A 461,373-nucleotide genomic window follows, 5' to 3' on the forward strand; every position below is an offset into this window, starting at 1 on the left:
GGTCGGCTCCTCCATTGTCAGGAGTGCCGGACGGGTTGTAGAAGCATGCCGTGATATGGGCAAACGCGAGAAGCAGCAGCGGGCAGCTTCTGCTCCGCGGGGGCCCGAAGGACGAAGTGCCAGGAGGTCGGAGGGCGGGAGAGCTATGGGCCGGAGCCATAGTTTGGGAGCATATCAGCGGTGATGGGGGACCTGCGTCGCCGGCCGAGCGTCGCGGAGGCCCTGCCCCAGGGCCGGTCGCGCTAACGAACAGTTTCTGCCATCGCGGACAGACATGCGCTCGAATCGACGAGCACCCGATGCGCGATGGTGCCCGACGCCATTTCGCGCGAAGCGCGATTCGTCAATTCGTCAGGCGTCCCTGCCGCGCGAGGCACATCTCATCCATGCGATCCAAGATGGCGCCGGCGCGGGGTTCGCTGCGTCGACACCGCGCTCCGCACACTCCGCCCGAAAGAGCTCATTCGTGAGGGCGTCTCCCGCGCAACGATGGCGCTCGATCTCGCATTCGCCGGTCCCTTGGACTGATTGGACGCCGCACTCCGGCTCATGGCGACTGACACGGACTGGGGCCATTCGGAATCGACGGTGCGCGGCACCTCGCCGGCGGCCGTGTCGCCTCGCGGACGCGCGTGTGATTGCCGCGCCGCGCGGGAGACCACTGGCGCTGCCCGGCCCGCGCGCTCGAAGCCAGGATCGTCGCACGCGAGGTGGCGACGATCGAACTGGGCACGGGTCACGGACAGCACAGACCAGAACCGGAGCGAGAGGAGCGAGTCATGACCGAGAACAAGAAGCCACCCCACACGAAATCAGCGATCGAGCGATCGGAGGGACTGCCGCCGGACGCCTATCCTGTCGGACTGTTGCCGAGCTCGTTCCCGCCGGACTACGTCCGCGGCGCCGCGGCGCCGTTCCTGCTCAGCAGCAGCTTCTTGGGCGAGCGGCCCACGTTGCCCATGATCGATCTGATGCTCAGCAAGGAGAAAGCGATCCCCGTCAACCTGTGGGGCTTGCTGTACGACGGCTGGTGGCCGAATCCGGACGAAGAAGGTATCAGCGTCTTCTTTCAAGGCTTCGAGCGCCGCGGGGCCGACAACGAGCGCAAGAAGATCTACGTCTCGGCGAACACGCCGGATCTGGTGGCGACCAAGTACCATGCCAAGATCACGGACTTCTTCGACAAGCTGCTCGGCGCCGCCAACGCCGGCAAGCCGATGATGGGCCGATATTTCGAGTACTACGACGATCTCTACTGGGACCTCCATGTCGGCGCCACGGGCGACGAGATCCCGACCGAGGTCCGGCAATTCAGCGCCAGCTTCAATACCGTGCTCGGCTACTGGTTCCCGACGCTGGAGATCGTCCGCGACGCATACATGAGCGCGCGTGCCTCGCGTCAGGCGCTCAAGGAGTGGCTCGACGAACGCGTGCAGCGAATCATCGACGGCACGCAGCCCGACGCCGATCGGACCTTCGTCTACTACTGGCTCAAGAACGGCAGGTTGGGCGAGAACTTCCGCCGGATCGACATCGTGTTCGAATGTTTCCACAACTTCCTGGCGCTCAGCCAGTGGGGCAACATGATCTACAATGTCGCCTCGAAGCTGGAGCCGAAGTACGGTGACCCGAAAGTGCGGACCTGGTTCGAGAAGACGATGAAGGGCGGGCCGGACAAGGCCGACGGCGGCGCGTTCCCGCCGCTCGAACGATTCGTGATGGAGCTGTTCCGGACGATCTCACCGAACGACGGGAGCCTGTCCTCGCCGCGTCGGCACCGCCAGCTGCTCGGCGCCGAGTTCAGCGGCGTCACCACGCCCCATCGCGCGACCAGCATGGATCCCCAGCACTGGATCCACCCGGAGGAATTCGACCCGGATCGCTACAAGACGGCGCCGACGAGCGTCGACAACGATGAGGCGCGGGCGAAGGAGATCGGCCTGGCGCGCTGCCCCTTCGCCAAGGCCTCCCTCGAGCTCAAGGACGGCCGTACGGGCGAAATGACCAACAGCGCCTTCGGTGCCGTGTACGGGGTCGTCGACGGCGAGCCGCATCCGGTGTGCGACACGGCCGGCTACGCGCCCTTCGGATTCGGCTATCGCCGCTGCGCCGGGGAGTACATCACAGTGGAGTTCATCAAGGAGTTCCTCCGTAAGGTCTGGAAGGAGAAGCTCTCGTTCGTCAAACTCGACCTCGAGCAGCCAGCGGAAATCCCCGTCAACCCGGGGACCGTGCTCCACGACAACATCACGTTCAAGCGGGGCAAGTAACTCTCGTGCGAGTGAGGCGCGCGGACACCCGGAGCCGCGTTCTCACACGCCCCCGCCCTCGTCGACCGGCTGCTGGGGCGACCGACCACCGAGACCGCGGCCCTCTCTGGACCGCGGCGCACACGCGCATCCGCCTCGCGCGACCGCTCGAGCCGACCCGTCGAGGCCGCGCTGCCGGCCGGCCTCGACCGTACCCTCCGCGACTACCCCTTGCGCACCTTGGCCAGCAGCGCCTCGGCCTTCTCCTTGAAGGGCAGCGCGTGCGACTCGTTGAAGCGAATGAGGGCCGCGTCGCTGCACAGCGCGACCACTTGCTCGAGCGCGGCCTTCCGCTGCGGGCGATCCGTCGACTCCGAGCCGAGCAAGAACCACAGCTCGTAGACCTTCGGGCGGAGCTCCGTCGCGCGCTCGAGGCAGCGCACGCGGAACGCCGGCGCGGTGTCTGTCGGGATCTCCTGCGCCAGATAGTGTCGCTTCGTCTTGACGGCCGTCGTCACCACCGCCAGCGCCTCGTCGTCGCGGCCGAGCTTGTGCAGCGCCCGCGCCAGCGTGGACGCGAACACGGGCCGGTCCCGCGAGGGGGTCAGGCGCTCCGCGTTCGCGGCGGCCTCCGCCGTCAGCGGCCAATCCGGCACATCTTCCGCCGAGTTGGCGACCACGCGCCACAGATCGCCCTCTGCGGGGTACTGCCGCGCCAGCGGCAGCGCGATCGCCAGCTTCTTTGCGGCCTCCACCATCGAATCGAGCTTGTGGATCGTCTTCTTCAGCTCCTTGGCCGGCATCTTCGCCAGGCCGACGTTCTGGGCGGTCGCGTACAGCTCCTCGTACTTCGCCTGGTTCTCGTCGCTCTCCTCCTGCGCGGCCTGATCGAGCAGCCCTTTCTTGGCCAGCTTCGTCAGCAGATCGACGAACACGTCGAACGACGTGAACTCGCGCTGCGCGCCCGTCTCGTGGTCGTACGAGAGGATCTGGCCCGGCGCCCCGCCGTCGAGCGAGCCGGCGCGATCGAAGCAGTAGAACTGCCCGTCGTCGTCGGCCATGAACGGCAGCCAATCCTCGCGCCAGGCGCCGGCGCGCTCGCGCCACTTCGGATTCTTCGCCAAGATCTCGTTCATCTCGGCCCGCCTCGCCTCGATCTCCGCGATCGGCAGCAGCCGGTACGCGCCGAGGAGCTCCGCCTCCGAGCCGTCGTGGACCGCGTAGAGGTCGAGCATGCTCGCCGGCACCTCGCGCGCGCGCAGGAGCTTCAGCGCCTCGGCCGACGCCGGCCCCCGCAGCTGCGCGGCGATCTCGCGATGCTTCTTCCGGATCGCCTCGAGCAACGCTTCGACCTCCGGCGAGCCGGCCTTCGGCACCTCCGTCTTCGCCGCGGCCTTCGTCTTCGCCGCCTTCGCCTTCGCGGGCTTCGCCTCGTCCTCGGCCTCCGCCTTCGCGGCCTTCGCGGGCTTCGCCGCGCCCGCCGAAGACACCTCCGCGTAGCCCTTCTTCGTCTTCTCCGCGACGAGCTTCGAGGCCTCGCGCTCGGCCTCGGCCGCCGACGCGAAGCTCTTGTCCTTCGCGGTCCCGTCGGTGCCGATGCGCCCGTAGCACACCGACATCGTCTCGCCGTCGACCGCGATCTCCCAGAACTTACTCGATGAGCCCTCGACGAGCTCGAAGCGCCGCTTCTCAGTCATGTGACTCCTGGCGCCTATGGACAATCTCCCGCCCATGATGTCAAGCGCGGACGGCGCCCGTAATTTCTTTTTGTCCCAGGTCGCCCGCCGAGCGGCGAATGTCTACAGATAGGGGTCGACGGACCCATCGTCCTCGTCGCGTCCCCGATGTCGTGACTACCGGTTCGCATCCTTGCAATTACCTCTCGCACGAATGCGACGACAGCGGCCGCGGCAGCGGGTACCCTGCCCGCATGCACTCCTCGGCGCGCCAGCGAGCCCTGTCCACCTCCTGCGGCCCGCGGCTCCTGTCCGGCCGACGCCTCGCCGCGCTGGCGCTCGTGCCTCTCCTGGCGCTCGCGTGCGGCGGTCCCGGCGACCCGGTGACTTCGCAGACCGCGAGCGACCCGACCACCACCACCGACGAAACCAGCACCGGCTCGACGAGCTCCTCGACCACCACCGGCGGCCCCGTCACCGAAGGCCCCGTCACCGAAGGCCCCGTCACCGAAGGCCCCGTCACCGAAGGCCCGGGCACCGAGACCAGCACCGACGCGACCACCGGACAGGCCGGCGACTGCGCGCAGATGTGCGAGCGCACCAGCGAGTGCACCCCGCAGGTGACCCTCGAGCAGTGCATCGCCGCCTGCGAGGCCACCGACGACGAGCTGCGCGCCTGCGTCTTCGCCTGCGACCAGCCGGTCTGCGAGGACCTGCTCATGTGCACGACCCTGTGCGCGCACGAGGGCGACCCGAACGCCACGCCCTACGCCACCTGCGAGGACGGGGCGTCGACCTGCCAGCCCGGCGTCTACATGTGCATCGTCAGCGCCCACGACGGCCTCGAATTCTCGGTCTGCACCCCGTTCTGCGACGACGAAGGCGAGTGCCCGACGCCGGCCACGGGCACCGCGACGCCGCAGTGCGACCTCGACGGCCGCCCCCACGTGTGCTCCCTCGACTGCAGCGGCGGCCAGCAGTGCCCGGACGACATGGTCTGCGACCTCCAGGGCAGCGGCCTGTGCATGTGGCCGGTCGAGTGAGCGCAGGCTCGCAAGCGTGCAATTGCGGCTCGCATCCGTGCGACGGCCGCGGACGCGCTCTCTCGGGTATGCACAGAGGCGCCCGCCGGCGACCGGCGCGGCGCGGAGCCATGGCATGACGACGATCGAAGCACCGACGGGTCCCCTCGCCCCGCTCGCCGACGCGTTCGCGCTGCGGCCCTTCGCCACCTGCCTCGCCGCGTTCAGGGCCCTGGCGGACGGCGACCCGAGGGAGCAGCCGCTGGACGGCGCGAGCCGGGCGTTCGGCCTCACCGAGCTCGCGGCCTGGCCCCACCCGCCGCCGCACTGCGCTCTCGTCGAGCTCGACGAGCCGCAGCCCGCGGTCTTCTCCGACCCGCGCCGCCTCACCCGCCTGCCGCTGTTCGCCCCGCTCGTCGGCACCTGGAACGCGAGGGTCTCGGGCCGTTGGTTCGGCGGCGCCAACTGGATCGTCGCCCACCTGCGCTTCACCCACGAGCAGCTCGACGAGGAGTCCGACGCGTCCTCCGACTTCTCCGCCGGCCTCGCGCTGTTCGCCGTCGAGGGCGGATGGGCAGCCGCCATATGGCCGTGGTGGCGCCGCGAGGCCTTCGCAGCGGTCCTCGGGTTCGCGCCGGAACGCGCGAGCGAGGCGCACGCGTGCGAGTTCTGGTTCGGCGAATGATCGCAGGCGAGCACGGCGGGCGTCGGGACGAACGCACGCCAATGACGAGAGGGGCCGTCGGGTCGCATGCGAGCGCGTCCGACTACGGCGCGCAATCACGCCGCCCGCGGTCGCCCGCAGGACGATGCCGCGCGCACGTGCGATCGCTCCGGCCTCGCGCGGCCTGCGAGCGTCCTCTGCGTCGGCCGACCGCTATGCTCCGGCCATGCCGAGCCAGCTTGTCATCACCGCAGTCGACGGGATCGTCACCTCGCACGCACGGGCCACCGGAGAGGTCGCGTGGGCGTTTCGCATCCCTGACGGGAAGGCCGACCAGCCCCACGTCACCCGCATTCACGCCGACGAGCAGCGGGTCGTCGTGGTGGCCGGCCGCATGGACGAGTCGGGCTTCTTCGCCACCGCCGACGCCACCGCCCACGTGTGCTGCCTCGACTACGCGACCGGCAAGCTGCTGTGGCGGCACTCGCTCAAGGGCGGCCAGAACATCGCCCACTTCACTTCGACGCTCCTGGTCGAGGGCGGCCAGGTCCTCGTCGCCCACGCCGAGCTCCTGGTGGCCTTCTCGCTCGAGACCGGCCAGCAGCAGTGGCAACGCAAGGTCGAGCGCACCGCCACGCGCGGCATTCACACCTCCGTGGCCCTCGCAGTGCCCGGCCACGCGCAGCAGGGCGACCGGAAGTGACGGGCGGCGGATCCATGGCCACGCCAGCGCCCATCCGCGCGAGCGCGGGCCCCGGGCTCGCGCTCGTCCTGCTCGTCACCGTCGCGTCTTGCGGCGCGAAGGACGTCCGGGGACAGGCCGTGGCCGCGCCCCCGCAGCCCGAGCCCGCAGCGATCGCCACGACGCCGCCCGTGGTGGCGCCGTCCGAGGCCACGAAGCCGCCCGAGAGTGCCCATTGCCCTGCGGGTCCGGACACCGCGACGATCCGCGGCAAGCTCGTGTTCGCCGACAAGGCTGCGCCGGCAGCGTTCACCGCAGCGGCCTCGCGCGCCCGGGCCGGATGGCGCACCATGGACGATTGCGACAGCCAATACAAAGAGTTCCGGGCGACCGCGGGCGCCGCAGCATTCGTGTTCGAGGGGCTGCCGCCGGGGTTCTATGGCATCACCCTCTCCGGCGACGAGTTCGTCGACTTCGACGTCGATCCGTTCACCGTCGAGGCGGGGAGGACCTTTGACCTCGGCGCGCTGGTCCTCGACCGCGGGCGGACGTTGCGCGGGCGGGTGCTGACGGCAGACGGAGCCCCGGCCGCGGGCGTCCAGGTCTACGCCGACAGCGACCTCTGGGGCGACGGCGCGGCGCTCCTCGATATCGTCGTGCGCACGGCCACGACCGGGGCGGACGGCAGCTTCACCCTGACGGCCCTGGGGCGCGGCGCGCTGTACGTGGCCGCCGAGGCGCCGCAGCTCGGGCGCTCGCCGGCGGTGCAGCTCCCCGCGGGCGACGACGACCTGACGAGCGAGCTCCGCCTGGGACCGACCGGCGCGCTCGCGGGGCGGGTGACGTACGCGGGCAAGCCCGCCCGCGCCGACGTCACCGCGCAGCCCGTGGGCTCCGGGTCCGCGGTGATGTTCACGGTCGCCACCGACAACGAGGGAAAGTATCGATTCGACCGCCTGGCCAAAGGGACATATACCATCACTGCCCAGCTGTTCCGGGACGGCACGCACTCGCTCTCACACCCCGCCCGGGCGAAGCAGGCGGCCCTCGCCGCGGGCCGGGAGGGGCAGCTCGATCTCGACGTCCCTGCGGGGCCGACTCTCGTGATCGCGCCGAAGCTCGCCGCGGGCGCGGCAGACATCGTGTCCGTGGTGCTCGTCAAGGGGACCTTCGCCGCCGCGACGAGCGGAGAGCTCGATCGGGCGAGCGCGGGGCTGGGCCGCGAGCGTGCGCGGCAGGAATCCACGCACCTGGCCGAGAAGACCGAGATCGCGCTGGCAGACGTACCGCCGGGCAGCTACACGCTGTGCGGCGTGGCGACCAAGTACGACGAATCCCTGGCGACGATCGCGGCCGCGCCGGCGACCTGCGTCCGGGTGCGCGTGGCAGCCGGCCGCCCGCGGCAGCAGGTCTCGCTCGCGCTCGCGGGCCGCTGACCCGTGAGTCCGCGGCCGCCAGGCCGGCTCACCGCGGCGAAGTGAACCCACTTCGCCGCGGCCACCCGGCGCGGACGATCGCCGCCATCAATAATGACAATCCTCGGAGTCCGCGATCGCGTCGACCAGCGCCTGCGGGTTGGAGAATTGCAGCACGTGCACAGTGTCGGGCCCGAGCACCCGCACGAAGCAGCGCGACGCCGGATCGCCGGTCAGGTGCTGGTACAGCGTCTCGCTCTCCGCGAGCTGCACATAGATGTCCTCCTCGTAGGCGATCGCGCGCAGGCGCGTGCCTGTTTCGAACAGCTCGGCGCCGGCCGACGGGCGCGAAGTGAACGGCCCGGTCCCGTTGAGCTGGTGGATCGCCCGCAGCGGCTCGCCGAGCGCGTTGAAGCCGCCCGCCTCGATCTCCGCCGGCGTCAGCGCGCCGGGCACGACGTCACCGTCGCGATCCGTGAAGTAGAACGCGGGCCACAGCGCGACCGGGATCTCGAACAGCGAGCCGTACGCGGGCTCCTCGACCGCGAACGCCTGGATCAGCCCCGACAGGTCGCCGCTGTCGCCGAGCGCCCACGGGACCTCCGCGGGCAGGTCCGAGGCGACCAGGATCGCGTCGCGGATGCCGAACCGCTTGCGCAAGCTGCTGCCCTCGTCGAGGAGCCGCTGCTGCAGCATCTGCACCAGAGTGCCGCCCATGCTGTGACCGAGGATCGTCCGCGGACGGATCTTCCGCTCGTCGAGGCGCTCCAGCACCTCCTCGATCGCGGTGACGTAGTCGAACAGGTCGAGGTCGCCGAACAGCGCCCCCTGCGGGACCCCGCTGTTGCCGCGCACGGGCATGTCGGCCACCAGCACGCACGCGTCCTCGCCGAGCGCCTCGGCGTACGGCCGCCACGACGCGGCCGCGAACACCCCGCCGTGGACCGCGAAGTGACAGTGCTTCGACTTGCTGGCCTTGTCGAGGGTGCCGTAGAGGTTGACGAAGAGGTCGACGGTGACGCCCGGCCGCAGCTCGACATCCTCGAGCAAGAACCCGGGCGTCCCGTCCGCGCCGATGTCGAGATCGATGCCGGGACCGCCGCCCTGGCGCGCCTCGACGTCGGCGTCGACGGGGAGGTCCATGCACCCGGCCGGCAGGGCCACGAGCGCGGCGAATACACAACGTTGCGTAAGTTCGACGATGTTCATCGCCTCGGTTATGCCAGCCGCGACGTCTCGAAGGAAGAGGACCCCGAGGTCAGTTCTGCGCTCATGGTCTCCTCGATGAGAGCACCTCGCCAGCGCGCCCCGTCCCCCGATCGACGGCCATCATGACCGCGCCGGACTTCGTCGAACCGAATGACCTGGGCCGGCCTGGAGACGCGTCGAGCTGCGCGACAACGCGGACCTCGACAGCAGTGCACACCGGGGATCGTCTATCCTCGACGCATGTCGAACCCGAACGGCGGCCGGGCGGATCGCCCCACGACCCGGAATCTCCGCGGCTCCGCGGCGAGGTGCGTGGCGCTCCTCGTATCGCTCTGGAGCTCGGGCCTGCTCGCGGTCGTGCTGAGCGGCGGCTGTGAGCGCGTACATGCCGAAGCGCCGGCGCCGAGCCCTCTGGCCGAGCCGTCGACGACGGCGGTCCCTGACGAGCTCGCGTCCGACAGCGACAAGTGTGCACAGGGGGATGGAGGCGCGTGCGCCAGGGCAGCGTTGCGGCGCCAGCACGGCGACCGGGCGCGGCTCGATCTCGCGGAGGCCCTGTCCTTCCATCGACGCGCGTGCGACCTCGGGTACGCCCGCAGCTGCGTGCACGCTGCCATTGGGACGCTGCGACAGCGACCCTACGGCGACGAGACCGCGAGCGCTCTGGCGGCAGTGATGTCGCGGCTGTCAGGACGGGCTCCCGACCGCGTGCATCTTCCTGCTCGGGCTGAAGCACGGTCCGGTCGTGTTCCGCCAGGCCCTGCGCGACGCGAGCATCACCGAGGACGCGCCCGCTCTCGCGCCGGCATGTGCGGGAGGCGACGACGACGCCTGCGCTGCCGGGCTGGAGACGATCGAGCTCTGTGGCGAATGGGAATCGTGGGCGTGTCTTGCGATGGGCCTGCGGCCCTGGCTCAAGAAATCCGTCGATGGCGAGCTCCTGGCCGCTGCGGCGCGGCCGTTCACGGAGGCGCTGCGCGAGCGATGCGGGCAGGACCGACCGCGGCCGTGTGCCCTGCTCGCCGCTCGGGTGCCCGCGGGAGACGCCGAGCGGCTGCACACGGACGCGTGTACATGGGGATACGCTCCGAGTTGCTTGATTCGCGCGGACACGCTGACCGGCGAGAGCACGGCCGCCGAGCGCCAGGCCCTGCTGAAGCGTGCATGCGACGCCGGGCTGCAGCGCGGCTGCTCCGGGCTGCTACGCGAGGAGCTTCGCAGCGCGGGGGAGACCGTGGAGCGCTTGCGAGACGGGTGCGAGCTGCAGGACGCCACGTCGTGTACGGCGTACGCCCGCGCGATGGCCACCAGCGGGGAGCCCGACAAGGCGCGAGCGCTGTACGAGCACGCGTGTGACCTCGGAGACGCCGATGGTTGCGATGCTGCCGGGCTCCTCGGCGCGAGCATCGACGACGACGCCGAACTGTTCCGACGCAAGGGTTGGTTCTACCGGGCCTGCGCCCTGCGAGGTGCTCCGAGCTGCGAGCGAGCCGAGGCGCTCGAGCGAGACCGGGCCCTGGGCGCAGAGCTCACGGCGTGTCGAGCGGGGCAGCTCGAACGATGCGCTCTCGCCGTCGACGCGCTCGCGACGCACGACCCGAGAGCGGCGAGCGAGCTCGTCGCAGTCGTCTTGAAGCAGTCCGGAAAAGCTTGCCGAAGCTCCTCCGAAGCTTGCGACGCCATACGATGGATACACTTGATCACCGGCTGCGGTGAGTACGGTGTACAGACTTGCGCGAGCCGCACCGCAGCCCAAATGCGCCAGCGGAGGAAGGCGTCCGCGTTCGACGCTCGCTTCGAACGTCTCCTGCTCGCGGAGTGCGACCGCGGCGTCGCTTCGTCCTGTCAAAGGCTGGCGAGCAGGGTGACCGGGAGCTCGCCCAAGCGCGCGGAGAAGCTGTTCCTCCGCGCATGCGAGCTGGGAGACGCGACCAGCTGTGGTCAAGTCAGGTCCGTGGGCTCGGGCTATCGGTATATGAGCGAGGACGAGGATTACAAGTATATCCAGATGGCCTGTGACGGCGGCGATCACGAATCGTGCCTCGGTGTGGCCCGATATTGGTCTGACATGGATCCTCGGCTGTCGGAGTCGCTCCGGACTCGCGCGCGCGAGCTCCTCGAACAGGGCTGCCCGATCGGACAGTCACCGGGCCACTGGTGTTCGACGGAGCCCATTCTCGCGTCACTCGCAGAATTGGATATGTACGCAGCCGTCGTCGACACGCTGCGTCGAAAGTGTCACGAATCCGAGAGCTCGACCAGCTGCAGCACACTCGTCGGCATGCTCGGCGTTCCCCGTGACTCGTGGACATGACTGCCCGCTCACGCGGTGGCAGCTCCTGTCGTCGCAAGAAGTCGCCGGCTCTCATCGACATTCGTCGTTGGAGACCACGAGGGTCATCGAGAGCGCATCGCGTCCGCTTCAGCCCGCTCGCCCGCCGCCGCCTGCGCACCGGCCCGCCGGCCGCCGCGCTGTGCTCCCGGGTGGCGAGGGAGCGCACCATCGAGAATGGTGCCTTTTCGGCCGCCACGCCCGAGGCTGCCACGCCCGGATTCGCACGTAGCGAAAATGAATTGATCGCATCATAGATGCGGGGGAAGATAGGCCCCAGGTTGGGCGCTCGCTGACGTAGAGGATGGGCAGCCATGGGCGAAGACATCGATATTTTGCAGCTGCGCGGGACGACCCTGAAGGGCACGTTCGCGCTCGACCGGGCAGTCGCGCGCGGCGGCTTCGGGGTGGTCTATCGCGGGCGACACCTCTCTCTGCACAAAGAGATCGCCGTCAAAGTCTTCTGCCCGCTCGCCAGGCCCGAGGCCTCCATCGAGCAAGAGGCCATCTCGCACTTCTTTCAGGAGATCAAGATCCTCTCCGCGCTCGAACACCCGGCCATCGTGCGGCCCTACGACTGCGGGACGATCAGCCTGCCCGAGAGCGGAAACGTGCCGTGGATGGCGCTCGAATGGATCGAGGGTCGCACTCTGGCGGAGATCTTGCGACAGAGCCCGCGAATCGAGTGGTCCCCCCGGGAGGCGCTCGATCTGCTGCGTCCGGTGATCGAGGCGCTCGCCGAGGCCCACGCCCACGGTATCGCACACCGGGACATCGCGCCGAACAACATCATCGTGTCTGCATCCGCGCACGGTCGGCGCATTCGTCTGATCGACTTCGGCATCGCCTGTATCCGCCCGAGCTACGAGGAGCCGGATCCGCCGCCGGACGCGCCCACCGGTTCGGTCCTGATCGCCCACTCGCCCAAGTACCCCGCCCCCGAGCAAGTGCTGCAGCACCGCACGGGCACCTTCACCGATGTCCACGCCATCGGGCTCATCCTCTATCATCTGCTCACCGGCTATCTGCCGTATCCGAATTCGGCCAGCGATCCAGAGCACGGCGCCTGCGCCTTGCGCCGACCGACCCCGGGCCTCGTCGGCCTCGACGTCGGCGCGTGGGAGCCCGTGCTGTCGCGCGCCGTCGCGATCAACCCGCGCGACCGCTTCACCACCGCGCGGGAGCTGCTGACCGAGCTCGAGCAGACCTTGGACGCCGCCGTGCCGGCGCACGACGAATTCGAGGTGGCGTTGCCCGAGAACTGGCGCGTGGTGGAGGTGGCCCCCACCACTGTCCCCATCCTTCTCAATACGCCGGAGGTCACGGTGATCCTGCATCCGGTCGCCCTGACGACCGATGAGCTGCGCCACGGCTTCGAGGTCCCGATCAACGCCGGCCTGTCGTGCAAGCTCGTAGTCCAGCGCTACGCAGAGGTCTCGCTCGCCCTGACGGTCGTCGGTCACCCGGGCGAGCGACCCGGGCTCTACTCGAATCCCAACGGGGTCGGCTCACGCCTGACCCGAGCGATGCTCGACCCGGGCGCCGAAAAGGCCATCTACGTCGGTCAGCGGGCCTTCGGCCTGCGCGAGGTCATCTGCTACGCCACCCAGGGCCGACTGGACGAACGGCTCTCGATCGACGTCAGCCGCCTGAACCTCACCGTCTACTTCGCCACCCCGGTGCGCGACTTCATCGTCCTGCAGGTCGACGAACCGGAGCTGGCCCGCGCACACCTGGCATGTATCGGTATCACCTGAGGGATCGATAGACACGATGGCACAAACCACCGACATCTCCGCGTCGAGGGCAGCCTCGCTCACGCAAGCGGCCCTCCCGCCCGAAGCCGCGATCAGCCGCGAGACCGTCAACTCCCAGCTACGCTACGCCTTTCGCATGACCCGCAACCGCGGCGGGCTATGGGTCCCGGTCGAGCTCGGCCAGGGCAAGTTCGCCCGCGTCTTGTGCGGCCAGCAGCAGATCGGCAATCAACCAGCTCGCAGCGTGGCGATCAAGATCTTGCACAGCCACGCCACCCTGGCTCACGAGCGCCTGTTCGCCACCGAGATCGCACACCTGCGCAAGCTGAGCGACGCCGACAACGTCAACGTCCTGCACATCCTCGACGTGCTGCAGCTGCGGCCGCTGGTGCTGTGCGGCTGCGGCAAGGTCTATTCCCCCCGCTGCCCCAGCTGCGGGCAGGAGCTGCTGACCCGCGTCGACCTCGACGCTCACCCCGGGCTGCAATGCACGGCCTGCAAGTACGTCCTGCCGGCCAACCGGGTGATGGACCGCGTGCAGGAGCTCTCGTCGGCGACCGCGCGCACCTGCTGCCAGGACAAGGCGGTCGAGGGTAAGGGCACGATCATCAACTTCGTCCATCGCGACGTCATCGTGATGGAGCACCTGACCCTCGGCCTCAAGGACTTCGCCCGGCGCCGCCGCGAAGAAGTGATGGACCAGTGGAAGAAGAAGGGCGGCGAGACGACCGCCCTGGCCCTCGCGTCGAAGCCCGGGTGGCTCGAGCGTATCGGCGCCCTGCTGCCGAAGAAGTGGCTGCACCGGCGCACGTCCGAGCTGTTCGAGAAGGCCCTCTTGCTCGAGAAGGTCCTGGCCGTGGTCCAGCTGGTCGAGGGCGTCGCGTGGCTGCACGGCGAGAAGAAGATCATCCACAAGGACCTCGCGGCCGACAACATCATGGTCCGCTTCTCGGGCGTCCGTAACAGCAAGTCGAACTGGCGCGGCGAGCATCGTCCGGAGATGAACGTCAGCGACATCCTCAACGACATCACCGGTTATCCGACGTTCCGCACCCTGCTGATCGACTTCGGCCTCGCCGACGAATCGACGCCGACGCGCTCGTGGTACGACGACGACGAAGCCACCGGCCAGAACAAGGGCCCTTTCCTGTCGCCCGAGGCCAAGAACCGGCGCCAGGACGTCGGCCTCGACCAACCGCTCGCGTTCTCGCCGGAGGAGAAGACGTTCGTCATCCCCCCGGAGATGCGAGGCCTGTCCCTGCCGCTGATGCCCGGCGATCTGATCAGCCACTCGCTCGACGAGGAGCACGTCCACGACCTCAAGATCGAGGCGGTGCTCGACGGCAAGGTGGCCAAGTACTCCGGCCTCGCCCCGGAGGTCCAGGACTACCGCCGCTGCATCGTCGAGCGCCCCCTGCTCGAGCCGCACGACATCTTCGCCCTCGGCGCGCTCTTCTACTTCCTGCTGTCCGAGGACATCACCCGCATGGAGCCCCTGCACGCATTGGTATACACAGCGCAGGAGAAGCGACGCCCGATCGACGTCGGCGCCCTGCGCGGGCTCGACCTCTACCCCGGCGTGCGCAAGGCGATCCGCTCCGCGTTCTGGCAGGACGAGCTGATCGTCATCATCCTGCGCGCGATGACCCGAGGCCTGCCCGGCAGCTACGCCAAGACCCGCATCGATCGCGGCTGCGAGGCGGCCCAGCGTTTCCTCCTCGAGATCAAGCGCCTACACCACAAGATCCAGCGCGACATCGTCTCGACGTTCTGGCGGTAACAAGGATGTCCGAATCGTTCCCACCTCCCCTCGGCACCCCGATCGCCGGCCGCTTCCAGCTGCTGGCCCCCCTCCGCGGCGACGGGCCGGTATTGACATATCTCGCCCAGGACATTCAAGCCGGCAAGCGGCGCGCCCTGACGCTGTTCCACCCCGCGTATGCGACGGCGAACGCGTGGGCCGAATACCACCGCCTGGTGACGACCGCGGCGGAGGCCAAGATCCCGGGCCTGACCCTGCCGCCGCAGGTCCCCGCGACCCCACCCGACCCACCGCACGTGGTCGACGATCCACCCGTGACTCGCGGCCTCGATCGGCTGTGCGCGCAGGACGGAAAGATCGCCTGGCAACGCGCCCTGACCATCGGCGAGCGGATCGCCGCGGTCCTGCACGACGCGTTCGTCAAGACCGGCGCCGCCCACCGCGCGCTCACCCCGTCGCGATGTACCGTCGGCACGGGCGACGCGGTCGAATTGCTCGACTACGGCGTCGCCGAGATCGAGCTCGCCGGGGAACAGCCTGAAGAGGCCGAATACCGCGCCCCGGAGCAGCGCAGCGAGAAGGGTGATCCGCGCAGCGACATCTTCGCCCTCGCGGCCATCTTGTATGAGTCGATCTCCGGCACTTGCCCCTCGCCCTCTCCGCCCGCGCTGGGCTCGCTTGTTCCCGTGCCTCCCGCCGTCGATCGCCTGCTCGACCAGGCGCTCGCCGTCGACCCCGCGCAACGCCCCGCCGACCTGGCCGCGCTGCGAGCCGCGCTGCGCGAGGCTCTGAGTCTCCCGGCATTACCCAAGAGCGAGCCTGCGACGCCCGCGAGTCCGCAGCCGACAGCTGCCCCGCCGGCGGTCGTCAACGAATCACCCGTCGAATCGCCGCCCCCTCATCGACCCGAGCCCCCGCCAGTCACCCCGAGCCCCAAGCCTTCCCTCGCGCCCCTGTCGCGCCCGCTCGCGGATCGGCCCACGCCGACCAAGCCGGTGCAGAGCCCGCGAGCGCTCCTCTCCCGACAACGACAAGCATCCGAAGATCCCCCGGTCGAGCGAACCGAACGACTCCCACCGAGGCCGGTCCAGCAAGACACCACTTTGGTCCTTTCCCGCACCGAGGACGGCCCCACCGAGCGCGTGTCACTCCCCGGCGCGCGACCCGTCCGCCCGGTCGACCCCCACGGCGAGCGAACCGAGGTCTTTCAAAAGAGACAGCCCAACCACCGAACGCCGCCCGAAGAACGTACCGAGAAGCTCCCCGGAAGCGCCCCGGTCCCCGATCGAACCGAGGTCCTGAGCCCCTCGCCCGCCCGACAGCCATCGCCCCTCCCCGATCGAACCGAAGTCCTGAGCTCTTCGGCCGCGCGAGACCTCCCTCCTGGACAATCTGCAGTGCGTGCCGACCCCCGTCTCGCCGCGACCCCGCGCTTGCAGCCCGCGTCGTCCATGGAAGGTGACGACGAGAGAACTACCATCATGGGCCGACGCGAGAGCCCACGCATCCAGACTCCACCGGAAGCAGAGTCTTCGCTCGAACCAACGATTGGGGCCATTCGCGTCCACAGGCCCAACCCGCCCCGGCAAGCTCAAGCGCCACAGGCCGACCGCCCCTCTCCTCCGACCCGCGAGCAGTCCTCTCCCCAGATTCCACCCTCGAACGAATTTTTGCGGACGACCCTGCTCAAGGTCAACCTCGTGCTCGTCCTCCTGCTCCTGGTCGGCCTCACCGTCTGGGCGCTGGCATGACCTGCGTATTCCGGCCATCGTGATCGCTTGGATCGGTCATCGTGATCACCCCGGAGGGGTCGGAGCGGAGCGACGCGGGTGGCGGGCTCGGCGCGGACGGGGACGGAGCGAAGCGACGCTGATGGGGTGTTCAGGTCTGGGAGGCGACCTCCTTGCGGCGTGATGGGCCTTTTAGCATGAGGCGGTGGCACTGGGAGAGCATGCGATCGCAAATCGCATCAGCGGTTGTGGGATCGCCGATCTGATCGTGCCAGAGCTCTGGCGGTCGCTGGCTGGTGAGGATGGTCGATCGTTCGCCGAATCGGTCTTCCATCAGTTCGGACATGTCCTTTCGCTCGGCCGGGCCGAGCGGGGCCATGGCCCAGTCGTCGAGGATCAGGACGTCGACGCGGGCGAGCTTGGCGAGCAATCTCGCATAGGTCCCGTCGGCACGGGCGAGCGCGAGCTCGTCGAAGAGCCGCGAGGTGCGGCGATAGATCGCGCGGTAGCGGCGGCGGAGGGCGTGCTGGGCGAGGGCGCAGGCGAGGAAGGACTTGCCGGTGCCGGTGGGGCCGGTGATGGCGATGTTCTGGTGCTGCGCGACCCAGTTGCAGGTGGCGAGCTGGCGGATCAGCGGCTTGTCGAGCTCGCGGCGATCGTCGTAGTCGAGGTCCTCGAGGCAGGCGCTGCCGAGCTTGAGGCGGGCCTCCTTCAGGTTGCGCTTGAGACGCGCGTTCTGGCGGCTCATCCACTCGGAGTCGACGAGGAGGCCGAGGCGCTCGTCGAAGCCGAGGCCGCCGTAGTCGGGCCGCGACTGCTGCTCGAGCCAGGCGGCGGCCAGGCCGTTCAGCCGCATCTCCTTGAGTTTGTCCATGGTCTGCTGATTCATCATCGAGGTGTCCTTTCGGTCCGTTGTAGTAGCGAGGGCCGCGGATGTTCTCGTGGGCCTCGGGCTTGTTGGTCGGTGTGTCGGTGGGGCTGTCGGGCAGCGGGGCGCGGTCGAGGTTGTTCTTGAGGATCGACTCGACGTGGCGGTACGAGCGGGCGCGCACGACGACGGCACGGGCGCAGGCGGCCTCGAGGCGCGCGTCGCCGTAGGTCTTGCCGAGGCGCAGGATGCCGAGGCAGGCGCGGTAGCCGTGCTCGGGGTGCTTGCGGTCCTTCATGATGGCTTGGGCGAGCTCGGCGGTCTTCGGGCCGACCTGCTTCGCCTGCGCGAGGATCCGGCTCGGCGAGCGATCGGCGTGCCGCTGGTGGGCCTTCGGCATGTGCTCGGGCTTGGTGGTATGGCGACCCGCGGCGAAGCTGCGCGCGTGCGAGGTGATGCGCTTGCCGCCATGCAGGAGCTCGACGGTCGCCGCGGTGAAGCGCGCCTCGACGGCCTCGCCCACGAGGGTGTACGGCACCGAGTAGTAGTGGCGATCGATCTCGACGTGGTAGTCGATGTTGACGCGGCAGGTCTTCCACTCGCAGTACTCGAATCGTTCGGCGGGCAGCGGCCGCAGCTCGGACCGCTCGATGCGCTCGAAGAGGGCGCGACGGCTGATGTTGCCGTACTTCTTCATCGGCCGCGTGTTGAGGTCCTCGAGCAGCTCGGCGACCCTCGCGTTGAGTTCGGCGAGCGAGTGGAAGACCTCGTCGCGCAGGCGCGCGACGATCCACCGCTGAGCGATCAGCACGGCGTTCTCGACCTTGGCCTTGTCGCGCGGCTTGCCGGGCCTGGCGGGCATGACGGTGGTGCCGTAGTGCTCCGCGAGCGCGGCGTAGGTGCGCTGGATCTTCGGGTCATACCAGCACGACTTCGTCACCGCGGCCTTGAGCTGGTCGGGCACCAGCGCCGCCGGCACGCCGCCAAAGTACTCGAGCATGCGCGCGTTGCTGGCGATGAAGTCGTGGCCCCGCTGCGTCAGGCTCGCCTCCGCGTAGGTGAGGTTCGAGGCCCCGAGCACGCCGACGAAGAGCTCGACCGGAAGGCACTCGCCGGTCCTCGGATCGACGATGTGCAGCCTGTTGCCCGAGTAGTCGACGAAGGCCTTGTCGCCGGCCACGTGGTCGATCCGCATCGTCCAGCCGCGCTGCTTCAGCCAGGTTCGGTACAGCTCGCAGAATTGCGTATACCGGTACCCGTCACGGTTCCTCTCGAGGTACTCGACGTGCAGCAGCGCGAGCGTGACGCCCTTCCGCCGCCGCTGCGCGTGGATATGCGTGAAGTCAGGCAGCGGCCTCGCCCGCGACGCCGGCTCGCCGTCGTAGACGACACGCTCCAGCGCCTCGTCGCTGAGGGCCTGCACGGCGTCCCAGGTGAGGCCGGCCTCGCTCGCCTTGCCGACGACCTTGCCGACCACGCCGGCGCTGACGTCGAGGCTCGCAGCCACGTCCCGGTGGCTTCGCTGCAGCGCCCACTTCTGGCGCAGGATCTCGCGGATGTTGTTCATGGTCAGTCGCTGCGTCGCCATTTCGCTTCCCACGCGAAATGGCCGGTGATTCAGCGTCGACCTCGCCCCTTCGCGCATTCGGCTGCGCGTAACACGCTGGGGGACCTCCGTTCCGTGGCGGCTCGGCCGCCGGGCGGCGCACCACCCGCCTGTGATCACGATGACCGATCGGCGCGATCACGATGCCGATCCGGGCGATCACGATGCCGATCCGGGCGATCACGATGCCGATCTACGCGATCACGATGGACCGATCCGGGCGATCACGATGGGCCGTTTTCCGCACATGACCGCCGAGGTCACGGCCGCACGAGCAGCAGGAACGAATCGTACGCCTGTTCGGGCGCCCCCTGGTGCTCGGCCGCGGTCCCGACCTCGACGCTGTCGGCTCCCACCTCGAGCTCGCCGATGCCGCGCGCATAACCAAGGAACACGACCGCGCTGTCGTTCGCAGTGACGTACGTGGCCCCGCTCTTCTGCGTGTCGGACGTGTGCTTGGGGCATTCATGCAGGAACCCGCTGCCCCTGGTCGTCCGGTGCCACTCAGCGTGCGTGCAGGACCCGCCGCCGTCGAGCGCGGCCCACGCGGTGGACACGCCGGCCGGGAATCGGACGGACTCACGACGTCGCACGTCCCCAATGCCCCTAAGGGCGTCCCGGTGCCGCGGGTCGTCAGGATCGTCTGGCCAGACACGGCGGTGTCGAACACGTCGTCGTTAGTGTTTCGATGGTGAACACACGGCACAGTCCCACTGCGTCGCGGCCGACGCCCAGTCCTTCGGATCTCGGCTGACCACGGCGACGAACCCGTGCGATTATCGACCGTTCCGCCGTCGCACGGTCCCTACTCTGCGGCCGTCACCGGCCCTTCCGGCCTCAGCACGGTCCCGTCGATGAGCATCGTCTGTTCCCCTGGACGCCTAGGCGGGGTCTTCGATCCCGTCTCTGCACCCGCCGACCAAGCCACGACGTGAGCGGACTGCGCGAGACCTTGCCCACGAGCAGCCCAGAGACACCAGCGGAGCGCACACGGCCGCTATGGCCGTGGAAACTCGTCGTTTCTCTTCGCTACAGGAAGTGGAGCATCCAGGCGAAATACTAGGCTGGATCTTATCGCTGGACCACCAACCGATAAATAATCGGGAGCGGTTCTCGCTGGCCGCATCCACGTTACCGCGCCTTCTGGTATGACATCGACGTGCAAAACGAGTTGTCGCACGCTGACCAGTTCCGTCTTGATCAGCTTGTGAGGCAAAAAATAACCGCTCCACTCCTGGAGCGGCACTGCCATTCGAATTTCTCCCGCCATGTGCATGCCGCGTGGCACCTTGACGAAGAAGGCTCTGACACCAAACTCTACATCGCTATCATAAGGAAGAGGCGAATCTCCCAGGACAAGATTAATCTGTTGACCATTCGGAGAGAGAGAGCAATAGGCAGTATTCGGGTACACTTTGAGGCGAGCGTCAGAGGGGAGATGCGCGACGTACATCGCCTCCTGAGCTGTGTTCAGGCCCTTGTACCTGAGAACGGCTTCCGCACCCTCGATCCCGAACGAACCAGTTAAATCAAACATCTCGCAGTTCCTTCCTGGGGCGCGAGTTAAGGCCAGTCATTGTAGTCTTTTCGCTCTGGCAGGCCTCTTTCACGACGGTATGCGTTGTCCACCGCCGTAGTGACCTTGTGTTCCTCGGCATTCGGATAATCTGGCTCCGGGGAGGGGGAAAACCGTCCATTGTTGCCGACCGAATTGTTTGCAGCGTGCCCGAGCTCATGGTTTAGTCCGGTGTCTGGTGGCGATCCATGCGATCGCCCTGGTTCGTGCGGATCATAGTATACTCTACTCGGAGCCCCTTTCCCATCGCCGTGGGGGGGCGGAAAGGCAGACTGGCTGCCGGGTGCACATCGATTGCCCTGGCGACCTGGCGGCCAGTGCTGGATGGTCGTCGGCTTGCCGGACTGGCGGATGGTTTCCAGAGTTTCACGTCCCGTCTTCGTGTTCGCAATTTTGTACAAATCTTGTTTGACAGCCCGTTGATATTTCTTGTTCCCCGTGATCTTAAGGCTCCCCTCTCCCAGCATCTTGTCGACGAAGATTCTCCCTTGCGTCCCCTTCGTCCGCTCTTGTTGGGCGCCCTGCTTGGTCGGAGTTTTCTTTTTAGGGCCGCCCTCTGCCTCGTAATCCTTCGACTCACCGTTCTTGCAACCCAGTCCTCGGGGATCAAGTTGTACGAGGGGGCCGCTGGTATACGCATACAGATTGAGTCCACCGCCGATCCCGGCCGGGTCCTCCTCGAGGTATCTGCCGATTTCCGGGCTGTAATAGCGGAAACGATTATAGCAGAGACCCGTTTCTGGGTCGTAGAACTGCCCGGCGAGCCGATGGGAAATCTCCAGTTTCCCCTCGACCTCGGCCAAGCCATACGGGGCGAGCCTCGCCGACCACACTCGGGTGCCATCAGCGTCGAGCGCAACAACCGGAGCGCCGCGCTGGTCGGTGACGAGGTAGTGGAGTTTGCCGCTCGCCGGGTCGGCATCGACCGAATCATAGTCGACGACCAGCCAGGGCGAAAGCGAAAAATCGTCGACATACACGTACACACGCAGCCGGCCGTCGTGCTGGACCTCGGCCGCCAACCGGTCCGTGTCCCAATAGTACTCGGTCGAAGTCTCCCCGAATGTCTTGCGCGTCCGCCGCCCCAGGGGGTCATACTCGGCGGTCCAGGACGCTTCCAGGCCTTCGATGCTCGTCAACCGGCCGAGCGCGTCGCGAAGGAAGCGCAGCGTGCGCCCTCCCCGCTCCCAACTCTCCACATTGTGGCGTTGATCATACTGCAACGCGCCGCCGTTCGCCGCGCTCAGCCGGTTCCCCGCCTCGATCGCCACCGACTCCAGATGGGGTGCCTCGACCAGGTTCGCGCCCACATCATAGCGGTATACACCGCGGCTGCCATCAGGGTTGACGACCTCCGCCAGTTGATGCGCCCTATCGTGATGGTACTCAGTCCGTCCGCACTCGCTGTCGTCGACTGCCGTAAGATCGCCCTCGGCTGAATAAACGAATTGCCGCCGCCACTCCACGTCATTTGGCGCCCCCGTTAATAGACACTTGCCGAGGCAACGACCTTGCGAGTCGAATTGAATGACCTCTCGTGCCCCGCAGGCCATGCGCCGCTCGATCACGCCATCGGAGGCTATCGTCAGAGTATGACGATTCCCTAACGGATCTTCAATTTCTAGGGTCGTCGCGTCGATCCGGCGGTAGCGCGTCGAGAAGCGCCGGAAGACGTGCGTCTCTCTCAAGCTCTCGCCATCGAACGAGTGCTCCACACCACGGTCGTCACGGAGGTCCAGGCACCTCTTGCCGTTTGGTGAGTACCCAAACGCAAGCTCATGCTCTCCGTACTTTATTCGATTGCACTGCCCGTCTGTAGTATAACTATAACGATGCACCTCACCGCCGGAAAGTAGCCTCTCCGAATCCAAGTTCCCTGGCCCATACTTGTACGAGACTAGGAGCTCCCCGCGCGCATTGTGCGTGGCTACGAGGTTGCCGGCGCGATCGTGCGTGTACCGCTCGACTAGGAGCCCGGCGTGATGCACCTCTGTCAAATCCCCGCGGAGATCGTAGCGATATTCGTGGCGATTTCCTGCGAAATCCACCACGTCTGTCAATTTTTCCTCGGAATTATATCGATATCGGAGCGCTCGCCCGAGTGGGTCGCGTGCAGCCACTCGATGATTCCAAGACACAAACGAAAATTCGTAGCGCCCGCCCTCATGGTCGATGTACTGCCGCACCCACCCGTTTGAGGTATACGCCCAGCGCCGCGGTTGCGCTCCCTCTCGTTCCTCTTCCACCAGAAGGCCCAGCTCGTCGCGCCGCACCTGCGCCCGCGGGTCGCGCTCCGGGAACAGATGCGAGTAGATCGACGCCCCGCCCGCCAGCAGCGGCTCGATCCCGGGCGACGCCAGCGGCGCGTTCTCGAGGATCTCTGCGGCCAGATCGCCGAGCTCGAGCTCCGCCGGCGTGCGCGGGACCCGGTGCGGCAACGGCCCCGACGGCGCCTCGACGGGTCGCACCCCGCCGTTGGCGGTACGCCAGGCGACGATCTCGCCGGCGGCGTCGTACACCGGGCTGCGCGTGTCGCCTCCCGCATCTGTCTCTTGGGTCAGGCGTCCGGCCGCGTCGTACTCGAACCGGCGGATCCCGCCGTACGGATCGATGATCTCGGTGATCGACAGCGACGCGTCGTAGCGGTACAGCCACGCGCCCCCGTCGGCGCGCGTCACCTCGGTCGCCTGCGCCTCGGGCATGTAGCGCAGGCGCACCTCGCCGTTGCGGTCGTGCCCGCGCGACAGCACGCAGCGGCCCGCGGCATCATAAAAATACTCGAAGCGGTAGCCGCTGCGGTCGACGCGGGTCGCCATCCGGTGCGCGGCGTCGTAGGTGAACCGCTGCGCGTGCCCGTAGCGGTCGGTCGCCGTCAGCAGGTCGCCAGTGTCGCCGTACTGGTAGCGCATCAGCGCCAGTGGCGGCCCCTGTGTCCGCGTCGGGTGGCGAGTCAGCCAGATCGTCTGCACCCGATCGCCGGCGTACTCGATCGTCACCACGTGCGCGCCGGCGGCGTCGGCCAGCCGCACCAGCCGCCCGCGCCCATCGTGCTCGAGCACGATCGACCATGTCTCTCGGGACACCTTGCACGGGCGGGCGACCGCGGCCACGTCCGCGACCTCGAACGCGTACTCGGTCCCGTCCGGCGCCCGCAGCGTGAAGCCGCGGGACACAGGCGTCAGCACGAAGCGCGCGCACTCGCTGGCCTCTCCGGGCGGCGCGAACGGGAACAGCACCGGCTCGCCGTCCGGCTGCGTGTACAGCCACCCGTCGACGACCGCCCGCAGCGTGCGCTCGTACTCGTGGGTGTGACCGCGGCCGAGCGGACCGTCCGTCAGGTTCCCCGTGTTGTAGTGGCGCCGCCAGACGATCGCCCCCGCCTCCGGCTGCGACCCGAGCGGCAGCGTGAAGTCGGCCGTCGAGTCGGCCAGCACGCCGGTGACGACGTCGACCGGATCGCCGACCCATCGCAGCCCCTGGCTTCCGCCGCATCGTGGAGTTTGCGTGTCCATGGTCATGGGGGGCACGAGCCGGGGCCCTGGTCCTTCGCGTCGTTCTTCCCGCGTCGGCCCGGCGGCAGCTCGACCCGGGACATCTGCCGCTGCGCCATCGCCACGCCGCTCGGCACCGGGAACCCGCCGATCAGCACGTTCGGCGCGCCCAACATGATCGCGCCCATCGGCGGCCCGGCGCAGGGGTTCTTGCCCAGCAGTCGCCCTGCCGCCATCGTCGCGGCGTCCATGGCGAGCTGCGCCGCTCCCGTCGTGGCCGCCAGGGCGTGCGCCTCCTTGACGTCCTTGTCCTCGGCGTTCGCCGCGTCGATCCCGTCAGCGACCACCCCGACCGCCCCCGCTGCCAGGCCAACGTAGGCCATCTTATCCATCGCCTTGTTCACGGTCGAGACGACCGGGGCCAGCTTGCCGAGGTTCACCCCCTTCGCCGGCGCGGGCCAGCAGTGCATCGTGACGTCGAACTGGCGCGCCGCCCGGGCCCCGCCGATGAACACCTTCGACGAGCCGGTGAAGATCTCGAAGCCCGGCAGCGGCGCGCCGAGGCAGGTCGGGTTGATGCCGACATCGCCGACGCGCGCGGCCGGGAGCCCGTTGATCAGCACCGACACGCAGCAGCCGAGCGCCACGGCGCCGATCACCGGTAGCGGCAGCGGCACCAGCGGCGGGTGGGCGTGCGGCAGGCCGACCGCCAGCGACCCGATCGTCGCTGCCGGGAATTCCGGCCACACCTGCGCCAGGCCGGCCGTCCACTCGGCGAACTTCTCGTTGAACGCGTCGACCGGCGCGTTGATCTTCCCCATCACCGTGCCGATGCCTTCTTCCAGCTTCGCCGCCGGGTTCTTCGGCGGCTCGGGCGGCGCCTTCGGCGTCGCCATGAGGGACAGCATGCTCATGTCGACCCCTCCAGGAACGCCGCGATCTCGCGTCCGAGCCCGGCGGGCACGCGGCGCTGGCTCGTCGTCAGGCGCGGCCGCAGCTCGGCGAGCAGCGCGGCGTGGGCGTGATCGCGGGCCACCTCCGCCGCCGCGAGGTAGCTCCTCGCCGCCGCCTCGTGGGCCCCTCGCAGCTCCTCCAGCCGCCCGCGCCACTGCAGCGCCTGCGCGTGGCTGTTGGCGTCCGGAACGGCCATCGCGAGCCGCTGCGCCCCGTCGTAGAAAGTCTCGGCGTCGGCGCGGCGGCCGAGCTCGAAGTACAGCCGCGCCAGGTTCTGCGTGATCGCTAGCATCAGCAGCGCCGCCCCGGTCCGGCTCGCCGGCACGAGCGCGCGCTCGTACCACGACACCGCCTCGCGCCTGTCCTTTCGGGCAGATGCGACGTCGCCGATTCCGCTCAGCGCCAGCGCCGAGAGCACCGGGTTCGCGGCCGCCTCGGCCCAGGAGTACAGATCGCGGAAGCCGGCGATCGCCTGGTCGTGGCGCCCGCTCGCCGCGTCGATCGCCGCCGACTGCAGCAGCGCCTGGGCCCGCCGCTCCGGCGGCGCCGTGGGGTCGTTCGCCTCCTCCACCACGCCCGCCGCCAGCGCCGTCAGCGACAGGTCGACCGCGAGCGCGCGAGAGAACCGCGGCAGCTCGCCGAGCGCGGCGCCCGGCGGCGCGTGGACGAAGATCCGCATCCGGTGAAACCACGGCGGCCAGCCCGGCTCCGCCGCGACCAGGGCTCGCGTGAACCCCAGCGCCTCCGCCTCCGCCTCGACCGTCAGCGGGACGAGGATCGCCACCAGTCGCGGAGGACATGTCCTTTTGGGCAGGATGATGTCTCGCGCGAACTCTAGCGTCGACCGCACCCGCGCGACCGGGGGCCGCGCCGGATCGACGCACGCGAGGGGCAACTGCAGGGCGTCACCGGCCCGGTCGCGGGCGACCATCAAGCAGCCCTCGGCGACCGTCGCCGCGTACGCGTCGGCCGACGCGAACGGGTGCGGGAACGGCAAGAACACGTCGGACGACGCCGCGGCGAGCTCTTGCAGCGTCGAGTGGACCCACGGCAAAAAGTCGCGCTCGGCCTGCAGCACGCAGAGCCCGTGCTCGTGGCCGGTGATGAAGCCGGCGAGGTCCTGGCCGAGTCGCTGGAGCGTGCGCATCGGACCTCAGTTGATCTTGATCAGGGCGCCGGAGATCTCGTGCAGCCCGGTGGCCGTGCTGTTGATCTTCGTCCCCGAGCTGGAGATCGTCGGCCCCGAGATCTTGATGCCGTCGTCCTTGATCGTGATCGAGCTGGAACCGACCAGCAGCGTGATCTCCTTGGTGCCGGTCAGCACGATCGTCTCGGCCTGGACGACGACCGCCTCGCTGCCGACCGTGACCGCTTTGCCCGCGGCGATGTTGACCATGTCGCTCGAGGCCAGGGTCGCCTTGTCCTTGCTGCCCATTGTCAGGGTCGAATGCGACGACACCAGCGACACGGCTTGCTTGCCCGACAGGCTCAGCGTGCTCGTCTGGGAGGCGAGGGAGGTCGCCTGCTTGCCGGCCAGGGTCAGCGTGTCCGTCTTCGCCCGGATCGCCACCGCGGTCTGTGCCGTCGCCGTCAAGTCAGCCGTCTCGGCGGTGAGGGAGAGCCCGGTCTTCGCCGTCAGACCGATGTTCGCGGTCTGCGAGGTCGCCGTGATGGCCTGGTTCACCGTCATGGTGTGCGTCCCGGACTCGACGGTGAGCGAGCTGGCGCCCGACTGCACGGTCACGCTGCGGTCTTGCTTGATCGTCGTCGTGCTCTTGCCGGTGCTCACCGTCAGCGACTCGTCGCCCTCCGTCACGGTCACGCTGCGGTTGCCGGTGATCGTGAACGTCTGGTTGCCGCCGACCGTGAACGTCTGGTCGACCGTCACCGCCCGGCTGTTGTTGTTGAGCACGACCTCGTTCAGGTCCTTCTGCGCGTGGAAGAACACCTCCTCGGCGCCCTTGCGATCCTCGAAGCGCAGCTCGTTGAAGCCGCCGCCGCCGGGCGAGCTCTCCGACTTGATGGTGCTCTTGGTCTTCTCGTCGGGCAGCGGATAGGGGGTCGCGTTCTCGCCGTGGTACACGCGCCCGGTGACGATCGGCCGGTCGGGGTCGCCCTCGATGAAGTCGACCAGCACCTCATGGCCGATCCGCGGGAGGAACATCGAGCCCCAGCCGGCGCCGGCCCAGCCTTGCGACACCCGCACCCAGCATGACGACCGCTCGTCGTGCTGATCCAGCCGGTCCCAGTGGAACTGGACCAGCACGCGGCCCTGCTCGTCGACGTGGATGTCCTCGCCCGCCGGGCCGACCACCGTCGCCGACTGGACGCCGCGCACGACCGGCCGCGGCGTCGCGCGTGGCGGCCGCAGCGGCACGGGCTTGTCGACGCACACGAACTGATTGCCGTAGTGGAACGTGCCGTCGGCGGCGTCCTCGTCGAGCGCCTGCGTCTGCGTACCCTGGTGAATCACCTGCGTGAGCACGCGGGCGCCGTTGAGATCGGGGCGGTGGTGCCCCTCGACGGTGAACACGTGCCCCGGCACCAGGCGCATGCAGTCGCTCTCGCCCGACGCCTGGCGGCGCATCACCTGCAGCTCCTCGAGCCGGATCTTCGCCATCGACTGCCCGTGATGCGGGCCCCCGGCGCTCGGATCCTGAAACTCGCCCGGATAGTCGTAGATCTCGAGGTCGACGTCACGCTTGCCGCTCGCGTCGGCCTCGGTCTTCTGCGTCGGCTTGTGGAAGTTGAAGTCGCGCAGCGACACCTTGCCCGGCCGCACCCGCTCGACCAGCCGCAGCGCGCTGACGTGTTCGCGGTCGCGCAGCTCGCCGCTCTCGTGGTTCCACACCGTCGACTCGCCGGCGATCGTCGGGTGGGCCAGCGAATGGTCGGCGAGCACCATGATCGCGCGCGACTCCCGGTGCTCGAAGAAATAGTGGATCCCGTCCTCCTCGAGCAGCCGACATACGAACGCCAGGTCGCTCTCGCGGTATTGCACGCAATAGTTCCGCGGCTCGTAGGCGGCCGCGAGCTCGAAGCGGAAGTCCTCCCTGCTCAATCCGGCGTCCTTGAACACGGTCGCCACGACCTCGGCGGTCGTCTTGTTCTGGAAGATCCGGCTGCCTCGACGGTGCAACAGCCGCCACACCCGCGGGACGAGGAGCAGCTCGTAAAGCTGATAGCGCCGCGAATTGCCGGTGTACTCGACGCTGGCGATCTCGCCGTGGACGAGGCGAGGCGGCCCGAGCCCGTCCAGCTGCAGGGTCGCCGCTTTCCCGACTATTTGCGCGAGATCGAGCTCCCCTGCAGCGAACTCGACCTTGAATTCGTATAGCTCGCTGACGCCCTCGCGCCCGCTGAAACGGACCACTCTGGGGAGCTCGGCGATACCATCGATGGTGAGCGAAAACGGGGCTCGACCACCGAGTAGCGTCGAAACGACGTTGGATACGCTGTTCACCGAGAATACCCCCACCGCGCATCATGCTTCGGCCTTCGGCCGGCAGCGAGGCGAAAAGGTACACACAGATCAACCAGGATTGCAACGAGTTTGCGCCGCCGAAGCGGCAATCATGAAACGAGACCGCATCCGCGCATGCGCCGGGTTCGAAAGCTCGCACGATCGTGCATGAGCACCGGCCCGCGGTCCTCTTTACAGTGCTCACACGCCGCGAGCGACGGCGCCCGCCGGGCGCGGAGCTGAACATCTCCACCGCCCCTACAACAACCGAGGTGAGCGCCTCGCTGCGCGAGCGCCCGCGTCCCACATTCACTGCGGCGGGATGCACACCTCGCCGCCGGCGGCGATCTGCGCCTGCGTGCGGTACGTGTTGAGCTTCGTCCAGTGCGGCGGCTCGAACTGCGGGATGGTCCCGTCTTCGCGGACGTTCGTCACGTGATAGGTGTGCTGATTCCAGATCCGCCGACCCTGGACCCACCGGTCCTGGATGTCGCGCACTGCCTGGACCGTGAACGGCACCACCCCGCCGTTGAGCAGCGTGTTGGAGACCACGAGGATCTCCGACGAGCCGTCGTTGTCGATGTCGGCGACCACCGGGTATTCGATGATCGTGCCCGACAGGTGCGGTGTGTCCATCAGCGGCGAGCCCATCTCGTCGAACACCCACACCGTGTGCTCGTCGGCGTAGATCGCCTGGGCCTTGCCGCCGCCGAGGAAGTCGAACGCGGTGCCGCCGGCCTGGCCGCTCTGGTCGATCACCGCCGCCTGCCACAACAGCGCCTGGTTGGTCTCGTAGACCCCGTAGAAGTTGGGCGCGCTGACGCCGAATTCGGGCGCGGCGTCGCCGTCGAGGTCGTGGATGTTGATCGGCCGGCTGAGGTCGTTCTGACCGTTGGGCGTGAAGTTCCAGACCAGCGTGCCGTCGTGCTGGCGCAGCTCGATCTTGTTGTCGAGGGCCAGCAGCACCTCGGGCTGCGGGTCGGCGTCGAGGTTGGCGATCTGCGGGAAGATCCACCCGAATTGATTGGTGTCGTACCAGGTGCTGCCGTCGGCGTGGAACGCCGCGCCGCCGACCAGCACCTCGAGGCCGGGCTGACCGTCGAGGTCGGCGATGGCCGAGGCGTTGTAGGACGAGTCGTTGCCGCGGGTCCAGATCTCGACGCCGTTGTGATCATACAACTTGGCGCCGGCGACGATCTCGACGTCACCGTCCTGATCGATGTCTGCCAGCGCGATCGAGCCCGACTGCGAGCCGGGCCACGAGGTGTTGCTCTTCCACTTGACCTGGCCGTCGTGTTCGAAGGCGATCAGGCGGCCGCCCGAGCCCGGCTCGATGGCGACGATCTCGGCGATGCCGTCACCGTCGATGTCGCCGGCCGCCGGCGTGCCGCCGAACTGCACCATCTCGGAGGCGAAGAAGTGAACCGCTCCGGTCGCGCCGTCGAGCACGTAGAGCCGCGACGGCGGCACGTCGGAGCCCTGGTCGGGCCCCGCAACCACCACCACGTCGGGGATGTCGCACAGATCGATCTCCCCGTCGGCGTTGTCGTCGGTCAGGTTGACGACGAGCGGCATGACGATGCAGTTCTCGAACCCGGGCGGGCCCGTGAACGTCCACTGCGCCTCGGGCTCGAACGAGTCGGGCGGCGCCTTGTCGGTGCAGTCGCCGATCGCGTCCATGTCGTCGACGACCTTGCACGACGACGGCGGAGCCCCGAAGTCGGCGCTGCTCGGCATGTCGAACTTGACCGCGCCGGTGTCGTCGGTGGTCGAGCTGCTGGTGCCCGCTGACGGATCGGTCGGCCCGGTGGTGCTGGTCGTCGTCCCGCTCATCGTCCCCGGGTTCCCGGTCGACGTCCCGCTCTCGCTGTCCGAGCCGCCCTCCGTGGTGCTCGTCGACGTCGGCGCGTCCATGGTCGGCTGGACGTTGCTCGTGCTCACCGTGGTCGCCGTCGTCGTCTGGCCCGCGGTCGCCTGGCCGCCGTCATCGCCACAACCGACGACTGCGAGCGCGAGCGAGCTGGTGGCGAGGACGTGAGCGACGAGCGTGCGGGACGACATCGCCGGGCATCGTACACCACGCCCGGGGCGGCCCGGCGTCCGCCAGCGCGGCTCGACCGCGCGCAGGCCCGTGGCGCGGTCTCGTCTCACGCCCCGGGTGCGATGAATCGATCGATCGACACCAGCCCCGGCGGAGGCTCGGAGGCGAACTCGCGACGGAGGATCTCCGGGCTCGTGAACAGCTTGAAGCCGCAGATCCATATCGGCTGCTCGCGGTCGAGCTCGTGCGCTGCGGGCTCGACCGCGAGGTCGAGCGCGGCGTCGATCTCCTGCAGGCACCGCTCGAGGCGCGGGCCGTTGAGATCGGCGAGCTCGACCTGCCACTCGAAGCCGAAGCTGCGGTCGAGCGCGATGGGCGTCCACAGGCTCTTGCGCGTGACCACCGAGAACTCGCGCTCGCCGAGCCGGAGGTCTTGCAGCGAGATCAGGCCGTCCTGCCGCACGCGAGCGCCGTCGGGGCGCGCGACCAGACCGTGGCCGCCGATCTCGTCGAGGTACGGGCCGACCTCGCCGGCATCGATCAGCGCAGCGAGCCGCTCGACGAACGCCTCGACCGAGTCGACCTCGAACGCGATCCGCCGCCCGCCGTCATGGACATGAGTCGGGATCAGCAGCTCGTGCCGCGCAGTGATCGCCAGGATCGCCAGCACGTCGTCGAGCAGCCCCCGTGACGCCTGCGCCGGTCGCTCCGGATCGGGAGCGAAGCGCCAGCTGAGCGAGAAGAAGCTGTCGGCGTAGGGTTCGCGCGTCGCATCGACGGTGAGCGCGTCGGCCATGGCGCGACCGATGATAACCGAGCCTCGTCGTCGCTGCGTCGATGCGCCCTCAGACCGCGCGCAACGACTTGCCGAGCCGCGCCACCGCCTCGGCGATCCGGTCCGGGGACTGATTCGAGAACGACAGGCGCAGGTAGTTGCGCGGCGCATCGCCCGGGAAGAACGCGGCCCCGGGCTCGAACGCCACCCCCGCCTCGATCGCCCGGGCCAGCAACGCGTCGGCCGCCAGCGCCTCCGGCAGCGTCACCCACACCGAGAAGCCGCACGTCGGCCGCGTCCACCGCACCTCCGCCGGCATGTGCTCCGCGAGCGACTGCAGCATCGCGTCGCGTCGCTCGCGGTAGCGCGGCAGGCAGCGGGCCACGTGCGCGTCGAGGTCGTGCCGCTCGAGGTAGCTCGACAGCGCCATCTGGCCGAGAGTGTTGGTCTGCAGATCGGCGATTCCCTTGAGCAGCACCAGCTGAGCAGTGACCACGGGCGGCGCGACGATCCACCCGACCCGCAGCCCGGGCGTCAACGCCTTTGAAAACGTGCCGACGAGGATCACCCGCTCCTCCGCGCCAGGGTAGCTGCGCAGCGGCCGGCGCGGCTCGTCGAACTGGATCCGCCCGTACGCGTCGTCCTCGATGATGAGGGCGTCGTGCGCACGGCTGAGCTCGACGAGTGACTCGCAGGCCTCGGGGCTCAGCGACGAGCCGCTCGGGTTGTGGCCCGCGGGCGCGAGGTACAAGAGGCTCTTCTCGGCCCCTCGCACCAGCGCGCGCACTGCCGCGAGGTCGAGCCCGTCCTCGCCGCGCGCCAGCGGGACCATCCGCGGCCGCTGCAGCCCGAACACCTCGATCGCCGCGACGTAGGTCGGCGACTCGATGCCCAGCGCGTCGCCCGGGCGCAGCAGCAGCCGCGCCAGCAGATCGAGCGCCTGCTGAGCACCGCTGGTGATCAGCAATTCGTCCTGCGCGACGTCGACGCCTCGCTCGCGCAGCATCGCCGCGACCTGCTCGCGCAGCGGCCCGTAGCCCTCGGGCCACTGGTACTGCAGCGCCTCGCGGCCGTGCTCCCGCATGACCTGCTCGAGCGCCTCGGCCAGCGCCGCGCGCGGGAACAAATCTTCCCCGGGCAGCCCGCCCGCCAGCGACAGCACCTCCTCGCGCGTCGCCGCCGACTTCAGCAGCCGCTCGACCTCCGGCGGCTGCCGCGGCGAGATCCACTGCGTGAACGGGAACCGGACGGCCACGCGCGGTTTTTTTGCGGCAGCCCGCGGACTGTCAAGTCGGCGCCCGGCGCCAGCCGCTCTGCTCGACCACGGCGGCCCCGCGGCCCGCACCAGCCGGGCGCTCGAGCGCGCGGCGCAACTCGCGGCGGCGGGACGCATCAGCGTCGCGGTAGCGATCGAAGCCCGCCTGAAAATTCGCGTTCACGCGCGGGGGGTCCGCGGCGCCGACCGCATCGCGTAGGCGATGCCGTGCTCGAGGCTCGGCAACGTGCGCGCGCCGCCGAAATCGGCCTCGAGGTCGACGAGCGTGCGGGCGACGTCGGGGCCGATGCCCGTGAGCACCAACTCCGCACCGAGCAGCTTGACCGCACGGGCGATGTCGGCGAGCGCCCGCGCGGCATCGGTGTCGACCCGCGGTACGCCGGTGACGTCGAGCAGCACGAATGCGGCCCGCCGCGCCTGCACGCCGTCGAGGATCGTCTCGAGCAAGCGGCTGGCGCGGTCGGCATCGACGTCGCCGATCAGCGGGACGGCGACGACGTGGCGGGCGATCGGCACCAGCGGGGTCGACAGCGCCTGCAGCGTCGCGCTCTGGGCCTCGATGACCTGCTGCTGCAGCGCGGCGCTCTCGGCCGCGGCGACCTCGAGCGCGACGGTCCGCTCATGCACCCGGGCCTCGAGCTCGCGGTTCAGCCGCAGCACCGCCTCGCGGTCGCGGCGCTGCTCGCTGATGTTGCGAACGACGACGATCAGCTCGTCGTCGCTGAGCCGGATCAGCCGCGCCTCGTACCACTCGACCGAGCTGCCGAGGTCGAGCGAGTACTCCATCCGGGCCTTGCCCGCCGGGCCTGACGTCTCCGCGAGTGCTTGGACGGTGAGCGCGCCGACGTCGGGCGGCAGTACGTCCTGCATGCGCTTGCCGAGGAACACTTCGGGCTGGACGTAGAGCGGACTGGTCGGGCTGGCGAGGTAGTTCGTGATCGTGCCGTCGACGCGGAGCTGGAAGAACAGGTCCGGCACCGCGCGGTAGATGTTCTCGAGCGCCGTCGCGAGCTTGAGTCGGTCCTCGACCGCTCGCTGCGCCCCGGCGGCGTCGCGCTCGAGCCGAGCGATTTCCTCGCGGAGTCGCTGATTTTCGGCGTGCAGGTCGGCGAGCGTCGGGTCTTCCATGAGGGGCACACGACGATAGCCGAGCGCTGCCGTTGCAGATAGATCGACGGGTGCGGGCGGGTGCGCGATCTCGAGGGCTCGTTCCGAGGCGACCCAGTCGACGGCGGGTGCGTCATGGGCGGGTGACGTCCGCGGTCTGGCTCTTCGGGCAGGTGAGACTTGTGTGGGTGCAGATCACCTCGCACACCCGGCGACCAGGCCGAGAAGCGTGTAGTCACCCTGCGCGTCGTCAGCATTTCCTCTGACTCACCGCCCAGTCCCCCGGACAGGCCGGCGGTGAGCTCCGATGTGGAGCGTCCTGTTCAGGTGAGGTGCTGCTTGAAGAAAGCATCGGTCCGCCGATTGGCCAGCGTGGCGTCGGCATCGTCGTAGTGGTTGCCGCCCGGACGGGCAAACGCGTGGTTGCGGCCCGGGTAGGTGTCGATCTCGACGTGCTGGTTGTCCCGCAGCGCGGCGTGGATCGTCGCCTGGGCATCCTTGCCGATGTATTCGTCGTCGCCGGCGAGGTGCATCAGCAGCGGGCGCTTGATGTTGACGCCCTCGGTCACGTATCTTTCGGTGCCTCCGCCGTAGTAGGCGACGAAGGCATCGGCATCGGCGCGCGCCGCGGTCAGGAACGTGAGCAGTCCGCCGAGGCAGTAGCCGGTCACGCCGACCTTACCGGAGGCGCCGGGCATGGTGCGGGCGGCCGCGACCGTGGCCGCGATGTCGCGCGGGCCTTTGTCGAAGTCGTATGCGCCATACAGAGCGAAGCCCTTGGCCACGTCGCCTTCGTCGCTCTCGGACATGTCCACGCCCCGCTGGGTGCGCCAGAACAGATCGGGACAAACGGCGATGTAACCCTTGGCGGCGTAGGCGTCGGCGATGCTGCGGATCCCGGCGTTGACGCCGAAGATCTCCTGGATCACGACGATCACCGGTGCGATGGCGGCCGTGGGACGCGCGACGTAGCAATCGAAGCTGCCATCGTCGGTCTGGACGGTGAGACGATCGTTCATGCTGGGCTCCTCGGGTTGGTTCATAGCCAGTTCCGCGCACGAGGTGTGGGCGGTTCGACGAGCCCGAGCACCACCACGGGGGCCGTGAAACAGCGTCGGCGCCGTCGAGAACCTCGCCGGTATGGACGGAATCTTCGGACGGAGCAACCCGACCAAGGCCGGGTTGCCCCTCGCGGCTCCGTCTCGCACCGAGCAACAGCAGGCTCGTCAACGCTCGCAGGTATGAACAACGTGCTGTCAGGAGTTTTTTGAATGAGCCGACGGTGCCATCGGCTGCGCGGGCGATACGCACACAAACGCCTCGATGCCCGAGCCGCACTCGGGCTCAGGCGCTGAAGTCCAGCACCAGCCGACCGCGGACCCCGCCGGCGGTGAGCAAACGATGCGCCTCCGCGGCCTCCGCGGCCGGCAGCACCCTCGCCACGCGCAGGGTCAGCTTGCCCTCTTCCGCTTGCTGGCGCAGGCGCTCGAGCTTCGCGGTGTCGGTCAGCGCCGAGCCGACGAACACCGGGTGCGCGACGATGCCACGCTCCGTCGGCCCGCTCCATCCGCGCACCGTCACGATTCCCCCGCCGTCGGCGATCGCCGGCAAGATCTGCTCGTGGAGCATCGCCGCGTCGATGACCGCGTCGACCCCCTGCGGGACGACCTCGCGGATCCGCCGCGCCAGATCGTCGCTGCGCTCGAGGATGACATCGGCCCCGAGTCGCTCGACCAGCGCGTGATCGGTCGGCGACGCGTCGGCGATCACCCGCAGGCCGTCGGCCTTGGCCAGCTCGACCGCGAAGCCCCCGACCGCCCCGGCCGCGCCCGTGACCGCCACAGTCCGCCCGGGCTGCAGGCCGAGCGCGTCGAGCCCCAGGCGCACGGTCAGCGCGTTCATCAGCAGCGTCGACGCTGCCGGCAAGTCGCTGCCCTTCGGCACGTGGACCACCGAGGCCGCGGACGCCACGACCTTCTCGGCGTACGCGCCCTTGCGCGGAGTGTAGGGGTTGACGACGGCGATGACCTCGTCGCCGACCTTCAGCCGGCCGTCGCCACCGGGCCCGACCGCATCGATCACCCCTGCCGCGTCCATGCCCGGGATGTACGGCGGCGGCGGCAGATTCGCCAACAGTCGCGTGATCTCCCCCGAGCGCAGCAACACGTCGGTCGGATTGACCGTGGCCGCGTGCACGCGGATCCGGACCTCCCCTGCTCCCGGCTGCGGCTCCGGCAACTCGACGACCTTCAGGACCTCCGGCCCACCGAACTCTTCGACGACGATCGCTCTCATGCGACAGGTGATAATCCGCGGCTGCGGCTTCGACAAGGCTGCGCGCGCTCGGGCGATTCGCGCATGATCCGGCAGCGCGAGATCCTCACGCTTCGAGTCGACGACGTCCGACCTCCGATCTCGCAGCGTACGAATCACCGCCGGACTCGTCCATCGCGCGTCGCCAACGGCAAGTTGTGGCAATCGCCCGACCTCGTCCCGCGCGCCGCGGCCGCCCTCGCCTTTGCGCACCTCCGCGCGGGTGCTACGACTCGCCCGTGAGCACCACCCGGATCTCCCGCCACATCAAGGCCCCGCGGGCCGCCGTCTATCGCGCGCTCCTCGACGCGAGCGCCGTCGAGAAGTGGCGCGTGCCGCCCGGCATGACCAGCAACGTGCACACCTTCGAGCCGCGCGAGGGCGGGGCGTTCCGCGTCTCGCTCACCTACGTCGAACCGACCGCGACCGGCAAGACGACCGCGCACACCGACACCTATCACGGCCATTTCGTCGCGCTCGTGCCCGACGAGAAGATCGTCGAATCGCTCGAGTTCGAGGCCGACGATCCCGCCCTGCGAGGCGAGATGACGATCACCACCACCCTCGTCGACGCCGACGGCGGCACCGACCTCCACGCGATCCACGACGGCCTCCCGCCGGGCGTGCCGCCGACCGACAATGCGACCGGCTGGCGCGAATCGCTGGCCCGCCTCGCCGCGCTCGTCGAGTCGGGCGCTGCGTAGCGCCGGCCAGAGTCACTCACTCGTGCTGCTCGCGATCGCCGGCCCGGCAATCGACGTGTCGGGGTACTCACAATCGGGGCCGTGCCTCGGCGACGCGGGCGCCGTCCGCATCGCCCTCGACGAATCGCCCGCGACGCGCGATCATCGGCGCGACCTGCGAGCGCCGCGATGCACTCTCCTGCCCCCAGCCTCTACCGCCGCCCCTTGCCACCCCAGTTGGTCGCCTTCGCCTCGCCCGAGGGTCGGGCGCTGTTCGACGCGGCGCGGGCGGCCGGCGGCCTCGAGTCGTTCTTTCCGCTGATCGAGCAGTTCCACACCCAGGCCGATCCGGCCTTCTGCGGCCTCGGCACCCTCGTCGTCGCCCTCAACGCCCTCGGCGTCGATCCGGGCCGGCTGTGGAAGGGCCCGTGGCGGTGGTTCAGCGAGGAGCTGCTCGACTGCTGCAGCCCGCTCGAGCGCGTGCGCGCCCAGGGCATCACCCTCGACGAGTTCGCCTGCCTCGCCCGCTGCAACGGCGCCAGCGCCGACGTGTACCGGCCCGACGCCTTCGGCCTCGCGGACTTCCGCGCCGCCGTCGACGCCGCCGCGCGCTCCGCCGTCGCGCCGGCGCTGATCGTCAGCTACGACCGCGGCTCGCTCGGCCAGACCGGCGCCGGCCACTTCTCGCCGATCGGCGGCTACGACCCGGCCAGCGATCACGTCCTCGTGCTCGACGTGGCCCGCTTCAAGTACCCGCCGCACTGGGTCGCCCTGCCCGCCCTCTACGCCGCCACCCAGCCGCAAGATCCTGCCACCGGTCGCCCGCGCGGATGGGTCGCATTGCGCCGCCACAGCCGCCCGCCGAGCCTCCTGTTCACCGCCCGTTGCCTCGGCGACGGCGGCTTCGAGGCCCTCTCCGCCGCGCTCGACGACCTCGCCGCAAACCTCGCCCGGGCCTCGTCCAACGACCTCGTCGCGGCCCTGCGCGCGCTGTTCTCGGCCCTCCCCGGGCTGCCCCTCGTCGTCGAGCGGCGCCCGCTGGCCCTGTCCGAACAGACAGGCGCTGCCGAGGCCTTGCTCGCCGCCCTGCGCGGAGTCCCGCTGCACGCCCGCGTGGACGCCCTGCAGCCGCCGTGGCCGACCGACGCGGTCACCTTGCTGCTGCTCGCGCTGCCCTCTCGGGTGTGGTCGGGCCTGAGCCTCGACGCGCGCGCCGAGCTGTCGGCCATGCTCGACCCCGACCGACTCCCGCTGCCCGTGCGGCTCGAGGCCGACCACGTGCGCCGCCAGCTCGCCGACCTGTGCGCCCTGGCCCGCGGCCCCGCGTGCGCCCGCTGCGAGCCCGGCTGCGACGCGTGACCCGACGCGCGCCTGCGCGGCCGCCTCGCCCCGCGCCCTGCGATATCCTGCCCGCGTGACCGCCGGGAACCCGCTCCTGTCCGACCGCGACGTCGCCTTCTTGCTGTACGAGGTGCACGACGCCGCCGCCCTGCTGCGCCTGCCGGCCTTCGCCGACCACGACCGCGACACCTTCGACCTCTTCCTCGCCAACGCGCGCAGCCTCGCCCGCGAGGTGCTGTACCCGGCCTACCGGCCGATGGACGAGGCCGCCCCGACCTTCACGGACGGGCGGATCAAGGTCCACCCGCGCATGCGAACGATCTGGCCGCGGCTGTGCGACCTCGGCGTGATCACAGCCTCGCGGCCCGTCGACGTCGGCGGCCAGCAGCTGCCGCGCACCGTCGCCTTGCTGGCCGAGGCTTACCTGATGGCGGCCAACCTCGGCGCCTACTGCTACGCCGGCCTCACCGCCGGCGCCGCCCACTTGATCGAGGCCTTCGGCTCGGATGACCTGAAGGACAGGTACATGCGGCGCATGTACGCCGGCGAGTGGACCGGCACGATGGCGCTGACCGAGCCGCAGGCCGGCAGCAGCCTGGCCGACATCCGCACCCGCGCGGTCCCCCAGGACGACGGCACCTACGCGATCCAGGGCGGCAAGATCTTCATCTCCGGCGGCGACCACGACATCGCCGACAACATCGTCCACCTGACGCTCGCGCGCATCGACGGCGCCCCGGCCGGGATCAAGGGCATCTCGCTGTTCGCCATCCCCCGCCTGTGGCCCGGGCCCGACGGCCTCGTCGACAACGACGTCAGCACCGCCGGCATGATCCACAAGATCGGCTGGCGCGGCCTGCCCAGCCTCGTCATCAACTTCGGCGAGCGCGGCGCCTGCCGCGGCGAGCTCGTCGGATATCCGGGACATGGCCTTTCGTACATGTTCCAGATGATGAACGAGGCCCGCCTGATGGTCGGCCTCAACGGCGTGGCGACCGCGGCGGTCGCCTACCACGAGTCGCTGGCCTACGCCCGTGAGCGCCGGCAGGGCCGCCCGGCGGGCCGCCGCGACCCGCACAGCCCGCCGGTCCCGATCATCGAGCACGCCGACGTGCGGCGCATGCTGCTGCGGCAGAAGGCGATCGTCGAGGGCGGCCTGTCGCTGCTGATCGAGACGGCGCGGCTGACCGACCTGGCCCACCACGCGGACGACGAAGAGGTGCGCCGCCGGTCGGCGCTGCTGCTCGACTTGTTGACGCCGATCGCCAAGAGCTTCGCGGCCGAGCGCGGCTACGACAGCAACGCGCTGGCGCTGCAGATCCACGGCGGCTACGGCTATTCGAGCGAGTACCTGCCCGAGGCGTGGCTGCGCGACCAGAAGCTGAACAGCATCCACGAGGGCACGACCACCATCCACGGGCTCGACCTGCTCGGTCGCCGCGCTCTGGCTCCTGGAGCCCTGCAGACGCTGGGGCGGGAGATCCTCCAAACATGCTCGCAAGCGCAGGCGGCCGGCCTCGACCTCGCCGACGTCGTCGCGCTGCAAGAGGCCGCGGGCGCCGCCGGGGCGCTGATCGCAGAGCTCGCCGGACGTCACCTCGCGGACCCGGAGCGCATGCTCCGCCACAGTCATGACGTCCTCGACATCTTCATGACGATCACGGTGGCCTGGCAATGGTTGCGCCAGGCCACCGCGGCCCGCAGGGCCCTGTCCCGCGGGACATTGTCGACAGACGACGACGCGTTCTACCGCGGCAAGCTGCAGGCCGCGCAGTACTGGCTGCGGACCGAGCTGCCCCGCGTGGCCCCGCTCGTACGCCTGTGTCGCGACGAGGAGGACTCGTACGCGAACACCCGTCCGGAGTGGTTCTAGCGCGCCGCCGCGCGACGCACCGCCTGAGGGTCGGCCCGACACCCCCGTTGCATACGCGCGCCGGCTCACGTGCCTGCGCGGACGGTGACAAGCCGGGTCGCCCGCGGCACACTGCCGACCACGCGGACTCGAGCATGCCCACCGTCCAGCAACTCGAGGCCGAGATCGCAGCGCTGCGAGCGACCAACGCAGCGCTGCAACAAGCCCACGAGGAGCAGCGGCGGCAGCTGACCCAGACCGCCTCGCTCCTGCGCGCGCTCGCCGATTACGCGCCGATGGTCCTGTACGCCAAGGACGTCGACGGCCGCTTCACCCTCAGCAATCGCCTGCACGCGACGCTGCTCGGGCGCACGCCGGACCAGGTCGTCGGCAAGCTCGAGTCCGACCTGCTCGACGCCGACGTGGCGGCGGAGATCCAGGCGGTGATGGACCGGGTCGTAAGCACCGGCACGCCGAGCGTCAGCGAGTTCGAGATCCCGATCGACGACCGCGAGCGCGTGTTCCTCGAGCACATCTTCCCGCTCGGCCGCGCCGACGGCAGCGGCAACAACATCGGCATCGGCGGCGTGGCGATCGACGTCACCGAACGCAAGCGCGCCGAGGAGGCCGTGCGGGTGTTCGAGGCGCTGGTGCACCACTCGCCCGACGGCGTGCTCGTGCGCCCCAACACCCCGACCGCGCCGATGTTCTGCAACCCGGCGCTGCGGCGGATCCTCGCCCTCCCGCCCGACGCCGCCGCCGAGGACGCGGCGGCGATGCTGCTCGACATCGTCCCCGGCACCACCGAGTTCATGCGCATCGACGGCGTGCGCGTCGACCTCGAGCTGACCATGTTCGCCATCCCGGGCGCGGCCGGCGGACGCGGCGCTGCGGCCACCCAGGTCCGCGACGTCACCCGCCTTCACACCGCGATCCGCGAGCGCGAGCGCCAGGACGAGGTCATCCGCCAGCAGCAGGCCGAGCTCATCGCCGAGATGTCGGCCCAGGTGCTGCCGCTCGCCCACGGCGTCCTGATGCTGCCGCTGATCGGCACCCTCGACGAGGCGCGCTCGCTGCACGTGCGCGAGGCGGTGCTCGACGGCATCGTCCGGCACCAGGCCCGCGTCATCATCCTCGACCTCACCGGCCTGCGCGCCGTCGACACCACCCCCGCCTATCGCATCATTCAGCTGATCGAGGCGGTCAAGATGATCGGCGCCCGCACCGTGCTCACGGGCATCCAGCCGGCGGCCGCGGTCGCCTTCACCGAGCACGGCATGCAGCTCGACGACTCGCTCATCGTCCTCGGCACCCTGCAGGACGCCGTCCAGGTCACCCTCGCCATGGCCCGCAAGCGCCGGCGCTGAGCCGCCGCCGGCCAATGACAGCACCTGCGAATCAGCGGGCGCACCAGAACTCGTACTCGACCAACTGATGGTCGAACGCCAGCGCCTCGACCACCCGCAGGGTGCCCGCAGTCGGCTTGGTCGCCTCGGTCGCCAGGAACTCGGCGATGACCGCGAAGATGGCGTCGAACGAGTCGCGCGGGACCTCGCGCGTGAACGTGTATTCGATGCGCACGATGTCGGCGACCGCGAAGCCGGCCTCGGCGAGGAAGCCCGGGACCTGCTGCAGGATGTAGCGCGTCTGCGCCACCGCGTCGCCGGGGTGCTGGATCACGCCGACGGCGTCGTGGGCGCCGATGCCCGACGCGAGGTACAGGTCGGAGACGTTCTTGAGGTTGATGCCCCAGCTGAACAGTCGGCTGAAATCGGGGCCCTTGGCGTACGGATACGCGGTCTTTTGCAGCGCCATGACGACAGGTCTCGTCATAGCAAGAACCGCGGCGCATCACATGGTCCACATCGGCGCCAATCATCGGTGCCGACATCGACGCACGTCGGCACCGACGACAGCTGTCCGCACAATCAAAGACAGCTGTCCGCGCGCTTCACAGCGCGCCGCTCTTCACCCAATTGACGAGCAGACACTTCTGCGCGTCGGTCAGCGTGCTCCCGAGCGGCATCGGCGAGCCGCCGCCGCCGGGCACGTTATTCTGCTGACCGAGGATCTTGTAGAGTAAATAACTCTGGTCGACATCCCCGGCGGTGACCCGGTTCATGTCGGCGTTCGTGGCGGCCACGCCGACGTTGTTGCCCTTGACGGTCGCGGCGTCGGTCATCGTCAGGCCGCCCGAGCCGCCGGTGTGGCAGCCGCACTTCGGCTGGACCACCATGGTGAACACCTGCGCGGCGTCGACGTTCGCCGGCGCGCAATCGGGCACCACCAGAGTCACGCCGCCGCACGCGCCGGCCTCGCAATTGCCGGACTGGCAGTCGGTGTCGATCTCGCACACCTGCCCTTCGGAGCAGGGCGTGCAATTCGGGCCTCCGCAGTCCGCGTCGGTCTCGCCGCCGTTGGCCAGGCCGTCGGAGCAGGTCGCCGCCTGGCAGGTGTTCGAGCAGGCGTCGAGGGCCTCGTCGTTGCCGTCGTCGCACGCCTCCACACCGGTGTGCACGATGCCGTCGCCGCAGCTGGCCACCAGGCAGACGTTGAGGCAGGCGTCGCCGTCGATCGCGTTGCCGTCGTCGCACGCCTCGACGCCCGTCTGGACGATGCCGTCGCCGCAGACCGCGAGCTTGCAGGCGTTCGTGCACGCGTCGGTGTCCTCGAAGTTACCGTCGTCGCACTCCTCGTTCGCCTGCAGCGCCCCGTCGCCGCAGAACTCGACGATGCAATTGGCCGCGCAGCCGTCGCCGTCCACGAGGTTGCCGTCGTCGCAGGTCTCGCCGGGTCCGACGAAGCCGTCGCCGCAGGCCGCCGGCTGACACTGCGCGCACTCGTCGTTGTTGTCGCCGTTGCCGTCGTCGCAGCCCTCGACCCCGACCTGCACCAACCCGTCGCCGCACGTCGCCACAGTGCAGGCGCTGGTACACGCGTCGGTGTCGTCGAGGTTGCCGTCGTCGCAGTCCTCGCCGCCCTCGACGACCCCGTCGCCGCACACAAGCCCGCCGGTGGTCAGCGTCGTCGGCTCGAGCGTCGTCGGCTCGCCGGTGGTCGGCTCGATCGTCGTCACGGTGGTCGGCCCCGCGGTGGACGGATCGGTCGTCGTCGTCTCGTCGGTGGTGCCCGTCGTCGCGGTGCCGTCGCTCGTCTCCGTGTCGTCGCCGGTGGTCATGGCGGGACTGGTGGGCCCGCAAGCGACGGCGAGCAGCGACAGCGTGGCGGACAGCGCGAACGAAGCACGAATCATGGCAAGCGACCTCCGGAAGGCCGGCCGAGGATGCCCGCCCGCCGAGGACCCGCCAAGCCGGAACTTCGGCCCGCGTCGCTGCCGTTTCCGGCCCCCATCGCCCGACCCGCACGCCGAGACCGCTCGCTCCCATGAATCGCCGCACTCGCTACGCGACAATCAGCAAAGGTCCGACTATGCACAATCGCCGACGTCGCTGCGCGCGAGACGACCGCGACCGATCGCGCCCCTCGCTCGGCGCGACCGCGCCGCCTCGCGCCGGCCCCCTCGCCCACGTCGCGCGCATGCGCCCGCCGGGAAAATCGCTGGATCGTGTTTCACTCGCCCCCACGCTCACGGTCCGCGCACGCTCCGCCGCGCACGCCCGCGTCGCTGCGAGGCGTCCCTCGCCCGCGCCCCGCAGATCGGGGTCGTCGGCCCGCGCGTGACCTCCGGGCCGCGGGAGGGGGTCTCCGCTTGCAAGCGCTTGGCTCCTGGGCGTACCGTGATTCTTGATGCGCGCCCTCGCCCTCACCGTGATCACGCTCGGCGTCCTTTGCCTCTCCGCCTGCAGCGACGACGGCGGCGGAGGCACGAATCCGACCGCCGCGCCGACTCTCGGCGGGATCAGCAACTTGACCCTGACGAGCGACAGCACGACCACGAGCGGCACCGACAGCACCGGCACCAATCCCACCACCACCGGCACCGACGCCAGCACCAGCGAGCCCGCCACCAGCAACGTCGACAGCGGCCCCGCGCCCAAGTTCGACGTCGGTGAGACGCCCGACGGCGGCCTGCCCATGCCCGACACGGGCTGCAAAAAAGTCGACCTGCTGTTCGTCATCGACAATAGCGGCAGCATGGCCGACGAGCAGATCAACCTCGTCAACAGCTTCCCCGACTTCGTGTCGGAGATGCAGACCCAGCTGTCCAACACCGACAGCTACCACGTCGGCGTCGTCAGCAGCGACAGCAACATCTACAACGGCGCCGGCTGCCAGATGTACGGCGGCCTCGTCAACAGCACCGGCGGCGCCAACGCGAGCAACGCCACCTGCACCCCTTACGCCGGCGGCAAGAACTGGATGAGCGAGGCCGACGACCTCGGCACCAAGTTCGCCTGCGCCGGCCAGGTCGGCACCGGCGGCGACGGCAACGAGCAGCCGATGTACGCCATGCTGCAGGCGGTACAGCCGCAGAACAACGCCCCCGGCGCCTGCAACGACGGCTTCATCCGCGACGACGCGCTGCTGGTCGTCGTCCTCATCACCGACGAGGAGGACGACCACGAGGTCGCCGCCTGCCAGCAGTTGCCGCAGTCGGGCTCGCCCGGCGAACCCGGCAATTGGTACACCGGCCTGGTCACCGCCAAGGGCGGCGTCGAGACCAACATCGTCGTCCTGTCGCTGATCGGTCCCGTCAATCCGACCTGCCCCGCGCTCGACAAGTGCAACGGCGGCATCACCGGCGCCGAGCTGTCGCCGCGGATCGTGCAATTCACCGAGATGTTCACCAACGGCTTCATCGGCCAGATCTGCGCGCCCTCGTACAAGCAATTCTTCTCCGACGCGATCGGCCTGATCGACGAGGCCTGCGAGAACTTCATGCCCCCGGGCTGACCGACGGCGAGCCCCGCTCGCCGCCGGCCCCCACGCGCGCTCAGCCCATCGCAGTGTCGGTCAGGCCGTAGCCCATCTCGCACAGGTCGCTGGCCAGGATCGCCACCGCGCAGCTGGTCGTCAGCGCGTTGGCGGCCTTGATCCGGCTGTTGTCGACGCCGTCGAGCAGGCGGTACAGCCCGCGCAGGCTCCAATTCGCCATGCGGTAGCTGAACTGCGCCCAGAACTCCTCCTCCGCGAGCTCGCCCTGGGAGAACACGACGATCGAAGTCGCCAGCTCACCGCAGCCGATCACGACCTCGATCACCCCATCGACGATTGCGATCACCCCCTCGCCCTCGGGCCAGGAGATCGCCCACGCGGTCGACCCGATCATCCACAGCCCGCCGCACAGCGCCAGCACGCCGTGGGTGATGCCGTACCACCGCGTCCCCTCGTCGTCGAACGCAGCCGCGGCCCCGATGTCGAACGCCGCCGCGATCGCCGTCGTCGCTCCACCGATGATGCTAAATGTCCACACGCCGGCGAAGTTGCCCTTCCACTCGCTCGCGCTGCGGGCGATGAACATCGCCGAGTTGACGAGGCTGATGCCGAACTGCGTCCAGCGGATCGCCTCCTCCGCCTGCGACTTCGCCGACTTCTGCAGCGACCCGGCCGACTTGTTACCGCCGCTCGCCAGCACCGCCGGCACCGCCCCGACCAGCGCGATCAGGCGCAGCATGTCGAGCTTGCGCCCGCGGAGGATCGCCACCTCGATCACGTCGGTGAGGTACGGGATCGTCAGCCGCGAGGTCAGCGTGCGCCGGGCCTGCTCGGCCAGGTCCGGGGTGTGGTCGGCGATCCAGCCCGTCAACTCCGTCGTCACCGAGCGGCCGGCCGCCCACGTCTTCTTCGGCAGGTCGAGCAGCGCGTCCATCGACGTGTCGAGCACGTCGCTCGCGTCCAGCAGCGCTTTCGGCAGCGCCGCCGTCGTCGCCTCGTTCTCGGCCGCGGTCGTGCTCTTGTCGAGCTGCGTCGGCCCCTGCTTGCCCTTCGGGTCGTCCTCGAGCTTCGGCGGCGAGCCGGTGAACGCCTCCTCGATCACGTCGACCAGCCACTTGAGCTCGTCGAAGTCGGGCAGTTCGAAATCGCCGACGCCAAACGCCTTGCCGAGCGACTTGCCGGACAGCCCGGACCGCACCGGCTTCGCCACCAGCGCATCGAGCAGCGCCGGGATGTCGCGGATCTGCGCCGCATAACCGCCGAGCTTGCCGAACTGCTGCTTCGCCAGCTCGTACAACTCGTCGGACTTGGCGAGGAACTTCTCCCAGTTGAAGAGCATCGCCAAAAACTCGATGAAGTCGCGGATCGCCGCGCCGATCCGCTTCAAGAACGCCTCGATCGCGCCGGCGACCTCGAGCGCCCCCGCCACGATCGTGCGGAACATCTTCTTCGAGCCGTCGACGACCATCTCGCCGACCACCGTCACCGCGCCCCACGTCGTCTTGGCAGTGTCGACCGCGAGCTCGCGCGCGTCCTCGATGCAGTCGCGGATCACCGCTTCACCCGTGCGCACCGCCGCCCCGGCGGCCTTGTTGGCCAGCTTGGCCGCGTCCTGGGCGGCCGCGATCGTCAGCTTCGCCACGTCGCCGCCGAAGTCGATCACCGCGCTGCCGACGGCCTCGCCGACGCCCTCGATCGTGCCCCAGACCTCGCCCCACGACAGCTTTTGCCCCTTCTTGATCGCCACCGGCGCGGCCGTCGGCAGCGCGCGGGCCGTGTCGCGCATGAACTGGGCCACGGCCTCGGCGTCGTCCTTCGCCATGCTGCTCTTCAGCACCGGCGTCTTGCCGGGGGGAGGCTGCTTCAGCGCCGTCGCGCTCAGGCTCGCCAGCTGCTGCTGCGCCCCGTCGGCCGGGCGCACCACGGTCCAGCAGTCGGCGTCCATCCCGGCCGCGCGCAGCCGCAGCGCCGGGCAATCGAGCGACTTGGCGGCGAGCACCCGCACGCGCGCGCGACCACCCTCGCTGACCACCACCTTCGCCGCGACGCCCGGCTTCCACGCCTCGAGCTTCTGCACCCCACCGTCGCTGCGCACCACGGTCACCGGCGCGTCGACGCGGACCTCGACCTCGCCCGCGAGCTTGCTGCCCCCGGCCGTGCGCGGCTCGATCGAGACCTCGTACACCGCGCAGCGGACCAGCGAGCCCTTGACCGTCCCGTACTCCCCCGCCGTCGGCACCTTGAGGCCGACGTCTCCCCAGTTCCCGAGGCCGACGTCGATCGTCTTGGTCGGGAACAGCGACACCGGCAATTCATCGAGCAGCAGCTTGCCGGCCGCGCGCACGTGGACCCGGCGCGTGTCGTGCAGCGCCCGCAGCGGCAGGCCGTCGCCGTCGCCCCACGTCAACCGACCCATCGGCCGCGCGTGCTGACGGCGCGGCCCGGCGTCGATCGCCCACCCCTCGGCGAGCGAATCGAGGTGATAGCAATACACGAGCGACGGCTCGTCGCCGCGAGCGCGGCGCAGCCACAGCGCCCGCACGTCCTCGAGCGAGCGCCCGCCCTGCCACACGCGCAGCTCGGCGAGCTCGCCCAGGAACTCCTCGCCGATCGCCCCGCCCGTGCGCACCCCGTCGCGCGCGACCGCCGGTACCGCCGCCTGCTGCTCGTGGACCGCGCGGCCGTCGACGAACACTCTGCACATTCCGCCGCCGTCGACCGAGACGCACAGGTGCTGCCATTCGTCGGCGCGCACCACCCCGGGGACCTTGATCACCGCCGCCCCGGTCTTGGCCACGAAATCGACGATCAACATCCCGTCGCCCGGCCGCAGCCGGACGTTGAAGACGTCCGGGCCGCCGAGCGCGAACAACAGCGGCCCCACGGCCTGGCGCGGCCGGACCCACGCCTCGACGGCGATCCCGCCGGTGAAGTCGATGGTCACGGGGGGCAGCTCGAGGACATCGAGCTTCTCGTCCCACACCACCGCGCCCGGGCTCGAGCTCCGCAGGACATCGAGCTCGGCGACCTCGACCGCCTGGCCCGCGCCCCCCAGCTGCCCGTGCCGCTGCAGCGGGCCCGCGTCGCGCACGCTCGTCCCGTCGAGCTGGCCGGCGTAGTGCGCCAGGAGCCCCTGCGGATCGGCCGACAGCGAGCGCTCGCCGCCGGACCGCACCCGCGCCAGCAGCCGCACGTCGGCCAGCGCGAAGCCCTGCGCGCCCGGATCTGCGAGGCGAATCGACGGCGTCGCCACCAGCTTCGGCAGCGACCCGGAGGCCGCGCGGATCCCATCGACGAAGATCGCCGCCGCCCCGTCAGCCGCGAACTCCACTGCGACGTGCGTCCATCGCCCCGTCGTCATCGCCCCCGGCGCCAGGAGCTTCAGCACCCCCACACGCAGCTCGAGCGCGCCGTTGCTCATCATGACCAGCAGCGGCCCACCCTCGCCCCAGTACCAGATCTGCCCGCCCTTGCCCGACGGCCGCGCCCACATCTGAATGCTGAACCCCCCGCTCGTCTCCCCGGCCGAAACGCCGGGAATGTCGATATACCCCTTCGCCGCAACATCAATGACTCTCATCGTCGACTCCTCGTTCGCACCGCCGCCATGTCTAGCCGCTTTTGAAATGCCGCGTCGGCTCGATCGACGGCCCTCCATCATTCCTCCACAATGCGCAATCGAGCCCCCGCGCACGGGCGCGCCGGCCGTCCCCGCGCGCAGTTCACTCCTCACAATGGAATGCCAACGCCCGTCTCGCGGCTCCGAGCGCGCTCCATAATTTCTCCACAACTCCAGGCGAGCCCCGTCTCGCGCTCCAGCCCTCCGCCACACCGTGCAATCGCGGCTCGCCGCGCGTACATCTCTGGGTCGTCGGGCCAGGGGATGCCCTCCGACAATCGTCGGATGACTGGCGGCCTTCCGTCTCGTCCATAATCCGATGACATGCCCGAAAGCACATGTCCATCAAAACACTATCCTCATGAACCGCGTTCGCCGCCCATGCGGCTCGCGCACGGCCACGTCATCCCCGCGCGCTCGTCCTCTCGAGGCCCGCGGCCGCGGGATCCGCCTCCGCGCTCGACGACCGCGCGCAGCCCGCCAAAAAATCGTGACTTCGCGCCCGTCACCTTTTCCGCGCCGGCCCGTACCCTCCCGACAGACATGCAGCTCCCCTGGCCGCTGCGCGACGAGCTCCACGCGCGTCGCCTCTCCCGCGCCCGCGACGGCGACGGTGAGGCGTTCCGCGCGCTGTACCGCGACCTCTACCCCGATGTCGTCCGCTTCGTCGCCCGCCGCGTGCCGGCCCGGGCCGACGCCGAGGACCTGGCGGCGCGCGTGTTCGTCGCCTTCGTCGAGCGGCTCGGCGACTACGACCGCGAGCGCGGCAGCGTGCGCGGCTGGCTGCTCACCTTCGCCCGCAACGCGGTCATCGACCACCTGCGCAAGGCGCGGGCCACCGCCGCCCCCGAGCTGCTCGACCTCCTGCCGAGCGACGCCGTCGGCCCCGAGGGCGGCCTCCTCCAGCGCGAGCAGCTCGACCAGCTCGCTGCTTTGGTGCGCGAGCTCCCGGCCGACACCCGCGAGCTCCTGGCCCTGCGCTTCGCCGACGGCCTGCGCCACCGCGAGATCGCCGACGTCCTCGGCCTGCAGGAGGCCGCCGTCAAACAGCGCGTGTCGCGGGTCCTCCGCGACCTCCGCGCCCGCCTCCGCCCCGCCGCGGGCAAGAAAGGAGCCGAAAGTGCCCTGGCCTGATCGCCTCTCCGCCGCGCTCCGGCGCCTCTATCGCGCCGGCGCGCCTTCGGAACATGTTCTTTCAAACATGTCTGTTCCGCCAGCCTCTTTGGAACAGGACCTCATGGCCAGGTTCGCCCGCCGCCACCCCGCGCCCGCGCGGCCCGGCCTCGCCGGGTTCGTCCGCGGCCACCGCTGGGCCCTGTCGGCCGGCCTGGCCGCGGTGGCGGTCGCGGCGGCCTGCCGCATGCCGTACGACTACGACCGCGGCTTCGGCGCGACGGTCTGGTGCGAGGTCCCCGGCGAGGACCTGCTGGACAGCGATCGCGTGCGCGAGCTCGCCGACCGCCTGCAGCAGCGCGCCGGCGCCGATCGGGCGACGGTGCGGGTCCACGCCGAGCACGGCGGCCCGGGGACGATCCTCGTCGACCTGTGGGGCGAGGACGCCGCCCTCGTCGGCGACGAGCTGCTGGCCGAGGTCGAGGGCGTGCCGGCGCTGCAGGCCCGGAACTGCCGGATCGAGCCGCTGGTGGAGACGGTCCACGGCACGCTCGGCGGCCGCCTCGGCCTCGAATGGTTCGACCTCGAGCTGCTCGACCAGGACGACGCCGAGGCCGCGCGCGCCGAGATCCTGGAGCGCCTCGAGGCCCGCGGCCTGCACGGCGACGCGCACGTCGAGATCTTCGACGACGGCGCCGGACGGCGCGAGGTCAAGATCCGCATCGAAGCCCAGGGCGAGTTCCCCGATCCCTGAAGCTCTTTTTAAGGACATGTCCCGAAGGACATGGCCATCGCTTCGCGCGAGCTCGTCCTCCGGGGCCCTCGCGCAGCACGGGACCCCCGCGCTCGACCTGCTTCGCGTGCCTGCGCCGGGTGAAGCGCGTCGCGGCCGGCGACCGTACGGACACGGTCGCCGCAGCTCGCGTCACGGGCGCCAGGCGGGCGCGCCGATCCGCGTGTGCTAAGGTCGCGCGCGCCCGGGTCCTCCGCCCGCGCCGCGCCCCTCCGTGACCACCCTCGTCATCGCCGAGAAGCCCTCCGTCGCCCGCGACATCGCGGCGGCGCTCGGCGTCACGGGGCGCCGCGACGGCTGGTTCGAGGGCAGCGGCCATCTCGTCACCTGGGCCATCGGTCACCTCGTCGCGCTCGCCCAGCCGCACGAGATCGACCCCGCGTGGAAGCGCTGGAGCCTCTTCACCCTGCCGATGCTGCCGCGGCAATTCCCGCTGGTCGTCATCCCCGACACCCGGAAGCAATTCGAGGTGGTCCATCGGCTCATGGGCGATCGCGCGGTCACGCGGATCGTCTGCGCCACCGATGCCGGCCGCGAGGGCGAGCTGATCTTCCGCTACATCTACGACGCCGCCGGTTGCCGCAAACCGGTGAGTCGCCTGTGGATCTCGTCGCTCACCCGGGAGGCGATCCTCGCCGGCTTCTCGCGGCTGCGCGACGGCGCCGAATTCGACGATCTGGCCGACGCCGCGCGCGGCCGCAGCCGCGCCGACTGGCTGGTCGGCATGAACCTGTCGCGCGCCTACAGCCTGGTGCTCGATCAGGACATCTCGGTCGGCCGGGTGCAGACGCCGACCCTGGCGATCCTCGTCCAGCGCGAGCTGGCGATCCGCGACTTCGTGCCGGAGGACTACCGCGAGGTCGTGGCGCGCTTCCAGCCGGTCACCGACGCCGCGCAGCCGGCAAGTTCCTATGTCGGCACCTGGTTCCGTCCGCCGACGCCCGGCGACGCCGACGACGAGCCGAGCAAGCGCAAGCGCCTCCCGGCCGACGGCGTGGAAGCAGCGGCGATCGTCGCCCGCGCGTTCACCGGGCGGGCCGCGATCGCCTCGATCAAGGCCGAGACGCGATCGATCCCGCCCCCGCTGCTCTACGACCTCACCGAGCTGCAGCGCCACGCCAATCGCCTCTACGGCCTGAGCGCGCAGAAGACCCTCGACATCGCTCAATCGCTGTACGAGCGGCACAAGCTGATCAGCTATCCGCGCACCGACAGCCGCCATTTGTCCGCGGCAGTCGCCGCCACCCTCGGCGACGTCGTGGCCGCCGTCGGCGGGCAGTATCCCGGCCTTCTGGCCCCCGGCACGGGCGCGCGGCCGCTCGGCCGCCGCTTCGTCGACGACGCCCGGGTCACCGATCACCACGCCATCCTGCCCACGGCCAAGTCGGCCAGCGAGGCCGGCCTGACCGCCCACGAGCAGAAGATTTATGATCTGATCTGCCGCCGGCTGCTCGCGGCGTGGCACGAGGACTACGTCTATTCGACGACCACCGTGATCACCACGATCACGTCCGCGGACGAGCCGGCGATCGTCGATCATTACGAGAGCCGCGGCACCGCGATCCAGAAGCACGGCTGGAAGGTGCTGGAGGTCGGCTACGGCAAGCCGCCCGCGAAGCCGCGAGGCAAGGCCGCGGCGGCGGCGAACGAGGCGGATCCCGGCGATCAGGCGCTGCCGGCCGGCCTCACGCGCGGCCAGCCGCAGCAGGTGCTCGAGGCGAAGGCCCTCGAAAAACAGACGCGGCCGCCGCCGCGCCACACCGAGGCCACCCTGCTCACCGCGATGGAGACGGCCGGCCGGACGCTCGAAGAGAAAGAGCTGTCGGACGCGATGCGCGACCTCGGCCTGGGCACGCCCGCCACCCGGGCGCAGATCATCGAGACCCTCCTGCGCCGCGAATACGTGATCCGCGAGGGCAAGTCGCTCGCAGCCACCGACAAGGGCATTCACCTGATCTCGGTCGTCCACCCCGATGTCAAGAGCCCGGCGATGACCGGCGAATGGGAGGCCAAGCTCAAGCGAATGTCGCGCGGCGACGGCGATCTGCCGACCTTCATGGCCGCGATCGAGTCGTTCGTCACCGAGGTGGTCGGCCGCGTCACCGGCCTCGCACCGCCGCCGGGCCCGTTGCCCCGCGCCGGCGGCGAGAAGCGCCCGCCCACGATGAGCGAACCTCCCGGGCCCGCGAACGAGCCCGGCCCCACGCGCACGCCCACCGCGACCCGAACCTCTCGCCGAACACCCGCGAGTGACGCCATCACCACCCCTGCCGTACCTCCGCAGTATCGCGGAACCACGGGCGACCTGTTCTCAAACGCTCCCGCGACCGCTTCGCGCCCCGGAACCCCGGGCGATCTTTTTGCCACCATTCCCCCGGCCCCGCCTCGTCGCGGAACCACGGGCGACCTCTTCGCTAACGCTCCCGCGCCCTCACCTCGACGCGGAACCACGGGCGACCTCTTCGATGCCGCCCCCCCGACCTCGCCCCGACGCGAAACCAAGAGCGACCTCTCTGATTCCGCGAATGCGCTCGCCGACGACTGGTTTGAGTCAGCGCCCGCGACCTCGCCTCGTCGCAAATCCACGACCGACCATGCCGAGGCCGCGTCCTCGGCCCCGCCTCGCCGCGCACCTACGAATGGCCGCCTTGATTCTGCTTCCGTAACTTCGTCTCGCCGCGCTCCCGCGAACGACCCTGCCGAGGCCGCGTCCGAGGCCCCACATCGCCGCGGAGCTACGAACGGCCGCCCTGATTCCGCTTCCGTGACTTCGTCTCGCCGCGCTTCCACGAGCGACCATGCCGAGTCCCCCCCCGCAGCCTCGCCTCGCCGCGGAACAACGAATGACCCCCTTGATTCCGCTTCCGTGATCTCGCCTCGTCGCACTGCCGCGAGCGAGCGACAAGAGGCCACCGCCGCGCCTCGCAGCAGGATCACGAGCGACTTTCTCCTGGCGTCTCCCGCCCCCGCGCCTCGCCGCAAATCCGCCAGCAGCGACGATGAGGCCGCATCTGCGACTCCGCCTCGCCGCACCTCCGCGAACGACCTCGCCGACCGCTCGCCCGCGCCGCCCGCACGCGGCGCGACGGGCGACCTTTTCGCGACCTCCCCGCGCCGCTCCTCCGCGAACGCTCAGGATGCCGCCCCTCCCACGCCCTCGTCGCGCCGCAATTCCTCGAACGAGCCGCTCCATGCAGCGCCGGACGACCTGCTCGGCCTGCTGCGCTCGCGGTTCGCCTTCTCCGGCTTTCGCCCCTACCAGGAGGCCGTCTGCCGCGCCGCCACGCGCGGCCGCGACCTTTTATTGGTCATGCCGACGGGGGCCGGCAAGTCGCTGTGTTATCAGCTCCCCGGCGTCGCCCGCGGCGGCACCACTCTGGTGATAAGCCCGCTGATCGCCTTGATGGAGGATCAATCCACCCGGCTCGCCGCCCAGGGCTTTCGCGCCGAGCGCATCCACTCGGGCCGCAGCCGCGCCGAATCGCGGCAGGCCTGCATCGATTATCTGGCCGGCAACCTCGACTTCCTGTTCATCGCTCCCGAGCGCCTGCGCGTGACCGGCTTCCCCGAGATGCTCGCCCGGCGCACGCCGGCGCTGATCGCCGTCGACGAGGCTCACTGCATCTCGCAGTGGGGGCACGACTTTCGCCCCGACTATCGCATGCTCGGTCAGCGGCTGCCCGCCCTGCGGCCAGCGCCGATCATCGCCCTCACCGCGACCGCCACGCCCTCGGTCCAGGACGACATCGTCGCCCAGCTCGGCCTGCGCGACGCCGGGCGCTTCATCCACGGCTTTCGCCGCACCAACATCGCCATCGAGGTGATCGAGCGCAACCCGGGCGAGCGCGCCGCGGCGATCCGCGAGCTCCTGTCGGACCGCGCGCGCCGGCCCGCGATCGTCTACGCCGCCACGCGCAAGAGCGCCGAGGAGCTGGCGAGCGCCCTCGGTCCGCGCCTCGCCGCCGCCTATCACGCGGGCATGAGCAACGACGACCGCGACCGCGTCCAGGCCGCCTTCCTGGCCGGCGAGCGCGAGGTCATCGTCGCCACCACCGCCTTCGGCATGGGCATCGACAAGGCCGACGTGCGCACGATCCTCCACGCGGCGCTGCCCGGCAGCCTCGAGGGCTATTATCAGGAGATCGGGCGCGCCGGCCGTGACGGCGCGCCAGCGCGGGCGGTCCTGTTCCACGCCTACGTCGATCGCAAGACCCACGAATTCTTCCACGAGCGTGATTACCCCGACCCGCTCGAGCTCGAGAAGATCTTCAAAAAACTGCCCAAGACGCCGACCGACCGGGCGGCGCTGAACAAGAAGCGCAGCCGCGCCGGGCGGGAGGCGTTCGAGCGGGCCCTCGAGAAACTCGTCATCCACGGCGGCGCGCTCGAGACCGGCGAGGGCGAGCTGGCCAGGGGCGCGAGCACCTGGCAGGCCGGTTACGCCGCCCAGCGCGAGCACAAGCAGGCCCAGCTCCTGGGCATGGCCCGCTTCGCCGAGGGCCACGGCTGCCGCATGGTGCGGCTCGTGCGTCACTTCGGCGACCAAGAGGACAGCGGCGAGCCTTGTGGGATCTGCGACGCCTGTGCCCCTGCTCGCTGCATCGCCCAGGAGTATCGGGCGCCCAGCGCGAGCGAGCAGCGCCACGTGTCGCGCCTGCTCGCGGCGCTGGCCCAGGCCGACGGCCAGGCCACCGGCCGGCTCCACCGCGAGACTTTTCCTGACGGCGACGTCGATCGCCGCTCGTTCGAGCACCTGCTCGGCGGCCTGGTCGCGGCCGGCCTCGTGACCCTCGAGGAGGCGACGTTCCCCAAGCGCGGCAAGCTGATCCCGTTCGAGCGCGCGACGCTGACGGACGCCGGCCGGGCCCACGACATGACCGCGGCCGGGTTGATGCTGCCGAAGGCGACGCCGGCGAAGAAGGCCAAAGCGACGAGCAAGCGGCGCTCGAGCCGTCCCGCCGCCGCCAAGCGCAAGTCGGCGAAGCGCTCGAGCACCAAGCGCGCGAGCACGGCCCGGCGCAAGCGGGCGCCGGCCCGCGACAGCGCGTGACGCGGCGACCGCTCGCGCACGGGCCTGTCCGAACGGACAGGTCACTCCGAGGCCCGTCCCGAAGCGAGCAACGGCCCAGAGCATCGCCGCCCCCCCGAGCTCTGGCCTGTCCGAACGAACAGGTCACTCCGAGGCCCCCCGAAGCGGACGCCGGCCCAGGGCCCCGCGTGAAGCATCGCCCCCTCCCGAGCCGTGCCCTGTCCGAACGAACAGGTCACTCCGAGGCCGGCCGCATGGCTCCGCGCTCAGTGGACCTCGTGCTTGTCGATCTTGACCTGGATCCGCCGGCCCTCGGCGCCGTCCTCGATCTGCACGTTCACGTTGCCTTCGACCCCGTCGGCCTGCAGCTGCTCGAGGATCTCCTGCTTCGCCTCCTCGGGCGACAGCTCCTTGCTGACCTCGATCAACGGCAGGTCGCCGGCGCCACCGACCGCCGGCGCAGTCGTGATCGTCGCGCTCGCCAGCGCCGGGAAGCTCGCCTTGAGCTCGGCGGCCAGCCCCTCCGCGGCGGGCAGCGTCTTCGCGTACAGCTCGATCTCGAGCGACGAGCCGCCCGGGTCATCCTTCTTCATCCGCACCATCGCAGCGCCGGTGTCCACGGCCTTGCTCTCGAGGTGCTTGGCGATCGCCTGCACCTGGGCGTGGTCGAGATCGGCGCCGTCGATCTTCACCATGAGGCCCGGCATGTCGGCCAGCTCGGCCACGCGAGCCTGGACTTCGGGTTCGGTTTGGCAGCCCGCGGACGCGAGGTTGCCGAGAAGAAGGGCGAGCGAGGCGATGGTGGTGCGCAGCATGTTTGTCTCCGTCGCCTCGCTCTACGGGCGCCGAACAAAAAGGTGACAGCCGCCGTGCGCGGCGTCGGTCTGGCCTTCCTCGACGACGTCAGCGCGGTCCAGTGGGAGCGCGCGGTCGCGTCCGGCCAGGCGATCCCGACTTGCGACAAGTGGGACTTCGTCCGCTTCCGCGACGCCGTGCTCACCCCCCACCGCCACGCGGCGGAGTGACTCTCAAACCCGCACGGTCGGGGCCGGGCCGTGCCAGGTCGGCGCCTCGCTGGCGCGGAACACCTCGCGCAGCTCGCTCGCCGACTGGAACCGGTGCGACGGATCTTTCTCGAGCGCGCGGAGGATCAGCGCCTCCCACTCGACCGGGATGTCGGGGCGGAGCAGCCGCGGCGCCGGCACCGGATCCTGACAGTGGGCCAGGCCGAGGGCGATCGGCGACGGCGCGGCGAACGGCGGCCGACCGGTCAGCGCGTGGTAGAGCATCGCCCCGAGCGCGTAGATGTCGGTGCGCGCGTCGACGTGGCCGCCGCGGACCTGCTCGGGCGCCATGTACTCGGGTGTCCCGACGACCATGTTGGTCGCGGTCATCCCGGCCTCGGTCAGCGGGCGGGCGATCCCGAAGTCGATGATCTTGACGGTGCGATCGCCGGCGAGCAGCACGTTGGCCGGCTTGAGGTCGCGGTGGATGACGCCGGCGGCGTGCGCCGCGGCCAGGCCGTCGCACAGCTGCTCGGCGATCGGCCGCAGCTGGGCCGCGGGGATCGCCCCGATCCGCTTGAGCCGGGCCGCGAGGCTCTCGCCGGCCACGTACTCCATCGACAGGAACAGCAGGCCGTTCTCCTCGCCGATGTCGTGCAAGCGCACGACGTTGGGATGGGAGATCCGCCTGGCCGTGCTGGCCTCGCGGCGCAGGCGATCGGCGGCGCCAGGGTCGAGCAGGCCGAGGCCGGCGACCACCTTGAGCGCGACCTCTTCGCCGAGCTGGTCGTCGCGCGCGAGGTAGACGGCACCCATGCCGCCGGCGCCGAGCAGGCGCGACACGACGAAGCGGTTGGCCACGCGCTGACCGGGCCGGACCTGGCCGGCAATCAGGCTCTCGGCCTCGCCGGCTGCGGCCGTGACCGCGGCGCGCTGGGCCGGTGCGGGCCCGAGGGCGGCGATGCTCTGGGTCGCGACCGCGAGCCGCTGCAGCTTGGCGTTGAGCTCGAAGTCGACGTTGCAGACGATGGTCTCGAGCGACTGCACGCGCTGCTCGAGGGCCTTTCGCTCCTCGATCAGCGCCTTGCGCTCTTCCATCAGGGCCTTGAGCCGCGCGGCCTCTCCGCCGCCGCTCTCGAGCTCCTTCATCCGCTGCTCGTGCTTGAAGCGGAGGTACTTCGGCCCGAGCAGCCCGAGGATCACGCTGACGAAGAAGAAGAGCGGGACGAAGATCTCGGCCATGCGCCCTTCTTTCTTACATCTCTACGCCGGTCGGCTGACACGCGAGCGGGCGGCGATCTCGCCGCCTGACGCCCGGTTCAGACCTTCTCGCCGCGGGCGCGGAGCTCCGCGACGACCGACTCGATCCCGCGCTTGTCGATCACGCGCAGACCGTGGGCGCTGACCCGCAGGGTGACCCAGCGGTCTTCGCTCGGCACGAAGAAGCGCTTGCGGTGCAGGTTGGGGATGTTCCGCTTGTGAGTGCGGATATGCGAATGCGACACGTTCATGCCGCCCTGAGGGCGCTTCCCGGTGACCTGACAGACTTGCGACATAGCGAGCGGCCTTATGCGAGGCGTTGGAGGGCCGGGAAAGTAGCCGCGGGTTCCCGCGAGTGTCAAGGGAGGGCCCACCGCCGAGGCCGGGCGGAAGTGCGGCGCTCCCGCGATTTTCGCCGGCTCGACCCGGGCGCCGCCGTGCAGCGGAGGCCCGAAGCGGCCGTGGAGGCCCGGATGTTGCGTCCTGCAGCCGCCGCGCGCCGGGGTCGCATCGTGCGCTAACGCTCGTTTTCGCCACCGGTGCTACCTTGCCGGCCGCCAAGGAGAGCGACTGATGAGCGATTCCAAGTACGCGCCCACCGAGTACAAGGCGAAGGATTACACGCACCTCAGGGGGCTTGTCGGGCTCACCGACGAGCAGATCGAGGTCCACCTCAAGCTCTACGGCGGTTACGTCAACCGCACCAACGCCCTGTTCGCCAAGGTCGCGGGGCTCAGCAACGAGGGCAAGACCGGCGACTCCAGCTTCCAGGAGCTCAAGCGGCGGGCCGGCTGGGAGTGGAACGGCATGCGCCTCCACGAGTACTACTTCGACGGCCTGACCGCGAAGGCCGGCGAGCTGCGCGCCGACAACCCGTTCGCCAAGGCGGTCACCGCGCAGTTCGGCAGCATCGAGGCGTGGAAGGCCGATCTCGTCGGCGTCGCCAAGATGCCGGGCGTCGGCTGGGCCCTGACCTACCTCGACCCGAACAACGGCCAGGTCTGGAACCACTGGGTCGAGGCCCACCAGGACGGCCACCCTGCCGGCGGCCGCCTGCTGCTCGCGCTCGACGTGTGGGAGCACGCCTTCGCCGTCTACCGCAAGCCGCTGCCGCCCGAGCGCGCCGCCTACATCGAGGACTTCTTCGCCAACGTCGACTGGGACGTGGTCGCCAAGCGCCTCGCCTGATCTGGAAATGTCTTGTGGGTCATGCCCATTGAGACATGTCCTGAAGACCCAGCGCGAAAGGGCATGTCCGAACGGACATGCCCTTTCGCTCATCCTCGCAGTCGGCTCGGGCTCAGGGCGCGGCGCCCTCGTTGATCCACTGCTCGACCAGCGCGATCGTGTCGGCCGGCAGCGGCCCGCCGCCCTTCGGCATCTGCGACGGGTTGCCGTTGAACGGACCCTCGCCGGCAGTGCCCTTGAGCTTGGCCAGCAGGTACGAGTTGGCGGCGTCGCCCGGGGCCACGCGCTTGAAGCCGGCGGCCTGGGTCGCGTCGACGTCGACCAGGTTCTGGTACGCGTCCTGGGAGCCCGTGATCGTCAGACCGCCGGAGCCCTGCTGATGGCAACCGCACTTGCCCTCGATGGCCGCGGGGAACACGTCGGTCTCCCAGCTGAGGCCGTCGCCCGTGGTGGTCGTGGTGGTGGTCGTCGTCTCCGGCTCGGTCGACGTGCCCGGCTCGGTCGTCGTCGTGCCGGGCTCGGTCGTCGTCGTGCCGGGCTCCTCGGTGGTCGTGCCGGGCGAGGTCGACGTCTCGGTGGTCGTCGTCGGCTCACCGGTGGTGGGCTCGTCGGTGGTGGCCTCCGTGCCGGTGGTCGTGCCGAGCGTGTCGGTCGCGGTCCCGGTGGTCGTGTCGTCGGTCGTCGTGCCCGGCGTGGCGTTGGCGTCGGTCGCGTTGCCGTCATCGCCGCATGCGACGAGCGGCAACGCGAACAGCGAGCAGGTGAAGATCAATCGTAGTGAGGCGTACATGGCGGCGGGACACTATCACAAGACCGCCGCGGTCCAACGTGCACCGCCGCCCGCTCGGGGTCATCCCGAGCGCGGCGGCGGGCCACTTCATTTGCGACGCATGAGGTCGCACGCACCCATCATCACTCGGGCGCGCCGGCGTCGATCCACGCGCCGATCTTCTCGAGGTCCGCGCTGCTCAGCGCAGCCGCGGGCGGCGGCGGCATGGCAGTGCCGTTGCCACCGACCTCGACGTGCGTGTTGTTGATCTTGTGCCACAGGTAGCTGTTGTCGCGATCGTTCGGCGCGATGAGCTGCATCGACGCGAGCTCGAGCGACTGCTGACCGACGAGCTCGCCGTGCGAGTCGCCCGGCGTGATCACGAACCAGCCCGAGGCCGAACCGCCGGCGACGTGACAGCCGGTCGTGCAGCTGCCGTCCCAGATCGGCTGGATGTCGGTCTCGTAGTCGACCGCGCCCGGGCCGGTGGTCGGCCCGGTGTCATCCGTCGTGCTGGTGCCGTCGGTGGTGTCGGTCGCGTCCGTCGTGGTCGGCTGGTTGGTCTCGTTGGTGGTCGCGTTGGTGCTGTCCGTGGTGGTCGTGGCGTCGTCGGTGTCCGAGCTCTTGCCGCCGCCGTCGTCACACGCAGCAACGACGAGGATCAGCGCGGCGAACGATGCCTTGATGGCGTTCGCAATCCAGGGGATGGAAACACTGTTCATAGCGCAACAATCGATACCATTTCATCACTGTCGCGATCAAGCGTCCAATCGCGGATGGGGCGCGAAAGCCCCAGGGCCGGCCCCGAATCATCTGTCCTTCAAGACAGGCTCCTCGTGACAGGAGGATGCGGAGAGCCCGCGAGCGCGCCGTGCTAGCCTCGCACGTCGTGAGCCTCCTGCGCGCAGTCACGGCGATCGGGCTCGCGCTCGCGCTCGCGGGCTGCGGGGCGCCGCTCGCATATACGCGCTTCGTCGCGAAGGCGCCGTACAGCACGGCGCCGCTGCCCGAGCGGGCGCACGTGTTCCTGGTCGCGGGCGGGTCCGACGTCGCCAACTTCGCCGCCGAGGTCGTTGCGCAGCGCGAGCTGCTTCGCACCCGCGGGCTGCAGGCCGACGAGATCGTGTGCTACTGGGCGAAGCCGACGCGCGAGGCGTTCCGCCGCGACCGCGCGCAGTACCGCCGCCTCGCCGCCGAGCTGACCGATTGTTATCCCGCGGCGACCGCGGTGGTGCGCGAGCACCTGGCCCGCGCGGCCGCTCGCCGGCCGCCGTTCCTCTACGTCTACGTCACGACTCACGGGCTGAGCTCGCTGCTGCCCCCGGATGTCCCGAAGGACCTGCTCGAAGCGCCAGATGCGGCGATGCTCGATCAGTACGCGCTGCAGCTGGCGGCCGGGCCCGGCCGCGGGTTCCACCCGGTGTTCTTGATGACGGCCCGCCGCGCCGGCGCGCCGGCCGACGACCTGGTGTTCTCCCCGGGCATGCTGGCGCGCGCGCTGCAGGCGTTCCCCGCCTCGACGCCGAAGGTGATAGTGCTGCAGGCCTGCCACGCCGGCGGCTTCGCCCCGGCGCTGGCCGAGGTGCCCGGCCTCGTCGGCCTGGCCGCGGCCCGCCACGACCGCACCAGCTTCGGCTGCGACCCCGGGCCCGACATGACGACCTTCGGCGCGATCTACATCGGCCTGCTCGCCGATCGCCTGCCCGACGCGTCTGCCCTGCCCGCACTCGACTGGCCCGCGCTCTACCAGCAGCTCCAGGCCCAGGTCGCAGCCGCCGAGGCCGCCCAGGGCGCGACGCCGTCGCTGCCGGTGCTGCTCGAGGGCGCGCCGGCGCAGTAGCGGCGCTCATGGGAGTCGCGCCGCGAGGTCGTCTTCGGGAATGGCTGGTACCACGATTTTGACAATCACTTTCAATCATTCCTATTGAAGACAGGGCGCGCCGCGATCCTGCCATCAGGGAATGGCTCGCATGCCACGATTTTGACAATCACTTTCAATCAATCCCATTGACGGCATGACCTTTCGGCCATGCCCGAACGGTCAGCTCAGCCCTGGCCGGCGATCCAGGCCGAGATCGCGGCGGCGAGGGCCGTCTCGCCGCCGGCGGACGCCTCACCGAGGGCCTGGCGGGCCAGCGCGACCGTCTGCGCCCGGCTCTCGGGGCCGGTCTCGCCGGCGGCCAGGTCGGCGGCGGCGCGAGCCTTGGCCAGGGCGAAGCGGGCCAGCGCGACCTGGGCCGGCACCGCGGCGCGGGTCGCCAGGGCCAGCGCGCGGGCGCAGGCGCCCTGGGCCGCGGCGTGCTCGCCGAGGGCCGAGTCGACGGCGCACAGCCACGTCAGCGGCTCGACCAGGCGCGGGTGCTCGGGGCCGAGGACGTGCTCCCACGCCGCGAGCGCGCGCCGCAGGTCGCCGGCCGCGTCGGCCCACCGCTGCTCGGCGGCCGCCGCCAGCCCGCGGCCGACCAGCGCGAGGGACATGTCCGAATGATCCTGTCCGTAGATCTTGGTGTAGATGGCCAGGGCGTCGTCGTAGCGCTGGCGCGCCGCGGCCGGGTCCTTGCGGGCGCGCGCGAGGTCGCCGGCGACCACGTGGACGCGGGCGCGATCGGGGTGCTCGGGCGGCAGGCGGGTCGCGGCCAGCTCGTCGGCGCGGGCGACGTGACCGTTGGCCTCGCGGTCGCGACCGCCGCGCTGACACGCCGTCGCCAGGTCGAGCAAGATCGGGAGCAGCCGCGGGTGCTCGACGCCGAGGACCTCCTCGCCGCGGCGCAGCGCCGCGGTCAGCTCGACGCGCGCCGTCTCTGCGTCGCCCTCCTGCAGCAGGGCCCGACCGTAGCGGCCGCGGGCGCTGGCCTCGCGGCGGCCGTCGTCGCCGAGCCGCTGCAGCGCGGCCGACAGGCGCGGCCACAGCCGGCGCGCCTCGCCGCGGCGGCCCAGGTCCTCGCACTCGACCGCGAACTGCAGCGTCAGGGCGTCGGCCGCGACCTCGTCGTGACGGCTCGCCTCCGCCGCCCACAGCGCGTCGGCCAGGCCGCGCGACGCCGCCTCGGCCCGCCCCAGCGCTCGCTCGATCGCCGCTCGCCCGTACAGCGCCTCGGCGCGGGCCGGCAGCCACGTCTCGTCGCCGGTCGCCAGCACGCGGGCGATGTCCCACGCCCGCGGCGCGTCGCCCAGGGCCAGCACCGCGGCCGCATGATCGAACTCGGCCCGCAGGCGCTCGACTTGGGCCCGCTGGTCGTCGTCCTCCGGCCCCGGCACCACCGCGGCCAGCCGCCGCGGATCGTCGCAGTCGCCCGGGGCCGGCAGGGCGTCGAGCGCAGTGCCGGCGCGGTCGAGCGCCGGGCCCGAGGCCTCCGACAGCGCCCGCGCCAGCCCGGCGAAGGCGCTGCGCCGGCGCTCGAGGCAGGCCCGCCGGCGCGCCGTGGCGCCCTCGTCGCTCTCGGCCTGCGCGTTGCGACATGTCTCTTGGTACATGTCTCGAAGTCTCTGCGCGTGGCGGTCGAGCTCGTCCACGGTCGGGCCGGCGAACACCGCCCCGCCGGGCCGCTCGCCGAGGGCCCGGCCGAGCGCGGCGCGGCGGCCGTCGTCCCACCCGAGGTCGGGCGTCTCGCACATGCCCGCGAGGGCAGGTTGCTCGGGGCGGGCGGCGACCACGTCGTAGACGGCGAACGCGGCCCCGACGAAGGCGACCGCGAGCCCGGCCGCGAGCGCGAGGCGGCGCCCGAGCCCGCGCGGCCGCGGCGTCTCGTTGAGGTGGTCGAGCAGCTCGTCCATCGACTTGAAGCGCTCGGCGGGGCGGACGCTGAGGCCGCGCAGGACGATGCGGTGCAGCCAGGCCGGGACGTCGGTGTCCTTCGGGAGCTCTTGCACGCGGCCGGCCAGCACCGCCTCGCGGACCACCGGCACGCGGTCGCCGACGAACGGCCGCTGGCCGTACAGGCCCTCGTAGAGCGCGACGCAGAAGCTGAACTGGTCGGTGCGTGCGTCGGTGGCCTGGCCGAGGTACTGCTCGGGGGCCATGTACGCCGGCGTGCCGGTCATGCCGCCCGTGCGGGTGATCCGCATGTCGAGCAGGCTCTTCTCGGCCATCGCCTTGATCGCCTCGGTGTACGTGTCGGGCCGGACCATCGGGCCGAGGCCGCGGCCGGCGCGGGCGAGCCCGAAGTCGCCGACGCGCACGCGGCCCTCGGCGTCGATCATCACGTTGTCCGGCTTGAAGTCGCGGTGGATGACGCCGGCCTTGTGCGCCGCCGCCAGCCCGCGGCCGGCCTCCATGAACACCAGCAGCACTTCCTTCCACCCGCGCCGCCGCGGCCCGTTCGGGCCCTCCGCCGAGCGCAACCACTTCGTCAGGGTCACGCCCTTGACGAACTCCATGGCGAGGAAGATCTGGTCCTCGACCGAGCCGACGTCGAAGATCGCTATCACGTTCGGGTGCGACAGCTGGGCCATCGCCTGCGCCTCGCGCAGCAGCCGGTGGCGCGCCTTGTCGCGCTTGGTGCGGCTGACCGCGGCGGTCCGCAGCACCTTGAGCGCGACCTTGCGATCGAGGTCGCGATCATAGGCGACGTAGACGACGCCCATGCCGCCGGAGCCGAGCCGCTTGAGCACGTTGAAGCGGCCGATCTGGCTCGGCAGCGGCTCCAATTCGGCCGCGCAGTCGTTGGCCGGCTCGCCGTCGACCGGCGGCGTGAGCGGCGTCCCCTCGGGCGACGGACTCACGTGGGACAGCACCGGCGTCAGCGGTGTGTTCAGCGTCAGGTCGGCGGGCGAAGACACGAGTCTGGGGGCATCGTACCACGGCCCTTGCGGCGGCCTCATCCGTCCGGATAGCTTCTCGTCGATGCCCCGCCCTGCTCGCGTCTTCGCGCTCGCAGCTCACCTCGTCGTCGGGATCGCGGCCTGCGCGGGTCACCGCGGCGGTCCGGTCCCGCCCAGCCGCGCGGAGGCGCCGCCGCCGTTCGCGGTGGCCCCCGACTTCCGCGTCCCCGACAGCGCCGGGACCCCGCGCGGCCTGGCGGATCTCGCCGGCCCCAACGGCCTGGTCCTGGTCACGTATCGCGGCCACTGGTGACCCTTCTGCAGGGTGCAGCTCGGGAAGCTGCAGGAAGTGTTGCCACAGCTCCAGGCGCTCGGCGTCCACGTCGCGGCGGTGTCCGCCGACGACCTCGAGGGCGGGAAGATCATGATCGAGCGCCAGCACCTCACGTTCCCGATCCTCAGCGATCCGGAGGGCGTGATGCTCAAGTCGTGGTCGCGCTGGGACTTCGGCAACGGCGTCGGCCTCGCGGGCACCTTCATCCTCGACCGGGACCTCAAGCCCGTCTTCTTCGAGGACGACGGCGAGCGGTTCTACAAGCGGCCGCGGATCGATCGCGTGGTCGACGTGGCGCGCACCCTGGCGCGCTGACGACATTCGCAGTCCGGGTGCCCACATTCACGCAATGTGGGCAGCCCATCACATCGGCAGCAGCGGCAGGCGCACGGTGAAGGTCGTGCCCTCGCCCGCCTCGCTCTTGACCTGGATGTCGCCGCCGAGCAGGTGACACAGCTCGCGGCAGATCGCCAGACCGAGGCCGGTGCCGCCGAACTTGCGGGCGATCGAGCCGTCGGCCTGCTGGAAGGCGCTGAACAGGCTGCCGATCTTGTGCGCCGGGATCCCCGGCCCCGTGTCGGACACCACCGCGACCATGAAGTCGACGTCGTCCTCGCGCTCGAACCCCACGCGCAGCTCGATCCACCCGCGGCGGGTGAACTTGACCGCGTTGCCGAGCAGGTTGAGCAGGATCTGCTTCACCTTGGTGCGGTCGACGACGATGGTCCGCTGCGGCTCGCTGCAGAGGATCTGGATGTGGTTGCCGTTCTTGACCGCCGCCGGCAGCACGGTGCTCTGCAGGTCGTCGAGCAGCGGGCCGATCACGCAGCGCTCGCGCACGATCTCCATCTTGGCGGCCTCGATCTTCGACAGGTCGAGGATGTTGTTGATCAGCTCGAGCAGGTGGGTGGCGGCGCCGTGGATGCGCCCGAGGTCGCGCTGCAGCTCGTCCTCGCCGTCGCGCTCCTCGCCCAGCAGCTCGGTGTAGCCGATGATCGCGTTGAGCGGGGTGCGCAGCTCGTGGCTCATGTTGGCGAGGAAGATGCTCTTGGTCCGGCTGGCCTCGAGCGCCAGAGTCTCGGCCCGCCGCCGCTCCTGCACCTCTTGCGTGAGCTGCTCGGTGCGCTCGGCGACGCGGACCTCGAGCTCGTCGCGGGCGTGCCGGAGGTCCTCCTCGACCCGTCGGCGCGCGGTGATGTCGGTGATCGCCACCAGCGAGCCGCGGTGCTCGCCTTGCGGGCCGAACAGCGGCTTGGCCGAGACGATGGCCCAGAAGTCGGCGCCGTCCTCGCGGCGGAAGCGGAAGTCGAACTGGTCCTCGGAGCCCTGGCGCCGCCGCTTCAGGTTGGACCGCGCCGCGGCGGCGCTCTCGTCGTCCATGTAGTCGAAGATCCGGCGCCCGATCATGGCCTCGGGGGTGGTCGCCAGCATGGCCGCGAGGCGCGAGTTGACGAAGTCGATCGCGCCGTCGGGGTCGTTGACGAGGATGCCGTCGTTGATGGTCTGCAGCAGGGTGTGGAAGTAGGAGTCGTCGCGCTTGAGCTCCACCGAGGAGGCGCTGCGCACGGCGCGGACGAGGCAGAGGAAGCCGACCCGCCGCGCGTGCTCGTCGAGCCACGGCACGATCGTGTGCTCGGTCCAGCGGACCGGCGCCTGCGGCGACTGCCAGCGGAACATCGAGGTGCACGGCGAGGCGCCCGCGATCGCGTCGTCGTAGCGCTCGAGGTCGTCGTCGTGGACCAGCGAGCGCAGACCCGCGGGGTCGGCGAACAGCTCCGCCGGCTCGCGCCCCGACAGCTCGCGCACTGCGCCGGCCAGCTCCTCGATCTGCAGCCGCGGCGCCAGGCGCACCCGCGCCAGCAGCAGCTCGGCCGCGTTCCACAGCGCCGCCGCGTCGGGAGCGTCGGGACCACCAAAGCCGACGTGCGTGCTGGCGAACTGCCCAGGTGCTCCCGACCTCGGGGTCATCTCTTGTGATGATAACACCCGGAACGGCGGTCGGGACGCTCCAGCCGCTGCTTCGCGCGCCTCCCGCCGTGCAGATGCAAGCGCGCGCACGGACCATCGCGCCGCCGCAGACGCGTCGGACCGTGCGGACCGGCGCGCGCCGCCGCGTCAGGGCAGCGCGAGGCCCCAGTCGGGCACCGACAACGAGAGCAACGCGGGCTTCGGCGTGCCCGGCACCACGCCGAGCCAGCGATTGATGGCGAAGCTGGTGACGTACAATTTGTTCTTCGTCAACAAAGTCTGGCCGAACACCACGCTCGACGGCGCGTCGAGCAGGCCGCCCTGGGCCAGCACGTGGACGTCGCCGTCGCCGTCGACGCGCACCAGCCGGTCCTGCCCGTTGACCGCGACGTAGAGATCGCCGTCGGCGGCGAAGGCGATGCCGTCGGCGCCCGCGAGCTTGGCGTAGTCGTCGACCCAGACCTCGGGCTCGCCCGGCTCGCCGTGGCAGTCGATCGGGATGCGCACGATCGTCCCGTAGTCGAGGTTGCCGACGTAGAGGTTGCGCTTCCACCGGTCGAACGCGATGCCGTCGGCGCCGAAGCTGTGGAACGGCAAAAACGGCGTGACCGGGTCGCCCTCGAGCGACGGATCGGCGAGCCACACGTCGGCGTCGCCGTCGTCGTCGATCTTCCAGATCAGGCCGAGGAAGGGGTCGGTGACGTAGAGGTCGCCGCGATCGTCGAACGCGAGGTCGTTGGGGAAGCCGAGCGGATCGAGGGCGGCGTACTGGGTGGTTTGACCAGTGAGCGGGTGGATGCGCCACACGAACGCGGCCGAGGGCTCGGGCGCGAACGCGCCGCTGCCGGCGTAGAGCCAGCCGTCGCGGCCGAACTTGAGCCCGAGCATGAAAGTGCCCGCGGGGACCGGCGGCGCCGCCAGAGTCGTGAATTGCCCGTTCGGCTTCAGCTTCTTCACCACCGGGCCCATCGACATGTAGAGGTTGCCGGCCCAATCGGTGGTGATCGACTCCGGCAGCTCGCCCTGCGTCGGGTCGAACGCCCGCACCAGCGCCGGCCCGGCCGCCGCCTCGCCCGCGCCGAACAACACCGCCACACCCACCACGACCGCAAGAGTCTTCGCCATCGACCTATCCCCCCAGGCCAAGCTACGGGCCCGGAGCGCGCCGCGTCAACTATCAATAATGCGACCGCGAGTCACTGCATCCAGTCGGGTGTAGGCGCCGCTGTCATGCCGACACATCAGCTTTCGCATGACGGGCGGCGCCGGGAGGTGGGCCATGGTGCCGTGCTGTCGCAGCCCGGCCGACCGCAGCCGCAGCTGCGGGCGCAATTGCGGCCGCCCTCAGTTGACGTTGGCGACGCTGACCTGGAACGGAAAGCCGTCGATCGCCAGCTCACCGGCGAACTCGTGGTCGCCCATGCCGTCCTCGCCGGGGCCGTATTCGGCGCCCTGGGGCCCGCAGCCGCCCTCCTTCCAGTCCTCGATCTTGACCCGACCGAACCGGTAGCTGAGCAGCTTCTGGCCCTCGAAGTCGGCGACGGTGCGCACGTCGGCGCGGTCCGAGTACCACACCGCGACCGGGTCGTTCATGCGACCGTCGCGGATCTCCTCGTAGACCTCCACCTCGTCCTTCCACGCGACCACGTGCTGGAGCGCCCGCTCGCCGCGGCACACCACGATCACGCCGTCGTTCAGGCCGCGGACCTCCTGCGTCTCGTCGTCGACCTTCTCGGGCACGATGTCGAGGAAGGTCTGGCGATCGCCCTCGAGACCGCGGTGCATCACCAGCGCCGTCGGGTGCTGGCAGATCTGCCCGGTCGCCAGCGGGGCCGGCTCGCCGGTGGCCTGCTCGCCCTTTCCGACCTCGAACCAGCTCGCCATCAGCCGCCCCGGCGTGAACACGTGCAGCACGCCGTCGTCGCCGGCCGCGTAGGCCTTCCACGGGTCGACGCCATGGGTCGGGCCGTAGATCGCCTGGCTCTTGTCGAGGCCGACCCGCACCGCCCGCGGGGCGGCCACGTCGAACACCGCGGCCACCGTCGGCCGGGCGCTCTCCGGCGCGACGTCGAAGGTGTAGGGCCACACGTCCGCCGGCGCCTGCGGCAGCACCTGGTCGCCCGCCTGCATGCCGTCCCACACGAATTGCGACAGCGTCTCGCTGCAGCTGGCCTCGCTGCCGAAGTACATCGAATGGAAGTAGTCGAGCAGCGGCGCGAGGTCGACGAACGCGACCTTGTCCTCCCACTGGCTGGCGACCAGCGCGTAGCCCTTGCGCGCGACCATGTGCTGCAGCCACCCGCCCTCGGCGAAGGCGGAGATCGGCTGTTGATTGGCGACGTCGGACATCTGCGCCTCGCTGGTGAAGCAGGTGTCGACCATGGTGTCCTTGTGCGGCCCGGTGAACGACAGGCTGCGCATCGACTTGCCGTTGGCGTCGTTGGGGTTGGTCCAGCCGTGGGTGGTGACCGCGGCGATCGAGGTCGGGGTCGCGAACGGCAGCGGCACGGCGCCGAGGAGCTTCAGCTCGCGCACGCCGCCGGCGTTGAACAGGCCGTGGTACCACCACGAATGCGCGTTCGGGGTCGGCCCCCGCACCGACAGCACCGCCAGCTCGCCGCGGACCTCGTCGGTGTTCCACAGGGTGACCAGCACGAACTCGTTGTTGCTGGTGATGGCGACCGCGCTCGGCACGAGGTGCGACGGGAATTGATAATAGGCGCCGATCGAGCCCGAGGTCGCGGTGCCGGCGGTGCCGACGACGCCGCCGGCGAAGATCGCCACGCCGTCATTGGTCCAGTTGCGCTCGCTGCGGGCGATGGCGATCGGCTGGCCGAGCGCGGCCGGGTCGTACTCGGGGCGCGTCACGTAGGGCTCGGGGCTGTTCAACATCTTCGGGTGACTCGAGATGGCGCCCTGCTCCCAGGCGTGGGTCTGGATCCGATCGACCCCGGGGGTGGCCGCGCCGACCCCCGCGGCGGGCACGTAGAGCGCCTGGCCGCTCACGCTGCCGTAGCAACCGCCGCCCTCGGGGCACACTCCTGCCTGCACCGGGATGCCGTCGGTGAGATAGCCGCCGCCGCAGGTCTGCCCCGCGGGGCCCCACACCTCGGGCGCGGGGTTGGTGGCGTCGCCGTCGTGCAATTCGGCCCACGTCGGCCCGAGCCGACAATCCACGGCCTCCTTGCTCCAATCCCCTGCGACCTGCGCGTAACGGGCGGCGTCGATCTGCCGGCTGACGCTGTCGACAATGCCGGCCCCGCAGCGCGCGTACGGACCGGCCGGCGCCTCGCCGGTGTCGTCGCCGGTCTCGCTGGTGTCACTCGTCCCGCCTGTGGTCGGCGGATTGGCGGTACCCGCGGTCGGCTCGCCAGCGGTCTCGCTCGCGCCGCCGGTCGGGCCGTCGCTGTCGGTCCCGCCGGTGGTGCTGCCGTCGCTCGACGGACAGGCGAGCAGCGCGAGGACAGGGAGCAGAGCGTACAGTCGTGACCGGATCATGGGCGAGCCTCCAATGGCATTCGGAGGCGCGATGATCCCCGCGATCAGAACATTTGCTCGCGGCCGGCGAGCGGAGTCTTCGCGGGGTACGCGGAACCCACGCGGGGCGGGCTGTGCCCCGCTCGCAAGCCCCACCATGGCGCGCTCGCGGCCTCGATGGGGCGTGTCCCCTGCGCTGAAACGGGTCCTCCTCGCCTGCCCACGCAGGCCTCGCTCGCGCGAGCGAGGGCGCCCTCGCTCGCGCCGACGCGCTCGCGGAGATACGCGATTCGCACGAGTCGGCGCCGCGCCGGCGACTGCACGCAGCGATCGCGGATCGCCGCATGAGCCCGCCGCTCACGGTCGCGATGCGAGGATGTCCTCGGGGACAGGCGACGAGCGAATGACCGGCGGTCAGAGCATTGCTCGCAGCGATCGCTGCCGCGGCTGCCCGCCAGCGGCGGGCGCGAATCATGGCTGTCGCTCGCGAGCCGTGGCCTTCGCCGAATCACCGCAACACGGCCCGACCGATTCACGCCGCGCCCCGGAAGGCGCGCGGACCGAGCCGGCCGCTCGCGCGGCCGTTTCGCAGCGATTTTTTATAAGATGTCCTGGTGGACATGTCCCGGAGGACACGCGGCTCTCCGCCCGCCCGCTCGCGGCGACCGGAGGCTCTGCTCGGTGCCCGCCCGAGCCCGGCGCGCGCGAGGAATCGGCGATCTCGGCGCGCCTGCGCGGCTGTTTAATGAAGAAGTTTCGCGGCGAGCGGCTGCAGCGGCGTGGACGCGGGCGCCGGCGCGCTCTAAACTGCCGCGGCAATGGCACGAAGCAAGACCAGCAAGTGGGTGAGCCTCGGGCTCGCGGCGACCGTGGGCATCGGCGCGTACGAGTTCGGGCTGTTCGACTGCGCGAGCACCAACGGGGTCCAGCACCTCGCCAATCAGGTGTGGATCGAGCGGCTCCCGCAGAACGACCGCGACCAGATCCATCACCTCGTCCTGCTCGAGCAGGGTCGTGACCGCTTCGGCGGGTTCGGCAAGAGCTCGCAGTGGCGCCACTTCCTCGAGATCTTCGCGTGGCACCGCGAGCAGAACCGCCTGACCCTCAACCTGCCGCAGGACCGCGTCCGCCTCGACCTCGAGGCTCGCGTGTGGGAGTGCGAGGACGAGGCGCCGGCCCCGTTCGAGCTGTGCCTCGAGCTCAAGAGCGAGCGCGGCCACACCGCCCGCTACTACAGCCGCTTCGACTGGGTCATCGAGGGCGGCAAGGCGCCCCACATCGAGGGCCTGCCGGAGCTCGCGCCCCACGCCGCGCCCGCGATCTCGGCGGGCATCGAGTTCACGCGCGACGCCGACGCCCAGGCGCTCCTGGCCCGCTGAGGCGTGGTCACGGTCGAGCTCTACGGCGTGCCGCGCCTGCGCGCGGGCGCCTCGCGCGTGGAGGTCCCCGCGGGCACGCTCGCGTCGATCCTCCACGCGCTCGCCTCGATCCTCCCGGGCCTCGTGCCCGACATCGTCCACGACGGCCGCCTCACCGAACACGCGCTCGTCGCCGTCGACGGCCGCGAGATCGTCGCCGACCCGACGCTGCCGATCGCCGACGGCACGGTGCTGGTGCTGATCTCCGCCGCGGCCGGCGGCTGATCGCTCCGCCCAGGGAACTTCCCAGGCCTCCAGGAACATCAGCCGACCCTGCGACGCGCACCTGTGCGCGCAGCCCGTCGCGCCGGACCGATGCATGGGATCTCGGCGCGGCGCGCGGCTCGCAGACGCTCGCGTGACCGACGTCGCGCGGGCTCGGCCGGCGCGCGCGGCTCTGCGGTCGCGCGGGCGGGCGGGCGCGCTACAACCCTCCCGATGCGCGGCAACTTCGGCCGGATCTTGCTCGTCGAGCTGCGGGGCGACCGCGTGGCCGTCGAGCACGTGGCGCTGCCGGAGGCTGCCTACCACGCGTTCGTCGGCGGCGTCGGGCTCGGCGCCTACCTCCTGTGGCGGTTCGCCCCGGCGGGCGTCGACCCGCTGGCGCCCGAGGCGCCGCTCGTCTACGCGTTCAGCCCGCTGCTCGGCACTCCGCTGACCACCACCGCCAAGTTCGCAGTGCTGTGCAAGAGCCCCCTGACCGGGCGGATCAGCGACGGCCTCAGCAGCTCCCGCTTCGCCCTCGCCGCCAAGCGCCTCGGGGTCGACGCCCTCGTCATCCGCGGCGCGCTCGATCGCCTCGGCTGGCTCCACCTCGACGAGGACCCGGCCGCCTGCCGCGTCGAGCCGTGCCCGGCGTGGGCCGGCCTGTCCGCACATGAACTTTCGGACATGGCGGCAAAGCAAGGTCTTTTTCGCCATGTGTCGGCGATCGGCCCCGCCGGCGAGGCGCAGATCCGCTACGCGACGATCTCCAACGACGGCCGGCACGCCGGGCGCGGCGGCGCGGGGGCGGTGCTCGGGGCCAAGCGGGTCAAGGCGATCAGCGTGCGCGGGGCGGCGGTCGCCGGGGTCGCGGACGCGGCGAGCGTGCAGGTGCGGGCCCGCGATCTCGCGGCGCGCAGCGCCGGCGCGGCGACCGAGAAGTACCGGGCGCTCGGGACCGCGGCCAACCTCGAGACCTTCGACCGCCTGCGGATCTTGCCGCGGCGTAACTTTCAGACAGTGTCGATCGGCCAGGCAGCCGCGCGGCGCCTCGCGCCCGAGGGGCTGGCCCGCGCCGGCGAGCACGTGCGCGACAGCTGCGCCGGCTGCACGATCGGCTGCGACCATCGCTACGGCGGCACGCGCATCGAGTACGAAACTCAGTTCGCTCTCGGGCCGCTGATCGACGTCGACGACCCTGCGTGCCTGCTCGCGGCCGCCGGCGCCTGCGACGCGCTCGGCCTCGACACGATCTCGGCCGGCGGCACTCTGGCGTTCGCGATGGAGTGCGCCGAGCGCGGCCTCGTCGACTGGCCGCTGCGCTTCGGCGACGACGTCCTGCCGTGGCTCCGCGCGATCGCCCGGCGCGAGGGCGCCGGCGATCTCCTGGCGGAAGGGACACGTCGGATCGCGGCCGTGATCGGCCAGGGCAGTGAGCGCTTCGCCTGTCACGTCAAGGGCCTGGAGCTGCCGGGCTATGAGCCGCGGGCGATGCAGACGTTCGCCCTCGGCCTGTGCGTCGCCTGCAGGGGCGCCGACCACAACCGCAGCGGCGCGTACCAGGCCGACCTCCAGGCCGGCGTCGACCGCTACCGCGCCGACGTGGCGCGCGCGCCCGCGCGGGTGATCGAAGCCGAGGACAATGCGGCCCTGCTCGACTCCCTGATCCTCTGCAAGTTCTTGCGCGGGGCCATCCGCGAGCCCTGGCGCGAAGGCGCCGAGCTGCTGGCGATGGTGACGGGCGTGCCTCGGGGCGAAGACGATCTGCGGCGGTCGGCACGCAGGATCGCCGCCGTGCGTCACGCCTTCAACGTGCGCGAGGGCTGGACGCTCGCCGAGGACCGCCTGCCCGACCGCTTCCACGACGAGGCGCTCGAAGACGGCGCGTCGCTCGACCGGGCCGACGTCGCGGCGATGGTGGACGCATACCACGCCGCCCGTGGGCACGTCCCGCGCGGCGGACCGTCGGAGCGCCTCCGCCGCGAACTCGAGCTCGACGCCTGGCTCACGGACGCCCCCCCCTTGCAAGGCCCCGCGTCGCTCGGCTAATGGGACCCCAGGTGACCCGGAGCGAGACCGAGGGGATCTGCGTCGAGGTGAAGACGCGCTATGTCGGCGGGCGTGCCCTGCCGGAGGGCGCGCGCTTCGTGTTCGCTTACACCATCCGGATCTCCAACACCGGCGAAGCGCCCGCCCAGCTGTGTCGGCGTCACTGGTTCATCACCGACGCTCACGGCGGCGTGCGCGAGGTCGAGGGCGAGGGCGTGGTCGGCTCGCAGCCGCTGCTCCACCCCGGCGAGTCGTTCGAGTACACCAGCGGCTGCGTGCTCGAGACGCCCCACGGCGCGATGCACGGCAGCTACACCATGTTCCGCCCCAACGGCGCCTGCTTCGAGGCGCTGGTCGACGCGTTCGTGCTGGCGGACCCGCAGGCGATCGTCTGAAGCGGGGCTGTCCTTCGGGACAGCTCACCCGACGAAGTCATCGGTCGCTAACGCGGCCGACTCATCGGGCCCACTGGTGCTCGTGTCGCTATCCGGCGCGGACGCGTCGCCGCTGGTCGCCTCGCTGAGGCCTCTCGCGGTGCCGTGCCGGGCGGCGCCTCGTCCCGGCACCCGAAGGCCGCGACGACGGCGAGCCTGCAGCACGGCCGCTCACGCTGTCGTCGTCCACGCGAAAGCCGTCCAGTGCGCGGCCGTGCATCCGAACAGGAGCACATCGTTCGCGAAGTACCGTAGCGCCCACACTTGCTCGAGCTGCCCTTCGGGCCAGGTCGCAAAGCCTTCGCGTCCGGCGCGGGCTCGGCTCCTGGCGATCGCCTCCAACACCCATCGGGCCTCATCCACGGCCTTCTCTGGCGCGATCGGCGGGTAAGGCCCCGGTCCCTCGTCCGCCCGCCACGCAGCGTCCTGGTAGGCAGCCGCGTCCTCGGTCCATGGCTCGTCGGCGGGCCACTCCTCCCACCAACACAGCACCCGCTTGGCGAAGGCCGCCAACGCCGTCGTCGCAGCACCGTAGGCCGCGCGAGGCGCCGACAGCAGTGCCGCCTTCGCGAGAAGCTCATCCGCGACGGCGGGATCGAGGACGCTGCAACTCGCCACCTCGACGAGCCTCACCGCCGTCACAGGCAGCCGCAGGGCCGCCTGGAAGGCCGCGGATGGCGGCAGCTCGAGCGGCAGGACAAGTTCTCCCACCCGCGCGAGCATACCAGCCACCGCCGCGCCCAGCTCGCATTATTCGTCCGCTCCAGACCACGCCGAAGGCCTCGAGCGCTCGCTACAACTATCGTCAGGAGATACTTGAAGGACATGCCCCGAGGGGCATGTCCTCACGAGCATGCCCCGAAGGGCATGTCCCCGAGAGCTAGCCGAGGCCGGCGAGGAACGCCGAGATCACCGCGACAGTCTCGTCGGGCCGCTCGACCTGCACGTAGTGCCCGGCGCCGCGGATCACGGCCAGGCGGGCGCCGGCGATCGGGTCGACGATCGTCTGGCGGAGGAACGGCGGCGGCATGAACGGGTCATCGGTGGCGACTACCAGGGTGCGGGCCGTGATGTTCTTCAGGCGGTCGGAGAAGCCGAGGCCCGACCACGACTCGAAGCCCTCGGCGATGCACTTCGAGGGGATCGACGCGCCGGCGCCGAGCAGGCGGTCGCGGGCGCTCTCGGACAGGTTGGTGCAGGCCATCCCGAGGATCGTCGCCTTGGCCTCGCGGTTGTCGGCGCCGCGGAACAGCCCCGCCGCGTCGGGCGGGAACGGGATGCCGGAGGCCGGCACCGAGCACAGCAGCACCTGCCCCTGCACCCGCTCGGGCGTCGCCGTCGCGATCCACTGCGCGATCGCCCCGCCCATGCTGTGGCCGATCAGCACGAACGACCTGTCCCCGAGGACATCCATCAGCTCGGTCACGTCGGCGGCGTAGCGCTCGACCGTGTAGCCGGACTCGGGGCGGTCGGACTCGCCGGCGCCGCGCAGGTCGGGGATCACGAGGCGGAAGCCCGTGAGGTCGAGCCGCTCGGCCAGCTCGTCGTAGACGGTGCTGGACACCATCCAGCCGTGGATCGCCAGGATCGTCCGCGGGCCCTCGCCGAGCACGCGGTAGGCGATCTGGACCTTGTCGCTCGTCGTCATCGTCGACATACGCGGCGATGATAAGCCGAACGCGAACGGGCCGACACCGCGGCATATGGGGGCTGAAACGGCGAGAGGCGAGGCCCCGCGGGTGGGACCTCGCCTCCGCCGCTGCGACACCGCCCCGCTACAGTTCGCCGATCTGGCGCAGGAAGTCGGTGGCCTCGGTGCAGTTCGGGTCCTCCATCAACGCCTTCCGGCCCCACAGCACCGCCTTCTGGCGGTCGCCGCGCCGCTCGGCGATGTAGCCCTGGCGCAGGTAGGCGACCGCGCGGCTCATCGGGGCGGCCTCCATCAGGGCGATGCTGCGGAGCACGCGGATGGCGAGGTCGTAGTCCTCGAGCTGCTCGGCCAGCGTGGCCAGGGCGACCGCCACGTCGCCGTTGTTGCGGTCGGTGTTGTGGGCCTCCTTGAGCCAGTGCAGCTCCTGCTCGTAGTTCTCCTGGGCCCCGGCGATCATCGCTTTGCGGTACTGCATGGCGCACAGGTCGGGCGAGCGGCGGCCCTTCATCGCCTCGATCGCCGCGTCGAGGATCGCGTTGGCCTCGTCGAACTGCTCGGCCGCGGCGAAGGCCTCGACGAGCAGCAGGTTGACCGCCTGGTCGGCCGGGCGCAGCTTGAGCGCCCGCCTGAGCGCGGCCACGGCCGCCTCCGGGTCCTCGTCGAGCAGCAGCTCGCCGGCCTGGCGCAGCGTGACGAAGCGGGTCCCCTCGTCGGTGATCACGTCGGCCTCGGAGATCAGCAGCCGCGCGAGCGCCGGGTAGTTCTCGGTCTCCTCGAAGATCTGCTTCAGCCGCGCGCGCACGGCCTCGTTCTTCGGCTGGGCCTTGTGAGCCGCCTCGAGCCCGGCCTGGGCGTCGTGCGGCCGCTCGACCTTCTCGCACGCGTCGACGAGCTGCATCACCGCCTTGATCTGCTCCTCGCCCGTCTCGGCGGCGACCAGCTTGGTCGCCGTCTCGATCACGCTCTCCCACCGGCTGGCGGCGACGTCCATCGCGGTCAGATGGCGCAGCGCCTCGGTGTCGCCGGGGGCGTGGTCGATCCACCCGGACAGCGCGTGCCGGGCCTGATCGTCGGCGCCCTCCTTGCGCAGGACGTCGGCCAGCCGCAAGGTCGCGCTGCGCTCGCCCTCGCGGTCGCCGCGCTTGGCCGCCGCGCTGCGCCAGCGCTCGAGGCCGTCGATGAGGTCGGGGATCAGCTCGGCGCCGACCAGGCCGTAGGCCTCCTCGAGGTCGGCCGAGGCGCGGGCCTCGTCGCCGATGATCATGCGCAGCTCGGCGCGGCGGCGCAGGAACTCGACCTGGACGTCCTCCTCGAGCGGGCGCCAGTCGATCGCCTTGGTCAGCTCCTCGACCGCGCTGACGTGCTCGCCGGTGTCGCACAGGCGGCCGATGAACTCGCGCAGCAGCTCGTTGTCGTTGGGGTCGATGGCGACGGCGGTGCGCAGCACCTCGGCCGACTTCTGCGCGTCCATCAGCTGGTCGACGTAGATCGACGAGGCCTCGCGCAGCAATCCGACCGACTTGGTCGGGTCGATCGCGCGCTCGGCCGAGGCGACCAGCAGCTCGGCCAGGCGCTCGAACTCGCCGCGCTCGCGGTACCACGCCTCGAGCCGCTCGCGCAGCGCGTCGCTGTCGGGCGACGCCTTGTAGCCGGCCTCGAGCACGCGGCTCGTGGCCTCGCGGTCGCCGAGCTTGTCGTACTGGCCGGCGACGTCGAGCGCCAGGCGGACCGCCGCCGCGCCGGTCTCGATCGCCAGCAGGCGCTCGCCGATCTCCGCCCGCTCGCGCGGGTCGTGCTCGCCGTCGGTCAGGCTCAGCATCGCCTCGATCAGCGCCCGGCTCTGCGGCGCGAAGTCGAGGGCGCTGCGGTAGACCGCCAGCGCCTCGTCGGGCTGGGTCTTGCGCAGCAGGTCGCCGAGCCGCAGCGAGGCCGCGATCACGCCCTCGCTGTCGCCCGCGCCCTGGGCCGTCAAGATCTGCTGGTTCAGCAGCTCGACCAGCTCGGAGTCGAAGCCCGTCTTCTCGAACACCTCGGCCAGCAGCGCCTCGGCCTGCTTGTGGCCGGGCTCCTCCATCAGCACGTCCTTGAGCAGGCGGACCACCTCTTGCTCGTGGCCGCTGCCCTGCAGCAGCGCCTCGACCAGCTCGAGCCGGAGCTGGTTGCGCTCGCCGACCTCGGCGAGGCTCGGCAGGGTCGACTCGACGAGCTGCTGCAGCCGCGAGTCGTCGCCGATCTTGCGGTACACCGCCATCAGCGGCGCCCACACGGCCTTGTTGCTCGGGTCTTGCAGCAGCAGGTCGTCGTAGACCTCGGCGGCCAGCGCCAGCTGATCGGTCTGACCCGCGGCGAGGCCGGCGAGCTCGAGCTGCAGCTCGAAGGTCTGCGGCAGCTGCAGGCTGGCGGCCGACTCGCGCAGGTAGTCGACCGCGCCGCGCAGGTCGCCGGCGGCCTTGCGCCGCTCGGCCAGGGTCAAGTACGTCTCGGCGATCGACTTGCCGCCGCCCTCGCGCTCGTTGGCCAGCTCGATCCGGCGGACCAGCAGCTTCTCCGAGCGCTCGTTCTCGCCGAGCTCGAGCGCCAGGTTGGACGCGTCCTCGGCGACCTGCGGATCGACGCCCTCGACGTTGACCTTCTGCTCGAGCCACGCGAGCAGCGCGTGGCGGTCGCCGAGCTTGCGCACGATCTGCTCGTACAGCTCGCCGAGATCCTTGTGATCGGGCGCCGCGGCGAGGGCCCGGCGCAGCACCGGCTCGGCCAGGTCGAGGCGCGGCTCGGTCTGCAGCGCGCGCCGCATCGCCGCCACGCCGGCGTCGCGCGACTCGGGCGCGGCCAGGTGGATCTCCGCCAGCCCGAAGGCCGCGCGGGCGCGGACCTCCGGCGGCATCGCGTCGTCAGGGGCGTTGGAGACCCGCTCGAGCAGCTCGACCTGCCGCGCAGTGTCGCCGCGGGCCGCGGCGATCCGCGCCAGGCCCAGCCACGCCTCGACGACCCGCTCACCGCCGGCCTCGACGCGGCCGTACAGCTCGGTCGCGCGCGGGTGGTCGGCGAGCTCGCGCTCGACGATGTCGGCTGCCCGAAGGAGCAGGTCGGCCTGCAGCCCGGCGTCTTGCTTGCGGCGGGCGCGGTCGACCAGGCCGAGCACCGCGTCGACGTAGCGGCCGCTCTGCCCGAGGCGCGCGGCCTGCTCGGCGGCCGACTGCTGCAGCGCCGCGGCGCCGGGGTCCTGCTGCAGCGCCTCGAGCTTCAGGCCCAGCGCCTCCTCGGCCTGGCCGGTGGCGTCGAGCGCGTCGGCGAGGTCGCCGAGCACGCTGGCGCGGGCCGTCGGGTCTTGCGCGGCGGCCAGGCGCGAGCGCAGCACGCGGACCAGCAGCTGCGCGTCGCCGCGGCTCCGCAGCGCGCGCTGCAGCTTGCGGGCCTCGCGGTCGTCCTGCAGCGCGGCCTCGATGGCCGAGCCGAGCAGCTCCTGGGCGAGGTCGGTCTGCCCGCGGCCTTCGGCCAGGCGGCTCAATTCGTACTGCGCCTCGGCGATGCCGATCAGGCGCTCGTCGCCGTCGACGCCGCGGCGGCGCGCGGCCAGCAGCAGCGCGCGGTAGCTGCGTTCGGCGCGGGCGAGGTCACCTGTATCTCGGGACAGCTCGGCCAGCAGCTGCAGGCTGGCGACGTCGCCGACGTCGATCGCGGTCGCCAGCTCGAGCTGAGCCACCGCCGTCTTGGTGTCGCCCAGGGCGCGGGCCACCTGCGCCAGCTTGTAGTGGACGCGCGCGCGCTCGGGCGGGCGCCGGCGGCCGAAGTCGGCCAACAGCCGCTCGAGCACCCCCTGCGCGTCGGCCCAGCGCTCGCCGCTGACCAGCGCGTCGGCCAGGTAGGCCAGCACGCCGCGATCGTCGGGCACGAGGGTGTGCAGGCGCTCGAGCACCGGGATCGCCCGGTCGAGCTCGCCGAGGCGCTCGCGCACGATCGCCGCCGCCTCGTAGAGGAACGCCAGCACCACCTCGCGATCCTCGGTGTGCTCGGCCGCGACCTGCAGCAGCGACGCCAGCCGCTCCCAGTCGCCGGCCTCGCGCACCAGCTTGATCAGCAGGTCGCGCGTGCGCGCCTCGGCCGGGTGATCGCTGACCGCCCGCGTCAGCACCTCGATCGCCTTGACGTTGCGACCGGCGCCGAGCAGCGCGTTGGCCAGGCCGAGCACGATGTCGGTGCGCTCCGCGCCCTCCGGCGTGCGGACCAGCCGCTCCGTCAGCCACGGCACCGCCTCGGCCGGCTCGTTGCGGCCCACGTGCAGCCGCGCCAGCGCGTCGAGGTTGTGGAAGTTGGGCGCCAGCGAGGCGGCGCGGCGGTGGCTCGACAGGGCCAGCTCGACGTCGCCGATCCGGCGCTCCGCCAGCTCGGCCAGCTGCGTCCACAGCCGGACCGCGCGCGGCTTGTCGTCGACCTGCTCGAGCCGGGCCGCGTGCTCGCCGAGGAACTTCGCCAGCTCGTCGGGGCTCGCCTTGTCGGCCAGGATCTCGGTCAGCGCCGCCAGCGACGGGTCGTGGCTGGGGTCGTCGTGCAGGTTCGACCGCAGCGCCTCGACCCGTCCGCCGCGCTGCTCGATCACCCCGACCAGCCGCGCGATCTCCAGCCGCAGCTCGAGCCGGCGCGCCGCGTCTGGCTCTTTGGACAGCTCGTGCTTGCGCAGCTTGAGCAGCTCGGGGAACCGCTCCTCGGCCTGCAGCAGCGGGCCGAGCAGGCGCAGCACCGCGAGGTCGTCGGGGTTCGACTCGAGCGCGACCTCGTAGAGGCCGATCGCCCGCTGGCGGTCGCCGAGCTCGGTGAAGATCCCGGCTGCCCGGATGCGCATGTCCTGAGCGACAGGCTGGTCGAAGGGCAAGGTCGAGACCTTGGCCAGCAGCTCGGCCGCGGCCTTGCGGTCGCCGTCCTGCTCGTGCAGCTGCGACAGCTTCTGCGCCGCCCAGCCGACGCTGACGTCGTTGCTGCGGGCGCCGGTGGCCGCGACCCCGCGGCTCCACAGCGCGGTCGCGCGGCCCAGCAGGCGCTGGAGGATGTCGCGCGTGATGTCGGTGTCGCCGAGCAGGCCGAGCGCCAGCTCCGAGGCCTCGTAGAGCGGGTCAAAGTCGGTCTCGCTCAGGCCGTCGAGCGCCAGCAGCGTGTCGATCAGCGCCGGCTCGGGCGCCGCGCGCTGCAGGTCGGCCAGGGTCCGCAGCCGCTCGCGGTGGCCCGGCTGGGCCGCCACCGAGCGCAGCAGCGCCTCGCGGGCGGCCGCGACGTCGCTCCGCTTCTCGCGGTGCCACTGGGCCACGCGGGCCGCCACGAACGCGTACAGCTCCGGGGTGAGCGAGCTCTTGCCCGCGTTCGCGGCTGCCTCGAGGGACAGGGTCAGGCGGTCCCAGCCGGCGTGCTCGCCGGCGAGGCCCTCGACCAGGGCGAAGGTCGGATCGTCGATCTTCTGGTCGCCGACGATCTGCCCGAGCAGCGCGTGCGCGGCGGCCGAGAAGTCGCCCACCGCCGCGGCGGTGCGGATCGCCCCGCGGACCGCCTCGGCGTCGCTGCGGGTCGCCGACAGCACCGCCTGATACGCCGCCAGCGCCCGCGCCGCATCGCCCAGCTTGTGCTCGGCCAGCCGCGCCTCGGCCAGCCGCAGCTCGGTCGCGCGGTGCGGCTCGCCGGCGATCGGGGTGGCCGCGGCCTGGTGGAACGCGGTCGCCGCGGGCCCGAAATCACCTGTCTCTTCGGACAGCCGCAGCAGGTCGCGCTCGATCGAGCGGTCGGCCGGGGCCAGCGGGAACGCCCGGGCCAGCGCCGCGACCGCGGCCGGCTTGTCGCCGGTGTGCGCCTCGTGCAGGCGGGCCGTCTCGCGCAGGATGTCGACCTGTTTGACCGAGTCGCCCTCGGCGGCGGCCAGGCGAGCGTCGACGATCGAGGCCAGGTCGGCCCACTCGCCGCGGCCGCGGTACAGCTTGCCGAGCACCTCGACCGCGCCGGCGCGGGCCTCGGTCTCGAGCGTCGCCAGGAGGCCGGCGCGCGCGCCCTCGTGGGCCGGATCGGCCGTCAGCGCGGTGTCGTAGCAGGCGACCGCGCGACCGGGCGCGTCGAGCTGGGTGCGGCACACGTCGCCGAGGCGGGTCGACAGGTCGGCCAGGCGGGCGGTGCCGCGACCGGCTGCCCGATCGAGCAGGTCCGCGAGGTCAGGCCAGCGCGTGACCTCGGCCAGCAGCGACGCCAGCGACTCGACCGTCTGCTCCGACTCGCCGAAGCCGCCCACGATCTCCTGCCAGGTCGCGATCGCCCCCGGCAGGTTCGCCAGGTGCTCCGCCTGGATCTCCGCCACCCGCACCAGGTCGGCGCGGCGCTGGTGCTCCGGCACCGGCCCGCCCGCGCGCTGGCGCAGCACGTCGACCACCTCGCCCCAGCGCCCGAGGCCCTCGAGCACCGCGATCGCGGCAGTCAGCGCCTCGGCGTCCTCGGCGTCGAGGGCCAGGCGGGCGCGCCAGCTCTTCAGCGAGCGCTCGGCGTCACCTGACCCGAGAGCCAGCTTGGCCGCCTCCCCGAGCACCGTCGTCTGCGTCGGCCCCGACTCGAGCTCGCCGAGCCGCTCGAGCACGGTGAGCCGCTCCGCCGCCTGCCCCGTCTGCGCCAGCAGCACGTCGAGCAGCCGCGCCACCCGCAGCGCCAGCGCCCGGTCGGCCTGCGGCTCGCCGAGCACCTGCTGGTACAGGCCGATCGCGCCGGCGTCGTCGGCCAGCGACTCGCGGTGGACATCCCCCGCCTCGGCCCACAGCGCCGCGCGCTTGCCCGCGTCGCCCTCGCTCGCGGCCGCGGCGGCCAGGCCCTTCACGTGCAGCGCGTGCTCGCCGTGCAGCTCCGCCAGGTGACGCAGCCGCCGGTGATCGCTCTCCGAGCCCGGCAGCGCGCCGACCACCGCGACGTAGTGCTCCATCGCCGCCGCCGGACGCCCCGCGGTCACGAGCCGCTCGGCGAGCTCGCGGTGGAGCCCGATCGCCGCCTGCGGCTCGGCGAACCCGAGCGCGACCCCGAGGATCCGGATCACCTCCTCGCGCAGGTCGGCGGCGTCGTAGCTGGTGCGCAGCAGATCGAGCGCCCCGGTGCGCACCGCCGTCGAGGCCTCGCCCAGCACCAGGATCCGCTCGAGCAGCGCCCACGCGTCGCGGTTGCCGCCGTCGTCCTTCAGCAGGCCGCGCAGCTCCTCGAGCGCCTCGCCGGGCTGCGCCAGGCGGTCGAGCCACAGCTCGGCGATCTTGACCGGCAAGCCCGCGGTCGCCTCGCGCCCCTGCAGGCCGATCCGCCGCTTGTACAGCGAGATCAGGTCGCGGTGGCGGGCCTGCTTCTCGAGCAGGCGCTCGAGCGCCGCCTCGAGCCGCGTGTCGCTCGGGCGCAGCGCCAGCAGCTGCTGCATGTAGTCGACCGCGTGATCCGGCTGACCGGCGAAGTCGCGGGCGATGTCGGTGGCTTCCTCGAGGATGCCGATCCGGCGCGCCTCGTCGAGCGTGCCCGCGGCGAGGACCTGGTCGTACAGCGCCAGCAGCTCGCTCCAGCGCTCGTTCAGCGTGAGCACCCCGGTCAGCCGCTGGAACGCCCAGCCGTCGCCGGGCTGGACCGCGAGCACGCGCCGCAGCACCTCGGTGAGCGCCGTCTCGTCGCCCGGGAACCACTCCTCGAAGAACGCCACGGCCCGCTGACCGACGACGGTGGCCGCGGCGGGGGTGAGCTCCTTGGCGAGGATCTCGCGATAAAGCGCCGCGATCGCGGCGGCGCGCTCCGGCTCGCCGAGCGCCTCGACCTGGTCCCAGCGGTCGGCCCGCTCGGGCTCGCTGCGGACCGCCGCCGCCGCGCTGTCGAAGCCCTGCTCATCGGGGATACGCGAAGATGTGTCTGCCATCGGATGCCTCGTTAACCGGCGCCGCGCCTGCCCGCACACAGAGGCGCGCGTCAGGGCCTTCGGCCAGGGTTGCACCATACCAGGGTTTGCCTATCCCGCGGGCCGGCGAGGCCGCGCACCCCCGCGCGTGCCGTGACATCCTCGCGAGGCGCCGCGTGACGCACCGCGGCACATTTCCGCGCGCCGCGTCGTCGCCCCCGCGACGCGTCGTCGATCGATTCACGCGCGGCGAGCAGTGACACGCAAAAGTCTCGCGCCCCTCGCCGCCGCGCCTCCACCATCACCGCGGCGCCCAGACCTCGCGCCCCTCGCCGCACCACCGGCGCCGATGTCTCGCGCCCCGGACCTCGCGCCCCTCGCCGCCGTGACTCCGCGGATCTGCACCTCGCCACGCCATCGGCGCCGACGTCTCGCGCCCCGAATCTCGCCACGAGGACGCCGACGGCCCGCGCCACTCAGGACCGAACCTTCGCGGGTCTGCGCGCAGCCCGGCGTCTCTCGCGGCCGAGCCTCCGCGAGACCGCGCGTCTCCCCGCTCCCGCACCCGGAAAGCCCGCCTCTCGCGGCCGTGCCACCGCGGGACCGCGCGTCTCCTTGCGGCCGTGGGCGCCGCGGTCCTGCGCGTCCCTGCGAGCGATCGTCACGGCCGAGGCGCTCGCGCACTCGTCGCCGCCCGCGTCACTTGCGGGCGCGCGGCCTCTCGCCGCCGTCATGTTCGAGCGGCCCGCGCTCCGTCGTCGCGCCGAGGAAGTGGCGCAGCCACGCGTGGCAGCGGGGCAGCACGCGCTCGGGCGCCAGCGACACACTGTCCGGCATGTGCAGCAGCAAGATCTCCGCGACTCGCTGCGGCGCCCACGATTGCCGGGCCACCCACTGCCAGTCGGCCGCGATCTGCCCGCGGCGCTCCTCGGGGAACGCCGCCGCCACCGTCTCCGGCCGCGTCAGCGCCAGCAGCAGCGCGGAGACATCGTTCCGCCGGATCTCCGTGCGCGTCGGCACCAGCCGGCGGTCGATCGCATATAAAAGGATGACGACCACGAACGCAGCCAGGCGCTGCAGCCGCGGCTCGTGCTCCGTCGCTGCCCGCGCGCGCGCCAGCTCGAGGTCTCGCGCCAGCTCGGGCGCCCCGTCGGGCGTCAGGCGACTCGCCAGCTCGAGCGCCGCATCGATGTGGAGCAGCCGCGGGCTCAGGTTGCCGGCGCTGCGCGGCCCTGGCGGGCGGGTCTCGCCGAGCTCCGCGAGCAGCGCCCGGTCGAGCGCGGCGTCGAGGTCCTGATCGCGGGCGAGCACGACCTCGAGCACCTCGCGCTGCAGCGCCTCGTCGTCGGCGGCGAGGCTGACGAGGGCCAGCTCGAGCAGGAGGGCGCGCTGGAACAGATCTCGCACCATCCGCACCTCGGGCGGCGGGGTCTCGGCGAACAGCGCCGCGGTCGTCACCGGGCAAGCCGCGCCGCCCTCGGCCAGCAGGTAGCCGAGCGGCGCGGCGCGCAGCAGCGGCAACGCGAACGTGCCCCACATCTCCTGCAGGCCCGCCAGCGCGGTGAACAGCGGCCGCGGCCGGATGGTCGCGTCCTCGATCTCGAACAGCCGCTCGCGCCCCGGCAGCCCGCGGTGCAGCACGAACGCGTGGTCCGGCCGCCACCAGCCCGCGCGCTGGCCGAACACCACCAGCCGCGCCATCGCGTCGTCGCGGTCGCCGACGTGGCCGGCAGCGAGCGCCGTCAGCCCCGCGGGCACCAGCGATTGCATCGCCGCGATCGGGCACCCGCCGGCGGCCCAGCCCTGCGCCGCCGCGCGCAGCACCTCGGCGCCCGTATCCGCGAGCGCCGGGTCGCGGCCCAGCGCGTCGCCCAGCTCCGGGTGATCGTGGACCCCCGCCGCGGCGACCAGCGGCGCCACCCATTCGGCCCGCTCGACCGCCGCGATCGGGCTGTCGCGATCGGCGACGATGCGCGCGACGAGCAGGCGGTGCGCCGGCCGCTGCGGCTCGAGCACCGCGAGCAGCTGCCGCTGCAGCGCCTCGAGCGAGTCGGGCGCGACCTCGGTGCGGGCCAGCAGCACCGTCAGCATCGCCAGAGTCACCGGGCGACGCGCCAGGGCCCGCCGCGCCGGCGAGCCGTCGATCGCCGCCCGCACCCGCGCCGCCGCGGCCGGCTCGAACGCCCCCGGCAACCGCACCCAGCGGTCGACGAAGCGATCGATCGCCGGCCGCGCCAGCGGCTGCAGGTGGACCCGCCGCAGCGACCCCGCCGCGCGCAGCTGCTCGAGCTCCGGCACCTCGGCCGAGCGCGTGGTCAAAAGGACAGGTGCCCCCGCCGCGCACAGCTCCGCCGCCCACCGCCCCACCGCCGCGCGCGTCGCCTCCGGCAGCTCGTCGAGCCCGGCGACCAGCAGCAGCGGCCGAACGCGACCCGCCTGCAGGTCGGACGCCGCGAACCCCGGCGCGAACGCCCGCCGCACGTCGTGCTCGACCAGCGCCCACCAGCGCGTCAGCGCCTCGGCCACGGTCTCGCAGCTGTCCCAACGGACATCCATGCCGAGCATGCCGAGCGGCCCGCGGACCGTCCGTCCGCACATCACCAGCGGCACCGGCAGCACGTCGCCCAGCCGGCCCCGCGCCCCCGCGCCGGCCGGACCGCACAGCCCGAGCAGCAGGTCCTGCACCAGAGTACATCCGCCGGCGCGCGTCGAGCCGACCGCCCACAGCGGCGGCATGTCCCTTTCGGCCTGGCCGACGAGACATGTCTCGAGGGACTCGCCGCAAGCGGCCAGCGCCTCCTCGTCGTCGTCGTCGCCGGCCGGCTCCGGCCCGACTCGCAGGTCGCGGCACAGCTCGTGCCACACCACCGCCTGGTCGGGCGACATGAGGTCGTCGATGAACGACTGCCCGAGGCGGAGCTCCAACCACTGGCGGTAGGTCTCGTCGGCCGCGGGCATCCTCCTGGATCGTGCCCTACCCTCGGCGTGAGCGCCAAAACCCCGCCACGGCGAGCGGCCCGAGCCGGGCAGGCCAGCGGCCGCCCGCCCGCGCGCACGCACCGCCGGATCCGCGCGAGCCCGTATGCGCGCCATAAGGCCGCGTTCGCGGGCCTCCGGCAGCTCGCCCGGGACGGCTCCGGACCCGCGACAGATCGAGGTCATCGGCCCCCGTTCGTCGCACGCGCGCCCCGCAGTGGCCACGAGCCGGGCCGTGAAAACCCTCGCCCACCCGGACCGGCATCCCCGCGATCCCGCCGCGACTGCAGGGCCGATCTGCCGCGAGGCCACGACGACGCGACGCCGCGACCCTCGTCCGAGCGCCCCTCGCGACGACGCGATCCCGCAGCGACACGAAGCTGCTCATGTCCGAAGGGACATGTTTAGTAAAGGCCACCGCAGCGGAATGACTTTTCACCGCGGCTCATGAACATGCCCTTGAAGACAGATTATCGCGCAGCCTGCTCTGGCTCGGCGCGGTCGAGCGGGCTCGCCAATCTGTCTTTCAGGACATATCCAAGAGCGCTCGATTCGACGTCGTCATATCTGTCTGCTAGGACAGGCTCGGGCCCCGGCGACCTGCCCCGCCTGCCTCGGCGTGCGGTCGAAGCTGTCCCCAAGGCCAACCAGCGCCGCCGCCGACAGAGCCACAGCAACCCGCATCGCCTGCCGTCCCGCACAGAAGCTGTCCCAAGAGCCAGCAGATCGCCGCCGCCGCCACGGCAGCGTCCCGCAGCTCTCGTGACGCTCGCCGAAGCCGATTAGAAATCGGCCAGCTCGGCACCGACCCCCGGAATCACGACAGCCACCTGCGAGCTCAGCGCTGCTGCCGGAGGAGCCCCGGCAGCGCCTGCGGCTCTCCCTCCGTGCGCCGAAGTCGAGATCGGCCAGCTCAGCGTCGCCGCCGCCGCCCGATCCACAGCAGCCCGCCCAGCAGCCACCACGGCGTCGACTCCGAGCCGCTCGCGCAGCCGCAGCCGCGGCGCTCTTGCGGGCAGGTCTCACGCCCCGCCGCAGCCCCGGCGGCGGCCGGCCCCGGCGTGCCCTCGCCGACCTGCGCTCGCGCCCCGGCCACTCGCAGTCCGCCGACCCCGAGCTCGTGCAGCAGCGCGTCGGCGTCCTCGACCTTGTCGAGCAGCCACAGCAGGTAGCGCACGTCGACGACGACGTTGCGGGAGCGCTCGCTGTAGCCGAAGTCGCCGGCGATGTTCTCCCACACGCGGTCGAAGTTGAGGCCGACGAACTCGCCGCGGCCGTTGATCACCGGGCTGCCGGAGTTGCCGCCGGTGGTGTCGCCGGTGCTCAAGAAGTCGATCGGCACGTCGCCGAGGATCGGGTCGGCCCAGTAGGACTCCCTGGCCTTCGGGACAGCCGCGAGCACCCGCTCCGGCATCGTGAACGGGTCCTCGCCGGTGACTTTCGCCATCTGCCCGGTCAGCGTCGTCTGCGGCGTCGCCAGCAGGCCCTCGCGCGGCTTGTAGCCCTGGATCGACGCGTACGACAGGCGCAGCGTGCCGTTGGCGTCGGGGTAGACCGGCCCGGAGCGGACCTTGCGGAGCATCGAGAAGTACGCCGGCCCGAGCCGCGAAGCCGCGCCCGCGCGGGTCTCGGCCCGCGCCTCGGCCGCCTCGAGCGCCGGCGCCAGCGCCAGCGCCAGCGCCACGAACGGGTCGCCGCTGGCCGCCAGCGCGGCCGGGTCGGCGGCGTCGAACAGCGCCTGGGCCTTGCCCTCGCCCAGCAGCTTGGTGCGGGCGATCAGCTGCCGCGCCTGCTTGAGGTAGCGCTCGCGCCCCGAGCCTGTCTTTTCGGCCATGTCCTTCGCGCCATCCGCCGCGGGCTTGGTCGCGGCTGGCTCGGGGGACATGTCCTTGAAGGCATCCAGCTTCCACGCGGCCGGCAGCGCCTGCGCGCGGGCGATCACCGACGCCAGCAGGTGCGCGTCGACCTCCGGGTCGAAGTCGCGGAGGCGCCGCTCCTGGCGCTCCCACAGCTTCTTCTCGTTGCGGTCCATGTAGCCGGCCGAGCGCTCGAGGTCGGGCTTTTGCCGCTCGCGCGCGCGGCGGACCAGGTCGATCGCCAGGCCGAGCAGGTTCGGCCCGTGCGGCACCTGCTCGAGCAGGTAGTCGTGGGCGAAGCTGTCCTTGCGCTCCTCGCTGAGCTTGCGCAGGGCCGGCAGCGCCTCGCGCTGCGAGCGGTCGCCCGAGTCCTGGGCCCACTTCTCGAGCTCGGCCTCCTCGGCGCGGCGGCGGTCGAGCAGGCCGATCGCCGAGAACCCGGCGAGCATGCCGCGGGCGTTCTTCAGCCGGTTGGCGTGGCTCTTCTTGCTCGCCGCCACCTTGATCCCGCGCGCCGGGTCGGTCGCCCCGAGCTCCTCGAGGATCGCCACCCACTCGCCGACGATGTCGATGCGGGCCGGGAAGATCTGCGACTCGTAGCGCTCGACCTCCGACAGCGGCAGGTAGCGCTCGGTGTTGCCGGGGTAGCCCAGCACCGCCACGAAGTCGCCGGCCTTGACCCCCGCGTGCGCCACCGGCAGCCACACGTCGGGCTTGTACGGCACGTTGGCGTCGGCGCGGTCGGCCGGCTCGCCGCCGGGGCCGACGTAGGCGCGCAGCAGCGTGAAGTCGCCGGTGTGCCGCGGCCACATCCAGTTGTCGATCTCGCCGCCGAACTCGCCGATCGCCGACGGCGGCGCGTACACCAGCCGCACGTCGCGGAGCTCGCGGTAGGTGAAGCGCTGGAACAGGCTCATGTTGTAGAAGGCCGCCACCTCGCAGCGCAGCCCGCCGCCGGGCTTCTCGCAGGTGTCGACGATCTGCTTGCGCGCGCGGTCGATCGCCTGCGCCCGCGCCCGGTCGTCGGTCAGGTCCGCCGCGCCGGCCAGCACCTCCGCGGTGACGTCGTCGATGCGCTCGAGCACCCGCACCGTCAGGCCCTTGCCCGGCAGCTCCTCGGCGCGCGTGCGGGCGAGGAAGCCGTCCTTGATGTAGTCGTGCTCGACGCTGCTGACGGCCTGGATCGCCCCGTGCGCGCAGTGGTGATTGGTGGCGATCAGGCCCTCGGCCGACACGAACGCCGCCGAGCAGCCCGAGAGGTTGACCGCGGCGCGCATCAGGCCGGTGTTGTTGCTCCACAGCTGCTCCAGCGGCAGCTCGAGGCCCATCGCGCTCAGCTTGGCGCGGTCGAGCTCCACGATCTGCCCCGGCATCCACTGGCCCTCGTCGGCGCGAGCTGGCGAGGCCACCAGCGAGACGGCGGCGGCGAGCCCGAGGCAGCGGGCGGAGCGCGAGAGGACGAGGTGCGGCCGGGTGTGCATCCCGGCCACCATACCAGCGCGAGATCGGCGCTCAAAGCCCGACGATCGTGCGGGCGCGGCGGGCGAAGCCGAAGTGCAGCCCGGCCAGCTCGAGGAACTCGACCATCACCATCACGGGCCCCATGAGCCACGAGATCGGCCGCTTGAGCAGCGCCGGCTTGTTGCCCTCGATGCGGTGACCGGCGATCTGGAACGCCCAGCCGATCGTCCAGCCGATCACGAACATCTTCCAGCTCAGCGTGGCCACGGCGCCGACGCCGGTCACCACCAGGATCGGCACCCCGAACATGTGGGTCAGCCGGTTGAGCGGGTGGCGGTGCTCGTGCAGGTAGTACGCGAACTCGCGGGTCCAGAACTCGTCGATGCTGGCGATCCGATCCAGGGTGCTCACGGGTCCTGTTGTATCCCATCCCCGGCGCCGCGGGCACACCGACCCTGCGCGCCGGCGCGCTCGCCGACCGGACGTCCGTGACGCCTCCGAGCCGGAAGTGCCAGCCACGCGACCGATCCCCGCCGCGACGCCGGGCTGTCTGGGCGCGGCTCGGCGGCGGTGAGTCACTCCAGCCGTCCTGAACTGCCAGCGACCGCGCCGGCGGTGATTCCCGCCCGAGCGTGTACCGGCGACCACCCCGTCCCGCGCACGCGCAAGCGCCGAGATCGAGCCCGATCGCCTCGCCGAATGGTGCGACGCTGCCGGGAGCCTCGGCACGCCTCGACGGCGGTGACTTCCGCTGTGCGCCAGGCCGCCGGGAACCCGTCGGAGCGCCGCGCCGACTCGCCGCTGCGGGCAACCTCTGCCGCAGCGTCACATCAACCCTCCGACCTCCGCGGAGGCCGGCAGGCACGAGCGCGAGGCGACCGGTGCCGCCGCGCCGACTCCTGCGAGCCCGCGGCGGCCTCTCGGCTGTCCCTTTGGACAGCTCGGAGATCTCGACCCCCTCGCCCGCCGATAGGCCGCGCCCCGATCCCGCGGCGCAGCCACGCGGGCGTCGGAGCCCCGCCGGCGCCTCTCGACGCTGCCCGCGTCGGAGCCCCGCCGACGCCTCTCGCCGCAGCCCGCGTCGGAGCCTCGGCGGCGCCTCTCTCGACGCTGCCGCCGGCGAAACTCCGCCGCGTGGAGTCCCGGCGTCGCGGCGCTCGACGCAGCCGGCGCCGCCTCGCCTGCGTCGCCGTAGCGACGCGGGCGAGAGGACGCCGTCGCCTCGCGAATGGGACCCCGCGCACGGACAGCTGCCCGGCGGCCACCGCGGTCGGCGAGCTCGGCGAGACGGCGCCGGATCGCGACGCCGCCGCCCGCATTTTTCCGTCGACGTCGCCGCCCGAAGGATCCATAGTTCGCCGGCGTTGGACATGGCAAAAGCCCCCTTCCCCGAGCCGCTCTCCGAAGCGGCGCGTCGCTGGCTGCTTCACCTCGCCCGCCGGGCGTTGCGCGACGCCATGGCCGCGAAAGACCCGGATGCCACGGGTCTTGCGGTCGGCGTGGCCGAGCGCCCTGAGGAGGACCCTCGTCTCGAGGCGCCGGCGCGAGTGTTCGTCTCGTGGCACGACGTGCGCGAGTTGGTCGGTTGCATCGGCTCGCTCGAGCCGTGGCCCAACCTCGAGCAGGCCGTCGTGCGCTACGCCGTGCAGGCGGGGCTCCACGATCCGCGGACCTCGCCGGCGCGTCCGTCCCGCTGGCACCGCATGAACGGCGAGATCTCGATCCTCGGCGAGCCGCAGCATCTCGAGTGCGTCGGCTTCGACGCCATCGCTGAGGCCATCACGCCCGGCCGCGACGGCGTGATCCTCGGCATCGGCTCGCGCCAGGCAGTGTTCCTGCCGGTGGTGTGGCGCCAGCTGCCGCGCCCGCACGACTTCCTGGCCGCGTTGATGCGCAAGGCCGGCCTGTCGCCGGTGCACGACGGGCCCCGGATCCGCGCTCGCGTGTTCCTCTCCGAGACCTTCGGCGAGCCCGTGGTCGCGCCGGCCCACCCGGGCGCCGCGGCCAGCCACGCCGGCGGCAACTCGCTGCTCGTGCAGTACGTCCACTGATCGGCGCGGCAGCCCGATCCTCCTTCTGACTCGACGCGGCTCGCCCTCCCGGCGAGCCGCTGGCAATTTCGGGCCCCGGCGATTCGCGCTCGCGCGACGCCGACGCGTCGACGAGCGCCGCCAAGAGCCGCGACTGCGGACCCGCAGCCTCGAAGTGTCCCGCCATCGCGCAAACCGTCGCTGGCTGTCCTCGACTGGCAGTCTCCTCGAGCTGCGCCGACCTGCTCCCGACATCGCGGCAGTCGTCTCGACCCAGCGCCTCGACTGGCAGTCTTCTGACCTGCGCCCTCGACCTGCGGTCCGGAGCTGCGGTCGTCTCGACCTGCGCCTCGACTGACAGTCCCCGAGCTGCCGCACCCCATCGCCTCGACCTCGCCGTCGCCGGCTGGCCCGTGCGGCTGGAGTCGCGGCGCGGGGGCGGGAGCACGCGCCGCGATCGCGAGCTGCGCGCCGATCTTCTTTCTCCGTGATCCTCGCCCGCCGCTGCGACGGTGCGCAGCCGCGTGCCGGCCCGGAGCGGCCCCGTAAGGCGTTTCTGGCTCGCCGGGGTCGCCCGGCGCGCGGTCGGAAACCTTGCGGGTCCCCGCGGGCCCGTGTCACAGTTGCCGCGCCAACGGGCCTTTTCGCGCATGAGCGCGGCGGGGCCCGCACCACCTGCGAGCTTCTCCTCTATGCGCACGATCCTCATCGGCCCGCCCGGCGCCGGCAAAGGCACCCAGGCCCAGTACATCGTCTCGACCCACGGGATCCCCCACATCTCCTCCGGGGACATGTTGCGCGAGGCGGTCCGCAACGGCACCGAGCTGGGCAAGAAGGCCGACGCGGCGATGAAGCGCGGCGACCTCGTCCCGGACGACGTGGTCATCGGCATGGTGATCGAGCGGATCCAGCGGCCCGACTGCGCCCGCGGGTTCTTGCTCGACGGCTTCCCGCGCACCCGTCCGCAGGCCGAGGCGCTGGACGTCGCGCTCGCCGCCGCCGGGGTCGCGCTCGACGCCGTCGTCCTGTTCGAGGTGCCGGACTCCCTGATCGTCGAGCGCGTCACCGGTCGGCGCAGCGACCCCGACACCGGCGCCATCTATCACCTCAAGTTCAACCCGCCGCCGCCCGACGCCATCGCGCGGCTGGTCCACCGCAGCGACGACTTCGAGGCCGCAGTGACCGCGCGGCTCGACAAGTACCACCGCGAGACCGCGCCGATCGTCCCGTTCTACGAGGCCAAGGGCCTGCTGAAGCGGGTCGACGGCGTCGGCTCGCCTGACGAGGTCACCGCCCGGCTGCTGGCGGTGCTCGGCCCGGCGCGGGTCGCCGGCTGAGGCGCGTCATGTCGAAGGTCCCGTATCTCGCGCCGAACTTCATCACCGTGGGCGCCATGGCCTGCGGTCTCGGGGCGATGCTGCTGGCGCACCGCGGCGACTACGTCGCGGCCGCCTGGCTGCTGCTCTTCTCGACCTTCCTCGACCGGGCCGACGGCTTCGTCGCCCGCCGGCTGCAGGCCACCAGCAGCTTCGGCGTGCAGATGGACTCGTTCGCCGACTTCTTCAACTTCGGCGTGGTCCCGCCGTTTTTGGTGTTGACCGCGCTGAGCTCGACGCCGGGCCTGCCCTTCGGGTCAGGTTCGGGCCTCGCCTGGGCGCTGCTGGCCGCCGGCTTGTGGCTGGCCGCTGCGGCCGTGCGGCTGGCCCGCTTCAACGTCCTCAGCGACGCCGAGGTCACCGACAAGACCATCTTCCACGGCGTGCCGACCACCCTCGCCGCCGGCCTGCTCGTCAACTGGTTCCTCGTCTGCATCAAGTACGGCGGGCCCGACAACCCGCTCGCCGCGCCCGACCGGTTCGCCGAGGGCCGGCTGTTCGGCGACCTGCAGCTCGGGCCCGACGTGTGGTGCGCGTTCCCGTGGGCGATGATCGTCGGCGCGCTGCTGATGGTCTCGAACCTGCGCAACAAGAAGTTCGGGGCGCTGCGCGCTCGCTGGGCCAACCTCGCCGTCGCCGCGCTGTCGCTGGTCGCCATGGCCTTCCTCGTCATGCGCGTCTACCCCGAGTTCATGGTCCTGCTGCCCTCGACCTGGCTGGCGATCTGGCTGGTGTGGGGCCAGATCGGCCCGGAGTACCGCGGCAAGCCCAAGCCGCCGCTGTTCCCGGTCGGCGACGAGTGAGCCGCGGCCGCCTGTCCCTCCGGACAGCCTGCCCCTCCGGACAGATTTAAACGCCGAAGGGACATGCCCGCGAGGACATGTCCCTTCGACCCTTTACGCGAGCTCGCGCCCGCGCTCGCGGATCACACCGGGACGGCGCAGGCGCCGATGTTCTCCTGTCCCGGAGGGGCCATGCCCTCGGTGTACCAGGGCACGCACTCCTGGCCGCCGTCCGCGCCGGGGCAGGTGTTGGGCTCCTGGAGGTTGCAGTACGAGCTGCAGCAGCCGTCGGCGTTGTCGCAGCCGGGCACCGACTCGGGCGTGGCGCAGTACAGGCCGTAGTCGCACACGTTGACGTACGCGCACGGATCGCCGTAGGCGCCCATGTCGCCGCTGGCGTCGAAGTCGCAGATGAACTGGTCGAGGCCGTCCCAGAAGCAGATCTGGCCGGCCGGGCAGCTCTGGACCAGCGGGTCGCAGGTCTCGAGGCAGAGGATCAGCACGCCGTCGTTCGACACGTCGCAGGTCTGGCCCATGTCGCAGCTCGGCGCGTCGGGCGTGCCCTTGCACATGTCGATGCAGGAGCCATTGTTGTTCTCGTCGAAGTACCAGCAGAGCAGGCCGACGTCGCAGGTGTCGACGCCGCTGACCGCGCTGCCCTCGACCGTGCACGGGTCGCCTTCCTTGCCCGGGTTGGCGTCGATCGGCGAGCACTTGGTGGCGTTCCACGAGCTGCTGCCGTTGTCGGCCCACGGCATGCACTTCTGGCCGGGCGGGCAGTCTTGCGTCCACACGTCGCACTCCTTCACGCCGCCGCCGCCGTCGGGCGGGGTGATGAAGGAGCCGGTGCTCTCGGTGCCGACGCCGGAGTCGGTCCCGTCGGTGACCTCGCCGGTGGTCGGGTTCGGCGCGGTGGTCGTGACGGGGTTGGTCGTCGTCCCGTTCGAGGTCTGATCGCCGGTCCCGGTCGAGGTGTCGCCCTCGGTCGCGTCGTTGGTCGGGTTGGTGCTCGGGTTGGTCGCGTTGGTCCCGCTGCCCTTCCCCTCGTCGTCCTTACAGGCTCCCAGCGCCAGGGCGGCGCCGATGACGGTGAACTGAACGTACTTAAGCATGATCTTCTCCTTCGGCCGGCGCGTGCGGCGCTCGTCTCGGCATGATTGGCCAAAGCGCGCCCGGACGCAAACCCGAACCCGCCGAAGGTGACGAGGTTCGATCGGGCCTCGGCGCCTCAGCCGATCTGGAGCGCATGGATCATGTTCTTGGTGCCAGCCGCCGCGCAGGTCGCGTGGGCCACCGTCTTGAGCCCCGGCGTCGCCACGAACTTGCGGTCCTTGAACACCTTGAACGGGTAGCGCTCGCGCAAAGCGCGATAACGCGCCTGCTCCTGATCTCGCAGCCGGTCGCGCAGGAGCGGCGAAAGCGGGTCGTTGCTGCGTTCCTCGCGGATGTCGAGCGCGGCCGAGTCGGTGGCGAACGCGGCGAGCAGCTCGGGCCGCTCGTGTTCGGCTGCTCCGGCGCCGACCGACCACGCGTGCCACTCGCGGCCGAGCGCGTCGTCGGGAGCCTCGGCGGTGCGGATCACCTGGACTCCGCTGCCGGTCGGCATCGCGAACAGCACCGGCCCGATCACGCCGCGCTGGACCCGCTCGACGCTCACGCCCTCGGCTCCGTGCATGCGCATGAACAGCGCCTCGGCGTCGAGGTCGGCGCAGCGGTACACCATCGACCGGAACGCCTCGCTGGCGGCCGCCGTCTCGCCGTCCTTGTCGAGGTCGATCACCTTGCGCCGCCACAGCGACGACACCTGCGTCAGCTCGATCTGCAGGCGCACGTACACCCCGCTCGCGTCGAGCTTGGTCAGCTCGATGCGGAACGCCGCGGTGCCGCTGGCCGGGTCGTGGCGGCGCAGCAGCACGCGCTGGTGGTCGACCGGCGCCAGCTCGCGGTCCTGCAGCTTCTCGTAGTAGGCGTGCTTGGCGGCCAGGCGGGCGAACACCTCCGCCTCGCCGGCGCGGGCCTCGAGCGCCGCGCGGTCGCCCATGCGCGTCAGCGACTCGCGGGCCACGCTCTTGTCGGTCAGCGGCCGGGTGAAGCTGGCGAGGTTGGGCAGGCCGGCGCGCGAGTCGACGTACAGCTCGCCGTGGAGCCCGAGGCGCAGCGACTCGGCCAGAGTCTCGAGCGACTGCTGCAGCGGACGGCGCTCGGGGAACGCGTTCGACAGGCGGGCCGCGTGCAGCGAGCGGCCGAGCAGATCGAGGTAAGTCGCCGCCTCGGGCTGGACGAGCGCCTGGGTGTGCAGCGCGACGACCGTCATCGCGACCTCGGCGGAGGCATCACGCGCCGGACGGGGACGGCGGCGAAGCGGCCGGGGCGCCGGAGCGCTTGACCGCCTTGTCGATGGCGGCCTGGATCCGCGCGTCCTCGACCTCCTTGGACTTGCGGAGGTTGTCCTCGAGCACCGTCGAGGTCTTCTCGTCGAACGTGTCGAGCTCGTTGATGAACGTGTCGAGGTTGGTGCGGAAGAAGATCTGGGTGTCGCTGACGAATTGCGTGGTGACGTTCATCGACTCGGTCATGACGTCGAGGCTGCGCTTCATCTCGAGCATGACGGTCGACGCGTCGGCGGCGCGGCCGATCGCCTGGATCTGGGCCGAGGCCATGTCGAGCTTGATCGACGACGCAGTGGTGTACTGCTGGATGTCCTGGGCCAGGTTGCGGATGGTGTCGGCCAGCTTGCGGGTGTTCTCTTTGAGGCGGGCGTAGCGCTCCTCGGCCGAGCCGTACAGCTGCACGTTGGTCGAGTGCTCGGCGAGCTTGGCCCGGACCTTGTCGATGTTGGCCTGGATGTCGCGCTGCTCGACGCTGCCGGCCTCGACGGCCTGCTCCTCGCCCTCGAGCTGCTCCTGCAGCGCCTTCAGCTCGAGCACGTAATTCAGCGCCTCGCGCTCGTTCTTGGCCATCTCGACGATACGCACGTTGATGCGGTCGATCTCTTTGTACAGGTCCTGCTCGCTCTGCTTGAGCGTGTCGACGTACTCGGCGGCCTCTTTCACGCGGCGGGCCGAGACCTGGTACTGGGCCTTCAGCAGCTCCTCGATCGACCGCTGGCTCATGCTCATCGACCCGAGCCCGGGGATGTAGCTGAGGACCTCCTTGAAGCCGGCCCAGAACCCGCCGCCCGTGGCGGTCCCGTTGAGATAATCGCCGAACTTGCGCAGCTTCTTCAGCTCTTCCGCCATCGCGGATTGGATGTTCACGTTGCGTTCGCGAAGGACCTTGAGCTCCTCGACCTTGTTGTCCTGGATCGTGCGTTCTTTTTGGATGTCCGTCTCGAGCGACTTGACGGAGATCCCTTCACCGGAGTACGCGACCTGGCGACTCAGGACGTCGAGGTTTGCCTTCGAACTCATCGTGGGCGAAGGGTGACACAAATCGGCCGTGAAGGGGGGCGGCAAGTCGCGCCGCGAGCCTCGCCTCGGGCCTGCGCCCTCGCGCGCGCCGCGGGACCGACGCGAGGCCTCGGCGGCCGGCCGCGACGCGCCGCCGAGGCCTCGTGCGGCGAGCCGCGCTGAAACCCCGCGTGACGCCCGCGCGGGCGAGCCGCCGCCGCTGCGGCGCGAGGTCGTCTGTCCGCCGCGCGATCTCCGCAGAGAAAACGATCGCGGCCGCGGGGCCCCGCTGCGTTGTCTCGAACGCGCAAACGAGTATGCTGCGGCCGGCCTATGGATATCGAATCCACGCTCAGCGGGCACAACCTCGCCTTCCTCGAGGCCCTGTACGAGGCCTACGAGAACGACCCGAACTCGGTCGATCCGCAGTGGGTGCCGATCTTGCGCGAGCTGAGCGCCAGCGGGGGCAAAGCTCCCGCGGCGCTCCGGGTCGACAGCCGCGAGGCCGAGCAGCTTCTCCTGCAGAGCCGCGTCGACAAGCTGATCGAGCACTACCGGCTGCACGGCCACACCGCGGCGCAGATCGATCCGCTCGGTCGCCCGCGCGAGGCCCCGGCCACCGGCCTCGACCCGGCCTACTTCGGCCTCGGCGAGGAGCACATGGACCGCGAGTTCGACCCCGGGCTGCTCATGCCGGGCCGGCGCGCGACCCTGCGCCAGATCTTCGCCAAGCTGCAGAACACCTACTGCCGCAGCATCGGCGTCGAGTACTGGCACATGCAGAACCTCGAGCAACGCACCTGGCTGCAGGCGCGCATGGAGGCCTGCGAGAACAAGGTCATGCCGGCGCCGGCCGAGCAGCTGCGGCTGCTCAACCAGCTCGCGGGCGTCGAGGACGTCGACAAGTTCCTCCACACCAAATTCCTCGGCGCCAAGCGCTTCTCGGTCTCGGGCGCCGAGTCGATGATCTCGCTGGTCGACACCATCATCGAGGAGTCGGCCGAGCTCGGCGTCGGCGAGGTGTGCATCGGCATGGCCCACCGCGGCCGCCTCAACGTGCTGATGAGCATCATGGGCAAGCCGTTCGAGGACGTGTTCCTCGAGTTCGAGAAGTCGAACCACCCGGAGGAGCTGCTCGGCGCCGGCGACGTCAAGTACCACCTCGGCCACTTCCGCGAGTACAAGACCTCGCGCGGCCACGACATGTACCTGGCGCTGGCCTTCAACCCGAGCCACCTTGAGGCGATCACGCCGGTCATCGCCGGCCGCGTGCGCGGCAAGCAGGACCAGATCGGCGACGTCGACGGCAGCCGCGTCATGGGCCTCACGATCCACGGCGACGCCGCCTTCATCGGCCAGGGCGTGGTCCAGGAGAGCCTCAACCTGTCGCGCCTCGAGGGCTACCGCACCGGCGGCAGCGTGCGCCTGGTCGTCAACAACCAGGTCGGCTTCACCACCGACCCGAGGGACGCCCGCTCGACGCCCTACGCGACCAGCATCGCCCACATGCTCGACGTGCCGATCTTCCACGTCAACGGCGACGACGTCGAGGCCGTGGTGTGGGTCGCCAAGCTGGCCGCCGGGTTCCGCCAGCGCTTCAAGACCGACGTCATCGTCGACCTGGTGTGCTTCCGCCGCTTCGGCCACAACGAGGCCGACGACCCGACCTTCACCCAGCCGGTGATGTACGACCTGATCAAGGCGCACGCCTCGGTGCGCACGATCTACCAGCGCGAGCTGCTGGCCCGCGGCACCCTCGCCGACGCCGACGCCGAGGCGATCGACAGCACCTGGCTGGCGACCTTCGACCGCGCGCTCGGGGTGGCCCGCGGCGAGTACGCCCACAAGACGCGGCTGCGGCCGATGCACGGCGTGTGGAGCCAGTTCCGCGGCGGCCCCGACCGCGACACCCCCGACGTGCCGACCCGCCTGCCGCGCCCGCAGCTCGACGCGCTGGCCGAGCGGATCGTCCGCTGGCCGGAGGACTTCCACCTGCACAACAAGGTCCAGCGGTTCGCGTCTGAACTGAAGGACATGTACTCCGGGGCAGCCCCGCTGACGTGGCAGGCCGCCGAGCTGCTGGCCTACGGCAGCCTGCTCAAGGCCGGGCACCAGGTCCGCTTCTCCGGCCAGGACGTCCAGCGCGGCACCTTCAGCCACCGCCACGCCGTCTACACCGACACCAAGAGCGGCCGCTCGTGGTCGCCGCTGTACGAGCTCGGCGAGGGCCAGGCGCGCTTCGAGATCTTCAACAGCCCGCTGTCGGAGTACGGCGTGCTCGGGTTCGAGTTCGGCTACAGCATCTGCTCGCCGGAGTCGCTGATCGTGTGGGAGGCCCAGTTCGGCGACTTCGCCAACGGCGCCCAGATCATCATCGACAACTTCATCGTCGCCAGCGAGGACAAGTGGAACCGCCTCAGCGGCCTGACGCTGATGCTGCCGCACGGCTACGAGGGCCAGGGGCCCGAGCACTCGAGCGCGCGGCTCGAGCGGTTCCTGCAGCTGTGCGCCGAGGACAACATCCAGGTCTGCAACCTCACCACCCCGGCGCAGGTGTTCCACGCGCTGCGGCGGCAGGTGCTGCGGCCGTGGCGCAAGCCGCTGATTCTGATGACGCCGAAGAGCCTCCTGCGCTCGCGGCCGTCGTTCTCGCCGGTCGAGGCGTTCACCGACGGCGGCTTCGCCCGCGTGATCGACGACGAGCGGGCCGACCCGGCCCAGGTCGAGCGGGTCATGCTGTGCAGCGGCAAGATCTTCTACGACCTCGCCGAGGAGCGCGAGCAGCGGAAGGAGGGCCGCGTCGCCATCGTCCGCGTCGAGCAGCTGTACCCGTTCCCGGAGTCGCCGCTCCTGGCGGTCCTGGCTCGCTACCCGGGCGCCCGCGATCTGTGCTGGGTGCAGGAGGAGCCGCGCAACTCCGGCGCCTGGAGCTTCGTCCGCGGCTGCCTCGGCGACGCCCTCGCCGCGCGCAACCTGCAGCGCCCGCTCAAGTACATCGGCCGGGCCGCCAGCGCCAGCCCGGCGACCGGCTCGCCCGACAGCCACGCCTACGAACGCAAGCTCATCCTCGAAGAAGCCTTCGCCAACCTGCCCGAAGCCGCCCGGAGTGCCGCCAATGCCTAGCCCGATCAAAGTCCCGCCGCTCGGCGAGTCCATCACCGAGGCCGTCGTCTCGTCCTGGCGCGTCAAGGCCGGCGACCGCGTCAGCGTCGACCAGCCGCTCGTCGAGCTCGAGACCGACAAGATCACCGTCGAGGTCCCCTCGCCCGCCGCCGGCGTGATCACCGAGATCTCCGCCCAGCAGGGCGCCAAGGTCAACGTCGGCGACACCATCGGCGTCATCGGCGAGGCCGGCGCGGCACCTGCCCCTTCGGGCATGTCCCCCGCGCCAGGTGCTTCGGGACAGGCCCCTTCGGACAGGTCCCAACAATCAGCCCAGCCGCAGGCCAAGGCCGGCGGCGAGCCGATGCCGGCCGCGCGCGCCGAGGCCGGCCGCACCGGCGTCGACCTCGGCACGGTCGAGGGCACCGGCCGCGGCGGCCGCGTGTTGAAGGAGGACGTCCAGCGCGCCGCGGCCCAGGCCCAGCCCGCGCAGGCCCAGCCGGCCGAGGCCAAGAAGCCGGCCGCCGAGAGCAAGCCCGCCGCGCCGCTCGCCCCGCGCCCGCAGGCCGGCGGCCGCGAGGAGATCGTCACCATGACCCCGCTGCGCCGGCGCGTCGCCGAGCGGCTGCTCCAGGCCCAGCAGACCGCGGCGATCCTGACGACCTTCAACGAGGTCGACATGTCGGCCGTGTACCGCCTGCGCAACGCCTACAAGCAGGGGTTCGTCGACAAGCACGGGGCGAAGCTCGGCTTCATGTCGTTCTTCGTCAAGGCGGCGGTGTCGGCCCTGAAGGCCTACCCGGCGGTCAACGCCGAGATCCGCGGCGACGACATCGTCTACAAGCGCTACTACGACGTCGGCGTGGCCGTCGGCGGCGGCAAGGGCCTGGTCGTCCCCGTGGTCCGCGGCGCCGACCAGCTCGGCTTCGCCGACATCGAGAAGGAGATCGCCCGCCTAGCCGTGCGCGCCCGCGAGAACAAGCTGACGCTCGACGAGCTCAGCGGCGGCACCTTCACCATCTCGAACGGCGGCATCTACGGCTCGATGCTGTCGACCCCGATCCTGAACCCGCCGCAGACCGGCATCCTCGGCCTCCACAACGTCGTCGAGCGCCCGGTCGCGGTGAACGGCCAGGTCGAGATCCGCCCGATCATGTACCTCGCGCTGTCCTACGACCACCGCCTGGTCGACGGCCGCGAGGCGGTGCAGTTCCTGGTCCACGTCAAGGAGCGCATCGAGGCGCCCGACCGCCTGCTCCTCGACGTCTGACCGTCAAGACATGTCCACCAAGACAGGTCCATAACACCATGTCCCAAGAGACCTTCGATCTCGTCGTCATCGGCTCCGGCCCCGGCGGCTACGTCGCCGCCATCCGGGCCGCCCAGCTCGGCCTGCGCACCGCCTGCGTCGAGAAGGACCCGACCCTCGGCGGCACCTGCCTCAACGTCGGCTGCATCCCGAGCAAGGCGCTGCTCGAGTCGAGCGAGCGGTTCACCGCCGCGCGCCTGCACTCGGCCGAGCACGGCATCAAGATCGGCGGCGTCGAGCTCGACCTGCCGACGATGCTGGGTCGCAAGGACAAGATCGTCAAACAGCTCACGGGCGGCGTGGCGGGCCTGTTCCGCAAGCACAAGATCCACTGGGCCAAGGGCCTCGGCAAGATCGTCGCGCCCGGCAAGGTCGAGGTCGCGGGCGAGACCCCCGAGGTGCTCGAGACGAAGCGGATCCTCATCGCCACCGGCTCGGTGCCGGCGACCATCCCCGGCGTCGCGTTCGACGGCGACCGCATCGGTCACTCGACCCACGCGCTCGCCTACCCGAGCGTGCCCGAGCACTTGATCGTCATCGGCGCCGGCGTCATCGGCCTCGAGCTCGGCTCGGTGTGGGCCCGCCTCGGCGCCAAGGTCACGGTGCTCGAGTACATGCCGGCGCTCCTGCCGATCATGGACCCCGACGTCAGCAAGGTCGCGGCCAAGCTGTTCGCCAAGCAGGGCCTCGACATCCGCCTCGGCGTCAAGGTCACCGGCGCGACCCGCAAGGGCGACAGCGTCGAGGTGGCCTTCACCGCGCCCGACGGCCAGTCGCAGACGATCACCGGCGACCGCGTGCTCGTGGCCGTCGGCCGCAAGCCCAACACCGAGGGCCTCGGCGCCGAGGCCGTCGGCGTCCAGCTCGACCGCCGCGGCTTCGTCCAGGTCGACGCCCACTACGCCACCGCGGTGCCCGGCATCTGGGCGATCGGCGACGTCATCCCCGGCCCGATGCTGGCCCACAAGGCCGAGGAAGAGGGCATCGCCGCCGTCGAGGGCATGGCCGGCCAGCCGGGTCACGTCAACTACGACGCGATCCCCAACATCATTTACACGCACCCGGAGATCGCCAGCGTCGGCAAGACCGAGCCCGAGCTCAAGCAGGCCGGCGTGCCGTTCAAGAAGGGCAGCTTCCCGTTCCTCGCCAACGCCCGCGCCAAGGCGCTCGGCGAGACCGACGGCCTGGTGAAGATCCTCGCCCACGCCGAGACCGACCGCGTCCTCGGCGTCCACATCATCGGCCCGCGCGCCGGCGACCTCATCGCCGAGGCCGCGGTGGCCATCGAGTTCTCCGCCAGCGCCGAGGACATCGCCCGCAGCGTCCATGCCCACCCGACCCTGTCGGAGGTGGTCAAGGAGGCGGCGCTCGACGCCGGCGGCCGCGTCCTCAACATCTGAGGCCCGCCCCGGGCGGACCCGGCCGTCGGCCGCCAGAACGCGCCTACGGCCGTTCTGCGCGGCTTCGTGCGCCCTGATCTCGCGGCCCGCGGCCGTGTTAGGCTCGCCTCGTCATGCGGCGCCAGGCCCCGATCAAGCGCTCGAGCACCGGTCAGCGGACCATCGCCGGCTCGAAGTCCGCCGATGTCGCCAACCTCGACGATCGCCCGCTGTCGATCCACATCACCCGCGACGGCAAGCACCTCGTCGTCCCCCTGCCGTACGAGCTGTGGATCCTCGGCGTCAACAGCTTCGAGGTCGTGCGCACGATCGAGTGCGCCAACCCGGAGCCGTCGGTGAGCGAGGGCGCCAAGGACGGCTCGCTGTGGATCGGCGGCCATCACCTCTACTTCGGCAGCGTGTTCTCGACCGCGCTGACCAAGGTCGGCAGCAAGCTCGGTGACTTCGTCGACCGCGTCGCGCTGGTCCGTCCGAACGTCCTGTGCGGCGTCGGTGCGACCGGCGAGATCCTGTTCGACGTCGACAAGGAGAACCCGCTGCACCGGCGCAAGGTGTCGGAGCGGACCGTCACCGGCCTCGTCAACCTCGACGGCCGCGCGCTGTGGGCCGACGGCTCGGCCACCGCGTGGCTCATCGATCCCGATCGCCCGTCCGGCTACACCCAGCTCAAGCTGCGCGCCACCAGCCCGACCGACGTCGACGCCGAGGGCATCGCCGCGCTCGGCACCACCACCACCGGCCGCGCGATCCTCTGCGCCCGCGACGGCGCGGTCGCCTGGACCGGCAAGCACCTGCGCGTCGACGGCGAGCGCTTCCCTCGCTTGGCCGCGCGCCAGGCCGCCCCGCTGGCCTGCGGCGGCGACGAGCGCCACGTCTACGTGCTGCGCCCGAAGGGCCTGCTGCAGCGGTTCCTCGTCGAGCAGCCGAAGCCGCCACCTGGCGAAGAGGACAGCTTCGTCCCGCTGCCCGAGGCCGAGGAGACGCGGCTGCAGTGGCCTGCCACCTGCATGCTGGTCCTCGGGACAGGTCACGGCGCGGCCCGGATCGTCCTCGGCGGCCCGCAAGCCGAGGGCATGCTCGGCCGGCTGTGGCGCGTCGATCCCGACGCCCTCACCTGGCAGAAGGTCGCGCCCGGCAAGCGCACCCTGGTCGAGCCGCGCCCCGCCGAGCCCGAGGAGGCCAGCAAGCGCCCCGACTTCACCCCGACGCGCAGCAAGCTGACCGGGGCGCCGATCACCGCGCTCAAGGTCGACGCAGTGCTCGGCGCCGACACCTCGCAGGTGTTCGTCACCCACGGCCACGGCGCGCTGCTCGAACGCCCGGTCGTGCGCCGCCTCGCCAGCGACGTCCTGCCCGGCGACGCGCTCCTGCTGCCGGCGATGGTCCGCTTCCGCGAGGGCACCGCGCGCCCGGCCCTGGTCCTGTGGCCGGGCACCCAAGACGCGACCCGCGAGCCGCCGCCGCTGCGCTGGCTCGCGTGGGCCGACAACCCGCGCGGATGGATCGAGCTGGTGACGCCGGAGATCCGCAAGCAGGGCTGGTCGCGCGCCGACGTGTTCCCGCTGCAGGTCGCCGTCGCCGCCGCGCCGACGGTCGCCGGCAACCGCGAGCCGCTCCCCGACAAGTGGGTCGACCCCGAGCTGTTCGCCGCCCTCGCCCGCGAGTGCAAGAAGCTGCTGAAGGTGCTCTGGGAGTAGGTTTTGCTTTCGAGGGACATGCTCTCATGAGCATGTCCTGAAGTGCATGTACCATCGGGCATGTCTTTTCGGACATGCCCGACGCACACGAAGAAAGGGCGACGCGGTCGCCCGCGTCGCCCTCCTCGCTCCGCGCGGCGATCAACCGCCGGCGATCACAGCCTTCACTTCCTCGGTCGTGAGGGTGTGGTTCTGGCTCTTGGCGAAGTTGAACACCCGGTCGACCAGCTCGTCGGACGGCTCGTAGCCGTGCTCGCGCAGCCAGAAGATCACGTTGGAGCGGCCGCTGTAGTGGCCGATCTCGATCTCCTGCTTGCGGCCGAACACGCGGGCCGGCACCGACGAGTACACGCGGTCGGCGAGGTCGTGGTCGCCGGTCTTGGTCGCCTTGATGATCGCGGCCGCGTGGACGCCGGTGGCGGTGCGGAACGCGTCGCGGCCCGACAGCGGGTAGCTCGGGTGAATCGGCACCCCGGTGGCCTCGCTGATCTTCTCGACGTACTCGACCAGGCACGACAGGTCGTGCTGCGCGGGGTCGAGCTGACCGAGCAGGTACAGGTTGAGCAGCAGCAGGTCGAGCGAGCAGTTGCCGACGCGCTCGCCGATGCCGAGGCCGCAGCCGTGGACGCGGTGGAAGCCCCACTCGAACGCGTACAGCCCGAGCACCAGGGCCATGCCGCGGTCGTTGTGCCCGTGCCAGTCGAGCTCGACGGTGTCCTCGAGGTCCATCGAGCGCAGCACGCCGCGCGCGAAGTTCAGGAGGTTGCGCAGGCCGTCGGGCGTCGCGTGGCCGCAGGTGTCGCACAGCACGAGGCGACCGGCGCCCGCCTCGAGCGCGGTCCGGAACAGCACGTCGAGCGTCTTCGGGTGCGAGCGCGTGGTGTCCTCGGTGACGAAGCCGACCGGCAGGCCGTGATCGACGCCGAGCTTGACCGCCTCGTGGGTGTGCTTCTTGAGGCGCTCGTTGTCCCAGCCCTCGGTGTAGCCGCGGATCGGGCTCGAGCCGATGAACGTCATCACCTCGATCGGCACGCCGACCTTCTGCGAGATGTCGATGATCGGGTGGATGTCCGAGGCCACGGTGCGCGCGGCGCAGTTGGCCGTGATCCGCAGCTTCTCCTCGACGATGAACCGCAGCAGGCGCTCGACGTCCTCCTGCGCGCGGCGACCCGCGCCGGGCAGGCCGAGGTTGACCGCCTGGACGCCCATGCGATCCATCAGCCGCACGAGCTCCATCTTCTGTTCGATCGACGGGTCGCGCACCGACGGCGACTGGATGCCGTCGCGGATGCTCTCGTCGACGAAGCGAGGCGCCCGCCGCAACAGCGGTGCGGTCCGCTCCTTCTCGTTCCAGTCGTAGATCAGGGCCGCCGTGTTCGCGTGGGTCGTCGCCATGGCCTGTCAGTCCTCCGTTCCGGTCGCCACCTCGAGCCCCTCCAGGCGGAAGAAGCGGCGCAGCTCGTCGACGAGACCGATCATCAACAGCTCGGGGATGTCGTCGTCCCCTTCGATCTCGTCCAGCAAGAAGTCTCGCATGAGCACGATGCTGTCCAGCCGCGCCTCGGCGTCGTCGGTGCGTGCGCGACCGACGAACGTGATGATCCCGCGCGGATCCGCACCGGCCTGGACCTGAGTCGTCGAGGGCCGCGCCTGCACCGTGATCGGCGCGGTAGCGACCAGCTTGAGCACCTGGTCCGGGATGTCCTCGAGCAGCGCCTCGAACTGACCGCGCAGGTCCTCGGCCAGCTCCTCGCTGACCGGCTCGTGGTCCTCGAGATCGCGCGCGTCGAGCTCGAGCACCTTGAGCATCTCGGCGCGGGCGCCGGCGACATCGCCGAGCACCTCGAGCGCCTGGCCGTACCAGTAATGGACGTCCGGATCTTCGGGGTCGACCGCGACCGCGCGGCCCAGCGACTCCGCCGCCTCCTTCGGGCGGTTCGAGTTCATCAGCACGAACCCGTGGATGCTGAGGTACGCGGCGTCGTTCTTGCGCTCGGCGCTGATGCCCTCGAGCAGCTCGAGCGCCTCGTCGGTGTCGTCGTCGCTGAGGCGGATCTGCGCCAGCAACAGGCGCGCCTGGTCGATCGAGTCGGTGTCCGCGCCCTCGAGCCGGAGCACCGCGCGGGCGGCCGCCTCGGCCTCGTCGAGGTCCTCGCCGTGCGAGAGCAGGCACTCGGCGCAGTCGAGGTAGATCTGCGGGTCCTCGGGCGCGCCGTCGGCGGCCTGCATCAGATAACCCGCGGCCTGATCGAGGCGACCTTGCGCCCAGGCGACCATCCCGGCCAGGTGCAACACCCGCACGTGGTTCTCGCCGCCGAGCCGAGCCGCCTCCTCGAGGGCGTCCTCCGCCGTCTTGAGGTCGTCGTCATCGACGGCCGCGAGCCCGCGGTCGACGATTGCATCCAGTGACTGCTGCTTCATGGGCGCGAACTCTAACACGGCGTCTCGCGCGACCGACCGCGCACGTGCGGCCGCGCGCTCGAGGTAGAAGCGGGCTCGACATGCTTGCCGCCGCATCGCCCGCAACGCCAGACGTGAGGCTGCTCATGAGGCTCTTGCAGGAGCGCTGGGTCTTCGCCCTCGCCACTCTGGACGACGACGGTCTGCCCTACGCCACTCCTCTCTTCTACGCCGCCGTCGACGGCCTGCCCGGCTCGGACGCGCCGCTCGTCGTGTTCGCCAGCCGCGCCGACACCTGTCACGGGCGGGCGATCGGCGACGGGCCGACGACCGTGGCCGCCGCGCTCTACCTGGAGACCGAGGTTCTCGGCGAGGTCCGCGGCCTGCAGCTCCGCGGCGAGGTCATGGTGTGCAGCCGGCTACACGCGGACGCCGCCGCGGGCCTGCGCGCCGCCTACCTCGAGCGCCACCCGGTCGCCGCGGCCCACCTCGGCGAGCGCGACCGGCTGTACGCCCTGGCGATCACCTGGGCCAAGTTGACGGACAACCGGATCGGGTTCGGCAAGCGACTGGTGTGGACCTTCGAGCCGCCCTGGCGCCGTGAATTTCCCGCCGGGCCAGGTGAAGAAACCGCGCTACGCTGACGTCGTCGGGATTTGCGCATGATCACTCGGCGACTTTGGCTCTCGGCGGCGGCTGCGATCGCGATGACTTCCATCACCGGCCCCGCGATCGCGGCCGAGCCGCTCGAAGTCACCGTCCCCACGCGCGTGCTCGGGGCGATCGTCGCCGCCGAGGGTGGTGCGGCGGTGGTCGTCCACGTCGACGCGGCGCTCGGGCCTGCCGACATCCGCGTCGCCGGCGCTGTCCACAGCGTCGCCGCCAGCCAGCGCGACCTGCTCGACGACCCGCGGAACGCCCCTCGCGTCGGCGCGGGCGTGCGCAAGATCCTCTCTGCCGCACGACCCGACCTCGCGGCAACGTTCGAGGCCAATCACAAGGCGTGGACCATGACCTTCGTGCGCAAGGTGCTGGCGTGGAACGCTCGCCTTGCCGCCTCGCCGGTCCGTGGTAAGCGCGTCATTAATTCCTTTGATCGCGCCGTCTTGCTCGCGTGGGCGGGGGCCGTCGTCGACCCCAAGGGACAGCCGTCGCCGCCGGCTCTCGCGCGAGCGCCGAAGGACACGACCGCGGCCACGCTCGAGAGCTACGTCGCATATGTCGAAGCGCTCGTGCGCAGCCTCGAGTGACTTGCGAACACGTGCGTCGACATGGCGCACGTAGCTTGTGCTGGCTCACGGGCCTGGCCCAGGGCCCGCCATGACAACGAAACCGGCCACGGCGCATACTCTGACACGCGCGCGCGCCACGGTTGCGCGCGCTCATTGCGGTCATGGATACGTTCGCTTCCACAAATTCGACCACCCAGCGCGAGCTCATCGAATCGGTCGTGATTCGCTTCGCCGGCGACTCCGGCGACGGCATGCAGCTCACCGGCTCGCAGTTCTCCGACACGACCGCGCTGATGGGCAACGACCTGTCGACGCTGCCCGACTTCCCGGCGGAGATCCGCGCCCCCGCGGGCACGACCTTCGGCGTGTCGGGCTTCCAGGTCCACTTCGCCGCGCACGACATCATGACGCCGGGCGACGCGCCCGACGTGCTGGTGGCGATGAACCCGGCGGCGCTGAAGGTCAACCTGCGCGACCTCAAGCCGGGCGGGCTGCTCGTCGTCAACACCGGCGCCTTCACTGCGGGCAACCTCAAGAAGGCCGGCTACGACAAGAACCCGCTCGAGGACAGCAGCCTCGACGGCTACCGCCTGCTCAAGATCGACATCACCAAGCACACGCTGCAGTCGGTGGAGTCGTTCGGCCTCGGCAACAAGGAGGCCGTGCGCGCCAAGAACATGTGGACGCTCGGCCTGATGATGTGGATGTTCGGCCGCGAGCGCGACAGCACCGCCGAGTGGCTGCGCGGCAAGTTCGCCAAGAGCCCGAACATCGCCGAGGCCAACATCGCCGCGCTCAACGCCGGCCACGTCTACGGCGAGACCGCCGAGATGCCGCAGGGCATCCACGCCTACGAGGTCCCCAGGGCCAGGCTGCAGGAGGGCCACTACCGCAACGTCACCGGCAACGAGGCGACCGCGTGGGGCCTGCTCACCGGCGGCAAGCTGGCCGGCCTCGAGCTCGTGCTCGGCAGCTACCCGATCACGCCGGCCTCGACGATCCTGCACTACCTGTCGAACCTGCGCGCCTACGGCATCACCACCTTCCAGGCCGAGGACGAGATCGCGGCGGTGTGCGCCGCGATCGGGGCCTCGTACGCCGGCTCGCTCGGCATCACCACCACCTCGGGGCCCGGCCTCGCGCTCAAGACAGAGGCGATCGGCCTCGCGGTCTCGACCGAGCTCCCGCTCGTCGTCGTCGACGTCCAGCGCGGCGGCCCCTCGACCGGCCTGCCGACCAAGACCGAGCAGAGCGACCTCCTGTTCGCGGTCTACGGCCGCAACGGCGACTGCCCGCTGGTCGTGCTCGCCGCCTCGACGCCCGGCGACTGCTTCACCATGGCGGTCGAGGCCGTGCGCCTGGCCACCAAGTACATGACCCCGGTCATCCTCCTCACCGACGGCTTCCTCGCCAACAGCGCCGAGCCGTGGAAGATCCCGGACATCAACAGCTTCGAGCCCTTCCCGGTCAAGCAGCGCACCGACCCGGCCGGCTTCCACCCGTTCCTGCGCGACCCGCAGACGCTCGCGCGCAACTGGGCGGTCCCCGGCACCCCCGGCCTCGAGCACCGGATCGGCGGCCTCGAGAAGAACTACGACTCGGGCAACATCTCGTACGACCCGGACAACCACCACAAGATGGTCAAGGTCCGCGCGGCCAAGGTCGCCGGCGTCGCCGACGACATCCCGCTGCAGAAGATCGACCAGGGCGAGGACAGCGGCGATCTGCTGGTCGTCGGCTGGGGCTCGACCTTCGGCGCCATCAGCTCGGCCGTGCTCGGCGCGCGCAAGGCCGGCCTCAAGGTCTCGCACGCGCACATCCGCTACATGCACCCGATGCCGAAGAACCTCGGCGAGGTGCTGAAGCGCTTCAAGCACGTCCTCGTGCCCGAGATGAACAACGGCATGCTGGTCAAGATCCTGCGCAGCGACTACCTGGTCGACGCGCGCGGCCTCAACAAGATCGCCGGTCAGCCGTTCAAGATCGCCGAGATCGAGGCCGAGATCCGCGGCCTCCTCGCCTCTTCCTGAATTTCCCGAGAGCTTTTGGAGTCACGACGATGACGCCCCTCGATCCTCCGAACCCGCCGCTGACCCGCAAGGACTTCACCTCCGACCAGGAGGTCCGCTGGTGCCCCGGTTGTGGCGATTACGCCATCCTCGCGGCGGTCCAGCGCATGCTCCCCGAGCTCGGGGTGCGGCGCGAGAACACCGTGTTCGTCTCCGGCATCGGCTGCTCGAGCCGGTTCCCGTACTACATGAACACGTACGGCTTCCACACGATCCACGGCCGCGCGCCCGCGGTCGCCACCGGCCTCAAGCTGGCCAACCCCCAGCTCGACGTCTGGCTCGTCACCGGCGACGGCGACGGCCTCAGCATCGGCGGCAACCACCTGATCCACGTCCTGCGGCGCAACCTCAACCTGCAGATCATCCTGTTCAACAACCGGATCTACGGCCTCACCAAGGGCCAGTACTCGCCGACCTCGCTGCTCGGCAAGCGCTCGCCGTCGTCGCCGATGGGCTCGGTCGACAACCCGATCGCCCCGGCCGCGTTCGCGCTCGGCTGCGGCGCGCGCTTCGTCGCCCGCGGCGTCGACACCGACGCCAAGAACCTGATCAACACCCTGAAGCGCGCCCACGAGTTCCAGGGCACCGGCTTCGTCGAGGTGTTCCAGAACTGCCCGGTCTTCAACGACGGCGCGTTCGACCACTTCACGGCCAAGGACGTCGCGGCCCAGCAGCAGCTGCACCTCGAGCACGGCAAGCCGATGCGCTTCGGCGACGACAAGGGCCTGCGCCTGCGCCCCGGCAGCCTCGACATCGAGGTCGTCACCGTCGGCGAGAACGGCGTCACCGAGGCCGACCTGCTGGTCCACGACGAGACCAACCGCTCGCAGGCGTTCCTGCTCGCCAACCTCGACCCGCCGACCTTCCCGGTCGCGGTCGGCGTGCTGTTCCGCAGCGACGAGAACCTCGTGCCGTTCGAGGTCGGGATGCACGAGCAGAACAAGCAGGCGCGCGCGCGCGGGCTCGGCGATATCAACGCCCTCATGCGCAAGGGCCACACGTGGAAGGTCGACGCCGACCCGTCCGCCGATCCGGCCGGCTGAGCGCGCTGGCCCGCGCACGCCGATCGCGTGCGTGACTGCACGGCCGACGCCGACGCTGTCCCGCGACCTCGCCATAAAAGCCCGCGCACGACCCTCTGCGCGGGCTTTTCGCGTTTAACTACGCGCGCTGCGCGGGGGCGCGTCGCGCGTACTTTTTCGCGAAGAATCAACCACGCGCCCCTGTCGTCGGACGGGGTGATTCCACAGGATCGAGTCATGCAACGCCTCTCTCCGCCTTCATCCTTCTTGGCTTCTGTCTTCTCCTTCGCCTCGGCCTTCGCGCTCGGCTGCGTGATCACGGTGGGCCCGGGCGGAGATGACGCCGGCATCCACGACTGCGGCAGCCTGCTCGCCAACAACGACGCCAACTGCGTCTGCAACCCCGGCTACGAGCGCTGCAACCTGAACACCGACGACACCGACTGCTGCGAGAAAGAGGGCAAGGGCGGCGAGTGCGAGCAGAACAGCACCCTCTCCGGCGACCAGTGCTTCTGCGACGTCGGGTACACGTGGTGCAACCCGAGCGACGACGCCGACCTGACCTGCTGCGTCGACGACGGCCAGACCTCGCAGGGCACCGACGGCACCGCCACCGACGGCGAGACCGAAGGCACGACCGAGCAGATCCCGACCACCAGCGTCGGCACCACGGGCGAGCCCGAGGAGTGCCTCGACGCGGTCGAGCCCCCGGCCTCGTGCAACCCCGACACCGAGTCGTTCTTCTGCACCAACCCCGACACCTGCGGCCCCTACGGCAGCAAGCAGTACTACTGCGAGGGCGGCGTGTGGGTCGAGGACACCACGCTCGACGACACCTGCAAGCTCGACGGCTACGACTTCTCGTACGGCTGCGTCGACGACGGCGCCAACATCTACACCGAGTGCGGCAGCGGCTCCGGCGCGGCCTGCTCGGGCACCGCTCCCAGCTGCCTCGACGCCAACACCTGGGCCGGCTGCAAGTGGGGCAAGACCACCGAGGCCGACTGCTTCACCCTCTGCACCGAGATCGGCGACGAGATGGGCGCGACCTACGACTTCGGCTCGTGCGAGGAGCAGGACGGCGTGGCCGTGTGCGCCTGCTGCGACGAGGGCGAAGAGGGCTGCCCGATCAACGAGACCGGCACCGACACCGACACCAGCAGCACCGGCGGCGACAGCACCAGCAGCAGCACCGGCTAAACAAGAGGTCGGCTGCGGAGCTCAGGGCCTGTCCCCGCGGACAGGCTCGAAAGCACATGCACGAAAGTCCATGAACGTACGGGCATGCCCGCGAGGACATGCCCGTTCGTTCATCCGCGCCAGCGGACCAGCCGCGCCTGCCCGCTGTGCTTCAGCACCCGCGCCAGCTTGAGCAGCTCGTTCGCCACCCACTCGTCCTCGGGCGTCGGCGCCAGCGTCGCCTGCCCGGCCGCGTCCCAGGTCAGCGCCGCGTCCACGGTCGCCCCGCCGGCCACGTACACGCGCGCCTGGTAGCGCAGCGGCTCGCCGGGCTCGCGCTCGCACACGAACCGCGCGCCGGCCGAGGGGTGCAGATCCTGGCTCGAGACCACCGGCGCTCCTTCAGAACCGCAGGCCCAGGCCCGTCGGGACCTCGCCGCGCGTGGGGCCGATGTTGCCGAGCTCGGACGGCTTCCCCTCGTCGCGCCGGCTCGCCAGCACCCCGGCCGTCACCCCGCCGGCGACCGCGAGCGCGCCGACGACGATCACGCCCCAGAACCAGCCCTTCTTGTAGACCGGCTGCTTGCTCGGCGGCGGCACGTCGCCCCCGCGCGGCGGCGGGGCGCCGGCGGCCTCGGACGGCCCCTCGGGCGGCGTGGCGGCGGGCGTGCGCGCGGCGATCTCGGCCAGCTGCTCGTCGATCTTGGCGATCTGCGCCTCGGCGTCGTCGCGCTGCTCCTGATCCATCTTCGGATCGTCGGCCAGCGCCTTGAGATAGTTCTGGAACAGCCGCCGGGCCTTGCGCAGGTTGCCCGCGTCGTTCGACAGCCCGTACCACTGCGTGTACGCCAGGCCGAGGTTGTAGAGCAGGTACGGGTGGTTCGACAGCGCGTAGCTGCGCTCGAAGTGCACGATCGCCTGCTCGTAGTTGCCGAGCGCGTAGGCCTGCGTGCCGGCCTTGTACTCGACCGCCGGGTCGTCCGACAGCGGCACCGCCGAGGTCGCCTTCTCGCCCTCGCCCGCCGCGCTGGCTGCCCCTGAGGACATGTCCCCCGAGACAGCCGGCGCCAGCACGCGCGCGCGCGCGCCGACCGGGGTGAACACCATCGCCGCCGCGAGCGCGACGGCGAGCGAGCGACACGAGGACCGCGCAACCTGGTTCACGGCGCGAGCGTGCCATCGCCCGTCGGCAAATGCCACACCCCGCCCTGGAGGTCTGCGCCCCGATTCGGCCAGCGCATCTCGCGCAAATTGCGCCATCGGCATCCTGATAACCTGGCCTTCGGGCCAGCTTCAGACGTTGAAGCGGAAGTGCATGACGTCGCCGTCCTGAACCACGTACTCCTTGCCTTCGACGCGGAGCAGGCCCTTGGCCTTGACGGCGGCTTCGGAGCCGAGGCGGACCAGATCTTCCCAGCCCTGGACCTCGGCGCGGATGAAGCCACGCTCGAAGTCGGTGTGGATCTTGCCGGCCGCCTGGGGGGCATGGGTGCCGCGGCGGATGGTCCAGGCGCGGACCTCCTGCTTGCCGGCGGTGAAGAACGTGATGAGGTCGAGGAGCGCGTAGGCCTGGCGGATCAGCCGGTTCAGGCCGGGCTCGGTGGCGCCGAGGCCGTCGAGGAACTCGCGCCGCTCGTCCGGCGACAGGCCGACGATCTCGGCCTCGATCGCCGCCGAGATCACCACCACCTCGGACTTCTCGCGCGCCGCCAGCTCGACCACCTTGGCCACCAGCGGGTCCGAGGTGCCGGCCGACAGCTGCGACTCGGCGACGTTGGCCGCGTACAGCATCGGCTTGGCGGTCAGCAGCGTCAGCGACTTCATCACCTCGCGCGACTCCTCGTCGAGCTCGATGGTCCGCGCCGGCTGGCCGCGGTTCATCGCCGCCAGCAGCTTCTCGCAGACCGCCGCCGCCAGCTTCTCCGCCTTGTCGCCGCCCTTCGAGTTCTTGACCGCCTTCTGCAGCCGCGCCTCGACCGACTGGATGTCGCGCAGCAGCAGCTCGGTGTTGATCACCTCGGCGTCGTCGACCGGGTCGACCTTGCCGTGGACGTGGACGATGCCGCTGTCGTCGAAGCAGCGCACCACGTGCACGATCGCGTCGACGTTGCGGATGTGGCTGAGGAACGCGTTGCCCTTGCCCTCGCCCTGGCTGGCGCCCTTCACGAGGCCGGCGATGTCGACGAACTCGACCGCCGTCGGCACCTCCTTGAGCGGCTCGAACAGCTTGATCAGCGCGTCCATCCGCGGGTCCGGCACCGGGACCACGCCGATGTTCGGGTCGATCGTGCAGAACGGGTAGTTGGCCGCCTGGGCGCCGGCGTTCGACAGCGCGTTGAACAGGGTGGACTTGCCGACGTTGGGCAGACCGACGATTCCGACAGCGAGCGACATGAGCGGCGGGGAGGTAGCACGATCTCCCGCGCTCGGCGAACCGGGTTTTCACACGCGCGCCGGTCGCGCGCGAGGGCCCCGTTCCGGCGCTAGAACCGGTGTTCCACGATGAGCGGCAGGACCTCCATGCCGATCAGGAAGTTGGCATTGGTCTCCGGCGGCCTGGCCAGCGGGCGGTCGCGGGAGATCGTGAAGCCGAGCACGAGGTTCACGTCGAGGCCGAGGGCCAGGTTGCGCAGCAGGAAGATGCGCAGGCCGCCGCCGCCGCGGACGCTCATCGACCAGGTGCGCTCGCGGGCCTGCTGGCGCGACTCGGTGATGTACGGGTACCACCACGCGCCGCCGTTCACGCCCACGCGGGCGATCGGCACCAGGTACGGGTGATCCTTGAGGAACCACTTGTGAGCGTAGCCGAGGCCGAGATCGAAGCCGGCGACGGTGCCGCGGTTGCACGAGCCCTCGGACGCACCGAGGCCGCACTCCGGCAGGCGGAAGGTGTGCCAGTCGCCGCGGTCGAGCAGGCCGGCGATCTGCACGTACACCCAGTGCGACTTGTACAGCTGGCGCTCGTACTGGAAGCCGATCCGGACCCGCGGCAGATAGCCGGCGAAGCCGACCTGGACCGGCAGCAGGGCCGTGATCGCGTTGCCGCCGATGATGTTCTCCGGCAGCTCGAAGCCCGACTTCTTCGGGCCGCTGGCCGAACCGCTGGTGCCGCCGGTGGTGCTGGCCTTGCCGCCCACCGTGACCGGAGCGGCCTCCGCGGCCCGCGGCAGCAGCGCCAGGGCACAGAGGAGGGTCCACAGCACGAACAGCTTGCGATGGGTCATGGGCGAGGCTCCTGACGCTTCTGGCCGACGGGGGGCCGGAGGACGACGCGGGCGCGAAAGGGCCTGGAAGTATCCCTGGACCCCGGCGGAATCGCCGCCTGCGCGGGCGCGCCCGCAAGGGTAGCACTGCCCCCGCAGGCGCCAGCAAATTCCCGGCAACCGCTGCGGCGCGGCCGACCGGACGCGCTCTGACGCACATGTTCGGCCTCAGGGCTGCGGCCGCGCGCCGCAGCGCGTCGATCGCGGAATAAGGCCGCCCAGCCGGTGTTAGGCTTGGACTCCCATGCGACGTGACGCCCGCGAACTGCTCACGCTGCTCGCCGCCGGCCTCGCCCTCGGCCTCGTGCACCTGGCTCTCCGGCCAGATTTGCCGTGGGTCCCGGCCCCCCGGGTCGAGGAGACCATGTGCGGCGGCGAGGCCGAGTTGGAGGCGCCCGCCGCCGCCGAGGCGCCCGTCGCCTCGTTCGCGCCGGCCCCGCCGATGTCCAGCCCCGCCCCGGAGGATGGCCGATGAGCCAGGTCCATGAGGACATGTCCGATCGGGCATCCAAGTGGCGGCGCGGCGGCATCTGGGTGCTCCGCCTGATCGTCGCCGGCGTGCTGCTCGCCGCGGCCGCGCCCAAGCTGGCCGACCCGGTCGCCTTCGCGGCGAAGCTGCCCAACTACCGCCTGTTCCCCGAGGTCTTCGTCAACGTGGTCGCCACCACCGCGCCGATGCTCGAGCTCCTGGCCGCGCTGGCGCTCCTGAGCGGGCGGCTGTACCGCGGCGGCGTGTGGCTCTCGGTCGGGCTGATGGCGACCTTCACGGCGCTGATCGGCTCGGCGCTGGCGCGGGGGATCGACCTCGACTGCGGCTGCTTCGGCAACGCCGTCCAGGCCGAGCCGGTCGGCGCCCTCGACCTCGTGCGCAACATCGTGCTCCTCGGCCTCACCGTCGTCCTCGCGCTCGACCTCGGGCGTGAGCCGGCGCGGTGAGGAGCTTCACGCGCCCGCCCGGGTGTCAGGCGCACCTCGAGGCCGCGAGTGCCGCCGGGCCCGCGTGGTAGACACGCGTCGATGACCGGCGTCCCGTACATCCTCTCGATCGACCACCTGCTCACCGACGAGGAGCGCCTGACCTGGCAGGCCGCGCGGGACTTCGGCGTCAAGCGGATCGCCCCGGTCATCGAGCAGCACTACGAGCGCGGCACCTTCCCGCGCGAGCTCATCCCCGAGTTCGCGGCCATGGGCTTCCTCGGCGCCCCGCTGCACGGCTACGGCTGCGCCGGCATGAACCCGGTCGCCTACGGCCTGACGATGATCGAGCTCGAGCGGCAGGACAGCGGCATCCGCAGCTTCTGCTCGGTCCAGTCGGCGCTGGCGATGTGGCCGATCTTCGCCTACGGCGACGAGGCCCAGCGCGAGCGCTGGCTGCCCGGCATGGCCCGCGGCGAGATCATCGGCGCCTTCGGCCTGACCGAGCCGAACAGCGGCAGCGACCCCGGCTCGATGCGCACCCACGCCCGCCAGCACGAAGCCGGCGGCGACTACGTACTGACTGGCCAGAAGATGTGGATCACCAACAGCCCGATCGCCGACGTGCTGGTGGTGTGGGCCAAGACGCTCGACTTCGGCAGCGACACCCCCGTGATCCGCGGCTTCCTCGTCGAGCGCGGCATGGCCGGCCTGCAGACCCCGGAGACCCACGGCAAGCTCAGCCTGCGCGCCTCGATCACCGGCGAGATCGTGCTCGACGAGGTGCGCGTGCCGGCGAAAAACCTGCTGCCTGGCGTGCGCGGCCTCAAGGGTCCGCTCGGCTGCCTGACGCAGGCCCGCTACGGCATCGGCTGGGGCGCCGTCGGTGCGGCCATGAGCGTGTACGAGCGGGCGCGCGACTACACCTTGCAGCGCACGCAATTCGGGCGGCCGATCGCCGGCTTCCAGCTCACCCAGCAGAAGCTCGTCGAGCTGCACAACGACATCGGCAAGGGCCTGCTGCTCGCCTACCACTTCGGCCGGCTCAAGCAGGACGGCAAGCTCACCCCCGAGCAGGTCTCGTACCTCAAGCGGGACAACGTGCGCATGGCCTTGGAGTCAGCCCGCACCGCGCGCTCGATGCTCGGCGGCAACGGCATCATGGGCGAGTTTCACATCATGCGTCACCTGTGCAACCTCGAGACGGTCTACACCTACGAGGGCACCCACGAGATCCACACTCTGGCGATCGGTCGCGCCCTGACCGGGCTGTCCGCCTTCGACAGCTGAGCGGGCCTTCTTGTAGGCGCAACCTCGCCAGCGCCGCGCCGCTCGCGGCGCCGTGCGGCCTCACGCGGGCAGCGGGCTCACCACGTCAGCGGGATGACGCCCTGGACCACGAGGCCGATCAGCACCAGGGACAGCGACAGGATCAGCACGAAGAACCCGGTCGACGGCGCGGTGCCCGGCGTGGGCGCGGGCGCGTGGCAGGAGCAATAACCGGGGCCGTGGATCTGCATCGGACGGCCCGAGCTTAGCACGCCGCTCCGGGGCGCGCGCAAATCGGGCCAGGAGGAGCCCCTCGTGCGAACACGCGGACGCGGGCGGACGGGCTGCGCGGCGAGCGGACTTGCGAGGCGCCGCGACGGAGGACACGCGATGCGGCCGAGAGCGGAGGTCCCGGCGCCGCGCGGAAAGGGCCGCGACCCTCGCCAGTCCGGTCGACTTCCGCTAGCTTAGGCGGGCCATGGTCCACCCGGTCCAGAGTGTCATCGAGTCGCTGTACGCGGCCGGTCGCTGCCCACGCCTCCACGTCGACGCGACCCACGCCTCGGTGACGGTGCCGGACTTCATCCGCCAGCAGTGGCGCGAGCGGCTCATCATCGACCTCGACGCCAGCTACCCGCTCGACCTGGTGTTCGGCGAGACCGGCCTCGCGGCCGACCTCTCGTTCGGCGGGCACGTGACCCGCTGCTCGTTCCCCTGGGAGTCGATCTACATCGTCACCGACCGCTCCACCGGCCGCGGCATCGTCCTCGACCGCCACGTCCCCGAGTCGGTCAAGCGCCAGGCCGCCGGCCAGCAGCCGACGCCGGCCTTCGACAGCGCGATCACCAAGATCGAGCCGCCGGCCGAGGCCAAGCCCGAGCTGCGGCGCGTCGAGGCCGAGCCCGCCGAGGCCGAGGCCGAGGCCGAGCCCGCCGTGGCGCCCGAAGCCGCGCCGCCCGCCGCCGCGGCCAGCCCGAGCGACGACCAGGCCAAGAAGCGCCGCGCCGCCTTCCGCGTCATCGACGGCGGCGGTTGATCGGCCGACGTGGCACGATCGTTCTTCATCGCGATCGCCGACCCGCGACGATCGCCGCGCTCGCACTTCAGCCGGTCGGCCGGCGCACGGCGGCCTGACCCGGCGCTCACCCTTCGCCCCAGCGGAGCCCGGCCATGAAGCTCGCGGTCACCATCGTCACCCTCTTCTTCGCCCTGATCGCGGCGCTGTGGATCGCCTTCGTCCGCGCCCCGCCGCCGCACGAAGTGTGTCAGCGCAAGGCCGACATCCTGCGCGCCGAGGCCGGCGGCGAGCACGGCGAGGCCGTCGACAACCTGCTCGACCAGTACCGCCTCGGCTGTCGCAAACAGGCCGAGGCCCTGCTCCAGCTGCGCGGCAAGCTCGTCTACGCGCGCCACGCCAAGTGCGTGATGGCGGCGCGTACGTTGGCTGACGCCGAGCGGTGCGGCTGAGCCCTCGACCCGCCGGGCCGGACCTCTATACTCCGGCCTCGCCATGACCACGCAGTTCATCCCGAGCGCCGGCCTGTTCCCCGCGCGCAAGGCCGCCGCCCCGGCAGCCGCCCCGGCCGTCGCCGACGACGAGACCAGCACCTACAAGCTCCACCGCCGCTTCGACCGCATGGGTCGGCTGGTCGGCGACCCCGGCATGCAGAAGCTGTTCGCCAGCCACGTCGTCGTCGTCGGCCTCGGCGGCGTCGGCAGCTGGGCCGCCGAGTCGCTGGCCCGCAGCGGCGTCGGCAAGCTCACCATCGTCGACTTCGACCTGATCTGCGTGACCAACGCCAACCGCCAGCTGCACGCCGTGCGCGGCACCACCGGCAAGCCCAAGGCCGCGGTCATGGCCGAGCGCCTGCGCCTCATCAACCCGCGCTGCGAGGTCGTGCCGCGCCAGGAGTTCTACAACGCCGCCGCCAGCGACGAGCTGCTGGCCGGCGCGCCCGACCTGGTGGTCGACGCGATCGACAACCTGGCCGCCAAGACGCACCTGATCGCCACCTGTCGCAAGCGGCAGATCCCGCTGGTCGTCTCGGGCGGCGCGTCGGGCCGCATGGATCCGACGCAGATCCGGATCGCCGACCTCAACGCCGTGGAGAACGACCCGTTCCTGGCCGCCACCCGCAAGCTGCTGCGCAAGCACCACGAGTTCCCCCACCGCGACAAGGAGTCGTGGGGGATCTCCGCCGTCTACTCGCCCGAGCCCGCCCGCGACCCGCTCGAGCTCGACTACGACGGCGGCGAGGGCTTCCGCTGCGTCTGCCCCCAGGGCGAGAACGACCTCCACGGCTGCATGCACCGCAACGTCATCTACGGCACCGCCAGCTTCGTCACCGGCGCCTTCGGCCTCGCCTGCGCCAGCGCGGCCGTCCGCACCCTGCTCGGCCAGCCCGTCTGAACCTGTCCGAAGGGGCATGTTCTCGGGAACATGCCCCCTCGCACATGCCTGCTCGAGCATGTCCGTTCGGACATGCCCGATAGTACAGCCTTCAGCTGCCCCAGCGGACGAACTGGGCCACCAGCTCGGCCAGGTCGGCCACCGACGTCGGCGCCGGGTCGCGCAGCGGCAGCAGCCACAGCGGCAGGCGCGGGTAGGCGCGCGTCAGCGCTTGCCCGGCCGCGACCGACTGCTCGCCCTGGACGCGCAGGCCCGCGTACACCCCGAGCACCCGCTGCAACATGTCGTCGAGGACAGCCGGCTCGACTTGCTCGGCCAGCGCCGCGCGGACCGCCTCGACCGGCGGCGCCGGCGGGAACGGCGGCAGCACGCGGTTGAGCACCACGCTGTCGACCCGCAGGCCGCGGTCGTGCAGCACGCGGAGGAAGTCGAGCCCCTCGCGCACGCTGAGCGGCGACGCGGACGTCGCCAACACCACCCCGGTCTCGGGCGACGTGAGCAACGTCGAGAAGTCGCCGGCCCGCTGCTGGAACGCGGAGAGCACCCCGGAGAAGTCGCGCAGGAACGCCCCCAGCTCCGCCAGGAATTCGCCGCCACCGATCGCCCCGAGGGCCTTCAGCACCACCCCGTTGCCCACCCCCAACAGGCGCGCGCCGAGCTTGCCGCCGCCGGTGATGATGCGCGTCGCCGGGTTGGTCACGACCTCGTGGATCCGCTCGGGCGCGCTGAGGAAGTCGATCGCGTTGGCGGTCGGCGGCGTGTCGAGCACGATCAGGTCGTAGCGGCGCTCCGCGTGCAGGATCTGCAGCTGGGCCATCGCCGCGTACTCGAGCGCCCCGCCGAGGTTCTCGGCGATCGCGCGGTAGATCGGGTTCTGCGTGATCTGGCGGGCCGCCGCCGGCGACTCCGCATAGGCGCGGACGATGCGGTCGAACACCACGTCCGGGGCCAGCAGCAGCGCGTGCAGGCTGCCCTGGCCGCCCTCCGGCAGGGCCACCGGCAGCTCCTCGCCCGCGCGGGCCCGGTCCTGCCCCAGCGCCTGAGCCAGCCGGAGCGACGGGTCGATCGTCACCACCAGCACGCGCTTGCCCTGGCGCGCCGCGCCGAGCGCCAGCGCCGCCGCGCAGGTCGTCTTGCCGACCCCGCCCGGACCGACGCACAGCAGCACGCGGCGCGACGGCCCCGCGGACAGCGGGTCCCCTCCTGGTCTGGGTGAGGTCATCGCCGGCCCACCACCTCGGTCCGGGCCGTGGACGCGCCCGAAAGAAATGCCGTAGTCTCGCCCACCGTGAGCGCGAGCAGAGAGTTTGTCGTGCGAGTCGGCGAGCGCGAGCTCGTCGCCAAGGTCACCGCCTCCGACCCGCCCGTCGTCATCGTCGACGGCGTCGCCCACGAGGTCACGCCGGTCGCCGGCGGGCGCACCCACGTGCGCGTGCAGGGCGAGGCCGCCCAGCGGATCGTCAGCCTCGACGGCCAGGGCCTGCCCACGGCCGCGTCCGTCGGCGGCGTTGCGATCGGCCTCGACGTCCGCACCGCCCAGGCCGCCGCCCGCGACGCCGCCCTCGCGGCTGGCCGCACCGGCGGCGCCGGCGGCGGGCTCGTCAAGGCGCCGATGCCCGGCCGGGTCGTCCGCGTGCTCGTCAGCGCCGGCCAGAGCGTCGAGCGCGGCACCCCGCTCGTCATCGTCGAGGCGATGAAGATGGAGAACGAGCTGCTCGCCACGATCGCCGGCGTCGTCAAGACCGTGCACGTCGGCGAGGGCGTCGCAGTCGACGCCGGCCAGGCCCTGATCGAGCTCGACCCGTCCTGAAGGTCATGTCCTGAGGGACCTGTCCGATTGACCATCTGATTCACGCGGCCCTCCGCGGCTCGAGCGTCGCCAGCACGTCCTCCACGTCGCCCAGCCCGGCGAACCCCTGGAAGCGCCACGGCAGCGAGATCACCGGCGGCACGCGGCGGCCCGCGGCCTGTTCGCCGGCCAGCCAGGCCTCGACGTGACCGCGCTGGCGGGCCGCCTGTTGCGCGACCACGTTGGTGGCTGCCAGCACGCGCGCGACCTGGCCGTCGGGGTCGAGCGCCGCCGGGCCGGCCTGGAACGCGGGCAGCTCGGGCCAGGTGCCGTTGACGAAGATCCCGCCGATGTGCACGTGCGACTCGCTGCGCAGCGACGCCGCCATCTCGCCCAGCTCGGTCAGCGGCCAGCGGTCGGGCAGGCCGACCAGCACCGCCTGCGTCACCGCCGGGTCTTCGAGGCTGGCTTGCATCGCCTGCGCCTCGCGGGGCAGCGGCCCGACGCGCACCGTCTTCAGGATGGCTTGCGGGATCCCCAGCGTGTAGCGGAGGTGGCCCGTCGCCGGCCCGTCGAACACCACCACGTCGAAGCTGCGCGCGCGCACCGCCTCGTGCCAGATCTTGCCGAGCACCGCGAAGTCGTCGAGGCCGGGCACCGCGCGCACGAGCCGGCGGATCGGCGCGCTGTCGAAGACTGCGCCCGCGATCCGCTCGCTGCGCATCACCAGCGCTCCGTACTCGCGCACGCACACCGTCGGCACCACGCGCTGGATGTAGAGGCCTGGGCCGGCGACCGACGGCGTCTCGGCCAGCGTGCGTTGACCGAGCATCCACGCCAGGCGGTCGTCGAGGCCGACTGTCGCCACCAGCACCCGCCGGCCGCGCCGGGCCAGGGACAGGCCGAGGAGCGCGGCGACCGTCGTTCTGCCGACGCCGCCCTTGCCGCTGACGATCAGCATCTGGCGTGGAGCGAGGGCGTCGAGGACGGCTCCGAACCCGGAGGCGGGGGCGCTGGAGACAGCCATGGGGCGGGGCGAACCTTGGCACAGACCCGGGCCGCTCGCTACCAGAAGGCGCCAAACCCTCACGTGCGCCTGCCCTCCTGGGGAGGTCTCCGGCCGCGCCCTTGACCTCCCCGCCGCTGGCGACCATTCTCCGCGCACGATCGGTCGGGAGATTACGGACGTGGCAGTCGAGATCAAGAGCAAGCGCGACATCGAGAAGATGCGGGCCACGTGCCGGCTGGCGGCCTCGGTGCTCGATCACATCGCCCCGCACGTCGTCCCCGGCGTCACCACCGGCCAGCTCGACAAGATCTGCCACGAGTACATCGTCAGCCACGGCGCCTACCCCTCGCCGCTCAATTACAAGGGCTTCCCGCGCTCGATCTGCACCTCGGTCAACGAGGTCATCTGCCACGGCATCCCCGGCGACCAGGTGCTGAACGCCGGCGACATCATCAACATCGACATCACCACCACCCTCGACGGCTACTTCGGCGACTGCTCCGACATGTTCGTCGTCGGCGGCAGCACCACCCCCGAGGCCCAGCAGCTCGTCGACGTCACCCGCGAGTCGCTGTGGCTCGGCATCGCCGAGGTCGGCCCGACCAAGCGGATCGGCGACATCGGCGCGGCGATCTACGAGTTCGCCCACGGCCGCCACGGCTACGGCGTCGTCGAGGCCTTCTGCGGCCACGGCATCGGCCGCGAGTTCCACATGCCGCCGCAGGTCTCGCACGTCGGCAAGCGCGGCAACGGCCTGCGCATGAAGCCGGGCATGACCTTCACCATCGAGCCGATGATCAACATCGGCACCCCCCACTGCGACATCCTGGCCGACGGCTGGACCGCCGTCACCAAGGACCTCAAGTGGAGCGCCCAGGTCGAGCACACCATCCTCGTCACCGACCACGGCTTCGAGGTCCTCACCCTGCGCGACGCCTCCTGGCGGCCGGCCTGGGCTCGCGCCAGCTGATGTCCCGCGGGACATGACCCTTCGGCCAGGCTCATCTCTGCGAGCATGTCCCCCGGGACATGCCCGATAGCCCCTGTCCCCGGGAACATGCCCTCCGGGACATGCCCCGAAGCGCTCAGCCGGCCGCGCGCGGCCGAGCGCGCGCCAGCGCCCCGTGCAGCAGCAGGTCGACCAGGCGCTGCAGCCACGCGTCGTCGACGGGCGCGCGGTCGAAGAACAGGCGGCGGTTGAGGGCCGCGCCGAGCACGTCGAACAGCAGCTTCGCGTCGACGCCCGGCGCGATCTCGCCGCGCTGCTCCGCCGCCTCGAGGACCGCGCGCGGCACCGCCTCGAAGTTCGCGCGCAGCGAGCGGACGATCGCCGCCAGCTCCGGGTCGTCGCCCTCGACCACGAACAGGCGGAACAGCCCCTGGTACTCGGCCTGGCTTCCCCGCGCGGCGATCCTGCGGGCGATCGCCAGCAGGTCTTCGCGCAGCGAGCCGCTGCCCGCGACCGCGAAGGCGTCGCTGGCGATCGACAGCAGCGCGTCGCGGACCAGCTCCTGCTTGGTCGGCCAGCGCCGGTACACGGTCGTCTTGTTGACCCCCGCGATCGCGGCCACGTCCTCGATGCGCAGCCCGTGGTAGCCGGCCCGGGCGACCTCGCGCAGCGTGGCCGCGAGCACCCCACGCACGACGGCCTCGCCGCGCACCAGCGGCTCCGACTTACCCTTCCGTTTCGCCTGGACCACGGGCCGCTCCAGCGTAACACCGCCTCCGGAGGTTCATCGCAACTTTCTGTTGCCATCACCTCGCGCCGTGTCACCCTGACATCGCAACAACGAGTTGCGATACCGCCCATGCTCGACACGACCCACCTCTTCACTCCCGCGATGTTCGCCGACCCGTACCCGATCTACGCCCGCCTGCGCGAGCAGGCCCCGGTGCTGCAGGTGCCGCAGATCGGCATGTGGCTGGTGACGCGCTACGACGACGTCCACCAGATCCTCAAAGCCCCGGACGTCTTCTCCTCCTCGCGCACGCCGGCGCTGGAAAAGCTGCGAGACCCCCGGCTCTCCGAGGGCATGGAGATGATGGCCAGCAGTTCGCTCGTCGCCCTCGACCCGCCCGATCACACGCGGCTGCGGCGGCTCGTCAACGTCGCCTTCACCCCGCGGGCGATCACCCGCCTCGAGGCCAGGGTCCGCGAGCTCTCGTGCGAGCTCGTCGACGCCATCGCCCGCAAAAACAGCTTCGACCTCATGGAGGACCTCGCGGTCCCCCTGCCGGTGATCGTGATCTCCGAGCTGCTCGGCGTCGACCCGGCGCGGCGGGCCGAGTTCAAGCGCTGGTCGGACGACCTGATCCTCGGTTCGCGGCTCGACGGCCGCATGAGCGACGCGGAGATCGATCGCATCGTCGCCAGCCGGCGCGAGTTCGTCAGGTTCTTCCAGGCGATGATCGAGCACCGCCGGCGCGAGCCCGGCGACGACCTGCTGAGCGACCTGGTGCGCGCCGAGACCGAGCGCGACGCCCTCAGCCCCGAGGAGGTGCTGACGATGGCGCTGCTGCTGATGGTCGCCGGCAACGAGACCACCACCAACCTGATCGGCAACGGCGTCATCGCCCTGCTCGAGCACCCCGAGGTGCTGCCGCGCCTGCGCGCCGAGCCGGCCCGGATCCCCGCCTTCCTCGAGGAGGTGCTGCGCTGGCGCTCACCGGTCGTCATGCTCGTGCGCACGACCCGGCGAGCCGTCACTCTCGGCGGCGTCGACCTGCCGAAGGACGCGGTCCTCGGCGTCCTCGTCGACGCGGCCAACCACGACCCGACGCACTTCCCCGAGCCGGGGCGCTTCGACATCGAGCGCCAGCCGGCCCACCTCTCGTTCGGCTACGGCATCCACTTCTGCGTCGGCGCGCCGCTGTCGCGGCTCGAGGGCCGGATCGCCTTCGAGGAGCTGCTCGCGCGCGTCCCCGAGTTCTCGCGCGAGCCCGGGCCGCTCGAGTGGACGCCGAGCTTCAACCTGCGCGGGCTCAAGCGGCTCCCGCTGCGCCGGGGGCCGTCGCTCAGCGCGCCAGCGACACCCGGAAGTACGGCATGATCGCCTTCCAGTCCTGCTGGATCGCCCGCGTGTCGCCGTACGGGTACTCGGTGCGGGCGATGTAGAGCACGTCGCCGTACGGGAACATGAACTGCTGGATCTCGCGGGTCGCGTTGCCGCTCTCGTCGACCACCTGCAGCTTGGCGTAGATGCCGGTCTTGTCGAAGTAGCCGTCGTTGAACGACAGGTCCTCGATGCTGAGGCCGGCCTCCTGGTACTGGTTGCGGTAGAACGCGACGGCGCGCTCGTCGACGGGGCGCTCCTTGGGCGCCAGATAGAAGGTCAGCGCGATCGCCTCGCTGTCGGAAGACGCGCTGGCGCCGAGGTCCTCGTCGGAGCTGGACACGCCGCCCGACGAGCAGGACGCGATGGTCACCCACCCCGGGTTGCTCTCGAGCTCGCCCTTCGAGTGGCCGGTCTCCTCGCAGTTCTTGAACACGTACAGGGTGTCCGGGATCTCGAACTCGAGGCCGATCTGCGGGATCTTGATCTTGTTGCCGTCCTTGGTGCCGCTGGTCGGATTGTCGATCCACTTGCGGGCCTCGGACTGCTTCCCCTTGCGCCGCGAGCTGCTGCCGCCGCAGGCGGTGAGCGAACCGGCCGCCACGGCCAGCGCGAGAGCAAGAGACACGTTCTTGGGGAAGCTGCGAGAGAGAGACATCATGGCTGCTGTAGACCGCTCGCGCGCACAGTACCGAAGTGCGCCCCGGGCGGCAAGCCATCCGCCGTTTCGCTGCCGGCGCCGACGCGTGAGCCTCGATCCTCGCCAGCCCGCGAGGTGCCGGCCCGTTCGCCGAGGCCTTTGGCGTCGCGAGGCCGACACGATGCATGCACCGTCCGCATGCGTCGGCCCGCGGCCGCCGTCCCGCGCACCCCCGAGCGCGGGCGCGCTCACCGGGCCAGAAGCGACGCCCGGTAGCTCTCCGGCGGCGAGAAGCCGAGCAGCTCCAGGCAGGTCGACGCCACGTTCGACAGCCCCGCCCCGGGCGGCGGCGCCACCAGCGGCCCGCCCCCGGGCGCCCGCGGGTCGACGATCGCCAGCGGCACCCGGTTGAGCGAGTGGCTGGTGCGCACCTGGTACGCGCCGTCCGGGCGGAGGTCGAACATCTGCTCGGCGTTGCCGTGGTCGGCGGTCACCACGGTGATGCCCTTGCGCACGCGCACCGCCTCGATGACGCGGGCCAGGCACAGGTCGACCGCCTCCATGGCGAGGATCGTCGCCCCGAGGTCGCCGGTGTGGCCGATCATGTCGCCGTTGGCGTAGTTGACCCGCACGAACTTGGGCTTGTACGCGTCGAGCTCGGCGATCAGGCGGTCGGTGATCTCGGCCGCGCGCATCCACGGCCGGTGCTCGAGCGGCGGCCCGTCCGACGGCACCTCGACGTACTTCTCGCGCTTCGGGTCGAACGGCTCCGAGCGGTTGCCGTTCCAGAAGTAGGTCACGTGGCCGAACTTGTGCGTCTCGCTGATCGCCAGCTGCGTCACCCCGGCGCCGGCCAGCAGCTCGCCCATCGTCCCGCTGATCGCCGGCGGCGCGACCAGGAAGCGCGACGGCAGCTTCAGGTCGCCGTCGTACTGCGTCATCCCGGCGAACTCGACCCGCGGCTTCGGCCCGCGGGGGAACTTGTCGAAGTACTCCTCTTCGAACGCGCGCGTCAGCTCGAGCGCCCGGTCGCCGCGGAAGTTGAACAGGATCACCGCCGCCCCGTCGCGGATCGGCCCGACCGGCCCGAACGCGTCGGCGATCACGAACGCCGGCAGGTTCTGGTCGTCGAGACCTGTCTCTTTGTACAGGGTCTCGACCGCCTCGCGGGCCGTCGTGAACCGGCGCCCGACCGCGCGCACGTGGGCGTCCCAGCCGCGCTCGACGATCTTCCAGTCGGCCTCGTAGCGGTCCATGGTCACGACCATGCGCCCGCCGCCGCTGGCGATCTTGTAGTCGCGGCCGTCCTGCGACATGCGGGCGAGCACCACCTCGAGCCGGTCGATGAACGGCAGCGCCGAGCGGGCCGGCACGTCGCGGCCGTCGAGCAGCGCGTGGACGCGGACCTTCGCCACCCCCTCGAGCGCCGCTCGCTCGATCAGCGCGATCAGGTGGTCGATGTGGCTGTGGATGTTGCCGTCGGACAGCAGGCCGATGAAGTGCAGCGGCTCGCCCGAGGCCTTGACAGTGTCGACGCAGCGGCGCCACGCCGGACCGTAGATCGCCCCCGTGGCGATCGCATTGGATACCAGCTTGGCCCCCTGGTCGATGATCCTGCCGGCCCCGAGCGCGTTGTGGCCGACCTCGCTGTTGCCCATGTCGGCGTCGCTGGGCATGCCCACGGATGTCCCATGGGCCAGGAGGCTCGTGAACGACGGCAGCGCGCGCAGCCGGTCGAGCGCCGGCGTGCGCGCCTGCGTCACCGCGTCGCCGAAGTCGCCGCGACCGATCCCCACCCCATCGAGCACCACGCACACCACCGGCCCCTCGGGCGGCCTTCGGGTCGGGTGCGGCAAGAGCCTCGTCAACATGTCCCTGTCCCTCCTGTCCTCAAAACCATGCCTGATAGGCCAGCGTCACATTGAGCAGCATGTCGAACACCACGCTGTCGGGCGGCGTGCCGACCGGCGCCGCGGGGTCGACCACCACCTTCGTGCGCGAGAACGCCTTCTGGAAGTCGACCCCCAGCGCGAGCCCGTGGTTGTTGCGGATCGGCACGCCGATGCTGGCCCCGGCGCGGATCAACGGGTCGTAGCCGACGGTCTGCTCGTCCTCCCACGGGTTGGCCGACCGCATGCGCCGCCAGTTGGAGATCATCAGCCCCGCGCCGGCCCCGAACTCGATCACCAGCACCCGCGCGGGCAGCTGAAAGGATGGCCCGAGAGTCAGGTCGGTGTGAGACAGCGACGAGACCCGCGTCACCTGCTGGCCGACCGGCGCCCCCGTGTTCGGGTCGATCGGCGTGGTCGGGTCGGCCGGCACCGTGTAGCGGTTGCGGTCGGGGAAGCGCGTGTGCCCGCCCTGGAACTCGAAGCCGAACCGCATCGGCCCGAGGCGCAGCGCGTGGTAGCGCAGGGCGATGCCGAAGCCGAACCCGAGCGGCGGCCGGCGATCGAACAGCACGTCGCCGGCGCCGATGAGGATGCCCATGCGGCCGATGATCGACACGCCGAACACCCGCTTCTTCTCGGCGATGTCGAGCACCGTATTGCCGCGGGGCGCGGACAGACCCGACGCGCCGTAGGCGAGGCACGTGGCCAGGAGCGCCGCCAGGGGGAGCATGCGGGGGCACCATAGCAAATCTTTTTCGCGCATAATCCCCGCGCATGACCACCCGCGTCGCACTCCGGCGAGATGCCGGTCGGATCGGCCCCGAGTCCGGGCCGTGGATCCGTCAGCGCCAGATCGCCAAGATCTGGGGACCCCCGGACCCCGCGAGCCTCGCGCAGCTCGTCGATCACCGCGACGTCGTCCTCGGCTGGGGCCTGCTCGCGCCCGACGCCGACATCCCGCTCCGCGTCGTCCACTGGGGCGCAGCTCCGCCCCTCGAAGGCTGGTTCGAGCGCCGGCTCGCCGCCGCCCTCGCCGCCCGCGCCGAGCTCGGCCTTGCCGCCGACCCCGCCACCACCGCTTATCGCGAGATCAACAGCGAGGGCGACGGCCTGCCCGGCCTGGTCGTCGATCGCTACGGCGACGACCGCGTGATCCAGCTCGGCACCCCCGCGGTCGCCGCCCGCCGCGCGGCGATCCTGGAGCTCCTGCGTTCGCGCACGCCGGGCCGCGTGTTCGTGATCGCCGACGAGGCCGCGCCCGAAGATCCCGCGGCGACCTCGAGTTCCAGGAACATGGCCTTTGGTTCAGCTGCCCGGCCCCGCCGGCGCAGAAGACCGGCGCCTACCTCGACCAGCGTGACAACCGCCGCCTCGCCGCCCAGCTGGCGGTGCGCGCCGCCGGCCCCATGCTCGACCTCGGCTGCCACGTCGGCGGCTTCGTCGTCCACGCCGCCGCCGCCGGCGTCACCGCGATCGGCCTCGACCAGAGCGCGCGCGCCCTCGAGTTCGCGCGCCGCAACGCGGCCCGCAACGACCTGACCTCAAGGACAGCCTTCGTCCAGGCCGACATGTTCGGCGCCCTCGACCACCCGGACCTCGCCGGCCCGTTCGGCGTGATCGTGTTCGACCCGCCGCGGATAGCCACCGGCTCGCAGGGCCGCGAGCGCGCCGTCACGGCGATGGCCCGCAGCCTCGGCCGCCTGCTCCCGCGCCTGCGCCCCGGCGGCTTCCTCCTGGCCTGCAGCTGCTCCCACCACGTCGGCCGCTCCGACCTCGACGCCGCCCTCCTCGCCGCCGGCGCCCGCGACCTCGCCCGCGTCCACGCCCTCGGCCCCGGGCCCGACCACCCCGTGTGGCCCGGCCACGCCGAGGGCGAGTACCTGCGCGTCAACGTCTACCAGCGCCGCGCCGTCTGACCGACAGGGCATGCTCGATCGAGCATGTCCTCGGGAGCATGTTCTTCAAAACATGCCCCTTCGAGCATGTCCCTGCGGTCACAGCCCCTCGACGGGCGCCAGCGTGACCGAGCGCAGCGGCTCGCCGGCGCGCTGGACCTGCAGCTCGATCGGCCCGTCGACGCCGATCAGCTGCGTCAGGTAGGCGACCTCGGACACGCGGCTGACCGGGCGGCCGGCGACCGACAGGATGAAGTCGTCGACCTGCAGGCCGGCCTTGGCGCCCGGGCCCGCCGCCTCGACGCGCGTCACCTTGACGGTCGCCATGCGCCCGGGGAACTCGTCGTCGTCGACGGCGCGCAGGCCGAGGCGCACGCGGCGGAAGCGGCCGTGCGTCAGCACCTCTTCGAGGTAGCGGCGGACCATCGGCGCCGGCACTGCGAAGCCGATCCCGGTGCCCTCGCCGCGGACGGCGGTGGCGATCCCCAGCACCTCGCCGCGCAGGTCGACGATCGGCCCGCCCGAGCTGCCGGTGTTGATCGACGCGTCGGTCTGCACGAAGCTGAAGAAGCCGTCCTGCGGTAGATCTTCCGGCTTGCCGACGTCGACCCAGTCGCGCCCCAGGCCCGAGACCACGCCGACGGTCACGGTGTCGCCGAGGCCGAACGGGTGGCCGACCGCCAGCACCCACTCGCCCGGGCGCACCGGTCGCTCGCGGAACACCACCGGCGCCTGGTCGACGCGCGGCGGATCGGGGGCGATCACCGCCAGGTCGAGCAGCGGCTCGCGGTGGATCACCTGCGCCCGCACCCGCTCCTGATTCGCGTACTCGACGTCGATCGCGCTGGCGGTGATCGGCACGACGTGAGCGTTCGTCACCACCAGCCCGTCGGCGCGCACGATCGTGCCGCTGCCGACCCCGCGCTTCGGGCGGCCGGTCGCCTGCGGCAGCGTGCAGATCACGCTGACCACCGACGGGGCGATCTGTTCGGTCACCGCCGCGAAGTCAGGCAGCGCGGCCGAGCGCGGCGGTCGCCCCGGCGGCGGGGTCGGCGTCGGCTCGGCCTTTTGGCTGGCGGAAGGGACAGGTGGCGGCGGCGCCTCGTCGTCGAGCGGTCGACACCCGACGAGCGCGACCAGCCCGACGACCACTCGCGCGAACACGGGCGCTCAGCCCTCGTCGCCCGCGTCGCCCGCGTCGTTCGAGTCGCCCGCGGGGGCCTCGGGCTCGCCGGCGGGCTCGCTCGCGGGCTCGCTTGCGGCCTCGCTCGCGGGCTCGCTCGCGGCCTCGTCGGCCTCGTCGGCCTCGTCAGCCTCGCTGGCGGCCTCGTCGCCGTCGACGTCCTCGTCCTCATCGTCGTAGTCGTCGTCGTCGTCGTCGTCGTCGAACGGCGCGCTGACCAGCGGACGCGTGGGAGAAATCACGGGGAACCGCGGCGAAGCGCGACGGGCCTCGCGGTCCTCGTCCTCGAAGCTCACCGTTGCGACGTTGTCGGCCGCGTCCGGGAGGGTCTTGAGCCACTCCTCGTAGCGTTCCTTGGTGATGAGCCCACCGCGGATGTTGCGGCGGACGGTGCGGAGGTCGAAGAGCCGTTCGAGCTGGCGCGGGGCAACCATGCGGCGGCCCTTTTAGAACACCGGCCGCCGTCCGTCAAACCGGCGCGCGCGCGCCGGTGCGCGGCCGCCGGTCTGCTCGCCGGCCATCCGCGGATTTTTCGGCGAAACCCCGGCCGCGCGTGACTCCGACCTCACGCCCCGGCGGGTCCCAGGAGCGGCCGTGCGGCGTCCGCGAGGCAGCGCGAGGCACCGAAATTCCACGGCCCGCTCCAGGTCCGGAGCTCGCGCAGCACGGTCCTCAGGGCCCGCAGACCGGGAAATAACCCACCACTTTGCGTGGTAGGCGGCCGGGCGTATAGATCCGGCGCCCCACGGATCGCGCCGCCCGCCGCGACCCCCTTGCCTCCCCACCACCGCGTACCCATCAAGCGACAGCCATGAGTGTAGGAGCCTACGACATCCGCGTGATCAACGACCTCGTCGAGCGCGAGAGCGCCTTCGTCGAGCGCCTCATGACCGAGGTCCACAAGGTCATCGTCGGCCAGGACGAGATGATCGAGCGCGTCTTCATGGGCCTCCTGTGCCACGGGCACGTGCTGCTCGAGGGCGCCCCGGGTCTGGCCAAGACGCTGACCGTCAGCACCCTCGCGCGCTGCCTTCACATGGAGTTCAAGCGGGTCCAGTTCACGCCCGACCTGCTGCCCTCCGACGTCCTCGGCACCGTCATCTACAACCACCAGACCGGCAGCTTCACCAACCGCAAGGGCCCGGTCTTCACCAATTTGCTGCTCGCCGACGAGATCAACCGCGCCCCGGCCAAGGTCCAGAGCGCGCTGCTCGAGGCGATGGCCGAGCGCCAGGTGACGATCGGCGACACCAGCTACCCGCTGCCGAAGCCGTTCCTGGTGCTCGCCACGCAGAACCCGATCGAGCAGGAGGGCACCTACACGCTGCCCGAGGCCCAGCTCGACCGCTTCATGTTCAAGATCAAGGTCGGCTACCCGACCGCCGAGCAGGAGCTGCAGATCATGCAGCGGATCGGCGGCGCCGCCAGCACCGCCAAGGTCGAGATCCAGCCGGTCATCGGCCCCGACGACATCGCCAAGGTCCAGCAGACCATGGACCGCATGATCGTCGAGCAACCGGTCCAGAAGTACATCGTCGACGTCGTCGCCGCCACCCGCACGCCCGGCGCCGTCGGCCTCGAGAAGCTGGCCCCGTTCATCGACTTCGGCGCCTCGCCGCGCGCCACCATCGCCCTGTTCCAGGCCGCGCGGGCCCACGCCTTCATGCGCCACCGCGGCTACGTCAGCCCCGAGGACATCAAGGCCGTCGCGCCCGACATCCTGCGCCACCGCATCATCCTCTCGTACGAGGCCGAGGCCGAGGGCAAGACCGTCGAGGAGGTCGTGCGGGCAATCCTCGAGCACGTGCAGGTCCCGTAACCGCCGCCATGGCCCGCCCGTCCGCCGATAAGTCGCCGCCGAGCCGGAGCGACGCCGAGGCCGCGAAGGAGCGCACCACCCAGCTCCTGCGCGAGATCCGTCGCATCGAGATCCAGACCTCGCGGCTCGTCAACCAGCACCTCGCCGGCTCCTACCAGTCGGTGTTCAAGGGCCAGGGCGTCGCCTTCTCCGAGGTCCGCGCCTACACCCCCGGCGACGACGTGCGCGCGATCGACTGGAACGTCACCGCGCGCACCGGTGAGCCGCACGTCAAGCTGTTCACCGAGGAGCGCGAGCTCACCGTCATGCTCGTGGTCGACATGTCGGGCAGCCTCGACCTCGGCTCGCGCGACTACGACAAGCGCCAGCTCGTCGCCCGCCTGGCCGCCACCTTCGCCTTCTCGGCGATCCGCAACAACGACCGCGTCGGCCTGATCGGCTTCACCGACAGCGTCGAGGTGTTCGTCCCGCCGCGCAGCGGTCGCAAGCACGTGCTCGCGGTCGTGCAGCAGGTGCTGACGCACGTCCCGCAGAGCCGGGCCACCCGGGTCGCCAGCGGCCTCGAGTACCTCGCGCGGCTCGGCCAGCGCCACACCGTCGCCATCCTGATCAGCGACTTCGTCGACGCCGTCCCCGACGACGCGCCCGACGCCGCCCGCGCCTTCGAGCACGCGCTCAAGATGGTGCGCCGGCGCCACGACCTGATCCCGATCCGCGTCGAGGACCCGTTAGAGCTCGAGCTGCCGGCCCTCGGCCTCGTCGCCCTCGAGGACCTCGAGCTGCTCGGCCTCGGCGGCGACAGCTTCCTCGACCTCAGCCCGCGGCGGGCCAAGAACTACCGCCAGCGGGTCGAGTCCGAGCGCGCGCGCCTCGACCAGATGCTGCGCAAGCTCAGCCTCGACAGCATGTCGATCCGCTGCGGCGACAACTGGCAGCAGCCGCTCGTCAACTTCTTCGCCCGTAGGGCCCGGAGGATGCGCCGGTGACGTTGTCCCTTGCCCACGCTCTCCTGTTCGCCGCCCTGCTCGGCCAGGCCGCCGCGCCCGAGCCTGCGCCCGCGGACCCGTCTGCGCCGATCCCCGCGCCTCCGCCGGCGCTCCCGCCTGGGCCTGCGCCGAGCGTCGCCCCGGTCCCCGCCGCGCCGATCGGCGAACCTGCCTCCGAGGACATGTCCTCAGCGCCAGCCACCGACAGCCCGGTGGCGATCAGCGCGCGCGTCACCCCCGACCCGTCGCAGATCGGCGACCTCCTCGAGCTCGAGGTCACCGTCGCCTACCCGACCGGCTTCGCGGTCAATGTCCCGCTCGGGCTCAAGCTCGACCCGCTGCACCTGGTCTCGGTCGAGGAGAGCGAGCCCGAGAGCACCGGCCAGGGCCTGCGCAAGGTCTTCACCTTCACGATCCAACACTTTGGCGTCGGCGAGGCCAAGACCCCGAGCTTCCCGATCACCTACGTCGCCCCCGACGGCGCGGTGCAGACCGCCCAGGTCCCCTCGCACAGCTTCAGCGTCACCGCCCTGCTCGCCAACGAGGCCGAGCCCAAGCGCCAGGGCGAGGACCCGCCGATCTCGCTCGAGTACCCCAACAACACCGCCGAGACCGCGATCTACTTCACCGCCGGCGCGCTGGTGGCCGGCTTCGTGTCGGCGCTGCTGTGGCTGCGCTGGCGCCGGCGGCCGCGCCCCGTCGTCCTGCCGCCGCCCGAGCCGGCCGACCGCGTGGCCCTGCGCGCGCTCGATCGCCTGCGCGAGGCCGACTACGCCGGCCGCGGCGAGTTCCAGCTGCACTACCTCATGCTCACCGAGATCCTCAAGGGCTACCTCGAGGGTCGCTTCGGCATCGACGCGCTCGAGCGCACCACCGACGAGCTACGGGCCGCCCTGCTCCGCTCCGAGGCCGCGATCGCGCCGCTCAAGCCGACCGAGGTGATCCGCTTCCTGCAGCAGTGCGACCTCGTCAAGTTCGCCCGCTTCGCCCCGCCGCCGAGCGAGGCCGCCGCCGCCGTCGAGCAGGCCCGCGGCATGGTCGTGGCGACCACCCCGGTCGCGCCCGCCGGTCCCAAGGACCAGGCTCCGAAGGACAGGCCCTCCGAGACAGGGCCCAAGGAACAGGTCGTGAAGGACATGTCCTCGCCCGCAGCGCCGAAGCTGGTCCCGGAGGCGGACATCCCGACCGAGCCGGTGCCGAAGTACAAGAAGGAGGAGGACGAGTGAGCGCCTCCACCCAGCGGCTCGTCGCCGTGCTGCGCAACCTCCTGCCGATCCTCGGCTTCGCCGGGCTTGCCATCGTCCTGACGCTGGCGGGCCTCGCCGCCTACCTCGGGGCCGACCTGCGCCACGTCGTCATCGCCTCGCCGTGGTGGCTGCTGGCCGCGTTCATCCCGCTGCTGGCGGTGGTGATCCGCGGCGTCGTCTCGCCGCGCCCGGCCACCCTCAAGTTCTCGCGCGCGACCTCGGCCCGCCGCCTCGGCCCCGGCCTGGCCGCGCGCCTGGCCCACCTGCCCGACGGCCTGCGACTGGCCGCCGCGGTCCTGCTGGCGCTCGCGCTGGCCCGCCCCGAATCGAGCCGCGCCACCGACCGCGTCGAGCACAAGGGCATCGACATCGTCGTCGCGCTCGACCTGTCCGACTCGATGGAGGCCGACGACCTCTACCCGAACCGCCTCGAGGCGGCCAAGGACGTCATCGACAGCTTCATCGCCCGCCGCCGCCACGACCGCGTCGGCATGGTCGCCTTCGGGGCCACCGCCACCACCGTCTCGCCGCTGACCGTCGACCACGGCGTCCTGCGCCAGCTCGTGCGCCGCCTGCAGCTCGGCAGCATCGACGGCAGCAAGACGGCCATCGGCGCCGGCCTCGGCCAGGCGCTGAACCGCCTCAAGGAGTCCGAGGCCGACAGCAAGGTCGTCGTCCTCCTCACCGACGGCGTCCACAACGCCGAGGGCGTCGACCCCGACTCGATGGCGCGCGAGGCCGCCGACCGCGGCGTCCACGTCTACACCGTCCTGATCGGCCGCCAGGCCGCCTCCATCGACCCCGGCCGCCTCGAGCGGATCGCCAGCACCACCGGCGGCTACGCCTACACCGCCGTCGACCAGCAGGCCCTCGTCACCACCTTCCAGGACCTGCTCAACAAGCTCGATCGCTCGACGATCCTCGGCGAACACATCCGCGCCCAGCTGTTCCACCTGGTCCTGTGGCCGGCCCTGCTCCTCCTCATGCTCGACATCGTGCTCCGCTCGACCCGCCTGCGGAGGTTCCCATGAGCCCGACCAGCCGCCCCCAAGGACATGCCCGCTCGGCCATGTCCCAACGGCCATGCCGCCGCCGACCCCGCGGGACCCAGCCCCTGAGCCCGGCAATCCAGCAACATGCCCCAAAGGACATGCGCGAACGGCCATGCCGCCACGAGCCCCTCGCGCGCTGCTGCGCCCTCCTCGCGCCAGTGCCCCTGAGCCCGACGCTGCCGCGACATGCCTGCTCGGACATGTCCGCAGGGACATACGGTTTTGACAACAAACACCGCCCGCGGCAGCGCCCGTCCGGCCCCGCCTCGCAACGCTCGCGGAGGTGCGCATGAGCCCCGCAGAAGCGCTCCGCGACCTCGCCCAGGACGCCGAGGCGAAGGACGTCCTGACCCTGTTTGAAGAGGTGGTGATCGCCCGCGAGGACCTGCTGTGGCTGCTCGTGCTGGTCCCGCTGGCGGCTGCAGCCTACATCTGGGCGGCCCGTCAGCGCCGGCGCGGCTTCGCCAGCCTCGGCAGCCCCGTCCTCGTCGAGCGCCTCGTCGGCAGCGTCAACCACGCCAGCCGGGTCGTCGCCGCCGTCGTCTCCGTGCTCTCCGTCCTGCTGCTCTGCGCCGGTCTCCTGCGCGTGCAGTACGGCGGCGAGACGACCATCGTCCCCGCCACCGGCCTCGACATCGTGCTCGCCGTCGACTACAGCAAGTCGATGCTCGCCCGCGACGTGTACCCGTCGCGCAGCGAGCGGCTCGCGGCCGAGCTGCAGCGCTTCCTCGACGAGGCCGATCGCCGCGGCGACCGCGTCGGCTTGGTCGTGTTCGCCGGCGCCGCGCGCGGCCTGCCGGTCAGCCGCGACGCCCGCGTCCTCAAGCTCTACCTCGACAAGGCCGACCCGCGCACCGAGAACCCCGGCGGCACCGCGATCGGCAAGGCCCTCAAGCTCGCCCTCACCTTCCTCATCGACGCCCGCCGTGCCGCCGCGGCCGGCCCCGAAGGCGGCCCCACCAAGTCGTTCCCGACCAAGGACGGCAAGGCGGTCGAGGACATCCCGCCGTCGGAGTCCGATCAGGTCGTCATCCTCCTGACCGACGGCGAGGACACAGTCTCGCGTCCGCTCGAGGTCGCCGCCGAGGCCGCCAAGCTGGGCGTGCGGATCTACGCCGTCGGCATCGGCTCGAAGTCCGGCGAGCCGATCCAGAAGTTCGACGCCGAGGGCAACCCCGACGGCTTCGTCACCGACGAGCAGGGCAACTACCTCATGACCCGCGTCGACGAGGCCACCCTCAAGGACATCGCCAAGACCACCGGCGGCGACTACGTCCTCGTCGAGCCCGACAAGTTCGGCCTCGACAGGGTGGCCGAGTGGATCCGCGACCTCTCCAAGGGCCAGCGCGAGGACACCGTCACCGCCCACCGCGAGGAGGGCTACGCCTTCCTCGTCGTCCCCGCGCTGCTCCTCCTCGCGCTCTCGCTCGCCCTCCCCGAGCGCAAGAAAGGGCCCTGATCGATGCAGCCCGGGTCCCTCCGCCAGTCGCCACACGCGACGAGCCCCGTCGCGGACATCTCCTTCGTGTCGCCCCTCGTCGCCGCGCCGCGCGAGGGACGACGCATTCACGACTTCGTATCGACTAGCGAACCCCTCGCCGCCCCGCCGCGCGAGGGACGACGCAGTCACGACTTCGCATCGACCCGCGAACTGCTCGCCGCCCCACCGCGCGAGGGACGACGCAGTCACGACTTCGTATCGACCCGCGAACGCCTCGCTGCCTCGCCGCGCGAGGGACGACGCATTCACGACTTCGCATCGACCCGCGAACGCCTCGCCGCCCCGCCGCGCGAGGGACGACGCAGTCACGACTTCGCATCGACCCGCGAACGCCTCGCCGCCCCGCCGCGCGAGGGACGACGCATTCACGACCTCGCATCGACCCGCGAACGCCTCGCCGCCCCACCGCGCGAGGGACGATGCAGTCACGACTTCGTATCGACCCGCGAACGCCTCGCCGCCGCGCCGCTCGACAGACGATGCAGTCACGACTTCGCATCGACCCGCCTCGCCGCCCCGCCGCGCGAGGGACGATGCAGTCACACCTTCGTATCGACCCGCGAACGCCTCGCCGCCCCTCCGCGCGAGGGACGATGCAGTCACGACTTCGTATCGACCCGCGAACGCCTCGCCGCCCCTCCGCGCGAGGGACGATGCAGTCACGACTTCGTATCGACCCGCGAACTGCTCGCCGCCGCCCCGCCGCGCGAGAAAGGACGCTGAGACCGTGCCGCTCGTATCGACCAGCAAGCTACTCACCGCCGTGCTCGCCGCCGGCTGGCTCGCCGAGGCGCTCGCCGGCAAGAACAGCGACGTCGAGGCCGGCATCGCCGCCTACAACAGCGGCGACCACGAGGCCGCCCTCACGGCCTATGCCGCCGCCGAGGCCGAGCTCGGCGAGCGTCCCGAGATCTTCTACGACCGCGGCCTGGCGCTCGTCGCCAAGGGCGACAAGGACGAGGCCCGCAAGGCGTTCGAGCGCGGCACCGAGTCCACTCACCCCGACGTCCACGCCAGCTCCGAATACGAGCTCGGCAACCTCGACCTCGACGCCGAGGCCTTCGACCCCGCCATCGAGCACTACATCAAGTGCCTCAAGGCCAAGCCCGACCACGCCAACGCCAAGTGGAACCTCGAACTCGCCCTGCTGAAGAAGAAGCAGAAAGAGGAAGAGGAGAAGAAAAAGCAAGAGGAAGAGAAGAAGGACGAAGAGAACAAGGACGAAGAGAACAAGGACGAGCAGAAGCAGGACGAAGAGAAGAAGGACGAGCAGAAGCAGGACGAAGAGAAGAAGGACGAGCAGAAGCAGGACGAGCAGAAGCAGGACGAGCAGAAGCAGGACGAGCAGAAGCAGGACGAGCAGAAAAAGGACGAGCAGAAGCAAGACGAGCAGAAGCAGGACGAGCAGAAGCAGGACGAGCAGAAGCAGGAGAAAGGCGAACAGCCCCAGCCTCAGCCCCAGCCCCAGCCCCAGCTCGACAAGGCCGACCTCGACAAGGCGCTCGAGCAGCTCGACGCGGAGGACAATTTCCAGCTCGACCGCCCGGCACGCCAGATCCGGGTCGAGAAGGACTGGTGACCGTGGCAGCGCACCGACCAGCCTCGCCCGCTCGGCTGTCCCCTCGGACAGAATCGGATCCTCACGGCCTCACGGCGCCCCATCACGCCCCTTCTCCCGAGCTGTCCCCAAAGCCATCCTGCGGACTCACGGCGTCCTCCATCGTCCAGTCTCTTGACCTGTCCCCAGAGACATCCGCCTTCGCTCCTACGCGCGTGTCCTTGAAACCAGCCACCCTCTCGTCAGCCGCGAAAGATCCCACTTCCCTGTCCCTCCGGCCAGCTCGCCCCGCTCTCCTCGCCCGGCGGCGTCTGCTGCAGCTCGCCGGCGCCGCCGGCCTCGGCCTCTACCTGTCCCCGAGGGCAGCTCACGCCGACACCAAGTCGCGCATCGTCGCCGAGATCGACCGCGACCGGGTCGAAGTCGGTGAGGCGTTCGAGCTCACCGTCCAGGTCGACAGCGAGGGCGAGCGCGGCTCGGAGGTCCCGGAGCCGGTGCTGCCCGACCTGGCCGCGCTCGGTCTGCAGATCGTGGGCATGCCGGCCACCTACCGCAGCACAAGCAGCTCGTTCAGCTTCGGCACCGGTCGCGGGTCGACCATGACGACCCGCACCACTCTGACCAGCGTCTACACCCTCATCGCCAGCAAGCCTGGGCGCATCGAGCTGCCGGTCCACATCATGGAGGGCAAGACGAAGGTGACTCCGCCGCGGACCCCGGCGATCGAGGTCACCGGTCAAGCCGCGCCGACCGAACCGGTCCCGGCGGCCGCCGACGGCCCGACCGAGCCGCAGGGCGACATCTTCCTGTGGACTCGCCTCGACAAGCCGACCGTCTTCGTCGGCGAACAGCTCACCTACACCCTCGAGATCTACGAGCGCCTGCCCTTCCTGCAGATCCAGCTGCGCCAGCTCCCGGGCTTTCAGGACTTCTGGAGCGAGGAGCTGCCGCAGGGCCAGATGCGCCAGGCGGTCGTCGGCAACACCGCCTACCGCGTCCACCCCGGCCTGCGCCGCGCCCTGTTCCCCCAGCGCGCCGGCACCCTCACCCTCTCGCCCGCCGAAGTCGGCATCGGCATGCGCCGCCGGATAACCGGCCGGCCCGTCACCGTCGAGGTCAAGCCGCTGCCCGCCGGCGCCCCGCCCGGCTTCTCGCCCAACAACGTCGGCGTCTACACCATCCGCGCCCAGGCCGACCGCACCAACATCAAGGTCGGCGAGCCGTTCACGCTCACCATCGCCATCCAGGGCACCGGCAACGTCCGCGTCATCGACCCCGGCGCCTGGCCCGAGATGCCCGGCCTGCGCCGTTACGAGCCCAAGATCGAGACCGACGTGACGACCGGGGCCCAGCTCGGCGGCGAGCGCCGCTACGCGTTCCTCGTCATCCCCGAGCGCGGCGGCAAGCTGACCGTCCCCCCGCACACGTTCCACTACTTCGACCCGGCCACGGCGAGCTACCAGACCGCCACCAGCGCCCCGATCGAGCTCACCGTGGCCGGCGATCCCAACGCCGCCCCGACCCCGACGACCGACGCTGCTCCCCCGCCGACAGCCGCCGAGGAAGAGGGCATCCTGGCCCCGATCTCCGAGCCGGCCACGCTCCCGCGCGCGACGCCCTCGCCCTCGTGGCTGACGCCCTCTCGCTGGGGCTGGGCCATGGCCGGGGCGCCGGTGCTCCTGGCTCTCGGGACAGCCGCCAACGCGCTGTGGCGCCGCTTCGGCCCCGACGAACACAGCCGGGTCGCCGCCGCCCGGGCCACCAGACAGCGCGAGCTGCTGGCCCAGGCCGAACGCGGCCTCGCCTCCGGCGACGGCTTCTACCCCGCCCTCGCCCAGCTGCTGCAAGCCGCGGCGGTCGAACGCGCCGGCTCCGAGGGCGAAGGCTTGCCCCGTCACGCCCTGCTGGCCCTGCTCGCGCGCAAGGGCGTCTCCTCCGCCGACTGCGACCGCCTGCGCGACCTGCTCGATCGCTGCGACGCCGCCCGCTTCGGCGCCCGCGGCGAATCTGCCAGCGAACGGGAAGCCGCGCTCCGAACCACGCGCGAGCTCCTGACCAGCTCGACGGCCTTGAAGCCGGGCTCGCCGACCCGGCCCCCCGCGTGACCCCACGGCCCGTGAGCGTCCCCACCGGCCACGACCCGGCCCCTGCGGATCCCCTCGCCCGCCTCCGCCCTGCCGTCTCCTGATGCCCGCCTGAGCCGTCCTGACCCTGCCCCCTCGCCCGCCCGAAGTCAGCACCCCTCCGCGCCCCCATCGCTCGACCAGCCCCGGCCTCGCCCGACCGAACTCATGACTCGCATGCGAATCCGCGCGCTCTCGATCTTCGCCCTGCTCGCGCTCTCGGCCACCTCTGCCCGCGCCGACGTGGTCGACGACGCCTTCGCGCGCGGCAACGCCCTGGCCGCCGCCGGCGACTACGCGGGCGCCGTGCGGGCCTACGAGGACGCCGAGGCGCTGCTCCCCGGTCGCAGCGCGGCGCTGTCGTTCAACCTCGGCACCGCGTACGCGCAGCTCGGCGAGCTCGGCCCGGCCACGTATCACCTCCGCCGCGCCCTCCAGCCGCAAGCCGAGGCCAGCGTCGACATCGCCGAGGCCGCGCGGCGCAACCTCGGCGTGGTCCGCCAGCGAGCCGAAGTCGCCGCCGCCGCCGCCAACCTGCAGATCGATCGCCCCGAGACGTGGCGCGACGCGGCCCTGTCGGCCCTCCGTTCGCCCGCGTTCGGCTGGCTGTCCGTCGTCGCCGGCTGGCTCGCCCTGCTGCTGTGGATCGCCCGGTCTCGCTATCGCGAGGCCGCCCGCAGCGCTCTCGCCGGCCTCGCCGCAGTGCTTGCGGCGCTCTACTTGCTGATCGGCGGCCTCCATGGTTACGCCCTGCGCACCGAACTCGGCGCGCCGCAAGCCATCGCCCTCCCGGCCAAGCTCGAGGTCCGCGAAGGCCCGAGCATCCACCGCAAGACCGTCTTCACCGTGCAGGGCGGGAGCCGCCTCAGCCTCGTCGAGCGCGGCTCCGGTTGGGGCCGCGTCCGTCTGCCCGGCGGCCTCGAAGGTTGGGCCCCGCTGTCCGGACTCGGCGAACTCGCAGCACCGCCGCGACGCCTGGCCAGCGAACCGTGACGCTCTTGCGCTATCGCTCGCACCGACGCGGTGCGTACAGCCGTCCGAGCGCACGCGTCGCGACACCGACGCATGGGGTGGGTCCCTCAGAGCACAACCGTGGAGGAGCGAGCCGCGCAACGCCTGCCGCCCGCGCGCTCCGCGTGTCGCCCGCCGCGCGCGGGTCGAAATTGGGCGTAGCGTTTTTTCACTGCCACGATACTGTAAACGTGTCGTGCTCGCGGTCCTCGCCACCAAGATTCGCAGCAACGGTGAAGGGTCGGTCGCAACCGCCATCAAGAAGCCGTACGAGGGCTTTCTGATCAGCGAGCCGATGGTGGGGCGAGGCATGGTGATCTTCCGCGACCCCAACGGACGTCGCATGGTCACCACCGCGGTCCGCCGAATCTTGACCACCGCCGAGACCGAGGGCCGCGAGGACGTGCGCGAGCGCCGGCTGATGTACGTCGAGACCGAGAACTCCGTGTATCGCCTGGCCTTCCTCGACGCCTCGCACCACGCCGTCACCGCCGCCAGCGGTTGAGCCCCGCCCGCGGCGCTCCACCCCCGCGACGACGTGAGCCGCCTGCGACGCTGCGGCCTCTGTCCAGTTCGACGCACCACGCAGGAGCTCATGGCTGCCTCGTGACGAGCAGGGTGGTCCAGGCCGACGTCGTGTCCGTGGGCATCGGGCAACTCTGCCAGTAGACCGCGCCGGAGCGCGGCACCCGAAGCTCGAATTGCCCGGCTGCCAGCTGCCCGAGGTTGCTCTCGTATACGCGGACGACCTCGTCGCCGAGCGTGAAATCCACCGCCCCGCGCTGGCGACACGGACACGAATCCGGCCCCGACTCGCACGATGGCTCGCAGGGCCAGACGCGGTCGAAGACGAGCGGCGCATAGAAGTCGGACTGCGGGTAATACTCTGACCAGTACTCGTCGGTATAGGCGTCTGGCAGCGCCTCGGCCGACAACAACGCCAGCAAGGGCGCGCCCTCGGCATCTCGCACGGTGAGGAAGGTATTGGCGTAGAACGGATTGTCGTTGTGGAGCCGCAGCTGCACCGCCTCACCGACCGTCACCGGCGCGACGCCGGGAGGTTCGAGCGTCAGCGCCAGCGTATGGACGACCGGCTGTCCCATCTCGTCGGTACAGTCGAAGCCGAGCGCGTAACCCCCGGCGCCGTCGTCCTCGACCTCGGCCACCTCGCAGGCCTGGTCGAACCGCACGTCGCCGAGCGTGAACGGGACCTCGCCGTCGAGGGTGATGTCCAGGGTGGCGCCCTCGGGCGGCGGACCACACGCCGGCGCAGGCTCAGGCTCAGGCTCATCCGTCGTCGACGAGGAAGTGCTCGAGCTCGTCGGCTCGCTCGCGGTCGTCGTCGATGAACTCGCGCCGCCGGTGCTCGTCCCGCCCACGTCGCTCGCTTCGGAGCTCGACTCGCCGTGCCCCTCCGGGCCGCAGCCCAGCGTCACGAACCCGAGAATTGCCGATACGCCGATCGTTCGAATCATCGCTCGCCAGGCTAGTCGCTCCGCGCCACCGCGCAAGCAGCAACCCGAGTTGGCGCTCACGAACTCGCGTTGGGGGTCTCGGCGCCATCGCCCCGCATGATGTCTTATCGAACATGTTCTAAAGGACATCCATGAACCATGCTCGACACGCTTCGCCAGGCAAGACCCCAATCGAGCTTGGTGCGCACGAACTCGGCTTGCGAGTTTGTCTCACACCGACGCGCACCAGAAAGCACTGGTTCGCGTCGACCCGACCACTACACCTCTCGACACCATGACCGACCGCTCGCGCGCTTCACCCGGCGACCGTCTGCCTCGCAGTTCGCAACTCGCGTCGCCTGCGAGCGCGTGCGTCTCGTCCCCGTCTTGGCGCACGCGCCCGGGCACGCCCACGTCCGGCGGGTCACGCCTCGGCCGCGAACTCGAGCACCACCGTCCCGGCCGGCGTCGCGGGCGAAGGCGCGAGCAGCCGCCCGATCGTCCACCCCTGTCCGCCGCTCTCCCGCAGCGCCGCCACGAGCTCTGCAGCACGCGCCTCGGGAACGGTGAGCAGGAGCCCGCCGCTCGTCTGCGCGTCGGCGGCGAGGAGCGTGCGCAGCGGATCTTCGCCGCCCTCGACGATCAGGTTCGGCCGCACGAACGCCAGGTTGGCCTTCGTCCCGCCGGGCACCCGTCCCGCGGCTGCGTGGGCCAGCGCCCCGGGCAGCGCCGGCAAGGCCGCCATGTCGAGCCGGGCCGCCAGCTGCGAGCCGCGGAGGATGTTGCGCAGGTGACCGAGCAGCCCGAAGCCGGTCACGTCGGTGCAGGCAGTCACGCCGAAGCCGCGGGCGATCGCCAGCGCCGGTCCGTTGAGCGTCGTCATGCTGGCGATCGCCGCCGCCACCTCGGCCGGCTCGGCGTGGCCGTGCTTGATCGCCTGCGCGATGAAGCCGGTCCCCAGCGCCTTGGTCAGCACCAGCGCCTGGCCTTCGTGACCTGTCCGATTCGACAGGATCTCCGGGACAGCCACCTCGCCCGTCACGCTGAGCCCGAACTTGAGCTCGCCGTCGCGGACGGTGTGGCCGCCGACGATGGCCACCCCGGCGCGGGCGCAGGCCCGCGCCGCGCCGCGCAGGATCGCCTGCAGCACGGTCAGCGGCAGCTTGTCGTCGGGGAAGCCGACCACGTTGAGGGCGAACAGCGGCCGACCCCCCATGGCGTAGACGTCCGACAGCGCGTTGCAGGCGGCGATCTCGCCGAAGGTCTCGGGGTCGTCGACGAGCGGGGCGATGATGTCGACGGTCAGCACGGTCGCCCGCGTCGGGTCGTCGCCGATGCGCACGACGGCCGCGTCGTCGGCGAACTCCGTGCCGACGAGGACCCGCTCGTCGCCCCGTTCTTCGGGCGGGGGCATGCCCTCCAGGACCTGGACCAGGTCACCGAGCCGCAGCTTGGCGGCTCAACCGCCGCCGCGGGCGAACTCGGTCAATCGGAGCGGTCGGTGGACGGTCCGCGTGTCGTCGGGCTCGCCGGGCTTTCGGGGCTCGCTGCTCATGCGCGAGGAGTGTATCGCAGACCCCGGGCCGCTACACTGCGGCGCATGGCCAAGCCCGTGCGTGACCTGGTCCTCGGGACCGCCGGCCACATCGATCACGGCAAGACCGCCCTGGTCCGCGCCCTCACCGGCGTCGACACCGATCGCCTGCCCGAGGAGAAGCGCCGCGGGATCACCATCGACCTCGGCTTCGCCGCCTGGCAGCTCGGCCCCGGCCTGGTCGCCAGCGTCGTCGACGTGCCCGGGCACGAGGCCTTCGTCCGCACCATGGTCGCCGGCGCCGGAGGCGTCGACGCCGTGCTCCTGGTCGTCTCGGCCGAAGAGGGCGTGATGCCGCAGACGCGCGAGCACCTGCTCGTCTGCCGCCTCCTGGGCATCACCCACGGCGTGGTCGCGCTCAGCAAGATCGATCGCCTCCACGGCGACGTCGAGGCGCTCGCGCTCGCCGAGGCCGACGTACGCGCCGCCCTCGAGGAGCTCGCGCCCGGCCTGGCCGGCGCCGCGGTCGTGCCGTGCTCCGCGCACACCGGCGTCGGCGTCCCGGAGCTCGCCGCGGCCGTCCGTCGCGTCGCCGCCGCGCTGCCGGCCCGCCCGTCGCGCGACCGGCCGATCCTCCCGATCGACCGCTGCTTCGTCCTCAAGGGCCACGGCACCGTCGTCACCGGCACCTTGCTCGCCGGCCAGCTCGAGATCGCCGGCGAACCCTATTTCACCCTCGTCCCCGGCGGCGAGCAACGCCCCGCCCGGGAGCTCCGCGCCCGCGCCCTCCATGTCCGCGGCGCCGCGGCCACGCGCGTCCCTGCGGGCGCCCGGGCGGCGGTCAACCTCGGCGGGGTCGCCGTCGCCGAGCTCGCCCGCGGCGACGTGCTCACCCGCGGGCACCGGGTCGTCGCCGCGCCGTCCGTTCACGTCTTGCTCGAGCACCTGCCGCACGACAGCCGCGCCTGGCGCAGCGGCACGAGCGTCCAGGTCTGCGCCGGCACTGCGCACACCACTGGCCGCCTCGATCCGCTCGGGCCGCTCGCCGGCGACGAGGATGCCCCGAAGACCATGTCCGTTCCGCCAGGTACTTCGGCGCTGGTGCGGATCCGCCTCGACGCGCCGCTGCCGGTGTGGCACGGCCAGCGGATCGTCCTCCGCAGCGACGGCGGCGATCTGGTCCACGGCCACACCTGCGGGGGCGGCGTCGTCGTCGACCCCGGGCCGCGCCCCGGCCGCGGCCAGCGCAGCCGCTGGCTCCGGGTCGCCCGCGCCCTCGCCGGATCCGACTTGCGCGCCCGTGTCGCCGCGCTGCTGACCGACGCCGGCGCGCTCGCCATCTCGCGCGACGAGCTCGAGCTGCGGGCCGGCGCGCCCGACCTCGATGCTGTCCTTTCCGACATGGTCCAAAGCGCAGACGCAGTGCGGCTCGGCGACAGCCGCCACGTCGCCGCCGCGGTGCTGCCCGAGCTGGCCGCCGCCGCCGTCGCAGTCGCCGTCCAGTTCCAGGCCGCCCACCCCGATCGACCGGGTCTGTCGCGCGCCGCCCTGCTCGGCGGCTTGCCCGGCCGCGTCGCGCCCGACGTCGCCGCCGCCGCTCTCGAGCACGCGCACGCCCGCGGGCTGCTGGAGCTGCGCGGCGACGTGCTGGTCCGCGGCGGCACCGAGCCGACCCCCGGACTGTCGCCGATCGGGCACAAGGTGCTGGACCTCTACGTCCGTGCGGGCGTCGCCCCGCCCACCCTTAAAGAGGTACAGACCGGCGCCAACCTCAGCGAGCGCCAGGCCCTCGACGCCCTCACCGCCCTGCAGAAGGCCGGCGCGCTGGTGCGGGTCTCCGCCGATCTCTCGCTCGCCCGCGAGCACCACGCCTCGCTGGTCGACAAAGTCCGCACCCACCTGCGCTCGAGCCCGCAAATCGATGTTCAGGCGCTCAAGGCGTTGACGGGCCTGTCGCGCAAGTTCGTCGTGCCCTTCCTCGAGCACCTGGACCGACTGGGCATCACCCGTCGGCAAGGTGAGGTCCGGATCGCCGGCCCCAAGCTCCATGGCACCTGAGCTCGACCCTGAGGCCGTCGGCTCGCCGTTCCGGGCGCCCTGGCGCCCCACCTCGGACCGCCGGCGGGTCCCGATGCCCATGGCGCCCGACTCGCGCCTCGGGCGGCCGGTCAGCCGTGAGACTTGTGATCGCCAGGCCGACACGCGCCCGAGGATCGGCGTCCCGACCGACGCAGCCGACCTGCGGCTCGCTGCCGCAGGCGGTCCCGACCGATCCGACCGACTCCCCTACGGCTCGCATTCGCTGGCGGTCCCGTCCGACCACCCTCTCGCACCCCGGCACGCATCGCCGCCGCAGCGACATCCTGCGCCGCGCTCCTTCGCGCGGTCCCTTCATACATGTCCCTTGCGCAAGGTGTCGCCGAGCCGTGACGAGCCTCGCGCCCCTCGCTGGACGGCCGCCTGTACAAGCCGCGGGCGAGTCGATACCGTACGCGCCATGCATGCTGTCACCTCGGCCTGGCCGACGGCCCCGCTCGCCGTCTCGCCGGGGGATGGCCGCGCGCAGTCAACCTCAGCTCCGTCCCGGTCCTAGCGGGACAGGAGGTCCAAGTGGGTCGCCTCAAATTGTTCTCGTTGCTCTTCGGCGTCGGCCTGGTGTCTGCGCTCGTCCCGGTGCTCACGGGCGGCTGCACGCACTGCGACGAATTCCTCGAATGTACCACCAAGCCGGGGCTCCGCTACGTCGAGTGCGGCAACAAGCAGCACGAGTTCAACGACGGCGTCTCCCTCGACGACGAGGACAGCGCCTGGGATTATTGCTTCTGCAACCGCAGCCGGCTGCTGTGCGAGAACGGCACCAGCCTGCGGATGTGCAATTACATGACCTACGACGGCAGCACCGCGGCGCAGTTCAATGACGGCACCTACGCCGAGTTGACCAGCGCGGTCGCAACTTGCCTCGAATACGACGGCTGCGCCGTCGCCAACGCCCGCTGCAACTTCGGCGGCTGGTACCTCAGCTGTGCGCGCGGCGACGAGCGGGTCTACATCAGCGGCGAGGGTGCCATCTTCAAGGACGAGAAGAACGCCGTCGATACCTGCGTCGCCCGCGGCTCCGGCGGCTACGCCTGCGAGCCTATCATCGACGACTGCGAAGACCTCGACTCGTGCGCGAGCAGCAAGGCGTGCAGCGAGTTCTGCTCCTCCCCCGCCTGCTTCAACAACAAAAACGCCGCGGCCTGCATCGCCGATCCCGCGTGCCGGTGGACCCCGAAATGACCGCGCTCCGCACCCTCCTCGCCGCCGCGCTCTCGACCGCGCTCGCCCTCCCGACCCCCGCCCTCGCCGCGCCCGCGCCCGCGCCCGTGGCCGCCGCGCCCGTGGACTGGTCGGCCACCTTCCCGCCGGCCGGCGTCAGCGCCCACCTCGGCGACAAGAGGCCCAACATCATCGTCATCGCCGCCAACCCCGGCTCGCAGGCCGCGGCTGCGGCGTTCCGCGCCGCGCTCACGGCCTCGAAGAAGGCCGGCGTGGTGATCGACGGCCAGGCGCTCGGCGCCGTCGACAGCCTCGACGATCGCGGCATCGTCGAGCGCGCCAAGGTCCTCCCGGTCCAGCAGATCGTCATCGTCCGCGTGTTCGAGGGCAGCCCGGGCGACCCGCCGAGCTTCATCGCCATGGCCTACGGCACCGACGGCGCCGTCGCCGTCGCCCTCAGCGGCACCGCCGGCGTCCCTCTGCCCGAGCCCGAGCCGCCCACCGAGGTCAGCGTGCCCGACCCGGTCGCCGACACCGGCGATGAGGCCCCGAAGGCGCCCGAAGAGCCCGCGGAGGCCAAGCAGGCGCGCGAGGCGGCCGAGCAGGAGTACGCGACTAAGCGCCTCGACGGCACCTGGGGCGCGCTGCGGCAGGGCACGCCGGGCACTTTGATCAGCCCCGCGCAGTTCTACGCCGCCCTCGGCCGCGACGACCTCGCGCGCCAGGTCGACAAGCGCAGGAAGACCCGCCTCGGCGTCGCCCTCGGCGGCGGCATCGCCGGCGGCGGCCTGCTCGCCGTCGGTCTCACCTTCCTGATCCTCAACGCCACCGCCGCCAAGTACGGCCCCGACTTCGGCCCCGACGACCCGCTGCGCGGCGGCACCGATCGCGTCCGCTACCCGCTGTCGATGCCCGTCTCCGGCGCGCTGCTCGGCGTCGGCGCGGCCCTCCTCCTCGGCATGGGCGTGTTCCTCGGCGTCTACAAAACCCACCCGATCGGCCGCCGCGAGACCCCCGGCCTCATCGACGGCCACAACCGGGAGCTGCGTCAGAAGCTCAATCTGCCGCCCGAACAGGCCAGCGTCCGCCTCGCTCCCAGCCTCGGCGCCAGCAACGGCCTCGTGCTCGTCGGCCGCTTCTGAGGCGAATCGGCCTGCACCCAGGGACATGCTCCTCGGAGCATGTCCTCACGGTCAGCCTCAAATCTCTCCCGAAGACATGCGCTTCGGGACATGTCCGTTCAGCCACTCACGACCGCCCGCACTGCGGCCGCCAGCGCCTCCTCTTCCTCCGGCGTCACCGTCCGCAGGTCGAGCAGCAGCTCCCCCGCGCTGACGCGGCCGACCACGCCGGCCCGGCGCAGCGCGGCCGCCGTGGCCGTGGGATCGGCAGTAGGCACCGCCAGCGCCGCGCTCGCCATCACGTCGCCGGGCAGCGAGCCGCCGCCGACGGTCGCCTCGCTCGTCCGAATCTGTCCCGCAGGCCAGCCGATTCGCAGCGCCAGCGCCTCGGCCCGCGCGCGCAGCTGGCCCTCCGACCAGGTCATCATCCGCCGCAGCGGCAGCGTGTCCGCCCGCCCGCTGGCGTACGCGATCGCGGTCGCGTGCAGCGCCGCCACTGTCGTCTTGTCCGGCCGCAACGCCCGGGCCAGCGGGTGCCGGCGGCACTTTCCGACCAGCGCGGCCGTCCCCGCGAGCAGCCCGGCCTGCGGCCCGCCGAGCAGCTTGTCGCCGCTGCACGTCACCAGATCTGCCCCTTGTGACAGGTACTCCTGGACAGTCGGCTCGTCGCCCGCGATCCCGCCCAGCGAGCCCGACCCGAGGTCGGCGATCACCGGCGCTCCGCGCTCGCGCCCCAGCGCCGCCAGCTCGGCCAGCGTCGGCTGATGCACGAACCCCGCCTGCGAGAAGTTGCTGAGGTGGACCCACAAGATCGCCGCGGCCCCACGCGGCTGCCCCGGCAGCTCGCCCGCGAGCCCGGCCGCGTAGTCGGCGAGATGCGTCCGGTTGGTGCTGCCGACCTCCCACACCTGCGCGCCGCCGGCCGCCGCCATCTCGGCCACGCGAAAGCCGTCGCCGATCTCCACCATCTGGCCGCGCGACAGCACCACCCCGCCCGGGCGTCCCACGGCAGTACACGCCAGCAGCAGCGCCGCCGCCCCGTTGTTGACCACGTGCACGTCCTCGGCCCCGAGCAGCGCCGCCAGCAGCGGCCGCAGCCACGTCAGTCGCGACCCTCGCCGACCGGTCTCGACCTCGAACTCGAGCTCGCAGGTGCCGGCCGCCGCGGTCATCGCCGCGACTGCCTCTCGGGACAGGGGCGCGCGCCCGAGGTTGGTGTGCAGCAGCACCCCGGTCGCGTTGATCAACGCGCGCGGACGCGGCGACATCACCTCGTCCAGGCGACGGGCGACCTCGCGGGCGATGGCCTCGGCCTCGGGGGCCTCGGAGATCTCGCCGGCCTGGGCCCGCCGCCGCAGCTCCGCCAGGACGTCGTTCACGTGGCGCTTCTGGATCGCGCGCAGCGCCGGCGACGACGCGAGCGCGGGGTGGTCGAGGATCCGATCGACGCGAGGCAGGCGGAGCGACATGCCCTCTACTGCTGCCACAAGAGCAGCGCGGCGACGAGCGCCGCGAACCCGAGCGTGGCGACGGCCGGCAGCAGCAGCGACTCGCCCCGCTCCGCCGCCGCGACCTGGCGTCGGCGCGTCACGGTCACCTCGCCGCCGCGGCGCAGCGCCGCGTCGACCTGCGCGCCCGGGTGATGCACGCGTAAGGAGATCCCCCCCACCACGATCACGTCGTCGTGAGCCAGCGGCGTCGCCCCGACCAGCGCCGCCCCGTCGCGATACACCCCGTTCTTGCTGCCCAGGTCGGTCACGGTCAGCCCTTCGGGCGTCACGTCGAGGGCGGCGTGCACGCGCGACACGTCGTCGCCCGCCAGCATCACAGTCACTCCCGCATCGCGGCCGATCACCGCCCGCCCCGAACTCAGCGCGTGCGTCCGTCCGCGCCCCGGCCCGCTCTCCTCGCGCACGAAGATGTCCGGCTCACGCGCCACGCCGCGACCATAGCCTATCTCTCGGGACCGGTCGCCCCCACGAACACGCCGCCGATCCAGCACTCCGCCCCGACCCCCTCCGGCCCCGCCCGGACCACCGCGCGTCGCAACCGCGTCCGCGCCTGACACCCCTCGAGGTGTATCCGCAACGACTTCAGAGCCGGTCCTTCGGGACATGTCCCTTCGAACATCATCCCGGCCCGCTCGAGCTCCGCCTGCACCACCGCGGCCGCGGGCGGGCTGCGGGGCGCGACGACTGCCGCCGCCCCGCGGAAGCCCAGCGCCGCCAGCAGCTCCGGCCACGCCTCGGGCGCCAGCCACGGGTCGCGCACGCACGCCAGCGAGCGATCCGCCGGCGCCGGCACGATGATCGCCGCGCTGCGCGACCCGCCGATCGCCACCCATTCGCGCGGCGGCTCGGGCGATCGCTCGCGCCCCAGATACGCCAGCGCCGCCAGCACCCCCACGCACGGCAACATCCCCGGCACCCAGCGCAGCACCTCCGGCCGCCGCACCGTCAACCGCAGCGCCAGCCCGACCACCGCCATACCCGCCAGCAGCCACCACGGCGGCTCCGGCACGCGCGCCGCCAGCCCGGCCAGGTCGATGATCACCTGCCCGCCGAGCGCCGCCGGCCGCAGCGCCTCCGGCCCCCACCACTGCGCCGCCACCATCCCGGCGATGCCGAGCGGCAGCACCCACAGAGTGAACACCGGCACCGCGATCACGTTGGCCGCCACCCCGATCAGCGACGCCTGGCCGAAGTGGACCAGAACGATCGGCAATGTCCCGAAGGACACCCGCCAGCTCTGCGCCACCAGCCCGCGCGGCGCCGACGGATGGACCAGGATCGCCATCGCGGCCAGCGACAGGTGCAGCCCCGGATCGAGCCCCCACGCCGGTCGCCACGCCAGCATCGCCGCGGCCGTCCACGCCAGCGCAGTCAGCCCGTGGCCTGGGCGCCCCGTCAGCGTCGCCAGCTGGGCCAGGCCGAACATCACCGCCGCCCGCAACGCCGGTGGTTCGCCGCCAGTCACCCCCAGGTACGCCAGCACCGGCAGCCAGGCCAGCGCTGCCGCCAGCGTCAGCGAACCGCCGAGCAGCAGCCCGGCCCGCAGCAGCGGCCCCTGGACCAGCGCCGCCGCCACGGCGACGTTCATCCCGCTGACCGCCACCACGTGTCCGAGGCCGGCGCGTCGCAGCTCCGTCCGGCGTTCGGGCGCAAGGGCCGCGGGCTGACCCAACACCGACGCCACCACGAAGCCCAGCGCCGCATCACCCCGCGACGCGCGCGTCGTCGCCTCGCGCAGCTCGGCCACGGTCCGCCAGTAACCGCCATTCGCCGGCCCGGCCCGCCACGCGCTCTCGACCGAAAACGCCGCCACGGCCCCGTCGCGGCCTGGATCGCGGCTTCCGGCGCCCGGCCACGGCGGACCCTCGCGACGCGCGAGATCTCCGGCCCTGAGCCAGATCGGATCGCCCGCTGCAAGTGGACAAATCGCCTCGGGTACGTGGAGGGACCACACTGACGAGCTCCCGCTCGGGCTCGCAAACACGGCACAGCTCGCCGTCGCCGGGGAGCTCGCGCCGTGGACCGTCACGCGGACCAGCCCTGGGCCTGCGATGTCCGGCGCGGCCCGCTCCGGCAGTCGACCACGGGCTGCTCCGACCACGCCTGCGGCCAGCACCACCGCCGCTGCTGCGATCCTGCGCGATCGCAGGGCGGCGCCTGCGCATCGAGCCGCCGTCGGTGGTCGCTACCCCGGGCCCGGCCGAGGACGAGGCGCCGACCATGGCGCACCCGTCGGTGCCGTCCTCGTCGCAGCCGGCCGCGGGGCGCGGGCCTGGCTTCTTCACCATGCCTGCGACCAAGCCGCTGCGCTCGCGCGAGACCGTCATCGGCAACCTGATGACGATGGACAACGAGGCCCAGGGCAGCGGCCCCGAGCCGGCCAAGGACGACGCCGTCCGCGAGGCCTACTACCAGGAGGTCTTCGAGGAGTTCGTGAAGTTCAAGCTCGAGAACAACGAGCCGATCGACAACTTCACGTACGAGAAATTCGCCACCAAGCTGCGGGCCAACACCGCCGAGCTGATGAAGCGGCCCGACGTGAAGGACGTCCAGTTCTCGGTCTACATCAAGGACGGCAAGGTCGCGCTCAAGGCGCGCGTCGTCCGCGGGTAAGCGCACACCACCGCGCGGCCCGAAGGGCTGCGAGCGCCGAGGCCCGGGCCGGACCGTCATGGTCCCCCCGGGCCTCCGCATGTCGCGTGCATTACACTGGGCCCGATGCCGATCCTCAAAGTCGCCCAGATCGGGCACCCCGTGCTGCGCCAGAAGGCCCGCGAAGTCAGCCGCGAGGAGCTGCTGACCCCGGCGTTCCAGGCGTTCATCGACTCGATGATCGAGACCATGCGCGACGCCCAGGGCGCCGGGCTCGCCGCCAACCAGGTCCACGAGCCCGTGCGCGTGTGCGTCATCGAGGTCAAGGACAACCCGCGCTACCCGTACAAGCCCAACATCCCGCTGACGATCCTCATCAACCCCGTGCTGACCCCGCTGTGCGGCACGCGGTTCGAGAACTACGAGGGTTGCCTGTCGGTGCCCGACCTGCGCGGCATCGTCTATCGCTCGGTCGAGATCCGCGTCGAGGCCCTGGACCGCTTCGGCAACCCGATCGACAAGGTCGTCCGCGGCGTCACTGCCGGCACCTTCCAGCACGAGTGCGACCACCTCGACGGCATGCTGTTCGTCGACCGCGTCGAGGACCCGCGGACCTTCTGCACCTGGAAGGAGTTCGCGCGCCAGCACGAGAACCGCTTCCGCGAGCACATCAAGGAGCTCGTCGAGCACTACGGCTCCTGAGCGCCGCTGAAAGGCCCTCCCGCACGCTCACGGATCTCCGCGCCGTGCGGCCCGGGCGCTTCATCTCCGCTCTCGTCCTTCGGCCAGCTCTGTCCGGGCGCCCCGCCCGCTCGCGCGCGGCCACGCGAGCGTCGTCCGTGTGCCAGATTGACATGCATTTTAGAACATGCCCGAACGGGCATGTCCCTTACGCCAGGTTCTGCTCGCGATCGCCGCGGTCCTGCCGGCGCGCAGCGGCGCCCGCAGACGCTGGCCCGCGGACCCGGCCCTCCCCGGTCCGGAGCGGCGCGGGGCGGCGCGGGGTGCGGGTTCGGGCGGGCGCGTGCGGCCTTGCGATGGTACACTCGCGGCGCTCGTGACCCCCACGCGCCGCATCCTCGCCGCCGCCCTCGGCTCGCTGGCCCTGCACCTCTCGCCGCTCATCCCCGGCGGGTGCGGCCTCGACTTCAAGCTGGAGATGCCGGAGCTCGAGTTCGAGGTCACACAGTTCGAGACGGTCGAGCTCGATCAGGAGCTCAAGGGCGCGCAGCCGCCCGAGCCGCAGCCCGAGGTCCCGCCGCCGCCGATGGGCCCCGACAAGCCGCCCGAGGCCGACGGCCCCAAGCCCGAGGAGAAGCCTCCGGAGCCGCCCAAGCCGAAGCCCAAGTTCGGCGAGAAGACCTCGCGCGTGGCCGAGCTCGGGCCCGGCAGCAGCAACTTCTTCATGTTGTTGTCGGCGAAGAAGGTCTCGGGCCTGCCGTTCGCCGACGCCATCGTCGAGATCATGTCGCCGCTGCCCGACTTCGACTTCATCGTCACCGGCGGCGGCTTTCATGCCCTCAAGGACTTCAACTACATCGTCATCGCCAGCCCCAACCTGCGCGACCTGACCCAGACCTTCCTCGCCGTCGAGTACCGGCTGACGCAGGCCGAGGTGCAGGCCGGCCTCGAGCGCGCCGCCGCGGGCGAGGGCGAGAAGATCGAGTGGGAGGTCCGGGACGGGCGCACGATGGGCAACCCGCGGCCGATCGCCAACCCCGACCAGGACGACGACCCGCGGTGGTTCGTCTTCCTCGACGAGGACGTCGCGGTCTACGTGCGCGAGGAATTTTTGCCGGCGATCCTCGCCGGCCCCGACGAGTCGAAGGGTGAGACCGCCGGCAACTTCGTCGCCAACCTCACCAAGCTCAAGACCTTCGCCGCCCGCGAGCCGCGGGCCGGCCTCCAGCTCGTCCTCAAGGACCTGCGCGCCAGCATCAAGCTCAAGAGCGAGCCGCCGTTCCCGATCCCCAACAACCTCGAGCTCATGGCCGAGGCCTCGACCTCGCCCGAGCTGGTGATCAAGAGCGAGTACCTCGACGCAGTCGACGCGACCAAGATGGAGCGGCAGTGGAGCGAGGACCTCCCGGCCTTCATCGACGACAAGGTCCCGTTCTACGCCCGCTTCATGGTCCGCAGCTTCTACGAGGCCACCGAGATCGCGCGCGACGACAAGTCCCTCAACCTGCGCGCCGACTTCACCAAGGACCAGGCCAAGTTCATCCTCGAGCAGATCGCCGAGGGCGCGCGTCGCATGCTCCGCCGCACCCCCGAGCAGATCGAGGCCGCCCGCAAGCAGCGCGAGGAGATGTGGGCCGCGCGCAAGAACGGCAAGCTGACGCCGAGCGAGGCCCTCACGCCCAAGGACGGCAGCAAGTCGGGCAAGCCATCCGGCGAACCGCCCCTTGGCCAAAATGCCCCGCCAGACGGCGGCCCCGCCCCCGGCGTCCCTTCCGACGCGCCCCCGATCGTACCCCCGCCGGCGCCTGCCCCCGCTCCTTCGCCCTGAACCGCGCGCCGAGGACTGCACGCGCTCGCGCGAGTGCTCGCTCCATCGAGCGCGCCCTCTCGCGGACTCGAACCCACGAGCGCGTCGCTGCCCCCGAGTCCCGCGCTCTCGGGCAGCAGAGCTCGCAACCATCGAGCGCGCCGCGGCCCGCCGAGTCTTGCGCTCTCGGACAGCCGAGCTCGTCGTCGCCGAGCCACGCCCGAGCTCGCTACCGCATCCGCCGCCAGCCCGCGCCGGAGCCCGCGCGCCGCGAGTCCACGCCCTCTCACACGCCGCGCCTGCATGGGCCCGCTCCGGCAGCGCGTGGGGCCAGCAGCCCGCAGCGGCCGCTCCACCGACATGTCTTTCAAGACATGTCCCGAACACCTCCTCGCGCTCCGCCGGCCCCGTGGAACCGTGCCGGCCCGCGCGCTATCGTGGCGGCATGGCCTACCGACTCACCCGCAGCGAGTCCATCCATCAGGCCGCAGTGCGGATCGCAGACGAGGAGCTGGGCGAGGCGATCGCCCGCCTGCGCGAGGGCCACCCCGACGCCCCCGACGCCCACACCCGCGTGCACGCGGCGCGCAAGGCCATCAAGCGCACGCGGGCGCTGGCCCGCCTGCTGCGCGACGGCCTCGGCGCCGGCTTCCACCGCGACAACCTCGACCTCCGCGACGCTGCCCGGCGCCTCGCCGAGCGCCGCGACGCCGCAGTCGCGGCCGACGTGTTCGACGACCTCGTGCCGGCGCCGGAGGGCGCGCTGACGGCCGTGCGCGACCGCCTCGCGGCCGTGCGCGACCAGGTCGTCGCCAGCGAGGACGCCCTGCGCGCCGCCGCCGACGACCTCGCCCGCGTGCGCAGCCGCAGCGCCGACTGGCCGCCGCTGGCGCGCGGCTGGAGCGTCCTCGAACCTGGCCTGAAGACCAGCTACGCCGAGGGCCGCCGGGCCATGCGCAACGCCTTCGCCGATCCGACCCCGGCCGCGTTTCACGCGTGGCGCAAGCGGGTCAAGGACCTCTGGTACCACACCCAGCTCCTGCACAACCTGTGGAAGTGCGTGCAGGCGGCCTGGGCCGACGCGCTCGAGCAGCTGTCGGACGCGCTCGGCGAGGACCACGACCTCGAGGTCCTGCGCGTCGCCCTCGGCCAGCACCCCGACCTCGACGCCGCCGCCCGTCGCGACGTCCTCGCCCGCGCCGAGGCCCGCAGCGCCGAGCTGCGAGCCCGCGCCTGGTCGCTCGGCCAGCGCCTGTACGCCGAGCGTCCGCGCCGCTACGTCGCCCGGATCGGTCACTACTGGCAGGTCTGGCGCGACGGCGAACGCCCGGCCGCCGAGCCCCGCCCGTGCGGCCAGGCCGGCGCCCCGCCGACCTCCCTGTCGCCCGACTTCGAGCTCATCTGCCCCGGCGACCTGGTCGCGGACGACCTGGCTGAAAAGCCAGACAAGAACGGGTGATCGGCGATCTGTCGGCGGCATGGCTCGAAGGCCATGCCCAGGAGCTGCTCCGCCCGAGCCTTTGTCCCGCTGGGCATGCTCGGAGGACAGCTCGCCCGCAGCGCGTCGTGCCGTGAATGTCCTTTCAGACATGCTCTTTGGAGCATGTCCCGAGAACCTCCTGCCTTCAGCGCTCGGCCGCGCGGCGCAGGCGGTCGGCGATCGCCCGGCCCAGCCCGACCTCGGGCACGGTCTCGACCACGATCGTCTCGACCTCCGGCGCGTCGAGCTCGCGCAGCGCCGCGAACAGCCCCTGCGCGTAGCCCTCGAGCGCGGTCGGCATCACCTGCCAGCGGCCGACGAATCCGGGCGGCCGCGGCTGCTGGCTCATCACCGCCACGCTCGGCCCGCCCCACGCTGCCGCCTCGCCCGGGGCCACCAGCACGACGCGGGCGCGCGGCGCGTAGTGGCGGTGGCGCAGACCTGGCGATCGGGACATGGCCTCCGGGTCCTGTCCCGAGAGCATGTCGATCGCCCCGACGACCGTCCGCAGCGCCTCGATCGGCAGCCCGCCCATGCGCAGCACCATCGGCACCGGGCGCGTCGCGTCGACCACCGTCGACTCGAGCCCGACTGCGCACGGACCCCCGTCGAGGATCACCTCCACCACCCCGTCGAGGTCGGCGAGCACGTGCTGGGCCGTGGTCGGGCTCGGCCGGCCCGATCGGTTGGCCGACGGCGCCGCCAGCGGTCGCCCGCACGCGCGCAGCAGCGCCAGCGCGGCCGGGTGCTCGGGGATCCGCACTGCCACGGTGTCCTGTCCGGCGGTGGTCGCGTCGGGCACCACCGGCGCGCGCGGCAGCACCAGAGTCAGCGGACCTGGCCACAAGGACATCAGCTGCTCCGCCGCCGGCGGCACCGCCCGCGCCAGCGCGCGCGCCTGCTCCGGCGCCGCCACGTGGACGATCAGCGGGTTGTCGGCCGGCCGCCCCTTGGCCGCGAAGATCCGCCCCACCGCCGCCGCGTCGAGCGCGTCGGCACCGAGCCCATAGACAGTCTCCGTCGGGAACGCCACCAGGCCGCCGCGCTGCAGCACCTCGGCCGCATGGGCGATCGCCGCCGGATCGTCGGCGGGCAACACCGCCGTCTTCACGGTCATGTCCCCTCCGCCCTCGGCGCTGTGCTCTCGGTCATCGCTCCTCCGCCTCGGCGTCGGCCGGCCGCCGGCGCACCCCGAGCTCATAGCACGTCCGGCCGCCGCGACCGCCGGCCTGTCCGCCCGGACAGGTGCGGTCGGCGCCGGCCGGACATGTCCCCGGGGACATGTCCGTTCAGATCATCTTCGCCAGCTCGACCAGCGCTTCCTTCATCTGCAGCGCGTCGGCGAAGCGGTGGTGGACCTGCTTGCCGCACGCCTTGGCGAAGAACGCGTCCATCGCCCGGGCCTTGGCCGCGGGCACGCTGTCGGAGATGAAGTGGCTGACGGGCAGCGGCTCGCGCTCGCGGTGGGCCTGCAGGAGCGCGCGCGGGTGGGCGTCGAACAGGTCCTCGAACGGGTGGCGGCCGCCGGTGACCAGCTCGAAGAACGTCATGCCGAGCGCGTAGAGGTCGGCGCGGTGGTCGATGTAGTTGCCGGGGATCGTCTGCTCGGGGGCGATGTAGCGGGGGTCGCCCATGATGTGGTGCGTGTTGTGCGACGACAGGTCGGACAGGTCGCGGGCCACGCCGAAGTCGAGCAGCTTGACCACGCGGAGCAGCGGGTCGTGCGAGTCGCGGGTGACGAACACGTTCGACGGCTTGATGTCGCAGTGGACGATCCGGCGCAGGTGGACGTAGCGGAGCGCGTCGAGCACCTGCGAGAAGATCTCGAGGATCACCGGGATGCCCATCGGCGTGCCGCTCTCGATGAACCAGCTGACGTCCTTGCCGCGCAGGTACTCCATCGCGAACCACAGCACGTCGAACTCCTCGGCCGTGCCGACCTGGCTGACGTGCACGAGGTTGTGGTGCATGAAGCTCGCGCACATGCGGGCCTCGCGGCGGAAGTGGCGATGCGCCCACTCGGGCACGTCGTTCTTCATCACCTTGAGGGCGATGTAGCGGTTCATCAGGCGGTCGAACGCCTTGTAGACCTTGCTCATCCCGCCCTCGCCGAGGCGCTGCACGATCTCGAACTGGCTCGTGCCCGTCACCACGGTGCCGGGCGGCAGCTCCGTGCCCTGGTAGCCCTCGTACTGCGAGGTCGACGTCGGCGTGATGCCAGTCATCCCGGCGTGAGGCCGATTGCCGGAGTTTTGATCCTCGTTGGACACGTGGGAAAGCGCGGCGGGGGGTGGGCTAGGTTATGCAACCTACACCACCTGGTCCCGTCTCGTCAGCCGTCCTCGAGGGGGCCTTGCAGGCGGGTCCGATGCAGGTCGCGGCGCGCACCTTAGCCGCTAGTGCGGGTGAAGCACAAAAGACAGGCGGGCGGCGCAGGGGGCGTTTTCGCCACCCTCGCGCCGCCCGCCTGTCCCGGCGCCCGAGGCGCCGAGCGAACAACGTTCAGACGCCGAGCTCGAGCGCGACGGCGACGCCGTGGACGACCGCGCCGGTGCGCACTGCGTCGTGGATCTGCTCCGCCGTGCCGCCGGCCTCGCGGATCGTCTTCTCGTGGGAGACGACGCACCGCTCGCAGCCGAAGACGGCGCTGACGGCCAGGCAGAACAGCTCAAAGTCGAGCTTCGAGCTGTGCGGCTTGGCGATCCGGGTCATGCGCAGGCGGGCCGGCAGCTTCTCGTAGTCCTCGCTGCCGACCATGTGCTTGAACCGGTAGTACACGTTGTTCATCGCCATCAGCGCCGCGGCCGCGCGGGCGTCCTCGATGGTCGTCGCGTCGACCTGTTCGCGCGCCGCGTCGACCAGCACCTGGGTCAGGGTCGCGTTGCGGGAGGCGATGGCGCACGCCACCGCCGTCCCCCAGCGCTGTGCCGGGGTCAGCGACGACTCCTGCAACACGTTCTGCAGGTTCACCTTGAGGTCCCTCGCGGCCTCGGGGAGCTGCTCTCGCAGTGATTCGACGGTATTGGCCATGGTGTCCTCCTCTCCTCCTTCGCGCGACTCGCCCTGCCCGCTTACGGGTTGAGGGTCGCCTCGCCCTTCTGCCAGTTGCACGGGCACAGCTCGTCGGTCTGCAGACCGTCGAGCACGCGCAGCACCTCGGCCACGTTGCGGCCGACCGACAGGTCGTTGACCGACACCCAGCGGATGGTGCCCTGCGGGTCGACGATGAAGGTCGCGCGCAGCGGGACGCCGTCCTTGTGCAGGATGCCGAGCGCCTGCGACAGCTCGCGCTTGGTGTCGGCGACCATCGGGATCTTCAGGTCCCGCAGGTCGTCGTGGTTGTTACGCCACGCCAGGTGGACGAAGTGGGTGTCGGTGCTGACGCCGAGCACCTGCGCGTCGCGGTCGGCGAAGTCGCCGCTGCGGCGGCCGAACTCGGCGATCTCGGTCGGGCAGATGAACGTGAAGTCCATCGGCCAGAAGAAGAACACCCGCCACTTGCCCTGGTAGCTCTTGTCGTTGATCTCGGTGAACTCTTTGCCCTTGTCGCGGCTGACGACGGACTGGAGGGCAAACTGGGGGAACTGATCGCCTACGGTCAACATGGTCTGGTTCTCTTTCCTTCGTGCGAGCGGTGACGCTCGCGGACATGGGTGCAATAGCAGGGGCCGAACCAAAGCACAGACTCAACGATTCTCGACACTTGTCCGCCCGCTCACGGCCGCGCGGCCCCGGCCCGTCGTTGTTCACCGACGCATCGGTACCTCAACACTGGCATTTCGGTGCCGGGCGATCCACACTCGCGCCATGGACACCGACGACCTCCTGCGTCGCGGCCTCGACTGGGTCGCCCGGATCGCGCCGTACGACCTCGCAGCCGTGTTTACCCTCGACGAGGGCAGCCTGGTCGTCCGCGCCGCCCGCGGCCACCTCGCCAGCCAGGTCCGCGGCCACCGCATCGACCTGGCGCGCTTCCCGACCCTGCGCGAGGCGCTCGAGACGCGCCGGGCCCGCGCCTTCACCGAGGACGATCACCGTCACGGCGACGGCGATCCCTTCGACGGCGTCCTCGATCTCTCGCCGGGTCACGCCTGCATGGTCGTCCCGCTGCACGCCGCCGGCCGCTCGCTCGGGGTCCTCACCCTCGACCGCACCCACTGCGAGAGCTACCCGCAGTCGGTCGTCGACCAGGTCGAGACGTACGGGCAGATCCTCGGCCTCGCGCTCGACAACGCCGAGCGGCGCGTCGTCCTCGAGAACCTGCGCGAGGAGGAGCTCGAGCGGGCGCGCGAGCTCGACGAGGTCGCCGCCGGCTACGGCGTGCTCGAGCGCAGCGTCAGCCCTGCAGTGCGGGCCGTCGCGGCGCGCGCTCGCCAGGTCGCGCCCACCGACACGCCGGTGCTGATCCTCGGCGAGACCGGCACCGGCAAGGAGCGGCTCGCCCGCGCCCTGCACCGCTGGAGCGCGCGGGCCGACCGCCCCTTCGTCGCCATCAACTGCGCCGCCATCCCCGCCTCGCTCCTCGAGAGCGAGCTGTTCGGCCACACCCGCGGCGCCTTCACCGGGGCCACGCGCGATCGCCTGGGCCGGTTCCAGCTGGCCCACGGCGGCACCCTCCTGCTCGACGAGATCGGCGAGCTGCCGATCGAGCTGCAGGCCAAGCTGCTGCGCGTCGTGCAGGAGGGCGTGGTCGAGCCGGTCGGCAGCGACAAGAGCGTCAAGGTCGACGTCCGGCTGCTCGCCGCCACCCACGTCGACCTCGAGAAGGCGATCGCCGGCGGCCGCCTGCGCGAAGATCTCTACTATCGCCTCGCAGTGTTCCCGCTGCGCCTCCCGCCGCTGCGTCAGCGCCTCGAGGACCTGCCGCTCTTGTGCGCCGCGATGCTCGCCGAGCAGAGCCAGCGCACCGGCCGACGCGGCATGCGGGTCAGCGAGGCCGGCCTGGCCCGCCTGCGCGCCCACGCCTGGCCCGGCAACCTGCGCGAGCTCAGCAACGTGCTCGAGCGCGCCACGATCGTCACCACCGGCGAAATGCTCGGCCCGGAGGCGTTCGAACTCGGGGACATGCCCAACGGGACAGGTCCCATCGAACCTGCTCCCAAGGCCACGCCCGCCGACACGCCGCTGCAGCACGACGGCCGGATCGCCACGCTCGAAGAGGTGACCGCGCTGCAGATCCAGCGGGTCCTGACGCACACGCGCGGCCGGATCTACGGGCCCGGCGGCGCCGCCGAGCTGCTCGGGGTGCCGCCCTCGACGCTGCAGAGCCGGATGAAGAAGCTGGGCGTCGCCCGCACCGCGTGAGGCCGGCAATTATCGGCCCGCAGCCGCGTACCGACCGCCCGCGGTCATCGCCCGGGCCGGCGCTGCGAATGTGACCTGGCCTATCGGGCATGACGATTTGGACATGCCCTCAAGTTCGTTCTGACCTCAGCGGGAGTCCAGAGCGAGCGCGTGCCGGGCTTTCCGCTGGCCCTTCGGACATGCCCTTTAGACCATGTCCTTCACGACACAAGAGCGCCCTGCCCTCAGCGGAAGAACAGGTTCCACAGCAGGTCGACGGCCGTCTCGGCCACGACCTCCTGGCGCCCGGTCCGTGGCGTCTCGAGCTGCGGCGGCGGGGGCGGCATGCTGCGGGCGGCTGCGCGGGCGCGGGCGGCTTCGCCGACGGCCCTTCCGCCGGCGCGCAGGAACGCCTCCACCTCTTCGAGCTCCCCCGCGTCGAGGAACAGGCCGTGGTGGCGGCACTCGTCGACGATGACCCCGCTGATCGTCCCGAAGTTGCGGCGGTTCATCACCTCGCGGCAGCGCGGGCACTCGCGGTAGCGGACGTCCGACTCGCGGGAGGCCGGCGCTGGCACCCTCGCCCGCAGGTCGGCCTCGTTCTGGGCCCCGGCGCCCGGGGTCGGGTCGAGGCCGGAGGTCAGCGTCTCGAGCTCCCCGGCGTCGAGCCAGATCCCCCCGCAGCCGCCGCAGGTGTCGAACTCCACCCCGTGGCGGACGGCGGTCGCCACCAGCGGCTCGCCGCAGCCCGGGCAATCACCGCCCCGGGCCGCGCGGCGACCTGTCGAGGTCGCTTCGGACGGTCGGGCGGGCAGCGGCTCGTCGGGCAGCAGATCGGAGAGGGCCTGTGTGATCCGGGCCGCGCGGGCGCGCGACTCCTCGGTCGGGCGGGGGCGACGCATGACTGCACGATACCAGCGATCGCGCGGTCCCGTGGTAAGAAGCCCACGAGCGCTCATGAGCACGACGCGAACATTCCGCCGGATCTGCCTCTTCTGCGGCTCGAACAAGGGTCTCGACCCCGCCTTCGCCGAGGTCGCGCGCGGCATCGGCGAGCACCTCGCCCGCAGCGGGATCGGGGTCGTCTACGGCGGCGGCAAGATCGGCCTCATGGGCGAGGTCGCCGACGCGGCCCTGCGCGCCGGCGGCCAGGTGTTCGGCGTCATCCCGCAGAAGCTGTGGGACGTCGAGGTCGGCCACGACGGCCTCACCGAGCTGTTCGTGGTCGACAGCATGCACGCCCGCAAGATGATGATGGCCCAGCTCAGCGACGCCTTCGTCGCCCTGCCCGGCGGCTTCGGCACCCTCGAGGAGCTGTTCGAAGCGACCACGTGGATGCAGCTCGGCTACCACCGCAAGCCCGTCGGCCTGGTCAACGCCGGCGGCTACTACGACCACCTGCTCGCCTTCCTCGACCACGCCGCCGCCGCCGGCTTCGTCCGCGCGAGCCACCGCCCGCTGATGCTGTCGGCGCCCGACATCGTCGCCCTCATCGAGATGATGTCGGTGGTCGAGATCCCCCACTTCAGCCTCGGCCACGCCCCGCCGCGCCTGTGAGCCGCGGCCTGCCTGGGCGCGGCGATTCGCGCCCGGCTCCCGCGGCCAGAAATCGTCGAGGCCGCCGCCTCGCCCTCGACGAGGCCGTCGCCGCGCCGCGTCGGCGCCCCTTCGCGGCCAGCGCCCGTGCGTCGCCCTTCGGACATGTTCAGGAAAACATGCCCGAAAGAACATGCCCCCGTGGACATGCTCTTCGCGACATGTCCCTTGGAAAGGATCCTACTTGCCAGCCAGCCAGGCGTCGATCTCGGCCCGGTCGGCCGCCGCGCCGAGCGCCGTGAGCTCGTCGGCCGCCGCGCGGGCCAGCGCGCGGGCCTCGGCCTGGGAGGCCTTGCGGGTCCAGCGGGCGCGGGCCAGGGCGAAGCGGGCCCACGCGGCGTCGCGCGGGCGTTCGTTGGCGGCGTAGAGCTCGAGCGCGCGCTCGAACTGGCGGACCGCCTCGTTCACGCGGTTGCGGGCGAGGGCGACCTCGCCGAGGCCGACCACGGCCGGCGCGACGTCGAGGTGATCGGGCCCGCGGGACGCCTGGAAGATGCCGAGCGCGCGCGAGTAGAAGCGGGCCGCCTTGTCGAGGTCGCCGCGCTGCAGGTGCAGCTCGCCGAGGCTCAGCAGCGCGTAGCCGACCTCGGGGTGCTCGGCGCCGAGGGCCTTGGCCGCGCCGACGGCCGCGCGCTCGAGCAGCTCGAGCGCCTTCGCCGACTCACCGCGGGCGCGGTAGATGTTGCCGAGGTCCTGCTGGGCGTGCGACGCCTCGAGGCTCTCGGGGCCGTTGGACTCCTCGCGGATCGCCAGGGCGCGCAGGCCGAGGCGCTCGGCCCCGTCGAGGTCGCCGCGGTCGAGCGCCAGGCGGGCGAGGTTGCCGAGCGCCAGCGCCACGTCCGGGTGCTCGGGTCCGAGGATCCGCTCGAACAGCTCGAGCGCGCGCTGGTAGCAGGCGCGCGCGTCCTCGAGGCGGTCGCGGCGGTAGTGCAGGTTGCCGCGGTTGTTGAGCGGGCCCGCCATCTCGAGCTCGTCGGCCCCGAGCTCCTCGCTGACGATGGCGAGGATCTGCTCCATCACCTCCTCGGCCTCGTCGAGCTGGCCGCGGTCGAGGTAGATGAGCCCGAGGATGTTGAGCACCCACGTGCCGCGCACCGTGTCGGCCTCGCCCAGCGACACCGTCAGCGCCTGCGCCAGCTTGGCCCAGCGCAGGCCCTCCTCGTGGCGGGCCATGCGACCGCCGACGACGTCGGCCATGCCGGTGACGATGTCGGCGAGCAGCGAGTCCTGGCCGGTCTCGGCCGCCAGCACCATCGCCTCCTCGAGCCACGCCTCGGCTTGTTTGAGGTCGGTGACGTCGCTGGCGAACATCGCCGCGCGGAAGCGGGCCAGCGCCGCCAGCGGTCGCCAGCCGACCGCGTCGGCCTCGGCGATCAGCTTCTTGCTCTGCTCGAGGCCCTCCTGGAACCGGCCGGTCGCGCCGAGCGAGCGGACCTGGCGCAGCGCCTGGCGCACGCGTAGCACCTCGGCGCGCACCTGCTCGTCGGCGGGCGGCGGCGACTGACGCGCGAGGTACGACAGATCGAGGCAGGTCGCCGGCGGCGGCAGATCGGACACCGCCGCGACCGCGTGCTGCACCGCGACCGCCTCGAGCGCGGCGAACCGCTCGAGCGTGCTCTCGAACGACCAGCGCGCCTCGAGCAGGCACTCCTCGGCCCGGCCGACCAGGTCGCTCGACCAGCGCGGGTCGATGCGGGGCATCATGCACAGGCGCGACCGGGCGCTCGCCCACGCCGCGGTGAACTCGTCGACGATCGCGTCGACGCGCCGGAACGTGCGCTCGCCGATCGCCGGCGCCACCGCCACGAACGCCGCCTCCGCGGCCGGCCGCGCCGCCTGCCACTGCCGCACCAAATCCTGGCCGCCGTCCCAGCAGGCCTCCGCCTGCCAGCGCGCCTGCACGCTCTCGTACGCGACCGAGCCCGCGACCAGCCCGCCGAGCCCGAGGAACGCCGCCGCCGCGAACCGTCGCCGGCGTCGCGGCGTCCCGCTCTCGAGCTCCGTCAGCAGCGCCGCCATCGACGGCCAGCGCTGCGCCGGGTCGCCCTGCATCCCGCGCTCGATCACCTGGCGCAGCCACGACGGCACCTTCGCCTTCGCCGGCGGCTCGCGTCGCTTGTTGCCGAGGATCGCCGCGCGGAAGTCCTCGGTGCTCTTGCCCGCGTACGGCCGCTCGCCGTACAGGCCCTCCCACAGCGCCACGCAGAACGCGAACTGGTCGGTGCGCGCGTCGACGACCTCGCCCTTCCAGTGCTCCGGCGCCATGTAGGCCGGCGTGCCCATCAGCGAGCCCGCCTCCGTCACGCCGCTCCACAGCACCGCCGTCGGCGCGCGCATCACCGTGTTCTCCTCCGGGCTGCGCGTCGCCAGCTCGCCGCGCGCCAGGCCGAAGTCCATCACGCGCACGCGGCCGTCCTTGCCGACCATCGCGTTGAGCGGCTTGAAGTCGCGGTGCACCAGGCCCGCGCTGTGAGCCGCCGCCAGGCCGCGCCCGGCTTGCAGATAGGCGCCGAGGATCTCCCGCTGCGAGTGGTGCTTGATCCACGTGTGCAGCGTCGAGCCCGACACGTACTCCATCGCCAGGTACAGAGTGTTGGCGTACTCGCCGACCTCGAAGACCTGGACCACGTTGGGGTGGGAGAGCAGCGCCAGCGCCTGCGCCTCGCGCCGCATGCGGTCGCGCTCGTCGGGCCCGCCGGTGCCGCGCAGCAGCTTGATCGCCACCCGGCGGTTGAGGTCGGCGTCGTAGCCGAGCAGCACTTGCCCCTGCGCGCCGACGCCGAGGCGACCGAGCACGTGGAAGCGGCCGATCCGGCGCGGGAGGTCGTCCCCCTCGTCGCGCGGCGCGGCCTCCACTCGCGTCTTGTCGTCCTGGGGAGCGCCGGGCATTGCGGGCCCCGCGAGCATAACCGGCTTCCCGGCGCGGCCCCAAGAGGTCTCGCGCCCGCACGCCCGCGAACGCGAACGCGCGTGAATCTGCGCAGGAGCCCGCCGGCGCCGCCGCGGAGGCCCACGAGCGGCGCGCGACGAACCTGGCCTTGCGACCAGGTCAGTTCGCGCCCTCGCCCCGCCGCGGCTAGGCCAGGCGGGCCACCTTGGCGCCGAACAGGCGCTCGAGCGCCGCAATCAGCTTGTCGTCGGCGCGCACGCCGAACTTGTCGCCGAACACCACCTGGCCGGCGTAGCGCTCGGACACCACCTCGAGCTCCATCGAGCAGGTCCCCGCGTTGTCGGACACGATCTGCTTGAGGCGGAGGATCCGCTCGGGCGTCAGCAGCTCGAGCGGGACCTTGAGCAGCACCTTGCGGGTCGACTGCTCGCGGAGCGTGCGGATCTCCTGCACCGACTCGACGAGGATCTTGAACTTGTTGGCCTCGCCGTCCTCGCTGGTCTCGACCTCGCACTTGCCGGTCACGAACACCGGCTCGCTGCCGATCTGCGCCAGGCGCTCGCCGAGGCTGAGGCCGGTCGCCTCGTCGGCGCGCGCGTAGGTCTTGGGGAACACCACCGACTCGACGCGGCCGAACTGGTCCTCGAGCTGGAAGAAGCCCATCGCCCCCTTGCCGCTGCGGGTCTGGACCTCGCGGAGGTCGCAGATCACCCCGGCGATCGTGACCTCCTGGCCGTTGTGCTTGGCCTCGATCTGTCCCGTGCGACAGGTCGCGTGCTTGTCGACGTCCTGCTGGTAGCGGTCGAGCGGGTGGCCCGTGAGGTAGAAGCCGAGCGCCTCGCGCTCCTTGAGCAGCTCCTCGCGCGGCTCCCACGGCTCGACCTCCGGGTACTCCTCGGTGTAGACCGGCGCCGAGTCGGCGATCGCGTCGAACAGGCCGAACTGGCCGGAGTCGCGGTCGCGCGAGGCCCCCTGGCCCTGCTCGATCGCGCGTTCGATGGCCGCGTGGAGGCACGCGCGACCGCGCTTGGCAGCGATCGCATCGAGCGCGCCGGCGCAGACCAGGCCTTCTTGCGTGCGCTTGTTGACCTTCTTGAGGTCGACGCGGCGGCACAGCTCGAACAGCGAGGTGAACGGGCCATCCACGCCGCGCGCGGCCAGGATCGCGTCGACCGCGTTCTCGCCGACGCCGCGGATGCCGGCCAGGCCGAAGCGGATCTGCTCGTCGAAGCCGTCGCCCTCGCGCTTGCGGCGGATCACCGAGAAGTCGCGGCCCGACTCGTTGATGTCGGGCGACAGCACCACGAGGCCCATCGCCCGCGCCTCGGCGATGAACTTGACGACGTTGTCGTTGTTCGACTTGTCGCAGGTCATCAGCGCCGCCATGAACGAGGCGGGGAAGTGGTGCTTGAGGTAGCCCGTCTGGTAGGTGATGAGGCCGTACGCCGCCGAGTGCGACTTGTTGAAGCCGTAGCCGGCGAACTTGTCGATGAGGTCGAAGATCTCCTCGGCCTTGGCGTTGGGGATGTTCGACGCCGTGGCGCAGCCCTCGACGAACAAGGCGCGCTGCTTGTCCATCTCCGACTTCTTCTTCTTGCCCATCGCGCGGCGCATCATGTCGGCCGCGCCGAGCGAGAAGCCGGCCAGCACCTGCGCCGCCTGCATGACCTGCTCCTGGTACACGAACACGCCGTAGGTCTCCTTGAGGACCTCGGTCAGCAGCTCGTGCGGGTACTCGATGGCGCGCCGGCCGTGCTTGCACTCGATGAACTGGTCGACCATGCCGCCCTCGAGCGGGCCCGGGCGGTACAGCGCGACGGCGGCGACGATGTCGCCGAAGCAGTCGGGGCGCAGCTTCTTCAGCAGGTCCTTGAAGCCCGAGGATTCGAGCTGGAACACGCCGGTGGTGTCGCCGCGGCTGATCATCTCGTAGACGCCGGCGTCGTCCATGGGGATCGCGCCGAGGTCGAACGGGTCGTCCGCGGGTCGGAAGTTGTTGATGAGGCGGACCGCGGTGTCGAGCACCGTCAGCGTCTTGAGGCCGAGGAAGTCGAACTTCACCAGGCCGGCCAGCTCGACGTCCGTCATCGTGAACTGGGTGACGATCTTGCCGTCGGCCTGGAAGCACGGCACGTGCTCCCACAGGTCGCGGTTGCCGATGACGATGCCGGCCGCGTGCATGCCGGCGTGGCGGTTCAGGCCCTCGAGCGCCTGGCCGATCTTCAGCACCTCGGCGACGCGGCCGTCCTCGCGGGCCCGCAGGCGCAGCTTGCTGGCGGCCTCGGCGATCATGATCGCGTCGGACAGCCTGGCCGCCGCGTCGGCGCTCTCCTTGGCCTTCTCCTTCAGCGGCTCGGGGTCGGCCATCGCCATCGACAGCGTGACCTTCGGCCCCTCGGGCACGTGCTTGGCGATCTCGTTGGCCTCCGACGGCTGCAGGCCCATCACACGGCACACGTCGCGCACCAGGCCGCGGGCCTTGAGGCTGTGGAACGTGGCGATCTGGCCGACCCGCGCCGCGCCATAGCGCTCGGTGACGTAGCGGATCACCTCCTCGCGCCGGTCCATGCAGAAGTCGATGTCGAAGTCGGGCATGCTGATGCGCTCCGGGTTGAGGAAGCGCTCGAACAGCAGGCTGTACTGGATCGGGTCGAGGTCGGTGATCCGCAGCGCGTAGGCGACCAGGCTGCCGGCGCCCGAGCCGCGGCCGGGGCCGACCGGCACGCCGATCTTCTTGGCGTGGGCGATGAAGTCCCACACGATCAAGAAGTAGCCGGGGAACTTCATCTGCGCGATGACCCCGAGCTCGTAGTCGAGGCGCTGGCGGTACATGTCGGGGTCGAACACCTGACCGCGCCGCTGCAGCTCGCCGAACCGCTCCTCTAAGCCCTTGTGGGCCACCTTGCGCAGGTAGCCGGGCAGGTCCTCTTCTGTCCCTTCGGGCAGCTTGAAGTCCGGCAGCTCGGGCTTGCCGAGCTTGAGCTCGACGTTGCAGCGGCGGGCGATCTCGCCGGCGTTCTCGAACGCGCTCGGGTAGTTCGACCCGAAGTAGCTCAGCATCTGGTCGGGCGTCTTGATGAAGAACGCGTCGCACTCGTGCTTCATGCGCTTCGGATCGTCGAGCGTGCGCCCCTGACCCATGCACATCAACACCTCGTGCGCGTGGGCCTCGTCCTGGTTGACGTAGTGACAGTCGTTGGTGGCGACGAGCGGCACGCCGCAGTCGATCGACAGCTGCGCCAGCGCGGCGTTGACCCGCTCCTGGTCGGCCATGCCGTTCGGCTGCAGCTCGAGGTAGTACGAGCCCGGCTCGAAGATCGACTTGTACTCGAGCACCGTCTGGCGCGCGGCGTCCATGTCGCCGCCGTTGATGAGGCGCGAGATGTGACCGCCCAGGCACGCCGACAGCCCGATCAGCCCCTCGCTGTGCTCCCGCAGGATCTTCCGGTCGATCCGCGGGTTGTAGTAAAATCCCTCGAGGTGGCCCTTCGAGACCAAGAACTGCAGGTTCTTGTAGCCGACCAGGTCGCGGGCCAGGAGCACCAGGTGGTAGTTCTTCCGGTCCGCCTTGGCGTTCATGTCGCCGTCGGACACGTAGGCCTCGCAGCCGAAGATCGGCTTGACGCCGGCGGCCTTGGCCTCCTGGTAGAACTGCAGCGCGCCGAACATGTTGCCGTGGTCGGTGACGGCGACGGCGCTCATGCCCCGCTGCTTGACGACCTTGCACAGGTCCTTCGTGCGGATCGCTCCGTCGAGCAGGCTGTACTGCGAGTGCAGGTGCAAGTGGGCGAAGTCCGCGCTCCCGCCCTGGATGCTGCCGTCGGCTGCCATGGGCGAAGGCTTACCACGCCTCGCGCCGCGCTCGCGTGCCTCGCCCTCACGCTCGTCGCATGCTCTCGTCACACCGAGGTCGACAGCGGTAACGGCGCAGAGGGATCGACCGCGCAAACCCCCGGCGGACGCACGGTTCACCTCACCCTGGAGACCGGGTTTTATTCCTTGGATCCAGCCGACGCGACCGACGCTGTCAGCCGCCGCCTCACCTCACAGATCTACGACACACTCCTCGACTGGGATCCCCACGCCGATCCCCCGCGCCTCGTGCCCGAGCTGCTCGCCGACCTGCCGGAGATCAGCGCGGACGGTCTCACTTATTCCTTGCGCATGCGGGAGGGTCCGCGGTTCCACGGCGACACCTGTCTCAAAGACCAGGCGCGCCCGGTCCGCGCCGGCGACGTCGCCGCCTCGCTGCTGCGCATCACCCCCGGCAAGCACGCCGCCTGGTCGCTGCTCGCCGGCCGGATCGCCGGGCTCGACGACTGGCACCGAACTCCGACCGCCGCGCCGGCGCCGATCGCCTTCGACGACGCCGCGGGCACCGTGACGATCCGCCTCACGCGATCGCAGCCGGAGTTCGCGGCGATCCTCGCCCACCCGGCGCTCTCGATCGTCCCGCCCGAGTGCGCCGACTACTACGACGGCTCCGACCCCGAGCGCCCGCGCTTCGCCCGGCACCCGGTCGGCAGCGGCCCCTACCGCTTCGACCACGCGACCAGCGAGTTCCCGCGCAGCGCGGTGCTCGTCGCCGCCGACGACCGCGCCCCGCGCCCGTACCCGCAGCCGCCCGATCGCCCGCCGCTCCCGTGCACGCACGCGCCGGCGGCCGCGCGCGTGGTCCTCACCCACTTCCAGCACGGCGAGCCGGCCCTGCGCGCGTTCCAGGCCGGCGAGCTGGCGGCGCTGGTGCCCGGCCAGGCGCAGTTCGCCGAGGTCGTGGCGCTCGGCCGACCTGTCCCCGGGGCCCTGCCCCCAGGGACAGGTCTCGAAAAGTTCCCGGTCGCCGCGGTCGACCTGCTCTACTTCAACATGGCGAGCCCCGAGATCGGTCACCACCCCGACCCGGCCCGCGCGCGCGAGAACCTGGCGCTGCGGCGAGCGATCGCCCGCGCCTTCGACGTGCCGCGCTACCTCGAGGTCGTGCGCAACGGCGCGTGGGCCGAGGCCAGCGCCAGCGTGCTCCCGCGCGAGGTCTCGCCGCGCCTCGATCTCGCGAGCGCCCCGCCGCAGCGCGACCTCGACGGGGCGCTGCAGATCCTCGCCGACGCCGGCCTGTCCGGAAGGACATTTTTAATGAATTACTGGGGCGGCCCCAGCGAGCCCGAGCGGCAGGAGGCGGCGCTGCTGCGCGAGTTCCTGCGCCCGCTCGGCATCGACCTCCGCTTCACCGCGCGCGACAACTTTCTGTTCGACCCCGGCCTGCGCGCCGGGGCCCACCTGTTCGGCCTCCGCTTCGAGGCCGACTACCTCGACCCGAGCAATTTTTTGTCGTCGCTGACCTGCGCCGCCGCCGACAACCTGGCCGGCTTCTGCGACCCGAACTACGACGCCGCCTACGCCGCCTTCGCCGCGCTGCCGCCCGGCCCCGCCCGCGACGACGCGGCCCTCCACCTGCAGGCGATCCTCGGCGAGCAGCTGCCGGTGCGCCCGATCGATCAGCCGAGCGCGTGGTACCTCCACCAGCGCTGGCTCGGCGGCCTGGTCCGTCACCCGCTGGCCGGCCTGCGCGTCGAGCTGCTCTGCCCCGACATGCCCTGAAGGCCATGCCGTTCAAGGCATGTCCCATGTGACATGTCCGTTCGGACACCTGCTATAGCCACGAGCCGAACGTCAGCGACAGGAACAGCGTCTCGGCGACGCCCTTGCCCTTGAACTGCACCAGGTCGAGCGCCCCCTCGGCACCCAGCAACAGGCGCTTGCCGACGCGGCCCCAGATGCCCACTCCGAGCCCGTAGTGATAGGCGTCCGCCGGACCGCCGAACTCGGGGCGGGGCCTTGGGATCTCGAAGCGGTGGCTGTAGCCGCCGCGGACCAGCACGTAGCCGAACGCCCGCTGGTTGACCGCGCCGAGCCGCAGCTCCGGCGACAGGTGGAGCGTACGGTCGAAGCCGCTGGCCCGGCGGTCGACCATGGCGTAGCCGACGCGCCCGCCGAACGCGACGGCGAACGCGCCGCGGGCCCGGAACACGCCGATCGAGCCGCCGATCGCGGCCCCGGGGCGGTCCTGGGCGAGCACGAACGCGGCCGGGTCGGCGCGCACGTAGCCGCGGAAGCAGCTCATCGCCTGTCTCTCGTGCCAGTCCGGGCACGGCGCCTGAGCCCCGGCCGGCGCCGGCAGCAGCCCGATCGACAGCCCGAGGAGTGCCGCCCAGCGCATCGACCGGCTACTGTGACCGCACTCGTGAGCGCGGCAATTCGCCGCCGCGGGCCCGGCGACGCGGCGCACAGGCGAGACTTGCGCCCCGTCACGCGCCCGCCTCTTTACGCCCCGCGCGCCTCTGCTAGCCTCCGCGCCACGAATCGCATGCAACGCACCTTCGCCATCATCAAGCCTGACGCCGTCGCCGCCGGTCACCAGGGCGGGATCCTCGCCGCGATCCAGGAGGCCGGCCTGCGCCTCGTCGCGATCAAGGCCATCCGCCTCTCCACCGCCCAGGCCGAGGGCTTCTACGCGGTCCACTCCGCCCGCCCGTTCTTCCGCAGCCTCGTCACCTTCATGACCGAGGGTCCGGTGGTCGCCATGGTGCTCGAGGGTGAGGACGCGATCGCCCGCTGGCGCGGCCTGATGGGCCCGACCGACGCCACCAAGGCCGGCAAGGAGACCCTCCGCGGCCGTTACGGCACCAGCATCGAGCGCAACGCCACCCACGGCTCCGACGCGCCCGAGACCGCCGCCTACGAGATCGGCTTCTTCTTCAGCGGCCTCGAGCTGGCCGGCCTGTGAGCCGCGTCCGCCACTCACCTGTCCCATGAGCCAGCTCGTCGCCATCCGCGGTCCTGCGCGCGGCATCCCCAAGGAGGGGCCGCCGAACCTGCGCGACCTCGATCGCTACGGCCTGGCCGCCTGGCTCTCGAACCACCTCGAGAGCGCCCCGCGCCACCGCGCCGGCCAGCTGTTCCGCTGGTTGCACGGCCGGCGCGTCCCTGACTTTTCGGCCATGTCCGATGTGCCAGCCGCCGACCGGGCCCGCCTGGCAGCCGAGGCCAGCCTGCGGCGGCTCGACGTCGGCGCGGTGCTGCACGCCCGCGACGGCACGCGCAAGCTGCGGCTCGTCACCGCCGACGGCCAGTCGATCGAGAGCGTGCTGATCCCCAACGACGAGCGCGGCTACACCCAGTGCGTCTCGTCGCAGGTCGGCTGCGCCCTGACGTGCCGCTTCTGCGCCACCGCCAGCCTCGGCTTCCAGCGCAACCTCGCCACCTGGGAGATCGTCGATCAGGTCTACCAGGCCCAGGACCTGCTGGCCCAGGGCGGGGGCGAGTACGCGCCGCGGATCACCAACATCGTCTTCATGGGCATGGGCGAGCCGCTGCACAACTACAACCAGGTGCGGCGGGCCATCGAGCTGCTCACCGACCCCGACGGCGCCGGACTGGCGGCGCGGCGGATCACGATCTCCTCCTCGGGCCTGGTCCCGGCGATCGAGCGGTTCGCCGGCGACCCGCTGGCCAAGGAGGTCGGCCTGGCGATCAGCCTCAACGCCACCACCGACGCGGTGCGCGACGAGGTCATGCCGATCAACACCCGCTGGAACATCGCCGCGCTGCTGGCCGCGGTCCGCTCGGTCCCGCCGCACCGGCGCCGCTACGTCACCTTCGAGTACGTCCTGCTCGCCGGCGTCAACGACAGCGACGACGACGTGCGCCGGCTCGCCGCGCTGGTCGGCGACATCCGCTGCCAGATCAACCTGATCCCGTTCAACCCGCATCCGCACGCCCCCTACGGCCGGCCGAGCGCGGCCCGCGTGCGCCGCTTCCTCGACCTGTGCCGCGCCGCGGGCCTGCGCGCCTACGTCCGCACCCCGCGCGGCGACGACATCGGCGCCGCCTGCGGCCAGCTGGCGCTGTCCGGCGGCCAGCCTTCGGGACATGTCCCTTCCGACATGTCCCAAACGCCATAGCCCACGACCGCGCCGGCCGAATCCGCGCGTGGGGCCCGGCCGGCGGGCGTGGTAGCCTGCCGCCCGACGTGGCCGGCCTCGGAGACACCCAGGCGCCCCGCTTCGGCGCGCCGGAGCTGGACGAGACCACCGCCCCGCCGGCGCGGCCCGAGCCCGACCCGCTGGCGACGGTGGTCAGCGCCGAGCCGCAGTGGGACAGCCCGGCCGAGCGCGAGGCCGCCGGGCCGCTGCGGATCGGCCGGTTCGTCATCTTGCGCGAGGTGGGCCGCGGGGCGATGGGCGTCGTCTACGCCGGCTACGACGAGGAGCTCGACCGCCGCGTCGCCCTCAAGCTGGTCCAGACCAGCCGCCACGACGACCCCTCGTTCGGCCGCGCCCAGCTGCTGCGCGAGGCCCAGGCGCTGGCCCGCCTCGCCCACCCCAACGTCGTCGCGGTCCACGAGGCCGGCGAGTTCTCGGGCGCCGTCTTCATCGCCATGGAGTACGTCGACGGCGTCGACCTCCAGCGCTGGCTGACCTACGCGCCCCGCAGCTGGCGCGAGATCGTCGACGCCCTGCGCCAGGCCGGCGAGGGCCTGCGCGCCGCCCACGACGTCGGCCTCGTCCACCGCGACTTCAAGCCGAGCAACGTCCTCGTCGGCGCCGACGGCCGCGTCCGCGTGGCCGACTTCGGCCTCGCCACCCGGCGCGGAAGGACAGGTTCTTCAGGACATGTCTCGAAGGTCATGGTGCCGTTGGCCACCGCCGACGCGCTGGCGACCCTGGCCGGCAGCGGCGCGCTGATCGGCACCCCGGCCTACATGGCCCCGGAGCAGCTGCGGCGCGAGCCGGCCACCGCCGCCAGCGATCAGTTCGCGTTCTGCGTCACCCTCTACGAGGCGCTGCACGGCCGGCGGCCGTTCACCGGCGACACCCTCGAGGTCCTCGCCGAACACGTGCTCCACGCCGAGCCGCCGCCGGTCTCGCCCGACCCGGGCGTGCCGCAGTGGCTGCACGCCATCTTGCTGCGCGGCCTGGCCAAGGATCCCGCGCGCCGCTACTCCGGCATGGCCGAGCTGCTCGCGCTGCTCGCCCACGACCCCGAGGCCGAGCGCCGGCAGCGACGCCGGCGACTGCTGCAGATCGCCGTCGCAGTAGCCGCCACCGTCGTCGTCGTCCTCGGCGGCGTCGCGGCCACCCGCGTGATCGTCCGCGCCGCCCACGAGCGCCGCGCCGACGCCCGCCTCGACGTCCTGCGCGAGCAGCTCGCCGCGCTGACCGTCGCCCGCAAGCGCGACGAGGCCGCGCGGCTGTTCGCCGCCTTCGCCGCCCTGCCCGACAACCGCGGCACCGCGGCGCTCGCCCGCGCCTACCGCGAGTGGGGCGAGGCCCAGACCGACCCGGCCGCCGCCATCGACGCCCACGCCGGCGCCTACATCGCCGCGCGCACCCACGAGGACCAGGCCGCCGCCCTGCGCAACCTCGCCCTGCGCCTGGCCGACAGCCGCAACTTCACCGCCTCGGCCGCCGCCCTGGCCGCCCTCGACGCCCACGCCCCCGAGCTCGCCGGCGACCCCCAGCTCGCCGGCCTGCGCCTGGCCGCCGCCCTCGACCGCCGCGACTTCCCGGCCGCCCGCGCCGCCCTCGACCGCCTCCCGGCCGACGACCCGCGGCGAACTTACGGACATGCCCTGGAGAACATGTCCTTTGGAACATCCATCTCGCAGGCCGCGATCGGCCAGACCCCGGGCAGCGACCACGAGTTCATCATCGGCGACTTCGACGGCGACGGCCGCCGCGAGCTGACCACCCACGCCGACCAGCGCCGTGCGGCGGTGGTGCTGCGCGCCGACACGAGCCTCACGCGCGTGGCCGAGCTCCCGACCGGCCCCCTCGCCACCAGCCCGCGCATCATGCCGCCCGCGCTGGCCGGCTCCCCCTTGCTGCTGATCGGCGTCGACAACCCGGGCGCCCCCGGCGACGCCTTCGTCCGCTACGGCCTCCACCCCCTGGACGGCGGCGCCCCGGTCTACGAGTGGACCGAAAGCAGGATCCTCGGCTCCGCGGTCGCCGACCTCGACGGCGACGGCCGCAGCGAGCTCTACACCGGCAGCGGCCCCTACGCCCGCCGCTTGCGGCAGATCGCGCCGGACTCCACGGGCCAGTGGCAGTCCCGCGCCGCGCACCCGCCGACCGACGCCGCCGGCTCCGACCTGCAATCGGTCGAGGCCGGCGACCTCGACGGCGACGGCCGCCCCGAGCTCGTCGTCGTCGCCGGGCCGTGGTCGGCCTACGACCTGCGCGTGCTCAAGGCCGACGACGACGGCCAGCTGCGCCTGCTCGCCCGCCGCAGCCTCGGCTTCATCGAGTCGATGGTGCTGCTGCGGATGGGCGGGGAGCTGCGGATCGCCGCTGCCAAGCGCGACGAGTACGCCGCCCCGAACCGCTTCTCCGAGACCCGGCCGTACGGCGAGCCGGCCGGCCTCTACATCCTCGCGCTCGACGGCGACACCCTCGCGACCCGCCAGTTCATCCCCGTCCCCGAGGGCGCTCCGCGGGGCGCCGGGGCTCGCTGGCTGTACAACGGCGACTTCGACGGCGACGGCGTCGACGACCTCCTCGCCCTGACCCCGCCCGAGCTCGTGCTCTACCGCAGCGACGGCGAGGCCCTGATCGAGCCGCTGCACCTCAGCGGCCTGTACCTGCGCGCGGTCACCAACTTCGACGCCGACCCGGCCGCCGAGCTGTTGGTCTCGCTGCCCGGCGTCTCCGACAGCTACTTCATCGTCGGCGCCGGCGACGTCCCGCTGCCCCCGCTCGCCCGGCCCGCCCCGGAGGCCCGCCCGATCGGCGACGTCGACGACCCCGCGCTGATCGACGCCTGGCGCCACGCCGAGGAGCTGGCCGCCCTCGGCCTGCCGCGGCGCAGCGCCGACGAGCTGGCCGCCATCGCCCGTCTCTCGGGACATGCCCATGAGGACATGCTCTTGCGGGCAGCCGATCTCTACGCCACCGCCGGCGAGCACGCCGCGGCCGCCGAGCACTACCTCGCCGCCGCCGCGCGTCCCGACCAGGCCGCCGGCGCCCTGGCGGGGGCGATCGCCAGCCGGCGCGAGCTCGGTGACTACGCGGCGGCGCTGGAGCTGGCGATCCGGCGCGCCGCCCTGCCCGGCCTCGACCTGCGGGTCCGCCGCGAGGCCGAGGCCGAGCTCGACACCCTCCGCCGCGCCACCGCCGAGCGCCCCCAGCTCGCGCTCCGCTTCGACCGCCCGCTCGACGCCGCCTGGCGGATCTTCGACCCGCTGTCGTTCGCCCGCAGCCCCGGCGACCAGAGCCTGTCCCTTCAGACATCCTCGGAGCAGCTCATCGCCGAGTACCCGCTCGAGTGGGACGGCGGCACCGCGGCCCTGACCGTCGACGGCGCGCTCGGCGACCTCGAGTGGGGCACCAGCCTGGCGATCGCAGTCACCCCCGTCGACAGCGACGACGTCTACCTCGGCGTCCGCTTCGAGTCGCACAACCGGTCCGAGCGGCCCGACCAGGAGGTCTTCCCGATCACCGGGCCGAACGGCGCGACCGCCTACTGGGCCGGCACGATCCAGCCCGGCGAGGCGCGCCGCTTCCGCCTCGGCATGCGCCACTTCCCCGACCTCGGCACCACCCACCTCGAGATCACCCAGGACGGCGGCGAGCCGCGGCGGGTGGTGACGAAGCACCCGATCAAGTCGCCGCCGCCCGGCCCGCTGCGCCTGCGGGTGATCAATCGACCTGTCCAACCGGACAGCGTCGCCGACCTGCAGGTGTTCGCGGTCGAGCTGTCGGGTCTGCGCCGCGCCGACCCGCTCCCGGCAGATCCGTCGCTCGCAGTCGCCCGCCTCGTCGCCGAAGAGGAGATCGAGGCAGCGCTGGAGCGCCTCGCCGCCGCGCCGGCCGCCGGACCCGAGGCGCTGTGGCGCATCGATCTGTTGGCCCGCGCTGGCCGCCTCGACGAGGCCGCCGACCACCTGCGCAGCTCACTCGCCGGGCTGCCCGAAGACCACCCGTTCCACGCGCGCCTGAGCCAGCGACTGATGCGCGACCCGGACAACTTCTTGCTCGCGGCCAAGCGCGCGCTCGGGCCCGCGCTCTACGACATCTTCCTCGACCCCGGCCGCAACGAGATACTGTGGCGCCCGGCGCGGATCCGCCATCACCTCGCCGACCTCGCCGACCTCCCGCGCGAGCCGCCCGCGCGCGACGGACCCGAAGCCCTCCGTCACCACCGCAGCGCCCTGCTGCTGCGCGGGCTCGCCTGGCAGCGCGCCGGTCGCGACGACCTTTCCGTGCGCGACCTCGAGGCCGCGCTCCCGCTGTTCGAGATGGCGGAGGACCAGCACATGCGCAAGTACGTGCTCCGCCGCCTCGTCGACGCCAGTATCCGCCTGCGCGACCCGACCCGCGCGCGCCGGTGGATCACCCTCGCCCTCCTCGAGTCGACCACCGCCGAGCTCCTGCTCGAGGGCCTGCGCCAGCGCCCCGGCGTCGACGCGATCTTCACGTCCGCCGATTGGGCCCGCTTCGAGGCGCTCACGCGCCGCTGACGGTTGCCGGCCGCGCTGTCGGCCGGCTAACGTCGGACCCCAGGAGGAGACCGCGATGAGGAAGGTTCGGGCGAGCGGCCCGCCGAAGCTGGAGACCGAGTCACCGCTCCTGACCGCCGACGACCTCGCCGTGTGGTTCCACTGCTCGCGGCGGGCCGTCTACGACCGCGTCTTCCGCAACCAGATCCCCGGGGTCGTCCGCCTCGGCCGACGTCTCTACTTCGACCGCGTCACCATCCAGGAGTGGCTAAAGCGCCGCCTGCTCGGCGCGCGGCCCGACGACCTCGAGATCCACTGACGCGTCAGTGGAAGTAGCGCTGGATCTGCCCGCCGTTCTGTTCGAACTCGAAGGCGAACCCGAACTCGATCAGGTTCGTGCGCGGGTCGACCAGCTGCGCCGGCGGGTTGTTGAACGGCGCCGCCGCGCGCACCGCCCGGATCGCCTCCTCGTCGAGGTAGCCGAGCCCGCTCGGCCGGTCGATCGAGATCTTGTGGACCGATCCGTCGGCGTTGAGGCGGATGTAGAGCGACGTGACCCACGACTTGGTGCCGACCTTCATGCTGTCCGACGCGCGGCGCTCGTGCAGCGGGCCCGGCTGCCAGTGTTCGGCCACGCTGTCGCGCACGCGGTTGAAGAACGACGCGTACTTCCACCGCCGCGAGTTGAGGGCGTTGTCGGGGCCCTCGGGCACGTTCTTGTCGATCGAGTCGAACGTGCCGGCCTGGCCGAGCGCCCGCTCCATCGCCCCTGGGTTGCCGCGCAGCCCCGGGTTACCGCCGGCCGCGGGCCGCCCCGGCGACAGCGGCAGCGGCCCGAACGCGCCCGGGTCGACCTGCGGGCCCTCCGGCTGCAGCCCCTCGCGCACGCTCGGCGCCTGCTGCGGCGACGGCTGCTTGCGGGGCGAGTTGTCGGCGTCGGGCGAGTGCCCCGGCAGCATCGGCAGGCCGCCCGGCGTCGGCCGCACGTTGGGCGCGCGCGTCTCCTTGTCGACCGACTGGTCGAACTCCGACAGGTACTTGGCGTCGTCGGGCGCCTTCTCCTTGTGGACGCGGTCCTGCTTGATGAGGCGCCCCTTCGGCGTCTCGCGCGGCTGCGCCTCGGACTCCGGCAGCGGCTCCTCCTCCGGAGGCACCAGCGCCACGTCCATCCAGCCGTCCGAGCGCGGCAGCGGCGGCGTGTCCCAGCCGATCCCGATGATCTCGTCGCCCAGCGGCCACATGAGGAGATGCACCAGCAGCGACGCGAGCAGCATGAAGCCCACCAGGCGGAGCCCCGAGTTGTCGCGCGCGCGTGGCATGGGACGCCCCCAGTATAGCCGCCTCGGGCGCCACCGGCTGGGGTATACCCTGCGGCCGATGACCGTCACCGCCCGCCCGCTCTCTCCCGGCGCCGAGGCCCTGCTGGGGCGCGAGGTCCCCGTCCTGGACCTGGGGTTCGTCCAGCCGATCGACTACATGGGCAACGACATCGATATCGTCCAGGCCGCTCGCGTCAGCTACGGCCCGTCGACGCGCAAGGTCCACGACGACCGCGGCCTGCTGCGCTACCTCATGCGCCACCGGCACACCACGCCGTTCGAGATGTGCGAGGTCAAGTTCCGCTGCAAGATGCCGATCTTCGTCGCCCGCCAGTGGATCCGCCACCGGACGGCCAACGTCAACGAGATGTCCCTGCGCTACAGCGAGGCGCCCGACGAGTTCTACGTGCCGGCGCTGGAGCACGTCACCCTGCAGTCGACCACCAACCGCCAGGGCCGCGACGGCGACACCGAGGTCCCGGTCGAGCTGCGCGAGCGGGTGCGCGCCCTCTTGCACACCCGCCACGAGCAGCTCTACGCCGACTACCAGACCCTCGCCGGCGAGCTCGGGATCGCCCGTGAGCTGGCCCGCACTTTGCTGCCGGTGTCGCTCTACACCCAGTGGATCTGGAAGATCGACCTGCACAACCTGCTGCACTTCCTCGACCTCCGCCTCGACCCCCACGCCCAGGTCGAGATCCGCCTGTTCGCCGAGGCGATGGCCGAGTTCGTCCAGGCGTGGGTCCCGCAGTCGTGGGAGGCCTTCGTCGACTACCGCCGCGAGGCCCTGCCGTTCACCCGCGTCGAGGGCGTGGCCCTGTCGCACCTGCTCCGCGGCGCCTCCGCCGACGAGGCCGCCGCCACGCCGGCCTGCAGGGCCGCGAGCTGCGCGAGTTTTTTGACAAGCTGGCCCGCGTGCGCGCGCTGACCGAAGAGTCAGGTTCTTGAAGACATGCCCGTGAGGACATGTCCGCAAGGGCATGTCCCTTCGCGCAGGCGCATCCGCGGCAGCCCAGCGAAAAGCTGCGCCCCCCGGCGCTCCTCGCCCTCGGCTCGTGTGCTTCATCGAACAGCGGGACACGCCGCCCGCGCCCGCGAGCATGAGCGCCGTGAGGTGCTCGTCCGTGTCCGGTCGCGCCGCCCGTCGAGCTCGCCGCGCCAGGTCGCGCCCGGCCACTCGGGGGGTCGTCCATGCGGCCGGTCGCGCCGCCCGTCGAGCTCGCCGCGACGGGTCGCGCTCGGCCCCATGAGATGGTTTCGCAGCCCAGCGCGCCGGGCCGAGGACCGGCAGCTCGGCGCCGCGCGAGACAGCGGCGCCGGCTGTCCCGCAGGACAGGCGGCACCTCGTGGCCTCGGCGTCCACGCCCGCGGCCTCGAGTGGCCTGCCAGTCGACATCGCCGCCGCAGCTTCGCCGCAGAACGACGTTCGCAAGCCCGTCGATCCGCGCGGCCCGTGGCACGCCCGCTGCAGAAGGGGGCCGCGAGGCGCGTCCTTCGGCGCGCCCCCAACCACGGACAGCGAACGATCCATGACATTCCTTCACCGCACCACCACCGCCTTCTCCGCGCTCCTGACCGCCCTCGTGGCCGTGACCGGCTGCAACGAGGCCGAGACCGTCACCGCTCGCTACGCCGCGTTCACCCCGGGATCCGGCATCGTCCTCGCGCTCGAGTCGCCCGAGCGCGCGGCGCTCGAGCTCGCCGACGGCGCGGTCGTCGACCTCGAGCTCGGCGCCCCCGAGGGTGACGATCTGCTCGGCGCCTGCGACCAGGCCTTCAGCGACGGCGACCGCGCCGTGATGCCCGTCCTGACGCGCCCGCTGGCCGTCGGCGACCTCGCCTTCGACGCCCCCGTCCTCGAGGCCAGCTGCGACGCCGAGACCGCCTCGAACGTGCTGGTCCTGCGCGAGTCGACCGACGCCGACTGTGCTGCCGGCGAGTGCCTCGAGTTCGCCGCCCCCGAGGCGGTCGACTTCATCGGCGACACCCCGCGCACGCTCGCCGACAGCGAGTCCTCGCCCGAGGCCGCCTGCCTCCCGGTCGGCTACCGCACCTGCGTGAGCTGCGGCGGCGGCCTGCTCCGCCCGAAGACGATCACCAGCGTCACCGTCGGCCCGACCTCCTGCAAATACACCTACAGTTACGGCGACTGCACGCCGATCTGCGCCGAGTGAGCGCCGGTCCGCGCCGACATGTCCGAACGGACATGAGCTGACGCAGAGGGCGTCGAGCGGCTGGCTCGGCGCCCTCGCCACTTTCTGTCGAGAACATGCACCCGAGCCCTCGAGCGACCCGACTCGGCGACGCCCTCGCACGACCGCCGTGGACACGTGATCGCCCGGCGCGAGCCCGCCGCGGAGCGGCATCGCTCCGAAGCATGTCCGATACGACATGTCCCTCAAGACACGTCATCGTATACCGCGCCCGTGGCGACCTGCCCCAATTTCATTCTAAAAAATGTCCGGCGCAGCATCGCCCCGGTCCCCGGTCCCGGCCCCCGAGCGCCCCGGCGTGACCGCCCGCCCCGCGCCACGGACGCTCGTTTCGCGCCCCGGCCCGCTCACAACCGCCTCGCGCTTGCTCGCCGACGCCCGGCCGTTCACCCTGTGCGGACTGCATGGCACCGCCTCGGAGCTCGGCCCCACGGATCCTCGGTCTCGCGGCGCTCGGCCTGCTCGGCGGCATCGCCTGCAACGAGGACCCGTGCGGACCGCACGCCTGGTGGTGCGACCGGCCCGACGACGCGCAATGGCAGCAGCGAACGACCCCGGTCGAGGACGCGGTCCTCGTCGACTTCGACGGCGACGGCGCCGACGAGGCCGTCACGCTCTCGCGCGACGGCATGAAGCTCACCCTCGCGCGCGGCCCCGACTCCTCCAGCTTTCGCTCGAGCCTCGTGCTGACCGAGAGGCCGGTCGCGCTGGCGGCCTTGCCCGGCGAGGTGGCCGTCGCGCTGGCCTACCCGCCGCAGGTGGCGATCTTCGGCATGGACGCCGACGGTCGGCTGGCGCGGCGGCGCGACATCCCGCTGAGCGACGACCCGACCCGCCTCGACGCCGCCGACCTCGACGGCGACGGCGCCCCGGAGCTCGTCATCGCCGTCCGCGACGCCCGAGCGATCGCCGTCGTCGATCCCCGGACCGGCAGCCTGCGCACCTACCCGGCCGGCCAGGACCCCGTCGACCTCGAAGTCGGCGACGTCGACGGCGACGGCCGCCTCGACGTCGTCGTCATCGATTTCTTCGGGGAGGCGCTGCACGTGCTGCGCGGCGCGGGCGACGGCACGCTGAAGCCTCCCGTCGCCAGCCCCTCGTCCGCGGGCGAGTTCTACCTCGCGCTCGTCGACCACGACGGCGACGGCGACCTCGACGCGGTCGCCCGCAACGTCAGCGCCCAGACCATCCTGTTCCACCGCAACGACGGCCGCGGGGGCTTCTCGAGCCCCACCGCGCTGCCGATCGCCCTCGCCACCCAACCGACCGCCGGCCTGGCCGCGAGCCCCGCCACGGCGAGCGGCCTGGTGAGCGTCAGCGTCCCGCAAGGCGACGCCATCGCCACATGGGTCGGCAAGGGCGCGGCCTGGCTCGGGCGCGTCGAGGGCTGGCTCGCGGACACCCGCTGGGTCGGCAAGGGTCCGGGCGATCTGCTGCTCGTCGGCCTCCGCAACTACCTGGCCGCCCTGGAGTGGGAGTCCGGGACCACGCCGATCGAGGTGTGGCGCAGCGGGCTGCTGCCTCCCCCCGACAACGCCCGCGCGCTGGCCACCGGCGACCTCGACGACGACCACCTGCTCGACTTCGCCGCCGCCTCCGGCAAGCTCCTGCACGCGTTTCACGGCCGCGCCGATCGAGGCTTCGATCAAGAGCTCCTTCTCGAGCTCGAAGCGACCCCGACCGCGATGGTGATCGTCGACGTCTCGGGCGACGGGCGCGACGACATCGTCTTCAACGAAGCCGACGAGGTCCGCGCCCTGATCGCCGGCGAGGACGGCCCGTTCCTCGCCGGCCCGCGCGTGCCGCTCGACATCCCGGCGCGCGCCCTCCTGCCGCTGCGGGTCGGCCCCGACCTCCCGCTGGCCCTCACGGTGCTGCCGCTCCCGCGCAACTACACGGAGGACGAGGTGCCTGGGGCGCGGGTGCTCCGCTTCGGCCCCGACGGCTCGCCCACGACCACGGCGGCGATCGACGACATCTTCGTCGACGCGGCGGCGGCCGTCGACTTCGACGCTGACGGCGTCGACGAGCTCCTCCTCCTGGGCCGCCGCGACGAGGCCCTGGTGGTCACCCACCTCGCGCCCGCGGGCGACGCCTACGAGCCGACCTTCGAGTACGACCTCGAGGAGCTCCTCGGCCGCTTCCCCTCCCGTCCGCGCGACCTCACCGCCGCCGACCTCGACGGCGACGGCGACCTCGAGGTGCTCTTCGGCTTCAATGAGTCGCGCGCGCGCATCGACGGCCTCGCCGACGGCGCGCCGGTCGCGACCGTCGAGGAGCAGCCCGCCCCGACCCACCTCGTCGACTTCGACGGCGACGACCTGCTCGACGCGGTGCGGCTCGACTTCCAGAACCTCGACTACCAGCGCGGTCACGGCGACGGGACCTTCGCCGCCGAGACCGTCCGGCACTGGTTCTCGCGCGGCGTCGAGTTCGCGCTGGCTTCGCGGCCCGACGGTCAGTTCGACATCGCCGAGCTCGCGTACGACACGGTCGCCAGCCACATCGTGCGCGAGGTGATGCGGCCGGTCGCGACCGACATCACGTTCGCCATGAACGGCGCCGCCCTCGACCTCCTCGCCGCCGACCTCGACGCCGACGGCGACGACGACCTCGCGCTCCTCACCGAGCACGGCATCGCCTGGAGCTGGGGCAGCGAGACCGAGCCGCTCGCTCGCGGCGAGGGCGTCACCTTCCTCGGCTGGAGCAGCGGCCTCGCAGTCGGCGACCTCGACGGCGACGGCTCCGCCGAAGCGCTCACCGTGGACAACTTCATCGGCGAGCTCCGCGCCTTCCACACGCATCCGCGGCTCGCGGAGCAGCCGCTCCTGTTCGAGACGCCCCGCAACGCGGCGTTCAGCGGCCTCGCCGTCGCCGACGTCGACGGCGACGCGCACCCCGATGTCCTCGCCTTCTCCATGGGCGACGTCATCCGGCTCGACATCGCCTACGGCACCGCCACGCCGTTCGCCTTCGCCGCCTGGCAGACCGCCTTCGAGCTCCCGCTCGAAGACCAGGCCAGCTTCCAGCTCGGCGACATCGACGGCGACGACGACCTCGACGTCCTGCTCGACCCCTGGAAGCTCCCACCCGTGCTGGTGCGCAACACGGGCGCGCGCGCCTGGGCCGACGCGGTCGGCCTGCGCGGCAGCAGGGCCCGGTTCGCGCCGCTCGGCGCCGACGCTCGCGTCGAGCTGGTGACGCAAGATGGCCCCACGATCTACCGCCACGAGGCCGGCGACCCCGAGCGGCGCGTCGCCCTGGTCCGGGACGACGCCGCGATCTTGCTGACCGCCGCCGACGCCGACGGCGACGGCCGCTACGACCTGACCGTCTCCGAGCCGAAGGCGACGTTCGTGTGGCTGCGCCGCGACGACGGACCCGTGCGCATCGAGCTCGCCGCGGGCCCGCTCGCCGCCGTCACCTACCCCGACATCGACGGCGATCGCCGCCCCGACCTCGTCGCCCTGCCTCCGAACGGCGAGCACCTCTTCATCCGCCGCAGCGGCCGCTGAGCTCGAGGACATGTCCCCGAGAGCATGCTCTGGAGAGCATGCCCATTCGAGCATGTTCTTGAGAACATACGGCATCCCTGCCGAGACGCTCAGCCCTCGCTCGGCGCGCCTTCGGCGTCCGCCTCCCACTCGTCGGGGTCGAGCTCCACCGCCTCCGCCATCTCGCGCCAGTCGAAGTCGAGCGCCTCCGCGGCGCGGAACCACTCGCGGGCCCGCTCGGGCGAGCGCGGGACGCAGTCGCCGGTCGCGTACATCGTCCCGAGAGTGGCCGCCGAGCGGCCGTGGCCCGCCTGCGCCGCGCGCTCGTACCACGCCAGCGCCTGCGCCGGGTCGCGCTCGACCCCGCTGCCCGTCGCATAGAAGCCGCCGAGGTTGCCCATCGCTCGCAGGTTGCCGGCCTCGGCCCCGCGGCGGCACCACGCCAGAGCGAGCTCCTGGTCTTCGGGACAGCCGATCCCGCGCGCGTGCATCACGTACAGCTCGAACATCGCGTCGGCGTCGCCGCGCGCCGCCGCCTCCTCGTAGCACGTCCGCGCCCGCCCGTAGTCCTGCGCCCCGCCGAAGCCGAGGCTCGCGTACAGCCCGAGCATGAAGTGGACCCGGCCGTCCGCGTCGAGCTCGCGCGCGGCCGACAACCAGCGCAGCGCCTGCGCGTGCCGGGCCTGCCCCCACGGCCGGCCGGCGATCTTCGCTGCCAGCACCGCGCTGGGCCCGTGCCCGGCCTCCGCCGCGACCGCGACCGCCGCGAAGGCTGCGTCCGGATCGCCGTCGGCGAACAGCAGCCGCCCGAGCTCGCACGCGGCCTCGTGAAGGCCCAGCCCGGCCGCCTCCCGCAGCGCCGCCCGGACCGCCTCCGCCAGCCGCGCGACCACGTCATCGTTCACCGGCGTGAGACCGAGCATCGCGTCGGTGGCGCGAAACTCGAGCGCGACCCTGGCCGCGCGCGCAGCGTCGTACAGGCCGCGCGCGTCGCCCGAACCGAGCAGCGCGAGCAGCTCGTCATGCTTGAGGACGGCGTCGAGGGTGCGGGGCATGATGCGGACTTGTCCGAAAGGACAGGCGAGTGCGCGATTGTACCTCGCCGCCTGCCCCCGCCGAGCGGCGCGATCGTGTCCTCGCCCTCGACTCTCGAGCCGCCCGCGCACGCAGCGCGACCGGACACCGAGCTCGACGGCAGCGGCCTTCATGACCCCGCTGGAACGCCCCGGGCACGCCGCTCCGGGCCCGACAGCGCCGCGGACAAACCCCGGCCCGGCTTGCGGGCCCGGCGGACGGTCGTAGACAGCGGCACGCGAGGGGTACGAGCCATGCTGACCAAGATTCCGTTCACCGAGCTCCTCAAGTCCGTCCCCGGGTTCTTCGGGATCCGCCTCGAAGAGCAGCCGAAGTACGAGGTGGTCGAGACGATCGACGACGTGGAGATCCGCCACTACAAGCCGGCGCTGCTGGCCCGCCTGACGGTCGAGGGCGAGCACGACAAGGCCGTCGACGAGGCCTTCGACCGCCTCGCCCGCTACATCTTCGGCGAGAACAGCAAGCAGGTCCGCATGTCGATGACCGTCCCGGTCGAGCAGCACGCCGAGGGCGAGCGCATGGCGATGACGAGCCCGGTCCTGCAGAAGCCCGGCGGCCACGGCTGGACCGTCGCCTTCTTCCTGTCCAACGACCTCTTCACCTCCGAGGCGCCCCGCCCCGACGACCCCGCAATCGAGCTGATCCACGAGCCCGCCCGCACGGTCGCCGCCCTGCGCTACCGCGGCAATTCTTCGGAGAACAAGCGCGAGGACTCGCGCCAGCGCCTGCTCGCCGCGCTCGCCAAGAATCCGCGCTGGCGGATCGCCGAGGACGTCTACTGGGCCCAGTACGACGCCCCGTTCACCCTCCCGTTCGCCAAGCGCAACGAGGCGCTGGTCGAGCTCGAGCCGCGCTGAGCTCCGCACCAACCGGTCCTCGAAGACATCCTCGCTCGAGGATGTCCCGCGGCGACCTGGAACCAACGCTGCCGGGCCGGCCCGGATGACGGCGCTGCCCTGCGCCGGCGGCGACACCGTCTTCCTGTCCCTCGGGACGTCTCACCTAATGCTCCTTCCGACATGCTCCAAAGGACATGTCCAGCGCCCTCACCCGCGCAGCAGACCTAGGCCCGGCACGAAGCGCCCCACGCGGCCCGCGTAGCTGCGGTACTTGCCGCCGTGGACGCGCAGCAGGTGCGGCTCCTCCACCACGCGCACCTGCAGCTCGACCGCCAGCAGCAGGCAGGCGAACGCCGCCACGGCCACCGCGTTGGGCAGCAGCACCACCAGCGCCGCCGCCGTGAACAGCATGCACGAGAAGATCGGGTTGCGAACCAGCGCGAACGGCCCCTCGGTCACGAGCTCGGTCCGCTCGTCGCTGCGCACCCCGACCCGCCACGAGCGGCCCATCGCGGTCTGGGCCGCGTAGGTCGCCGCGATCCCGAGCAGCACCGCCGCCCCGCCGAGGATGAATTGCCCCGGCCCGATCTGCGGCGACGCCACCCACCCGAGCAGCCCGGCGATCGGCGCCAGCAGGCTGAGCACCACTCCGGCGATGAACAGCGCCCCGCCCCACCACTCCGCGGAACCTGGCCTTCCGGACAGCCCGTGGAAGCCCGTCGAGCCGGTCTCGCGCAGGTGGCGGTAGGTGCGGAGGCCGAAGGCGACGGCGTAAAAGCCGAGGATCATGAGCAGGGCGACGACTTCGAGACGCATACGAATTCCTGCCCGCCAATGTGAACCCTGCACTCGCTACAGGGTCAAGCGGAGTTCGTCACGGCACGCGCACGCGCGGCCCGAAGCGGGCGTACACCGCCGGCAGCACCAGCAGGGTCAGCAGCGTCGCCGACACCAGCCCGCCGATCACCACGGTCGCCAGCGGCCGCTGGACCTCGCTGCCCGGCGCGCTCGACAGCGCCATCGGCACGAAGCCCAGCGCCGCCACCAGCGCCGTCGTCAGCACCGGGCGCAGCCTCAGCTCGGCCGCCTGGGCGATCGCCTCGACGTGGCCCTCGCCGTCGGCTTGCAGGCGCTGGGCGAAGGTCACCAGCACCAGGCCGTTGAGGACCGCCACGCCGAACAGGGCGATGAAGCCGACGCCGGCGGAGATCGAGAACGGCAGGTCGCGCAGCCACAGCGCCACCACTCCGCCGACCACCGCGAACGGCACACCGAGGAAGATGATCGCCGCCGAGCGCATCGACGACAGCGCCGTCCACAGCATGAACACGATCAGCGCCAGGGCCAGCGGCACCACCATCATCAAGCGGTCGCGCGCGGCCAGGTAGTGTTCGAACGTCCCGCCGTACTCCACGCGGTAGCCGACCGGCAGCGTCACCCCGGCGGCGAGCGCCGCCTGTGCGTCGGCCACAGTCGACCCGAGGTCGCGCCCGCGCACGTTGAACTCGACGATCACCCGCCGCGACTGCTTGTCGCGGTTGACCAGCACCGGCCCCGTCGTGTGCTGCAGCGTCGCCACGTCGCCGAGCGGCACGATCTGCCCGGTGTTGGCGCGCAGCGGGATCGCCGACAGCGAGTCGAGGTCGCCGGTGATCGGCTGGTCGAACTTCACCATCATGTCGAACCGGCGCTCGCCCTCGAGCACCTGGCTGACCTTGTGCCCGACCGCGATCGCCTCGGTCGTGATGTTGATGTCGGCGATCGTCAGGCCGTAGCGCGCCAGCTTGGTGCGGTCCGGATCGATGCGCAGGTACTGCAGCCCCTGGAGCTGCTCGACGCGGGCGTCGACCACCCCGCGCACCCCCTTCACGCGGTCCAGCACCGCCTGGCCGAGCGTCCGCAGCGTCTCGAGGTCGGGCCCGTAGATCACCACCCCGACGTCCGAGCGGATGCCTGCCACCAATTCGTTGGTGCGCATCTGGATCGGCTGCGAGATCGCCCCGGCAATCTCCGGCACCACCTGCTCGACCAGCTCCGACATCTCCTCGGCGATGTCGTCCTTCGTCAGCCCCGGCCGCCACGCCTCGCGGTCCTTGAGCTGCACGTACACGTCGGACTGCTCGACCCCCATCGGGTCGGTCGCGATCTCCGGCGAACCTGTCCTCGAGACCACATGGACGATCTCCGGGATCTCCCGCAGCGCCCGCTCGATCCGCTGGCTCGTCGTCACCGACGTCGACAGCGCCGTCCCCGGCATCCGCCGCGCCTCGATCAAAAGGTCGCCCTCGTCGAGCTGCGGCACGAACTGCGCCCCCAGGCGGCCGAACAGCGCCACCCCGGCGGCCAGCGCCAGCACCCCGACCATCATCGTCAGCCAGCGCCAGCGCAGCGCCGCCCGCAGTGCCGGCGTGTACAGCCTGTGGGCCGCGCGCAGCAGCAGCGTCTCGCGCGCGTCGGGGTGCGGCCGCACCAGGTAGCTCGTCAGCACCGGCACCAGAGTCAGCGAGAAGATGAACGCCCCGGCCAGCGCCAGCAGCACCGTGTAGGCCATCGGGTGGAACAGCTTCCCTTCCATCCCGGTGAGCGCGAGGATCGGCAGGTAGACGATGGCGATGATGATCTCGCCGAACACCGCCGCCCCGCGGACCTCGAGCGTCGAGTCCTGGATCACCTCGATCCGCTGCTCTACCGACAGCTGCGTGCCTGCGCGGCGGCTGGCCTCGCCGAGCCGGCGCGCCGCGTTCTCGACCACGATCACCGCCCCGTCGACGATCAGGCCGAAGTCGATCGCCCCCAGGCTCATCAGGTTGCCCGACAGCCCGGCCGCGTTCATCACGATCACCGCGAACAGCATCGACAGCGGGATCGTCGTCGCCACCACCAGCCCCGCGCGCAGGTCGCCGAGCAGCAGCAGCAACACCAGGATCACCAGCGCCGCGCCCTCGGCCAGGTTGGTCGCCACGGTGCCGATCGTGCGGTCGACCAGCAGCGTGCGGTCGTAGAACGGCTCGACGTACACGCCCTCGGGCAGCGTCGGCGCCAGCTCGGCCAGCTTGTCCTTGATCCCCTGCGTGACCGTGCGCGAGTTCTCGCCCATCAGCATCAGCGTCACGCCGACCACGACCTCGCCCTCGCCGTCCTTGGTCGCCGCGCCGCGCCGCAGCTTGGGTCCGAAGCGGACCTCGCCGACCGAGCTCACGGTGATCGGCACGCCCTGCGGCGTCGCCCCGAGCACCACGCGCTCGAGGTCTTCGCGGCTGCGGACCAGGCCGTTCGAGCCGATCACCACCTGCTCCTGGTTGCGCTCGATGTAGCCGCCGCCGGCGTTGGCGTTCGACTGCGCCAGCGCCTCGGCCACCTCCCCGATCGACAGGCGCAGCGCCTGCAGCCGCTCCGGCCGCAGCACCACCTGGTACTCGCGGTTCTCGCCGCCGAAGCTGTTGGTCTCGACCACCCCCGGCACCGTGCGCAGCTGCGGCCCGACGTACCAGTCGAGCAGCTCCTCGAGCTCCATCAGCGAGTGCGTCTCGCTGCGCAGCGTGAACTGGTAGATCTCCCCCAGCCCGGTCGAGATCGGCCCCATCTCCGGCGTCCCGTAGGCCGCCGGCACCGCCTCGCTCGCCTCGCGCATGCGCTCGTTGATCAGCTGGCGCGCGAAGTAGATGTCGGTGCCGTCCTTGAACACCACCGTCACCACGCTGAGCCCGTACTTCGAGACCGAGCGGACCTGCGTCATCTTCGGCAGGCCCGACATCGCCCGCTCGACCGGGATGCTGATGTACTGCTCGACCTCCACCGGCGACAGCGCCGGCGCGGCCGTGATCACCTGCACCTGCACGTTGGTGACGTCGGGCACCGCGTCGATCGGCAGCTCCAGCGCCGACCGTACCCCGACCACGACGAACAGCAGCGTCGCCACCAGCACCAGCGCCCGGTTGCGCAGCGACCACGCGACGATCACGGTCAGCGCGTGCATGGCCTAGTGCCCGTGGTCCTCGCCGAAGGTGCCCTTGAGCAGCACGCTCTTGAGCGTCCACGCCCCGCGCGTCACCACCGACTCGCCCTCGCGCAGGCCTTGAAGGATCTCCACCACCCCGGGGCCCGCCGTCCCGAGCACCACCTCGTGCAGCTCGAACGCCCCGTCTTCGCCGCGCACGAACACCACGGTCTCGCCCGCGACCTCGATGATGGCGTCGCGCGGCACCGCCAGCACCGGCTCGGGCGCCGCCCGCGGGTCGCTGATGGCGATCCGTGCCTTGCCGAACAGGCCGATGCGCAGGATGTCCTCGCGGTTGTCGATCGGGATCCTCGCCACCACCGTCTGCGCCTCGACGTCGACCTTCGGCGCCAGGTACTCGATCGTCCCGTGGAAGGGGTGATCGGGGTACGCGTTGAGCTCGACCTCGACCGCCGCGCCGACGCGGATCTTCGCCAGCAGGTGCTCGAACAGGCGGGCGACGAACCACGCGCGGTCGAGGTTGACGATCGTCGCCAGAGTCTGCTCCGGCGTCACCGGCTGGCCCGGCACCGCGTTGCGCTGCATCACGTGGCCGGAGATCGGCGCGCGCAGCGAGAACACCGTCGCGTTGCCCTTCGACCCGAGACCGAGCGCCTGCAGCCGCTGCTTGGCCGCCTGCGCCTCCGCCTCGAGCGCGGTCGCCTCGGCGCGCGCGGCCGCCAGCTCCTGCTGCGACGCCATGTTGCGCTCGGCCAGCGCCTGCAAGCGCGTCAGGTTGGTGCGGGCCGACGTCGTCCGCGCCTGCAGCGACGCCAGGTCGGCGCGCAGGCTGCCGAGGCTCGGCGCGCGCACCGTCGCCAGCACCTGACCCTCCTTCACCAGGTCGCCCTCACGGAACAGCACCTCCTCGACGATCCCGCCGACCTTGGCCGGGACCTGGGCCGTGCGGCCCGGGTCGGCCTCGATGTGCCCGGTCGCGAACAGCACCGGCGCGACCACCTGTCTCTGCACCGGCTCGCTCTGGATCTGCGCCTCCGTCACCACTTGCGGCGACAGCTCGACCCGCCGCGGCAGCGCGTCGTGCTCGTGACCCTCGCCGTGCTCCTCGTGCTCCCCGTGCTCACCGTGCTCGTGCTCGTGCGCGTCGCCCTCGACCGCTCGCGCCCCGCACCCGAGCAGCGCCAGCGACAGTGACAGTGACAGCGCCCGCCTCATCGCTGCGCTCCTTCGGGCAGCAGCCCTGCCACTCGCGCCAGCTCGACCGAGCCGAGGGCCAGCGCGCGGCGGGCCTCGATGTGGGCCGCCAGGTACTCGAGCAGCGTCTGCTGCAGCACCACCGCGTCGCGGATCGACACCCGGCCCGTCGCCATCTCCTGCGCCAGCGCCTCGAGGTGGCCCTCGGCGCGCTGCAGTCGTTCGGCCTCGAACAGCTCGAGCTCCGCCTTGCGCGCCTCGACCTCGCGCAGCGCCACCTCGACCTCCGCCTGCACCACCCGGCGCCAGCGCTCGACCTCCGCCTCGGCGCGGCGGGCCAGCGCCTTGCTCTCGGCGATCTCGCCCTTGTACGTGCGCCCGAGCGGCGCCGGCAGCACGATCGGGAACGCCAGCCCGCCCCCCAGCACTTGCTCGGCGAACCCGTCGCGCTGGGCGTACAGCACCACGCTCGGGTTCGGCGCGCGCAGCCGGCGGAACACCTCGACCTGGCGCAGGAACACCTCGCGCTCCGCCTTCGCCAGCTCGATCTCCGCCCGCCTCGTCAGCGCCGACGTCAGCAGCGCCGACAGCTCCTGCGGCAGCGCCAGCGGCTTCAGCTCGCCCTCGACCTCGAGCCCCGCGCCGTCGCGCCCGAGCAAACCTGCCAGCACCGCGCGCGCGGCCGCCACCCGGCGGTCGGCCTCGATCTGCTGCCGCCGCACTCGCACCGACGTCGCCACCACCACGTCCGCGTTGAGGCCCGAGCCGAGGCCGGTGCGCTCGCTCGTGCGAGCCAGGTCGACCAGAGTCTCCGCGGTCTTGGCGATCCGGCCGATCATCGCCTGCTGCTCGCGCGCCGCGATCCACTCGAAGTACGCCGACAAGGCCGCCGCCGCCACGTCGCGGCGGCTCAGCTCGACCTGCCGGTCCGCCTGAGTCACCTCGGCGTCGGCCATCGCCATCCGCTTGCGCCGCTGGCCCGCGATCTCGAGCTCCTGCGCCACCCGCCCGTACACATTGATGTCGCGCTCGCCGTTCCACAGGCCCACGCGGCGGCCCGCGGTCACCTCGACCTGCGGGTTGCTCGGCAGCAGCGTGCGCGCCCCCAGCTTGCGGCCCTCCGCCGCCGCGCGCCCGGCCTCGGCCGCGCGGATGCTCGGGTGCTCGGCCAGCGCGCAAGCGACCACCGCGGCGCGTCCGAGCGGCCCCTGGCAGCCGGCCGAAGGCGGCGGCGCGGCCAGCAGGACGGCGGTGAGCAGCGCGGAGAGGAGCGGCATCTGGCCTCGACACGGACCCGCGGCGCGACGCACCGCGCGACAGGCTTCGGCGTCGAGGCTAGACCTTGTAGCCACTACAGGGTCAAGCGAGCGCGGCGGGCGGGGGCGTGCGAGGTGACGCACGCACCGCCGCGTGGTGACAGGCGGGCGGCCGCGGAGCAAGCTCGGGCGGTGACCCGAGACGACGAGCAGATGACGATCGGAGCGCTCGGCCAGGCCACGGGCGTCGGCGCCGAGACGATCCGCTACTACGAGCGCATCGAGCTGCTGCCGCAGCCGGCCCGCACCTCCGGGGGTTACCGCGTCTACCGGCCGGAGCACGTCCGCCGCCTCAACTTCATCCGTCGCAGCCGCGAGCTCGGGCTCAGCATCGAGGCCGTGCGCGAGCTGCTCTCGCTCGCCAGCGACCGCCTGCGCCCGTGCGCCCGCGTCGACCGGCTCGTCCGCGACCACATCCACGACCTCGACCACAAGATCGAGAGCCTGCAGAAGCTGCGCGGCGCCTTGCAGCGGCTGGCCGACTCGTGCCGTGGCGGCGGGCGCGTGTCCGAGTGCCGGATCCTCGAGGCCCTGCAGGAGGCCGAGGAGACCCTCGCCGGGCCCGCCATCGAGTGCGGCCAGGAAGACTGCCAGGAGCGCCGCGCCAGCGAGAAGCAGCCCAAGCCTCGCCGCGAGCGCCGCGCCTGAGAAGTTTCTCAGGATCGTCTCAATTTCTCCCCACCGCCCCGCGCTACCGCTGGAGGCATGCTCCGCCGCGCGCTCGCTACCGGCTGCCTCGGCCTCACGCTGACCTCGTGCATGTCCGAACAGACATGCCCTGAGAGACAGCCCAACCATCAGCCCGCGAGCACCGCCAGCGCCTGGGTCGAGGTCACCGCCCCGCGCGACGTCTCGCTCCTGCAGGCCGCCGCGCGCGTGGTCCTGCCCGGCGATCGCCAGGGCGTGATCCGCCCGATCTACCGCGCCCGCATCGCCCGCTTCCACGTCCAGGCCGGCGACCGCGTGCGCGTCGGCCAGCCGGTCGTCGACGTCGTCATGCCCGAGGTCGTCGTCGCCGCCGCCGACTACCGCGGGGCCCAGCTGCGCAGCGCCACCCAGACCGCGCGGCGCGACAAGCTCGGGCGCATGCGCGACGAGGGCCTGGTGGCCGAGCGCGACGTCTTCGAGGTCGCCACGCGCGCCGCCGAGGTCGAGCAGCAGGCCCTCACCGCCGCCGCCACCTTGCGCGCCGCCGGCATCGACCCCGCGCGCTCGCGCGAGCTCCTTCACAAGCCCGAGGTCACCCTCACGAGCGACATCGACGGCGTCGTCCGCGAGCTCCACGGCCGCCTCGGCGAGGTCGTCGAGGGCGGAGCCCTGCCGATCGCCGTCATCGTCGGCGAGGGCGTGCCGCGCGTCGAGGCCCGCTTCCTCCACGCCCCGCCGGCCCGCACCACCATGCGCTTTCACGCCGTCGACGGCAGCGTGTGGGCGCTGAAGCCCGAGCCGCTCGCGCGCACCGTCGAGGCCGACGACGGTGCCGTCGTCATGTGGTTCGAGGCCGAGGGCGACCGCCTCGCCGCGCCCGGCCTGCGCGGCACCGTCGAGGCCTTCAGCGACGAGGCCGGCGTCGTCCAGGTCCCCGCCGGCGCTTTGCAGCGCGAGGGCGACGACCTCGTCGTCCACCGCCGCCGCGACGGCACCACCGCCGCAATCCCGGTCGAGCTGCTCATGGCCTCCGGCGCCTCCGCTCTCGTGCGGGCGAAAGATCCGTCGCAGCTCGTCGCCGGCGATCGCGTCGCCGAGGACGCCCTCGCCCACCAGCGCGCCAACGCGGGGGCCGGCGCGTGATCGAGGCCCTGGTCCACGCCTCGGTGGTCCGCCGCCGCGCCGTCCTCCTCGTCACCCTCGTCGCCACCCTCCTGGCCGCGGTCGTCGCCGCGCGCCTGCGCTTCGACGCCCTGCCCGACGTCACCACCAACCAGGTCCTCGTGCTCACGCGCGCCGGCGGCCTCACCCCCGAGGAGGTCGAGCGCCTGGTGACGCGGCCGATCGAGATCGGCCTCGGCGGCATCCCGGGCATGGTCAAGCAGCGCAGCGTCTCGCGCTACGGCATCTCCTCGATCACCGCGGTGTTCGCCGACGACGTCAGCCCCTTCCTCGCCCGCCAGATGGTGCAGGAGCGGCTCGCGCTGGTCGGCGATCGCCTGCCCGACGGCATCGACGCCCCCGAGCTCGGGCCGCTGACCGGCGGCCTCGGCGAGATCTTCCACTTCACGATCCGCTCGCCCGAGCGCACCCCGGCCGAGCTGCTCGAGCTCGTCGAGCTGCGCCTCGTCCCGCTGCTGCGCGCAGTCGAAGGCGTCGTCGAGGTCAACACCTGGGGCGGCGAGCGGCGCACCCTCGACGTCGTCGGCCGGCCCGACGCCATGGCCCGCTTCCACCTCACCCTCGGCCAGCTCGAGGCCGCGGTGGTCGCCGCCACCGGCACTGCCGCGGGCGCCAACCTGGCCGATGGGACATCTCAGGTCCTGCTCCGCGGCGTCTCGCGCCCGACCACCCCGCACGAGCTCGGCAGCGCCCTCGTGCGTCCGGCGGTCAGCGGCGAGCCGGGCGTGCGGATCGCCGACGTCGCCGACGTGCGCTGGGGCAGCCTGCCGCGGATCGGCGCCGCCACCTCCAACGGCGAGGGCGAGACCGTCTACGTCATGGCCCAGATGCTGCGCGGCGCCAACGCCCTCCAGGTCATGGAGCGGCTGCACGCGCGCATGGCCGACGTCGACGCCGCCCTGCCCGAGGACGTCAGCGTCGACCTCGTCTACGACCGCTCCAAGCTGGTCGGCGCCACCCTGGCCACCGTGGCCAAGAACCTCGCCGAGGGCGGCCTGCTCGTCGTCGTCGTCCTGTTCGCCATGCTCGGCAGCTTCCGCGCCGGCTTGCTCGTCGCTCTGGTGATCCCGCTGTCGATGGTGTTCGCGCTGGCCGGCATGGCGCTGCTCGACATCCCCGGCAACCTCATGAGCCTCGGCGCGATCGACTTCGGCCTGCTCGTCGACGGCGCCGTCGTCATGGTCGAGGCCGTGTTCTGCGGGGCCGTCGGCGCCGCCCTCAATCCGGACAAGGTCGCAGAGTGGACCCGCGGCGTCGCCCGCCCGGTGTTCTTCTCGGTCCTCGTCATCCTGCTCGTCTACGTCCCGATCGTCACCCTCACCGGCGTCGACGGCAAGATGTTCCGGCCGATGGCCGCGGCGGTGATCATGGCCCTGCTCGCCGCCCTGATCCTCGCCCTCACCTTCGTCCCCGCGGCCGCGGCCGCGGTCCTGCGCCCGCGCGACGTCCCGGCCCGGGAACCATTCGTCGTGCGCCTGGCGGAGCGCGCCTATCACCCCGTGCTGCGCGCGGCCACCCGCGCCCCGCTCCTCGTCGCCGCCCTCGCGCTCGCCTCTCTGGTCCTCGGCGGCTGGCTGTTCACCCGCACCGGCGCCGCCTTCGTGCCCCAGCTCGACGAGGGCGACCTCGTGATCCAGACCGAGCGCGCCCCCAACATCTCGCTCGACTCGGCGGTGCGCGAGGCCACCGCGATGGAGCAGGTGCTGCTCGCCGAGGTCCCCGAGGTCCGCGCAGTGGTCGCGCGGATCGGCTCGCCCGCGGTCGCCACCGACATCATGGGCATCGAGCAGGCCGACGTGTTCGTCGAGCTGGCGCCGAAGTCCCGGTGGCGCGACGGCCTCGACAAGGACGCGCTCGTGCAGGAGATCGATACTCTCCTGGCCGCCAAGGCCCCCGCCGACGTCGTCGTCTTCACCCAGCCGATCCAGATGCGCTTCAACGAGCTGCTCGGCGGCGCGGTCACCGACGTCTCGCTCAGCATCTTCGGCGACGACCTCGCGCAGCTGCGCGACCTGGCCGAACAGACAGCCGAGGTCATCGCCGGCCAGCCCGGCGCGGTCGACGTCCGCATCATGGCCCCGCCCGACGTCGCGGTCGCCGAGGTCCGCCCGCGCATGCTCGCCGCCGGCAGCCACGGCATGGTCGCCGCCGACGTCCTGCGCGTGGTCCAGGCCATCCGCACCGGCGTCACCGCCGGCTACACCTACGTCGGCCCGCTGCGCCTGCCCGTGCGCGTGCGCCTCGGCGAGCCGCCGCCCGCCAGCCTGCTCGCGCGTGTGCCCGTGCCCACCGCCGACGGCGCCCTCATCGAGCTCGAGCACCTCGCCACCGTCGAGCAGCACCCGGCCGCCAGCCTCGTCAACCACGACGACGCCCAGCGGCGCATCGTCGTCGGCTTCAACGTCCGCGGCGCCGCGCTCGGCGACGTCGTCGAATCACTCAAGGCCGAGCTCGCCGCGCGCGTCCCGCTGCCCCGCGGCACCCGCTCGGTGTGGGGCGGCCAGTACGAGTCGCTGGCCGAGGCCCGCGCCCGCCTGGCCTGGGTCATCCCCGCGGTGGTCGTGGCGATCTTCGCCGTCCTCCTGCTCGCCTTCCGCCGCCTGCGCCCCGCCGCGCTGATCTTCACCCACGTGCCGTTCGCCTGCGTCGGTGGCATCCTCGCCCTCACGTTGCGCGACCTCCCCCTGTCGCTGTCCGCCGCGATCGGCTTCATCGCCCTCAGCGGGATCGCCGTGCTCAACGGCGTGGTCCTGCTGTCGCAGATCGATCTGCTGCTCGCGCAGGGCCTGGGGCCGCGCAAGGCCGCCTTCGCGGCCGCCGAGTCGCGCATGCGCCCGGTGCTGATGACCGCCTCGGTGGCCGCGCTCGGCTTCGTGCCGATGATGCTGGCCACCGGCACCGGCGCCGAGGTCCAGCGCCCGCTCGCCACGGTGGTCGTCGGCGGCCTGGTCTCGTCGACCTTGCTGACCCTGGTGATCCTCCCCGCGCTCTACCCGTTCTTCGCCGGCAGGAGCCGCGCGGCATGAGGCTCCTCGTGGTCGAGGACGACGAGCGGCTGCTGCAGCTGCTGCAGCGCGGCCTCGGCGAGGAGGGCCACCTCGTCGACGCCTGCACCACCAGCGCCGACGCGCTCGGCCAGGCGCAGACGATCGCCTACGACGTGGTCCTGCTCGACTGGATGTTGCCCGACGGCGACGGCCTGTCGCTGCTGCGCGCCTGGCGGGCCCGCGGCGTCGACACCCCCGTGCTCATGCTGACCGCCCGCGGCAGCGTCGGCGAGCGCGTGCTCGGCCTGCGCACCGGCGCCGACGACTACCTCGTCAAGCCGTTCGACTTCAGCGAGCTGCTGGCGCGCATCGAGGTGCTCGCGCGCCGCCGCGGCGGCGAGGTCGTCCACCTGCGCGCCGGCGACGTCGGCCTCGACACCCGCCAGCGCGCGCTCGTCCGCGGCGATCGCGAGGTCGCCCTCACCGCCCGCGAGTTCGCCCTCTGCAACCTCCTGTTCCGCCGCGTCGGCGAGGTCCTCACCCGCAGCGAGCTGCTCGCCGCGGTGTGGGGCCCCAACTTCGACGGCGAGCCCAACGTCCTCGACGTCTACGTCGGCTACCTGCGCAGCAAGCTGGCCCAGCTCGGCGACGACGCCCCCACCATCCGCGCCCAGCGCGGCGTCGGCTTCCGCCTGCTCCCCGGAGGCGAGCGGTGAGCGTCGCACGACATGTCCCCGAGGGCATGCCCCTTCGGCCATGTCTCTTTAAACATTCCTCGCCGGACATGCCCTCCGGGACATGTTCCGGAGTCCGATGACCCTGCACCGCCGGCTGCTCCTGTTCGGCGCCGTCATCCCGGCCGGGCTCATCGCCCTCGCCCTGTTCCTGATCGGCCTCGTCCTCGACCACCTCCTGCTCGAGTCGGTCGACCGCGGCCTCACCTTGCAGGCCGCCAGCGAGTCGGTCAGCCTGTTCGATCGGCCAGGTCAGGACGCGCACCTCCACTTCGGCGACTCGGCCCTGGTCGCCGACCTGCAGCGCCTGCACCACCAGGGCGCGCTCTACGGCCCCGACGGCGCCCGCCTGCTCGCCTACCCCGCCGAGACCTTCGCCCCCGAGCGCCTCACCGCCGCCGACGTCGCCCGCGCCCCGGCCCTGCAGACGCGTGCGCTCGCCAGTGGAGAGCGCGTCCGCGAGCTCTCCCTCGCCATCGACTCGCCGCGCGGCGAGCCGCACGCGCTGTGGCTGGCAGTCTCGCTCGCCTCCAACGACGCCGCCCTGGCCGCCTACGCCCGCGCCGCCGCCCTGATCGGCGCGGCGGTCACCCTGCTGATGCTGCTGCTGCAGGTCTCCCACGCCCGCGGCCTCGTGCACCGCGTACAGCAGCTCCACGTCCACATGCAGCGGCTGCAGACGGCGACTTCTCGACCTTGCCGCCCGCCGACCCTGGCACCGACGTGGTCGCCAGCCTGCGCGACGCCATCGCCGACGCCACCGAGAAGCTGCGCACCGCCTCCGAGCTGCAGCACCGCCTCGTCGCCGACGCCGCCCACGAGCTGCGGACCCCGCTCACCGCCATGCGCATGGAGATCGACGTCACCCTGCGGCGCGAGCGCTCGCCCGAGCAGCTCGTCGACGCCCTGACCCGCGTACGCACCGAAGTCGACCGCCTCGGCGAGCTCGCGACCAAGCTGCTGGCGATGGCCAGCCTGCGCCGCTCCGAGTGGGAGCGCGTCCCGCTCGACGCGGTCGCCAGCGTGCGCGACGCCATCGCCAGCCACAGCGTCGTCGCCGAGCGGCGCGCCATCTCCTTGCACCTGCACGCCCCCGAGGCCGCGCCGATCCGCGCCAACCCCGGCCCGCTGCGTCAGGCCGTCGACAACCTGCTGGCCAACGCGATCAAGTTCGCCCCCGTCGGCAGCGCAGTCGACCTCACCGTGCGCGACGGCGAGACCGCGCTCGAGCTCCTCGTCGAGGACCGCGGCCCCGGCGTCCCTCTCGAGCACCGCGAGACGATCTTCGCCCCCTTCCGTCGCCTCCAGCGCGGAGTCGACGGCGCCGGCCTCGGCCTCGCCATCGTCCGCGAGGTCGCAGAGGCCCACGGCGGCCGCGCCTGGGTCAGCGAGCGCCCGGGCGGCGGCGCCTGTTTTCATCTCGTCATCGCCCGCGCATGACGCCGGCGCATGACGCCGATCGCATCAGCCCTGCGTCTGCCCGCGACTGCCTGCCGAGCCCTCGGCGCGCCGCGCCAGCGCCTGGCGCAGCCCGTCTTGCAGGCTCGACGCAGTGGTGATGCGCGTGAAGTCGACGTCCAGCTCGACCAGCGTCTGCGCCATCTTCGGCGAGATGCCCACCACGATGCAGTGCACCCCGAGGAGCCGCGCCGCGCCCACCGTCTCGAACAGGTGCGACGCCGCCGCGGTGTCGATCACCGGCACGCCGGTCACGTCGAGGATCACCTGCGACGCGCGCTGCTCCACGACCGCCGCCAGCAGGTTCTCCATGATCTGCGCCGCCCGGTCGGCGTCGATCACCCCGATCAGCGGCAGCGCCAGGATCCCCTCCCACAGCCTGATGACCGGCGTGGAGAGCTCGCGGATCGCCTGCTGCTGCGCATGGAGCAGGCGGATGTGCTCCGACAGCGCCGCAGTCCGCTCCGCCACCGCCGCCTCGAGCGCCTCGTTCTGGGCCCGCAGCTCCTCCTCGCTGCGTGCCAGCTCGCCGATCTCGTAGTGCATCACCACGGCCTCGACGAGCTGGCCCTCTTCGTCCTTGACCGGGTAGATCGACGACGCCACCCACCCTGCCGATCCCGCCGACACGCCTTCGGTGTGCCGCGGGTCGTAGCGGAGCGCCGGCAGCCGGGTCGCCTCTCCCGTCGCGTAGGCCCGGCGCACGCCCGCCAGGCTCCCCGACGGCTCGAGCTGCAGGTCGTCGAGGATCACGTGGCCGCGCACCACATCGAGGTTCAGCTTCCACAGCTTCTCGAAGCCCTGGTTGACCTCGACGACCCGCCCGGCCGCGTCGCACACCTGCACGCTCAGCGCAGTGTTGCCGACCATCGCCTGATACCTGCGCGCCGCGACCTTCAGCGCATCGACCTGCCGGCGCAGCGCTTCCACCTCGCGAACGAGCTCCTCGTGCGACCTGTCGTCCGCGCCCATCGCCGGGACTGTACACCGCGAAGCCTGCGCGAAAAAGCAGGGCGAGCCGCCTCCTCTGGAGCTACGCGCACGCTGCAGCGCAGCGTCCTCGGACGCACGAATTCTCGACGCACGAGCGCCTGCGGCCGCGCTGCACCGATCGAACAAACCCGCGTCTTCACCGCGCAGCCATACGGTCCTCACCCACGAGACGTTCCTGTCCCTATCGCCAGGTGAAGCCCGAAGCGAGAGCGCGAGCGGCGGAGTCGCGCCGACCGCGAGAGCATCACTCGTGCCGCTCCGTCGACGTCCGCGATGGTGGGCCGCGCTCGCGGTCCACCTCGCAGATCGTCCTCGTTCACCGCGCCGGCTCAAACCTCGTCGCGGTAGAACGTCAGCTGGTACTCCATGCGCGCCACCTGCCCGTGCGTGAAGTGGTCGATGCACGCGTCGTCGCCGTAGTCCATGAAGTTGTGGATCGGGTCCTTGCCCGGCAGCGGACACGAGTCGAGGTCCTCCGGGCAGCCATACGCCGGGTACGACTCGGACGGCGTGTCGGCCACGCGGTCGCCTCCGTCGTCGAGATCGCCGCCGCAGCCGCCCTGGAACGTGTGATAGAGGCCCGCCCAGTGGCCGACCTCGTGGACCGCGGTGTCGCCGAGGTCGTACGGCGGTGACGCGCCGCCGGGCAGGCTCTCGTCGAGGATCACCACCCCGTCGTCCTCCGGCGCCCACGCGTACTCCCACGGGAACGTCGCCCAGCCGAGCAGTCCACCGCCGATCCCCGCCGTATAGATGTTGAGGGTGCCGGCTCCGCCCACGCGCAGCGCCGACTTCGCCTCCGTCTCCGCGGTCGTCCCGTAGTCCATCGCGTACCACGAGTCGTTCGCGGTCACGTCGACCCCCGCCAGCGAGAACGTGATCCCCGCCGGCACGAACGCCGCGTTGAGGATGTCGAGCTGCTGCTCGATGCGCTCCGACGCCACCTTCCCGTTGCCGACGCTGTCCGTGATCACGTGGAAGTACGTCGGGATCACCCGCGGCACGAACCCGATCCGGGCCGAGGCGGCCCGCCGCGCCTTGAAGTCGAGCTCCATCACCTCGACCTCGTCGTTCGTCGGGTGCGTCCCGCAGCGGCCGTCGACGCCCGCCGAGGTCAGCGATTCGAGCCCGCCGCAGGCGACTGCGTCGTCGTCGATCATGCAGGCGTCGGCCAGCACCTCGGTCTCGGGCCGGGCACCCTTCATCTCGCGTCGCGGCTCCGGGTCGTCGCAGGCGGAGCAGAGGGAAGCAGCAAGAATTGTCCACACAGTGTTGATCGCACGCATTCTCATTCATCCCGGGCGCTCCATCTTCGAGCCCCCCACGCCATCATACGGGCCGACGCTCGGGCTCGCCGTTACGACGATCTTACATTCGCCGTCACGGTCGACCGCAGCCGGATCACCGCTCCTGCCCCAGATACCGGGGCGGGCGCACCGCCGTCCGCCTGCTTTTCTGCTTTCTTTATTAAAATCAAAGGACATGTCCTGAAGAACGCCCGCGAGAGTGACAGTCCTTGCGCGCGTGGGAGCGCCGCATCGCAAGGCACCGCAGCCCCGCGAGCCACCTGTCCTTTTCGCCAGCCTCGATGGGGGAGAAACGGCCCTGGCCTTTCCGCCAGCTTCGCTCACGACAGCGGGCCGGGCCGAAGAGGTTTGTGGCCTCCTGGTCTCTCGTCGGCTTCGATCGGCAGCGAGCCGCCGAGAAGTGACAGTCGTACCGGCCCGCGTCTGTCTCGCGCCTCAGCCTTCGGGCCCGATCGTCAGCTCTGTCTGCAAGTCGACATCCGAAAAGCTGCGGATCGTCACCACCCGACAACCCCGCACGACCCCTCGCACACGTCGCACCTCCTTCGCGTCCCCGTCCAGCCGCTCGCTGACCTCGAGCGGCTCCTTGGGCCGCTTCATGCCCGGAGTCACGAGCAGCCGATCGGACACGTACACGATGCCGGTGTCGAGGTCGGTGATCACCGGCTCGTGCGGCCGCTCTTTGCGACTCGTGCCGAACAGGCCGTCGACTACGACCTCGTACCACACCAGCTCCACGCGATGACCGACGGGGATGGGCGCCTGGAAGATGACCACGTACTTCTGCATCCGCGGCATCGTAGCCCGCATGCACCCCCGCGGGCTGCGCGGGTCGACGCGGCGACGCGCATCGGCGCTCAGGATCGGATCGTCTCGCCCGGCTCCGCGAGCGGCCGCAGCGACAGGTCGGCGCACAGCTCGAAGCGCGGCCATCGCTCCGGCGTCTCGGCCCAAATTTCTTCCTGAAATTCGCCGCGCAAGAACTCGATCATCGCGAACGCGCCCCACAGCCGCCGCACCCGCGCCGCCCCCCACGCCGCGAGCTTGGCCGCCCGCGCGCTCGGCCGCGGCCACCCGCGCACCTCGACCTGGCTCGCCAGCATGCGAAATTTCTGGGCCTGATGGGCCATCCGCTCCGGCCGCAGCACCGCCTCGAAGAACCATCCCGAGCGCAGGCTCATCCGCGCCAGCCACTGCGCCGCAGTCTCCGGCTGCCGCATCATCGCCTCGTACGCCTCGCGTCCCTCGCCGATCACGTGTTTTATTAAAAGATTCAGGTGCAGGTGGGTCTCGACGTCGAGCGGCGCCGGCCTGCGGCCGAGGATGGCCCGCAGCCCGCCGGCCACGAACAACCGCTCGCAGCGGGCCATCCCCAGCAGCGCGTAGCGGCCCAGCAAGCGCTCGAAGCGATCGATCTGCGGCCCGCTCCAGCGCCCGCGTACCCGCTCCACCAGCGCCGGCAATTGCGACCAGTCGTCGCGGTCCGTCGCCGCGAACATCGGCACGAACTCGTCCCACAGCGCGTCCACGTCTGCCCGCGTCAGCTCCGTCGTCTCCAGGCACACGAGCGCGTGCGGGTCCTCGCCGGCAGCCGCGCGGCGCAGCAGCGGCCCCAGACGCGAGCGACCGATCCACCGCCAGTCCTCCGGCGCCCACAGCTCCGGCGGCGGCGGCTGGCCGTCGAGCCAGCGGTCCTCCGCCCGCGCGCGCGGCAGGTGCGGACCGACCAGAGTCCGCCGCCACCACGCCCCGCTCGCGCGCTGCTCCGCCGGTGTCGTCGCCTCCAACATGTACATTCGGACACGTGCGGCGACCGGCGCCTCCCGCTCCGCCGGCAACGAGTCGCCGAAGAACAGCCGCGAGCGCAGCTCGCCTCGCAACACCCGCCGCATCAACCGCCCCGCCCCCGAGCAGCGCGCGTGTCCGTAGGGGTCCCAGCGGCCCGTCAGGTTGCGCAGCACGCTGGCCTCGTGGAACCCCGTCGCCTCGTACACGATCGCGTGGTCGAAGCGCGGGTGATGCGGCGCCACCCACCGCGGCGGCGAACCCTCGAGAGTCGGCCACCAGCGCGGCGTCAGAGTGTGCCACCGGGCCTCGTCCCACGTCACCTCGAGCGCAGGGCTCATCTTGATCGCCGGCGCCGAGCGCGGCGGGAACACCCCGTACGCGTGCAACCACCGCAGCGGCTGCAGCCCGCGAAACACCGCGATCGGCCAGCGCAGCGCCCCCGGCAGCACGCGCTCCCACCACGGCCACAGCGTCCACGTGAACGACGCCCACGTGTTGAGCGGCAGGCACAACAGCGCCCCGAACGTGTGCAGCACGATCAACGCCTGCAGCGCCAGCGTCGTCGCCGGCAGCGACGGCGCGAACAGCTCGAGCGGCGCCACGGCCGTCGCGCTGTCGAAGCACACCCCGCACAGCGCGATCGTCAGCACGTTGAAGAACCCGTAGTTGCCGGTCGCCGCGATCGCCAGCATCAGCCCCGCGGTCGCCAGCGCGAACACCACGCTCGCCGGCCCCGGGACGAAGATCGCCAGCGGCAGCACCACCTCGACCACGAACAGCAGCGCCAGCGCGGCCTTGTGGATCCACATCGGCGCGCGGTGGGCCAGCCACCCGAAAGGCGTCGGCAGCGGCTGGCGGATCGTGAACCCCTGCAAAAAACCAGCGTCGGCCCGCGTCGAGCCGGCGAACTTCTGCTTGCCGAAGCCGAACATCACGCGGAACAGCAGCAGCCGGAACACCCACGCCAGCGCCGGCGTCGGCGCGCCGGTGGCCGCGACCGCCGGCGCCCACGCCAGCGCCGGCAGGAACATGGCCCAAAAGCCAGCCTCGAGCAGCAGGCTGTCCCACGGGTACACCAGCACCACCGCGCGATCGAGCGACAGGTACAGCGCCCAGCACAGCAAGAACGCCAGCGGCGTGTGCGGTCCGCCGGCCACGATCGTCAGCGCCGCCGTAAGCCCCAGCCACGGCAGCGCCCGCAGCCAGCGGTCGCCCGCGTGCAGCCACAGCAGCCCGGGGAAGTACAGCCAGCGGCGCGGCGCCGCGAAGTCGCGCCGGATCGCCGCCATCAGCTCCGCCACCGGCGCGACCCCCTCGCGCCCCGCGATCGGCCCGACCTGGAACGTCAGCGACGCGAACGCGATCGCATAGACCACCGCGATCCCGCGCGCCACGAGCCCCCACACCAGCTCCGGCGGCGCGTGAGCGAGTAGGTCGAGGACTTCGATGCCCGCGAGGCTCGCACGGACCCCGTCGGCGAGCAAGCCGCGCCGCGGCCTAAAACATGTCCCAAAGAACATGTCCTAAAGCACCGCCACGAGCGACCGCCCGCCGCGCCGAGGGCCGCGACGCGTCGGTCGCCGCGCGGAACGCCACCTCGGCGACGTCGGCCCTCGGTCGTCACCGCGGCCGGCCGGGTGAACGCCGCGAACACGCGCTCGGCGAACGACGCATGGGCCTCGGGGATCAGCGTCGCCCGGTTCGGCCCGGCTTTCTCACCGCGCGGCCAGGCCGAGCCGCTCGGCGATCCGCCGCAGCTCGGCCTCCACCTCCGGCGACGGATCGCCCTCGGCCAGCCACGCCGCCAGCTCCGCGCGCGCCGGCTCCCCGTCGAGCACCTCGAGCGTGCCGGCCAGCGACTCGCGCAGCGCCGGGTCGGCGTGCCGCCGCGACACCCGGGCCAGCAGCGGGGCGACCGTGGACGCGAGCCCGGTGTCCCCCAGCGCCTCGATCACCTCCGGCGGTCCTTCCCCGTCCAGGCAATCGAACAGCGCCCGCGCCACCGGCTCCGGCCGCTGCCTCGCCAGCACGACGAGGAGGCGCGCGGCGTCATTGAAGACGAACTGGTCGAACAGCGAACGACTGCCGCGCAGGCGGCGGAGCGCCGCCACCAGCAGCGGCACCGCCGTCTCGTCCATGCGCGCGGCGAGGGCGACGTCCTGCGCCTCGCATTCCGCCAAGGTCTCGGGGAGATCGGCCAGCGGCCCGTGCGTCGACGCCAGCGCGTCGTACAGCTCCTCCACGTCGCGGAAGCGCAGCGGCGTCGCGGTCATCGCCCGAGCTTGCTACGCCCGCGGCGCCACGACCACGCCTATACTCTCGGCGATGCCGAGCGACCTCGAGCGCGTCCTCGATTACCACGAGCGCACCGCCCACCGGCCTGGTCGTTACGCCGCCTCGCTCGGCTACCTCGACTGGGACACCCAGCCGAACCCCTTCCGCCTCTACGACGGCGCCGAGCGGTACGCCCTGCCGCGCGTCCACCCACATGTCTCGGAGGACAGGCCGACCTGGGCCGACCTCTTCCGCGACCCGGGCCCCGCCCCTGCGGCTCTCGACCTCGACCTGATCGGCTCGCTGTGCTTCCACGCCTTCGCCCTCTCCGCGTGGAAGCAGGCCGGCGCCTCGCGCTGGTCGCTGCGCGTCAACCCCTCGAGCGGCAACCTCCACCCCACCGAGGTCTATCTGCTCGCCGGTCCGCTCGCCGGCCTGTCCGAAGGGCCAGGTCTCTACCACTACTCCCCGCTGCTGCACGGCCTCGAGCGGCGGGCCGCCCTCGAACCCGGCGCCTGGCAGGCCCTCGGTTTCCCCGGCCTGCTCGTCGGCCTGTCGTCGATCGCCTGGCGCGAGGCGTGGAAGTACGGCGAGCGGGCCTTCCGCTACTGCAACCATGACGTCGGCCACGCAGTCGCAGCGCTGGCGATCGCCGCCGCGCTCCACGGCTGGCGCGCGGTCCTCGTCGATCCGCTGCCCGACGCCCGGCTCGCCGCCCTCCTCGGCCTCGGCGCCCTCGGCCTGGGCGTCGAGGCCGAGCACCCCGAGTGTCTCGTCGCCCTGCTGCCCGCGGGCGCACCGCCGGGGCTCGACGTCGCGGCCATCCTCGACCTCGCCCCGACCGCCCTCGAGGGCCAGGCCAACCTGCTCAGCGAGAGCCACCACGAGTGGCCGATCTTGCACGAGGTCGCCGCGGCCACGACGAACGAACTAGCGACCCCGCGCCCCTGGCCGCCGCCGCCGAGCCCGCGCGCGTGCGACCTCGAGGTCCCGGCAGCGCCCCTGGTCCGCCGCCGCCGCAGCGCGGTCGCCATGGACGGCCGCACCGGCATCACTGCAGCTGCCTTCTACGACATGCTCCTTCGGACATTACCCGGAGGACAGCCATTCTCGGCGCTGCCGTGGCGGCCCGCGGTCGACCTGGCGCTCATGGTCCACCGCGTCCAGGGCGTCGAGCCCGGCCTCTACCTCCTGGTCCGCGAGCCCGGCCGCGTCGCCCGCTGGCGCGCCGCCCTGCCCGACGCCTCGTGGCGAGCGCCGCCCGACTGCCCGGCCGAGCTCCCGCTGGTGGGCCTGCGCGAGGGCGACGTCCGCCGCCACGCCGCCCTCGTCAGCTGCGCCCAGGACATCGCCGCCGACGGCGCCTTCGCCGTCGCCATGTTCGTCGACCTCCGCGCCGAGCTGGGGCGCGAGGGCCCGGCCCACTACCGCCGCCTGTACTGGGAGACCGGCGCCATCGGTCAGCAGCTCTACCTCGAGGCCGAGGCCCTCGGGATCGCCGCCACCGGGATCGGCTGCTTCTTCGACCAGCCCACCCGAAACCTGCTCGGCCTCCCCGAAGCCGACGAGCTGCGCAGCCTCTACCACTTCACCGTCGGCGGCCGCGTCGACGACCCCCGCCTGCGCACCCTCGACGCCTACTACCACCTCGACCGACCCTGATTTTTTTCGGTGCTCCGCGGCAGCTACGTCAGACGAAAGGACATGTCACGAAGAACATGTCCTCCCGGCAAGGTCCTAGCGGACATACTCGATGCGCCAGATGTGCCAGCTCTCCCCGCCGAGCACGTCGACCACCCGGACCGAGGCCGTCCACGGGCCTGCGCCCTCTAGCTCGATCCACCCGCTGTCGGCGTCGAGCTCACGCCGGCTCCGCGTCCGCGCCGCCGCGAACGCCGGCCGATGCGGCGCCATCCCGCCGGCCCCGCCGCTCGCGCCCGGCCGGTCGCCGCTTGCGGCCGATGACGCCTCACCGCCAACGACCGCCGAGCTTGCCGCTCCTACGCGTACGACCCGCGTGATCACCTCGCGGCCATCGGCCCCGGAGCTGCTCGCGGCTGGCACGGACTCCCCACGCGCGTCCGCGGGCGACTCGCCACGTGCTGTCTCCGCCCTCGCCTCGCTCCCCAGCGACGCCTGGGCCTCCGTCTGCGCGCCCGCATCGCTCTCGCCCGCGAGCGACGCATTCACCGTCCCTGCGCTCGCCTCGCTCCCGCCCGCGAGCGACGAACCACTCGCTGCTGCCGCGCTCGCCTCGCTCCCGCCCGCAAGCGACGCAACCGTGGCTGGCTCCGCGCTCTCGCTCGCTCGGGACGCTGTCTCCGCGCTCGCCTCGGCTGGCGACGCACCGCTCGCGGATCCCACCCTCGCCTCGCTCTCGCCGACCCGCGACGCAGCTGTCTCCGCGCTCGCCTGGCTCCCGCCCGCAACCGACGCACCGCTCGCTGTTCCCGCGCTCGCCTCGCTCCCGCAGCCTCGCGCCTCACCGCTTCGCCGCGCGCTCGTCTCCGCCGTCGCCTCGCCCGTCACGCCTGGCAGCGGCTCCTCGCCTACGCTCGCTGCCAGCGAGGTTCCCTGCTCCCCCGCAGCCTGCGACGCCCCATCGCACCCGCCGAACGCCAGCGACCACGCCTCCACGGCCGCGCGGGCGTCGCCCGTCGCCTCCAGCGCCGCCGTCGCCCGCGTCGGCGCCGAAAACCGCGCCCCCACCAGCGTCGCGCGGGCGCGAAACCCCGTCTCCGTCGCCGCGAGCGCGAACGTCACCTCCACCACCGGCCGCTCGCTCCACGGCAGCTCCCCCGTGTTGCCGCGCGGGTCGAGCAGCGCGCGCCGAAGTTGCAGGCAGACCACGGACACACCTGTCCCTCGGGCCAGCTCGCTCCCCGCCGGGAACGCCCACGCCCACGCCAGCACCTCGAGCCGCCGCAGCCCCAGCTCCGCCGCAGCGGCAGCCGCCGCGCTCAACTCAGCCTCAGTCACCGCCCTGTCCGGCGGCCCGACCCATACCGCGGTGTCGCCGACCACGCCCGACAGCGGCCCCTCGACCGCCCGCGCCCCGCGCAGGCGCAGCACCGCCGCCGGCCACGGCTCGGCCTGTCCCGAGAGCCAGATCTGGCGCTCCTCCGCTCCGAGCCCGGCCCGCACGAATTGGGAACCTGTCTTTTCGGCCATCCGCGCGTGAGCCAGCTCGATCGCCGCGGCCGCGCTGTCACAGCCGATCCAGCGCCGCCCCAGCGCCTGCGCGGCCGCCAGCGTGGTCCCGGCGCCGCAGAAGAAGTCGGCCACGAGCGCGCCGGGATCGGAGCTGGCCGCGACGATCCGGCGCAGCAGGCTCTCGTTCTTCTGCGTCGCCCATCCGGTCTTCTCGCGCGAGAAGCTCTTGATCTGAATCGAGTCGAGCGAGTCGACCCCGCGCAGGCGCCACTCGGCCGGACTCGCGTTCCACACGTCCTCGACCGGCACCCCGCCCTGCTGGTCGGCCTCGCCCTTGCGCCGGCGGTACTCCTCCGGGTGCGGGTTGACCTGGCGGTGGAACACGAACCGCTGCGGGTCCTTGACGTAGAAGTAGATCAGATCGTGGTTGCGGATCCAGTTGTTCGCCCGCGCCTTGAAGCCGGACACCCAGCCGACCCGCCACACGATCTCGCGCTGAAAACAACCTGGCCCGAAGATCTCGTCGAGCAGCAGCTTCACCGCGTGCCCGACGATCGGGTCGACGTGCACGTAGAGGCTGCCGTGCGGCGCCAGCAGCCGGTGGATCCGCCGCAGCCGCGGGTCCAGCATCTGGAGCAGCCCGGCGACCCCGCCGGGCCAGCGGTCGCTGTAAGCCCGCGAGCGCAGCTCCGGCCCCTCGGCGTCGGCCCCGACCCGCGTCGTCCGCTCGAACTCGTGGCCGGTGGCGAACGGCGGGTCGATGTACACCAGGTCGATCGCCCCGGCGTGCGTCGCCATCAGCGCGTCCATCACCAGCAGGTTGTCGCCGCCCACCAGGAGCCCGGACGCCCGCGTCGGCTCGGCCTCGCCGCCGCCGATCACCTGCTCGACCCGCAGCCCCAGCGTCCGCGCCGGCACCTCGACGCGCGCGCCGTCGGGGCCGTACTTGCCCGGCCACACCACCTCGACCGCGCCGCTCGCCGATCGTGGACGCGACATGTCTCAAGGGCCAGGCGGTGGCGGCGGCGGCAGCTGCAGCTCGGGCTGCGACAGCGCCCGCACGTAGGCGACCAGCACCTTGAGGGTCGGCTCGCTGAAGTGCGGGAAGCTCGGCATGGTCGGCGGCCGGCCGCCGCGGATCGATCGCCGCATCCGCTCGTCGCTGATGGTGCTCATGAACCCGGGGTCGGTCAGGTCGCGCACGCCCGCCACCTCCGGCAGCCCCTTGCCGTCGAGCCCGTGGCAGCGCGCGCAGTTCTGGGCGAAGATCTTGGCCCCCGAAATCTCGCGCTCGGGCCCGGTCGGCTCCTTGCAGCCCGACGCCAGCAGGCCAGCGAGCAACATGGCCGTTCGGACATGTCCGAAGAGACCGCCGCGCGCCCCGGACGGCGAGGCGAGGGCGTGCGCGCGCGAGTCGGCGGTGGCGGACATGCGCCGCGACCTTAGCAGAGTCACCGCCGCAGCGTGCCCGCCTTCGACCTGCGACAGCGCGTCCCTGCGACGCACCCGCGCCCGCCGCGAGAACAGCCGCGCCGCGGTCCGCCGCAGCAACGGCTGCGCGTCCGTCCCCTACGGGGCGACAGAGTCGCTGCGACGCGCTCGACCCCAGGGGTCCTCCGGGCACCTCCGGTCACCCGGTCTGCGGCCCAATCTGCCGCAATCGACCGCCTCCAGCCTCTTCCAGGCCCCGCTGCAGCGCTCACCGCCGCGGCAGCAGCGTCAGCGCTCGCCCGGGCTGCAGCGCGTCCACCGGCTCCTGCGCCGCGGGCCGCGGCACCAGGCGGGGTCGGAACCCGGCCTGCTGCGGCGCCGTCGTCGGCGGCGGCAGCTGCGGCGGCTGCGCGGTGGTCGGCGGCGGAGCGCTCATCGGCGGCGCGGTCGTGTCCGGCGCGGGCGCCGTCGTGTTCGGCGCGGGCGCGGGTGCGGTCGTGTTCGGCGCCGGCGCGGGCGCGATCGACGGCCCGGGCGCCGGATACGGCTGCGCCCCCTCGATGCGCGTGTTGGCGTCCTCGGTGAGGATGTAGCCCTCGGCGTCGACCGCGGCGTCGGCCGGCGGGATGTAGTCGCCGTTGGGCGTCAGCAGCCCGAGGCGCATCCCGAGGCTGTCGTTGTAGATGTTGACCGCCCGCGCGTAGCCCTTCTCGGCCCGGCGGTAGTACACGCCGGCCGCGATCGCCAGGCCCACGGTCGCCAGGACGCTGCCCAGCATCACCCCGTTGGCGCCGTTCAACTTCTGGAAGTCGAAGCCCTCGCGGGCGGTCGCCGCCCCGCTGGCGATGAACAGCAGGCCGGTCACCGCGCCCAGCGCGGCCAGGATCCGCGAGCGACGCAGCTCCTTGTAGGGCAGCGCCTCCGCGCTGTTCTTCTCGGAGCGGAGGATCGCGTCGAGCGACTGCCAGCTGCGCTTGGTCGAGAGCGGGTGCAGGCCCTTGGTGTAGCGGGTGCCCTGCGGCTCCTCGTGGCGGAAGATCCAGTTCTCCTTGAGCGCCTTCTCGCGCTCGGCCCGATCCTTGATCGTCTCGAGCTTGGCGAAGTCGGTCGGCTGGAGCTGCGGCGTCAGCGACATGCACCCGCTCACGCAGAGGCACAGCGCGAGGACCAGAGGCGAGGGTCTGCGGGCGGGATTCACGTCGGCACTCACGCTAGCACGGACCGCCGGCGCTGCTAAGAGCCCGCAAGCCGCGCGAGCCTGCCCGGGGGTCCGTTCGCTGCACCCACGCACGGCGCGACGCGAACTTCGGGTCTCGGCGAGGCGTGCGGGTGTCACGACCCCAGGTGCGCAACTCGCCGCAGATCCGCGTCCTGGGCCGTCCTGGCGGCGGACGACGCATCGACCACCGGCTTTGGGGCGGGCGTCGCGGCCCGGCCGGCCCCATGCAGCGCTGCCGCCTTGCGGGCCCGACGTCCGATGGCGTTCCGGTGATCGACCGCCCGCTGGACGAGCTCCGGGTCGCCGGGCGCTGCCAGCGTCCGCGCCATCGCTCCGGCCAGCGCCGGCATCGTCAGCACGTCGACGAGGTTGTGGCCGACCACGCGGCGCACCGCCTCGCGCGCTCGGGCCTCGTGGGGCTCGCGGAGCGCCGTCCAGAACACCTCCGGGATCGCCCGCCCCGCGATGTCGCCGTACCGCTGCACGCCGAGCTGCGTCCGCTCGAGCGTCGTCAGGCGGCAGTCGGGCCCGCGCCCGCGCCACAGCCGGCGCGCGACCGGCAGCAGGTCGAGGTGCGTCCCCGCGAACGCGTCGGTCGCAAGCCCGCACCGCCGCAGCCGCCCGCGCAGCAGCGGCAGGTCGAAGCTGGCGCCGTTGAACGTCACCAGCGGCCCGCCGAGCGCCCGCACCCGCGCCTCGAGGTCGGCCAGCAGCGCCAACTCGCCCGACAGCTGCGTCAGCAGCCACTGCTCGATCTGCCAGTGGTCGCCGTCCAGCGTCGCCAGCCCGACCACGAACGCCACAGTGCCCGCCCCGTGCCCGAGCCCGGTCGACTCGAGGTCGAGAAAGACTGCCCGTTCGGACATGTCCATTTCGACATGTCCATACAAACACGTGAATGCCGCCCGCCACTCCGCCGGCCCCGGCAGCTCGAGCCCGCGGCCGACCAGCAGCGGCGGCCGGGCGCCGCGACACGGCCAGCGCGTCACCTCGTGCACGAACCCCCTCCCCGGCTCGCCCCGCGGCAGCGCCGGCGCCACCCGCTCGCCCTGAAACCGCACCATCCGCCGCCACAGCGCCGGCCGCTCGCTGGCGGACCCAGGCTCAGGCTGCGCTGCCCCGACCTGCACCTCGCCCTCGTCACCCGGCGCATGGCCGAGGGTGCCCGCCGGCCGCGTGCCCCCGTCACCCCGGACCTCAGCCGCCTCCTCGCCACGCTCCAGCCTCGCTACCCCGCTCACAGCTCGCCCCGTCACTTCGCCGCGCACGCCGAGGTCGACCTGCGGCTCGCCGCTCGCCCTTACCTCGCTCGCTCCTCGCCCCTCACCCGCCACCCCTTCGCTGCGCGCCGCTGTCTCGCTCACCCGTCGCCCCGCGCCCACCCAGCGCTCGCCGCTCGTTACCTCACTTGCTCCTCGCTCCTCGCCCCGCTCCAGCCGTGCTGCTTCTCGCCCATTCACCTCGCCCCGCCGGTCGACTGCTCGCGGTTTGCCGCTAGCCGCAGCCTCGCTCGCTCCCGGCCTCTCGGCCGCGACGCTGCTCGCGCCTCGCGGCCAAACCTCGCTTCGCCCCCCCGCACCAGCCCGCGGCTCGCCGCTCGTCGCTATGCTGCTCGCACCTCGCGGTCCGGCCTCGCCTCGCATACCCGCACCCGCCCGTGGCGGCTCCGCGCTCGCCGCTGCCCTGCTCGCTCCTCTCGGCCCGAGCTCGCCCCGCGCGCTCGCACCGGCCGAAGGCCCCGGCGGCCGGGCACGCTCGCCCTCGGCCTGCGAAGCACCCCCGACCGCGCCCCGCCCGGCCAGGCTCGCTCGCGGCTCGGGGTACGTCACCGTCGACTCCGCGAGGATCTGCCAGTCACTCGCGGACGCCTTCGGCCGGGTCGGCCGCGAACGATGCGACCACAACACGTAGACCCCAGAGACCCACGGATCGACCCGCCGCGCTTCCTGCCCTGCTTCTCGAGTCCGGCTCGAGCCCCGACCCGCGGCAGAGCTCGTCGGAACATCCTCCGAAGATCCGCCCGCTCGCGGACCAATCCGCGACTCCGTCCCGGTCCGCTCAGGCAACCCCGCCGAGCGCGCCACCAGCGACGAGCGCCCCGGTCCTGGCGAACCCCCGCCCGTGACCAGGCCCTCCCGCGGCGCCTGCGCCCGCCCACCTGCCTCTCGAGACAGGTTCGTCTCCCGACTCGTGGGGCCCTCCTCCGAAGACCCGCCCACCCCGCGCGAAGCACTCGCCGCGGCTGTCCGATCGGACAGCCGCCCCTCGCCCGAGCCCGGCGCTCCCGACGAGCTCGGCGCCGCAGCCTCGTCCGGCCCACCGCCGCTCCGTGCCTCGCCGGCTGCCTCCTCGCCGTCCTCTCCCTGCCCGCGACCGCCGAGCGCCCGCTCGAACCGCCGCAGCAGCGAGCTCACGCCGCGCCTCGCAGGCGGTCGCGCAGCGCCATCAGCAGCGCCATCGCGTCGGCGCGGAGGCTCTCGCGCGGCTGCGGGGTCGGGCGCGGCGGCGTGTGGTTGGCCCCCGGGAGCGACTGCATCGCCGCGATCCGGCTCGCCAGCCCCTTGAGGCCCGGCGGCTCCGCCGGCACCGTCCGCACCGCTTCACCGCCGTGGCTCCCCAGCGGCTCGCCCGCGCCCTGCACCCCCAGGCAGGTCGGACAGCCCCGCGCGCAGCGGCAGCCCGACACCGCCGCGATCACCCGCTCGAACAACTCGGCCCCGAGCGCGTACGCCTGCGACGCCAGCCCCGCCCCGCCCGGCAGGTTGTCGTAGACCAGCAGGCACGGCGCCGCCCCGGCCTGCATCACCGCGTCGGTCGACACCCGGCCGCCGCGGCCCGCGATCACCGGCGCCCACGAGCCGGCCTCGGCCGTGCCCGCCACCACCGCGTGGCCGAGGTCGTGGACGTCGCACATCAGCAGCATCGCCGCGCAGTGGTGGACCGCGTGGCCGATCGCCAGCGCCGCCGCCGCGCGCCGGCCCGGGTCGGGCACCAGCGACAGCGCCCACTCCCCGAACGTGAAGTGGACCGCCAGAGTGTGCAGCTCGAGGTCGGGCAGGTGGACCGGCCCGGCGCCGACGTTCTCGTGGGTGCGGAAGCGCAGCTTCTTGAAGCCCGGCACGGTGCGGACCAGGTGGGCGTAGCCGAGCCCGCGGCCGCGCGGCGGGTCGGACGCGATCGGCTCCACCAGGCGCACCTTCACCTGCGAGATCGCCTCGGTGTAGTAGGTCGCCTTGACCTCGCGGACGTACGCCTTGCGCGGCTGCCAGTCGAGGCGCAGCACCTCGTAGGTCGTGCCCTCCACCGAGTAGATCGCGCCCGGGTGGAGGTAGAGCGGCCCGTCCTCGAAGTCGACCTCGGCGAGGAGCCGCCCGTCGCTCGCCAGCCCGGGGGCCACCTCGAGCACCGTGAAGTTCTCCTCGAGCCCGCCGCGGAGGTCGACCTTGTCGGCCGGGAACGCGTCGCCGATCGTGAAGTAGCGCGCCGCCCCGTCGGCCCCGCGCTCGCCGTGCAGCGCCCCGCGCTCGGCCAGGTACGCCAGCGCCGGCCCGATCTCCCCCGCCGCGATGCCCGGGTACACCACCGTCTCCAGCGCCTCGCCGGGCGGCAGCGTGATCGGCAGCTCGTAGGCCGCGCAGCGCAGGTGCGGGATCAGGATCTCCGGGTTGTCGGGGTCGACCTGCGCCCGCTCCGGCGGCTCGTCGAACAGGAACGCCGGCGTCGCCGCGATGAACTGGTCGAGCGGGTCGGACGACAGCACCAGCGCAGTCAGCGACGGCGACAGCCGCCGGCCCGCGCGACCCGAGCGCTGCAGCGTCGCCGCCCGCGTGCCCGGGTAACCGGCCAGCACCACCGCGTCGAGCCCGCCGATGTCCATGCCCAGCTCGAGCGCGTGGGTGGTCGCCACCACCTGGGCCTCGCCGTCCTGCAGCGCCTGTTCGACCTCGCGCCGGCGCTCCGGCAGGTAGCCGCCGCGGTAGCCGCGGATCTTCTTCTTCGCCAGCTCGGCGCGGGCCTGCGCCGCCGCGTCCATCCCGACCGGCTCGCCGGGCGTCACCCCGGCCTCGTCCTCGCGGAGGTAGCGGGTCAGCAGCTCGACCGCCTTGCGCGTGCGGCAGAACGCCAGCGTCGCCACCCCCGCCTCGCGGAACACCGACGTGACCGCGCGCGTGACCTTGAGGTAGTCGCGGCGCACGCCGGTCGCCGGGTCGACGACCTTCGGGTTCAGGACCACGAACGTGCGCGGCCCGGAGGGCGCCCCGTCGCGGTCGACCAGCACGAAGTCGGGCCGGCCGGTGACCGCGGCCGCCAGCTCGCGCGGGTTGTTGATCGTCGCCGAGCAGCAGATGACGGTCGGCCGCGCCCCGTGGTACGCGCACACCCGCCACAGCCGGCGCAGCACGTTGGCCACGTGGCTGCCGAACACCCCGCGGTACATGTGCAGCTCGTCGAGCACCACGTAGCGCAGCTCGGCCAGGAGCGGCGCCCAGCGGTCGTGGTGCGGCAGCACCCCGCGGTGCAGCATGTCCGGGTTGGTCGCCACCACGTGCGCCCGGGTGCGGGCCGCCTTGCGCTCCTCCGGCGGTGTGTCACCGTCGTAAGCGCCGGCGCCGATGAGCCCCGGCCCCACCTCGGCCGCCAGCGCGCGCAGGCTCCGGACCTGGTCGCGCGCCAGCGCCTTGGTCGGGAACAGCAGCAGCGCCCGCGCGCGCGGGTCGTCGAGCACCGCCTGGACGATCGGCGCGTGGAAGCACAGCGACTTGCCCGACGCGGTCGAGGTCGCCAACACCACGTCCTGCCCGCCGCGGGCCGCCGCGATGGCCTCGGCCTGGTGCGTGTACGGCCGCGTCACGCCTCGCTTGGCCAACGCCGAGAGCAGCCGGTCATCAAAGCCCGCGGGCCAATCGGCGTAGCTGCCGGCGCGCGCGGCGACCTCGTGCTGGGCCACGACGTCGGCGTGGCGACCCTGACAGAGCTGCTCGCGAATCGCGTTCAGCCGGGCGCCATCCATCCCAATCGGTAAAACATCAGGCTCCCCCGCGGCGGTTGAGGTACGTTCTAGACCGCTCGAACGTGCCTCTGTCTGAAGGAGGGAGCGCGCGCGGGGAAAGCCTGAAGAGTGCTCTAGCATCGTTGCCCAGGAAGCGTTGCACTGAACACTTGCTGGGTAGCTACATCCGTTCAGGATCCCCGTCAAGCACTTTGCCGGCCCGCAGAGCGGCCGCTATGCCGAGCAGAAACAGCTTTTGGGCGCGTGCGGCGCTCACGCAGGCCGATCCGGCCCCACTGGCGCAGAGGCCGCAGAGCACGACATGCGGGCGAATCGAGCAGATCTCTCCCGCATCGGACACGGCGCCGCGAACAGCGCGGTGATTTCTGTACCGTGCCGATGGGCCTCGATGGGGCGCTCCCATTGGGAGTCACTGGCTGATTCGCATCGTCTCGTCCGGGTGTCCGCGAAAGCGATGGACCGGGACCGAGACTGACGCGGCTTCTTCCGACGTCTTGCGCGAGCTTCTGCTGTCCTGCTTCCGCGACTCCCTTCGAATCTCCTCCGAGCTTTACGAGCTTCGAGTGCGTTCCGCCGTTCGTCTCGTTCGCTTCACCGTTCGGTTCCTCCTCGGAACCGCTTCCTTTCGGAAGCTCGCGGCGGCGACGATCGGTGCGCGCGCCGAAAGACGACCGCGCCTTCAGAGGATCGATCACCTCCCGCACTTCGTCAAGGCGCGGAGAAAATTTCCAGCGTCGAATTTTTCGCGACTCCGTGAGTCCGGTGACTCGGGCGAGCTCGGGCGACGACACCTCGCGAGCGTCGCCCTGACTTTCCGAGAAACTCTCTACAGGTGGTCGAGGTCGAGGCCGCCGACCACCCAGTAGCTGCCGAAGTCCTGCAGGCCGTAGACGCCGATGCCGACGCGGTCGCTGCCGACGATCGTGTGGTTGCCGTCGCTGAGCGGGCCGGCGTCCAGCTTCACGCGGGCCAGCGAGTAGCCGGTCATCCCGATCTGCACCGGCGCGAGCACCGGCTGGCCGTCGACCGACACCGTCGTGCCGTTCTTGAGGATGATGTCGACGAAGTTGCTCTCCCAGGTCGGGGGGGCGTGGAACAGGTAGTCCTTGCGGTACTGCTCGGTGGCGGGCGCCAGCAGCATCGACGGGTCGGCCTCGCCGAAGCCGCCGCCCTGGCCGACCATGTACTGCGCGACCATGAACCGCTTGTCGGCCGACACCTTGAAGCGGGCGGTCGTCGACACCAGCTCGACGAAGTCGCCGGCCTTGGCGAGGACCTTGGGCACCCCCTGGTCGGGCACGAAGGTCAGCGTGGTGTTCGGCTCGGCCGCGATAAACCGCACGACCTGGCCGTGGTCGGGCGTCCCGTTGGGGGACTGTCCCGGCGGCACGACGATGTACTCCTTCGCCAGCGCCTCGTAGGGGAACATCGCCTCCTCGAGGTGATCGCAGGCGTCGACGTTGGTGGGCACGTTGGTGCACTTGTGCCCGGCGATGACCTGGACCGGCTTGTCGGCGCTGACCCCGGTGCCGGTGAGGTCGCCGCCGGCGGCGGTGGCCACCTGCAGCACGTCGCCGGCGTCGAGCACCACCACCCCGGTGCCGTCGGCCGCGACCCCGCCGCCCGCCTGCACCTTGTTGCCCGTCGCCGACGGCGCCAGAGTCACCGTGGTCCCGTCCTCGCGCGCGGTCACGGCGTAGAAGCCGGGGTAGTTCAGCTGGGGGAAGTGCGGGTACGAGGCGACCACGTAGTCGCCGGTCCACGCGTTGACCGGCAGCAGCAGCGACGCGTCGTTGGTCGCCGACGCATAAAGAAGATTGTACTGGTAGACCGTGACCGGGCGGTCGCTGCGCAGGCGGTAGGCCCCTTCGGCGACCACCGCCGAGGGCCCGAGCCCCTTCGTGAGCTCCGGGATCCACGGCAGCGTGATCGCCTTGACGCTCTTGGCGGCGACCGTCTCCTCCTTGATCAGCATCGCCCCGCGCGTGATCGTGATCGCCGCGGGCACGTCGGCGGTGTTGGCGACCACCGCCGCGAACACCTTGGTGCCGCTGTTGTAACTGTCGTGCTGTAGCGTGATGGTGGGGTAGTAGTCACAACCGATGTAGTTGAGCTGCAGGTTCTCGATGACGCAGGCGCCGTCGCACAGCCCGATGTCCGGGTTGCAGGAGATCCCCTGGAGCTCGTCGCAGTCCTCGACCACCTCGCTCGACAGGCCGTCCGAAGCGCACTTCATGGCCACGTCGCCCTCGCAGAACGGGGCGTCGGGCACGCACGCCAGACAGCCGACCCCGGGTTCGCAGGCGGCCTCGCACGGCTCGCTGCTCTCGAACCCGCCCATCCCGTCGCACACCTTGGCCTCGCCGCCCTCGCACACGACCTCGCCCTGCATGCACGGCGCCGGCGGCTCGGTTCCGCTCTCGCTGTCGGTCGCCGTCTCGCTGCCCGACATCGTCTCGACGCCCATCGTCGTCGTGCTCTCGGTCGAGCCCTCGGTCGTCGTCGACGTCGGCGCGCTCGTCCCGGTCATCCCCATCGTCGTGATCGTCTCGCCGCCGGTCTCGGTGGTCGTCGGCGGCGCCTCGCTCGTGCCCGTGGCGGTGCCCGTGTCCGTCGTCGCCGCCGTCAGCTCGACCGTCGTCACGCCGGTCGTGGTCGCCGAGGCCATCATCCCCTCCGACGAACCGCACCCCGACACCACCGCACCCAACCCCACGATAATCAGCCCAGACCGCAGCATAGCGGCCACTGTATCACGACGTTTGCATTTGTACGCGCGTACAAATTCCGCTGGACCTGCTTACACAGGTGTGCAAATTATCTGGAGTGCGCATGGCGAGCTCGGGCGAGGCGAAAACCACCCCAGACGGTCGCGAGGAGCGGGGCGACCGAACCGCGCAGGCGCTGCTCGCAGCGGCGCGCTCGGCGTTCTCGCGCGGCGGCTACGCGGCCGCTTCGGTGCGGGACATCGCGCGCGCCGCCGGCGTCAACCCGGCGCTCGTCCGCTATCACTTCGGCAGCAAAGAGGGCCTCTATCGCAAGGTCATCGACGAGGCGATGAGCGGCCTGCGGACGCGGCTGCTCGCGGCGTTTCACCAGGCCGGGGCGCCGCGTGAGCGGATCCATCGGGTCATCGGCGCCTACCTCGACCACCTCGCGCAGGAGCGCGACTTCCCGCGGCTGATCCAGCGCGCGCTCCTCAACAACGACCCGCACCTGCGCCGCGTCGCCCACGAATATCTGCACCCGCTGGTCGACACCCTCAAGCCGTTCGTCGGCCGGCGGGTCGCTGGCACACTCGGCAGCCTCGAAGAGGTCATCGTCTCGGTGTTCGGGGCCATCATCGCCCCCTTCCTCTACGAGCCGCTGCTCAACGACCTGTTCCGCCGCGACGTGCTGTCGCCGGCCGCGCTCAAGCGGCGGCGGCGGCACATCGAGGCCCTCGTCGAGATCACCCTGGCCCAGCTGCTCCCGGAAACGGTCTAATTTTATGTCCACCGTCCGCCTCACCGACCCCATCGACCTCGGCAACCTCCGCCTCAAAAACCGCCTCTACCGCGCGCCCGTGCTCGAGGGTGCGGGCGGCGCCGAAGACCCGGCCGCCATCTACGCGCGCCACTTCGTGCCGAACGCCGCCGCCGGCGTCGGACTCATCATTCAGGGCAACACGATCGTCTGTCCCGAGGGTCGCACCTCGCCGGGCATGTCGGCGATCGGCGAGCGCGAGCGCATGCTCGCCCTCGCCCCGCTGACCCGCGCGGTCCACGAGGCCGGCGGCAAGATCGTCACCCAGCTCGGCCACGGCGGCTTGTTCGCGCTCGAGGCGTGGCACACGAAGTTCGCGCCGGTGCGCAGCTCGCCGCCGTACGCCCCGAGCTCGCTGCCGCTGTGGCTGCGCGCGCTGCACCGCAGCCAGACCCACGTCCTCAGCACGAGCGAGGTCCAGCAGCTCATCGCCCGCTTCGGCCTGGTCGCCGCGTGGGCGCGCGAAGCCGGCTACGACGGCGTCCAGCTGGCCGCCAGCAACGCCAAGCTGCTGCATCAATTCCTCAGCCCGATCTTCAACCGCCGCCGCGATCGTTACGGCGGCGACATCCACGGGCGCATGACCTTCGTCCGCGAGATCCGCGAGGCCATCGCCCGCGAGGCCGGGGCCGACTTCCCGGTCCTCCTCAAGTACACCGCGATCGAGCTGACCCCGATCGGCCGCGGCATCGACCTCGGCGAGGGCGTCGAGATCGCGCGAATGGCCGAGGCCGCTGGCTTCGCCGCGCTCACCCCGGTGATCGCCGACGCCCTGCCGAACACGTCGATCGCCCGCGGCGAGTTCCCGCGCGCCTCGTTCGACAACGCCGGCCTGCGCCGCCGCCTGCTCGAGGCCACCGGCAGCCGCATGCGCGCCGCGCTGGTCCACGTCGGCATGTTCCTGGCCGCGCGCAAGTACCCGTTCGCGCCGGTGTGGAACCGCGACGTCTTCCGCGCCGTCAAGGCGGCCGTGAAGCTGCCGGTGTTCGCGGTCGGAGGCATCCGCACCCCCGCCGAGGCCGCCGAGATCCTCGCCCGCGGCGAGGCCGACATGATCGGCATCGGCCGCCCCTTCTACGCCGAGCCCGACCTCGCCCGCCGCTTCCTCGCCGCCGCCAGCCCGTCCGACACCAGCGCGACCGCGTGCGAGAGCTGCAACCGCTGCATCGTCCCGCAGATGCTGGGCATGCCGGGCGTATGCTACAACCCCGGCAGCATCCGCGCCGCTCGACGAGGCTCGCCGCTGCGCGTCTTGTCCGATGCGGCGTGAGCACGGGACCTCGAGATCGACCCGGGCGACAGCGAAGTCTCGCGGTTCGTCGACCATCGTCTGCGCTCCCGCGCCGCCGTCGTGCTCCAGGCCTGTGGCAGCGCTTCAAGGCGGCGCGCGCCTGGCTAACCGCGCCTCCTTTGACGCGTCGCTCCCCACCGGTGCGCGGTGTATTCGCGCGAGAGGCCGACGAGGCGCTCGCCGAGGTCCTGGCGACACGCCCAGATCTTCGCGCCGCGTTCGCCGCTCTGCTCGGCAGTCAGCACACTGCGCTGCGTGAGGCCGCGTGCGGCAGCAGGCGCGCTTCTTCGTCGGACGCGCCTTCACGCTGGCGAGCCGATTTACTTCAGTCGAACCAAGCGTCGTGCGACAGTCGCCCTCATGAACGGCGTCGTCCTCGTCACGGGCGCGACTGGCAACGTCGGTCGGTGGGTCGTCACGGGTCTACGCGCGCGAGGCTTGCGGGCCCGTCCAGGTCTGCGCGACCCCGCCGGCGATCCCGACGCCGTGGCCTTCGACTTCCGCCGGCCTGAAACCTTCGCCCCCGCGCTCGCGGGCTCCAGCGCGCTATTCCTGCTGCGACCGCCGGCGATAGCGGACGTGGACCGGACGCTCAATCCGCTCGTCGACGCCGCGATCGCAGCCGGGGTGCGGCGCATTGTGTTCCTGTCTGTGATGGGCGCCGATACCCGCGGCTACATCCCGCATGCGAAGGTCGAGCAGCACCTGCGCCGCGGCCCGAGCGAGTGGACCTTCCTGCGCACCGGATTTTTCGCGCAGAACCTCGGGGACGCCTACCGCATCGACATCCGGGAACACGACGAGCTGTTCGTGCCCGCAGGGCACGGCCGCGCGGCCTTCGTGGATGCTCGCGACCTCGCCGATGCTGCCGTCCGTCTCCTGGCCGAGGACGGCCACGCCCGTCGAGCCTACACCGCGACGGGATCGCAGGCGCTCGGGTTCGCGGAGGTGGCGGCGCTCCTCAGCGCCGAGCTCGGACGACAAATCCGCTACCCGCGACCTGGCGCGCTGCGCTACGCCCTACGCCTTCGCCGCCGACAGTTGCCCTCGATGCAGGTGCTCGTGCAGACGCTGCTGCACGTCGGCCTGCGGTTCGGTCAGGCCGAGCTCGTCGACCCGACCCTCCCTGCTCTACTCGGCCGGCCTGCGCGGACGCTGGCCCACTACATCGCCGATTACCGCGGCCTGTGGCTGCGGTGAGGGCGTGACGTCGCGGGGCACCTCTGCCCGTGAGCTCGTCCTGGCGAATTCCTGGTCCCTGCGGCGGGCCCCGAATCTGGCTCGCCGCCGTCACGCCCTCGTGTCCCGTGATGCCCGCCAGCGTCGGGACCTGCTTGCGGCGCCGAGAAGGCCGCATGACCTTTCGGACATGCCCCTTCGCACAGCCGCCACGCGCTGACTCGTGAGGGCAGTCCGATCGCGTCGGGTCCGAAGGACGTCCGACGCACCGCCGCTCGCCTCGTGACCGCGCGGCCCGTTGCGCCACCGATCTACTTTAAATCGGCCGTCTCGCTCGAGTGCGGAGCGAGCGCCCCCACGTCTGCGATCGCAAGACCGTCGAGTCGCAGCACGAAAAATTTTTGGAACGGCGTTGACGGAACTCGTGACGACCGGGGACGAGCCTCGTGGGAGGTAGAGAACTCTTGTCCATCCCCGCTCGCATCCTGGCCTTCACCGGCCTCGCCTTATCCGCTTGTTTTCCCTCGGTCCTCGTCGGCGAAAATCCGCTGGGCACCGACGGCCCCGACTCCTCGACCGGCCCCGACTCCTCGACCGGCCCCGACCCCTCGACCGGCGCTCCGACCAGCGGCGACCCCGGCACCGGCGAACCGTCCGAGGCGGTCTGCGGCGACGGCGTCGTCGACGGCGGTGAAGCATGCGACGACGGCAACGACGAGCCCAACGACGGCTGCGGCGTCAACTGCACGCGCACCGGCGAGGTCGTCTGGACCGTGAAGGGAGCCGGCTCGATCCGCGGCTTCGCCACCGGAGCGGACGGCACCATCTACCTCTGCACTTTCGGGGTGGTGAACGAGCCCGCCTTCGTCAGGGCGTTCGCACCCGACGGCACCGAGCTGTGGAGCACCTCGGCCCCGCACTTTGGCGAGCTCGCCGTCAGCCCTGCGGGGCCGATCTTCCTGGCGAACCCGTTGACGGGCATCCACTCGTTCACGCCCGACGGCGCGCTGGTGGCGACGTGGGACCCATTCCCGGAGCTCGGCATCTTCGGCCTGGCCGCCACCGACGACGCGCTCTACGTCGGCACCGGCGATCCCGAGATCGAGGGGCAGCTCGTCGTTCACCGCCTCGACCTCGCCACGGGCGCGCCCGTGTGGGAGGGACGCACGCCGGAGGGGATCACGACGATCCCCGAGCAGCTCGTGATCGCCGGCGACCGGATCCTCGTCCCCGGCTACCTGTTCACCGACGAAGGGCGCGGGTCGATGCTGGCCGCCTTCGACAGCGGGACCGGCGAGATGCTGTCGCTCGAGCTCGAGGACCCCGCCGCCCCGGCGTGGTCCTCGCTCGCCGTCCTCGGCGACGGCGACCTCGTCCTCGCCGGCCTCGCCACCGACCCGGACGGCCTGCTGGTCCGCCGATTGAGCGCTGACTTCGCCGAAGCGTGGTCCGACCTCACCCCCGCCTCAGCCGGCACGTCGCCCAGGGCCGAAAGAGTGGCCGCTGGCCCGCAAGGCCACATCGCGGTCGCCGGCTTCGATCTCGCCGACAACAGCTCCGCCATCGTCCGCCTCCTGGACGGCGCGGGCGCGACGCTGTGGTCGTCGCGGTTCGCCAGCCCGCAAGACGACGAGCGCGACGGCGCCGTCGGCGTGGCCTTCGGCCCCGACCACCTCGTTGCCGGCGGTACGGTCGACACCCAGACCGAAGACGGCCACGGCACCAGCGAGTGGTGGCTCCGCCGCTTCGCCATCGACTGAATTTTTCAAAGGGACATGCTCTTTGGAGCATGTCCCGAGTGACATGCCGATTCTCCTGAAGGACATGCCTCGACGGGCATGTCCCTTCGGACATCCGCAGTTCAGCGCCGGCGCCGGCGCATCAGCCCGACGAGCGCGAGCAGCCCGAGGGCTGCCCCCGGCGACGCGTCGCTGCGGCAGCTGCAGCCCTCTTCCTTCTTCGGCGACGTCCCGTCGGAGGTCCCGCCGTCGCTCGAGCTCCCGTCGGCCGTCTCGCTGCTGCTACCGGAGGTGTCGCCGGTCGTGCTGGTGTCGGCGCCGGTGGTCCCCGTGCCGGTGTCGGTGCCGGCGCTGGTCGTCGCAGTCGCCTTGGGGTCGCAGTAGCCGCACTTCTTCCCCGGGTCGCCCGGGCAGTCGGCCTCGACGCAGAGGCCCTCGCCGAGCTCGGACACGCAGGCCGTGCCCAGCGCCTGCGCCTCGCAGGCCATGTACGGATCGAGCTCGGGCGGCAAGGCGTCGGCGCGGGCCGTGGATCCGAGGAGGCACAGCGGCGACGCGAACAACAAGACAAGGACTCTGCGCATGCGCGCAGCATAACGGAAGTTGGCCCGCCCCGAGACGGGCACTCACGCGCCTCCCCCTCGGGAGATCCCCTCACCCACCGCGTCGACGAGCTCGGATCACATCCCGATCGAGGACACACCCCACGCGCTCGGCGGTCCCCCGCGCACCCGAGAGCCGCAGCCATCGTCATGCGGAGCTTCTCGTCATCCCCGAGCGCGAGGGCCCGGACACCGAAGCATCGCCGATCTTCCCACCTCGCCCGCCCGGAGGAATCGCCGCCTCCACTCGCGCGTTGCCGGTCGAGGATGACGACGCCTCGCCCGGGTCTCGCCCTCGCCACGCCGCTCCTGCTCGCCGCCTGCATCGAGCGCCCTCCGCCCGAACCAGTCGAAGTGCCGAGCGTCACCATCCCGCTGGCGGGCAGCCAGGGCCACGAGCCTATCTGGATGAGCGCCAACGCCCGCTTCGTCGTCCTCGAGGATCGCTCCGAGGCCCGGGCCGGCGAGCTCGCGGTCACCTTCGTCCCGCGTCACGTCCTCCACGACACCGTCCTCGGCACGCGCGAGCCGATCGACGAGCTCCTCGAGTACGACCGTCGCAATCGCCGCGCGATCGTCCAGATCGGTCAACGCTGGTGGCTCCTCGACAGCGAGTCCGACCGCCGCGTCGAGCTCGCCAGAGACGTCCATGACGACGATCCGCTGCCCGCATTCCGCTTCGATCGCCGCGGTCGCACGCTCGCGTACACCCGCGCCCGCCCGGACCGCGTCACCGTCCACGACCTCGCCAGCGGCGACGAGCACGACGTCTACGTCCCGTCGAACCTGCTCGGCAGCGTCGATGCCCTCGCCGAGCCCGGCTGGGTCCACTTCCAGGGCATCGTCGCCGACGAGCCATCCCCACCTCGAGGCCCGCACCGCTGCCCGCTCGAGAGCGACGCCCGCTGCCGCGACGACGTCGCCTGCCTCTCGGACACCGACCTCGGTCCGGTCAACGCACTCCTCCACCGCGACGGCGCCCAGATCTTCATGGTGGAGGGGCTGGACGACGCACAGCCGATGCTGCAGGTGCGCGACGCCTGGGCCTGGGAGGCAGTGCGGCCGCACGACGTCGCCGCGCAGCACTGGATGTCCGCCGACGGCTGCGAGCACGCGCTGCCCCGCGGCTGCGCCCTCCAACCCCGCAGCATCGACTGGATCGGTCCGGCCCTCCTGAACTGCGGCGAGCGCGGCTCGTTCCTGTGGGCCTCGACCGGCCTCGCGCCCCTCCTCTACTTCCACGGCTGGCTCGCCGAGGGCGCCGCCGATCGCCGGGGCGGTCTGTGGCGCGCGGCCGGGGTCGCCAGCCCGGAGGGCGTGCGGATCGCTCGCGTCTCGCTCGACGACGGCCACATGGCGTTCGGCCCCGTCCTGCCGGTCGACGGCCGCGAGAGCCAGACTCCGCGCGGCTGGTACCTCCGCGACGCCGGCCCCGAAGCGCCGCGCGTCCTCGCCTACGACCTCACCACCGGGCGCGCCTGGCAGATCGATGGCGCCAAGCTCGGCCACGCCGGCGAGCTCGTGGTCGGCGACACCTGGCGCGCCCTCGATCTCGACGCCGGCCGGCACATCGTCCTCGACGAGCGACCCGCCGCAGTCGCCGCCAACGGCTGCGCCCTCATGCCGCCCGCGAAGCGCCGCGAGTGGTCGCTCCGCTGCCCCGAGGACCGCCGCCTCGACTCCGATGAGTGATCACGGACATGTTTTTCAAGACATGCCCGATTGGGCATGTCCGATCCGACATGCCTCATCGACCATCCTCGCTCCCCACGAGCGCGCGCACGAACCTCGCCGCGGCCGCCAGCGTCTCTTCCGGCCGCTCGCGGTACGGGCTGTGCCCGCAGCCCGGCAGCAGCAGCGTCTCGACCGGCCCCGCGGCGCCGCGGGCGATCGCCTCGAGCTGCGCCGTCGTCCCGTAGATGTCGTCCTCGCCCTGGATCAGCAGGATCGGCGCGGTCACCCGCGGCAGGTATGCCTCGATGTTCCAGCGCATGAACGCCGGGTCGAGCCACGCCTCGCACCAGCCGCGGAACGCCGCGTCGACGTTGTCGCCGTGGTGTCGCTGCAGGCGGGCGCGCAGCTCGCCGGCCTCGTACTCGCGCTTCGCTGCGGCGATGCTGCCCACCGACACCGCCTCGCAGAACACGTGCGGCGCCAGCAGCGCCAGCCCGGCCACGCGCCCGCGCGGATCGGTCGCCGCGTGGACCAGGGCGATCGATCCGCCGTCGCTGTGGCCGACCAGGATCGCCGACTCCACCCCCAACGCGTCGAGCACCGCCCCGACCACCGCCTCGCCCTCGCGCTGCATGTAGTCGAGCGGCCGCGGCAGCGCGATCGTCTGCGAGCGGCCGTAGCCGGCGCGGCTGTACACCAGCGCCCCGCACCCGGTCGCCGCAGCCAGCCTGTCGGGGAAGTCGCGCCACAGGCTCACGCAGCCGAGCCCCTCGTGAAGCAGCACCAGCGTCGGCGCCGCCTGCGGCCCCGGCCCGACCCACCGGTACTCGAGCCGCTGACCCGCCGCCGTCACATAACCTGTCTCTTGCGACATGTCTTCTAAAAAATGTCCTTCAGAGCAGCTGGCCGTGGTGCGGCTGAGCCGGGTCGGGCAGCTCGGGCTCGCCCAGGCGCTGGCGCAGGTCGATCTCGATGGTGCGGCACAGCGCCGACAGCGGCAAATCGTTGGGGTCGCTGCCGAACGGCTCCTGGATCTCCTCGCCGAGCGCGTCGAGCCCGTAGAACGCGTACGACATCATCAGCATCACCACCGGCGTCAGCAGGCCCAGCGGCAGCAGCACCCCGAACGGCAGCGCGTAGCAGTAGGCGCCGACGATGTGGCGCAGCAGCACCTGGTAGGCGAACGGGATCGGCGTGTTGGCGATGCGCTCGCAGCCGCCCTGGATGTCGGTCAGCGAGGTCAGCGACTGATGCAGCAGGCTCAGGTGCATCGGATGGACGAGCCCTTCGCGGTAGGCCTCGTCGAGCAGCTCGGCCATCCGCTGGACCAGCGCGTTGGGCCGGTTGCGCTCGCGCATCAATTGGTCGAGCTCGCTGGCGGTCACGAACGGGCCGAGGTCGGCGACCATCGCCTCCTCGCCGCGCAGGCGGATCCGCAGCGCGTGCGGGAACGCCATCACCAGGTAGATCAGGCGCCGGCGCCGCTCCGCCACCGCCGGTTCGCCGGGTCCTGCGCCGACCAGCGTCTGGATCTGCCGCGCCAGGGTGCGGCTGGTGTTGACCAGCTGGCCCCACAGCCGCCGGCCCTCCCAGTAGCGGTCGTAGGCGGTGTTGATGCGGAAGCCGAGGAAGATGCTGAGGACGAAGCCGATCAGGGTAAACGGCAGCGGCGTCACGTCCCGGCCGTCGAGCCAGCCGTACTGCATGTGGCCCAGCGTCATCACCAGGGCGAACACGACGTTGACCGTCAGTCGCCGCCAGATCCGCGACAGCGTCGTCCCACGCGCCGCGAACATGAAGTACAGCCAGGAGTCCCTGGTCGTGACGATCATCCGCGGCGAAGGTAGCCGTTCGGAGGTCGAGCGGTCCACGTCGCGTGACGCGCGGCCCCGCCCTCGCTACCCTTCCGCCGCATGCCGGCCCACGATCGCCCCGTCGCCCGCGCCGACCTCGCGGCAGCCCTCGACATCCTCGGCAAGCGGCACCTCGTGCTCGCGATCCACGACGTCTCGTTCCCCGGACGCGACGACGAGGACCTCGGCCGCGGCTCGCCGTACAGCGGCGGCGGCCGGGCCTTCCTCGGCTTCGTGCGTCAGCTCGGGTTCACCGGCGTGCAGCTCGGTCCGCAGGGACAGACCTCGCGCTACAACCCCTCGCCGTACGACGGCGCCCTGTTCGCCCGCGACATCCTCTCGATCGCCCTGCGCCCGCTCGCCGACGATCCCTACTACGGCAACGTCCTCCCGCGCGCCGACCTCGACGACCTCCTGCGCGGCAGGCCGGCGCGCCAGCGCCAGGGCGTGACCGAGCGGGCCGACTACGCCGCGGTGTGGCCCCGCCAGCTCGCCGCCCTCGCCAGCGCCTGGCACGGCTTCGCCCGCCGCCGCGCCGCCGCCGACCCGTCGGTCGCCGACCTCGCCGAGGCCTTCGACGGGTTCGCCCGCGAGCACGCCGGCTGGCTGGCCCCGGCCGGCCTGTACGAGATCCTGTCGACCGCCTACCGGACCGGAGGGACATGGTCCGGAGCACATGGCCTGAGGGTCAGCTTCGACGGATCGCACTGGAGGACATGGCCGAGAGACCAGGAACTTTGGGTCAGCAAGACCCAGGCCGCGGCGGCGCGGCGGGCCGGGCTCCAGCGGACCTACGCGCGCGAGCTCGAGTTCCTGGCGTTCTGCCAGCTGCTCGCGGCCCGCCAGCACGCCGCCCTGCGCGCCGAGCTGGCCGCGCGGCCGGGCCTGCCGGCCCTGCGGCTGTTCGGCGATCTCCAGGTGGGGATCTCCGTCGGCGACACCTGGGCGCTGCACGACCTGTTCCTGTCCGGCTACGCGATGGGCGCGCCGCCGAGCCGCACCAACCCCGACGGCCAGCCGTGGGGCTACCCAGTGCTCGACCCGCGGCTTTACGGCGGCGGGGGCGGCGAGCTCGGCCCGGCCCTGCGCCTGGTGGCTGCGCGCACCGACGCGATGCTGCGCGACTACGACGGCCTGCGCGTCGACCACCCGCACGGCCTGGTGTGCCCGTGGGTCTACCGGACCGACGAGGCCGACGCCTACCGCGCCGTCCAGGGCGGCGCGCGCCTGTTCGAGTCGCCATGTCTCTCGGACCATCCGCGCCTGGCGGCCTACGCGATCGCGCGCCCGGACCAGCTCGACCTGGCCCTGCCGCGCCACGCCGACCGGTGGGTCCACACGCTCGACGACGCGCAGGTGGCCCGCTACGCCGCCCAGCTCGACGTCGTCCTCGCGGCCGCGCGCGCGCACGGCCGCGCGCTCGAGGACGTGTTGTGCGAAGTCCTCAGCACCCAACCCTACCCGCTGCAGCGGGTGTTGGAGGGCCACGGCTTGGGGCGCTTCCGGGTCACTCAGAAGGCCGATCTGACCAACCCGAACGACGTTTACCGCAGCGAGAACGCCCGCGCCGAGGACTGGGTGATGCTCGGCAACCACGACACCCCGCCGATCTGGCGGCTCGCGGCCTCGTGGCACGGCACCCCGCTCGCCGCCGCGCAGACGGCGTATTTGTGCGGACGTCTGGGGTCGCGCAGCGACGCTGATCCGCTGCGCGCGCGCATGCTCGCGGACCCCGCCGCGCTGGTGCACGCCAAGTTCGCCGACCTGCTGGTGTGCCCGGCGCGCCAGGTGGCCGTCTTCATGAGCGACCTGTTCGGCGCCCACGACATCTACAACGCCCCCGGCGTGGTCGATCCGTCCAACTGGACGCTCCGCCTGCGGCCCGGCTGCGAGGCCGCTTACTGGCCGGCGGCGGCCCGCGGCGCGGCGCTCGACCTCGGGTGGGCCCTGGCGATCGCGCTGCGGTCGCGCGGCCCCGCTTGCGCGTCCGAGCACGCCGATCTGATCACCAGGCTCGAGCGCGGCCTCGGGCGGCCGTGCTAGCCTGCAAGCGGCTCCCCCGCCATGAAGCTCCCCGTGCAGGTGCAAGCGCCGCCTGAGCAGCCGCGCACCGAAGTCGGTCTGCCACGCGCGGCCGGCGACCGTCTTCGCGAAACGATGGCGGTGGCGATCCAATTCGCGAACACGGCGATCCTGCCGGACCTCGCGCTGTCGCCGACGATGAGCACCCCGCCCGAAGAGGGCGTCATGGAGCGAACCGGCCCGCAGCCGCCGCCGGCGACCGCACTGGCCGGCCAGGTCGGCCCGTACCGGATCTTGCGCCCGCTCGGCGCCGGCGGCATGGGCGCCGTGTACGAGGCGACCGACACGCGCACGGGCCAGCGCGTCGCCGTGAAGTCGCTGCTCCGCATGGGCCCCTCGGAGCTGCACCGCTTCAAGTATGAGTTTCGCAGCATGGCCGAGGTCGGCCACCCGAACCTCGTCACGCTGTACGAGCTGCACTCGCAGGGCGACCTGTGGCTCATCACGATGGAGTACGTCGGCGGCGTCGACCTGTGCACGGCGCTCCGCGCCCTCGTGCGCGCGCCCGACAGCGACCGTCGCCTGCGCGCGCTGATCCGCCAGCTCGTGCTCGGCGTCACCGCGCTGCACGAGCAGGGCCTGCTCCACCGCGACCTCAAGCCGTCGAACGTGCTCGTCACCTCGGGCGGCCGCGTCGTCATCCTCGACTTCGGCCTGGTCGCCGCGATCACCCGCAGCAACAACAACGAGACGCCCGCCGGCACTCCTCTTTACATGTCGCCGGAGCAGTGCGCCGGCCAGCTCGCGACCCCGGCCAGCGACTGGTACGCCCTCGGCGTGATGCTCTACGAGGCGCTCACCGGCAAGCTGCCGTTCACCGGCGGCTACGCCCAGATCTTCCTCGCCAAGCAGTGCGAGGAGCCGGCCCCGCCGCGCGGCCCCGGCTTGCCGGACGACCTCGCGTCGCTGATCGGCGAGCTGCTCCGCCGCGACCCCGAGAAGCGGGCCTCCGGGGCCAAGCTGCTGGCGTGGTGCGGCGGCGCGGCGCTGTCGCCCGCGCCGGCGATGGCCAGCAGCTCGGTGTTGTTCGGTCGCAAGGCCGAGCTCGACGCGCTCGACGAGGGCCTCGCCGCCGCCGCCCGCGGCCGCACCGCCTGCGTCTACCTGCGCGGCCAGCCCGGCGTCGGCAAGACGGGCCTCGTCCACGGCTTCCTCGGCGCCCTCCAGCCGCGCGGCGACGTCGTCGCCCTCACCGCGCGCTGCTACCAGCACGAGACCGTCCCGTTCAAGGCGTTCGACAGTTTGGTCGACGCCCTCGCCGACCACCTCGGCGCGCTCGAGCCGTTCGAGCTCACGCCGCTGCTCGGCACTCACACCGGCGAGCTCGCGCGCGTGTTCCCGGTGCTGCAGCGGGTCTCGGCGGTGCGCGAGCTGGCCCAGAGCGCCCGCGCCGGCGTGTCCGACCAGGAGTCGCGGCGCAAGGCCTTCGCCGCGCTCAAGCGCCTGCTCGCCGCTCTGGCCGCGCGCCGCCGCCTGGTCCTGTTCCTCGACGACTTCCACTGGAGCGACGCCGACAGCGTGCGCCTGCTGTCCGAGCTGCTGGCCCCGCCCGACGCGCCGGCGCTGCTGCTGGTCGTCGCCTATCACACCGAGTGGCCCGGCTCGCCGCTGGTCCGCCACGAGTTCGAGCGCCTGCAGCTGCGCGTGCTGCCCGAGCTCCACGTCGCCCGCCTCGACGTCGGCCGCCTCGACGAGCGCGACGCCCACGCGGCCGCCCGCGCCCTCCTGGTCGCCGCCGGCCTGCCGCCCGAGCCGTGGGCCGCCGCGATCGCCGACGAGGCCCGCGGCGACTCGTACGTGCTCGAGGCGCTGGTCCACGAGCTCACCCACGCCGACCTCGCCAAGCTCACCCCCGAGTCCCTGTCCTTCGAGACATGTCTCCAAGCACGGGTCGACAACCTCGCGTCGGGCGACCGCGCCGCGCTCGATCTGGTGGCCGCCGCCGGCGCCCCGCTGCCGACCGGCCTGCTCGCGCGGGCCCTCGGCGACCCGTCCGACATCCACGCCCGCCTGGCCCGCCTGCACGCCGCGCGGCTGGTCCAGCTCGGCCGCCGCAACCACGCGCCCAGCGTCGAGCCGCTGCACGACCGCGGCCGCGCCCTGGTCGTCCGCGCCCTGTCGCCCGAGCGCGCGCGCCAGCTCCACCGCCTGCTCGCCGACACCGCGCTGCAGCTCGGCCGGCCCGACGCCGAGTTCATGGCCCGCCACTTGTTCGCCGCCGGCGAGCGCGAGCGGGCCGCGACCTACGCCGAGCGGGCCGGCAAGGCCGCCGCCGACGCCCTCGCCTTCGCCCGCGCCGCCGAGCTGCACGAGCTCGCGCTGCGCTGCACCCCCGAGGCCTGGCTGCGCATGGTCGCCTGCGCCCGCGCCAAGGTCGACGCCGGCCTCGGCCTCGAGGCCGCGCCGATCTTCCTCCGCGCCGCCGAGAAGGCCCCGATCACCCAGCGCGCCGAGCTGCGCGTCCGCGCCTGCGAGCAGTACTTCGCCGTCGGCGAGACGGCGAAGGGCGAGGGTGTCCTCAAGGACCTGCTCCAAGGGACAGGCTTTGCCGACCCCGGCAGCGGCCAGGCGCTGGCGGCCGCGTTCCAGAACGAGGTCGGCGCGCTGCTCCGCGGGGCCGAGCCCGACACGTCCACGGCCGCGGGCTCCGAGAGCGCCGCGCTGTCGGACGCGCTGTGGGCCGCCGCCAAGGGCCTGTTCATCCACAGCCCGGTGCGCTCGGCCTACTTCGCCGCCCGCAGCGCCGCGATCGCCCGCGCCATCGCCGACGAGGCCCGCCACGTCCGCGGCATGGTCATCGTCCGCGCGGTGTGGTCGGTCGCCGGCGAGTCCGCCGTGCTGACCCGCCTGCGCGCCATCATCGACGACTACCTCGGCCGCCGCGACGACCCCTACATCGTCGGCCTCTCCGTCCTCTTCGACGGCATCTCCGCGGTCAGCCGCGGCCGCTGGGCCGACGCCATGCGCGACCTCGAGTTCGGCATCACCCACCTGCGCCAGCGCTGCAGCAACATCGCGTGGGAGTGCAACTTCGGCGCCGTCATGCTCATGAGCCTGCTCGAGTCGCGCGGCGAGCTGCGGGCGATCGCCCTGCGCAGCGCCGTCATGAGCGAGCAGGCCCAGCAGACCGGCGACTCGATGGTCGAGTTCGTCGCCGCCTACTACAGCGCCCTCGTCCTCCTCGCCGCCGACGCCCCGTCCGACGCCCGCGACGTGATCGCCCGCGCCGTCCGCCTCGGCAACGTCGCCGCCGGCTCGGCCGCCGGCCTGCGCGCCTCGATGATCGAGGCCCTCTGCGCCCAGTACGCCGGCGAGATCGCCGTCGCCTGGGCCGAGGTCGAGCGCGTCTCCGCCACCCTCGGCGCCGGCGGGGCCGCGTTCACCAAGAACCAGCGCGCCAACTTCATCAGTCTCCACGGACAGGTCGCATTGGCCATGGCCGAAAGGTCAGGCGTCGAGGCCGCCCGCGAGCCCTTCCTCGAGGCCGCCGCCGCCGACGCCGACGCCCTGCGCCAGATCGGCAACGCCGGCGCGCTCGCGTCCGCCGCCCTCCTCGACGCCGCCGGCCTGGCCCTGCGCGACGCCGCCGCCGACGTCGTCGTCCCCGCCCTCAGCGAGGCCGCCGACGCCTTCGACGCCGCCGACATGCCCCTCGCGGCCGCGGCAGCCCGCCTCCGCCTCGGCACCTGGCTCGGCGGCTCCGAGGGCGAGCAGATGATCGCCCGCAGCGAGGCCTTCATGCGCCTGCAGGCGATCGCCTGCCCCGCCCGGTGGGTCATCACCAACACCCCCGGCCTGTCCCCGCCGCTCTGACCGCGCCTCCTGTCCCCGAAGTCATGGCCCGAACGCCATGTCCCCCGGGACAGCAACGTCTAGCCGCGCCGAACGCCTCGAGGGACATGTCCATCCCGACATGTCCCCCGGGCCACCCCGTTCACAGCAGGAACGGGATCACCGCCTTGCGCCCCGCCGGGTAGTCGGGGAACTTCTGCTTGTACCACTTGTGGTGCGACACCGCCCGCGGCACCAGGTTGGCCGCGGTGAACACCGCGAACGACAGCCCGGCGACCGACCAGGTGGCGATCGCCCAACCTGTCCATTCGAGCAGCTCGCCGAAGTAGTTGGGGCACGAGATCAGCTCGTAGAGCCCGCCGCGGGGGATCTTGTAGCCGGTCTCGCCGGGCTTGCGCAGGGCCGCCAGGACCGCGTCGGCGCGGCGGTTGATGCGGTAGCCGAGCACGAACAGCCCGACGCCGATCCACAGCCGCGGATCGAGCAGCCACGACAGCTCGTAGCGGCCGAACTCGCTGACCCAGCGGGCGTTCACGTAGGCGTTGACGAGGTTGAACATGAAGCCCATCGCCACCACGCTGACCGGCGTGTGGCCGCCCGGGCGGATCTTCAGCGGGAAGATGAACGCCCGCTGCACGTAGTGCGACTGCCACAGCACCAGCAGCAGCAGCGGCACCAGGCTCCACGCGTGCGCCCCGGCGAAGAACACCGCCAAGAACCACAGCACCGACGGCGACTCCATCACCATCCACGCCAGCCGCGTGTCCATCTGCGGCCCCCAGCCGCCGCGCGCGTGGCGACCGTACGGCGCCGAGATGAACAGCAGGGCCGGCACCGTCAGCGCGGCGACGAGGAACACTCCCTGGACCAGCAGCGTGTGAAACTCGAGCTCGGACATCCCCGCGAGTAGACCACACCGAGCCGCGCCGGCGCCGCCCTCGCCGCGTGCGCTATGGGACGTGCCTCAGCCCCCGCCCGAGCGTTCACCCGCCAGCTCCGGGCGATCTCCCTGCCCGCGCCCGTCGAGCTCGCCATGTGATCTGGCCTTCAGACCATGTCCCGAAGGCCAGCTTTTTTCTCTGCCCTCACGCCAGCGCCTGGCGCAGCGCCGCCGTCATGTCACGCAACGCCGGCCGCGCGTTCGACAGCCCGCCGGACGCGCTGATGTGCCCGTGGAACATCCCGCCATGGCACGCGTACGTCACCGGCACCCCGGCGGCCTCGAGCTTGCGCGCGTACGCCTCGCCCTCGTCGCGCAGCGGGTCGAACCCGGCAGTGAACACCGCGGCCGGCGGCGCCCCGGCGACGTCCGCGAACCACGGCGACGCCCGCAGGTCACGCCCGTCCTCGGGGCTGCGCAGGTAGTGGCTCATGAACCACTCGATCGTCGCCATCTCGAGAAAGAACCCCTTGCCGAGGCTGCGGATCGACGGGAACGACATCGTCAGATCGACCGCCGGATAGATGAGCAGCTGGAACGCCGGCCGCACCGCGTCGCCGCGGGTCTCGAGCGACACCACCGCCGACAGGTTGCCGCCCGCGCTGTCGCCCGCCACCGCGATCCGGCGAGGATCGATCCCGAGAGCGCCGGCGCTGGCAGCCACGTGCCGGAACGCCGCCAGCGCGTCGTCGGCCGCCGCCGGGAACCGGTGCTCGGGCGCCAGGCGGTAGTCGACCGCAATCACCACGCAACGGCCCTCGTGGGCCAAGATCCGGCACACCGGATCGTGCGAGTCGAGGCCACCGACCACGAACCCGCCGCCGTGGAAATACACCGTCGCCGGCGCCGGCGCCGGCAGCCCGCGGGGCCGGTAGATCCGCACCGGGACCGGCCCACCTGGCCCCGGGAACATGTCGTCGCGGACAGACTCGAGCGCCGGGGCCGACGGCGCCAGCAGCCAGGTGTTGATGTCCATCTCGCGCCGCGCCCGCTCGACAGTCACGTCCTGGAAGCGAGGCCGACGCATCCGTCGCTGCATCGCCAGCATGTGCTGCACCTGCGGATCGAGCGTATAGCCGTCGCGCTCGACCGGCCCGCCGCCGGCGAGCCTCCGCTGCAGCGGGTCGGGCAACGACAGCAACAGCCGCGCGGCGAAGGCCTGGAACCGGTGGGACACGGACGGCGCCTGCATCGCCGCGACCATACCCCAAAGCCGCCCCGGCGGACAGCGCTACCCCAGCCGCTGGCCCACGCGCACCGCCGCGCCCGCGAAATCACATGTCCCTTCCAACATGTCCTTCGGAGCAGCGATCACCACCGTCGAGCCGAACCGGAACCACCCCAGCTCCTCGCCCTTGCGCAGCCGCCGATTCCACGCGAACCCGCCCGGGCGAGCCCACGCCGCCCGCTCCAGCCCCGCCAGCTCGATCCCCCCGATCAGGCTCGCGCCGACCAGCACCAGCCAGAACACCGCCCCCGAGTCGGCCACGCAGCGCAGCGCCGCCCGCTCGTTGCGCTCGTAGATCCGCGGGATCACCCGCAGCGCGTCGGCGTTCTGCGGGAAGAAGCGCCCGCCGATCCAGCGCACCTCCGCCACCTCCGCGTCGCATGGCATGTGCAGCCGGTGGTAGCCGTCGGGCGTCAGGAAGATCGTCACGTAGCGCCCGCCGGCCAGCGCCGCCACCTCCTCCGGCCGCGCTGCCAGCACCCGCCCCAGGCGCAGCGGCGAGCCCTTGACCTGCAGGATCGTCCCCTGCTCGATCGGACCTGTCCCGACGACCAGCCCGTCGGCCGGGCTGACGAACCCCTCGCCGAGCAGCCTCGCCCCGGGCCGCAAGCGCCGGAGGAAGAACGCCTCGAGCGTCGGCCACGGCTCGTCGACGCACTCCGACACGTCGATCGCGCCGCCGCGGATCCACGCCTCGATCGCCGCTCGCACCGCCCAGCGCGGCCGTCTCGCGCGCATCAGCGTCCGCGTCGCTGCTCCCAGCAGCCGGTGCGGCAACAGCCCGTAGGCCCGCAGGAACGCACGCGTGCGGTGCGGCTTCATCACTGCAGCACCAGGTTGATCCGCTTCAGCAACCACGGAGAGACCACCGCGCCCGCTGCCCCGCGCCGGCGCCAGATCCACTCGTGGATCAGCCGCGGCGGGCCACCGGCCGCGTACACCGCCTCACGGTCGCCCACCAGCGCCAGCGGCACCACCACCAGATCGGCCGCCAGCGGCATCCCCGGCGCATAGCGCCCGTGGACGAACTCGACCCGCCCATCCGCCCCGCGTTCACGCAGGAGCTCGCGCGCGCGTCCGAGGTGCTGCGGATCGGCGTCGACGATCGTCACCTGCACTTCGGGCCAGATCTGGGCCAGCGCCAGCGCCGAGCGCGGGAACAGCCCGCCGCCGATCACCACCACGCGCCGGATCTCCCGCCCCGCCAGCGCCGGCCGCAGGCGTCCCAGCGCGGCAGCGTGGCGCTCGACCAACCATGCCTGCAGCCTGGGCCAGCACAGCGCCGCTCGCTCGAGCCCGACCAGCGCGTCCGCGATCGCCAGCCCGCGCAGCACCGGCGCGCGCCCGCTGCTCACCGCCTCCGTCACCCACAGCGCCGGCAGCGTCGTCCAGTGCGCCCCCGGGCGCGCGTGGTGCTCTGCGTGGTAGCCGTCGTTGAACCACAGCAGGTTGTACAGCCGCCCGTAGTGGCTGATCCCCGTCGCCTGCCCGTGCAGGTGCTCGCCGCGGCCCTGCAACTGACACAGCCCGAGCCCGAGCAGCCACCCCGGCAGCACTGCCCCGAAGAACATGTCCGGAAGCACAGCCGCCAGCATCAGCGCCAGGTGGGCCACCACCCCGACCTCGACGCAGCCCGCCGGCCCGAGCCGCAGCCGCGAGCGCGCCCCGCGGTGGTGGTCGAGGTGACGCGCCCGCCAGATCGCCTGCGGCACCAGCGTCAGCGCGCTGAGATACAGCGACAGCAGCTGCGACAATGCCCGCGAACTGAACACCGGCGTGTGCAGATGGACGTGCGCCACGGTGTTCGACGTCCACCACACGATCAGCGCGAAAGCACATGCCCCAAAGAACATGCCCCATGGACCCTGTCTCACGAGACATGGCCCGCCCACCGCCACCAGCGCGCCGAGCAGCAGCGCCGCCAGCACCGGGCCGGCGTCGCGGCGCGAGTGACGAAACAGCCTCATGCGCGACCGCGGCGGCGCAGCGCCAGCAGACCGACGATCGTCAGCAGCCCCGCCAGCGGCCGCGGCTCATCGCCGGAGCTGCACACGCAGCCCTTGTCCCCGCCGAGCGACCCGGTCTCGGCCTGGCCCGACGCCCCGCTCGCCGTCCCCGCCTCGTTCGTCGCAGTCTCCGCCGCGGTGCTGTCGTTCGGCTCCGCGCCCGACGTCGGCGAGCCCGTCGCAGTCGACGTCCCCACGGAGCTCTCGGACGCGAACTCGCCCGAGCTCTCGCCCGTCCCTTCGCCCGTCCCCTCTCCCGTAGTGGTGGCCTCCGGCGGATGCTCGGCCATCCACTGCTTCAGCGCGTTGCACGGCGAGAACCCCGGCACCACGCCCATGCTGATCGGGTACGCGTCGGGCATCGCCTGCGGCTCGTCCGTGCGCACCGTCCCGTTGGCCGGCAGCGAGTTGTCGCCCCACCCGCGGCAGCGGTCCTCGCCGCCGGCCACCGTCGCCAGCTCGGCCCATTCCATCTTGCACGTCGCCAGCTCGGCGTCCGCGCATTGATAATACATGTACCCGTACGCCGGCACCGAGTAGCCGGGATAACCGGCGAAGTCGGGCGTGCCCTTGGCGACGATGAACAGCCCGTCGATGCGCACCTGGTTCGGATGGTCCGCGTCCGGTTCGGGCGTGACCTCCTCGACCAGGGCCCAGACGCCCGCGGGGTAGCTGGCCGACGCGACGGCCGGGACGAGGGAGCCGAGCGCGACGGCAACGACAAGAAAGACGCGGCGGGGATCGTTCATGCGAGGAGACTCCGAAGCGGCGATGAGTGACGCGAGCACCCCGCCGATTACACGGTCGAGCTCGCTGCTCGGACCCGGGATTGTGCTCTGCGATCGTTGCGGCCCCTCGTCCCCAGGGTCGGCCTACGACGGCCCGGTGCTCCCCGACTCGCTCGCCAGCAGCTCCTCGAGCACCTGCATCGCCCCGCCGATGCGTAACAGCGTGTCACGCACTTCCATCTGCTTGCTCTCCAGCTCGCGCAGCAGCTTCTGCCCGCCTTCGAATTCGCGCCGGAGGTCGGCGAGCCGCGCCTCGATCGTGCTCCGCTCCATCTCCACCTCGTATATCACAGCCCCTCATCCCCGCGCCGGCGCCCTTCAGTCGTGCGCGCGGCCGATGCTATGGTCGCGCCGTCATGTTCCGTAACGCAGCCTTACAGACCGTGCCAGCGCTCGCGCTCGTCCTCTCCACCGCCTGCAGCGACACCGGACGCGAAGTCTCGGCGACCGCCTCGCAGCCGACCGGCGTCACGACCGCGCCGGCGACCGACCCGACCGGCGCCACCACCGACGGCCCGCCCACCGGCACGAGCACCGACACCGGCGAGCCGACCTCGACCACCTCGACGACCACCTCGACCTCGAGCCCCGCGAGCGACACCAACCAGGCCAAGTTCGACCTCGGCGCGTCCGACCTCGGCGGCGGCACCACCGGCACGGCCGAGAAGGGCTGCACGAAGATCGACTTCCTGTTCGTGATCGACAACTCGACCAGCATGGAGGACAACCAGAAAGCGCTGATCAAGAGCTTCCCGGGCTTCATCGAGGCGATCAAGACCACCCTGGGCGACGCCGACGACTACCACATCATGGTCGTCGACACCGACGCCAACGGCCGCTGCGCCCAGCCGTGCGACGAGGCCGATCCCGACTACGTCAAGTTCTGCTACGAGGCCAACTACTACGCCTGCACCGCCGAGCTCGAAGCCTGCGACACGATCCGCGGCGCCGGCGTGATCCACCCGGTCGGCACCTTCGCCAGCAACACCAAGTGTCCGGTGGCCGGCGGCCACCGCTACATGCTGCCCGACCAGCCCGATCTCGCCGGGACCTTCGCCTGCGTCGCCAAGGTCGGCACCGCGGGCAACGCCGCGGAGCGGCCGATGAACGCCATCGAGGAGGCCGTCAGCGAGGCGCTCAACGTCCCCATGGGCTGCAACGGCGGCTTCCTCCGCGACGACGCGATCCTCGTCATCACCTTCATCAGCGACGACCCCAACGACCCGGACCAGGGCACACCCGCCGACTGGAAGGCCTCGGTGGTCGCCGCCAAGAACGGCGACGACAACGCCGTCGTCGTCCTCGGCCTGATCCCTCACCCCGAACTCGGCTGCACCACCGGCAACGACCCCAACGCGATCCAGGGCGCTCACTGGGAGGAGTTCATCCAGAGTTGGGGCGCTCACGGGATCTCCGGCTCGGTCTGCGAGGCCGACTACGCCCCGTTCTTCCTCCAGGCCATCAACGCCATCGACCAGACCTGCGAGGACTTCAACCCGCCCGGCTGACCCTCAGGCCATGTCCATTGAGGCATGTCCCCGAAGACATGCCCCGAAGATCATGCCTCACCCCGCGCGACGCGTCCGCCTGCGCCCGCGCCGCTCGGGCCGGCGCGGCGCCAGCAGCCAGCGGTCCTCCGCCACCTCGTCAAACCCCATCGCCGCCACGATCGCCGGCACCTCGTCGGCCGCGCAGCCGATCCACGCCGCCAGCTCCTCGGGCAAAGCGGCCGGCCCCGCGCGCGTCGCCGCGACCACTCTATTGAACACGCGCTCGGCGATGTCGGCGCGGATCGCCCGCGGCCCGAACGGCGGGAAGCCGATCGCGTGGAACGCCGCCGGGTCGGCGTCATCCGTCAGCGCGATCGATCGCGCCTCGCCGGGCGGCGTCACCCGCGAGCCCGAGCGCGCCGCCCACAGGGCCGCGCGCCGCTCCACCGACCAGGTCGTCAGCAGCTCCGGTGAGAACACCACCAGCTCGCCGATCTTCAGCCCCAGCCGCCCGAGCAGCCGGCGGTCGTCGCCGGTCAGGTGGCGCACCTGCGGCTCGGCGCGGGCCCGCAGCACCGACCCCAGCCCCTGCTCGAGCTGGTAGAGCAGCCCGCGCGCCGCCGGGCTCGGCGGCGGCCCCTCGGGCAGCGCCCGCAGCGGCGCCAGCAGCTCGGCCACCAGGTCGCGGGTCCACGCGACCATGCGCCGGCGGACCTGCGCGATCGAGCCTGCCCCCATGGACATGTCCGCGAGGACCTGTACTTCGGGCCGCAGCAGATCGGGCCCGCGGGTCATCTGCGCGGCCGGCCGGCCGGCCAGCGAGACCCGCCCGCGCGCGTCGACGGCGAACGCCCCGTGCGGCGCCGCCACGATCGCCTCGGCCGCGCTCGGCGGCGCCGGCTCGTCGGCGTCGGGCAGCTGCAGCGCCCGCAGGCGGCCGAACGGGCTGTCCTTCGGGACAGGTTTTTTGCGCGCCCGCGCGGTCGCCCGCGGGTCGACGAACGCCTGCGTCAGCCGGTCGTGCAGCGCGTCGGACAGCCGATCCTCGATCGCCCGCGTCCACTCCTGCCAGCGCGCCGGCGCCTCGATCCACCCCGGTCGGTGGCTGATGTACGTCCACGTCCGGACCGCCGCGATCCGGCTCATCAGCGCCTCGATGTCGCCCTCGGTGTCGTCGAGCCGACGCACGCGCCGCTCGATCCACCCCGGGTCGAGGCGGCCGTTCTTGGCCAGTTGCAGGTACACTGCCGCGAGCAGCCGCGCGTGCGAGCCCTCGAGCAGCTTGCGAAAGTCGGGGATCCTGCACACCTCCCACAGCAGCTCGACGGCGCCGGACTGCTGCGCGAGGGCCCGCACCTCGGACATCCCCGCCAGCTCGACGAGCACCTCCTCGTCGTCGCTGCGCTCGAGCAGCTGCAGCCCCGGCCGCGGCGGCCGCTGCCGCAGCGAGCGCGCCAGCGCCTCGATGCTCGTGAAGTCGAGGTCCGGACTTCGCCACACCAGCCGCTCCACCGGCGGGAATTGATGGCGCTCGATCGAGATCACCAGCCCCTGCGGCAGCGGCCCCAGCGTCGCCAGCGGCCCGAACGTCCCGTCCTTGGTGTAGCGCCCCGCTCGCCCGGCGATCTGCGCCAGCTCGGCCGCCTCGAGCGGCCGGTTCGCGCGCCCGTCGAACTTGCCCAGCGCCGCGAACGCGACGTGGTCGACGTCCATGTTGAGCCCCATCCCGATCGCGTCGGTGGCGACGATGTAGTCGACCTCGCCCGCCTGGTACATCGCCACCTGGGCGTTGCGCGTCCGCGGCGACAACGCCCCCAGCACCACCGCCGCCCCGCCGCGACGCCGCCGCAGCTGCTCCGCCAGCGCGTACACCTGGTCGGCCGAGAAGGCCACCACCGCCGAGCGCGGCGGCAGCTGCGTCAGCTCGAGCGGCGCCACCCCGCGCAGCCGCGAGAACCGCGGGTGCCGCTCGATCCGCGCCGTCGGCACCAGCGCCTCGACCGCCGCCGTCATCGTGTCTGACCCGAGGAACATGGTCTCGGAGACACCTCGCGCCCGCATCAACCTGTCCGTGAAGACATGTCCGCGCTCGCGGTGGCCCGCCAGCTGGATCTCGTCGACCGCCAGGAACTCGACGTCCTTGCCCTCCGGCATCGACTCGACCGTGCACACCCAGTAGCGCGGCCGCGCCGGCACCCGCTTCTCCTCGCCGGTCACCAGGGCCACCGCCGCCTCGCCGACCTCCGCCGTCAGACGATCGTAGACCTCGCGCGCCAGCAGCCGCAGCGGCAGGCCGATCACGCCGGTGCGGTGGGACAGCAGCTGCGTGACCGCGCGGTGCGTCTTGCCGGTGTTGGTCGGCCCGAGCAGCGCCGTGATCGTCGACATGGCGAGGTCTCTCCGGGGCGACGGCCCCGCGTAATGAAGTCAGCGGCCCGAGCTGCGGAAGGCGCGGAGCTGGACCCCGAGGCCGAGGTGGATCTGCGTCCCCGGCAAGCGGAACGTCAGCCGGGGCCGCACGATGCCGACCCCGCTGCCGAACGCCGGCAACGACTCGACCACCAGCGCGACGTCCCTGAACCTGCGCTGCGTCGGCCGCAGCTCGAGCAGCCAGGTCGGCCGCGAATCGCTGTACAGCCCCTTGTAAGGATGGGTCGGATCGACCACCGCCTGCCAGCGCAGGTGCTTCTCGTGCTTGAGCGTGAACCGCCCCGCGAGGTTCCACTCGCGCGGCGGCGTGGTCGCCGGCAGCGACGGCCACGGCGGCGCCTGCATCAGCCACAGCGCGAGCATCGCGGACGACATCACTCTCGGACGATACGCCGCGCCCGCCGCCGCGGCAACTCGCGCACGCCCACCACCCGGTCGCCCGGCGAGCGCCCCGGCGAGCCCCGCGGACGCCGTTCACGGCGGGATCGCCGCACCCAGCCCGGCAGCCCCTCGCCCGGCCCCGGAGGTCGGGCGACCCGCGCAGCGGCGCCGCGCATTCACATGGCCGTGAGGACATGCTCCAAAGCACATGTCCGTTCGCTCATGTCCTCACGAGCATGCCCCGGAGGACATCTCGCCCGGCGCCTCAGAACCGCCCGGACACGAACCCCATCGGCCGCATCACCTTCCCGCCGCCGGCCATCGCCGAGGAGAAGAACGACAGGATCGTCGTCTGCACCCCGACCCGCACCTCGGTGCCCGGCACGCGGTACTGCAGCTTCGGCTGCACCAGCCCGATCGCGGGGTCCGACCCCGGGGCCGACAGGACCGCCAGCGAGAAGCTCGACAGGCGCCGGTTCGTCGGCGTCAGCTCGAGCGCCCACACCGGCCGCAGCTCGTACTCCCAGCCCCGAAACGGCCGGTTCAGGTCGATCCGCGGCACCCAGGTCAGGAACTTCTCCTGCTTCAGCACGAACACGCCCGCGAGGTTCCACTCGCGCGGCGGGGCGGTCAGCGGCGGCGCCCCGATCGGCGGCGTGACGATCGGCGGCGCCTGCACGAGCCACATCACCAGCGACGCGAACGTGATCACCCTCGCACGATACGCCGCACCCTGCGCCCCGGCAACTCGCGCCGATCGCTCGCGCGAAGGCCCGCGCCGCAGGCCGCCCAATCATCGTTCACGGCGGGATCTCCGCGCTCGTGCTATCGTCCGCACGTGACCGCCAATCCGCTCCTGCGCGTGCAGTTCCGCGTCCCCTTCGACCAGATCCGGCCCGAGCACGTCGAACCGGCTATCGCCGAGCTCCTCGCCGACGCCCGCACCGACATTCAGGCGATCGTCGACGCCCCCGGGCCGCGCACCTTCGACAACACTCTCGGCGCGCTCGAGGCCGCGACCGAACGGCTCGAGTTCGCCATGACCGTCGTCGGCCACCTCGAGAGCGTCGCCACCACGCCGGAGCTGCGCGCCGCCCACAACGCGGTCCAGGGCCCGATCGCCGAGTTCTTCGCCCAGATCCCGCTCGACGCCGGGCTGTGGCGCGCGCTGCAGGAGTTCAGCCGCACGCCCGAGGCCGCCGCGCTGACCGGCGCGCGCAAGCGCCTGCTCGAGCGCACCCTCGACGACTTCCGCCGCCAGGGCGCCGAACTCGACCCCGCCGGCAAGGCCCGCCTCGCCGAGCTCAGCGCCGAGCTGGCCCAGATCACCACCCAGTTCTCCGAGCACGTCCTCGACGGCACCAACGCCTACGAGCTGTGGCTCACCGATCCGGCCGACCTGGCCGGCCTGCCGCAGTCGGCGATCGACGCCGCCCGGGCCAGCGCCGAGGCCAAGGGCCGCCCGAGCGCGTGGCGCTTCACCCTGCAGCAGCCGAGCTTCGTCCCGTTCGTCACCTACGCCGACAGCCCGAAGCTGCGCGAGGAGATCTGGCGCGCCGCCAACATCTGCGCCGCGGACGGCCCGCACGACAACCGCGAGCTGCTGCGCCGGATCTTGCTGCTGCGCCGCGAGCAGGCCGAGCTGCTCGGCTTCCGCGACTTCGCCGACTTCGTCCTCAAGCCACGCATGGCCAAGGACGGCGCCAGCGCCCGCGCCTTCGTCGACCGCCTGTCCGCCCGCACCGAGGCCGCCTTCGCCGCCGAGGCGCGCGACCTCCACGTGTTCCGCCAGCGGCTCGAAGGCCCGGACGCCCCCGAACCTGCCCCTTGGGACCTGGCCTATTATGCAGAGAAGCAGCGGCGCGCCCTGTACGACTTCGACGACGAGGCGCTGCGCCCGTACTTCCCGGTCGAATCGGTGTTGAGCGGCCTGTTCGAGCTGGTCCACGACCTCTACGGCGTGCGCGTCGAGCCGGTCGCGGACGTCGAGACCTGGCACCCCGACGTGCGCACCTACGCGGTGCGCGACGGCGACGCGCTGCTCGGGGTGTTCTACGCCGACCTGTTCCCGCGCGAGCAGAAGCGGTCCGGCGCGTGGATGAACGCGCTGGTGACCGGCCGCCCCGACGGCCGCGGCAGCCTCGGCCCGCACCTCGGGCTCATCTGCGGCAACCTGACCCCGCCGATCGGCGACCGCCCCGCGCTGCTCACCCACGACGAGGTCGAGACGATCTTCCACGAGTTCGGCCACCTGCTGCACCACCTGCTGACGCGGGTCGAGCTGCGCAGCCTCGCCGGCACCAACGTCGCCTGGGACTTCGTCGAGCTGCCGTCGCAGATCATGGAGAACTGGTGCTGGGAGCGGGCCGCGCTCGACCGCTTCGCCCGCCACGTCGACACCGGCGCGCCCGTCCCCGACGACCTCGTGCAGCGCATGCTCAGCGCCCGCAACTTCCGCGCCGCCTCGGCGATGATGCGCCAGCTCAGCTTCGCCACCGTCGACCTCGAGCTGCACCGCGGCGCGCTGCCGGCCACGCCGGCCGAGATCCTCGCGCGCGCCCGCGAGGTCATGGCGCGCTTCACCCCTGTCCCGCTGCCGGCCGACTACGCGATGGTGTGCCGCTTCGGCCACCTGTTCTCGAGCCCGGTCGCCTACGCCGCCGGCTACTACTCGTACAAGTGGGCCGAGGTGCTCGACGCCGACGCCTTCACCCGCTTCCAGGGCGAGGGCCTGTTCAGCCGTGACGTCGGCCTCGCCTTCCGCCGGGCGATCCTCGAGCGCGGCGACAGCGACGACCCCGCCGCCCTGTTCCGCGCCTTCATGGGCCGCGACCCCGACCCCGAGGCCCTGCTGCGCCGCGCCGGCCTGGCCGCCGCCGCCTGACTTCCGGACCTGACCGCCGGGACATGCTCGATCGCGCATGTCCCCCGGGACACCCGATCTCACCCCACCCGACCCCCATGCGACCCGTCATCATCGGCATGTCCTGCGGGACATCCTACCCCGACCCCTCCCGCCTGCTGTTCCTCGGCAAATCGCTCGACTACGGCGAGCAGCGGCTGTCGGCCGCGCTGGCCCGCGCCGGCGCGCTGCCGTTCCTGTTGCCTGTCCTTCCGGACACCTCGCTCCTGGTCGCGCTGGTCGAGCGGGTCGACGCCCTGGTGCTGAGCGGCGGCAGCGACGTCGCCCCCGGGGTCTACGGCGAGGCGCCGCTGCGCCCCGAGTGGGCCGGCGACCCGGCGCGCGACGCCTACGAGCAGGCGCTGCTGGGCGCCGCGCTGGCCCAGGGCAAGCCGGTGCTCGGCGTCTGCCGCGGCGTCCAGCTGCTCAACGCCGCCCTCGGCGGCAGCCTCTACCAGGACATCGGCTTCCAGGTCCCGGGCGCGCTGGTCCACCGCGACGCCGCCCGCTACGACGACAACGAGCACACCGTGCGCCTGCACGAGGAGTCGTGGCTGGCCCCGCTCTACGATGCGCGCGAGATCCTCGTCAACTCGGTGCACCACCAGGCGATCAAGGCGCTCGCGCCCGGCCTTCGCGCGTGCGCCTGGGCGCCCGACGGCATCGTCGAGGCCGCCGCCGACGAGCGCCGCGACATCTACGGCGTGCAGTGGCACCCCGAGTGGCTCGACCCGGGCAGCCCGCACTACGACCGCAGGTCCGCCGGCGACCCGATCTTCGCCGCCTTCATCGCCCGCGTCCGCGTCCGCGCCGGCCTCGCCTGAGCCTCACGGGCACACGCAGCTCAGGTTGTTGCCGACCGGCGGGGCCACGTAGGTCCCCTCGACCTCGCACCCCTCGGGGCAGGCCTCGACGAGCTCGAAGTCGTAGCGGAGCACCGTCGTGCAGGCCGCGCTCGGGACGTTCTCCGCGTCGGGGCACGCCTGCGCGGGCTCCCAGTTCACGCTCGCCTCGACGCTGATCCGGCCCGCCTCCACCAGTTCGATGTCGCCGAGCTCCCCCCGCCAGCCTCCGCACTCGCCCTCGCCCGAGACGATGTGGGCCGCGGGGGCGTAGCGCCCGGGCTCCCCGGCGATCGCCTTGAACTCGTGGGCCGCGACGACGTACGTCCCGAAGCTGTCCGGGCCCCACATCAGCGGCAGGCGAAAGCCATCGGCGGTCATGGTCACGGCCTCCTGGTCCGGGCCGGTATAACGCGGCGCGTCGCAGCCCTCGTCGACCGCGGAGATCTGCACGTCATAGATGCCGCGTATCACCTCGAGGTCGCCCGGCGCCTGGGTGTCGCTCGAGCTGTCGCTGTCACTCCCACTGTCGGTGTCGCTCGCCGACTCGGGGCCGCAAGCGATCGCTACGCTCACCAGAGACATCCACAGATATCGCTTCATGCATGAAGCTTACTCACCGAAAGCCTCGCAGCAAGCGCCGCACCTGCCCGGCTGCACCACCCGCGGCCAGGAATAATTCATCGCGCCAGCGAGTCGCGCCCCACTGGCACACTCTCCCGCCGCGGTCGCCCGTCGTCGCTCGAGTTCAGCCATCGCCCGATGTCGTCACGCTCCGCCTCGGCGACTCATGGCGGGCTGATGTCGTCGCGCTCCTGCCACTTCGACTCGCACCTCACTGGCACAGGCCCCCTCGGCGACTCGCTCGACGCTTCGACTCGCATCTCCGCGAAGGCCAGCTGCTCGCGCTCCGCACCCCGACTCGCCGATGCTTCACGCGGCACATCCTTGCGGCGAGCAGAGGCCGAGGCCGAGGCCGCTCGCTAGCCCAGCTCGCGCGGTCCCTCGCGTTGCCCCGCTCGACCGTGTCGACGTCCTCTGCTCGCCCGCGCGCGGACGCGTCACCTCGTCTCACGGACGTCCGACCCCGTCGATCCGCCGGGCCTGCCCCCTCCAGCCGCTTCACGGCCCCCGGGGTGATCGCCGCTAGTCCGCCCGATCGCCGGGTCGCTAGATCTGCCGCCGCCTTTCCGATAGCCTGCGCGATCATGCGCGCGCGGCCGATCGCTCTGCTCTCGTCCTGCTTCCTCCTCTCCCTCGGCTGCGGCGAGGACCCGCGCCCGGGCGCCGACACCGACACCGGCGCGCAGACCACGATCGACTCCGGCCTCACCCCCGGCTCCGACAGCGACGACGCCACGAGCGCCCCGACCACCGGCGGCGGGAACTCCGGGACAGGTACCACGGGACAGGACCCTACGGGCATGTCCTCCGAGACATCCGCCGACATCACCACCGCCGACCCGCCGGGCACCACCACCGAGGAGCCGACCGGCACCACCGGCGGCGGCGATCCTGTCCCCGGCGCCCTGTGCGAGCCGATCCCGAAGTGTGACGCCGCGCCGCCGACGATCCCCGGCCAGGGCGCCCCGGAGAGCGACCTCTCGCGCGGGCGCGACATGTTCTACGTCGAGGGCGAGCAGCAGTGGGTCCTGGCCAAGTTCACCAAGTGGGGCTTCCCGGCCGACAAGGACATCGAGGGCGGCGCGGTGCACCTGTTCCTCGACCGCGGCTGCGGCGGCGTCTGGGAGGAGCTCGGCGTCGCCATCACCACCGTCGAGGGCGAGCACGCCCCGGTCCAGGGCGTCGACGACTCCGGCGGCCGCGTCTACTACAAGATCTCGCAGTCCGACCAGCTGGAGCCGGGGCGGCACCGCGTGCACGGCGTCGTCGAGGAGTTCTGGAACACCGTCGACATCATCATCGACGTCGTCCCCGCCGGCGCGCCGATCTTCGTCAGCGACGTCGACGGCACCCTCACCACCAGCGAGAACGAGGAGGCGTGGGACTTCCTGCTCGGCGACATCCCCGAGGCCAACCCGTTCGCGGCCGAGGCGCTGAGCCTGCTCGCGTCCAAGGGTTATCGCCCCATGTACCTGACCGCGCGGCCCGAGTGGCTCGACCGGCGCACGCGCGAGTTCGTGGCCCTCCGCGGCTTCCCCGCCGGGATCATCCACACCACGCTCACGTACACCGGCGGCATGGGCGACACCGCCGCGGCCTACAAGTCCGGAGAATTTCAGCTACTCAAGGACAAGGGCCTCGTCCCGACCTGGCTGTTCGGCAACAAGGACAGCGACGCCGAGGCCTTCGAGTCGACCATGATCCCGACCGACCACCGCGTGCTGTTCCAGTTCACCGACGCCGTTTACGGCGCCCGGCGGATCGACAGCTACCAGGAGCTCCTGGCCGAGTTCGAGGCCCTGCCCGACCTGTGTGACCGATGAAAGCCAGCACCTTCCTCGCCCTCGGGGCCGTCAGCCTCGGCCTGTTCGGCTACACCCTCTGTCAGCTCGCCGGGTCCACGCCCGCGAGCGAGCGAGCGGCCGAGGTCACCCGCACGAAGGCCGCCAAGACGGCGAGCGACGCGCCGGGCCGCCGCGACCTCCGCGACGAGCGCGACGCCCGCGACGCCCTCGCCATCGCCCTGCGCAGCCGGCTCGAGCGCGCCCTCGAGGCCCCCGAGGAGCTGCCGCCGCTGCCCCAGCCCAACGATCGCCTCGAGGCCGAGACCGCCTTCGAGGTCGTCATGGAGAAGATCGAGGGCCTGGTCGACAAGGGCGACGCGCTGTCGAAGGGCCGGCGCAAGCGGCTCTACCGCGCCGCCAACGACGCCTTCGCCGCCCTCTCCAACCAGCTCGACGGCCAGAACCCGCACGACCTCGCCGCGCTCGAGCAGGCCCACGTCCGCCTCAAGGTCATGCTGCGCGAGATCGACGCCGGCCCGCCCGGCTCCTGAGCGAAGGGGCATGTCCCTGAGAACATGCCCCTTTCACCCTGTCGCTCACGACATGCCCTTGGGGCCAGGTACCAGCGCCGCCCGCAGCTCAGCCGCCAGCGGCCCGCCGAGGTGGACGTCGTGGCCCGAGTGCGCCAGCGCCACCCCGGCCGCGCGCAGCGAGCGGAGGATGTGCGTATTGGCGACGTCGAGCCCCTGGCTGCGGCGGGACGGGTCGGCCAGGTAGACCAGCAGCGCGAAGCGCAGGCCCGCCGCGGTCGGCCCGCGGAACTGCAGCTCGGCCGGCAGGTCCGGGCGCAGCTCCGGCAGCGCCGCCGCCCCGGGCAGCACGATCGCCCGCAGCTCCTCCGCGGTGCGCCCGAACTCGACCGTGAACTCGCAGGCCAGGCGGACCGCTCGGTCCGGCCCGGCCGACTCGTTGACGATCCGCCAGGTCCCGAGCAGCGCGTTGGGCAGGTTGACCTCGACGCCGTCGTTGGTGAGCACCCGCGTCGAGCGCCAGCCGATGTCGGTGACCCGCCCGCGCAGCCGCTTGTCGACCACGATCACGTCGCCGATCCGCAGCGGCGCGTCGCCGTACAGGAGCACCGCCGAGACCAGGTTGCGCAGCGAGTCCTGGGCCGCGAACCCCAGCACCGCCCCGGCCACCCCGGCCGACACCTGCCACGCGCGCACGTCGAGGCCCCACAGCACCATCACCAGGTACAGGCCGGCCAGCAGCACCACCACGCGCACGAGGAAGTGGACCAGGCCGGTCGCGCGCCCTGCCGCCGGCCCGGCCTGCCCCGCGCTCGTCCGCCGCACCAGCGCCAGCAGCACCTCGTCGGCCACGCGCACCAGCGCGGTCACCCACACCACCACGATCACGGTCCCGAGCACCGCGTCGAAGGTCGCCTGATCGACCAGCTTCAGGCGGTCGCCGGCCCACTCGAGCGCGACCACCACCACGGTCGTCCACACCGGCCGGCGCATCAGCGCCAGCAAGTGCTCGCCGAGGTCGCCCTGCCGGCGCGCGGCCGCCCGCGCCAGCGCCCCCGCGAGCGCGGTGCTGATCGCGTAGCCTATCACCAGCGCCAGGATCAGCCCGCCCGCGGCCTGCAGCTCCGGGCTCGCCAGCAGCTTGTTGAGGTCGAGCTCCTCCACGCGCCCGACGAGCATCACCCGCGCGCCGCGGCCCGTCAACTCCCGGACCGTCACCGGTCCCCTGCGCCGCGGCTACCGACATGCACGTTTGGACATGTCCCAACGTACACGTGAGACCGCCCGCGGCGCGCGGCGGCCTCGCGCGGGCCCCGGCCTGGCGGTCGAGACACATCGCCACGGCACCTCCCGCGGCCACGCTCTCGCGGCCCTCCGGCCGGACCGCCGCGTTTTCGCGCCGGCCCCTCGCGGACGCCGCGTGCTATCGTGGCTGGCGTCGTGCAGCCCCGCGCCGCGCTCTTGGCCGCCGTCGTCCTCGCCTGTCACGAAGACCAGGTCGAGGCCGACCCGCACCCGGTCGAGTACGGCGAGGCCTGCGCCGAGTCCGACTGCGCCCCCGAGATCCCGATGACCGGCCACGCCTCGCCTGCGTTCGCCGAGCTCGACATCGCCATGCGCCAGTTCGTCAAGGCGCGCTGCGTCGGCTCGGGCGTGCTGAGCGTGTCGCTGCGCGGCCGTCGCGTCTACAAACGCGGCTTCGGGCGCATGGTCGGTCCGGCCGCCGCCGACCTCCCCGGTTGCAACGACGGCGCCATGGCCGGGGTCGACCCGTTCCGCCCCGACGCCGCGTTCGTCCAGCCCGACGCCGCCCTGCGGCTCGGCAGCGTCTCCAAGTTCCTGACCGCCGCCATGGCCCGCCGGCTGGTCGCCGCGCGCATCGAGGAACGTGGCCTTTCGGACATGGTCCCGACGCCATCTCACGCCCGGCTCGCCGACCCCGCGCTGGAGCTGCTCCCGCCGGCCCTGCTGGCCGCGCTCGCCGGCACCGGCTGCGGTCCGGTCACCGTCGACGACGTCGCCGCCGGCTGCACGCGCACCTGCGGCGACGCCGGCGTGGACGTCCGCTGGCGCGACGTCACCGTCGGCGACCTGCTCGCCCACACCAGCGGCCTGCCCGGCACGGCCGCCAACTGGGGCGCGCACGTCGTGCCCAACTTCGGGGCCCTGCGCGGCTTCCTCGGCGAGGCCGACTGGGCCGCCGAGGACGCCGCCCTGCGCGCCCGCTACCCCGAGTTCGCCGCCGGCATCGAGCGCACGCGGACCTGGCTCGAAGGCGACGCCGGCGTCGGCGGCCCGGTCTACTTCGTCAGCCGCTACGACCGCCGCGACAACGACCCGCAGCTCGAGTGGCTCGGCGTCTACCTCACCCGCTGCCTCACCCGCGACCCCGAGCGCGCCAGCGACGACGGCGAATTCAAGGGCCCCTACTCCAACACCAACTTCGCCGTCCTCGACAGCGTCGTCGCCCACCTGTCGTCCACCGGCCGTTACGCCGCCGAGGCGGGCCACCCCGAGCAGCACGCCGACTCCGCCCTGGGCCGCTTCCTCGCCGACCTCGACGTCAGCGGCGTCACCAGCGTCGAGGGCATCTTCCGCACCCCCGCGGCAATTGGCTCACCTGCCCTTTCGGACATCCCCGAGCTGCGCGCCTGGGACGGCCGCACCTACCGCCCGCTCGACTGGGAGGACAAGCGCCCGTACTGCGTGTGGCGCGGCGATCGCTGCGATTTCTCGCCGTGGCTGGAGCGCCGGTCGACCCGCCCGCGCTGGGACTTCGCCGGCCTGCCCGAGCGGCTCGACGTCCCGCTCGCCGGCCAGGCGCTCACTGCCGGCACCGGCGCCCTGTCGGCCGAGGCGCCGGCGCTGCTGCGGGTCGTCCACCGCTACGCCCTCGGCGACGACGACATCCTGCAAGGTCGCCCGCGCGACACCTGCGGCGAGGCCTGCGACTTCGTCATGGACAAGGGGGGCGCGCTCGCCGGCGGCAAGGCCTACGCGATCAGCCTGTCCGGAGGGACACGACAGGTCCTGCTGCCCGGCCTCGCGCCCGACGGCCGGCTGTCCGACCTCGGCCCGCGCGTGCACCTCGAGATCGCCGAGCCCGCGGACGTTGACGTCGTCGTCATGGTCGGCCAGAACGACGACGGCCGCGAGGCCGGCAGCGTGCGTTACAGCGACCTCGACGAGATGGTCCGCTTCGGCCTGTCCCGCCTCGACTGGGCCGCAGTCGAGGCCGAGCTGGCCGCCCAGGCCACGCAGGTGGTCGGCCTCGCCGTCGACGCGCGCGGCGACGCGATCTACTGGTGCGCCGACGACCGCTTCACGCTCCGCCGCGGCGACCCGGCCGGCCTCGAGTCGGGCGAGATGCTGGGCCGCGGCCGCTACCGCCTGCCGGCCACCCGGATCGGCGTCGACGTCGTCGCAGTCGCCCGCGCCCTCGACCGCCCCGGCGCGCAGGTCATCGCCTGGTATGACGACGGCCACGTCGGTCGCGGCGAGCCGGGCGACCTCCGCGGCGCCGCGCGGCCCGAGCCCTACCGCCCCGCGCCCGGCCGGACCTATGCCGACCTCGCCGGCGTCGTCGTCACGCAGGCCGGCGAGGCGATCGCCCTCTATCACGACGGCGCCGCCAGCTTCGGCACGATCACCGACCTCGCCGCCCACGGCCACGGCCGCTTCACCGGCCGCGACCCCGCCGCCGTCGACGCGCTCGCCCTCGCCCCCGACGGCCGCCTGTTCATCCTCTACCGCGACGGCAGCGTCGAGGTCGCCGACCTCGCAGCGTTCGAGCGCGCCGAGTGAACGGCGTTGTACGCAGCAGCCCGCGCGACCCCCGAAGTCGAAGTCCAGCCCTCGGCGCCGCGCGCGGGCGCCCGCCGCGAAAGTTTCTCTCCCTCGCAATTTTTCCGGCGGCTGCGGCGACTCCACGCCAGGACGGTGACGCCCATCATGTCCGGCCCTGCGAACACCACCGCGACCGCCTCGCCCCGTGACACGCCTGCCATGGTGGCGCTCGCAACGTGCGGCTCGGGACCCCCTCGACCGGACCCTGGGACCGCCCTATCATCGAAAAGCCGGCCCGCGGCCGGCCGTTTGCATAGGAATAACGCCATGACCCGACGCTGGCTCGACGAAGTGTTCTCTTCACGCCGCGAGCTGCGCCCGGCTCGCGCCCTGCTCTCGCCGACCTGGCTCGGTGCCCTCGCCGTCCTGGCCGTCAACGATCACCTGCTGAAGGGCGCCGGCCTGCTGCCGGGCGTCCTCACCGGCAAGCTGAGCGACTTCGCCGGCATGCTCGTCGCCCCCGCGCTGCTCGCCGCCTTGCTCGGCGTCACCAGCCGCCGCGGCCTGCTCCACTGTCACATCGCCGTCGGCCTGGTGTTCGCCCTCATCAACCTCTCGCCGGCCTGCGCCGACGCCTGGAGCTGGCTGATGGGCCTCGTCGGCTTCCCGTGGACGATCACCGTCGACCCGACCGACCTGCTCGCCCTCCCCGCCCTCGCGCTCGGCTGGCGCGTCCTGGTCCCGGCCATGCGGCCCGCCGCCGCGCCTGTCTCTTCGGTCAGCCTCTCGCGCTGGCCCACCCGCCCCGAGTTCGGGGTCGCCGCGCTCGGCTCCCTGCTGTGCGTCGCCACCAGCGACACCGACGACGGCGGCGAGGGCGACTGGGGCGACGAGGGCGGCCTGCTCTACCAGGACTTCGAGGGCGACGTGTACCTGCACAACAGCCACGCCGAGCAGGACATCGTCGTGCGCGTGCGCGACCTCCTGCCCGACGTCGAGATCGACTGCTTCAACGTCCAGAGCAAGCCCGGCGTCCTGTTCTCCGAGGCCCTGTTCGGCGAGGGCCAGACCTGGTCGATCCCCCCCGGCGCCAACGTCCCCGCGCGCGGCGACGTCGACCGCGTCACCCGCGAGTGTTACGCGGTCCTCGTCTCCAGCGACAGCATCGCGCCCACCGTGCTGTTCTGGAACGCCGATGACGTCTCGCTGCAGTGGATCCCCGGCCAGCACGGCGCCGCGGGCGAGTACCTCGCCGGCGCAGTCGAGCTCACCGCCGACGACGACGGCCGGGCCGCGATCGCCGACTCGCAGCGGCCGATCGTCTTCCCGCAGCGCGACCCCGGCGAGAACGCCTACCTCCCCGGCTCCGACGCCGCGCGCGTGGCGTGGAGCGACCCTCCGAGCGGCGTCCACCGGATCACCGAGCTCGAGCTCGGCAGCGACGGCTGCGCCGCCTTCGACCTCGACGACGGCCTGCTGCCGCGCTTCTACTTCTGCACCCCGCTGACCGAGCTGCCGTTCGAAGCCGGCCAGTACCTCTCGGTCGAGGACCAGGGCGACCTGCTCGTGCTCTCGCGCGCCCCCGACCCCACCGATCCGACCCCCGTCGGCCAGGTGCAGGTGGCCGCCTCGCGCGGCAACAACCTGCCGAGCATCAGCGGCGCCACCGTCGCCGCCAAGCCGGTGTTCGACGCCGAGCTCGGCCCCGAGCTCACCTGCGGCACCGTGGCCCAGCCGCAGGAGTTCAGCGCCGAGTTCGGCGGCGAGATCGTCCGCTTCGAGCCCGGCGACCAGGTCGAGCTCGACGACGGCGCCCACCACCTCACCATCTTCGGCGTCCACGCCGAGCGGCGCGTCATCCTCCTGCCCGAGTGCGCCGAGGGCCCCGACACCCTCGGCGACGACCTCGAGCTGGTCTACGTGTGGACCGGCTCGCAGCAGCAGCCCTGACCTTTCTTACATGTCTTAATCCACAGGAACCAAGAGCCATGTCACGACTCGACCTCCGCCTCGGCCTCTCTCTCCTGCTCCTCGCCCCCGCCTGCGGCGACAGCGGCGCCGCCCAAGACGCGAGCGCCTCGGGCGGCGAAGACGGCGGCAGCCTCGGCGCCGGCCAAGGCGGCGCCCAGGACTTCGGCCAGTTCAAGCAGATCCTCGAGCAGGGCGGCATCCCCGGCCCCGAGACCCTCGACGACGTCGGCTTCTTCAACGAGCACAAGATCGACCTGCCCAAGCCGACCTGCGCCGGCGACGTCTGTCTGCACGGCCTCTACGGCGAGATGGGCAACATGATCTCCGGCACCAACTGCATCACGGTGCTCGTCGGCCTCAACACCGCGATCGACGTCACCAAGCTCGAGCGCCCGCCGCTCAACCTCGCCCTCGTCATCGACAGCAGCGGCTCGATGGAGGGCGAGCCGATGCAGTACGTGCGCGAGGGCCTGCTGCGCATGGTCGACGCCCTCGACCCCAGCGACCGCATCACCCTCGTCGACTTCGACAGCGACGCCGAGGTCAAGGCCGAGTACATCACCGGCGCCGACCCGGCGCTGGTCCAGGCGATCAACAACCTCGAGGCCGACGGCGGCACCAACATCTACGACGGCCTGCGCACCGGCTTCGAGCTCATGGCCGCCCACGCCGACCCCGGCCGGCAGAACCGCGTCGTCTTCCTGTCCGACGGCATGGCCACCGAGGGCATCACCAACGACGCCAAGATCCTCGCCATGGCCAAGGGCTACAGCGAGCAGGGCTACGGCCTTACCACCATCGGCGTCGGCGCCGACTTCGACGTCGCCCTCATGCGCACCCTGTCCGAGCAGGGCAGCGGCGCCTTCTACTTCCTCGAGGACCCCGCCGCCGTCCAGGAGGTGTTCGTCGAGGAGGTCACCGCCTTCCTCGTCCCGCTCGCCGAGGACGTCACGATCACCGCCGACATCGTCGACAACTACATCCTGCGGGCCATCCGCGGCACCAAGCTGGCCACCGTCGAGGGCAACCACGGCGCCATCGAGATCCCCAACCTCCAGCTCGCCCACCGCGAGACCGTCGACGACAACGAGGACGGCCGGCGCGGCGGCGGCGGGGCGATCCTCCTCGAGCTGCTCCCGCGCAGCGGTCAGCCGCGCGTCGCCGACGTCGGCGAGCTCAAGCTGCGCTACCGCCACCCCGTCGACAAGCAGTACGTCGAGGAGGTCGCCGCCATCCAGACCACCGTCGCCCCCGACCAGATCGACCTCGAGCAGGGCGTGTTCGACAACCCCAGCAGCGAGAAGGGGTTCGTCATGCTCAACATCTACGTCGGCTTCGACATGGCAGCCACCCGCGCCGCCCAGGGCGACCTCGCCGGCGCCCTCAACATCCTCGACGGCCTCGACGCCGCCGTCGACGGCTGGCTCGCCGACAACCCCGACTTCGACATCGAAGACGATCTCAAGTACATCCGCATGTTCGCCGACAACCTCGTGGCCAAGGGGGCGAGCGCCGACCCCGACGCGCCCCAGCCCGAGCCCTGGCCGCAGGACTGAGCCGACCTGTCCTCGAGGGAATGTGCATTCGCCGCCGCCGCGCCCCCACGCGGCGCGCGCGAGCGTAGTCGCGCGGTTCGGAGGGCGCTGGCGCGCGAGGTGACACGCGGCCCGCGATCCGGCGACACTCTGGCCTCGCGCCCATGGTCCCCTTCGATCGCCACCGTCTGACCAATCTCGCCTTCGGGCGCAAGCTGATGACCTCGGCCGCCCTGCTCCTGGGCCTCGGGCTGTTCTTCGGCGGCTGGATCGTCAGCGTCCAGCTGACGCGGTGGGAGACCACCACGGTCGCGCTGTTCCAGTGGGGCGAGCGGCTCGAGATCTTGCGCTCGCGCCGCGCCGACGTGTTCTGGGTGCTGTTCCTCGGCCACGCCGCCTCGCTGGCGCTGGTCACCACCGTCTCCGCCTTCCTGCTGCGGAAGGTCGCGCTGGCCCGCGGCGCCCGCAAGGCGCTGATCGGCGGCCTCGTCATCCTCGGCACCCTCGACCTCGTGTGCTGGCTGCTGCTGCCGATGTGGGGCAACGCCTCGGTGCTGCTCGGCGGCGCCATCATCCTCGAGTCGATCCTGCTGCTGTACGTCGCCCTGCACCCGCTGCGGGACATGTGGATCTACCGCCGCTGGAACGGCACGGGCGGCCCGCCGGTGCGCGTCGCCATCGTCGGCGGCGGCTTCGCCGGCCTCTACACCGCGCTGCACCTCGACCGCCGGCTCGGCTACCACAAGGACCTGAAGATCAGCGTCATCGATCGCCGCAACTACTTCCTGTTCCCGCCGCTCCTGCCGAGCGTCGCCGCCGGCTCGATCGAGACCCGCCAGGTCACCTACCCCTTCCGCCGGATCTTCGAGGCCGCCAACGTCAGCTTCAAGAAGGAGAGCGTCGAGGCCATCGACCTCGACAACAAGGTCATCCGCGCCCGCGTCGACGTCGACGACAACCCGGTCACCGGCGAGCCCGAGACCATCTGGTGCGAGACGCACTACGACATCCTCGTCCTCTGCCCCGGCTCCGACACCAACACCTTCAACACGCCGGGGGTCAAGGAGTACGCCTTCTTCATGCGCGAGCTCGGCGACGCGATCGCCGTCCGCAACCACATCATCGACAACTTCGAGCGGGCCGCGCGTGAGACCGACGCCGACCGGCGGCGCGAGCAGCTGACCTTCGTCGTCGTCGGCGCCGGGCCGACCGGCGTCGAGCTGGCGGCCGAGACCCGCGACCTCATCGACCACATCCTGATGAGCCGCTACCCCGAGATCGACCCCGCCGAGGTCAGCGTGGTCATGATCCAGTCCGGCGACCAGATCTTGCCCGGCTGGCACAAGGAGGTCGTCGGCAGCGCCGAGGGTCGCCTGCGCAAGCTGCGGGTCGACCTCCGGCTGGGCCGCCGCGTCGTCCACGTCACCCCGTTCGCGGTCACCCTCGACGAGGGCACCAAGATCGCCACCCGCACCTGTGTGTGGTGCGCCGGGGTCAAGCCTGCGCCGCTGCTGGCCGCGTGCAACCTGCCGCTGCACAAGTCCGGCCGCGTCGAGATCGGCGACGACCTGCGGGTCAAGGGCCGCGACGACGTGTTCGTCCTCGGCGACGCCGCCTTCCTGCTCCACGAGGGCAAGCCCTTGCCGCCGCTCGGCCAGGTCGCGTTCCAGCAGGGCCAGCACGCCGCGACCAACATCGACCTGCTGCTCCGCAAGCAGCCCACCAAGCCCTTCAAGTACTTCAACTTCGGCGCGCTGGTCTCGGTCGGCGACAAGTTCGCGGCCGTCGACCTGTTCGGCGTGCGCATGTCGGGCTTCATCGCCTGGTGGGTGTGGCGCACGCTCTACCTCGCCAAGCTGGTCGGCTTCGGCAACAAGGTCCGCGTCGTCATCGACTGGACCCTCGACCTCATCGTCGAGCGATCGATCTCCCAGATCGCCGCCGACCGGCAGGACTTCTCCGGCAACAAGTTCGCCGACAACGCCCCACTCGCGGCGCGCCCGCGCCCGCAGGACGGCGTGCCTGACGGATTGTCAGCGCCTCCGCCCGCCCGCGTGCCAACCCAACAAGCGCCGGTCGCCCCGACCGCGCCGCCGGCCTGAATTCGCCGTCCTCTGGCGCGAGGAGCCGCTGGCATCGCCCTTGCTCAAGGGCTCGGCATGGTCCTCGCGCGCTCCGCCCTCGCCGTCACTCTGCTCTCCGGCTCGCTCGCCCACGCGGCCGCCCCCGCGGCCAAGCGGCCGGCCCCGACCGCCCCGGACGCGCGCGCCGACGCCGTCGTGGCCGCGCGGATCGTCGTCGAGTACCACGACGTCCGCGCCCTCGCGCGTGTCCTGAAGGACATCTTCGCCGTCCAGCCCGACCGCGGTGCGGTGCGCGCGATCCTCGACGACTCGCGCGACGCCACCCTCGTCGTGTTCGCCACCCCGGCGGGCCACGCCGACGTCCGCCGCGTCCTCGCCGACCTCGTCGCCGGCACTCCCTGAGCCGCCGCCGGCTCGTCCACCCTCTCCGGCCGCCCCGGCGGCCCGCGCCTCGAAACTGACCCGACCCAAAGGACATGTCCCCATGCGCAGCTTCCTCCGCACCCTCGCCTTCCCGATCGCCTGCGCCTTCACCGGCGCCGCCGCGGCCCTCTTCGTCGTCTCGCTGAACCAGGCCCCGGCGCCCGCGTGCCCAGCAGCGCCGACGATCCACATCAAGCACGAGATGGCCCCGCTGGCCCCGCCGCCCCGGCCGACCGTCGCCCCGATCGCCATCATCCATCCGCCGGTCGCCGCGCCCGCCCGTGTCCCGGGCCCGCACCAGCCCCGGCTCGTGGTCCCTGAAGGCGCGGTGCGCTGCACCGAGCCCGGCCGCTGCGTCGTCGACCTCGGCTTCTACCAGACCCTCCGCGACAACCCGTCGCTGCTGGTGAACGAGGCCCACATCCTGCCGTCGATGAGGAACGGCCAGCCGCGCGGCCTCAAGTTCTACGGGATCCGCCCGAGCAGCCTGCCCGGCCTGCTGGGGCTCAAGAACGGCGACCTGCTGACCCGCCTCAACGGCGTCCCGATCGACGGCGAGGGCGGCCCGAGCATCGCCGAGGCGGTGGTCCGGCTCATCCAGGACCGCAACCATCCGATCATCCGCATGGGCATCGAGCGCAAGGGCCAGCCGATGGAGCTAGCGATCGACGTCGCGGCCCTGCAGGACGCCGCGCCCCGGCCCAGGCCGATGCCGAGCTGACCCGCGCGATCGGACATGCTCTCAAGAACATGCTCTCCACGACAGGTGCGTAAGAGCATGTTCTGTAAAACATGTCCCGAACGCTAGCCGATGCTCGCGCGCGGTCGGGCGCGCGAGCACGGTGCCAAGGACAGGGCCGGGCGCTAGCCAGTCCGCGTGCGTCGGCGCCGGCGCGCGAGCAGGCCGAGCGCGGCCAGCCCCCACGCCCCCGACGGCCCCGAGCCGCGGCAGCCGCAGCCCTCGTCCGCGGCGACGCCCGCCGTCCCGCTCGCGCTGCCGCCCGCGCTCGCGTCCGGCTCGCCCGCGCCCGAATCATCGCCGGACGACGAGCTCCAGCTCGACTCGCCGCTGTCCGACTCGCCGCCGCTCTCGCCGGTGGTCCACGTCCCGGTGGTGCTCGGCCCGGGCGGCGGCGGCAGCGGCGGCGGCTCGGGCGGCGGCAGCGGCGGGGCCGGGTTGACCGCCAGCACGCGGACCTCGAGCTGGTCGTCCGAAGGACCGCCGCCGAGCGGCTTGTCGGCGAACCACGTCGTCCCCTCCTGCACCAGCGAGAACGTCTGGAACACCTCGCCCGGGGCGGACGCGCACAGGCGGAACTCGAACCGGCCGACCGCCCCGGGCGCGACCTCGCCGGCGGTCGCGACCCGCGTCGGCGACAGCCACGTGTTCGGGTCGTGCAGCGGCGACGGCTGGTCGCGCGGAGTCGGGGCCAGGCGCGTGTCGCCGTTCCAGGTCGCGTCGCCGGTGTTGCGCAGATCGATCCACGCGTCGACGCACTCGCCGACGATCAGCAGCACCGGCGGCTGCGAGGCCAGCGGGAACGACTGCCCGGCGTACTCCGCCCGGTAGTCCGGCGTCCCGCACGGCCCGGTCGTCGCCGGCCCGCCGCCCCACCACTCCCAGTGCCAGTCCTCGCTCGGCACCGTCGCCTCGAACCCGAACTCGTCGCCGTGCGCCTCGAGCCACGAGAGCACGCCAGCCGCCGCGGTGTTGAGGTCGAGGGCGTGGCCGCTCTGGTGATTGCTGTAACCTGGCTTGGCGGCCAGGTTGCAATTGTTGCAATTGCAGTTGATGTAGCAGTTGTAGAGGTACTGCTGCTCCGCCATCGTGCGGAAGCCGCTGACGACCTTGATGCCGACGCCATCGGCGGCCGCGGCCTGCTGCATGGCGTAGTAGGCGTTGGCGGTCTCGACCTCGACCGGCTTGCCGTCGACGGTGACGACGGTGATCGTGAACGAGTTGCCCTGGACGTAGCCGACGTCCTCGTGCTCGTCGCAGTCGATCGCGTACGTCGGCATCAATGAGCCGTCGAAGTAGACCGCGTCGTCCGGCTCCGGCTCGTGCGGCCCCGCGTGCAGCGGCTCCGAGGAGCCGGCCAGATCCACGGGCGCATCCTCGTGCGAGCCGGCCCACGCCGGTGTCGCGAACATGATCGAACCGAGCGCGACGCCGACCATCCGTGGTGCTTCGTGCATTTCCGCCCCCTCATACCGCTATTAGCCCCGGCCTCGCAGACGCGCAAGCCCTGCCTCTCGCGGCGCACCTCCTCGCTCGCGCCCCTGCCCGCGCTCGCGCCCTCTGCCTCCGCGCTCGCGCAAGCCTGCCTCCTCGCGCCTTCTGCCTCCGCGCTCGCCCCCTGTCCGCGCAAGCCCTGCCTCCTCGCGCATCCTGGCTTCACGCTAGCCCCCTGCCCGCGTCAGCCCTGCCTCCTCGCACCATGCCTCCGCGCTCGTCCCTGCTTCCTCCTCGCGCACCTCCTCGCTCGCGCACCCGCCTTCTCGCTCGCGCACCGCGGGCGTAACGTCGGGGCCTGTGACCGACACACTCGACGTCGCCTTCGCCTCTCCGCCCTCGCCCGCGCTCGCGGACCGCCGCGTAAGCGTCCCCGCGGGGCCGGCGTTTCGCAGGCCGATGCCCGCCTCTCGCCCGGTGTCTCGCGTCCTCGGTTTCAGTCTCCTCCTGTGCGACCTCCTCGCCTGCGCTCCGACGATCCGGACACCGCTCAAGCAGGCCCTCCCCTCGGTCACCGGCGACAAAGCGGTCGCCGCCGGCCCGTGCCTCGGCGAGCCCGCGCGCGTCGATCTCGGCGGCCCGGCCGTCGGCGGCGCCCTGGCCGACCTCGACGGCAACGGCGTCAAGGACGTCGCGCTCGCGGTCGCAGGTCCCGGCGGCGGCGCGGCGGTGTTCCTCCTCCACGACGGCCAGGGCGGCCTCAAGCAGTCGATGCGCGTGCCGATCCCGCAGACCCCCACTGCGATCGCGGCCGGCGATTTTAATAATGACGGCCTCGACGACCTGGCGATCGGGGCCGCCGATCCGCCGGCGTTGCACGTGCTGCTGGCCCGCGGCCGCGGCGAGTTCATCGCCGGCGCGACGCCGCTGCGCGCCGCCCCGGCGGCCCTTTGGGTGGCGAAGCTCGACGGCAACGACAGCATCGACCTGCTCGCGCTCGATCAGGGCGGCAAGGCGGTCCGCGCCCTGCTCGGCGACGGCCACGGCGAGTTTCTCCAAGGCAAGCGCAACGGCCTGCCGACCGCCGCGCAGCCGGCCGCGCTGACCCTCGTCGACGCCGACCGCGATCAGATCCTCGACCTGGCTGTCCTCGGGGACAGCCGACGCGAGGCCGCGATCACTCTGGTCCGCGGCGACGGCCACGGCAATTTCAAAAAGACGATCCAGCGGCGGGTGGTCGGCAGCGGGACGCGAGCGCTGCTCGGCGCGCCGCTGGCCGGCGACGACGGCCACGACCTGCTCGCCCTGGTCGACTCCGCGGGCGGGGGCGCCGGCAGCCCGGTCGCTGCGGTGCTCATCAACAACGGCCCGCGAGACTACTCTGCCGTCGGCTACTTCGTCCCCGGCCCGCTCGGCGACGCCACCCTCGCCGACCTCGACCTCGACGGGGACCTCGACCTCGTCGGCACCGCCGCCGACGGCAGCGCCGTCCACGTCGTCCCCGGCGACGGCCGCGGCGGCTTCGGCCAGGCCCAGTCCCGCCGCGCCGCAGGCCTCGGCGCCTCGGTCGTGGTGCTCGACGCCGCCCGCCCCACGGTCCTCAGCTTCGGCCCTGGCTCACAGCAGCTGCACGCGTTCCCCGTCACCCGCTGCGGCGGCTGACGCCGAGCGACCTGCGCTATCGGTCATGTCCAAACCGACATGCTCCGAGGAATGTCGGCCCCCGCTCGCAACGTGGCTCCCCCGTCACCTGCTGGCAGGGCCGGGTCGGCCAGCCTGCTCTCTCGGCCATGTTCGAACCGACATGCTCTGAAGTATCGGGCCGCGGCTCGCAGCAACGTTTCGCGTTCCCCGTCACCACCGGGCGGCTGAAGCCGAGCTGTCTGCTCTCTCAGAGCTGACCCAATCAACATTCTCCTTCAGACATGTTCTTTAGAGCATGTAAAGGTGCATTCCACGCCGTCGCTCGCTCGACGGCCTGCAGCGGTCGGAAGGCGCGAGCAGGCGACCGGAGACCGCACAGTCGACCTCGCGGTGACCGCTCATGCAGCAGCCTCCAGGCGCGGCGGTTGCGGACGTCGCGGCTGTTCGCGCGCGAGGCGGCCGACGAGCCGCGCGCGACCTGTAGATCCCGCGGCGCAAATCCGATCGCGGCGAGCTCGTGCGACGCGCGACCTCGCGGCGATCAGCGCGGCTCACTGCGTCCAGCGCCCCGCACGCCGAGGTCCACAAGCCTCGCGGCGCCCCTGCGACGCGAGAGCCAGCCGCTCGGCCGGCAGCGGAGTCTTTGCGACGAGGTGGGACTCGCACGCCGGTGTCGACGTCGATCCGCTGCACACGCGCCTCTTCGCGGTGATCGATCGGCAGCCCTCGGCCCCGCGACTGCGAGGCAGCGCGAGCGCGGCGTCCTTCGGTCGATCTCGACCGTGGCTCAGATCGCCGACGGCGCACCGTCGGCTTCGCGCGTCGCCACCGATCGGCGACGTGCCCGGCGCGGGATCGATCCATTCGCTGCACTGCGCGGGCGCGCCGTCGCCGAGGCTCGTGTTCGTGCCTTCGCGGTCGACCGCGCGCCCTGCAGTCGGGCTCGCTGTCGCAGCGTCCAACGTCGTGGACCGCGAGGGCGAACCCGCGAACACAACAAACATCGAGAGCACCACAACGCGGACGACGAGTGTGGCAGCGAAGGAGTCATATCGCGCCGCCACCGCCTGCAGCACCGGTTTTCGCGCATAGTTGCGTGATCACCACCAGATTCTCCGCGGCGATACAGTTTCTGCGATGCGGTTCGGGCGGCTGGTGGCGAACGTGGCGGGCGGCGGCGTGGCGATCCTCGGAGCGCTCGCTTGCGGCGACGATTCGTCGCCGGCGATCACGACGCCGAACGAGAGCGCGACCGAGGTCATGGGCTCGACGTCGGCGCCCGCGCAGACCACCTCGACGTCCGGTGATCCAACACCGACCACCACGGACGCGCCCACCGGCGAGCTTGTCACGGACAGCACGAGCGGACAGATGACCACCGGCGAGGTCAGCGGCACCACCGAGGACAGCGCCGACACGACGGACGCGAGCAGCACCGGCACCACGGGGCCGCAATGTCCCGCCGGCGAGCTGGCGTGCGACGGCGACGTCGCGCTCACCTGCGATGAAGAGGGCAACATCATCGAGACGACCCCGTGCCCGGACGTGTGCGTGCCGACCCTCGGTTGCGTGCTGTGCGTGCCCGGCACCGACGTGTGCGACGGCCCGGTGTCGAAGCACTGCCGCGCCGACGGCCTCGGCTACGAGGAGAACCTGTGCGATCCGCTGCAGGGCCTGGTGTGCGAGTCCGGGAGCGGCCGCTGCATCGGCGACTGTGCCAGCGACGCGCTGGACGCCAGCTACATCGGCTGCGACTATTACCCGACGGTCACGCCGAACATCGTGGCCGCCAGCTTCGACTTCGCGGTCGCCGTCTCCAACACCACCGGCGAGCCGGCCCAGATCACGATCACCCGCGACGACGTGGTCGTCGACAGCTTCGAGGTCGGACCCGGCGAGGTCGAGGTCGCCCCGCTGCCGTGGATCGGCGCGCTCAAGGATCCCAAGGCGAGCACGATCGTCCAGGCCGGCGCCTATCGCCTGCGCTCCGACCGGCCGGTCTCGGTCTATCAATACAGCCCGCTCGAGTACGACAAGCGCGAGCAGTTCTCCTACTCGAACGACGCCAGCCTGCTGCTGCCGACCAACGTGTGGGGCGCGACGACGCGGGTGATCGCCCGCAACACCTTCGGCGCGCTGCCCGGCGCTTACGTGGTGGTCGCCCGCCTCGACGGCACTATCGTCGAGGTCGTGCCGTCGAAGACCGGCGCGCCGGTGCTGCCCGGCGGAGGCATCGGCGCCGACGGCCACGGCAAGGCGCTGCTCAACGCCGGGGATGTCCTTTTGGTCATCTCGGGCGTGGCCGGCGGCACCCCGGACCAGGCCGACCTGACCGGCACGCTCGTCAGCGCCTCCGCGCCGGTGCAGGTGATCGGCGCCCACGCCTGCACCAACGTGCCGTTCGACAAGCAAGCCTGCGACCACCTCGAGGAGAGCAACCTGCCGCTGCAGAACCTCGCCAGCGGCTACTACCTGACCACGCCGCTGATCAAGCCGCCGAAGATGCCCGCGGCCAAGAAGGCGCGCATCGTCCGGATCGTCGCCACCGCCGCCGCCACCACCCTCACCTACGACCCGCCGCAACCTGGCGCTCCGACCATGCTCGAACAGCCAGGCGACTACGCCGAGTTCACCTCGTCGCAGGACTTCTGGATCGGCGCCAGCGCCCGCATCGCAGTCGCCGAGTACATGCTCGGCCAGAAGGCCGGCGGTGACACCGGCGACCCGGCGATGACGATCGCGGTGCCCCCCGAGCTGTTCCGCACCGCCTACGCAGTCCACGCCCCCACCAACTACGAGAGCAACTACGTCAACGTGATCGCCCCCACCGGCACGACCGTGACCCTCGACGGCGCGCAGGTGCCCGTCCCCGGCTGGACGGCGATCGGCAAGACCGGCTGGTCGGTGGCCCGCCTCCCGCTCGACAACTCGGGCGACGGCGACCACCGCCTGACGGGCAGCCACGCCTTCGGCGTGCAGGTCTACGGCTACGGGCAGTACACCAGCTACTGGTACCCCGGCGGCCTCAACCTCGCGCCGCTGTGAGCGCGAGGCGCGGGGCGGTCCGAAAGGACATGCCCCGAGAATCCTGTTCAAAAGAACATGCCGCCCGGGACATGTCCCGAACGGCATGCCGCTGCGGCGCCCCGCTCAGCGCGAGGCGATCGCCCGCACGCCGCCGGCCAGCAGGTGCAGGCCGAGGCCGTGCTCCGGCAGCGTGCCGGCCTCGCGCTGAGCGATCCAGCGCGGGTGGTTCTCGGGGTACAGGTAGGCCTCGGGGTGCGGCATCAGCCCGAACACGCGGCCGCTGGGGTCGCACAGGCCGGCGATCCCGCCCGGCGAGCCGTCAGGGTTGTCGGGCCAGCGCTCGGTCGCGGCCCCGGTCTCGTCGGCGTAGCGCACCGGGATCAACCGCCTGTCCTCGAGGACCTGTCGCAAGGGACCTTGCTCGAAGACCAGCTTGCCCTCGCCGTGGCGGCTCGGCAGCTCGATGGTCGGCGGCAGGTCGCGGGTGAACACGCACGGGCTGTCGCGGTCGACCGCCAGGCGGACCCACGCGTCCCAGTAGCCGAGGCGGTCGTTCATCACCAGCGAGACGCGCTGGGCCAAGCCGGCCTCGAGGCCGGGCAGCAGGCCCAGCTTGACGATCGTCTGGAAGCCGTTGCAGATGCCGAGCACCAGCCCGCCGTCGTCGACGTGCCGCAGCAAGCGCTCGCCCATGCTGAAGCGCAGGCGGTTGGCGAACACCCGCCCGCTGGCGATGTGGTCGCCGAAGCTGAAGCCGCCGATGAACACCACCAGCTGGTGGCCGGCCAGCGCGTCGGCGTCGGCGATCGCGTCGGCGACGTGGCGCGCGGTCACGCGGGCGCCGACCATCTGCAGCGCCGCGCAGGTCTCCGCCTCGCAGTTGAGGCCGTAGCCGGTCAGGACCAGCGCCCGCACCTCGGCGGCGCCCTCGATCGCCAGCGGCTTCATCGTGCCACCTCCTGCGCCTGCGCCGGCAGCGGCGCCGGCGGTCCGTGCAGCGCCCCCGGCCGGAACCGCTCGCGCAGCGCCGCCGCGCCGAGATCGACCAGCGCCTGCTCGCCGCGGCGCACGCGGAGCCAGCCGCCGCCGTCCGGCCCCCCCGCCGCGACCTGCCCCAGCGCCTGCAGCCCGTGCGCGCCGAGGCGGGCCGTCAGCTCGGCCGCGGCCGCCGGCTTGCAGGTGAACACGACGCGCCCGGTGCTCTCGCTGAACAGGAACTCGGCTGGCGTCAAGGGCATGTCCTCCGGGACAGGTCGCAAGAGACCGTCGGTGAGCGCGACCTCGAGGCCGAGCTCGCCGGCCATCGCCATGTGGGCCAGCGCCACCGCCAGGCCGCCGCGGCCGGCGACGTGGGCCGAGCGCACCAGGCCTGCGTCGCGCGCGGACGCGAAGGCGGCGTAGCGGGCGGCCGCGACCGCGAGGTCGGTGGTCGGCACGCCCGGCAAGGTGAGCCCGCGCTGGCGCGCCAGCTCGCTGCCGCCGAGGTGGCGGCCGGTCGGGCCGAGCACGAACACGAGGTCGCCGGCGGCGATCGGCGCGAGGTCGAGGGCGCGGCGGACGTCGGGCATCTGGCCGATCACCGAGACCAGCAGGGTCGGCGGGATCGAGATCTTCACGCCGCCGAGGTGGGCGTCGTTCTTCATCGAGTCCTTGCCGCTGATGAGCGGCACGCCGAACGCCTCGCAGGCGGCCCGCAGGCCCTCGCAGCAGCGCACCAGCTGGGCCAGCTTGTGCTCGCCGTCGGGCGTCTTCTCGCTCTGCACCGGGTCGGGCCAGCAGAAGTTGTCGAGCGCCGCGAGCCGATCGAGCCGCGCCCCCGCGCACAGCGCCCGCCGCACCGCCTCGTCGACGCACGCGCGCGCCATCGCGTCGGTGTCGAGGTCGCCGTAGTGCGGGTGCACGCCCTCGGCCAGGACCACGCCCTCGGGCCGCAGGTGACGCGCGCGCATCACGGTCGCCGTCGACGGCACGTCCTGGCGGGCCCCGACCCACGGCTTGACCACCGACAGGCCCTTGACCTCGTGGTCGTAGCGGCGCGCCAGGTGCTCGTTCGAGGCCATGTTCGGCCGCGCCAGCATGTCCAGGAGGTCCTGTCCGATCGCTCCTGGCGCATCGGCCAAGCGCTGCTCGCCGAGCGCCGCCGCCACCGCCTCGGCGGAGCTCGCGGGCCAGACCGGCGGGCTCCAGCGAGCGCGCAGCGGCACCCGCGGGGTGCCCTCGTGGAGGAACTCGAGCTCGAGGTCGACCACGGGCTTGCCGACCCAGGTGGCGCGCAGGCGGCCGCTGCTGGTGAACTCGCCCAGCGGGGTGGCCTCGACCTCGCGCCGGCGGGCCAGCTCGAGCAGCGCCTCGAGCCTGTCCTTCGGGACAGCCAGGGTCATGCGCTCCTGGGCCTCGGAGATCAGGACCTCCCACGGCATCAGGCCCGGGTACTTGAGCGGGGCGAGGGCGAGGTCGATGTCGGCGCCGCCGGTGAACGTGGCCATCTCGCCGATCGACGACGACAGGCCACCGGCGCCGTTGTCGGTCAGGCCGCTGTAGAGCCCGAGCTCGCGCGCCTCGGTGAGGAAGTCGGCGACCATCTTCTGCGTGATCGGGTCGCCGATCTGGACCGCCTGCACCGGCGACGACTCGTCGAGCTCGACGCTCGAGAAGGTGGCGCCGTGGATGCCGTCCTTGCCGATCCGGCCGCCGAGCATGACGACGACGTCGCCGGCGCGCACGACCTTCTCGGCCGTCGGGCGCCCGGCCGAGGTGATCGGCATGACCGCCACGGTGCCGCAGTAGACCAGCGGCTTGCCGGCGTAGCGGGCGTCGAACAGCTCCCAGCCGCGGCTGTAGGGGATGCCGGACTGGTTGCCGCCGTCGATCACGCCGCGGTGGACGCCGTCGCGGATCTTCCGCGGGTGCATGAGGCCAGTCGGCAGCTGGCCGGCGAAGTCCGGCTCGCCGAAGCAATAGCCCCACACGTTGGTCAGGAGATCGGCGCCGAGGCCGGTGCCGAGGCTGTCACGATTGACGCCGACGATCCCGGTCATCGCCCCCCCGTAAGGGTCGAGCGCCGACGGCGAGTTGTGCGTCTCGACCTTGTAGACCAGGTGATCGGCGTCGCTGAAGCGGACCACGCCGGCGTTGTCGTGGAACACCGAGACGAGGAACGGCGAGGCGCCGTCGGCGTCCGCGCGGGCCGCCGCGACCGCCTCGGTGGCGCCGCGGATGTACGTGCGGAACAGGCCGCGATCGATCGTCCGCGTGCGCCCGTCCGGGTCGGTGTACTCGATCGGCGCGGCGAAGATCTTGTGCTTGCAGTGCTCGCTCCACGTCTGCGCCAGGCACTCGAGCTCGGCGTCGGTGGGATCGCGGCCGATCGCCGTGAAGTGGCGCTGGATGGCGCGCATCTCCGTGAGCGACAGCGCGAGCACTCCCTGCGTGCTGATCCGCATCAGCGTCGGGTCGTCGGCCGCGCGCAGCGCCACGGTGGCGACCACCGCGTCGTGGGCCCCGCCGACCCGCGGCAGCGTGAACGCGTGCGGCCGCGGCGAGCGCTCGAGCGTCGCCCGCTCGATCAGCGGGTTGTGCAGCTCTCGCGCCGCTCGCTCGGCCTCGGCGGCCTCCAGGCCCCAAATCGCGTACGTCGTCGCGGTGTAGACCTGTCCGCGCAGCGGGCGGCCGAGGCAGTCCTCGACGGCTCGCTTGACGCTGGTGCCGACGCTGTCGGTGACGCCGGGTCGGAAGCCGATCGTGAGCAGCCACGGCTCGCCGGCGGCGCCCGCGGGCGCGCCGAAGTCGTCGGGCAAGGCGCCGACGGCTCCGACCTCGGCGACCGGATCGGTGAGCGCCAAGAGCACGCGTTCGGCCTCGGCCGGGCCGATGTCGAGATCGAGGACGTAGACCTTGCGCGTCCGCAGGCCGCTGGGGCCGAGGCCCGCGAGCTGCGCACCGGTCGCCGTCGCCAAGGCGTCGCTCAGGTCCGGCCGCACGGCGATCTCGAGCCGGTACGTGCAGAGCTCGGGGACCGTCTCGCGTGGATGCTCCGTAGGTCGCAAAGCCACGGGGCCTTGCTTGGCGCAGGACCACTCCGCTGTCAATCGCGCGTTCGGCTGGCTAGAGCGGAGTTTCCGCAAGGTCGAGCCTTGACAACCGCGATCCCGTCATGCAAGAGTTGTCAGAAGGCTGACGCTTGGAGTGTCTGGTCTGGCGACACTCGTCGCCGTGACGAGTCGCTCGCTCGTTGTGATCGTGTGGCGTCGGCATGGCCCGTATGGGCTTCGCATACCGCCCCGAGGTTCATCTGTGAACAATCTGCCCCCCGGCCCTTCCGGCCTTGTGGAAGAGCGGCACGAGCCGCTCCGTGACGCGTGGGCCGAGTCCCTGCGCGAGGTGTTCGTCGACGTCATCAAGCAGCTCCCGAGCACCGTCACGCTCGGCGAGCTGGTCGAGGTGACGCGGCAGAACCAGGCCCTCGCCCCGGTGCTCGACCACTTCACCGTCCAGGAGCTCATCGACCTGATCAAGGACCGCCCGCGCTCGGCCGACCCGCTCGGCGCCGCCGCTGCTGCCGCCGCTGCCGCCGCCGCCAAGGCAGCCAGCGAGCCGCAGTACGACGAGGACGGCAACCCGCTGCTCGACATCGACGCCGGCACGGCCGTCATCCGCCGCCGCGCCGACGCGCCCGACGGCGATCTCCGCCTGCTCCGCGCCCTCGTGCGCCAGAAGACCGGCCGCCGCGAGCCCGAGCTCGTGCAGGCCACCGGCCTCGCCTCCGACCAGGTGCGCCTGATCCTCCGCAACCTCCGGACCCGCGGCTACATCCACATCGAGGGCACCGGGGTCAAGCGCCGGGTCAAGATCACCCGCCACGGCGCTGGCTACCTGCGCAAGCTCGACCCCACCGCCGTGATCGCCTGAGCCGACACCTGGCCCGCGGAGCATGTCCTCCGCGCCATGTGTCGCTCCCAATGTGTCTCTCCCATGTGTCTATGGGACGAACCGCTCGGAAAAGCACTGGCGCTTTCGGGGCGGGTCCGAATCGGACACCCGCTCGCTCGTACGGCCGGCGCCGGTCGCGACGAGAGCCCCGCCGCGTCGCCGCGAGCGGGGCTCCTGTCACGCCCCCACAGGGCGGCGGCGCGGGCTCAGCCCGGCAGCTCGAGGGTCTCGCGGAGGATGCCGGCGAGGCAGTTGATCGCGTCGGAGAAGTCGTCGTCGCAGATCGACTCGATGCAGCAGCGGACCTTGTTCTCGTCGGGCTGGTCGAGCGACTGGCACACGTCGATGACGCGGGTGTTGGGGATCGCCTGGCCGGTGGCCTGGTCGGTGCAGCCGGGCCCGATGCCGAAGTCGTACTCCTTCTGCGCCGGGGTGTCGGTGTCGCCCATCAGGATGTCGCCCTGGTTCCACACGCGGTAGACGAGGTCGAACACGCCGCCGGCGGTCGGCTGGAATGGCGGCGCCTCGTTGTGCGCGGTCACCTTCGGCACGCCGAGGATGCCGAGCATGATGACGTCCTTCTTCTGCTGCTCGACCAGGTTGGTCTTGAGGTAGCCGATGTAGCGCGACAGCGGCTGCAGCACGCCCTTGTCCTCGGACATGCAGCTCTCGTAGACGCCGTCGGCGTTGGCGTCGACGCACGACACGCCGGCGTTGAAGCACACCGCGCTGGTCGGCTCGTCCTTGACGCCCGGCTGGCCCGGCGTGTCCTCCCAGTACTGGTTGAACATCGGGTCGCTGGCGAGCTGCGGGTCGAAGTACTTGTAGTCCTTGACCGAGCACTCGGCCTCGTCGGTCATGACGATGATCGCCAGCACCGCGCCGTCGCGGAGGAACGGCTTGGCGCCCTGGTTCCACGGCTTGTTCGGGTCGAGCGCCTGCAGCATCGTCTCGAGCGGCGCCTCCATGCCGCAGCCGTCGATGCCCTGCGGGCCGATGCACGACAGCGCCTGCGCGACCGGGTCGCCGCCGTTCGGGTCGGCGTTGAGGATGTTGTTCTGGTCGAGCTGGAAGTTGATGAACGGGTCCTCCGGGACCACTGAACCCTTGCAGCCGTTGGTGCAGGCCTGCTCGATCACGGCCGGGTTGGCGCCGAGGCCGGTGAAGCGGGGCAGCCGGTCGACGCACGCGGTGTTGATCGGCGCGCCCTTGGCCGGGTCGTAGTCGGGCTTCTCGAACGGCGAACACAGCGGGTGACCGAAGTCGGTCGTGGTCACCATGATGTTGATGTTCGCGTTCACCGGCATGTCATTTTCGTCTTTGACATTGCGCAGCTTGTCGATCAGGTACGGGAAGTTGGCCGCGAGGTTGGTCTGCTCCTCGCCCATCGTCCCCGAGTTGTCGATCACGAACAGCACGTCGAGCAGGTTGCACGCCTGGTCGGTCCCGCAGCTGCTCGCCGACGAGTCGTCCGGCGGCAGGTCGAACTTCATGCCCGTCGTCGTCGGCGGCGTCACCGTCGTCATCCCCTCGGTCTCGTCACCGCCGGTCAACGTGATGTTGCTGGCGATGCCCGTCGGGTTCGTCGTGACGTTGTCGGTGTCACCCTTGCTGTCGTCGCCGCAACCGGAGAGCGCGAGCCCGAGCGCGGAGAGGACAGTGAGGCGCTGTAAGTGTGAACGCTGAATGGTCATGTGAGCTCCCTGGCGGGCCGTGCCGCGCGAGCAGTCCTTCGTGCCACCATCGCACATGCACGCAGCACAGCGCCACGGAAATTCGTGGCGGCTTTGCGTGAGGCATTCCGTCCCCACGCCCACGAAGATGGGCGAGAGAACTCACGGCTTTACGCAACGCAATATCGCAATACCGCCACGGGCGGCGCCGACGCCGGCCACTTCACGCAGATCGGAGCGCGCGTTCGTCCGCGCGTACGCACGTGCTCAGAAGGTCGCCTGCAGCTGCAAGCGCACCTGGTCCATGGGCCCGGTGAATGCCGAGCTGTAAAGGCGCAGATAGTCGAGCTGCAGCTTGAGGAAGTGGCGGGCGAAGAACACGTTCATCACTCCGCCCACCTCGGTCTGATCGGGCAAGCTCGTACCGTACCGCCCCGCCATCCCGCGCGAGCCGCCGTAGCGCACGCCCAGCTCGAGCGGCGTGTACGGGATCAGGTAGCCCGCCTGCGCGAAGTAGCCGATGCCGTTGCGCGCGGCGATCGGCGTGATCGGCTGACCCATGAGATCGACGGCGTTGCCGGGGATCCGCCAACCATTGCGGTAGAAGAACGCGCTGTCGAGCGAGAAGCCGGCGATCCGGAAGCTGAGATCGGCGGTCGCGTTGTGCGTGCTGGTGAAGCCGCCGTCGGCCGGGATGGCGCCGGCGAAGCCGTGGGTGTCGTGCGGGTCGCGATCGATGAAGCCGTAGGCGGCGCCGATCAGCATGCGCGGCTTCATGCTGCGGTCGAGGTCGGACTCCTCGAGGTCGTCGTACTGGCCGAACGGCAGCACCTCGAAGCGGCCGAGGTACATCAGGCCGAAGTTGCTCGGGCCGTACTTGGCGATGCCGTCGCCGAGGTAGACGCCGAGGTAGTAGCGCAGCTTGCCGAGCCCGGCGATGTCCTTCGAGCGCAGGTCGAGGCCGATGTCGCGATCGAAGGTGAACTCGTTGTTGGCCAGCGAACGATCGACGAACTGCAGGCTCGTGATCTTGTTCATGCGCTGGTGGTTGTAGGGGACCTTGTACTGGCCGACGACGAGGGTGAAGTCGCGGAAGCGGTCGAGGGTGAAGAACCAGTCGAGAATGGGCGAGCGGTGCGGGACGCCGTCCTTGAACCCGAGCTCGACCGGGGCGAACGTCAGGGTGATGCGGTACTTGATGTTCTTGGTGAACACGTTGCCGCTCATCCACATGCGCGCGCGCCGGAACTGCAGCGTGAAGTCGGTGTGATCGGCGGTGCCCGGGCTCTGGTCGGTGCCGGGCGTGCCGGGCACGTGCAGCGCGGTCGCTTGCAGCTGCATGAAGGCGTTGAAGGCCAGCGAGAAGCGGCCGCTGGCGCTGGCGACCTCGACGCCGACGCCGGGGCGCCACTTCGTGCGGCCGTCCTGCGAGATCGGGTCCTCGGCCAGCCGCGCGGCCTCCCACCGCGGCGCCCACTTCGACGGCTTGGGCGCTGCAGGGGCAGGCGCAGGCGCGGTCGCCTTGTCCGCGGGGGCCGGGGTGGCCGGTGTCACAGGAGCGACTGCCGGCGCTGTCGCAGTCGGCGTGCTCGCGGCCGGCGCCGGCGTGCTCGCGGCGCTGCTCGCCTCTCCAGCCGGAGACGCCGTCGCTGCCGGCGCCTCGACGTCGGAGCCGCTCGCGGGGGGCGGGACGTCCGGCGCCAGCGTCGGCTCCCAGGGGCCGGGGGACGCGAGGGCGACGAGCCCGCAGAGAAGCGTGACCTGCATGCCGGGTTTGTGCGGGCACAGGCCCCGACATGTCCAGTGAAGTCAGGTTCACCGGAGCACGCCGGGCGATGCGGGCACAGGCCCCGCACGCCCGGTGAACGCGGGTTCGCAGAGGGCTCAGAGCACGACGTTGACCAGCTTGCCCGGGACGTAGACGATCCGCCGCGGCGTCTTGCCCTCGAGGTAGCGGGCCAGCTCGGACGAGCTCATGACCAGCTTGACGACGTCGGCTTCGCTGATCCCGACGGCCACCTGCAGCTCCGCCCGCCGCTTGCCACCGATCTGGACGACCAGCGGGAACGTGTCCTCGGTCAGCCAGGCGTCGTCGGCGGCCGGCCACGGCTCGTACGCCAGCGAGCGGACGTGCCCGAGCGAGCGCCAGATCTCCTCGGCCAGGTGGGGCGCGAACGGGGCCAGCAGCAGCACGAACTGCTCGAGCGAGTCGCGGGGCAGCGGCTCGTCGGCCTGGGCGATGTCGCGCACGTAGACCATCATCGCCGAGATCGCGGTGTTGAAGGCCAGCCGGTCGATGCGCTCGCTGACCGCGGCGATCGTCTTGTGGAGCAGCCGCCGCTGACGATCGGTGCCCTCGCCCGGCGCCATCTCACCTGACTCGAAGGCCAGGCGATGCACGCGCTGGAGGAAGCGGAAGCAGCCGGCCACGCCGTCGGTCTGCCACGGGGCGCTGTGCTCGAGCGGGCCCATGAACATCTCGTACAGGCGCATGGTGTCGGCGCCGTACTGCTGGACCACGTCGTCGGGGTTGACGACGTTGCCGCGCGACTTGGACATCTTGTCCCACTGCACGCGGACCGGCTCGCCGGTGCCCTTGACGCGCCAGCCGTCGGCGCCGGCGACCTGCTCGACGAGGTCGGGCAAGAACAGCAGCGGCTTGCCCTGCTCGTCCTTGCGCGCGTCGAGCGGGTGGTAGGTCGCGCCGAGCACCATGCCCTGGTTGACCAGCTTCTGGAACGGCTCGCGCGTGCCGACGTGGCCGAGGTCGAACAGGACCTTGTGCCAGAAGCGCGAGTACAGCAGGTGGAGCACCGCGTGCTCGGCCCCGCCGATGTACAGGTCGACCGGCAGCCAGTAGTCGGCGGCGCGCTTGCTGAACGGCGCGGCGTCGTTCGTCGGGTCCATGAAGCGCAGGTAGTACCAGCAGCTGCCGGCCCACTGCGGCATGGTGTTGACCTCGCGCAGGCCGCGGCCGGTCGGGCCCTCGTAGCGGCGCCACGCCTCGGCCTTGGCCAGCGGCGGCTCGCCCGACTCGCTCGGCTGGTAGTCGTCGATCGTCGGCAGCGTCACCGGCAGCTCGGCGTCGGGCACCGGGAACACCACCCCGTCCTCGCCGTGGACCAGCGGGAACGGCTCGCCCCAGTAGCGCTGGCGCGAGAACAGCCAGTCGCGCAGCTTGTAGGTCACGCGCCTGGTCCCGAGGCCATGTTCTTCGAGCCAGGCGATCATCTTGCGCTTGGCCTCCGGCGTCGCCAGGCCGTCGAGCAGCCCGGAGCCCACCGCCACGCCGTCGCCGACGTGCGGCGCCTCGGCGATCGGCTTGTCGCCGCCGGACACGACCTCGACGATCGGCAGGCCGAACGCGGTGGCGAACGCGTGGTCGCGCTCGTCGTGGCCGGGCACCGCCATGATCGCGCCGGTGCCGTAGCCCATCAGCACGTAGTCGCTGATCCAGATCGGGATCCGCTGCTTGTTGACCGGGTTGACCGCGAAGGCGCCGGTGAACTCGCCGGTCTTGTTGCCCTCGGCCGCCTCGGCCTGGCGGTCGCGCTCGCTGCGGGTGGCCGCGCGGGCGACGTAGGCGTCGACCGCGTCGCGCCGCTCGGGCGCGGTGATCGCCGCGACCAGCGGGTGCTCGGGCGCCAGCACCATGTACGTCGCGCCGAACAGGGTGTCCGGACGCGTGGTGAAGACCGTCAGCTTGCCTTCGAAACCTGCCCCTTCGGCCAGCTGGAAGTCGACCTCGGCGCCCTCGGAGCGGCCGATCCAGTTGCGCTGCATCTCGAGCACGCTGGTCGGCCAGTCGAGGCCCTCGAGGTCGGCCAGGAGGCGCTCGGCGTAGGCGGTGATGCGCATCATCCACTGGCGCATCGCCCGACGGACCACCGTGTAGCCCTGCTCGACGTGCTCGGCGACCTCCTCGTTGGCCAGCACGATCCGCAGCTCCGGGCACCAGTTGACCGGCGCGTCGTGCAGGTAGGCCAGGCGGCGCGCGTCGCGGTAGGCGCGGACCGCCGCGTCACCGGCCGCGGTCACCTCGGGCGGGATCGGCAGCTCCGCGATCGAGCGGGCCCGGCCCGCCTCGGCGTCGTAATACGAGTCGTAGATCTGCAGGAAGATCCACTGCGTCCACTTGAAGTAGCGCGGATCGGTGGTGTCGATCTCGCGCTCCCAGTCGTACGAGAAGCCGAGCGTCTTGAGCTGGCGCTTGAAGTTGACGATGCACTCGGCCGTGCGCTTGGCCGGGTGGGTGCCCTTCTTCATCGCGTAGCGCTCGGCCGGCAGCCCGAACGCGTCCCAGCCCATCGGGTGGAGCACGTTGTAGCCGCGCATCCGCTTGTAGCGGGCGACGATGTCGGTCGCGGTGTAGCCCTCGGGGTGGCCGACGTGGAGGCCGTCGCCCGAGGGGTACGGGAACATGTCGAGGACGTAGTACTTGGGCCGCTCGGGGTCGACCTCCGCGGCGAAGGTGCGGTGCTCGTCCCAGTACCGCTGCCAGCGGGCTTCGATCGCGCGAAATTCGTAGGTCATGGCGCGCCGCAACGCTAAGCCGAGCGCGCGCGATTGCCAAGAAAAACCCGCGGGGCCCGTCGCTCAGGTCGCTCGCCGCGGCCGCGACGGCCCCGACCCGCGCCGCGGCCACTCCTGCCGCGGCGTCCTGCTCTCTCGGGGCGGCCGACGCTCGGCGCTCAGGGCGGCGGGCAGGGTCCGGAGCGGCCGTTCACGGCGATCGTCGTCCCGGCCTCGACCTGGGCCTTCGTCACCAGAGTGACCTCCTCCGTGCCCGGGCCGAAGCACTTGCCGACGTAGCCGGAGTCGGTGAGCGCGCGGGCCTCGACCTGCCAGCGCCCGGCGGACTTCACGACCACCCGCATCTCGGCGGCGTTCTGGCTCGCGGGACAGGTGGCGGCGTCGCCGACCACCTCTTCGAAGGGATCGACCTTGATCGTGCACGGGGCCGGCTTCGGCTGTTCGCAGCCGATCTTGGTCGCGCGGAACGACACCGCGGTCGCGCCGCTGGTGCCGCACAGGTCGATCACGTCGACCTGGCCGACGAGCTCGACCTCGCCCGGCGTCGCCCCGGGCGTGCCCGTCGTCGAGCCGCCGCTGTCGGTGGTCGCCTCGCCGTCGTCGCCGCACGCGACCGCCAGCACCAAAGCACATGTCCCAAGGAACCTGCCCCGAAGTCTCATCGATCCTCGCCTCCGTGCGCGGCCTCAGCCCGCCTTGCCCTTGCCCTTGCCGGTGTTGCTCTTCGGCTTGGCCTGCGGCTCGACGTGCTTGTCGCCGCGCGCGCCCTTGCCGGTGGTCGCCGCGGCCCCGCCCTCGACCGCCGACTTGCTGGCCTTGAGGACATCCTTCCACTGCTTCTTGCGCGCCGCCGGCAGCCCGCCGAGGCGCGTCGACACCTCGCCCTCGACCGCCGGCCACGTCTTGCCGGCGGCCAGCACCGCCCCGAACGCGCCCTTGATCGCCTCCCCGTACAGCGCCGGCAGGTCGACCTTGGCCACCGCGCCGGCCTCGCTCAGCAGCTTGCCGCTGCCGACGAACTTGTTCTTGCAGGCCGCCTCGACCTGGGCCCGCGCCGCGGTGGCCGCCGCGACCTCGGCGTCGACCTCGGCGAGGCCGGTGCTCGCGTCGCTCGCGGTGGCCGCCAGCGGCAGGCCCGACCACAGCTCGCGCAGCTGCCCCGCGAGCGCCTGCATGTGCTTCTGGCTGGCGCGCAGGTCGTCGCCGAGGGCCGCGTTGGCCTCCGCCTGCGCCTGCGTCTTGCCGGCCGTCATCTGCGCGCACAGGGCCACCTGCGCGACCGTGAAGCGGCGCAGGTCGAGCGCGATCTGCCGGCCCACTGCGGCGACTTCCGCCTGTCCTTCGGGACTGGTCGCCGCCCGCCCGAGCGCCTTGAGCGGCTCGGCCCCGCGGTCCGGCTGGCGCTGGCTGACCGCGAGGTCGGCCGCGACCGCGCTCGCCGAGTAGCCGGCCCCGCCGGCCGCGAGGATCTCGGCGAGCCGCGCCGGCCCGGCGCTGTAGCCCCCGGCCGCCCCGTCGACCGTCAACGCCGGCCCCTTGTACTTGCCGGTCTTGGCCTGCAGCGCCTGCTCGGCGGCCTTCGGCGCCTTCGTCAGCGCGAACGTCACCCGCGTCGGATCGACGAACGTCGTCTTCACGCTCTTGCCCGCCAGGGTGAACTTCGTCTTGTCGGTCAGCTCGCGCCCGCGGATCTCGCCCTCCACCCCCTTGCCTTCGGGACCTGTCCAATAGGACATGGCCTCCACGACAGGCGTCTTGATCACCGCGACCGGCTTCTTGCTGGCGAACTCGCGGCCCTCTGACACCGCCACCAGCGGCTGGTCGGTCGGCGCGCTGTCGGGCAGCGTCAGCGTCACCTTCGACTTGCCGGCCGGCGCCTCGGGCACCAGAACCACCTGTCCCAAACGCCAGGTAGCGACCGCGTCGAGGTTCTTGCCGCTGATCTTCAGCGTCCCCGGCGCGCCGACCTCCTTGGGCACCGTCGTCAGGAGCGGCGTCGGGTACACCGTGAACGCCACCGCCGAGCCCTTCTTGCGCGCCTCGGCCTTGAGGTCGCCCGACTTGGCGCCCTTGGCGATCGTCACTGTCGCCTTGGCGTCGGCCTGCTCGGACGCCTTGAGCGGCTTGCTGCCGAGCTTGAACTTGGCCGCCTCGAGGTGCTTGCCGGTGAGCGTCACGCTGTCGCCCTCGAACGCCGCCGCCGGGCTCGCCCCAGTCAGCGCCGGGGCGTAGAAGATCTCGTAGTTCTGCTTCAGCGCCGCCTCGCCGCCGACGCTCTTCACCGCCAGCGGCCCGGTGGTCCCCGCCGGCGCGGTGAAGCGGAGCGACGTCGCGCCGAGCTCGTCGACCTTCACCGGCGCACCCGCGAGCGTCAGCGTCGTCACGCGATCGAGGTTCTTGCCCTTGAGCGTGACGACCTCGCCGGGCGCCGCGAACTTCGGCGACGCCGACGTCAGCGCCGGCGCCTTGACGAAGCCGGTGATCGCCAGCTCGGCGACCTTCTTCTTCGCCCGCTTGAGGATCAGCTTCTTCGCGCTCTTGGTCTTGAGCGGCACCGTCGCGGTGATCGAGCCCGGCGCGATCGTCACGCCCTCGAGCGCGATCGCGTCGAACAGCACCACGTCGCCTTCGGCGAAGTTCGAGCCGGTGATCGTGATCGTCGCGCCGGCGCCGAATTCGGCCGGCGTGACTGCCTGCAGCGTCGGCGCTGCAGAAGCCTCTGCGGCTGGCGGCTCGGCCTGCAACGGCGCGGCGTTGCCGAGCCAGATGGCGACGCCGATCGCCGCGCCGATCACGTTCGCTCCAGAACCCGACCACGTCGTGACGCGCACCGGCGAAGATTCGCCCCGCGAGCCGGCGATCGTCAAGGTATCCTCGCCGCGCCGTATGACGCGTCGACTCTCGCTGTGTACCGCCTCGCTCGTGTCCCTCGCGATGCTCCCGCTGGCAAGCGCCGCCGAGCCGACCGGCAAGGGCAGCGGCGGTCCCAAGCGGCTCGGCAAGCCGCTCGCGCGCGTCGTCGCCGCGGATCACCCGGCCGCGCGGCCCCGGCCGTTGACCCTCGCGCAGGCGGGCAAGGCCGCCGCCCCGGCGCCGTTCGTGCGGACCGCCCTCGTCGACCTCGCCGCGCGCTCGAGCGAACCGGCGCAGGTCCGCCTCGACCCCGCGCACGGCACCTTGCGGCGGTTCGACGGCCGCGTCGCCAACCCGCACGGCGTCGGCGTGCGCGCGGCCCAGGCCATGCTCGCCGAGCACCGCGACGTCCTCGGCCTCGCCGGCGCGTCCGGGGACGTCGAGCTCGTGCAGTCGCAGGTGATCCACGGCGACGCCGGTGACCTCGCGCTGCACCACGACGTCCGCTTCCGCGGCCTCCCCGTGTGGGGCGCCGAGGTCAAGGCGCACTTCGACGCGGCCGGCGCTCTCACCTCGATCGCCGCGCAGAACCTCGGGCGCCTCGATCCGCCGCTCGTCATCAAGTTCGGGGCCGACGCCGCCCGCGCCCGCGCCCGCCGGCACAACGGCCCCGAGGCCGCCGATCGCCGCGCGGTCGATCGCGGCCCCGCCGAGCTCGGCGTCTGGCCGCAGAGCCACGACCGCGGCGGCGTCCTCGCCTGGCGCCTGATCCAGACCGTCGACCTCGCCGAAGGCGGCTATCAACACTTCGAGACCTACGTCGACGCCGAGCACGGCAGCGTCCTCGCCCGCCGTCCGCTGGTCGCCACCGAGACAGTCACGCCGACCACCGGCACCGCCACCGATCACTTCGGCAAGCAGGTCACCCTGCGGCTGTCGCACTACCAGGACAAGGCCGAGTACGGCCTCTACGACCGCAGCAAGGGCCTCGCCGCCGCCACCTTGCAGACGCTCGACGCCGGCAACAGCGATCTGCCCGGCAACGCCGCGCTGGCCACCAGCAAGACCAAGACCGCGTGGACGGCCGCCGAGGCGACCGCGCACGCCCACATGCAGAAGGTCATCGACTACTTCCAGGCCACCCACGCCCGCAACTCGTGGGACGGCAAGGGTGCCGCCGTCGAGCAGCTGATCCACTACGGCAAGGCCTACAACAACGCCTTCTGGGACCCGTACAACAAGCTCATGGCGATCGGCGACGGCGACAAGCTGATCTTCAAGGAGTTCACGCGCTCGCTCGACGTCTCGGCCCACGAGTACAGCCACGCCGTCATCACCGGCACCGCCAACCTCGTCTATCAGAACCAGCCCGGCGCGCTGAACGAGAGCTTCGCCGACGTCATGGCGATGATGATCGACCGCGACGACTGGACCCTCGGCGAGGACGTGGTCGGCCCCGGCTTCGGCGCTCCGTTCGCGCGCAGCTTCGTCGACCCCGAGCTCGGCCAGCAGCCCAAGCACATGAACCAGCTGTACAAGGGCGCCGACGACTTCGGCGGCGTCCACATCAACAGCGGGATCCCCAACCACGCCGCCTACCGCCTCGCCACCGCCCGCAGCAAGGAGCTGGTCGAGAAGGTCTGGTACCGCACCCTCTACAAGGGCCACATCGGCAGCCAGGCCAGCTTCGTCGACATGGCCCAAGGGACAGTCGCCGCCTGCAAGGAGCTCATCGCGCTCGGCCAGGCCACCGCCGGCGACTGCACCGCCACCGCCGAGGCGTGGGTCGCGGTCGGCGTGCTCGCGGCCAGCGACGTGCCGATGGACGGCTGCCCCGACGACGCCTCCGAGAAGGACGGCCTGTGCTACTGCGACCCCGGCTTCGTGCCCAGCGGCGACGGCACCGCCTGCGTCGCGCTCGGCGGCGTCGAGTGCCCCGCCAACGCGATCGAGGCCAACGGCCTGTGTCTGTGCCAGGACGGCTTCAAGCCGAACGCCGACGGCAGCCAGTGCGTCGCCGAGGAGAACGGCTGCCCGCTCGACTCCGGCTGGAGCGCCGCCAAGAAGCAGTGCGTGTGCGACCCCGGCTTCGAGGGCGCGCCGAACGCTCCCGACGGCGAGTGCGAGCCGGTCGACAGCGACTGCCCCGACGACGCGCACCCCGAGTGGGCCGACCCGCAGAACCAGGCCGACTACACCTGCGCCTGCAACGACAACTTCGAGGACGACGGCAACGGCAACTGCGTCGTGATCGCCGGCACCTGCGGCAACGAGTCGTTCTTCGGCCGCTGCGACGGCGACACCCTGGTCTACTGCCAGGTCGGCGCGCCCGACGACGAGATCGTCAGCGTCGACTGCGGCGGCGACGGCCTCGAGTGCGGCAAGTTCGACTCGATCGTCGGCTACGACTGCCTCAACCCGAACGGCAAGGGCGCGGCCGCCACCTGCGACGCCGACGGCTACCAGGAGTGCGGCGCGAACAACCCGTTCTGCGTGTCCGAGCAGGACGCGCCGACCGGCTTCTGCTCGCACGAGTGCAAGGCCGGCGGCGACTGCGAGAGCGCCTACGACTGCTGCGCCAGCGTGTCCGACGGCACCCGCGCCTGCCTCGTCGACCCCTACTGCGCCGAGAACGTCGACACCAAGGCGACCTGCAAGGACGTCCCCGGCGGCAGCACCTACCACGGCAAGTGCGTCGGCGACGTCCTCGTCTACTGCGACGGCTCGACCGGCGTCACGCAGGAGGTCTACTGCGTCAAGCAGGGCAAGGAGTGCGGCTTCGTCGACGCGAAGACCGGCTACAGCTGCGTCGACCCCGACTCCGGCGCGCTGCCGGAGGCGCCGGCCGACTGGTGCCCCTACGAACACGACGGCAGCTGCGACGTCCCCGACCTGTGCCCCGAGGGCTCCGACGGCGCCGACTGCAACCCGTGCGGCGACGTCGGCGAGGCCGGCGCCTGCGACGGCGCCGTCCTCAAGTTCTGCGACCCCGACGACGGCCTCGTCACCACCGACTGCGAGGCCACGCCGATGACCCCCAGCTGCGGCGCGAGCGACGACGGCGGCTTCGCCTGCGTCCCCGGCCCCGGCCCCGACGACCCCACCACCGGCGGCCAGTCGAGCGGCGGCGAGGGCACCGACGGCACTGGCGGCGAGCCCAGCCCCGACACCGCCACCGCCGGCGAGGTCGGCACGATCACCTGCACCTGCCGCAGCGACGCCCCCGTCGACTGGCGCCAGCTGCTGCTCGCCGCCCCGCTGCTGCTCCTGCGACGCCGCCGCAAGCATGGCTGATAGAACATGTCCTTCGGGGCATGTCCGAACCGGCTCGCGGACCAGGCCGGTGAGACATGACCCCTAAGACATGTTCTTCCAGGCTCTTCGTGCATTCGCTCGGAGCACGTCCAAACCGGCTCCGCGCGTCGACAGGCGCACGCGTCATCGGGACTCAGGTCCCCGATGTCGTCAACCCTCGTCGCTCGGACCTACCTCGCCGGACGAGCGCGTGCGCGGCTCGTATGGCTACGAGCCGCGATTTCCGTTCAGCCCCACGGTTCTTCTGCACCGCGCGCGGCGACGCCGGCCTCACGCGCGAGGCCGATGGACATCGGCGCGGCGTCCTGCTCTCATGCAAGCTGGCTCGATGTGGATGGAGACCCGCCGATGAGACACCGTACGCCCCGCGCTCCGCAGACGACCGCCCTCCGCCCGGCAGTGCTCGCGGCTGGCCTGACCTTCTTCGGCGCCGCGACCCCCGCCGCCGCGGCCTGCGTCGACGAGGCCACCTGCGCGGTGAAGAAGCCGCTCCTCCTGTTCGTGCTCGACTACTCGACCTCGATGAACAGCCCGTTCAGCGGCAACCAGACCCGCTGGGAGGCCGCCGTCGATGCGCTCGTCGACACCCTCGCGGTCGACGAAGACCTGCTCACGGATCAGCTGCAGATCGGCGTGCTGCGCTTCGGCCACGACCCCGACCCGGGCGCTCCCGGCACCGCGATCGCCGGCGACGCCTCCGGCCTGCTCGACGGCCAGCACCTCGACCTCGGCTTCTACGATCCGCTCGCGCCCGACAAGGCCTACCTGCAGTGCAACGGCGACGCGGTGAAGGACGCGCTCCTCGCCGTCCAGTCGCCCCTCGGCGGCCAGCAAGACGGCATCGAGTCGTGGACCGGCGGCGCGCTCGCGCGGGCGCAGGCCTACCTGCAGCAGACCGCCGCCGACCACCCGCTCGACCTCGACACCCGCGACGCGGCGATCGTGCTCGTCACCGACGGCCCGTGGACCGATCCATCCGGCACCACGCCGCTGGCCCCCGCGACCGCCGACCCCGCCCTCGTCGCCGCCGACCTCTTTAATAATAGTAATATGTCCGTTCGGACATACGTGCTCGCGCTCGGCGAGGCGGCCGACGAACCCTGGGCCGACGCGATCGGCGTCGCCGGGGGCACCGGCCCGGCGCGCCTCGGCCTCTACCCGGACGGCCTGCGGAGCGCGCTCGGAGCGGTCGTCGACGACTTCTCGGCCCAGGTGCGGCTGCCGCGGTGCAGCCCGGCGATGGCGCGGGCGATGGTCCTGCTCGACGCCTCGTCGTCGATGCTCAACATCAACGGACTCACCCAGGCCGGCCCGATGGGCACGACCGGCTGGGACCAGGTGCGCGACGCCCTGAGCGGCTTCCCCGTGCCGCTCTTCCAGCGGCCCGTCCTCGCCAGCACGCGCGAGCACTTCACCCTGTTCGGCCTGGCAGTGTTCGGCCACCACGAGCCCGCCCCCGGCGAGCAGAAGCTGCTCGTCGACTACGGCCTGTGCCACCGGTCCCAATTCGACTGGGCACTCGATCCCGAGACCTCGTGCGAGCCGCCCGGCTGCCTCGATCCATGGGGCGGCCCGCCGCTCACCTGGACCTTTAAAACGGGCGACCAGGCCGAGCCGCCGTTCACCGAGCCGGTCGTCAGTCACATGCCGCGCTGCGACCACCACCCCAACAACCCCGAGGCCTGCACCGGCTCCGGCACCCACTTGCACCTCGGCCTGCAGCTCGTGCAGGACCACTTCACCGCCTACAAGGCCGCCTGCCTGGCCGACGACGCCGCCATGCCGTGCACCGAGGCGACGCCGTTCATCAACATCCTCATCGTCGACGGCGCCTACAACTCGAGCGACGCCGCGGTCCAGGCCCCGCTCGAGGCGATGCACGCCGTCGGCGTCACCACCCGCGTGATCGGCTTCGGCGACATCGTCAGCACGCCGCAGGCCCAGGCCCAGCTCGCGGCGATGGCGAGCTGGGGCTCGGGCGGGCTCCTCCCGCACTTTCACGCCAAGAACCAGATGCAGCTCGAGCTCGCGCTGGCGGCGATCGCCGACCCACTGCCCGCGGACCCGTGCTGTGACACCCGCGTGTGCGTCGTCCAGAGCCGCTGCGGCGACGGCATCGTCGACCCCGGCGAACAGTGCGACGACGGCAACAACGCCGTGAACGACGGCTGCAAGCCCAACTGCTTCCTCGAGCCGCCCGACGAGACCACCGGCGACGAGACCACCACCACGGGCGACGAGACCACCACCACCGGCGACACCTCGACCACCAGCGACACGACGACCGACGCGACCTCGACCTCGACCACCTCGACCACCGACGCGCTCACCGGTACGACCTCGACCTCGACCACCACCCTCGACCCCACCACTTCGACTTCGACGACGTCGACCGCGACCACCCTCGTCCCGACCAGCGACGGCCCACCCACCACGCAGGGCCCCGGCGAAACGTCGGACGCGAGCACCGGCAGCAGCACCTCCACCACCGACCCCGCCGGCACCGGCGGCTCCGAGCCGCCCGAAAGTTGCAGCTGCACGAGCGACAGCTCCCGCACCCCCGGCCCCGCGCTGCTGCTCGCGCTCGCAGCCCTCGCTCGCCGTCGCCGCCGCTGCTGATCGACGCACGCGACCCACCGAGGTCAATCGCGGCGTCGTGCTTGCTGGCCGAAACAGTCGAGCCAAACGCCCCGCGACCGACAGCGGCGCTCACTGCGGAGGCTCTACCAACACGCGTTGGTGCCCCACGACGAGCGTTGGCAACTTCCTTGGAGAGCAATAACCCACCTGTAGCGATTGCCGGGGGAGCTCAGCCGCCGTATGCTCCTTTGCATGCGTGCCCCTGCGCTTGCCCTGTTTCTCTGGGGGGTGAGTTCTGCTCCGCTCGTCGTATCCGCGAGCGTTACGCCCCCCGCCGAGGCGGAAGAATCGCCGATTCTCGAGCAGGTCCGCGAACTCGACGCCGTCATGCGCCCCACCGCCGAACGGCTGCTCGCCTGTGGTTCGGAAGAGTCCTTCCTCGCCGCACTCGACACCGAGCTGTGTCGCACCGAAGGGTTGGCACGACTCGTCGCTATGATGCGCGAGCTCGACGGTGAAGCCCTGACGGCCGCGCTCGCCGACTTCTCCGCTCGCACCGACGAATCGGTCGACGCCTCCGTTTTGGTGACGACAGAAGAGCTCCGCGACGAGCTCCGGCACGGCTTCGAGGACGCGGCAAAGCTCGCGCGACTTCTGGTCGGCCCGACTGACTCGGAATTCGTCCGCCAGACTCAGGCGCTGTCGCAATACGACCCACAGCAGCTGGCGGCCGCGGGCATCGCGGAACTGGGCGGCCCCCGACTCTCCCCCCAGGACCGTCGCGTAGGGCTCGCTGTTCTCCGCTCCACCGGCGCCATGTTCGTGCTGGCCGTCGCCGCCGACACAGGCAGGACGATGCCTCTCTGGATGGCGGAGCTCGCCGTTCGTTTGTGGCGCCAGGGCCACGAGCAACTCCTCGCACACTACGAGCACCGGTCCGCACCAGCGCTGCGAGAAGAGCGCTCGACCCCCATCGCATCGCTGCTGTTCTCGTTCGTCTGGCTGGAGCCCGACGCGTTGGCCGACATCTTGACGCGCGAGCCGGCAACCTTGCCCTTGCTGCGAGAGATCGCTACCAACCTGCCCAAGTTCTTCGGCGGCAGCATCGATCACCTGCGCCTTCGCCCGAACCTTCACACCGACGGGGCCAGGGACGAGCTCGCAGTCGACGTCTGCGTCACCGCCGACGCACAGGGCGCCCCGGAAGCCCTGGAGCGCTTCGACGAAGCGTGGTGGTTCGACGCGGCGCGAGCGTCCAACATCGAGATCGTGGTCGATCTCCGTCGAGTCTGAGCTTGAACTCCATGTTCGACTGGATGACATTCCATGGGCTGGCCGTCGAGCTCGCCACTCGAGAGGATGTAGCCGCACACCGCAGCGCGGTCAGCCGTGCCTACTACGCCGCATTTCACGCCGCCCTCACCCACGCGGAGCGACGCGGCGCGTCCCTGCCCAAGGTCGAGAAACACGCCGCGCTGTGGCAGTGGTTCGACCCGCCCCCACCCATTCCCGGGCGCACGCGGCTGGAGACGCGGATCGGCAAGAACGGCAGGCGCCTCCGCGCGAGCGCGAGTGTCAGCAAGCAGCTCGCGGAGAGCATGCAGCTCGCACAGTCGCTCCTCGTCGATCTCGACGAGCTCGGGGGCATGCCGCGCCCTCGGTAACTCCGCCTTTTTAAAATCTGGCTACAAGGCTCGCATGATTCGTCGTTCTCGCCGCGCGGCCCCGCAGAGTCTGGCTACGAGATCCGCATGAGCTCGCCGAGCTAGCCGCGCAGTGACGCAGTGTCTGGCTACGAAGCCCGCATGAACTCGCCGATCTCGCCGCGCAGCCACGCGGTGAAATCTGCAAACTCATGGGCCTCCGCCGACACTCGCCCGCCGCCCTCGCGCTTGCGGGCGAACAGCGGCTCCTCCGGGTGATGGCAGCACACGGCGTGCTCGGGGCCGGGCGCGCTGGTGTCGAAACACCAGTGCCCGCCGCCGCCCGCGTCGGCGAACGCGACCAGGTGGTCGGTCGTGATCGCGTGCTCGCTGCCGTCGTCGTCGACCCACCGCACCTCCGGGCCGACGCGCACGTGCTCGCGCGTGTGCGCGGCCGCCTCGCGCGGCGTGTACACGCAAAGGTCCACTACCTCGCCGGCCGCGTCGAGCACCCGCAGCGAGCCGAACGCCGCCATGAACGCGCGCCAGCTCGGCGGCGGCACGAACTCGACCGCCGGCCGCAGCGCCGCCACCAGCTCGTCGATCGCGGCCGCCGGCGCCGCGCCGTAGACGGCCCCGAGGTCGCGCTCGGCCGCCGCGGCGATCAGCCCGTACACCAGCGCGTCGAGGCTCTCGGCGCCGCCCTTCCCCTTGGAACCTGTCTTCCGCGCCATGTCCTTGACGCCCTTTCCCTTCGGACCTGTCCTGTCCGTCATCTTCTTATAATCTCAAAAGATTCGTCAGAAGCGGAGCCGCACCCCGGCCCCGCCGGTCCACTGGAGGCGGGTCTTGCCAAGGGCGATGCTGTCGAGCTTGCGCTTGGACTTGACCGACTGGACCAGCAAGCCGACGCCGACGCCGGCCAAGATGATGCCGAACAGCCCGATCCAGTAGCCGCCGGCGACCAGCGCGCCGCTCGGCTTCTTCGCGTCCATCAGGGGCCCCATCAAATGCATCGTGTTCCAGGCCTGCGCCTCCTCGTACGCCTCCTTGCGCTGTACGTGGATGACGAGCATCGCCACGCCGCCGCCGAGCCCGCCGAGTCCCAGCGCCAGCGTCCCCGCGCCGAGCCCCATCTGCCGCTTGTAGGCGCCGGCGATCCGCATGCGCCGCCGGCCGAGCTCGTCGATGCGCTGATCGACGACCAGCTGCTCGTCCGGCGAAGCGTGCGGGCGGAACGCCTGGTACTCGCTGACGGCGGTGCCGAGCTTGCCCTGCGCTTCCGCCAGCACCGCCAGGTTGAAGTGCATCGGTCGCCAGTTCGGCGCGAAGAAGGCGACGCGGCGGAACTCTTCCTCGGCGTTGACGTAGTTCCCCTTATTAAAATGGTCGACGGCTCGGGTCGCGTGCTTCTGGGCCTGGTCGTTCAGCTCGTCCGAAGTCTCCGCGGTCGACGGCGCCGGCCCCTCCGGCTCGGCCGCGCGGACGCTCGCCGGCAGCGCCAGCGACGCCGCGCACGCGCCCGCCACGAGCGCGCGGCCGAAGCGGCGACATGTCCCGGAGAACATGTCTGAAAAGACCCACATTCTCATTCCGGAGGCGCGCAAGGCGGTCTGCAAGTCGGCTTCCCTCTGCATCATGTCCTGCACGCCATGTCCCGAAGGTCAGAAGCGGAGCGTGACCCCGGCCCCGCCGTTCCACTTGAGGCGAGTTTTGCCGAGGTTGATGCCGTCGAGCTGCCGCTTCGACTTGATGGCGTTGCGCAACGGGATGATCGAGTACGCGACCAGGAGGAGACCGAAGATCGCCAGGTAGACGCCGCCGTAGAGCATGCCGGTCCGGCGCTTGGTCAGGTCGGTCGCCTCCGCGCGGAAATCGTTCGCCTGTTGCTGCAATGCAGTCTGGTAGTCGGGGTTGGCCGCATAGTCCGGAATCATCGCCTCGGCTTGATCAGCCGCGTCGTTGTATTCCTCAGCCCGGTTGCCATTGCGCGCCATGATGGCGAACAGAGCTCCCGCCCCGCCGAGGCTGCCGAATCCGAGGATCATCGCACCCGCACTCAATGCGATCTGCCGCTTGTACGCCCCCGAGATCTTCATCTTCCGCCGCCCCAGCTCATCGAGCCGCTGATCGACGACCATCTGCTCGTCGGGCGACCCGTGCGGCCGGAACTCCTTGTACTCGCTGACGGCAGTCCCGAGCTTCCCCTGCGCCTCCGCGAGCACACCCAGATTGAAGTGCAGCGGCCGCCAGTTCGGCGCGAAAAAGGCCACCCGGCGGAACTCTTCCTCCGAGTCGACGAACGCCCCATTTTTAAAATGTTCGACCGCCTTGGTCGCGTGCTTTTGCGCCTGCGGGTTGAGGTCTTCCGAAGTCTGGGCGGTCGACGGCTCCGGCCCTTCCGGCTCCGTCGCCATCGCCACCGACGGCATCGCCAGCGTCGTCGCACAGATCGTCGCCACCGCCGCGCGGCCCAGCTTGCGTCCTGTCTCTTTCAGAAAAGAAGAGTGCATGTCCTTGAGCACCTGCAGCAGCATCACTCGCCATCCTTCGGCACGATCTCGTACGACTTCGTCACCCGCGACCAGCGGGAGATGGGCACCTGGGACAGCGCCTTCTCTAGTTTTTCGGCGTAGGCCAGACCTTCGCCCGCGTCCATCGCCGCCGGCTTGAAGCGGTCGAAGTCTTCGCGGTGCGTGAACGCGTAGACCACCAGCGTCTCGCGGGCGGCCGTCTTCGGATCGCGGAGCTGGGCCTTGAGTCCCTTCTCGTCGGGGCTCGGCAGCACCAGGTTGCTCTTGCCCTTCACGGTCGCCAGCGGCACTGCGTCGCTGGGGTACACCACCGCGCCCATCCCCGTCTCTTCGAGCACGATCGCTATCAGGTACGCGGTCTCGTTGGCCGAGAACTCGAAGTGGATCGGCTCGCCGTCGGTCAGCTTCTCCGGCATCTTCACCCAGAAGTCGAACTGCTTCTGCTGCGCCGCGCGGTCGTAGCTGAACGCGTAGGCCTGCGGGTCGCCCCACTCCATGCTGTCGAGCGCCTCGGTGGCCGCCTCGCGGCCGCCCTCGACGCCGATCCCTCCCTTGCCCACGCGGCCCTTCGCCGCGCCTTCGGCCGCGCGGACCAGCTTGCGGAAGCCGGAGCCGACGCGGACCGACTTGACGATCACCTCGCCGCACGGCCCTTCGGTGTCGGCGGTCAGCGTCTTGACGTTCTGGATCTCGTACTCCGCCTCGACCGAGCGGCCGTAGCGGGCCTCGAGCTTCAGCATGTCCTTGTAGCCGCCGGCGAACGCGGTCAGGTCGCCGAGGCCGACGCGGTACTTCTTCTTGTAGCTCGACGACGACTCCTTGACGCGCACCTCGCAGCCGGGCGCGCGCTCGTCGGCGATCGTCCACGCCCCCGCGGAGGTCACCCGCACCTGGCGGCCGAGCAGGTTCTCGGCGTCGCCGGTCGGCTCGAGCAGGAAGTGGGTGTCGGACGAGAACCCGCCGATCTTCTCGGCCACGTCGCTGTCGGCCTTGGGCGCGGCGAGGAAGCCCTGCTTCGTACATGCCCCGAGGGACATGCCCCAAAGTACAGTCACGGTCAGCAGCGCGGCGCGGCTCATCGCGAGTACCCCCAGGAGACGATGAACTCGTCGGCCGCGCTGAGCTTCTTGCCCAGCGTCAGGTGCGGCGTCTGCTCGCGGTTGGCCTTCTTGGCCTCGCGCTTGACGCGGGGCCCGATCCACTCCGCCAGCTCCTTGAGCGAGATCTGGCCGTCGCCGTTGATGTCGCCCTGGCCGCTGCCGATCGCCTCGATCAGGTACTTCGAGAACAGCCCGCCGGAGCCGTCGGCGGCGGGGCCGGAGATCTCCGCGCCCGACGAGGCCGACAGCATCGCCACGCGGGTCTGCGGCTTCACGTCCTCGACGCGCACCAGCGGACGTGTCCCCGGGGCCAGGACCGATCGGCCGCCCGCGCCGGAGAAGCACGAGTCGGCCAGCGCCAGCACGTCCTTCGCCTTGGTCTTCTCGAGGTCGCCGAGGACCTCGGTCATCGGGATCGCCGTATCCTTCAGGTACTGCGGGTCGCCGTCGAACGGCACGATGTAGCTGACGCCGGACGTCGGCTCGGGCGCCCCGTGGCCGCTGAAGTAGAAGTACACGCGGCCGCCGCTCGGCACGTTGGCCTGCAGCCAGCGCATCTGCTTGGCGATGTCCGTGCGGCTGGCGCGGTCGTCGAGCAGCACCTTGATGTTGTCCTCGGGCACGCCGAGGGTGACCCGGGCCAGCTCGGCGAACTTCTCGGCGTCCGTGCGGGCGCCGCCGGCCGGCGTCACGTCGCGGTACTTCTCGATGCCGACGATCAGCGCGTACGCGGTCGGCTGGGGCGACGCCGACACCATCGCGCCGCCGCTCGCCTTGCCGCCGCCGCCACCGCCGCCGCCGCCGCCGTTCCGCTGGCTCGGCTGATCGGCCGCCGACCGCCAGTCGGAGCCGCCCGAGCCGCGGTCGTCGCGGTGGTCGTTGTTGGCGAGCTGCGTCTCGCTGCCGCCGGAGCCCATCGAGCCGGCGTCGACGCGCAGCTCGCTGGGGATGATGAGCGGGGGGAGCTCATCGATCGGGGTGGCGGTGGCGATCTGCTGTTGTTTGCAGGCCGGCGTCAGGAGCAGCGCGGCGAGGGGTAAAACGATGCGACGCGACACGGGGAGTATCCATATCCGTGCCCCGCTGCTACAGTCAACGAGCCCCCGGATGATCGAAGTCGTCGATCTCACCAAATCCTTCCCGATCTCGCGCCAGCAACGGCGCGAGCTGGCTGCCGCGGGGTCTCCCGCTCCCGGCAATACTCCTGCTCCCGCTCCTGGAGCCGCGAACGCGTCGAGCCTCCAGGCGGTCGCCGGGGCCAGCTTTCGCTGCTCGCCGGGACGCGTATTCGCGCTCCTCGGGCCGAACGGCGCCGGCAAAACCACTGTTTTGCGCATGATCGCCACCCTGCTCCGCCCGGACGGCGGGCGGATCTCGATCGCGGGCGTCGACGCCCTCGCCGACCCGGTCGCGGCCCGCCGCAAGCTCGGCTTCCTCACCGGCTCGACCAAGCTTTACGAGCGCCTGACCGCCGAGGAGAACGTGCGTTACGCCGCCGACCTGCACGGCGTCGGGGCGGCCGACTACAAGCGCCGGCGCGACGCCCTGTTCGGCGCGCTCGGCATCGACGCCTACGCCGGCCGGCGCGCGGCGCAATTGTCGACCGGCATGAAGCAGAAGGTCGCGATCGCCCGCACCATCATCCACGACCCCGAGGTGGTGGTGTTCGACGAGGCCACCTCCGGCCTCGACGTCATCGCCGCGCGGGCGATCATCCAGCTCATCCAGAACTGCCGCACCCAGGGCAAGACCGTCCTGTTCTCGACCCACATCATGAGCGAGGTGACGATGCTGGCCGACGACCTGGCGGTGTTCCACCGCGGCCGCGTCCTGGCGATGGGCGGCCTCGAGGAGGTTTTGGCCCGCGCCGTCGACGAGCGCGGCCAGCGGCGCACGCTCGAGGACGAATTCGTGCGGCTCATCGACGCCGCCGAGGGGGTGCGGACATGAGCTCGCCGGCCTGGGTCGTCTTCCGCAAGGAGCTGCGCGACACCCTCCGCGACCGCCGAACGCTGGTGGCGATGGTCGTCGTGCCGCTGCTGCTGTTCCCGCTGCTGATGGTGGGGATGGCCAAGTTCTCGCAGTCGCGGGCCGCCGAGGCGCGCGACAAGACGCTCGCGGTCGCCGTCGCCGACACCGAGGCGAGCTCCGGCCTGGCCGAATTCCTGCGTCAGGAGCCAGGTCTGGAGATCTCCGAGGTCCAGGACGTCACCGCCCTGCCCGAGCGCGTGCGCACCGAGGAGCTCGACGCGGCGATCGTCATCCCCGCCGGCTACGGCGCCCTCCTGGCCTCGTACTACCCGGCGCCGCTGCAGCTGCTGCACAAGTCGAGCGACGACTTCGACATCCCGCGCACGCGGCTCGAGCAGGCGCTCGGGCGCTTCGAGCAGAAGCTGCTCGACGAGCGCCTGCGGAGCTTCGGCGTCGAACCGCGGGTGCTCGACCCGCTCGACATCCAGCGCACCGACGTCGTCAGCTCGCGCGAGCTGTTCGGCAAGCTGCTCGGCGGCCTCCTGCCGTACATGTTCATCATCTTCTGCTTCACCGGCGGCATGTACCCGGCCATCGACCTGGCCGCCGGCGAGAAGGAGCGCGGCACGCTCGAGACCCTGCTGTCGTCGCCGGCCAGCCGCCTGCAGATCGCCCTCGGCAAATTCGCGGTCGTCACCCTCACCGGCTTCACCTCCGCGCTGCTGGCCACCGTCGGCATGTACGTCAGCGTCGCGCAGGGCGTCGAGGGCATCCCGCCGGCGGTCCTCTCGGCCATCCAGAGCGTCCTCGCGCCCGGCACGATCGCCCTGGTGCTGGCGCTGCTGCTGCCGCTCAGCGTGTTCTTCGCCGCCGCGCTGCTGATGCTGTCGCTCTACGCCCGCTCCTACAAGGAGGCGATGAGCGTCATCAGCCCGCTGATGATCGTCGTCGTCGTGCCCGCCGCGATCGCCCTGGCCCCGGGCGTGCGCCTCGGCCTCGTCACCGCCGTGGTGCCGGTCCTCAACGTCTCGCTGGCGACCCGCGAGATCATCGCCGGCACCGCCGACCCGCTGCACCTCGCGCTGGTGTTCGCCTCGCTGCTGCTGCTGGCCGCCGGCGGCATGGCGGCGTGCGCCCGCTGGTTCTCCCGCGAGGACATCGTATTCCGCTCGTGAAGCGCACGAAGGAGATCCCCGTGCCCGCATGGGCGGGGGATTCGTCGTTGTGAGGCCCGCGCGAACGGTACTGCGCAGGCCGTGAGCGGGTCGGTCCGTGTATGCACATAGAGGCGCGGGGGGCGAGAGTCTCGCCGCTCCGTTCGCTGCAGCCGCGACGATCGCGCGGCGCAATCGTGGCATATACGAAGAACCCCCAGTCGTGAAAGGTGCGTGTGGGGGCGGAGAGGTCCGGGCTGCCCCCCGCTGGGCCGACCGTCGGCGGCGCCGGAATGCGCATGAGACCGCTGCGAATGGTGCCTGTCGCCCCCGAATGGTGATTCGGCGAGACACATCAATGGCGCGAGACTACGGACATATGTCCGCCGGACAATTGCCCACTCATGCCATTCTCCTCCGCTGGAGCAACCTTCGTTCACATCACGCCAATGTTGCAGGCATGCGGCTGCGCGGTCGACTCTATGCATATGTAAGACACGCCGCCCGGCGCTGACCGCGAAAAACCATTTCCTGGCGTACTCGCCGGCGTGGTAGTGTGGCTGGGTGAATGGGAGGGGCGTTATGAAGGACTCGAATCGCGTAATCCTGGTGGCTTCGATGCTGTGTGTCGGGGCGTCCTGTTATGACGGCACCGACGGCGACGCCGATGCGTTGAGCGCGCGCGAGCTGGAGTACAACGCCCCCGTGCTGAACGGGCCGGTGCTGCAGGGCCCGGTCCTCAACGGCCAGGTCCTCCAGGGCATCATCCTCAACGGCCCGGTGCTGCAGGGTCCGGTGCTGCAGGGCCCCGTTCTTCAGGGCCCCGTCCTCCAGGGCCCCGTCCTCCAGGGTATCAAGCTCAACGGCCCCGTCCTCCAGGGCCCCGTCCTTCAGGGCATCAAGCTCAACGGCACCCTCTTCTCCGGCAAGATCGTCAAGAACGGCGCCCAGATCCCCGTCAGCGGCAAGGACTTCATCGGCTCGGAGTGGAGCCTCCACGTCGGCACCGTCATCGACGGCGTCGACCACTACGAGGATTACGTCCTGCGCTTCAACAACATCTACCAGTCGGCCGAGCAGGACGACGTCTACCTCTACGATATCGTCCACCGGCCCAAGAACGGCGGCCAGTGGAAGTCGCTGTGCGTCGACGAGAACAACCTGCCGGTCCCGGCGGTGCCGCTGCGCAACTACTGGAACCTCGAGACCGGCGATCGGGTCGACGACGACAACGTCATCACCTTCGCCTGCAAGAACGCGGTGCTGGCCAAGTGTACCCTGTGGGGCTACCGCCCGTGGGCGTCCGCGACCCGCTGCAAGGACTGGGAGAAGGGCAAGAAGTGCGGGCCGATTTCCCTGGTCGATTACCACCAGGCCTGTACGCGCATGGCCCGCGCCGACTACTGCGGCAACGGCGAGCCGTGGACGATCAACGGCAACGCGATCGACCTGTGGGACCACCTGTCGCCGCAGATCGAGTCGCCGACCACCGATTGGTTCATCGAGGCCGAGTGGACCCCGGACGGCGCCTACTGCCTCAACGACATCCGCATGCAGTCGCTCAAGGCGGAGGGCCACTACCCGGCCTGCTTCCTCGACAAGAAGGGCAAGCCGAAGACGATAGGCGACTGCGGCTCGCTCAAGAACCACCGCGCCCTCATCACCAGCACCTTCAACAAGGACGAGAGCGACGACGACGACGACGACGACGATGACGACGATTGCGGCAAGGGCCACGGCAAGGGCTACCACGATCACGACGATTGATCATACCCGCCCCCTGCCCCTGCACCCGGCCGTCGCTGGCGACGCGCCGGGTGTCGTCATTCGCGAATCACCACAGGCGCCGACACCCGTGATTCGCCGGCCCGGCGCTCACGACGCGCGCGCCTGGGCCCGGAAGCGCGACGGCGTCGTCCCCGCCCAGTGCTGAAACGCTCGCGTGAACGAGTTCAGCTCCTCGAAGCCGAGCAGGAACGCGACCTGGCTGGCGTCGAGGTCGGTGCGCGTGAGCAACCGCCGCGCCGCCTGGTCGCGCACCTCGTCGAGCAACCGCTGATAACTGGTGCCAGCCTCCTCCAGGCGCCGCTGCAGCGTGCGCGTGCTGACCCGCAGGTCGCGGGCGACCTTGTCGACCGAGGGTCGCTCGCCGCACATGCGCCGGCACAGCGCCAGCCGCACATCGTCGGCCAGCGTGCGCCGGCGGTCCTGCGCCGCCAGCTCGGCGTCGAGGCCCGGCAGCAGCAGCGCCAGCAGGTCGGCGTTGTGAGTGACGAACGGCTCGGCCAGCGCGGCCGCCGGCAGCACCAGCAAATCGACGGGCGCGTCGAAGTGGACCGGACAGCCGAAGTGCCGCGTCAGCAGCGCCGCGTCGGCGCGCCGGCGCGTCAGCTCGACCCGCAGCGGCGTGACCGGCTTGTGCGCGCCGCGCCGCAGCATCGCCAGCACCGACGCGAAGGTGCCGTCGACGAGGAAGCGCGGTGGGTCGCCCTCCGCCAGCAACCAATGGAAACGCACCCGCGCCTCGCCCTCGACCTCGCTGACGATCACCTCTTCGGGGCACACCAGTCGCTTGTACTTGCCGAGCTTGGCCAGCGCGTCGCCGACGCTGGCCGAGTGCAGCGCCGCCTGCGCGGCGATGTCGAACTTCTGCGGCATCGCCTCGGCCCCGAGCCGCAGCCCGAGGTCGCGCGAGCCGGCCAGCGCCTCGATCGCCTCCCACAGCGCGAAGAACTCGGCGGTGGTGAGGCGCCCGCGCGGCGGCCCGAGCACGGCCGGGCTGACGCCGGCGCGGGCGAGGATCTGCGCGACGTCGAGGCCGAGCCCGCCCAGCCGCTCGAGCATCACGCCAGGGACGGGGACCAGGTCCGCCATCGCCCTCATTGTCGCACGGCCAGCAGCATCTTCGCCACCGGCGTGTCGGCGAACGGCGGCAACCCGTCGAAGTCGGTCGAGCCGCCGAGCGCGGCCCACCGCTCGTCCTCCGCGGCCCGCTGCGCGGCGACCATCCTGGCCAGGAACTGCGCGTCGGTGCCGAGGAGCAGCCGCAGCGGCGGATCGGGCAGCTCGGCCAGCTGCACGATGGCCCGCCCGCCGCGCGCCGGGTCGCCGCGCGAGCCGTCCTGGCCCTGGCGCACGCGCTCGTTGAACGCGCCGACGGTCTGGCGATAGTCGTCGTGGATCGGGTCGGAGCGCATCGACGAGCCGGCCCAGTCGGTGCGAAAACCGCCCGGCTCGACGATCGTCACGCGGACGCCGAGCGGGCGCACCTCGGTGTGCAGCACCTCGGAGAAGCCCTCGAGCGCCCACTTGGCCGATTGATAGGACCCGAGCCCCGGGCTGCCCCTGCGCCCGCCGATCGACGACACCTGAATGACGTGGCCCGACCGCTGCGCCCGCAGCACCGGCAGCGCCGCCCGGGTCACGTGGAAGGCGCCGAAGAAGTTGGTCTCGAACTGGGCGCGGAAGTCGGCCTCGCTCACGTCCTCGATCGAGCTGACGTTGGCGTAACCCGCGTTGTTGACGACGACGTCGAGCCGCCCGAACGCCTCGACCGCCGCCGCGACCGCGCGCTGCGCCGCTCCCGGATCGGTGACGTCGAGCGCGACCGCGCGCGCCCGCTCCGGGTGCGCTTCGACCAGCGCGCCCAGCTGCTCGGGCTGCCGCGCGGTGGCGACGACGCGGTGCCCCGCCGCCAGCGCGGCCTTGACGCTCTCGGACCCGAGCCCGCGCGAACCTCCGGTGATGAGCCAGACCTTGGACATCTCTCTCTCAGCCTTTCGGAGCCGGCGTTCGGCTCACGAAGGCAGGATGCGCCCGGCCGGCCGGGGCGGAAAATCCGATCGCGCCAGAGTTTTATCGGATTGCGCCACGCGGCCAGGTCGGCGAATTTCGCCTTCCAAACAACGTTCTTACGGACACCGAGGACTACCGCGACCCCGTCTTGCGGCTCTGGGCCTGGCGCTGGCACACCTGACCCGAAGACCCTGTCACCGAGCTCGTCCCCGGCAACCAGGTGGCGCTGACTCTTTGCGCCTTCGGCTCATCTGGCCCCAAGACCAGGTCCCAGCGCCGGCGGAGAGACGCCCTGCTGCCCGCGACTTCTCTTTAAAAAATGTCCCTGAGGCCATGTTCATGAGCGACCGGGACTCGAGGTTCCCTGCCGCCTGCGGCTTCGCTATCCCATGTCCCCAAGACCATAACCCGAAGTCCCTGCCGCCCGCCGCTTCGCGCTCATCTGGCCCGAAGACCAGGTCGATCCACCAGGCGGCGAGATTCCGCGCTGCCCGCGGCTTCGCGAGCAGCTGTCCCGAAGACCAGATCACCACGAACGCGAGCTGTGCGCCCCGCGGCTTCACGCCGGCGCGCACAGGTGCTCGGCCAGGACCGCGACCGGCTGCTCCCACAGCGTCTCGTAGGCCACGCTGAGCAGCTCGCGCGAGCGGCGGCCGCGGCCGTAGGCGGCGCGCAGGCGCGCGAAGTAGGCCCCAAGCCCGCGGACGCCGTCGCGGCGGACGCGGAGCGCGGTCGAGAACACCAGCACCAGCGCGGCCGACGGTATCCCGAGGTTGCCGAGCACGAACGCCTGCAGCTCCATCTCGCCGAGCTCGTCGGTGGCGTAGCCGGTGATCACGTGGAACAGGTCGTGGGTCTCGCGGTAGCGCTTGCCCAGGTAGTCGAGGTCGTTCTCGACCAAGAACTCGGTGACGAACGGCTGGATGCCGTTCGCCCGGAAGTAGCGGACGAACTCGTGCCCGAGCGTGCCCGCGGGCAACTGCGCCAGCGCCTCGAGGTCGAGCTCGCGCCCCTGCAAGGTGGGCCGCTCGGCCAGGAGCCGGCGCCCGGCCTCGCTGCTGCGCCAGGCCCGGGCCAGGCCGCGATACACGTCGCTGTCCATGCACACGTTGAGCAGCGGCCCGTAGATCGGGTGCCCGGCGTCGTGCTTGAGCACGTTCAGCGCCTGTAGGCCGAGGCGGATCCGCGTCGCCAGGGACGCCCCCTCCGGCACGCTCGGGATCGCGGCGGGCTCCTGCGGGCGCACGGACGGCTGCTGCATGGCTTTGGCGTAGCAGAAGTGGACAGTGGTGTCCACTTACGGATCGGCTTACAGTCCCGCCGTGGCCGCCGACGCCCAGGACGACTCCCCCCGCCGCCGCGACGCCCGCGACAACCGCGAGCGCCTGGTCGCCGCCGCCCGCGAGGTGTTCGCCGAGTCCGGCTTCGACGTCCCGCTCGACGCGATCGCCCGCCGCGCCGGCGTCGGCCGGGCCACGCTCTACCGCAACTTCCCCGACCGCTACGCCCTCGGCTCGGCGATCTTCGAGCACAACCTCGCCACCCTCGAGGCGCTCGCCCGCGCGCACGTCGGCCGCGCGGACGCCTTCACGATCCTGCTGTCGGCCATCATCGAGCAGCAGATCGCCAGCCACGCCCTGGTCCCCGCGCTGATGACCGGGCCCACGGCCCCCGACCTCGAGGCGCTGCGGCGACGCATGACCCGCCTGCTCGCGGCCCCGCTGCGCCAGGCCCAGACGGCCGGGCAGATCCGGCGCGACCTGGTCGCCGCCGACGTGCTCTCCGTGATCGCCATGGTCTCCGCAGTGGTGATCCACGCCCCCTCCGTCGGCGCCCGCCGCCGCCGCGCCGCCCGGGCCCTGCAGCTCGTCTTCGACGGCCTGGTCCCGCGCAGCTGAGCGTTTCTGGCGGATGCTCGAAGGGACATGTCCAAGAGGACATCAGCGTCCTCGCGGCCTGGACTCTCGCCTACGCCTCGTGTCCGAGTCCGCCGAGCCGCGGCCCAGCCGCCTGGCGCATCCGCGAGCGCGCTCAGGCGCATGACCTCGAGAACATGTCCGATGCGCCATGCAGCGCGTCACCGCGCGCGCCGGGCCGGCGCCGCCAGCCAGCCCGCGAGCTCCTCGGCCACCGCCGCGAACTCGAACGCCTTGGCGTTCACCCCCAGCTGGATCATCGCCCCCATCACGAACGACGTCACCACGCGCCCGCCGGCCCGCGGCTCGAGGTCCTGCCGCAGCTCGCCGCGCGCCACGCCGTCGCGCAGCAGCGCCTCGATCATCCCGGCCCAGAAGTCGTGCAGCGAGCGGAAGGCCGTCCGCGCCGCGCGGTCGCGCTGGCCTCGCAACACCAGCTCCAGCATCACGCGCCCGAGCTGCGGATCGTCGCGGAACAGCTCGCCTGCGGCCGCCAGGTGAGCCGCCACCCCGTCGCCGCCGCCCCGGGCGCCGGCGGCGACGAACCGCTCGCGCACGTAGGCGATCACCGCGACCACCAGATCTTCCTTGCTGCCGAAGTGGTAGTGCAGCGTGGCGATGTTGACCCCCGCCCGCGCCGCGACCTCGCGCGTGCGCAGGCCCTCGAGCCCGCGGTCGGCGATCGTCGCGTAGGCCGCCTCGAGCAGCGCCGCCCGCCGCTCGTCCGCCCCGGGTCGCGGGCGCCGCGTGCCCGCGTCACCCTCCTCGCCGACCCGCGCGCGCGAGCCGGCCACCACGCGAGCGCCCGCCGCCGTCCCTCGCCCACGCTCGCTCCCCGCCCGCACGACGCGTTCGCCGGCCACCTTGGCCCGTCGGACCTCGTCCACTTCGCCGACCCGCCGCTTCTTCGGCCCGCTCGCCTCGGCCCGTCGGACCTCGTCGGCCGGTCCCGCAGGCCGTTTCTTCGGCCCGCCCGCCTTCGCCCGTCGAACCTCGTCGGCCGGTCCCGCAGGCCGTTTCTTCGGCCCGCCCGCCTTCGCCCGCTGCTCCTCGCCGGCCCCGGCCGCACTCCGCTTCTTCGTCTCGCCCGCCTTCGCCCGCTGCTCCTCGCCGGTCCCGGCCGCGCCCCGCTTCTTCGGCCCGCCCGCCTTCGCCCTTCGGACCTCGGCCGCCTCGCCCACCCGCCTCTTCGGCCCGCCCGTCTTCCCGGCCGCTTCGTGCCTCGCCCGCGCCATCTCGCCGCTCGACGGTAGGCGCGGGCGCGCTCGCGGTCAAGCGACTTGACCGCCCCGCCGGGCCGGCGTAGACGTCCAATCAATTGATTCAATCATCTGATTGAAACCACAGGAGGACCCCATGCTGACAGCCCTGCGCAACCGGACGATCGCCGCCGCCTTCACCGCCTGGACCGCCGCCGTGCGCGCCCGCCGGGTGCTCGGCAGCCTCGGGCGACCGCGCCTGCGCCTGCTCGACCACGTCACGATCCCGGTGACCGACCTCGCCGCAGCCCGCCGCTTCTACTGCGACGTGCTCGGCGGCGTCTTCCTCATGGAGGTCGACGCCGCCGCCCTGGCTCAGTTCGGCCGCCCGCCCGCGCCCGACGACGGCGACGGCACCTTCCACGTCTCGCTCTACCTCGGCGGCGCCACCCGCATCGACCTGTTCCTCCAGCGCGACGGCCAGCGCGCCCCGCTGCGCGGCCACCCGCACCACGCCTTCCGTGTGGCCCCGCGCGACCTGCCGCGCTTCCAGGCCCGCCTCCACGCCCACGGCGTGCCGACCGAGGGCCCGCTGCAGCTCGGCTTCCCCGGCCAGGCCTCGCTCTACTTCAACGATCCTGCCGGCAACCTGCTCGAGCTGACCTGCACCGGCTACTCGCGGCCGATCCCGGTGCGCCCGCCCGACCTGTCCGGCCTGGCCTGGACCCCATGACCCGGACGCCGAGCGCTGGCGAGGTCTCTCGAATGTCCCGAAAGACATGCCCTCTGAGACATCCCACTCGAGCCGCGGCGATCGCCGACCTGATCATTCAAAAAAGTCCCGAAGGACATGCCCTCGGAGACACCTCCGAAGCTCATAAGCCAGCTCCCAGAGACATGCCCCGAAAGACATGTCCCTAGTTAGAGGAAGAAGATCTCACCGCTTCTTGAGCCCGCGGTACTTGAAGCCGATCGTCAGCTCCTCGTCGAGCGCCAGCAATTTTTCAAAGTGGACCTCGTGGCCCTGGAGCGGCAGGCTGACCGGCACCGGCATCGCCCCGTCGCCGAGCGACCCGCCGGGGGCCGCCTGGTTCTGCGCCGCCTCTGCCATCTGCGGCGTGGCCGTCTGCACGTAGTTCATGTCCTCCGCCGGGATCGGGTTCGACAGGTAGCGGACCTTGCGGAGGTTGCCGTCGATCGACCGGCGCTTCACCTTCGCGTCGTCGGGCGCGTACACCGTCCAGGCCACGTACGTGCACGGCGCGTCGGCGCGGGGCAGCGTCGCGTTGAACTGCCCGCGGCCGTTGTCGGACGGCGGCGCTCCGTTCTCGACGTACACGATCTCCACCTCGAACGCCGCCAGCTCCCCGCCTGCCGCCTGCGAGCGGACCAGCGGGATCATCACTCGCTTGTCGGCCGCCAGCGCCGGCTGGACCGCGCGCCCGCCGACCGACGCGCTCCACAGCTCGCCGCCCTTCGGCAGGGCCAGGCGCAGGAACTGGCGCCGGTTGTTGCGGATCCGGTACTTCACCGACGTCAGCCGCCGGCCCTCCCGGGTCCACATCGTGCGCGCCCGCGTCTCGTCGAGCAGCGTCACCAGCACGTCCGCGTCGACGTGCTGCCACGCGCTCAGCGGGATGCTCACGTCGGTCCCGAGGTACTTGTAGCCGAGCAGCACCGGCTGCCCGGTGATGCCGAGGATCGCCGCCGGCAGCGCGCGCACGTCGACCGGCGTCGCGCCCTTGACGTCGCCGGCGTCGACCTCGAGGTTGCCGCGCGACTCGACCCCGACGAACCCGCGCGCGCGCTCGACCCCGACCGGCACCGGCACCGGCGCGGCGACGTCCTTGATGTCGCCGCGCACCACCTTCTCCATCTCGATGCGCAGCGAGTAGGCGCCCTTGGCCGCGTAGTTGAGCTGCACGCCGAGGTTGCCCTCGCCGTCGACCTTCCACTCGCGCACGCCGGCGCCGACCACGTCGAGCACCGTCATGTCCTTGGGCACCTTCAGCGCCAGCTTGTCGACGCCGGTGAACAGGATCGTGTACTGCGCGGTCGTGGTCGCGCGCATCAGCCCCTCGCCGAGGCTGACCAGCGTGTAGACCTCGCTGAGCACGCGGCTGGCCTGCTGCGCCGCCTTCGGCAGCTCGCGCTGCCACTTGACCTCGAGCGCCCCCGTCGACGGCAGCACCGCCTCGACCACCCGCTTGTCGCCGACCACCTTGTCCGACTGCAGCTTGGCCCCCGCGACCGTGAAGTCGAGGTCCTCGCGGGCCGGCACCGACAGCACCGCCGACGTCGCCCCCGCCGGCGACAGCTGGAACGACACCCCCGACGACCCCTCGGCCGTCGTCACCGCCGCCGCGAACGTCACGTCGAGCGTCAGCGCCCCGCGCTGCTGCGTCACCAGCACGTAGTGCCCGTCCTCGATGACCACCGCCGCCTCGCTGTTGCCGATCTTCGCCGACTCGAGCGCCACCGTCGCCGGCAAAAACGGCACCTTGGCGAAGCCCTTGGCCCGCAGCACCTCCACCCTGAACCTGGCCTTGAAGACAGCCGCGTACGGCTCGCCGTCCTTGAGCTGGACCTCGCCCTCGTAGCGGGCCGACGACAGCGCGTAGTCGAGCGGCGCCGTCGTCTCCTCGGCGCGGGTCTTCTCGTACAGCTTGAGGAACTCGTCGAGCTTCATCACCACCCGCTCGGGGTCGTCGGGCGCGGCCGCGGCGGTGACGGGCGACAGGGACAACAGGGTGACGAGGGCGATCGCTGCGCTGCGCATGACTGGTTTCATTCCTTGGCGATGAGCGGCTCCTTCGCCGAGATCTCGACCGCGTACGCGGCCCCGGCGGGGAGCAGGAGTCTTTGGTAACGGACGGCCTCGCCGACCGCGGGCACGACCACCGACAGCGCCGAGGCGTGGACCTCGGGGGTCGGCATGCCCGCCGCATTGGGGCTGTCCTTTCGGCCATCTGCCTCGCTGCGCGAGCGCTCGGCCTTGAATTTGGCGTCCAGCGCCCGGCCCGCGCGGCGCGCCGCGAGTCGACCGCCGGCCCGCCGCTGCACTGCCACGACCTCGACGGTGGCCAAGGCCTGCGCCGCCCGCGGCTCCTCCGGCGGCGGCGTCGGGCCGAGCGTCCCCGGCACGGAGCGCAGCGGCACGACGTCGACCACCGCCGTGAAGTCGCGCGTGGTCTGCTCGTCGGCGGGCGGCCTGGGCGTCGTCGCCGGCGGCCGCTTCTCGACCACTTCGCCGTCGAGCGCCGGCGCGTCCGCGACGCCGCTGTCCGCTGCCGAAACGCTGTCGACCTCGAACTCTTTCTCGACGTTCGCCGCATCGACCGGCGCCTCGACCGGCTTCGCAACCTCGCCCGCGGCCGGCACGTTCTCCGCCGCCTGGGCCGGCAGCCCAGCGCTGCCGGTCGGCGTCATCAGCGACCCCGACAGCGCGTCGTCGTCGAAGTCGTACACGCTGGACCCGCTCGACTTCGCCTTGCCGCCGATCTTCTTCGTCCGCTTGCGCCGGCCCTCCGACGATTTGGTCTGGACCTGGCGGTACTCCTCGACCAGCGCCGCGTTGGTCATCTTCTGATCGACCACCTCGGTCTGCTCGAGCTGCGCCAGCTTGTCGCCGACGGCGATCGCCTGCTGATAGCTCGAGGCCGAGGCCGCGTAGTCGCCGCGCGCCCGCTCGTCCTCGGCCTTCTTCTTCAGCTCGGCCTGCGCCTGCACGTCGGCGTACGCGCGCGCCTTGGCCTGCTCGCGCACGCGACGCTGAAGGGACATGTCCTGAGAGACAGCCGATTTGCCCGCCACCACGTCGAGGTTGCTCTGCAGGCGGGCGATGTTCTCGTTCTTGGCCCCCATCCCGCGCAGCGCGTCGAGCTTGTCCTGGGCCGCGCTGAAGTCGTTGCGCATCCACGCCTGGACCGCGTCCTGGAACACCATGTCGGCCTGGGCCGCCCCGACCTCGCCGACCCCGAGCCCGTAGGTGATGCCGTCGCCGCGGGTGAACGCCGCCACCACGTCGCCGTCGCCCGCCCGCTTGCGCGAGCGGTAGCCCGGCGGCAGGTGCAGCGTCAGCCGCGACACCGCGATCGGGGCGTCGAGCGTCGGCAGCCGCAGCTCACGGATCTCGCGGCGCCGCCACTCGCTCGCCTCGCCGAGCAGGATCACCTCGACCGGGAACGACAGCAGCCCCGTCACCGTCTCGACCGAGCGCAGGAGCGGCACGATCCAGCTGCCGTCCTTGGCCCGGGCCGGCGCCGCAGTCTGACCGCCCACGCGCACCCCGATCACCTTGAAGCCGGCCGGCGGCGTCAGCCGCAGGTGCGCCGCCCGCTCGTTGCGGACCTCGTAGTGCGCCCGCACCAGCGCCCGGCCCTCGCGGCTGGTGGCGATCGTGTAGGCCGCGACGTCGACCACCACCGGCGGCCCCTCGAGCGGCACGAAGCGGAGCAGGCTCAGGCTGCCCGCCCCGGATCCGCCCTGCTGCACCAGCGCGGTCGTGGCTGTCCCTTCGACCAGGCCCTGGGCCCAGCCCGGCAGCGTCGCCGAGGCCACGTAGCTCCAGCCCGGCGCCTCGGGTACCGCCTCGACCTCGCCGTCGCGCGCCAGCTGCAGCGCCACCTCGCTGTGGAACACGTCGACCGGCGCGATCTTCGGCAGGCTCACCCGCGACTCGGCCGCCTTGCCGATCGCCTGCGACCAGCGCAGCTCGAGCTCGACGCGGTCGCGCACCGGCGCCTGCAGCTCGACGCGCACGCGGTCGCCCTCGCGCACGAAACTGCGGACATTGCCGCCGACCACCTCGAGATCCGCGCCGAGCCCTGCAGTCTCGAGCGCGAGCGTCGACACCTCGCCCTGCCGCACCTCCCACACCGCGCGGGCCCGGCCGCGCAGCTCGGCGTCGCCGACGGTCACGCCGATCCCCACCTTCGCCACCACCACCGGCGGGCGATCGGCCGCCGGCGCCGGCGGGGTCACGAACGACAGCGCGACCTCTCGCGCCCCGCTCCACTGCTTCTCGCGCACCGCCAGCGCCGCCTCGCCGTCGACTCGCAGCGCCGGCGCCAGCCCCGACGGCGCCGCCGCCTCGATCGTCCCACGCACCGCCGGCAGCAGCTTCAGCGCCACCGCCTCGCGCGTCGGATCGCCGGGCACGAACGCCTCGACCGTCAGCTCCACGCTGCCCGCCACCCGGCCCGTCACCGTGATCGCGCCCGCGGCGTCGACCTTCAGCGTCGCCGGGGCCGCGCCCCAGCGCGCCGACACCACCCGCAGCTGCGGCGCGTCGGCGAACAGCTCGCCGCTGAACCAACCTGTCCCGAAGGACTTGATCGTCCAGCGCCCGCGCAGCTGCAGCCCGCCCTCGACTGGCTGAAAAGACAGCTCGCGCCGCGCGACCCACGGCGCCGGCGCGGCGGCCTCGGCCGGCGGCTTCGTCCATTCACGGTAGCGCTCGCCGGCGATCTCCGCCGACCCCGAGGGCGGGGCCACCAGTGCGAGCACGAGCGCGAGCAACACGACGGGGCGACGCTACCCCCGGGGCCGCGGCCCGACAACCGGCCGAACATCGGACTTCGCGGGCTTCAACCCTGCGCGTACATGTCCCAAAAATCACACTGCTCCGTGCGTACACCGTTGAATAGATCCGGCGGCTCGTCGAGCAGCGCGCCGTCGTCGTCCGCGGCCACGTACGCCGGCCAGGTCAGGTCCGCGCCGGCCGGGTCGCCCGTCGCCGCGAAGCGGGCCCACGCCCCCTGCAGCCGCTGCGAGATCGCCAGGTCGTCCGCGTTCGGCTCGTACTGCAGCGGCTCGGGCAGCACCGCCCCCCAGGCGGCGAAGATGTAGATCAGCTCGAGCCCGTGGAACGCCGCCGTCTCGGCCTTCGGCTGGGCGTCGTAGCCGTCGTAGGCGAAGTGGTAGCGGAACACCGGCGCGTCCTGCCCGGCGTCGGCCGCCCGCGCGGCCCGGCGCGCCCCGCAGATGAACTTCAAATCGGAGGTGAGCGCCACGTAGGCCGCCTGCCCGTCGTCGCCGTAGTCGGCCGCCGGATACTGCGCCAGCACCATCGCCGCCAGCGGCCCGAAGGTCGCCTGCACCAGCGCCTCGTACTGCGCCACAGTCAGCGGCGGCACCCCCTTGGCCGTCTCGTCGGCGTTGGCCCCGAACATCAGCGGCATCGCGTTATGTGTCCCTTCGGACATGGCCTCGAGGGCAGGCTTCGGAATCACCGCCCCGTCGACGTGCGGCCCCCAGCCCTGCCCGAGCGCCGCCACGTCGGGGTAGCCGTCGGGCTGCAGCGTCAGGATGTCGGCGACCGCCAGGCCGCGCAGGCACGCCGCCGGGTCGGGCGCCTCGGCGCAGCCCGACGCCTGCAGCCACGGTGCGGCGATGTCGGCCTCGTACTTCGCCAGCGTCCGCTCGTTGCACGATCCGCTCTGCACGATCGCCCGCTGGAACAGCCCCGCCGCGCGCGGCGAGCCGATCAGGCTGCACGTGTTCACTGCCCCGGCCGACTCGCCGAACAGCAGCACGCGCTGCGGATCGCCGCCGAAGCCGGCGATGTTGTCCTGCACCCACCGCAGCGCCAGCACCTGATCGAGCAGCCCGTAGTTGCCCGAGACCTGCTCCGGCGACTCGGCCGCCAGCGCGTCCGCGGTCAGAAAGCCGAGCGCGCCGAGCCGGTAGTTGAGAGTCACCACCACCACGTCCTGCGCGGCTGCCAGCGCCGCTCCGTCGTACAGCGGGTCGTCGCTGCCGCCGGTCGCGTTGCCCCCGCCGTGGATGAACACGAGGACAGGTCGCTCCCCGCCGCCGGTCGCCGGCGTCCACACGTTGAGCGTCAGGCAATCCTCTTCGCCGAGCATCGCCACCACCTGTCCCTGCGCGCTCTTCTCGACCTGCGGGCAGCGCGGCCCGAGCTCGGTCGCCGGCGTCAGTTCTGGTACGCACATGCGCGGCTGCGGCGGGCGCAGGCGCAGCTCGCCCAGCGGTGGCTCGGCGTAGCGGATCCCGCGGAACGCGACCACGTCGGCCAGCTGCTGGCCCTCCAGCGCCCCGCCGGTCGTCTGCACGATCGTCGGCCTCGGGGCGACGTCTGCCCCGCAGCCGCTCGGCCCGACGCTCGTCGGCGCCTCACCGGTGGACTCCGGACCCGTCAGCCCTGTCGTCGATCCATGCGTCGTCGGCTCGGCGGTCGTCACCGGGCCCGACGCATCGCCGGTCCCGCTCGTCGTCATCGTCGACTCGATCGCCGACGAGTCATCCGTCCCGCTGCTCGACGCCGCAGTGCTGCAGCCGAGCACCGCGGTCGCCATCCACACCGCCAAACCTTCGCGCATCGCCATCGCCCGCAGGATGGCCGGCCGCCTCACCCCGCACAAGCGCGACGGCCTCGCGCCGCGTCACGGAGCACACGACCACGCGCGCGGACCTCCGCGCCCGCGCGGCGCTCCGCTCACAACAACGAGCCCGAGCGCGCCGTACACGACCACGCGCCGAAGAACGTGTACTCGCGCTTGCACTCCGCCAGATACGACCCGCCCTTCGTCTGGAACTGGTAGGTCCGCCCGGTGACCCCGGTCTGGTGCCCGTTCGGCTCGGCGTTGCCCGCCAGCTCGCACGCCTCCGGCGTCTGGTTCAGCGCCTTGCACACCGCGTTGCGCGCCTCGCCCTGCGTCTCGCGGAAGTTCTGCGCATTCACGTACCCCTGGTAGCCGATGAACAGCGAGATCGCGAAGATGAGGTACCAAATGAACTGGCGCATGACGGGCATGGTCGCACATCGCTCGCGCCCGCGACAGCCCCCCGAACCGCGTTCGAACCCGACGCGGCCGCAGCGCTGCGGCCCGCGCCACCGGACTCAGAAGCGCACCGTCAGGCGCAGCGTCCCGAGCAGATAGCCCGGCGTGAGGTTCAGCGACTTCAGCTCCGCGAAGCGGACGTTGTAGCGGAACTGGGCCCCGAAGCTCAGGTGTCGCCGCACCAGCAGATCGACCGCCAAGCCGAGGTACATCTCGCCGATCGTCGTGACCTCGCAGATCCGCGCGCTGTTGCACTTGAGCCCGACGTCGCACGCACCGTTGGCCATACACGCTTCGCCGCGCTGCCCCGTCACCCCGCCCGTGGGCGTCACCACCCGCAGGCCCGCCACCCCGACCTCGATCAGCGGCAGGAAGCGCCCCAGGTCGAGCGCGAACACCGGACCGACGCCGTAGCTCATCACGTGAATCATGCCCGGCGGCGCCGTGCGCACGACCTCCATGTCCATCTGCGCCCGCTCCTCGCCGACCGGGTGCCCCGAATAGACCCCCATCGCGCGGACCCAGATCCAGCGCCACGCCTGCACGTCGAACTCGGCGCCCACGCCCGCCCCGTGCAGCCGCGGCACCTGGTTGTTGCCCGTCGTACGGCCCTGGAACGGCAGCCGCAACATCGCGTAGGTCGGCGCGACCGTCAGCGCGAACCGCCGCCGCGCCGACCACCCCTGACGAATGTCGGGCCGCGTGCGCGGCGGCGTGGTGCCGATCTGATTGTTCGGCGGCCGCATGAATGGTGCGTCGTTCGGATCGATCGGCGGCGGGGGCACCTCATCACGCGCCAGACTCCGCACATTCGCGGTCCCACCATTCGCAGGGCCCGAGGCCGGGGCGACCTTGGGCTGCGGACCCGCCTCGACAGGCTTCGCCTCGCCCTGCGGCACCGGCTTCGCCTCGCCCTGCGGTTCCGTCCCGGTCGACTCCGCCGGACCCGCGTCCGCCTGCCCCTCGGCCTCGGTCGTCGGCGGCTCCCATGGCGGCAGCTCGGCCGCCTGGGCCACCGCGGACATCCCCAGCGCGAAGACCAGCGCGACGAGCGAGAGCTGCCCGGATCCCTGTGTGCGCACGCCGGGCAATCCTGCCCCAGGCTACCACGTCGCCGCTCGGCGCGTGAACCGCTCGCCCGTCCAGATGTAGGCAAATCGCCCACCAGCCGCAGCGAAACCCCTCTCCAACCCCGTCCAGCAGCGAATTCCACGCCACACGTCCCGCCAGCAGCCCCCCACCCGAAAACCCGCCGCCCCGCGCGCGCCCCTCGAACCCGCCTCACCCAAGCCGCCGACGACGAGCCACTCTCTCCCGAATGTCCCCGAGGACATTTCCATTGGGACATTCTCTTAAAAACATGCCCTTTGAAACATGTTCATGAAGACATTCTGTGTTGCTGCCGAGTGCTCTCGGAGATGCCACCGCGTCCGCCATCCATCTTCTCGAGAAACAACACTATCCCGCGAGTCCACCGATCTCTGCGAGAGACGATGCCGGCCCGCGTGCGAGTCAACTATCACCCGCGCCCATGTTCCGAGAAACAATACTATCCCGCGAGCCCGCCAATCTCTGCGAGCGCCGATGCCTTGCGACCTGCGAGCCCCCTGTCACATGCGCCCGTCAGCCATCCATCTCGCTATGAGGCGAGCAAGCCGCCCGCGCATTCGCACCGGCGTTCGGCCTGCCGGCCTCTGCCGAGCCGAGCGCCGCCCTCGCCTCCGCTCACCCTCCGCTCACGCAAACCGCAGCCCCGTGCCAGGGCGTGCAGCGTCCCTGCGCGCACGGGTTGTCCTCATCACACGACATGAAGCAGGCGTTGCTCGCGAACGCATGCACCTGTCCCTCCGGACATCCCGGTGCGAACAGCGGGTCGTGGCGCACGCACCCCAGCAGCGCCTCGCACGCCTCCTCTCCCGCCCGGGAGTACGCCGCCTCGCACGCCGGGAACAGCGCAGGGTCGCCCCACATCTCGTCGCAGACATCGCAGCGGCACAGCGCGTCGGGCGGGCGCGTGAACGTCAGCGTCCGCTCCGGAGCCTCCGGCCGCGCCGTCACCTCGACCTGCAGGCGCTCGCCTTGCCAGCGGATCTGCAGCTCACCGCCGCCGTCGAGCCGATACAGCTGCGCCCTCAGCGGCGAACCGCTCGCCAGCGGCGTCACCAGAGTCATCCCAGTCGCCGTCGTCATGCGCATCGCCGCCGGCGAGCCGCCCTCGACCACCTCGATCTCGCGGACCGGCTCGACATCGTCGGCCGCCGACAGCCGCAGCTTGAGCCAGCCGCCGAGGTGCTGCGCCGTCCCGGTCGCCCACCCCGAAAACGGCACCGCCTCCACCGCCTCCCACGCCCGCTGCGTCGGCGCATGACCTGTCCCTTGGGGCAGCCCCGACTCCGGCGCCCGCGGCGGCAGGGGTCGCGCCAGCCGCTCGGCCAGCGCCTCGGCGACTGCAGCGTGACCGCGCGCGGTCAGGTGGGAGTCGCCGTCGAGGAACGCCCCCGGCTGGGCTGCGCGCAGCGCCGCGGTCGCGTCGACGCTGCGGATCCGCAGCGCCTCCGCGTCGGCCACCAGGTCGGTCAGCAAGATCTGCGACGGCCGCATGTCGGGCCCCTGCGTGACCCCGTACTTCGCCCACTCCCCCCCGTCGACCTGCACGTCGAGCGGCAGCAGCACCACCACCAGCTCCGCCCCGTGGCTCGCGCACAGCGCCTGGAACTCGGCCAGGTACGCCGCGAACACCGACTCCGGCCGCTGCCTGGGCGCGCTGCGGGCCAGCTCGGCCATCACCGCCTCGCGCGACTCGGTCAGCGTCGCCGCGGCCGCCTGCAGCTCGCGCAGCCTGGCCGCCTGCGCTCTGGCGAGCTTCCGCTGCTGCTTCTTAAAATTTTCACGAAGACCCACCGCGTCGCGGATGAGCTCCGCAGTCAACGCGATCGACCGCCCGCTCACCGCCATCCGACTGTCGACAATGTCGCCCGGCCGACCCGCTTCATCGCGCCAGAACTGTTCCGATTCGCCGGACCGCAGCACCTCCGCGCGCTCGCCCTGCCCCTCCTGCTGCGCCTTCAGCGGCCCGCCCTGCTCCTCGTGCGCCGCCGCCCCGGCCTGCTGCGCCTGCGTCCGCAAGCTCGCGTGCACGAGGTCCTCCCAGCCGCCCTCCGACGGCGTCCCCGGATCGAGCAGCCGCTCGCCCGCCTCCTCACTGTGAACCGCGCCCACCGAGCTGCGCACGTGCAGCCACCGGCGCAACGCGTACACCGCGTGTGACCGCGACATCAGCCACCCTCGCCCCGGGAACTGAGTCACCTCGGTCGGCGCCGTCTCGCGCCGCACCGCCCAGCCGTCCCACACCGCATGGCGCTCGCTGTTGGGCCGCCCCAGCTCGAACGGGTCGTCGACGAAGTCGAGCACCACCACCACGGTCTCGGGCCGGCGCCTCACCAACAGCTCGCGCGCGACCTCGAGGTACTCGCGCGGTCCGTAGGTCGGCACCCCCGCGCCGATCACCGGACGACCTGTCCTTTCAGCCAGCCTGTCCGCCAGCGTCTCCTCGTCCTCGACCCCGAGCCCGAACACCTGCGAATCACCGACCACCACGATCTCGCGGCTCTGCGGCGGCTCGGGCCAGTCGGCCCCGCGATAACCGCTGGCGTTGACGTGAATCGTCGTCCGCGGATTGCGACCCAGCTTGAACCGCATCGACGCGCCCGGCTGCAGCCGCACCCCGAGCTGCGGATCTTCCACATAAAAATTCACGTGCGGAAATGCCCCCTCGTCGCGCGCCCGGAATGCGCACTCCGTGGCCGCCAGCTTGAGCCCGAGCCCCGCCACGATCAGCGCCGCGATCCGTCGCCGACGCCGGCGACGATCGGCAGCGGACTTCGGTGCGCGCGGACCTTGAGGCATGGGCGGAGGCCGCGCGGACCTTCGACGCCGCGAGGACTCCGCACCTTAGCACCGCTACCGCCGACCCGCGAGCCGCCCGGCGCCGCGCCCGCTGCCCTCATTGCTGCTACGGGCAATTCATCGACGTGACCGTCTGGCCCTGCGTCGGCACCCCGCACTCGACGAAGCTGAGCTCGATCGACTGACACTTGGCCTGCCCGCAATTCTCCTGCCGCATCACGTGCGCGTGCGGCCCCGTCGAATAGCCGGTCGAACCCGACAGCCCGATCGTCTGCCCGCGCGTCACCACCTGCCCGAGCGACACGTGGACCTCGTTGAGGTGCTTGTAATAGCTCGACGTATTGTCGCCGTGCAGGATCACCACCAGGTTGCCGTACGGCCCGCACTCCGGCCCGCCGCCGTTGTAGCAGGGGTCGCCGGGCCCGGTCTCGTCGAAGATGTGGTGGACCGTGCCGTCGGCCATCGCCAGCAGCGGCGTCCCGAGCCCGAGCCCGAAGTCGAACGCGTAGAAGTCCTTGCCCTGGTGGCTGACCCCGCCGTCGTTGCCCTGCGTGACCTTGGCCGACATCCCGCACGCCAGCGGCAAGAAATAGCCCTCGGGCGGGGCCGGCGGCTCGTCGAGCGTGCAGGCCACGAAGCCCGAGAACACGAAGCCGTCGGGTCCGGCGATCTGGTACCACAGCGAATTGCCGTCGATCGCCTCGCCCGCGACCGCCGCCACCGTCTCCACCAATTGACCGTTGGCCAGCGTCGCCACCGGCTCCTCGGCCGTCGACGGCGACGGCCGCACGTTGAGCACCTCGCCGGCCGGCACCATCACGCGCAGCCGCGGGCAGTCCGCCAGCGGATCGCCGGTCGTCGACGACGTCGTCGACGCGAGCCCGCCGTCGCTCGTGGTGGTCGTCGCCTCGCCGCTCGTGCTCGAGGTCGGCGAGCCGGTCATCCACGCGTCGCTGATCGGGCCCGGGCCCTCGCTGCCGCTGCTCGTCGTCAGCGCCTCGGCAGTGGTCCCGAGCGGGCCGGGGAACGTCGTCGTGAGCGGGCCGGCGCTGGTCAGCAGCGGCTGAGAATCGCCGCAGGCGACGATCGTGAATGCGAGCAACCAGCGGCGTTCGAGGCGCATGCTCTCGGGTTACCGGATCGCCCGCGCGATTTCAAGCGTCGATGCATCCGCATCGACCTTTCAGCCGCGCGGCCGGTCATCGCTCGCGGTCCTCACCGACGCGGGGTCCCCGGGCCCCGTGTTAGGCTCCGCGGCTGAACGGGATGCTCGCACCACAGCGATTTTTCATCACCGGATGTGCCAGCGGCATCGGTCGTCACGCCGCCGACGTCCTCCTCGCGGCCGGCCACACCGTATTCGCCACCGACGTCCGGCTGGAGCCGCTGCGGGACTTCGCCGCCGCGCGCGAGTGGCCCGGCGAGCGCGCCCACTGTCGCGGCCTCGACGTGCGCGACCCGGTCGCCTGGGAGGCCGTGTTCGACGAGGCCACGCGGGTCATGGGCGGCGTCGACGTCCTCCTCAACGTCGCCGGCTACCTCAAGCCCGGATACTGTCTCGAGGCCGATCCACTCGAGGTCGATCGTCACTTCGACATCAACACGAAGGGCGTCGTCCACGGCACCCGCGTCGCTGCCCGCCACATGGTCTCGCGCGGCCGCGGCCACATCATCAACGTCGCCTCGCTCGCCAGCCTCGCGCCGGTCCCCGGCATCGCCCTCTACAGCGCCTCCAAGTACGCCGTGCGGGCCTTCTCGCTGGCCGCCGCCCAGGAGCTGCGCCCGCGCGGCGTGGCCCTCACCGTCGTCTGTCCCGACGCGGTGCAGACCCCCATGCTCGACCTCCAGCTCCACTACGGCGAGGCCGAGCTGACCTTCTCCGGCTCGCGCCTGCTCACCCCCGACGACGTCGTACGCGCCATCGTCGACGAGGTCCTGCCGCGCCGCCCGCTCCTCCTCGCCCTGCCGCGCTCGCGCGCCCTGCTCGCGCGGATCGCCGACCTGTTCCCGCGGACATCCCACTGGATCGAGCCGCTGCTGCGCAAGATCGGCCGCGCCCGCCAGCGACGCATGCGCGGCGAGCCCAGCTGAGCCCACCACATGTCCCGAGAGACAGCCACGTCGAGCTGCCTCTCGGGACATGTCCTTCGCGACATGACACCCATATCTGTCCCATGAGCCAGCTCCATCGCCTCCCGTGAGCCCGTCATGAGCACCGACAAGCCCCCGCGAAAGACCCCGATCGTCGCCGCCGAAGCCCCGACGCGCGTGCGGCCCAGCGTCTATCCCCCCGAGTTCGCCAGCAGGGTCGAGGGCCGGTCCAAGCGGCCGCTCGGCGACCTGTTCGGCCTCGTCAACTTCGGCGTCAACCACACCCGCCTGGCGCCGGGCTCGTGCAGCGCGCTGCGCCACGCCCACACCCGCCAGGACGAGTTCGTCTACGTCCTCGAGGGCCGCCCGACCCTCGTCACCGACGCCGGCGAGTTCGAGCTCGAGCCCGGCATGTGCATCGGCTTCCCGGCCGGCTCCGGCGAGGCTCACCACATCCTCAACCTCACCGACAGCGACGTCGCCCTGCTCGAGGTCGGCGACCGCACCCCCGGCGACGCGGTCAGCTACCCGGCCGACGACCTCGTCGGCATCTTCGAGAACGGCCGCTGGCACTTCACCCGCAAGGACGGCTCGGCCTACTGAGCCCCGCGCCGGCGGCCGACCTCGGCCAGCCCGCACGCCCCGCGCGCACCCGCTCTCGGGGACATGACCCGACGCACATGTCCCCCCGGCCATCCCGCGTCGGCCGCGCTCCGCGAAGCGCGCGGCGCCGCGGGACGGCGAGCCGCGCGCCGCGAGAAAGCTCGAAGGCCGTCCGACCCGGGGAGCGGGAGGACGGCCTCGAACGTTGCGGAATGGGAGGGATTCGAACCCTCGGTAGAGTTTCCCCTACACAGGTTTAGCAAACCTGCGCCTTCAGCCTCTCGGCCACCATTCCATGCGCAGTCAGGTTGTCTCGACGCCGCGTCCCGGGGACCCGCGGGGCCTCGGAACCTAGCCGCATCGCTCGCCGGTTGCAAGGGTCCAGGCACGGGCCAAGGTCACACCCCGACCGACAGCACAGCGTCTCCTTGTAGGACCTGGCGCCCCCGGCCACACTGAGCGCAAGTGTCCGCCGCCGTCAGAGATCGGATCGCCGTCGTCACCAGCGAGATCGTCACCGCGGTCGGCTGCTTCGCCGCCGGTCTGGTCGTGATCCTGGGGATCCCCGGGGTCGCCGACGGTCTGCGGGCGGCGATCCAGGCGCTGTTCGGCCGCCCGGTCCTGCCGCCGGACCAGGCCAAGGTCGCCCTCTCGCTGGCGCTGACCCCGATCGCCACCCTCTTCGGCGCCCTCCTCTACGACCGCCTCGGCCGCATCATCGAACCCGGGCCGCTGCCGCCGCTCGTGCCGGCCGCGCAACTGCCCCGCCTGCCCCGGGCGGCGACGATCTCCCTCGTCTACCTCGGCGCCGCCGTGGTCGGCAGCTACGCCCTCGGCTTCCTCATGCAGCTGCTGGGCGCGCCGATCGCCGAGCAGCCGCTGGTCCTCGAGCTGGTGGCCGCCGGCGGCCCGGCCCTCAGCAGCCTGGTGTTCTCGGCCCTGGTGCTGGCCCCGCTCGGCGAGGAGCTGTTCTTCCGCGGCCTGCTGTTCCGGCGGGTCGCCCACCGCGCCGGCATGTGGCCGGGCCTCGCCACCTCGGCCCTGCTGTTCGCCGTCTTCCACGGCAACATCCACGGCCTGGTCATCTATCTGTGGCTGGGGCTGGTGTTCGCCGGGGCTTACGTCGCCACCGGCCGGCTCGCGTGCGCCATCGCCGTCCACTTCGGCAACAACGCCATCACCCTCCTCGCCCTCATGACCGAGCGGTCGACCGGCGGCCAGGGCTGAGAAACTGTGACCTAGCGCTCGTTTTTATCGCGCAAAAGGGTCTTGCTGCCGACCCCGGACCCTGTTAGGTTTCGCCGCCCCTGCACCAACCCTGCAGGGTTTTGCATCCGTAGCTCAGCTGGATAGAGCGTCGGTCTACGGAACCGAAAGTCGGAGGTTCGAATCCTTCCGGATGCGCTGCGAGAGAGGCCCCCAAGCGGGGCCTCTCTCGCTTTCTGCGCGCGCAGATCTCCCGGCCCGACCTGTCCGTCAGGACAGGTCTCGCCGGTCGATCGTCCGGGCGCGCGCCGCGTCCGCAACCGCCGACCTTCGCGTCGCTCGGGTGCATGACTCTTCGGACATGTTTGAACGAACATGCCCGAACGGTCATCTCGCTTCGCTCCAGCACGCGTCGCGACGATGTCACCTGCGGGCGAGGCTCGCGCGCCGCGTGGGGCCACTTGCCCACTGGCGCGCGCCGCCGCCGCGGTGGTAGATTTTCGCGCACACCGCCTATGCTTCGTCCTCGCGCGCTCATCCCCAGTGTCACCGTCGGCCTCGTCCTCGGGGCCGTCGCCTGCAACCTCACCCCGGACGCGATGACCACCGACTCGGGCGGCAGCGACACCGAGGCGAGCACCGACACCACGGGCACGACCGACGAGCCGACCACCGGCAGCCCGACCACCGACGAGCCGCCGACGACCAGCAGCCCGGCCACCACCGACGAGCCCGAGACCAGCACCTCGACCACCAGCGTCGACACCGACACCACCGCGGGCCCGACCACCGAGACCGGCACCACCGGCCCCGACCTCGACAACGTCACGATCTACGACATCCAGGGCGGCGCCGTCCCCGAGAACACCGTCGTCACCGTCAAGGGCGTCGTCATCACCTCGCCGGTCCACATCGACGGCGACGGCAAGGGCACCATCTTCGTCCAGGACCCGAAGGGCGGCGAGCTGTCGGGCATCGCCGTGTTCCTCTACTCCGAGGTGGCGATGAACTTCGGCGTCAAGCCGGGCGTGGTCGTCGACATCACCGGCGAGTACACCGAGTTCTTCGGCGAGAGCCAGCTGCAGGTCACCAGCGTCGACGCGATCGTCGAGGTCGGCCAGGGCGAGCCGCCCGAGCCGGCCGTGGTCGCCGCCGCCGACGTCGCCACCGGCGGCGCCAAGGCCGAGGCCTACGAGGGCGTCCTGGTCCAGGTCGAGAACGTCACCGTCACCAACCCCGCCGTCGACATGAGCGACTTCCAGGTCGACGGCGCGCTGCTGATCAACGACTTCTTCCTGTTCCCGCAGATGGAGGAGCCCACGGTCGTCAACGGCCAGGAGTTCCAGAGCATCGCCGGCCCGCTGCGCTTCAGCTACGACAACCACAAGATCGCCCCGCGCGCCGCCGCCGACCTCGTCTCCGGCATGGTGCCGCAGGCCGAGGAGCACACGATCTACGAGATCCAGGAGGGCGCGCTGCCGGTGCAGACGCCGGTGCTGATCAAGGGCGCGATCGTCACCTCGCCGCTCACCTTCAAGAAGGACGGCTTCTTCATTCAGGACCCGATGGGCGGCGAGCACTCGGGCATCTACGTCTACATCGGCGCCAAGGCCGTCACCGTCAAGCCGGGCGACGTGGTCGACGTCGAGGGCGTGTACGACGAGTACTACGAGAACTCGCAGATCGAGGTCGCCGACGCGGCCAAGGTCGTCGTCACCGGCAACGGCGCCGTCCCGGCTCCCGAGGTCGTGACCGCGGCCGAAGTGGCCACCGGCGGCCCGCTGCAGGAGAACTGGGAGGGCGTGCTCGTCACCGTCGAGAACGTCACCGTCGCCGCGGCCAACATGATGTTCGGCGACTTCGAGCTGACCGCCGGCCTGTTCGTCGACGACATCTTCTTCGCCAAGGCCGACTGGAAGCTGCCGATGGTCGGCGACACCTTCACGTCGCTGACCGGCCCGCTGACGTTCGGCTTCGACGAGGCCCGGCTGCTGCCGCGCACGCCCGCCGACATCGTGCCCTGAGCCGCGCGGGAGATCTTCGTGGACGACAGCGCGCAGCACGCGCTCGACCTTCGATACATGCGCGCCGCCCTGGCGATCGCCGAAGCGGCCGCGGCCGCCGGCGATGTCCCGGTCGGCGCGCTGGTCGTGCTGGACGGCGTCGTCCTCGGCACCGGCGGCAACACCCGCGAGCAGGGCGCCGACCCGACCGGCCACGCCGAGATCGTCGCCCTCCGCGAGGCCTGCGCCGCTCGCCGGCGCTGGCGCGTCGACGGCGCCACGCTCTACGTGACCCTGGAGCCGTGCCCGATGTGCGCCGGCGCGATCGTCAACGCCCGCGTCGCCCGCCTCGTGTACGGCGCCGCCGATCCCAAGGCCGGGGCCGTGCGCTCGCTCTACAACCTGTGCGACGACCCGCGGCTCAACCACCGCCTGGCGATCGTCCCCGGCGTCCTCGCCGACTCCTCCGCCGCGCTCTTGCAAGCTTTCTTCCGCCGCGCCCGCGCCCGCGATAAAACCGGGCGGGGATCGAAGCCGCGTGTCTGACCTCGCCGCCGTCCAGCAGCTCCTGGCGCACGGGCGCCTCAGCATCGACCGCTGCGAGCGCGGCCGCACCACCTTCCTCTCGCACCTCGGCGCCGCCCCCAAGCTGGTGCCCGGCGCCTGGCTCGGCCACCGCGACCTGCTCTACGCCCTCGCGCTCGCCAACCTCAGCCCGAGCCAGCGCCAGAGCCTCGCCCGCGCCGTCCTCGTCGACCACGGCCGCGAGTTCGGCGTCGGCCGCCTGACCCTCCTGACATGTCCTTCGGGACTGCCGCACGGCGGCAGCTCGCTCCTGCTGCGCCCGCGCGGCGGCGGCCCGACCTGCCTCTACACCTGGGCGCTCGGCCCCGGCGCCGGCCTGCCCGCGTGCGAGTGGCTGCTCCTGCGCGCCCTGCCGAGCTGGGCCCTCGATGCGCCGCCGGCCCCGCTCGCCCACGCCGGCCTCGCCACTTTGCACGCGCTCGGTTTGCACGTCGAGATCCTGTGCGCCACCGCCACCTGCGCCCGCCAGATCCAGGAGCACACGCTCGGCGACCTGCCGTTCACCGCCCACCCGCGCTTCGCCCCCCACCTCGACGGCGTGGTCCGCCCCGGCGGCGAGGAGCCGGCCACCATCCGCCTGAGCCCGCACGACGCCTTCGACCCCCGCACCTTCGGACAGGTCGCAAAGAACAGGTCCCAGGAGCCAGACCCGCCGCTCGCCTTGGTCCTCGTCGACGCCCCCCCGGCCGTGCGCGCCGCGGTCGACACCTGGCTCGTGGGACAGCCGGCCCGCCGCAAGGTCGAGGTCGTCACTGCCGGCTGCCCGGGCCGCCTCGGCCGCGACGCCTTCGCCACGCTGTGGCGCAGCGGCGGCCAGCCCAAGGTGCTCCTGCGCGGCGACCCGACCTGGACCGCCCCCGCCCTCGCGTGGCTGCAGAGCCTCGGCGCCACGGTCGCCGCCCAGCACGACGACGGCACCCAGCTCGGCCTGTTCTGAGCGACGACGCCGACGCCGCGAGACCGAGCGCTGCGACGGCCCCGAAACTCGCGCCGCTCTCCTGCCGCCGATACATCCCGCGACGAGCATCGCTCGATCGGCGACGCACCCTCGTGCCGCGGCCGAGGCCCGCGACGGCCCCGCAGACCCTCGCGCCATCTTCCTGCAGCGGACGCACTCCCGGCCGACGACGGACCTCGCGTCACACTCCTGGCGGCGATGCACGCGGCGGCATCCCGATCTCGCCCCCCTGTCCTGCTGCCGAGACATCCCCGCGACGACCCTCGTCGCCACGAATTCCGCGCCGGGGCCCTGAATCGGCGCCGATCGGCGCTGCCGCCCAGCGTGGCCGGATCGCCTCGCCGCTCCCGATTCACCGGGTCCGCGACGCTCGTGGCCCCTCGCCGCCGCCGGCCGCAGCATCGGCCTCCGGCGCGGGAATTCAGCCTCCGCCCGCGCTTCGCGCCGCCCCCCAGAGCGTTTTCGCGCATACCATCGCCGCGACCCGGCCTGGAGGCTCGCCCGGCCTTTCTTTACAATCGCCGCCAACGCGCGAATGGACAATCGACTCCCGCTGCCGCCCTGGTTGCCGCTGATCCTCGGGCTTCTCGCCGGCATCGCCGTCCTCGGCGGGCTCGAGCCCATCTATCCCGGCGCCATCGCCTTGCTGACCGGCGTCGCCGGCTACGTCCTCGGCGCGCACGCCGACAAGCAGCTCGCGCGCGCCGGCGACGAGCGCCAGGCCCTGCGCGAGGTCGAGGCGCGCAGCCACCAGTCCGAGCGCGCCCTCCACGACACCACTGCCCACGCGCAGGGGCTCCAGGCCCAGGTGCAGGACTTGACCGCGCGGCTGCAGAATTGCCAGGCGCACGGCCAGGAGCTGGCCGCGCGGCTGCAGGCCGACGCGCACCAGCTTCGCAACGCCGAGCTCGAGCAGCGCAGCCTCGGCGCGCGCCTCCAGGAGGTCACCACGCGGGCGCAGGAGCAGGCCGGCCGGGCCCAGGCCGCCGAGGTGCGGATCGCCGACCTCGAGACGCGCCTGCACGACGCCCAGACCGAGTCGCGCGCGCTGCAGCAGAGCGTGCGTGGCGGCGTGCCCGAGCTCGACGTCCTGCGCAACGAGCTCGAGACCATCCGCCGCGGCGCCAACGAGACTCGCCACCGCCTCACCAGCGAGCTCGAGTCGGCGCGGCGCGAGCAGGAGGCCACCGCCGCCGATCTCCAGCGGATCCAGGGCCGTCTCGCCGAGGCTCTCAACCAGCGCGACGGCGCCGTGCGCGACGCCGAGGAGCTGCGGCGCATGCTCGACGAGGGCGGCATCAGCAGCCGGGGCATCGACGCCGAGGCCGCCGCGCTGATGCAGGAGCTCTCGGAGGGCCTCGGCACCACCGCCGGCGCGCTCGAGGAGACCTCGCAGGCGCTCAACAACGTCAACGGCGGCCTCAAGGGCATCGCCGACAACGTCGAGCTGCTGGCCAGCAACGCCGAGGAGAGCGCCAGCTCGATCCTCGAGATGGCCGCCGCCAACGACGAGGTCGCCGAGAGCATGCTGAACCTCGCCGCCAGCGTGCAGGAGACCGCCACCTCGATCGAGGAGATGACCTACTCGGTCAAGGAGGTCGCCAAGAACATCGAGGCGCTGAGCTCCACCGCCGAGGAGACCTCGCTGGCGATGACCGCGATGGACACCTCGATCCAGCAGGTCGAGAACAACGCCAACGAGACCGCCGGTCTGTCCGAGGAGGTGGTGTGGGCCGCCGAGGGCGGCGTGGACGCCATCAACCAGACCATCGAGGTCATCAACCTGATCAAGACCTACTCGGCCGACGGCGTCGCCGTCATCAGCCGCCTGGGCGAGCGGATCAGCGAGATCGGCAAGATCCTCAGCGTCATCGACGACGTGTCCGAGCAGACCAACCTGCTCGCGCTCAACGCCGCCATCATCGCCGCCCAGGCCGGCGAGCACGGCAAGGGCTTCGCGGTGGTCGCCGACGAGATCAAGGACCTCGCCGAGCGCTCCGCCAGCAGCACCAAGGAGATCGCCGACATCATCAAGGCGGTCCAGCGCGAGAGCCGGAACGCCGTCGAGGCGGTGCAGCGCTCGAGCAAGTCGGTCGACGACGGCGTGCGCGTCAGCCATCAGGCCGAGGACGCGCTCAAGCGGATCTCCGACGCCGCCCGCCGCTCCACCGGCATGGTCCGCGAGATCGCCCGCGTCGCCGTCCAGCAGACCCAGAACTCCAAGCAGGTCACCGACGCGATCAACGTCGTCGCCACCACCGTGCAGCAGGTCGCCACCGCCACCAGCGAGCAGGCCCGCGGCGCCGAGCAGATCATGCGCTCGGCCGAGAAGATGAAGACGATCACCCGCCACGTCGAGCGCTCGACCCAGGAGCAGACCCGCGGCTCGCGCCAGATCACCCGCGCGATCGAGACGATCAGCGAGATGGTCAGCCAGCTGAGCAAGGCCCACCGCGCGCAGACCCAGGGCGCCGACCAGATCGTCGAGGGCCTCAAGTCGGTCAAGGAGGGCATGACCTACCAGCGCAGCCTCTACGAGCAGCTCAGCTCGAGCGTCGGCGTCACCCCGCCGCGCCGCCAGCCCGCGCGCACCATCAAGCCCGGCCCCGCCCGCATGTGACCCGCGGGGCATGTCCCCCGCGACATGTCCGCGCGAGCCTTGCCCCGCGGACATGCTCTGAAGGTCAGCCGCTCGCCGCGGCGCCTCCAGCTGTCCCTCAGGACACCTCATCTCCCGGCCCTCGTCCGCCTTCGCCGCGCCCCGCCTGCCGCGACCTGAGGTGTCTCACCTGTCCCTCCGGACACCACCTCCCTCCCGACCCTCGTCCGCCTTCGCCGCGCCCCGAACACGACCCGAGGCGCCCCACCTGTCCCTCCGGACATCTCACCACCCGGCCCTCGTCCCCTCTCCGTGCTCGCGCCCTCGCTCGGACCGAGCCGGCTCACCTGTCTCTCCGGACATCTCGCCTCCCGCCCCGCCCGCGAGCGCGACACTCCGCGCCCGGCCGCCTCAGCACCTGTCCCTTCGGACACCCACGCCGCCCGCGCGCGCAGGTGAGGCTGCAGCGGCCGGCGATCGCTCGCCTGGCCGGGCGTCGCCGCGCCGGCGCGTGCGGGACGTCCTGGCCCGTGCGTGCGCGGCCGCGGAGGGCCCCCAGGCGGCCCGTCCGCTCGCTCGCGCGGACTGCGCCGCCGGCCCGCTCGCCCGCGCGGCGGGACACTGCTATGGTCTGCCCGTGTTCGGCATCGGCCTCACCGAGATGATCCTGGTCGGGCTCGTCGCCTTGATGCTCTTCTCGCCGCGCGAGCTGCCCAGCCTGATAAAGACGCTGGCCGGCATCTACGGCAGCATCCGCCGCACCGCCGAGCAGTTCCGGGCCCAGGTCATGGAGGCCGACGAGCTGCGCGAGCCGATCGAGGAGATCCGCGCCGCCTACCACGGCACCAAGGCCGAGCTCGACGGGGCCCGTGACATCGCCCGCCGCGAGCTCCAGCGCGCGCGCATGGAGGTCGTCAAGGCCCAGCAGAAGATGAACGAGATCGCCCGCGAGGAGGCCAAGCGGGCGCCTGCTCTCGGGGACAGGCCCGTTGCGACAGGTCCTTCGGAGCAGGTCCCTCCGGCCAGCCAGCCCGCGCCCGCCGCCGCCTCCGCGACCGTCTCGACCGTGGCCGCCGAGGCCGCCCCGCGGGCCGTCCCGGTCGCGGGCACCGTGGTCTCCGCCGCCTCCGAGGCTCCGCGGCCCGTCCCGGTCGCCGGCGCCGTCTCCTCCGCCCCGCCCGACGCCGTCCCGCGCCCTGTCCCGGTGCCCGGCGCCGTCCCGGCCGAACCCGCCTCGCGCGCCGGCGTCTCGCCGGCCCGCGCCGCAAACGAGTGACGTCGCATGAGCGCCGGCCAGACCCCACCCGTCCCAGCCCCGGCGCCCCTGCCGGCGGTCGTGCCCCTGCCCCCCACCAACGGCCTCGATGGCCTGGCCGAGGGCCCCGAGGGCGACCAGCCGATGTCGTTCTGGGACCACCTGAGCGAGCTGCGCAACCGCCTCGTCAAGGCGTTCCTCGGCCTCGTCGTCGCGTGCATCCTCTGCTTCGTCTACGCCACCGAGCTGCGCGAGTTCCTGGCCGCGCCGCTGCACACCGCGTGGGCCGCCGCCGGCATGGCGGGCAAGCCCGAGCTGCAGGTGCTGGCGATGATGGACGCCTTCATGACCGACATGCGGGTGGCGGTCGCGGCCGGCATCTTCCTGGCCGCGCCGATCGGCTTCTACCACCTGTGGATGTTCATCGCCCCCGGCCTCTACGCCCGCGAGAAGCGCTACGTCATCCCGTTCGTGGCCACCTCAGTGCTCATGTTCCTGGCCGGCGCCGCCTTCTGCTACGTGTTCGTGCTGCCGTGGACGATCCAGTGGCTGCTCTCGTACACCCAGAGCACCAGCGGCGCCGAGACCACCGTCGCGTACCACCTCACGCTCAACGACTACATCCGCGACGCCACCAAGATCCTGGTCGCCTTCGGCGCAGTGTTCGAGTTCCCGCTGCTGATCGCCTTCCTCAGCTTCGCCGGCGTGGTCACCCACCGCAGCCTGCTGCGGTTCTGGAAGATCTCGGTCATCGCCATCTTCGTCATCGCCGCCGTGCTCACCCCGCCCGAGCCCGTCTCGCAGCTGATGATGGCCTTCCCGATGGTCGCCCTGTTCTTCCTCAGCGTCGGCGTCTCGGCCCTCATCACCCGCAGCCGCGAGCGCGCCGCCGGCCTCGCCGCGCCCGAGCCGGTCCCGCCCGCGCCCGACGACCCCGAGGCCTAGGCCCCGCGTCCCCAGGTCGCGCCAGCCGCGTCCTCGCCGGTGCGCTCGCCCGATCGGCCTCGCAGATCGAAGCGCCGGCGCAGCCCGCGATTCACGTCCGAGTTGCCGCGCAGCGACGGCGCTCGGCGTGCACGTCGACGCGTCGCAGCGCCGAGCCACGCAGCACGTGAAGCAATGCCTCGGCCGAACCCTCGGTCTGCCCGGCTCTTCCGACCACGGCGAGCGGACGCCTCGTCCTCGTCGACGCGTCGCGCAGCGCGTCACCCGACGTCACGATCGCCGGTGCCGCCGTCGCGCCCGCGATCTCGCGTCACGGCAGCATCGCAGCCGACGCGCTCGCCGATCTCGGCTCCGCTCGCGGCCCGCGGACGCGCCCGCCGCCTGCGTGCGCGCCGGCCTCGCCGCGGGGTCGACCCCGGCGAGCGCGGCCCCGGCAGCGCCGGCCGGCGAGGTCGGCGAGGCGAGTTTGCGCAATTTTTCGCGGTCTGCCGCCGCGGCCAAAACCTTCCCCACGGCGCGCAACTCGCCTATTCTTTGCGCCCCATGTTTCAGCTTCGCCTCTCGCGGCTCCTGGCCGTGTTCCTCGCCGTACCTGTGCTCCAGTCCGCCTGCGTGTGCGGCCCCGGGCCCAACGTGGGCGGTTACGACGACCCCTCCGGCAAAGACCCGCCGCGCTCGCTCCAGGGCGTGAAGTTCATCGAGAGCGAGAAGGGCGAGCCCGAGGTCATCGGCTGCGCCGACGGCCAGCGCGAGGGCTTCGCCGACCTCACCCGGCACAAGCGGGTCGCCGGCTGCCTCGCCACCTGGGAGGGCACCAAGAGCCTGCGCGACAAGCCGACCGGCAAGGCCTGCGGCGACGACAAGGGCGTCTGCACCTCGCCTGCCGACGCGTGCTCCAAGGGCTGGCACGTGTGCGGCTACCAGGGCAAGCACGAGGACCTCAAGCGGCACACCACCGCCAACGCCTGCAACAAGGAGGCGGGCCCGGGCAAGTTCGTCGCCGCCATGAGCCACGGCCAGACCGAGGACCTGTGCCCGCCGCCGCCGACCGCCGAGACCGTGTTCCCGTGCATGGACTCCGGCATCTGCTCCGAGCCGGTCTGCTGCGGTGACGGCTGCGCGTTCGGCAAGTGCCGCGACGCCATCTGGCGCGGCCAGACCAAGATCTCGCTCGGCAAGGCCGAGGGCTGCGGCTCGGTCACCTCCGAGCGCAACGGCGGCGTCCTGTGCTGCTACGACGGCGACGGCGACCCCGCCGCGGCCGCCGGTGGCGACACCAAGACCGACGCCCCGCCCGCGACCACCGACCCGACCGCCCCGACCGGCACCCCGCCGACCGGCGCCGCCCCGACCGGCACGCCCTCGTCCGCCGTGCCGCCGACCGGCGCCGCTCCGACCGGCGCCGCCAACCCCGCCACCGGCCCGGTCGACTCGACGCGGACCCCGTCGACCGCCGCGCCCGTCGACAGCGTCGCCGTCCCGACCGGCGGCCCCGACCCGACCCGCGGCCCCGCCCCCAAGAAGGCCGGCTCCAAGTAACCGCGCCCCGCGGCCGGCACCCGCTCGAGAGGGCATGTTCGCAAGAACATGCCCTTTTGCGCATGCGCCCACGGACATGTCCGATGCAACATGCCCGATCGAGCAGCCCACCGGCTCCGAATTTCGACCTGCCCCCGAGGACAGCCCACTCCCCCGCGTCCAGCGAGCAGCCGCCCGCCTGCCTCTTCAGACCTGCCCCGAAGGACAGCAGACTCCCTCGCCCGCCGCGCGACCTGCGACGCCGCCTTCAGCCCGCCTGAGCAGGCCGCCGCGCGTGCCTCCCCAAGCCTGTCCCGAAGGACAGAAGACTCCCTCGCCCGCCGCGCGACCTGCGACGCCGCCCTCAGCCCGCGCTGAGCAGCCCGCCGCGCGTGCCTCCTCGAGCCTGTCCCGAAGGACAGAAGACTCCCTCGCCCGCCGCGCGACCTGCGACGCCGCCCTCAGCCCGCGCTGAGCAGCCCGCCGCGCGTGCCTCCTCGAGCCTGTCCCGAAGGACAGAAGACTCCCTCGCCCGCCGCGCGACCTGCGACGCCGCCCTCAGCCCGCGAGCTCACCGGCCTGCGGCCTCCGCAGGCCTCTGCGTTCACGCCGCGATCTCGCCGCTGCGCACGCCGCTGACGTAGTTCGCGAGCGCGTGCAGCTCGGGGCGCATCACCTCCGTGACCGGCGACGTCGTCACGTCCGTCGCGTGCCCCCAGAACTGCAGGCGGCGCCCGATCCACTCCGCGTCGGCCCCGAGCGGCGGCAGCTGGACCGCGCGCAGGCGCAGCGCGGCGTGCTGCCGCAGCCACGCGCCGGTGCTGCGGTCGCGGACGGCCACGCACTCGTCGGCCCGCAGGTGGTACTCCGTGTGCTTGGTCGCAAACACGCGATGACGGCGGCGGTTCTTCGGGTCCATGCGCCGGAGCGTGCCAAACCCGCCCGGCGCACCGCAAAAAACCGGCGTACATCGGCGGGCGCGGCCGACGCACCTGCTACACTCCCCGGACGTGTCGACCTCGCCGTTCGCCAACTTGCCGCGCTTCCGGCCCGGCAGCTTCTGGCTGCTGGTGGCCGCCACGGCCGCCAGCGCGTTCGTCTCGGACCTGCCCGTCGCCCGCCTGCTCCTGCTCGGCGCGCCGTTCGTCAACGAGCCTGCTCCGTGGCAGCCGCTCACCGCGCCGTTCATGTTCCCCGAAGGTCAGCTCGCCGGCCTCATCGGCACCGGCCTGTTGCAGTGGCTCGTCGGCAGTCGGGTCGAGGCGCGGTTCGGCACCGCGCGCTACCTCGGCCTCGTCCTCGGCGCCGCCGTCCTCGGCTACCTGGTGCTCGGCCTCGTCGGCCTGGCCGTCCCGGACGCCCTGGCCATGCCGCACGGGGGCACCACCCCGGTCGACATCGCCGCGGTCGTCGCTTTCGGCGTGTTGTTCGCGCGCGACCCCCTGGCCCTGTTCGGCGTCCTCCCGATCACCGCGCGCAGCTTCGCCGGCGTCGCCGTCGCGCTCCTGCTCCTCGGCCCGCTCCTGCGCCACGGCTGGCCGGCCATCGTCCCCGGCCTCGTCGCCGCCGGCCTCGCCCTCGTCCTCGTCCGTCGCTGGCAAAAGCGACCCGCCTCCGGCAAAGTCGGCCCGCGCAAGCGCGGCGGGGGCAAGCGTCCGCGCCACCTGCGGATCGTCGACGGCCGCGAGCAATACCTGAACTGAAGGACATGTCCCCTTCGCCCTGTCCGCGCCGCCGCCGCGTCCCCGCTCTCTCGCCGCGCACCCTGGCGCCCCGCGCTCCTCTCTCTTCGCCGCGCCTCCTGGCGCCCCGCGTCCGCGTCTTCGCACCACCCGCTCACGCCTCGCGCCCCGCGTCCCCGCTCCGCTCCTCCTCGCCGCTCCTCCCGACGCCCCGCCTCCGCGCTCCGCTCCTCCTCGCCGCGCGCCCTGACGTCCGACGTCCGCGCTCCGCTCTCCCTTCGCCGCGCCTCCCGGCGCCCCGCGTCCGCGCCCCTCGCTGCCGCGCCTCTCTCAGCGTGACCCACCTCGCCTGTCCGATCAGCCCTGTCCTCAGCGACCTGTCCCGAGCGACCTGTCCTTTCTCTCCTCCTGCGATGACGAGCCAGCCGTGACCTTCCGAAGCGACGAGCCGCGCGAAGCGGCGATGACGACCAGCGTGGCCCGACCGTCGCCGTCGCGGCCGCTGCGTCGCGTGATGCTGCGGGTCACCGACGGCCCCGACCGCGACGCCCAGGTCCAGACCGCGCGGCCGCGGCTGACGATCGGCCGCAGCGCGGTCAACGATCTGGTGCTGACCGACAGCTCGATCAGCGGCCTCCACGCCGAGCTGCAGCTCGGGTCCGGCGGCCCGCACGGCGCGGTGCTGCTGCGCGACCTCGGCAGCACCAACGGCACGCACGTCGGGGGCGTGCGGATCCGCGAGGCCTGGATCGAGCCGGGCGCGACGATCCACGTCGGCAAGACCGCGATCGCCTTCCTCGCCGAGGACGAGGTCCAGGTCCCGATCTCGCGCCAGACCCACTTCGGCGCGCTGCTCGGCCAGAGCCCCGGCATGCGCGAGCTGTTCGCCGTGCTCGAGCGGATCGCCGACACCGACATGAGCGTGCTGGTCGGCGGCGAGACCGGCTCGGGCAAGGAGCTCGTCGCGCGCGCGCTGCACGACGAGTCGCCGCGCCACAAGGGCCCGTTCGTGGTCCTCGACTGCAGCGCCCTGCCGCGCGAGCTGGCCGAGGCGGCGATCCTCGGCCACCGCAAGGGCGCCTTCACCAGCGCGCTCGAGAGCCGCGCCGGCGCGTTCGAAGAGGCCCACGGCGGCACCCTCTTCCTCGACGAGATCGGCGAGCTGCCGCTCGAGCTGCAGCCCAAGCTGCTGCGCGTGCTCGACCGGCGCGAGGTCCAGCGGATCGGCGAGACCCAGGTGCGCAAGGTCGACGTCCGCGTGGTCGCGGCGACTCACCGCGACCTCAAGACGATGGTCGGCCAGGGCCTGTTCCGCGAGGACCTCTACTTCCGCCTGTCGGTCATGACCGTCGAGCTGCCGCCGCTGCGCGAGCGCGGCGACGACGTCCTCCTGCTGGCGGAGAAGTTCGTCAGCGACTTCACCCGCCCGCGCGGCGGCGGCGTCGTCCTCAGCCCGGCCGCGGGTCGGGCCCTCGTCGCCCACCCCTGGCCCGGCAACGTCCGCGAGCTCAAGAACACCATCGAGCGCGCGGTCCACTTCGCCAGCGCCGGCGTCATCGAGCCGGCCGACCTGTTCCTCGGCCGCCCCGGCCGCCCCGTCCCCGCGCCCGCGCCCGCGAGCGACCCGCCGCCCGCCCCCGGCGACGAGACCCTGTTCGCCCAGCCGTTCAAGGAGGCCAAGCAGGCCACGCTCGACGCCTTCGAGCGCCGCTACTTCGCCCGCCTGCTCGAGCAGCACGACGGCAACCTCAGCCGCGCCGCCGCGGCCGCCGGCATCACCCGCTACTACCTGCGCGAGCTGCTCAAGCGCCTCGGCCTCCACCGCGTGAAGGACGACGAGCCATGACCGAAGAGACCTGTCTCGAAGGCCAGCCCCCTCGGGCCGCCGCGCCCACCTGCCCCGAAGGACACGCCGCCACGCCCGGCCCCGAGCAGCCCTTCCTGGCCTCCGCATCGACCTGTCCCGAAGGACACGCCGCCGGTCCCGCCGAAGCGACCCGCCCCGCAGACCACGCCGCCGCGCCCGTGAGCCCGACGCTCGCGCACCTCACCCCGCTCCGCGGCGGCCTCTCGGCTGTCCTTCGCGCCATGTCCCCCGAGAAATGTCCCAACGGACACCCGCGCCCGGCGATCCCCGCGGTCCTGCGCACCGCCGCCCTGATCTGCTGGGCCGCCCTCGCGGGCGCGTGCGGCGATCGCAGCGGCGATCCGGTGCGCGCCGCCCAGGCCTTCACCGCCGCCGTCCAGCGCGGCGACATGAACGCCGTCTACCCGCTGCTCGAGCGGGCCGCCACCGAGCGCCTCACCGCGGCCGCGGCCCAGGCCTCCGACCAGGTCGGCGGCCGCCGGCGCATCGAGCCGGCCGAGATGCTGCAGATCGTCGACGTCGACCCCAACTTCGAGCTCGCCAGCGCCGAGCTGGTCGGCGACGCCGACCCCTCCGAGGCCAAGGACGGCGAGCTCGCCCAGGTGCGCCTGCTCGGCAGTCAGCAAGAGAGCCACACGCTCACCCTCGTGCGCGAGGAAGGCGCCTGGCGCGTGCGGATCCCCTTACCCCCTCTTACCCCTACGGCCACTACCCCATGAACTCGACCGAACCACGCCCCACCGGACGGCCGGCCCTCGTCGGCTGGCTGCTGCCGTTCCTCTGCGTCAGCGCGGCGCTCGTCGCCCACTGGTCGCTCAGCGTCCCGCCCGGCCCGCTGCCGCCGCCGGTCGCCAAGGACCCGCCGCCGAAGCCGAAACCGGCGCCCGCCGCCGGCGGCGACGAGGACGACGACAAGGACAAGGACGGCTTCGAACCGTTCACCGCGCCGCGCGCCGCCAACCTGCTCGTGCAGCTGCACGAGGCCTACGACGGCGCCGCGTTCAAGGCCGAGCCGACCTTCGAGGCGTGGAGCGTGGCCCACCGCCCGCTCATCACCCAGATCATCACCGCCACCCGCCTGCAGACCTTCAAGGGCGTGGTGCCGTCGCCGTCGGTCTCGACCTCGAACGTCGAGTGTCACACCGTGCGCTGCCGCTTCACCCTGTCGAGCAGCAAGCAGGAGGACCTGCAGCTGCTCCTCGACGCGCTGGCCGGCCTTCAGTTCGAGGGCGCCCCGCTGTGGCACACGTGGAAGCCCGACGAGATCGCCGAGGAGCCGGCCAAGCGCGCCAACGCCAAGCCTCGCATGCGTACGCAGGTGCTGGTGTCGTTCGCCCGCGACCTGCCCAAGGTCGACCAGATCAACCTGCAGTCGGGCGCGCCGCTCAAGCCGGCGACGATCACTCCGGTCAAGGTCCCGGGTCCGAGCGCGGGCGCCCCGACCAAATCGCCGTCGACCGCGACCCCGCTCGTCCCCGGCGGCCCCACCACCGGTCCGCGCCCGTCCACGGCCCAACCGAGCAGCACCGCCCAGCCGAGCAGCACCGCGAGCCCGAGCACCGTCCCCGGCAGCACGCCCGGCGCCAAGGCGCCCGCGCACACGCCCTGAGCGGCCCGCGACCGGCACCGACCCTCACGCAGCGTGAGCGCGAAGTCGCGTCGCGCCGCGAGCCGCTGACAGCCTTCGCCAGCGACGCCGCTGCTCCCACCTTCGCGGGCACCTGCAACATCGCCCCGCCGCGCGCCCGGCCCGCAAGCCGCCGGCCGCGGCTGCTACGCTGCCTCGCGTGCGACGCTCCTCGCTCGGCCTCCTCCTGTGCTTCGGCAGCCTGTCCGCGTGCGGCTCGGGCGACGACCTCGGCGGCATGTTGTCGGTCGACAGCGAAGAATATGGCGCCTGGACCATGTCCCCGACGACCTGCGTCTCCGGCGAGCACCGCCAGTTCTTCGGCGTCGACCTGACCGAGCGCGGCGACGTCGGCAGCGGCGTGCGGATCGTCGACGACCCGGTCGACGGCTACTCGCTGGCGATGAACATCCCCGACCACGACCTCGCGCTCCTCGTCACCGCCTCCAGCGAGTGCGAGGTGTTCGACATCTACCTCGAGCGCGGCAACGTCCGCGTCAACAACATCTGGGCCATCCAGGGCCACGCGACCCTCGAGTGCCGCGCCGCCGGGCTCGAGATCGTCGCCGACCTGCAGTTCTCGGGCTGCACTTGAAAAATGACTGAATCGGCATGTCCCCACGGGCATGCCCGATCGGGCATGTCCCCTGAGACAGCCATTTCTCAAAAGGCCAGCCGCAGCCCGAGCCCACCCCCACGCGGGAGCACGAGCGGACCGACGATCGGCCGGCCGCGCGTGGCCAGGCCGGCGTCTCGCAGGTCGCGCAGCGGCGCGGCCCAGCGGCTCCACAAGATCAGGCCGGTGACCAACGCCCCGATGCCGCCCGCCGTGGTCGCGGCCGCCGCGAAGCCGAGGATGCCCTGACCCCGGAATACCTCGGCGCGAGCGGTCTCGACCCATAAGTACGAGCTGAAACCCAGCGCCACGACCCCCCAGCACGTGACACCGATCCCGAGCGCCCGACGAAGCTTGAACCGGCGCCGGGCGAACGCGAGGAACGTCTCCGTCTCGCCTTCCCGGACATCATCCTCGTAGGACTCCCACGCGCCGCTCAGATCGAGCCCGGTGATGGCCTCGAGCTTGCGATACTCGCGGAGCTGCTTCCCCATGCCGGCCGGCTCGGGCACCTCCGTGTCGACCGGCGTGAACGGGTCCACCACCGCCGCAGCCTCCTCCGCGCTCCCGGTCCCAGGACCCGGCGCAACCTCCTCGACCCGCGCAGTCTCCGGAGCAGCCGCGACCTCCTCCGCCCGCGCGCCAGCGACTGGTTGCACCGCTGCCCCCCACAACAGCACGGACACGACGCTCACCATGTCCCGGATCGTAACTCGCTCGCGCCCAGGCCCGCGATCCTGTCTCCGGGTCAGGAAAGCATGCGCTGCAACGCGTTCCATCGCGGTTCGCGTCGAGCGACGATCGATCACCGACATGCCGACGCGAGCGATGCGGCGGAAGACAGCGTTCCGCCGCGAGGGTCGCGCGAGTCGATCACAGCACGTGCATCAGAGCTTCAAAGCCGTCGGCGCCGATCACCTGCGCACGAGAACTCGACGGCGAAAACGTTCCGCACTGCGGTTCACGAAACCGACCGGAGTAAGAGCCGACCCTCTCCCCCGCTCTGCCCGTCACCGACACAGCCCGTTGCCTCGGCGGCACATCCGTCGAGCCATCTTAAAACATGACCGCAAGCGCATGTCTTTCAAGCCATTGCTGATTGAACATGTTTAAAAAGTCATTCTCGAGCGATCGATCGCGCTTTGACCGACTGCTAGCAGCGAGCGCGGAGCTCGTCCCCTCCGCGTCGCAAGCGACGGGCGGAGCGAGCTCGGCGCACGTCGTCACGACCGTGCACTGTGATCACCGCCGCTCGAAGACCCGGTTCCGTGCGCCCCGCTTCGGCGGCCACTGACGACCGTGCATCCTGATCATCCGCCGCTCGCGACGCGGCCGGAGGCGACGGGTGTCGCGCTCCGGCCGGCGGCTGTCGAAGCCCGCGGCGTCTAGCCGCTGAGCTTCTTCTTCAGCTCTTCGAGCTGGGCGTCGATCTCGGCGGCCTTGAGGTCGTCGGAGCTGAGCTCCTCGGCGGGGGGCGCGGCCGACTTGGCGTCGGCGCGGCCCGAGCCGAGCTGGCGCGGGTCTTCGGACTTGCCGGCGGTGAGGGCCATCTTGCGCTTGAGGGCCTCGAGTTGGTCGTCGACGTTGCCGGCCTCGAGGGCCTTGAACTGCGACTCGAGGCTGCCTTCCTCGAGCACGCCGCCGATCTCCGACGTCGCCTCGGCCTCGGCCTCGAGCTGGGTGACGCGCTCGGACATGCGGCCGAAGGTGTCGAAGGCCGACGTCGAGTTGATGCTCGACAGCGTCTCGTTGATGGTGCGCTGGGCCTCGGCCCGCTTCTGGCGCGAGACCAGCAGGTTGCGCTTGCGCTTGGCCTCCTCGATCTTGGCGTCGAGGCCGCGGAGGGCGACCTTGAGCTGCTCGACCGAGTTCTTCTGGGCCTCCCACTGGTCCTTGAGCTGGGACGCGACCTCGTCGTGGTCGCCCTTGCGCTGCAGCGCGGCGCGGGCGAGGTTCTCGTCGCCGGCCTTGAGGGCCAGCATCGCCTTCTTCTCCCACTCGGCCGCCTTGGCGGCCTCCTGCTCCCACTGCTTCTTGATGCGCTTCTCATCGGCGATGGCGATGGCCACCTGCTTCTTGGCCTCGATGAGCTGCTGCTTCATGTCGACCAACACCTGATTGAGCATCTTCTCCGGGTCTTCGGCCCGGTTGATGAGCTCGTTGATGTTGGAGCGGATGAGGGTGCCGAGGCGTGAAAAAAGTCCCATCTCAGTTGCCCTCCTGGATGTCGCTGTGGGTCGGCGCCGGGCGCCACGGGGTGAGCTGTTCCAAGTGACCGTCGAGCGCCATGGCCATGTCCTCGACCATGGCCTGGAACTCGCTGAAATCGAGGTCGACGAGCTGGTGCGCGCCCGTCAGCAGGATCTGGTCGCCGTCGAGGGCGTAGGCGCAATGCAGCGTCGTGTCGTTGAACTCGAGCAAGCGGCGGAACAGGCCCAGGTGGTCCGGCGTCCGCTCGGTGACCGCGAAGATCGGCGACGAGTAGAGCACGATCGGCTCGTCGATGCGGACCACGATGCGGATGCCCGAGTGACTCTCCGGTCCGACCACCCATGTGTCGTCGGAGACCTTCTCGTGGGGCAGCTCCATCCGGAGCATGTACGATTCCAGCGTTTCTGCGTGACTCATGGAGGGTTCGTCGGGCGCGGGTGCCGGGGGCGGCGGCAGCGGCCAAAGCGGTCGCACGGGCCAGTGAGACAAGTCTGTGGCACGTCTGCGGCGCCTGAGCCCGGCAGCACGCCCGAGGTCAGCCACTATACGCGACGGTCCGTGGGGGCGGCAACCCAAACTCCGTCAGGCGCGCCGCTTTGGCCGCTTTGCCCCCCTTTGCCACCTTTGCAGGCGCGCGGGGCCGTGGTATCCGGGGGGGCCCGCACAAGCGACGAAACCCCTGTCGGGGCCGCGCCAGTTTTACGGTCGCGGGGGCCTGAAACACCCGGGCCGGGCCCCACGGAGCGCCTCCTACTCATGACATACCCTGCTCGGCGTCCTCATCGGCCTCGCTCTTTCGCTCCCTGCTGCCGCCGAGGGCCCGGCCGATGAGCGCGCGCGGAGCGGGCGCGGGCGAGGGCCGCCGGCTGCCGCGGCACGTCGGCATCATCATGGACGGCAACGGCCGCTGGGCGCAGCAGAAGGGCCTGCCGCGCGAGGTCGGCCACGAGCACGGCGCCGACGCCGTCCGCCGGGTCGTCCGCGCCGCGCGCGAGCTCGGCGTCGAGGCGCTGACGCTGTTCGCCTTCTCGAGCCAGAACTGGGACCGGCCGCCGCAGGAGGTCTTCCACCTCATGCAGCTGCTCAACCGCTACCTGCTCGAGGAGCGGGCCGAGATCCTCGACAACAATATTCGGCTCATCACCGTCGGCGACACCGAGCGCCTGCCGAGCTACGTCCGCGACCCGATGCGCGAGCTCATCTCCGCCTCGGCGAACAACGAGCGGATGACGCTGTGCCTCGCGCTGAGCTACGGCGGGCGCGAGATGATCACCGAGGCGGCGCGGCGCATCGCCCGCGCGGTCCAGGCCGGCAGCCTGCGGCCCGACGAGATCGACCCCAAGACGTTCTCCTCGTACCTCGACTCGAGCCGTCACCTGCCGCCGCTCGACCTCCTGATCCGCACCAGCGGCGAGCACCGGATCTCCAACTTCTTCCTGTGGGAGGTCGCCTACGCCGAGCTGTTCTTCACCGAGGTGCTGTGGCCCGACTTCGCGCGCGAGCACCTGATGGAGGCCCTCGACGACTTCAATCGCCGCGAGCGCCGCTTCGGGCAGCTCCCCGGCGAGTCCGACGCCGACGCGCTCGACGAGCCGCCGGCCGTCGGGATCTTCCCCGCGCAACGAGGCAAGGGCTGACGTGGCCGATCTGATCAAGCGCTTGTGGACGGCGATCGTCCTCGTCCCGATCCTGGTGATCGCCCTGTTCGTCGACCGCACGCCGTGGAGCATCCTCGCCTTGGCGGTGCTGTTCGGCGGTTTCGCGCTCGACGAGTACCTGCGCATGGCCCTGCCGCAGCGCTCGCTGTCGGGCCCGGCCGCCACCTCGGGGCACGAGTACGGCCTGCGCGCCTTCATGGCTGTCATCGGCGCGGCCGTGGTCGCGCTGCCGATGGTGTTCGGCGCCGGCCGGGTGCTGCCGCCGCTGCTGATGTTCTCGGTGATCGCCGTCGCGCTGGTGCTCTTGTCGCGCAAGCACGCGCTCGAGCAGGCCGGCCGGCACATGTCGGTGTGCCTGGCGGCGCTGCTCTACGTGCCGCTGCTCGCCTCTCTGTGGCCGCAGATCAAGCACCACTTCGGCCCCGGCTGGCTGTTCGTGACCCTGGCGATCGCGTTCCTGTCCGACACCGGCGCGTACGCGTTCGGCCGCCTGTGGGGCAAGCACAAGCTCTACCCGGCGGTCAGCCCCGGCAAGACCTGGGAGGGCTCGCTCGGCGGCCTGGTCGGCGCCAACGTGGCCACGGTCGGCTTCGGCTCGGCGTTCCTGCTGCCCGAGCTCGCGGTCGGCCACGCGGTCGTCCTCGGCATCCTCGGCTCGCTCGCGGGCCAGGTCGGCGACCTGTTCGAGTCGATGCTGAAGCGCAGCCACGGCGTCAAGGACTCCGGCAACCTGCTGCCCGGCCACGGCGGCATGCTCGACCGCGTCGACGCCCTGCTGTTCGTCGGCCCGGTCGTCTACTACTTCGCCGCCAACGTGGTGTTCGCCCACGGCATGCCCACATGAACCAAAGGGCATGCCCGTTCGGGCATGCCCTTCGGCACCTGCACCGAGGGCCATGTCCGCACGGACATGGCCCTTCGCATTACTGGCAGCGCGGGGCGGTGAACTTGCCCTCGAGGTTCGGGTTGGTGTCGAAGAACGGGAAGTCGACGTGGCACAGGCGGCCGACGACCTCCTTGTCGTCGATCGCGATCAGCTCGAAGGTGGCGCTGAAGCTGCCGCCGCCGAACGGGCACACGTCGGGCTCGTCCTCCTGGCCGGCCTCCATCGCGGTGCCGGTGACGTCGGGCCCGAGCAGGTGGTAGAGGCCGGGCGTCTGGTAGGCCGTCGGGATCCGGATCGACACCTGCCAGTTGTTGCCGCACTCGATGCCGGCGTTCGGGTCGGCGCAGGTGGCCACCTGGTTCGACAGGCGCACGTGCAGGGTGTTCGGGTCGGACGGCTCGCCGCCGCTGGTGCCGGACGACTCGCCGGTCGGATCGGGGTCGGGGGGCACCTGCGCGTCGGTGTAGGCCAGCGCGGCGGCGTCGATCTCGATCGCCTCGCCCTCGCACGGGGTCGGCTCGGGCGGCGGCGGGCCGTCGGTGGTGACGTCGGAGGCCGAGGTGACCTCGCTCGAGGTCGCGGTCGCGGTCATGCCGGTCGGGTCGTAGCCGCTGGTGCCCGTGCTGGTGCCCGGATCGGTGTCGCTCGCGCTCGAGGAGTTGGTCGAGTTCGTGGTCGGGTTGGTGGCCGAGCCCGCGGTGGTGGTCGCGGGGTCGCCTCCGCTGGTCCCGCCGGTCGAGCTCACACCGTCGGTGCCGTCGGAGGTGCCGTCGGTGCTGGTGCTGCTGTCGATGTTGGCGGTGTCGGAGTCGTTGGGCTTCGAGTCGCACGCGAGCGCGAGCACGGCGACGAGGCTGAGGCAGGGGAAGCTGTAAGAACGCATGCCGGGGAGGTAGCACGCGCCGGCGCGGCGCGCACCGGGTGGACCCCGCGTCGTCGATGTGCGCGCAGCCTCTGACAGCGACGTCGCAGGCGGCCACGGGCGCGCGTGTCAGCGGTGATTCTTCGTTCGAGCCGCGCGCAGGCCCGCGTCACGCGAGCTCGCGCGCGTGAGGGCGCGGCGCGACATGACCGTGATGTCAGGGTCCGAGATCGATCTGCAGCGTTCCGCCCTGCGCGATGTCGCCGTGCAGCAGTCGCGGCCGCGCGAGCGGCTCGCCTTGCCAGCTCGCTGCGGCGCTGTGAACGGCCTCGTCGGACGTCACCGGCGCGACGATCCGCAGGTCGCCGCCGGCGAGGTGCAGGATCGTCTCGCTGAAGATCGGGCTGCCGAGCAGGTACACGTCGGTGCCGGCGATCGGGAACACGCCGATCGCCGCGAACGCGAGCCAGGCGCTCATCGTCCCGCCGTCGTCGTTGCCGGGCAGACCCGACGGGGTGGCGCCGTAGCGGTTGCGCAGCACCCATCGCGACCAGCGCGCGCTGCGAGCGTGATCGTCGAGCGCGCTGAACACGAACGGCGCGTGGATGTCGGGCTCGTTGCCCTGCCAGTAGTACTCCTGCGGCATGAGGCTGATGACCTCTTTCTCGGAGTCCTCGAAGAACTGCTGCAGCCGCGCGAGCGCGGCGTCGCGGCCGCCCATCGCCTCGGCCAGGCCCTCGATGTCGTGCGGGGCGTACCAGGTGTACTGCAGCGCGTTGCCCTCGGCGTAGAAGTCTTGCCAGGAGAACGGATCGGGGACCGGGACGAAGTCCCCATTCTCGGAGCGCGCGACCAAAAATTGCTGCGCCGGGTCCCACACGTTCTTCCAGTAGCCGGCCCGCTCGGCGAACATCGCCGCGTCGTCGTCCTCGCCGAGCACCTCGGCGATCTTCGCCAGGGCGAAGTCGTTGTAGGCCGACTCGAGCGTCCACGACGACGAGCTGAAGCCGGCCTCGACCGGGACGTAGCCGAGCTCGATGTACTTGTCGACCGCCATGCGCCCGCCGTACGGCGAGCCCGGCGGCACCGGGGCCATCGCAGTCTCGCGCATCGCCGCGTAGGCGGAGGCCAGCCCGACCTCGTCGGGGTCGAAGCCCTTGACGATGCTGTCGGCGTACACGACCGTGGCGCTCTCGCCGTCCATGCCGTTGGTGTAGCCGTGGCCGAGCGGCCAGCGCGGCATCCACCCGCCGTCCTCGGCCATCCGCGTCAGCGAGCGCAGCATGTCGCCCTGGTACTCCGGATACAGCAGCGTGAGCAGCGGGTGCAGCGTGCGGAACGTGTCCCACAGCGAGAAGTCGGTGTAGTACGGCCCGTCGGTGGTGTGGACCGCGTCGTCGAGCCCCCGGTAGCTGCCGTCGACGTCGCTCGCCAGGGTCGGCATCAGCAGCACGTGGTAGAGCGCCGTGTAGAACAGCTCGAAGTCGCGAGCGCTCTCGCCTCGCACCTGCACGCGCGCGAGGTCCTGCTCCCACGCGGCCTCGGCCGCCGTCTGCGCGGCCACGAAGTCGAGCGCAGGCGCCTCGGCGTCGAGGTTCATCGCCGCGTGCTCGGCGTCGACGAACGACAGACCGATGGCGATGACGACCGGCTCGCCCGGATCGAAGCGCAGGTAGGCGCCGACCGCCTCGCCCTCCTGCGCGCCGGCGCCGGCCGTCGGCGCGCCGTCGTTCCAGCTGCCGAACTCGGCGAACGGCCGCGAGGCCCGCAGGGCGTAGTAGACCTTGACCCCGCCGAAGCGCTCGGAGTAACCGCCCGACACGTGGTGGTGGCCGCGGACCTCCGCCGCTTCGGCGTCGACCTCGACCTGACCGCTGACCGTGTCGACGTCGGGCAGGCCGTGCGCGAGGTCGAGGATGACCACTGGTTCCTGTCCTTCGGGGAAGGTGAAGCGCTGCAGGCCGACCCGAGCAGTGGCCGTCAGCTCGGCCTGCACCCCGTTCCCCAGCGTGACCGCGTAGTAGCCGGGGCGGGCCGTCTCGCTCGCCTTGTCGAGCGCGACTCGATAGCCGGCCGGCTCGGTCTTGTCGGGGCTCATGCCCAGCGTCGGCATCACTCGCACCGCGCCGTAGTCGACGATGCCGGTGCCGTGCATGCGCGTCTGCGAGAAGCCCTGGACCTCGGTGTCGTCGTAATGGTAGCCGGCGCAGTGCGAGAACGGCAGCGCGAAGCCGCCGGCGAGCGTGGTGTCGGGCCCCGGCCGCGCCAGGCCGAACGGCACCTGCGGCCCCGGGTACGAGCTGCCCACGCCATAACCGGACCCACCGGTGCCGATGAACGGGTTGACGTGCTGCACCAGCGGCGCCGGCGCGAACATGCCCGGAAGTTCAGGTTCTTCGGGACCTGTCGTCGGGGACATGCTGGTCCCCTCGCTGGTCCCGCCGGTCGTCGGCTCGGTGGTGCCGCCGGTCGTCGTCGTCGAGCCGCTGCCGGCGTCGCTGTCGGTCGCCTCCGCCGGCGGGTCGGTGCAGGCAGCGAGCAAGAGCGCGGCAGGGAGCAGGCGCAGACGCGGGATCATGATCGCATCCTACTCCCGGCCGCGGGCGCAGCGCCGGCCGCGAAGAATGAGTTATGTGGGCATGCCCGCCCGGACGCCGGACCCGCGGACGGGCCGGGCGTCAGGCCACCGCGATCGGGGAAGCCCGGGACCGTCGTCGCCGACGCGCGAGCTCCGGGGGTGCCAGCCCTCCCCCGCCCGCTCGCGCAGGCGTCACAGCTTCTCGTCGTAGCTGTGCGGGTCGTGATCGAAGGTCGACCTGCAGCCGACGATCTGCGTCACCGGGACGCGCTCGCGGTCGGGGAACAACACGTAGTCCTCGCCCGACTCGGTGACGACGTCGAGCACCTGGGCCTGGAAGCTCTCGCCGCTGCGCAGCTCGACCTGCACGGGCCGCTTGAAGTGGGCCGACTCCTCGAGCATGTCGATGAAGTCGCAACGTCCGGTCGGTTCAGTCTGCTGCATGGGGTCCTCCGAAGTGCCTCAAACATGGTCGCGGCCGTCGATGCAGGCAAGCTCGACCGGGCGCGCCCGACCCGGGCGACTCACGCGTACGCGCCGGGCTCGGCCCGCATCCGCGCGACGAGCAGCTCCGGCAGCTCGGCGAAGTCCCCGGCGACCAGCGCCTCTTGCAACGCGGCGATCGCCCGCGCCGAGGTGAAGCACACCTCGGCGGGGATCTCCCGGTGCCACGCGGCGAGGTCCATGCCGCGCGTGGCTTCCTCCCACAGCTCCGCCAGCCGCCCGAACCCGAGTCGCACCAAGGACTCGCGCATGCCCCCGGCGATCCACGGCGGCTCCTCGGCGACCAACGAGCCGAGCCCGCTACGACAGGCGACACCGTGCAGCAACCAGGCCCGAATGAGGTCGCGCTGCGCCGGGTTCAACGCGGCGAAGGCGTCCTCCCGCTGACTGGCGAGCAGCCACGGATCGATCACGCCCGCCCACACCTCGTGAAAGCTCGCGCCCCGCAACCACTCCGCGCTGACCATGCAGCCCAGGATGGCACGCCGGGCGGGCTGCGCACAAGTCGCGGAACACAAGTCTACCTGTCCCCAAGGACACTCCGAAGGGAGCTCCCCGCCAGCATGATCGAGCTCGCTCCGCAGCCGCTCACCCGCCGCCCGCTGAGCCCACGCGCGCCCGGCTCGCACACAGGTCGCCACTCCGAGGGAAGACATGTCCCGAAGGACAGACAAGAAGGCCGCCACGCGTGTCTGGCTCGATGACCCCCGGCATGACCGAGCCCGACCACGCTCTCGTTTGGGAGACGGTCGCACGCCCGGCGGTCCGCACACAGTGGCTGATCTGCGGGATGACCCGTCCTGAAGAACAGGACGTCGGCGCCACGCGTGTCTGACTCGATACCGCCGAATAATGGGGCCCGCCCGCGATCTGGCCCATAGCTCGCCCCATGTCGAGACCTCACGCCCTGCGATCCGCGGACGAGTCGCCGGCAGCGCAGATCACCTGTCCCGAAGGACAGTCCGACGGAGCTGCCCGCGTGTCATACTCGAGCCACGAACGGCATGACCGAGCCCGACCGCGATCTCGCTCCGGAGACGCCCGCCGCCGCCGCGCGGCTGGTCGCCAACCACCGCCGGTTCCTGGCGTTTTTGCAGGCGCGGGTCGGCAGCCGCGCGCTCGCGGAGGACATCCTCCAGGAGGCGTTCGTGCGCGGCCTCGGCAAGCTCGACGGCCTGCGCGACGAGGAGTCGGCGGTCGCGTGGTTTTACCGGGTGCTGCGCAACGCGGTCATCGACCACCAGCGCCGCGACGCGGCCGCCTCCCGCCGCCTGGACGCTCTGGCGGCCGAGCTGGGCGCCGCGGCCGAGCCCGACAGCGAGACTCGCGGGGCGGTGTGCCGCTGCGTTGGCGAGCTGGCCGACAACCTCAAGCCGGAGTACGCCGAGGCGCTGCGGCGCATCGAGCTCGACGGCCTGGCCGTCAAGGACTACGCCGCAGAGGCCGGGATCACGGCCGGCAACGCGGCCGTGCGAGTGTTCCGGGCCCGCGAAGCGCTGCGCAAGCAGGTGATGCGCTCGTGTGGCACCTGCGCCGAGCACGGCTGCCTCGACTGCACCTGCGCCGGTTCGTGCGGCGACGCCAAGACGCCGACCTGACCTCCCCGCAATGCGCCCTCGGCTCCTACGGCGCGAGCTTGACTGCGGCCTCCGCCGCGAACGCGGAGCCCCAGTCGTAGAGCGACTGCAGCACGGCGCTCAGCGACTCGCCGCGGTCCGTCAGCGCGTAGTGCTCGTGGCCGCCCAGGGCCGCGCGCCGGACCAGCCCGATCTGCTCGAGCTCGTGAAGCCGCTGCGTCAGCATCTTGTCGCTCAGCCCCGGGACCTGGCGCCGCAGATCGCCGTAGCGCAGCGGGCCCTGCTTGAGGCGCGCCAGCAGCACCGTCTTCCACTTGCCGCCCAGCACCTCGAGGGTCAACTCGACCGGGCAGCCGAAGGTTCGCGTCAAGTCGGTCACGCCCTCGCATCATGCCCGTCGCGGCGCGCGCACGCACCATCTGGTGCGTTGAACTGCGACGCCGCCGGCCCGATCCTCGCGGCGCATGATCGTCGAGTACATCCGCTACCGCGTGCCCACCGACCCCGCCGCCTTCGAGGCCGCCTACGACCGCGCCTGCGCCTCGCTGCGCGACTCCCCGCAGTGCCTGGCCTACGAGCTGACGCGCTGCGAGGAGGCGCCCGAACACTACGTCCTGCGCATCGAGTGGCTGTCGACCGAGGCACACCTGCAGGGCTTCCGCCGAGGCCCCGAGTTCGGCCCGTTCTTCCAGGCGATCCGCCCGTACGTCGCGCAGATCGAAGAGATGCGCCACTACGCCCCGACCGCGCTGGTCTGGCGCCGCTGACGAGTGAATCACCGCCCATCCTCGACATGACCTTTCGGACGTTTTCTTAAAATAAAGAAGATGTCCGAATGGGCATGTCTTTCAGAACATACGGGTCTCGCTCCACCTCCTGCTCCTTGCCCCGAGCTCGGGCCATCCTCGCGGCATGGAGCTGCTGGCGTCATCGCCGAGCGCGACGGGTCGGCGGCTTGCGATCGGCGCCGCCGCAAGATCCTCCAAGTACCTCGCGCCACCGGCGTGCCAGCCTGCCCGTGGAGGCAATGAGCCATGGCGACAATTCATCGAGAGATCTTCGTCGACGCCGACGTCGACGCCAGCTGGGCCGCGCTGTGCGACGTGGGCGCGATCCAGGAGCGGCTGGCCCGCGGCTTCGTGGTCGACACCACGCTGGAGGGCGACCATCGCACCGTCACCTTCGCCGGCGGCTTCGTCGTGCGTGAGCGCCTGATCGCCCGCGACGACGTCCGCCGGCGCCTGGCCTACGCCGTGGTCGACAACCCTGAGGTCCGCCATCACGCCTCGTTCCAGGTGTTCCCCGGCGACCGGGGCGGCAGCCGGATCGTGTGGATCACCGACGTCGCCCCGGACTCGGCCGCGCCGGGGTTCGCCGGCATGATCGACACCGGCGTGGCAGCGATCCGCCATACCCTCGGCGCCTCGCGGCGAGAGTGACCCCGGCCCCGACGGCAGCCACGTTGGCGCAAACTTCGGCCAGGCACACCTCGGCCACGACGACCCTGCCGCGCGCATCATTTCACCATGGAGGTTCTAAAGGACATGCCCCATCGGGCATGTCCTTCAAGACATGCCTCCGAGGCATGCCATGACAAACAATCCCTTTTAAAAACTCAGCGGGGCCGCGTCTGCTCGCGGCGGGTCGTCAGGCGCCAGCGCAGGACCGACTCGATCAGCAGCAGCAGCGCGACCAGCAGCACCAGCGGGCGCCAGCGTGGGTAGCGGGCGGCGGCCACGACCTCGTCGCCTTCGATCTGCGGCCCCGCGACCGCCTGCAGCGTCGTGTCGCTCTCGGCCGGGTCTACCTGCACTGCGAAGCGCAGCGGCGGCTCGTCGTCGCCGCGCTCGACCGTGTAGTGGCCTGGCACCCACGTGTCTTTAAAAATAGCTTCGCCGTGGCCGTCGGGCACCGCGGCCAGGCGCTCCCCGCCGGGCGTGATCACCGTCGCGGGGCGGTCGCCGGGCAGCACTCGCGGCTCGCCGACCCGCAGCACCGCGCCGGCGGCGCCCTGCTGGCTGGCGTCGAGGTAGGCGACCAGGCGCTCGACGAGCGGGACGAAACCTGGCCGAAGGGGCAGGTCGGACCAGTCGCGGTCGACCGAGGTGGTCAGCAGCGCGACGCGGCCGCGCCCGTGGGGGCGGGTGAGCAGCGCCGGGGCCCCGCTGGTGAAGCTGAGGGCGACGTCGACCGCGCGGGCGGCGTCGGGCTCGAGCAGGAACAGCCGGCGGGTACGGGCGCCGAGCAGGCCGAGGTCGTCGCCGAGGCCGCGCAGGGCCGGGTGGGCCAGGTTGGCCGGCGCGAGCCCCTCGGTGCGGTTCTCGGTGCGGCCCGGCGCGGTGCCGACGACCTGGGCCTCGCGCAGGCGCAGCGGCAGCAGCTCGCCCAGGCGGTCGTTGTAGGCGGCCGCCTCGACGCGCTCGCCGACGGTCACGAACAGACCGAGGCCTTCCTCCACTCGCCGGGTCAGCGCCGCCGCCGCGTCGGGCGCGGGGGCGCGGACGTTGGCGAGCACCACCACGTCGACCCCGGCGAGCGGCCTCGGCTCGCGCAGACGGGCCTCGAGCTGGTCGGGCGCCAGCCCGTGGACCCGCAGGCGCCGGCCGGGCGCGGCGGCCAGCGCGGTGGCGAGGAAGAACACCTCGTCGTGGGCCCGCATCTCGCTCGGGTCGCCGTTGACGAGCACGATGTCGAGCTCGTCCTCGCCGGCCAGCCAGAAGTGCCGCACCTCGTCGCCCGGCAGCGGATCGTCGGTGAGCTCGACCAGCGCCAGCGCGGCCGGACTCGGCCCGTCGCCGATCAGCGTGTGCGTGAACTCGACCCGCGCCTCCCCGCCGCGCGCGACCATCACGTCGGCGCGCGCGACCTCCTCGCCGCCGAGCTGCATGGCCACGGCCACGCGGCGCAGGTTGTCGGGCTCGGCGGGCCCGGGCGAGTGCCGGCGGACCACGCCCCACACCCGCACCGCCCGCGGATCGAGGTCGCGCGCCGGCTCCCAGCCGACTGAATCGAGGGACAGGTGCTCGGGGACAGGCGGCAACGCGTCGAGGCTGCCGAGCGCCGGCACCGGCAGGATCGGGACGTCGGGTCCCGCAGTCTCGGGCAGGCTGCCGAGGCCGCGCGCGGTCGGGTCGCCGATCGCGTAGACCGCCCGCCGCCGGCCCCCGTCGCCGCGCAGCAGCGCCGCCGCGACCGGCAGCCCGCTGTCGAGCGGCCACGCCCCGGCCCGTGGCGCGCCGCCGGCCAGCCACTCGCCGATCGCCTCGCGCACGCGCCCGAGGTCGGCCGACAGCTCGAGCCGCGGTCCGGACGGATCGCTGGTGACGAGCCCGACCCGGCTGCCCGGCGGCAAGGCGTCGACCACCGCGGCGGCGGCGTCGGCGGCCCCGTCGAGGGCCCGCACACCGTCTGTCCTCAAGGACATGCTCAAAGAGCCATCCACGAGCAGGATCGCGTCGTGCGGCTCGCCCAGGACCGCCACGCGCGCCCGCCCCGAGCTGACCGGGCGCGCCAGCGCCAGCGCGAGGAGGGCCAGCGCGGCCAGGCGCAGCCCGAGCAGCAGGCGGTCGCGCAGGTGCCGGCGCATGGTCACGACCTCGTCGCCCGGGCGGACGAAGCGAAGCGCTGCGAAGGCGATCTTGCGCGGCTCCTCGCGCCCGCGCAGGTGCGCGACGAGCGGCGCGGCCAGGCCGAGCAGGCCGAGCAGCAGGAGCGGCGCCAGCAGGCTCACGTGCAGCCCTCCGTCGAGCGCCCCGGCCGCGCCTCGCGCATGTCCCCGAGGACAGGTGCGGAGAAGCTCACGTGCGCGCCTCCTCCGGCGCCGGCTCGCCCTGCAGCGCGCGCAGCAGCCCGAGGAAGGCGGCGGTCACGGGCGTGTCGGTGACCACGCGGTGGCAGACCAGCCCGCGCCCGAGGCAACCGCCTTGGAACGCCGCCAGATAAGAGCCCAGGCGCTGCAGGTAAGCCGCGCGCAGGCTGGCGCCGAGGCCCTCGACCTCCGGGCGGACCCCGCGGACGTCCTCGAGGCGCAGCAGCTCGCGCCCCGACCACGGGAACTCGAGCTCGTCGCGGTGCAGCACCTGCAGCAGCACGACCGCGTGGCCGCGCCCGGCCAGCGCCGCCAGCTCGTCGAGCAGGCCGGCCTCGGCCGCGGGCAGGCCTGTCTCTTCCGACATGTCCCCGGGGACCTGTCCCTCGGCGCATGGGTCGAGGAAGTCGGACACCAGCACGACCAGGCTGCGCCGCGCCAGCTGCGGCCCGACGGCGCCGACCAGGCGCGGCCACGGGCAGATGCCCGCCGGCGGGCGGGCCAGCGCCTCGGCCAGCGCCAGGAGCCGCCGCGCCCCACCTTGCGGCCGCGCCTGCTGCAGCTCGACGCCGCCGGCCCCGCCGCTGGCGAGCCCGAGCCGGTCGCCCTGGCGCGCCGCCAGGCTGGCCAGCCCGGCCACCAGCGCCGCCGCGTAGGTCGACTTGCGCTCGATACCTGTCCCGTAGGACATGCCCCCGGAGCCATCCAGCAAGAACACCGCCGACAGCACGTCCTCGGCGTCGTGCTGGCGCAGCACGAAGCGGTCGTCGCGGGCCGCGGCGCGCCAGTCGAGCCGGCGCAGGTCGTCGCCGGGGACGTACGGCCGGTGCCCGCGGAACACGTCGCCGGCGCCCGCCCGGGCCGCCAGGTGCCGCCCCGGTCGCCCGCCCCACACGGCCTGGCCGACCCGCAGCACCCGCCCGCGCAGCAGCTCGCGCAGCTCGGGCGGCAGCACGGCGGCGAGGGCGGTGTCCGGATCGGCGGAGGTCATGGCGAGCCCGTCAGGCGGAGTGAAAAGCGGCTTTGAAGGACATATTGAAATGAGGCCGCGGGCCGCGGGCCGTCACGGTGAGGCAGCGCCGCGAGTCGCCCGGGCGGCGCTCACACGATGCTGTCCTCCAGGACATGGCGCGCGGAACATGTCCCGACTCACCTGTACCGATGGCCATGCCGCCCCAGCCCGGCGCCGAGCTCACATCATTTAAAAAGGGATCTGGCCGCGAGGACATGGCGAAACGTTCAGGCGCGCACCGCGGTCAGCACCTGGGCGACGAGCTCGTCCGCGCCGACGCCCCGGCTCTCGGCGATGAAGCTGCGGACCAGGCGGTGGGCCAGCACCGGCGCGGCCAGGGCTCGCACGTCGTCGGTGGTGACGGCGGGGCGGCCGTCGAGGGCGGCCCGCGCCTGAGCGGCGGCGACCAGCTGCTGGCCGGCGCGCGGCCCGGCGCCCCACTGGATCAGCTCGCGCAGCCCCTTGGGGCAGGTGGCCTCGCTCGGCCGGGTCGCGCGCAGCAGGGCGACCGCGTGGGCGACGACCGAGGCGGGCACGGGGATCCGCCGCACCAGCGCCTGGTGAGACGTGAGCTCGGCGGGCGTCAGCAACGGCTGCAGCTCGGGCGCCTGCTCGGCCCCCAGCGCGACGATGTGCCGCTCGTCCTCCTCGCTCGGGTAACCGACCACGATCTGCAGCATGAAGCGGTCTAGCTGGGCCTCCGGCAGCGGATACGTGCCCTCCTGCTCGATCGGGTTCTGCGTGGCGAACACGTGGAACGGCAGCGGCAACGGGTGCGTGCGCCCGCCCGCGCTGACCCGCGACTCCTGCATCGCCTGCAGCAGCGCCGCCTGGGTCTTCGGCGGGGTGCGGTTGATCTCGTCGGCCAGCAGCAGGTTGCAGAACACCGGCCCCGGCACGAACCGGAAGTTGCGCCGCCCGCTGACCGGATCCTCCTCGAGCACGTCGCTGCCGGTGATGTCGGCGGGCATCAGGTCGGGCGTGAACTGCACGCGGGAGAACTGCAGCTCGAGCGCCTGCGCCAGGCTGCTGACGAGCAGCGTCTTGGCCAGGCCGGGCACGCCGACGAACAATCCGTGGCCGCCGGCGAACAGGCACACGAGCAGGTGATCGATCACTCCCTGCTGACCGACGATGCGGCGGTGCAGCTGCTCGACCAGGCGCTCTCGGCTGCGGGCGAGCGTCTGCAACGCTTCGCGGTCGTCAGGAACGGCGGTCGGTGAGGCAATCGCGGGCACGGGGCGCGGAGTATAGCGCGTCAGCGCGGGGCCACCGGCCGCTTCGTCGCGCGCCGGGCCGCGAACAGCTCGTGCGCGCTGGTGACGGTGGCGGCGCGCTGCACCCAGCGCAACAGCTGGGCCCGCTGCCTGCAGTCGGTGATCGTGCGCCGCTGCGTCGCGGTCAGGGCGATCGATCGCGCCTCGAGGATGGCGAGCAGCGCCTTGTGCAGCCCGGCCAGCTCGCCGTCCGTCTTCGCCTGTCGCGCCTCGCGGCGGGCCCGATGCAGCGGGGCCATGAGCTGGCCGAAGATCGAGCGCCGGTAGAGGTACACGAAGGGGCGGAGCAGTTCTTCGTCGCTCAGGGGCTGCATGGCGTCGACTCCGAGTTCGGCGCGCGCGGCGGCGCCGAGAAAGACACGGACGAGATCAGTGTAAAGAGGGCGACGCGCGCTGTCGAGCATCGTCACGCCAGCGAGCGCGGCGCGGCCGATAGCGACCGCTCGCGGACCGCGGCCGTGGGCCACCACCGACAGGACCGCGAGCTCCGGGCGACGCCGGGCCTCGCAGGCGCGGGTGACTTGCGGGATCTGTTCCGGCCCGAGCACGTCGGGCACCAGCACCCAGCGGCCGTCGCCCATGTCGATCGGTCGACTGCACCAGCGAGCCACCGCCGGCTGGGTCGTCAGCACCAGGAGGCGCACCGGGCACTGCAGCCGCCGGCGCAGCGACGCCAGGTAGACCGGCCAGACCCAGCGCTTGGCGGGATCGCGTCGCAGCTGCGCCTCGACCACGATCGCCAGCGCGGGCCGACCGCCCTTGCCGGTCAGCGCCAGCACCAGGTCGGCGCGCACCTCGGCTGGATCGATCTCCGCGAACTCGCCCTCGACCACCTGCGCCGCGGCGAATCGCGGCAACGGCGCCGCGCAACCCTCACGCAACAGCGTGGCGACGAGAGGCGGCGCGCGGCGCAGCAGCTCGAGCAGGACGGTGCGGGAGCGAGGGCATGCCGACCTGGACAGGTCGGTCGGCGCGACGTCGGTTTTGCACGCGCCGGCGGTGAGTCAGCGCACTGCCCTCACCTGCACCGGCGGACATGGCTCGAAAGACAGCCGTCAGCCTGTCGGCTCGGCGACGACTTCGGCTAAAACCCGTGGACGGGGCGACCGCGAATTTCCCGCCCCGCACGGAGAGTGGCGATGGCGAGCTTCAACGAGATCTTGAGCCAGGTGAAGCGCCAGGTCCGCGAGGTGTCGGTCGAGGACACCCGGGCCCGCGTGCACGGGGCGGGCGGCGAGCCGCCGCCGGTGCTCGTCGACATCCGCGAGCGCGACGAGTACGAGCAGGGCTTCATCGGCAAGGCCGAGTGGATCCCGCGCGGCTTCCTCGAGCTGAAGATCGAAGACCTGGTGCCCGACCGCAACCGCGAGGTCATCCTCTACTGCGCCGGCGGCACGCGCTCGGCGCTGGCGGCCCGCTCGCTGCAGGAGCTCGGCTACGAGCGGGTCTCCTCGATGGCCGGGGGCTTCCGCGCGTGGAAGCAGGCCGGCCACGCCTTCGACCGCCCGCGCAACCTCTCTGCCGAGCAGGTCAAGCGCTACAGCCGGCACATCATGCTGCCGGAGGTGGGCGAGGTCGGCCAGGGCAAGCTGCTCGACGCCAAGGTGCTGTGCCTCGGCGCCGGCGGGCTCGGCTCGCCGTCCAGCCTCTACCTCGCCGCTGCCGGCGTCGGCACCATCGGCATGGTCGACGACGACCTCGTCGACGAGAGCAACCTGCAGCGCCAGATCCTCCACAACATGGAGCGCCTCGGCCTGCCCAAGGTCGAGAGTGCCCGCAAGACGCTCCAGGCGCTGAACCCCGACGTCAAGGTCATCGCCCACCAGACCCGGCTCACCTCCGAGAACGTGCTCGACATCATCGGCGGCTACGACCTCATCGTCGACGGCGCGGACAACTTCCCGACCCGCTACCTCCTCAACGACGCCGCCCTCAAGCTCGGCAAGCCGGTCGTGCACGCCTCGATCTTCCGCTTCGAGGGCCAGCTGACCACCTTCCTGCCCCACGAGGGCCCCTGCTACCGCTGCCTCTACCCCGACCCGCCCCCGCCCGGCATGGCGCCGTCGTGCCAGGAGGCCGGCGTCCTCGGCGTGCTGCCCGGCATCGTCGGCACCCTGCAGGCCAACGAGGCGCTCAAGATCATCCTCGGCGTCGGCCAGACCCTGTCCGGCCGCCTGCTCGTGTTCGACGCCCTCGGCACCAAGTGGCGCACGCTCAAGCTGCGCAAGGACCCGGAGTGCCGGGTCTGCTCGAAGAAGCCCGAGGAGATCGAGCTGATCGACTACGAGGCGTTCTGCTCGATCGCCGGCTGAGCCCGGCGCACCTGCTCGTGGGGGCATGTCCGCTCGGACATGCCCCTTCGCACATGCACGAGTGAACATGCCTGTTGGGGCATGTCACGGCCGGCCTTGCCGAGGCGAGACGGCGTCGGGGCCGAGACGGAATCGGAACGGCGCCGCGACTTTCGCAGAGAAGATCGCGTCGGGCGACGGAGAGCCGCAGCTCGCCTCGTTCCTAGCGGTCTTCCTTGATCCGCCGCGCCAGCGCCTCGTGCTCCTCGTACGGCGGCCCGAGCACCTCTGGCTCGGGCGTGCGCAGGGCCTCGGGCGCCGCGAACAGGTCGGCCACCAGGCCGGGCGCCGCCTTCGGCTTCGGCGGACCGAGCACGCGGTCGCGGTGGCGCGGCGCGTACTGCTGCTTGAGCGCCACCACCCGCCGCAGGGCCGTCTCGAGCAGCGTGTCGGGCAGGTGCTCGAGCAGGCGCAGCGACTCGTCGCGGAGGTCGGCCTTGCTGCACACCAGCAGCGCGTCGAGCCCGGCCTCCAGGCTCCAGCGCACCCGCTGCTCCGGCGTGAAGTGGTCGGCGACCGCCTTCATCTCGAGGTCGTCGCTGAAGACCACCCCGTCGTAGGCCAGCTCGCCGCGCAGCAGTTGCATTACCGGCGGCGACAGCGTCGCCGGGCGCTTGCGGTCGAGCGCCTCGAACAGCACGTGGGCCGACATGACGCTTGCCACGCCGGCCCGCGCCGCCGCGGCGAACGGCACCAGCTCGATCTCCCGCAGCCGATCGAGATCGTGCGGCAGCCTGGGCAGTTCGAGGTGGCTGTCGGAGCGGGTGTCGCCGTGGCCGGGGAAGTGCTTGGCGCACGCCGCCACCCCGGCCGCCTGCATCGCGGTGATGAAGGCCGCGGCGTGGCGGGCCACCCGACCCGCCTGGGACGCGAAGCTGCGATCGCCGATCACCGGGTTGGCCGGGTTGGTGTCGACGTCGACCACCGGCGCGAAGTCGAGGCCGATCCCCAGGTCGGACAGCTCACGCGCCAGCGCCTCGGCCACCGCCCCCGTGGTCGTCGGCTCGTCGCGGCGGCCGAGCGCCCGCATCGGCGGCCAGACCGTCCAGGGCGCCTTGAGGCGCTGAACGCGCCCTCCTTCTTGATCGATCGCCACCAGCAGCGGCACGTCCGGCGGCGCCGCCTCGTGGAGCGCACGCACCAGCCCGCGCAGCTGCGCCGGGCCTTCGATGTTGCGACCGAAGAGGATCACGCCGCCGATCCGGCCTTGACCGAGCAGGCGGGCGAGGTCCGGCGGGACCGAGGTCCCCTCGAAGCCGACGAACAAGAGCTGACCGGGCTGCCACCACGACGCCATCGCCGCGAGGGTACGAGGCCGGGGCGCGCGCCGCAAATTGGCCGCCGGCCCCGAAAGGGCCGCACGACGATCGACGAGACTCCAGCCGCGAGTGACTTGTTCCCGAGTTTCGTGCGACCTGGCGGGCCCCACTGGTTGACGCACCACCGCCTGGTTGTTAGCGTCCGGCGCCTCGCCGATGCCGACCTCTCCGCCCCCGCGGCCACACCGCCTTTTCTGGCTGATCCCGGCCTTCGGCCTCGTCAACCTGTTCGCTGGCTCTTCCACCGCACACGCGCAGGCCCCCATGGGCGGCGGCATGGGCATGGGCGGAGGAGGCATGGGCGGCATGGGCCCGATGGGCGGCGGCGGCATGCCGGGCCAGGGCGGCCAGGGCGATAAGAAGAAGGAAGGCCCGGCCGAGGCGGCGCCCAAGGACAAGAAGGCGCTGCAGCCGATCGAGCCGGTGCCGGCGCAGCCCCGCGGCCTGCGGCAGCTGCAGCTGTTCGAGCTGCACGGCTACATGCGCATGCGGGCCGACTACTTCCACCGGCTCGACCTCGGCAGCGGCAAGAGCAACCAGTCGACGATCGGCACCAACTACGCCGACAACTCGCAGCTCGAGAACCCGTACTTCGTCCCGCCTTCGGTCGCGGCCGAGACGGTCGGCGGCTTCGGCGAGACCTCGGGCGCCAGCGACGTCAACTGCGTCGGCGGCCTTACCGGCCTCGGCATCAATGCCAGCAAGGCCAGCCGCCGCTGCGGCCGCCGCAACGGGTTCGCCAGCGCCAACATGCGCATGCGCATCGAGCCGACGCTGCACATCACCGACACCGTCAAGGTGCACGCCCAGCTCGACGCGCTCGACAACCTCGTCCTCGGCAGCACGCCCGACTCGCTGCTCGCCGACAACCCCAACGCGCCGATCGACCTGTTCACGCGCACCCAGCTGCCGCCGTCCGACATGCGCAACAGCGGCCGCGACAGCATCGTCGTCAAGCGCGCGTACGGCCACATCCGCTTCGGCTGGGGCCTCGACATCAAGTTCGGGCGCATGCCGCACCACTGGGGCATGGGCATCGTCGCCAACGACGGCAACGGCTACTACCGTGGCGAGGCGGCCGACATCGTCCGCATGCTCGACATGGACTACGGCGACTCGGTCGACTCGCTGCGCCTCGGCTTCGACTTCGGCAAGGACCGCCGCAGCACCCACACGCTCGAGTTCTCGTGGGACTGGGCCTCCAGCGGCCCGACCACCGCGCAGATCTTCGGCCCCTGGTACGGCCCGTACCAGCAGGACTACACCACCGGTCAGACCTTCAGCGTCGAGAAGTTCGACAACGTCTATCAGTGGCGCATCTCGATCCTCCGCCGCGACGACCCGGCGATGCTGCAGCGCAAGCTGTCGCTTGGCCGCCCGGTCATCAACTACGGCGCGATCGTGTGGGCCCGCTACCAGGCGATCGACCGCGTCACCGGCACCCCCGGCATCGGCATCGACCCCCTGCTCAACGAGCAGTACGGCTCCGAGATCGGCAGCTCCGGCAACCAGTACTACGACCAGCTGCAGGACTACGCCAACATCCTGATCCGCCGCCGCGCGCTGGTGTTCACGCCCGACGTGTGGTTCCGCGTCAACTGGAAGACCCTGCGCGTCGAGCTCGAGGGCGCCGCGGTGCTCGGCCGCTTCAACGAGATCAACGACAGCAGCGCCTTCGACGCCTCGCAGGGCAACGACCGCGACGACGTCTATACGATCAAGGACACCACCGACATGGGCCGCCGCTGGCTGACCCAGTTCGGCTACGCGCTCGAGTTCAAGTACGGCCTGTTCAAGGACAAGTTCCACCTCGGCCTCGACCACGGCTTCGCGTCGGGCGACAACGACCCGCGCTTCCGTTACAACACGCCGTGGAACTCGAACCTCGACGATCGCACGTGGTCGAAGTTCCGCTTCAACCCGGCCTACTTCTCCGACCTGCTGCTGTTCCGCGAGCTGCTCGGCACCGCCAGCAACGCCGCCTACTTCAAGCCCTGGCTGGCGTTCTACTTCTTCGACAACAACTTCTCCGGCCGCCTCGACATCGAGTACGCCGTCGCCCCCCAGCGCACCAACACGTGGGGTAACAAGGCCAACTACGGCCTCGAGATCGACGCCGCCTTCCGCTACCACGACCGCCAGGAGCCGATCTTCTTCCAGCTCCAGTACGGCGTGATGTTCCCGTTCGGCGCCTTCAACCGCGGCCTCGAGTACAGCCCGGACGGCACGGTCGCCGGCCTGCCCAACAACGGCGACCCCAAGGCCGCCCAGACCGTCCAGGCCCAGCTCGGCATCCGCTTCTAGCCGCGCGGCAGTCGCCCCGCGCGAGCGCTCGCTCCGGCCGCGCGGCGGTCGGCTCGCCGGCTCTCGCGCGAACCGCCTTGCTCCGGGCCCGCGGGCGACGTAGACCTTGAGCGGACCCGCGCGCTGGCCGGAGCTTTCAGCCCTGTCCGGCCGCCTGTCCCTCGCGCCATGTCCCGGGCGCCATGCTTTATTGAACAGGTCCCATGAGCAAGGTCAAGAAGCCCCAGCAGCGGTGGGTGTGTCAGGCGTGCGGCGCGGTCACGACCGGGTGGTTCGGCAAGTGCCCGAGCTGTGACGCCTGGAACTCGATCGAGGAGGAGGTCGCGGCGCCGTCGCCCGGCGACCGGCCGGCCGGGCCGGGCAAGGTCGTGGCCTCGACCGAGGCGCAGACGATCGTCGACCGCCAGCCGCGGCGCCCGTGCGGCATGGGCGAGGTCGATCGCGTGCTCGGCGGCGGCCTCGTCCCGGGCAGCGTCGTGCTGCTCGGCGGGCCGCCGGGCATCGGCAAGTCCACGCTGCTCCTTCAGGCCTCGGTCGGCCTCGCGCGGCGCAACGGCGTCGTCCTGTACGCCAGCGGCGAGGAGTCGGTGGCCCAGGTCGCCTCCCGCTGCGGCCGCCTCGGCGCCAGCCACCCCGGCCTCCTGCTGATGGCCGAGACCCGCATCGAGGAGGTCTTGAGCGCCGCCCAGGAGCGCGCCAAGACGCTCGCGGCGCTGATCGTCGACTCGGTCCAGACCGTCCACAGCGGGGCCCAGGACGGCCTGCCGGGCAACATCAGCCAGATCCGCGCAGTCACCTCCGCACTGGTCGGCTTCGCCAAGACCCACGGGGTGCCCGTCGTCGTCGTCGGCCACGTCACCAAGGACGGCCAGCTCGCCGGACCGCGCCTGCTCGAGCACCTGGTCGACGCAGTTCTCTCGTTCGAGGGCGACGAGGAGCGGGCGATCCGCCTGCTGCGGGCCACCAAGAACCGCTACGGCAGCACCCAGGAGCTCGGCGTGTTCGAGATGCGCGGCGACGGGCTGCGGGAGATCGTAAACCCCTCCGAGGCCTTCATCACCGAGCGCGACGACCCGGCGATCGGCTCGTGCGTGACCGCCAGCCTCGAAGGCTCGCGGCCGCTGCTGCTCGAGGTCCAGGCGCTCCTGGCCGCGGCGTTCGGCAACCCGCGCCGCACCTGCGTCGGCGTCGACCCGGTCCGCCTCGCCATGCTCCTCGCAGTGCTCGACCGCCACGCCGGCGTGTTCGCCCTCGACCAGGACGTGTTCGTCAACGCCGTCGGCGGCATGCGCCTCGGCGAGCCCGCCAGCGACCTCGCCGTCCTCCTCGCCGTCGCCTCCTCGCACCGGCGCCAGCCGCTCCCGCCGGGCCTGTGCGTGTTCGGCGAGGTCGGCCTCACCGGCGAGCTGCGCCCCGCGCCCCGCTCCGACGCCCGCCTGTCCGAGGCCGCCCGCCTGGGCATGAAGCGGGTGCTCCTTCCGACAGGTCCCAAACAACATGCTCTTTCGGCCAGGAAGCTGAAGGACCAACTCGGCGTCGACGTCCGCCTGGCCCGCAACGTCGGCGAGGCGCTCGAGCTGGCGTTCGGCTGACCCATTCGCGCGAGCCGGGCTCGCGCCAGCGACGACGGCGGCGCGCCCCGTCCTCTAGGGCTCGCACACGCGGGCGACCAGCTTCGGCGGGGCGCCTCCGTCCAGCGTGTGGAACTCGATACCCGGCGCCGGAAACAGCTCGTCGTACTTCGTCCCCTTGTAGACGGCCGATCGCGGCACCACCACCAGGCTGCCGCCGACGATCGCCGGCACCCAATCCTTGGGGGTCCCGAGCGGCGCGAGGTCGATGGGCTCCAGCCCGCTGTTGATCGCTACCGCGTCGACGACCCCGAGCGGCTGCAACACCTCCGGAATGGACTTCCCGGGCTCGCCGCCCCACCAGGCCGTGCAGTCGGCGTCGTACGTCGCCCCGCACTGGCGACAGGCGAACGAGGGCAGGCCGTCGACGCACTCGGTCGCTGCGTCGCCGCCGCCCTCGACCCACTCGAGGCCGGCGTCGAGCGTATGGAGGTCGAACTTCATCTGCTCGCCGTAGAGGATGTCGTCGTACTTGGCCAGGACCTCGAGGCGGATCGCCTTGATCGTCTCGGTCACGATCGGCCCCTCCGTGGACACCAGCTGGCCGTCCTTCGTCGGGAACCGCAGCAGCATCATGCTGACGCCGAGCACCGCGGCGTCGACCGATCCATCGTCCTTCAGCAGGTGCCCCGACTTGGCCGCGCCGAAGCTGAGGAACTGGCAATCGAGGTCCATCGGCCCGGGCGCCACCGGACAGCCCGGGACGACGAAGTTGAGCGCGTCGCTCAGGAACGTGTCGGCCTCGACGATGACCTCGACCTCGCAGCAGCCGTCCATGTCGTCGTCGAGGCCGTCGCACACGAACCCCTCGCCGGTGGTCTCGGTCGTCGGGTTCGGCCCGGTCGTCGACGTTGTCGTGTGGTCGGACGAGCTGGTGATCGTGCTCGGCGAGGTCGACGACGAGGTCGTCGTCACCGGCGGATCGGAGGTCGTCGTCGGCGGCTCGATCGTCGTCGTCTCCAGCGTGACCGCGGAGGTCTGGCTGACGGAGCCGCTGTCGGTGATGACGTCCCAGGTGTCGAGGAACAGCGGGTTCGGCTTCGAGCAGCCGCCTGCGAGCGCCCCGCCCAGGAGGATCGCCGTGAACGACTTCCGGTTCATCGAACACCCACCCTAACACAAATGGCGCGCGTTCGCCGGTGCGGCGGGGCCGGCGACGCCTGAGCGCGTTTTGACCCCCGGACCGCCTCGCAATTTGCGCCGGCCTCGTCTACATCGCCTGGCATGTCCGCCGCACCCGAGCTCTACGACATCTACGAGCGCTCCAACGAGGCCGTCACGGAGGAGTTCGACGTCCGCCTCCCCTTGCTCGAGGGCGCCGTCCCTGAGCAGCTGCGCGGCGTCCTGTTCCGCAACGGCCCCGGCCGACTCGAGCTCTACGGCCACCGCTACGGGCATCTGTTCGACGGCGACGGGCACATCAATCGCTTCGCCTTCGACGGTCGCGGGGTCACCTACCGCAACCGCTACGTCCGCACTCGCGAGTTTCTCGCCGAGGAGTCGGCCCGGCGGATCCTCTTTCGCAACTTCGGCACCAACATCCCCGGCGGCCTGCTGAAGAACCTCCTGCGCACCCGCTTCAAGAACGTCGCCAACACCAGCGTCGTCCAGCACGGCGGCAAGCTGCTCGCCCTGTGGGAGGCCGGCTGGCCGCACCGGCTCGACCCCGGCAACCTCGACACCCTCGCCCGCGACGACCTCGGCGGCGCCCTGCAGAACCCCGGCAACGTCATCGAGCGCATGGTCGCCCCCGAGCTGCCGTTCAGCGCTCACCCCAAGGTCTGTCCGGTCACCGGCGAGCTCTTCAACTTCGGCCTCGCGGCCACCGGCACCCGCTCGCGCCTGTGCCTCTATCGCGTCGACGCCGGCGGGCGGGCCGCCGCGCCCGAGTTCATCGACCTGCCCGGGGGCTACTTCATCCACGACTTCGTGCTGACGGCCCGGCACCGCGTCTTCTTCCTCACGCCCACCAGCTTCGACCTGCGCAAGATGTTGCTCGGTCTGGCGCCCCCGGTGCAGACCATGCGCGCCCTGCCAGGGCCGACGCAGATCCTCGTGGTCGATCGCGACAGCACCGCCCACCGGCGCACCGAGACCGGCGCCTGCTTCATCTTCCACTTCCCCAACGGCTTCGAGGACGCGCAGGGCGTGATCTTCGTCGACGGCTACCGCATGCAGCGGTTCCCCAATTTAAACCCGCGCCCGGACCGGCCCGAGGAGCACGTCAAGCCGTACCTCACCCGCTACCGCATCGACCCCGCCGGCGGCGTCAGCGAGCAGACGCTGACCGACTACACCGGCGAGCTCGGCACGATCCGCCAGGACCGGATCAGTCAGCGCCACCGCTACGTCTGGTCGATCGGCTCCGCCCCCGATCGCAAGGCCCCGTTCTCGACCGGCCTCCTCAAGATCGACTGCGACAGCGCGAGCACCCTGTTCCGCGACTTCGGCCCCGCCCTCACCGGCGAGCCCGTGTTCGTCCCCCGCCCCGGCGGCACCGACGAGGATGACGGCTGGCTGCTGTCGATGCACTACGTCGACGCCGAGCGAGCCAACCATTTGCTCGTCCTCGACGCCCGCGACCTCGGCACCCTCGCCCGCCTGCGCCTGCCCCACGCCACCCCGCTCGGCTTCCACGGCGCCTTCGTGGCCGAGCCCCAGGGCTGACCCTCGGGTCATGCTCCAAAGAACATGCCCCTCGAGGCATGTCCTTCGGAGCATGTCCAATCAGCGTCCAGCCGCGCGGCAGCCGACCTCGTGCGCGCGAGGTGTCCTTCCGAGCTTGTCGCGCAGCGACGGACACCCCGACGTTCCACCTCGTGCGCGTGAGCCGGTCGTCCTTCGCGCGCGTCTCGAAGACACGAGGCTGCGGCCCCGACGCGACAGCCCGCCTCGCGCCTGCGAGGCGGGCTGCTCCGCTACGCCCGCTGCGAGCGGCTCACTTCGCGGCCTTGACCGGCGCGCCCTTGCCCTTGCCGGGCTCCGGCTCCGGCTCGGGCGGCTTGCGCGGGCCGCCGCGGCCCTTGCCCTCGTCGGGGTCGCTGGCCGCCGGGACCATCTTGATCGGCCCGCCGCCCTTGGACGGCGGCACGTCGCCGTCGCCCGGCGGCTGGGCGACCGGCACGGACGCCTGGTGCGCCGGCGTGATCCCGTGCTTGGCGAGGATCTCGGCCTCGATTTTATTAAAGATGTCGGGGTTCTCTTTGAGGAACTTCTTGGCGTTCTCGCGGCCCTGGCCGATGCGCTCGCCGCGGTAGCTGAGCCACGCGCCGGCCTTCTCGACCACCTTCGCCTCGACGCCCATGTCGATCACCGCGCCCTCGCGGCTGACGCCCTCGCCGTAGGTGATGTCGAACTCGACCTCGCGGAACGGCGGCGCCAGCTTGTTCTTGACCACCTTGACGCGCGTGCGGTTGCCGACGACCTGCTCGCCCTCCTTGATCGCGCCGATGCGGCGGATGTCGAGGCGGATCGACGAGTAGAACTTGAGCGCGTTGCCGCCGGTGGTCGTCTCCGGGCTGCCGAACATCACGCCGATCTTCATGCGCAGCTGGTTGATGAAGATGACCATCGTGCGGCTGCGGGCGACCGCGCCGGTCAGCTTGCGCAGCGCCTGGCTCATCAGGCGCGCCTGCAGGCCGACGTGGCTGTCGCCCATCTCGCCCTCGAGCTCGGCCTTCGGCGTCAGCGCCGCCACCGAGTCGACGACGATGACGTCGATCGCGCCCGAGCGGACCAGGGTCTCGCAGATCTCGAGCGCCTGCTCGCCGAAGTCGGGCTGCGAGACCAGGAGGTCCTCGGTGCGCACGCCGATCTTGCGGGCGTAGCTGACGTCGAGCGCGTGCTCGGCGTCGATGAAGGCGCACACGCCGCCGCGGCGCTGCGCTTCGGCCACCACGTGCAGCGTCAGCGTGGTCTTGCCCGACGACTCCGGCCCGTAGATCTCGACGATACGGCCGCGCGGGAGCCCGCCGATCCCGAGCGCGATGTCCAGCGGGACCGCGCCGGTCGAGATGACGCCGACCTCCCCGGACGGCATCTTTCCGTCCTTGAGCCGCATGATCGAGCCCTTGCCGAACTGCTTCTCGATGGTCTGCAGGGCCAGCTCGATCGCGGAGTCGCGCTGGCTGGGAGCGGGAGTGGTCGGGGGTGTCGTGGCCATGAGCGTTTTGAATCCTCAGTGCGCGGTCTAGCGCCCGCGCGTGATCTATAGGAGAACAAGTGCTCAGTATCAAGCGCTTTCCGGCCCTCGACGTCCGCCGGATCGGCCCGCGGGAGGCCTTTTCACCGATTTTGCCGCGCCGCCGGCCCCGCTCCGGCCGGCGATCCCCCGCTCACAGCGGGCCCGCGGGGACCCGTCCTTCCAGCATGTCCCGCTCCTGCGCCGCGGAGAACGGCGACGCCAGCAGGCTCTCGTCGCGCTGGCGCGAGCGGAAGTACTCGAAGATGTAGCGCATGCGGTCGCCCAGACGCGACCAGTCGTCGGCCCCCGAGCCCTGCACCTCCTGCCCGCCGAGCCGCAACCAGTCCTCGACCCGGTCGGCCAGCCCGAGCCCGCGCTCGCGCGCCTCGTAGGCCCCCAGTTCCTCCGTCAGCTGGAGCAGCCGCGGATGCTCCAGCCGCGCCAGCTCCTCGGGCCACAGCGGCCGCCCCGGCGGCGCCGGCAGGTCGAAGCCGAGGCGCAGCACCTGCCCCGGCAGCGCCATCGTCATCATCAACTCCGTGGCCGCGCGCCGCACCACCGTCGCCAGCGCCGCGCCGATGAGCCCGCCTTCCGCGGCCGGCAGCTCGGTCAGCGGCGCCGCCAGCGCCCCGGCGATGTACGGCTGCAGCCGCGTCTGCTCGTGCAGCCCGCACAAGCCGTTGGCCAGCAGCACCAGCTCGGCGCGCACCGCCGGCCTGCGCTCGTGCAGGGCGCTGAAGTAGTAGACCAGCGCCTCGCGGACCATCGTCTGCCCGCCCCGCTGCCGCCGCTCCAGCGTCCCGTCGGCCGCCACCATCAGCTCGTCGGGCAGGCTCGGCCCCTCGCTGAACAGCCCGACCACGTCGGCCAGCCGCTCCTCGGTGCGCCCCGCCGGCTCGGCGAAGGCCGCCGAGAACGCCGCGAACGCCGCCCCCAGCTCCGCGAACACGGTCGTGTTGCCGCCCATCACGTGGCGGGCGATCTGCGTCAGCGCCCGCCGGATCGGCGCGCGCAGGGCCAGGCTGTCGAGCGCCGCGGGCATCCGCGCGGCCAGCAGCGTCGACACCCACGCCCCGAGCTCCTCCTCGCGGATGAACTGCCCCGCCTGCTTCGAGGCCCAGACCGCGAAGATCGGCCACGCGAAGTCGGCCGAGCCCAGCACCCGCGCCATCGCCAGAGTCAGGCGGTGATACCCGCGCGTGATCAAGAGGTTGCGCAGGACCGGCCGGTCCGCCATCGCCACGATCTCGCGCACCCGCTCCGGCGTGATCCCATCCACCATCGCCCGATCTTGCAACCGATCAGCCCGGTCGCGCCCGCCCGCTCCGCGGAGCGCCCGCCGCCGGCCCGCCCGGGCTATCTTGACCGCCGTGCCGATCCGCCCCCGCCGCCCCTCGCCCCGCCCCCGCGGCCTGCGCGTCGCGGCGTCCGCGAGCGAACCTGCACGACCGCGCGCGCCCGACCGCGTGCTCCAGGCCTGCGCCGCCCTCACGCTCCTCCTGTCCGGCGCCTGCCGCCCGCGCGCCGACGACCCGCCGGCCGAGGACCGCGTCACTCTCACCATCGTCGGCACCAGCGACCTCCACGGCCACCTGCGCGCCCTCCCGCTGCTGGCGGCCCACCTCGGCGCGCTGCGAAGCGAGCGGGCCGCGGACGGCGGCGGCGTGGTCCTCGTCGACGCCGGCGACATGTTCCAGGGCACCCTCGAGTCGAACCTCGTCGAGGGCGCCAGCGTCGTCGACGCCTACGCCGCGCTCGGCTACGACGCGGTCGCCGTCGGCAACCACGAGTTCGACTTCGGCCCCGTCGGTCCCCGGGCCACCGCGACTGCCCCGTTCGGCGACGGCGAGGCCGACCCGCGCGGGGCCTTGCAGGCACTCATCCGCCAGGCGCCCTACCCCTTCTTGACCACCAACCTGCGCCGCAAGGGCGGCGAGGCGCCCGGCCTCGGCGTGCCCTCGACCCTGATCGAGCGCGCCGGGATCAAGGTCGGCATCGTCGGCGTCACCACCGAGGGCACGCCGCACACCACCATCGCCGCCAACATCGATGACCTCGAGATCGCCCCGCTGGCGGCCTCGATCGCCGGCGAGGCCGCGGCTCTGCGCGCGCGCGGGGCCGCGGTCGTCGTCGTCGCCGCCCACGCCGGCGGCCGCTGCACCGGCTTCGCCGACCCCGACGACCTCGCCAGCTGCGAGCCCGACCACGAGATCATGGCGGTCGCCCGCGCCCTCCCACCCGGCGCAGTCGACGTCATCGTCGCCGGCCACACCCACCAGGCCATGGCCCACCGCGTCGCCGGCATCGCCGTCGTCCAGTCGTACGCGCTCGGGGCCGCGTACGGCCGCGTCGACCTCGTCGTCGACAGAACTTCCGGACATGTCGTTTCGAACATGGTCCATGCGCCACGTCGATTGTGCTCCGCCGCCGACGCCGACCCCGACGACCCGCCGGCCGTGTGCGACCCGCGGGACGCCGACGGCCGCCCGCTGACGCCCGACCCGGCCGTCGCCGCGGCGATCGCCCCGGCCCTGGCCGCCGCCGACGTCGTGCGCGAGCGATCTCTGGGCCCGGCGCTCGCCGCCCCGTTCGTCGCCCGTCGCAAGGGCGAGAACCCGCTCGGCAACCTGCTGGTCGACCTCATGCTGCGCGCCCGCCCCGACGCCGACGCCGCGATCATCAACGGCGGCGGCGTGCGGGCCGACCTCCCGGCCGGGCCGCTGCGCTACGGCGCGCTGTACGAGACCTTCCCGTTCGACAACCGGTTCGCCCGCGTCAAGCTGCGGGCCGGCGACTTCGCGGCGATGCTCGCCGGCAGCCTCGGCGGCGGCCCGTTCTTCTCGCTCGGCGGCCTGCAGGCGGTCGCCACCTGCGACGGCCCCGACCTCCGCGTCACCCTGCAGCGCGCCGGCGTCCCGCTCGACGCCTCGCAGGAGATCGTCGTCCTCGCCAGCGACTTCCTCGCCACCGGCGGCGACCGGGCCTTCGCCGGTCTGCAGGAGCGCGGCCTGGCCACCGTCACCCTCGAGGACGACCCGCCCCTGCGCGAGGCCCTGGCCGCCGAGCTTGAGAAGCTCGGCCCGGTGTCGCTCGCGCCGCTCGCCTACTACGACCCCGAGCACCCGCGGATCCGCGCCCCCTCCGAGCCCCCGGTCCGCTGCCCCTGACGCGACCTGTCCCTCGGGACATTTTTTAATGTTCAATGAACCACCGACGCGACCTGTCCCTCCGGACAGCCTCGCCGCCTGTCCCTTCGGTCACTCGCACCGACCGACCTCGAGCGACGCGACCGTCCTCACGGGTGCGCCTCCTGATGCCTGCGGCGCTATCTGTCCCTACGACCTCTCGCACCGACCGACCTCGAGCGACGCGACCGTCCTCACGGGTGCGCCTCCTGATGCCTGCGGCGCTATCTGTCCCTACGACCTCTCGCACCGACCCGACCGCGAGCGACCCTCCATACCGACGCGCCTCCTGACGCCTGCACCGCGCTCTGTCCCTTCCGCCGCTCACGCCGACCTCGAGCGGCGCGACCCTCCACACCGACGCGCCTCCTGACGCCTGCACCGCGCTCTGTCCCTTCGGCCGCTCACGCCGACCTCGAGCGGCGCGACCCTCCACACCGACGCGCCTCTGACGCCTGCGGTGCCGCCTGTCGCCGCGAGCTCTCACGCCGAACCGACGCCGCGGCCCGACCTGTCCCTCCGGACATCTCCCATGACCTGACCCGAGAGACATGCTGAAGCTCTCTCGACACGCCGCCCCATGTCCTCGCGGACCTGCCCCAAAAGACACGCACGAACCGCCTCGGCCTCGACATTCCTCTCTCGCCGCCGCCGCCACTACCCCGCGCCGCGAGTCCCGGCGATCGCCTCTCGCCGCCACGAACCGCCGTTCCGGCCCGCGCGAGATCTTCCTGGCGTGAAGCTCCGTTGCCGTCGCGAATTATTCGGCGCCCCCCGCTAAAAACTCTCAGTCGTCGAGCGCCTCGACGCGGGCGAGGCCGCGGGCCACCAGGCGGTCCCAAACCAGCTTGAGGGCCACGATCCCCGCCGTGTGCTGGATGAGCGCCCGGTCGCCCCACAATTGCACTCGCTTGTGCGTACACGTCTCGGCGTCGGCGACCGCGAAGTCGACGGTACCGACCGGCTTCTCGGGCGTGCCGCCGCCGGGGCCGGCGACGCCGGTGATGGCCACTGCCAGGTCGGCGCCGAGCGCCCGCCGCGCGCCCTCGGCCATCTCGCGCGCGACCGGCTCGGACACCGCCCCGTGCGCCGCCAGACTGTCTTCGCGGACCCCCAGGATCCCCGTCTTCACGCTGTTGGCGTAGGCCACCACCCCGCCGGCGAACACGTCGGAGGCGCCGGCGACGGCGGTGAGGCGGCCCGCCACCTGTCCTCCGGTACAGGACTCGGCGGTGGCCAGGGTGAGGCCCGCGCCGCGGCAGGCGGCCAGCACCCGCACCTCGAGCTCGGCCTCGCCGATGCCGTAGAGCGAGCCGCGGAGCGCCGCCTGGAACGGGGCGTCGAAGCTGCGCAGCTCCTCGTCGGTGGCCCGCGCTCCGCCTTCGCCGGCCAGGGCCTCGAGGATCAACAGCACCTGCGGCGTCGCGGCCCGGTAGTGCAGATAGACGGCCGCGAGCCCCGGCGAGCGGGCCCGCGCCGCGGCCAGGATCGGCTCGACCTCGACGGCCACGGCCGACTCGCCGCGGCCGATCAGGCGATAGACGCGCCGCGGGATGTCGGGCAGCGCGAACCGCCCGCGCAGCCGCGGCTCGATCTGCTCGGCCATCATCTTCTTCATCTCGCGCGGCACCCCCGGCATGCAGGCGACGTAGCTGCCGCGCGGCAGGCCGACGGCGAAGCCGGGGGCGGTGCCGACCGGGTTCGGCAGCACGTCGCAGCCCGCCGGCAGGTCGGCCTGTTTGCGGTTGATGTCCGGCATGGGCCGGCCGAAACCGGCGAACACGGCCGCGATGGCGGCCTCGGAGGCGGCGTCGCGGACGAGCGGGACGCCGGCGGCGAGCGCGACGGCCTCGGCGGTGAGGTCGTCCGACGTGGGGCCGAGGCCGCCGGAGACGAGGCAGAGATCGACCGTGACGTCGGCGACTGCGGCCACGATCTCGGGGATGCGGTCGCGGACCGAAAGCGCCCGGACGACCTCGAACCCGAGGCGTCGACAGCGTTCCCCGAGATAGGCCAGGTTGGTGTTGACCGTGTCTCCAGACAGCAATTCGTCGCCGATGGTGAGGATCTGGGCCGTGGGCATCGCCCGGGCACCCTAGCACCCCGCGGCGCGGGACGGTCCGGCGGCGGACGGCTCGCCCATGCGGGCCGGAGCGCCCTCCGCGCGCCCGGTCGGCCGGTCTTTCCGCCCTTGCGAGGGTCCGCTAGGATAAACGCCACCGTGCGACTTCGTTACGCAGCCAAGACCGATGTGGGCATGAAGCGCGCCCACAACGAGGATTACTTCTCGCTGATCGAAGACGAGAAGGTGTTCTTGGTCGCCGACGGCATGGGTGGGCACGCCTGTGGCGAGGTCGCGAGCAAGCTCTCCGGCGACGTCATCAGCGAGTTCTACATGCACTCGAAGGACATGGACGCGACGTGGCCGTACCGCTACGACCCGAACCTGTCCTACCCGGAGAACCGCATGGTCGCCGCTGTAAGGCTGGCCAACGCGCGCATCTACGACGCCGCGCAGAAGAACCCGAACCTGCGCGGCATGGGCACCACGATCGTCGGCTGCATGTTCGTCGGCGATCACGTCTACATCTCCCACGTCGGTGACTCTCGCTGCTACCGGATCAACTCCGAGATCAAGCAGCTCACCCGCGACCACTCGCTGCTCGAGGATTACAAGGACGCGCGGCCCGACATGAGCGAGGAAGAGGCGCGCAACTTCCCGCACAAGAACGTCATCACGCGCGCGCTCGGCATGCGCGACACGGTCCAGGTCGACATCACCAAGCACCAGGTGAACGACGGCGACCAGTTCGTCCTCTGCTCCGACGGCCTGTCGGGCATGGTCGACGACAAGACGATCTACAAGATCGTGCGCGAGGCCAGCACCCTCGAGAACGCGGTCGCCGAGCTCATCGAGCAGGCCAACCGCGCCGGCGGCACCGACAACATCACCGCCATGCTGATCCAGTGCAACCTCTAGTCTCGCTCTCTCCTCCGTGACCGCCGACTCTCCCGCCAATCGCCGCGCCGAGCCCCGGCTCCCCGTCCACTTCGAGGTCGACTGCACCTCGGGTGACACCTTTCTCTACGCCCACATCACCGACATCTCGTCGATGGGCATCTTCATCTCGACCGACAAGCCGCTGCCGGTCGGGACGGTGCTGCAGCTGGCCTTCACGCCGCGCGCCGAGGCCGGCGAGGCCGCGCCGCAGCGCCTCGAGCTGACCGGCGAGGTCGTGTGGAACACGACCGGCCAGGTCGGCCCCGACAAGCCCGGCATGGGCGTGCGCTTCCATCACGCCGCCCCCAAGACGCGCAGCCGCCTGCTCGAGCTGGTGCGCGCGATCGCGTATCTCGACGTCACGACCGATATCAAGCCCTAGGTAGTCCGCTCTCTGCCCGGGCGTCGCTGTCGCCCGGCTGGCCCGTATGTCCCTTCGGACACCCAACGACCGTCCCGGCGGCGAGGCCGGGGACGACGAGCCGGCCGTCGAGCCGCGACGGATCGGTCGCTTCGCGCTGCTCCGCCGCCTCGGCGCCGGGGCGATGGGAGTGGTCTACGCGGCCTACGATCCGCAGCTCGACCGCAAGGTCGCGGTCAAGCTGCTGAAGCGCGGCGACGGCGAGCCGAACACGCGCTGGCAGGATCGGCTGCTGCGCGAGGCCCAGGCGCTGGCCAAGCTGTCGCACCCGAACGTGGTCCAGATCCACGAGGTCGGCTTCCACGGCGACGAGGTGTTCGTCGCCATGGAGTTCGTCACCGGCATGACCCTTCGGACATGGCTCTCGGAGCAGCGTCGGGGCTGGCGCGAGGTCGCGGCCGTGTTCGCCCAGGCGGCGCGCGGCCTGGCGGCGGCACACGCGGCGGGCCTTGTCCACCGCGACGTCAAGCCCGACAACGTCCTGGTCGGCAGCGACGGCCGGGTCCGCGTGGTCGACTTCGGCCTGGTCCGCTTCGGCGACGAGGACGACGACGAGCACACCGACGAGGTCCCGCTGGCGCGGGCGCAGGCGACCCGCACCGCCTCGGGCATCCTGCTGGGGACGCCGGCGTACATGTCGCCGGAGCAGTTCCGCGGCCGCCCTGCCGACGCGCTGTCGGACCAGTTCAGCCTGTGCGTGGCGCTCTACGAGGCGCTGCACGGCGAGCGGCCGTTCGCCGGCGAGACCGCCGACGAGGTCGCGCAGGCGGTGGTGCGCGGGCAGCTGGCGCCGCGCCTCGAGCGGCCGGTGCCGACGTGGCTGCAACGATTGGTGCTGCGCGGCCTGGCCCACGACCCCGGGGCGCGCTGGCCGAACCTCGACGTCCTGGCCGCCGAGCTGGCGCGCGACCACGGCCGGCGCCGCCGCGTCCTCGCGCTCGCGGTCGCCGCCACCGCCGCGCTCGCGGCCGCGATCGTGGCTGTCTTTTGGGTCAGCTCGTGGCGCGACCGCGAGGCCCGGACCCAGTCGGAGGCGCTCGCGGCCGGCCGCCTGCGCGCCGCCGAGGAGAGCATCGACGAGTTCCTCCGCGCCGGTCGCCAGGCCGACGCCGCCGCCGTGCTCGACGCCTTCGTCGCAGTGCCCGAGCACCGCACCACCCGCGCCCTCGCCGACGCCCTGCGCGGCTGGGGCGACCGCATGCGCGCCCGCGACGACATCCCGGCCGCCCGCACCGCCTACGCCCGCGCCTACGCGGCCGCCCTCGACCCCGCCGCCGAGAGATCGATCCTCGGCGACTTCGTGCGCCTGTTCCACGAGCAATGGTCGTGGGACCAGCTCGGCACCCTGTGCGAGCTGCTGGCCCGCCAGGACCCCCAGGGTCCGTGGTCGGGCCGCTGCGCCGAGGCGGCGTTCGCTCGTCGCGACTTCCACGTGGTCACCGCCGCCCACGCCCGCAGCCCCGGCGATCCGACCCTCGCCGACCTCGCGCCGCTGGCCGCCGCCTGGGCCGAGGCCACCCCGCTCGGCCACGACGTCATCGGCGCCGGCACCCTGTCGGCCCCCGGCGCGGCGCAGCGCGAGCTCTACCTCCACGTCGACAGCCCCGCGCCCGGCCGCCTCGACGTCGTCCGCCCGACCCCCAAGCTGCCGGTGCTCCGCAGCTACGCCCTGCCGAGCCGGTTCGCCCCGCGCCTGCGCCCCCTGTCCCTCGGGCCAGACAAGCCGCCGCTGCTGATCACCTGGAGCGCCACCCACCGCCGCGTGTCGCTGTCGGCCGCCGGGACCGAGCGCCTGGCCGAGCTGGTCAGCGTCACCGCCGACGAGCCGCTCGGGGCCGACGTCGCCGACCTCGACGGCGACGGCCAGCAAGAGGTCTACGTCGGCACCGGTCCGTACGGGCGGGTGCTCCTGTCCTTTCGGCCACTGTCCGATGGGACATGGCGCATCGACCATCCTCACCCCGAGACCGACGCCACCAACTCCGACATCTCCGCGGTGCTCGCCGCCGACCTCGACGGCGACGGCGCCCAGGAGCTGGCCCTCGCCGCCGGCCCGTGGCGCGCCTTCGACGTCCGGGTGCTGCGCCCGGGCAAGGGCCGCACGCTCGAGCTGGTGGCCCGCCGCAAGCTCGGCGCCGTGGTCGGCCTCGCGACCCTGCGCGCCGCCGACGGCGAGCGCCTGCTCGTCGCCGCCAAGACCGACGGCTACCCGAGCAAGATCGCCTTCTCCGCCAGCGATCCCGGCGGGCCGCCGGCGGGCGTCTACCTGCTGCGCCTCAAAGGCCGCGAGCTCGAGACGGTGCGCTTTCTGCCCGCGCCGCGTCGCGCCGGCGCGGCCGCCCCGGTCGACCTGCACCGCCTCGACGTCGGCGACCTCGACGGCGACGGCCTCGACGACATCATCCTCGGCGTCCACGACCCCGAGCTGCAGCCGGGCTTCACGGTGATCCACCGCCAGCGCACGGACGGCAGCTTCGGCGTCGCCAGCCTGGCGGGCTTCCGCCCGGTCGCGCTGGTCGAGGTCGACGGAGACCCAGCAGCCGAGCTGGTCGCGCGCACGACGGTCGCGACGCTGAGCCAGGAGACCTGGTTGCTCGGCGCGGGCGCCGAGGCGACGCCGATGCTGCAGGTCGCCCGTGCGCCCCAGTCGGCGCCGCCGCCGGCGCTGACCGACCGACTGCTCGCCAGCGCGTGGCAGCGCGCCGAGCAGCTGGCCGCGCTCGACCTGTCCTCCGAGGCAGCTCGCGCCCTCGACGACCTCGCCGGCCTCCTGCCTGACGAGCCGCGCGCGATCGCCCGCCTGCGAGCCGCCCAGCTGCACGAGGCCGCCGGCGACCACCTCGCCGCCGCCGAGCGGTTCGAACAGCTCGGCGAGCAGACCCATGCCCTGCTGGGAGCGGCCCACGCCTACGAGCAAGCCGGGCGGTTCGCCGACGCCCTGCGGGTCGCGCGACTCCTCGCCGAGCGCGCCGACCTGCCGCGCTCCGAGGCCGCCCACGTGCGCGACCGCGTGGCCCAGCTGGCCGCGATCGTCGAGGACGTCGACGTCATCGCCCTGCGCTTCGACCAGCCGCTGCCGTCGCCGTGGCAGATCGACGACCCGACGGCCGCCCACCAGGACCTCGTCGGCCAGCACCTGCAGATCGACGCCTTCGCCGGCCGCGGCCCGATCGCCCGCTTGCCGTTCGAGTGGTCGACCGGCCCGCTCGGCCTCCAGGTCGACCTCGTGCTCGAGCGCGGCGAGTGGGGCTCGGGCCTGGTCGTCGGCGTGCGCCCGCTCGGCAGCCCGACCCTGCTGTCGGCGGTCCGCATCGACGTCAGCGGCGGCGGCGGCATGTTCCGGCGCCGCCACTCCTGCCAGGTCGGCGGCTCCGAGGAGTACATCCTGACCCAAGAGCCAGGCGAAGACCCGGCCCGCCCCAGCCACCTCCACTTCACCCTCGAGCTGCTGCCCGAGCTCGGCCAGATCGCCTGCAGCGCGGTCGTCGACGGCGTCCGCCACGAGCGACGCACCCGCCTGGCGGCCGACGGCCTGCCGCCGCCCGGCCGCTACGAGCTGGTCGTCATGCCGAGCAGCTTCGGCACCATCACCGGCCTGTGGAGCTCGGCCAAGCTGCGCGCGCTGACCCTCCGCGGCGCCCGCTTCGGCGCCGCACCGACCGAGGAGCCGCCGGTGGCCTACGCGGCCCGCCTGCTGGTCCAGGGCGAGGCCGAGGCGGCGCTGGCCGAGCTGGAGCGGGTGGAGGACGAGGCGCCACAACCGGCGATCTGGCGCGCTCTGGCGCTGTCGGAGCTCGGCCGCTGGGCCGAGGCGACCGCGGCCCTGCGCCCCGGCTTGCTCGACGACCCAGCGGCGCGCGCCACCTTGCTCGGCCTGATGCGCGCGCGGCGACAGACGATCGCTCCGCTGGTGCGCGCCGCGTACGGCCCCGGCTACTTCCGCCTGTTCTGGGACGCGATGTCCGACGTGGTCCGCCACCACGGCGATCCGCTCATCGAGCGCGCGCTGACCACCGCGCTGTCGGACCTCGGCGAGTTCCGCCCGGCCGCCGGCGACGTCGAGGGACATGTCCTCAAGGTCACGTTGCTGTTCGAGCGCGGCCGGGCCTGGGGCGCGCTGCGCCAGGAGCAGCGCGCCCGCGTCGACCTGGCCGCCGCCGCCGCTCTGGCCGAGCTGCTGCCGCCGGCCCGCCGCACCGACCTCGACATCGACTACGAGCGCGCGGCCCTCGAGGCGGTGTCCGGCCGCCGCGATGCCGCCCGCGAATTCGCCGCCCGCGCCCTCCTCCGCGCCCCCAGCCGCGAGCTGATGGCCGACCGCATCCGCTTCGACCCCCGCTTCGCCGCCCTCGTCGACGACCCCGCCTGGCTCGAGCTGCTCAAGGGCTGAAAGAGCATGTCCCCGAGGACATGTCTTGCAGGGCTTGCTCGAAAGGGCATGCCCTGGCGGACATGCCCCTCACGCCTGGCGATCACTTCGGCCCGACGACCTCGCCGCCGACGATGGTCGCCCGGATCGCGGCAGTGCGCAGCTCGAGCGGCGGCATCTTGAAGATGTCGCCCGTGAAGCAGGTCAGGTCGGCGAGCATCCCCGGCGCCAGCGTCCCGGCCCACTGCTCGCGCCGGCTCGCGTACGCGGCCCCGCGGGTGAACGCCGCCAGCGCCTCGTCGAGCGTCAGGCGCTGGTCGGGCAGCCAGCCGCCGGGCGGGTTGCCCTGCGGGTCCTGGCGGGTGATCGCAGAATACAGGCCGAAGGTCGGCTCGACCTCCTCGACCGGGAAGTCGGAGCCGAACGCCAGCGGCACCTTCGCGTCGAGGAAGCGGCGCCACGCGTACGCCCCTGCCAGCCGCTGCGCGCCGACCCGCGCCTCGGCCCACGGCATGTCGCTGGTCGCGTGGGTCGGCTGCATGCTGGCGATCGCGCCCAGCTCGGCGAAGCGCGCGATGTCGGCGAGGTCGACGATCTGCGCGTGCTCGACCCGCAAGCGGTGGTCGGCCGACGGCCTCGCGCCGGCCATCGCCTCGAGCACCGCGCGGATGCCCGCGTCGCCGATCGCGTGCGCCGCCACCTGATACTGGTGCGCCACCGCCTGCGTCACCACCGTCGCCAGCCCGCCGGGCTCGTGCTGGAACATCCCGGTGTGGCCCGGCCGATCGCTATACGGCTGCAGCAGCGCCGCCCCGCGACTGCCGAGCGCCCCGTCGACGTAGATCTTGACCCCCTGCAGGGCATAGCGATCGTCGGGACCTGGCCGATCGGCCAGGTCCGGGACGCCGTCGCCGCGGCGGAACCACCGCTCGTCGGCGTACCCGACCATGCGCAGCTTCAGCAGCCCCTCGGCTGCCAGCTCGCGCAGCAGCCGGTCGACGTGCGGGGCCACGCCCATCTCGTGCACGCCGACCAGGCCGCGGGCCAGCGCGTGGTCCTGGGCCAGCAGCAGCCGCCGCCGCAGCTCCGGCGCGGGCGGGGGCAGCAGCGGTATCAGGTCCATCGCCGCGTCGATCAGCACCCCCGTCGGCTCGCGTCCTGAAAGCCCGTCGCGCAGCAAGATCTCCCCGCCCGTCGGCACCTCCGTCTCCGCAGTGACGTCGGCCGCCCGCAGCGCCGCCGCGTTGGCCCAGCCGGCGTGACCATCGACCCGACGCAGCCACACCGGGCGCTCGGGGAACGCGGCGGTCAGCGGATCGTGGGTCGGCATCGCCGCGCCCGGCCACAGGTTCTGGTCCCAGCCGCGGCCGTGGATCCAGCCGTCCGGCGGCGCGCCGCGGCGCACCCGGTCGACCACCTCCTCGATCGACCGCGCCCCGCGGAGGTCGACCTCGACCAGCGCCGAGCCGAGCCCGACCAGGTGGGCGTGCGCGTCGGTGAGGCCCGGCACCGCGCTGCCGCCGGCGAGGTCGACGACCTGTCCCCGAGGACAGTCGCGCGCCAGCGACTCGGCCGCGGCCCCGCGGGCGATCACCCGCCCGTCGACGGCCGCGAGCGAGCGGGTGGTCGGCTCGGCCGGGTCCCCGGTCCAGATCGTCCCGCCCCTGACCACGAGCAGACCTTTTCCCTGTTCCGGAGGACAGGTGGCGGCGGACCTGCGCCCGCCCGTTCGGCACGCGATCAGCGCGGATGCGCCGACGAGCCAGCTCCGGCGGCTCAAATGACGGGCGCGCACGTCGCCCTCCGTCGCTGTGGTCCAGTTCGGTTGCGCAGCATGAGAGGCGCAGCATAACCACCGCGCTCGCGCCGAACCACCGGCGCCAAGGAGACCGCGATGACCTCCCTCAAAGACACCCTGGAAAACAGCATGCAAGAGCTGCGGACGCTCCGCGACGAGATCCGCGTCCGGCTCAACCTCGCCGGCAAGGAGGCGCGCGACCGCTGGGAGCAGCTGGAGCCCAAGCTCGAGCAGCTCGAGCAGCAGGTCCGCAGCGCCACCGACGCGACCCTCGAGTCGATCCGCGACGCCATCGAGCGCGCCCGCACCTCCTTCCACGAGTACCGGGCCCAGCTGACCCAGGGCAGCGCCGGCGGCGTCACCGGCAGCGGGTCCGGCGACGAGCCCGACTTCTCCAGCGTGGAGCCCCAGAAGCGCTGACCGGCGCGCCGCTCGCCGCGCGCGAGGGCTGGGCATGTCCGTCAGGACATGTTTTAATGGAAATGGCGCGAGGGACATGTCCCTCGCGCCATTTCGTGCTTCACAGGTGCGGCTCGCCGTGCAGGTCGTCGAGGCCGAACAGCGCCTCCTCGAGGCCGAGGTCGAGCGCCTCCCACTCGAGGCCGGCGTCGGGCGAGTGGAGGACCACGCCGTGGTCGCCGACCGCCTGGCCGTGGCCGTCGAGCGACAGGTGCAGCGCCCGCAGCGCGAGGCCGGGCTCGAGCAGCTCCTCGGCGGAGGCGCCGAGGGCGTCGTCGAGGCGGAGCACCACGCCTGCGGCGCCGACGGCCACCACAAGGTCGGCGGTGCGGGAGATGCGTACGGCGTGCAGGTCGCGGCTGGTCGGCGTCGTCACGCTCGCCCACTTGGCCCCGCCGTCATCCGAGCGGAGCACCAGGCCGCCGGCGCCGACCGCCACCAGGCTCTCGCCGTCGGGCGTGACCGCGATCCCCGACAGCGGGCCCTCCGACGTCGTGAACATCGGCCGCAGCGTCTCTCCGTCGAGCTGCCAGATCTCCCCGCTCGCCGTCGTCAGCCACGCGTAGGTCCCCTTCGCCGTCGTCGTCACCGACGTGAAGTCGCCCTCCGCGTCGGGCACCGGCCGGAAGCTGTGGCCGTCGTCGTCCGAGCGCAGCACGATGCCGTCGCCGGCGATGTACGCCGGGTCCGTGCCCGACAAGATCACCGAGCGCAGACGCGCCCGCGTGCCGACGTCGATCTGCTTCCAGGTCTCGCCGCTGTCGTCGGTGCGCAGCACCACTCCGTCGTCGCCGACGGTCACGCCGGTCGCCTTGCCCTTGCACGCGATCGCCAGCAGGTCGCCCTCGACCTCGAGCGGGTAGTACCAGACGTCGCCCTCGGGGTTGAGGCGGACCATCGTCGCGTCCTCGCCGACGGCCCACGCGCCCGAGCCGCCGGAGGTCGACGAGGTGGTCTTTTTCTCGTCGTTGTTACAGCCGGCGATGGGCGCCATCAGAACGACGAGGAGCGGGGTGAGCGATCGGAGCTTCATGATCGCGACGCTAACCGCCCGCCGGTAGCCTCACAAGAGAAAACGCGCGGATTCGCCAGGCCCCGCAGGTGTCCCCTTCGGACCCCATGTCCCGCGAACCGCGTTCATCGGCACGTCATGGCCGATCGACGTCGCTCGCGTCCACGAGCGTGGCTCTTTGGACATGTCCCCAAAGACATCCGCAGGCACCAGCGGCCTCGACTGTCGACGAGGCGCTCATGCAGCCCGGAGTCACCGACCGTGCGGCGTCACTGACACACCGGGCCGGGCCCGTCGGAGATCGTGATGCACTTCTTGCCGTCGGCGCACTTGCCGTTGGGACAGGGGATCCCACAAGTCTCGAACTTGGGGCCGCGCGGGCCGGCGATGCCGTAGTACTCGATGCAGGTCTCGCCGGCGGCGCAGGTGACGTCGCCGCAGCGAGGCCCGGGCTGCTCGGCGGCGGCCGGCTTCTCGGCGGCGGCGGCCAGGGTGAGGTTGCCGTCGGAGTACCACACGCACTCGCCGGACACGCAGCCGCAGTTCGCGGCCGAGGGGATCTGCACCTCCGGGACATCGCAGGTGCCCGGCGCCGAGTCCCCGGCCGCGCACACCTCGTTGGAGCAGCCGCCCTTGTTGCAGGCGGAGTCGTCGCTGCAGCCGTTGTCGAGGGATGTCCCTTCGAACCTGGCGTAAAGGGCATGGTCCTTGGGCACCAGGGGGACCCGCGTGGGCTCGCCCCCGCCGACCTCGCCGGCCGGCAGCGCCGATTCCGAGCCCTTGCAGGCGGGGGCGGCCGCGACAGCGGCCAGGACGACGACGACGAGTGCGCGGAGCATCGGCGAGGAGCTTAGCACTCCCCCCGGGCGAGGATCACAGCGGCTCGCAGAAGCGGGCCAGGATCGTCTTCACGCCGACGCCGGAGAAGTTGATGGCCAGCTTGAGGTTGCTGCCGCTGCCGTCCCAGCCGACCAGCGTGCCCTCGCCGTACTGCCGGTGACGCACTGCCATGCCCTTGTACAGCGCCGGCGCGTCGCCGTGGACGGCGGCGGGCCCGCGACGGGCCGGCGCGGCCGCGGCACCCTCGTCGTAGACGATGTCGCTGTTCCACGACGCCTCGCGTGCGGGGGGGGCCGGCGCCCGCGGCGGCGCGCTCGGCAGCGACAGCCCCTGCGGCACGCTGACCGCTTCGCGCCGGATGACCCCGGGCACGCGCCCCCGCACCGAGTCGGGCGGCAGGTCGCGCACGAACCGCGACGGCGTGCCGATGAACTCCTGGTTGTAGAGCCGCCGCCGCTTGGCCCACGTGACCACCAGCTGCCGCTTGGCCCGCGTCACCGCCACGTACGCGAGCCGCCGCTCCTCCTCGATCTGCGCCCGCTCCTCGGGTCGCAGCCGCCGGCCCTCCTCGCGCGCCGCCTCCTCGCCCGCGATCACGCGCGAGTGCGGGAACACCTTCTCCTCCATGCCGGTGAGGATGACCTTCTCGAACTCGAGCCCCTTGGCGCTGTGGATCGTCATCAGCCGCACGGCCCGGACCTCGCCGTGGCCGCCGCCGTCGGCGTCACTGACCAGGCTGACCTGCTCGAGGTAGTCGGCCAACGTCTGGTCGGGGTGCTCTTGCACGAAGTCGGTGAGCGCGCCGACGAACTCGTCGAGGTTCTCGACCCGCGCCTCCGACTCCTCGCTGCCCTCGTGGACCAGGGCGTCGCGATAACCTGTCCTTTCGAGCACCTCGGCGGCGAGCTGGCCGAGCGGCACCCCGGCGCGCAGGCGGGCCGCGAGCTCGTCGATCATGGCGACGAAGCCCGCGAGGCGCTTCGTCGCCGCGCCGCTGACCCCGGCCTCCTCGGGGCTGCGGGCCACCGTCAGCAGCGAGACGTTGCGGTTGGCCGCGAGCGCGGTGAGGCGGCCGACGGTGGTGTCGCCGATCCCCCGGGCCGGCTCGTTGACGATGCGGGTGAAGTCGAGGTCGCTGTTGGGGTTCTGCAGCAGGCGCAGATAAGCCAGCGTGTCCTTGATCTCCTTGCGCTCGAAGAACCCGAGGCCGCCGAAGATCGCGTAGCGCATGCCGTTGTCGGTGAGCTGCTGCTCGATCACGCGGGACTGCGCGTGCGTGCGGTAGAAGACCGCGATCTCCTCCGGCGGGATGTCTTCGTTGAGCGCGTCGAGGATCTCGTTGACGACGAAGCGGGCCTCCTCGCGCTCGTCCTCGCAGGCGCGCAACGTCACCAGCGCGCCGTCGCCGAGCTCGCTCCACAGCGTCTTGCCGAGCCGGCCCTCGTTGCGGCGGATGATCGCGTCGGCGCAGCGGAGGATGTGGCCGGTGCTGCGGTAGTTCTGCTCGAGGCGGATCAGCTCGCAGCCGGGCTGGTGGTCGGGGAAGCCGAGGATCTGCGACACGTCGGCGCCGCGCCAGCCGTAGATCGCCTGGTCGTCGTCGCCGACCACGCACAGCTGGGCCCGACCCGACAGCAGCTCGACCAGCCGCGCCTGCACCGGGTTGGTGTCCTGGTACTCGTCGACCACGACGTGGAGGAACCGCCGCTTGAGCCCGATCACCGGGTCGACGTCGACCAGCTGCGCGCCCGGCCGCGCCTGCTGCTCCATACCTGCCTTTTCGAGCAGCTTGACCGCGAGCACCAGCAGGTCGCCGAAGTCGGCCGCGTCGGCGGCCCGCAGCAGCTCCTCGTAGCGGCGCCCGAGCAGCGCGACCAGGCGGGTCATGAAGCCCTCGAGCCCGAGCTGCTCGACCTGGGAGATGGTGAGGCCGCGGTTCTTGAGCTGGTCGAGGTGGCCGAGGATCGCCCGCGGCTTGACCTGGTCCTCGTCGCGGTTCAGCTCCTTGAACACGCGCTTCATCAGGCGGGTCTGGTCGTCGGTGTCGTAGATGGCGAAGTTGCGCGACAGGCCGACCGACTCGCCGTGGCGACGGAGGATCCGCGCCGAGATCGAGTGGAACGTGCCGACCCACAGCTGCGACACGTCGACCTTGCCCTCGCACATCTTCTCGATGCGCGCGCGCATCTCGGCGGCGGCCTTGTTGGTGAAGGTGACGGCGAGGATCCGCCACGGCGGCACGCCCTCGTCCATGAGCGCGGCGACGCGGTGGGTGATCACGCGGGTCTTGCCGGTGCCCGCGCCGGCGAGCACGAGGAGCGGCGAGCCGCGGTGCTCGACCGCCGCCTGCTGGGCCGGGTTCAGCTGCACGATGCCGGGCCTATACCACGGCTTCGCGCACGGGCGCGAACGCGAACTCCACGCCGCGCGCGTCGAGCTCGACCCGCACCTCGCGCCGCCGGTTGTCCCCGGCCTCGCCCGGCTCTTCCACGATCCGCGCCGGGCGCACTTGCTGCAGCACCACCGTGAACCCGACCGCGGGCGCGCCGAGCGTCAAGCTCGCGGCCCTGCCGTTGCTGCGCCCGGCCTCGACCGCCTCGAGCCAGCGTGTGAACCCGAGCGCCTTGTTCTCCGCCAGCACCAGCGCGAGCCGCCCGACCACCGGCGGCGCGACCCTGCGGACCGTGTACATCCCGTCCTCGCCGGGCGGCCGCTCGATGCGCTGGCGGATCGTGAGGCCCTCGATCCGCCGCACCTGGCTGCACGCCTCCTCGAGGCCGTCGATGTGCAGCTCCGGGTCGGTGGCCGGCAGCGGCCGCCGGGCCTCGAGCACCTCGACGCCGAGGAGCCCGCCGGTATAGGTGCGCCGCGAGCTGTGCGGGCTGAACTTCAGGTTGAGCTTCAAGCTGTCCCGAAAGCCATATTCGTAGGAGGCCAGGGCCAGCTCGGTGATCACGCCGCCGGCGAAGCTGAGGCGGCTCATCTCGGCGTTGCCGTCGTCGGCGAGGATGACCTCGCCGCGGGCGGGCGTCGGTCGGTTCGACATCGACGCCGCGACCCACGCGTAGAACTCATGCGGCATGCCCGGCCAGCAGCGCAGGGTCAGCTCCTCGTAGCGGTCGGGCCGGCCCTCGCCGCCGAGCTCACCGACGGCGAGCGCGCCCGAGACGTCGGTGATCCATCCGCAGGGCTTGCCGTCCAGCTCGAGCGCGTACTTGTTGGACGTCGGCCCCCGCTTGCTCGGCGCCGTCTTCACCGATCACCGTCCCCCGGGGGCGACCTTAGCACGGGGACGACGCGAGCCGTCGAGCCCCAAACGACGCGGACGACTGCCCAGCGGATCGCGGGCCGGGCGCGGCTTCGGGCCCCGGGACCGACTCACGACCGGCCGATCCATGAGAACGAGCTGCTGGCGCTGGCCGAGTAAGAGGCGCTGACGGGCGCGACCTGCGAGCCGGTGGCCGTCTGGGACCCGCTGCCGCTCGAATTTGCCAGGGTCGCGTGAGCGGGGATCCGCACGGTGAAGGTGGAGCCCATCCCCGGGGTGCTCTCGACGGTGATGTCGCCGCCCATCATCCGCACCAGACGTCGGCTGATCGCCAGGCCGAGCCCGGTGCCCTCGTACTTGCGCGACGACTCGAGGTCGCCGCGCGAGAACGGCTGGAACAGCTCGCGCACGATCTCCGGCGACATGCCGATGCCCGAGTCGCTGATCTTGAAGGTCACCCACTCGTCGATCGCGTCGCCCTGGCGCCCGGGCTCGCGCGCGACCGCGAGCTTGACCACCCCGGCCTCGGTGAACTTGCAGGCGTTGTGCAGCAGGTTGACCAGCGCCTGGCGCAGGCGGGTCTTGTCGACCGTGACCGCCCCGAGCCCCGCGGGCGGGCGGACCAGCTCGAGCCGGTTGCGCCGCGCCTCGGCCTGCGGGCGGATCATGCCGGCGACGTCGTCGACGAGGTCGTCGAGCGCGAACGTCTCCCAGAACATGTCGATGCGCCCGGCCTCGATCTTCGACAGGTCGAGCACGTCGTTGATGATGTTGAGGAGGTACTTGCCAGCGCCGCGGATCTTCTCGAGGTCGACGCTGGCCGCGCGCACGCCCTCGTCCTCGAGCTCGTCGCGCAGCAGCTCGGCGTAGCCGATGATCGCGTTGAGCGGCGTGCGCAGCTCGTGGCTCATGTTGGCGAGGAAGAAGCTCTTGGCCTGGTTGGCGCGGATCGCCTCGTCGCGCGCGCGGTTGAGTTGATCGTTGACGCGCTGCAGCTCGGTGTTCGAGTGGATGAGCCGGCCCTCGGCGCGGTGGCTGGCGAGGAAGAACAGCAGCGTCGGCCCGAGCGTCAGCGTGAAGGTCGTCAGGATCATCAGCAGGTAGACCCAGTGCTGGGCCGCCGCGGTGACCGACGAGCGCGGCGCGAGCGAGTAGTCGGACAGCTCGCCGACGAAGAAGCTGACGACCACGACCACCATGCAGAACACGATCTGCGTCCGCTCGCGCGCCTCGAAGCAGACCAGCGGGAAGCTGATGATCGGGAACATGATGAACTGCAGGCCCGACGGCTCGCCCAGCATCGAGGCGAAGAACACGATCGCGGTGCAGCAACACACGCACAGGCCGATGCGCGAGACGTTGAACCACCCGAACTTGTTGGCCGCCATGCAGGCGAAGTAGGCCAGCCAGAACGGGATGACCGTCAGCGCCTCGGTGTACAGGCCGAGCGCGACGAACAGGCCCATGTAGGCGAGGATGACCGCCAGGCAGACGACGAAGACCTGGTTGGTCAACATCACGCGCGCTGCGAGGGCGGGAGAGCCCGTATAAGGGACCCCCCAGAGCATCGCGGCGCGGAGTCTGTTCCAGAGGGAGCTCGGCACAGCCTGAACGACCGGTCCTCTTTAGCACGACCCCGCCGTTCTAGCGAACCCGCCGCCGCGAGCGCCGCAGGCCCCCCAGGGCCCACCACGCCTGCGGCAACGCTGGTCCTCCTGCGCTGGTGAGGTCGTGTGCGCCACGCCCCAGCGCGCGAGCTCCTTGCGCCGATCCCCAGGCCCGCTGCCGCGGACGCGCAGTCGCCTGCCCCTCGTCCCGGGTCGTCCGCACGCGGACCCGACGCGGCACGAGCTCGCGGCACACCGACGCACCGCGGCCGCGAGCTCGCGCGCCGCGGACTTCGCAGGTGCAGCAGCGCGGCCGCGACCACCCGTGAGCGCCACGACCTGCGAGGTCGCGATGTTCTCGACCGGCCGCTGCCCGCGAGCCGCGGCCTCTCGTGTCGCACACCGACCTGTCGGTCACGCCTCTCGAGACGAGCCGCCCGCGGTCCTCTCGTGGCGACCCTCGAGTCGCGACGTCGCCCGCGAGCGCGAACCTCGAGTCATCGACCTCGAGCCCCGCCTCGCTGCGTGTCCCGCGAGCACTTCGCGGCACGCATCGCAAGCACCGCGCGACTCTCGAGTCGGAACGCTTCGAGCCCCGCGCCTGCGCCGCGCGGCCCTCGAGCGCCGCAGCTCAAGCCGCGGCGCTGCCGTAGCTGCGCATGCTGAGGCGGGCGCGGTAGCGCATCGTCTCCTGCATCCACACGAAGTTGCCGCGGACGAAAGACCCCAGGTCGGCGACGTAGCCGAGGACCGCGGGCGAGGACAGGCCCGCGTAGTCGCGCAGGCTGCCGGCCAGCGCGTCGAACGCGTCCTCTTCGGCGCTCTGCATCGCCACCGCGCGGGCCAGCGCCTCGTCGAGGGCGAGGTTCTGGTCGGCCTGCAGCACGAGCACGAGGTTGTGCGGGTTCTGCTCGACCATCTCCTTCTCGAGCGAGCCGATGTCGTTGGCCCAGCAGATCGCGTTGTTGGCCAGCAGCTCGAGCTGTTGCACCACCACGTGCTGGCGGACCTCTTCGAGCGACTCGTGGCGGATGAGCTCGATGAGCGCGAACACCACCCCGGCCGCGCCGGTGAAGGGCCGCATCTTCAGGTAGATCGGCAAGGCGGGGCGGAGCTGGTGCAGCAGGTTCCGCAGCTCCCACACGTTGCTCTGGAAATACTTCTCCACTTCGGCGACAAACCGCGGCATGAAGCCCCGCGCCGCCCACGCCGCGGTGCGTGCGCCGAGCTCCGCGAGCATGTGGACGAGCGGCTCGTCGTCCTCGAGCGCCGGGCTGCCGCGCAGCACCGCCGACATCCGCACCTGCGCGTCGTGCAGGCGGCGCAGCGGATCGGGCGCGGCGGCGACGTCGTCACACAGCGCGTCGTCGTAGAAGAAGAGCCAGGTGATCCAGTCGCACACCAGCCGCAGCTCGGCCAGCGGGGCCCGCGGCAGGCTGCGCGCCGCCAGGCGGGCGAACTTCGCGGCCTGCAGCTTGCGCAGGCGGCCCGGGCTCAGCGCCACCGAGGGGAAGAACCGCAGCACCCACGCGATGCCCTCGCGCTCCACGAGCTCGGCGTAGCGGTTGATCGGGGCGGCCTGCGGCTCGAAGATCGACGGCTGTAGCAGCGAGGACATCTTGGTTCCGAAGAGCGGTCCCTGCGGTGATCCATCCCAACCCATTCCAAGCTTATCCCGTGATGATGCCACTTCATGGCACGACTCGCAGCCGCTTCAACCTCACCATTCGGTGGTGATATACTTCTGCACAGGTGTCCAGCCGCTCGACCCCCAGAGCCCTCGCGTGGCTCGCTGTTTGCGCCGCGCTCGGACTCGTGGCCGCGGCTCGGGGCTCGGAGACACAGGTGTGGGGTCTGATCCCCGCAGCGCATCGACTTGTGATCGAGATCGACTTGCGGCTGCATCTCGACGACGGTGCGCCCGATGAGGCGCTCGAGGCCGCGGTGCTTGCACTGGAGCCCCTCGCGGGTCGTTGCCCCCTGACGCCACCGCCGGCCGAGGCGAGGCGCTGGCTCGATGCGCACGCGCTCTCACTGTTGCCGCGCGAGTACCACTCCGCGCTCGCCGACCGGCTCGCTCCCGAGGCGTTGCGTTCGGCGATCGCCGGTGCGAGGGCGCGGCTCGCCAGTCCGTTCGCCGGGCTCGTCGGTGACGACCTGCGCCGCGACCCGCTCCGCCTCGCCGAGCTCGCTCCGCAGCTGGCCGGTCGCCTCGGCTTCCTCGCCGCCGCCGGGCCCGAGGCGTCGGTGCGCGGCGATCTCGTGGCCCCCGACGGGCGCAGCGCCTTGCTGTGCTTTCACCACGAGGGTTCTGCCCAGGACCTGCGCGCCAGCGCGGCCGCGCTCCTCGCCGCGCATCCGGTCTCGCTCACCGTGGTCGGCGCACCGGCTCGCGACGACGCCGCAGCGGCCGCGCTGTCCGCCGCGCCGCGCGTGCTGACCACTCTGGCCGCGGCGCTCACCCTGGTCCTCGCGCTCGCGTTCCGCAGCGTGCGGCCGGTGGTCGCCCTGCTGCTGGCGATCCTCGGACCCGCGGCCCTGCTGGCCGCTCTGGTCGCGCCGCTGGGCCTGCTCGACCTGCCGCTGCTCGCGCTCGCCGTCGGCATCTCCGCCGCTCCGGCGCGCCCCGATTGGACGGTCACGGCGCTCTCTGCCCTCGCCCTGACCCCACTCCTTCTCACGCCGTATCCGGCCTGGCAGACCTGGGGTCTCGCCTGGGCCGCCGGCCTCGCCGCCGCCGGCCTCGCTCGCCGCCTGGTCCAGCCCGCGCTCGCCGCGTGGCTCGGCAAACCGGCCGCCGAGCGGGCCCCGTTCGGCCGCCCCGACCCGCCGCCGCTGCGCCTGCGCGTCGCTCTCCCGGCCGCGGCGGCGTGCGCGATCGTCCTGTCCCTCGGGGCATGGTCTTCACGACATGTCCGTTTCGACAGCCCCAGCCCGCTGCCGCTGGCCGACCCCGAGCTGACCGCGGCCGAGGCGGCGGTGCGGGCCGAGTTCTTCCGCCCCGAGGACGTCGCGGTGCTCCACAGCCCCGGCGCCACCCCGGAGGAGGCGCTGGCGCGGGCGGCCGAGGAGCTGCCGGCGCTGCTGTCGCTGGTGCCGACCCAGGTCGAGCGGGTCGACGCCCCGGGGGCGTTCGCGGTCGCCGAGGCCGAGCTCAAGGCCCGCCTCGACGGCCTGCTCGCGCTCGACATCCGCGGCCGGCTCGAGCTGCTGCGCGCGACGATCGCCGAGTTCGGCATGCGGCCCGACGCGTTCGGCGAATTCATCCGCGCCGCCGGCGACGACCTGCGCGACCCGCCGAGCCCCGAGAGCGCGCTGGCCGGGCCGCTCGGGCCGTGGCTCGCCGGCAAGTTCGGCCCCGACGGCATGGTCACGCGCGTCTACCTGGCGAGCGAGCAAGGCGCGCTGCCAGCGTCGCTCGACCTGCGCGGCCCCGGCGTGTTCGCCCGCGCCGAGCACGACCGCTTCTCCGCCCGCGCCGGCGCGGTCGCGGCGGCCGGCGCGTGGCTGTCGGCGCTGGTGGTGTGGCTGGCGACGCGCCGCCTGGCCCTGGCCCTGGCCCTCGCGCTGGCGGCGATCGTGGCCCAGTGCGGCCTGCTGGTCCTGCTCCACCTGCTGGGCCGCTCGTTCGGCCCGCTCACCCTGCCGGTGCTCCTGCTGGCCGGCTCGGCCGCGGTGGTCGCCGGCCTGCGCGCGGTCCGGGCCCTCGCCGCCGGCCGCCCGTGGATCGACCCCGGCCGCTTCGCCAACGCCCTCGGCCCCCTCGCCGCCGCCCTCGCCCTGCTGGCCGCGCCGGAGCCGGTGTGGCGCTCGCTCGGCATCGCCGCCGGCCTGGCGATCCTGTGCGCCCACGGCGTCGGCGGCCTCGTCGGCCCCCTGCTCTACGCCCTCACCAGCCGCGCCGCCGAGCGCTTCTACCGCCGCCGCGAGTGAGATGTCCGATGCGCCATGTTTTTAAAGGCATGTCTCTTGGCGCAGATGATGGTGGGTCGCGCTGCGGACGAGCGGCCCGCGCCAGATGTCCGCGGCGCCAGGTTTTTTCACGCATGTCTCTTCGCACGGACACGACCGCGCCCCGCCGCGGACGAGCGGCCCGCGCGACCTCCCCCTCGCCGCAGCTGAGCCGCTCCCGGGCTCGCAACGGGCCTCCAGCGACATGCTCCGGAGGACATGTGCTTCGTAGCATGTCCGAGAGGACCTGTCTCGTTCACCCTGTTCGATTCGACATGTCCTATCCACCAGGCTGACCCATGCACCCGCGCCGCACGTTCCTCCGCCTCGCCGCGGGCGCCCTCGCGCTGGCGCCCGGCCGCGCGCGCGCCCAGGCGCCGGTCGTCGACCGCCAGCTCACGCGCCGGCTCGAGCTGTGGGCCAAGGCCGCGGCAGGCACCCGCGTGCTGGTGGCCCGCTACGCGCTGACGCGGCAGTCGACGCTGCTGAAGGAGCCGCTCAAGACGGCGGGCACGCTGCTGGCGCGCGCCCCGGACACTCTGGTCATGCGCGACGACACCCGCGACGGCGCGACCACTCGCCTGGCGCGCGGGCGGCTCGAGATCCGCCCCAACGACCCGGCCCTGCCGGCCCTGGCCGAGGCGCCGAGCCCGACGGTCACCTGGCTGTTCGAGCACGTCCTCGCGCTGTTCTGCGTCCCCGAGGGCGCCGGCGAGCCGACCGCCGCGCTGCAAGCGGACGCCCGCCTGACGGTGCCGCGCGGGCCAGGGCACCTGCTGGCGATCACCCCGCGCCGCGATCACCCCGCGCGCCGGGAGATCCGCGACCTCGTGGTCCACCTCGATCCGCACACCGGCGACGTCGACCAGCTCGACCTGGTCGAGGCCGGCGGCGACAAGCTCGTCATCACCTTCAGCCAGCGCCGCCGCGACGCCGGCGAGGACGAGATCGCCGCGCTGCTGCAGCCGACCTGAATCCTCGAATTTACCTGTCCGCAGGGACAGGCGGCCCGAACGAACAGCTCATGCCGCCCGGCGCCGGCGGCCGCGCCAGGCGAACCCGAACACCACGCCGAGGCCGAGGGCGGCGCTCCACGAGCCGCGGCGCAGGGCGCAGCTGACCCCGTCGCCGTCGTCGTAGTCGTAGCGGGCGTTCGAGGCCTTGAGGCTGGCGACGATCTCGGGGTCGAAGTCCTGCAGCAGTTGCGGCGCGCCGGCCGGGGCGATCTGCTCGACGCGCTGGGCGGCCGGCATGTCGGTGAACTCCGGCCACAGGCCGCCCGCGTCGAGCAGCACGCCGCGGCCGTTCGGCATGAGCATGCGGTTCGAGCCGGCGCACGGCACCTGCATCACCGCCTGGCGGAGGTTCGAGACCTCGCCGAGGTCGGGGTTCTGGACGAACTCGGGATCGACCGTCATCTCCTCGGGCGAAATGATCGTCAGCATGCGCGACAGGTACGGCCAGCGGGCCAGCAGGTCGACCGCGCGCCGGCCCGGGTCGACGATGCGCTCCTGCATCGCATTGGCGAACGCCGGCCCGCTCCACGCGTCGAGGTCGATCATGCCCTCGTAGGCCTGCAGATCGGCGTAGAACGCGTCCTCGGAGATCTCCGGCGGCGCCGGCAAGTACGTGCGCAGGAGCGGCAGCAGCTGCGGATGGTCGTACGCGCACGGCTCGAACGAGCAGTCGACCAGGCCCTGGCCGGCGAGCGCGTCGATCACCGAGAAGCCGTCGTTGAGCGGCATCAACTCGACGAAGGCGTCGGCGTTCCAGCGGTCGCTGAAGACGCCGTCGGTGCTGACCACGTCCGAGCCGCCGGCGTACTCGGTGACGAAGCCGTGGCCGTCGGCCATCGGCACGTCGATCGCCCGCCGCACCACCTCGTTGTAGTTGCCCGCGCTGGTGGTCCAGTCGATCGCCACGTCGTTGATCTCGACGTGGCGGTAGTTCGACGGCGCGTAGCGGCTGTGGCCGAGGCCGAACACCCGCACGCCCATGTCCGGCACCGCCGCGATCGCAGTCAGCCGCAGCGGCACACACGGCGTGGTGCCGGCGTAGGTCATCACGATCGGCTGCAGCTCCTCGACCCCGGCCCCGTGGCGCAGCTTGGCCGCCGCGAAGTAGAAGCCGTCGTCGAGGTACTCCTGCATGATCGGTCCGGCGGCGGGGTCCTGGTAGTAGCCGGCCGCGTCGAGCCACTGCCACACCTCGTCGGCGGTGCCGCCCTTGAGCACGACGATCTCGAACGGCCCGACGATCTCGCGCTTGACCACCTCGAACCCGCCGGTGCCCTCGGTGCCGCCGTCGCTGCCGAAGCCGTCCCCGTCGCCGGCGCTCTGGGCGAGGCTGACGACCCCGCAGCCGTACGACGGGTCGTCGTCGTCGGCGCAGTCGCGCGTGACTGTGAAGTTGTAGGTCGGCACCGTCGCCGCCAGCAGGTTGGTGAACAGCACCTCGGAGCCCACGGCGAAGTCCGGCTCCGCCGTCACGGGGATGACCCACCCGAACTTCAGTGGATCGCCGGTGTACTGGATCTGGATGTGCGCCTCGACCGTGCCCGCGGCCTCGTCGATGGCGAACAGGATGTTCTCGCCGGTCTGGTCGACGGGGGTCGGCTGGTTGTCGACCAGGTCGCAGAAGAAGCCGCCGCACGCGCGCGCTGGGGTCGCCGGCAGCCATGACGCGAGCCCGACGACGAAGCCGAAGGTGACACCCAGAGGACGAAAGCCGCGCGACATCGACTCCCATCACAGGCGATCGCCGACGCGCCGTCCAGGGGGCCCGGGAGCCCCGAGTCGCCATCCGCATCATGGCGACGGGCGGCCGATCGGCGAACCGCGCTTCGCAGCCCGAACAGGACGAACACTGCCGGCGGTGAGATCTCGACGGACGAACGGCGCACGCCTCACAGTTCGTTCCGCGGTCGCGCAAGCGCTTCGCGCAGCCGCTCTCACCGGCGAGAACCGGCCTGCGCGGCAGATCCGCCGCAGCTCCGCGTCCCCCGCCGGACCCGCTCACGACCACCGGTGCGAGCGCGCGACATTTTCCGACAGGCCGTTCGCCACCGGCGCCTGAACAGCTGACGGCGCCCGCTCTCGCGGTGATTCTCGCGAGTGACAGCTCGCCGGGGAGCGCCGTTGCTGCACCGACACGAAGCACCCGGGCCCGAAAAGATCGCGTCCCGTTTCCGCGTCGCGGATGGAGCTCACGACCTCCTGCGCGCAGCAGCGGGACCGCACTGCGGACCGAGCTCACGATCTTCCGCTCATGCGCGCGAGCAGCAGCTCGGTCGCGTTGCGGACCGAGCTCACGGCGCCTGGTTCGCGCGGCGTCGCCGAGCATGCAGCGAATCACCGCGCGCGCTCGCCTGCGGGCGCGGGCGCGGCTCCCGATCGCGCCATGAACAACGTCCTTGCGCGATCAACCGCTACCGGGGCCGAGCGCCTTCGGGCCCGAGCCGCGCATCCACAGGTAACCGACCCCGCCGAGCAGCACGAGCGGCCAGAACACCAGCGCTGCGTAGGCCACCGCGGCCGAGCTCACGCCGGTGAGCGCTGCGGCGCCTGCTGCGGCCCCGTTGGTGGCTTGGCGCTGCTTGCTGTAGGCGTAGGTGGCGCCGGCGGTGCCGCAGCCGATGAGTAGCGCGAGGAGCATGAGCGGGACCTCCGGAAAAAGCGGTGTGCCGCAGTATAGTGCTTTCGCGGGGCGGGGCGAGCGGACTGGACGCCGGGCGGACGGCGGCTGATACTTCCGGCCGTGACGGACGACCGGAAGAGCAACAGCGCCCGTGATTCGCGGCCCAGGGCTGCGGGCCCGGGCCCCGCGGGCGGACCGCAGCAGGACCGCTCGAGGCGAGAGCGCGGCAGAGGTCCGCGCGAGGGTGGCGAGTCGGCGGGGAACGGCGCGGCTGGAGCCGAGGCTCGCCCGCCGCGCGACGGCGGAGGCGAGGCTCGCCCGCCGCGCGACGGCGGAGGCGAGGCTCGCCCGCCGCGCGACGGTGAGCGTGGCGAGCGGCGACCGGGCGGCGATCGCCCACGCCGTGACGACGGCCCGCGCGGCGACCGACGCGATGACCGACGCGATGACCGACGCGACGATCGACGCGGCGCACCCCCGCCGCGGCGCGACACCTCGTCGCCGCTGACCGCCTCGCTGTTCAGCGCCGTCCAGGACAAAGAGATGCCGTGCCGGATCGCCGGCTGCGAGAACACCTGGACGTGGTTCGCCGCCCAGCAGATCCGCGGCTTCGGCCAGAGGCCGCCCGACCGCATGTGCGACCACCACCTAGCGCAGTTCAGCGAGCTCGCCGACCGCGAGGTCCACTGCCGCACGCCTGGCTGCCCCAACACCTGGCTGTGGAAGCGCGGGGCCCAGCTCGCCGAGCTGCAGCGGCACGGCAAGCTGCGCAAGCCCGCCCGCCTGTGCAACGAGTGCGTGGCCGCCGAGCACGACACCCACGACGCCGAGATGCCGTGCAAGGTCGAGGGCTGCCGGCGCAAGTGGATCTGGTCGCGTGACGCCCAGCTGCGCCACCGCCTGTGGGTCCTGCGCCAGCGGGCCCGCGCTCGCGCGCTCGAGAACCGCGCCCACGAGTCGGCCGCCGCCGAGGCCGCGGCGGTCGCCGCCGAGCCTGCCCCTTCGGACCTGTCCGCAGAGACAGCCGCCGAGAACACCGCGCCGATCGCCGAGGCCAGCGCCCCGGCGACCGACGAGGCGACGCCCGCGGGCGGCGAGGCCCACGAGGCCGGCGAGGGCAAGGCCGGGCCGGGCAAGAAGCGCCGGCGCCGGCGCAAGCAGCACGTGCGCGCCGTGCCGGACCCAGAGGGCCCGCCGCAGCGCATGTGTGGCCTGTGCGCGCAGAAGCTCGGGCGCCTGGTCGCGCGCGAGGTCCCGTGCAAGGTGCACGGCTGCGTGCGCACGTGGACGTGGGACCGCGCCGGTCAGCTGCGGGCGTGGGTGCAGTCGGGCAGCGACGACGTCGACTTCGACCCGCCGGCGCCCAAGCGCATGTGCGAGACCTGCCGCGAGTTCTGCCGCAAGCACCCCGACCGCGAGATCCACTGCGGCCGCCCCGGCTGCGAGTCGGTGTGGATGTACAAGACCGGCGCCCAGCTGCAGGCCTTCCTGGCCGGTCGGCTGCAGGACCCGCTCAAGCTGTGCGACGAGTGCGCCAAGGGCGAGTTCGCCAAGACGATCGAGGAGGCCGGCCTGCCCGAGGGCGCCGAGATCATGCCGTGCGTGGTCCCGGCGTGCGAAGGCACCTGGGTCTACATGCCGGGCCAGAAGTTGATGCACGTGCCCGACGGCGAGCTCGCGCCGGACCGCATGTGCCTCAAGTGCAAGCGTGAGCGAGGCCTGGCCCCGCCCGAGGAAATCGCCGCCGAGCCCGCCGCCGAGCTCGAGATCTCGCCGGAGGACACCGAGGCGCCCGAGGACGACGGCGACGAGCTGCTCGCCGACGACCCCGAGCCGGCGTCGCACGACGACGGCGCGGCCGACGACGGCGCGCACGCCGACGACGGCGCGCACGCCGACGACGACGAGCCACTGACGGACGAGGAGCCGGCGGCGGACGACGAGGCCCCGGTCGCGACTTCGGATTGACGAGCCGCAGCGTCGCGTGCGAGCCTCCGCGGGCGCACGCGACGCTGCTCTCTCGACCGCGTCTTCCCGCTCCCGGGCCCTTCGGGTCCGACCCTCGCACCAGCGACTCCGACCGCTCCCGCGTGCGCGCCCTCTCCGACCGGACCTCGAGCCTCGCGCCCGGATCCGGTCCTCGACCGCCCCGTGACCGTCACGGGGCGCCTGTCGTTCGGTACAGGTCCGAACGCGCAGGTCCTTTCGTACAGGCACTTCGAGACAGGTCCGATCGGCCATGGCCGCCAACCCGCCCCCGCGCTCCTTCGCCCTGGCCGAGACTCGGCGCCGCTACGAGGCCACCCCGCGCAACCTCGACGACGACCTGCAGCGGATGGCCCGCGGCGACCGCGGCTGCCTCGGCGACGCGATCTCGGGCTTCGGCGCGCTCGGGGTCCTGGTGTCGGGCGTGCTCGGCTACCTCGGCTACCTCGGCATGGGCTTCATGGTCGTGTTCGCGGGCCTGCTGATCGGCGGCTTCGTGCTCAGCGCGGCCGCCCAGACCCGCAGCGGCCCGGCCCGCCTCAAGGCGCTGACCGAGGGCCCGCTGGCGCTCGGCCGGGTGCTGCGGGCCGACCCGGCCCTGTTCGAGCCCGGCGACGTGCCGCACCCGGCCCTCGTGGTGTTCGCCGTCGATGCCCCGCACCGCTTCGACACGACCTACCTCCACGCGGTGGCGACGGCGCTGCTGACCCTGCGCGACGCTCCCACCGCGCCCGCCGATCAGGCCGCGATCGCGGCGATGCTGCGCGACCCCAACCAGATCGCCCCGTTGCGCCTGCCGACCGCGCTCGCGGGCGCGGGCGAGGCGTGGCTCGGGGTGGTGAGCGTCGACCCGCGCCGCCTGCCGGCGCGCCGGGTCGAGGATCATCTGGTGCCGGTGATCGCGGCGCCAGGCCTCGGCTTCGTCGAGCACGTATAGCCCGCGCGCACCCTCGCAGCGGATGCGGTCGTTCGCGCTGCTCAGCGTCGCTCGAGCAGCTGCGGGACCAGCACGAACGGGTAATCCACCTCGACCGAACCGCCCTCCGGCCGCGGGAACAGCCACCCCTGCACTGCCGCGAGCACGCACCCGTGCAGCGTCTTGTCGTCGATGTCGCTGGATCCGATCTTCGCCGCAGTCACCTCGCCCGAGGTCCCGATCGTGAACGTGACGAGCACGATCCCGTTGGCCTCCGCGTCGCGCTCCAGCGCAGTCGCGTAGCACGCCTCGATCTCCGGGCTGTGGGCGCGCACGACCCTGCCGATCAGAGCGTCGTCGAGCGAGCCCTGAGCCGCAGGCGCGCCGCCGCAGGCCACACACATCGCGGCCGTGAGACCGAGGAGGATCTTGCTGGTGTTCTTTCGCATGCCCCGTGACACGGACGCCCGCGCCGGAGGTTCCCGAAATTCGTCATTGTCTCGCACAACCCCGTCCACGCCACGATCCGCGAGCTTTTTTAAAATAACCCGAGGTCCGGACGCCCCGACGACCACCGGCCTCGCGGGTCGCGGCTCTTCCTTCTTCATACTTCCCCGACGCGACCTCATCGGCTCCTCACCATCGCCGCCGCGCCGGAAGCCGCTCGTGAATCACCCGAAGTCGCCTCCTCGTCGGTCTCGGCCGCGGCCCGAGACCTTCGTGAGTCGTGCGCTTCGCCCGGCTCTCGCCCCATCCTCGCCCGGCGGTCCCGGCGGATTCACCGTGCTCCGCGAACGCGACGTCGGGTGCCCGCGTCGCGTGCATTTTTTCTAAAAAACCACCTGTCGGTTCTGACCTGTCCTCTCGCGCAGTCGGGCCTCGCGCGAGGGCGCGCGCCCGGCCTCGACAACCGCGCGAGGCCCGGGGTATGAAGGCGACAGGGCGCCGACGACGCACGACGCGCTCGCCGAGGATCTGATGAAGCAACCTGTCCGAATCGCCCTGTCCGTTGCGCTCTGTCTCTTGGTACCTGGCTGTAAGACCAGCCAGACCTCGGCCCAGCCCGAACCGAGCGCCGCCGCGCCTGCCCCGGCGCCCGCCCCGGCCCCGGCGACCAGCGGCCCGGAGACGTGGGTCGGCGCGGTCGAGCTGCCGGGCGACGGCAAGCTGCGGTTCATCGCTCGCCTCGATCCCCCGCGGCCCGACGATCCGAAGTCGGCGTGGAGCGGGCGGCTCGACATCCCGGCGCAGAGCGTCAAGGACTTCCCGTTGCAGGACGTGCGCGTGGCCACCGACGGCCTCGACTTCGTGCTCGCCCCGCCCGGGGCGCCCGAGAATCAGTGGGCGATCTTCAGCTTCGACCGCGAGAGCGGGGCCGACGACGTCAAGGGCACGCTGAGCCAGGCCGGCCGCAGCCTGCCGGCCACCGCCCGCAAGCTGAAGCCCGGCGAGCCGGCCGACGTCGCGCCGAAGCGGCCGCAGGAGCCCAAGCCGCCGTTCCCGTACGCCACCCGCGAGGCCGCGTTCGTCAGCGCGGCCAAGGACAAGGTCGCGCTGGCCGGCAGCTTCACCCTGCCCGAAGGGCCAGGTCCGTTCCCGGCCGTGGTCCTGCTGACCGGCTCGGGCGCGCAGGACCGCGACGAGGCGCTGATGGGCCACCGCCCGTTCCTCGTCCTCGCCGACCACCTCACCCGCGCCGGCTTCGCCGTGCTCCGCTTCGACGACCGCGGCGTCGGCGGTTCGAAGGGCGCCCTCGATCAGGCGACCCAGCTCGACCTCGTCGGCGACGCCCGCGGCGCGCTCGACTGGCTGACGCAGCAGCCCGAGGTCGACAAGAACAAGCTCGGCCTCGTCGGCCACAGCGAGGGGGCATGGATCGCGGCGAGGGCCGGCGGGCTCGACAAGCGCGTCGGCGCGATCGTGATGCTGGCCGGCCCGGGCGTGGGCGGCAAGGAGATCCTGATCCAGCAGCTCGTCGCCATGGCCCGCGCCCGCGGCGTGGCCCAGGCCGACATCGACGCCCAAGTCGTGCTGCAGAAGCAGCTGCTCGACGGCCTGGCCGCCAAGAAGAAGCGCGCCGATCTCGAGCCGATCTTGCGCAAGCTGGTGACCCTGCAGGCCGAGGGCGCGACGCCGGAGCAGGTCGAGGCGCTGGTCGGCGCCTCGCTGTCGTCGCTCGCCACCCCGTGGTTCCACGACTTCCTCAAGGCCGACCCGCGCGCCGACCTGCGCAAGCTGAAGAAGACCCCGGTGCTGGCGCTGATCGGCACGCTCGACCTGCAGGTGCCGGCCGAGAGCAACATCCCCGAGCTCGAGCAGGCGCTCGCCAAGGCCGGCAACAAGGACGCGACAGTCAAGTCGCTGCCCGGGCTCAACCACCTGTTCCAGCACGCCAAGACCGGCTCGCCCGCCGAATACGGCGACATCGAGGAGACGATGGCCCCTGAGGCGCTCGGCGAAGTGTCGGGCTGGCTGCGCACGCGCTGGCCCGCGGCGCAGTGACCGGCGCCGCGCGCTGCATCACGGACATGTCCAATGGGCCATGTCCGAAAGACCGGTCCGCTCGCGGATCGTCACCATCGCGGAGACGCTGGCCCCCGAGGCGCTCGGCGAGGTGTCCGATCCGCTCGCGCGGTCGCTTCGTGGATGTGTCCGACGGGACATGTCCGAAGGCCGGCTCTTTCTCGAAGAGTGCTCCGACATCGAGGAGACGAGCAAGGCCGAAGCGCTCGCCCGCCCGCCCGCTGCTCGCGCGATCACGCCGGGCCTGCGCGCAGCTCAGAACGAGAACCCGACGCTCGCCCCGTACGTGCGGAGCTGCGGGTCGTGCAGCGGCGCCAGTCCTCGCCAGCGCAGCCGCGCCCCCGGCCCCAGGGCGAGCCCGGCCTGCACGTCGCGGAGGCGACGCAACTGCGCCCCACGGACGCCCAGAAGCACCGCGCCGCTGATGATCAGCGCCCCACCGACGCCCGCCACACCCAGCATCACGTCGCCGCCCTCGCCCAGCGTGAGGCCGATGTAGAGCCCGATCCCGAGCGGGCCGACGCCGACGCCGAGGAGAATGCCCCCGAGCTTCAGCCGCTGGCGATACTTGTCGTCCATGTACCGCGCGAAGCTCTGCACCTCGCTGTCCTCGTCGTCGTCACCGTCGGCGCGAGCCTCGGCCCGGTCCTTCTGGTCCTCTTGATAGTCGGCCCAGTGCCCGCTCAAGTCCTTCCCGAGCGCCCGCCCCAGTCGATCCGCGTATTGCTGCTCGCCGGCGAAATACCGCGCCAGGCGTATCCCCTCGTCGCCGCCCCCCGCCGCCACGACCCCCTCCGGCACGGAAGCGGCCGCCACGACTTGCGGCTGCGGCCCCTCCGGCACGGGAGCGGCCTGCACACCCACCGCGAGCAATAAGCACAAGTAGTTCATGCTCGACAGCATGCACGGCGCCGGGACCTCGCGCGAGTGCGATCTCGCCGCGCCCGCGAGAAGCGCGTCGCAGCAGCGCCGTACGTCACCAGGACGATCTCGGCCTCCTGAACGGCGCCGACCAGGGACAAAAACCGGACATCCGCGTCGGGATGGTCGTGCTGCCGCGGAGCGTGGCCTCCCCTCCGTCGCCACGCGACATGAGCGGCCCGAACCGCGTCTCGGCTCCTCCCTCGCAGGTACGCCCCACGGCGACATCACAGCGCACACGTGGGCATCGCTCGCAGCTGCCCCGATCGGTCCGCCCGTGCTCTCCTCCTCGAAGTCACTGGAAGGCGCCATCATTAAAATTGACAGGTACCTGTCAATTTTGAAAAATCGCCGCCGTGGCACGATGGACGGAAGCGGGGCGGTCGTTCACCGACCTGATCCTCGAGGTGTTCCGGCTCAACGGTCTACTGCTCGAAGCGGGCGACCACCTGGCGGCGCCCTCGGGCCTCACCAGCGCGCGCTGGCAGGTGCTCGGCGTCGCCGATCACGGGCCGGTGACGGTCGCCCAGGTCGCGCGGACCATGGGTCTGCGGCGCCAGAGCGTGCAGCAGACCGCGGACGCGCTGGCGCGCGACGGCTTCCTCGCGTTCGTCGACGACCCTGACGATCGCCGGGCCCGACGGATCGCCCTGACCGCGGCCGGGCGCCGGGCCCTGCGCGCAGTCGAGGCTCGCCACGCAGTGTGGGTCGAGGGCCTCGCCGCGCGGGTCGACCTCCGCGCGCTGCGAGCCACCGTCGCCGCCCTGCGCGACGCCACCTCCTTGCTGCAATCACCCCCGCCGCGCGGCCGTCGCCGCCGAAAGGACTAGAGATCGCATGTCATCCGAGACGATGATCCCCGTGCTCCCGAGCGTGTCGCTCCCGGCCACGCTCGCCTTCTACCGCCTGCTCGGCTTCGAGGTCACCTACGAGCAGAACAAGCCCTACGTCTACGCGGCCACCCGCCGCGGCGGCATGGAGGTCCACTTCATGGGCATCAAGGAGCTCGACCCGAAGGACGCATACAGCACGTGCCTGGTGCTGGTCCCCGAGGTCGAGCAGCTGCACGCCACCTTCGCCGACGCGCTGCGCGGCGGCTACGGCAAGCTGCCGATCGCCGGCATCCCGCGGATCACCCGCATGAAGCCCGGACAGACCCGCTTCACCATCGTCGACGTCGCCGGCAATTCCCTGGTTTTCATCAAAAAGGACGCGGGCGGCAGCGAGGACGAGGAGCCGCTCGAGGCCGTCAAGCGCCGGCCCGGCGAGTCGCGGCTGGCCCACGGGGTCCGCTTCGCCGCGCGCCTGCGCGACTTCAAAAATGACGACGAGGCGGCGGCCCGCGTCCTCGATCTGGCCCTCGCCCGCCCCGAGCCCGGCGACCCCATCGAACGCGCCCGGGCCCTCGCCGCCCGCATCGAGCTGGCCATCGCCCTCGCCGACCCTGCCCGCGCCGACGCTCTCGGCGCCGAACTCGCCGCGCTGCCGCTGTCCCCCGAACAGCGCGACGAGCTGGCCGCCGAGCTCGAGCGAGCCCGCGCGCTCGCACGCTCCCAGGAGTGATCCTGGCCTCGGGGACATGTCCTGGGAGACCTTCGCTCCGACGCGTCCGACACGACGAACCAGTCGCAGCCCTGTTCTCGGGGACATGCCCCTCGATACATTCTCCCCGCCAACGCGGCCGGCCGAAGCCTCGACGAACCGGCCGCAGCCGCGAGCGGCTGTGGGCGCTCGCGCGCTCGCAGGGCGCCCTCGGAGACAGGGCCCTGGTATCCTCGCCTCGGGTCACTCGACGCTGGACGGGCCCACCGGCACGGAGCAGGGCGCCGAGCTGGCTGCGGCGCTCGAGCGAGCCCACCCGCTCGAGCGAGCCCCGAACAGCGCGACGAGCCGGCGCTCGAGCGAGCCCGAGCTCGCTCGCGCGGCGCTGTTCCTGGGGACATGTCCTTCGGTACACACGCCACCCCGCGATCGCCCCGTCCCAACTCCGGCGCCGCCCTCGCCGGCCAGCGGCCTCCTCCGCGCGCCCGCCTCCGCGAGTGACGATCGCCCGCGCAGCTCCGCGGCCGACGGCCCATGCCCGTTCATCCTGCAGGCGTGGCGCGCCCCTTCTCCTCGTCGCTCGCGCTCGCCGGCCTGCTCGCCGCCTGCGCGCCGTCGGCCGACACGATCGCTCCGCGCGACGACGAGTACCCGCCCACGGTGCAGCCGTACGACGACGACGATCCCGAGCCGGAGGCCGGCCTGCCCGCGTGGCACTCGCTCGGCGGAGCGATCGCCGATCCGGCCGTCACCCTGAGCTCGGACGGCCGCCTCGAGGTGTTCGTGCGCGGGCGCGACGGCGCAGTGTGGCACATCCATCAGGTCGACCCGAACAGCGGCTGGTCGCAGTGGACCTCGCTCGGCGGTAAGCTGGCCGGGGGCGTGGTCGTCGGCGAAGACGGCGACAGCCACATCGATCTGTTCGCGCGCGGCAGCGACGGCGCCCTGTGGCACCTGCGACAGAGCGGGCCGAAGCACGGCTGGCCGGCGTGGACGCGGCTCGGCGGACAGCTTCACCCCGGCGATCGGCCTGCGGTCGTGCGCGGCCTCGACGGTCACCTCGAGATCTTCGTCCGCGCCCCCGATCGCTCGGTGCATCACCTGCGCGAGCTGCCCGGCCCCGCGTGGAGCACCTGGCAAGCGCTCCCAGGCCCCGTCGGTCCTGTCGCTGCCGCGCGCGACGGCGACGGCCGCCTCGTGCTGTTCGCCCGCGGCGACGGCGGCGAGCTCGTGCAACTGCGCCAGCTCGCGCCGGGCGGCGGGTGGGGCGACTGGACCGGGCTCGGCGGGCGCCTGCTCGGCGCGCCCGCGGTCGCCCGCAACCGCGACGGCCGCCTCGAGGTGTTCGTCCGCGGCGAGGCCGGCGACCTGCGCCACCTGTGGCAGACCGCGCCGGGCGGCCCGTGGTCGCGGTGGACCTCGCTCGGCGGCGCGCCCGGCGATCTGGTGGCGATGGCCGCGCCCGACGGCCGCCTCGAGGTGTTCACCCGCGGCCTCGACTTCGCGCTGTGGCGGATCGCCCAGGTCACCCCGGGCGGCGGCTGGTCGCCGTGGACCGCGCTCGGCGGCCGCTTCAACGACCTGCCGGCGATCGGCGCCAACCAGGACGGCCGCCTCGAGGCGTTCGTCCGCGGCACCGACGACGCGCTGTGGCACCGCTGGCAGGCCCGCCCCGGCTGCTGTTGGTAGAAAAAACTTCGGGCCATGTCCAGAAGGACATGGCCCGAAGAACACCTCGATGCGAGGCCTCAGGCCCGGCGCGCGCGCCGGCGCTCCCACAGCGTCTTGCCGTGGCGCCACAGCCAGGTGCCGGCGACGACGTAGACCTCGAGCGCGAGCAGCAGCAGCAGCGGGTCGTAGGGCGCGCGCAGGCGGGTGTCGCCGAAGTAGATCGCCGCGGTGATCATCAGCGCCAGCACGTGCATGGCGATGAGGCCGTAGTTGGCGATCGTGCGGCGCATGAACAGGGTGACGAGCCCCAGGACGACCGGCAGGGTGACGAAGGTGGTGTAGAGCCCCTGCCACCAGATCGCTCGCGGCCGCCACATGTCGCGGCCGGAGTCGGGCCACGGCGTGTTGTAGCCGGCGAGCAGCAGCACGTTGACGATGGCGTACTTGACCTGGCCGAGGAAGCCGGTCTTGCGGATGCACTTGGCCATCAGCGCGTCGAGGGCCTTGGCGTCGGCGATGTAGCCGCGGTAGTCGAGCTCCGGGCCGAGCGCGGGCTCGAGCTGGACCCACGAGCGCGGCGCGGTCTTGGCCCGCTTCTCGAGCTGGATCAGCGGCGGCGGCCCGAAGCGGATCTTGCCGCGCCCGGGCTCGGTCGGCGTCGCGGTGGCCTTCTTGTTGTGGCAGCGGCCGAACAGCTGGTTGAACTTGCCGTTCTCGCTGACGAGGCCGACCCGTCCGGTGTGATGGTGCATGCGCGCGGCCGAGAACCCGAGCACCGCGATCAGCGGGATGCCGGCGAACACGAGGTGACGCCAGCGCACGTTCGGCAGCGCCTTGCGCCAGACCAGCCAGATGAGGCCGAACAGCGCGATCGACAGCAGGATCTGCGGGCGGCAGGCCGTCGCCAGCGCCGCGGTGACGCCGGTCAGCCAGGCGTCGCGGGAGCGCCCCTCCTGGACCAGGCGCACCAGGTAGAACATCGACGCCATCATGAACACGCCGAACGGGATCTCGCTCAGCGTGTAGCCGCCGAGCGAGATCAGCGGGTAGTAGAACACCAGCAGCGTGCCGAGCAGCGGCGGCACCCACTTGCGCGGGCTGAGGCGCGCCGCGATCCGGTAGGCGTAGGCGACGATGCCGGTGCCCATCAACGCGTAGGCGATGCCGATCGCGGTGAAGTTGTCCTTGCCGAACAGGTACTTGATCAGCGCCAGGATGAAGTGCGTCCCGTAGGGGAAGAACGCGTGGTACTCGTTGGGCGCGCCGAACTTGTCGATCATCTGGTCGGCGCGCGAGACGTAGCCCTTCATGTCCGAAGAGACATAGTCGCCGAGCGGGTGGACCAGCAGGTTCCAGTGCAGGCGGACGAGGAAGGCGCCGAGCACGATGACGAGCGGCCAGCGGTTGCGGTAGAGCCAGTCGAGAGCGCGTTGCACGGGAGGGAAGGGGGCGGAGAGTAGCAGCGTTCCGCACGCTGCGGAAAGGCGCGGGCGGGCCCGCGATGCGGGCGCGGGCGCGCCCGACACGAAATGCGCAGCCTCACGGGCGCCCCGGGGACGGGACGCCCGCGAGCCGGCGAGCGCGCTCAGTTCTGCGGGAACTCGACCCAGTGCGCGTCGCTCAGGTCGGCGAGCGCGCTGGCCTTGAGGCCCACGTCGGACAGCGTGAACACCTGCTCGCCGATGACGATCGAGCGGCGCAGCATCGGCGAGTAGTAGCAGCCGTAGTACTCGTCCCAGCACTCGTCGACGATCGGCTCGGGGTGCTGGACCTCGCCGACCAGCGAGATGCCGTCGGCCTCGTCGACGCGGAAGCCGAACGCGCCCTGCTCCCAGGTGTAGCCGAGGTTGTCGTCGTAGCTCGACCACTCGAGCGGCAGCATCGCCAGGCCGGTCTTGCCCCACCACAGGAACGCCTTGTGGTCGAACAGCGCCTCGGACCAGCCCCACTCGGAGCCGATCGAGGTCTTGTGCAGCTGCTTCGGCGCGGCGTCGTCCGACACGTCGAACAGGCTGAGCTGGATGCCGAGCAGCTGGCCCTCCTCGGTGCCGTCGCGGCCGACGCCGAGGATCAGGTCCTCGCCCACGGGGTGCAGGTAGGCCGAGAAGCCGGGGATCTTCAGCTCACCGGCGACGACCGGCTGCGCCGGGTCGCTGACGTCGACGGTGTAGAGCGGGTCGGTCTGGCGGAACGTGACCACGTAGCCCTTGTCGCCGATGAAGCGCACGCCCTGGATCTGCTCGGTCTTGCCGAGGCCGCCGACCTGGCCGATCTGCTGCAGCTCGTCGCTCTCCTGGCGCAGCACGCTGACGAAGCTCTCCGAGGTCGCCTGGTCCCAGCCCTGGATGTCGGTGCTGGCCACCCGCAGGTCGCCCTCGTACTCCGACATCGCCCACTGGCTGAGCAGCCAGCCGCGCACCGAGCCCGACGCGACGTAGGCGGCGCGCGAGCGGTCCTGGATGTCGAACTTGTGGATGTACGTGGTGCGGCCCTGCTCCTCGGCCGAGGCCTCCGGGTCCGAGTCGGCCGGGTTCCACGGGGTCGTCGCCACGTAGAGGTTCTGCTTCGAGGCGTAGACCGTCTCGCCCTCGGAGAACACGCCGACGCCGCCGGTCGGGCTCAGGTGGCCGTCGAGGTCGACCGTCAGCACGCCGAGGGTCGACAGGCCGGAGTAGACGCCGGGGTGCATGACGTCGTCGCAGGCGAGCAGCACGCCGGAGCTGACCTCGGCTTGCCCCTGGGACAGGTCCTCTCGGACATAACGCGGCAGCCAGTTCTCGATCGTCGAGCCCTCGATGACCGAGGTGTTGAACACCTTGGACTGCGACAGCGCGACCTGCCACAGGTGGTCGTACAGCGCCTCGCTGGCGCCGCCCTGCTCGTACGCCTCGTAGTCGAAGAACTCGTACGGGTCCTTGAGCTTGAGGCCGTTCGGCTGCGAGCGCACGACCACGCGGGCGACGCCCTCGACCATGCGGGCGCTGACCAGGTCGCCGGTGATGTGGAGGTTCGACACGATCTTCATCGCGTCGGGGTTCGAGATGTCGACCTCGATCAGGCGGGTGATGCTGTTGTAGTAGTCGGGGCCGAAGTACTGCTGCAGGTCGATGCCCGCCGGCTCCGGCGCGCCCTCCCAGTCGCCGTAGTAGTACGACCAGCTGCGGACCAGCAGCAACGCGCGGTCCTCGTGCATGAACAGCTGCACGTCGTAGAGGTCGGCGCCGATCTCGAGCGAGCTGCGCAGCGTCGGCGACGCGCCGGACGCGTCGACGAAGTGGAGCTTGCCGCGCGCGAACGCCAGGATCCGCTCGCCGTCGGTCTTGACGATGTCGGGCTCGTCGACGCCGGCCTCCTGCACGTTGGTGCCGGAGTAGTCGTCGCCCGCGCCCTCGCCCTCGCCATTGCCGTCCTGCGGGGGGGGCGAGCCGTCGCCGCCCGAGTCGCCGCCGTCGCTGCCGCTGCCGGTCAGGCCGCCGGTGCTTTCACCGCCGGCGGGGTCGCCGAACCAGCCGCCGCTGTAGTCGTAGCCGTTGAGGTTGCCGTACTTCTCGATCAGGCCCTTGGCCTCGCCCTTCGTGTAGCTGAGCAGGTCGTCGCAGCTGTCGAAGGCGTAGAGGACGCGCGGGTCGAGGTTGCCGCCGCCGGGCTGCTCCTGTTCTGAACAGCCGGTGGCGAGGGCGCCGAGGAGCAGGAAGGCGGGGAGCGCAAGGGCGAAGGGGCGGGACATAAGGAAGGTCTCCAGATGAGACGTGGCCGGGGGGGCCGCGTCTTTGACAGGTCATGGGCGCCGGGGGGTCTCCGCGGCGATGCGGCCCCTTGAGCACGGCGCGTGCCAACCGGCCCCGGGCGGCCTCCGGCGGCCTTGCCGACGCTTTCGGCCCAGGCCGCGCCTTCCCGCCCCGGACACTGCGACCCCGGCGCCCGGACGTCGGCGCCAGCCTGCGGCGCCGCCGCTGCGACGATTTTTTCACGAGTTAACACACACTGCGCAAACGGCTACTCACCCCCTGCGCACACGGGGGTCACAGTCGGCGCACGATCCGCCGCCTCAGAGCCGCCCTGATGTTCTGTTAACACATCAGAGAAACATAAAGACATGTTCCAAAAGACATGTCTAATGGAACATATGTGCATTGAGCGCCAAACCAGCTGAGTCCGCAGCGGGCGCCTCGCCGCGTTGACATGTTCTTGATGTTGACGAAATCTTGACGGCAGAGGTGCTCGCATGAATTCCGCCAAGATCCACACGATCGCCGTCATCACTATGCTTGGGCTCGGTATGACCGGTGTAAAGACCGCATACGGGGCGGAGCCGTCGCAGACCGGCAAGACCGATGATACCGGCAGCTTCGTCGAGATCGACGGCGAGGCGGCCGCCCCGGAATCGGTGGTGGAAGAGGACATCGTCCTGCCGGCCGCAGCGCACGCGCAGAAGCTCGCCGTCCCGGCCAAGGTGTTCAAGCCGAAGTTCAAGAAGGGCGTCGGCCCCGGCCCCGCGATCCTGGTGATGCACGGCTCGGGCGGCCTGCACAAGATGCCGAACGGCAACGACGCCGGCGCGTGCAGCCGCGACCTCGAGGAGCAGTACGAGCGCTGGGGCAAGGAGCTGGCCGAGCTCGGCTACGTCGTGATGATGCCGGCGAGCTACACCGCGCGCGGCTTCTGCGACATGCACACCGACGAGGGCCGGATCCCGAAGAGCTACAAGAACCGCTCGGCGGCGATCGTCAGCCGGCTCTACGACATGGACGTGGCCGCCAACCACCTCTGCAAGATGGACGAGGTCGACTGCGAGCGCATGGGCGTGCTCGGCTTCTCGCACGGCGCGACGATGACCATGCTCGCGCTCCACTGGCAGATGGATCACGCGCTCAAGACATTCCGCGGGTCGGACAAGGGGAAAGAGGTCGACTTCGCGATGCCGGACCTCTCGGACGCGCGCCCGAAGTTCAAGGTCGGCGTGGCCTACTACCCCGGCTGCGGCACCGACGGCTTCCTCCCCAAGGAGACCGGCGAGGGCGTCGACATCAAGGACAAGTACTTCCCGAGCGCCGACCTGTTCGTCCTCCACGCCTCGCGCGACGAGCTGGCGCGGATCTGCACCGTCGACGCCTCGGTGGAGGACGCCAGCGGCGAGCGCGAGATCCAGTCGGCGGAGGTCGCCGCGACCAAGGGCATCGACGACCGCTACAACATCGAGGTCTACGATCGCGCCGGCCACGGCTTCGACTCCGACGAGAAGGAGGCGAACGAGCCCGGCAACTTCGAGGCTGCCGATCACGCGCGCTCGGTCGCGCTCCAGCAGATCCATTCGCACTTGAACTGAGCGCATTCGCCCTGCCTTAGCGCCTTACGCGCACCGTACACCTGTCCTTTGTGACAGATGCATCAATAGCCCATCAATGCCCCGGGACGCGGTACTTCGACCGCTCCACCGCACACGAGGCCGCCGGCGTGACGCAGATTGCTTGTCGCGTGGGCGGCCTTTCCTACGCTCGGAGGCGGTACAGGGGGGGCATTGTATGCCGTCAAGAGTGGGAAGCACGGTTGCGTATACTCGTAGGATTGCGTCCTGGGCGACGCTGCTGACGGTCGTCGGCGGCTGTCCCACCGACGACACCGGGATCGGCAGCGCGACCGACGGGGGCAGCGGCACCGGCGGTACCTCGACGCCGGCGACCGAGACGGCCGCCGAGCCCACCACCCATTCAGGGGTGTCCGGCTCGATGGGCGACGACCTCACCGGCTGGCAGACCACCGGCACCACCGACCCGGTCGGCCCGTGCGGCGCCGACCCGCTGTGCGGTATCCCGCCCGAGGAGCACGAGCCCACGCCCAAGCCGGACGGCCTGCCGAGCCCCCTACCCGGCGTATACGACGACCAGGGCCCGGCGCCGCTCGACAACGGCTTCCGCTCGCTGATGGGCTTCCCGAACCGCCAGCGCGAGCTGCTCGAGGAGCGCGTGGCGCGGATCTACGACCCCGACAGCCCCGAATTCCGCGAGTACCTCAGCGTCGACGCGTGGATGGCCGAGCACGCCCCCCTGGACGCCGACGTCGAGGTCGTCAAGGCGTGGCTCAAGTCGCGTAATTTCACCATCAATTTCGAGGCGAAGAACCGCCTCCTCATCCACTTCTCCGGCACGGTCAAGGACTTCAACGAGTCCTTCGCCACCGAGCTGCACATCTGCATGCGCAAGAACCCGCTGCACAGCGGCGACCCATTCCCGGTCTATTGCACGCTGGACAGCTTCACCCTGCCCAAATTCGTGGCCGAGCGCACCAACGGCCTGGCCACCGCGGACCTGCCGGCCGAGACGGGCACTCTGGTCAAAGAGGTGGGCGAGGTGATCGAGGACTACCCGGGCGACCAGGCCTACGGGCCGCCGGCGTTCTTCGGCGCCTACAACATGCTGCCGCTGTTCGAGCAGGGCATCACCGGCGAGGGCTCGGCGGTCGGCGTGGTCGGGGCCGGCACCTACCATTCGATCGACCTGCAGATCTTCTGGAAGTCGTTCGGTATCGAGCGGGCGCTGCCGACCCGCGTCAACCTGATGGAGCCGGTGTTCGAGCGGGTCACCGAGACCGTGCTCGACACCCAGTGGTCGTCGTCACTGGCGCCCGGGGCCGACGCGTACGTCTACGAGGGCCCCGACGCGCGCAACACCGCGCTGCTGTTCGCCTGGAACGAGGCGATCGGCGACAACAAGGTCGACGTGCTGTCGACCTCGTTCGCCCACCGCGAGGACGCCGAGGCCAAGACGCTGCGCCACCAGTACGACGAATCGGCGCTGATGGGCGCGGCGATCGGCATGACCCTGCTGTCGGCCAGCGGCGACTCGGCCGGCGCCGACACCCCGTGCAGCAGCCCGTACGTGACGTGCGTCGGCGGCACCAACCTGGTCGCCAGCGTCGACGGCAAGATCGAGTCGGAGGTGGCGTGGTCGCTGTCCGGCTCGGGCCAGTCGAAGTCGTTCGCGCTGCCCTACTGGCAGGCGGCCGACGTCGACAGCAAGTCGCGCTCGATGTGCGACCTGGCGCTGTCGTCCTCGCCCGAGAACCCGATGTGGATGCGCCGCTGGACCAACTGGGAGGCTTATGGCGGGACGTCGTTTGCCTCGCCCGCGTTCGCCGGGATGGTCGCGGTCATCAACAGCTACCGCAAGGCGCACGGCAAGCCGCGCGTCGGCTACCTCAACCCGCTCATCTACCTCCACGGCCCGACGCGCGCGACCTTCCGCGACATCACCAAGGGCGCGACCAAGTTCTGGCCGGCGGGCGTCGGCTGGGACTACCCGACCGGCCTCGGCGCACCCGACATCGCCGCCCTCGCCGCGGCCATCCCCTGAGGCCGCGCGCGGGCCTAAAGCCCGCGCGCAGCGCTGAGGCAGGTCGACTTCGGCCTGTCTTGTGGAACGTGGACTCCGGGGAGATGCGTGATGACACCCTTCGAAGTGCTCCCGCACGGCGGGCTCGACCAATCGATCCTCATCCCGGTCCTGGTCGGGGTCTACGTCGCCCTGTTCTTCACCGAGACGTTCGGCTGGGTGTTCGTCGGCCTGGTCGTGCCGGGCTACCTGGCCTCGGTGCTGGCGCTGCAGCCGACCACCGCCGCGGTGATCGTGCTCGAGGCGATCGTCACCTACCTGCTGGCCCGCGGCCTCGCCTACGCGCTGGCGCCGACCGGCGTGTGGGCGCCGTTCTTCGGCCGCGACCGCTTCTTCGTGATCGTCCTCGCCAGCGTGCTGGTCCGTCAGCACGACCAGCTGTGGATCTTGCCGGCGCTGTCGTCCTGGCTCGAGCTGCAGCTCGGCAGCGAGCTCCCGCCCGTGCGCGAGTTCTACAGCATCGGCCTGGTGCTGGTGCCGCTGACCGCCAACATGCTGTGGAAGCCGGGCCTGGTGCGCGGCCTCGGCCCGCTCGCGGTCGTCGTCGGCCTGACCTACGCGACCCTCGAGCTGGTCCTGCTGCCGCTGACCAACCTGTCGCTGTCGTCGTTCGAGCTGCTCTACGAGGACAGCGCGATCGACTTCCTCGGCCACGCGCGCGCCTACGTGCTGCTGCTGACCACCGCCACGCTGGCCGCCCGCTTCAACCTGCGGTTCGGCTGGGACTTCGGCGGCATCCTCGTGCCGGCGCTGCTCGGCCTGCTGTGGTTCACGCCGATCGAGATGATGGTGACGCTGGCCGAGGCCTGCATCCTCTGGAGCATCACCAAGCTGCTGCTGCGCTACACCCCGCTGAAGCGCTACAACCTCGAGGGTCCGCGCAAGCTGGCGCTGGTGTTCAGCCTCAGCGTCGCGCTCAAGTGGATGCTGTCGCTGATCGTCAGCGTGACGATGCCCGGCATGCGCGCGCGCGAGCTGTTCGGCTTCGGCTACCTGCTGTCGACCCTGCTGGCGATCCGCATGCTGCCGAAGAAGGCGACGCGGCGGGTGCTGCTGCCCACCATCACCACCGCGTTCGCGGGGTGGCTCATCGGCAGCGCGCTCGGCCTCGGCCTCGACGTCGCCGCGCCGGTGCCGACCCCGGTGCCGGCCTTCAACCCGCGCAACACCAGCGATCGCCTGCTGCGCAGCGAGGCGGGCGCGCTCGCGCTGGGCCACGTGCGCGCCGAACTCGCCCCGCCGCGCCTCGAAGCGCCACCCGCGTCCGCGCTCATCGCCCACGCTGAGGCCTGGTCCGCGCTGGCCGCCTGGATCGCCGCGCCGACCGACGACGCGGCCGCGACCGCTCGCGACGCGGCCGCGCGCGCCGACCTCGGCATCCACGCGATGAGCGCTCCGACCGGTCTCTTCCACCATGTCTCTTACGCCATCTCACCGATCGAGCGCGGCGTCGTGCACACCAGCTGGCCCTCGGCCCTGGTGGTGCCCGGCGCGAGCGGGCCGGCGATCGTGGTCCCGCGGCCGGTCGCCGAGGCCCCGGCCGCCGAGGCCGCGGGCCCGCTGTGCGCCGCGCTGTCGTGCCGCCTGGTGCTGGTCGCCGGGCGCGATCAGGTGCCCGGCGTGATCGACACCACCTTCTCCGCCGCGCTGGCGCGCCTCGCCCCCGAAGGCGCGGTCGAGCTGCGCGCCGACTTCGACGCCCCGCCCGGGCGCCCGCTCGTCCACCTCGAGGCGGCCGCGCCGATCGGCCTGCCCGCGCTGCAGCCGGCCACCCCGCGCGGCGGCGCCGGCCTGCCGCCGATGGCCCTCGCCGAGGGCGCCCCGCCGCTGCTGCTCGGCGCCCCGTGGGGCGAGGGCCGCCGCGCCGTCGTGCGCATGCACCCCGAGACGATGCGCGCCAGCCTGCTGCAGGGCGCCCCCGAGATCCGCAGCGCCCCCGCGCTGATGCCGTGGCTCGCCGAGCAGGTGCGGGCGTGGAGCGAGCGGCCGGACAGCGGCCTCGCCGCGCCGTCGGTCGCCGAGCTGACCTTCCTCGAGCGCCACGTCGCCGAGCCGCTGATCCACGGCTTCACCGAGGACCGCGCGCTCGCGGCCCGCTTCGCCCGCCTGGTCGACGCCGAGGTGTGGCAGCTGCGCGACTGCGGCTCGCGCCGGCCCTGCCGCGCGCTCGTGGCCGGCGGCGAGATCCTGGTCCTCGGGACAGGTCCCTCCAAGCTCGTGATCGAGGCGATCCGCGTGCCCGAGGAGGCCGGCACCTGGCGTCTGGCCGCCGAGCTGTTCAGCGCCGCCAGCGGCCGCGCGCTGCTGATCGCCATCAGCCGCTCGGGCGCCGGCATGTCGGCGTTCACCCCGGCGCAGGCGCTGCACCAGGCGCTGTCGGCCGACGAGGCCGGGGCCCCGCGCACGATCGTGCAGATCCGCGGCCTCGGGGCCCGCCCCGGCGCGCCCGCCGACGCCCTGGCGATCGGCCGCCCGCGCGCCGGCGTCGGCGAGCTTCCGCCTGTCCTTTCGGACATGCTGACGATGTCCGGCCCGCTGTCGTTCGTGCCGCGCTGGCGCCTGCTCGAGGACGCCCCCGAGCTGGCCGCGCTGGTCGGCGTGCGCGACGCCCTGATCGCCTTCTCGGCCGCCTTCACCGCCGACGCCGCCGCGATCCTGTGGTTCCCGCCGGCCCTGCGCCGCGTCTACGCGCTCGGCGACCCGTGCCTCGACCTCCGCCGGCTGTCGGCGCTCGACCTGGTCCCGACCGGCCGCAGCTGCGGCGCGTGGGTCCGCGACGAGGCGGCGATGGCCCTCGGCGGCGTCGCGCCCGGCGTGGTGGATGTCCGCACGGTCATGTCCAAAGGGACAGTCAAAGAGGAGCCGTCGGCGCGCAAGTCGGGCCGGGCGGCCGCCGAGGCGCGCGAGGCCGAGGCGCGCGGCAAGCAGGGCACCGCCACGGTCACCACCGGCGCGGCCGACTTCATGACCGCTCTGGCGCAGGTCGAGGCCTACGCCGAGTCGAACAACCTCCACTGGCTGCGCCTGGTCCTGGCAGGGCCCGGGCTGCGGCTGCAGGCCGGCCTCGGGCGGACCACCGGGCGCGGCTTCTTGTCGCTGTGCGAGACCGGGGCCGACCGCCGCTGCGCGCTCGTCTGGCTCGGCCCGGCGCTGCCCGGCCGCACCGTCGTGCCGAGCAAGATCCGCGCGGTCGGCCCGGCGCTGTGGCGGCGCAACCGGACCCTTCTGGTCGACGGGGAGGAGCGATGACCCATCTCGACCCCGCCCTGCGGCGCCCCGGCACCGCTCACGCCAGCCGTCGCCTGGCCCTGCCGACCCTCATTGCCCTGCTCAGCGCGGTGGTCCTCGCCACCCGCGGGCCGGCCGCGGTCGAGAACGAAGCCGCCGACGACATGCTGACCGCGACCAGCGAGCGCATGATCGCCTACGTCCTGACCCCCGAGCACGGGCCGCGCTTCCGCCTGCCCGGGGGCCCCGAGCTGGTCCGCGTCTCCGCCCACCTGGTGCTGCCCAGCGGCCAGACCTACGTGCCGACCCGCCGCTACGCGTTCGGCATCGAGGCGACCCTGCGCGCGCCCGACGGCGAGGTGCTGTGGCGCCGCCACCTGTCCGATCGGACCGATCAGACCAAGGCCGGCTACAGCGAGGGCGGGTGGATCTACGAGGCCGCGTTCGCCGCCGACCACCGCTACGAGCTGTCCGACAGCGCCGGCCTCGAGCTGTCGCTGCCGAGCTGCCCGCCGTCCTCGACGCTCGAGCTGAGGCTGTCCGAAGAGACAGGTATCCTCGGCAGCGACGGCAACAAGATCGCGGTGCCGTTCAACAACCCGAGCGCGCTGGTCCGCGTCCACCGCCGCGTCGACCTCGGCCTGGCCGGCGAGAGCCTGCGGCGCAGCACCACCCAGGCCGCTCTCGGCAAGGCCCGCCTGGCCGCCTCCACCTTCCTCCCGTGGCACGCGCTGCGCGAGGCCCACCGGGCCCACGCCGAGGCCGAGGCGTGGGAGCGCATGCCCGCCGAGGGCCGCGCCGGCGTCGACTACCGTGGCGAGAGCATCTACGTCGCCGCCGGCCCGCCGCCCGCCCCGCCGCCGCCCGAGCCGCCGGCGCTGGCGATCGCCCCGGGCCAGGCCGCGGTGGTCCACCTGCTCGGGCCGGGCACCGCGACCGTGCGCACGCGCGGCACCGCGACTGTCTCGACGGACATGCCCCAAGAGATAGCCGTGCGCACGCGCTGGCTGGGCCCGTTCCCGGCCGGCCCCGACCCGGCCCCGCCGGCCCCGCCGGTGTCGCTGATGTCGATCCCGATCACCGACGCCTGGCAGGAGCAGGCCGTCCCGCTGACCGCCGGCTGGACCGCGATCGAGCTGTCCACCGCCGTGGGGGCGGCCGACGTCCAGGTCGTCGCCAGCGACGGCGCCCGCCACCCGACCGCCGAGGAGATCGGCCCCGAGGCCGCGCGCGAGTCGACCTTCGCCGCCCTGCGCCTGCCCGCCGAGACCGAGCGCAGCGGCTGCGCCAACGCGCGCCTGACCTACCGCGCCGCCTGCACCTTGACCGCCCCGCCCCCGCCGCCCTCGGCGCTGATCCCCGTCGACCTGCGGACCCTGCCGCTCTACCGGATCGGCCCCGACGTCGCCCCGCTGTCGTTCAACCTGACTGGCCCGAAGGACATCTACACCCGGACCCTGCGCTTCGACGTGCGCTCGTTCGGCGTCGTCGCCCCGGTCCGCCTCGGCCTCGAGTTCCTCGACGCCCGCGGCCACGTGATCCTCGTCGAGGAGCTGCTGGCCGAGCCGACCGGCCTGTCGCTGTTCGAGCGGGTGCGTCCGCCCTCGTCGTTCTTCGCCGAGTCCGCCGGCGGCGGCGACGAGGACGACGCCCAGGTCCCCTCGCTGTTGCCCGCCCTCGGCCTCGCCCTCGCCGAGCGCCCCGTCAGCGAGCCGGTCTCGCTGCGCCTCCTGGCCCCGCCCGAGGCCGTGCGCCTGCAGCTGACCGGCGGCTCGCTGGCCCTGCTCGACGTCCGCACCGTGCTGCCGCCGCCGGCCGACGAGGTCGGCGGCTCGCCGTGGGTCTGGCCTTACGACCAGGTGGTGGTCGACGACGAGCGCTGGCGCTACGCCCCGCGCCGGCGCGACCGGTGGTTCCCGCTGCGCGCCGAGGACCACGCGCTGCGGCGGGCGGCCGGCCAGGTGATGCCGCTGCAGGCGCAGATCCGCCGCGAATACGAGCCGCCGCGCCCGACCACCGAGGGCCCGTGGATCACCGCGCACCCGCGCGGCGGGGCCCAGCGCCTCGACATCCTCGAGCTCGTGCCGCCGGGCCGCCGCGACGAGGCGATCGCCAACTGGGGCGCGGGCGACGTCTCGGTGCTGCGCCCCAATGTCGTCGAGAAGATCGACCTCCGCCGCGGCTTCGCCCGCCCGACGCGCATGCGCTACCACGCGATCGGCGCCGGCGTGCGCGCGCTCGGCCAGGACATCTTCCTGCGGATCAACGACGTCGACGACGACTGGCTGATCACCGCCCGCGCCGAGAGCCGCCGGATCGCCCGACCCAAGGGCGGGCTCGTATCCCTCCTGTGGAACTCGGAGCCGGAGCCGGTGCGCATCCTCGTCAACCGACCCACCCTCTCCGGCGCGCCGATCTACACCGCGCGCCAGATCTACCGCCTCGCTGACAACTCGCTGACCGTGGACGTGCCCAAGCGCGCCGGCGTCGTCGAGGCGCTGCACGTCGTCGTCTACTGGCTCGAGGGCCCGCCGACCACCGCGACCTCGCTGCGGGTGGCGATCGACGGCGGCGCGCCCAAGCGCCACTCGGCCCGCGGCGTCAACGTCTCGCAGGCCGAGCTCTCGGTCGCCCTGATCCCCGACTCCGGCGCCGAGCTGCTGCGGACCGACCGCGACACCCCCGTCCGCGCCCAGCGCACCACCTTCACCATCCGCCTCGGCGACGACCTCTCGCCCGGCCGCCACTCCGTCACCTTCTCCCGCGACAGCGGCGCCCCCGTGTGGCTGCGGCTGTTCCGCGAGGCCCCGAAGAGCCACGGCGCCGCCACCGACCTCGAGCCCGGCCATGACGACTGAACCCCTCGCCTCCAAACCAGGCACCGCCCCCTGTCTGGCGGAACATGTCCTGCAGGACACGCTGATCGCGCCGCGCCGCACATGTCTCTATGGACATGTCGACACCGCGCCAGCCCCGGCAACGACATGTCCCTCGGGACCTATGAACGCTCCTCCCGCGGCCCCCGGCGCGCCGCCGATACCAGCCGCGTCTTCGGCAATTACCTGTCCCTCAGGACATATCTATCCCCCGCCTGTCGCTGCGGATCCGGCCGCTCGCCCGCGCGAAACATGTCCCTCGGGCCATATCATGCCTCGCGCCGCCGCGGCGCCCGTCGCCCGCCCGCCGGCGCCTCCGGTCGCGGCCCGGCACGCCCGCTACATCCACGCACTGTCGGCCGCCGCCGCCGAGGCCCCGCGACCCGCCGCTCGCCCGCCCGCGTCTCCGGCCGCGGTCCGCCACGCGCGGCAGATCCTCGCCCTGGCCCTGGTCCCCGCCGAGGCCCCGCGCCACGTCCCTCGCCCGCCCGCGCCCCCTGCGTCCACCTGTCCCCCGGGACACGTCAATGCCGACGCCGCCAGTGCGTCCCGACCCGTCGCACCTCCGGTCCCTGGCGTCCCCTCAGCCGCCTCGCGCGCCCACTCGAGAGGAGCCGCTCGACCGCCCGCCGTCCCCGCCGCTCCCTCCCAGGTGTTCACCCGCACGCCCACGGTCCCCGCATGTCCCTCGGGACAGGCCCCGCGTTCCGCCGGGCCAATCGCTCGCCCGCCTGCCGCTCCCAGAGCACAGGCCGCCCGCCCGCCTGCCGCTCCGGCATGCCCCAAAGGACAGACCCTGCGCTCCCCCACCGCTCCCGCCGGTCCGGTCGCACGCCTGCCTGCGGCCCCGGCATGTCCCGAGGGACAGGCAACTCCTGCCCACCCCTCGGCCCAGCTCCCCCGCCCGCCCGCATCCCTCGCCGACCAGCCCCCCGCCCCGGAGCCCGCGTCCGCCGCCTCTCTCGCCCGCGGCTGGGCCATCCTCCTCGCGCTGTCGGCCGGCTGTCAGGGCCGCGCCTGCGACTGCGCCGACCCCCAGGCCGACGACCCCCGCTACACCGCCCGCGCCGGTTCGCCTGCCCGTTCGGACATGCCCCCCTGGGCAGGTCCCGAAGACCAGCCGGCCTCGGCCGCGCTCACGGGCGGGCGCCCGCGGCCGCCGGCCCAGCCGCTCGACGCCTTCACCATGATCGACCCCACCGAGCTCCGACACCGGCTGTGGACCGAGCCGCCGCCGCCCTTCTACGTCCCTCCGACGCCCGAGCGGACGGCCGCCTTCGAGGCGCTGATGCGCGGCCTCCTGGCCACGCCGACCCCCGAGCCCGAGGCCCTCGGCGAGGTCGCGTGGGCGGCCGGCTTCGAGGTCCACGCCTGGTACGTCTCGGGCCAGCGGCTGCTCGCCGCAGTCGAGCCGCGGACCGGGCAGACCGGCGGCGGCGCCTACCTCGTGCGCGTCGCCGACGGCGCCGTCGTGACCGACGAGCGCCCGGTGATCTTGCAGGCCCCGCACGCCTTCCACGACCTCGGGACCGAGCGGATCGCCCTCGCCCTCGCCCTGCGCGGCGACGCCTGGCCACGCGCCCTGTTCGTCAACACCGTCCACCGCTACCTCGACACCGACGGTCAGCGCCGCGAACGCGACGCCGCCCCCGCCGACCCCTGCCACAACCCCGAGCACCTGTTCTCGATCGCCACCGCCGCCGCGCTCGACGTCATGCCGCGCGCCGAGGTCGTGCAGATCCACGGCTTCAGCGAGGACGACGACCCGCTCGGCCCCGCCGCGGTCGTCAGCGCCGGCGACCGCGTGGCCGCCACCGGCCGTACCCGCGAGGTCGCCCAGCGCCTGCGCGGCGCCCTCGGCATCGCGGTCGCCCTGTTCCCCGACGACCGCACCCGCCTCGGCGCCACCGCCAACGCGCAGGGCCGGCTGATCCGCGCCCGCGGCGGCGCGGCCCGCTTCGTCCACCTCGAGCTGTCGCACGAGCTGCGCCGGCGGATCCAGCGCGACGCCAGGGCGCTCGCCAGCCTGGCCGAGGCGCTCCGCCCCGACCTCCGCGACCCCGAGGAGATCCTCGGCCTCGCCCCGCCCGAGCGCCCGCTCTAGACCTGTCCTTTGGGACATTGATCAATCTTTCATCAACATTCGTGTCGCTCTGGGCCCCTCCCCTCCAGGAGCACCACCGTGTCCACCCCTCTCCGCATCGCCTCGTGGCTCCTCGCCGCCGTCGCGCTGTTCCCCCACGGCGCCAGCGCCCGGCCCGGTCGCGCCGCCGCGCCGCTGGCCGACCCGGCCGTGCGCGCCGGCATCGAGTGGCGCCCGGTCGAGGTCGTGCCGGTGGCGCTGGCCGGCGCCGCGCCATGGATCGCCTCGCCGACCCCCGAGGCGGCCACTGCCACCAGCGCGGTCGTCGGTCCCGAGGCCGGCGCGATCATCCGCTTGGGCTCCCTCGCGGTCCTGCAGGTCCGCGCCGAGCCGGTCCGCGGCACCGGGCGGCCGGCGCCGCTGAAGTTCTGGCGCCGCTCCGGCGCCGAGGAGGCCGGCCGCGCCGCGGTGCTCGAGCCGGCGCTGGAGGTGGCCCCGGGGACATGGCTCTTGGAACATCCTCCGGGCGGCCCCGGCGAGTGGCTGGTCAGCGCCGGCGAGCCGACGCGGATCGTCGCCCTCGCCCCCGCGCCTCGCACCGGCGAGCTGATCTGGGAGCACGTGCTCGGCGCGGTGCTCGAGTGGATCGACCGCGGCGGTCCGCCGCCGCCGCTGCCCGATCAGCCGAGCTTCGCCGACCTGCGCCGCGAGCTGCTGGCCGACGCCGCGGTGGCCGCGGCCCTGCGCGCGACTGACCCGAAGGACATGTCCCTCCAGGCAGCCGTCAAGGCCTGGCGCGGCGCCGCCGCGGTCCAGCGGATCACCGCCATGCGCCCGCCCGGACGCCCCGCCTTCGCCCTCGAGACCTCGCCGCGCCCGCTGCCCGGCGCCGCCGCGGTCGACCTCGACGGCCGCCCGTTCCAGCGCACCGCCGGCGGCCGCAGCTGGGACCTGCGCATGACCGGCCCCGGGGTCGCGTGGATCTCCGCCAGGCTCTTGGGACAGGACCCGAAGGCCAGCATCTCCGTGCACGCCGAGGGCCGCCGGCTCGTCCGCGAGCGCCTCGCCCCCGAGACCCCGTGCGCGCCGGAGGCCATCGAGTGCCGCGTCGGCGGCCCCGAGCGCGACCTGGCGATCCCGCTGGCCCCGGGCGAGCACACCTACCGCCTGCAGGTCGAAGGCGACGCCGCGCTGCTGCAGGTCCGCGTCGGCCAGTCGCTCGAGCGGGTGGCCACCGCGTTGCGCCGCGAGGGCGCCGACGACCTGCTGCGCGCCGGTCACCGCGCTCTGGCCCGCTCGCGCTCGCCCCGGGCCGCCCTGGTCGGCGCCTTGCTGGCCCAGGTCGCGGGCCGCCCGCTGCCGCCAGTGCGCCGCCCCGCCCCGCCGCCGCTGGCCCTGACCTTCGACTGGTTGCAGGCGCAGCAGGACGGCCTCTCGCCGGCCCGCCGCCGCCAGCTCGCCTGGTCGCTCGCCCGCACCGCCGACATGGTCAAGGACCGCGAGCTGGCCGCCCGCGGCCGCGCCGCCGGCATCAAGCTGCTCGAAGGGACAGGTGACGCCGGCCTCGCCCGCCGCCTGCTCGGCCCGCGCCCGAGCGAGGCCCCGGCCAGGGCGCTGGCGGCCGCCGCCCGCATGCTCGACGGCCCGCCGCTGCCCCTGGCGAGCCCGATGCTGGCGCTGTTCGAGCGGGCCCGCCGGCTCGACCCCTACGACGCCGAGCTGCGCGCGGCCTACCGCGACCACTGGCAGGCGACGCGCTGGTCGACGCTGCTGCCGAGCCAGGAGGGCCCGTCGCCGCTGGTGTGGATCGAGCACCTCCCGCGCGACCCGCTGCGAGCGCCGACCAGCGCGTCGCTGTGGACCTGGCCGAACGCACATGTCCAAACGGTCACGGCGCCTGCGCTGCCGGAGGCCCCCGGCCGGCCGGCGCTGCTGCGGCTGTACGCCCGCACCGACGCCAGCCTGACCGTGACCGTCGACGACGAGCGCTGGCGGACCCTGCCGCTCGCCCGGCTCGAGCTGCTCGAGCTGGCCCTGCCACCGGGAACGCACGCGCTGACGGTCGCCGGGGCCAGCGGCAGCGAGGTGTGGTCGTCGCTGGCGCCCACGCCCCCGCGGGCCCCCGACGCCCGCCTGCTCCGCCTGTGGCGCGCCGACGCCGAGCAACCGGCCCGCTTCGTCCTCCCCGGCGAGCCGGCCCACGCCCGCGTCGACATCCGCGCCTTGGGCAGCGACGCCCCCACCCGCGTCGACCTGACCCTCAAGACCGACACCGGCCTGCGCCGCCAATTCAGCGTCGAGCTGCGCCCCGTCGACTCCAACGCGATCCCCCTCGACGGCAGCCCCCGCGTCGGCCCGCCGACCAGCGTCCTCATCCCCCTCGACCTCCGCGCCCGCGCCCTCGAGGTCCTCGTCGCCAAGGGCGGCCCCGCCGTCGCAGTGTCCGCCGCCGTCCGCGCCCCCGGCCTGCGCGAGCCCGTACCGGCGAACGAGACCGAAAGCCATGCCCCGAGAGACACCACGACCTCCGCCGAGACAGGTCCCGAAGGACATGCCCCGAAAGACACCTCCGCCGCGCTCAGCACGATCGTCGCGACAGGTCCCGAAGGACATGCCGCAAAGGACACCTCCACGGACCCCATTCCCGGCAAGCCTGCCCCCCAGGACAGCCCGCGCCCCGAGAGCCCGGCCGTCACGCTCGAGCGGGCCAGCCGCGGCCTGCTCGAGCGCCCCAACGACCCCGAGCTGCTGATCGTCCGCGCCGGCGCCCTCCTCGACCTCGACCAGCGGGCCTACGCCCTGTCCGACTGGGCCCGCGTGGCCGCCCACCCGCTGCCGCCCGGCCTGCAGGATCGCGCGCTCGCCCTCGGCCGCCGGATCGAGGCCCTCGGCGCCCCCAGCCACGTCGACGTCACCACCGACGTGCCCGCCCTCATCGCCCCCCCGCTGGCGGCCGCCGGCCTCGATGACCTCGCCCTCGCCCGCCTCGCCCCCGCGGCCGCCCGCGCCCGCGCGGCAGGGCCCGCCGCCGGCCTCGCGGTCCTCGACGAGCTGGCGCCCGCGTCCCCCGCCGAGGTCGGCGCCGCGGTCCTCGGCGCGCCCGCCCCCGGCGCTATGTCCGAAAAGACAGGTCGAAATATCCCCGGAGACATGTCCGAAAAGACGAAAGAGTCCGGTCCCTCCGCCAATAACCAACCTGCCCCGAAGGCCCTGTCCCTCAAGACACCCGCGCGGCTGCCCGCCGACCCGGCCGAGCTGGCGCTGCGGGCCGCCCTGCTCGACGCCGCCGCCCGCCCGGCCGAGGCGTTCCGCGCCTGGCACCGCGTCTACGCCGCCACCGAGCGCTGGCAGGTCGGCCTCGCCGGCATCAAGAGCGCGCTCGCGGCGCTCGACGAGCCGACCACCAGCCCCGAGGGCGCCGGCCTCGCGTACGGCCTCGCGCTGCGCGTCCGCCCCGCGATCCGCACGCCCTACCTCGACCGCCTCGCCAACATCGCCGGCGAGCGCAGTCGCTGGTCGCACCTGATCCTCAGCGAGGAGCGAGGCAGCCGCGAGCACGTCGACCTGGCGAAGCAGCCCGCGCCCGCCACGGTCACCGCCGACGCCCGCGCCGCCTTGCTCGCCGCCCCGTTCCCGACCAAGGGCGCCCTCATGCTGCGCCCCGGCCAGCCCGTGCTGATCGACCTCGCCCGCGGTCACGACGCGCTCGGCTTCGAGCTGTGGTGCCGCGAGGTCCGCCCCGAGCTCGGCGGCGTCGCGCCCACCGTGCGCTTCTGGATGGGCGAGGAGCTGCTGCACACCCAGGCCGTCTCCGCCGACACCCTCACCCTCGCCGAGTTCGCGGTGCCCGCCCGCGACGCGGTCACCCTCGAGCTCGACGACGCCAGCCACGCCTACCTGTGCCTGGCCCGCCTGCGCCGCCCGGAGGCCCGCCAGGTCGCGCGCACCGACCGCTGGCACGTCGCCCGCCCGCGCCGGCCGGTCGAGTTCATCGTCCTGGGCCCCACCACCGTCCAGATCGAGGTCCACGGCCGGCCCGCCTCCGACGTCAGCGTCGCCATCGCCCGCGGCAGCGAGCCGTTCGGCCCGGCCCGCTCCCTCGGCAGTCCCTCGGGACATGTCCCATCGGACCTGTCCCCGAAGACCAAGAACGACCTCGCCGTCCACCCCCCGATCCAGGTCCTGACCCTCGCCGACTCCGGCCCCCTGCGCATGCGCCTGGCCCCCGGCGTCGGCCCGGCGCTGGTGCGCGTCCACCAGCGCCTCGACGCCGAGGCCGAGCCGGTCCCGCCGCGACCGCCGCGCCGACGCGTGCCTCGCCTGGCCGAAGAGACAGCCCCGCTCGCACCGGTCCCGCACCCGCCCGCCGCGGTGCCGCCGCGCGACCGCCAGGTCCAGAAGTTCGGCACCCCGTACGTCGACCTCCACCTCGGCACCGACGACCTCGAGGACAGCGACGACCTGCGGCCGCGCGCGTCCGGCATCGTCCGCCTCGGCTATGCCCGCGAGCTGCTGGCGCGCCGCCTGTGGATCGAGGTCAACCCGGAGCTGCGCCCGCGCGAGGACACCGCCCTGGTCGCCGGCGGCCGCCTCAGCTTCCAGGCCTTCTTCCCGCGCGCCGGCCTGCGCGCGTGGGTCAGCGCCGCCAGCCTGGTCCAGACCGAGCACCAGGTCCAGCCGTGGAGCCTGCGCGGCGAGGGCCGCATCGATCGCCCGACCTGGCTGGCCCCGCGCCTGCAGCTGCTGCCCGGCCTCGACCTCGCCTACCGCTACCAGTCGCTCGACAGCATGAACGCCTTCCCGCGCGGCGAGCTGCACCCGCGCGTGTACCAGTGGTACGTCGAGGATCATCCGCTGGTGTTCCGGCCGACCCTCGACCTGCGGGTGGTCGCCTGGCAGGACGCGCGCGTGGTCGTCGGCGCCGACATGATGCCGAACAGCGACTTCCGCAGCGTCGACCAGGTCAGCATGCACGCCGGCATCGCCGGCGCCCTCGCCCTCTACGGCCGCGTCGTCCCCGAGTTCGCGCTCGACTACGAGGCCTCGATCCGCCTCAAGGATCCCGACCGCGACAAGACCTACTTGCGCAGCCGGATCCTCGCCGGCCTCGGCGTCGGCATCTGGCTCACCGACGGCGTCCGCATGGCCTTCGGCGTCCGCAACAACCTCTACCTCTCCACCCTCTACCCGGCGCGCAACGGCCTCGACTTGTGGCTGCGCCTCGACCTGCCCCTCGGTCGTGGCCTGCGCGACTTCGGACCGCTCGAGATGCCCTTCCGCGCCGCCCGCGAGCACCGCATGTGGCGCCAGGAGCCGACACCATGACCGCCATCATCGACGCGATCACCGAGGCCATCCTCCGCCCCCTCGACCCCCTGACCGCGCGTCTGCGGGCGCGTGCGGCCGCCGCCCTGGCGGCCCGCCTGGCGGCCAGCGCCGACGTCCCGCCCGAGCTGCGGCCCGACCTGTTCGAGCTCGCCGGCCTGCGCCGCGCCCCGGCCCGGCGCGCCCTCGTCGCCGAACATGCCCTCAAGGACATTATCCCGCGGACATGTCTGTGTATCACCGTGCTGCGCCGCGAGCACGCGCTGCTGCAGTCGCGCGAGGCCGAGCTGGTGGCCGCCGCGCTGGCGGCCAAGGACCCGGGCACCCAGAAGGCGGTGCTGGCCGCGGCGATCCGCCGCCACGCCCGCGGCTGGCGCGAGCGCCAGGCCGACCTGCGCGCGCTCGGCCGCTGGCTCGACCACGACGCCCTGCGCGAGCGCCTGGCCGCCGAGCAGGCCCTGCTCGAGGAGCAGGTCGAGCTGGCCGTGCGCATGGTCGGCGCCGCCACTGCCGAGGTCGCCTACGACGAGCGCGCCGAGGTGTTCCCCTGTCTCATCAGCCAGCTCACCTGGCTGCCGCGCTTCACCCTGCGCCTGGCCTGTCTCGAGGCCCTGTCGGCGATCCTCGACCGCCTCGCCGAGGCCGGCCAGGCCCACGAGCTCGACCTCGACCTCGACCTCCGCCTCGCCACCGCCGCCCGCGGCCGCGCCGGCGACTCCGCCGAGCACCCGTGGGTCCAGGCCGCCGCGCTCGCCCTGCTCGACCGCGTCTCGCTCGACGCCCCCGAGGGCTCGCGCTTCGCCATCCCGCAGCTGCGCCTGCGCGCCGGGGCCCGCCGCGAGCACCGCGGCTACGCCCCCACCGCCGAGGCGCTCGAGCTGGCCGAGGCGCGCCTGATCTCCCCGCGCGGCGGCCCGCGCGACTTCCTCGTGCGCGCCCTCGTGGTCGAGTTCCTGGCCCACCGCGCCGCCCGCGGCCGCGACCCGATCCGCTGCGTCGACATCCTGTTCAACGCCGTCGACGACGCCAGCGAGCACGTGCGGATCTCCCTGTGCTCCGCCGCCGTCGAGGTGCGCCCGATCGACACCCGCGGCGCCGCCCTGCTGACGATCCTCGCCAGCGACGGCAGCGCCCGCGTGCGCGCCGCGGCGGTCCGCGGCCTCCTGCGCGGCCCCACCGACGCCCCCGCCCTCGCCACCATCCTCACCGACGAGGCCTCTCCGCTGGTGCTGCGGATCGCCTGCGCCGAGATCGTCAAGATGGCCGAAGGGACATGGCACGCCGACCCCGGCAACTTCGTCCAGCTCAGCACGGTCCTGGCGCGGATCGCCACCCGCGACGATCATCCGCCGGTCGTCCACGAGGCCGCCGCCGCCGCGCTTCAGGCGATCGACGGCGCCCTCGACCCGGCGCGTCGGGCCTGGACCGGCGTGTTCGCCGAGGCTCTGGCCCGCACCCCGCCCGGCAAGGCCGTCCGCGTGTCGCTGCGGCGACCCGACCTGCCGCCGCCCGGCGACGCCGCATGGCTAGGACGGATCCTCGCCGCCCTCACCCGCGAGGACTGGGGCGTCGACGCACATGTCCGCAAGGACAGCATCCTCCTGCGCCGCGGCGACCGCTGGGGCGCCCGCCTGTGGCGCCTGTGGCACGAGCTGCGCCACCCCGGCCCCAACAAGCGCCAGGGCTTCTCGCACGTGCGCGGCCGGGTCCTCCGCGGCGACCTGCGGGCCCACTCCGGCCGCCTGCACGAGGTCGTCGCCACCGAGGTCCCCGGCGAGCGCGTGCACAGCGAGCGCGAGGGCGGCTGGGGCCGACACCTCCCGCTGGTCGACGACCTCCTCGGCCTGCCGGTGCTGCGCCCGCGGCTCGTCCGCATCGTCAGCAGCCAGGGCACCACCGAGCTGCGCTGGCACCGGCCGCTGTGGCAGCGGGTCGCCGCCCACCTGCGCCTCAGCCTGCGCTACGCCCAGCTCGCCGAGCTGCGCCGCCAGGCCCTCGACGCCCAGGAGCCGGCCGCCCGCGCCGCCTACGCCCGCGTCCTCCGCGAGCAGTACGGCGTCGAGCTCTACTTCGTGCCGCACCCGGCCCCCGGCGCCTCGCTGGCCCGCACCGCCCCGTCGCAGCTGCTGCAGCTGTTCGGCGCCAACGAGGCCCGCGGCGAGCCCGTCTACACCAGCGTCGACGTCCCCCTCGGCCAGTCGGTGCGGATCACCGCCGAGGTCGCGCGCGCAGTCTCGGCCCCGCAGCCGGCCGCCGCCTCGGCGATGACCGGCCTCGGCGCGCTCCTCCTCGGCGTCCCGCTCGAAATCCCCGACCTCGGCGAACCTGTCCTCGCGGACATCTTCACATTGAGCGGCTCCAGCCAGACCGCGCTCGCCCTCTTCCTCGCCGCCCTGGCCGCCATGCTGTTCATCGGCACCTACCTGCGCACCCGCTCGATCGCCCGCGACCGCGCCGCCATCCCGCTCGTCATCGGCGGCTGGGGCACCCGCGGCAAGTCGGGCACCGAGCGCCTCAAGGCCGGCCTGTTCCACGGCCTCGGCTACCGCGTGTTCGCCAAGACCACCGGCTGCGAGGCCATGTTCATCCACGCCCAGCCGCGCGGCCAGGCCATGGAGATCTACACGTTCCGCCCCTACGGCAAGGCGACGATCTGGGAACAGCGCACGCTGCTCAACCTGGCCGCGAAGACCGGCAGCGACGTGTTCCTGTGGGAGTGCATGGCGCTGAACCCGGCCTACGTGGAGATCTTGCAACACCACTGGATGCGCGACGACGCGGCGACGATCACCAACTGTTACCCCGACCACGAGGACATCCAGGGCCCGGCGGGCATGGACGTGGCCGAGGTCATCTCCCGCTTCGTGCCGACCGGCGCGCGCACGGTGACCAGCGAGATCAACTTCCTGCCGGTCCTGCGCGACGCGGCCGGCCGCCGCGGCAGCGACCTCGACGCCGTCGACGAGTTCGCCGGCGACCTGCTGCCCGCCGACCTGCTCGCGCTCATCCCCTACGAGGAGCACCCGCGCAACGTCGCCCTGGTCGCCCGCCTCGCCGAACACCTCGGCCTCGACCGCACCCTGGCGATCGCCACCATGGCCGAGCACGTCGTCCCCGACCTCGGCGTGCTCAAGCGCTACGGCCCCGCGCGCATGGCCGGCCGCACGCTCGAGTTCATCAACGGCTGCTCGGCCAACGAGCGCGCCGGCTTCCTGTCGAACTGGCGCCGCACCGGCTGCGACCGCCTCGACCTCGAGAAGGAGCCCGACCGCTACGTCATCACCGTCGTCAACAACCGCGAGGACCGGGTCGCCCGCTCGCAGGTGTTCGCCCGCCTGCTGGTCGAGGACGTCGCCGCCGACCGCCACGTCCTGATCGGCACCAACACCCAGGGCCTGGTCGGCTACATCCGCGAGGCGCTCGAGGGCTTCCTCGCCGCCCAGGAGATCGTGTCGCGCGACGACCTGTCCGATGGGCCAGCCGGCCGCGCGCGCGCCCACCAGCGCCTCGCCCGCCTGCTCGCGCGCGTGCGCCCCGTCGCGCCCGAGGCCCTGCCCGGCCAGCTGGTGATCTACGGCCACGGCGCCGGCCGCTCGCTCGCCGGCGTGCGCGACGAGATCGCCCGCCGCTGCGCGCCCTACCTCAGCGAAGACCCGCGCGCCAGCATCAGCCTCGACGAGGTCCTGGCGGTGGTGCGCAACGAGCTGAGCCCGTGGCTGGTCGGTTTGGTCGAGTCGGCGGATGTCCTCGAGGACAGCGACCCGCCCGAGTGCGTGCGCCTGGCCAGCCCGCAGGAGGTCGCGGATCACTTCCTCCGCCAGCTCGCGCGCACGGCGGTGTGCGTGCGCCTCAAGGCCCGCGTCGAGGCCGCCTTCGCCGAGGGCGGCGGCGTGCCGCACGGCCTCGTCCACGCCGCAGTGCGCGACGCCTATCGCTCGCTGTTCATGGACCTCATCGACGTCGTCGTCGACCCGCTGACCACCGGCGACCAGGTCATCCTCCGCTGCGCCCTCGCCGTCCCGCCCGGCGTGCGCGCGATCCTCATGGGCACCCAGAACATCAAGGGCACCGGCCTCGACTTCGTCTACCGCTGGACCGCCCTCGACATCGCCCAGCAGGGCCTCGCCGCCCTCGCCAGCCCCGAGCCCGAGGTGCGCCGCCAGGCCCTGCAGCGGCTCGCCCAGCCCGCCGATCCCGGCCTCATCGACTCGGGCCTGGTCGCGGCCCAGCTCGAGCAGCGGACCCCCTACGACGGCGAGGCCGAGCTGCAGAGCTTCGCCGCCGGCCGCGCCCGCGCCCTCCATCAGACTCGCGTCTCCGACCTGTCCGCCGGCCCCGCACGCGGCGGTCGCCACGACAAGTGGCTCGGCTGGCTCGAGAGCTGCGTCGAATTCCTCGACGGCGCCCGCCGCTATTACATCGCCCGCCAGGTCATGCGCGACCTCGTCTGCCTCCGCATCAGCCACGCCCGCGCCGCCGCAGTGATGCGCGAGCTCGACAGCCGCGCCAAGGGCGGCTGGCTCATCCGCGGCCTCCGCCAGCGCAGCGGCGCGCCGTGATCCCTTCGGCGTCGTCTCTCGGGGTCTCGTCGCCCCGCCTCTCATCACATGTCCTTTGAGACATGTACCACCATACTGCCATCGCCGGCCCCGCTCGTGATTCGCCCGACGACGGGGGTGTCGCGGTCGGCCCCGTCGCTGCGGCTCCGGCGTCACGGGGAGCCGCAGATCCGGCTCTTTGCCGCGGCGCAGCGGCAAATGGTCGTTGGCACATGGCTTGCCATTGGCACGCGACCGGAGACAGACCATGCGCGATAACTTCCTTTACCGTCACTTCACTTCGTGGACCCTCGCCCTCGGCGCGACCGCCTGCACCATCCAGGGCCCTGGCGGGGCCGAGACCGGCACCGAGACCGAGACCACCGACCCGACGACGACCACGACCACCACGACCACCACCGCGACCGAGCCGACGACCGCGACCGGCGAAACGACGACCACCACCGAGGGCGCCACCGAGCCCACCGGCGATCCCGACACCACCACCACCGGCGAGCCGTCCGAACCGCCGGGCGAGGAGGCCGGCTCGGACAAGCCGCGCGACCCAGATCCGGACGCCAGCGCCGACGAGCTCGCCACCATGGCCGCCGACGAGCGCAGCTTCGCCCTCGAGCTGTTCAAGGCCCTGCCGCCCAGCGCGGACAACCGCGCCATCTCGCCGCTCAGCCTGCGGATCGCCTTCGGCATGCTGTACGAGGGCGCGCGCACCGTCTCGGAGCAGGAGGTCGCCGACGTGCTGCACTTCTCGCTCGCCAAGCCGCGCCTCCACACCGCGTTCAACCGCATCGACCTCGACCTCGAGACCCGCAACCTGCCCGCCTCGGGCGAGGTCGAGGGCGACGACTCGGTCCGCCTCTCGCTCGTCAACCAAGTGTTTGGCCGGATCGGCATCGAGTGGTCGGCGCCGTTCCTCGACGCGCTCGCCATCCACTACGGCAGCGGCATGCGCCTCCTCGACTTCGCCGCCGACCCCGAGGGCGCGCGCGTGGCGATCAACGGCTGGGTGGCGGACCAGACGTTCACCAAGATCGACGAGCTGCTGCCGCCGGCTTCGATCTTCCCCGACGTCACCGCCGTCCTCGTCAACGCGCTCTACCTCAAGGCCCCCTGGGATCACCCGTTCGAGAACGTCGACGAGAACGGCGTGTTCCACGACAAGGACGGCGTCGAGCTCACTGCGCCGATGATGTACGGGGTGTTCGAGAGTACGTCGTACTTCAAGGGCACCGGTGTCGAGGCGGCCGAGCTGCCGCTGCGCGGCGGCGAGCTGTCGCTGGTGTACATCCTCCCCGACGCCGGGACCTTCGACGCCTATGTCGAAGGCCTCGACGGCGTCAAGCTCGGCGAGGTCCTCGGCGGCCTGGCGCCGACCAACCTCGAGGTCCGGGTGCCCCGGTTCGAGTTCGCCAACGCGTTCGCGCTGCGCGAGGTGCTGATCGCGCTCGGCATGGAGAAGACCTTCCAGCTCGGCGCCGCCGACCTCTCGGGCATGACCGAGCAGACGCAGATGGCGATCGCCGACGTCTATCACAACACCGTCGTCGCGGTGGACGAGAAGGGCGTCGAGGCCGCGGCCGCCACCGCGATCGTGACCTTCGACTCCAGCGGAGGGATCTTCGCCGAGACCGCCTTCACCGCCGACCGCCCGTTCCTCTTCGCCATCCGCGACCGCGGCACCGACTCGCTGCTGTGGTTCGGCCGCGTGCTCACCCCGGGCTGAGTCTCTTCTAAATCTGTCCTTCAGGACATCTCACTGAAGATGTTCTGAAGGACATGTCCGAGGGGCCACGCGATGGTCGCCACCCCACCCGCGGACCCGCGCCTCCGCGAACCCGCGGATGAGCGGCGCCCGAACCTTCGCGCCACGTCTCGGAGCCCGAGAGCGCGCCGGCGCCTCGAGAAGCCGCCGTCAACCGCCCGCAGCCGCCATTCTTTTTAAAATTTCGGATCTCCGCCGCAATTTTTCGGCTCGCCCCGGCGACTCCACGAGCGAGCGGGACGCCGCCGCGCTCTCGCATCGACCCGAGGCGACCATGACGACACGTTGGCTCCCTGCTCTGTGTACCCGCCCCGCGCTGCGCTCGGCGCGGGCGTTCTTGACCCGCACCTGCCTGGCCGCGCTGGCCATGACGGCGAGCGCGTGCGAGGACCCGTCCGGGCCCGCCACGGGCATCTTCGTCAGCCAGGCGGGAGACGTCCTGCTCGCGGTCGTCGCCGCCGACGACCTCGTCACAGTCTTCGCCTGCGACGGCAGCTACGACTGGCTCGGCGTCCGCGCATGGTTTTACGGTGCGCTCGACGACGGCTCCGGCACCCTCACCAACGCCGATGGTGCCACCGTCGACCTCGAGATCCACGGCGACCAGTTCAGCGCCGCGCTCCGCGGCGAGCTCGTCACCAACGGGCCCTACGACTTCACCGGGACCGCAGTCGCGGGCGCTGACGCGGGCCTCTACTGGGGCCAGGTCGACGGCTGGATCGGCGGCTGGATCCTCGACGAGGCCGGCGAACAACGCGGCGCCGCGATCAAGCGCAGCACGGACGACGCCTCGCTCGTCTATATCGAGCCGGCCCAGACCGAGGTCGTGCTCGACGATGGGACCGTCCTCCCGCTCACCCGCATGACCGCTCCCACCAAGGTCGAGTGACCGCCTCCCATGGACCCGAGCGATGAGCCTCGCACCAGCACCTGCCTGCTGGGCGGTACGGTCGCGCGGAAGCTCGTGACCGGCGGGGACGTCCTGCGCTAACGTCGGCGCATGGCGAGCGAGTACACCACCGACACGATCGAGGTCCTCACGGGGATCGCGGCAGTGCGCAAGCGGCCCGGCATGTACGTCGGCTCGCTCGACGACGGCATGGGCCCGCTGAAGTTGCTGCTCGCGGTCGTCACTTATGCCATCGATCCGCGTCAGCCCGGCCGCTGCCCCCGCATCGACGTCCGCGTCGACGCCGACGACTTCGTCACCGTCGCCGACGACGGCCCGGGCATCCCCGGCGGCTCGCTGGTCGACCTCCTCGAGCACCCGCCGTACCGCTCGAGCGCCCACTTCGGGTTCCGTGAGTCCGGCCTGCTGATGACCAACGCGCTGAGCGATCCGCTCGAGGTCGACACCGTGCACGCCGGCGAGCAGGCCACCGTCGCGTACGCCGGCGGCGTGCAGCGCGTTCCCCTGCGCGTGAGCGCCGCGTCGCGGCCGTCGGGCACGCGCATCCGATTTCGCCCCGATCCGCAGATCTTCCCGAGCACGCGCGTGCCCCGGCTCGAACTGACGCAGCGCCTCGAGGACCTCGCGTTCCTGCTGCCCGCGACGACGCTGACGTGGAGCTTCGCGGGTGAGCGCGCGACGGGCCTCGTCGAACGCGTGCGCGTCGAGGCCCGCGGACCGCTCGAAAACGTCGCGCACCATCAGGGCGAGTATGTGACGGACGCCGGCCCGACGACCATCGAGGTCGCCCTCGCCTGGCGCACCGAACCGTACGGACAGCCGGCGCGGATCCTCGGCTACACCAACTTCGAGCGCGACGAGGACGGCCCGCACGTCCCCGGCCTGCTCGCGGCAATCCGCGATTTTTTGAAGATCCGCAACGACCGCGGCTACGAGGGGCTCGTGGCTGCGGTCAGCGTGCTGCACGACGATGCCCTCTACCCCCTCCATACGAAGGAAAGGCTCATCCACTCGCCCCTGTTGCCCGCAGTGAAGGAGGCGACCGCGACCGCGCTGCGGCGCTGGGCCGGGCAATGCCCCGAGGCCGCAGACGCGCTGCGCAACCGCATGAAGCCGCGACGAGGCCAACGTCGATGACGGCGATGCGCTGGCACTCTGACGCAGATCCGCAGATCATTCGAACTACTTCGCGCCCGGCATGGGCGGCGCTCCGACAGCCCACCAGCCATCGGGCACGAGCGCCCAGAACGTCAGCGAGAGGGCCACGAGCGCGAGCAGCGTCGCCACGGCCAAGCGTGAGTTCGCCCGGCTTCCGGCGAGCGCTCCGAGGCCCGGGCCGACCAGCAGGAGCGGCAACATCACCCGCGCCGGGCCCTGCGGGAACACATCGCCATTGTTACCGAGGCAGACGACGATCCATGCGAGCGTGAAGCCGGCGAAGGCGCCGGCGGAGGCGAGGAGCGGGCTGCGAAGGCGCGGCGACAAGGGGACTCGTCGGAACGGCGCGCCAGAGGCGGTATTCAACGCCCACGCGCCCGGACGCGGCCACGCCGATCCGCACGCCGTGCTCCGACGCACGGCGGCTCGGGCGAGCCCTCGCTCGGACCCGCGACGAGCGCGATATTCGTGCTCCCCGAAGAAACCGACGATGTCACGCTGATTCGTGTGTGCGATGTCGCCAGCGGGCTCAGTGGCGGAACGATCGGGGTCGCCACCGGCGCCGGCTGCTGGTGGTTCTTCAAGAAGTTCAAGACGTGTAAAAAGGTTGGGGTCGGTGTGGCCACATCCGTCTTCGGCTACATCAAGGACAAATGCGAAGGCGCACAGAATTAGTGCCGCTCAAGGCGCCTCTACCGCCGCAGCGATTCGGTTTCTTGCCGACCCGGGAATTCTGCGAGCTCGCGTTCTTCACACCATTCTGGCCGCTGTGCGTTATAGGCTACATCTGCCTGATCGCGGCGCTCGCCTATCTTCTAGGCGTCAGCGTCAGCGACTTCCTGTGGTGGCACCATGTGTTGCTAGCCATCGCCCTCACCGAAGTTTGGAGCGGCATCGTTGAGCTCTGTTGTCGGCGAGCGTTGCGACGATGGAGTAGGCCCCGCGCGTTGCGACGCGCGCGGGACGAGGTCTCGAGCGGCGGCGGATGAGCGCCAGCGCTCGAGCGACGGGAGCACGTCCTCGAGGTCGACCGCCTCGTGTTCGGTGCGGCGGTGGGCCTCGGGGTGAGCGCGGATGCCGTCGCCGCCCTGGGCGTCGGTCTGATCGTCCCCGCCCCGGCCGGGGACCACTCTCCCGGAGGTAGTCCCCGTGTCCGTCCCTGCCCGCACCTCAACCCTCACCCTCATCGCTCTCGCCGGCTGCATCCCGTCGATCGTCATCGGCGACGCCCCCCAGGCCACCGACACCGACCCTGGCGAGCCGGGCTCATCGTCCTCCGATACGAATGATGCCACCACCGCTCTCCCGACCCCCACCGATTCCATCGCCGCATGCGGTGACGGCCAGCTCGGCCCGGGCGAGGTCTGCGACGACGGCAACGACGAGCCCAACGACGGCTGCGACGACGCGTGCGGGCGCAGCGGGCGGCTCGAGTGGACCATCGAGCCCGAGAACGCCGACTTCGTCACCGACCTCGCGGTCGGCGGTCAGGGCCAGATCGTCATCAGCGGCGTGAGGGCGACGGCGCCGAGCTGTGGCGGCAGGCCAGCGAGTTGCACAGCGTCGGCGAGGACCTCGTCGTCGTGGACGACCGCGCGATCGTCATCGGTCAGGCGCGCGTCCAGGGCGTCGACGACAATCAATCCTTCCTCGGCGTCATCGACGAGGACGGCGTGTGGATCAAGGCCGAGCTCGCCGGCCAGCCCGCCCACGCCAACGCGACGGCCGCCTCACCGGGCGCCGGCGGCCTCCTGCTCGCCAATTTCGGCGCCGACCCCGAGGTCCTGCTGCAGCGCCGCGGACCCGACTTCGCCGCGCTCTGGAGCGTCCCCAGCTCCGACACCTTCGCCTCCGTCCACCTCGCCGCCGGACCCGACGAGCGCATCGCTCTCACCGGCATGGACCCGAGCGACCATCACAGGAGCGCCGTCCACCTCTACGACGGCGGCGGTGTTCTGCGCTGGAGCTCCGAGTTCGTCCTCCCGAACCCCGAGCTGTCCGACCTCCCGGCTGCCGCCGCCTTCGGCCCCGATTTCCTGGTCGTCGCCGGCTCGGTCCTCGACGAGGTCGAGGATGCCACCCACGGCCGCATGTGGGTCCGTCGCCTCGCCCTCGACTGAGCGCACCGACGTCTCCTGCCATCATTTGCAGCAGCAATACCGCCGAAGCGAACGAGGCTCGGCGCCCGCGATCGAGGGGCCTCCCGGGCCCATGGTCCCCGACTGCCTACATTGCCACCAGCCGTCTCATCCAGCCCATCCTGCCATCTGCCCCTCTTTCACAGGGCTGAGTCCGCTGACAGCGGACCCACACTTATTATTGATGGACCGCCCATCGTCCTCGCGTGTGGGTTGGCGCCCGCGGCTCCACCTCGGCCTCTCCGCCCGCGGACCCCGATCGCCGCCCCGCGGCGCGAGGCGCGTCCAGAACATCGTTTACAACCCCTGACTCCGGTGCCTTCCCGCCCGCGGAATGTGCGCAGTCTCAACATTTGTCGCACTTCGCGCATCCTCGCGGACACCTGTCCAGGAGAAAAGCGCGCGCGGCCTCGCCCAGGTTCGCGGCCCCCAAGTTGCCCCAGAAGCCCTTCTAACCCCGTTTCCGCCGCGCTCTCCGAAATCCCTGCACATTCCGGGGAGTGAGCGGCTTTGGCCCTCTGACGATTTTTTCGTTGCCGGTCTTGCGGGCCTGGATCAGCCAAGGTTCATGCAGCCCCGCAACAAGACCCTCTACATGCTCACCTTCGTGTTCGCCGCGGCCTGCTCGCGCACGTCTCCGGACACCAGTTCGCCGGAGCCGGTCGTGGAACCCTCGCCGGAAGCGACGGCGCCGTCGGAGCGAAACACCGCCGACGACGAGATCTTCGGCGTCCTCGACGTGATCAACCAAGAGGCGGTCGCCCACGGCGAATACATGAAGAAGTGGGCCAAGACCCAGAAGGTCAAGGAGTTCGCGGCGATGATGATCAACGACCACGAGTTCGTGCGCGAGCGCGAAAAGAAGGTCCGCGACGCCCTCGACCTCTCGGCCACCAGCAGCCGGCTCGCCAGCGACATCGAGCAGGATTCGCGGCAGAAGCTCGACACCATGGGCAAGATCGACAAGGGCGATCCGCTCGACAAGGCCTACCTCGACATTCAGGTCGACGTGCACGCCACCTGGCTGTCCGCGCTCGACAACAAGATGATCCCGTTCGCCCAGACCGACGAGCTGCGCGACGAGCTCGAAGAGGTGCGCAAGATCGTCGAGAGCCACTACAACCTGGCTGTCGAGATGCGCACCAACCTCAAGACGGCCGACAAGTAACGGCCAGGCGATCCTTGGACTTGATCTGACTTCGATTGCTTGGACTGAACCGACCCTCGCACGCTCGCCTGGGCCCGCAGTGCGGCCCGGAGCCGGGCAGGATCCGCAAACCCCCTCTGACACCGACCCCTTGACCACTCTGACACGAGCCGCGGACGGACACTCCTTACGGTCCACGGCCCCCTCCATGCGGATCCTGTCCGGCCCTGAAACGGAGACCACCATGCTGCGCGACCTCACCGCTGATTCATCGAAGGCCCCGGCCCAGGAATCGGGCTACCGACCCCTCACGGCCTATTTCCGCGACCTCTCCGAAGTCAACGTCATGACCAAGGACGAGGAGACCGCCGCGGCCCTCAAGATCGGCGAGCTCCGCAAGGGCCTCTGGGTGGCGCTCCTCAACTATCCCCCGTTCGTCGAGCCGATCTGCGCCCTCATGCGCCAGCGTCTGGGCGTCGACGTGTGCCCCGCCGCCGCCGTGAACGCGCTGGAGCAGACCTCGCGGACCCTCCGCGACCGCGACCTGCGCTGCCACCACGACGCCTTCCAGGCTTCGCGCGACGAGCTGGCGAAGGCCATGCTCGCCGCCGACGTCGACAGCGAGCTGGCCGACGCGATCCTCGCCGACCTCACCAGCCTCGAGGGCGACCGCAAGGCCGAGATCTCGCTCGCAGTCAATCCGCCGCGCCGCGGCAGCGTCCCGTTCGCCCGCTACACGGCGGAAGTCCGCAAGCAGCACGCCGCGCTGATGGCCGCCAAGAACGCGTTCGTGCGCGCCAACCTGCGCCTCGTGGTCGCGCTGGCGCGCCGCTTCCACCGCGGCAACGTCCCGCTGCAGGACCTCATCCAGGAGGGCAACCTCGGCCTGATGAAGGCCGTCGACCGGTTCGACCCGGCCCGCGGCTGCCGCTTCTCGACCTACGGCTCGTGGTGGATCCGCCACGCCATCAGCCGCTCGATCGCCGACAAGGCCCGCAGCGTGCGCCTGCCGGTCCACATGATCGACGCCTGCAACAAGGTCACCAAGGCCCGCCGCGAGTTCGAGGCCCGCGAGGGCCGCGAGCCCACCGATCAGGAGCTCTCGGCCGTCAGCGGCGTCAGCGTCGAGCGGATCGCCCGCATGGGCTGGTCGCTGATCGAGACCCCGCTGAGCCTCGCCCTGCCCGCCTCGCGCGACGGCGAGGCCAGCCTCGTCGACACCGTCGCCGACCCCGACAACGAGTCCGCGTCGGACGTGCTCGACCGCGAGCTGCTCCACGAGAAGCTTCAAGAAGTTTTCGCCCAGCTCTCCCCGCTCGAGGCCGACATCCTGCGCAAGCGCGTCGGACTCGACGGCGAGGAAGAGATGACGCTCAAGGAGATCGGCGCCGGCTACTCGCTGTCGCGTGAGCGAATCCGTCAGCTCCAGGAGGGCGCGCTCGCCAAGCTGCGCGCCGAGTTCTCGCGCCGTCACTTGATGTGACACGGCGGTCGGCGGCGCGGCGCGGACCCCAAGGTCTCCCGCTCGCCCGCCACGCGAGGTCGATCTTCGCACTCAAACGGGCCGAGCCCCCGATGCTCGCCCGCAGGACGATCTCCCGCTCGCGTCGCCGACCGATCTTTTTAAGAAAAAACAAACAATCAGAATCCACGCGCTTCGACCGGGCCCTGCGCAGCCACTGGACCCGGTCGGAGCGCCATTTTTCAGTTTAAACGAATGTCCCCGGGGACAGCCGTGCTGCCGAGTGCGCCGACGCACTGTCCGCGAACGCACACCGTACGCGAGATGTCCCTTGAGACACCTGGGCCCCCGGCGCTCGCCTACGCGCCCTGGCCCGACATGTCCCTTCGGTCATCTCCCTCGTGCTCGCGCGCGGATACCACCACCTGTCCCTGGGGACACTCGCATCGCACCCGCGCCCACGTCGTCGCCGCGCGCTCGCGCATCCGGTGATTCCTGCTGTTGCGATCTGCCACTGTCGCGATCCTCCACACTTTTCATACTGCCCCGGAATTCCCGCTGAGAGCCCCTCGCAGGCGCAGCGGCGCCGCGTGCAGTACCGTCGAGGCATGCCCATGAATCGTTCTCCTGTCGCCGCGTTCGCCGCCTCGCTCGCGCTCGCTGCGCCCGCCTGCGGCGACGACGCCGGCGACTCGCAGTCTTCCACCACGGACGGCAGCACCACCGCCGCCACCACTGACGACACCACTACCGCCGCCACCGATGACACCACCGCCGCCACCGACTCGCCGACCACCACCGGCGACCCTGACGGCGCGGCGATCGACGCCCCCGCCGAGACCTGGACCTGGATCCCGTTCGCCGACGCGCATTGTGCCAATGGCGAGACCACCGGCATCGGCGTCAACCTCACCACCCGCAGCGATCGCGTCGTCCTCTACCTCGAGGGCGGCGGCGCCTGCTGGGACGAGGCCACCTGCTACACCATGAACGCCAGCGCCCACGTCGCCGACGGCTACGGCGAGGCCGAGTTCGCCGCCGAATTCGACCCGCACCTGCCCAAGGTCATGACTGCGCAGATCTTCGACCGCGACGACCCGAACAACCCGTTCCGCGACATGAGCTTCGTCTACGTCCCGTACTGCACCGGCGACATGCACGGCGGCGACAACGTCGTCACCTACGGCGAGCGCACCACCATGCACGTCGGCGGCGCCAACCTGGTCGCCTACCTCGCGCGGCTCGTCCCGACCTTCCCCGCCGCCGAGCGCGTCTACCTCGTCGGCGCCAGCGCCGGCGGCTACGGCGGCACCTTCAACTGGTGGCGCGTGCAGCAGGCCTTCGGCGACGTGCGCGTCGACCTCGTCGACGACTCCGGGCCGCCGCTCGATCCGCCGTACCTCGCCAAGGAGCTGTCCGACACCTGGCGCACACAATGGAACCTCGCCGCCTCGCTGCCGCCCGACTGCCCCGAATGCCTGGAGACGTTCGGCGCGATCTACGATTATTACGGCGCGAATCACACCACCCAGCGCTGGGCCCTGCTTTCATACACCCGCGACTGGATCGTGCCGATCTACTTCGGATTCACCCTGGAAGAGTTCCCGCAGGCGATCGCGGAGATCGTTCAGACCCACGTCGCCCCTTATGAAAACGCCGGCTACTTCCTGCTCGACGCCGTCGGCCACGTCCTGCTGACCGCGCCGCTGCCGATCACCAGCGGCGGCGTCGACCTGCAGGCCTGGCTCGGCCAGATGGTCGCCGACGACCCCGCGTGGGCCAGCGTCGATCCGTGACGGCCTGCACGAATCACTGCAGGGCGAACACTGCGATGTTCGCCTCGTAGCCGGTCAGCAGCGTCGCGCCGGCGTTCATCAGCAGCACGTCGTCGGTGAAGAAGAAGCTGCCCGGCCCCTTCATCGCCAGCGGCGTGCGCCACTGCGGCCGACCCGCGAGGTCGAGCGCGTACAGGGCCGGCGGGTCGTCCTCCTCGAGCCCGCCGCTGAAGCCGAGCACCCGCTCGCCGACCTGCAACACCGCGCCCAGGCCCCCGGTGTTCGTCGTCCACGCCTGGCGGCCGTCGCGGATCGCCCGCGTCTCGCCGTCGACGTGGACCACCACCGCCTTGTCGGGCAACAGCACCAGCGCCTCGTTGTGGACCCCTTCCTGGTACGAGCGCCAGCGCCGGCAGCCGAGCGGCGGCCCCGGGCAATCGGGGCACTCGTCGAGCTCCCGCGAGTACAACCGACGCGGCTGCGGCCATCCGGACGGCGCGAACTCGGGGCCCTCGCAGGCCTCCGGCGCCAGCAGCACCACGTCGTCGTCGACCACCAGCGCCAGCCCGGCCGGTCCGAGCGCCGACCCGCCGAGCGAATCGTGGGCCCGGACCGACAGCAGAGTCTGCCACTCGCCGTCGAACACCCGCACCGCCCTACCCTCGCGCAAGACCCGTCGATTGTCTGGCCCGAAGGACAGCTCCGCGTCGGTGTCGAACATCTCCTCCGGCAGGCGCCCGGCCGCGCGCAGGCAGCCGTTCTTGACGCAGCGGCCGGGCGTCAGCCGAAACCACCGCGCCACGCTGTCACCGACCAGCAGCCCGTCCTGGTCCGGCTCGACGATGGCAGCCCGGATCGGCTCGGCGAATTCGTCCTGCTCGCCGTCGTCGGGCAGGATCGCCGCGCCGAGCTCGTGACCGTCGGCGAGGGCCAGCATCACCAGCCGATCGCGCCGCATTGACGGATCTCCCTGCGCCACCACCACCACGTCGCCGGCCACCGCCAGCACCTGCCGCAGCTCCGCCCCGAACTTCCACGCGATCGCTCCGGCCCGCACCGCGACCAGCTCGTGATTCACCAGCGCCAGCACCGTGCCGTCGCCGGCCAGCTTCAAGCGCGACGGCTCGTCGGCGAACGTGAACGTCCACTGCGCCTGCGGCCCTGCCTGCATCGTCGGCGGCTTCGCCTCCGCGGCCACCGGCGCCTCCGCGATCGCCTTCGCCTCCGCGACCGCAGCGGCCTGCACCGCGTCCGCGGCCTGCCCTCGCTCGCCCCCGCAGGCGGAGCCCATCAAGACGATCGACACCACCGACCCGGCGAGCGCGCGCAGCGACATGCCGGCCGACTATCGTGATTCGCCCCGTTCCACCACCCCCGGGCACGACCGAAAGTCCCTCGATCCGCCTCGACCCACGCCCCCGGTTTCCCACCGCCGCACTGCCGCGTTCTCCCGCTCACGCCTCGCGGGGAATCCGGCCTCACCTCGCGCCACTGAAGTCTCCCGCGCTTCGCGGTCGGCCCGACCTCACCGCCGCGGTCTCTCGCTCACGCCTCGCGGCGGGTCCGGCCTCGTCACCGCGCTGCCACGTTCTCCCGCTCGCTCCTCGCGGCTGCCTCACCGCCGCGTCCTCCCGCTCACTCCTCGCGGTGCGTCCGGCCCCACCGCGATCGCATCTCCGAGCGGGTCACCGGCTCGAGCTTGCCCGGCGCGATCGACCACATCAGCGTCGGCTCGCCGAACGGCAGCGGATCGACCTCTGCGTTCCACGTGCGCCAGCCCTTGCCGTACGTCGAGCGCAGCTCGCCCATCAGCGCGGTGTGGGCCGCGTCGGTCAGCCCGGGCGCCACCAGCACCCCGCTGTCGATCTCTCCCGTGTGCGCGTGCCAGTACTGGCGCTCCGCTGCCGGCAGCGTCGCGTACAGCGACGCCGAGATCACGTACTCCACCCCCGCCAGGTGGGCGCTCTCGTCCGAGCCGTCGAACAGCACGCACTGGCTGAAGTCGGCGTTGAGCTGGGCGCAGTAGAACAGCGCCCGGTCGGGCCGGCCGTCGCCCGGCGCTCCGGCCGCCTCGCGCTTGGCGCGGGTGTAGCCGTCGAGGACCAGCAGCAGGCGGTCGACCGGCGTGCGGTCCTGCGGCCCGAGCGTACCTTCTTCGAGCGCGCGCACCGTCGCCGAGCGGCCCTGGTCGTCGCGCCGCGCCGGCCCGTCGCTGGCAGCCCCGCGGCTGGCCACGGCCGCCCCGGGCGGCGCGCTGCGGCCGTAGCAGTCCGCGAGCCCGAGCAGCGCGAACAGCGACAACCCGGCCCGGGCGGGGAGCACCCCTCGCATGCGGTGGGCATGGCCTCGGCAGCGCCGGCGCGCCAGCGAGCCGGACCACGCGAGGAGACCCGCCCGCCTCTTGGGACATGTCCCCAAAGACATCTTGCCGCGATTGCGGTCGGCCGCGTCGCTCGCGCTCGGTCGCGTCGACCCGCGGCGGGGCGAGCGGGCCGCTCGGGTCCGCTTCGGCTATCCTGCCGACCATGCCCGACCCCGGCGACGACCCGGACGACGCCTCGCGCGCGCCGCAGACCGCCGCGGCGCGCGAGGTCCGGCGGATCAAGTCCGCGGCGCACGCGAAGCTGTTCGGCAAGGACGCCCGGGCCCAGCCGCAGAAGATCGCGCGCTACGCCGTCCTGCAGTCGCTGGGCGTCGGCGGCATGGGCGAGGTCTACCTCGCCTACGACGACAAGCTCGACCGCAAGGTCGCCATCAAGCTGGTCCGGCTCGACCGCGACAGCGGGCTCGAGCGGGCCTCGTCGCGGCTGATCCGCGAGGCCCAGGCGCTGGCCCAGCTGTCGCATCCCAACGTCGTCCAGGTCTACGAGACCGGCAACTTCGAGGGCCGGGTATTCATCGCCATGGAGTTCGTGCGCGGCGTCCACATGCGGCGCTGGCTCGAGACGGCCCCGCGGACCTGGCGGCAGGTGCTCGACGCCTACCTGCAGGCCGGCCACGGCCTCGCCGCCGCGCATCGCAGCGGCATGGTCCACCGCGACTTCAAGCCCGAGAACGTGCTGGTCGGCGACGACGGCCGGGTCCGCGTGGTCGACTTCGGCCTGGTCCGCAGCGCCCCCGACCCTGACGCGCCGCCCGACGTGGGCGAGAACGTGTCCGCCGAGGACCTCGAGCGCAGCTCGCGGCTGACCCAGAGCGGCGCGCTCATGGGCACGCCCTCGTACATGTCCCCGGAGCAGTTCCAGGGCCTGCGGGCGACCGACAAGAGCGACCAGTTCGCCTTCTGCGTCGCCGTCTACCGCGGCCTCTACGGCTGGCACCCGTTCGCCTCCGAGACCCGCGCCGAGCTCAAGCGCCGGATCATGACCGGCCTCATCGCTCCCCCGCCGCGCGACGCCAAGGTCCCGCCCGGCATCTACACCGTGCTCGTCCGCGGCCTGCACGCCGACCAGGACCAGCGCTACCCGTCGATGGAGGCGCTCCTGGCCGCCCTGGCTGCCCCGCCGCGGCGCCGGCGGGTCGGCGTGATCCTGGCCGCCGGCCTGGCCGGGATCGCCGCCGTCGCCGTCGCCGCCGCCCCCGCGCGCTTCGACCACAGCTGCGAGTTCGCCGGCGCCGCCGAGCTGCCGCCGCCCGGCGCCGGCCTGGCCAGCGCCTTCGCCGGCGTCGACGTCCCGTTCGCCGCCGTCACCGCGGAGCGCGCCGCCGCGCAGATCGACCGTTACGCCGCCGTCCTCGGCCACGCCCGCGCCGCCGCCTGCTCGGGGCCGCTCGCCGCCCCGCCGCTGCGCGAGCGCCACCGCGCCTGCCTCGACCGCCGCACCCGCGACCTCGCGGTCGTCACGCGCGCCCTCGCGCGCCTGCGCCCCGAGCAGCTCGGCGACGCCGAGCGGATGGCCGAGTCGCTGCCCGACATCGCCCCCTGCTTCGACCCCGGCAACCTGGTCGGCCCTGGCCCTGCCCCGCCCGACCTCGCCGCCGCCCTCGACGAGGCGCGCGTCTCCGCCCTCGCTGGCCGCTTCAACGACGCCACCCGCCAGGTCGACCGCGTCCTCAAGGAGGTCGGCGGCGACCCGCTGCGCGCCGAGGCGGCCGCCCTCCTCGGCCACATCTCCTGCGCGCGCGGGATCTCCCACCAGGGCCGCGACCAGCTCGCCACCGCCCTCCAGCTCGCCATCAGCCACCGCGACGACGACCTCGTCGCCGACGTCCAGCGCTTCCTGGCCGAGTGCACCGACGACGAGGCCACCGCCCGCCTCGCCGGCGCCGCCGCCGAGCGCCTGCGCGACCCGAGGCGGCTCACCGAGGTCGCCCTGCTGCGCGCCGAGCTGCTCGCCGCTCACGGCGACCCGACCAGCGCGCAGATGCTGCTGCGCGACACCCTCGCCCGCGCCACCGACCGCCCGGCCACCGCCGCCCGCATCGAGATGCTGCGCGGCCGCATGCTCGCCCTCCAGGGCGGCAACCACGAGGCCCGCGCCCACCTCGACCAGGCCATGAGCCTGCTCGCCGGCCTCCCGCGCCACCCGGCCGTCGCCGACGTGCTGGAGGAGCGGGCCCGCCTGCACCTCCGCCTCGGCGAAAAGGCCGACGCCCGCCTCCGCTTCGGCGAAGCCCTGGCGATCCGCACCGCCCTGCCGGGCCAGGAGGCCGCCCTCGCCCGCCTCCACCTCGCCCTCGCCGACCTCGCCGCCGCCGCCGACGAGCGCAGCCGGGCTCACCGCCACTACGCCGAGGCCGTCGCCCTCGCGGGCCGCCTCCCCGACCTCCTCCCCGGCCAGGACCTCGCCCGCGCCCAGCTCGCCCGCGACACGGCCACCGGCCGCAACCTGGCGAAGCCGCCGCGCTTGCCTTGATGAGGTCTTTCAGACATGTCCACAGGGACATGTCCGCAAGCGCGAGTCGATCGACCCCGCCCCGTCATGTCCCCAAGGACATGCCATGCCAGCGCCGAATCCACCTGTCCCTTCGGACAGCACACCGAGCACCCCGGAGCGGGACCGGCGTCATCCCCGAACCAACCTGTCCCTTCGGCCAGCCAGACCGCGGCCGCGTCAGCCCGGGCCTTGAAAGTCGCCGGCGCGGAACGTCAGCACCAGCGTGTCGCGGTGTCCGCCGGGCTCGCCGAGCGGCTGGATCGGCGTGGCCTCGTGGATCACCCGCGCGTCGTCGAGCAGCAGCAGCGTCCACGGCTCGCTCATCATGAAGCGCAGGCCGTGCGGACCCTCGGCCTCGAACACGCGCGTCTCGCCGCCCTTGATCGCCTCGCGCGCGACGAGCAGCACCGCGACGAAGTCCACCCCGTCGCGGTGCGCGCCCTCGGGGGTCGGGCGGCCGATGCCGTCCGCGGTGTCGATGCGGAACTGGTGCGCCTCGACGTACCAGCGCGGCACGGCCGGCGCCGCGGCGCTGCACACCGCGCCCAGCCGGCGCAGCAGCGCCGACCACACCGGCAGCTCCGTCACCTGCGGCGGCATCGGCTCGAACCACCGCTCCAGGCCGCCGTGCAGCGCGTTGTACTCGAGCGGCTGCCAGTGCGCGCGGTGGGGCGTGGCCTCGACCCGCGGCCCCTCGACGACGAAGCACGAGTGGCGGCGCCGGCGATAACGCCCGCCGTCGCGCAGGTAGGTGTCGGGCGGGAGCTCGTCCCACGACGGCTCCAGCGCCTGCAGCCCGCCGAGCCCCTGGGGCAGCCAGGACGCCAGAGTTCGGGCAGCCACGATCGCGTAACCGTCGCGGCGGAGGGCGGCCTCGACGTCGCCCGGGTCGGTGTAGGGAGGGGTCAGCGGGGTCATGCGGGCGGGAGCGGCGAGCGGGAATGTACCAGCATCGCGGCTCCTCCGCGGAGCAGCGCATGCCACGGCGCCCGGCCGTCCGTCGTGAGCGTCCTGCGAGATCGCTCCGACGCTGCGCCCGATCGTCGCCCGCGAGCAGAATAAGCTGGCCCGAAGACCAGGTTGACTGCGAGACCCGGCGCCCGCTTCCGCGACGGCGCCGCCATGAGCGCGACCGACTCGAGGCGAGCCGCGAGCGGGACGCCGCGGCTCACGGCGACGCCGAGGCGTGCACCTCGCCGATGCTCTCGGCGCGAGCCGCGAGCTCGAAGCCGCGGTCACGGAGACGCCGAGGCGTGCACCTCACTGGCGAGCCGCGAGCGAGCTGCCGCGGCTCACGGCGACGCCGTGGCGTGCACTTCGCCGAGGCTCGCGGGGATCTCCGTGCAATCTTCCATCTTCTCGCCGTCCCACACGCAGTCCTGGGCCGTTCCCCAACACAGCACCCGACCGTCCTCGCGCAGCGCGCAGGCGTGGCCGCGGCCGACCGCGAGCCGGGTGAAGCGACCCGGCGGAGAGTCCAGCGCGGCCCACCGGTCCTCGCCCCAGCAGCGGACCGCGCCCTCGAGCGTCAGCGCGCACGAGAGGCGGTGGCCGACGCTCACTGCGGTGAACTCCCCGGGGGGAGGGTTCGCCTCGGGATCGTCGTCGTCCGTGCCCCAGCAGGCCAGCTCGCCGGATTTGGTCAGCCCACAGGCGTGCGAGTGGACGTCGAAGTCGACGACCGACACTGGTACGGGCGTGAGCCCTTCGCGGCCCGCGGCGTGCCAGCAGACCACCTCGCCGTCCAGGTCGAGCCCGCACACCGCGTACCGGCCGCAGACGAGCCGCTGGATCGGCACCGCGAACGGAGTCGTCGGCGGCCCGGGCTCGTGGTCGCCGCCCCAGCAGCGGACTGCGCCCGCCTCATCGCGCCCGCAGGCGAAGCCCGAGCCGCCGCAGAGCTCGACGAAGCTCGAATCGGTCGGCGCGCCCCAGTACCTCTGCCCCCAGCAGTGCGGGCGACCGCCCGCCGCGATCCCGCAGGTGTGGTACCCCCCGGCGGCGATCGACGCGACCGACTCCATCGCGTTCGTGCGCCCCGCCTTGCCTCGCCCCCAGCACCACGCACGGCCGTCACGGTTGAGGGCGCAGCTGTGCTCGTCACCGGCGACCACGTCGACGAGATCGACCTCCGCGGGATCCGGTCCCGCGCTGGCCACCGGGTCCTCACCGCACGCGCCACCGAGCCATACCAGCAGAGCCCAGCGCGGGGTCGAGACGATCCGCATCCTCGTCCCAGAAGATGCCACGGGCGCATGGGCGGGTCGAGCGGCCGCGGGACGGCGCGAGCGAACGCTGGTATCGTGACAGGGTGGACGTTTGGCCCCTCTGGCTCGTCAGCACCGCTCTGGGCGCGGCGCTGGCCTGCGGGCCGGAGCCCGGTCCCGAGTCCGGCACCGGCGAGAGCACGACGGCGCCCGGTTCGAGCGGAGCGGCGTCGATGACGAGCGCGCCATCGCCGACCGAGGGCACGGCGGCGTGCGAGGCCTACCAATCGACCGCGGACGTCGGGCCGCCCGTGACCATCACCCTCGAGAATCAGAGCGGCGGACCGGTGTGGCTAGCATCCGCGGTCGAGACCTGGGGCTGCGATCCGCTGCCGGCGATCGAGCTCGTCGACGCCGACGGCCTCTCTCTCGAGTTCCTCGGCTCGCACTGCACACCGTGGGATTGCGACACCCTCATGAAGCTCACCGACTGCACCCCGAGCTGCAATAACTGCGGCGTGGCGGACATCGTGCGCATGGAGGCGGGCGCGAGCGCGACGGTGAAGTGGCCCGGCAATCGACTGACGGCGCTCGACATGACGGCCGAGTGCGCATCGGGGCTGATGTGTCAGCGCGGCTGCAAGCGCGTCGATCAGGCCGCCGCCGGGATCTACACGATCTCCGTGGCCGCATATCGAGCGTGCGAGGGCGAATGCGTGTGCCTCGGCTCGCATCCCGAAGAGCTCTGCCAGGTGCACGCGGGGCAGGTCCTGGATCCGTCGACGACGTCGGCGCAGCTCGACTACCCCACCCAAACCGCAATCACCGTGGTGATCTCGCCGGCCTGAACCTGTCGTGATTCAGCGACTCGACGCTCGCACGCCGGCACCGACAAGCTCGGAGACGCAGATGGTGCGCGGCCCGTGGTCGCCCCGCGGTCGTCGCGTACGCGGCAGCTCAGAAACCGGCGGCGTCGTGCACGATCATCACGTCGATGCGACGCTGCGCGACCTCGTCGCAGTCGTTCGGCTCGAGCAGCTCGCTCGCGTGCTCGAGCCAAATGTCGGTCCGTACCGGAAAGCCGAAGCTGCTCTTCTCGCCGTTCTGGACCGTCACATAGGCCGGCCTGTCCCCGACCCAATGCTCGTAGTGCAGGTCGAGGGGCTGGCGCGAGCCGCACGGATCGGGCTGCGGCTCGCAGGACGGATTGTTATCCAAAAAGACGTCGAGCCCGAAGTACTCCTCCGGCGAAAGGCCCGGCGGCGCCAGCTCGTCGGCCCGCACCGCCTGGAAGTTGGTGAGGCCGCCGGTGATCTGCAGCCACTTGCGGCCCCACGGCGCCAGCTCGGCGTGATAGACGATCTTCACCTGGCTGCCCTGAAGCCACGTATAGTTCCAGAATGGCAGCAGCGCGTAATGCAGCACGACGGTCTCCTGGACCCCGAGGACGAGGCAGGAGAAACTCACGGCGACTTTCGGTTCGATCCCCTGCGAGGAGAGGATCGTGCACGTGAGCGTCAGATTCATGTTCGCCGCCTGCGGCGGGACCTCGAGGCTCCACTCGGCGCCGACCCCGCCCTGATCGAGCTGACACGGACCGCCGCCAGTGTCCATGTCGCCGGAGCTCGAGCCCATATCGGTGGTCGTGCCGGCAGTATCGAGCCCGGTCGTGGTCAGCCCGGTCGTGGTCAGCCCGGTCGTGGTCAGCCCGGTGGAATCGATCGGGTCCGTCGCGCCCGTCGTGGTGAGGTCGCCCGTCGTGGTGACGTCGCCCGTCGTGGTGGTAGCGACGGGCCCCGTGGTCCCGGAGCTGCCCGTCGTCGGCATGGCCTCGTCCGTGGTCGAACCCGACGCACCGCTCGAGGTGTCGGGCCCGGCCGTGGTCTCGGTATCCTGGCCCTTGGACGGACACCCCGCGAGCAAGGCGAGCGGGACCACTGCGAAGCGGCGCGAGAAGCGATGCATGACCAGGCCCAGTTTCACCGCCGCCGACGAACCCCGCAAGCGCCGACGCTCATCACGAAGCCGCACGCTCGCGGGCCGCGAGGCTCGTGGCTCCACGCCAGGCGGCGCAGACGGGCGATTTCGCGGGCGGTCCCTCGGACGTGGCCTGGGGCCGCGGAGACCGCCGAGGCGAGAAACCTCCCGCGACGCGCCACTCCGGCGGCGATTCCGATGCCGCGGTTCGACCCTGTCGACAGACCGCAGAGCCCTGCGCCGGCGCCACGGCGCCAAGAATGCCCAAGTCACCGCTGGCCGTCGCGGTACACTCGCCGCATGACACCCGCGCCGACCCAGCGCATCGAGCCGTTGCCGGTCGCGGCCCCCGGTGTCGTCGCGCTGCGCTCGCACAGCGACCAGCCCTACACCGGGCTGAAGGACGCATACTTGATCAGCCGCTTCGAGGCGGGCACCTCGGAGTTCTGGACCCACGGTCGCGAGTGGCAAGGCCGGCCCGGCGCAGTCGTCGTGCATGAGCCCGGCGATGTCCACCGCGACGTGCGCCGCCACGGTGTCGTCACGTACCAGATGATCCGCCTGTCGCCCGCCGTCGTCGAGCAGGTCACCTCGCGCGTGCGCTTGCAGGCGTGCCTCGAACCGGGCGATCCACGCGCGGCCGCGCTCCATCGCCTGCACGACGCCGTCGCCGGGGGCGCCGATCGCTTCACGCTCGAGTGCGCGATCGCGGAGGCGATCGACACCATCGCCGACGTGGCAGTGACGAGGGAGCGCGCCCACATCCACACGCGACCGGTACGCCGCGCGCTCGAGCTGATCCGCGAGCGCCTCGCCGAGCCGCTCACGCTCGACGAGCTCGCGCGTGAAGCCGGCCTCGACAAGTTCCACCTGTGTCGCGCCTTCCGGGCCCAGGTCGGCATGCCGCCGCACGCCTATCTGACCCAGCTGCGAATCATGCACGCCAAGGAGATGCTCGCCGCCGGCGCCAAGCCGAAGGACATCGCCCCGCGCGTCGGGCTCTACGATCAGAGCCAGCTCAACCGTCACTTTCGTCGCATCGTCGGCATGACCCCCGGGCAGTTCGCGCGCGGCCTGTAAAAATCGCCAAGAACTGCCAAGCCCCGGCCACCTGCGCCTCGCTATGGTGGGCCCATGAAAATCTTCGTCACCGGTGCCACCGGCTTCATCGGGTCTGCCATCGTGCAGGAGCTCTTGCGTGCAGGTCACCGCGTCCTCGGCCTCGCGCGCTCCGACGCCGCCGCCGCCGCCGTCACCGCAGCAGGCGCCGAGGCCCATCGCGGCGACCTCGAGGACCCTGCTTCACTTCGAGCGGGAGCAGCCGCGAGCGACGCAGTCATCCACACCGGCTTCATCCACGACTTCACCCGATACAAAGAAGTGTGCGAGACCGATCGCCACGTCATCGAAGCTCTCGGCGCCGCGCTCGTCGGCACGCAGCGGCCGCTGCTCGTGTCCTCCGGCGTCGTCCTCTCCGGCGGCAAGACCGGCGTCACCGAGGACGACCGCGCCACGGCCAGCCCCGACGCGCTCCCACGCGTCGCCACCGAGCTGGCCTGCGACGAACTCGCCGCCCGCGGCGTGCAGGTCGGCGTATTGCGCTTCCCGCCCACCGTCCACGGCGAAGGCGATCACGGCTTCGTGCCGATGCTGATCGACCTCGCCCGCAAACAGGGCGCCTCGGCGTACGTCGGCGAGGGCCAGAACCTGTGGCCCGCAGTGCATCGCTTCGACGCCGCGACCCTCGCCCGACTCGCCCTCGCGCAACCGTTCGCCCCGGGCTCGCGGTTCCACGTCGTGGCCGAGGAAGGCGTCCCGTTCAGGGCGATCGCCGAAGTGATCGGCCGCCGCTTGCAGGTCCCCGTCGTCAGCAAGTCCCCAGCCGACGCAGCCGCCCACTTCGGCTGGTTCGCCCACTTCGCCGCGCTCGACTGCCGTGCGTCGAGCAAGCGCACGCGAGAGACGCTCGGCTGGGCGCCAGTACAGCCGGGCCTGCTCGCAGATCTCGATCGCCCGCCGTACTTCGCAGGCGGCTAAGACGCTACGCGGTCGCCAGCGCCGCAAACACAATTGGACGCGTTCGACCATTTCAACGGCTACACTGTTGCTGCTTCGTCGCATCGGGGTCTTGATGGCTTCGACAATCGTGGCGGCCGTCACATGTGGCGTGATGGGCATGCGCCGGCCATCCGAGACTTTGATGCGCGACACGGCGTATTCGCCGACGCGGGCTCTCGCGTGAGGGTCATCGCCCTCGCGATGAAGGGCGCGGCTCGGGACGCGCCGAAGCAAGATAGCGCCCCTGCTTCGAGGCTGGCGAGTTCACGCTCCGAGATGACGGCGACGGCCTCACCGTCATCTCGGCGTGCGGGCAGTTCCCAAGCCTGCCCCCAGTGCGCTTCACTCCTCGTAGACCTGTCGCACCTCCGCTTCGAGCTGCATCAACGCCCTATCGGTCGAATCCAGTTCTTGCCGGGCTTCGCGGATCCACCCAAGCGCGGCATCGCGCTGGATCGTTCTCTGGTGGGAGCGAAGAACGTCCTGCAGGTCTTCCATCAACAAGTGCGGACTGGCATCCCCTTCGATGCGGCAGATGGCGCGTCGCAGCGCGGTGTCGATGACGACTCTGATATCCGCAGGGGTGTAGAGCGGCGTCGATGCGGCAAGCACTTGCATGTCCAGCGAAGTCAGGCCGTCGACTCCGCGGAGACGCTCGGCCCCGAGGTAATGAGCGAAGATCTCGCGGCGGTCGTTCATCGTCGGCGGGAACACCGGGATCTTCACGTCGAAACGCCCACTTCGCCGAACGGCTGCGTCGATGCCGGTCACGTAGTTGGTCGTGGCGACCACGGCAACTCGCTTGTCGGCGATCCGGTCGAGTTGTGCGAGCAGCTCGTTCACCTGCCGCTTCTCGTCCGAGTGCATGTTGTGCTCGCGGCGCTGCGTTGCGATCGCGTCGAATTCATCGATGACGATCAAGCATGGTGCCTGTTTCAGGGCCCAGTCGAACAGCTCACGGATTTTACCGACACCTTCGCCCAACCACATCGAGGTCAGATCGCTCGGGGCGATCATCCGGCAGGCGAGATCTGCCTCGCCGGCGAGCACCTTGCCGATCAGGCTCTTTCCGCACCCCGGCAGCCCGTACAACAGTAGGCCGTTTGGCGCGCTGATGCCGTACCGTGAATATTTCTCGGGATCACGAAGGGGTTCGAGTACGTCGCGGCGGATCCGTTCCTTGAGATCCGAGTATCCGGCGACGTGCTTCCACGTGAACTTCTGCTCTGCGGCAGGTTTACGGCTTTCGCGCCAGGAAGCTCCTCGGATTGCCGGCTTGCTGCGGGGAAGCGGCTCGTGGTGGAGGAAGACCGGTAGATCTTGTTCAAGATCGACGCAGGCAAGTCGCAATATCGGCCCCCGTTCGGAACGTTCAAGATTGCGGACGATACAGGCGAGGTGCTCGGCGCCGAGCAAGGCCACGTCGCTGGGCACGATCAACCACACCTCCTTCAGGTCGGTGAAAGCCCGGAGTTTCCGACGGAGCTTGTTCTCGAGGACAATGAAGGCGGTGGTATCGGGGCGGGCGAGCCCCCGGAGAGTCTCGATCTCGATGGCGATTCTCGAGCCGACGCACACGTCCGGCCGAACCTGCAGCTCCGTGTCGTCCGGTTCCTGATGCTGGTCCTCGTACTCACTGTCCCCGTCGTTCAGCGGCTTCAGGCGCGCCTCGACGGAAATAGCGTCCGCCGAATAGGCGCGCCGCACGAAGCGCAGCATGCTGTGCTTGAGTACCATGTGCTCGCTGCTCTCGAAGCCGGCGCGAAACGAGCGATCGCTCTCGCGCTGAGCGGACGTCTGGAACAGCGAGTCGCCCGCCCGAACGGCGTCGGCGAGCAAGCTCGCCAAGTCGACGAAGTGATCGGCCGCGCCGGTGCCAAGCGCGGGCGCGCCCGCGAAAGCGCATAGCCACTGGCACACGTTCGGAAACTGAGGATCATCGAAGGCTCTGTGTCCGCCGGGGCCGGGCTCCGCCGTAGTCGTGGCGAAACGCGCCTTCAAGCGGTAAGTGTGCGGGACGCATCGCTCTCGGAGCGCAGCAATGAGTTCGTCGTCGCGGATGTCATCCGGCACATCCTGAACGAGGTAGACCGCACCGCGAGCCGGGAAGCCATGGTTACGCTCGGGCGTCTGAAGCCGCTTGAGCTCGTCGAGCGAAAGGATCTCCGGAGCGAGGTAGTCTCGGAGCCCCCAGTCGGTCGAGCGCCGGCTCATCACCGCCCGCCGACGCAACATCGTCGAGATGAACCCTGCCGCGAACGAGAAAAACTCGTCCGAGGCCTCAATATGCAGGCAGACGGGTTGGCACGACCAGATGGCCGTGAAGATGTCGTGGCAGATGGCGACTGAGCGCTCGCGGTCGGTGAGGTCGGACGTCTCGAACGCGAAGGCGAACGGGTTGGCATGCGGGTCGATGGCCAGGCTCTCGTCGGCTCGCTGATTCTCCTCGGCTTTTTCCTCTCCGAGCATCGTAGGGGCCCGCTCGACGTGATCCTCCGGGCTGGCGAGAGAAAGCGAAATGCGATCTGTCGCGGTCGCATAACCTGGGAATGATGCAGAAATTCCCCATCCCGCGAGCTTCTCGAGCACGGCGCTAAGGGAGGACTGTCGGAGACGCTGGACGGCTCGATAGCCGAACATCTCCATGAGCCGGCGGATCGTCAGAGTATACTTGCCGCGGACGTTCTGCCGGATGTGCTCGACAATGTCGGCACGGATCGCGTCGTAGAAGTCAGCATGGAAGTCGTCGGTCATAATCCTCCGGCGACTAGGGTACACTCCGGCGCCCAAGCGAGCCGCGCCTCTAAAGAAAATTCCGTCGCGCCCCAGCCCCCGAGCCCCGGAACAAGTCACCGTGGCGCACGAAGGACGATGCCATCCTGCCAAGGCACCAGCCGCTGTCGCTACGACCAGCGACCTCGTCGAACCTTCGGCCGAAGCGCGACGCCGCGCACTGGAAGAGGAAACCTGGCCCATCACTCGTCGGCGGCGCTCTGGCTCGCGTACACTCGCGCTGAGGTCGCCCGTGCTGCCCTGCCCATTCTGCGCCATCCCCGACAGCCAGATCGTGTGGTCGGACGAGCTCGTGATCGCGGTGCGGGATCTCCATCCGGTCTCGCGCGGCCACACGCTCGTCATCCCCCGGCGCCACGTCGCCACCTGGTTCGATGCCAGCGCCGCCGAGCGGGAGGCCATCTGGCGAGCCGTCGACGCGATCAAGCACATGCTCGACGCCAGCGACACGCCGGCCGGGTACAACGTCGGCTTCAACGCGGGGGCTGCCGCGGGCCAGACCGTCATGCATCTCCACGTGCATGTCATCCCGCGCTACGTCGGCGACATGGACGATCCGCGCGGCGGGATTCGACACGTCATCCCCAGCCGTGGCAACTACCTCCGCCACACGCCGTCGCTCGCCGCTGGCGGCGAGGACGACCCGTTCGCCGCGCACGTCCTGCCGCTCCTGGCGCGTGCCGAAAAAGTCGACATCGTGTCCGCATTCGTGCAGGCAAGCGGCCTCGAGCGGATTCAGCATCCCCTCGAGACCGCTCTGCGCGAGGGCGCTGTCATCCGGATCATCACCGGCGATTATCTCGAGATCACGCAGGTCGAGGCGCTCGAGCTCCTCCTCGACTGGCAAGCCACCCGGGGAGAGCGGGGGACGCTCGAGGCCAAGGTCATCGAAGTTGCGGGGCTGCCCGGTCGTACGCGCTCATTCCATCCCAAGGCCTGGCATCTTGAAGGCCCTGATTTCGGCGTCGCGTTCGTCGGCAGCTCGAACCTCTCGCGTTCGGCGCTCGACACCGGCATCGAATGGAACCTCCGGGTCGAACGCGACGCCGACGCTCGCGCGTGGGGCCGTATCCGCGACGCGTTCGCGGCGCTCTGGTCGCTCGCCAAGCCACTCGACGCCGCCTGGATCGCGGCCTATGCCGCCAGGGCCCGCGCCCGTCCCGCCGCGCTGCGGCCGGGCGAGGTCGAGGTCGATCCGCCCATGCCGCTGGCCACGCCGCACGACGTGCAGAAGGAAGCGCTCGCGTGTCTGCGTACGACCCGCGAACAGAGTCGACGCCGCGCCCTGGTCGTGCTCGCTACCGGCCTCGGCAAGACTTGGCTCGCCACATTCGACTTCGTCCAGCTGTGGGACGAGCTCGGCCGTGTACCGCGCCTCCTGTTTCTCGCCCATCGCCGCGAGCTCCTGCGCCAGGCGGCCGCCACGTACCGGGCGCAGCTGCGCAGTCGCAACGTCACCGCCCTCGTCGGCTGGTGCCTCGAAGATCAGGCGGACATCGGCGCCGATCTGGTGTTCGCCTCGGTCGCCAAGGCCTCACGCGCGCCGTGGATCGATCAGCTCGCCGCTGAGCGATTCGACTACGTCGTCATCGACGAGGTCCACCACGCGGCTGCGGAGTCGTATCGCAAGATCCTCGCGCGTCTCGATCCGACGTTCCTGCTCGGCCTCACCGCCACCCCCGATCGTGCCGATGCGGCCGATATCCTCGGCTTGTTCGACGACCACGTCGCCTACCGCGCCGACCTCGCACGCGGGGTCCAGATCGGCCGCCTCGTGCCGTTCCGTTACTTCGGCGTCCGTGACGAGATCGACTACAAGAACATCCCCTGGCGCAACCATCACTTCGATGCGGAACAGCTCGCCGCTGCGGCGCAGTCCGAGCGCCGCATGCAGACGCTGTGGGCGGCCTGGCAGGCCCACCCAGGCACGCGCACGCTCGTATTCTGCTGCAGCGTGGCACACGCGGACTACGCCGCCGCCTGGCTGGTTACACGGGGCGTGCGGGTTGCCAAGGTTTACGCGGCCCCGGGCTCGGATGACCGCGACCTCGCGTTGACGGGATTGCAGCGCGGCGAGCTCGACGCAATCTGCGCGATCGACATCTTCAATGAAGGCGTCGACGTCCCCGCGCTCGACCGCGTCGTCATGCTACGTCCGACCGAATCAAGCGTCGTCTTCCTGCAGCAGCTCGGGCGCGGGCTCCGGGCCGCTCCGGGCAAGCAGGCGGTGACGGTCCTCGACTTCGTCGGTAATCACAAGATCTTCCTCGAGCGTCTGCGAACCCTGCTCTCGCTCGGAGACCGCGCCGCAGCGCTCGCCACACTACTTGCCACCGGCCGCACCGAACTACCTCACGGCTGCACGGTCGAGCTCGAGCTCGAGGCCAAGCGGCTCCTCGAGAGTTTGTACCGCGTCGGCGGGGCCGAGCGCGTCGAGCAAGCCTACCGGGAGCTACGCGACACTCGCGAACATCGCCCGACCGCCGGTGAGTTGCAGCGTCTCGGGTATGCGCCCGCCACTCTGCGCGCTCGCCACCGAAGCTGGTTCGCCTTCGTCGCCGCGGAGGGCGACCTCACACCCGAACAGCTGCGCGTGCTCGACAGTGGCTTTCTGGACGACCTCGAGACCACCGAGATGACGAAGAGCTTCAAGATGGTGACGCTCGACGTGCTCCTCGACGCCGGCGCGCTGTTTTCCGGTCTCCCGATCCGAGACCTCGCCCTCGGTGCCTGGAGTCGTCTGCGGCGCTCGCCTGAACTGCTCGCCGATGTGCTCGAGCACGATCGCCTGCCCGACAATCCCGACGAGGCCGCCGTCCGCCGCTGGGTCGCCTATTGGCGAGACAATCCAATCGCGGCGTGGGCGAACGCGAAGAAGAAGAAGCGGACGTGGTTCGTGGTCGACGAGGACGACCGCTTTCGTCTCGCGCACCCTCCCGATCCCGCACTACCCGGGCTCGTGCGCGAGCTCGTCGACTACCGTCTCGCGCGCTACCGCGTGCCGATCAGCGACGACAGCTTTGTTTGCCGGGTAATCTGGAATAAACGCGACCCGATCATCAGGCTGCCCCAGAGTGCGACCGAACGCGTATCCGGGCAAGAACTCCCGGTTCGTCTGCCCGATGGCTCTGTCTGGCTATTTCGCTTCGTCACGGGATTCTGCAACGTCGCGCGGCCCGTCGGGTCGGATCGCAACCAGCTGCCAGATCTGCTGCGAAGGTGGTTCGGGCCCGCCGCAGGTCAACCCGGCACCGCGTTCGACGTGCGCTTCGTCGCCAGCCCCGACGGGCTGTGGTGCGAGCCGGTGCAGAGCAACCTGATCCCGTTCACCCGACGCGCCGTCGTCGCTTATCCGGACCTGCGCGCTGCGGCTGGTCCCGCGCTCGGTGAGGCCGAGCCGCCCGACTCCGAGCTCGTGCTGCTGCCGGTCGAGGGGGAAGCGCCGGAGCGGTTCGCGGTGCGTGTCTCCGGAACATCGATGGACGGCGGGTCGCATCCACTCCGCGACGGTGACTGGGCCATCCTCCGCTACTGCCGCAACTTGCCGGCGAGCGCGCTCACCAACCGCGTCGCGCTCATCCAGCTACCCGAGGGCGGCTCGTGGCAGCTCAAGCGCATCGTCCAGCGCGACGGCCACTGGCGTCTGATCTCCGACAACCCCCAGGGTCCGTCGTACGAAGCTACAGAGGACATGCTTGCGATTGCCCGGCTCGAGGGGTCGGTGCGGCCCGAAGATATCGCGCCTCCCGTCGGTACGACGATCACAGATCTCGAAGCCACCTTCGGCATCGACCGGCCTGCCACCGGCCGATCGGGCGGCCATTTGTTTGTGTTCATCGACCGTCCCGGTCAGCTCGTCGCTCCCGACAGGGTGCGAGTGTCCATCACGCGCCGGCCAGCCGAGACGGCCTTCGTCCTGGCGCAGACCGACGGCGGATTTCAATACCTGGGCGTCGGGCGCTGGCAAGACGACGGGTGGAGAATCCCCGACGTCGACTACCGGACGTGGCAGCGCTGGGGCGACGGACGCACCGTGTCCAGGGCCCTTCCAGATGGCAGCCTCGCCCGGGCGCAGCGAGTTGTCGACGTGCTCCTCGCCATGCCGAACGCGATGCTTGTCCAAGGAGGGCGGCGTGCCCGCGTGCTCGGTCCGTCGCAGCGCGGTGGGCTGCGTATCGACGGCGGCGACGAAGGCTTTGCCGAGCGCTCCATCTCGCTGACCGATCTCGCATGGGTCGCCGTCGCAAGCGACGACGTGCAAGCTCATGGCGGCGTGCTCGACGAGGCGCGGGTCAACCGCGCGCGCTACCTCGACGGCACGCCCAAGGGCTCGACCCGGTGGATCGACACCGGCTGGGCGCTCGCCGCCTGGAAGCTCACCGAGCCTCGTCTGGGCTCGTTCGGGCCCCATCGTCCGGTTCGCGCCGACGGCTCGACGATCGACGCGACCTTTCGCCTGGAAGACGTCGACGGCCGGCCGACCATCGTGCTTGAGGCGCGCGGCGGAACCCGCGGTTCAGCCGACGCACGCAATACCGAATATGCTGCGGGCCTCGAGTTCATCCTCGAGCGACTCGCCCAGGCCGGGTTGACTCTCTCCGATGCAGCGATCGATACGCGCGAGACGGCCCACCTCCCCATCGCGGCACGACGCCTCGAACTCGGGGGGTATCCGGTAAAAATCTCCGACCCGGCCGAGCTTCGGCGTCGCCTGAGTAACGCTCAAGCGAAGGTCGGCAAGGCGCCGGGTGCCCGGGCGGGCAATCCGACACGGCGGCTGCGCCTGTGGCCCGGCGGCGCTGAGCTCGACCTGCCGGCACTGGCGGCGCTCCTGAGGCCTGGTTCGTAGCCGCCGCCCGCGCGTCCACGGAAGGTGATCACCGGTCGTTAAGATAAGCCCGGGCCGAGTCGGGTGCCGATGGACGAACCACGGACGCTCAGGCGTGGCGGCGGGCGCCTGGTTTCGTGCCGTTGTAAGCGGAGTGGGACATGCAGGCGATCGGACGCAGGCGGGCGCCGTCGTCGTGGAAGATCAGCCGGTAGTGCCGGCCGAGCGGGACGCTGATGCGGGTCCGGTCGTGGCGTAGGCGCTTGCCATGGAAGCGGACGTAGGGCTCGCCAGCTGCGATCCGGCGCAGGATGTAGCGAGCCCGCCGCACCATGCCACGGTGCGGTAGGCTGGCCAGCGAGATGGGGTCCGCGTCGGCGAGGCGGGTCATGCGAGCTCCTCCGCGGCGAGGGCCGACGCGATGGTGCGGTGGAGCTGACCGAGGTCGCCGTCGTTGCGGATACAGCGGTCGAACTGGTCGTCGGCGAGCTCGGCGAGGGCGCGCTCGGTGGGGTGCTCGCCGGCGCGGCCGGGCGCGCCCGCGCCGGGCCGGAAGATCCGCCAGACGCGGGCGCCCCGGGCCCGCGCGGCCTGCAGCTCGGGCAGCGTGCGCAGGTCGGTGCAGACGACGCTGCGACCCTCGGCGAGGGCGATGCGCACCGCGTCGCACCACAGCCGGATCCAGATCTCGGGGTCGAGGCTGCGGCACATGTCGCCGAACACCTGGTAGAGCTCACGCGGGGTCCGGCCGAGGCGCGCGTGCGGGGTGTTGCGCTGCTCGCCCCACAACTGCTCCTCGCGGAGGTCGAACAGCTGCTGGACGTGGCGCTTGAGCGGATCGGCGATGGCGACGCGGTGAAAGCCGTGGCCGCGCTCGAGGTGGTCGCCGACGGTATCCTTGCCGGCACCGGACAGGCCGCACAGGCACAGGTAGAGCGGGTTTCGGGTCGTGGTCACCACGCGTATACCCCCCCACGACGGACGAGGCGGTGCGGCATGAAGCGCGACTCCTGGAGGGCGGTCGCCCCGCCGACGTCGAGGATCGGGCGGCTGTAGGTGTGGTGGCCGGCGACGTTGCTGAAGAAGCGGCCGAGCGGATCGATCATCGCATAGCTGCCGGTCATGGCAGCGTTGTCCTCGACGATCGGGGCGAGCGGCGCGGGCAGGTCGGCGTGGCGCGCGACGAAGCTGGCGAACTGGGCGGGGGTGATCAGAAGAGGCTCGACCTTGTGGTCGTTCTGGCCGCCGACGGGCAGGACCTGGAACACCTTCCAGCGATGCGGCCGGAGGGCGCGGATCAGCGGGCGCATGTCCTCCTGCCAGGTGCGCGCGGTGACGACGGTGTTGAGCTTGAGCTTGATGCCGGCGTCGCGGACGGCGAGGGCGAGCCGGCGGCTGGTGGCCACGTGATCGCCGCGGCCGCGGCCGAGGCTGGCCTGGACCTCCTCGTCGGCGGAGTCGACCGAGAGGCCGACCCAGTCGAGGTCGTCGCTGTGAGAGTCCAATAATGGGGCGAGGCGGGCGCCGTTGGTGATGATGGCGGTGACGAAGCCGAGGTCACGGGCGGCGTGCAGGAGCTCGCCGAGGCCCCGGTAGAGGGTCGGTTCGCCGCCGGCGAAGTTGATCTTCTCGCAGCCGGCTTCACGCAGGAGACGCAGCAGACGGAGCTGCGCCGCGAGATCGAGGGAGCCCTCGATGTCGGCGAAGGTCGCGAAACAGAACTGACAGTGGTAGTTGCACGGTTTGTACAGGTGATAGTTGACGCTGATCGGTCCCTCGATGGTCATGGCGGGGCGACTCCTTTTCATGGCTGTGCCAGCGCCCCCTCCGACAGGAGCGTCGGACGGACGATGCGATGGCGGTTGCTGCTATGGATGAGGGCCGCGCAATTGCGGCCCTGGGTGACTAGTGCTTCGACCGTAGCTTAGCGATCCGAAAAGGATGCGCGAATTTGCGCTCTGGCCCGGAACCTGATCTACAGGTTCCATGAGGCAGAAGAAGCCACGGCCCCGGTTCCCCGGTCTCAAGCTCAAGGCCGAGGACCGAGAGCTGCTGCGGCGAAAGGCTCGGGAGCGGCTCACGGTGCGGACCTGGAAGCGAATCCGCATGCTGCAGTTGCTGGACGAGGGGAAGACGCTGGCGGCGACGGCGGCAGCGGTTGGATCGGCGGTCCCATCGGTTCGGCGGGTTGGAGAACGGTATCTCGCCGCGGGCGTCGAAGTCGCACTCAAGGACGCGAAGCGGCCGGTCCCACCGCGGAAACTCGATGCTCGGCAGGAAGCGGCGATCGTCGCCATGGTCTGCGGTCCACCTCCCGAAGGACGCGCTCGGTGGACAATCATGCTCATCGTCGAGGAGTGCATGAAGCGCAAGCTTGTCGACCAAGTCGGCCGGGAGACGATCCGGATTTTGCTGAAGGACCACGAGCTCAAGCCCTGGCGGGAAAAAAATGTGGTGCGTTCCCAAGATCGACGAGGAATACGTGGCTCGGATGGACGACGTGCTCGACACCCTGGCCCAGCCGGCCGACGTGTCCGAGCCCGTCGTCGCGCTCGATGAGCGCCCAGTCGTGCTGCGGGATGCAGCTCGACCGGGACGCCCCGCTTCTCCGGGCCGTATGGCGCGGCAGGACTACGAATACGTGAGGCGCGGTACGGCGAATATCTTCTGCATCGTCGAGCCCAAGACAGGGCGACACCTCACCCATGCCACGCCCAACCGAACGGCGAAGCAGTTCGCTCGGGCTCTTCGTCGAATAGCTCGGCGGTATTCGTCGGCGAGGACGATCCACCTCGTCATGGACAACCTCAATACGCACTGCCAGAACTCCCTGTGCACGACATTTGGCCGGGAGGCGGGACAGGAACTCTGGAGTCGTTTCACCGTGCACTACACCCCGAAGCACGGCAGTTGGCTCAATCCAGCAGAGATCGAAGCGAGCCTATGGTCCCGCGAGTGCCTCGGGCGCCTACGGATCGGCTCGCTCGCCGAACTACGTCGGCGAACATCTCTCTGGAACTCCGATGCCCATCGGCGACGCCGCAAGATCACCTGGCGGTTCACCAAAGAGCAGGCTCGATCCGTGTTCAGGCTCCAGCAGATCACTACGCCACGGTCGCGGCACTAGCTGGCGCGGTAGGCTTCGGAGACCGCGGCCCCGGGGTCACCGGGCACGATGCCACCCAGCGACGTGCGCAGCTGCTTGGTACCGGCTTCGATGTAGCGTTTGACGGTGGCGAGGCCGCGCTCCATCATCTCGGCGATCTCGGTCAGCTCGAGGTCCTCGCACAGGCGCAACTCCACGGCCTCCTGCTGGGCCAGGGGTAGCGAGCGCAGGGCGTTGAGGATGCGGTTGCGCTTGTCGAGGCGGGCGCTGAACGAGGTCTGCGGGCCCATCACGCTGTGCACGTCGCTGTCGAAGGCGACCGTCTTGGCCTTGTGCTCGTCGATGTAAGCGACGAGCACGTTGTGGGCCACGCGCATGACGTACGTTTTCATGTTCCGGACGGCCGCGAGGTCGCACTTCACGAGCTCCGCGAGGGTCTGCTGGACGAGGTCGTAGCAGTCGGGCTCGGGGACCTTGCTGCGGAAGTAGCTCTTGAGCCGCGCCCAATGGTCGCGGACGACGCGGGCGTGCAGGGTCATGGTCGGGTTGGTGGTCATCGGCTTCGCTTGCCTTCCTGCTCGCCATAGTGGGAAAACCGGCGGCGAACGGCTCACGGATCGCAAAAAAGCCGAATGAACGCTGTCCGCGTGGGTTTCAGCCGTCGCGCGGGGCGCACGGGGAAACGAAGCACTCGGTGTGCTTGCGGGTGGTTTCGACCGCGATCTTCCAGACGCCGTCGACCTTGCGCATCACGATCGCTTTGCCGTGGCGGACCCGGCCGCGGCCCCGCTCGTAGTCGAACAGGCCGCGCTCGCAGAAGGTCACGGT

334 protein-coding genes, 2 tRNA genes and 2 pseudogenes (2 of these 338 running past the window's edge) are annotated in these 461,373 nt (G+C 71.9%); 173 read left to right on the forward strand and 165 right to left on the reverse strand.

What is annotated here, in order from left to right:
• Nucleotides 1-160, reverse strand: partial view of a c-type cytochrome domain-containing protein gene (locus OV090_RS38230; protein WP_267709737.1) — the start only. 1,733 nt of this gene lie to the left of the window's left edge; only the first 160 of its 1,893 coding nucleotides appear in the window; its start codon is at nucleotides 158-160; its stop codon lies off the left edge, out of view.
• Between the two features lie 478 nt (nucleotides 161-638).
• Here OV090_RS38230 and OV090_RS38235 point away from each other — a divergent pair, with 478 nt between their 5' ends.
• A complete protein-coding gene (locus tag OV090_RS38235; RefSeq protein WP_267709739.1) occupies nucleotides 639-2,270 on the forward strand; it encodes a hypothetical protein in 1,632 nt (543 codons plus the stop codon).
• 203 nt (nucleotides 2,271-2,473) lie between these two features.
• Here OV090_RS38235 and OV090_RS38240 read toward each other — a convergent pair whose 3' ends face one another.
• Nucleotides 2,474-3,946, reverse strand: coding sequence for a WGR domain-containing protein (locus OV090_RS38240; protein ID WP_267709741.1), 1,473 nt, complete (start codon nucleotides 3,944-3,946; stop codon nucleotides 2,474-2,476).
• A 233-nt stretch (nucleotides 3,947-4,179) separates the two neighbouring features.
• On the opposite strand from OV090_RS38240, the gene OV090_RS38245 reads away from it, so the two are divergent.
• The 4 genes from OV090_RS38245 to OV090_RS38260 all read left to right on the forward strand — a co-directional run bounded on the left by OV090_RS38245 (nucleotide 4,180) and on the right by OV090_RS38260 (nucleotide 7,729).
• Nucleotides 4,180-4,968 (forward strand): hypothetical protein, encoded by a 789-nt coding sequence (locus OV090_RS38245; RefSeq protein ID WP_267709744.1) that lies wholly within the window; start codon nucleotides 4,180-4,182, stop codon nucleotides 4,966-4,968.
• Between the two features lie 115 nt (nucleotides 4,969-5,083).
• Nucleotides 5,084-5,632 carry a hypothetical protein gene (locus tag OV090_RS38250; RefSeq protein ID WP_267709746.1) on the forward strand — a complete coding sequence of 183 codons (549 nt, stop codon included), beginning with the start codon at nucleotides 5,084-5,086 and terminating at the stop codon, nucleotides 5,630-5,632.
• Nucleotides 5,633-5,837: 205 nt separating this feature from the next.
• Nucleotides 5,838-6,314, forward strand: a complete 477-nt coding sequence (locus OV090_RS38255; protein ID WP_267709748.1) for a PQQ-binding-like beta-propeller repeat protein — start codon at nucleotides 5,838-5,840, stop codon at nucleotides 6,312-6,314.
• A gap of 14 nt (nucleotides 6,315-6,328) precedes the next feature.
• Entirely contained in the window at nucleotides 6,329-7,729 is a 1,401-nt protein-coding gene (locus OV090_RS38260) for a carboxypeptidase-like regulatory domain-containing protein (protein WP_267709750.1), read from the forward strand.
• An 87-nt stretch (nucleotides 7,730-7,816) separates the two neighbouring features.
• Here the strand turns inward: OV090_RS38260 and OV090_RS38265 are convergent, their stop codons facing one another.
• Nucleotides 7,817-8,917 carry an alpha/beta hydrolase gene (locus OV090_RS38265; RefSeq protein ID WP_267709752.1) on the reverse strand — a complete coding sequence of 367 codons (1,101 nt, stop codon included), beginning with the start codon at nucleotides 8,915-8,917 and terminating at the stop codon, nucleotides 7,817-7,819.
• Nucleotides 8,918-9,662: 745 nt separating this feature from the next.
• Between OV090_RS38265 and OV090_RS38270 the strand changes: the two genes are divergently transcribed.
• From OV090_RS38270 to OV090_RS38285, 4 genes are all read left to right on the forward strand, one after another.
• Nucleotides 9,663-11,231 (forward strand): hypothetical protein, encoded by a 1,569-nt coding sequence (locus OV090_RS38270; RefSeq protein ID WP_267709754.1) that lies wholly within the window; start codon nucleotides 9,663-9,665, stop codon nucleotides 11,229-11,231.
• A gap of 332 nt (nucleotides 11,232-11,563) precedes the next feature.
• A complete protein-coding gene (locus OV090_RS38275) occupies nucleotides 11,564-13,006 on the forward strand; it encodes a serine/threonine-protein kinase (protein WP_267709756.1) in 1,443 nt (480 codons plus the stop codon).
• Between the two features lie 136 nt (nucleotides 13,007-13,142).
• Complete coding sequence (locus OV090_RS38280; protein WP_267709758.1) at nucleotides 13,143-14,786, forward strand: protein kinase; 1,644 nt, start codon at nucleotides 13,143-13,145, stop codon at nucleotides 14,784-14,786.
• A gap of 197 nt (nucleotides 14,787-14,983) precedes the next feature.
• Nucleotides 14,984-16,519 (forward strand): hypothetical protein, encoded by a 1,536-nt coding sequence (locus OV090_RS38285; RefSeq protein ID WP_267709759.1) that lies wholly within the window; start codon nucleotides 14,984-14,986, stop codon nucleotides 16,517-16,519.
• Between the two features lie 130 nt (nucleotides 16,520-16,649).
• Here the strand turns inward: OV090_RS38285 and istB are convergent, their stop codons facing one another.
• The 14 genes and pseudogenes from istB to OV090_RS38355 form a co-directional block, all read right to left on the reverse strand.
• Nucleotides 16,650-17,390, reverse strand: coding sequence for an IS21-like element helper ATPase IstB (gene istB, locus OV090_RS38290; protein ID WP_267712117.1), 741 nt, complete (start codon nucleotides 17,388-17,390; stop codon nucleotides 16,650-16,652).
• Nucleotides 17,391-17,997: 607 nt separating this feature from the next.
• Nucleotides 17,998-19,011: pseudogene (istA, locus tag OV090_RS38295) on the reverse strand (IS21 family transposase); the annotation flags it as partial.
• Nucleotides 19,012-19,232: 221 nt separating this feature from the next.
• Complete coding sequence (locus tag OV090_RS38300) at nucleotides 19,233-19,529, reverse strand: hypothetical protein (RefSeq protein ID WP_267709761.1); 297 nt, start codon at nucleotides 19,527-19,529, stop codon at nucleotides 19,233-19,235.
• 440 nt (nucleotides 19,530-19,969) lie between these two features.
• Nucleotides 19,970-20,509 (reverse strand): hypothetical protein, encoded by a 540-nt coding sequence (locus OV090_RS38305; RefSeq protein ID WP_267709763.1) that lies wholly within the window; start codon nucleotides 20,507-20,509, stop codon nucleotides 19,970-19,972.
• A 26-nt stretch (nucleotides 20,510-20,535) separates the two neighbouring features.
• Nucleotides 20,536-24,066, reverse strand: coding sequence for an RHS repeat-associated core domain-containing protein (locus tag OV090_RS38310; RefSeq protein ID WP_267709765.1), 3,531 nt, complete (start codon nucleotides 24,064-24,066; stop codon nucleotides 20,536-20,538).
• Nucleotides 24,063-24,953, reverse strand: a complete 891-nt coding sequence (locus tag OV090_RS38315; RefSeq protein ID WP_267709767.1) for a PAAR domain-containing protein — start codon at nucleotides 24,951-24,953, stop codon at nucleotides 24,063-24,065. The genes OV090_RS38310 and OV090_RS38315 overlap by 4 nt, the downstream gene beginning before the upstream one ends.
• Entirely contained in the window at nucleotides 24,950-26,140 is a 1,191-nt protein-coding gene (locus OV090_RS38320) for a tetratricopeptide repeat protein (protein WP_267709770.1), read from the reverse strand. The genes OV090_RS38315 and OV090_RS38320 overlap by 4 nt, the downstream gene beginning before the upstream one ends.
• A gap of 6 nt (nucleotides 26,141-26,146) precedes the next feature.
• Entirely contained in the window at nucleotides 26,147-28,471 is a 2,325-nt protein-coding gene (gene tssI / locus OV090_RS38325) for a type VI secretion system tip protein TssI/VgrG (protein WP_346660410.1), read from the reverse strand.
• A 294-nt stretch (nucleotides 28,472-28,765) separates the two neighbouring features.
• Complete coding sequence (locus OV090_RS38330; protein WP_267709774.1) at nucleotides 28,766-30,517, reverse strand: VCBS repeat-containing protein; 1,752 nt, start codon at nucleotides 30,515-30,517, stop codon at nucleotides 28,766-28,768.
• Nucleotides 30,518-30,603: 86 nt separating this feature from the next.
• Nucleotides 30,604-31,293 carry a hypothetical protein gene (locus OV090_RS38335; RefSeq protein ID WP_267709775.1) on the reverse strand — a complete coding sequence of 230 codons (690 nt, stop codon included), beginning with the start codon at nucleotides 31,291-31,293 and terminating at the stop codon, nucleotides 30,604-30,606.
• A gap of 49 nt (nucleotides 31,294-31,342) precedes the next feature.
• Complete coding sequence (locus OV090_RS38340; protein WP_267709777.1) at nucleotides 31,343-32,527, reverse strand: PLP-dependent aminotransferase family protein; 1,185 nt, start codon at nucleotides 32,525-32,527, stop codon at nucleotides 31,343-31,345.
• A 180-nt stretch (nucleotides 32,528-32,707) separates the two neighbouring features.
• Nucleotides 32,708-33,676, reverse strand: coding sequence for an STAS domain-containing protein (locus OV090_RS38345; protein WP_267709779.1), 969 nt, complete (start codon nucleotides 33,674-33,676; stop codon nucleotides 32,708-32,710).
• 302 nt (nucleotides 33,677-33,978) lie between these two features.
• Nucleotides 33,979-34,674: a dienelactone hydrolase family protein gene (locus OV090_RS38350; protein ID WP_267709781.1), complete on the reverse strand. Its 696-nt coding sequence runs from the start codon at nucleotides 34,672-34,674 to the stop codon at nucleotides 33,979-33,981.
• 325 nt (nucleotides 34,675-34,999) lie between these two features.
• A complete protein-coding gene (locus tag OV090_RS38355) occupies nucleotides 35,000-35,950 on the reverse strand; it encodes an NADP-dependent oxidoreductase (protein WP_267709783.1) in 951 nt (316 codons plus the stop codon).
• Nucleotides 35,951-36,207: 257 nt separating this feature from the next.
• Between OV090_RS38355 and OV090_RS38360 the strand changes: the two genes are divergently transcribed.
• The 4 genes from OV090_RS38360 (at nucleotide 36,208) to OV090_RS38375 (ending at nucleotide 41,211) form a co-directional block, all read left to right on the forward strand.
• The gene (locus OV090_RS38360) at nucleotides 36,208-36,672 is read left to right on the forward strand and encodes an SRPBCC family protein (RefSeq protein WP_267709785.1); all 465 of its coding nucleotides are present in this window, start codon (nucleotides 36,208-36,210) and stop codon (nucleotides 36,670-36,672) included.
• A gap of 168 nt (nucleotides 36,673-36,840) precedes the next feature.
• A complete protein-coding gene (locus OV090_RS38365) occupies nucleotides 36,841-38,010 on the forward strand; it encodes a phytochelatin synthase family protein (protein WP_267709787.1) in 1,170 nt (389 codons plus the stop codon).
• A 55-nt stretch (nucleotides 38,011-38,065) separates the two neighbouring features.
• On the forward strand, nucleotides 38,066-39,865 hold the full coding sequence (locus OV090_RS38370) for an acyl-CoA dehydrogenase (protein WP_267709789.1): 1,800 nt from the start codon (nucleotides 38,066-38,068) through the stop codon (nucleotides 39,863-39,865).
• A gap of 134 nt (nucleotides 39,866-39,999) precedes the next feature.
• Nucleotides 40,000-41,211 (forward strand): PAS domain-containing protein, encoded by a 1,212-nt coding sequence (locus tag OV090_RS38375; RefSeq protein WP_267709791.1) that lies wholly within the window; start codon nucleotides 40,000-40,002, stop codon nucleotides 41,209-41,211.
• A 31-nt stretch (nucleotides 41,212-41,242) separates the two neighbouring features.
• On the opposite strand, the gene OV090_RS38380 is transcribed toward OV090_RS38375, so the two are convergent.
• The gene (locus tag OV090_RS38380) at nucleotides 41,243-41,659 is read right to left on the reverse strand and encodes a Rid family hydrolase (protein WP_267709793.1); all 417 of its coding nucleotides are present in this window, start codon (nucleotides 41,657-41,659) and stop codon (nucleotides 41,243-41,245) included.
• A gap of 136 nt (nucleotides 41,660-41,795) precedes the next feature.
• A complete protein-coding gene (locus OV090_RS38385) occupies nucleotides 41,796-43,097 on the reverse strand; it encodes a DUF4215 domain-containing protein (protein WP_267709794.1) in 1,302 nt (433 codons plus the stop codon).
• A 494-nt stretch (nucleotides 43,098-43,591) separates the two neighbouring features.
• Here OV090_RS38385 and OV090_RS38390 point away from each other — a divergent pair, with 494 nt between their 5' ends.
• Entirely contained in the window at nucleotides 43,592-44,698 is a 1,107-nt protein-coding gene (locus tag OV090_RS38390) for a hypothetical protein (RefSeq protein ID WP_267709795.1), read from the forward strand.
• 40 nt (nucleotides 44,699-44,738) lie between these two features.
• Here OV090_RS38390 and OV090_RS38395 read toward each other — a convergent pair whose 3' ends face one another.
• Nucleotides 44,739-48,341 (reverse strand): LamG-like jellyroll fold domain-containing protein, encoded by a 3,603-nt coding sequence (locus OV090_RS38395; protein WP_346660411.1) that lies wholly within the window; start codon nucleotides 48,339-48,341, stop codon nucleotides 44,739-44,741.
• Nucleotides 48,342-48,842: 501 nt separating this feature from the next.
• Here OV090_RS38395 and OV090_RS38400 point away from each other — a divergent pair.
• The 3 genes from OV090_RS38400 (at nucleotide 48,843) to OV090_RS51205 (ending at nucleotide 55,255) form a co-directional block, all read left to right on the forward strand.
• Nucleotides 48,843-49,433 (forward strand): sigma-70 family RNA polymerase sigma factor, encoded by a 591-nt coding sequence (locus tag OV090_RS38400; RefSeq protein WP_267709797.1) that lies wholly within the window; start codon nucleotides 48,843-48,845, stop codon nucleotides 49,431-49,433.
• 67 nt (nucleotides 49,434-49,500) lie between these two features.
• Entirely contained in the window at nucleotides 49,501-50,166 is a 666-nt protein-coding gene (locus tag OV090_RS38405; RefSeq protein WP_267709798.1) for a hypothetical protein, read from the forward strand.
• Nucleotides 50,167-50,419: 253 nt separating this feature from the next.
• Nucleotides 50,420-55,255 carry a DNA topoisomerase 3 gene (locus OV090_RS51205; protein ID WP_267709799.1) on the forward strand — a complete coding sequence of 1,612 codons (4,836 nt, stop codon included), beginning with the start codon at nucleotides 50,420-50,422 and terminating at the stop codon, nucleotides 55,253-55,255.
• A 245-nt stretch (nucleotides 55,256-55,500) separates the two neighbouring features.
• On the opposite strand, the gene OV090_RS38415 is transcribed toward OV090_RS51205, so the two are convergent.
• On the reverse strand, nucleotides 55,501-56,049 hold the full coding sequence (locus OV090_RS38415; protein WP_267709800.1) for a hypothetical protein: 549 nt from the start codon (nucleotides 56,047-56,049) through the stop codon (nucleotides 55,501-55,503).
• 42 nt (nucleotides 56,050-56,091) lie between these two features.
• On the opposite strand from OV090_RS38415, the gene OV090_RS38420 reads away from it, so the two are divergent.
• Nucleotides 56,092-56,259, forward strand: coding sequence for a hypothetical protein (locus OV090_RS38420; RefSeq protein WP_267709801.1), 168 nt, complete (start codon nucleotides 56,092-56,094; stop codon nucleotides 56,257-56,259).
• 3 nt (nucleotides 56,260-56,262) lie between these two features.
• Here the strand turns inward: OV090_RS38420 and OV090_RS38425 are convergent, their stop codons facing one another.
• Both OV090_RS38425 and rpmB read right to left on the reverse strand, forming a co-directional pair.
• Nucleotides 56,263-57,480: a serine/threonine-protein kinase gene (locus OV090_RS38425; RefSeq protein WP_267709802.1), complete on the reverse strand. Its 1,218-nt coding sequence runs from the start codon at nucleotides 57,478-57,480 to the stop codon at nucleotides 56,263-56,265.
• Nucleotides 57,481-57,557: 77 nt separating this feature from the next.
• Entirely contained in the window at nucleotides 57,558-57,794 is a 237-nt protein-coding gene (rpmB, locus tag OV090_RS38430) for a 50S ribosomal protein L28 (protein WP_267709803.1), read from the reverse strand.
• A gap of 277 nt (nucleotides 57,795-58,071) precedes the next feature.
• Here rpmB and OV090_RS38435 point away from each other — a divergent pair, with 277 nt between their 5' ends.
• Nucleotides 58,072-58,686, forward strand: coding sequence for a Fe-Mn family superoxide dismutase (locus OV090_RS38435; RefSeq protein ID WP_267709804.1), 615 nt, complete (start codon nucleotides 58,072-58,074; stop codon nucleotides 58,684-58,686).
• A gap of 112 nt (nucleotides 58,687-58,798) precedes the next feature.
• On the opposite strand, the gene OV090_RS38440 is transcribed toward OV090_RS38435, so the two are convergent.
• Both OV090_RS38440 and OV090_RS38445 read right to left on the reverse strand, forming a co-directional pair.
• Nucleotides 58,799-59,476 carry a hypothetical protein gene (locus OV090_RS38440; protein ID WP_267709805.1) on the reverse strand — a complete coding sequence of 226 codons (678 nt, stop codon included), beginning with the start codon at nucleotides 59,474-59,476 and terminating at the stop codon, nucleotides 58,799-58,801.
• Between the two features lie 122 nt (nucleotides 59,477-59,598).
• Complete coding sequence (locus tag OV090_RS38445) at nucleotides 59,599-60,177, reverse strand: hypothetical protein (RefSeq protein WP_267709806.1); 579 nt, start codon at nucleotides 60,175-60,177, stop codon at nucleotides 59,599-59,601.
• 167 nt (nucleotides 60,178-60,344) lie between these two features.
• On the opposite strand from OV090_RS38445, the gene OV090_RS38450 reads away from it, so the two are divergent.
• Nucleotides 60,345-61,295 carry a C13 family peptidase gene (locus tag OV090_RS38450; RefSeq protein ID WP_267709807.1) on the forward strand — a complete coding sequence of 317 codons (951 nt, stop codon included), beginning with the start codon at nucleotides 60,345-60,347 and terminating at the stop codon, nucleotides 61,293-61,295.
• A gap of 206 nt (nucleotides 61,296-61,501) precedes the next feature.
• Here the strand turns inward: OV090_RS38450 and OV090_RS38455 are convergent, their stop codons facing one another.
• The gene (locus OV090_RS38455) at nucleotides 61,502-64,234 is read right to left on the reverse strand and encodes a serine/threonine-protein kinase (RefSeq protein ID WP_267709808.1); all 2,733 of its coding nucleotides are present in this window, start codon (nucleotides 64,232-64,234) and stop codon (nucleotides 61,502-61,504) included.
• Between the two features lie 64 nt (nucleotides 64,235-64,298).
• Here OV090_RS38455 and OV090_RS38460 point away from each other — a divergent pair, with 64 nt between their 5' ends.
• Both OV090_RS38460 and OV090_RS38465 read left to right on the forward strand, forming a co-directional pair.
• Nucleotides 64,299-64,529: a hypothetical protein gene (locus OV090_RS38460; protein ID WP_267709809.1), complete on the forward strand. Its 231-nt coding sequence runs from the start codon at nucleotides 64,299-64,301 to the stop codon at nucleotides 64,527-64,529.
• A 12-nt stretch (nucleotides 64,530-64,541) separates the two neighbouring features.
• Nucleotides 64,542-64,865, forward strand: coding sequence for a redoxin domain-containing protein (locus OV090_RS38465; RefSeq protein WP_267709810.1), 324 nt, complete (start codon nucleotides 64,542-64,544; stop codon nucleotides 64,863-64,865).
• Between the two features lie 48 nt (nucleotides 64,866-64,913).
• Here OV090_RS38465 and OV090_RS38470 read toward each other — a convergent pair whose 3' ends face one another.
• The 3 genes from OV090_RS38470 to OV090_RS38480 form a co-directional block, all read right to left on the reverse strand.
• Complete coding sequence (locus tag OV090_RS38470; protein ID WP_267709811.1) at nucleotides 64,914-66,518, reverse strand: ATP-binding protein; 1,605 nt, start codon at nucleotides 66,516-66,518, stop codon at nucleotides 64,914-64,916.
• Nucleotides 66,519-66,665: 147 nt separating this feature from the next.
• On the reverse strand, nucleotides 66,666-67,643 hold the full coding sequence (locus OV090_RS38475; protein WP_267709812.1) for an SMP-30/gluconolactonase/LRE family protein: 978 nt from the start codon (nucleotides 67,641-67,643) through the stop codon (nucleotides 66,666-66,668).
• A 219-nt stretch (nucleotides 67,644-67,862) separates the two neighbouring features.
• A complete protein-coding gene (locus tag OV090_RS38480; RefSeq protein ID WP_267709813.1) occupies nucleotides 67,863-70,016 on the reverse strand; it encodes a hypothetical protein in 2,154 nt (717 codons plus the stop codon).
• 797 nt (nucleotides 70,017-70,813) lie between these two features.
• Here OV090_RS38480 and OV090_RS38485 point away from each other — a divergent pair.
• The 4 genes from OV090_RS38485 to apaG all read left to right on the forward strand — a co-directional run bounded on the left by OV090_RS38485 (nucleotide 70,814) and on the right by apaG (nucleotide 74,061).
• Nucleotides 70,814-71,374, forward strand: coding sequence for a hypothetical protein (locus OV090_RS38485; protein WP_267709814.1), 561 nt, complete (start codon nucleotides 70,814-70,816; stop codon nucleotides 71,372-71,374).
• Nucleotides 71,375-71,377: 3 nt separating this feature from the next.
• On the forward strand, nucleotides 71,378-71,638 hold the full coding sequence (locus OV090_RS38490) for a MoaD/ThiS family protein (RefSeq protein ID WP_267709815.1): 261 nt from the start codon (nucleotides 71,378-71,380) through the stop codon (nucleotides 71,636-71,638).
• 213 nt (nucleotides 71,639-71,851) lie between these two features.
• On the forward strand, nucleotides 71,852-73,666 hold the full coding sequence (locus OV090_RS38495) for an aldehyde ferredoxin oxidoreductase C-terminal domain-containing protein (RefSeq protein ID WP_267709816.1): 1,815 nt from the start codon (nucleotides 71,852-71,854) through the stop codon (nucleotides 73,664-73,666).
• A gap of 11 nt (nucleotides 73,667-73,677) precedes the next feature.
• Nucleotides 73,678-74,061: a Co2+/Mg2+ efflux protein ApaG gene (gene apaG, locus OV090_RS38500; RefSeq protein WP_267709817.1), complete on the forward strand. Its 384-nt coding sequence runs from the start codon at nucleotides 73,678-73,680 to the stop codon at nucleotides 74,059-74,061.
• Nucleotides 74,062-74,271: 210 nt separating this feature from the next.
• On the opposite strand, the gene OV090_RS38505 is transcribed toward apaG, so the two are convergent.
• The 6 genes from OV090_RS38505 to OV090_RS38530 form a co-directional block, all read right to left on the reverse strand.
• Nucleotides 74,272-74,811, reverse strand: a complete 540-nt coding sequence (locus tag OV090_RS38505; protein WP_267709818.1) for a hypothetical protein — start codon at nucleotides 74,809-74,811, stop codon at nucleotides 74,272-74,274.
• Between the two features lie 169 nt (nucleotides 74,812-74,980).
• Nucleotides 74,981-75,757, reverse strand: a complete 777-nt coding sequence (locus OV090_RS38510) for an alpha/beta hydrolase (protein WP_267709819.1) — start codon at nucleotides 75,755-75,757, stop codon at nucleotides 74,981-74,983.
• A 118-nt stretch (nucleotides 75,758-75,875) separates the two neighbouring features.
• Nucleotides 75,876-83,648, reverse strand: coding sequence for a tetratricopeptide repeat protein (locus OV090_RS38515; RefSeq protein WP_267709820.1), 7,773 nt, complete (start codon nucleotides 83,646-83,648; stop codon nucleotides 75,876-75,878).
• Nucleotides 83,649-84,326: 678 nt separating this feature from the next.
• A complete protein-coding gene (locus OV090_RS38520; RefSeq protein ID WP_267709821.1) occupies nucleotides 84,327-86,585 on the reverse strand; it encodes a hypothetical protein in 2,259 nt (752 codons plus the stop codon).
• A 931-nt stretch (nucleotides 86,586-87,516) separates the two neighbouring features.
• Nucleotides 87,517-89,940: a S46 family peptidase gene (locus OV090_RS38525; protein ID WP_267709822.1), complete on the reverse strand. Its 2,424-nt coding sequence runs from the start codon at nucleotides 89,938-89,940 to the stop codon at nucleotides 87,517-87,519.
• A gap of 31 nt (nucleotides 89,941-89,971) precedes the next feature.
• On the reverse strand, nucleotides 89,972-90,331 hold the full coding sequence (locus OV090_RS38530; RefSeq protein WP_267709823.1) for a DUF962 domain-containing protein: 360 nt from the start codon (nucleotides 90,329-90,331) through the stop codon (nucleotides 89,972-89,974).
• A 959-nt stretch (nucleotides 90,332-91,290) separates the two neighbouring features.
• Here OV090_RS38530 and amrA point away from each other — a divergent pair.
• The 3 genes from amrA to OV090_RS38545 all read left to right on the forward strand — a co-directional run bounded on the left by amrA (nucleotide 91,291) and on the right by OV090_RS38545 (nucleotide 94,129).
• Nucleotides 91,291-91,971 (forward strand): AmmeMemoRadiSam system protein A, encoded by a 681-nt coding sequence (gene amrA / locus OV090_RS38535; protein WP_267709824.1) that lies wholly within the window; start codon nucleotides 91,291-91,293, stop codon nucleotides 91,969-91,971.
• Between the two features lie 671 nt (nucleotides 91,972-92,642).
• Nucleotides 92,643-93,287: an adenylate kinase gene (locus OV090_RS38540; RefSeq protein ID WP_267709825.1), complete on the forward strand. Its 645-nt coding sequence runs from the start codon at nucleotides 92,643-92,645 to the stop codon at nucleotides 93,285-93,287.
• An 8-nt stretch (nucleotides 93,288-93,295) separates the two neighbouring features.
• On the forward strand, nucleotides 93,296-94,129 hold the full coding sequence (locus OV090_RS38545; protein ID WP_267709826.1) for a CDP-alcohol phosphatidyltransferase family protein: 834 nt from the start codon (nucleotides 93,296-93,298) through the stop codon (nucleotides 94,127-94,129).
• A 122-nt stretch (nucleotides 94,130-94,251) separates the two neighbouring features.
• Here the strand turns inward: OV090_RS38545 and OV090_RS38550 are convergent, their stop codons facing one another.
• From OV090_RS38550 to OV090_RS38560, 3 genes are all read right to left on the reverse strand, one after another.
• Nucleotides 94,252-95,220, reverse strand: a complete 969-nt coding sequence (locus OV090_RS38550; RefSeq protein ID WP_267709827.1) for a ribulose phosphate epimerase — start codon at nucleotides 95,218-95,220, stop codon at nucleotides 94,252-94,254.
• A 116-nt stretch (nucleotides 95,221-95,336) separates the two neighbouring features.
• Nucleotides 95,337-96,422, reverse strand: a complete 1,086-nt coding sequence (locus tag OV090_RS38555; RefSeq protein ID WP_267709828.1) for a hypothetical protein — start codon at nucleotides 96,420-96,422, stop codon at nucleotides 95,337-95,339.
• Nucleotides 96,423-96,441: 19 nt separating this feature from the next.
• Nucleotides 96,442-97,518: a hypothetical protein gene (locus OV090_RS38560; protein ID WP_267709829.1), complete on the reverse strand. Its 1,077-nt coding sequence runs from the start codon at nucleotides 97,516-97,518 to the stop codon at nucleotides 96,442-96,444.
• A 312-nt stretch (nucleotides 97,519-97,830) separates the two neighbouring features.
• Between OV090_RS38560 and OV090_RS38565 the strand changes: the two genes are divergently transcribed.
• From OV090_RS38565 to OV090_RS38580, 4 genes are all read left to right on the forward strand, one after another.
• Nucleotides 97,831-100,620, forward strand: coding sequence for a 2-oxoglutarate dehydrogenase E1 component (locus OV090_RS38565; RefSeq protein ID WP_267709830.1), 2,790 nt, complete (start codon nucleotides 97,831-97,833; stop codon nucleotides 100,618-100,620).
• Complete coding sequence (gene odhB, locus OV090_RS38570; RefSeq protein ID WP_267709831.1) at nucleotides 100,613-101,869, forward strand: 2-oxoglutarate dehydrogenase complex dihydrolipoyllysine-residue succinyltransferase; 1,257 nt, start codon at nucleotides 100,613-100,615, stop codon at nucleotides 101,867-101,869. Before OV090_RS38565 ends, odhB begins: the two co-directional genes overlap by 8 nt.
• A gap of 38 nt (nucleotides 101,870-101,907) precedes the next feature.
• On the forward strand, nucleotides 101,908-103,308 hold the full coding sequence (gene lpdA, locus OV090_RS38575) for a dihydrolipoyl dehydrogenase (protein ID WP_267709832.1): 1,401 nt from the start codon (nucleotides 101,908-101,910) through the stop codon (nucleotides 103,306-103,308).
• A gap of 113 nt (nucleotides 103,309-103,421) precedes the next feature.
• Nucleotides 103,422-105,005 (forward strand): hypothetical protein, encoded by a 1,584-nt coding sequence (locus OV090_RS38580; protein WP_267709833.1) that lies wholly within the window; start codon nucleotides 103,422-103,424, stop codon nucleotides 105,003-105,005.
• A 141-nt stretch (nucleotides 105,006-105,146) separates the two neighbouring features.
• Here OV090_RS38580 and OV090_RS38585 read toward each other — a convergent pair whose 3' ends face one another.
• Both OV090_RS38585 and OV090_RS38590 read right to left on the reverse strand, forming a co-directional pair.
• Entirely contained in the window at nucleotides 105,147-106,400 is a 1,254-nt protein-coding gene (locus tag OV090_RS38585) for a 2-isopropylmalate synthase (protein WP_267709834.1), read from the reverse strand.
• 6 nt (nucleotides 106,401-106,406) lie between these two features.
• Nucleotides 106,407-107,426, reverse strand: coding sequence for a tetratricopeptide repeat protein (locus tag OV090_RS38590; RefSeq protein WP_267709835.1), 1,020 nt, complete (start codon nucleotides 107,424-107,426; stop codon nucleotides 106,407-106,409).
• Between the two features lie 125 nt (nucleotides 107,427-107,551).
• Here OV090_RS38590 and OV090_RS38595 point away from each other — a divergent pair, with 125 nt between their 5' ends.
• The 5 genes from OV090_RS38595 (at nucleotide 107,552) to OV090_RS38615 (ending at nucleotide 112,928) form a co-directional block, all read left to right on the forward strand.
• Nucleotides 107,552-108,049 (forward strand): pyridoxamine 5'-phosphate oxidase family protein, encoded by a 498-nt coding sequence (locus tag OV090_RS38595; RefSeq protein WP_267709836.1) that lies wholly within the window; start codon nucleotides 107,552-107,554, stop codon nucleotides 108,047-108,049.
• Nucleotides 108,050-108,112: 63 nt separating this feature from the next.
• Nucleotides 108,113-108,655, forward strand: coding sequence for a hypothetical protein (locus OV090_RS38600; RefSeq protein ID WP_267709837.1), 543 nt, complete (start codon nucleotides 108,113-108,115; stop codon nucleotides 108,653-108,655).
• A 143-nt stretch (nucleotides 108,656-108,798) separates the two neighbouring features.
• A complete protein-coding gene (locus tag OV090_RS38605; RefSeq protein ID WP_267709838.1) occupies nucleotides 108,799-110,667 on the forward strand; it encodes a 2-oxoacid:acceptor oxidoreductase subunit alpha in 1,869 nt (622 codons plus the stop codon).
• Between the two features lie 29 nt (nucleotides 110,668-110,696).
• Entirely contained in the window at nucleotides 110,697-111,749 is a 1,053-nt protein-coding gene (locus OV090_RS38610; protein ID WP_267709839.1) for a 2-oxoacid:ferredoxin oxidoreductase subunit beta, read from the forward strand.
• Between the two features lie 216 nt (nucleotides 111,750-111,965).
• On the forward strand, nucleotides 111,966-112,928 hold the full coding sequence (locus tag OV090_RS38615; protein WP_267709840.1) for a hypothetical protein: 963 nt from the start codon (nucleotides 111,966-111,968) through the stop codon (nucleotides 112,926-112,928).
• Nucleotides 112,929-113,038: 110 nt separating this feature from the next.
• Here the strand turns inward: OV090_RS38615 and OV090_RS38620 are convergent, their stop codons facing one another.
• The 4 genes from OV090_RS38620 to OV090_RS38635 all read right to left on the reverse strand — a co-directional run bounded on the left by OV090_RS38620 (nucleotide 113,039) and on the right by OV090_RS38635 (nucleotide 116,131).
• Nucleotides 113,039-113,299 (reverse strand): hypothetical protein, encoded by a 261-nt coding sequence (locus OV090_RS38620; RefSeq protein WP_267709841.1) that lies wholly within the window; start codon nucleotides 113,297-113,299, stop codon nucleotides 113,039-113,041.
• A 10-nt stretch (nucleotides 113,300-113,309) separates the two neighbouring features.
• Entirely contained in the window at nucleotides 113,310-114,071 is a 762-nt protein-coding gene (locus OV090_RS38625) for a hypothetical protein (RefSeq protein WP_267709842.1), read from the reverse strand.
• A gap of 129 nt (nucleotides 114,072-114,200) precedes the next feature.
• Nucleotides 114,201-115,301: a redox-regulated ATPase YchF gene (gene ychF, locus OV090_RS38630; protein WP_267709843.1), complete on the reverse strand. Its 1,101-nt coding sequence runs from the start codon at nucleotides 115,299-115,301 to the stop codon at nucleotides 114,201-114,203.
• A gap of 89 nt (nucleotides 115,302-115,390) precedes the next feature.
• Complete coding sequence (locus tag OV090_RS38635) at nucleotides 115,391-116,131, reverse strand: hypothetical protein (protein WP_267709844.1); 741 nt, start codon at nucleotides 116,129-116,131, stop codon at nucleotides 115,391-115,393.
• 283 nt (nucleotides 116,132-116,414) lie between these two features.
• On the opposite strand from OV090_RS38635, the gene OV090_RS38640 reads away from it, so the two are divergent.
• The 3 genes from OV090_RS38640 to OV090_RS38650 all read left to right on the forward strand — a co-directional run bounded on the left by OV090_RS38640 (nucleotide 116,415) and on the right by OV090_RS38650 (nucleotide 118,375).
• Nucleotides 116,415-116,645: a hypothetical protein gene (locus OV090_RS38640; protein ID WP_267709845.1), complete on the forward strand. Its 231-nt coding sequence runs from the start codon at nucleotides 116,415-116,417 to the stop codon at nucleotides 116,643-116,645.
• Nucleotides 116,642-117,106, forward strand: a complete 465-nt coding sequence (locus OV090_RS38645) for a MauE/DoxX family redox-associated membrane protein (RefSeq protein WP_267709846.1) — start codon at nucleotides 116,642-116,644, stop codon at nucleotides 117,104-117,106. The genes OV090_RS38640 and OV090_RS38645 overlap by 4 nt, the downstream gene beginning before the upstream one ends.
• Before the next feature lie 81 nt (nucleotides 117,107-117,187).
• Nucleotides 117,188-118,375 carry an acyl-CoA dehydrogenase family protein gene (locus OV090_RS38650; RefSeq protein WP_267709847.1) on the forward strand — a complete coding sequence of 396 codons (1,188 nt, stop codon included), beginning with the start codon at nucleotides 117,188-117,190 and terminating at the stop codon, nucleotides 118,373-118,375.
• 77 nt (nucleotides 118,376-118,452) lie between these two features.
• On the opposite strand, the gene OV090_RS38655 is transcribed toward OV090_RS38650, so the two are convergent.
• Nucleotides 118,453-118,605, reverse strand: a complete 153-nt coding sequence (locus OV090_RS38655; RefSeq protein WP_267709848.1) for a hypothetical protein — start codon at nucleotides 118,603-118,605, stop codon at nucleotides 118,453-118,455.
• A 227-nt stretch (nucleotides 118,606-118,832) separates the two neighbouring features.
• On the opposite strand from OV090_RS38655, the gene OV090_RS38660 reads away from it, so the two are divergent.
• From OV090_RS38660 to OV090_RS38670, 3 genes are all read left to right on the forward strand, one after another.
• A complete protein-coding gene (locus OV090_RS38660) occupies nucleotides 118,833-119,390 on the forward strand; it encodes a ClpXP protease specificity-enhancing factor SspB (RefSeq protein WP_267709849.1) in 558 nt (185 codons plus the stop codon).
• A gap of 134 nt (nucleotides 119,391-119,524) precedes the next feature.
• On the forward strand, nucleotides 119,525-119,821 hold the full coding sequence (locus tag OV090_RS38665) for a hypothetical protein (protein ID WP_267709850.1): 297 nt from the start codon (nucleotides 119,525-119,527) through the stop codon (nucleotides 119,819-119,821).
• Nucleotides 119,822-119,864: 43 nt separating this feature from the next.
• A complete protein-coding gene (locus OV090_RS38670; protein WP_267709851.1) occupies nucleotides 119,865-120,764 on the forward strand; it encodes a tRNA threonylcarbamoyladenosine dehydratase in 900 nt (299 codons plus the stop codon).
• 91 nt (nucleotides 120,765-120,855) lie between these two features.
• Here the strand turns inward: OV090_RS38670 and OV090_RS38675 are convergent, their stop codons facing one another.
• A complete protein-coding gene (locus OV090_RS38675) occupies nucleotides 120,856-121,986 on the reverse strand; it encodes an ArsA-related P-loop ATPase (RefSeq protein WP_267709852.1) in 1,131 nt (376 codons plus the stop codon).
• Between the two features lie 66 nt (nucleotides 121,987-122,052).
• Here OV090_RS38675 and OV090_RS51210 point away from each other — a divergent pair, with 66 nt between their 5' ends.
• Nucleotides 122,053-122,574 (forward strand): biotin/lipoyl-containing protein, encoded by a 522-nt coding sequence (locus tag OV090_RS51210; RefSeq protein WP_346660412.1) that lies wholly within the window; start codon nucleotides 122,053-122,055, stop codon nucleotides 122,572-122,574.
• A gap of 40 nt (nucleotides 122,575-122,614) precedes the next feature.
• On the opposite strand, the gene OV090_RS38685 is transcribed toward OV090_RS51210, so the two are convergent.
• Nucleotides 122,615-123,580 (reverse strand): ArsA family ATPase, encoded by a 966-nt coding sequence (locus OV090_RS38685; RefSeq protein ID WP_267709853.1) that lies wholly within the window; start codon nucleotides 123,578-123,580, stop codon nucleotides 122,615-122,617.
• A gap of 160 nt (nucleotides 123,581-123,740) precedes the next feature.
• Here OV090_RS38685 and map point away from each other — a divergent pair, with 160 nt between their 5' ends.
• Nucleotides 123,741-124,532: a type I methionyl aminopeptidase gene (gene map / locus OV090_RS38690; RefSeq protein ID WP_267709854.1), complete on the forward strand. Its 792-nt coding sequence runs from the start codon at nucleotides 123,741-123,743 to the stop codon at nucleotides 124,530-124,532.
• Between the two features lie 115 nt (nucleotides 124,533-124,647).
• Here map and OV090_RS38695 read toward each other — a convergent pair whose 3' ends face one another.
• Complete coding sequence (locus OV090_RS38695; protein WP_267709855.1) at nucleotides 124,648-125,262, reverse strand: TetR/AcrR family transcriptional regulator; 615 nt, start codon at nucleotides 125,260-125,262, stop codon at nucleotides 124,648-124,650.
• 108 nt (nucleotides 125,263-125,370) lie between these two features.
• Here OV090_RS38695 and OV090_RS38700 point away from each other — a divergent pair, with 108 nt between their 5' ends.
• Nucleotides 125,371-126,612 (forward strand): cytochrome P450, encoded by a 1,242-nt coding sequence (locus OV090_RS38700; RefSeq protein ID WP_267709856.1) that lies wholly within the window; start codon nucleotides 125,371-125,373, stop codon nucleotides 126,610-126,612.
• Here the strand turns inward: OV090_RS38700 and OV090_RS38705 are convergent.
• The 3 genes from OV090_RS38705 to OV090_RS38715 all read right to left on the reverse strand — a co-directional run bounded on the left by OV090_RS38705 (nucleotide 126,578) and on the right by OV090_RS38715 (nucleotide 129,877).
• Nucleotides 126,578-127,276, reverse strand: coding sequence for a hypothetical protein (locus OV090_RS38705; RefSeq protein ID WP_267709857.1), 699 nt, complete (start codon nucleotides 127,274-127,276; stop codon nucleotides 126,578-126,580). The two genes, OV090_RS38700 and OV090_RS38705, sit on opposite strands and share 35 nt — an antisense overlap.
• 227 nt (nucleotides 127,277-127,503) lie before the next feature.
• Entirely contained in the window at nucleotides 127,504-129,126 is a 1,623-nt protein-coding gene (gene gpmI, locus OV090_RS38710; RefSeq protein ID WP_267709858.1) for a 2,3-bisphosphoglycerate-independent phosphoglycerate mutase, read from the reverse strand.
• Nucleotides 129,127-129,145: 19 nt separating this feature from the next.
• On the reverse strand, nucleotides 129,146-129,877 hold the full coding sequence (locus OV090_RS38715) for a hypothetical protein (protein WP_267709859.1): 732 nt from the start codon (nucleotides 129,875-129,877) through the stop codon (nucleotides 129,146-129,148).
• Here OV090_RS38715 and OV090_RS38720 point away from each other — a divergent pair.
• Nucleotides 129,876-131,063 (forward strand): class I SAM-dependent methyltransferase, encoded by a 1,188-nt coding sequence (locus tag OV090_RS38720; RefSeq protein WP_267709860.1) that lies wholly within the window; start codon nucleotides 129,876-129,878, stop codon nucleotides 131,061-131,063. The two genes, OV090_RS38715 and OV090_RS38720, sit on opposite strands and share 2 nt — an antisense overlap.
• 78 nt (nucleotides 131,064-131,141) lie before the next feature.
• On the opposite strand, the gene OV090_RS38725 is transcribed toward OV090_RS38720, so the two are convergent.
• Nucleotides 131,142-132,206, reverse strand: coding sequence for a trypsin-like peptidase domain-containing protein (locus tag OV090_RS38725; protein ID WP_267709861.1), 1,065 nt, complete (start codon nucleotides 132,204-132,206; stop codon nucleotides 131,142-131,144).
• A gap of 6 nt (nucleotides 132,207-132,212) precedes the next feature.
• Nucleotides 132,213-132,659, reverse strand: a complete 447-nt coding sequence (locus OV090_RS38730) for a hypothetical protein (protein WP_267709862.1) — start codon at nucleotides 132,657-132,659, stop codon at nucleotides 132,213-132,215.
• A gap of 377 nt (nucleotides 132,660-133,036) precedes the next feature.
• Between OV090_RS38730 and OV090_RS38735 the strand changes: the two genes are divergently transcribed.
• The 10 genes from OV090_RS38735 (at nucleotide 133,037) to OV090_RS38780 (ending at nucleotide 144,027) form a co-directional block, all read left to right on the forward strand.
• On the forward strand, nucleotides 133,037-134,044 hold the full coding sequence (locus tag OV090_RS38735) for a MoxR family ATPase (RefSeq protein ID WP_267709863.1): 1,008 nt from the start codon (nucleotides 133,037-133,039) through the stop codon (nucleotides 134,042-134,044).
• Nucleotides 134,045-134,052: 8 nt separating this feature from the next.
• Nucleotides 134,053-135,030, forward strand: coding sequence for a DUF58 domain-containing protein (locus OV090_RS38740; protein WP_267709864.1), 978 nt, complete (start codon nucleotides 134,053-134,055; stop codon nucleotides 135,028-135,030).
• On the forward strand, nucleotides 135,027-136,256 hold the full coding sequence (locus tag OV090_RS38745; protein ID WP_267709865.1) for a hypothetical protein: 1,230 nt from the start codon (nucleotides 135,027-135,029) through the stop codon (nucleotides 136,254-136,256). Before OV090_RS38740 ends, OV090_RS38745 begins: the two co-directional genes overlap by 4 nt.
• Nucleotides 136,253-137,308 carry a VWA domain-containing protein gene (locus OV090_RS38750; protein ID WP_267709866.1) on the forward strand — a complete coding sequence of 352 codons (1,056 nt, stop codon included), beginning with the start codon at nucleotides 136,253-136,255 and terminating at the stop codon, nucleotides 137,306-137,308. The genes OV090_RS38745 and OV090_RS38750 overlap by 4 nt, the downstream gene beginning before the upstream one ends.
• Before the next feature lie 310 nt (nucleotides 137,309-137,618).
• The gene (locus tag OV090_RS38755; protein ID WP_267709867.1) at nucleotides 137,619-138,788 is read left to right on the forward strand and encodes a VWA domain-containing protein; all 1,170 of its coding nucleotides are present in this window, start codon (nucleotides 137,619-137,621) and stop codon (nucleotides 138,786-138,788) included.
• A gap of 66 nt (nucleotides 138,789-138,854) precedes the next feature.
• A complete protein-coding gene (locus tag OV090_RS38760; protein WP_267709868.1) occupies nucleotides 138,855-139,553 on the forward strand; it encodes a hypothetical protein in 699 nt (232 codons plus the stop codon).
• A gap of 4 nt (nucleotides 139,554-139,557) precedes the next feature.
• Nucleotides 139,558-140,409, forward strand: coding sequence for a hypothetical protein (locus OV090_RS38765; protein WP_267709869.1), 852 nt, complete (start codon nucleotides 139,558-139,560; stop codon nucleotides 140,407-140,409).
• A gap of 194 nt (nucleotides 140,410-140,603) precedes the next feature.
• Nucleotides 140,604-142,493 (forward strand): BatD family protein, encoded by a 1,890-nt coding sequence (locus OV090_RS38770; RefSeq protein ID WP_267709870.1) that lies wholly within the window; start codon nucleotides 140,604-140,606, stop codon nucleotides 142,491-142,493.
• Between the two features lie 195 nt (nucleotides 142,494-142,688).
• The gene (locus OV090_RS38775; RefSeq protein WP_267709871.1) at nucleotides 142,689-143,504 is read left to right on the forward strand and encodes a hypothetical protein; all 816 of its coding nucleotides are present in this window, start codon (nucleotides 142,689-142,691) and stop codon (nucleotides 143,502-143,504) included.
• A gap of 214 nt (nucleotides 143,505-143,718) precedes the next feature.
• On the forward strand, nucleotides 143,719-144,027 hold the full coding sequence (locus OV090_RS38780) for a hypothetical protein (protein WP_267709872.1): 309 nt from the start codon (nucleotides 143,719-143,721) through the stop codon (nucleotides 144,025-144,027).
• An 88-nt stretch (nucleotides 144,028-144,115) separates the two neighbouring features.
• Here the strand turns inward: OV090_RS38780 and OV090_RS38785 are convergent, their stop codons facing one another.
• Both OV090_RS38785 and selD read right to left on the reverse strand, forming a co-directional pair.
• On the reverse strand, nucleotides 144,116-144,997 hold the full coding sequence (locus OV090_RS38785; protein ID WP_267709873.1) for a hypothetical protein: 882 nt from the start codon (nucleotides 144,995-144,997) through the stop codon (nucleotides 144,116-144,118).
• Between the two features lie 403 nt (nucleotides 144,998-145,400).
• Nucleotides 145,401-146,426, reverse strand: coding sequence for a selenide, water dikinase SelD (gene selD / locus OV090_RS38790; protein WP_267712118.1), 1,026 nt, complete (start codon nucleotides 146,424-146,426; stop codon nucleotides 145,401-145,403).
• A gap of 150 nt (nucleotides 146,427-146,576) precedes the next feature.
• On the opposite strand from selD, the gene selB reads away from it, so the two are divergent.
• From selB to OV090_RS38805, 3 genes are all read left to right on the forward strand, one after another.
• Complete coding sequence (gene selB, locus OV090_RS38795; protein WP_267709874.1) at nucleotides 146,577-148,568, forward strand: selenocysteine-specific translation elongation factor; 1,992 nt, start codon at nucleotides 146,577-146,579, stop codon at nucleotides 148,566-148,568.
• Between the two features lie 552 nt (nucleotides 148,569-149,120).
• The gene (locus tag OV090_RS38800) at nucleotides 149,121-149,789 is read left to right on the forward strand and encodes a hypothetical protein (RefSeq protein ID WP_267709875.1); all 669 of its coding nucleotides are present in this window, start codon (nucleotides 149,121-149,123) and stop codon (nucleotides 149,787-149,789) included.
• Nucleotides 149,786-150,910, forward strand: coding sequence for a hypothetical protein (locus tag OV090_RS38805; protein ID WP_267709876.1), 1,125 nt, complete (start codon nucleotides 149,786-149,788; stop codon nucleotides 150,908-150,910). Before OV090_RS38800 ends, OV090_RS38805 begins: the two co-directional genes overlap by 4 nt.
• Nucleotides 150,911-151,008: 98 nt before the next feature.
• On the opposite strand, the gene selA is transcribed toward OV090_RS38805, so the two are convergent.
• The 3 genes from selA to OV090_RS38820 are packed head-to-tail and all read right to left on the reverse strand — an operon-like array spanning nucleotide 151,009 to nucleotide 154,147.
• The gene (gene selA / locus OV090_RS38810; protein ID WP_267709877.1) at nucleotides 151,009-152,358 is read right to left on the reverse strand and encodes an L-seryl-tRNA(Sec) selenium transferase; all 1,350 of its coding nucleotides are present in this window, start codon (nucleotides 152,356-152,358) and stop codon (nucleotides 151,009-151,011) included.
• Nucleotides 152,359-152,363: 5 nt separating this feature from the next.
• Entirely contained in the window at nucleotides 152,364-152,828 is a 465-nt protein-coding gene (locus OV090_RS38815) for an FHA domain-containing protein (RefSeq protein WP_267709878.1), read from the reverse strand.
• Nucleotides 152,829-152,842: 14 nt separating this feature from the next.
• Nucleotides 152,843-154,147, reverse strand: coding sequence for a ComEC/Rec2 family competence protein (locus OV090_RS38820; protein ID WP_267709879.1), 1,305 nt, complete (start codon nucleotides 154,145-154,147; stop codon nucleotides 152,843-152,845).
• Nucleotides 154,148-154,578: 431 nt separating this feature from the next.
• Between OV090_RS38820 and OV090_RS38825 the strand changes: the two genes are divergently transcribed.
• The 4 genes from OV090_RS38825 (at nucleotide 154,579) to OV090_RS38840 (ending at nucleotide 158,939) form a co-directional block, all read left to right on the forward strand.
• A complete protein-coding gene (locus OV090_RS38825) occupies nucleotides 154,579-155,013 on the forward strand; it encodes an MXAN_5187 C-terminal domain-containing protein (RefSeq protein ID WP_267709880.1) in 435 nt (144 codons plus the stop codon).
• A 105-nt stretch (nucleotides 155,014-155,118) separates the two neighbouring features.
• Nucleotides 155,119-155,694, forward strand: coding sequence for a peptide deformylase (def, locus tag OV090_RS38830; RefSeq protein ID WP_267709881.1), 576 nt, complete (start codon nucleotides 155,119-155,121; stop codon nucleotides 155,692-155,694).
• Nucleotides 155,695-156,049: 355 nt separating this feature from the next.
• Nucleotides 156,050-157,501, forward strand: a complete 1,452-nt coding sequence (locus OV090_RS38835) for a hypothetical protein (protein WP_267709882.1) — start codon at nucleotides 156,050-156,052, stop codon at nucleotides 157,499-157,501.
• A gap of 424 nt (nucleotides 157,502-157,925) precedes the next feature.
• Nucleotides 157,926-158,939 (forward strand): CHAD domain-containing protein, encoded by a 1,014-nt coding sequence (locus OV090_RS38840; RefSeq protein ID WP_267709883.1) that lies wholly within the window; start codon nucleotides 157,926-157,928, stop codon nucleotides 158,937-158,939.
• A gap of 166 nt (nucleotides 158,940-159,105) precedes the next feature.
• Here OV090_RS38840 and OV090_RS38845 read toward each other — a convergent pair whose 3' ends face one another.
• The 4 genes from OV090_RS38845 to OV090_RS38860 all read right to left on the reverse strand — a co-directional run bounded on the left by OV090_RS38845 (nucleotide 159,106) and on the right by OV090_RS38860 (nucleotide 162,565).
• Nucleotides 159,106-160,077, reverse strand: coding sequence for an L-threonylcarbamoyladenylate synthase (locus OV090_RS38845; protein WP_267709884.1), 972 nt, complete (start codon nucleotides 160,075-160,077; stop codon nucleotides 159,106-159,108).
• Between the two features lie 172 nt (nucleotides 160,078-160,249).
• On the reverse strand, nucleotides 160,250-161,185 hold the full coding sequence (locus OV090_RS38850; RefSeq protein ID WP_267709885.1) for a serine/threonine-protein kinase: 936 nt from the start codon (nucleotides 161,183-161,185) through the stop codon (nucleotides 160,250-160,252).
• A 277-nt stretch (nucleotides 161,186-161,462) separates the two neighbouring features.
• Nucleotides 161,463-161,990: a carboxymuconolactone decarboxylase family protein gene (locus tag OV090_RS38855; RefSeq protein ID WP_267709886.1), complete on the reverse strand. Its 528-nt coding sequence runs from the start codon at nucleotides 161,988-161,990 to the stop codon at nucleotides 161,463-161,465.
• Between the two features lie 41 nt (nucleotides 161,991-162,031).
• The gene (locus tag OV090_RS38860) at nucleotides 162,032-162,565 is read right to left on the reverse strand and encodes a peroxiredoxin (RefSeq protein WP_267709887.1); all 534 of its coding nucleotides are present in this window, start codon (nucleotides 162,563-162,565) and stop codon (nucleotides 162,032-162,034) included.
• A gap of 202 nt (nucleotides 162,566-162,767) precedes the next feature.
• On the opposite strand from OV090_RS38860, the gene OV090_RS38865 reads away from it, so the two are divergent.
• The gene (locus OV090_RS38865; protein WP_267709888.1) at nucleotides 162,768-164,264 is read left to right on the forward strand and encodes a sigma 54-interacting transcriptional regulator; all 1,497 of its coding nucleotides are present in this window, start codon (nucleotides 162,768-162,770) and stop codon (nucleotides 164,262-164,264) included.
• Nucleotides 164,265-164,488: 224 nt separating this feature from the next.
• Here OV090_RS38865 and OV090_RS38870 read toward each other — a convergent pair whose 3' ends face one another.
• Complete coding sequence (locus tag OV090_RS38870) at nucleotides 164,489-165,145, reverse strand: zf-TFIIB domain-containing protein (protein WP_267709889.1); 657 nt, start codon at nucleotides 165,143-165,145, stop codon at nucleotides 164,489-164,491.
• A gap of 55 nt (nucleotides 165,146-165,200) precedes the next feature.
• Here OV090_RS38870 and OV090_RS38875 point away from each other — a divergent pair, with 55 nt between their 5' ends.
• Nucleotides 165,201-165,800, forward strand: coding sequence for a TIGR00730 family Rossman fold protein (locus tag OV090_RS38875; RefSeq protein ID WP_267709890.1), 600 nt, complete (start codon nucleotides 165,201-165,203; stop codon nucleotides 165,798-165,800).
• Between the two features lie 219 nt (nucleotides 165,801-166,019).
• On the opposite strand, the gene OV090_RS38880 is transcribed toward OV090_RS38875, so the two are convergent.
• A complete protein-coding gene (locus tag OV090_RS38880; protein ID WP_267709891.1) occupies nucleotides 166,020-168,728 on the reverse strand; it encodes a serine/threonine-protein kinase in 2,709 nt (902 codons plus the stop codon).
• 187 nt (nucleotides 168,729-168,915) lie between these two features.
• The gene (dnaE, locus tag OV090_RS38885; protein ID WP_267709892.1) at nucleotides 168,916-172,560 is read right to left on the reverse strand and encodes a DNA polymerase III subunit alpha; all 3,645 of its coding nucleotides are present in this window, start codon (nucleotides 172,558-172,560) and stop codon (nucleotides 168,916-168,918) included.
• Between the two features lie 168 nt (nucleotides 172,561-172,728).
• Here dnaE and OV090_RS38890 point away from each other — a divergent pair, with 168 nt between their 5' ends.
• The gene (locus tag OV090_RS38890) at nucleotides 172,729-174,324 is read left to right on the forward strand and encodes an ABC transporter substrate-binding protein (RefSeq protein ID WP_267709893.1); all 1,596 of its coding nucleotides are present in this window, start codon (nucleotides 172,729-172,731) and stop codon (nucleotides 174,322-174,324) included.
• Between the two features lie 52 nt (nucleotides 174,325-174,376).
• On the opposite strand, the gene OV090_RS38895 is transcribed toward OV090_RS38890, so the two are convergent.
• Nucleotides 174,377-174,943 carry a hypothetical protein gene (locus OV090_RS38895; RefSeq protein ID WP_267709894.1) on the reverse strand — a complete coding sequence of 189 codons (567 nt, stop codon included), beginning with the start codon at nucleotides 174,941-174,943 and terminating at the stop codon, nucleotides 174,377-174,379.
• Between the two features lie 147 nt (nucleotides 174,944-175,090).
• Here OV090_RS38895 and ndk point away from each other — a divergent pair, with 147 nt between their 5' ends.
• From ndk to OV090_RS38915, 4 genes are all read left to right on the forward strand, one after another.
• Nucleotides 175,091-175,510, forward strand: a complete 420-nt coding sequence (ndk, locus tag OV090_RS38900) for a nucleoside-diphosphate kinase (RefSeq protein ID WP_267709895.1) — start codon at nucleotides 175,091-175,093, stop codon at nucleotides 175,508-175,510.
• Nucleotides 175,511-175,535: 25 nt separating this feature from the next.
• Complete coding sequence (rlmN, locus tag OV090_RS38905; protein WP_267709896.1) at nucleotides 175,536-176,687, forward strand: 23S rRNA (adenine(2503)-C(2))-methyltransferase RlmN; 1,152 nt, start codon at nucleotides 175,536-175,538, stop codon at nucleotides 176,685-176,687.
• Between the two features lie 68 nt (nucleotides 176,688-176,755).
• Nucleotides 176,756-181,246 carry a protein kinase gene (locus tag OV090_RS38910; RefSeq protein WP_267709897.1) on the forward strand — a complete coding sequence of 1,497 codons (4,491 nt, stop codon included), beginning with the start codon at nucleotides 176,756-176,758 and terminating at the stop codon, nucleotides 181,244-181,246.
• 55 nt (nucleotides 181,247-181,301) lie between these two features.
• On the forward strand, nucleotides 181,302-181,544 hold the full coding sequence (locus tag OV090_RS38915) for a helix-turn-helix domain-containing protein (RefSeq protein ID WP_267709898.1): 243 nt from the start codon (nucleotides 181,302-181,304) through the stop codon (nucleotides 181,542-181,544).
• Between the two features lie 4 nt (nucleotides 181,545-181,548).
• Here OV090_RS38915 and OV090_RS38920 read toward each other — a convergent pair whose 3' ends face one another.
• Nucleotides 181,549-182,544 carry a TonB family protein gene (locus OV090_RS38920; protein ID WP_267709899.1) on the reverse strand — a complete coding sequence of 332 codons (996 nt, stop codon included), beginning with the start codon at nucleotides 182,542-182,544 and terminating at the stop codon, nucleotides 181,549-181,551.
• A gap of 58 nt (nucleotides 182,545-182,602) precedes the next feature.
• On the opposite strand from OV090_RS38920, the gene thyX reads away from it, so the two are divergent.
• The 3 genes from thyX (at nucleotide 182,603) to OV090_RS38935 (ending at nucleotide 188,272) form a co-directional block, all read left to right on the forward strand.
• The gene (gene thyX / locus OV090_RS38925) at nucleotides 182,603-183,472 is read left to right on the forward strand and encodes an FAD-dependent thymidylate synthase (protein ID WP_267709900.1); all 870 of its coding nucleotides are present in this window, start codon (nucleotides 182,603-182,605) and stop codon (nucleotides 183,470-183,472) included.
• Nucleotides 183,473-184,073: 601 nt separating this feature from the next.
• Nucleotides 184,074-184,718, forward strand: a complete 645-nt coding sequence (locus OV090_RS38930) for a hypothetical protein (protein ID WP_267709901.1) — start codon at nucleotides 184,074-184,076, stop codon at nucleotides 184,716-184,718.
• A gap of 443 nt (nucleotides 184,719-185,161) precedes the next feature.
• Nucleotides 185,162-188,272 (forward strand): FG-GAP-like repeat-containing protein, encoded by a 3,111-nt coding sequence (locus tag OV090_RS38935; RefSeq protein ID WP_267709902.1) that lies wholly within the window; start codon nucleotides 185,162-185,164, stop codon nucleotides 188,270-188,272.
• Nucleotides 188,273-188,361: 89 nt separating this feature from the next.
• On the opposite strand, the gene OV090_RS38940 is transcribed toward OV090_RS38935, so the two are convergent.
• Nucleotides 188,362-189,306, reverse strand: coding sequence for a tetratricopeptide repeat protein (locus tag OV090_RS38940; RefSeq protein WP_267709903.1), 945 nt, complete (start codon nucleotides 189,304-189,306; stop codon nucleotides 188,362-188,364).
• A 273-nt stretch (nucleotides 189,307-189,579) separates the two neighbouring features.
• On the opposite strand from OV090_RS38940, the gene OV090_RS38945 reads away from it, so the two are divergent.
• The gene (locus tag OV090_RS38945) at nucleotides 189,580-190,203 is read left to right on the forward strand and encodes a heme-binding protein (RefSeq protein WP_267709904.1); all 624 of its coding nucleotides are present in this window, start codon (nucleotides 189,580-189,582) and stop codon (nucleotides 190,201-190,203) included.
• A 189-nt stretch (nucleotides 190,204-190,392) separates the two neighbouring features.
• Here the strand turns inward: OV090_RS38945 and OV090_RS38950 are convergent, their stop codons facing one another.
• From OV090_RS38950 to OV090_RS38965, 4 genes are read right to left on the reverse strand one after another with little or no spacing between them, the layout of a single operon-like run.
• Nucleotides 190,393-191,001 carry an isoprenylcysteine carboxylmethyltransferase family protein gene (locus OV090_RS38950; RefSeq protein ID WP_267709905.1) on the reverse strand — a complete coding sequence of 203 codons (609 nt, stop codon included), beginning with the start codon at nucleotides 190,999-191,001 and terminating at the stop codon, nucleotides 190,393-190,395.
• Between the two features lie 58 nt (nucleotides 191,002-191,059).
• Entirely contained in the window at nucleotides 191,060-194,161 is a 3,102-nt protein-coding gene (locus tag OV090_RS38955; protein WP_267709906.1) for a CusA/CzcA family heavy metal efflux RND transporter, read from the reverse strand.
• 3 nt (nucleotides 194,162-194,164) lie between these two features.
• Nucleotides 194,165-195,358, reverse strand: a complete 1,194-nt coding sequence (locus OV090_RS38960; protein WP_267709907.1) for an efflux RND transporter periplasmic adaptor subunit — start codon at nucleotides 195,356-195,358, stop codon at nucleotides 194,165-194,167.
• Nucleotides 195,355-196,614 (reverse strand): TolC family protein, encoded by a 1,260-nt coding sequence (locus tag OV090_RS38965; protein ID WP_267709908.1) that lies wholly within the window; start codon nucleotides 196,612-196,614, stop codon nucleotides 195,355-195,357. The genes OV090_RS38960 and OV090_RS38965 overlap by 4 nt, the downstream gene beginning before the upstream one ends.
• Nucleotides 196,615-196,806: 192 nt before the next feature.
• Between OV090_RS38965 and OV090_RS38970 the strand changes: the two are divergent.
• The 6 genes and pseudogenes from OV090_RS38970 to OV090_RS38995 form a co-directional block, all read left to right on the forward strand.
• Nucleotides 196,807-197,187: pseudogene (locus OV090_RS38970) on the forward strand (helix-turn-helix domain-containing protein); the annotation flags it as partial.
• A 171-nt stretch (nucleotides 197,188-197,358) separates the two neighbouring features.
• Complete coding sequence (locus tag OV090_RS38975; RefSeq protein ID WP_267709910.1) at nucleotides 197,359-198,444, forward strand: efflux RND transporter periplasmic adaptor subunit; 1,086 nt, start codon at nucleotides 197,359-197,361, stop codon at nucleotides 198,442-198,444.
• The gene (locus tag OV090_RS38980; protein WP_267709911.1) at nucleotides 198,441-201,509 is read left to right on the forward strand and encodes a CusA/CzcA family heavy metal efflux RND transporter; all 3,069 of its coding nucleotides are present in this window, start codon (nucleotides 198,441-198,443) and stop codon (nucleotides 201,507-201,509) included. Before OV090_RS38975 ends, OV090_RS38980 begins: the two co-directional genes overlap by 4 nt.
• A complete protein-coding gene (locus tag OV090_RS38985; protein ID WP_267709912.1) occupies nucleotides 201,506-202,186 on the forward strand; it encodes a response regulator transcription factor in 681 nt (226 codons plus the stop codon). Before OV090_RS38980 ends, OV090_RS38985 begins: the two co-directional genes overlap by 4 nt.
• A gap of 82 nt (nucleotides 202,187-202,268) precedes the next feature.
• Nucleotides 202,269-203,114 (forward strand): hypothetical protein, encoded by an 846-nt coding sequence (locus tag OV090_RS38990; protein WP_267709913.1) that lies wholly within the window; start codon nucleotides 202,269-202,271, stop codon nucleotides 203,112-203,114.
• A complete protein-coding gene (locus OV090_RS38995) occupies nucleotides 203,054-203,644 on the forward strand; it encodes a HAMP domain-containing sensor histidine kinase (RefSeq protein ID WP_267709914.1) in 591 nt (196 codons plus the stop codon). The genes OV090_RS38990 and OV090_RS38995 overlap by 61 nt, the downstream gene beginning before the upstream one ends.
• A gap of 24 nt (nucleotides 203,645-203,668) precedes the next feature.
• Here the strand turns inward: OV090_RS38995 and OV090_RS39000 are convergent, their stop codons facing one another.
• From OV090_RS39000 to OV090_RS39020, 5 genes are all read right to left on the reverse strand, one after another.
• The gene (locus OV090_RS39000; protein WP_267709915.1) at nucleotides 203,669-204,634 is read right to left on the reverse strand and encodes an STAS domain-containing protein; all 966 of its coding nucleotides are present in this window, start codon (nucleotides 204,632-204,634) and stop codon (nucleotides 203,669-203,671) included.
• A gap of 350 nt (nucleotides 204,635-204,984) precedes the next feature.
• On the reverse strand, nucleotides 204,985-205,860 hold the full coding sequence (locus OV090_RS39005) for a zinc metalloprotease (protein WP_267709916.1): 876 nt from the start codon (nucleotides 205,858-205,860) through the stop codon (nucleotides 204,985-204,987).
• A gap of 537 nt (nucleotides 205,861-206,397) precedes the next feature.
• Nucleotides 206,398-206,751: a hypothetical protein gene (locus OV090_RS39010; protein WP_267709917.1), complete on the reverse strand. Its 354-nt coding sequence runs from the start codon at nucleotides 206,749-206,751 to the stop codon at nucleotides 206,398-206,400.
• A 68-nt stretch (nucleotides 206,752-206,819) separates the two neighbouring features.
• Nucleotides 206,820-209,270 carry a lipase maturation factor family protein gene (locus tag OV090_RS39015; RefSeq protein ID WP_267709918.1) on the reverse strand — a complete coding sequence of 817 codons (2,451 nt, stop codon included), beginning with the start codon at nucleotides 209,268-209,270 and terminating at the stop codon, nucleotides 206,820-206,822.
• Between the two features lie 195 nt (nucleotides 209,271-209,465).
• Complete coding sequence (locus tag OV090_RS39020) at nucleotides 209,466-210,023, reverse strand: hypothetical protein (RefSeq protein ID WP_267709919.1); 558 nt, start codon at nucleotides 210,021-210,023, stop codon at nucleotides 209,466-209,468.
• A 52-nt stretch (nucleotides 210,024-210,075) separates the two neighbouring features.
• Between OV090_RS39020 and OV090_RS39025 the strand changes: the two genes are divergently transcribed.
• Nucleotides 210,076-211,686, forward strand: coding sequence for a SagB/ThcOx family dehydrogenase (locus tag OV090_RS39025; RefSeq protein ID WP_267709920.1), 1,611 nt, complete (start codon nucleotides 210,076-210,078; stop codon nucleotides 211,684-211,686).
• 75 nt (nucleotides 211,687-211,761) lie between these two features.
• Here the strand turns inward: OV090_RS39025 and OV090_RS39030 are convergent, their stop codons facing one another.
• From OV090_RS39030 to OV090_RS39055, 6 genes are all read right to left on the reverse strand, one after another.
• Nucleotides 211,762-214,176, reverse strand: a complete 2,415-nt coding sequence (locus OV090_RS39030; protein WP_267709921.1) for a DNA methyltransferase — start codon at nucleotides 214,174-214,176, stop codon at nucleotides 211,762-211,764.
• 3 nt (nucleotides 214,177-214,179) lie between these two features.
• A complete protein-coding gene (locus OV090_RS39035; protein ID WP_267709922.1) occupies nucleotides 214,180-214,521 on the reverse strand; it encodes a c-type cytochrome in 342 nt (113 codons plus the stop codon).
• Between the two features lie 355 nt (nucleotides 214,522-214,876).
• On the reverse strand, nucleotides 214,877-215,806 hold the full coding sequence (locus OV090_RS39040; RefSeq protein WP_267709923.1) for a hypothetical protein: 930 nt from the start codon (nucleotides 215,804-215,806) through the stop codon (nucleotides 214,877-214,879).
• Between the two features lie 134 nt (nucleotides 215,807-215,940).
• Entirely contained in the window at nucleotides 215,941-216,693 is a 753-nt protein-coding gene (locus OV090_RS39045) for a ribonuclease H-like domain-containing protein (RefSeq protein WP_267709924.1), read from the reverse strand.
• 1,544 nt (nucleotides 216,694-218,237) lie between these two features.
• A complete protein-coding gene (locus OV090_RS39050; RefSeq protein WP_267709925.1) occupies nucleotides 218,238-220,838 on the reverse strand; it encodes a DEAD/DEAH box helicase in 2,601 nt (866 codons plus the stop codon).
• Nucleotides 220,839-221,664: 826 nt separating this feature from the next.
• Nucleotides 221,665-223,509: an IgGFc-binding protein gene (locus OV090_RS39055; protein WP_267709926.1), complete on the reverse strand. Its 1,845-nt coding sequence runs from the start codon at nucleotides 223,507-223,509 to the stop codon at nucleotides 221,665-221,667.
• Between the two features lie 161 nt (nucleotides 223,510-223,670).
• On the opposite strand from OV090_RS39055, the gene OV090_RS39060 reads away from it, so the two are divergent.
• From OV090_RS39060 to OV090_RS39075, 4 genes are all read left to right on the forward strand, one after another.
• Nucleotides 223,671-224,324, forward strand: a complete 654-nt coding sequence (locus OV090_RS39060) for a TetR/AcrR family transcriptional regulator (RefSeq protein WP_267709927.1) — start codon at nucleotides 223,671-223,673, stop codon at nucleotides 224,322-224,324.
• Nucleotides 224,325-224,328: 4 nt separating this feature from the next.
• Nucleotides 224,329-225,633: an NADH:flavin oxidoreductase gene (locus OV090_RS39065; RefSeq protein ID WP_267709928.1), complete on the forward strand. Its 1,305-nt coding sequence runs from the start codon at nucleotides 224,329-224,331 to the stop codon at nucleotides 225,631-225,633.
• 381 nt (nucleotides 225,634-226,014) lie between these two features.
• Nucleotides 226,015-226,854, forward strand: a complete 840-nt coding sequence (locus OV090_RS39070) for an NAD(P)H-binding protein (RefSeq protein ID WP_267709929.1) — start codon at nucleotides 226,015-226,017, stop codon at nucleotides 226,852-226,854.
• Between the two features lie 443 nt (nucleotides 226,855-227,297).
• Nucleotides 227,298-228,593, forward strand: coding sequence for a PQQ-binding-like beta-propeller repeat protein (locus tag OV090_RS39075; protein WP_267709930.1), 1,296 nt, complete (start codon nucleotides 227,298-227,300; stop codon nucleotides 228,591-228,593).
• 101 nt (nucleotides 228,594-228,694) lie between these two features.
• Here OV090_RS39075 and OV090_RS39080 read toward each other — a convergent pair whose 3' ends face one another.
• A complete protein-coding gene (locus OV090_RS39080) occupies nucleotides 228,695-229,156 on the reverse strand; it encodes an MYXO-CTERM sorting domain-containing protein (protein WP_267709931.1) in 462 nt (153 codons plus the stop codon).
• Nucleotides 229,157-229,441: 285 nt separating this feature from the next.
• Here OV090_RS39080 and OV090_RS39085 point away from each other — a divergent pair, with 285 nt between their 5' ends.
• Nucleotides 229,442-230,866, forward strand: coding sequence for a hypothetical protein (locus OV090_RS39085; RefSeq protein ID WP_267709932.1), 1,425 nt, complete (start codon nucleotides 229,442-229,444; stop codon nucleotides 230,864-230,866).
• Between the two features lie 55 nt (nucleotides 230,867-230,921).
• Here the strand turns inward: OV090_RS39085 and OV090_RS39090 are convergent, their stop codons facing one another.
• Together OV090_RS39090 and OV090_RS39095 are read right to left on the reverse strand one after the other, a co-directional pair.
• The gene (locus tag OV090_RS39090; RefSeq protein WP_267709933.1) at nucleotides 230,922-231,722 is read right to left on the reverse strand and encodes an alpha/beta hydrolase; all 801 of its coding nucleotides are present in this window, start codon (nucleotides 231,720-231,722) and stop codon (nucleotides 230,922-230,924) included.
• Nucleotides 231,723-231,741: 19 nt separating this feature from the next.
• Nucleotides 231,742-232,680: a bestrophin family ion channel gene (locus OV090_RS39095; protein WP_267709934.1), complete on the reverse strand. Its 939-nt coding sequence runs from the start codon at nucleotides 232,678-232,680 to the stop codon at nucleotides 231,742-231,744.
• A gap of 81 nt (nucleotides 232,681-232,761) precedes the next feature.
• Here OV090_RS39095 and OV090_RS39100 point away from each other — a divergent pair, with 81 nt between their 5' ends.
• Both OV090_RS39100 and OV090_RS39105 read left to right on the forward strand, forming a co-directional pair.
• Complete coding sequence (locus OV090_RS39100) at nucleotides 232,762-234,744, forward strand: 4-alpha-glucanotransferase (protein WP_267709935.1); 1,983 nt, start codon at nucleotides 232,762-232,764, stop codon at nucleotides 234,742-234,744.
• A 120-nt stretch (nucleotides 234,745-234,864) separates the two neighbouring features.
• Nucleotides 234,865-238,596, forward strand: coding sequence for a serine/threonine-protein kinase (locus OV090_RS39105; RefSeq protein WP_267709936.1), 3,732 nt, complete (start codon nucleotides 234,865-234,867; stop codon nucleotides 238,594-238,596).
• Between the two features lie 121 nt (nucleotides 238,597-238,717).
• Here the strand turns inward: OV090_RS39105 and OV090_RS39110 are convergent, their stop codons facing one another.
• The 6 genes from OV090_RS39110 to OV090_RS39135 all read right to left on the reverse strand — a co-directional run bounded on the left by OV090_RS39110 (nucleotide 238,718) and on the right by OV090_RS39135 (nucleotide 243,810).
• Nucleotides 238,718-239,473, reverse strand: a complete 756-nt coding sequence (locus tag OV090_RS39110; RefSeq protein WP_267709937.1) for a DUF1295 domain-containing protein — start codon at nucleotides 239,471-239,473, stop codon at nucleotides 238,718-238,720.
• Between the two features lie 187 nt (nucleotides 239,474-239,660).
• Complete coding sequence (locus OV090_RS39115; protein WP_267709938.1) at nucleotides 239,661-240,707, reverse strand: alpha/beta hydrolase; 1,047 nt, start codon at nucleotides 240,705-240,707, stop codon at nucleotides 239,661-239,663.
• 39 nt (nucleotides 240,708-240,746) lie between these two features.
• Entirely contained in the window at nucleotides 240,747-241,565 is an 819-nt protein-coding gene (gene asd, locus OV090_RS39120; protein ID WP_267709939.1) for an archaetidylserine decarboxylase, read from the reverse strand.
• Nucleotides 241,565-242,710: a fatty acid desaturase gene (locus tag OV090_RS39125; RefSeq protein ID WP_267709940.1), complete on the reverse strand. Its 1,146-nt coding sequence runs from the start codon at nucleotides 242,708-242,710 to the stop codon at nucleotides 241,565-241,567. Before OV090_RS39125 ends, asd begins: the two co-directional genes overlap by 1 nt.
• Entirely contained in the window at nucleotides 242,707-243,498 is a 792-nt protein-coding gene (locus OV090_RS39130; RefSeq protein WP_267709941.1) for a hypothetical protein, read from the reverse strand. The genes OV090_RS39125 and OV090_RS39130 overlap by 4 nt, the downstream gene beginning before the upstream one ends.
• A gap of 123 nt (nucleotides 243,499-243,621) precedes the next feature.
• Complete coding sequence (locus tag OV090_RS39135) at nucleotides 243,622-243,810, reverse strand: hypothetical protein (RefSeq protein WP_267709942.1); 189 nt, start codon at nucleotides 243,808-243,810, stop codon at nucleotides 243,622-243,624.
• An 83-nt stretch (nucleotides 243,811-243,893) separates the two neighbouring features.
• Here OV090_RS39135 and OV090_RS39140 point away from each other — a divergent pair, with 83 nt between their 5' ends.
• A complete protein-coding gene (locus tag OV090_RS39140) occupies nucleotides 243,894-245,045 on the forward strand; it encodes a hypothetical protein (RefSeq protein WP_267709943.1) in 1,152 nt (383 codons plus the stop codon).
• 57 nt (nucleotides 245,046-245,102) lie between these two features.
• Here OV090_RS39140 and OV090_RS39145 read toward each other — a convergent pair whose 3' ends face one another.
• From OV090_RS39145 to OV090_RS39155, 3 genes are all read right to left on the reverse strand, one after another.
• Nucleotides 245,103-247,415 carry a helicase-related protein gene (locus OV090_RS39145; RefSeq protein ID WP_267709944.1) on the reverse strand — a complete coding sequence of 771 codons (2,313 nt, stop codon included), beginning with the start codon at nucleotides 247,413-247,415 and terminating at the stop codon, nucleotides 245,103-245,105.
• 39 nt (nucleotides 247,416-247,454) lie between these two features.
• The gene (locus OV090_RS39150; RefSeq protein ID WP_267709945.1) at nucleotides 247,455-247,832 is read right to left on the reverse strand and encodes a hypothetical protein; all 378 of its coding nucleotides are present in this window, start codon (nucleotides 247,830-247,832) and stop codon (nucleotides 247,455-247,457) included.
• 271 nt (nucleotides 247,833-248,103) lie between these two features.
• A complete protein-coding gene (locus OV090_RS39155) occupies nucleotides 248,104-248,550 on the reverse strand; it encodes a hypothetical protein (protein WP_267709946.1) in 447 nt (148 codons plus the stop codon).
• A gap of 126 nt (nucleotides 248,551-248,676) precedes the next feature.
• Between OV090_RS39155 and OV090_RS39160 the strand changes: the two genes are divergently transcribed.
• Both OV090_RS39160 and OV090_RS39165 read left to right on the forward strand, forming a co-directional pair.
• Nucleotides 248,677-250,722 carry a M3 family metallopeptidase gene (locus OV090_RS39160; protein WP_267709947.1) on the forward strand — a complete coding sequence of 682 codons (2,046 nt, stop codon included), beginning with the start codon at nucleotides 248,677-248,679 and terminating at the stop codon, nucleotides 250,720-250,722.
• A 77-nt stretch (nucleotides 250,723-250,799) separates the two neighbouring features.
• Nucleotides 250,800-251,564 carry a gamma-glutamyl-gamma-aminobutyrate hydrolase family protein gene (locus OV090_RS39165; RefSeq protein ID WP_267709948.1) on the forward strand — a complete coding sequence of 255 codons (765 nt, stop codon included), beginning with the start codon at nucleotides 250,800-250,802 and terminating at the stop codon, nucleotides 251,562-251,564.
• Between the two features lie 3 nt (nucleotides 251,565-251,567).
• Here the strand turns inward: OV090_RS39165 and OV090_RS39170 are convergent, their stop codons facing one another.
• Nucleotides 251,568-252,185 (reverse strand): hypothetical protein, encoded by a 618-nt coding sequence (locus OV090_RS39170; RefSeq protein ID WP_267709949.1) that lies wholly within the window; start codon nucleotides 252,183-252,185, stop codon nucleotides 251,568-251,570.
• A 605-nt stretch (nucleotides 252,186-252,790) separates the two neighbouring features.
• Here OV090_RS39170 and OV090_RS39175 point away from each other — a divergent pair.
• Nucleotides 252,791-254,029 (forward strand): hypothetical protein, encoded by a 1,239-nt coding sequence (locus tag OV090_RS39175; protein ID WP_267709950.1) that lies wholly within the window; start codon nucleotides 252,791-252,793, stop codon nucleotides 254,027-254,029.
• On the forward strand, nucleotides 254,026-254,541 hold the full coding sequence (locus OV090_RS39180; RefSeq protein WP_267709951.1) for a hypothetical protein: 516 nt from the start codon (nucleotides 254,026-254,028) through the stop codon (nucleotides 254,539-254,541). The genes OV090_RS39175 and OV090_RS39180 overlap by 4 nt, the downstream gene beginning before the upstream one ends.
• Nucleotides 254,542-254,586: 45 nt before the next feature.
• On the opposite strand, the gene OV090_RS39185 is transcribed toward OV090_RS39180, so the two are convergent.
• Nucleotides 254,587-255,723 (reverse strand): mechanosensitive ion channel family protein, encoded by a 1,137-nt coding sequence (locus OV090_RS39185; protein WP_267709952.1) that lies wholly within the window; start codon nucleotides 255,721-255,723, stop codon nucleotides 254,587-254,589.
• Nucleotides 255,724-255,960: 237 nt separating this feature from the next.
• Here OV090_RS39185 and OV090_RS39190 point away from each other — a divergent pair, with 237 nt between their 5' ends.
• The 6 genes from OV090_RS39190 (at nucleotide 255,961) to OV090_RS39215 (ending at nucleotide 265,040) form a co-directional block, all read left to right on the forward strand.
• Complete coding sequence (locus OV090_RS39190) at nucleotides 255,961-258,324, forward strand: serine hydrolase (RefSeq protein ID WP_267709953.1); 2,364 nt, start codon at nucleotides 255,961-255,963, stop codon at nucleotides 258,322-258,324.
• Nucleotides 258,325-258,633: 309 nt separating this feature from the next.
• Nucleotides 258,634-260,256: a hypothetical protein gene (locus OV090_RS39195; protein ID WP_267709954.1), complete on the forward strand. Its 1,623-nt coding sequence runs from the start codon at nucleotides 258,634-258,636 to the stop codon at nucleotides 260,254-260,256.
• A gap of 38 nt (nucleotides 260,257-260,294) precedes the next feature.
• Nucleotides 260,295-261,833 (forward strand): VWA domain-containing protein, encoded by a 1,539-nt coding sequence (locus OV090_RS39200; RefSeq protein WP_267709955.1) that lies wholly within the window; start codon nucleotides 260,295-260,297, stop codon nucleotides 261,831-261,833.
• Nucleotides 261,834-261,976: 143 nt separating this feature from the next.
• Nucleotides 261,977-263,914, forward strand: a complete 1,938-nt coding sequence (locus tag OV090_RS39205; RefSeq protein ID WP_267709956.1) for an NAD(P)/FAD-dependent oxidoreductase — start codon at nucleotides 261,977-261,979, stop codon at nucleotides 263,912-263,914.
• Between the two features lie 57 nt (nucleotides 263,915-263,971).
• The gene (locus tag OV090_RS39210; protein WP_267709957.1) at nucleotides 263,972-264,298 is read left to right on the forward strand and encodes a hypothetical protein; all 327 of its coding nucleotides are present in this window, start codon (nucleotides 263,972-263,974) and stop codon (nucleotides 264,296-264,298) included.
• Between the two features lie 82 nt (nucleotides 264,299-264,380).
• A complete protein-coding gene (locus tag OV090_RS39215; RefSeq protein WP_267709958.1) occupies nucleotides 264,381-265,040 on the forward strand; it encodes a hypothetical protein in 660 nt (219 codons plus the stop codon).
• 143 nt (nucleotides 265,041-265,183) lie between these two features.
• On the opposite strand, the gene OV090_RS39220 is transcribed toward OV090_RS39215, so the two are convergent.
• Nucleotides 265,184-266,515 carry a D-alanyl-D-alanine carboxypeptidase family protein gene (locus OV090_RS39220; RefSeq protein WP_267709959.1) on the reverse strand — a complete coding sequence of 444 codons (1,332 nt, stop codon included), beginning with the start codon at nucleotides 266,513-266,515 and terminating at the stop codon, nucleotides 265,184-265,186.
• A 454-nt stretch (nucleotides 266,516-266,969) separates the two neighbouring features.
• Here OV090_RS39220 and OV090_RS39225 point away from each other — a divergent pair, with 454 nt between their 5' ends.
• Both OV090_RS39225 and OV090_RS39230 read left to right on the forward strand, forming a co-directional pair.
• Nucleotides 266,970-268,154, forward strand: coding sequence for a VCBS repeat-containing protein (locus OV090_RS39225; RefSeq protein WP_267709960.1), 1,185 nt, complete (start codon nucleotides 266,970-266,972; stop codon nucleotides 268,152-268,154).
• Nucleotides 268,155-269,273: 1,119 nt separating this feature from the next.
• Complete coding sequence (locus OV090_RS39230) at nucleotides 269,274-271,181, forward strand: hypothetical protein (RefSeq protein WP_267709961.1); 1,908 nt, start codon at nucleotides 269,274-269,276, stop codon at nucleotides 271,179-271,181.
• Between the two features lie 105 nt (nucleotides 271,182-271,286).
• On the opposite strand, the gene OV090_RS39235 is transcribed toward OV090_RS39230, so the two are convergent.
• The gene (locus OV090_RS39235; protein WP_267709962.1) at nucleotides 271,287-272,111 is read right to left on the reverse strand and encodes a phosphoribosylformylglycinamidine synthase subunit PurQ; all 825 of its coding nucleotides are present in this window, start codon (nucleotides 272,109-272,111) and stop codon (nucleotides 271,287-271,289) included.
• Nucleotides 272,108-275,215: an AIR synthase-related protein gene (locus OV090_RS39240; protein WP_267709963.1), complete on the reverse strand. Its 3,108-nt coding sequence runs from the start codon at nucleotides 275,213-275,215 to the stop codon at nucleotides 272,108-272,110. The genes OV090_RS39235 and OV090_RS39240 overlap by 4 nt, the downstream gene beginning before the upstream one ends.
• Nucleotides 275,216-275,489: 274 nt before the next feature.
• Here OV090_RS39240 and OV090_RS39245 point away from each other — a divergent pair, with 274 nt between their 5' ends.
• Nucleotides 275,490-276,071 (forward strand): hypothetical protein, encoded by a 582-nt coding sequence (locus OV090_RS39245; RefSeq protein WP_267709964.1) that lies wholly within the window; start codon nucleotides 275,490-275,492, stop codon nucleotides 276,069-276,071.
• 227 nt (nucleotides 276,072-276,298) lie between these two features.
• Here the strand turns inward: OV090_RS39245 and OV090_RS39250 are convergent, their stop codons facing one another.
• The 5 genes from OV090_RS39250 to OV090_RS39270 form a co-directional block, all read right to left on the reverse strand.
• Nucleotides 276,299-277,786 carry a hypothetical protein gene (locus OV090_RS39250; protein ID WP_267709965.1) on the reverse strand — a complete coding sequence of 496 codons (1,488 nt, stop codon included), beginning with the start codon at nucleotides 277,784-277,786 and terminating at the stop codon, nucleotides 276,299-276,301.
• Nucleotides 277,787-278,032: 246 nt separating this feature from the next.
• Nucleotides 278,033-279,532, reverse strand: a complete 1,500-nt coding sequence (locus OV090_RS39255) for a porin (protein WP_267709966.1) — start codon at nucleotides 279,530-279,532, stop codon at nucleotides 278,033-278,035.
• A 117-nt stretch (nucleotides 279,533-279,649) separates the two neighbouring features.
• A complete protein-coding gene (gene leuS, locus OV090_RS39260) occupies nucleotides 279,650-282,298 on the reverse strand; it encodes a leucine--tRNA ligase (protein ID WP_267709967.1) in 2,649 nt (882 codons plus the stop codon).
• Nucleotides 282,299-282,456: 158 nt separating this feature from the next.
• Nucleotides 282,457-282,960 (reverse strand): hypothetical protein, encoded by a 504-nt coding sequence (locus OV090_RS39265; protein WP_267709968.1) that lies wholly within the window; start codon nucleotides 282,958-282,960, stop codon nucleotides 282,457-282,459.
• 24 nt (nucleotides 282,961-282,984) lie between these two features.
• On the reverse strand, nucleotides 282,985-285,093 hold the full coding sequence (locus OV090_RS39270) for an IPT/TIG domain-containing protein (protein ID WP_267709969.1): 2,109 nt from the start codon (nucleotides 285,091-285,093) through the stop codon (nucleotides 282,985-282,987).
• A gap of 127 nt (nucleotides 285,094-285,220) precedes the next feature.
• Between OV090_RS39270 and OV090_RS39275 the strand changes: the two genes are divergently transcribed.
• The 4 genes from OV090_RS39275 (at nucleotide 285,221) to OV090_RS39290 (ending at nucleotide 292,710) form a co-directional block, all read left to right on the forward strand.
• Complete coding sequence (locus OV090_RS39275; RefSeq protein WP_267709970.1) at nucleotides 285,221-288,445, forward strand: M4 family metallopeptidase; 3,225 nt, start codon at nucleotides 285,221-285,223, stop codon at nucleotides 288,443-288,445.
• A gap of 369 nt (nucleotides 288,446-288,814) precedes the next feature.
• The gene (locus OV090_RS39280) at nucleotides 288,815-291,085 is read left to right on the forward strand and encodes an MYXO-CTERM sorting domain-containing protein (protein WP_267709971.1); all 2,271 of its coding nucleotides are present in this window, start codon (nucleotides 288,815-288,817) and stop codon (nucleotides 291,083-291,085) included.
• A gap of 213 nt (nucleotides 291,086-291,298) precedes the next feature.
• Entirely contained in the window at nucleotides 291,299-292,339 is a 1,041-nt protein-coding gene (locus OV090_RS39285; RefSeq protein ID WP_267709972.1) for a hypothetical protein, read from the forward strand.
• Between the two features lie 11 nt (nucleotides 292,340-292,350).
• Complete coding sequence (locus OV090_RS39290) at nucleotides 292,351-292,710, forward strand: hypothetical protein (protein ID WP_267709973.1); 360 nt, start codon at nucleotides 292,351-292,353, stop codon at nucleotides 292,708-292,710.
• Nucleotides 292,711-292,838: 128 nt separating this feature from the next.
• Here OV090_RS39290 and OV090_RS39295 read toward each other — a convergent pair whose 3' ends face one another.
• The 5 genes from OV090_RS39295 to OV090_RS39315 all read right to left on the reverse strand — a co-directional run bounded on the left by OV090_RS39295 (nucleotide 292,839) and on the right by OV090_RS39315 (nucleotide 297,381).
• Complete coding sequence (locus OV090_RS39295) at nucleotides 292,839-293,465, reverse strand: hypothetical protein (RefSeq protein ID WP_267709974.1); 627 nt, start codon at nucleotides 293,463-293,465, stop codon at nucleotides 292,839-292,841.
• Nucleotides 293,466-293,489: 24 nt separating this feature from the next.
• Complete coding sequence (locus OV090_RS39300) at nucleotides 293,490-294,257, reverse strand: hypothetical protein (RefSeq protein ID WP_267709975.1); 768 nt, start codon at nucleotides 294,255-294,257, stop codon at nucleotides 293,490-293,492.
• A 96-nt stretch (nucleotides 294,258-294,353) separates the two neighbouring features.
• Nucleotides 294,354-295,226 (reverse strand): hypothetical protein, encoded by an 873-nt coding sequence (locus OV090_RS39305; RefSeq protein ID WP_267709976.1) that lies wholly within the window; start codon nucleotides 295,224-295,226, stop codon nucleotides 294,354-294,356.
• Complete coding sequence (locus OV090_RS39310) at nucleotides 295,226-296,260, reverse strand: hypothetical protein (RefSeq protein ID WP_267709977.1); 1,035 nt, start codon at nucleotides 296,258-296,260, stop codon at nucleotides 295,226-295,228. The genes OV090_RS39305 and OV090_RS39310 overlap by 1 nt, the downstream gene beginning before the upstream one ends.
• Before the next feature lie 38 nt (nucleotides 296,261-296,298).
• Nucleotides 296,299-297,381, reverse strand: a complete 1,083-nt coding sequence (locus tag OV090_RS39315) for a caspase family protein (RefSeq protein WP_267709978.1) — start codon at nucleotides 297,379-297,381, stop codon at nucleotides 296,299-296,301.
• A gap of 49 nt (nucleotides 297,382-297,430) precedes the next feature.
• Between OV090_RS39315 and OV090_RS39320 the strand changes: the two genes are divergently transcribed.
• The 3 genes from OV090_RS39320 to OV090_RS39330 all read left to right on the forward strand — a co-directional run bounded on the left by OV090_RS39320 (nucleotide 297,431) and on the right by OV090_RS39330 (nucleotide 301,215).
• Entirely contained in the window at nucleotides 297,431-298,273 is an 843-nt protein-coding gene (locus OV090_RS39320; RefSeq protein ID WP_267709979.1) for an ATP-binding cassette domain-containing protein, read from the forward strand.
• The gene (locus tag OV090_RS39325; protein ID WP_267709980.1) at nucleotides 298,270-299,469 is read left to right on the forward strand and encodes an ABC transporter permease; all 1,200 of its coding nucleotides are present in this window, start codon (nucleotides 298,270-298,272) and stop codon (nucleotides 299,467-299,469) included. The genes OV090_RS39320 and OV090_RS39325 overlap by 4 nt, the downstream gene beginning before the upstream one ends.
• A gap of 561 nt (nucleotides 299,470-300,030) precedes the next feature.
• Nucleotides 300,031-301,215, forward strand: a complete 1,185-nt coding sequence (locus OV090_RS39330) for an ADYC domain-containing protein (protein ID WP_267709981.1) — start codon at nucleotides 300,031-300,033, stop codon at nucleotides 301,213-301,215.
• 108 nt (nucleotides 301,216-301,323) lie between these two features.
• On the opposite strand, the gene OV090_RS39335 is transcribed toward OV090_RS39330, so the two are convergent.
• From OV090_RS39335 to OV090_RS39345, 3 genes are all read right to left on the reverse strand, one after another.
• On the reverse strand, nucleotides 301,324-302,322 hold the full coding sequence (locus OV090_RS39335; RefSeq protein ID WP_267709982.1) for an AraC family transcriptional regulator: 999 nt from the start codon (nucleotides 302,320-302,322) through the stop codon (nucleotides 301,324-301,326).
• A 5-nt stretch (nucleotides 302,323-302,327) separates the two neighbouring features.
• A complete protein-coding gene (locus OV090_RS39340; RefSeq protein ID WP_267709983.1) occupies nucleotides 302,328-303,212 on the reverse strand; it encodes an oxidoreductase in 885 nt (294 codons plus the stop codon).
• A gap of 590 nt (nucleotides 303,213-303,802) precedes the next feature.
• Entirely contained in the window at nucleotides 303,803-304,504 is a 702-nt protein-coding gene (locus tag OV090_RS39345) for a Coq4 family protein (RefSeq protein WP_267709984.1), read from the reverse strand.
• A gap of 61 nt (nucleotides 304,505-304,565) precedes the next feature.
• Between OV090_RS39345 and OV090_RS39350 the strand changes: the two genes are divergently transcribed.
• The gene (locus OV090_RS39350; protein ID WP_267709986.1) at nucleotides 304,566-305,141 is read left to right on the forward strand and encodes a TetR/AcrR family transcriptional regulator; all 576 of its coding nucleotides are present in this window, start codon (nucleotides 304,566-304,568) and stop codon (nucleotides 305,139-305,141) included.
• A 179-nt stretch (nucleotides 305,142-305,320) separates the two neighbouring features.
• On the opposite strand, the gene OV090_RS39355 is transcribed toward OV090_RS39350, so the two are convergent.
• Nucleotides 305,321-306,046, reverse strand: a complete 726-nt coding sequence (locus tag OV090_RS39355) for a TetR/AcrR family transcriptional regulator (protein WP_267709987.1) — start codon at nucleotides 306,044-306,046, stop codon at nucleotides 305,321-305,323.
• A gap of 469 nt (nucleotides 306,047-306,515) precedes the next feature.
• Between OV090_RS39355 and OV090_RS39360 the strand changes: the two genes are divergently transcribed.
• Nucleotides 306,516-307,091: a VOC family protein gene (locus tag OV090_RS39360; protein WP_267709988.1), complete on the forward strand. Its 576-nt coding sequence runs from the start codon at nucleotides 306,516-306,518 to the stop codon at nucleotides 307,089-307,091.
• Between the two features lie 204 nt (nucleotides 307,092-307,295).
• Here the strand turns inward: OV090_RS39360 and OV090_RS39365 are convergent, their stop codons facing one another.
• The 7 genes from OV090_RS39365 to OV090_RS39395 all read right to left on the reverse strand — a co-directional run bounded on the left by OV090_RS39365 (nucleotide 307,296) and on the right by OV090_RS39395 (nucleotide 319,192).
• The gene (locus OV090_RS39365; protein WP_267709989.1) at nucleotides 307,296-309,137 is read right to left on the reverse strand and encodes a hypothetical protein; all 1,842 of its coding nucleotides are present in this window, start codon (nucleotides 309,135-309,137) and stop codon (nucleotides 307,296-307,298) included.
• Between the two features lie 8 nt (nucleotides 309,138-309,145).
• Nucleotides 309,146-311,881: a hypothetical protein gene (locus tag OV090_RS39370; protein WP_267709990.1), complete on the reverse strand. Its 2,736-nt coding sequence runs from the start codon at nucleotides 311,879-311,881 to the stop codon at nucleotides 309,146-309,148.
• A 65-nt stretch (nucleotides 311,882-311,946) separates the two neighbouring features.
• The gene (locus tag OV090_RS39375) at nucleotides 311,947-313,707 is read right to left on the reverse strand and encodes a carboxylesterase family protein (protein ID WP_267709991.1); all 1,761 of its coding nucleotides are present in this window, start codon (nucleotides 313,705-313,707) and stop codon (nucleotides 311,947-311,949) included.
• A 110-nt stretch (nucleotides 313,708-313,817) separates the two neighbouring features.
• Nucleotides 313,818-314,126 carry a hypothetical protein gene (locus OV090_RS39380; protein WP_267709992.1) on the reverse strand — a complete coding sequence of 103 codons (309 nt, stop codon included), beginning with the start codon at nucleotides 314,124-314,126 and terminating at the stop codon, nucleotides 313,818-313,820.
• A 96-nt stretch (nucleotides 314,127-314,222) separates the two neighbouring features.
• The gene (locus OV090_RS39385) at nucleotides 314,223-315,245 is read right to left on the reverse strand and encodes a hypothetical protein (protein WP_267709993.1); all 1,023 of its coding nucleotides are present in this window, start codon (nucleotides 315,243-315,245) and stop codon (nucleotides 314,223-314,225) included.
• Nucleotides 315,246-315,888: 643 nt separating this feature from the next.
• Nucleotides 315,889-318,069 carry a hypothetical protein gene (locus tag OV090_RS39390; RefSeq protein WP_267709994.1) on the reverse strand — a complete coding sequence of 727 codons (2,181 nt, stop codon included), beginning with the start codon at nucleotides 318,067-318,069 and terminating at the stop codon, nucleotides 315,889-315,891.
• Nucleotides 318,070-318,175: 106 nt separating this feature from the next.
• Nucleotides 318,176-319,192 carry a peptidoglycan DD-metalloendopeptidase family protein gene (locus OV090_RS39395; protein ID WP_267709995.1) on the reverse strand — a complete coding sequence of 339 codons (1,017 nt, stop codon included), beginning with the start codon at nucleotides 319,190-319,192 and terminating at the stop codon, nucleotides 318,176-318,178.
• Between the two features lie 143 nt (nucleotides 319,193-319,335).
• On the opposite strand from OV090_RS39395, the gene OV090_RS39400 reads away from it, so the two are divergent.
• Together OV090_RS39400 and OV090_RS39405 are read left to right on the forward strand one after the other, a co-directional pair.
• Nucleotides 319,336-320,160 (forward strand): SDR family oxidoreductase, encoded by an 825-nt coding sequence (locus OV090_RS39400; RefSeq protein ID WP_267709996.1) that lies wholly within the window; start codon nucleotides 319,336-319,338, stop codon nucleotides 320,158-320,160.
• 117 nt (nucleotides 320,161-320,277) lie between these two features.
• Nucleotides 320,278-320,763, forward strand: coding sequence for a cupin domain-containing protein (locus tag OV090_RS39405; protein ID WP_267709997.1), 486 nt, complete (start codon nucleotides 320,278-320,280; stop codon nucleotides 320,761-320,763).
• 208 nt (nucleotides 320,764-320,971) lie between these two features.
• Here the strand turns inward: OV090_RS39405 and OV090_RS39410 are convergent.
• Nucleotides 320,972-321,058, reverse strand: a tRNA-Ser gene (locus tag OV090_RS39410).
• A 170-nt stretch (nucleotides 321,059-321,228) separates the two neighbouring features.
• Here OV090_RS39410 and OV090_RS51215 point away from each other — a divergent pair.
• The 9 genes from OV090_RS51215 (at nucleotide 321,229) to OV090_RS39455 (ending at nucleotide 331,853) form a co-directional block, all read left to right on the forward strand.
• Entirely contained in the window at nucleotides 321,229-321,990 is a 762-nt protein-coding gene (locus OV090_RS51215; protein WP_267709998.1) for a CPBP family intramembrane glutamic endopeptidase, read from the forward strand.
• A 103-nt stretch (nucleotides 321,991-322,093) separates the two neighbouring features.
• Nucleotides 322,094-322,167, forward strand: a tRNA-Arg gene (locus tag OV090_RS39420).
• A 317-nt stretch (nucleotides 322,168-322,484) separates the two neighbouring features.
• Complete coding sequence (locus OV090_RS39425) at nucleotides 322,485-323,993, forward strand: hypothetical protein (protein ID WP_267709999.1); 1,509 nt, start codon at nucleotides 322,485-322,487, stop codon at nucleotides 323,991-323,993.
• A gap of 18 nt (nucleotides 323,994-324,011) precedes the next feature.
• Entirely contained in the window at nucleotides 324,012-324,518 is a 507-nt protein-coding gene (tadA, locus tag OV090_RS39430) for a tRNA adenosine(34) deaminase TadA (RefSeq protein ID WP_346660413.1), read from the forward strand.
• Complete coding sequence (locus OV090_RS39435; protein WP_267710000.1) at nucleotides 324,511-325,494, forward strand: hypothetical protein; 984 nt, start codon at nucleotides 324,511-324,513, stop codon at nucleotides 325,492-325,494. The genes tadA and OV090_RS39435 overlap by 8 nt, the downstream gene beginning before the upstream one ends.
• A 556-nt stretch (nucleotides 325,495-326,050) precedes the next feature.
• Nucleotides 326,051-328,135 carry a methyl-accepting chemotaxis protein gene (locus OV090_RS39440; protein WP_267710001.1) on the forward strand — a complete coding sequence of 695 codons (2,085 nt, stop codon included), beginning with the start codon at nucleotides 326,051-326,053 and terminating at the stop codon, nucleotides 328,133-328,135.
• A gap of 616 nt (nucleotides 328,136-328,751) precedes the next feature.
• The gene (locus OV090_RS39445) at nucleotides 328,752-329,390 is read left to right on the forward strand and encodes a hypothetical protein (protein ID WP_267710002.1); all 639 of its coding nucleotides are present in this window, start codon (nucleotides 328,752-328,754) and stop codon (nucleotides 329,388-329,390) included.
• A 60-nt stretch (nucleotides 329,391-329,450) separates the two neighbouring features.
• Nucleotides 329,451-330,314, forward strand: coding sequence for a twin-arginine translocase subunit TatC (tatC, locus tag OV090_RS39450; protein WP_267710003.1), 864 nt, complete (start codon nucleotides 329,451-329,453; stop codon nucleotides 330,312-330,314).
• Nucleotides 330,315-330,857: 543 nt separating this feature from the next.
• Complete coding sequence (locus tag OV090_RS39455; protein ID WP_267710004.1) at nucleotides 330,858-331,853, forward strand: hypothetical protein; 996 nt, start codon at nucleotides 330,858-330,860, stop codon at nucleotides 331,851-331,853.
• 583 nt (nucleotides 331,854-332,436) lie between these two features.
• Here the strand turns inward: OV090_RS39455 and OV090_RS39460 are convergent.
• A complete protein-coding gene (locus tag OV090_RS39460; protein ID WP_267710005.1) occupies nucleotides 332,437-332,751 on the reverse strand; it encodes a hypothetical protein in 315 nt (104 codons plus the stop codon).
• A gap of 91 nt (nucleotides 332,752-332,842) precedes the next feature.
• On the opposite strand from OV090_RS39460, the gene OV090_RS39465 reads away from it, so the two are divergent.
• The 5 genes from OV090_RS39465 to OV090_RS39485 all read left to right on the forward strand — a co-directional run bounded on the left by OV090_RS39465 (nucleotide 332,843) and on the right by OV090_RS39485 (nucleotide 337,603).
• Nucleotides 332,843-333,535: a rhomboid family intramembrane serine protease gene (locus OV090_RS39465; protein ID WP_267710006.1), complete on the forward strand. Its 693-nt coding sequence runs from the start codon at nucleotides 332,843-332,845 to the stop codon at nucleotides 333,533-333,535.
• Nucleotides 333,536-333,941: 406 nt separating this feature from the next.
• Complete coding sequence (locus tag OV090_RS39470) at nucleotides 333,942-335,360, forward strand: sigma 54-interacting transcriptional regulator (RefSeq protein ID WP_267710007.1); 1,419 nt, start codon at nucleotides 333,942-333,944, stop codon at nucleotides 335,358-335,360.
• Entirely contained in the window at nucleotides 335,357-336,100 is a 744-nt protein-coding gene (locus OV090_RS39475) for a hypothetical protein (protein WP_267710008.1), read from the forward strand. Before OV090_RS39470 ends, OV090_RS39475 begins: the two co-directional genes overlap by 4 nt.
• On the forward strand, nucleotides 336,097-336,990 hold the full coding sequence (locus OV090_RS39480) for a hypothetical protein (RefSeq protein WP_267710009.1): 894 nt from the start codon (nucleotides 336,097-336,099) through the stop codon (nucleotides 336,988-336,990). Before OV090_RS39475 ends, OV090_RS39480 begins: the two co-directional genes overlap by 4 nt.
• Before the next feature lie 178 nt (nucleotides 336,991-337,168).
• Nucleotides 337,169-337,603: a hypothetical protein gene (locus OV090_RS39485; RefSeq protein ID WP_267710011.1), complete on the forward strand. Its 435-nt coding sequence runs from the start codon at nucleotides 337,169-337,171 to the stop codon at nucleotides 337,601-337,603.
• A gap of 68 nt (nucleotides 337,604-337,671) precedes the next feature.
• Here the strand turns inward: OV090_RS39485 and OV090_RS39490 are convergent, their stop codons facing one another.
• The 3 genes from OV090_RS39490 to OV090_RS39500 form a co-directional block, all read right to left on the reverse strand.
• Nucleotides 337,672-338,322: a hypothetical protein gene (locus tag OV090_RS39490; protein ID WP_267710013.1), complete on the reverse strand. Its 651-nt coding sequence runs from the start codon at nucleotides 338,320-338,322 to the stop codon at nucleotides 337,672-337,674.
• A gap of 687 nt (nucleotides 338,323-339,009) precedes the next feature.
• Nucleotides 339,010-339,831 carry a PspA/IM30 family protein gene (locus OV090_RS39495; RefSeq protein ID WP_267710014.1) on the reverse strand — a complete coding sequence of 274 codons (822 nt, stop codon included), beginning with the start codon at nucleotides 339,829-339,831 and terminating at the stop codon, nucleotides 339,010-339,012.
• Nucleotide 339,832: 1 nt separating this feature from the next.
• Nucleotides 339,833-340,252 carry a YbjN domain-containing protein gene (locus tag OV090_RS39500; protein WP_267710015.1) on the reverse strand — a complete coding sequence of 140 codons (420 nt, stop codon included), beginning with the start codon at nucleotides 340,250-340,252 and terminating at the stop codon, nucleotides 339,833-339,835.
• 410 nt (nucleotides 340,253-340,662) lie between these two features.
• Between OV090_RS39500 and uppS the strand changes: the two genes are divergently transcribed.
• Both uppS and OV090_RS39510 read left to right on the forward strand, forming a co-directional pair.
• A complete protein-coding gene (gene uppS, locus OV090_RS39505; RefSeq protein WP_267710016.1) occupies nucleotides 340,663-341,472 on the forward strand; it encodes a polyprenyl diphosphate synthase in 810 nt (269 codons plus the stop codon).
• Nucleotide 341,473: 1 nt separating this feature from the next.
• Nucleotides 341,474-342,337, forward strand: a complete 864-nt coding sequence (locus OV090_RS39510) for a phosphatidate cytidylyltransferase (protein WP_267710017.1) — start codon at nucleotides 341,474-341,476, stop codon at nucleotides 342,335-342,337.
• Nucleotides 342,338-342,416: 79 nt separating this feature from the next.
• On the opposite strand, the gene OV090_RS39515 is transcribed toward OV090_RS39510, so the two are convergent.
• The 4 genes from OV090_RS39515 to OV090_RS39530 all read right to left on the reverse strand — a co-directional run bounded on the left by OV090_RS39515 (nucleotide 342,417) and on the right by OV090_RS39530 (nucleotide 346,790).
• The gene (locus OV090_RS39515; protein ID WP_267710018.1) at nucleotides 342,417-343,262 is read right to left on the reverse strand and encodes a hypothetical protein; all 846 of its coding nucleotides are present in this window, start codon (nucleotides 343,260-343,262) and stop codon (nucleotides 342,417-342,419) included.
• A gap of 196 nt (nucleotides 343,263-343,458) precedes the next feature.
• Nucleotides 343,459-345,819 carry a GH92 family glycosyl hydrolase gene (locus OV090_RS39520; RefSeq protein WP_267710019.1) on the reverse strand — a complete coding sequence of 787 codons (2,361 nt, stop codon included), beginning with the start codon at nucleotides 345,817-345,819 and terminating at the stop codon, nucleotides 343,459-343,461.
• A gap of 192 nt (nucleotides 345,820-346,011) precedes the next feature.
• Nucleotides 346,012-346,263: a hypothetical protein gene (locus tag OV090_RS39525; RefSeq protein WP_267710020.1), complete on the reverse strand. Its 252-nt coding sequence runs from the start codon at nucleotides 346,261-346,263 to the stop codon at nucleotides 346,012-346,014.
• Nucleotides 346,264-346,343: 80 nt separating this feature from the next.
• Nucleotides 346,344-346,790 (reverse strand): hypothetical protein, encoded by a 447-nt coding sequence (locus OV090_RS39530; protein WP_267710021.1) that lies wholly within the window; start codon nucleotides 346,788-346,790, stop codon nucleotides 346,344-346,346.
• Nucleotides 346,791-347,327: 537 nt separating this feature from the next.
• On the opposite strand from OV090_RS39530, the gene OV090_RS39535 reads away from it, so the two are divergent.
• A complete protein-coding gene (locus OV090_RS39535; RefSeq protein WP_267710022.1) occupies nucleotides 347,328-347,921 on the forward strand; it encodes a sigma-70 family RNA polymerase sigma factor in 594 nt (197 codons plus the stop codon).
• A gap of 25 nt (nucleotides 347,922-347,946) precedes the next feature.
• On the opposite strand, the gene OV090_RS39540 is transcribed toward OV090_RS39535, so the two are convergent.
• Entirely contained in the window at nucleotides 347,947-348,279 is a 333-nt protein-coding gene (locus OV090_RS39540) for a helix-turn-helix domain-containing protein (protein WP_267710023.1), read from the reverse strand.
• 85 nt (nucleotides 348,280-348,364) lie between these two features.
• Here OV090_RS39540 and OV090_RS39545 point away from each other — a divergent pair, with 85 nt between their 5' ends.
• Nucleotides 348,365-348,667, forward strand: a complete 303-nt coding sequence (locus OV090_RS39545) for an antibiotic biosynthesis monooxygenase family protein (protein ID WP_267710024.1) — start codon at nucleotides 348,365-348,367, stop codon at nucleotides 348,665-348,667.
• Between the two features lie 267 nt (nucleotides 348,668-348,934).
• Complete coding sequence (locus tag OV090_RS39550; protein WP_267710025.1) at nucleotides 348,935-349,339, forward strand: SRPBCC family protein; 405 nt, start codon at nucleotides 348,935-348,937, stop codon at nucleotides 349,337-349,339.
• Between the two features lie 176 nt (nucleotides 349,340-349,515).
• Here the strand turns inward: OV090_RS39550 and OV090_RS39555 are convergent, their stop codons facing one another.
• From OV090_RS39555 to OV090_RS39570, 4 genes are all read right to left on the reverse strand, one after another.
• Complete coding sequence (locus OV090_RS39555) at nucleotides 349,516-351,630, reverse strand: BatA domain-containing protein (protein WP_267710026.1); 2,115 nt, start codon at nucleotides 351,628-351,630, stop codon at nucleotides 349,516-349,518.
• A gap of 67 nt (nucleotides 351,631-351,697) precedes the next feature.
• Nucleotides 351,698-352,699 carry a DUF58 domain-containing protein gene (locus OV090_RS39560; RefSeq protein WP_267710027.1) on the reverse strand — a complete coding sequence of 334 codons (1,002 nt, stop codon included), beginning with the start codon at nucleotides 352,697-352,699 and terminating at the stop codon, nucleotides 351,698-351,700.
• A 248-nt stretch (nucleotides 352,700-352,947) separates the two neighbouring features.
• Entirely contained in the window at nucleotides 352,948-353,958 is a 1,011-nt protein-coding gene (locus OV090_RS39565; protein WP_267710028.1) for a MoxR family ATPase, read from the reverse strand.
• 20 nt (nucleotides 353,959-353,978) lie between these two features.
• The gene (locus OV090_RS39570; RefSeq protein WP_267710029.1) at nucleotides 353,979-354,854 is read right to left on the reverse strand and encodes a hypothetical protein; all 876 of its coding nucleotides are present in this window, start codon (nucleotides 354,852-354,854) and stop codon (nucleotides 353,979-353,981) included.
• A 282-nt stretch (nucleotides 354,855-355,136) separates the two neighbouring features.
• On the opposite strand from OV090_RS39570, the gene moeB reads away from it, so the two are divergent.
• Nucleotides 355,137-356,309, forward strand: coding sequence for a molybdopterin-synthase adenylyltransferase MoeB (gene moeB, locus OV090_RS39575; RefSeq protein ID WP_267710030.1), 1,173 nt, complete (start codon nucleotides 355,137-355,139; stop codon nucleotides 356,307-356,309).
• A gap of 202 nt (nucleotides 356,310-356,511) precedes the next feature.
• Here the strand turns inward: moeB and nagZ are convergent, their stop codons facing one another.
• Nucleotides 356,512-357,645 (reverse strand): beta-N-acetylhexosaminidase, encoded by a 1,134-nt coding sequence (gene nagZ, locus OV090_RS39580; protein ID WP_267710031.1) that lies wholly within the window; start codon nucleotides 357,643-357,645, stop codon nucleotides 356,512-356,514.
• A gap of 178 nt (nucleotides 357,646-357,823) precedes the next feature.
• On the opposite strand from nagZ, the gene OV090_RS39585 reads away from it, so the two are divergent.
• Together OV090_RS39585 and radA are read left to right on the forward strand one after the other, a co-directional pair.
• A complete protein-coding gene (locus tag OV090_RS39585) occupies nucleotides 357,824-359,971 on the forward strand; it encodes a TIGR04551 family protein (protein WP_267710032.1) in 2,148 nt (715 codons plus the stop codon).
• Nucleotides 359,972-360,174: 203 nt separating this feature from the next.
• Nucleotides 360,175-361,563 carry a DNA repair protein RadA gene (gene radA, locus OV090_RS39590; protein ID WP_267710033.1) on the forward strand — a complete coding sequence of 463 codons (1,389 nt, stop codon included), beginning with the start codon at nucleotides 360,175-360,177 and terminating at the stop codon, nucleotides 361,561-361,563.
• 54 nt (nucleotides 361,564-361,617) lie between these two features.
• Here radA and OV090_RS39595 read toward each other — a convergent pair whose 3' ends face one another.
• Entirely contained in the window at nucleotides 361,618-362,703 is a 1,086-nt protein-coding gene (locus OV090_RS39595) for a hypothetical protein (protein WP_267710034.1), read from the reverse strand.
• Between the two features lie 123 nt (nucleotides 362,704-362,826).
• Between OV090_RS39595 and OV090_RS39600 the strand changes: the two genes are divergently transcribed.
• The gene (locus tag OV090_RS39600; protein ID WP_267710035.1) at nucleotides 362,827-364,269 is read left to right on the forward strand and encodes a carotenoid oxygenase family protein; all 1,443 of its coding nucleotides are present in this window, start codon (nucleotides 362,827-362,829) and stop codon (nucleotides 364,267-364,269) included.
• Between the two features lie 271 nt (nucleotides 364,270-364,540).
• Here OV090_RS39600 and recA read toward each other — a convergent pair whose 3' ends face one another.
• Together recA and OV090_RS39610 are read right to left on the reverse strand one after the other, a co-directional pair.
• Entirely contained in the window at nucleotides 364,541-365,764 is a 1,224-nt protein-coding gene (gene recA, locus OV090_RS39605) for a recombinase RecA (protein ID WP_267710036.1), read from the reverse strand.
• A gap of 172 nt (nucleotides 365,765-365,936) precedes the next feature.
• Nucleotides 365,937-367,067, reverse strand: a complete 1,131-nt coding sequence (locus OV090_RS39610) for a hypothetical protein (RefSeq protein ID WP_267710037.1) — start codon at nucleotides 367,065-367,067, stop codon at nucleotides 365,937-365,939.
• A gap of 88 nt (nucleotides 367,068-367,155) precedes the next feature.
• Here OV090_RS39610 and OV090_RS39615 point away from each other — a divergent pair, with 88 nt between their 5' ends.
• A complete protein-coding gene (locus OV090_RS39615) occupies nucleotides 367,156-368,952 on the forward strand; it encodes a bifunctional UDP-sugar hydrolase/5'-nucleotidase (protein WP_267710038.1) in 1,797 nt (598 codons plus the stop codon).
• Nucleotides 368,953-369,757: 805 nt separating this feature from the next.
• Here the strand turns inward: OV090_RS39615 and OV090_RS39620 are convergent.
• On the reverse strand, nucleotides 369,758-371,053 hold the full coding sequence (locus OV090_RS39620; RefSeq protein ID WP_267710039.1) for a CinA family nicotinamide mononucleotide deamidase-related protein: 1,296 nt from the start codon (nucleotides 371,051-371,053) through the stop codon (nucleotides 369,758-369,760).
• A 138-nt stretch (nucleotides 371,054-371,191) separates the two neighbouring features.
• Here OV090_RS39620 and OV090_RS39625 point away from each other — a divergent pair, with 138 nt between their 5' ends.
• The 3 genes from OV090_RS39625 to OV090_RS39635 are packed head-to-tail and all read left to right on the forward strand — an operon-like array spanning nucleotide 371,192 to nucleotide 376,782.
• On the forward strand, nucleotides 371,192-371,950 hold the full coding sequence (locus OV090_RS39625; protein WP_267710040.1) for a Stp1/IreP family PP2C-type Ser/Thr phosphatase: 759 nt from the start codon (nucleotides 371,192-371,194) through the stop codon (nucleotides 371,948-371,950).
• A gap of 16 nt (nucleotides 371,951-371,966) precedes the next feature.
• Nucleotides 371,967-372,353 (forward strand): TIGR02266 family protein, encoded by a 387-nt coding sequence (locus OV090_RS39630; protein WP_267710041.1) that lies wholly within the window; start codon nucleotides 371,967-371,969, stop codon nucleotides 372,351-372,353.
• A gap of 46 nt (nucleotides 372,354-372,399) precedes the next feature.
• The gene (locus tag OV090_RS39635; protein WP_267710042.1) at nucleotides 372,400-376,782 is read left to right on the forward strand and encodes a protein kinase; all 4,383 of its coding nucleotides are present in this window, start codon (nucleotides 372,400-372,402) and stop codon (nucleotides 376,780-376,782) included.
• An 82-nt stretch (nucleotides 376,783-376,864) separates the two neighbouring features.
• On the opposite strand, the gene OV090_RS39640 is transcribed toward OV090_RS39635, so the two are convergent.
• On the reverse strand, nucleotides 376,865-378,433 hold the full coding sequence (locus OV090_RS39640) for an amidohydrolase (protein WP_267710043.1): 1,569 nt from the start codon (nucleotides 378,431-378,433) through the stop codon (nucleotides 376,865-376,867).
• Between the two features lie 222 nt (nucleotides 378,434-378,655).
• On the opposite strand from OV090_RS39640, the gene OV090_RS39645 reads away from it, so the two are divergent.
• Nucleotides 378,656-378,979: a hypothetical protein gene (locus OV090_RS39645; protein ID WP_267710044.1), complete on the forward strand. Its 324-nt coding sequence runs from the start codon at nucleotides 378,656-378,658 to the stop codon at nucleotides 378,977-378,979.
• A 100-nt stretch (nucleotides 378,980-379,079) separates the two neighbouring features.
• Here OV090_RS39645 and OV090_RS39650 read toward each other — a convergent pair whose 3' ends face one another.
• The 6 genes from OV090_RS39650 to OV090_RS39675 all read right to left on the reverse strand — a co-directional run bounded on the left by OV090_RS39650 (nucleotide 379,080) and on the right by OV090_RS39675 (nucleotide 387,363).
• Nucleotides 379,080-380,051, reverse strand: coding sequence for a YCF48-related protein (locus tag OV090_RS39650; protein WP_267710045.1), 972 nt, complete (start codon nucleotides 380,049-380,051; stop codon nucleotides 379,080-379,082).
• A 248-nt stretch (nucleotides 380,052-380,299) separates the two neighbouring features.
• Nucleotides 380,300-380,869: a hypothetical protein gene (locus OV090_RS39655; protein ID WP_267710046.1), complete on the reverse strand. Its 570-nt coding sequence runs from the start codon at nucleotides 380,867-380,869 to the stop codon at nucleotides 380,300-380,302.
• Nucleotides 380,870-380,903: 34 nt separating this feature from the next.
• Nucleotides 380,904-383,240, reverse strand: coding sequence for a UvrD-helicase domain-containing protein (locus OV090_RS39660; RefSeq protein WP_267710047.1), 2,337 nt, complete (start codon nucleotides 383,238-383,240; stop codon nucleotides 380,904-380,906).
• A gap of 10 nt (nucleotides 383,241-383,250) precedes the next feature.
• Entirely contained in the window at nucleotides 383,251-384,126 is an 876-nt protein-coding gene (locus tag OV090_RS39665; RefSeq protein ID WP_267710048.1) for a hypothetical protein, read from the reverse strand.
• Between the two features lie 122 nt (nucleotides 384,127-384,248).
• Entirely contained in the window at nucleotides 384,249-385,655 is a 1,407-nt protein-coding gene (locus OV090_RS39670; protein WP_267710049.1) for a HAMP domain-containing sensor histidine kinase, read from the reverse strand.
• A gap of 721 nt (nucleotides 385,656-386,376) precedes the next feature.
• Nucleotides 386,377-387,363 carry a hypothetical protein gene (locus OV090_RS39675; RefSeq protein WP_267710050.1) on the reverse strand — a complete coding sequence of 329 codons (987 nt, stop codon included), beginning with the start codon at nucleotides 387,361-387,363 and terminating at the stop codon, nucleotides 386,377-386,379.
• A gap of 260 nt (nucleotides 387,364-387,623) precedes the next feature.
• On the opposite strand from OV090_RS39675, the gene OV090_RS39680 reads away from it, so the two are divergent.
• Together OV090_RS39680 and OV090_RS39685 are read left to right on the forward strand one after the other, a co-directional pair.
• Nucleotides 387,624-389,678 carry a hypothetical protein gene (locus OV090_RS39680; RefSeq protein ID WP_267710051.1) on the forward strand — a complete coding sequence of 685 codons (2,055 nt, stop codon included), beginning with the start codon at nucleotides 387,624-387,626 and terminating at the stop codon, nucleotides 389,676-389,678.
• 317 nt (nucleotides 389,679-389,995) lie between these two features.
• A complete protein-coding gene (locus OV090_RS39685; RefSeq protein ID WP_267710052.1) occupies nucleotides 389,996-390,670 on the forward strand; it encodes a hypothetical protein in 675 nt (224 codons plus the stop codon).
• A gap of 48 nt (nucleotides 390,671-390,718) precedes the next feature.
• Here OV090_RS39685 and OV090_RS39690 read toward each other — a convergent pair whose 3' ends face one another.
• Nucleotides 390,719-392,434, reverse strand: coding sequence for a DUF2330 domain-containing protein (locus OV090_RS39690; RefSeq protein ID WP_267710053.1), 1,716 nt, complete (start codon nucleotides 392,432-392,434; stop codon nucleotides 390,719-390,721).
• Nucleotides 392,435-393,116: 682 nt separating this feature from the next.
• Nucleotides 393,117-393,350, reverse strand: a complete 234-nt coding sequence (locus OV090_RS39695; protein ID WP_267710054.1) for a hypothetical protein — start codon at nucleotides 393,348-393,350, stop codon at nucleotides 393,117-393,119.
• 349 nt (nucleotides 393,351-393,699) lie between these two features.
• Here OV090_RS39695 and OV090_RS39700 point away from each other — a divergent pair, with 349 nt between their 5' ends.
• From OV090_RS39700 to OV090_RS39710, 3 genes are all read left to right on the forward strand, one after another.
• Nucleotides 393,700-393,840 (forward strand): hypothetical protein, encoded by a 141-nt coding sequence (locus tag OV090_RS39700; protein ID WP_267710055.1) that lies wholly within the window; start codon nucleotides 393,700-393,702, stop codon nucleotides 393,838-393,840.
• 35 nt (nucleotides 393,841-393,875) lie between these two features.
• On the forward strand, nucleotides 393,876-395,300 hold the full coding sequence (locus OV090_RS39705) for a hypothetical protein (protein ID WP_267710056.1): 1,425 nt from the start codon (nucleotides 393,876-393,878) through the stop codon (nucleotides 395,298-395,300).
• A 271-nt stretch (nucleotides 395,301-395,571) separates the two neighbouring features.
• On the forward strand, nucleotides 395,572-396,255 hold the full coding sequence (locus tag OV090_RS39710; RefSeq protein ID WP_267710057.1) for a hypothetical protein: 684 nt from the start codon (nucleotides 395,572-395,574) through the stop codon (nucleotides 396,253-396,255).
• Between the two features lie 41 nt (nucleotides 396,256-396,296).
• On the opposite strand, the gene OV090_RS39715 is transcribed toward OV090_RS39710, so the two are convergent.
• Nucleotides 396,297-396,683: an AgmX/PglI C-terminal domain-containing protein gene (locus OV090_RS39715; RefSeq protein WP_267710058.1), complete on the reverse strand. Its 387-nt coding sequence runs from the start codon at nucleotides 396,681-396,683 to the stop codon at nucleotides 396,297-396,299.
• Between the two features lie 574 nt (nucleotides 396,684-397,257).
• Between OV090_RS39715 and OV090_RS39720 the strand changes: the two genes are divergently transcribed.
• Nucleotides 397,258-398,736, forward strand: a complete 1,479-nt coding sequence (locus OV090_RS39720; RefSeq protein ID WP_267710059.1) for an alpha/beta fold hydrolase — start codon at nucleotides 397,258-397,260, stop codon at nucleotides 398,734-398,736.
• A gap of 276 nt (nucleotides 398,737-399,012) precedes the next feature.
• On the opposite strand, the gene OV090_RS39725 is transcribed toward OV090_RS39720, so the two are convergent.
• Entirely contained in the window at nucleotides 399,013-399,660 is a 648-nt protein-coding gene (locus OV090_RS39725) for a hypothetical protein (protein ID WP_267710060.1), read from the reverse strand.
• Nucleotides 399,661-400,034: 374 nt separating this feature from the next.
• On the opposite strand from OV090_RS39725, the gene OV090_RS39730 reads away from it, so the two are divergent.
• From OV090_RS39730 to OV090_RS39740, 3 genes are all read left to right on the forward strand, one after another.
• Nucleotides 400,035-400,508 carry a MarR family winged helix-turn-helix transcriptional regulator gene (locus OV090_RS39730; RefSeq protein WP_267710061.1) on the forward strand — a complete coding sequence of 158 codons (474 nt, stop codon included), beginning with the start codon at nucleotides 400,035-400,037 and terminating at the stop codon, nucleotides 400,506-400,508.
• Nucleotides 400,509-400,515: 7 nt separating this feature from the next.
• Nucleotides 400,516-401,241, forward strand: a complete 726-nt coding sequence (locus tag OV090_RS39735) for a hypothetical protein (RefSeq protein WP_267710062.1) — start codon at nucleotides 400,516-400,518, stop codon at nucleotides 401,239-401,241.
• Between the two features lie 534 nt (nucleotides 401,242-401,775).
• Complete coding sequence (locus OV090_RS39740) at nucleotides 401,776-402,909, forward strand: hypothetical protein (RefSeq protein ID WP_267710063.1); 1,134 nt, start codon at nucleotides 401,776-401,778, stop codon at nucleotides 402,907-402,909.
• A 59-nt stretch (nucleotides 402,910-402,968) separates the two neighbouring features.
• Here OV090_RS39740 and OV090_RS39745 read toward each other — a convergent pair whose 3' ends face one another.
• Together OV090_RS39745 and OV090_RS39750 are read right to left on the reverse strand one after the other, a co-directional pair.
• On the reverse strand, nucleotides 402,969-404,327 hold the full coding sequence (locus tag OV090_RS39745; RefSeq protein ID WP_267710064.1) for a phospholipid carrier-dependent glycosyltransferase: 1,359 nt from the start codon (nucleotides 404,325-404,327) through the stop codon (nucleotides 402,969-402,971).
• Nucleotides 404,328-404,476: 149 nt separating this feature from the next.
• Nucleotides 404,477-406,618, reverse strand: a complete 2,142-nt coding sequence (locus tag OV090_RS39750; RefSeq protein WP_267710065.1) for a beta-propeller domain-containing protein — start codon at nucleotides 406,616-406,618, stop codon at nucleotides 404,477-404,479.
• A 498-nt stretch (nucleotides 406,619-407,116) separates the two neighbouring features.
• On the opposite strand from OV090_RS39750, the gene OV090_RS39755 reads away from it, so the two are divergent.
• The 10 genes from OV090_RS39755 (at nucleotide 407,117) to OV090_RS39800 (ending at nucleotide 432,156) form a co-directional block, all read left to right on the forward strand.
• Nucleotides 407,117-408,217, forward strand: coding sequence for a dienelactone hydrolase family protein (locus tag OV090_RS39755; RefSeq protein WP_267710066.1), 1,101 nt, complete (start codon nucleotides 407,117-407,119; stop codon nucleotides 408,215-408,217).
• Nucleotides 408,218-408,425: 208 nt separating this feature from the next.
• Entirely contained in the window at nucleotides 408,426-410,240 is a 1,815-nt protein-coding gene (locus OV090_RS39760; protein ID WP_267710067.1) for a S53 family serine peptidase, read from the forward strand.
• 90 nt (nucleotides 410,241-410,330) lie between these two features.
• Nucleotides 410,331-413,528 carry a poly-gamma-glutamate biosynthesis protein PgsC/CapC gene (locus OV090_RS39765; protein WP_267710068.1) on the forward strand — a complete coding sequence of 1,066 codons (3,198 nt, stop codon included), beginning with the start codon at nucleotides 410,331-410,333 and terminating at the stop codon, nucleotides 413,526-413,528.
• Nucleotides 413,525-416,365, forward strand: coding sequence for a hypothetical protein (locus OV090_RS39770; RefSeq protein ID WP_267710069.1), 2,841 nt, complete (start codon nucleotides 413,525-413,527; stop codon nucleotides 416,363-416,365). Before OV090_RS39765 ends, OV090_RS39770 begins: the two co-directional genes overlap by 4 nt.
• Before the next feature lie 1,108 nt (nucleotides 416,366-417,473).
• Nucleotides 417,474-418,487 carry a hypothetical protein gene (locus OV090_RS39775; RefSeq protein WP_267710070.1) on the forward strand — a complete coding sequence of 338 codons (1,014 nt, stop codon included), beginning with the start codon at nucleotides 417,474-417,476 and terminating at the stop codon, nucleotides 418,485-418,487.
• Between the two features lie 78 nt (nucleotides 418,488-418,565).
• Nucleotides 418,566-423,791, forward strand: coding sequence for a hypothetical protein (locus OV090_RS39780; protein WP_267710071.1), 5,226 nt, complete (start codon nucleotides 418,566-418,568; stop codon nucleotides 423,789-423,791).
• Nucleotides 423,788-428,350 carry a hypothetical protein gene (locus OV090_RS39785; protein ID WP_267710072.1) on the forward strand — a complete coding sequence of 1,521 codons (4,563 nt, stop codon included), beginning with the start codon at nucleotides 423,788-423,790 and terminating at the stop codon, nucleotides 428,348-428,350. Before OV090_RS39780 ends, OV090_RS39785 begins: the two co-directional genes overlap by 4 nt.
• Before the next feature lie 247 nt (nucleotides 428,351-428,597).
• Nucleotides 428,598-430,070: a serpin family protein gene (locus OV090_RS39790; protein WP_267710073.1), complete on the forward strand. Its 1,473-nt coding sequence runs from the start codon at nucleotides 428,598-428,600 to the stop codon at nucleotides 430,068-430,070.
• Nucleotides 430,071-430,383: 313 nt separating this feature from the next.
• A complete protein-coding gene (locus OV090_RS39795; RefSeq protein WP_267710074.1) occupies nucleotides 430,384-430,998 on the forward strand; it encodes a hypothetical protein in 615 nt (204 codons plus the stop codon).
• Nucleotides 430,999-431,109: 111 nt separating this feature from the next.
• Nucleotides 431,110-432,156 (forward strand): hypothetical protein, encoded by a 1,047-nt coding sequence (locus OV090_RS39800; RefSeq protein ID WP_267710075.1) that lies wholly within the window; start codon nucleotides 431,110-431,112, stop codon nucleotides 432,154-432,156.
• Nucleotides 432,157-432,201: 45 nt separating this feature from the next.
• On the opposite strand, the gene OV090_RS39805 is transcribed toward OV090_RS39800, so the two are convergent.
• Nucleotides 432,202-432,504, reverse strand: a complete 303-nt coding sequence (locus tag OV090_RS39805) for a hypothetical protein (RefSeq protein WP_267710076.1) — start codon at nucleotides 432,502-432,504, stop codon at nucleotides 432,202-432,204.
• A 141-nt stretch (nucleotides 432,505-432,645) separates the two neighbouring features.
• On the opposite strand from OV090_RS39805, the gene OV090_RS39810 reads away from it, so the two are divergent.
• From OV090_RS39810 to OV090_RS39830, 5 genes are all read left to right on the forward strand, one after another.
• Nucleotides 432,646-432,852 (forward strand): hypothetical protein, encoded by a 207-nt coding sequence (locus OV090_RS39810; RefSeq protein ID WP_267710077.1) that lies wholly within the window; start codon nucleotides 432,646-432,648, stop codon nucleotides 432,850-432,852.
• A 908-nt stretch (nucleotides 432,853-433,760) separates the two neighbouring features.
• A complete protein-coding gene (locus OV090_RS39815; RefSeq protein WP_267710078.1) occupies nucleotides 433,761-434,297 on the forward strand; it encodes a hypothetical protein in 537 nt (178 codons plus the stop codon).
• A gap of 586 nt (nucleotides 434,298-434,883) precedes the next feature.
• Nucleotides 434,884-435,483: a DUF4142 domain-containing protein gene (locus tag OV090_RS39820; protein ID WP_267710079.1), complete on the forward strand. Its 600-nt coding sequence runs from the start codon at nucleotides 434,884-434,886 to the stop codon at nucleotides 435,481-435,483.
• 187 nt (nucleotides 435,484-435,670) lie between these two features.
• Entirely contained in the window at nucleotides 435,671-436,945 is a 1,275-nt protein-coding gene (locus OV090_RS39825; protein WP_267710080.1) for a sigma-70 family RNA polymerase sigma factor, read from the forward strand.
• A 593-nt stretch (nucleotides 436,946-437,538) separates the two neighbouring features.
• Nucleotides 437,539-438,720, forward strand: coding sequence for a pectin acetylesterase-family hydrolase (locus tag OV090_RS39830; protein ID WP_267710081.1), 1,182 nt, complete (start codon nucleotides 437,539-437,541; stop codon nucleotides 438,718-438,720).
• Nucleotides 438,721-438,733: 13 nt separating this feature from the next.
• Here OV090_RS39830 and OV090_RS39835 read toward each other — a convergent pair whose 3' ends face one another.
• A complete protein-coding gene (locus tag OV090_RS39835; protein ID WP_267710082.1) occupies nucleotides 438,734-440,035 on the reverse strand; it encodes a hypothetical protein in 1,302 nt (433 codons plus the stop codon).
• A gap of 299 nt (nucleotides 440,036-440,334) precedes the next feature.
• Entirely contained in the window at nucleotides 440,335-441,030 is a 696-nt protein-coding gene (locus OV090_RS39840; RefSeq protein WP_267710083.1) for a DUF1264 domain-containing protein, read from the reverse strand.
• 194 nt (nucleotides 441,031-441,224) lie between these two features.
• On the opposite strand from OV090_RS39840, the gene OV090_RS39845 reads away from it, so the two are divergent.
• The gene (locus OV090_RS39845; protein WP_267710084.1) at nucleotides 441,225-443,555 is read left to right on the forward strand and encodes a serine/threonine-protein kinase; all 2,331 of its coding nucleotides are present in this window, start codon (nucleotides 441,225-441,227) and stop codon (nucleotides 443,553-443,555) included.
• Between the two features lie 198 nt (nucleotides 443,556-443,753).
• Here OV090_RS39845 and OV090_RS39850 read toward each other — a convergent pair whose 3' ends face one another.
• Nucleotides 443,754-444,494, reverse strand: a complete 741-nt coding sequence (locus tag OV090_RS39850; RefSeq protein WP_267710085.1) for a 2OG-Fe dioxygenase family protein — start codon at nucleotides 444,492-444,494, stop codon at nucleotides 443,754-443,756.
• 374 nt (nucleotides 444,495-444,868) lie between these two features.
• Complete coding sequence (locus OV090_RS39855) at nucleotides 444,869-445,804, reverse strand: hypothetical protein (RefSeq protein WP_267710086.1); 936 nt, start codon at nucleotides 445,802-445,804, stop codon at nucleotides 444,869-444,871.
• A gap of 83 nt (nucleotides 445,805-445,887) precedes the next feature.
• On the opposite strand from OV090_RS39855, the gene OV090_RS39860 reads away from it, so the two are divergent.
• Nucleotides 445,888-446,631, forward strand: coding sequence for a hypothetical protein (locus tag OV090_RS39860; protein WP_267710087.1), 744 nt, complete (start codon nucleotides 445,888-445,890; stop codon nucleotides 446,629-446,631).
• A gap of 109 nt (nucleotides 446,632-446,740) precedes the next feature.
• On the opposite strand, the gene OV090_RS39865 is transcribed toward OV090_RS39860, so the two are convergent.
• Nucleotides 446,741-447,748, reverse strand: coding sequence for a hypothetical protein (locus OV090_RS39865; protein WP_267710088.1), 1,008 nt, complete (start codon nucleotides 447,746-447,748; stop codon nucleotides 446,741-446,743).
• Nucleotides 447,749-448,060: 312 nt separating this feature from the next.
• Here OV090_RS39865 and OV090_RS39870 point away from each other — a divergent pair, with 312 nt between their 5' ends.
• Together OV090_RS39870 and OV090_RS39875 are read left to right on the forward strand one after the other, a co-directional pair.
• Nucleotides 448,061-448,840: an AraC family transcriptional regulator gene (locus OV090_RS39870; protein WP_267710089.1), complete on the forward strand. Its 780-nt coding sequence runs from the start codon at nucleotides 448,061-448,063 to the stop codon at nucleotides 448,838-448,840.
• A gap of 54 nt (nucleotides 448,841-448,894) precedes the next feature.
• Nucleotides 448,895-449,797, forward strand: coding sequence for an SDR family oxidoreductase (locus OV090_RS39875; RefSeq protein ID WP_267710090.1), 903 nt, complete (start codon nucleotides 448,895-448,897; stop codon nucleotides 449,795-449,797).
• A 363-nt stretch (nucleotides 449,798-450,160) separates the two neighbouring features.
• On the opposite strand, the gene OV090_RS39880 is transcribed toward OV090_RS39875, so the two are convergent.
• Nucleotides 450,161-452,572, reverse strand: coding sequence for an ATP-binding protein (locus OV090_RS39880; protein WP_267710091.1), 2,412 nt, complete (start codon nucleotides 452,570-452,572; stop codon nucleotides 450,161-450,163).
• A 271-nt stretch (nucleotides 452,573-452,843) separates the two neighbouring features.
• Here OV090_RS39880 and OV090_RS39885 point away from each other — a divergent pair, with 271 nt between their 5' ends.
• A complete protein-coding gene (locus OV090_RS39885) occupies nucleotides 452,844-457,460 on the forward strand; it encodes a DEAD/DEAH box helicase family protein (protein ID WP_267710092.1) in 4,617 nt (1,538 codons plus the stop codon).
• A gap of 88 nt (nucleotides 457,461-457,548) precedes the next feature.
• On the opposite strand, the gene OV090_RS39890 is transcribed toward OV090_RS39885, so the two are convergent.
• From OV090_RS39890 to OV090_RS39900, 3 genes are read right to left on the reverse strand one after another with little or no spacing between them, the layout of a single operon-like run.
• A complete protein-coding gene (locus OV090_RS39890) occupies nucleotides 457,549-457,830 on the reverse strand; it encodes a hypothetical protein (RefSeq protein ID WP_267710093.1) in 282 nt (93 codons plus the stop codon).
• The gene (locus OV090_RS39895; RefSeq protein ID WP_267710094.1) at nucleotides 457,827-458,396 is read right to left on the reverse strand and encodes a hypothetical protein; all 570 of its coding nucleotides are present in this window, start codon (nucleotides 458,394-458,396) and stop codon (nucleotides 457,827-457,829) included. The genes OV090_RS39890 and OV090_RS39895 overlap by 4 nt, the downstream gene beginning before the upstream one ends.
• On the reverse strand, nucleotides 458,393-459,226 hold the full coding sequence (locus OV090_RS39900) for a viperin family antiviral radical SAM protein (RefSeq protein WP_267710095.1): 834 nt from the start codon (nucleotides 459,224-459,226) through the stop codon (nucleotides 458,393-458,395). Before OV090_RS39900 ends, OV090_RS39895 begins: the two co-directional genes overlap by 4 nt.
• Nucleotides 459,227-459,888: 662 nt before the next feature.
• Here OV090_RS39900 and OV090_RS39905 point away from each other — a divergent pair.
• Nucleotides 459,889-460,566, forward strand: coding sequence for an IS630 family transposase (locus OV090_RS39905; protein WP_267710096.1), 678 nt, complete (start codon nucleotides 459,889-459,891; stop codon nucleotides 460,564-460,566).
• Here OV090_RS39905 and OV090_RS39910 read toward each other — a convergent pair.
• Both OV090_RS39910 and OV090_RS39915 read right to left on the reverse strand, forming a co-directional pair.
• Complete coding sequence (locus OV090_RS39910) at nucleotides 460,563-461,102, reverse strand: sigma-70 family RNA polymerase sigma factor (RefSeq protein WP_267710097.1); 540 nt, start codon at nucleotides 461,100-461,102, stop codon at nucleotides 460,563-460,565. The genes OV090_RS39905 and OV090_RS39910 overlap by 4 nt on opposite strands.
• A 97-nt stretch (nucleotides 461,103-461,199) precedes the next feature.
• A protein-coding gene (locus tag OV090_RS39915) for a hypothetical protein (protein ID WP_267710098.1) crosses the window boundary here: on the reverse strand, nucleotides 461,200-461,373 show its 3' portion. It continues 117 nt past the right edge of the window; only the last 174 of its 291 coding nucleotides appear in the window; its start codon lies beyond the right edge, outside the window; it ends in the stop codon at nucleotides 461,200-461,202.

Source organism: Nannocystis sp. RBIL2, assembly GCF_026626745.1.
Classification (GTDB): Bacteria; Myxococcota_A; Polyangia; order Nannocystales; family Nannocystaceae; genus Nannocystis.

Bases quoted from the DNA above. Each gene is read 5' to 3' on its own strand.
- OV090_RS39765 (WP_267710068.1), top strand. From the start codon at position 410,331: ATGACACCCTTCGAAGTGCTCCCGCACGGCGGGCTCGACCAATCGATC.
- OV090_RS38665 (WP_267709850.1), top strand. From the start codon at position 119,525: ATGAAGCTCGCGGTCACCATCGTCACCCTCTTCTTCGCCCTGATCGCG.
- OV090_RS39070 (WP_267709929.1), top strand. From the start codon at position 226,015: ATGAACGGCGTCGTCCTCGTCACGGGCGCGACTGGCAACGTCGGTCGG.
- OV090_RS38375 (WP_267709791.1), top strand. From the start codon at position 40,000: ATGCCCACCGTCCAGCAACTCGAGGCCGAGATCGCAGCGCTGCGAGCG.
- OV090_RS39685 (WP_267710052.1), top strand. From the start codon at position 389,996: ATGCACCCGCGCCGCACGTTCCTCCGCCTCGCCGCGGGCGCCCTCGCG.
- OV090_RS39265 (WP_267709968.1), bottom strand. From the start codon at position 282,960: ATGAGACTTCGGGGCAGGTTCCTTGGGACATGTGCTTTGGTGCTGGCG.
- OV090_RS38555 (WP_267709828.1), bottom strand. From the start codon at position 96,422: ATGACGGTCGTCGCGCTGCACACCCAGGCGCTCGTCCAGCCCGAGGCG.
- OV090_RS38335 (WP_267709775.1), bottom strand. From the start codon at position 31,293: ATGGCCGACGCGCTCACCGTCGATGCGACGCGCGAACCCTACGCCGAC.
- OV090_RS38275 (WP_267709756.1), top strand. From the start codon at position 11,564: ATGGGCGAAGACATCGATATTTTGCAGCTGCGCGGGACGACCCTGAAG.
- OV090_RS39830 (WP_267710081.1), top strand. From the start codon at position 437,539: ATGAATCGTTCTCCTGTCGCCGCGTTCGCCGCCTCGCTCGCGCTCGCT.
- OV090_RS39165 (WP_267709948.1), top strand. From the start codon at position 250,800: ATGCGACCCGTCATCATCGGCATGTCCTGCGGGACATCCTACCCCGAC.
- OV090_RS38600 (WP_267709837.1), top strand. From the start codon at position 108,113: ATGACTTCCATCACCGGCCCCGCGATCGCGGCCGAGCCGCTCGAAGTC.
- moeB (WP_267710030.1), top strand. From the start codon at position 355,137: ATGGCGAGCTTCAACGAGATCTTGAGCCAGGTGAAGCGCCAGGTCCGC.
- OV090_RS38400 (WP_267709797.1), top strand. From the start codon at position 48,843: ATGCAGCTCCCCTGGCCGCTGCGCGACGAGCTCCACGCGCGTCGCCTC.
- OV090_RS39800 (WP_267710075.1), top strand. From the start codon at position 431,110: ATGGCGAGCGAGTACACCACCGACACGATCGAGGTCCTCACGGGGATC.
- OV090_RS39125 (WP_267709940.1), bottom strand. From the start codon at position 242,710: ATGAGGCTGTTTCGTCACTCGCGCCGCGACGCCGGCCCGGTGCTGGCG.
- OV090_RS38250 (WP_267709746.1), top strand. From the start codon at position 5,084: ATGACGACGATCGAAGCACCGACGGGTCCCCTCGCCCCGCTCGCCGAC.
- OV090_RS38315 (WP_267709767.1), bottom strand. From the start codon at position 24,953: ATGAGCATGCTGTCCCTCATGGCGACGCCGAAGGCGCCGCCCGAGCCG.
- OV090_RS39085 (WP_267709932.1), top strand. From the start codon at position 229,442: ATGACGACGCCTCGCCCGGGTCTCGCCCTCGCCACGCCGCTCCTGCTC.
- selA (WP_267709877.1), bottom strand. From the start codon at position 152,358: ATGTCGCTCCGCCTGCCTCGCGTCGATCGGATCCTCGACCACCCCGCG.
- OV090_RS39850 (WP_267710085.1), bottom strand. From the start codon at position 444,494: ATGACCCCGCTGACCCCTCCCTACACCGACCCGGGCGACGTCGAGGCC.
- OV090_RS39825 (WP_267710080.1), top strand. From the start codon at position 435,671: ATGCGGATCCTGTCCGGCCCTGAAACGGAGACCACCATGCTGCGCGAC.
- OV090_RS38355 (WP_267709783.1), bottom strand. From the start codon at position 35,950: ATGAGAGCGATCGTCGTCGAAGAGTTCGGTGGGCCGGAGGTCCTGAAG.
- OV090_RS39675 (WP_267710050.1), bottom strand. From the start codon at position 387,363: ATGTCCTCGCTGCTACAGCCGTCGATCTTCGAGCCGCAGGCCGCCCCG.
- OV090_RS39670 (WP_267710049.1), bottom strand. From the start codon at position 385,655: ATGTTGACCAACCAGGTCTTCGTCGTCTGCCTGGCGGTCATCCTCGCC.
- OV090_RS39455 (WP_267710004.1), top strand. From the start codon at position 330,858: ATGTTTCAGCTTCGCCTCTCGCGGCTCCTGGCCGTGTTCCTCGCCGTA.
- OV090_RS38995 (WP_267709914.1), top strand. From the start codon at position 203,054: ATGGAGATCGACGTCACCCTGCGGCGCGAGCGCTCGCCCGAGCAGCTC.
- OV090_RS38860 (WP_267709887.1), bottom strand. From the start codon at position 162,565: ATGTTGACCGTAGGCGATCAGTTCCCCCAGTTTGCCCTCCAGTCCGTC.
- OV090_RS38540 (WP_267709825.1), top strand. From the start codon at position 92,643: ATGCGCACGATCCTCATCGGCCCGCCCGGCGCCGGCAAAGGCACCCAG.
- OV090_RS38525 (WP_267709822.1), bottom strand. From the start codon at position 89,940: ATGCACACCCGGCCGCACCTCGTCCTCTCGCGCTCCGCCCGCTGCCTC.
- OV090_RS38675 (WP_267709852.1), bottom strand. From the start codon at position 121,986: ATGACCTCACCCAGACCAGGAGGGGACCCGCTGTCCGCGGGGCCGTCG.
- OV090_RS39845 (WP_267710084.1), top strand. From the start codon at position 441,225: ATGCCCGACCCCGGCGACGACCCGGACGACGCCTCGCGCGCGCCGCAG.
- OV090_RS39870 (WP_267710089.1), top strand. From the start codon at position 448,061: ATGACACCCGCGCCGACCCAGCGCATCGAGCCGTTGCCGGTCGCGGCC.
- OV090_RS39500 (WP_267710015.1), bottom strand. From the start codon at position 340,252: ATGAGTCACGCAGAAACGCTGGAATCGTACATGCTCCGGATGGAGCTG.
- OV090_RS38685 (WP_267709853.1), bottom strand. From the start codon at position 123,580: ATGGCTGTCTCCAGCGCCCCCGCCTCCGGGTTCGGAGCCGTCCTCGAC.
- OV090_RS39205 (WP_267709956.1), top strand. From the start codon at position 261,977: ATGGTCCCCTTCGATCGCCACCGTCTGACCAATCTCGCCTTCGGGCGC.
- OV090_RS39395 (WP_267709995.1), bottom strand. From the start codon at position 319,192: ATGCGCCTCGAACGCCGCTGGTTGCTCGCATTCACGATCGTCGCCTGC.
- OV090_RS39360 (WP_267709988.1), top strand. From the start codon at position 306,516: ATGCTGACAGCCCTGCGCAACCGGACGATCGCCGCCGCCTTCACCGCC.
- OV090_RS38855 (WP_267709886.1), bottom strand. From the start codon at position 161,990: ATGGCCAATACCGTCGAATCACTGCGAGAGCAGCTCCCCGAGGCCGCG.
- OV090_RS39290 (WP_267709973.1), top strand. From the start codon at position 292,351: ATGTTCGACTGGATGACATTCCATGGGCTGGCCGTCGAGCTCGCCACT.
- OV090_RS38545 (WP_267709826.1), top strand. From the start codon at position 93,296: ATGTCGAAGGTCCCGTATCTCGCGCCGAACTTCATCACCGTGGGCGCC.
- OV090_RS39135 (WP_267709942.1), bottom strand. From the start codon at position 243,810: ATGGAGCGGAGCACGATCGAGGCGCGGCTCGCCGACCTCCGGCGCGAA.
- OV090_RS38640 (WP_267709845.1), top strand. From the start codon at position 116,415: ATGCGACGTGACGCCCGCGAACTGCTCACGCTGCTCGCCGCCGGCCTC.
- OV090_RS39365 (WP_267709989.1), bottom strand. From the start codon at position 309,137: ATGCGCAGCGCAGCGATCGCCCTCGTCACCCTGTTGTCCCTGTCGCCC.
- OV090_RS38405 (WP_267709798.1), top strand. From the start codon at position 49,501: ATGTCTGTTCCGCCAGCCTCTTTGGAACAGGACCTCATGGCCAGGTTC.
- OV090_RS39785 (WP_267710072.1), top strand. From the start codon at position 423,788: ATGACCGCCATCATCGACGCGATCACCGAGGCCATCCTCCGCCCCCTC.
- OV090_RS38305 (WP_267709763.1), bottom strand. From the start codon at position 20,509: ATGTTTGATTTAACTGGTTCGTTCGGGATCGAGGGTGCGGAAGCCGTT.
- OV090_RS38775 (WP_267709871.1), top strand. From the start codon at position 142,689: ATGCGAATCCGCGCGCTCTCGATCTTCGCCCTGCTCGCGCTCTCGGCC.
- OV090_RS38805 (WP_267709876.1), top strand. From the start codon at position 149,786: ATGACCGCGCTCCGCACCCTCCTCGCCGCCGCGCTCTCGACCGCGCTC.
- OV090_RS38245 (WP_267709744.1), top strand. From the start codon at position 4,180: ATGCACTCCTCGGCGCGCCAGCGAGCCCTGTCCACCTCCTGCGGCCCG.
- OV090_RS38365 (WP_267709787.1), top strand. From the start codon at position 36,841: ATGCACTCTCCTGCCCCCAGCCTCTACCGCCGCCCCTTGCCACCCCAG.
- OV090_RS38590 (WP_267709835.1), bottom strand. From the start codon at position 107,426: ATGAAGCAGCAGTCACTGGATGCAATCGTCGACCGCGGGCTCGCGGCC.
- OV090_RS38595 (WP_267709836.1), top strand. From the start codon at position 107,552: ATGAGGCTCTTGCAGGAGCGCTGGGTCTTCGCCCTCGCCACTCTGGAC.
- OV090_RS39375 (WP_267709991.1), bottom strand. From the start codon at position 313,707: ATGGCGATGCGCGAAGGTTTGGCGGTGTGGATGGCGACCGCGGTGCTC.
- OV090_RS38930 (WP_267709901.1), top strand. From the start codon at position 184,074: ATGACATTCCTTCACCGCACCACCACCGCCTTCTCCGCGCTCCTGACC.
- OV090_RS38605 (WP_267709838.1), top strand. From the start codon at position 108,799: ATGGATACGTTCGCTTCCACAAATTCGACCACCCAGCGCGAGCTCATC.
- OV090_RS39690 (WP_267710053.1), bottom strand. From the start codon at position 392,434: ATGTCGCGCGGCTTTCGTCCTCTGGGTGTCACCTTCGGCTTCGTCGTC.
- OV090_RS38515 (WP_267709820.1), bottom strand. From the start codon at position 83,648: ATGGCAGACACATCTTCGCGTATCCCCGATGAGCAGGGCTTCGACAGC.
- rpmB (WP_267709803.1), bottom strand. From the start codon at position 57,794: ATGTCGCAAGTCTGTCAGGTCACCGGGAAGCGCCCTCAGGGCGGCATG.
- OV090_RS38560 (WP_267709829.1), bottom strand. From the start codon at position 97,518: ATGAGTTCGAAGGCAAACCTCGACGTCCTGAGTCGCCAGGTCGCGTAC.
- OV090_RS39890 (WP_267710093.1), bottom strand. From the start codon at position 457,830: ATGACCCGCCTCGCCGACGCGGACCCCATCTCGCTGGCCAGCCTACCG.
- OV090_RS39880 (WP_267710091.1), bottom strand. From the start codon at position 452,572: ATGACCGACGACTTCCATGCTGACTTCTACGACGCGATCCGTGCCGAC.
- OV090_RS39425 (WP_267709999.1), top strand. From the start codon at position 322,485: ATGCTTCGTCCTCGCGCGCTCATCCCCAGTGTCACCGTCGGCCTCGTC.
- OV090_RS39905 (WP_267710096.1), top strand. From the start codon at position 459,889: ATGTGGTGCGTTCCCAAGATCGACGAGGAATACGTGGCTCGGATGGAC.
- OV090_RS39755 (WP_267710066.1), top strand. From the start codon at position 407,117: ATGAATTCCGCCAAGATCCACACGATCGCCGTCATCACTATGCTTGGG.
- OV090_RS39280 (WP_267709971.1), top strand. From the start codon at position 288,815: ATGAGACACCGTACGCCCCGCGCTCCGCAGACGACCGCCCTCCGCCCG.
- uppS (WP_267710016.1), top strand. From the start codon at position 340,663: ATGAGCGCGCGCGGAGCGGGCGCGGGCGAGGGCCGCCGGCTGCCGCGG.
- OV090_RS39145 (WP_267709944.1), bottom strand. From the start codon at position 247,415: ATGTCGACGATCACGGCGCTGCTCGGGCCGACCAACACCGGCAAGACG.
- OV090_RS39840 (WP_267710083.1), bottom strand. From the start codon at position 441,030: ATGCGAGGGGTGCTCCCCGCCCGGGCCGGGTTGTCGCTGTTCGCGCTG.
- OV090_RS38940 (WP_267709903.1), bottom strand. From the start codon at position 189,306: ATGCCCCGCACCCTCGACGCCGTCCTCAAGCATGACGAGCTGCTCGCG.
- OV090_RS38320 (WP_267709770.1), bottom strand. From the start codon at position 26,140: ATGCGCACGCTCCAGCGACTCGGCCAGGACCTCGCCGGCTTCATCACC.
- OV090_RS38260 (WP_267709750.1), top strand. From the start codon at position 6,329: ATGGCCACGCCAGCGCCCATCCGCGCGAGCGCGGGCCCCGGGCTCGCG.
- OV090_RS38385 (WP_267709794.1), bottom strand. From the start codon at position 43,097: ATGATTCGTGCTTCGTTCGCGCTGTCCGCCACGCTGTCGCTGCTCGCC.
- OV090_RS39550 (WP_267710025.1), top strand. From the start codon at position 348,935: ATGGCGACAATTCATCGAGAGATCTTCGTCGACGCCGACGTCGACGCC.
- def (WP_267709881.1), top strand. From the start codon at position 155,119: ATGCCGATCCTCAAAGTCGCCCAGATCGGGCACCCCGTGCTGCGCCAG.
- OV090_RS39300 (WP_267709975.1), bottom strand. From the start codon at position 294,257: ATGTTCTCCGGGACATGTCGCCGCTTCGGCCGCGCGCTCGTGGCGGGC.
- OV090_RS38935 (WP_267709902.1), top strand. From the start codon at position 185,162: ATGGCACCGCCTCGGAGCTCGGCCCCACGGATCCTCGGTCTCGCGGCG.
- OV090_RS39545 (WP_267710024.1), top strand. From the start codon at position 348,365: ATGATCGTCGAGTACATCCGCTACCGCGTGCCCACCGACCCCGCCGCC.
- OV090_RS39475 (WP_267710008.1), top strand. From the start codon at position 335,357: ATGACCGAAGAGACCTGTCTCGAAGGCCAGCCCCCTCGGGCCGCCGCG.
- rlmN (WP_267709896.1), top strand. From the start codon at position 175,536: ATGAGCCAGCTCGTCGCCATCCGCGGTCCTGCGCGCGGCATCCCCAAG.
- OV090_RS38280 (WP_267709758.1), top strand. From the start codon at position 13,143: ATGACCCGCAACCGCGGCGGGCTATGGGTCCCGGTCGAGCTCGGCCAG.
- OV090_RS38880 (WP_267709891.1), bottom strand. From the start codon at position 168,728: ATGCCCGGCGCTCCCCAGGACGACAAGACGCGAGTGGAGGCCGCGCCG.
- OV090_RS39210 (WP_267709957.1), top strand. From the start codon at position 263,972: ATGGTCCTCGCGCGCTCCGCCCTCGCCGTCACTCTGCTCTCCGGCTCG.
- OV090_RS39835 (WP_267710082.1), bottom strand. From the start codon at position 440,035: ATGTCGCTGCGCGCGCTCGCCGGGTCGGTGGTGTCGATCGTCTTGATG.
- OV090_RS39650 (WP_267710045.1), bottom strand. From the start codon at position 380,051: ATGAAGCTCCGATCGCTCACCCCGCTCCTCGTCGTTCTGATGGCGCCC.
- OV090_RS39100 (WP_267709935.1), top strand. From the start codon at position 232,762: ATGCCGGCCCACGATCGCCCCGTCGCCCGCGCCGACCTCGCGGCAGCC.
- OV090_RS38740 (WP_267709864.1), top strand. From the start codon at position 134,053: ATGGCCCGCCCGTCCGCCGATAAGTCGCCGCCGAGCCGGAGCGACGCC.
- OV090_RS39305 (WP_267709976.1), bottom strand. From the start codon at position 295,226: ATGCTGCTGCAGGTGCTCAAGGACATGCACTCTTCTTTTCTGAAAGAG.
- OV090_RS39035 (WP_267709922.1), bottom strand. From the start codon at position 214,521: ATGTTGCTCGCTGGCCTGCTGGCGTCGGGCTGCAAGGAGCCGACCGGG.
- OV090_RS38705 (WP_267709857.1), bottom strand. From the start codon at position 127,276: ATGATGTCTCTCTCTCGCAGCTTCCCCAAGAACGTGTCTCTTGCTCTC.
- OV090_RS39020 (WP_267709919.1), bottom strand. From the start codon at position 210,023: ATGACCGCGACGCCGCTGCGCTTCCGCGACGTGGAGGAGCTGTACGAC.
- asd (WP_267709939.1), bottom strand. From the start codon at position 241,565: ATGAAGCCGCACCGCACGCGTGCGTTCCTGCGGGCCTACGGGCTGTTG.
- OV090_RS39045 (WP_267709924.1), bottom strand. From the start codon at position 216,693: ATGTCCGAACGGGCAGTCTTTCTCGACCTCGAGTCGACCGGGCTCGGG.
- OV090_RS39655 (WP_267710046.1), bottom strand. From the start codon at position 380,869: ATGCTCCGCGCACTCGTCGTCGTCGTCCTGGCCGCTGTCGCGGCCGCC.
- OV090_RS38520 (WP_267709821.1), bottom strand. From the start codon at position 86,585: ATGCCCGCGGCCGACGAGACCTACCGCCAGTGGTTGGAGCTCCGCCTC.
- OV090_RS39175 (WP_267709950.1), top strand. From the start codon at position 252,791: ATGCGCGCGCGGCCGATCGCTCTGCTCTCGTCCTGCTTCCTCCTCTCC.
- selB (WP_267709874.1), top strand. From the start codon at position 146,577: ATGGCCAAGCCCGTGCGTGACCTGGTCCTCGGGACCGCCGGCCACATC.
- OV090_RS39140 (WP_267709943.1), top strand. From the start codon at position 243,894: ATGTTCCGTAACGCAGCCTTACAGACCGTGCCAGCGCTCGCGCTCGTC.
- OV090_RS38960 (WP_267709907.1), bottom strand. From the start codon at position 195,358: ATGAGGCGGGCGCTGTCACTGTCACTGTCGCTGGCGCTGCTCGGGTGC.
- OV090_RS38715 (WP_267709859.1), bottom strand. From the start codon at position 129,877: ATGCTCCCCCTGGCGGCGCTCCTGGCCACGTGCCTCGCCTACGGCGCG.
- OV090_RS38915 (WP_267709898.1), top strand. From the start codon at position 181,302: ATGAGGAAGGTTCGGGCGAGCGGCCCGCCGAAGCTGGAGACCGAGTCA.
- OV090_RS38240 (WP_267709741.1), bottom strand. From the start codon at position 3,946: ATGACTGAGAAGCGGCGCTTCGAGCTCGTCGAGGGCTCATCGAGTAAG.
- OV090_RS39065 (WP_267709928.1), top strand. From the start codon at position 224,329: ATGTCCACCGTCCGCCTCACCGACCCCATCGACCTCGGCAACCTCCGC.
- OV090_RS39090 (WP_267709933.1), bottom strand. From the start codon at position 231,722: ATGTCGCAAGAGACAGGTTATGTGACGGCGGCGGGTCAGCGGCTCGAG.
- OV090_RS39325 (WP_267709980.1), top strand. From the start codon at position 298,270: ATGAGCTCGCCGGCCTGGGTCGTCTTCCGCAAGGAGCTGCGCGACACC.
- OV090_RS39285 (WP_267709972.1), top strand. From the start codon at position 291,299: ATGCGTGCCCCTGCGCTTGCCCTGTTTCTCTGGGGGGTGAGTTCTGCT.
- thyX (WP_267709900.1), top strand. From the start codon at position 182,603: ATGACCGTCACCGCCCGCCCGCTCTCTCCCGGCGCCGAGGCCCTGCTG.
- OV090_RS38755 (WP_267709867.1), top strand. From the start codon at position 137,619: ATGAGCCCCGCAGAAGCGCTCCGCGACCTCGCCCAGGACGCCGAGGCG.
- OV090_RS39715 (WP_267710058.1), bottom strand. From the start codon at position 396,683: ATGCGAAAGAACACCAGCAAGATCCTCCTCGGTCTCACGGCCGCGATG.
- radA (WP_267710033.1), top strand. From the start codon at position 360,175: ATGAGCAAGGTCAAGAAGCCCCAGCAGCGGTGGGTGTGTCAGGCGTGC.
- OV090_RS38460 (WP_267709809.1), top strand. From the start codon at position 64,299: ATGCCCCGCCCTGCTCGCGTCTTCGCGCTCGCAGCTCACCTCGTCGTC.
- OV090_RS39770 (WP_267710069.1), top strand. From the start codon at position 413,525: ATGACCCATCTCGACCCCGCCCTGCGGCGCCCCGGCACCGCTCACGCC.
- OV090_RS39705 (WP_267710056.1), top strand. From the start codon at position 393,876: ATGCCGTGCCGGATCGCCGGCTGCGAGAACACCTGGACGTGGTTCGCC.
- OV090_RS39080 (WP_267709931.1), bottom strand. From the start codon at position 229,156: ATGCGCAGAGTCCTTGTCTTGTTGTTCGCGTCGCCGCTGTGCCTCCTC.
- OV090_RS39460 (WP_267710005.1), bottom strand. From the start codon at position 332,751: ATGGACCCGAAGAACCGCCGCCGTCATCGCGTGTTTGCGACCAAGCAC.
- OV090_RS38415 (WP_267709800.1), bottom strand. From the start codon at position 56,049: ATGCTGCGCACCACCATCGCCTCGCTCGCCCTTCTTCTCGGCAACCTC.
- OV090_RS38380 (WP_267709793.1), bottom strand. From the start codon at position 41,659: ATGGCGCTGCAAAAGACCGCGTATCCGTACGCCAAGGGCCCCGATTTC.
- OV090_RS38945 (WP_267709904.1), top strand. From the start codon at position 189,580: ATGCTGACCAAGATTCCGTTCACCGAGCTCCTCAAGTCCGTCCCCGGG.
- dnaE (WP_267709892.1), bottom strand. From the start codon at position 172,560: ATGGCAGCCGACGGCAGCATCCAGGGCGGGAGCGCGGACTTCGCCCAC.
- OV090_RS38720 (WP_267709860.1), top strand. From the start codon at position 129,876: ATGCGGGGGCACCATAGCAAATCTTTTTCGCGCATAATCCCCGCGCAT.
- OV090_RS38350 (WP_267709781.1), bottom strand. From the start codon at position 34,674: ATGAACGATCGTCTCACCGTCCAGACCGACGATGGCAGCTTCGATTGC.
- OV090_RS39725 (WP_267710060.1), bottom strand. From the start codon at position 399,660: ATGCTGTCGAGCATGAACTACTTGTGCTTATTGCTCGCGGTGGGTGTG.
- OV090_RS38670 (WP_267709851.1), top strand. From the start codon at position 119,865: ATGACCACGCAGTTCATCCCGAGCGCCGGCCTGTTCCCCGCGCGCAAG.
- OV090_RS39320 (WP_267709979.1), top strand. From the start codon at position 297,431: ATGATCGAAGTCGTCGATCTCACCAAATCCTTCCCGATCTCGCGCCAG.
- OV090_RS39875 (WP_267710090.1), top strand. From the start codon at position 448,895: ATGAAAATCTTCGTCACCGGTGCCACCGGCTTCATCGGGTCTGCCATC.
- recA (WP_267710036.1), bottom strand. From the start codon at position 365,764: ATGGCCACGACACCCCCGACCACTCCCGCTCCCAGCCAGCGCGACTCC.
- OV090_RS39060 (WP_267709927.1), top strand. From the start codon at position 223,671: ATGGCGAGCTCGGGCGAGGCGAAAACCACCCCAGACGGTCGCGAGGAG.
- OV090_RS39030 (WP_267709921.1), bottom strand. From the start codon at position 214,176: ATGTCGCGTCCACGATCGGCGAGCGGCGCGGTCGAGGTGGTGTGGCCG.
- OV090_RS39595 (WP_267710034.1), bottom strand. From the start codon at position 362,703: ATGAACCGGAAGTCGTTCACGGCGATCCTCCTGGGCGGGGCGCTCGCA.
- OV090_RS39195 (WP_267709954.1), top strand. From the start codon at position 258,634: ATGACCCGACGCTGGCTCGACGAAGTGTTCTCTTCACGCCGCGAGCTG.
- OV090_RS38875 (WP_267709890.1), top strand. From the start codon at position 165,201: ATGAGCACGACGCGAACATTCCGCCGGATCTGCCTCTTCTGCGGCTCG.
- OV090_RS39150 (WP_267709945.1), bottom strand. From the start codon at position 247,832: ATGTCGTCCGCGATGCTCGCGCTGTGGCTGATGCAGGCGCCGCCGTGG.
- OV090_RS39050 (WP_267709925.1), bottom strand. From the start codon at position 220,838: ATGGATGGCGCCCGGCTGAACGCGATTCGCGAGCAGCTCTGTCAGGGT.
- OV090_RS39900 (WP_267710095.1), bottom strand. From the start codon at position 459,226: ATGACCATCGAGGGACCGATCAGCGTCAACTATCACCTGTACAAACCG.
- nagZ (WP_267710031.1), bottom strand. From the start codon at position 357,645: ATGGCGTCGTGGTGGCAGCCCGGTCAGCTCTTGTTCGTCGGCTTCGAG.
- OV090_RS38425 (WP_267709802.1), bottom strand. From the start codon at position 57,480: ATGGCCGAGATCTTCGTCCCGCTCTTCTTCTTCGTCAGCGTGATCCTC.
- OV090_RS39390 (WP_267709994.1), bottom strand. From the start codon at position 318,069: ATGCCTCAAGGTCCGCGCGCACCGAAGTCCGCTGCCGATCGTCGCCGG.
- OV090_RS38445 (WP_267709806.1), bottom strand. From the start codon at position 60,177: ATGAACAGTGTTTCCATCCCCTGGATTGCGAACGCCATCAAGGCATCG.
- OV090_RS39380 (WP_267709992.1), bottom strand. From the start codon at position 314,126: ATGCGCCAGTTCATTTGGTACCTCATCTTCGCGATCTCGCTGTTCATC.
- OV090_RS38655 (WP_267709848.1), bottom strand. From the start codon at position 118,605: ATGCAGATCCACGGCCCCGGTTATTGCTCCTGCCACGCGCCCGCGCCC.
- OV090_RS39250 (WP_267709965.1), bottom strand. From the start codon at position 277,786: ATGACCATTCAGCGTTCACACTTACAGCGCCTCACTGTCCTCTCCGCG.
- OV090_RS39335 (WP_267709982.1), bottom strand. From the start codon at position 302,322: ATGGCGGACCTGGTCCCCGTCCCTGGCGTGATGCTCGAGCGGCTGGGC.
- OV090_RS38395 (WP_346660411.1), bottom strand. From the start codon at position 48,341: ATGATGGAGGGCCGTCGATCGAGCCGACGCGGCATTTCAAAAGCGGCT.
- OV090_RS38660 (WP_267709849.1), top strand. From the start codon at position 118,833: ATGGTCCACCCGGTCCAGAGTGTCATCGAGTCGCTGTACGCGGCCGGT.
- OV090_RS38485 (WP_267709814.1), top strand. From the start codon at position 70,814: ATGGCACGAAGCAAGACCAGCAAGTGGGTGAGCCTCGGGCTCGCGGCG.
- OV090_RS39750 (WP_267710065.1), bottom strand. From the start codon at position 406,618: ATGTCCCGCCCCTTCGCCCTTGCGCTCCCCGCCTTCCTGCTCCTCGGC.
- OV090_RS39295 (WP_267709974.1), bottom strand. From the start codon at position 293,465: ATGACGGACAGGACAGGTCCGAAGGGAAAGGGCGTCAAGGACATGGCG.
- OV090_RS39405 (WP_267709997.1), top strand. From the start codon at position 320,278: ATGAGCACCGACAAGCCCCCGCGAAAGACCCCGATCGTCGCCGCCGAA.
- OV090_RS38480 (WP_267709813.1), bottom strand. From the start codon at position 70,016: ATGATCCGGTCACGACTGTACGCTCTGCTCCCTGTCCTCGCGCTGCTC.
- OV090_RS38475 (WP_267709812.1), bottom strand. From the start codon at position 67,643: ATGGCGAAGACTCTTGCGGTCGTGGTGGGTGTGGCGGTGTTGTTCGGC.
- OV090_RS39855 (WP_267710086.1), bottom strand. From the start codon at position 445,804: ATGCGGATCGTCTCGACCCCGCGCTGGGCTCTGCTGGTATGGCTCGGT.
- OV090_RS39130 (WP_267709941.1), bottom strand. From the start codon at position 243,498: ATGAACGATCCCCGCCGCGTCTTTCTTGTCGTTGCCGTCGCGCTCGGC.
- OV090_RS39910 (WP_267710097.1), bottom strand. From the start codon at position 461,102: ATGACCACCAACCCGACCATGACCCTGCACGCCCGCGTCGTCCGCGAC.
- OV090_RS38870 (WP_267709889.1), bottom strand. From the start codon at position 165,145: ATGCGTCGCCCCCGCCCGACCGAGGAGTCGCGCGCCCGCGCGGCCCGG.
- OV090_RS38920 (WP_267709899.1), bottom strand. From the start codon at position 182,544: ATGCCACGCGCGCGCGACAACTCGGGGCTCCGCCTGGTGGGCTTCATG.
- OV090_RS38390 (WP_267709795.1), top strand. From the start codon at position 43,592: ATGCGCGCCCTCGCCCTCACCGTGATCACGCTCGGCGTCCTTTGCCTC.
- OV090_RS39585 (WP_267710032.1), top strand. From the start codon at position 357,824: ATGCCGACCTCTCCGCCCCCGCGGCCACACCGCCTTTTCTGGCTGATC.
- OV090_RS39055 (WP_267709926.1), bottom strand. From the start codon at position 223,509: ATGATGGCCTCGGCGACCACGACCGGCGTGACGACGGTCGAGCTGACG.
- OV090_RS39795 (WP_267710074.1), top strand. From the start codon at position 430,384: ATGACGACACGTTGGCTCCCTGCTCTGTGTACCCGCCCCGCGCTGCGC.
- lpdA (WP_267709832.1), top strand. From the start codon at position 101,908: ATGTCCCAAGAGACCTTCGATCTCGTCGTCATCGGCTCCGGCCCCGGC.
- OV090_RS39635 (WP_267710042.1), top strand. From the start codon at position 372,400: ATGTCCCTTCGGACACCCAACGACCGTCCCGGCGGCGAGGCCGGGGAC.
- OV090_RS38950 (WP_267709905.1), bottom strand. From the start codon at position 191,001: ATGCGTCTCGAAGTCGTCGCCCTGCTCATGATCCTCGGCTTTTACGCC.
- OV090_RS38255 (WP_267709748.1), top strand. From the start codon at position 5,838: ATGCCGAGCCAGCTTGTCATCACCGCAGTCGACGGGATCGTCACCTCG.
- OV090_RS38470 (WP_267709811.1), bottom strand. From the start codon at position 66,518: ATGACCCCGAGGTCGGGAGCACCTGGGCAGTTCGCCAGCACGCACGTC.
- OV090_RS38730 (WP_267709862.1), bottom strand. From the start codon at position 132,659: ATGGTTGCCCCGCGCCAGCTCGAACGGCTCTTCGACCTCCGCACCGTC.
- OV090_RS39310 (WP_267709977.1), bottom strand. From the start codon at position 296,260: ATGTCCCTCGGGGCATGTACGAAGCAGGGCTTCCTCGCCGCGCCCAAG.
- OV090_RS39490 (WP_267710013.1), bottom strand. From the start codon at position 338,322: ATGGTGAGCGTCGTGTCCGTGCTGTTGTGGGGGGCAGCGGTGCAACCA.
- OV090_RS39400 (WP_267709996.1), top strand. From the start codon at position 319,336: ATGCTCGCACCACAGCGATTTTTCATCACCGGATGTGCCAGCGGCATC.
- OV090_RS39820 (WP_267710079.1), top strand. From the start codon at position 434,884: ATGCAGCCCCGCAACAAGACCCTCTACATGCTCACCTTCGTGTTCGCC.
- odhB (WP_267709831.1), top strand. From the start codon at position 100,613: ATGCCTAGCCCGATCAAAGTCCCGCCGCTCGGCGAGTCCATCACCGAG.
- OV090_RS38615 (WP_267709840.1), top strand. From the start codon at position 111,966: ATGCAACGCCTCTCTCCGCCTTCATCCTTCTTGGCTTCTGTCTTCTCC.
- OV090_RS39115 (WP_267709938.1), bottom strand. From the start codon at position 240,707: ATGCAGGCGCCGTCCGTGTCCCACCGGTTCCAGGCCTTCGCCGCGCGG.
- OV090_RS39695 (WP_267710054.1), bottom strand. From the start codon at position 393,350: ATGCTCCTCGCGCTACTCATCGGCTGCGGCACCGCCGGCGCCACCTAC.
- ychF (WP_267709843.1), bottom strand. From the start codon at position 115,301: ATGTCGCTCGCTGTCGGAATCGTCGGTCTGCCCAACGTCGGCAAGTCC.
- OV090_RS39600 (WP_267710035.1), top strand. From the start codon at position 362,827: ATGTCCGCCGCACCCGAGCTCTACGACATCTACGAGCGCTCCAACGAG.
- OV090_RS38700 (WP_267709856.1), top strand. From the start codon at position 125,371: ATGCTCGACACGACCCACCTCTTCACTCCCGCGATGTTCGCCGACCCG.
- OV090_RS39330 (WP_267709981.1), top strand. From the start codon at position 300,031: ATGAAGGACTCGAATCGCGTAATCCTGGTGGCTTCGATGCTGTGTGTC.
- OV090_RS38310 (WP_267709765.1), bottom strand. From the start codon at position 24,066: ATGACCATGGACACGCAAACTCCACGATGCGGCGGAAGCCAGGGGCTG.
- OV090_RS39710 (WP_267710057.1), top strand. From the start codon at position 395,572: ATGGCCGCCAACCCGCCCCCGCGCTCCTTCGCCCTGGCCGAGACTCGG.
- OV090_RS39515 (WP_267710018.1), bottom strand. From the start codon at position 343,262: ATGCGTTCTTACAGCTTCCCCTGCCTCAGCCTCGTCGCCGTGCTCGCG.
- OV090_RS39220 (WP_267709959.1), bottom strand. From the start codon at position 266,515: ATGCACGAAGCACCACGGATGGTCGGCGTCGCGCTCGGTTCGATCATG.
- OV090_RS38865 (WP_267709888.1), top strand. From the start codon at position 162,768: ATGGACACCGACGACCTCCTGCGTCGCGGCCTCGACTGGGTCGCCCGG.
- OV090_RS39480 (WP_267710009.1), top strand. From the start codon at position 336,097: ATGAACTCGACCGAACCACGCCCCACCGGACGGCCGGCCCTCGTCGGC.
- OV090_RS39255 (WP_267709966.1), bottom strand. From the start codon at position 279,532: ATGCAGGTCACGCTTCTCTGCGGGCTCGTCGCCCTCGCGTCCCCCGGC.
- OV090_RS38990 (WP_267709913.1), top strand. From the start codon at position 202,269: ATGTTCCGGAGTCCGATGACCCTGCACCGCCGGCTGCTCCTGTTCGGC.
- OV090_RS38440 (WP_267709805.1), bottom strand. From the start codon at position 59,476: ATGTACGCCTCACTACGATTGATCTTCACCTGCTCGCTGTTCGCGTTG.
- OV090_RS39790 (WP_267710073.1), top strand. From the start codon at position 428,598: ATGCGCGATAACTTCCTTTACCGTCACTTCACTTCGTGGACCCTCGCC.
- OV090_RS38580 (WP_267709833.1), top strand. From the start codon at position 103,422: ATGCGGCGCCAGGCCCCGATCAAGCGCTCGAGCACCGGTCAGCGGACC.
- OV090_RS39495 (WP_267710014.1), bottom strand. From the start codon at position 339,831: ATGGGACTTTTTTCACGCCTCGGCACCCTCATCCGCTCCAACATCAAC.
- OV090_RS39560 (WP_267710027.1), bottom strand. From the start codon at position 352,699: ATGACCTCCGCCGATCCGGACACCGCCCTCGCCGCCGTGCTGCCGCCC.
- OV090_RS39215 (WP_267709958.1), top strand. From the start codon at position 264,381: ATGCGCAGCTTCCTCCGCACCCTCGCCTTCCCGATCGCCTGCGCCTTC.
- OV090_RS39535 (WP_267710022.1), top strand. From the start codon at position 347,328: ATGACCGAGCCCGACCGCGATCTCGCTCCGGAGACGCCCGCCGCCGCC.
- OV090_RS38985 (WP_267709912.1), top strand. From the start codon at position 201,506: ATGAGGCTCCTCGTGGTCGAGGACGACGAGCGGCTGCTGCAGCTGCTG.
- OV090_RS38895 (WP_267709894.1), bottom strand. From the start codon at position 174,943: ATGCGCTGGGCGGCACTCCTCGGGCTGTCGATCGGGCTGCTGCCGGCG.
- OV090_RS38965 (WP_267709908.1), bottom strand. From the start codon at position 196,614: ATGCCGCTCCTCTCCGCGCTGCTCACCGCCGTCCTGCTGGCCGCGCCG.
- OV090_RS39230 (WP_267709961.1), top strand. From the start codon at position 269,274: ATGCGGTTCGGGCGGCTGGTGGCGAACGTGGCGGGCGGCGGCGTGGCG.
- OV090_RS39865 (WP_267710088.1), bottom strand. From the start codon at position 447,748: ATGCATCGCTTCTCGCGCCGCTTCGCAGTGGTCCCGCTCGCCTTGCTC.
- OV090_RS38330 (WP_267709774.1), bottom strand. From the start codon at position 30,517: ATGTCGTCCCGCACGCTCGTCGCTCACGTCCTCGCCACCAGCTCGCTC.
- OV090_RS38495 (WP_267709816.1), top strand. From the start codon at position 71,852: ATGCGCGGCAACTTCGGCCGGATCTTGCTCGTCGAGCTGCGGGGCGAC.
- ndk (WP_267709895.1), top strand. From the start codon at position 175,091: ATGCAACGCACCTTCGCCATCATCAAGCCTGACGCCGTCGCCGCCGGT.
- OV090_RS38610 (WP_267709839.1), top strand. From the start codon at position 110,697: ATGACGCCCCTCGATCCTCCGAACCCGCCGCTGACCCGCAAGGACTTC.
- OV090_RS38435 (WP_267709804.1), top strand. From the start codon at position 58,072: ATGAGCGATTCCAAGTACGCGCCCACCGAGTACAAGGCGAAGGATTAC.
- OV090_RS39180 (WP_267709951.1), top strand. From the start codon at position 254,026: ATGAAAGCCAGCACCTTCCTCGCCCTCGGGGCCGTCAGCCTCGGCCTG.
- OV090_RS38845 (WP_267709884.1), bottom strand. From the start codon at position 160,077: ATGACCGTGAAGACGGCGGTGTTGCCCGCCGACGATCCGGCGGCGATC.
- OV090_RS38645 (WP_267709846.1), top strand. From the start codon at position 116,642: ATGAGCCAGGTCCATGAGGACATGTCCGATCGGGCATCCAAGTGGCGG.
- OV090_RS39520 (WP_267710019.1), bottom strand. From the start codon at position 345,819: ATGATCCCGCGTCTGCGCCTGCTCCCTGCCGCGCTCTTGCTCGCTGCC.
- OV090_RS39025 (WP_267709920.1), top strand. From the start codon at position 210,076: ATGCCGAGCGACCTCGAGCGCGTCCTCGATTACCACGAGCGCACCGCC.
- gpmI (WP_267709858.1), bottom strand. From the start codon at position 129,126: ATGTTGACGAGGCTCTTGCCGCACCCGACCCGAAGGCCGCCCGAGGGG.
- OV090_RS39525 (WP_267710020.1), bottom strand. From the start codon at position 346,263: ATGCAGCAGACTGAACCGACCGGACGTTGCGACTTCATCGACATGCTC.
- leuS (WP_267709967.1), bottom strand. From the start codon at position 282,298: ATGACCTACGAATTTCGCGCGATCGAAGCCCGCTGGCAGCGGTACTGG.
- OV090_RS38735 (WP_267709863.1), top strand. From the start codon at position 133,037: ATGAGTGTAGGAGCCTACGACATCCGCGTGATCAACGACCTCGTCGAG.
- OV090_RS39610 (WP_267710037.1), bottom strand. From the start codon at position 367,067: ATGGTGGATGGGATCACGCCGGAGCGGGTGCGCGAGATCGTGGCGATG.
- OV090_RS38840 (WP_267709883.1), top strand. From the start codon at position 157,926: ATGGCCTACCGACTCACCCGCAGCGAGTCCATCCATCAGGCCGCAGTG.
- OV090_RS38510 (WP_267709819.1), bottom strand. From the start codon at position 75,757: ATGTCGACGATGACGACGAGCGACAAGGTCCAGATCGCCTACCGCGTG.
- OV090_RS39000 (WP_267709915.1), bottom strand. From the start codon at position 204,634: ATGGGCGCGGACGACAGGTCGCACGAGGAGCTCGTTCGCGAGGTGGAA.
- OV090_RS38850 (WP_267709885.1), bottom strand. From the start codon at position 161,185: ATGACTGGCATCACGCCGACGTCGACCTCGCAGTACGAGGGCTACCAG.
- OV090_RS39620 (WP_267710039.1), bottom strand. From the start codon at position 371,053: ATGCCCACGGCCCAGATCCTCACCATCGGCGACGAATTGCTGTCTGGA.
- OV090_RS39005 (WP_267709916.1), bottom strand. From the start codon at position 205,860: ATGAAGGGTGCCCGGCCCGAGACCGAGGTGCTGGCCGACGCCTGCATG.
- OV090_RS38785 (WP_267709873.1), bottom strand. From the start codon at position 144,997: ATGATTCGAACGATCGGCGTATCGGCAATTCTCGGGTTCGTGACGCTG.
- OV090_RS39340 (WP_267709983.1), bottom strand. From the start codon at position 303,212: ATGTCCAAGGTCTGGCTCATCACCGGAGGTTCGCGCGGGCTCGGGTCC.
- OV090_RS39440 (WP_267710001.1), top strand. From the start codon at position 326,051: ATGGACAATCGACTCCCGCTGCCGCCCTGGTTGCCGCTGATCCTCGGG.
- amrA (WP_267709824.1), top strand. From the start codon at position 91,291: ATGGCAAAAGCCCCCTTCCCCGAGCCGCTCTCCGAAGCGGCGCGTCGC.
- OV090_RS38955 (WP_267709906.1), bottom strand. From the start codon at position 194,161: ATGCACGCGCTGACCGTGATCGTCGCGTGGTCGCTGCGCAACCGGGCG.
- OV090_RS38550 (WP_267709827.1), bottom strand. From the start codon at position 95,220: ATGCTTAAGTACGTTCAGTTCACCGTCATCGGCGCCGCCCTGGCGCTG.
- OV090_RS39645 (WP_267710044.1), top strand. From the start codon at position 378,656: ATGACCTCCCTCAAAGACACCCTGGAAAACAGCATGCAAGAGCTGCGG.
- OV090_RS39200 (WP_267709955.1), top strand. From the start codon at position 260,295: ATGTCACGACTCGACCTCCGCCTCGGCCTCTCTCTCCTGCTCCTCGCC.
- OV090_RS39095 (WP_267709934.1), bottom strand. From the start codon at position 232,680: ATGATCGTCACGACCAGGGACTCCTGGCTGTACTTCATGTTCGCGGCG.
- OV090_RS39110 (WP_267709937.1), bottom strand. From the start codon at position 239,473: ATGTCCGAGCTCGAGTTTCACACGCTGCTGGTCCAGGGAGTGTTCCTC.
- OV090_RS38565 (WP_267709830.1), top strand. From the start codon at position 97,831: ATGGATATCGAATCCACGCTCAGCGGGCACAACCTCGCCTTCCTCGAG.
- OV090_RS38345 (WP_267709779.1), bottom strand. From the start codon at position 33,676: ATGGAAGACCCGACGCTCGCCGACCTGCACGCCGAAAATCAGCGACTC.
- OV090_RS38635 (WP_267709844.1), bottom strand. From the start codon at position 116,131: ATGACCCATCGCAAGCTGTTCGTGCTGTGGACCCTCCTCTGTGCCCTG.
- OV090_RS38650 (WP_267709847.1), top strand. From the start codon at position 117,188: ATGACCGGCGTCCCGTACATCCTCTCGATCGACCACCTGCTCACCGAC.
- OV090_RS39235 (WP_267709962.1), bottom strand. From the start codon at position 272,111: ATGAAGCCGCTGGCGATCGAGGGCGCCGCCGAGGTGCGGGCGCTGGTC.
- OV090_RS38585 (WP_267709834.1), bottom strand. From the start codon at position 106,400: ATGGCGACGACCCACGCGAACACGGCGGCCCTGATCTACGACTGGAAC.
- OV090_RS39530 (WP_267710021.1), bottom strand. From the start codon at position 346,790: ATGGTCAGCGCGGAGTGGTTGCGGGGCGCGAGCTTTCACGAGGTGTGG.
- OV090_RS38975 (WP_267709910.1), top strand. From the start codon at position 197,359: ATGCTCCGCCGCGCGCTCGCTACCGGCTGCCTCGGCCTCACGCTGACC.
- istB (WP_267712117.1), bottom strand. From the start codon at position 17,390: ATGATGAATCAGCAGACCATGGACAAACTCAAGGAGATGCGGCTGAAC.
- OV090_RS39010 (WP_267709917.1), bottom strand. From the start codon at position 206,751: ATGCAGAAGTACGTGGTCATCTTCCAGGCGCCCATCCCCGTCGGTCAT.
- OV090_RS39170 (WP_267709949.1), bottom strand. From the start codon at position 252,185: ATGAAGCGATATCTGTGGATGTCTCTGGTGAGCGTAGCGATCGCTTGC.
- OV090_RS39345 (WP_267709984.1), bottom strand. From the start codon at position 304,504: ATGCAGCAGCCGTCCGTGCGCCCGCAGGAGCCCGCCGCGATCCCGAGC.
- OV090_RS39775 (WP_267710070.1), top strand. From the start codon at position 417,474: ATGCCCCCCTGGGCAGGTCCCGAAGACCAGCCGGCCTCGGCCGCGCTC.
- OV090_RS39735 (WP_267710062.1), top strand. From the start codon at position 400,516: ATGTCATCCGAGACGATGATCCCCGTGCTCCCGAGCGTGTCGCTCCCG.
- OV090_RS38265 (WP_267709752.1), bottom strand. From the start codon at position 8,917: ATGAACATCGTCGAACTTACGCAACGTTGTGTATTCGCCGCGCTCGTG.
- OV090_RS39015 (WP_267709918.1), bottom strand. From the start codon at position 209,270: ATGTTCTTTGGGACATGTTTTAGGCCGCGGCGCGGCTTGCTCGCCGAC.